The sequence below is a fragment of the Rhodanobacter sp. FDAARGOS 1247 genome, assembly GCF_016889805.1.
Classification (GTDB): domain Bacteria; phylum Pseudomonadota; class Gammaproteobacteria; order Xanthomonadales; family Rhodanobacteraceae; genus Rhodanobacter.
The window spans coordinates 2,653,281-3,114,653 of record NZ_CP069535.1; the positions used below are offsets into that span (position 1 = coordinate 2,653,281).

General features: G+C 66.5%; 387 protein-coding genes, 4 tRNA genes and 6 pseudogenes (1 of these 397 cut by a window edge). 167 read left to right on the plus strand and 230 right to left on the minus strand.

Annotation, left to right across the window (positions count from 1 at the left end; translation table 11 throughout):
* From I6J77_RS12230 to uvrB, 27 genes are all read right to left on the minus strand, one after another.
* Window positions 1-8,874, minus strand: partial view of a filamentous hemagglutinin N-terminal domain-containing protein gene (locus I6J77_RS12230; RefSeq protein ID WP_204109208.1) — the 5' portion only. It extends 1,596 nt beyond the left edge of the window; the window shows 8,874 of its 10,470 coding nt (coding positions 1-8,874); its start codon is at window positions 8,872-8,874; its stop codon lies off the left edge, out of view.
* A gap of 123 nt (window positions 8,875-8,997) precedes the next feature.
* Entirely contained in the window at window positions 8,998-10,587 is a 1,590-nt protein-coding gene (locus I6J77_RS12235; RefSeq protein ID WP_204109209.1) for a ShlB/FhaC/HecB family hemolysin secretion/activation protein, read from the minus strand.
* A gap of 603 nt (window positions 10,588-11,190) precedes the next feature.
* Window positions 11,191-11,547, minus strand: a complete 357-nt coding sequence (locus I6J77_RS12240; RefSeq protein ID WP_204109210.1) for a hypothetical protein — start codon at window positions 11,545-11,547, stop codon at window positions 11,191-11,193.
* Window positions 11,544-15,974 carry a bifunctional serine/threonine-protein kinase/formylglycine-generating enzyme family protein gene (locus I6J77_RS12245; protein ID WP_204109211.1) on the minus strand — a complete coding sequence of 1,477 codons (4,431 nt, stop codon included), beginning with the start codon at window positions 15,972-15,974 and terminating at the stop codon, window positions 11,544-11,546. Before I6J77_RS12245 ends, I6J77_RS12240 begins: the two co-directional genes overlap by 4 nt.
* Before the next feature lie 16 nt (window positions 15,975-15,990).
* A complete protein-coding gene (locus I6J77_RS12250; RefSeq protein WP_056717162.1) occupies window positions 15,991-16,710 on the minus strand; it encodes a PP2C family serine/threonine-protein phosphatase in 720 nt (239 codons plus the stop codon).
* The gene (tagF, locus tag I6J77_RS12255; protein ID WP_204109212.1) at window positions 16,707-18,377 is read right to left on the minus strand and encodes a type VI secretion system-associated protein TagF; all 1,671 of its coding nucleotides are present in this window, start codon (window positions 18,375-18,377) and stop codon (window positions 16,707-16,709) included. Before tagF ends, I6J77_RS12250 begins: the two co-directional genes overlap by 4 nt.
* A gap of 4 nt (window positions 18,378-18,381) precedes the next feature.
* Entirely contained in the window at window positions 18,382-21,915 is a 3,534-nt protein-coding gene (gene tssM / locus I6J77_RS12260) for a type VI secretion system membrane subunit TssM (protein ID WP_204109213.1), read from the minus strand.
* Window positions 21,916-21,920: 5 nt separating this feature from the next.
* Window positions 21,921-23,126 (minus strand): type IVB secretion system protein IcmH/DotU, encoded by a 1,206-nt coding sequence (icmH, locus tag I6J77_RS12265; protein ID WP_239309281.1) that lies wholly within the window; start codon window positions 23,124-23,126, stop codon window positions 21,921-21,923.
* A gap of 160 nt (window positions 23,127-23,286) precedes the next feature.
* Window positions 23,287-24,624, minus strand: coding sequence for a type VI secretion system baseplate subunit TssK (tssK, locus tag I6J77_RS12270; RefSeq protein ID WP_056717159.1), 1,338 nt, complete (start codon window positions 24,622-24,624; stop codon window positions 23,287-23,289).
* A 125-nt stretch (window positions 24,625-24,749) separates the two neighbouring features.
* Window positions 24,750-26,138, minus strand: coding sequence for a type VI secretion system-associated FHA domain protein TagH (tagH, locus tag I6J77_RS12275; protein WP_204111479.1), 1,389 nt, complete (start codon window positions 26,136-26,138; stop codon window positions 24,750-24,752).
* Window positions 26,139-26,530: 392 nt separating this feature from the next.
* Window positions 26,531-27,070 (minus strand): hypothetical protein, encoded by a 540-nt coding sequence (locus I6J77_RS12280; protein WP_056717173.1) that lies wholly within the window; start codon window positions 27,068-27,070, stop codon window positions 26,531-26,533.
* A 16-nt stretch (window positions 27,071-27,086) separates the two neighbouring features.
* Window positions 27,087-29,063: a type VI secretion system Vgr family protein gene (locus I6J77_RS12285; protein WP_239308955.1), complete on the minus strand. Its 1,977-nt coding sequence runs from the start codon at window positions 29,061-29,063 to the stop codon at window positions 27,087-27,089.
* A gap of 149 nt (window positions 29,064-29,212) precedes the next feature.
* Entirely contained in the window at window positions 29,213-30,514 is a 1,302-nt protein-coding gene (locus I6J77_RS12290; RefSeq protein ID WP_204109216.1) for a tetratricopeptide repeat protein, read from the minus strand.
* A 197-nt stretch (window positions 30,515-30,711) separates the two neighbouring features.
* Window positions 30,712-30,999, minus strand: a complete 288-nt coding sequence (locus I6J77_RS12295; RefSeq protein WP_204109217.1) for a PAAR domain-containing protein — start codon at window positions 30,997-30,999, stop codon at window positions 30,712-30,714.
* A 329-nt stretch (window positions 31,000-31,328) separates the two neighbouring features.
* A complete protein-coding gene (locus I6J77_RS12300; RefSeq protein ID WP_204109218.1) occupies window positions 31,329-32,438 on the minus strand; it encodes a hypothetical protein in 1,110 nt (369 codons plus the stop codon).
* A 113-nt stretch (window positions 32,439-32,551) separates the two neighbouring features.
* Entirely contained in the window at window positions 32,552-33,844 is a 1,293-nt protein-coding gene (locus tag I6J77_RS12305) for a hypothetical protein (protein ID WP_204109219.1), read from the minus strand.
* Between the two features lie 287 nt (window positions 33,845-34,131).
* The gene (tssH, locus tag I6J77_RS12310; RefSeq protein WP_204109220.1) at window positions 34,132-36,876 is read right to left on the minus strand and encodes a type VI secretion system ATPase TssH; all 2,745 of its coding nucleotides are present in this window, start codon (window positions 36,874-36,876) and stop codon (window positions 34,132-34,134) included.
* Window positions 36,877-36,994: 118 nt separating this feature from the next.
* Window positions 36,995-38,017, minus strand: coding sequence for a type VI secretion system baseplate subunit TssG (tssG, locus tag I6J77_RS12315; RefSeq protein WP_204109221.1), 1,023 nt, complete (start codon window positions 38,015-38,017; stop codon window positions 36,995-36,997).
* Complete coding sequence (gene tssF, locus I6J77_RS12320; protein ID WP_056717171.1) at window positions 37,981-39,864, minus strand: type VI secretion system baseplate subunit TssF; 1,884 nt, start codon at window positions 39,862-39,864, stop codon at window positions 37,981-37,983. Before tssF ends, tssG begins: the two co-directional genes overlap by 37 nt.
* Before the next feature lie 6 nt (window positions 39,865-39,870).
* A complete protein-coding gene (gene tssE, locus I6J77_RS12325; protein WP_056717151.1) occupies window positions 39,871-40,374 on the minus strand; it encodes a type VI secretion system baseplate subunit TssE in 504 nt (167 codons plus the stop codon).
* Window positions 40,375-40,390: 16 nt separating this feature from the next.
* A complete protein-coding gene (locus tag I6J77_RS12330) occupies window positions 40,391-41,182 on the minus strand; it encodes a type VI secretion system accessory protein TagJ (RefSeq protein WP_204109222.1) in 792 nt (263 codons plus the stop codon).
* A gap of 206 nt (window positions 41,183-41,388) precedes the next feature.
* Window positions 41,389-41,877 (minus strand): type VI secretion system tube protein Hcp, encoded by a 489-nt coding sequence (locus tag I6J77_RS12335; RefSeq protein ID WP_040673222.1) that lies wholly within the window; start codon window positions 41,875-41,877, stop codon window positions 41,389-41,391.
* Window positions 41,878-42,004: 127 nt separating this feature from the next.
* Window positions 42,005-43,498 carry a type VI secretion system contractile sheath large subunit gene (gene tssC / locus I6J77_RS12340; protein ID WP_007807833.1) on the minus strand — a complete coding sequence of 498 codons (1,494 nt, stop codon included), beginning with the start codon at window positions 43,496-43,498 and terminating at the stop codon, window positions 42,005-42,007.
* Between the two features lie 6 nt (window positions 43,499-43,504).
* Window positions 43,505-44,026, minus strand: coding sequence for a type VI secretion system contractile sheath small subunit (gene tssB / locus I6J77_RS12345; protein WP_007807831.1), 522 nt, complete (start codon window positions 44,024-44,026; stop codon window positions 43,505-43,507).
* Between the two features lie 623 nt (window positions 44,027-44,649).
* Window positions 44,650-45,006 (minus strand): hypothetical protein, encoded by a 357-nt coding sequence (locus I6J77_RS12350; protein WP_204109223.1) that lies wholly within the window; start codon window positions 45,004-45,006, stop codon window positions 44,650-44,652.
* Between the two features lie 85 nt (window positions 45,007-45,091).
* Window positions 45,092-45,166, minus strand: a tRNA-Val gene (locus I6J77_RS12355).
* An 89-nt stretch (window positions 45,167-45,255) separates the two neighbouring features.
* Window positions 45,256-47,280 (minus strand): excinuclease ABC subunit UvrB, encoded by a 2,025-nt coding sequence (gene uvrB, locus I6J77_RS12360; protein WP_204109224.1) that lies wholly within the window; start codon window positions 47,278-47,280, stop codon window positions 45,256-45,258.
* Window positions 47,281-47,432: 152 nt separating this feature from the next.
* Here uvrB and I6J77_RS12365 point away from each other — a divergent pair, with 152 nt between their 5' ends.
* The 5 genes and pseudogenes from I6J77_RS12365 to I6J77_RS12385 all read left to right on the plus strand — a co-directional run bounded on the left by I6J77_RS12365 (window position 47,433) and on the right by I6J77_RS12385 (window position 53,394).
* A complete protein-coding gene (locus I6J77_RS12365; RefSeq protein ID WP_204109225.1) occupies window positions 47,433-47,993 on the plus strand; it encodes a GspH/FimT family pseudopilin in 561 nt (186 codons plus the stop codon).
* A gap of 204 nt (window positions 47,994-48,197) precedes the next feature.
* Window positions 48,198-48,635 (plus strand): universal stress protein, encoded by a 438-nt coding sequence (locus I6J77_RS12370; RefSeq protein ID WP_056717146.1) that lies wholly within the window; start codon window positions 48,198-48,200, stop codon window positions 48,633-48,635.
* 22 nt (window positions 48,636-48,657) lie between these two features.
* Window positions 48,658-51,183 (plus strand): cation-translocating P-type ATPase, encoded by a 2,526-nt coding sequence (locus I6J77_RS12375; protein ID WP_204109226.1) that lies wholly within the window; start codon window positions 48,658-48,660, stop codon window positions 51,181-51,183.
* A 151-nt stretch (window positions 51,184-51,334) separates the two neighbouring features.
* Window positions 51,335-52,204, plus strand: a pseudogene (locus I6J77_RS12380) (bifunctional enoyl-CoA hydratase/phosphate acetyltransferase); the annotation flags it as partial.
* Window positions 52,201-53,394, plus strand: a complete 1,194-nt coding sequence (locus I6J77_RS12385; RefSeq protein ID WP_204109228.1) for an acetate/propionate family kinase — start codon at window positions 52,201-52,203, stop codon at window positions 53,392-53,394. The pseudogene I6J77_RS12380 and the gene I6J77_RS12385, both read left to right, overlap by 4 nt.
* Before the next feature lie 14 nt (window positions 53,395-53,408).
* Here the strand turns inward: I6J77_RS12385 and I6J77_RS12390 are convergent, their stop codons facing one another.
* The 5 genes from I6J77_RS12390 to I6J77_RS12410 all read right to left on the minus strand — a co-directional run bounded on the left by I6J77_RS12390 (window position 53,409) and on the right by I6J77_RS12410 (window position 59,019).
* A complete protein-coding gene (locus I6J77_RS12390; protein WP_204109229.1) occupies window positions 53,409-55,808 on the minus strand; it encodes a phosphoketolase in 2,400 nt (799 codons plus the stop codon).
* 257 nt (window positions 55,809-56,065) lie between these two features.
* Window positions 56,066-57,445: an ATP-binding protein gene (locus I6J77_RS12395; protein ID WP_204109230.1), complete on the minus strand. Its 1,380-nt coding sequence runs from the start codon at window positions 57,443-57,445 to the stop codon at window positions 56,066-56,068.
* Complete coding sequence (locus I6J77_RS12400; protein ID WP_204109231.1) at window positions 57,442-58,116, minus strand: response regulator transcription factor; 675 nt, start codon at window positions 58,114-58,116, stop codon at window positions 57,442-57,444. Before I6J77_RS12400 ends, I6J77_RS12395 begins: the two co-directional genes overlap by 4 nt.
* Before the next feature lie 4 nt (window positions 58,117-58,120).
* The gene (locus I6J77_RS12405) at window positions 58,121-58,717 is read right to left on the minus strand and encodes a cytochrome b/b6 domain-containing protein (RefSeq protein ID WP_204109232.1); all 597 of its coding nucleotides are present in this window, start codon (window positions 58,715-58,717) and stop codon (window positions 58,121-58,123) included.
* A 29-nt stretch (window positions 58,718-58,746) separates the two neighbouring features.
* On the minus strand, window positions 58,747-59,019 hold the full coding sequence (locus tag I6J77_RS12410) for a PepSY domain-containing protein (protein WP_056767785.1): 273 nt from the start codon (window positions 59,017-59,019) through the stop codon (window positions 58,747-58,749).
* A gap of 164 nt (window positions 59,020-59,183) precedes the next feature.
* Between I6J77_RS12410 and I6J77_RS17805 the strand changes: the two genes are divergently transcribed.
* From I6J77_RS17805 to I6J77_RS12450, 9 genes and pseudogenes are all read left to right on the plus strand, one after another.
* Window positions 59,184-59,813: an MBL fold metallo-hydrolase gene (locus I6J77_RS17805; protein WP_239308957.1), complete on the plus strand. Its 630-nt coding sequence runs from the start codon at window positions 59,184-59,186 to the stop codon at window positions 59,811-59,813.
* A complete protein-coding gene (locus I6J77_RS17810; protein WP_239308959.1) occupies window positions 59,729-60,574 on the plus strand; it encodes an MBL fold metallo-hydrolase RNA specificity domain-containing protein in 846 nt (281 codons plus the stop codon). The genes I6J77_RS17805 and I6J77_RS17810 overlap by 85 nt, the downstream gene beginning before the upstream one ends.
* Before the next feature lie 153 nt (window positions 60,575-60,727).
* Entirely contained in the window at window positions 60,728-61,489 is a 762-nt protein-coding gene (locus I6J77_RS12420; protein ID WP_204109233.1) for a cyclic nucleotide-binding domain-containing protein, read from the plus strand.
* A gap of 216 nt (window positions 61,490-61,705) precedes the next feature.
* Window positions 61,706-63,988 (plus strand): nitric-oxide reductase large subunit, encoded by a 2,283-nt coding sequence (locus I6J77_RS12425; protein WP_204109234.1) that lies wholly within the window; start codon window positions 61,706-61,708, stop codon window positions 63,986-63,988.
* A 66-nt stretch (window positions 63,989-64,054) separates the two neighbouring features.
* Window positions 64,055-64,459, plus strand: a complete 405-nt coding sequence (locus I6J77_RS12430) for a SirB2 family protein (RefSeq protein WP_204111480.1) — start codon at window positions 64,055-64,057, stop codon at window positions 64,457-64,459.
* Window positions 64,456-66,408, plus strand: a complete 1,953-nt coding sequence (locus I6J77_RS12435; protein WP_204109235.1) for a pyridoxal-dependent decarboxylase — start codon at window positions 64,456-64,458, stop codon at window positions 66,406-66,408. The genes I6J77_RS12430 and I6J77_RS12435 overlap by 4 nt, the downstream gene beginning before the upstream one ends.
* 14 nt (window positions 66,409-66,422) lie before the next feature.
* Window positions 66,423-67,529, plus strand: coding sequence for a PLP-dependent cysteine synthase family protein (locus I6J77_RS12440; RefSeq protein ID WP_056717142.1), 1,107 nt, complete (start codon window positions 66,423-66,425; stop codon window positions 67,527-67,529).
* Entirely contained in the window at window positions 67,526-68,212 is a 687-nt protein-coding gene (locus I6J77_RS12445) for a prephenate dehydrogenase/arogenate dehydrogenase family protein (RefSeq protein ID WP_204109236.1), read from the plus strand. Before I6J77_RS12440 ends, I6J77_RS12445 begins: the two co-directional genes overlap by 4 nt.
* Window positions 68,209-69,657, plus strand: a pseudogene (locus I6J77_RS12450) (UbiD family decarboxylase); the annotation flags it as partial. The gene I6J77_RS12445 and the pseudogene I6J77_RS12450, both read left to right, overlap by 4 nt.
* A gap of 37 nt (window positions 69,658-69,694) precedes the next feature.
* Here I6J77_RS12450 and I6J77_RS12455 read toward each other — a convergent pair.
* Both I6J77_RS12455 and I6J77_RS12460 read right to left on the minus strand, forming a co-directional pair.
* Window positions 69,695-70,189 carry a DnrO protein gene (locus I6J77_RS12455; protein WP_204109237.1) on the minus strand — a complete coding sequence of 165 codons (495 nt, stop codon included), beginning with the start codon at window positions 70,187-70,189 and terminating at the stop codon, window positions 69,695-69,697.
* A gap of 122 nt (window positions 70,190-70,311) precedes the next feature.
* On the minus strand, window positions 70,312-70,869 hold the full coding sequence (locus I6J77_RS12460) for a cytochrome b (RefSeq protein WP_204109238.1): 558 nt from the start codon (window positions 70,867-70,869) through the stop codon (window positions 70,312-70,314).
* 183 nt (window positions 70,870-71,052) lie between these two features.
* Here I6J77_RS12460 and I6J77_RS12465 point away from each other — a divergent pair, with 183 nt between their 5' ends.
* The 3 genes from I6J77_RS12465 to I6J77_RS12475 all read left to right on the plus strand — a co-directional run bounded on the left by I6J77_RS12465 (window position 71,053) and on the right by I6J77_RS12475 (window position 74,004).
* Entirely contained in the window at window positions 71,053-72,117 is a 1,065-nt protein-coding gene (locus tag I6J77_RS12465) for a peptidase U32 family protein (RefSeq protein WP_343230147.1), read from the plus strand.
* 19 nt (window positions 72,118-72,136) lie between these two features.
* Complete coding sequence (locus tag I6J77_RS12470) at window positions 72,137-73,033, plus strand: U32 family peptidase (protein WP_204109239.1); 897 nt, start codon at window positions 72,137-72,139, stop codon at window positions 73,031-73,033.
* Window positions 73,034-73,560: 527 nt separating this feature from the next.
* Entirely contained in the window at window positions 73,561-74,004 is a 444-nt protein-coding gene (locus I6J77_RS12475) for a murein L,D-transpeptidase family protein (RefSeq protein ID WP_239308965.1), read from the plus strand.
* 133 nt (window positions 74,005-74,137) lie between these two features.
* Here the strand turns inward: I6J77_RS12475 and I6J77_RS12480 are convergent, their stop codons facing one another.
* The 17 genes from I6J77_RS12480 to grxD form a co-directional block, all read right to left on the minus strand.
* Entirely contained in the window at window positions 74,138-74,797 is a 660-nt protein-coding gene (locus I6J77_RS12480) for a hemolysin III family protein (protein ID WP_204109240.1), read from the minus strand.
* A gap of 62 nt (window positions 74,798-74,859) precedes the next feature.
* Window positions 74,860-76,068 (minus strand): beta-ketoacyl-ACP synthase I, encoded by a 1,209-nt coding sequence (fabB, locus tag I6J77_RS12485; RefSeq protein ID WP_204109241.1) that lies wholly within the window; start codon window positions 76,066-76,068, stop codon window positions 74,860-74,862.
* Between the two features lies 1 nt (window position 76,069).
* Window positions 76,070-76,585, minus strand: coding sequence for a 3-hydroxyacyl-[acyl-carrier-protein] dehydratase FabA (gene fabA / locus I6J77_RS12490; protein ID WP_007807788.1), 516 nt, complete (start codon window positions 76,583-76,585; stop codon window positions 76,070-76,072).
* A 121-nt stretch (window positions 76,586-76,706) separates the two neighbouring features.
* Entirely contained in the window at window positions 76,707-78,152 is a 1,446-nt protein-coding gene (locus tag I6J77_RS12495) for an L-aspartate oxidase (protein ID WP_204109242.1), read from the minus strand.
* Window positions 78,149-79,174, minus strand: coding sequence for a quinolinate synthase NadA (gene nadA, locus I6J77_RS12500; protein ID WP_204109243.1), 1,026 nt, complete (start codon window positions 79,172-79,174; stop codon window positions 78,149-78,151). Before nadA ends, I6J77_RS12495 begins: the two co-directional genes overlap by 4 nt.
* Before the next feature lie 31 nt (window positions 79,175-79,205).
* Window positions 79,206-80,060 carry an SCP2 sterol-binding domain-containing protein gene (locus I6J77_RS12505; RefSeq protein ID WP_239309283.1) on the minus strand — a complete coding sequence of 285 codons (855 nt, stop codon included), beginning with the start codon at window positions 80,058-80,060 and terminating at the stop codon, window positions 79,206-79,208.
* A 26-nt stretch (window positions 80,061-80,086) separates the two neighbouring features.
* A complete protein-coding gene (locus tag I6J77_RS12510) occupies window positions 80,087-81,325 on the minus strand; it encodes a hypothetical protein (protein ID WP_204109245.1) in 1,239 nt (412 codons plus the stop codon).
* Window positions 81,306-81,587 carry a DUF2249 domain-containing protein gene (locus I6J77_RS12515; RefSeq protein ID WP_056717133.1) on the minus strand — a complete coding sequence of 94 codons (282 nt, stop codon included), beginning with the start codon at window positions 81,585-81,587 and terminating at the stop codon, window positions 81,306-81,308. The genes I6J77_RS12510 and I6J77_RS12515 overlap by 20 nt, the downstream gene beginning before the upstream one ends.
* 75 nt (window positions 81,588-81,662) lie before the next feature.
* Window positions 81,663-82,922 carry an alginate export family protein gene (locus tag I6J77_RS12520; protein ID WP_204109246.1) on the minus strand — a complete coding sequence of 420 codons (1,260 nt, stop codon included), beginning with the start codon at window positions 82,920-82,922 and terminating at the stop codon, window positions 81,663-81,665.
* Between the two features lie 208 nt (window positions 82,923-83,130).
* Window positions 83,131-84,648, minus strand: coding sequence for a copper-containing nitrite reductase (nirK, locus tag I6J77_RS12525; RefSeq protein WP_204109247.1), 1,518 nt, complete (start codon window positions 84,646-84,648; stop codon window positions 83,131-83,133).
* A 124-nt stretch (window positions 84,649-84,772) separates the two neighbouring features.
* The gene (locus I6J77_RS12530) at window positions 84,773-85,534 is read right to left on the minus strand and encodes a helix-turn-helix domain-containing protein (RefSeq protein WP_007807994.1); all 762 of its coding nucleotides are present in this window, start codon (window positions 85,532-85,534) and stop codon (window positions 84,773-84,775) included.
* A gap of 213 nt (window positions 85,535-85,747) precedes the next feature.
* Window positions 85,748-85,824: transfer RNA gene (locus I6J77_RS12535), tRNA-Asn, on the minus strand.
* 71 nt (window positions 85,825-85,895) lie between these two features.
* On the minus strand, window positions 85,896-87,296 hold the full coding sequence (gene ppnN, locus I6J77_RS12540; protein ID WP_056717299.1) for a nucleotide 5'-monophosphate nucleosidase PpnN: 1,401 nt from the start codon (window positions 87,294-87,296) through the stop codon (window positions 85,896-85,898).
* A gap of 129 nt (window positions 87,297-87,425) precedes the next feature.
* Complete coding sequence (locus tag I6J77_RS12545) at window positions 87,426-90,722, minus strand: TonB-dependent receptor (RefSeq protein ID WP_204109248.1); 3,297 nt, start codon at window positions 90,720-90,722, stop codon at window positions 87,426-87,428.
* Window positions 90,723-91,189: 467 nt separating this feature from the next.
* Window positions 91,190-91,789, minus strand: coding sequence for a YhgN family NAAT transporter (locus tag I6J77_RS12550; RefSeq protein ID WP_056717347.1), 600 nt, complete (start codon window positions 91,787-91,789; stop codon window positions 91,190-91,192).
* A 70-nt stretch (window positions 91,790-91,859) separates the two neighbouring features.
* Window positions 91,860-92,630 (minus strand): SDR family NAD(P)-dependent oxidoreductase, encoded by a 771-nt coding sequence (locus I6J77_RS12555; protein WP_204109249.1) that lies wholly within the window; start codon window positions 92,628-92,630, stop codon window positions 91,860-91,862.
* Complete coding sequence (gene grxD, locus I6J77_RS12560) at window positions 92,627-92,950, minus strand: Grx4 family monothiol glutaredoxin (protein ID WP_007807984.1); 324 nt, start codon at window positions 92,948-92,950, stop codon at window positions 92,627-92,629. Before grxD ends, I6J77_RS12555 begins: the two co-directional genes overlap by 4 nt.
* A 111-nt stretch (window positions 92,951-93,061) precedes the next feature.
* Between grxD and I6J77_RS12565 the strand changes: the two genes are divergently transcribed.
* Window positions 93,062-93,640, plus strand: a complete 579-nt coding sequence (locus I6J77_RS12565) for a superoxide dismutase (RefSeq protein ID WP_007807983.1) — start codon at window positions 93,062-93,064, stop codon at window positions 93,638-93,640.
* 73 nt (window positions 93,641-93,713) lie between these two features.
* On the opposite strand, the gene I6J77_RS12570 is transcribed toward I6J77_RS12565, so the two are convergent.
* The 3 genes from I6J77_RS12570 to purE form a co-directional block, all read right to left on the minus strand.
* On the minus strand, window positions 93,714-95,216 hold the full coding sequence (locus tag I6J77_RS12570; RefSeq protein WP_204109250.1) for a SulP family inorganic anion transporter: 1,503 nt from the start codon (window positions 95,214-95,216) through the stop codon (window positions 93,714-93,716).
* Between the two features lie 164 nt (window positions 95,217-95,380).
* Window positions 95,381-96,535: a 5-(carboxyamino)imidazole ribonucleotide synthase gene (locus I6J77_RS12575; protein ID WP_204109251.1), complete on the minus strand. Its 1,155-nt coding sequence runs from the start codon at window positions 96,533-96,535 to the stop codon at window positions 95,381-95,383.
* Window positions 96,532-97,035, minus strand: a complete 504-nt coding sequence (gene purE, locus I6J77_RS12580; protein ID WP_056717305.1) for a 5-(carboxyamino)imidazole ribonucleotide mutase — start codon at window positions 97,033-97,035, stop codon at window positions 96,532-96,534. Before purE ends, I6J77_RS12575 begins: the two co-directional genes overlap by 4 nt.
* A 64-nt stretch (window positions 97,036-97,099) precedes the next feature.
* On the opposite strand from purE, the gene I6J77_RS12585 reads away from it, so the two are divergent.
* The 4 genes from I6J77_RS12585 to I6J77_RS12600 all read left to right on the plus strand — a co-directional run bounded on the left by I6J77_RS12585 (window position 97,100) and on the right by I6J77_RS12600 (window position 101,085).
* Window positions 97,100-97,369 (plus strand): Trm112 family protein, encoded by a 270-nt coding sequence (locus I6J77_RS12585; RefSeq protein WP_056717306.1) that lies wholly within the window; start codon window positions 97,100-97,102, stop codon window positions 97,367-97,369.
* 122 nt (window positions 97,370-97,491) lie between these two features.
* Window positions 97,492-99,774 carry a DUF1631 domain-containing protein gene (locus tag I6J77_RS12590; protein ID WP_204109252.1) on the plus strand — a complete coding sequence of 761 codons (2,283 nt, stop codon included), beginning with the start codon at window positions 97,492-97,494 and terminating at the stop codon, window positions 99,772-99,774.
* Window positions 99,771-100,628, plus strand: a complete 858-nt coding sequence (nadC, locus tag I6J77_RS12595) for a carboxylating nicotinate-nucleotide diphosphorylase (RefSeq protein ID WP_204109253.1) — start codon at window positions 99,771-99,773, stop codon at window positions 100,626-100,628. The genes I6J77_RS12590 and nadC overlap by 4 nt, the downstream gene beginning before the upstream one ends.
* A 70-nt stretch (window positions 100,629-100,698) precedes the next feature.
* Window positions 100,699-101,085, plus strand: coding sequence for a DUF3301 domain-containing protein (locus I6J77_RS12600; RefSeq protein ID WP_204109254.1), 387 nt, complete (start codon window positions 100,699-100,701; stop codon window positions 101,083-101,085).
* Between the two features lie 63 nt (window positions 101,086-101,148).
* Here I6J77_RS12600 and I6J77_RS12605 read toward each other — a convergent pair whose 3' ends face one another.
* The 5 genes from I6J77_RS12605 to petA all read right to left on the minus strand — a co-directional run bounded on the left by I6J77_RS12605 (window position 101,149) and on the right by petA (window position 104,960).
* Complete coding sequence (locus I6J77_RS12605; protein WP_056717309.1) at window positions 101,149-101,604, minus strand: ClpXP protease specificity-enhancing factor; 456 nt, start codon at window positions 101,602-101,604, stop codon at window positions 101,149-101,151.
* Window positions 101,591-102,229 (minus strand): glutathione S-transferase N-terminal domain-containing protein, encoded by a 639-nt coding sequence (locus I6J77_RS12610; RefSeq protein WP_007807971.1) that lies wholly within the window; start codon window positions 102,227-102,229, stop codon window positions 101,591-101,593. The genes I6J77_RS12605 and I6J77_RS12610 overlap by 14 nt, the downstream gene beginning before the upstream one ends.
* Window positions 102,230-102,299: 70 nt before the next feature.
* Window positions 102,300-103,040, minus strand: a complete 741-nt coding sequence (locus I6J77_RS12615; protein ID WP_056717310.1) for a cytochrome c1 — start codon at window positions 103,038-103,040, stop codon at window positions 102,300-102,302.
* Between the two features lie 13 nt (window positions 103,041-103,053).
* Window positions 103,054-104,355 carry a cytochrome bc complex cytochrome b subunit gene (locus tag I6J77_RS12620; protein WP_204109255.1) on the minus strand — a complete coding sequence of 434 codons (1,302 nt, stop codon included), beginning with the start codon at window positions 104,353-104,355 and terminating at the stop codon, window positions 103,054-103,056.
* A complete protein-coding gene (petA, locus tag I6J77_RS12625) occupies window positions 104,355-104,960 on the minus strand; it encodes a ubiquinol-cytochrome c reductase iron-sulfur subunit (RefSeq protein WP_007807968.1) in 606 nt (201 codons plus the stop codon). The genes I6J77_RS12620 and petA overlap by 1 nt, the downstream gene beginning before the upstream one ends.
* 164 nt (window positions 104,961-105,124) lie before the next feature.
* Between petA and I6J77_RS12630 the strand changes: the two genes are divergently transcribed.
* Window positions 105,125-106,297, plus strand: coding sequence for a S1C family serine protease (locus I6J77_RS12630; RefSeq protein ID WP_204109256.1), 1,173 nt, complete (start codon window positions 105,125-105,127; stop codon window positions 106,295-106,297).
* A gap of 25 nt (window positions 106,298-106,322) precedes the next feature.
* Here I6J77_RS12630 and I6J77_RS12635 read toward each other — a convergent pair whose 3' ends face one another.
* On the minus strand, window positions 106,323-107,480 hold the full coding sequence (locus I6J77_RS12635; RefSeq protein WP_204109257.1) for a lytic transglycosylase domain-containing protein: 1,158 nt from the start codon (window positions 107,478-107,480) through the stop codon (window positions 106,323-106,325).
* Window positions 107,481-107,727: 247 nt separating this feature from the next.
* On the opposite strand from I6J77_RS12635, the gene miaB reads away from it, so the two are divergent.
* Window positions 107,728-109,095 carry a tRNA (N6-isopentenyl adenosine(37)-C2)-methylthiotransferase MiaB gene (gene miaB, locus I6J77_RS12640; protein ID WP_056717314.1) on the plus strand — a complete coding sequence of 456 codons (1,368 nt, stop codon included), beginning with the start codon at window positions 107,728-107,730 and terminating at the stop codon, window positions 109,093-109,095.
* Window positions 109,092-109,583 carry a GNAT family N-acetyltransferase gene (locus I6J77_RS12645; protein ID WP_204109258.1) on the plus strand — a complete coding sequence of 164 codons (492 nt, stop codon included), beginning with the start codon at window positions 109,092-109,094 and terminating at the stop codon, window positions 109,581-109,583. Before miaB ends, I6J77_RS12645 begins: the two co-directional genes overlap by 4 nt.
* 20 nt (window positions 109,584-109,603) lie before the next feature.
* Here the strand turns inward: I6J77_RS12645 and I6J77_RS12650 are convergent, their stop codons facing one another.
* The 4 genes from I6J77_RS12650 to I6J77_RS12665 are packed head-to-tail and all read right to left on the minus strand — an operon-like array spanning window position 109,604 to window position 113,305.
* A complete protein-coding gene (locus I6J77_RS12650) occupies window positions 109,604-110,713 on the minus strand; it encodes an ABC transporter permease (RefSeq protein WP_204109259.1) in 1,110 nt (369 codons plus the stop codon).
* Window positions 110,710-111,642 (minus strand): ABC transporter ATP-binding protein, encoded by a 933-nt coding sequence (locus I6J77_RS12655; protein WP_204111483.1) that lies wholly within the window; start codon window positions 111,640-111,642, stop codon window positions 110,710-110,712. Before I6J77_RS12655 ends, I6J77_RS12650 begins: the two co-directional genes overlap by 4 nt.
* Before the next feature lie 23 nt (window positions 111,643-111,665).
* Complete coding sequence (locus I6J77_RS12660) at window positions 111,666-112,634, minus strand: HlyD family secretion protein (protein WP_204109260.1); 969 nt, start codon at window positions 112,632-112,634, stop codon at window positions 111,666-111,668.
* Window positions 112,631-113,305, minus strand: a complete 675-nt coding sequence (locus I6J77_RS12665) for a TetR/AcrR family transcriptional regulator (RefSeq protein ID WP_204109261.1) — start codon at window positions 113,303-113,305, stop codon at window positions 112,631-112,633. Before I6J77_RS12665 ends, I6J77_RS12660 begins: the two co-directional genes overlap by 4 nt.
* Before the next feature lie 100 nt (window positions 113,306-113,405).
* On the opposite strand from I6J77_RS12665, the gene I6J77_RS12670 reads away from it, so the two are divergent.
* The 6 genes from I6J77_RS12670 (at window position 113,406) to I6J77_RS12695 (ending at window position 118,907) form a co-directional block, all read left to right on the plus strand.
* Window positions 113,406-114,386, plus strand: a complete 981-nt coding sequence (locus I6J77_RS12670; RefSeq protein ID WP_204109262.1) for a PhoH family protein — start codon at window positions 113,406-113,408, stop codon at window positions 114,384-114,386.
* Entirely contained in the window at window positions 114,383-114,844 is a 462-nt protein-coding gene (gene ybeY, locus I6J77_RS12675) for an rRNA maturation RNase YbeY (RefSeq protein WP_204109263.1), read from the plus strand. Before I6J77_RS12670 ends, ybeY begins: the two co-directional genes overlap by 4 nt.
* A gap of 216 nt (window positions 114,845-115,060) precedes the next feature.
* Entirely contained in the window at window positions 115,061-115,900 is an 840-nt protein-coding gene (locus I6J77_RS12680) for an HlyC/CorC family transporter (protein ID WP_056717322.1), read from the plus strand.
* Between the two features lie 75 nt (window positions 115,901-115,975).
* Window positions 115,976-117,178, plus strand: a complete 1,203-nt coding sequence (locus tag I6J77_RS12685) for a DUF4105 domain-containing protein (RefSeq protein WP_204109264.1) — start codon at window positions 115,976-115,978, stop codon at window positions 117,176-117,178.
* A gap of 33 nt (window positions 117,179-117,211) precedes the next feature.
* The gene (locus I6J77_RS12690; protein ID WP_082542796.1) at window positions 117,212-118,240 is read left to right on the plus strand and encodes a magnesium and cobalt transport protein CorA; all 1,029 of its coding nucleotides are present in this window, start codon (window positions 117,212-117,214) and stop codon (window positions 118,238-118,240) included.
* Between the two features lie 85 nt (window positions 118,241-118,325).
* Window positions 118,326-118,907 (plus strand): NUDIX hydrolase, encoded by a 582-nt coding sequence (locus I6J77_RS12695; RefSeq protein ID WP_204111484.1) that lies wholly within the window; start codon window positions 118,326-118,328, stop codon window positions 118,905-118,907.
* Window positions 118,908-118,917: 10 nt separating this feature from the next.
* Here I6J77_RS12695 and I6J77_RS12700 read toward each other — a convergent pair whose 3' ends face one another.
* The 6 genes from I6J77_RS12700 to rsmD all read right to left on the minus strand — a co-directional run bounded on the left by I6J77_RS12700 (window position 118,918) and on the right by rsmD (window position 123,848).
* Entirely contained in the window at window positions 118,918-119,967 is a 1,050-nt protein-coding gene (locus I6J77_RS12700; protein WP_056767058.1) for a TMEM43 family protein, read from the minus strand.
* Window positions 119,968-120,068: 101 nt separating this feature from the next.
* On the minus strand, window positions 120,069-121,787 hold the full coding sequence (gene ggt, locus I6J77_RS12705) for a gamma-glutamyltransferase (protein WP_204109265.1): 1,719 nt from the start codon (window positions 121,785-121,787) through the stop codon (window positions 120,069-120,071).
* Window positions 121,784-122,044, minus strand: coding sequence for a YfhL family 4Fe-4S dicluster ferredoxin (locus I6J77_RS12710; RefSeq protein ID WP_007807941.1), 261 nt, complete (start codon window positions 122,042-122,044; stop codon window positions 121,784-121,786). Before I6J77_RS12710 ends, ggt begins: the two co-directional genes overlap by 4 nt.
* Window positions 122,045-122,189: 145 nt before the next feature.
* Complete coding sequence (locus I6J77_RS12715; RefSeq protein WP_204109266.1) at window positions 122,190-122,693, minus strand: hypothetical protein; 504 nt, start codon at window positions 122,691-122,693, stop codon at window positions 122,190-122,192.
* Window positions 122,686-123,237 (minus strand): pantetheine-phosphate adenylyltransferase, encoded by a 552-nt coding sequence (gene coaD, locus I6J77_RS12720; protein ID WP_007807937.1) that lies wholly within the window; start codon window positions 123,235-123,237, stop codon window positions 122,686-122,688. The genes I6J77_RS12715 and coaD overlap by 8 nt, the downstream gene beginning before the upstream one ends.
* Window positions 123,238-123,266: 29 nt before the next feature.
* Window positions 123,267-123,848 (minus strand): 16S rRNA (guanine(966)-N(2))-methyltransferase RsmD, encoded by a 582-nt coding sequence (gene rsmD / locus I6J77_RS12725; RefSeq protein WP_204109267.1) that lies wholly within the window; start codon window positions 123,846-123,848, stop codon window positions 123,267-123,269.
* Between the two features lie 89 nt (window positions 123,849-123,937).
* On the opposite strand from rsmD, the gene ftsY reads away from it, so the two are divergent.
* From ftsY to I6J77_RS12765, 8 genes are all read left to right on the plus strand, one after another.
* The gene (ftsY, locus tag I6J77_RS12730; protein WP_204109268.1) at window positions 123,938-125,074 is read left to right on the plus strand and encodes a signal recognition particle-docking protein FtsY; all 1,137 of its coding nucleotides are present in this window, start codon (window positions 123,938-123,940) and stop codon (window positions 125,072-125,074) included.
* A 23-nt stretch (window positions 125,075-125,097) separates the two neighbouring features.
* Window positions 125,098-126,168, plus strand: a complete 1,071-nt coding sequence (locus I6J77_RS12735) for an AsmA family protein (RefSeq protein ID WP_204109269.1) — start codon at window positions 125,098-125,100, stop codon at window positions 126,166-126,168.
* On the plus strand, window positions 126,165-127,256 hold the full coding sequence (gene mutY, locus I6J77_RS12740) for an A/G-specific adenine glycosylase (protein ID WP_204109270.1): 1,092 nt from the start codon (window positions 126,165-126,167) through the stop codon (window positions 127,254-127,256). The genes I6J77_RS12735 and mutY overlap by 4 nt, the downstream gene beginning before the upstream one ends.
* 37 nt (window positions 127,257-127,293) lie before the next feature.
* Window positions 127,294-127,572 (plus strand): oxidative damage protection protein, encoded by a 279-nt coding sequence (locus tag I6J77_RS12745; protein WP_056717333.1) that lies wholly within the window; start codon window positions 127,294-127,296, stop codon window positions 127,570-127,572.
* A gap of 82 nt (window positions 127,573-127,654) precedes the next feature.
* Window positions 127,655-127,730: transfer RNA gene (locus I6J77_RS12750), tRNA-Phe, on the plus strand.
* Between the two features lie 350 nt (window positions 127,731-128,080).
* Entirely contained in the window at window positions 128,081-128,377 is a 297-nt protein-coding gene (locus I6J77_RS12755) for a hypothetical protein (protein ID WP_204109271.1), read from the plus strand.
* A 122-nt stretch (window positions 128,378-128,499) separates the two neighbouring features.
* Entirely contained in the window at window positions 128,500-128,793 is a 294-nt protein-coding gene (locus I6J77_RS12760; protein WP_056767082.1) for a 2-hydroxyacyl-CoA dehydratase, read from the plus strand.
* A gap of 83 nt (window positions 128,794-128,876) precedes the next feature.
* Window positions 128,877-130,529 carry a M28 family metallopeptidase gene (locus I6J77_RS12765; RefSeq protein WP_204109272.1) on the plus strand — a complete coding sequence of 551 codons (1,653 nt, stop codon included), beginning with the start codon at window positions 128,877-128,879 and terminating at the stop codon, window positions 130,527-130,529.
* A gap of 69 nt (window positions 130,530-130,598) precedes the next feature.
* Here the strand turns inward: I6J77_RS12765 and I6J77_RS12770 are convergent, their stop codons facing one another.
* Both I6J77_RS12770 and I6J77_RS12775 read right to left on the minus strand, forming a co-directional pair.
* Window positions 130,599-131,582, minus strand: coding sequence for an esterase family protein (locus tag I6J77_RS12770; RefSeq protein ID WP_239308967.1), 984 nt, complete (start codon window positions 131,580-131,582; stop codon window positions 130,599-130,601).
* Entirely contained in the window at window positions 131,582-133,204 is a 1,623-nt protein-coding gene (locus tag I6J77_RS12775; RefSeq protein WP_204109274.1) for an alpha-glucosidase family protein, read from the minus strand. Before I6J77_RS12775 ends, I6J77_RS12770 begins: the two co-directional genes overlap by 1 nt.
* A 430-nt stretch (window positions 133,205-133,634) precedes the next feature.
* On the opposite strand from I6J77_RS12775, the gene I6J77_RS12780 reads away from it, so the two are divergent.
* The 6 genes from I6J77_RS12780 to I6J77_RS12805 all read left to right on the plus strand — a co-directional run bounded on the left by I6J77_RS12780 (window position 133,635) and on the right by I6J77_RS12805 (window position 145,925).
* Window positions 133,635-136,535: a TonB-dependent receptor gene (locus tag I6J77_RS12780; RefSeq protein WP_204109275.1), complete on the plus strand. Its 2,901-nt coding sequence runs from the start codon at window positions 133,635-133,637 to the stop codon at window positions 136,533-136,535.
* Between the two features lie 120 nt (window positions 136,536-136,655).
* On the plus strand, window positions 136,656-138,164 hold the full coding sequence (locus I6J77_RS12785; protein WP_204109276.1) for a tryptophan halogenase family protein: 1,509 nt from the start codon (window positions 136,656-136,658) through the stop codon (window positions 138,162-138,164).
* A gap of 22 nt (window positions 138,165-138,186) precedes the next feature.
* The gene (locus I6J77_RS12790; protein WP_204109277.1) at window positions 138,187-139,719 is read left to right on the plus strand and encodes an alpha-amylase family glycosyl hydrolase; all 1,533 of its coding nucleotides are present in this window, start codon (window positions 138,187-138,189) and stop codon (window positions 139,717-139,719) included.
* A 147-nt stretch (window positions 139,720-139,866) separates the two neighbouring features.
* A complete protein-coding gene (locus I6J77_RS12795; protein WP_239308969.1) occupies window positions 139,867-142,119 on the plus strand; it encodes a TIM-barrel domain-containing protein in 2,253 nt (750 codons plus the stop codon).
* Between the two features lie 63 nt (window positions 142,120-142,182).
* Entirely contained in the window at window positions 142,183-144,210 is a 2,028-nt protein-coding gene (locus I6J77_RS12800) for a glycoside hydrolase family 13 protein (RefSeq protein ID WP_204109279.1), read from the plus strand.
* 161 nt (window positions 144,211-144,371) lie between these two features.
* On the plus strand, window positions 144,372-145,925 hold the full coding sequence (locus tag I6J77_RS12805) for a glycosyl hydrolase family 39 (RefSeq protein ID WP_204109280.1): 1,554 nt from the start codon (window positions 144,372-144,374) through the stop codon (window positions 145,923-145,925).
* Between the two features lie 39 nt (window positions 145,926-145,964).
* Here the strand turns inward: I6J77_RS12805 and I6J77_RS12810 are convergent, their stop codons facing one another.
* Entirely contained in the window at window positions 145,965-147,545 is a 1,581-nt protein-coding gene (locus tag I6J77_RS12810) for a tryptophan halogenase family protein (RefSeq protein ID WP_204109281.1), read from the minus strand.
* Between the two features lie 169 nt (window positions 147,546-147,714).
* Between I6J77_RS12810 and I6J77_RS12815 the strand changes: the two genes are divergently transcribed.
* Window positions 147,715-150,123: a TonB-dependent receptor gene (locus tag I6J77_RS12815; protein WP_204109282.1), complete on the plus strand. Its 2,409-nt coding sequence runs from the start codon at window positions 147,715-147,717 to the stop codon at window positions 150,121-150,123.
* Window positions 150,124-150,549: 426 nt separating this feature from the next.
* On the opposite strand, the gene I6J77_RS12820 is transcribed toward I6J77_RS12815, so the two are convergent.
* Together I6J77_RS12820 and I6J77_RS12825 are read right to left on the minus strand one after the other, a co-directional pair.
* Entirely contained in the window at window positions 150,550-153,033 is a 2,484-nt protein-coding gene (locus I6J77_RS12820) for an exo 1,3/1,4-beta-D-glucan glucohydrolase (RefSeq protein WP_239309285.1), read from the minus strand.
* 338 nt (window positions 153,034-153,371) lie between these two features.
* Window positions 153,372-154,382: a LacI family DNA-binding transcriptional regulator gene (locus tag I6J77_RS12825; protein ID WP_007807909.1), complete on the minus strand. Its 1,011-nt coding sequence runs from the start codon at window positions 154,380-154,382 to the stop codon at window positions 153,372-153,374.
* Between the two features lie 257 nt (window positions 154,383-154,639).
* On the opposite strand from I6J77_RS12825, the gene I6J77_RS12830 reads away from it, so the two are divergent.
* The 11 genes from I6J77_RS12830 to I6J77_RS12880 all read left to right on the plus strand — a co-directional run bounded on the left by I6J77_RS12830 (window position 154,640) and on the right by I6J77_RS12880 (window position 166,356).
* Window positions 154,640-156,859 carry a Six-hairpin glycosidase-like protein gene (locus I6J77_RS12830; protein ID WP_204109283.1) on the plus strand — a complete coding sequence of 740 codons (2,220 nt, stop codon included), beginning with the start codon at window positions 154,640-154,642 and terminating at the stop codon, window positions 156,857-156,859.
* Window positions 156,856-158,334 carry an MFS transporter gene (locus I6J77_RS12835; RefSeq protein WP_056717345.1) on the plus strand — a complete coding sequence of 493 codons (1,479 nt, stop codon included), beginning with the start codon at window positions 156,856-156,858 and terminating at the stop codon, window positions 158,332-158,334. Before I6J77_RS12830 ends, I6J77_RS12835 begins: the two co-directional genes overlap by 4 nt.
* A gap of 35 nt (window positions 158,335-158,369) precedes the next feature.
* On the plus strand, window positions 158,370-160,052 hold the full coding sequence (locus I6J77_RS12840) for an alpha-amylase family glycosyl hydrolase (protein ID WP_204109284.1): 1,683 nt from the start codon (window positions 158,370-158,372) through the stop codon (window positions 160,050-160,052).
* 341 nt (window positions 160,053-160,393) lie between these two features.
* Window positions 160,394-160,978 (plus strand): hypothetical protein, encoded by a 585-nt coding sequence (locus I6J77_RS12845; protein WP_204109285.1) that lies wholly within the window; start codon window positions 160,394-160,396, stop codon window positions 160,976-160,978.
* A gap of 73 nt (window positions 160,979-161,051) precedes the next feature.
* Window positions 161,052-161,615, plus strand: a complete 564-nt coding sequence (locus tag I6J77_RS12850; RefSeq protein WP_204109286.1) for a DUF4145 domain-containing protein — start codon at window positions 161,052-161,054, stop codon at window positions 161,613-161,615.
* 59 nt (window positions 161,616-161,674) lie between these two features.
* Window positions 161,675-162,046: a hypothetical protein gene (locus I6J77_RS12855; RefSeq protein WP_204109287.1), complete on the plus strand. Its 372-nt coding sequence runs from the start codon at window positions 161,675-161,677 to the stop codon at window positions 162,044-162,046.
* A gap of 878 nt (window positions 162,047-162,924) precedes the next feature.
* Complete coding sequence (locus I6J77_RS12860) at window positions 162,925-163,257, plus strand: hypothetical protein (protein ID WP_204109288.1); 333 nt, start codon at window positions 162,925-162,927, stop codon at window positions 163,255-163,257.
* Entirely contained in the window at window positions 163,244-163,597 is a 354-nt protein-coding gene (locus tag I6J77_RS17940) for a DUF1871 family protein (protein ID WP_369334538.1), read from the plus strand. The genes I6J77_RS12860 and I6J77_RS17940 overlap by 14 nt, the downstream gene beginning before the upstream one ends.
* 70 nt (window positions 163,598-163,667) lie before the next feature.
* Entirely contained in the window at window positions 163,668-164,543 is an 876-nt protein-coding gene (locus I6J77_RS12870; protein WP_239308971.1) for an alpha/beta fold hydrolase, read from the plus strand.
* Between the two features lie 85 nt (window positions 164,544-164,628).
* Window positions 164,629-165,033 (plus strand): GFA family protein, encoded by a 405-nt coding sequence (locus I6J77_RS12875; protein ID WP_204109290.1) that lies wholly within the window; start codon window positions 164,629-164,631, stop codon window positions 165,031-165,033.
* Between the two features lie 81 nt (window positions 165,034-165,114).
* Window positions 165,115-166,356, plus strand: a complete 1,242-nt coding sequence (locus I6J77_RS12880; protein ID WP_204109291.1) for a patatin-like phospholipase family protein — start codon at window positions 165,115-165,117, stop codon at window positions 166,354-166,356.
* A gap of 25 nt (window positions 166,357-166,381) precedes the next feature.
* Here the strand turns inward: I6J77_RS12880 and I6J77_RS12885 are convergent, their stop codons facing one another.
* The 9 genes from I6J77_RS12885 to I6J77_RS12925 form a co-directional block, all read right to left on the minus strand.
* Window positions 166,382-167,302 carry an SDR family NAD(P)-dependent oxidoreductase gene (locus I6J77_RS12885; RefSeq protein ID WP_204109292.1) on the minus strand — a complete coding sequence of 307 codons (921 nt, stop codon included), beginning with the start codon at window positions 167,300-167,302 and terminating at the stop codon, window positions 166,382-166,384.
* 30 nt (window positions 167,303-167,332) lie between these two features.
* A complete protein-coding gene (locus I6J77_RS12890; protein ID WP_204109293.1) occupies window positions 167,333-167,773 on the minus strand; it encodes a DsrE family protein in 441 nt (146 codons plus the stop codon).
* A 250-nt stretch (window positions 167,774-168,023) separates the two neighbouring features.
* A complete protein-coding gene (locus I6J77_RS12895) occupies window positions 168,024-168,353 on the minus strand; it encodes a hypothetical protein (RefSeq protein ID WP_204109294.1) in 330 nt (109 codons plus the stop codon).
* A gap of 149 nt (window positions 168,354-168,502) precedes the next feature.
* Window positions 168,503-170,032, minus strand: coding sequence for an MFS transporter (locus I6J77_RS12900; protein WP_204109295.1), 1,530 nt, complete (start codon window positions 170,030-170,032; stop codon window positions 168,503-168,505).
* 20 nt (window positions 170,033-170,052) lie between these two features.
* Window positions 170,053-171,204, minus strand: a complete 1,152-nt coding sequence (locus tag I6J77_RS12905; RefSeq protein ID WP_204109296.1) for an efflux RND transporter periplasmic adaptor subunit — start codon at window positions 171,202-171,204, stop codon at window positions 170,053-170,055.
* A complete protein-coding gene (locus I6J77_RS12910; RefSeq protein WP_239308973.1) occupies window positions 171,201-172,706 on the minus strand; it encodes an efflux transporter outer membrane subunit in 1,506 nt (501 codons plus the stop codon). The genes I6J77_RS12905 and I6J77_RS12910 overlap by 4 nt, the downstream gene beginning before the upstream one ends.
* A gap of 56 nt (window positions 172,707-172,762) precedes the next feature.
* Window positions 172,763-173,221, minus strand: coding sequence for a MarR family winged helix-turn-helix transcriptional regulator (locus I6J77_RS12915; RefSeq protein WP_204109297.1), 459 nt, complete (start codon window positions 173,219-173,221; stop codon window positions 172,763-172,765).
* Window positions 173,222-173,379: 158 nt separating this feature from the next.
* Complete coding sequence (locus I6J77_RS12920) at window positions 173,380-174,132, minus strand: SDR family oxidoreductase (protein ID WP_204109298.1); 753 nt, start codon at window positions 174,130-174,132, stop codon at window positions 173,380-173,382.
* 122 nt (window positions 174,133-174,254) lie between these two features.
* Window positions 174,255-175,004 carry an SDR family oxidoreductase gene (locus tag I6J77_RS12925; RefSeq protein WP_204109299.1) on the minus strand — a complete coding sequence of 250 codons (750 nt, stop codon included), beginning with the start codon at window positions 175,002-175,004 and terminating at the stop codon, window positions 174,255-174,257.
* A gap of 103 nt (window positions 175,005-175,107) precedes the next feature.
* On the opposite strand from I6J77_RS12925, the gene I6J77_RS12930 reads away from it, so the two are divergent.
* Window positions 175,108-176,031: a LysR family transcriptional regulator gene (locus tag I6J77_RS12930; RefSeq protein WP_204109300.1), complete on the plus strand. Its 924-nt coding sequence runs from the start codon at window positions 175,108-175,110 to the stop codon at window positions 176,029-176,031.
* Here I6J77_RS12930 and I6J77_RS12935 read toward each other — a convergent pair.
* The 5 genes from I6J77_RS12935 to I6J77_RS12955 form a co-directional block, all read right to left on the minus strand.
* Entirely contained in the window at window positions 176,028-178,910 is a 2,883-nt protein-coding gene (locus I6J77_RS12935) for an EAL domain-containing protein (RefSeq protein ID WP_204109301.1), read from the minus strand. The genes I6J77_RS12930 and I6J77_RS12935 overlap by 4 nt on opposite strands.
* 96 nt (window positions 178,911-179,006) lie before the next feature.
* Window positions 179,007-180,035, minus strand: coding sequence for a LacI family DNA-binding transcriptional regulator (locus I6J77_RS12940; RefSeq protein ID WP_239308975.1), 1,029 nt, complete (start codon window positions 180,033-180,035; stop codon window positions 179,007-179,009).
* 150 nt (window positions 180,036-180,185) lie between these two features.
* A complete protein-coding gene (locus I6J77_RS12945) occupies window positions 180,186-181,610 on the minus strand; it encodes a sugar porter family MFS transporter (protein ID WP_056767129.1) in 1,425 nt (474 codons plus the stop codon).
* 305 nt (window positions 181,611-181,915) lie between these two features.
* Entirely contained in the window at window positions 181,916-183,742 is a 1,827-nt protein-coding gene (gene recQ, locus I6J77_RS12950) for a DNA helicase RecQ (RefSeq protein WP_204109303.1), read from the minus strand.
* Window positions 183,743-183,960: 218 nt separating this feature from the next.
* A complete protein-coding gene (locus I6J77_RS12955; RefSeq protein WP_204109304.1) occupies window positions 183,961-184,302 on the minus strand; it encodes an MGMT family protein in 342 nt (113 codons plus the stop codon).
* 66 nt (window positions 184,303-184,368) lie between these two features.
* On the opposite strand from I6J77_RS12955, the gene I6J77_RS12960 reads away from it, so the two are divergent.
* Entirely contained in the window at window positions 184,369-184,773 is a 405-nt protein-coding gene (locus tag I6J77_RS12960; protein ID WP_204109305.1) for a hypothetical protein, read from the plus strand.
* 12 nt (window positions 184,774-184,785) lie between these two features.
* On the opposite strand, the gene I6J77_RS12965 is transcribed toward I6J77_RS12960, so the two are convergent.
* Window positions 184,786-185,898: an inorganic phosphate transporter gene (locus I6J77_RS12965; protein ID WP_204109306.1), complete on the minus strand. Its 1,113-nt coding sequence runs from the start codon at window positions 185,896-185,898 to the stop codon at window positions 184,786-184,788.
* Window positions 185,899-185,976: 78 nt separating this feature from the next.
* Window positions 185,977-186,606, minus strand: coding sequence for a DUF47 domain-containing protein (locus I6J77_RS12970; protein WP_007805738.1), 630 nt, complete (start codon window positions 186,604-186,606; stop codon window positions 185,977-185,979).
* Between the two features lie 146 nt (window positions 186,607-186,752).
* On the opposite strand from I6J77_RS12970, the gene I6J77_RS12975 reads away from it, so the two are divergent.
* Window positions 186,753-188,075, plus strand: a complete 1,323-nt coding sequence (locus I6J77_RS12975; RefSeq protein ID WP_056717061.1) for a hemolysin family protein — start codon at window positions 186,753-186,755, stop codon at window positions 188,073-188,075.
* A 62-nt stretch (window positions 188,076-188,137) separates the two neighbouring features.
* Here I6J77_RS12975 and I6J77_RS12980 read toward each other — a convergent pair whose 3' ends face one another.
* Window positions 188,138-188,896 carry an RNA methyltransferase gene (locus I6J77_RS12980; RefSeq protein WP_204109307.1) on the minus strand — a complete coding sequence of 253 codons (759 nt, stop codon included), beginning with the start codon at window positions 188,894-188,896 and terminating at the stop codon, window positions 188,138-188,140.
* Window positions 188,897-189,009: 113 nt separating this feature from the next.
* On the opposite strand from I6J77_RS12980, the gene I6J77_RS12985 reads away from it, so the two are divergent.
* Complete coding sequence (locus I6J77_RS12985) at window positions 189,010-189,813, plus strand: inositol monophosphatase family protein (RefSeq protein ID WP_056717059.1); 804 nt, start codon at window positions 189,010-189,012, stop codon at window positions 189,811-189,813.
* A gap of 150 nt (window positions 189,814-189,963) precedes the next feature.
* Here the strand turns inward: I6J77_RS12985 and I6J77_RS12990 are convergent, their stop codons facing one another.
* The 4 genes from I6J77_RS12990 to I6J77_RS13005 form a co-directional block, all read right to left on the minus strand.
* Window positions 189,964-191,139 carry a hypothetical protein gene (locus I6J77_RS12990; protein ID WP_204109308.1) on the minus strand — a complete coding sequence of 392 codons (1,176 nt, stop codon included), beginning with the start codon at window positions 191,137-191,139 and terminating at the stop codon, window positions 189,964-189,966.
* Window positions 191,140-191,231: 92 nt separating this feature from the next.
* The gene (gene hda / locus I6J77_RS12995; RefSeq protein WP_204109309.1) at window positions 191,232-191,927 is read right to left on the minus strand and encodes a DnaA regulatory inactivator Hda; all 696 of its coding nucleotides are present in this window, start codon (window positions 191,925-191,927) and stop codon (window positions 191,232-191,234) included.
* Complete coding sequence (locus tag I6J77_RS13000) at window positions 191,924-193,099, minus strand: AI-2E family transporter (RefSeq protein ID WP_056767135.1); 1,176 nt, start codon at window positions 193,097-193,099, stop codon at window positions 191,924-191,926. Before I6J77_RS13000 ends, hda begins: the two co-directional genes overlap by 4 nt.
* Before the next feature lie 4 nt (window positions 193,100-193,103).
* On the minus strand, window positions 193,104-194,087 hold the full coding sequence (locus I6J77_RS13005; protein ID WP_056767137.1) for a DUF2066 domain-containing protein: 984 nt from the start codon (window positions 194,085-194,087) through the stop codon (window positions 193,104-193,106).
* Between the two features lie 165 nt (window positions 194,088-194,252).
* On the opposite strand from I6J77_RS13005, the gene purM reads away from it, so the two are divergent.
* Genes purM through I6J77_RS13020 form a run of 3 tightly spaced genes read left to right on the plus strand, consistent with a single transcriptional unit; the run spans window position 194,253 to window position 196,694 of the window.
* Window positions 194,253-195,281 carry a phosphoribosylformylglycinamidine cyclo-ligase gene (gene purM, locus I6J77_RS13010; protein WP_204109310.1) on the plus strand — a complete coding sequence of 343 codons (1,029 nt, stop codon included), beginning with the start codon at window positions 194,253-194,255 and terminating at the stop codon, window positions 195,279-195,281.
* Window positions 195,282-195,286: 5 nt separating this feature from the next.
* Complete coding sequence (gene purN / locus I6J77_RS13015) at window positions 195,287-195,952, plus strand: phosphoribosylglycinamide formyltransferase (RefSeq protein WP_204109311.1); 666 nt, start codon at window positions 195,287-195,289, stop codon at window positions 195,950-195,952.
* A 34-nt stretch (window positions 195,953-195,986) separates the two neighbouring features.
* Window positions 195,987-196,694, plus strand: a complete 708-nt coding sequence (locus I6J77_RS13020; protein WP_204109312.1) for a DUF3108 domain-containing protein — start codon at window positions 195,987-195,989, stop codon at window positions 196,692-196,694.
* A 346-nt stretch (window positions 196,695-197,040) separates the two neighbouring features.
* On the opposite strand, the gene murA is transcribed toward I6J77_RS13020, so the two are convergent.
* The gene (murA, locus tag I6J77_RS13025; protein ID WP_056717052.1) at window positions 197,041-198,300 is read right to left on the minus strand and encodes a UDP-N-acetylglucosamine 1-carboxyvinyltransferase; all 1,260 of its coding nucleotides are present in this window, start codon (window positions 198,298-198,300) and stop codon (window positions 197,041-197,043) included.
* A 101-nt stretch (window positions 198,301-198,401) separates the two neighbouring features.
* Complete coding sequence (locus tag I6J77_RS13030; protein WP_007805721.1) at window positions 198,402-198,641, minus strand: BolA family protein; 240 nt, start codon at window positions 198,639-198,641, stop codon at window positions 198,402-198,404.
* A 207-nt stretch (window positions 198,642-198,848) separates the two neighbouring features.
* On the opposite strand from I6J77_RS13030, the gene I6J77_RS13035 reads away from it, so the two are divergent.
* The 13 genes from I6J77_RS13035 (at window position 198,849) to I6J77_RS13095 (ending at window position 210,265) form a co-directional block, all read left to right on the plus strand.
* Window positions 198,849-199,859: a KpsF/GutQ family sugar-phosphate isomerase gene (locus tag I6J77_RS13035; RefSeq protein WP_204109313.1), complete on the plus strand. Its 1,011-nt coding sequence runs from the start codon at window positions 198,849-198,851 to the stop codon at window positions 199,857-199,859.
* A 73-nt stretch (window positions 199,860-199,932) separates the two neighbouring features.
* Window positions 199,933-200,475 (plus strand): HAD family hydrolase, encoded by a 543-nt coding sequence (locus I6J77_RS13040; RefSeq protein ID WP_204109314.1) that lies wholly within the window; start codon window positions 199,933-199,935, stop codon window positions 200,473-200,475.
* Window positions 200,472-201,068, plus strand: coding sequence for an LPS export ABC transporter periplasmic protein LptC (gene lptC / locus I6J77_RS13045; RefSeq protein WP_204109315.1), 597 nt, complete (start codon window positions 200,472-200,474; stop codon window positions 201,066-201,068). The genes I6J77_RS13040 and lptC overlap by 4 nt, the downstream gene beginning before the upstream one ends.
* Window positions 201,031-201,624: a lipopolysaccharide transport periplasmic protein LptA gene (lptA, locus tag I6J77_RS13050; RefSeq protein ID WP_204109316.1), complete on the plus strand. Its 594-nt coding sequence runs from the start codon at window positions 201,031-201,033 to the stop codon at window positions 201,622-201,624. Before lptC ends, lptA begins: the two co-directional genes overlap by 38 nt.
* A 3-nt stretch (window positions 201,625-201,627) precedes the next feature.
* Window positions 201,628-202,347, plus strand: a complete 720-nt coding sequence (gene lptB / locus I6J77_RS13055; RefSeq protein ID WP_056767152.1) for an LPS export ABC transporter ATP-binding protein — start codon at window positions 201,628-201,630, stop codon at window positions 202,345-202,347.
* Window positions 202,348-202,444: 97 nt separating this feature from the next.
* Entirely contained in the window at window positions 202,445-203,902 is a 1,458-nt protein-coding gene (locus tag I6J77_RS13060; protein WP_204109317.1) for an RNA polymerase factor sigma-54, read from the plus strand.
* Window positions 203,903-204,047: 145 nt separating this feature from the next.
* On the plus strand, window positions 204,048-204,371 hold the full coding sequence (raiA, locus tag I6J77_RS13065; protein ID WP_056717044.1) for a ribosome-associated translation inhibitor RaiA: 324 nt from the start codon (window positions 204,048-204,050) through the stop codon (window positions 204,369-204,371).
* 145 nt (window positions 204,372-204,516) lie between these two features.
* Window positions 204,517-205,467 (plus strand): HPr(Ser) kinase/phosphatase, encoded by a 951-nt coding sequence (gene hprK / locus I6J77_RS13070; RefSeq protein WP_056767157.1) that lies wholly within the window; start codon window positions 204,517-204,519, stop codon window positions 205,465-205,467.
* A 4-nt stretch (window positions 205,468-205,471) separates the two neighbouring features.
* Window positions 205,472-206,371: an RNase adapter RapZ gene (rapZ, locus tag I6J77_RS13075; RefSeq protein WP_056717040.1), complete on the plus strand. Its 900-nt coding sequence runs from the start codon at window positions 205,472-205,474 to the stop codon at window positions 206,369-206,371.
* Window positions 206,372-206,409: 38 nt separating this feature from the next.
* Window positions 206,410-206,802 (plus strand): PTS sugar transporter subunit IIA, encoded by a 393-nt coding sequence (locus I6J77_RS13080; protein ID WP_007805705.1) that lies wholly within the window; start codon window positions 206,410-206,412, stop codon window positions 206,800-206,802.
* A gap of 299 nt (window positions 206,803-207,101) precedes the next feature.
* Window positions 207,102-207,371, plus strand: a complete 270-nt coding sequence (locus I6J77_RS13085; RefSeq protein ID WP_056717038.1) for an HPr family phosphocarrier protein — start codon at window positions 207,102-207,104, stop codon at window positions 207,369-207,371.
* 145 nt (window positions 207,372-207,516) lie between these two features.
* Window positions 207,517-209,262, plus strand: a complete 1,746-nt coding sequence (ptsP, locus tag I6J77_RS13090) for a phosphoenolpyruvate--protein phosphotransferase (protein ID WP_204109318.1) — start codon at window positions 207,517-207,519, stop codon at window positions 209,260-209,262.
* A 199-nt stretch (window positions 209,263-209,461) separates the two neighbouring features.
* Window positions 209,462-210,265: a hypothetical protein gene (locus I6J77_RS13095; protein WP_239308977.1), complete on the plus strand. Its 804-nt coding sequence runs from the start codon at window positions 209,462-209,464 to the stop codon at window positions 210,263-210,265.
* Window positions 210,266-210,319: 54 nt separating this feature from the next.
* Here the strand turns inward: I6J77_RS13095 and I6J77_RS13100 are convergent, their stop codons facing one another.
* The gene (locus I6J77_RS13100; protein WP_204109319.1) at window positions 210,320-211,231 is read right to left on the minus strand and encodes a LysR family transcriptional regulator; all 912 of its coding nucleotides are present in this window, start codon (window positions 211,229-211,231) and stop codon (window positions 210,320-210,322) included.
* Window positions 211,232-211,318: 87 nt separating this feature from the next.
* Here I6J77_RS13100 and I6J77_RS13105 point away from each other — a divergent pair, with 87 nt between their 5' ends.
* Window positions 211,319-212,356 (plus strand): YeiH family protein, encoded by a 1,038-nt coding sequence (locus I6J77_RS13105; RefSeq protein ID WP_204109320.1) that lies wholly within the window; start codon window positions 211,319-211,321, stop codon window positions 212,354-212,356.
* Window positions 212,357-212,484: 128 nt separating this feature from the next.
* Here the strand turns inward: I6J77_RS13105 and I6J77_RS13110 are convergent, their stop codons facing one another.
* The 5 genes from I6J77_RS13110 to I6J77_RS13130 all read right to left on the minus strand — a co-directional run bounded on the left by I6J77_RS13110 (window position 212,485) and on the right by I6J77_RS13130 (window position 217,186).
* The gene (locus I6J77_RS13110) at window positions 212,485-212,997 is read right to left on the minus strand and encodes a hypothetical protein (RefSeq protein ID WP_204109321.1); all 513 of its coding nucleotides are present in this window, start codon (window positions 212,995-212,997) and stop codon (window positions 212,485-212,487) included.
* Entirely contained in the window at window positions 212,994-213,308 is a 315-nt protein-coding gene (locus I6J77_RS13115; protein ID WP_204109322.1) for an EF-hand domain-containing protein, read from the minus strand. The genes I6J77_RS13110 and I6J77_RS13115 overlap by 4 nt, the downstream gene beginning before the upstream one ends.
* Before the next feature lie 67 nt (window positions 213,309-213,375).
* Window positions 213,376-214,068, minus strand: a complete 693-nt coding sequence (gene tsaB / locus I6J77_RS13120; protein WP_204109323.1) for a tRNA (adenosine(37)-N6)-threonylcarbamoyltransferase complex dimerization subunit type 1 TsaB — start codon at window positions 214,066-214,068, stop codon at window positions 213,376-213,378.
* Window positions 214,065-215,411, minus strand: coding sequence for a cell envelope integrity protein CreD (gene creD, locus I6J77_RS13125; protein ID WP_204109324.1), 1,347 nt, complete (start codon window positions 215,409-215,411; stop codon window positions 214,065-214,067). Before creD ends, tsaB begins: the two co-directional genes overlap by 4 nt.
* Window positions 215,412-215,557: 146 nt before the next feature.
* Window positions 215,558-217,186, minus strand: a complete 1,629-nt coding sequence (locus I6J77_RS13130; RefSeq protein WP_204109325.1) for an ABC-F family ATP-binding cassette domain-containing protein — start codon at window positions 217,184-217,186, stop codon at window positions 215,558-215,560.
* 285 nt (window positions 217,187-217,471) lie between these two features.
* On the opposite strand from I6J77_RS13130, the gene lepB reads away from it, so the two are divergent.
* Both lepB and I6J77_RS13140 read left to right on the plus strand, forming a co-directional pair.
* The gene (gene lepB / locus I6J77_RS13135; RefSeq protein ID WP_204109326.1) at window positions 217,472-218,146 is read left to right on the plus strand and encodes a signal peptidase I; all 675 of its coding nucleotides are present in this window, start codon (window positions 217,472-217,474) and stop codon (window positions 218,144-218,146) included.
* Window positions 218,147-218,228: 82 nt separating this feature from the next.
* On the plus strand, window positions 218,229-219,347 hold the full coding sequence (locus tag I6J77_RS13140) for an AraC family transcriptional regulator (protein ID WP_204109327.1): 1,119 nt from the start codon (window positions 218,229-218,231) through the stop codon (window positions 219,345-219,347).
* Here I6J77_RS13140 and I6J77_RS13145 read toward each other — a convergent pair.
* From I6J77_RS13145 to I6J77_RS13160, 4 genes are all read right to left on the minus strand, one after another.
* Window positions 219,268-219,933, minus strand: coding sequence for a DUF2306 domain-containing protein (locus I6J77_RS13145; protein ID WP_204109328.1), 666 nt, complete (start codon window positions 219,931-219,933; stop codon window positions 219,268-219,270). The genes I6J77_RS13140 and I6J77_RS13145 overlap by 80 nt on opposite strands.
* Before the next feature lie 130 nt (window positions 219,934-220,063).
* Entirely contained in the window at window positions 220,064-220,768 is a 705-nt protein-coding gene (locus I6J77_RS13150; protein WP_204109329.1) for an alpha/beta hydrolase, read from the minus strand.
* Window positions 220,765-221,577 (minus strand): dioxygenase, encoded by an 813-nt coding sequence (locus I6J77_RS13155; RefSeq protein WP_204109330.1) that lies wholly within the window; start codon window positions 221,575-221,577, stop codon window positions 220,765-220,767. Before I6J77_RS13155 ends, I6J77_RS13150 begins: the two co-directional genes overlap by 4 nt.
* 62 nt (window positions 221,578-221,639) lie before the next feature.
* Entirely contained in the window at window positions 221,640-222,029 is a 390-nt protein-coding gene (locus tag I6J77_RS13160) for a DoxX family protein (protein ID WP_204109331.1), read from the minus strand.
* Window positions 222,030-222,156: 127 nt separating this feature from the next.
* Here I6J77_RS13160 and I6J77_RS13165 point away from each other — a divergent pair, with 127 nt between their 5' ends.
* A complete protein-coding gene (locus I6J77_RS13165; protein ID WP_204109332.1) occupies window positions 222,157-223,065 on the plus strand; it encodes a LysR family transcriptional regulator in 909 nt (302 codons plus the stop codon).
* Between the two features lie 134 nt (window positions 223,066-223,199).
* Here the strand turns inward: I6J77_RS13165 and I6J77_RS13170 are convergent, their stop codons facing one another.
* Window positions 223,200-223,943: an SDR family oxidoreductase gene (locus I6J77_RS13170; RefSeq protein ID WP_204109333.1), complete on the minus strand. Its 744-nt coding sequence runs from the start codon at window positions 223,941-223,943 to the stop codon at window positions 223,200-223,202.
* 96 nt (window positions 223,944-224,039) lie between these two features.
* Here I6J77_RS13170 and I6J77_RS13175 point away from each other — a divergent pair, with 96 nt between their 5' ends.
* Window positions 224,040-224,939 (plus strand): AraC family transcriptional regulator, encoded by a 900-nt coding sequence (locus I6J77_RS13175; protein ID WP_204109334.1) that lies wholly within the window; start codon window positions 224,040-224,042, stop codon window positions 224,937-224,939.
* Window positions 224,940-225,271: 332 nt separating this feature from the next.
* On the opposite strand, the gene I6J77_RS13180 is transcribed toward I6J77_RS13175, so the two are convergent.
* The 3 genes from I6J77_RS13180 to I6J77_RS13190 form a co-directional block, all read right to left on the minus strand.
* Window positions 225,272-225,886, minus strand: a complete 615-nt coding sequence (locus tag I6J77_RS13180) for a helix-turn-helix domain-containing protein (RefSeq protein ID WP_204109335.1) — start codon at window positions 225,884-225,886, stop codon at window positions 225,272-225,274.
* A gap of 391 nt (window positions 225,887-226,277) precedes the next feature.
* Window positions 226,278-226,934, minus strand: a complete 657-nt coding sequence (locus I6J77_RS13185; RefSeq protein WP_204109336.1) for a response regulator transcription factor — start codon at window positions 226,932-226,934, stop codon at window positions 226,278-226,280.
* The gene (locus I6J77_RS13190; RefSeq protein ID WP_204109337.1) at window positions 226,934-228,550 is read right to left on the minus strand and encodes a histidine kinase; all 1,617 of its coding nucleotides are present in this window, start codon (window positions 228,548-228,550) and stop codon (window positions 226,934-226,936) included. The genes I6J77_RS13185 and I6J77_RS13190 overlap by 1 nt, the downstream gene beginning before the upstream one ends.
* Window positions 228,551-228,988: 438 nt before the next feature.
* Here I6J77_RS13190 and I6J77_RS13195 point away from each other — a divergent pair, with 438 nt between their 5' ends.
* From I6J77_RS13195 to I6J77_RS13215, 5 genes are read left to right on the plus strand one after another with little or no spacing between them, the layout of a single operon-like run.
* On the plus strand, window positions 228,989-229,867 hold the full coding sequence (locus I6J77_RS13195) for an alpha/beta fold hydrolase (protein ID WP_239308980.1): 879 nt from the start codon (window positions 228,989-228,991) through the stop codon (window positions 229,865-229,867).
* Window positions 229,864-230,355 (plus strand): cupin domain-containing protein, encoded by a 492-nt coding sequence (locus I6J77_RS13200; protein ID WP_204109339.1) that lies wholly within the window; start codon window positions 229,864-229,866, stop codon window positions 230,353-230,355. The genes I6J77_RS13195 and I6J77_RS13200 overlap by 4 nt, the downstream gene beginning before the upstream one ends.
* Before the next feature lie 46 nt (window positions 230,356-230,401).
* A complete protein-coding gene (locus tag I6J77_RS13205) occupies window positions 230,402-231,013 on the plus strand; it encodes a hydrolase (RefSeq protein ID WP_204109340.1) in 612 nt (203 codons plus the stop codon).
* A 44-nt stretch (window positions 231,014-231,057) separates the two neighbouring features.
* On the plus strand, window positions 231,058-231,882 hold the full coding sequence (locus I6J77_RS13210) for an alpha/beta fold hydrolase (RefSeq protein ID WP_204109341.1): 825 nt from the start codon (window positions 231,058-231,060) through the stop codon (window positions 231,880-231,882).
* A gap of 52 nt (window positions 231,883-231,934) precedes the next feature.
* Entirely contained in the window at window positions 231,935-232,729 is a 795-nt protein-coding gene (locus I6J77_RS13215) for an SDR family NAD(P)-dependent oxidoreductase (RefSeq protein ID WP_204109342.1), read from the plus strand.
* Window positions 232,730-232,748: 19 nt separating this feature from the next.
* Here the strand turns inward: I6J77_RS13215 and I6J77_RS13220 are convergent, their stop codons facing one another.
* Together I6J77_RS13220 and I6J77_RS13225 are read right to left on the minus strand one after the other, a co-directional pair.
* Window positions 232,749-233,054, minus strand: a complete 306-nt coding sequence (locus I6J77_RS13220) for an antitoxin Xre/MbcA/ParS toxin-binding domain-containing protein (protein ID WP_204109343.1) — start codon at window positions 233,052-233,054, stop codon at window positions 232,749-232,751.
* A gap of 8 nt (window positions 233,055-233,062) precedes the next feature.
* Window positions 233,063-233,359: a hypothetical protein gene (locus I6J77_RS13225; protein WP_204109344.1), complete on the minus strand. Its 297-nt coding sequence runs from the start codon at window positions 233,357-233,359 to the stop codon at window positions 233,063-233,065.
* Window positions 233,360-233,715: 356 nt separating this feature from the next.
* Here I6J77_RS13225 and I6J77_RS13230 point away from each other — a divergent pair, with 356 nt between their 5' ends.
* A complete protein-coding gene (locus I6J77_RS13230; protein ID WP_204109345.1) occupies window positions 233,716-234,960 on the plus strand; it encodes an MFS transporter in 1,245 nt (414 codons plus the stop codon).
* 84 nt (window positions 234,961-235,044) lie between these two features.
* On the opposite strand, the gene I6J77_RS13235 is transcribed toward I6J77_RS13230, so the two are convergent.
* From I6J77_RS13235 to I6J77_RS13250, 4 genes are all read right to left on the minus strand, one after another.
* A complete protein-coding gene (locus I6J77_RS13235) occupies window positions 235,045-236,202 on the minus strand; it encodes a S9 family peptidase (RefSeq protein ID WP_204109346.1) in 1,158 nt (385 codons plus the stop codon).
* A gap of 50 nt (window positions 236,203-236,252) precedes the next feature.
* The gene (locus I6J77_RS13240) at window positions 236,253-236,690 is read right to left on the minus strand and encodes a DUF4440 domain-containing protein (protein ID WP_204109347.1); all 438 of its coding nucleotides are present in this window, start codon (window positions 236,688-236,690) and stop codon (window positions 236,253-236,255) included.
* Window positions 236,691-236,721: 31 nt separating this feature from the next.
* Window positions 236,722-237,090, minus strand: coding sequence for a VOC family protein (locus I6J77_RS13245; protein WP_204109348.1), 369 nt, complete (start codon window positions 237,088-237,090; stop codon window positions 236,722-236,724).
* A 64-nt stretch (window positions 237,091-237,154) separates the two neighbouring features.
* Window positions 237,155-239,137 carry an ATP-dependent DNA helicase gene (locus I6J77_RS13250; RefSeq protein WP_204109349.1) on the minus strand — a complete coding sequence of 661 codons (1,983 nt, stop codon included), beginning with the start codon at window positions 239,135-239,137 and terminating at the stop codon, window positions 237,155-237,157.
* Window positions 239,138-239,241: 104 nt separating this feature from the next.
* On the opposite strand from I6J77_RS13250, the gene I6J77_RS13255 reads away from it, so the two are divergent.
* Together I6J77_RS13255 and I6J77_RS13260 are read left to right on the plus strand one after the other, a co-directional pair.
* Window positions 239,242-239,790 carry a redoxin domain-containing protein gene (locus tag I6J77_RS13255; protein WP_056767265.1) on the plus strand — a complete coding sequence of 183 codons (549 nt, stop codon included), beginning with the start codon at window positions 239,242-239,244 and terminating at the stop codon, window positions 239,788-239,790.
* A gap of 74 nt (window positions 239,791-239,864) precedes the next feature.
* On the plus strand, window positions 239,865-240,254 hold the full coding sequence (locus I6J77_RS13260; protein WP_056714720.1) for an MAPEG family protein: 390 nt from the start codon (window positions 239,865-239,867) through the stop codon (window positions 240,252-240,254).
* A gap of 32 nt (window positions 240,255-240,286) precedes the next feature.
* On the opposite strand, the gene I6J77_RS13265 is transcribed toward I6J77_RS13260, so the two are convergent.
* The 6 genes from I6J77_RS13265 to hrpA all read right to left on the minus strand — a co-directional run bounded on the left by I6J77_RS13265 (window position 240,287) and on the right by hrpA (window position 252,205).
* Window positions 240,287-240,814: a M48 family metallopeptidase gene (locus tag I6J77_RS13265; RefSeq protein ID WP_204109350.1), complete on the minus strand. Its 528-nt coding sequence runs from the start codon at window positions 240,812-240,814 to the stop codon at window positions 240,287-240,289.
* Between the two features lie 2 nt (window positions 240,815-240,816).
* Window positions 240,817-243,150: a penicillin-binding protein 1B gene (gene mrcB / locus I6J77_RS13270; RefSeq protein ID WP_204109351.1), complete on the minus strand. Its 2,334-nt coding sequence runs from the start codon at window positions 243,148-243,150 to the stop codon at window positions 240,817-240,819.
* Between the two features lie 148 nt (window positions 243,151-243,298).
* Complete coding sequence (locus tag I6J77_RS13275; RefSeq protein ID WP_204109352.1) at window positions 243,299-244,138, minus strand: SDR family oxidoreductase; 840 nt, start codon at window positions 244,136-244,138, stop codon at window positions 243,299-243,301.
* 7 nt (window positions 244,139-244,145) lie between these two features.
* Window positions 244,146-245,855 (minus strand): hypothetical protein, encoded by a 1,710-nt coding sequence (locus I6J77_RS13280; protein ID WP_204109353.1) that lies wholly within the window; start codon window positions 245,853-245,855, stop codon window positions 244,146-244,148.
* An 85-nt stretch (window positions 245,856-245,940) separates the two neighbouring features.
* A complete protein-coding gene (locus tag I6J77_RS13285) occupies window positions 245,941-248,073 on the minus strand; it encodes a bifunctional (p)ppGpp synthetase/guanosine-3',5'-bis(diphosphate) 3'-pyrophosphohydrolase (protein WP_204109354.1) in 2,133 nt (710 codons plus the stop codon).
* An 85-nt stretch (window positions 248,074-248,158) separates the two neighbouring features.
* Window positions 248,159-252,205, minus strand: coding sequence for an ATP-dependent RNA helicase HrpA (gene hrpA, locus I6J77_RS13290; protein WP_204109355.1), 4,047 nt, complete (start codon window positions 252,203-252,205; stop codon window positions 248,159-248,161).
* Window positions 252,206-252,351: 146 nt separating this feature from the next.
* Here hrpA and I6J77_RS13295 point away from each other — a divergent pair, with 146 nt between their 5' ends.
* Window positions 252,352-252,819, plus strand: a complete 468-nt coding sequence (locus I6J77_RS13295) for a Dps family protein (RefSeq protein ID WP_056716181.1) — start codon at window positions 252,352-252,354, stop codon at window positions 252,817-252,819.
* Between the two features lie 53 nt (window positions 252,820-252,872).
* On the opposite strand, the gene I6J77_RS13300 is transcribed toward I6J77_RS13295, so the two are convergent.
* The 10 genes and pseudogenes from I6J77_RS13300 to I6J77_RS13345 form a co-directional block, all read right to left on the minus strand.
* Window positions 252,873-254,816, minus strand: a complete 1,944-nt coding sequence (locus I6J77_RS13300; protein WP_204109356.1) for an LTA synthase family protein — start codon at window positions 254,814-254,816, stop codon at window positions 252,873-252,875.
* A 322-nt stretch (window positions 254,817-255,138) separates the two neighbouring features.
* Complete coding sequence (locus tag I6J77_RS13305) at window positions 255,139-255,861, minus strand: hypothetical protein (RefSeq protein WP_204109357.1); 723 nt, start codon at window positions 255,859-255,861, stop codon at window positions 255,139-255,141.
* Between the two features lie 85 nt (window positions 255,862-255,946).
* Window positions 255,947-256,490, minus strand: a pseudogene (locus I6J77_RS13310) (transposase).
* Between the two features lie 155 nt (window positions 256,491-256,645).
* Window positions 256,646-256,792, minus strand: coding sequence for a hypothetical protein (locus tag I6J77_RS13315; protein WP_204109358.1), 147 nt, complete (start codon window positions 256,790-256,792; stop codon window positions 256,646-256,648).
* Window positions 256,793-257,000: 208 nt separating this feature from the next.
* Entirely contained in the window at window positions 257,001-257,744 is a 744-nt protein-coding gene (locus I6J77_RS13320) for a hypothetical protein (protein WP_204109359.1), read from the minus strand.
* 63 nt (window positions 257,745-257,807) lie between these two features.
* Entirely contained in the window at window positions 257,808-257,954 is a 147-nt protein-coding gene (locus I6J77_RS13325; RefSeq protein WP_204109360.1) for a hypothetical protein, read from the minus strand.
* Window positions 257,955-258,080: 126 nt separating this feature from the next.
* Entirely contained in the window at window positions 258,081-260,207 is a 2,127-nt protein-coding gene (locus tag I6J77_RS13330; RefSeq protein WP_204109361.1) for a peptidase domain-containing ABC transporter, read from the minus strand.
* Window positions 260,208-260,397: 190 nt separating this feature from the next.
* The gene (locus tag I6J77_RS13335) at window positions 260,398-260,973 is read right to left on the minus strand and encodes a DUF3267 domain-containing protein (protein WP_204109362.1); all 576 of its coding nucleotides are present in this window, start codon (window positions 260,971-260,973) and stop codon (window positions 260,398-260,400) included.
* A 475-nt stretch (window positions 260,974-261,448) separates the two neighbouring features.
* A complete protein-coding gene (locus I6J77_RS13340) occupies window positions 261,449-261,682 on the minus strand; it encodes a hypothetical protein (RefSeq protein ID WP_204109363.1) in 234 nt (77 codons plus the stop codon).
* 112 nt (window positions 261,683-261,794) lie between these two features.
* Window positions 261,795-263,075 (minus strand): HlyD family efflux transporter periplasmic adaptor subunit, encoded by a 1,281-nt coding sequence (locus tag I6J77_RS13345; RefSeq protein ID WP_204109364.1) that lies wholly within the window; start codon window positions 263,073-263,075, stop codon window positions 261,795-261,797.
* 504 nt (window positions 263,076-263,579) lie between these two features.
* Between I6J77_RS13345 and I6J77_RS13350 the strand changes: the two genes are divergently transcribed.
* The 3 genes from I6J77_RS13350 to I6J77_RS13360 all read left to right on the plus strand — a co-directional run bounded on the left by I6J77_RS13350 (window position 263,580) and on the right by I6J77_RS13360 (window position 272,001).
* Window positions 263,580-266,180, plus strand: coding sequence for a glycosyltransferase family 2 protein (locus I6J77_RS13350; protein ID WP_204109365.1), 2,601 nt, complete (start codon window positions 263,580-263,582; stop codon window positions 266,178-266,180).
* Between the two features lie 152 nt (window positions 266,181-266,332).
* On the plus strand, window positions 266,333-268,105 hold the full coding sequence (locus I6J77_RS13355) for an autotransporter assembly complex family protein (RefSeq protein WP_204109366.1): 1,773 nt from the start codon (window positions 266,333-266,335) through the stop codon (window positions 268,103-268,105).
* A 146-nt stretch (window positions 268,106-268,251) separates the two neighbouring features.
* The gene (locus I6J77_RS13360; protein WP_204109367.1) at window positions 268,252-272,001 is read left to right on the plus strand and encodes a translocation/assembly module TamB domain-containing protein; all 3,750 of its coding nucleotides are present in this window, start codon (window positions 268,252-268,254) and stop codon (window positions 271,999-272,001) included.
* On the opposite strand, the gene I6J77_RS13365 is transcribed toward I6J77_RS13360, so the two are convergent.
* From I6J77_RS13365 to I6J77_RS13375, 3 genes are all read right to left on the minus strand, one after another.
* Window positions 272,002-272,709 (minus strand): SDR family oxidoreductase, encoded by a 708-nt coding sequence (locus I6J77_RS13365; protein WP_204109368.1) that lies wholly within the window; start codon window positions 272,707-272,709, stop codon window positions 272,002-272,004.
* A gap of 95 nt (window positions 272,710-272,804) precedes the next feature.
* Window positions 272,805-273,950 carry an HlyD family secretion protein gene (locus tag I6J77_RS13370; protein WP_204109369.1) on the minus strand — a complete coding sequence of 382 codons (1,146 nt, stop codon included), beginning with the start codon at window positions 273,948-273,950 and terminating at the stop codon, window positions 272,805-272,807.
* Entirely contained in the window at window positions 273,947-274,543 is a 597-nt protein-coding gene (locus I6J77_RS13375; protein WP_204109370.1) for a TetR/AcrR family transcriptional regulator, read from the minus strand. Before I6J77_RS13375 ends, I6J77_RS13370 begins: the two co-directional genes overlap by 4 nt.
* A gap of 50 nt (window positions 274,544-274,593) precedes the next feature.
* Here I6J77_RS13375 and I6J77_RS13380 point away from each other — a divergent pair, with 50 nt between their 5' ends.
* The 4 genes from I6J77_RS13380 to I6J77_RS13395 all read left to right on the plus strand — a co-directional run bounded on the left by I6J77_RS13380 (window position 274,594) and on the right by I6J77_RS13395 (window position 282,242).
* Window positions 274,594-276,207, plus strand: coding sequence for a DHA2 family efflux MFS transporter permease subunit (locus I6J77_RS13380; RefSeq protein ID WP_239308982.1), 1,614 nt, complete (start codon window positions 274,594-274,596; stop codon window positions 276,205-276,207).
* 108 nt (window positions 276,208-276,315) lie between these two features.
* Complete coding sequence (locus I6J77_RS13385; RefSeq protein WP_204109371.1) at window positions 276,316-276,807, plus strand: DUF4019 domain-containing protein; 492 nt, start codon at window positions 276,316-276,318, stop codon at window positions 276,805-276,807.
* Between the two features lie 121 nt (window positions 276,808-276,928).
* Entirely contained in the window at window positions 276,929-278,980 is a 2,052-nt protein-coding gene (locus I6J77_RS13390; protein WP_204109372.1) for a M13 family metallopeptidase, read from the plus strand.
* A 220-nt stretch (window positions 278,981-279,200) separates the two neighbouring features.
* A complete protein-coding gene (locus tag I6J77_RS13395) occupies window positions 279,201-282,242 on the plus strand; it encodes a ligand-binding sensor domain-containing diguanylate cyclase (protein WP_204109373.1) in 3,042 nt (1,013 codons plus the stop codon).
* 33 nt (window positions 282,243-282,275) lie between these two features.
* On the opposite strand, the gene I6J77_RS13400 is transcribed toward I6J77_RS13395, so the two are convergent.
* Window positions 282,276-282,722 carry a DUF1801 domain-containing protein gene (locus tag I6J77_RS13400; protein ID WP_204109374.1) on the minus strand — a complete coding sequence of 149 codons (447 nt, stop codon included), beginning with the start codon at window positions 282,720-282,722 and terminating at the stop codon, window positions 282,276-282,278.
* A 126-nt stretch (window positions 282,723-282,848) separates the two neighbouring features.
* Between I6J77_RS13400 and I6J77_RS13405 the strand changes: the two genes are divergently transcribed.
* Together I6J77_RS13405 and I6J77_RS13410 are read left to right on the plus strand one after the other, a co-directional pair.
* A complete protein-coding gene (locus tag I6J77_RS13405; protein WP_056716134.1) occupies window positions 282,849-283,070 on the plus strand; it encodes an AbrB/MazE/SpoVT family DNA-binding domain-containing protein in 222 nt (73 codons plus the stop codon).
* Window positions 283,071-283,080: 10 nt separating this feature from the next.
* Window positions 283,081-283,509 carry a type II toxin-antitoxin system death-on-curing family toxin gene (locus I6J77_RS13410; RefSeq protein ID WP_204111490.1) on the plus strand — a complete coding sequence of 143 codons (429 nt, stop codon included), beginning with the start codon at window positions 283,081-283,083 and terminating at the stop codon, window positions 283,507-283,509.
* Window positions 283,510-283,554: 45 nt separating this feature from the next.
* Here I6J77_RS13410 and I6J77_RS13415 read toward each other — a convergent pair whose 3' ends face one another.
* From I6J77_RS13415 to I6J77_RS13440, 6 genes are all read right to left on the minus strand, one after another.
* A complete protein-coding gene (locus tag I6J77_RS13415; protein ID WP_239308984.1) occupies window positions 283,555-284,493 on the minus strand; it encodes an alpha/beta hydrolase in 939 nt (312 codons plus the stop codon).
* A 155-nt stretch (window positions 284,494-284,648) separates the two neighbouring features.
* Window positions 284,649-286,022 carry a UDP-N-acetylmuramoyl-L-alanine--D-glutamate ligase gene (gene murD, locus I6J77_RS13420; protein WP_204109375.1) on the minus strand — a complete coding sequence of 458 codons (1,374 nt, stop codon included), beginning with the start codon at window positions 286,020-286,022 and terminating at the stop codon, window positions 284,649-284,651.
* On the minus strand, window positions 286,022-287,395 hold the full coding sequence (gene murL, locus I6J77_RS13425; protein WP_239308986.1) for a UDP-N-acetyl-alpha-D-muramoyl-L-alanyl-L-glutamate epimerase: 1,374 nt from the start codon (window positions 287,393-287,395) through the stop codon (window positions 286,022-286,024). The genes murD and murL overlap by 1 nt, the downstream gene beginning before the upstream one ends.
* An 8-nt stretch (window positions 287,396-287,403) precedes the next feature.
* Window positions 287,404-287,808: an endonuclease domain-containing protein gene (locus I6J77_RS13430; protein ID WP_204109377.1), complete on the minus strand. Its 405-nt coding sequence runs from the start codon at window positions 287,806-287,808 to the stop codon at window positions 287,404-287,406.
* Window positions 287,809-287,885: 77 nt separating this feature from the next.
* Entirely contained in the window at window positions 287,886-290,447 is a 2,562-nt protein-coding gene (locus I6J77_RS13435) for a bifunctional aspartate kinase/diaminopimelate decarboxylase (protein WP_204109378.1), read from the minus strand.
* A gap of 425 nt (window positions 290,448-290,872) precedes the next feature.
* On the minus strand, window positions 290,873-292,390 hold the full coding sequence (locus I6J77_RS13440) for a fumarate hydratase (protein WP_204109379.1): 1,518 nt from the start codon (window positions 292,388-292,390) through the stop codon (window positions 290,873-290,875).
* 173 nt (window positions 292,391-292,563) lie between these two features.
* Between I6J77_RS13440 and I6J77_RS13445 the strand changes: the two genes are divergently transcribed.
* Window positions 292,564-293,463 (plus strand): PhzF family phenazine biosynthesis protein, encoded by a 900-nt coding sequence (locus I6J77_RS13445; RefSeq protein WP_204109380.1) that lies wholly within the window; start codon window positions 292,564-292,566, stop codon window positions 293,461-293,463.
* 50 nt (window positions 293,464-293,513) lie between these two features.
* Here I6J77_RS13445 and I6J77_RS13450 read toward each other — a convergent pair whose 3' ends face one another.
* Window positions 293,514-294,098, minus strand: a complete 585-nt coding sequence (locus I6J77_RS13450; protein ID WP_204109381.1) for an outer membrane beta-barrel protein — start codon at window positions 294,096-294,098, stop codon at window positions 293,514-293,516.
* Between the two features lie 268 nt (window positions 294,099-294,366).
* Here I6J77_RS13450 and I6J77_RS13455 point away from each other — a divergent pair, with 268 nt between their 5' ends.
* From I6J77_RS13455 to I6J77_RS13465, 3 genes are read left to right on the plus strand one after another with little or no spacing between them, the layout of a single operon-like run.
* Window positions 294,367-295,695 carry an APC family permease gene (locus tag I6J77_RS13455; protein ID WP_204109382.1) on the plus strand — a complete coding sequence of 443 codons (1,329 nt, stop codon included), beginning with the start codon at window positions 294,367-294,369 and terminating at the stop codon, window positions 295,693-295,695.
* A gap of 51 nt (window positions 295,696-295,746) precedes the next feature.
* Window positions 295,747-296,283 carry a (2Fe-2S)-binding protein gene (locus I6J77_RS13460; protein ID WP_007805594.1) on the plus strand — a complete coding sequence of 179 codons (537 nt, stop codon included), beginning with the start codon at window positions 295,747-295,749 and terminating at the stop codon, window positions 296,281-296,283.
* Window positions 296,280-298,532 (plus strand): xanthine dehydrogenase family protein molybdopterin-binding subunit, encoded by a 2,253-nt coding sequence (locus I6J77_RS13465; protein ID WP_204109383.1) that lies wholly within the window; start codon window positions 296,280-296,282, stop codon window positions 298,530-298,532. The genes I6J77_RS13460 and I6J77_RS13465 overlap by 4 nt, the downstream gene beginning before the upstream one ends.
* A 15-nt stretch (window positions 298,533-298,547) precedes the next feature.
* Here I6J77_RS13465 and I6J77_RS13470 read toward each other — a convergent pair whose 3' ends face one another.
* The 7 genes from I6J77_RS13470 to I6J77_RS13500 all read right to left on the minus strand — a co-directional run bounded on the left by I6J77_RS13470 (window position 298,548) and on the right by I6J77_RS13500 (window position 304,739).
* Window positions 298,548-298,796, minus strand: a complete 249-nt coding sequence (locus I6J77_RS13470) for a DUF1272 domain-containing protein (protein WP_204109384.1) — start codon at window positions 298,794-298,796, stop codon at window positions 298,548-298,550.
* Between the two features lie 140 nt (window positions 298,797-298,936).
* On the minus strand, window positions 298,937-299,245 hold the full coding sequence (locus I6J77_RS13475; RefSeq protein ID WP_204109385.1) for a hypothetical protein: 309 nt from the start codon (window positions 299,243-299,245) through the stop codon (window positions 298,937-298,939).
* A gap of 71 nt (window positions 299,246-299,316) precedes the next feature.
* Window positions 299,317-299,760 carry a DUF2628 domain-containing protein gene (locus I6J77_RS13480; RefSeq protein ID WP_204109386.1) on the minus strand — a complete coding sequence of 148 codons (444 nt, stop codon included), beginning with the start codon at window positions 299,758-299,760 and terminating at the stop codon, window positions 299,317-299,319.
* A 326-nt stretch (window positions 299,761-300,086) separates the two neighbouring features.
* Window positions 300,087-300,515, minus strand: coding sequence for a hypothetical protein (locus I6J77_RS13485; RefSeq protein WP_204109387.1), 429 nt, complete (start codon window positions 300,513-300,515; stop codon window positions 300,087-300,089).
* A gap of 54 nt (window positions 300,516-300,569) precedes the next feature.
* Window positions 300,570-301,169, minus strand: coding sequence for a hypothetical protein (locus tag I6J77_RS13490; protein ID WP_204109388.1), 600 nt, complete (start codon window positions 301,167-301,169; stop codon window positions 300,570-300,572).
* Window positions 301,170-301,741: 572 nt separating this feature from the next.
* The gene (locus I6J77_RS13495) at window positions 301,742-303,775 is read right to left on the minus strand and encodes a hypothetical protein (protein ID WP_239308988.1); all 2,034 of its coding nucleotides are present in this window, start codon (window positions 303,773-303,775) and stop codon (window positions 301,742-301,744) included.
* An 82-nt stretch (window positions 303,776-303,857) separates the two neighbouring features.
* Window positions 303,858-304,739, minus strand: a complete 882-nt coding sequence (locus tag I6J77_RS13500; protein ID WP_204109389.1) for a hypothetical protein — start codon at window positions 304,737-304,739, stop codon at window positions 303,858-303,860.
* A 421-nt stretch (window positions 304,740-305,160) separates the two neighbouring features.
* Here I6J77_RS13500 and fusA point away from each other — a divergent pair, with 421 nt between their 5' ends.
* Together fusA and I6J77_RS13510 are read left to right on the plus strand one after the other, a co-directional pair.
* Window positions 305,161-307,200: an elongation factor G gene (fusA, locus tag I6J77_RS13505; RefSeq protein WP_204109390.1), complete on the plus strand. Its 2,040-nt coding sequence runs from the start codon at window positions 305,161-305,163 to the stop codon at window positions 307,198-307,200.
* A 79-nt stretch (window positions 307,201-307,279) separates the two neighbouring features.
* Complete coding sequence (locus tag I6J77_RS13510; RefSeq protein WP_204109391.1) at window positions 307,280-307,834, plus strand: DUF6438 domain-containing protein; 555 nt, start codon at window positions 307,280-307,282, stop codon at window positions 307,832-307,834.
* 831 nt (window positions 307,835-308,665) lie between these two features.
* Here I6J77_RS13510 and I6J77_RS13515 read toward each other — a convergent pair.
* The 9 genes from I6J77_RS13515 to I6J77_RS13555 all read right to left on the minus strand — a co-directional run bounded on the left by I6J77_RS13515 (window position 308,666) and on the right by I6J77_RS13555 (window position 321,687).
* Window positions 308,666-311,704 (minus strand): RHS repeat domain-containing protein, encoded by a 3,039-nt coding sequence (locus I6J77_RS13515; RefSeq protein WP_204109392.1) that lies wholly within the window; start codon window positions 311,702-311,704, stop codon window positions 308,666-308,668.
* A 2,306-nt stretch (window positions 311,705-314,010) separates the two neighbouring features.
* Window positions 314,011-315,318 carry a DUF58 domain-containing protein gene (locus I6J77_RS13520; RefSeq protein WP_204111493.1) on the minus strand — a complete coding sequence of 436 codons (1,308 nt, stop codon included), beginning with the start codon at window positions 315,316-315,318 and terminating at the stop codon, window positions 314,011-314,013.
* Window positions 315,318-316,322: a MoxR family ATPase gene (locus tag I6J77_RS13525; protein WP_056715747.1), complete on the minus strand. Its 1,005-nt coding sequence runs from the start codon at window positions 316,320-316,322 to the stop codon at window positions 315,318-315,320. The genes I6J77_RS13520 and I6J77_RS13525 overlap by 1 nt, the downstream gene beginning before the upstream one ends.
* Complete coding sequence (locus I6J77_RS13530) at window positions 316,319-317,437, minus strand: hypothetical protein (RefSeq protein ID WP_204109393.1); 1,119 nt, start codon at window positions 317,435-317,437, stop codon at window positions 316,319-316,321. Before I6J77_RS13530 ends, I6J77_RS13525 begins: the two co-directional genes overlap by 4 nt.
* Window positions 317,434-318,969 (minus strand): DUF4129 domain-containing protein, encoded by a 1,536-nt coding sequence (locus I6J77_RS13535; protein WP_204109394.1) that lies wholly within the window; start codon window positions 318,967-318,969, stop codon window positions 317,434-317,436. The genes I6J77_RS13530 and I6J77_RS13535 overlap by 4 nt, the downstream gene beginning before the upstream one ends.
* Window positions 318,959-319,936 carry a stage II sporulation protein M gene (locus tag I6J77_RS13540; RefSeq protein WP_007804137.1) on the minus strand — a complete coding sequence of 326 codons (978 nt, stop codon included), beginning with the start codon at window positions 319,934-319,936 and terminating at the stop codon, window positions 318,959-318,961. Before I6J77_RS13540 ends, I6J77_RS13535 begins: the two co-directional genes overlap by 11 nt.
* The gene (locus I6J77_RS13545) at window positions 319,933-320,613 is read right to left on the minus strand and encodes an RDD family protein (RefSeq protein ID WP_056768431.1); all 681 of its coding nucleotides are present in this window, start codon (window positions 320,611-320,613) and stop codon (window positions 319,933-319,935) included. The genes I6J77_RS13540 and I6J77_RS13545 overlap by 4 nt, the downstream gene beginning before the upstream one ends.
* Window positions 320,613-321,131, minus strand: a complete 519-nt coding sequence (locus I6J77_RS13550) for an RDD family protein (protein WP_204109395.1) — start codon at window positions 321,129-321,131, stop codon at window positions 320,613-320,615. Before I6J77_RS13550 ends, I6J77_RS13545 begins: the two co-directional genes overlap by 1 nt.
* Before the next feature lie 88 nt (window positions 321,132-321,219).
* Window positions 321,220-321,687 (minus strand): SET domain-containing protein, encoded by a 468-nt coding sequence (locus tag I6J77_RS13555; RefSeq protein WP_204109396.1) that lies wholly within the window; start codon window positions 321,685-321,687, stop codon window positions 321,220-321,222.
* A 192-nt stretch (window positions 321,688-321,879) separates the two neighbouring features.
* Here I6J77_RS13555 and I6J77_RS13560 point away from each other — a divergent pair, with 192 nt between their 5' ends.
* Both I6J77_RS13560 and I6J77_RS13565 read left to right on the plus strand, forming a co-directional pair.
* Window positions 321,880-322,356, plus strand: a complete 477-nt coding sequence (locus tag I6J77_RS13560) for a hypothetical protein (RefSeq protein ID WP_204109397.1) — start codon at window positions 321,880-321,882, stop codon at window positions 322,354-322,356.
* Between the two features lie 26 nt (window positions 322,357-322,382).
* Window positions 322,383-324,173, plus strand: a complete 1,791-nt coding sequence (locus tag I6J77_RS13565) for an acyl-CoA dehydrogenase C-terminal domain-containing protein (protein ID WP_204109398.1) — start codon at window positions 322,383-322,385, stop codon at window positions 324,171-324,173.
* A 128-nt stretch (window positions 324,174-324,301) separates the two neighbouring features.
* On the opposite strand, the gene I6J77_RS13570 is transcribed toward I6J77_RS13565, so the two are convergent.
* Complete coding sequence (locus I6J77_RS13570; RefSeq protein ID WP_204109399.1) at window positions 324,302-324,532, minus strand: hypothetical protein; 231 nt, start codon at window positions 324,530-324,532, stop codon at window positions 324,302-324,304.
* A gap of 93 nt (window positions 324,533-324,625) precedes the next feature.
* Here I6J77_RS13570 and I6J77_RS13575 point away from each other — a divergent pair, with 93 nt between their 5' ends.
* Window positions 324,626-326,587, plus strand: a complete 1,962-nt coding sequence (locus I6J77_RS13575) for a CocE/NonD family hydrolase (RefSeq protein WP_204109400.1) — start codon at window positions 324,626-324,628, stop codon at window positions 326,585-326,587.
* Between the two features lie 162 nt (window positions 326,588-326,749).
* Complete coding sequence (locus I6J77_RS13580; protein WP_239308990.1) at window positions 326,750-327,754, plus strand: DUF4105 domain-containing protein; 1,005 nt, start codon at window positions 326,750-326,752, stop codon at window positions 327,752-327,754.
* Window positions 327,755-327,772: 18 nt separating this feature from the next.
* Here the strand turns inward: I6J77_RS13580 and I6J77_RS13585 are convergent, their stop codons facing one another.
* Window positions 327,773-329,212 (minus strand): RNB domain-containing ribonuclease, encoded by a 1,440-nt coding sequence (locus tag I6J77_RS13585; RefSeq protein WP_204109401.1) that lies wholly within the window; start codon window positions 329,210-329,212, stop codon window positions 327,773-327,775.
* 154 nt (window positions 329,213-329,366) lie between these two features.
* Between I6J77_RS13585 and I6J77_RS13590 the strand changes: the two genes are divergently transcribed.
* Window positions 329,367-329,843, plus strand: a complete 477-nt coding sequence (locus I6J77_RS13590) for a GNAT family N-acetyltransferase (protein WP_056768408.1) — start codon at window positions 329,367-329,369, stop codon at window positions 329,841-329,843.
* Window positions 329,844-329,908: 65 nt separating this feature from the next.
* Here I6J77_RS13590 and I6J77_RS13595 read toward each other — a convergent pair whose 3' ends face one another.
* Window positions 329,909-330,691, minus strand: a complete 783-nt coding sequence (locus tag I6J77_RS13595; RefSeq protein ID WP_239308992.1) for a SapC family protein — start codon at window positions 330,689-330,691, stop codon at window positions 329,909-329,911.
* 243 nt (window positions 330,692-330,934) lie between these two features.
* Here I6J77_RS13595 and I6J77_RS13600 point away from each other — a divergent pair, with 243 nt between their 5' ends.
* Window positions 330,935-331,540: an HNH endonuclease gene (locus tag I6J77_RS13600; protein WP_056715710.1), complete on the plus strand. Its 606-nt coding sequence runs from the start codon at window positions 330,935-330,937 to the stop codon at window positions 331,538-331,540.
* A gap of 170 nt (window positions 331,541-331,710) precedes the next feature.
* Here I6J77_RS13600 and I6J77_RS13605 read toward each other — a convergent pair.
* Window positions 331,711-332,061: pseudogene (locus I6J77_RS13605) on the minus strand (low affinity iron permease family protein); the annotation flags it as partial.
* Window positions 332,062-332,201: 140 nt separating this feature from the next.
* On the opposite strand from I6J77_RS13605, the gene dxs reads away from it, so the two are divergent.
* From dxs to I6J77_RS13630, 5 genes are all read left to right on the plus strand, one after another.
* Window positions 332,202-334,094: a 1-deoxy-D-xylulose-5-phosphate synthase gene (gene dxs, locus I6J77_RS13610; protein ID WP_204109404.1), complete on the plus strand. Its 1,893-nt coding sequence runs from the start codon at window positions 332,202-332,204 to the stop codon at window positions 334,092-334,094.
* Window positions 334,095-334,230: 136 nt separating this feature from the next.
* Entirely contained in the window at window positions 334,231-335,598 is a 1,368-nt protein-coding gene (locus I6J77_RS13615; protein ID WP_204109405.1) for a DUF6861 domain-containing protein, read from the plus strand.
* Between the two features lie 10 nt (window positions 335,599-335,608).
* The gene (locus tag I6J77_RS13620) at window positions 335,609-336,007 is read left to right on the plus strand and encodes a hypothetical protein (RefSeq protein ID WP_204109406.1); all 399 of its coding nucleotides are present in this window, start codon (window positions 335,609-335,611) and stop codon (window positions 336,005-336,007) included.
* A gap of 432 nt (window positions 336,008-336,439) precedes the next feature.
* Window positions 336,440-337,525, plus strand: coding sequence for a DJ-1/PfpI family protein (locus I6J77_RS13625; RefSeq protein ID WP_204109407.1), 1,086 nt, complete (start codon window positions 336,440-336,442; stop codon window positions 337,523-337,525).
* Between the two features lie 86 nt (window positions 337,526-337,611).
* Entirely contained in the window at window positions 337,612-338,547 is a 936-nt protein-coding gene (locus tag I6J77_RS13630; RefSeq protein ID WP_239308994.1) for a GlxA family transcriptional regulator, read from the plus strand.
* On the opposite strand, the gene prmC is transcribed toward I6J77_RS13630, so the two are convergent.
* Window positions 338,548-339,369 carry a peptide chain release factor N(5)-glutamine methyltransferase gene (prmC, locus tag I6J77_RS13635; RefSeq protein WP_204109409.1) on the minus strand — a complete coding sequence of 274 codons (822 nt, stop codon included), beginning with the start codon at window positions 339,367-339,369 and terminating at the stop codon, window positions 338,548-338,550. It lies immediately after the preceding gene.
* Entirely contained in the window at window positions 339,362-343,501 is a 4,140-nt protein-coding gene (locus tag I6J77_RS13640; protein ID WP_204109410.1) for a hypothetical protein, read from the minus strand. Before I6J77_RS13640 ends, prmC begins: the two co-directional genes overlap by 8 nt.
* A gap of 172 nt (window positions 343,502-343,673) precedes the next feature.
* Here I6J77_RS13640 and I6J77_RS13645 point away from each other — a divergent pair, with 172 nt between their 5' ends.
* On the plus strand, window positions 343,674-344,687 hold the full coding sequence (locus tag I6J77_RS13645; protein ID WP_204109411.1) for an NADP-dependent oxidoreductase: 1,014 nt from the start codon (window positions 343,674-343,676) through the stop codon (window positions 344,685-344,687).
* A 179-nt stretch (window positions 344,688-344,866) separates the two neighbouring features.
* Here I6J77_RS13645 and I6J77_RS13650 read toward each other — a convergent pair whose 3' ends face one another.
* From I6J77_RS13650 to I6J77_RS13680, 7 genes and pseudogenes are all read right to left on the minus strand, one after another.
* A complete protein-coding gene (locus I6J77_RS13650) occupies window positions 344,867-345,460 on the minus strand; it encodes a YdeI family protein (protein ID WP_204109412.1) in 594 nt (197 codons plus the stop codon).
* A gap of 62 nt (window positions 345,461-345,522) precedes the next feature.
* A pseudogene (locus I6J77_RS17815) lies at window positions 345,523-345,690 on the minus strand (IS3 family transposase); the annotation flags it as partial.
* Window positions 345,684-346,037, minus strand: a complete 354-nt coding sequence (locus I6J77_RS13660) for a transposase (RefSeq protein ID WP_204109414.1) — start codon at window positions 346,035-346,037, stop codon at window positions 345,684-345,686. The gene I6J77_RS13660 and the pseudogene I6J77_RS17815, both read right to left, overlap by 7 nt.
* Before the next feature lie 471 nt (window positions 346,038-346,508).
* Window positions 346,509-346,847: a hypothetical protein gene (locus tag I6J77_RS13665; protein WP_204109415.1), complete on the minus strand. Its 339-nt coding sequence runs from the start codon at window positions 346,845-346,847 to the stop codon at window positions 346,509-346,511.
* Window positions 346,848-348,261: 1,414 nt separating this feature from the next.
* Window positions 348,262-349,032 carry a hypothetical protein gene (locus I6J77_RS13670; RefSeq protein ID WP_204109416.1) on the minus strand — a complete coding sequence of 257 codons (771 nt, stop codon included), beginning with the start codon at window positions 349,030-349,032 and terminating at the stop codon, window positions 348,262-348,264.
* Between the two features lie 84 nt (window positions 349,033-349,116).
* The gene (locus tag I6J77_RS13675) at window positions 349,117-349,734 is read right to left on the minus strand and encodes a hypothetical protein (protein WP_204109417.1); all 618 of its coding nucleotides are present in this window, start codon (window positions 349,732-349,734) and stop codon (window positions 349,117-349,119) included.
* Between the two features lie 108 nt (window positions 349,735-349,842).
* Window positions 349,843-350,220 (minus strand): hypothetical protein, encoded by a 378-nt coding sequence (locus I6J77_RS13680; protein ID WP_204109418.1) that lies wholly within the window; start codon window positions 350,218-350,220, stop codon window positions 349,843-349,845.
* 45 nt (window positions 350,221-350,265) lie between these two features.
* Between I6J77_RS13680 and I6J77_RS13685 the strand changes: the two genes are divergently transcribed.
* A complete protein-coding gene (locus tag I6J77_RS13685; protein ID WP_204109419.1) occupies window positions 350,266-350,592 on the plus strand; it encodes a hypothetical protein in 327 nt (108 codons plus the stop codon).
* A 160-nt stretch (window positions 350,593-350,752) separates the two neighbouring features.
* On the opposite strand, the gene I6J77_RS13690 is transcribed toward I6J77_RS13685, so the two are convergent.
* The 10 genes from I6J77_RS13690 to I6J77_RS13735 form a co-directional block, all read right to left on the minus strand.
* Window positions 350,753-351,828, minus strand: a protein-coding gene (locus I6J77_RS13690) for an IS3 family transposase (protein ID WP_239308908.1) whose coding sequence is annotated in 2 segments (ribosomal slippage) — window positions 350,753-351,573 and window positions 351,573-351,828 — 1,077 coding nt in all. Because the reading frame shifts where the segments join, the coding sequence is not laid out codon by codon here.
* Window positions 351,829-352,219: 391 nt separating this feature from the next.
* Window positions 352,220-352,561, minus strand: coding sequence for a hypothetical protein (locus I6J77_RS13695; protein WP_204109420.1), 342 nt, complete (start codon window positions 352,559-352,561; stop codon window positions 352,220-352,222).
* A 407-nt stretch (window positions 352,562-352,968) separates the two neighbouring features.
* A complete protein-coding gene (locus I6J77_RS13700) occupies window positions 352,969-353,331 on the minus strand; it encodes a hypothetical protein (protein ID WP_204109421.1) in 363 nt (120 codons plus the stop codon).
* A gap of 64 nt (window positions 353,332-353,395) precedes the next feature.
* On the minus strand, window positions 353,396-353,731 hold the full coding sequence (locus I6J77_RS13705; RefSeq protein ID WP_204109422.1) for a hypothetical protein: 336 nt from the start codon (window positions 353,729-353,731) through the stop codon (window positions 353,396-353,398).
* A 383-nt stretch (window positions 353,732-354,114) separates the two neighbouring features.
* Entirely contained in the window at window positions 354,115-354,411 is a 297-nt protein-coding gene (locus I6J77_RS17945) for a DUF1871 family protein (RefSeq protein ID WP_204109423.1), read from the minus strand.
* A 69-nt stretch (window positions 354,412-354,480) separates the two neighbouring features.
* Window positions 354,481-354,837, minus strand: coding sequence for a hypothetical protein (locus I6J77_RS13715; protein WP_204109424.1), 357 nt, complete (start codon window positions 354,835-354,837; stop codon window positions 354,481-354,483).
* A 54-nt stretch (window positions 354,838-354,891) separates the two neighbouring features.
* Window positions 354,892-355,311 (minus strand): hypothetical protein, encoded by a 420-nt coding sequence (locus tag I6J77_RS13720; protein WP_204109425.1) that lies wholly within the window; start codon window positions 355,309-355,311, stop codon window positions 354,892-354,894.
* 521 nt (window positions 355,312-355,832) lie between these two features.
* Window positions 355,833-356,273: a hypothetical protein gene (locus tag I6J77_RS17950; RefSeq protein ID WP_369334530.1), complete on the minus strand. Its 441-nt coding sequence runs from the start codon at window positions 356,271-356,273 to the stop codon at window positions 355,833-355,835.
* A 254-nt stretch (window positions 356,274-356,527) separates the two neighbouring features.
* Window positions 356,528-356,911 carry a hypothetical protein gene (locus tag I6J77_RS13730; protein WP_204109427.1) on the minus strand — a complete coding sequence of 128 codons (384 nt, stop codon included), beginning with the start codon at window positions 356,909-356,911 and terminating at the stop codon, window positions 356,528-356,530.
* 445 nt (window positions 356,912-357,356) lie between these two features.
* A complete protein-coding gene (locus I6J77_RS13735) occupies window positions 357,357-358,115 on the minus strand; it encodes a hypothetical protein (protein ID WP_204109428.1) in 759 nt (252 codons plus the stop codon).
* A 121-nt stretch (window positions 358,116-358,236) separates the two neighbouring features.
* Here I6J77_RS13735 and I6J77_RS13740 point away from each other — a divergent pair, with 121 nt between their 5' ends.
* The 3 genes from I6J77_RS13740 (at window position 358,237) to I6J77_RS13750 (ending at window position 362,381) form a co-directional block, all read left to right on the plus strand.
* Window positions 358,237-358,821, plus strand: coding sequence for an RNA polymerase sigma factor (locus tag I6J77_RS13740; RefSeq protein WP_239308997.1), 585 nt, complete (start codon window positions 358,237-358,239; stop codon window positions 358,819-358,821).
* Entirely contained in the window at window positions 358,821-359,825 is a 1,005-nt protein-coding gene (locus I6J77_RS13745; protein WP_204109429.1) for a FecR domain-containing protein, read from the plus strand. The genes I6J77_RS13740 and I6J77_RS13745 overlap by 1 nt, the downstream gene beginning before the upstream one ends.
* Before the next feature lie 144 nt (window positions 359,826-359,969).
* The gene (locus I6J77_RS13750; RefSeq protein WP_239308999.1) at window positions 359,970-362,381 is read left to right on the plus strand and encodes a TonB-dependent receptor; all 2,412 of its coding nucleotides are present in this window, start codon (window positions 359,970-359,972) and stop codon (window positions 362,379-362,381) included.
* A 17-nt stretch (window positions 362,382-362,398) separates the two neighbouring features.
* Here I6J77_RS13750 and I6J77_RS13755 read toward each other — a convergent pair whose 3' ends face one another.
* Together I6J77_RS13755 and I6J77_RS13760 are read right to left on the minus strand one after the other, a co-directional pair.
* Window positions 362,399-363,448 carry a DUF535 family protein gene (locus I6J77_RS13755; protein WP_204109431.1) on the minus strand — a complete coding sequence of 350 codons (1,050 nt, stop codon included), beginning with the start codon at window positions 363,446-363,448 and terminating at the stop codon, window positions 362,399-362,401.
* Window positions 363,449-363,551: 103 nt separating this feature from the next.
* Window positions 363,552-364,655 (minus strand): hypothetical protein, encoded by a 1,104-nt coding sequence (locus tag I6J77_RS13760; protein WP_239309001.1) that lies wholly within the window; start codon window positions 364,653-364,655, stop codon window positions 363,552-363,554.
* A 140-nt stretch (window positions 364,656-364,795) separates the two neighbouring features.
* Between I6J77_RS13760 and I6J77_RS13765 the strand changes: the two genes are divergently transcribed.
* Complete coding sequence (locus I6J77_RS13765; RefSeq protein WP_204109432.1) at window positions 364,796-365,278, plus strand: hypothetical protein; 483 nt, start codon at window positions 364,796-364,798, stop codon at window positions 365,276-365,278.
* A 51-nt stretch (window positions 365,279-365,329) separates the two neighbouring features.
* Here the strand turns inward: I6J77_RS13765 and I6J77_RS13770 are convergent, their stop codons facing one another.
* On the minus strand, window positions 365,330-368,011 hold the full coding sequence (locus I6J77_RS13770) for a M1 family metallopeptidase (protein ID WP_204109433.1): 2,682 nt from the start codon (window positions 368,009-368,011) through the stop codon (window positions 365,330-365,332).
* Window positions 368,012-368,308: 297 nt separating this feature from the next.
* Between I6J77_RS13770 and oxyR the strand changes: the two genes are divergently transcribed.
* Window positions 368,309-369,256, plus strand: coding sequence for a DNA-binding transcriptional regulator OxyR (gene oxyR / locus I6J77_RS13775; protein WP_056766957.1), 948 nt, complete (start codon window positions 368,309-368,311; stop codon window positions 369,254-369,256).
* A gap of 72 nt (window positions 369,257-369,328) precedes the next feature.
* A complete protein-coding gene (locus I6J77_RS13780) occupies window positions 369,329-369,925 on the plus strand; it encodes a hypothetical protein (protein WP_204109434.1) in 597 nt (198 codons plus the stop codon).
* Here the strand turns inward: I6J77_RS13780 and I6J77_RS13785 are convergent.
* Both I6J77_RS13785 and I6J77_RS13790 read right to left on the minus strand, forming a co-directional pair.
* Window positions 369,919-370,437 (minus strand): adenine phosphoribosyltransferase, encoded by a 519-nt coding sequence (locus I6J77_RS13785; RefSeq protein WP_204109435.1) that lies wholly within the window; start codon window positions 370,435-370,437, stop codon window positions 369,919-369,921. The genes I6J77_RS13780 and I6J77_RS13785 overlap by 7 nt on opposite strands.
* 36 nt (window positions 370,438-370,473) lie before the next feature.
* A complete protein-coding gene (locus I6J77_RS13790; RefSeq protein WP_056717253.1) occupies window positions 370,474-370,749 on the minus strand; it encodes a DUF2007 domain-containing protein in 276 nt (91 codons plus the stop codon).
* Window positions 370,750-370,860: 111 nt separating this feature from the next.
* Here I6J77_RS13790 and I6J77_RS13795 point away from each other — a divergent pair, with 111 nt between their 5' ends.
* From I6J77_RS13795 to I6J77_RS13810, 4 genes are all read left to right on the plus strand, one after another.
* Window positions 370,861-372,621: a glutamine--tRNA ligase/YqeY domain fusion protein gene (locus I6J77_RS13795; protein WP_204109436.1), complete on the plus strand. Its 1,761-nt coding sequence runs from the start codon at window positions 370,861-370,863 to the stop codon at window positions 372,619-372,621.
* Between the two features lie 12 nt (window positions 372,622-372,633).
* On the plus strand, window positions 372,634-373,194 hold the full coding sequence (locus I6J77_RS13800) for a nucleoside deaminase (RefSeq protein ID WP_204109437.1): 561 nt from the start codon (window positions 372,634-372,636) through the stop codon (window positions 373,192-373,194).
* Entirely contained in the window at window positions 373,191-373,907 is a 717-nt protein-coding gene (locus I6J77_RS13805; protein WP_204109438.1) for a TVP38/TMEM64 family protein, read from the plus strand. Before I6J77_RS13800 ends, I6J77_RS13805 begins: the two co-directional genes overlap by 4 nt.
* A 129-nt stretch (window positions 373,908-374,036) precedes the next feature.
* Window positions 374,037-375,935, plus strand: a complete 1,899-nt coding sequence (locus I6J77_RS13810; protein ID WP_239309003.1) for a hybrid sensor histidine kinase/response regulator — start codon at window positions 374,037-374,039, stop codon at window positions 375,933-375,935.
* A gap of 51 nt (window positions 375,936-375,986) precedes the next feature.
* Here the strand turns inward: I6J77_RS13810 and I6J77_RS13815 are convergent.
* The 19 genes from I6J77_RS13815 to I6J77_RS13905 all read right to left on the minus strand — a co-directional run bounded on the left by I6J77_RS13815 (window position 375,987) and on the right by I6J77_RS13905 (window position 392,070).
* Window positions 375,987-376,062: transfer RNA gene (locus I6J77_RS13815), tRNA-Lys, on the minus strand.
* 72 nt (window positions 376,063-376,134) lie between these two features.
* On the minus strand, window positions 376,135-376,821 hold the full coding sequence (gene queC / locus I6J77_RS13820; RefSeq protein WP_204109440.1) for a 7-cyano-7-deazaguanine synthase QueC: 687 nt from the start codon (window positions 376,819-376,821) through the stop codon (window positions 376,135-376,137).
* 137 nt (window positions 376,822-376,958) lie between these two features.
* A complete protein-coding gene (gene queE, locus I6J77_RS13825; RefSeq protein WP_056717258.1) occupies window positions 376,959-377,651 on the minus strand; it encodes a 7-carboxy-7-deazaguanine synthase QueE in 693 nt (230 codons plus the stop codon).
* Between the two features lie 11 nt (window positions 377,652-377,662).
* Window positions 377,663-378,526 carry a tol-pal system protein YbgF gene (gene ybgF, locus I6J77_RS13830; RefSeq protein WP_204109441.1) on the minus strand — a complete coding sequence of 288 codons (864 nt, stop codon included), beginning with the start codon at window positions 378,524-378,526 and terminating at the stop codon, window positions 377,663-377,665.
* Window positions 378,526-379,032, minus strand: coding sequence for a peptidoglycan-associated lipoprotein Pal (pal, locus tag I6J77_RS13835; protein ID WP_056717260.1), 507 nt, complete (start codon window positions 379,030-379,032; stop codon window positions 378,526-378,528). Before pal ends, ybgF begins: the two co-directional genes overlap by 1 nt.
* Before the next feature lie 250 nt (window positions 379,033-379,282).
* Entirely contained in the window at window positions 379,283-380,614 is a 1,332-nt protein-coding gene (gene tolB, locus I6J77_RS13840; protein ID WP_200946195.1) for a Tol-Pal system beta propeller repeat protein TolB, read from the minus strand.
* Entirely contained in the window at window positions 380,611-381,555 is a 945-nt protein-coding gene (gene tolA, locus I6J77_RS13845) for a cell envelope integrity protein TolA (RefSeq protein WP_204109442.1), read from the minus strand. The genes tolB and tolA overlap by 4 nt, the downstream gene beginning before the upstream one ends.
* On the minus strand, window positions 381,542-381,994 hold the full coding sequence (tolR, locus tag I6J77_RS13850) for a protein TolR (RefSeq protein WP_007808412.1): 453 nt from the start codon (window positions 381,992-381,994) through the stop codon (window positions 381,542-381,544). The genes tolA and tolR overlap by 14 nt, the downstream gene beginning before the upstream one ends.
* A gap of 13 nt (window positions 381,995-382,007) precedes the next feature.
* On the minus strand, window positions 382,008-382,694 hold the full coding sequence (tolQ, locus tag I6J77_RS13855) for a protein TolQ (RefSeq protein ID WP_007808409.1): 687 nt from the start codon (window positions 382,692-382,694) through the stop codon (window positions 382,008-382,010).
* 38 nt (window positions 382,695-382,732) lie between these two features.
* Complete coding sequence (gene ybgC, locus I6J77_RS13860) at window positions 382,733-383,140, minus strand: tol-pal system-associated acyl-CoA thioesterase (RefSeq protein ID WP_204109443.1); 408 nt, start codon at window positions 383,138-383,140, stop codon at window positions 382,733-382,735.
* The gene (gene ruvB, locus I6J77_RS13865) at window positions 383,133-384,182 is read right to left on the minus strand and encodes a Holliday junction branch migration DNA helicase RuvB (RefSeq protein WP_204109444.1); all 1,050 of its coding nucleotides are present in this window, start codon (window positions 384,180-384,182) and stop codon (window positions 383,133-383,135) included. The genes ybgC and ruvB overlap by 8 nt, the downstream gene beginning before the upstream one ends.
* A gap of 203 nt (window positions 384,183-384,385) precedes the next feature.
* Window positions 384,386-386,317, minus strand: a complete 1,932-nt coding sequence (locus I6J77_RS13870) for a potassium transporter Kup (RefSeq protein WP_204109445.1) — start codon at window positions 386,315-386,317, stop codon at window positions 384,386-384,388.
* Between the two features lie 15 nt (window positions 386,318-386,332).
* Window positions 386,333-386,929: a Holliday junction branch migration protein RuvA gene (ruvA, locus tag I6J77_RS13875; RefSeq protein WP_204109446.1), complete on the minus strand. Its 597-nt coding sequence runs from the start codon at window positions 386,927-386,929 to the stop codon at window positions 386,333-386,335.
* Between the two features lie 37 nt (window positions 386,930-386,966).
* Window positions 386,967-387,509 carry a crossover junction endodeoxyribonuclease RuvC gene (gene ruvC / locus I6J77_RS13880; RefSeq protein WP_235577823.1) on the minus strand — a complete coding sequence of 181 codons (543 nt, stop codon included), beginning with the start codon at window positions 387,507-387,509 and terminating at the stop codon, window positions 386,967-386,969.
* A 112-nt stretch (window positions 387,510-387,621) separates the two neighbouring features.
* Window positions 387,622-388,344, minus strand: coding sequence for a YebC/PmpR family DNA-binding transcriptional regulator (locus tag I6J77_RS13885; protein WP_007808398.1), 723 nt, complete (start codon window positions 388,342-388,344; stop codon window positions 387,622-387,624).
* Between the two features lie 84 nt (window positions 388,345-388,428).
* Window positions 388,429-389,076 carry a triacylglycerol lipase gene (locus I6J77_RS13890; RefSeq protein WP_204109447.1) on the minus strand — a complete coding sequence of 216 codons (648 nt, stop codon included), beginning with the start codon at window positions 389,074-389,076 and terminating at the stop codon, window positions 388,429-388,431.
* An 89-nt stretch (window positions 389,077-389,165) separates the two neighbouring features.
* Window positions 389,166-390,953 carry an aspartate--tRNA ligase gene (gene aspS / locus I6J77_RS13895; RefSeq protein WP_204109448.1) on the minus strand — a complete coding sequence of 596 codons (1,788 nt, stop codon included), beginning with the start codon at window positions 390,951-390,953 and terminating at the stop codon, window positions 389,166-389,168.
* Between the two features lie 121 nt (window positions 390,954-391,074).
* On the minus strand, window positions 391,075-391,638 hold the full coding sequence (locus I6J77_RS13900; protein ID WP_204109449.1) for a DUF3011 domain-containing protein: 564 nt from the start codon (window positions 391,636-391,638) through the stop codon (window positions 391,075-391,077).
* A 105-nt stretch (window positions 391,639-391,743) separates the two neighbouring features.
* A complete protein-coding gene (locus I6J77_RS13905) occupies window positions 391,744-392,070 on the minus strand; it encodes an FmdB family zinc ribbon protein (protein ID WP_204109450.1) in 327 nt (108 codons plus the stop codon).
* Between the two features lie 278 nt (window positions 392,071-392,348).
* On the opposite strand from I6J77_RS13905, the gene I6J77_RS13910 reads away from it, so the two are divergent.
* Window positions 392,349-394,832, plus strand: a complete 2,484-nt coding sequence (locus I6J77_RS13910; RefSeq protein ID WP_204109451.1) for a TonB-dependent siderophore receptor — start codon at window positions 392,349-392,351, stop codon at window positions 394,830-394,832.
* 479 nt (window positions 394,833-395,311) lie between these two features.
* Window positions 395,312-396,043 (plus strand): CsgG/HfaB family protein, encoded by a 732-nt coding sequence (locus I6J77_RS13915; protein ID WP_007808388.1) that lies wholly within the window; start codon window positions 395,312-395,314, stop codon window positions 396,041-396,043.
* Window positions 396,044-396,153: 110 nt separating this feature from the next.
* On the opposite strand, the gene clpB is transcribed toward I6J77_RS13915, so the two are convergent.
* The gene (gene clpB / locus I6J77_RS13920) at window positions 396,154-398,745 is read right to left on the minus strand and encodes an ATP-dependent chaperone ClpB (protein ID WP_204109452.1); all 2,592 of its coding nucleotides are present in this window, start codon (window positions 398,743-398,745) and stop codon (window positions 396,154-396,156) included.
* Between the two features lie 148 nt (window positions 398,746-398,893).
* On the opposite strand from clpB, the gene otsB reads away from it, so the two are divergent.
* The 3 genes from otsB to otsA are packed head-to-tail and all read left to right on the plus strand — an operon-like array spanning window position 398,894 to window position 402,880.
* Window positions 398,894-399,733 carry a trehalose-phosphatase gene (otsB, locus tag I6J77_RS13925; protein ID WP_204109453.1) on the plus strand — a complete coding sequence of 280 codons (840 nt, stop codon included), beginning with the start codon at window positions 398,894-398,896 and terminating at the stop codon, window positions 399,731-399,733.
* On the plus strand, window positions 399,693-401,498 hold the full coding sequence (locus tag I6J77_RS13930) for a glycoside hydrolase family 15 protein (protein WP_204109454.1): 1,806 nt from the start codon (window positions 399,693-399,695) through the stop codon (window positions 401,496-401,498). Before otsB ends, I6J77_RS13930 begins: the two co-directional genes overlap by 41 nt.
* Window positions 401,498-402,880, plus strand: a complete 1,383-nt coding sequence (gene otsA, locus I6J77_RS13935) for an alpha,alpha-trehalose-phosphate synthase (UDP-forming) (protein WP_204109455.1) — start codon at window positions 401,498-401,500, stop codon at window positions 402,878-402,880. Before I6J77_RS13930 ends, otsA begins: the two co-directional genes overlap by 1 nt.
* A 3-nt stretch (window positions 402,881-402,883) precedes the next feature.
* On the opposite strand, the gene pgeF is transcribed toward otsA, so the two are convergent.
* Both pgeF and rluD read right to left on the minus strand, forming a co-directional pair.
* The gene (pgeF, locus tag I6J77_RS13940) at window positions 402,884-403,633 is read right to left on the minus strand and encodes a peptidoglycan editing factor PgeF (RefSeq protein ID WP_204109456.1); all 750 of its coding nucleotides are present in this window, start codon (window positions 403,631-403,633) and stop codon (window positions 402,884-402,886) included.
* A gap of 69 nt (window positions 403,634-403,702) precedes the next feature.
* Entirely contained in the window at window positions 403,703-404,677 is a 975-nt protein-coding gene (gene rluD / locus I6J77_RS13945; protein WP_204109457.1) for a 23S rRNA pseudouridine(1911/1915/1917) synthase RluD, read from the minus strand.
* Between the two features lie 104 nt (window positions 404,678-404,781).
* On the opposite strand from rluD, the gene I6J77_RS13950 reads away from it, so the two are divergent.
* The gene (locus I6J77_RS13950) at window positions 404,782-405,612 is read left to right on the plus strand and encodes an outer membrane protein assembly factor BamD (RefSeq protein WP_235580665.1); all 831 of its coding nucleotides are present in this window, start codon (window positions 404,782-404,784) and stop codon (window positions 405,610-405,612) included.
* Window positions 405,613-405,672: 60 nt separating this feature from the next.
* Here the strand turns inward: I6J77_RS13950 and I6J77_RS13955 are convergent, their stop codons facing one another.
* The 3 genes from I6J77_RS13955 to sucC all read right to left on the minus strand — a co-directional run bounded on the left by I6J77_RS13955 (window position 405,673) and on the right by sucC (window position 409,530).
* The gene (locus I6J77_RS13955; RefSeq protein WP_204109458.1) at window positions 405,673-407,364 is read right to left on the minus strand and encodes an NAD+ synthase; all 1,692 of its coding nucleotides are present in this window, start codon (window positions 407,362-407,364) and stop codon (window positions 405,673-405,675) included.
* Between the two features lie 115 nt (window positions 407,365-407,479).
* Window positions 407,480-408,352 (minus strand): succinate--CoA ligase subunit alpha, encoded by an 873-nt coding sequence (gene sucD / locus I6J77_RS13960; protein WP_204109459.1) that lies wholly within the window; start codon window positions 408,350-408,352, stop codon window positions 407,480-407,482.
* 14 nt (window positions 408,353-408,366) lie between these two features.
* A complete protein-coding gene (gene sucC / locus I6J77_RS13965; RefSeq protein ID WP_204109460.1) occupies window positions 408,367-409,530 on the minus strand; it encodes an ADP-forming succinate--CoA ligase subunit beta in 1,164 nt (387 codons plus the stop codon).
* A gap of 287 nt (window positions 409,531-409,817) precedes the next feature.
* On the opposite strand from sucC, the gene I6J77_RS13970 reads away from it, so the two are divergent.
* A complete protein-coding gene (locus tag I6J77_RS13970; protein WP_007808370.1) occupies window positions 409,818-411,467 on the plus strand; it encodes a PAS domain-containing sensor histidine kinase in 1,650 nt (549 codons plus the stop codon).
* A gap of 57 nt (window positions 411,468-411,524) precedes the next feature.
* On the plus strand, window positions 411,525-412,919 hold the full coding sequence (locus tag I6J77_RS13975; protein WP_204109461.1) for a sigma-54 dependent transcriptional regulator: 1,395 nt from the start codon (window positions 411,525-411,527) through the stop codon (window positions 412,917-412,919).
* Between the two features lie 30 nt (window positions 412,920-412,949).
* On the opposite strand, the gene I6J77_RS13980 is transcribed toward I6J77_RS13975, so the two are convergent.
* From I6J77_RS13980 to I6J77_RS13995, 4 genes are all read right to left on the minus strand, one after another.
* Entirely contained in the window at window positions 412,950-414,491 is a 1,542-nt protein-coding gene (locus tag I6J77_RS13980) for a response regulator (protein ID WP_204109462.1), read from the minus strand.
* A gap of 64 nt (window positions 414,492-414,555) precedes the next feature.
* The gene (locus tag I6J77_RS13985) at window positions 414,556-415,002 is read right to left on the minus strand and encodes a response regulator (RefSeq protein ID WP_204109463.1); all 447 of its coding nucleotides are present in this window, start codon (window positions 415,000-415,002) and stop codon (window positions 414,556-414,558) included.
* Window positions 414,999-416,792, minus strand: coding sequence for an ATP-binding protein (locus I6J77_RS13990; RefSeq protein ID WP_204109464.1), 1,794 nt, complete (start codon window positions 416,790-416,792; stop codon window positions 414,999-415,001). Before I6J77_RS13990 ends, I6J77_RS13985 begins: the two co-directional genes overlap by 4 nt.
* Before the next feature lie 117 nt (window positions 416,793-416,909).
* Window positions 416,910-419,216 carry a GH92 family glycosyl hydrolase gene (locus I6J77_RS13995; protein WP_204109465.1) on the minus strand — a complete coding sequence of 769 codons (2,307 nt, stop codon included), beginning with the start codon at window positions 419,214-419,216 and terminating at the stop codon, window positions 416,910-416,912.
* Window positions 419,217-419,343: 127 nt separating this feature from the next.
* Here I6J77_RS13995 and I6J77_RS14000 point away from each other — a divergent pair, with 127 nt between their 5' ends.
* The 5 genes from I6J77_RS14000 (at window position 419,344) to I6J77_RS14020 (ending at window position 425,973) form a co-directional block, all read left to right on the plus strand.
* Window positions 419,344-420,396 carry a LacI family DNA-binding transcriptional regulator gene (locus I6J77_RS14000; RefSeq protein ID WP_204109466.1) on the plus strand — a complete coding sequence of 351 codons (1,053 nt, stop codon included), beginning with the start codon at window positions 419,344-419,346 and terminating at the stop codon, window positions 420,394-420,396.
* Between the two features lie 102 nt (window positions 420,397-420,498).
* The gene (gene fucP / locus I6J77_RS14005) at window positions 420,499-421,755 is read left to right on the plus strand and encodes an L-fucose:H+ symporter permease (protein WP_204111497.1); all 1,257 of its coding nucleotides are present in this window, start codon (window positions 420,499-420,501) and stop codon (window positions 421,753-421,755) included.
* A complete protein-coding gene (locus I6J77_RS14010) occupies window positions 421,756-422,736 on the plus strand; it encodes a carbohydrate kinase (protein ID WP_204109467.1) in 981 nt (326 codons plus the stop codon).
* Window positions 422,733-423,974, plus strand: coding sequence for an AGE family epimerase/isomerase (locus tag I6J77_RS14015; protein ID WP_204109468.1), 1,242 nt, complete (start codon window positions 422,733-422,735; stop codon window positions 423,972-423,974). The genes I6J77_RS14010 and I6J77_RS14015 overlap by 4 nt, the downstream gene beginning before the upstream one ends.
* A 28-nt stretch (window positions 423,975-424,002) precedes the next feature.
* On the plus strand, window positions 424,003-425,973 hold the full coding sequence (locus I6J77_RS14020; protein WP_204109469.1) for a M1 family metallopeptidase: 1,971 nt from the start codon (window positions 424,003-424,005) through the stop codon (window positions 425,971-425,973).
* A gap of 486 nt (window positions 425,974-426,459) precedes the next feature.
* On the opposite strand, the gene I6J77_RS14025 is transcribed toward I6J77_RS14020, so the two are convergent.
* Window positions 426,460-427,535 (minus strand): IS3 family transposase gene (locus I6J77_RS14025; RefSeq protein WP_239308908.1). Its coding sequence is split into 2 segments (ribosomal slippage): window positions 426,460-427,280 and window positions 427,280-427,535, totalling 1,077 coding nucleotides; the frame shifts between segments, so codons are not numbered across the junction.
* A gap of 1,011 nt (window positions 427,536-428,546) precedes the next feature.
* On the opposite strand from I6J77_RS14025, the gene I6J77_RS14030 reads away from it, so the two are divergent.
* From I6J77_RS14030 to I6J77_RS14055, 6 genes are all read left to right on the plus strand, one after another.
* Complete coding sequence (locus tag I6J77_RS14030; protein WP_204109470.1) at window positions 428,547-429,074, plus strand: GIY-YIG nuclease family protein; 528 nt, start codon at window positions 428,547-428,549, stop codon at window positions 429,072-429,074.
* A gap of 63 nt (window positions 429,075-429,137) precedes the next feature.
* Window positions 429,138-429,497, plus strand: coding sequence for a hypothetical protein (locus I6J77_RS14035; protein WP_204109471.1), 360 nt, complete (start codon window positions 429,138-429,140; stop codon window positions 429,495-429,497).
* Window positions 429,498-429,523: 26 nt separating this feature from the next.
* Window positions 429,524-429,904 (plus strand): hypothetical protein, encoded by a 381-nt coding sequence (locus tag I6J77_RS14040; protein ID WP_204109472.1) that lies wholly within the window; start codon window positions 429,524-429,526, stop codon window positions 429,902-429,904.
* Window positions 429,905-429,958: 54 nt separating this feature from the next.
* Complete coding sequence (locus I6J77_RS14045) at window positions 429,959-430,201, plus strand: hypothetical protein (RefSeq protein WP_204109473.1); 243 nt, start codon at window positions 429,959-429,961, stop codon at window positions 430,199-430,201.
* Between the two features lie 351 nt (window positions 430,202-430,552).
* The gene (locus I6J77_RS14050; protein ID WP_204109474.1) at window positions 430,553-430,915 is read left to right on the plus strand and encodes a hypothetical protein; all 363 of its coding nucleotides are present in this window, start codon (window positions 430,553-430,555) and stop codon (window positions 430,913-430,915) included.
* Between the two features lie 66 nt (window positions 430,916-430,981).
* Window positions 430,982-431,458: a hypothetical protein gene (locus I6J77_RS14055; protein ID WP_204109475.1), complete on the plus strand. Its 477-nt coding sequence runs from the start codon at window positions 430,982-430,984 to the stop codon at window positions 431,456-431,458.
* A gap of 619 nt (window positions 431,459-432,077) precedes the next feature.
* Here the strand turns inward: I6J77_RS14055 and I6J77_RS14060 are convergent.
* Window positions 432,078-432,257 (minus strand): hypothetical protein, encoded by a 180-nt coding sequence (locus tag I6J77_RS14060; RefSeq protein ID WP_204109476.1) that lies wholly within the window; start codon window positions 432,255-432,257, stop codon window positions 432,078-432,080.
* A gap of 725 nt (window positions 432,258-432,982) precedes the next feature.
* Here I6J77_RS14060 and I6J77_RS14065 point away from each other — a divergent pair.
* The 7 genes and pseudogenes from I6J77_RS14065 (at window position 432,983) to I6J77_RS14095 (ending at window position 437,418) form a co-directional block, all read left to right on the plus strand.
* On the plus strand, window positions 432,983-433,351 hold the full coding sequence (locus I6J77_RS14065) for a hypothetical protein (RefSeq protein ID WP_204109477.1): 369 nt from the start codon (window positions 432,983-432,985) through the stop codon (window positions 433,349-433,351).
* 362 nt (window positions 433,352-433,713) lie between these two features.
* A complete protein-coding gene (locus I6J77_RS14070; protein ID WP_204109478.1) occupies window positions 433,714-434,085 on the plus strand; it encodes a hypothetical protein in 372 nt (123 codons plus the stop codon).
* A 554-nt stretch (window positions 434,086-434,639) separates the two neighbouring features.
* Window positions 434,640-435,716, plus strand: a pseudogene (locus tag I6J77_RS14075) (IS3 family transposase).
* Window positions 435,717-435,762: 46 nt separating this feature from the next.
* Window positions 435,763-436,062, plus strand: a complete 300-nt coding sequence (locus I6J77_RS14080; RefSeq protein WP_204109479.1) for a hypothetical protein — start codon at window positions 435,763-435,765, stop codon at window positions 436,060-436,062.
* A 65-nt stretch (window positions 436,063-436,127) separates the two neighbouring features.
* On the plus strand, window positions 436,128-436,373 hold the full coding sequence (locus I6J77_RS14085; protein ID WP_204109480.1) for a hypothetical protein: 246 nt from the start codon (window positions 436,128-436,130) through the stop codon (window positions 436,371-436,373).
* Between the two features lie 64 nt (window positions 436,374-436,437).
* Window positions 436,438-436,893 carry a hypothetical protein gene (locus tag I6J77_RS14090; RefSeq protein WP_204109481.1) on the plus strand — a complete coding sequence of 152 codons (456 nt, stop codon included), beginning with the start codon at window positions 436,438-436,440 and terminating at the stop codon, window positions 436,891-436,893.
* A gap of 54 nt (window positions 436,894-436,947) precedes the next feature.
* Complete coding sequence (locus tag I6J77_RS14095) at window positions 436,948-437,418, plus strand: YcxB family protein (RefSeq protein ID WP_204109482.1); 471 nt, start codon at window positions 436,948-436,950, stop codon at window positions 437,416-437,418.
* An 811-nt stretch (window positions 437,419-438,229) separates the two neighbouring features.
* Here the strand turns inward: I6J77_RS14095 and I6J77_RS14100 are convergent.
* Window positions 438,230-438,691, minus strand: coding sequence for a hypothetical protein (locus I6J77_RS14100; protein WP_204109483.1), 462 nt, complete (start codon window positions 438,689-438,691; stop codon window positions 438,230-438,232).
* 69 nt (window positions 438,692-438,760) lie between these two features.
* Here I6J77_RS14100 and I6J77_RS14105 point away from each other — a divergent pair, with 69 nt between their 5' ends.
* The 3 genes from I6J77_RS14105 (at window position 438,761) to I6J77_RS17955 (ending at window position 440,052) form a co-directional block, all read left to right on the plus strand.
* Window positions 438,761-439,027, plus strand: coding sequence for a hypothetical protein (locus I6J77_RS14105; protein WP_204109484.1), 267 nt, complete (start codon window positions 438,761-438,763; stop codon window positions 439,025-439,027).
* Window positions 439,028-439,083: 56 nt separating this feature from the next.
* Window positions 439,084-439,488 carry a DUF2251 domain-containing protein gene (locus I6J77_RS14110; protein ID WP_204109485.1) on the plus strand — a complete coding sequence of 135 codons (405 nt, stop codon included), beginning with the start codon at window positions 439,084-439,086 and terminating at the stop codon, window positions 439,486-439,488.
* A 279-nt stretch (window positions 439,489-439,767) separates the two neighbouring features.
* Complete coding sequence (locus I6J77_RS17955) at window positions 439,768-440,052, plus strand: YcxB family protein (RefSeq protein ID WP_369334539.1); 285 nt, start codon at window positions 439,768-439,770, stop codon at window positions 440,050-440,052.
* Window positions 440,053-440,168: 116 nt separating this feature from the next.
* Here the strand turns inward: I6J77_RS17955 and I6J77_RS14115 are convergent, their stop codons facing one another.
* A complete protein-coding gene (locus I6J77_RS14115) occupies window positions 440,169-441,398 on the minus strand; it encodes a hypothetical protein (RefSeq protein ID WP_239309006.1) in 1,230 nt (409 codons plus the stop codon).
* Window positions 441,399-441,693: 295 nt separating this feature from the next.
* Between I6J77_RS14115 and I6J77_RS14120 the strand changes: the two genes are divergently transcribed.
* The 6 genes from I6J77_RS14120 to I6J77_RS14145 all read left to right on the plus strand — a co-directional run bounded on the left by I6J77_RS14120 (window position 441,694) and on the right by I6J77_RS14145 (window position 447,957).
* A complete protein-coding gene (locus tag I6J77_RS14120) occupies window positions 441,694-442,344 on the plus strand; it encodes a hypothetical protein (RefSeq protein ID WP_204109486.1) in 651 nt (216 codons plus the stop codon).
* 206 nt (window positions 442,345-442,550) lie between these two features.
* Window positions 442,551-443,384: a phytanoyl-CoA dioxygenase family protein gene (locus I6J77_RS14125; RefSeq protein WP_204109487.1), complete on the plus strand. Its 834-nt coding sequence runs from the start codon at window positions 442,551-442,553 to the stop codon at window positions 443,382-443,384.
* On the plus strand, window positions 443,381-444,499 hold the full coding sequence (locus tag I6J77_RS14130; RefSeq protein WP_204109488.1) for a zinc-binding dehydrogenase: 1,119 nt from the start codon (window positions 443,381-443,383) through the stop codon (window positions 444,497-444,499). The genes I6J77_RS14125 and I6J77_RS14130 overlap by 4 nt, the downstream gene beginning before the upstream one ends.
* Window positions 444,496-445,320 (plus strand): alpha/beta hydrolase family protein, encoded by an 825-nt coding sequence (locus tag I6J77_RS14135; protein ID WP_204109489.1) that lies wholly within the window; start codon window positions 444,496-444,498, stop codon window positions 445,318-445,320. The genes I6J77_RS14130 and I6J77_RS14135 overlap by 4 nt, the downstream gene beginning before the upstream one ends.
* Complete coding sequence (locus I6J77_RS14140) at window positions 445,317-446,915, plus strand: alpha-amylase family glycosyl hydrolase (RefSeq protein WP_204109490.1); 1,599 nt, start codon at window positions 445,317-445,319, stop codon at window positions 446,913-446,915. Before I6J77_RS14135 ends, I6J77_RS14140 begins: the two co-directional genes overlap by 4 nt.
* 175 nt (window positions 446,916-447,090) lie before the next feature.
* Entirely contained in the window at window positions 447,091-447,957 is an 867-nt protein-coding gene (locus I6J77_RS14145) for an AraC family transcriptional regulator (protein ID WP_204109491.1), read from the plus strand.
* Window positions 447,958-448,069: 112 nt separating this feature from the next.
* Here the strand turns inward: I6J77_RS14145 and I6J77_RS14150 are convergent, their stop codons facing one another.
* Together I6J77_RS14150 and I6J77_RS14155 are read right to left on the minus strand one after the other, a co-directional pair.
* Entirely contained in the window at window positions 448,070-449,788 is a 1,719-nt protein-coding gene (locus tag I6J77_RS14150; RefSeq protein WP_239309287.1) for an ABC transporter ATP-binding protein, read from the minus strand.
* A 44-nt stretch (window positions 449,789-449,832) separates the two neighbouring features.
* Window positions 449,833-450,873, minus strand: a complete 1,041-nt coding sequence (locus I6J77_RS14155) for a serine kinase (RefSeq protein WP_204109493.1) — start codon at window positions 450,871-450,873, stop codon at window positions 449,833-449,835.
* A gap of 244 nt (window positions 450,874-451,117) precedes the next feature.
* On the opposite strand from I6J77_RS14155, the gene I6J77_RS14160 reads away from it, so the two are divergent.
* The 3 genes from I6J77_RS14160 to I6J77_RS14170 are packed head-to-tail and all read left to right on the plus strand — an operon-like array spanning window position 451,118 to window position 454,767.
* Window positions 451,118-452,632 (plus strand): radical SAM protein, encoded by a 1,515-nt coding sequence (locus I6J77_RS14160; RefSeq protein WP_204109494.1) that lies wholly within the window; start codon window positions 451,118-451,120, stop codon window positions 452,630-452,632.
* Window positions 452,607-453,824 (plus strand): nucleotidyltransferase family protein, encoded by a 1,218-nt coding sequence (locus I6J77_RS14165; protein WP_204111499.1) that lies wholly within the window; start codon window positions 452,607-452,609, stop codon window positions 453,822-453,824. Before I6J77_RS14160 ends, I6J77_RS14165 begins: the two co-directional genes overlap by 26 nt.
* A gap of 31 nt (window positions 453,825-453,855) precedes the next feature.
* Complete coding sequence (locus I6J77_RS14170) at window positions 453,856-454,767, plus strand: bifunctional 2-polyprenyl-6-hydroxyphenol methylase/3-demethylubiquinol 3-O-methyltransferase UbiG (protein ID WP_239309008.1); 912 nt, start codon at window positions 453,856-453,858, stop codon at window positions 454,765-454,767.
* On the opposite strand, the gene I6J77_RS14175 is transcribed toward I6J77_RS14170, so the two are convergent.
* From I6J77_RS14175 to I6J77_RS14200, 6 genes are read right to left on the minus strand one after another with little or no spacing between them, the layout of a single operon-like run.
* A complete protein-coding gene (locus I6J77_RS14175) occupies window positions 454,729-455,874 on the minus strand; it encodes a glycosyltransferase family 4 protein (protein WP_204109496.1) in 1,146 nt (381 codons plus the stop codon). The genes I6J77_RS14170 and I6J77_RS14175 overlap by 39 nt on opposite strands.
* Window positions 455,871-457,007, minus strand: coding sequence for a glycosyltransferase family 4 protein (locus tag I6J77_RS14180; RefSeq protein WP_204109497.1), 1,137 nt, complete (start codon window positions 457,005-457,007; stop codon window positions 455,871-455,873). The genes I6J77_RS14175 and I6J77_RS14180 overlap by 4 nt, the downstream gene beginning before the upstream one ends.
* Window positions 457,008-457,009: 2 nt before the next feature.
* Window positions 457,010-458,521, minus strand: coding sequence for a radical SAM protein (locus I6J77_RS14185; RefSeq protein ID WP_204109498.1), 1,512 nt, complete (start codon window positions 458,519-458,521; stop codon window positions 457,010-457,012).
* 16 nt (window positions 458,522-458,537) lie between these two features.
* Window positions 458,538-459,239, minus strand: a complete 702-nt coding sequence (locus I6J77_RS14190) for a class I SAM-dependent methyltransferase (protein WP_204109499.1) — start codon at window positions 459,237-459,239, stop codon at window positions 458,538-458,540.
* Window positions 459,240-459,241: 2 nt separating this feature from the next.
* Window positions 459,242-460,441 carry an amidohydrolase family protein gene (locus tag I6J77_RS14195; RefSeq protein WP_239309289.1) on the minus strand — a complete coding sequence of 400 codons (1,200 nt, stop codon included), beginning with the start codon at window positions 460,439-460,441 and terminating at the stop codon, window positions 459,242-459,244.
* A gap of 25 nt (window positions 460,442-460,466) precedes the next feature.
* Entirely contained in the window at window positions 460,467-461,351 is an 885-nt protein-coding gene (locus tag I6J77_RS14200; RefSeq protein ID WP_204109501.1) for a class I SAM-dependent methyltransferase, read from the minus strand.
* Between the last annotated feature and the right edge of the window lie 22 nt (window positions 461,352-461,373).

Sequence of the window (461,373 nt, forward strand, 5' to 3'; positions counted from 1 at the left end):
GGTCAGGCTGATGTCGCCAGTGCCGCCCGTGGTGGTCAGCGGACCACCCACACTCAGCGCTTGCGCATTGGTCAGGGCGAAATTGGCGGCGCTGAAGCTCCCGAGCGTGCCGATGTGATTGGCCTGGTTCAGCGTCGTGTTGCCGACCGAGCTGCCATTCAAGGTGGTCGCGGTGATGCTGCCGCCACTGCCTTCGGTGATGTCCGCGGCGGAGTTCAGCGTGGTCGTGGTGCCGCTGACCGCACCGTTGATGGCCAGGTTGCCGGCCGTGGTGGCCAGGGTCGTGCTGGTGCCGCCGCTGACCGGACCCGTGACGGTCAGTGCCTGCGCGTCGGTCAATGCGAAGCCAGCCGCCGTGAAGCTGCCCAGCGTGCCGATGTGGTTGCTGCCGTTGAGCGTCGTTGCTCCGCCCGAGTGGCCTGTCAACGTGGTTGCCGTGATGGCACCGCCGGCGCCTTGGCTGATCGCCCCTGCGGAGGCGAGTGTCGTCGTCGTGCCGTTGACTGCCGCGTTGATCGCCAGGTTGCCGGCGGTCGTGGTCAGCGCCGTACTGGCGCCACCGTTCAGGGCGCCGGCGACGGTCAGCGACTGTGCATTGGTCAGGGCAAAACCCGCAGCACTGAAATTGCCCAGATTGGTGACATGGTTGCTGCCGTTGAGCGTGGTCGCACCCGCCGACTGCCCGGTCAGCGTCGCAGCGGTGATGTTGCCACCAGCCCCTTCACTGATCGTTCCGGCCGACTTCAGGGTGGTGGTGGTGCCGCTCACCGCACCGTTGATGGCCAGGTTCCCTGACGTCGTGGTCAACGCCGTGCTGGCTCCGCCATCGACTGCTCCGGTCACGGCCAGCGACTGTGCATTGGTCAGCGCAAAGCCGGCAGCAGTGAAGCTGCCCAGGGTGCCGACATGGTTGACCCCGGCAAGACTGGTTGCGCCTGCCGAATGACCGGTCAACGTGGTCGCCGTGATGCTGCCCGCCGGTCCTTCGTTGATCGTACCGGACGAGTTCAGGCTCACTGCCGTGCCGTTGAGCACGCCGCCCACGGTCAGGTTGCCCGAATTTACCGTCAATGCGCCCGTGCTCACCGTCCCGAGCGTCAAGGCGTTGATGTCACGGATCTGCGTGGCGCCACCGGCGAGATTGACCACGCCACCGAAGTCATTGCTGCCGCCAGCGAGGGTAATCGCGCTGGTGCCGGCATTGACCGTGGTGGTGCCCGCCACGGCCAGCGCCGCGCCCGTCTGCGATACCGCCCCGCTGCTGGTGATGAGCAGGTCACCACCCACCGTGGTCGCACCCAGCGTCGTGCTGGTCCCGGCTCCGGTCGTGGTGATCGTGAGCGTGCCGGCCGCATTGCCGCTGACACCAAGATTGCTGCTCGCCGTCACCGCCGCGATGCCCGACGTGGTGCCGCCGACCCCCGTCGTACCCGCACCGGACAGGTTCACATTGACCGGCGTGGTGTAGCCCGAGTAATCCAGGCTGCCGTTGCTGCCAGCATCGAGATTGCCCGAGATATCCCCGTCGGCCCCCGAGTGCATGAAGAAATGGCCGGTACCGGTGTCGATCAGGTTGCCGATGCCGGAGAAGGTACCGGCCAGATTGGTCACCGTACCCTGGTTGTGGCCCGTGAGGCTCCAGTTCTGGTTGGATGCGGTCAGCGTGCCGGTGCCGGCATCGGCGATGTTCTCGAACGAGGTCCAGGCCAGCGCGCCGCCGTTGCCGGCATTCGCGCCGGTCAGCGTGTAGGTCTGGTTGCTGCCACTGATCGTGTCCGAAGCCGAACCACCCTTCGCCGTGGTGATGCCGCTCCAGCCGCCGGTGCCGGTGGCCGTGCCGCCCAGGCCCACGTTCACCGCCGTCGTGTACGCGCTGTAGTCCAGCGTGCCTGCGCTGCCGGCCGTCACCATGCCGCTGACGCCCGCGCCGTTCGCAAACACGAAGTTGCCCGCTGCGCTGTCGGTCAGGTTCTCGAACGAAGTCCAGCTCAACACGCCATTGTTGCCGGCGTTCGCGCCGGTCAGCTGATACGTCTGGCTGCTGCCGCTGATCGTGTCCGAGGCTGAACCGCCCTTCACCGTGGTGATGCCGCTCCAGCCACCGGTGCCGGTCGCCGTACCACCCAGGCCCACGCTCACCGCCGTGGTGTACGCGCTGTAATCCAGCGTGCCCGCACCACCGCCCGCCAGCGTGCCGCTGACGCTCGCACCGTTCGCAAACACGAAGTTGCCCGCTGCGCTGTCGCTCAGGTTCTCGAACGACGTCCAGTTCAGCAAGCCGCTGCCGCCGGCGTTCGCGCCGGTCAGGTTGTAGGTCCGGCTGCTGCCATGCACCGTGTCGTTGTGACCGCTGCCGGTCACCGACGTCACGCCGCTCCAGGTGCCGCCGATGCCAGTCGTCGCGCCGCTGCCGTTGGACAGGTCCAGCGACACCGCCGTGCCGTAGCTGGCGTAATTCAGCGCCTGCGCCGTGACATTGCCGGCAAGGCTGCCGGCCGTGCCGAAGTTCACCGTGCCGGTGGCGTCGGTGATGTTCTGGAAGCTGCTCCAGTTGTAGCCGTTGCTGCTGCCCTGGTTGGCCACCGTGTTGTCCAGCGCATAGCTCTGGCCCGTACCGATAACCGTGTTGTTTTGCGCCGCGTTCGCATTGACCGTGGTGTACCCGCTGAAGCTTCCGCTGACGCCCGAGATCGCGCCGGTATCCACGTTCAGCGTCAGGTCTTGCAGGTAATTGCCGAAGTCCAGCGTCTGCACTGCGACGTTGCCAGTGACGCCGCCATTGCTGCCGAAGTTGACCGTGCCGGTGGCGTCGTTGATGTTCTCGAACGAGCTCCAGCCCACCAGGCCACTGCTGCCCTTGTTGGCAACGGCGTTGTCCAGTTGGTAGGTCTGGCCGGAACCCGTGATCGTGTCGCTGTTGCCGCTGCCTGTCACCGTGGTGACACCCGCCCAGGTACCGCCAATGCCGGTGGTCGCGCCGGCACCGTTGGACAGGTCGAACGTCACCGCCGTGGCGTAGCTGGCGTAATTCAGCGTCTTCGCCGTGATGTTGCCCGTGACGCTGCCGCCGGTACCGAAGTTGACGGTACCGGTGGCTGCGTTGAGGTTGCCGATACCGCTGAAGCCACCCGGCAGCAGGGTCGTGACCGTGCCAGCGTTGCTTCCGCTCAGGTTGTAGACCTGCGCACTCGCGGTCGCGATCGTGCCGGTGCCGGCATCGGCGATGTTCTCGAACGAGGTCCAGGTCAGCGTGCCGCCGTTGCCGGCGCCTGCACCGGTCAGGGTGTAGGTCTGGTTGCTGCCGCTGATCGTGTCCGAAGCCGAACCACCCTTCGCCGTGGTGATGCCGCTCCAGCCGCCGGTGCCGGTGGCCGTGCCGCCCAGGCCCAAGTTCACCGCCGTGGTGTACGCGCTGTAATCCAGCGTGCCCGCACCACCACCTGCCAGCGTGCCACTGACGCTGGCCCCATCGGCAAACACGAAGTTGCCCGCCGTGCTGTCGCTCAGGTTCTCGAACGAAGTCCAGCTCAACACGCCATTGTTGCCAGCGTTCGCGCCGGTCAGCTGATACGTCTGGCTGCTGCCGCTGATCGTGTCCGAGGCCGAACCGCCCTTCACCGTGGTGATGCCGCTCCAGCCACCGGTGCCGGTCGCCGTACCACCCAGGCCCACGCTCACCGTCGTGGTGTACGCGCTGTAATCCAGCGTGCCCGCACCACCGCCCGCCAGCGTGCCGCTGACGCTGGCTCCATCGGCAAACACGAAGTTGCCCGCCGTGCTGTCGCTCAGGTTCTCGAACGAAGTCCAGCTCAACGCGCCATTGTTGCCGGCGTTCGCGCCGGTCAGGTTGTAGGTCTGGCTGTTGCCATGCACCGTGTCGTTGTGACCGCTGCCGGTCACCGACGTCACGCCGCTCCAGGTGCCGCCGATGCCAGTCGTCGCGCCGCTGCCGTTGGACAGATCCAGCGACACCGCCGTGCCGTAGCTGGCGTAGTTCAGCGCCTGCGCCGTGACATTGCCGGCAAGGCTGCCGGCCGTGCCGAAGTTCACCGTGCCGGTGGCGTCGGTGATGTTCTGGAAGCCGCTCCAGTTGTAGCCGTTGCTGCTGCCCTGGTTGGCCACCGTGTTGTCCAGCACATAGCTCTGGCCCGTACCGGTCACCGTGTTGCTTTGCGCCGCGTTCGCATTGACCGTGGTGTACCCGCTGAAGCTTCCGCTGACGCCCGAGATCGCGCCGGTATCCACGTTCAGCGTCAGGTCTTGCAGGTAATTGCCGAAGTCCAGCGTCTGCACTGCGATGTTGCCAGTGACGCCGCCATTGCTGCCGAAGTTGACCGTGCCGGTGCCGTCGCTGATGTTCTCGAACGAGCTCCAGCCCAGTGCGCCACTGCTGCCCTGGTCGGCAACGGTGTTGTCCAGCTGGTAGGTCTGGCCGGAACCCGTGATCGTGTCCGAGGCCAAACCGCCCTTCGCCGTGGTGATGCCGCTCCAGCCGCCGGTGCCGGTGGCCGTGCCGCCCAGGCCCAAGTTCACCGCCGTGGTGTACGCGCTGTAATCCAGCGTGCCCGCACCACCACCTGCCAGCGTGCCACTGACGCTGGCCCCATCGGCAAACACGAAGTTGCCCGCCGTGCTGTCGCTCAGGTTCTCGAACGAAGTCCAGCTCAACACGCCATTGTTGCCAGCGTTCGCGCCGGTCAGCTGATACGTCTGGCTGCTGCCGCTGATCGTGTCCGAGGCCGAACCGCCCTTCACCGTGGTGATGCCGCTCCAGCCACCGGTGCCGGTCGCCGTACCACCCAGGCCCACGCTCACCGTCGTGGTGTACGCGCTGTAATCCAGCGTGCCCGCACCACCGCCCGCCAGCGTGCCGCTGACGCTGGCTCCATCGGCAAACACGAAGTTGCCCGCCGTGCTGTCGCTCAGGTTCTCGAACGAAGTCCAGCTCAACGCGCCATTGTTGCCGGCGTTCGCGCCGGTCAGGTTGTAGGTCTGGCTGTTGCCATGCACCGTGTCGTTGTGACCGCTGCCGGTCACCGACGTCACGCCGCTCCAGGTGCCGCCGATGCCAGTCGTCGCGCCGCTGCCGTTGGACAGATCCAGCGACACCGCCGTGCCGTAGCTGGCGTAGTTCAGCGCCTGCGCCGTGACATTGCCGGCAAGGCTGCCGGCCGTGCCGAAGTTCACCGTGCCGGTGGCGTCGGTGATGGTCTGGAAACCGCCCCAGTTGTAGCCGTTGCTGCTGCCCTGGTTGGCCACCGTGTTGTCCAGCACATAGGTCTGGCCCGTACCGATAACCGTGTTGTTTTGCGCCGCGTTCGCATTGAAGGTGGTGTATCCGCTCAAGCTTCCGCCCACGCCCGTGGCCGAGAGCACACCGGTATCCACGTTCAGCGTCAAATCGTGGAGGTAGTCGCTGTAATCCAGCGTCTGCGCCGTAACGTTGCCGCTGATGTTTCCGTTGCTGCCGAAATTGACCGTGCCGGTGGTGTCGTTGATGTTCTCGAACGAGGTCCAGCCCAGTGCGCCACTGCTGCCCTGGTCGGCAACGGTGTTGTCCAGCTGGTAGGTCTGGCCGGAACCTGTGAGCGTGTCGCTGTTGCCGCTGCCTGTCACCGTGGTGACACCCGCCCAGGTACCGCCAATGCCGGTGGTCGCGCCGGCGCCATTGGACAGGTCGAACGTCACCGCCGTGGCGTAGCTGGCGTAATTCAGCGTCTGCGCCGTGATGTTGCCCGTGACGCTGCCGCCGGTACCGAAGTTCACCGTGCCGGTGGCATCAGCGATGTTGCCGAACGACGTCCAGTTCAGGCCGTTGCTGCTGCCCTTGTCCGCAACGGCATTGTCCAGCAGATAGGTTTCTCCCGAACCCGTGATCGTCGCCCCGGAGCCGTTGCCGGCTATCGTGGTCAGGCCGAAAGCACTGTAATCCAGGCCCGAGTCGCTCGAGGTCTTCGTACCGACGTCGAAAGCGCCGGTCACGTCGGTGACGTCGCCGCCGGTACCGGACACTGCGCCGAACCCGGTATAGCTTATGCCACTTGTCGACGATGCCCCGGCGTGGTCGTCGAAGCTGCCGGCGACGTTCGCAATGGTGCCGTTACCCGCCACGTTGGTGGCATTGACGAAGGTCATGCCAAGGCTGGTCAGTGCGTTGTCGTCGAATCCCGAGGCTCCGGTAACCGTCGTGGTGTCGGCGGCGGTGAACCCGTTGAAGGTGACGCCGCCGCTGCTGCCGATCGTGTTGCCGGTCAGGTTGAACGCGGCGCTGCCAAGGCCGGTGATCGAACCGGTGCCAGTGATGCTTCCCGTCCCTGTTGGCGCAGCGCCGGAAAATGCAGCGTTGCCCAGGCCTGCAAGCGTGCCGTCGACCGTGATGGTCGTTGCCGCGGTCGCCGACAAATCGCCATTGATCGTGCCGGTGCCCAGGTCCAGCGCACCGCTGTTGCTGACTACGGTCAGTGCACCCGTATTCAAGGTGCCCAGAACCAGATCGCCGCTGTTCGTGACCTGAGTGGTTCCACCGGTGAGACTTACCGCGCCAGTGAATGCATTGAGGCTGTTCAGCGTGATCGTCCCGCTGCCGGCGTTGAACGCCGAGGTGCCGGCCACGCTGAAGATGCCCGACGTCTGCGAGATGTTGCCGGTCGTGGTGGTCACCGACAGGGGGCCGTTGACGGTTACATCGCCCGCACTGAACGTGCTGCTGTTCGTGGTCAGACCGGCCAGCGCCACCCCGCTTCCCACCGCATCACCAAAGGTTGCCGCGCCGCTCGTGCTCTGCACTGCCAGCGTGTGCGCACCGTCAACCATCGAGGCAAAGTCGATCCCACCGCCCGTGCTCGTCAACAGCGTATCGGCGCCCAGCGTCACTGCGCCGCTGTACATCTGATCGCCGCTCGTGCTCACACCCGTGGCGTTGAGCGCCGTCGTGCCACTGACCGACAACGTGTTCAGGCCGGACAACACGCTACCGAGCACGGCATTGCCCGTAACAGTCAGGCTGTTGCCCGATCCGGTTACACCGCCGAGCAGTTTTACCGTCGTGCCCGTCAGGATGTCGCTGTTACCCAACGTCACGCTGTCGTTGTAGGTCTGCGCGCCGGTGGTATGGACATTACCGCCCAGCATCGTCACGCCCGCCGCATCCGTGGTCAGACTTGTCAGGGCGTTCGCCGCACCAACCGCCCCACCAAACGTCGTCTGGCCGCCCGTATTCACCGAGAGGGTGTGCCCACCGTCCACCGTCGAGATGAAATTGATGGTGCCGCTGCCGCTGCTGGCAAGCGTCACGTTGGCGCCAAGGACCACCGGACCGTTGTAGGTCTGGTCGCCACCCGTGGTGATGTTCTTGCCGATCTTGATGGCGCCGCCGACCACGGCTGCATCTGCACCGTTGGCGGTCGCGGAATTCAGCACCAGCGCGGATGTCCCGGTGCCGGTGAGTACGGCGTTGATGTTGACATCGTTGGCGGCGGTGAGAGTAAGCGTGTATGTGCCCCAGCTCACCGTATCATTCACGTTGATGTTGCCGCTGCCGCCGCCGCTGCCGGTGCTGGACAGGATCGTGACGTTGCCGCTGCCCAAATTGGTGCCTAGCGCGAGACCCGTGATGTCGCCGCCGGTGGCGGCGATCTTGAAATCCTTCGGGTCGATCAGCCAGTTGCCGGCTTGTCCATTGGGAGCGAGCGTATTGACGCGGGCGCTGTCGGCGATGCTGACGTGCGCAGCCGAGGTTTCGATGGCGCCGCCGTTACCGCCCAAGGCACCGCCGCGGGCGCTCAGGCTGCCGGCGATGGTGCTGGACTGGTCGCCCCATACCACCACGGAGCCGCCGTCGCCGGATTGCGTGGCGTCGGCATTCAACGTGGCGCTGGCGCCGAGCGTGCTGTTGGCGGCCCTGAGCAGTCCTTCCCCGCCTTGTTGGCCTCCACCGATGCGGATGCTGCCACCACCCAGGGCACCGGAGGCGTCAACGCTGCCGCTGACGTTGACATCATGGTCGGACAGCAACTGGGCGCTGCCGCCGTGCACGCCGGACACCGTGATGTTGCCGCTGTTCTCGACGTTGCCGCCGTTGCCGACCAGCCGCACCACGCCGCCGTCAGTGCTGATGCCGCTGGCGTCGATCACACCGGCGTTGTTGACCAGGTTGGTGAACAGGTCCTTGGTGGCCGAGGCCTGCAGCACCACGGTGCCGTCTTCGGCGCGTAAGGTGCCCTTGTTGGTGACCGCGGCTTCCTTCGCGTCCAGGCGTTCCTTCAGTTCACCGGTGATCTGGATGTTGATCAGGCCATTGCCATCGAAATCCAGCGTGGCATGGTCTGCGCCATCGAGGTTGATCTTGCCGTAGTTGGCGAAGATCACGCCGTCGTTGAGGACGCTGCCGCCCACCAGGCTGACGGAACCGCCGCTCGCGGCCTGGATCAGGCCATGGTTGACGATGCCGGCCCTCGCGCCCGCCACGTTGAGGTTGTAGCGCCCCGCGAGAAAGTCGTTCGGGGTCAGGTCCAGCGTGCTGGCGAGCAGGCCGCCGACATTCATCTGCGCCGTGGCGCCGAAGATGATGCCGTGCGTGTTGATCAGGAAGACCTGGCCGTTTGAATTGATCTTGCCGAAAATCTGGCTGGGGTTCTGATCGAGGATGCGATTCAGGGCTACCGCCGAACGGCCCGGCTGATTGAACAGCACCGATTCGTTGGCCGCCAGGTTGAAGGTCTGCCAGTTCAGCGCCAGCCTCTGCGACACCTGGTTGATGACGGTGCTGTTGCCGCTTTGGGTGATGGAACCCGAACCACCGACCACCACGCCACCGGTCGGTCCTCCGGCGAGTGCTTCGCCGCTGAACACGATCGACCCCAGGGCCAGACCCACGCAAAGACTGATGGGCCAGGTCCGCCTCAAGGGCAGTGCCGCTCCGGAAGTCCGGTCTGCATGGACGCGCGCCGTCGTGCGCATCGTGCGCTGCTTTGTGCTCTTGCTCATGGTCGTCATCCGTCAGAACGTGAAGCTGAACCGGGAGTAGATGTGGTAGCCCTTTTTGTCAGACGCATCCTGCGAACTCAGGGGCACGGCACCGTTGAGGTGAAACTCGAAGTTGTGGAATCGCGGCAGGCGGAAAATCAGTCCGGCGCCCACGCCACTCAAGGTGGCCGTGTCGGGCGTGATCTCGCGGTTGGCGCCTGCGGAAAAGCCCTTGGCGTAGTCGACGAACACCTGGAATTCGAGCAGTTCGCGCCATGGCCTTCCGTAGAAAGGCGACACCTTGTCGCCGAAACCCGGGGCGTCGACGTGATACTCCAGCGAGGTGTAATAGCCGCGGTCGCGCAAGGCATCGGCGATCGGATAGGCGCGGGTACTGTCGGGGCCGCCCAGGGCAAACTGCTCAAGCGGAATCAGGGCATCGTTGGTGTATTGACCCACCAGCTTCAGGTAGAGCCGCTGCGACTTGGTCAGGAACTGCATGCGCGTGTACGACAGCTTCGTCACCAGGAAGCTGCGCGAGTGCTGCGGACTGACCAGGTCGGGAACGAGCGAGTCGTCACTGATGGACTTGCGCAGGCCGACCTGAAGGATGTCGACACCGTTGAAGCGACGATCGGTATGCAGCAAACCGTAGGTCAGTTCCCCCACGGTGAATTTCTCGTCCGACAGGTGAAATCCCAGACTGTCCAGCTTGGACTCTTCCCGGATCACATGCAGCGTGCTCAGTGCCTGCATGTCGTCGCGATTGATGAACTTCCAGTCCATGCCGCCGTAATAAAGCGAACTGGGACCTTTCACGTCCAGGGCCGCGAACGTGCCGGTGTTGATCTGCAGCTCGTTGCGGGAGGCGCCGACCACGGCCGACAAACCTGGCACCCAGGGCGCCGGCGCGCGATAGGTGGTCGCGCCATAGATGTTGTCGCTGGGGTCCAGCGCGTAGTCGACATTGAGGTTGAACACGTCGCCGATACCCAGCGGGTTGGCCCACTCGATGCCGGCCTGTGCCCGGTACCGGCCGGTCAGCTCGGTGCCGTAATTGTTGGCGCCCAGCATGAACTTGACCGGGCGCTTCGCCTCGGTGGCGATCATTACCAGATCGGTATCACCGGTGTTCTCGCCAGGCTGGAACGTCGAGGCCACGGTGACACCGGGGAGATCACGCGCGTAGAGCAACGCGGTATCCACATCGCTCTTTTGCAGCGGCTTGCCGCGGAGTTCCTGCGCCGCAGCGGAGATCACGCTGGGCCGGTAGCGATTGGTGCCCTTGACGATGATCTTGCCGATCTTCCCTTCCAGCACCTGGATCTGCACGATCTTGTCCGGTCCCACCGTCTGCGCCGGAAGGAACGCGTTGGAGACGATGAAGCCGGCACTGCGATAACGCTCGACGATCTTGTTGGCGACTCCCTGCATGTCGTCGAAGCTGAGCTCCACCGGAGTGCCGGCCTTGGCCGCCAATTCCTGGTACTGCGCATCGGCCAGAGCCTGGATGCTGGCCGGCGTCACTCCGACATCGGAGTGGTCGGCCACGCCCGTCACGTGGAAACCCTGCACGGCGATTTTCTGGTCGGCCGCGGCGTCGCGATCACGAACGGGCGGCACCACGTTGTCCGCCTGGACCTGCGCCGGCGGAGTCTGTGGGGAGCTGCCGACAGGCGCCGCGTTGCCGGAACCCTGGTCAGCTGATCCGCCGCCAGCGTCCTGTGCCTGAACGTTTCCGCCCGTAAGTGCAAATGCCAACGCTGCCGCGAAGCAAACAATGCGCACGATACATTCCCCTTGGCCGCATCTAATCGATCCATTGACGGTGTGCCCCGGCGATCGGTGCCCACCAGCTGCGAACTTCCCAAGCCCCCGGCATTCAGGCAATTGCTGCCTGCTGGCTCGTCTTACCTCTATCAGGATACACCTTTGCCCTTCCAAAGGAAGAGCCGTTTGGCATCGAAAAAGATGCCCACGAGCATGCCTGGCAAGTTCTGACAGGGCATGTCGGAAAAGGACTGCTTTACAGATTCGCGACCGTTAAAAATCACTTGAAAAAAGGGTCCGCGCCGATCCCTGCCAAAGTTCCACAAGGCAACTCCGGCTGGGTTTCACACACGCAATCATGGCCGCCCAGGCTCGGGTTCAGGCGAGCGAAGGAACACGACGCAGATGCCTGTCATGGATGGAATCGCATCCTGAAGCGACTGCCATGGCAGGCAATCAGTGACGCAGCATCAGCCAGCCAGCCACCACCACGAGAACGGCCGCGGCAATCAGGATCAGCAGCATCTTCCTGGACAGCGTCGGCCGCATCGAAACCAGCGAGGCGAGTGCTCGTCCGGCGTCAGCGGAAGCATCACTGACGCTCGCCGCGGCCGGATCACCGGAGCGCGACGCCCTGACGCTTCCCGGCGGCACCAGCGCCTTGCGCGCCGTAACCACGCCACCGCCGTCCGACAAGGACTGCAATACGCGACGGCGACGGTTGCGATATTCCACACGGGAAATCCGGCCAAGCCGGTGGGCGTCATCCAGCGCGCGCAGATCCCGGTTGATGGCAGCTTCGCGTTCGGTCATTTCAGCTCCCTCAGTATCCGGAAACCCACGTCCCGTTGCGGCGAACCGCCATCGACACGGCTGGAATCAACGCTGCAATCCGACCAGTAGCTGCTGTAGCTGCCGCCACGCACCATCACGCTGCCGCCGCTCACCACCCATTCCCACACATTGCCGGTCGAATTGACCAGGCCCCAGGGGTTGCGTGAGCGGCCACGCGGGGACACCGCAGCGCCGCCACCATCACCGCCGCCGGCCGAGGGAAGGATGCAGTTGCTGTCCTCGGCCTGCTTCCAGCCACCACCGCCTTTCGCCGCGTGCAGCCATTCCGCGTCGGTCGGCAGGCGATAGGTGAATCCGCCGCTGAGGTCACTGAGCCAGCGCGCGTAGGCACGCGCCTGATCCAGGCTGATGTTGCTTATCGGCGCGTTGCCAAGATCCTTGTCGGCCACCGACACCGCCGCGCACTTGCCGCTGGCGCGGCAGAACTGGTTGAACTCGTTGATCGAGATTTCCGCACGCGAGATGGCGTAAGCCTTGCCGCCATTCACGCCGGGCACAACCACCAACAATGGCCCGCGCCCGCCATTGATGGCATCCGAACAGAACTTGCCCTTGCCTGCCAAGCCCGGCTTCGCGCAGGGATCGGGACCACCCACCGCAGCCACGCCTCCGCTGGGCGCGGGTTGCACCACCGGTGTCGTGCCGGTCTTTCCGGTCGTCACGGGCGGCCGCCCCGGCGTCGGCGCCGGCGTCTCGGTCACCGGCGTCGATACCGGTGCCGTCACCTGCGGGGCGGGTGCTGCCGCAGCGGCGCGCTTCAGCTTGTCGAGCTGCTCGGCGAGTGACCGGGCAGTCAGCTGGCCTCGCGCCTTCATGCTCGTTTCCAGCTTGCCCAGTTCGGTGGCGTCATTTCTGCGCACGCTGTCCAGTTGCTTCTGCAACTGCGCGTACTCGGCACTGCCCAGTGGCTGCTTCGAGGCGGCCATGATGGCGGCGACCACATCGTAGCGGGCCTTTGCCGCGCGCAAGTTCGCGTTGTTGCCGAGTGCTCCCAGGCCCTGCCCGAGAACATCGGACGCACGCTGGTAGCGCCCCTTCTGGAAAGCGTCCTCGGCCTGGCCCAGATAGGCGTCGGCCAGCAGCTTCGGTCCCTCGGTCTGGAGGAAGGGATTGTCAGGCTGCAGGGTCTTGATCCGTGCCAGCGACTGGCTTGCCTTGCTGACGTCGCCGGCGGCCACCGCGCTCTTCATCGACTCGATACGCGACTTGACTTCGGCGTCGGCGCCTTCCTGTGCGGCCTTCGCCTGCAACTGCTGCTGCAGCGTGTCCAGTGCCGCGCCCTGCGCGATCAGCTCAGCCGATTTCGGTACGTACTTCAGGCCGAAATCGACCGCGATCCTTGCCTGCGGCAGGTGCTGTGGATCAGCCAGCCGCGCGGCTTCCGCCGCGATGGCCGCACCCAGCGCGTTGACCGCCCGTTCGGTTTCGGGAGACTTGTCGGCGCCGAGCGTGGCCATCGCGGTGGCCACGTCACGCTGCCAGTCCGGTGTCAGCGTCGGCTTCGCACCCAGGCTGGCCAGCGCAGTGCGTGCGTCGGCAAGTGCCTGTGCCTGTTGCTGCAAGGTCTTCTGCTGCGCCGCCGAACGGGAAGCGGCCACGTCGGCCAGCACCCTGGCGAAGCCGGCTTCCGCGGGATCGATCTGCTGGCCGGCTTGGGCGACCCGCTCGGCCGCATCCAGGTTGCCACCGGCGATCTGGTCGCGCGCCAGCTTGATCAGGCCGGCATCGGCCTGGGCCTTCACTGCCGCGTAGTCCGGAGAATCGGCGCCGATCTGGGTGCGTGCGGTATTCAGGGCGCTCCTGACGTCCTGCAACCAGACCACCGTGGCCTGGGGGCTGGCGAGCAGGTCGGTTACCCGGCTCTTCGCCAACGCGGTGCGTTGTGCTTCACTGGCGGCCTTCTGCGCCAATTGGTTCTGCTGTTCCAGCAAGGCCTGCCGCGTCGCCGACAAGCTGGAGTCGCCCGGGAACAGATCGATGCCGAAGCCGGCAATGCTGATCGCACCCGGCAGGTCGCCCGCGCCTTGCCTTTCCTTTGCCTGGGCTTCCAGAACATCCTTCAGCCGTGCCGTCTGCGCCGCCAGTCGCGGATCATCTCCCAGCAGGCTGGCCGCATCGTGATAGGCCGTGGCCACCTTGGCCCGCCAGTCATCGGCGCTGACCGGCTGGTCCAGCAAGCCGGTGAGCGTCTGCAAGCCCTGCTCCCGCTGCTGTTGCAGCGCCTGCGCCTTCTGCTCCTGCAGCCGTTGCGCCGCCAGCGCCTTGCCGATTTCGTCGAGCTGCGCGCTGCGCTGCTTCAGTCTCGCCGAATCGGGGAACAGGCTGCTTGCCAGCTTGAGTTCGACGGTTGCCTCGTCGACACGCCCTGCGTCGATCGACTTGCCGATGGCGGTGTCGTACTTCAACTCCAGCTCGGCATTCTTCAGCAGGGCACTGTTCGGATCGATCGCGCGGATGCGGGTCAGCGTGGTGACGACGTTGTCCGGCTGGTTCTCGAAAATCGCGTCGGCGCTGATCTGGTCGGTCAGCTTGGTGTCGAGCGAGTTGAGCAGGTCGTTGCGCTGCTTCTCCACCTCGGTGCGCTTGATATCCAGCGCTGGCGAGTAGAGCTTGAGGTCGTCGCGCAGCTTGAACACCTTCTGGGTGCCGGCATAGTCGTAACGGTCCCTGGCCGGATTCCAGTAGGCGTCGATGCGGCCGAGCAGGTAGCTCTGGATCAATTCGCCCTGATCGATGATCGTACGCTTGCGGTCGTCGTCGTTCAGGGTGTCGAGGGCCTGCAGGGCCTGGCCTTCATCCGCGTAGTGGTCGGCGCGCGTCATGGTGAAACGGGCGATCACCTCGGCCAGATGATGATTGCGCTGGTAGGTCGTCCATGCCCAGGCGCCGCCGGCAATGATCAGAATGGCCGGCACGCCGTACAGCAGGTATGGCAGTGCGCGTTCGCGCGCGCCCACGTCGCGCAGGCCTTCGATCAGCTCGTTGGCGCTCTTCAGGCGCTGCGCCTTGGTGAAGGCCACGCTGGCGCAGAGCGTCTTGTACTGATGCTTGGTCAGCCCCTTCACCGGTGGCGGCTTGCGGCCTTCCTTCATCGCCACTTCGGCGCTGGCCTTGTCATACGGATGCTTGCCGGTGAGCAGTTCGAACGTCACGCAACCCAGTGCGTAGACGTCATCGCCGGGCACCGGGTCTTCACCCCGGATCATCTCCAGGCTGGCGTAGGCGGGGGTAAGCGCGCCCAGCGTACCGGCGTCGAACACGGTCTGTTCGCCGACGGCATCGCCCATGTGCTTGCCGGCGCGGGCAATGCCGAAGTCGAATACCTTCGGCACGCCTTCGCGGGTGACCATGACGTTGGCCGGCTTGAAGTCCGAATGGACCACGCCGGCCGAGTGGGCGCGCGTGAGCGCCCGCGCCATGCCTTCGATCAGCGGCCGGGCTTGCGCCAGCGGCATGCCGTTGTAGGCCTTCTCGCGGATCAACTGCTTGAGATCGGAGCCGTCGACATACTCCATCGTCATGAAGACGATGGTGCGGTCCTTGTCGAAGTCGTAGACGCGCACGATGTTGTCGTGCGCCAGCTGTTGCGAGCGGCGCGACTCGCGCTGCAACGAGATCAGCGAGTCGGGATGGCGGCGAAATTCGTCGTTAAGGATCTTGACGGCGACGTAGGGGTCGCGGTCACGGGCTTCCACCTTGCGCTCGTCGCGGGCCTTGAACACCACGCCCATGCCGCCGCGGCCGATCTCCTTCTCGAGGTAGAAACGTCCCTTCAGCAGCGAACCGACGGTGACGAAGTCGGACGCATCGCCTTCGGCGATGTGGTTCCAGCTGGAGCTGCTCATGCTGGAACTGGTGCCAGTCATCCCCTGCCGGGTGCCTTGCGTGCCGGTCGCGCCGACGGTCTGCCCTTCGGTCGGTTCCCGTGGTGCGGCCGAGGCCGGTTTCACCATGGTGGCTTCGTCGTCCGCCGCCGGCGGTTGGACCGGACGCGAGGTGGGCTTGACCACGGTGACATCATCCAGCGGCGGGGCTGGCGGACGGGATGTGGGCTGCACCCGGGTCGCGTCATCACTGCCGGCTCCGGTCGGCGGAGCCGCCGGAGCGATCGGCGCGGGGCGCTGCGTGGCGGGCTTTACCTGGGTGACGTCATCGTCATGCGACACGCCTGCCGGGGAAGCCTGTACGGACGCCAGCTTGGCCAACAGGGCCTTGGCCACCATCGGATCGAGCGCGCCGGCATCGCGCTGCTGTTCGAGCCACTCCTGTTCGGCATGGTGTTGCGCCTCGGACACGGCCCCGCGCGCACCGAGTGCGTCGAACAGGGCGGCGAGCTTGAGCTTGTCGGCCTGGTAGGCGGAGACCAGTTCGGCTATGGAATTCATGAGTGGGAGGTTTTCTTCATTCTTGGATGCGAACGACGACGGCCGAGATGTTGTCCCGTCCGGCGCGGCTCATCGCCAGGTCGAACAGGCTGGCGACGAGATCCTGCGGTTGTGGGTGGCGACGGCATTCGTCGTCGAGTTCGGCATCGGACATTTCCTTGTTGATGCCGTCAGAGCAAAGCACGAAGCCCATGCCGGGCCGATTGCCCGCGACGACCCAGTCGACGAACAGGTGTTCCTCCGCACCCACCGCACGCGTGAGGACGCCCGAACCCGCCTGAGCCGGCGCCGCAGGGGCGCCAAAATGGGTGACATCGTCATCGCCGCCATGCACGTGATCGCGGGTGATCTGACGCAGCTGGCCATCCTCGAAACAGTAGACGCGGCTGTCTCCCACCCATCCGCACAGCATGTAGTCGCCGTCATGCACCAGCACCACGACGGTGGAGCCGATCAGGTCGACCCCTCGCGTGGCGGCGGTCTGCAACAGTTCGGCATTGACCTGGGAGAGCGTGTCCTCGATCGCTTCGATGAAGTCCAGGGCGCTGCCGGAACGGGGCAAGGCACCGAGGCGTTCGACGATCATCGAGCTGGCGTAGTCGCCTGCCGAATGGCCGCCCAGTCCATCGGCGACAACCCACAGGCCGACTTCGTCGCGCACGAGAATGGAGTCTTCGTTGTGCTTGCGCACCTTTCCGGTCACCGTGCGTCCGGCCGAAACATAGCGGGTCATCATGCACCAACCTCGATGATCGTCAGCGGCCACCTTGCCGCATCCACGCCCAGTCCCGCGGCATTCGCCAGCCGCAGGCGTGCTTCGTCGACGGGCAGCGCGAGATGGCTGGCCACGACGTCCGGTGACAGGTGCAACAAGGACTCGCCCGCCATCAGCATCAGGCGATCCCCCGCGACGAGCTCGCAGCGAACCTCTCCGCACAGGGGCTGCTCCGACGCGCCCAGCCCGGGAGCAGCGGGCGCCGCGCTGCTGAACAACAGGTCGTCGAATTCACCGTCGTCCGCGCCACCGGGCAGGGGATCGTCGGCCTGCGCGAACAGGGGCTGCGCGCGTCCATGGCGCCAGTGCCAGGCGCCTGCGGCGCCAATCCGCAGCAAGCCGGCCTGACCCGCGACCACGTGGGCGGCGATCACCGCGCAGTCCTCCAGCACCGGGTCGATCAGGTCCTCGCTGGCCCGACGCAACGGCGGATTGAGCATCAACAACTGCCTGCGCAGCGAATGCATGCCGCCGATCAGGTCGCTGCACGACATCGTGCGGATGATTCCGGACACCTCGCCGACCGCGCGCTGGCGTGGATCGGCCATGCCGACCTCGGCCGACAGCACGGTCAGTCCGCAGTCTGTTCGTTCCACCACGGTGACGGCCGCGACGACGTCCCCCTCCCCGGCTGACGTTGCCTGAGCCATCGGGGCAACCAACGGGACCGGCGGTGCCAAGGTCGCCACTTCGGACGTCCCGACGAGATCGGCCAGCAGATCCGGATCATCAGGCAGCCATGCGCCGGAAGGTGTCGATGGTGGTGGCGGCATGGCCGACACCGGGATGGCCGACGCCGCGGCAGCCGACACCGGGGCGGCCGGCGCTGCCGCCATGAGGTCGTCGAGCAGGCTGTCCGCGCGTTCCGGCATCGGTACCGCGCGCGGCGCCGATCGTTCGAAAGCCATCGGCGATTGCCACGCCGCGGTGCCGTGTTGCGCATCCAGGAAGGTCACGTAGGCGGATGCCGCCGGCAATCCGCGGGTGGCCAGCACACACGCCGGAACACGTTCGCTACCTGCCGTCCACCACAGGCACCACGGACCCGGGACGGCGGCCAGACGCTCCCACACTTCGCCCAGGAACGGCTCCGGCGAGGAGGCCCCGCCGAGGGGCAGGCGCCAGTGTGTCGCGCGATTCCAGTCGACGTCGCGCAGCGACGTGGCGGCCGGCGACGACGCCCTCGCCAGCGGGTCACCCAGGGCAGCCACCTGCTCGTCGAACGCCTCCACGCCGATGCGGGCGTCGCACTGCGCCGTGGTGTGCACCTGCTCGGCCGCGTCGGACCAGGCTTTCGCCTCGGTCAGCGCGCGGGTGCCGGATGCGATGTCCGCGCCGAGCGGAGCGGCGATGACCATCGGGAAGCAGCGCCCCACCCGATCCACGCCAGGCCCCATGATCCCGAACCAGGCGGAATCACCGCACACTCCCGGGGCGAAAAGAAAGCGCCACACCGGACTGGCGTGGTAGGCGTCATGCCAGCCGCCGCCCAGTTCGGCACGGCTGGCCGCCACCGCCTCTTCGAAATGCCTGTCCCAGACATCGACGAAAGCCGATGGCAGCCGGCGCTGCACGAAGTCTCCCGCGCAAGGCAGCTTTCCGAAAAAGCCCGCGACGGAAGTCGGCATGCGTCTAGCCCCCGCACCGGAAACTGGACAGCGCGTTGCTCAGGAAGGGGTTTTTCAGATTGTTGGCCTGGACCGTCACCTTGGCGACATGGCCACCGAAGTTGAAACTGGCCACGAAACGCAGATCGGACTGCTTCTGCAGATTCGCCGCCTGCAGCGCCCGGAAGAACGCCCAGTCGCCGCGATAGTCGAAGGTGGTCAGCAGGGTCCCCGCGGTGTCGTAGGCGGAGATCGAGACATGACCCGGCGTGGGTCCCGGCCACTTCATGGTGGCCATGGTCGAGCCTCCGGACTGGTATTCGTATTTCTGGCCATCAACCTCGATCACCAGCTTGCCGATGCCGGCGTCGAGCACCGGCGCGAGCAGCGTGAAGTCGACCTCGGGCATGTTGCCGCTGCGGAAGAACATCTGCTTGATCCGGTCGGCACCCTGCAATTGCGCCAGCATGCCGGCCGAACCACTGATCGCGCCCGGGCCGGTCTTCCACTGCCAGTTGCGGCCGCTGGCATCGATCAGCTTGCCCACGGTCTGGTTGTAGAAACCGTCGAAGCGCCCGCCATAGCCGAACATCTCGCCGAAGTTCTGCAGCGGGATATCGTTGTTGCTGGACGGCGAGAACGGGTAGCGCCCGCGGGTGTAGTCGGCGCAATCCTTGGCCACCATCTGCTGGTACTGATCGTCGAGAGCACCCTTGGTGCCGCTGGCCACCAGCGCCTGGCTCTTGCCGGTCAGCGCCGCAAACCAGCCCGAAGCGGGCGCCGGCAGCTGGCCGGCCGCCTGCTGCGCCATCAGCAGTTGCGGATTGGGCTGGCCCGCGGCCGAGCTGAAATCGCCCATGGTCAGCAAGGTCTTGCTGAGATCGTCGAGCACCTTGAGCGTCTGATCGATCGGCGCGGCGCCCGGGCCACCTTCGCTCAACTTGTTGATCTGCTCGAAGTGGTCGCTGATCACCTGCCCCGGCTTGGCGGCTGCCGCATCGTCACCCGGCGTGGCGGTCCCGGCACCGGCCTGGGCGAGCGCGCGCGCCAGGGCGGACTGGGTCGCCTTCTTCTGGGCCAGCTTCTTGGCCACGTCCTCGGCCTTGTCCTTCGCATCGGCGGGCGGTGCGCGCATCAGGTCGTGGGTGTTGTCGCTCACCACCTTCAGCAGCAGCTTCATCGGCGAGTTGGGGCCGGCCAGCTTGGCCGCGATCGTGCTGGCATCCTGGATGTTGCCGATCGGCTGCAGCTCCAGATCCGCCAGGATGTCATCCCAGGCCTTGATGTAGTCCTGCTCGTAGAGTGCCAGCACCTGCTGGGCGAGCCGGGCCTTCTGCAACGAATCGATCTTGGTGGCGCCGAATACCCAGTCATCGGCGGCGAACTGCGTGACCGCCTGATCGATGCCCTTGTCGACTTCATCCTTGAACACCGGTTGCGTGAACAGCGCCGGCAACGGTTCCGAAAGCGGCGCACCGCTCTTGCGCCGGTAGACGTTGCCGAGCAGCCCCAGCTCCTTGTCCAGTCGCAGCGGCGGATACGCACCGCTGTCCGCATTCAACTTGATGTTGCCGTAGATCAGCGTGGCCAGATCCGCGGTGCGCAGCGTGTTGCGCGCCTGTTCCACCAGGCTGGCATCCAGGTTCAGCGCGCGCAGCCGCCCCTCGTGTCCGACCAGCGCGTCGAAGTGCTTGGTCAGCGCCTTCTGCAGCACGGGATCGGACGGGAACAGTCGCCGCCATTCGATCGCCGCCAGCGCCACGATCTGGTCGTGATCCAGATGCTCGGGCTGGCCCAGCATCAGGTAGCCCTTGAGGTAGTAGTAGAGCATCTGGGGGTCGCCCGCATTCGCGGCCAGGCCGGCCCGGAACTGCGAGGCCACGCCAGGCAGCAGCAGCGCGTTCAGCTCGCGATAGTACGCGTCACGCACTTCGTCGCCGACCGCATTGCCCTGGTACAGGCCGAAACGCATCGACAGCGGCACGTCGCCCTTGTGCTGCTCGGCGACATCCACCGCGCTGGACAGCGACTCCAGCCGCTCCAGCACCATCGCGAAATAGGCCTGCTGGTTCGGTGCCAGCGACGCGTCGCTCTGCGCCGGATACTTCTGCAATGCCGCCTGCACCTGGCCCAGGTAGGCGCCGTTGCGCCGGTAGCTGCTGGCCAGGCCGAGGATCAGCAGGCCGCAGGCCAGCAGCACGCCGATGTACGCGGCCGCCTGCAGCAGGGTCTTCTGGCGCTCCAGCTTCGGATTGGTGCCGGCAAAGCCGGATTCCTTGAACAGCACGTCCCGAAGCAGGCGCTCGACGAAGAAGGTGCGGCTCTGGGCGCCAGGCACGTGCAGGCGCGAGGCATCCAGCCCGAAAGTGCGCGCCACCGCGCCCATCATGCGATCGATCGGCGTGCCTTCCTGCGTGCCCGAAGTGAAGTAGGCACCACGCAGCAGCAACGGCGCGTCGTACTGATGTCCGGTGAACACGCCTTCGACGAACTGCCGCGTGATGTCGCGCAGAGCGCCGAGCTGCTGCGGGAACGACAGGATGGCTGCGCGCCGGGTGCGATCGCGTTCGCCGTGGAGCCGATCGAGGATGCGCGTGTTGAGCCGATCCAGCAGCAGGTTGAATTCTTCGAGGAACTGCTTCGCCGCGCTGCCGTCCATGGTCTTGTCGACCGCGAACGACATGCCCCAGACTTGGCTGCGCAACTCGGGATTGAGGTCGTCGAAGAACTCGGTGAAGCCGGCGACCAGGTCGCACTTGGTGAACACCAGATAGGCCGGCACGCCGATGCGCAGGTGCTTGGCCAGTTCGTCCAGGCGCTGGCGAACCGCCTGGATGTGCTGCTGGCGGCCATTCGCATCCAGGGTCAGCAGGTCGGACAGGCTCATCGCCACGATCACGCCGTTGATCGGGCGGCGCTTGCGGTACTTGCGCAACAGGTTGAGGAACTCGGTCCAGGCCGAAGCATCGGCGCCGCGGTCGGAGTCCTGGGTGGTATAGCGACCGGCGGTGTCGAGGAATACCGCCTCGTCGGTGAACCACCAGTCACAGTTGCGCGTACCGCCGACGCCGCGGATCGCTTCCTTGCCGAACTTGTTCGACAGCGGAAAGTTGAGGCCCGAGTTCTGCAGCAGCGTGCTCTTGCCGGACCCCGGCGGCCCGATCACCACATACCAGGGCAGCGCGTAGAGATTGGTTCCGCCGCTGCGATTCTTGCGCAGGGTTTCCACCGCCTCCTGGAAGCGGTTCTGCAACTGCGCCCGCTCGTTGGCGGAGCGGTCGTCACGCTCGCCGCCGGCCTGGGCGGTGCCCTGATCGCTCAGGTCGCTGGCCATCTGCCTGGCCTTGCCGCGCACGCGCATCTGTTGCAGCTGCAACCAGACCGCCCAGATCACCACGATCACGATGATCACCAGCAAGCGGACCACCGGGCTGGCCAGCGGCTGCGACTCGCCGAAGCCGAGGTAGGGGCCGCCGAACCAGATCAGCAACGACAGCAGCAGCAAGCCGACGAGGGTGATGAACAGGCGGGATTTGAACAACGCAAGAAGCTTGCCCACGATGTTCAGTCCTCCGGGCTGTAGAGAATTTCGACGCGCCGATTGCGCGCGCGATTGGCCGGCAGGTCGGGCGGCAGTGCGATCGGTTGCGAGGAACCCGCGCCGCTGGATTCCAGCCGCCCGCTGTTGTCGATGCCCTCGCCGAGTATCTGCAGCACCGACCTTGCGCGCTCGGCGGACAACGCGTAGTTGTCCTTGAAGCGCAGCGAGTGCACCGGCTGGTCATCGGTGTGGCCCACCACGACGACCCGCCCGGGAACCTGGTTCAGTGCGGCGGTGATCGCATGCAGCATCGGAACCTGCTTGTCGGCCACCTCGGTGCCGCCGGATGCGAACATCGCGGCGGCATTGAGGCGGACCAGCGCCGAACCGTCCGGCTTCTCGTCCACCGTCAGGGCGCCAGCCTGCTCCTCCGGCGCCAGCAACTGCTTCAGGCTCTTGCGCTCGACCTTGGGCTGGGCCTGGCGACGCTGCGCGTCGTCCGGCGGCACCGCGGTTTTCAGGCCGATCTGCACAACCTGCGCGCTGACCGGTGACGACAGTTCGTTCAACCGCGTGAAGAAATACAGGAAGGCGCCCAGCAGCAGGCAGGCGCCTGCGGCCAGGATCACCCAAAGCGGAACGTGGCGCACCAGCGGATTGCGCCGATCCTCGATGCCCTTCCAGTGCGGCGCCAGTTCCTCTGCCGCGGGCGGGCGCTGCGCCTTGATCCGGCGGTACAGCTCTTCCTGGATGTCGGCCAGCCTGGCGCGACCATCGGCTTCGATCTGGTAGCGCCCGCCGAAGCCGAGCGCCAGGCAGATGTACATCAGCTCGATCAGGTCGATGTGCTTCGAGAAATCGGCACACAGCCGGTCGAGGATGATGAAGAATTTCTCGCCACCGTACGACTCGCCATGGAAGACCACCAGCAGCGTCTTCGCCGCCCAACCGCTCTGCTGCCCCCACGGCGTGTTCATCACCGATTCGTCCAGCGTCGAGCACAGCACATAGCGCGCCGCGGTGATGGTCTGGGCGGCGATGCCGGCGGCCTGCGCGTTGCTTTCGAACTGACGGACCTGGGCAATCACCTGCTCGCGCAGATGAGCTGCGTCGGGTTGTGACACGCTGTTGCGCAACTGCACGGCCAGCAGCAGCAGCGGGCTGGCGGCCTGCACCAGGGCGTTGAGACCGCCGCCCAGAAAGTCGCTGATCGCGGCCGGAGGGGCCATCTCGGCGCGCGACACCGGGCCGCGCGCAGCTGCCGCGGGTGCGACGGGCGCTGCAGTCGGTGGCGGGGCGGGCATGGGCGCCGGCGGCGCTCCGCGCGGACGGACCACCGTCGCATCGCGCATGGGATCGTCGTCATGGGGACCGTTGCTGTTCATGCGCTCAACCTCTGATCGCCCACAGTTGCAAGTCGAGACCGGCGAACTCGCCACCGAAATGGAAGGCGATGCCGCCCGACGTCTTCAAGGCCCGCCACATCGGCGAATTCTTGTCGAACTCGAAATACAGGTAGCCGGAGTTGTAGGGAATCTGGCGCGGCGCGACCGGCATCGGCGCCACCGGGATGCCGGGGAGCTGCAGGTTCACCAGGTCGCGGATCTTTTCCACCGGACCGATCTTCGACTGCGCGGGCAACTGCCGGCGCAGGTCTTCGGACTTCATGTCCGCCTTGGCCGCCAGCACGAACGCGGCGCTGTCGACCAGGCTGAGATCGGGCACCACGGCCACCCACACGCCGAACTTGCGCTGCTGCAGCGGAATCGGAATCGCCGTCTGCTCCATCACCGCGCTCAGGCTGCTGCGCAGGGCCTGGATCAGCGGCTCGAAACTCTCGTACAGCGCCTCGTGCCGATACGGCGGAAATGCCGGCGGCCGCTTGCCCGGCGCGGTGAACGTGCACAACTCGCCGGCCATCTCGGTCAGCACCCGGTAGAAGTCCTCCGGGTGCAGGATCGGCGCGGCGGCAAGATGGGCGATCAGTGGCTGGTAGCGGTTGACCACCTGCAGCAACAGGAAGTCGGCGATCTCGGCGGCGCCGCCGCGGTCGGTCACCGCAACGCGGCTGGCCAGCGCCTCGCCACGCTGGTGCAGCAGGCCAAGCAGTTCGGTGAGGAAGGTGGTGAGCTTCGGTGCGGCATGGCAGCTCAGCGCCGTCGGCATGAACGCCTCTTCGAGGATCACCCGCCGGTCGGAACGACACTCCACGATCCGCGCGACGGGAATCTGGGCCAGGCCCTCCAGCGGTTGCGATTGCGGCAACAGCCGGCTGTTGAGCCCGCCCACCTCCAGCGCCGTCATCCCGTCGACGCTGCCCGAGGCGTCGCGCACCTCGGTTTCACGCACCCGGAAACGGAACAGCTTTTCGGCAGGTGCCTCGGGGCGCCCGCTGTCCGGTTGTGCCGGCGAGCGCAACGGCAAGGTCAGGAACACCGTCTGGTCGCGCCAGTTGCCATCCACCTCCAGCGCCAGCGGCAGCGGATCGTCCGCGGGCATGCAGAACGGCGTGCCATCGGGGAACACGCCACGGGCGCGCTTGATCCCGAGTTTGCCGATCGCCAGCAGATCGGTCTCCAGTTCCAGTTCCGAAAAGCCCCAGGTGTAAGGGCGCAGACTGCCGGCGCGCAGTTCCACGAAGCGCTCGAGATAGCGTTCCTGCTGCTGCAGATGCTGGGGCCGAAGGAAGAGTCCCTCGCTCCAGACGACCTTGTTCATATCCGTCATGCGTCGCACCTGCCCCTGTGAGTCCCCGACGGCATTGCCGGGTGTGTCGGTGCCGGCCATCAGCGTGCCGGCACGTCCCCTGAATCCGTCCTTCGATCTGCGACCTGCAATGCCCCCCGGCGCCGCTAGTGATGTGCCTTTTGCATTCTCCGCGCCGACTTCAGGCGTGACAACTGTTCTTCATAAGCCCGTGCAAACTCGTCGCCGAACAGGCGCCGGAAGCATTCGTCGGGATCACGCGAGAGACCTTCGAAGTGTTCGCGGTACTTTTCCCAGTACTTGCCCTTGCCGGCGAATGCCGACCGCTTCGCGCCATCGGTTTCCTGTTCGAAGCGATCCGGGCTGAAATGCACCAGCAGGGATTCGAACGCGGCGCGGACGCCGGCGAGCATGGCCATCTGGTGGCAACGAATGTCATCGAAGGCATCTTCGAAGGCCGCTGTCCCCGACATGAAGGCGCCGTTCGAGGGCGCCATGATCTTGGCCAGCGCATCCTCCGGATTGGGCGCGAACTTCAGCGGGTTGTTCTCGGAACGCTGGATGATCGTGACCGGCAGGCGGAACGTGTTCTTGATCTCCGCCCGCGCGCGCAGCACGTCCATCACGCCATCGACGACGACCCGGAAGATCTGGTCGACATCCGTGGGCAAGGCCGTCGAAGCCACCGGAGGCGGCATGTACGTTGCCACCGCCGGCGCATGAGCCGGCGGAGCGACCACCGGAGGCGGCGCCACCGGCGCGGGTGGCGGCATGACCGGCGCCGGGGCCGGACTTGGCGGCGACGAAAAGTCGCCCATGGTCAGGTCCCAGTTCTCCGGCAACGCGTTCGCGGTGGACTGCCGTTGCTCGGTCGTCATCGGCGGATGGAAGAAATCTTCCGTGCTGGACGAGTGGTTCCAGCTCGAACTGGCATTGCCGGTGGTGGCGCCGGAAAGCAGGCCGGAGGTGCTCTCCGATGAACCCAGAAAACTCAACGGATCAAGCTCGCCCCCCGACGCGGGTGACACGGCGCCGGGAATCAGGTCGGCGTCGAGCGGAATGCCGCCGCCCATCGCCGGCGGATACGCAGGCGCCTGGGGAGCGATATCGAGCAAGCCGAAATCCAGCGGGTCGAGCGCCCCCGCAGGGATGGACCCCGCCGGAATGGATGGCGCCGAAGGCGGCGGGGACAAATCAGGCAACGCGGTGGAGCTGCCCGCGTCCTGCAGGCGCACTTCGACCTCGAAGGTATCGATCAGCAGGCGGTCGCCGTTCTTCAACGCCGAGGGATCGCCCTTGATCAGCGGCGCATCATTGAGCAGCATGCCGTTGGTGCTGCGATCCTCGATGAAATACATGCCGTTGAGGAAGCGGATCATCGCGTGGACACGCGACACGCCGGATGCACTGAGCACCCAATCGCAATCCTCGGAACGTCCGATGCTTCCACCCGCCCCCTCGAACGCCTTGCTGCTTCGGCTGCCGAACTGGGCAGCCTGACGGCCAGCGACTGCAAGGATCAGGCTCTGCGACATCGGCACGCGTATTTCCCCAGCAACTGTCAGATCGGCACGGCGGTGACGAACGCATCATCACGGCTCATGCAGTGAACCAGGTTTCGAACCCACATGAAGACCAGCGACTGATCGTGGCAAGGCCGTGAACCGGGTTCACAACCAGATTTGGCACTGGGACTTCCACATCCACGACCGAGCATCCTGCCCCTCCCCCCTTCCATTCCCGCCCCGAGCCGAGCACCACCGTGGCGCCCGAAGCTGCGAACCACGTACCGGGAAACCGACGCGCGACCGGCCACGACAGCCGGCAACTCACGAAAAATCTGCCGTCCACAATCGTATCGCCCCCCGCCACGCCGGGCAAGGTCATGTCGGCTCGACCCTCTTTCCCTGGCTCGCCCTGCGGTGCCTCAGGTGGCGCCGGCGACTCCGTTCAACAGGTTCATCGCCGGCTCGATGAAGGCGGCACGACGGCTTTCGAATTTCTCGTTCACCAAGGCAGCCAGCATGTTGATCGCCGCCACGACGGCGCAGGCCGTGAGATGGTCGGCCGGGGGCACCGGGGTTTCCTGCGAAGCCGGCGCCAGACTGCCGCCCGACCAGCCCGCCGCCGCAGCCACCCAGGCGCCAGCCGACTTGTAGCCACCCGCATTGGCGAACTCGAAGGCTGCGCGCCGATTGCTTTCGTTCGGCTCACGCACCCACTTCTCGGCCAGCGAGGCACCGGCCTTGTCTTCCGGGTCCAGCACCTGGTCGCGTGCGCATTGGCACAGCCAGGCCACGGCGTAGCGCTTGGGCAGCATCCGGGCCAGCAGTTTCAGCGCATCCTGCACCTGCCCGGCCGCCACCAGCGCCTGCACGGCGGCCTGTGCGGTCATGTCGGGGGTGAGCAACGCACTGGCCGGCTCGGACAATTCCATCTGGACGGATGCTTGCATGACTGATGACATCGACGTGCTCTCCAACCTAGCCAATCATGATGATGCCGCCGGACATCTGCGCCATCGCGTCGCCCTTGAGCATCAGCATCGGGCCCTTGACCGTCGTCATGGCGCCGCCGGCCACTTCGACCTGCGCGTCGGAATGGGCCTTCAGCGACACGCCTGCGCCGAGGTCCATGTTGACGCCAGCCTTGGCGGCGATCTTCATGCTGCCGTCGAGCGTGATGTTGACGCCCTTGATCGTGATCGAGCCGTCGCTCTTCATGACGATGCTCGAAGCACCCGTGACCAGCTCGATCTCCGTGCCCGCATCGAGCTTGAACTTCTGGCCGATCGTGGTGGTGCCGTTCTGCTTGACGTCCAGCTTGTCGTCCTTGCCCACCGTCGCCGTGCGATTGCCGGTGATGTCCTCGGTCTGGTCGTTTTTGATGGTGATCTTCTCGTCGTGGTCGATCTGCACGAAATGATCGTTCTCCACTTCCTCGCGCATGTCCTTCTGCGCGTGCAGGAACAGCTCCTCGCTGCCCTTCTTGTCCTCGAAGCGGATTTCGTTGAAGTCGTCCGCGCCACCGCCTTCATGGCTGCGGCTCTTCACGCCGCTCTGGGTCTTGTTGTCGGGCAGCGCGTAAGGCGGCAGGTTGTCGGCGTTGTAGACGCTGCCGATCACCAGCGGGCGATCCGGGTCGCCTTCGAGGAAGCTGACCACCACTTCCTGCCCGACCCGGGGAATGTGCACGGCGCCCCAGTTCTTGCCGGCCCAGGACGATGCCACCCTGACCGGGCAGGAAATGTGGGCATTCTTCTTGTCCGACTTGTTCCAGTGGAACGTCACCTGGATGCGGCCGTACTTGTCCACCGAGATGTCTTCGGCCTTGTCGCTTCCCGACACCACGGCGGTCTGCAGGCCGACGACCATCGGCTTGATCGCCGTCTGCATGGTGCGGAACGGCTGGCGGCTGCTGATCACCGAGAAGTTGCAGAAGAACAGCTCGCCATCCGACCCGCCGGAGGTGCGCGCGGCGTTCTCGATGTGCACGGTCGATCCGGTGACCAGGTATTCCTGGTTCAGTTCGGCACGGGGGAACTTGGTCAGCTTGAACAGCGCGCCAGTCAACAGTCCCGGCGCGTTGGTCGAGCCCGAGCACAGCGACTGGGCCACGTTGATCGATTCGAGACGTACCTGGGCGTAGTGCTTGCCCGCGTCGCTGGTCTCGTGGTCGCCGGGGAAGTCGAACGACTCCAGTCCGTTGACGGAGTGGTTTTCGTCGGCGTTGCTGATCGTTTCCTCCCCGAGCAGCGAAGTCTTCGGCTTCATCGGGTCGTAATCGGTCAGCGAATACTTGGTCGTCTGCACCGATCGGGCCGAGGAAAAGTCGGTGATCGAGACCTCCAGCGCCGCGCGGCTTCCGCCAGCCTGCGGGCGATACGGAAGTTGTGCGTACCCGCTGGTGGTGGCATGCGCCCCCAGCGAGTCGGCCAGCACCATGGTGTGCACGCCATCGGTGTGCTGAAAGAAGTAGTAGATACCTTCCTGCTCCATCAGCCGGCTGATGAAGTTGAAGTAGTCCTCGCGGTACTGCACGCAATAGTCGCGGGCCGGATAATTGCCGCTCAGGCTCAGCTTCACGTCGCCATAGCCGAATTCGGCCAGCACCGCCTTGACGATGTCGGGCACCGATTGCTTGAGGTAGATGCGGCAATCGACCTTGTGCATCAGCAGCCACGCCTTCGGCACCAGCGTCACCGCGTACTCGGCAAATCGCTCTTCCTTGAAGCTTTCGAACCCGGTCTGCGAAATTTCCGAGACCATGCCGCTGAAATAACGCTTGTAACCCTCGGACTCGAAGGTGACCGTCATCGAGCTGCCGAGCAGAGGCAGCAGCTTCACTTCGCTGTCCGTGCTGATCAGCTTCAACTGGTAGGAAAACAGCCTCCCCAACTGCTCGCCACCAGACAGACTGGCAGGCAGCAGCTTGTCACCGAGGTCTGACTTCAGTGTCATCCGATTCGTCATTTCCCATCTCCCCCAGCGAGCCCGCGATTGCGTTCTTGCGAATCCCCAATGTTTATCATATTCCCGTCCAGCCCGGGAGAGGCGAATATCCCGTCAGCGCCCGTCCTGCGGCGCACAGTCTGGCAGGCCCTTTGCTTTCAGTTGCCTCGGCGAGCCAGGACCACCCAGCCCGACACGGGCCGGCCAAGCTCCTTGCGCAGCGGGTGCGCCGCCATCCGCACTTCGCCGAACCCCGCCGCCTCCAGCGCCTGCAGCACGTGACGCCGGCTGTGCTGGTAGCGGCCGCTGGGATGCAGCTCGACGCGATCGTCGTCACCCTCCAGCACTTCGAGCGTGAAGGCCAGTATCCCGCCGGGCCGCAGCGATGCATGGGTGGCCTGCACGACTTCATGCAGGTCACCGAAATAGATCAGGGTGTCCGCCGACAGCACAAGATCCCAGCACCCGCTGCCGCTGCCCAGGAACTGGCCCAGTTCGGCGACCTCCAGCGCGTCATAACCGCCGCGGCTGCGCGCCTTGTCGATCATCTTGCCGGACAGGTCGACACCATGAAGCCGCCGCGCGTACGGGCGAACCAGCGGCGCGCACAACCCGGTGCCACAACCGGCATCGAGCACGTCCAGGCGGGCGGCGGGCGGGCCCAGCATGCCGCCCAGGTGTTCGATCAGCACTTGCGGCGCACGATAGTCGAGGTTGTTCAGCAACTGCTCGTCGAAACTGTCCGCAAACCCGTCGAAAACCTCCCGTACGTAGGCGTCATCCGCGCGGGCAGGCATCGTGCCACCACCACAGGACGCCAGCATGTGGCGCGGCACGGGATGGTTCGGCTCGCGCGACAACCAGTCGCGGTAGACATCGAGCGCCTCCTCGCGCCGGCCAAGCACGTACAGCGACACCCCCAGCTCCTGCAAGGCACGCGTATCGGTCTGGTCGCAGTGCCAGGCCTCCCGAAAACACTCCACGGCGTCGGCCAGGTCCTCCATCACGTCCAGATGACTGCTCTTGAACAAGCCCATCAGCATGTGGGCGCGGCCCAGACGGGGTGCCTGTTGCAGCAGCTCTTCATAGAACCGGAGGGCCTCCGTGGGGCGCTGCTGGGCCTCCAGCACGATGGCCAGATTGCCCAGCGCATCGAGATGATGAGGCACGCAAGCCAGCGCCCGGCGGTAGCAGGCTTCCGCTTCGGCGAGATGTCCCGACTCCTTCTGTATGTTGCCGAGGTTGTTGTGAGCTTCCGCGTGACCAGGCACCGCGCGCAGCGCCATCCTGATCAATCGGGCGCCGTCATCGCTGTCGCCGCGCTGGTGACGCAGGACTCCCAGGAAATGCAAGGCATCGGGTTGGCCCGCCTTCATCTGCAGGGCACGTCGATAGCCGGCCTCGGCTTCGTCGAGACGACCTGCCTGATGCGCTTCGATTGCCTGCCGCATCGTATTCATCACGCGATGCGACAGATCCTGGCCGTGGCGACCGCTTCCGACCCGGCCAGCGGATGACCGGCTCACCCGCCGAGCTCCGGCATCCCAGGCAAATGCCTGGCACCCGGCTCGCGGGATGGCAATCCGCCCCCTGGCGCCCGCCGACGATCAAGGCCGATGATCACTGCAGCAAGCGGCGTCTCCATGACTTTCCCCGGTCAGCTGATGATCACCGTGGGACAACCGAGCACGATGGTCCCGCCATGCGCCGTCATGTCACCCATGCGGGCCGCCGGCATGTTGGCGATGAGCACCTTGAACGAGCCCATGGCGATCAGGTCGGGTGGCCCGGCGCAGACGGCCATGTCGGTCACCCGAGCGGCAGGCAATCCCCCAATGAGCACCGTGGGCGCACCCGGACCGGAAATGGGACCGCCCACGTGTGGCACCGGCCCGGTAAACATCGGGCAGACGTGCATGTCGGTAAGTCGCGCTGCTGGAGGCATGAGCTTCCCTCTCCCTCAATGATTGGGTGAATTATGCGCCGGGCCGGGCGTCCTTGGTCGTTCGACAGTAATTCCTTCGCCACCGACAACTTGCTCCTGGTACCGAACTTCAGCCCGGTACCGCCGAACATGTTGACGACTCGCTGCTGGCGGGCGCGTGCCAGCTCATCCATGGCTCTGAACTCGCCCATGCTCAATGGCTTCGGTGGCATGTCCCATGGCCCCAAGATGGAAGGCAAACCCTCGCGGCTCTGCTTTCCAAGATCCCTGCGCGTCCGATGAGGAATCAAGCTGACTCACCCAGGCGCGGAAAGCGCCCCTGAATTGATTTACACGTTGAACTGGACGGAATTGCCCGGCTTGTCGATGCTGCTGTTCAACTGGATGATATCGGCCCGACTCAGCCGGTTCAGATCGTAGATCGTCTGTCCTTTGTTCTCGTCGGCAAAATCGACCATGATGAAATTCGGCAGGTATATCTGGAAATTCGTGGCGTGCGAATCCAGGGGAAAGGCCTCCGGAACGCTATTGCTCATGTAGTTGTAGCCACCTTCCGTCCACAACTGCTTCAGTTGCTGCTTTCCACTCGTGGTCCAGGCCTTCTTGTCCCTGCCCTTGATGCTTCGCACCATGCCGGTCTGCGTCCAATACATCATCCGGAGCACGTCACGCGAGTAATGCGCCGTGTTGGCGTCGCCAAGAATGCGCCTCTGCTTGTCGATGTTCTGGAGGAACTTACCCTTCACTGGGGAGCTGAATGCGTAGTACCGCGGCTGCACGATGTCCGTTCCGCCCTTACCGTAATAGACCAGGCCGTTGATGTGATCGGGCATCACGCCATGGGGATAGAGACTGACGACTTGTGCCGCACCATCCGCAATCGTCGCGCCCGCCTGGCTCAATTTGGAAAAGCCGTCAGGCATGAACCCGCAGACCACCTTGCCGCCCATTTCGTCGAGGGTATGGTTGGCCAGATTGCCCGGCTTCTTGTAGAGCCGGGTTTTCAACTTGCTCTGGCAAGCCTCCAGGATCAGCTCGTAGTTGGCTGACTTGTCGAACTTGAGTATCAGGAATTCGTCCTGGTACTTCTCGACGAAACGGAACGCGCCGTCGAGGATGTCGTCCAGATCCATGCCCCAATCGCCGAACACCATCCGCGTGACCTCGATGTTCCGGGTGGCTCCGCCCACGTTTTTCGACTTCATTTCCGGCGTGTTCTTGCCGTGGAAGGCGGAAAGCTTGGCGCCGCCGTGGCCGGTTCGCTGACCCGAAATGCGGATATCGAAAATGCGCACGCCGCACTTGGCCTGGTGATAGATCGATTTGCTCTGGGTGCGGGCACGGATGCCGCCCGAATTGATGGCCGCGTCGTGGCTGCCGGCCATCACGATCTCGTTGACCTTCTTCTGCCCGCCGAGCGAGTGGTATTCAATGGCCATTTCGACATCCTTCAATGGGGTGGGAGCGCACGCATCGCGGGCACTCGGGCATCAATGAAAAGCAGAAAAATCTACATACCTGTCTGGGGAACACAGCGAACCCACCCAGCGCTTCATGCGTGCAAGGGGAAAGTTGCCGGCCAGACACTGACACGGCGATCCGCATAGCGGCCACCACCAACCTCGACGGTATAGGTGGGATCGTCCGTCAGCAGTCCCTTGCTCATCAGCGAATCGCGCAGGAACGCGCTGCTTCCGACGGCTTGGAACAAGCGGCTGTCGACCTTGGACAGCAGCAGGTTGCCGTTGCCGACATCCTCGAAAATCGTCTGGTAGGCACCGGGATAGGCGGCCGCGAAGCAGGCCCGGTGATGTTCGTTGATCCAGTAGCTTTCCTTGCCGCCGCGGGTGTAAAGATCCATCCTGGAATGCTTGGCGGCGGAACGCCGTCGCAATCCACCGCCAACGAGGCGATTCTTCATCCCGCTGGTCTGGTAGCTCTTGTGTTCGGAAAGCCCCATGACCAGGCGGGCGTACCCCTCGCACATGTCGGCTGCCGAACAAAGGAAGTTGTAGGGAACACCATCGATCGAGGTACCGAGGCTGCGCAGGAATCCGCAGGCCAGGTTCCGCGTGATATACGCGGCATAGGCGGGCTCGTTCGGGATCACCTGGGCATTGTGCACGCCCGGCATCGGCAGCATCACCGCCGTGGTGCGGCCCGGATCGACGACAGTCAGGCGACTCCAGTCCTGCGGCTTGAATGATTTGCGCATCTCGTGCATCGCAATGATCGCGATGTAACGTGCCACGTTGGGGGTCAGTCGTGTGGTGTCCTCGATGGTCTTGCCGGCACTCAACCCGGCGACCGGGTCGACCCCGAAAATATTGCACTCCAGCTCGTTGCCGAACACCTCGTTCAGGGCCGCCGCGATGCGGATGCACGTCACCGCGCCACGGCTCCAGCCCGCCAGGTTCACCCGATCGATGGCCTGGCCATGCTCGAAGATCATGTCCTGGATGATGTTGACCGTACGGATCACGTTCTCGTCCCAGCCGAGTCCGCTGAGATTCCCCAGCGCGTTGCCGACCTTGTTCGAGCGCGTCAGTTTCGATGTGGAGGTCTTGCCACCCAGCGCCTTGCTGAACGACGAGCCGCCACCACCCGACCCCGAAATGCGATTGCCCGTGATCGGGTTGACCTGCTGGGGAAGCGCGATGCCCCCGACCATTCCCGAGCCAGGCCCCTCGTTGATCAGATAGCTGCCCGGAGTAACCAGCGACCCTGCCAGCCTCGCCTCCGAGCCGTCCGTATGGTTATGAAACCAGGCCACCAGCTCATTGCTTTCCGTCGCCTTTACCCGGTTGAACCCGGTACCGTGGCAGTACACCGCGAACGTAGTCATATCGATTCCTGGTTATCGCTGGCCGCCCCCTGAGGTGCGTACCCGCGGCACATGGGCAACGTCATGCCCACCAATGGAACTTCAACTTCGCATCCCTTCGCCTGAGGTCCGCAGCAAGCCCGCGCCAGATCAAGCCTGGCGCGGTGACGGTCATCCTCCGAGTTTCCGGGCTCACGCAACTGCCCTGATGTGAAGGGGAGCGCGCGCTGCGAAGACGTCCGGTCGACTTGCAGCGATTTCGCGCTTCGTCCTTTCAGGAAGGCAATCACCTGCCGTTTGCCCGACGGTCACCCGAAAGCGTACGAAAACTCTCCGTCCGTCACCCCCACCTGCACCTTCGCCACCTCCTCCCCGGCAATCATCCTGGTGAGGAACGCGCGCGAGATGTCCGGCAGCATCGAGTTGGTCAGGATGGCGTCGATCATGCGCCCGCCAGATTCGGTCTCGGTGCAGCGTTCGACCACCAGCTTCACCACGTCTTCGCTGTATTCGAACGGGATCTTGTAGCGGGCCTCGACGCGCTTCTTGATGCGGTTGATCTGCAGCTTGACGATCTTGCCCAGCATCTCGGGACTGAGCGGGTAGTACGGAATCGTCACCAGACGGCCCAACAGCGCGGGCGGGAAGATCTTCAGCAGCGGCTCGCGCAATGCCTTGGCCATGCCCTCGTGATCGGGCATCAGCTCGGGGTCCTTGCACAGGCCGGCGATCATCTCGGTGCCGGCATTGGTGGTGAGCAGGATCAGGGTGTTCTTGAAGTCGATCGAGCGGCCTTCGCCGTCTTCCATCACGCCCTTGTCGAAGACCTGGAAGAAGATCTCGTGGACGTCGGGGTGGGCTTTCTCCACTTCGTCCAGCAGCACCACCGAATACGGCTTGCGTCGCACCGCCTCGGTAAGCACGCCGCCTTCGCCGTAGCCGACATAGCCGGGGGGCGCGCCCTTGAGGGTCGAGACGGTGTGCGCTTCTTGGAACTCGCTCATGTTGATGGTGATGATGTTCTGCTCGCCGCCGTACAGTGCCTCGGCCAGGGCGAGCGCGGTCTCGGTCTTGCCGACGCCGGAGGTGCCGGCCAGCATGAACACGCCGATCGGCTTGTTCGGATCGACCAGGCCGGCACGCGAGGTCTGGATGCGCTTGGCGATCATCTCCATCGCGTGATCCTGGCCGATCACGCGGGCACCCATCAGGCTGGCCAGGTTCATCACGGTCTCGAGTTCGCTCTTGACCATGCGACCGACCGGAATGCCGGTCCAGTCCGACACCACCGAACCCACGGCCTGCTGATCGACCGAGGCCAGGATCAGCGGATGTTCGCCCTGCAGTTCGGCCAGTTGGCCCTGCAGGTCCTGCAGTTCCTTCAGCGCGGTCGCACGGTCGTCACCGGCAAGGGCGGCTTCGCCAGCGGGCGTTTCCTTGGCGTCGGCCACCTGGTTGGCCGACTCTTCCAGCGCACTGCCGGTGCCTTCGACCGGCGCGGAAGAACCACGCAACTTCGAGCGGATGTCGAGGATCCTGTCGACCAGATCCTTTTCCTTGACCCAGTTCGCTTCCAGCGTTTCCAGCCGCGCCTTCTGCGTCGCCAGCTTTTCGTTGGCGCTGTCCTCGCGGGCGGTCACGTTCACGCCGACGTTCTTCTCGCGGGCGATGATGCCAAGCTCGGTTTCCAGCGCCTGGATGCGCTTGCGGGTGTCGTCCACCTCGGCCGGCACCGCATGCTGGCTGATCGCCACACGGGCGCACGCAGTGTCGAGCAGGCTGACCGACTTGTCCGGCAACTGGCGCGCGGGTATGTAGCGGTGCGACAGCTTCACCGCGGCTTCCAGCGCCTCGTCGAGGATCTGCACCTTGTGGTGCTTCTCCATCACGCTGGCGACGCCGCGCATCATCAGGATCGCCTTCTCCTCGCTGGGTTCGTCGATCTGCACGGTCTGGAAGCGACGGGTCAGCGCCGGATCCTTCTCGATGTGCTTCTTGTACTCGGCCCAGGTGGTGGCGCCGATCGTGCGCAGGTTGCCGCGTGCCAGCGCGGGCTTGAGCAGGTTCGCCGCATCACCGGTGCCGGCCGCGCCGCCGGCGCCGACCAGGGTGTGCGCCTCGTCGATGAACAGGATGATCGGCCTGGTCGAGGACTGCACTTCCTCGATGACCTGCTTCAGGCGATTCTCGAACTCGCCCTTCATGCTGGCGCCAGCCTGCAGCAGGCCCACGTCGAGCACACGCAGTTGCACGTCCTTCAGCGGCGGCGGCACGTCGCCGATGGCGATGCGCATGGCGAAGCCTTCGATCACCGCAGTCTTGCCGACACCGGCCTCGCCGACCAGCATCGGGTTGTTCTGGCGGCGGCGCATCAGGATGTCGACCAGCTGGCGGATCTCGTCGTCGCGACCGACGATCGGGTCCATCTTGCCGTCGCGCGCCTGCGCGGTGAGGTCGATGGTGAACTGCGCCAGCGCTTCCTGCTTGCCCATCTGCGCCGGCGACATCGCACCGCTGGCTTCGCCCGGCGCCGAGCCCCCGCCCATCTTGAAACCGTCGTTGGCGCTCAAGCCGTCTTCGGGTGAACCGCCGATCACCTCGGCAAATTTCTCGACCAGGGCCTCGGGCTTGATCTTGTCGAATTCGGCCGAGATGTTCACCAGGGCATTGCGCAGGTTGCGCGTGCGCATGCAGCCGACGATCAGGTAGCCGGTGCGTACCTGAGCTTCGCCGAACATCAGGGTGGCGAATACCCAGGCGCGCTCGACTGCTTCCTCGACGTTGCTCGACAGGTCAGAGATGGACGACGAACCACGCGGCAGTCGATCCAGCGCATCGGTGATGTCACGCGCCAGGTTTGACGGGTTGAGGTTGAACTGCTTGACGATGCGATGCAGGTCCGAATCCTGCAGTTGCAGGATCTGGTGAATCCAGTGCACCAGTTCCACGTAGGGATTGCCGCGCAGTTTGCAGAACACGGTAGCGCTTTCGATGCCGCGAAAAGCAAGCTTGTTGAGCTTTCCGAACAGGGCGCCGCGACTGATTTCGGCCATGATCATCGTTCCTTTGCAGTAGTTGTCGTTCAGCGGACTTCTTGCGATGTCGAACTGGTATCTGCCCGCGCCGTTCGGGCGGCGCGATCGTGTAATGAACTGTCTTCGCCCTGCCTGGTCAGCCCACCGGCTTCAGGACGACCTGGTCGGCGTCATCGTCCCGGTGCACCTGCCCCATCCACGTCGTCAGCCCCATGCGGCCACCCTGTCCCAACCGGGTTGCAGGCACCTCGTCCCTTTTCAGGACCAGTTGCACGTCCCAGGCCTTTTCTTCGCCGACATAGGTCTTCACCGCGGCCACGAGCTGTTTCAGCGCCTCGCCCCCCGGCAGGAAATTGTTGAACTCGGCCCGGCTCAGCGGCCCCAACCGCAGGCGGAACCGCTGCTGACTGCCCCATACGTACTGGCCGGTGACCGTGGTCAGTCCCAGCGCCGCCACCTCGCCCGAGGCACCAAGGCGCAGGTGGGACTCCGGGGGCAGACGCATCCACTCGGCGACAAACTCGACAATCCCCACCGGAATGCGGAAGAAGCGTTCGAGCAGGCCTTTCAGCCCTTCGGCATTGCGTGCCTGCTGCAGTAACCGCCCGGCGAAGAAGCGCTTGAACTGGTCCGGCAGCGCATCGCGCCCCTCGAGATTGGGCGTGGCCAGGCCGACCAGGGCGCCCATGTACAGGCGGAACCGGTCTTCATCCGGCCGATCCAGATGCACGGTGGGCTGCGAGTCGGCCCAGGTACGGTAGAACAGGCTCATCATCCGGTGATGGAAGATGTCCGCGAAGGCGGAGAATGTGCGATCCCGCGAGTTCAGCTCGCGGTCCATGGCGTATTCGGTGAGATGCAGCGGCAGCGGTGCATTCGGGCCGAACAGGCCGAAGAAGAGGCCATGCATGCGCGCCGGACGGCCACCACCACCCGGCTGGTAGCGATCGACCGTCCTGGGTGCGAACGCCAGCGACGGCGTCTGGCACAGGCGCACGAAATCCTCGGCGGCCTTGGCCGAATGCCCCAGCCTGGGCCGCTCGGGATGGGCACACTCAAGCCGCCGGATCGCTTCGAAAAACTCGAAGTCCTCCGGACGATCGCGCAGCGCGTTCTCCAGCGCTACAACGTCTGCCGTGTTCCGAGCCGAGCCGGCCATCGAGCGACCTCATTGCGTTCCAAAGTACGCAGGACTGTTTCAGTGAAGGAATTGATGGACACGTAGCGCGCAAAGAACTGCTGCATCACCGCGCCAAGAAGGAAGGCGCCGGTGCCTTCGAAGGCACCGTCGTCACAGGTAAGCGTGATCTCCAGGCCACGACCGAAAGTGATCGGCCCCTGCACCGGAATACGCCGCACGATCGGCTGCGAGCTCACCGCCTTCACGCCCTCGACCTGCCGCAGCGCACTGGAGTCGAACTCGTCGCAATAGAGCGTCAGCATCTCGCGCAGGGCCGAGGCGCCTTCGCCGGCGTTGTTCTCCAGCAGCGATACGTAATTCAGCTGCAGATGGCTGAGCAGCCGCCACGCTGTCTCGCCCGTGGCCACCGGGGCACGTGGCTTGGTGGGCCCGGCAACACAACGGATGGATTCGACAGGCGCACCGGTCTCCAGGGTGAAGTCGGTCTTGGACTTGCCCACCGGCATCTGCAGCGGCAGGTCGCGGTTGGTGCACATCAGCTGCATGCCGATCTGGCGCAGCTCGGTCGAGTACGGTGCCTCGCTGGAGTCGACCAGCGCGATGAACATCTCGTTGCCGATGTAGCTGGAACGCGCACCCTGCCGCTTCTGTCGCGAGGACACCAGTCGTGGCTCGCGGCGTATCGTGTAGTAGGCCGAATGCTGGCTGTGCCAGGTGCGTTCGTCGCAACCATAGAAGGGCAGGAAGCGCTGCTCCGGTTCCTGCCGGTCACCGAAGCCCTCGACGTTGCCGATGCTGTGGATCTCGAAATCCATCGGCCGCGTGCGATCGGCCAGGATGTGGTACTCGGCCTTGCCCTGCTGCAGGTGGATGCGATCGGCCCGGCGGGGAAACAGATTGATGGCGGGCGTGCAGAACAGACGGAAGTTGTTGAGGTCGATGGCGTTGTGCAGGCTCGCCACGCTGCGGTCGAACAGCACGACGATCTCGAACTCGTTGCCCCTGGAGCGGCTCAACAGCGACTTCAGCCCGGTGAATTCGGCGAACAGGAAGCGTTCGGGACAGGCAAAGTATTCCTGCAACAGCCGGTAGCCGCTGAAGGAGCGGCCACTGTACGGAATGAGCGCCTCGTCATCGTCGAAACCACGCCGATGAATGGCACTGGCGTCATGTGTCTGGCTGATCTCGCCACTGGCCCCCATGGCCCGCACCATGTAACAGACCGCATTGCCCAGCAGTTGTTCGTAAAGACGCTTGGGCAACTCGTCCGCGCCGGCGATGAACACCGGCAACTTGTCCAGTGCCAGCATGTTGGCCTGGGCGCCCGCCGTGACGCGAAGCTTGAGCCGAAGGCCGGCACGCACCGTCTTGCCTGCGGGCAAGGCCACGCCCGCCGCGGCGATGGCCGCAGGTGTCTCGAAATACTTCGCCTCGATCAGTTCCAGCGGCCACAGGGTGACGTCGTGCGCAGTGCGATACTCGCAGGTCGTGCGGTCATCCTTGCCGGCAAGACTGCGCAACGCCGTGTGCCGGGCCACCGTATGGCCGGCGAGCAGGCCGCTCTCTTTCAGATCCGGTTGCATCTGGACCACGGCCATGGACGGCACGGGCGCCAGATAATGCGGGTAGATCATTTCCAGCAGGTGCTGGGTGAACACCGGGTATTGCGCGTCCAGCTTGAGCTGCACGCGCGCGGCGAGGAAGGCGAAACCCTCGAGCAGACGCTCGACATAAGGGTCGGCGCACTCGAAGCCTTCCAGGCCAAGGCGCCCGGCGATCTTCGGGTATTCGCGCGCAAACTCGCCGCCCATCTCGCGGACGTGTTGCAGTTCCCGGTTGTAGTACCGCAGCAGTCGTGGGTCCATGGTCAATCAGCCGAAGCCTTCCGATACCTTGAAGTTGCCTGTTTCCAGATCGACTTCGGTCTTCAGGTAGAGATTCAGCGGGATCGGCTGCGCCCACATTTCCGAGTCGATATTGAAGACCAGTGCCTGTCGATCCATGCGCTTGGACATGGCCGTGGCCGTGACCCGAAGCGTGTTGGCCGTGAGCCGGGGCTCAAAGGCGAGAATCGCATCCCTGACCTGGCGCTGCAGTACGTCCGGATTGATTCCGGACAAGGCCATGCCGGTCAGATCCGGGATGCCGAAATTGAGTACCGAGCGCGCCACCTCGGGATATTCGGACAGGTCGTTGTCGGCATCCATGCTCACGCAGTTCAGCAGCCACGACATGTCCCGCGTGACACAGTCACGCAGCCGCGTGGCCGAAATGACCCGCTTCTCGCGGCTCTCTTCCAGCTTGCCCGGTTCGTCGTCGGTAAGGCGATCGAGCAGCGATGGCTGAAGTCTTTCCTGGGTGGTCAATTCAGCCATGGCAATGCATCCCGGCTCAGGCGGCGTCGAACGCGATCAAGCGCGCGTCGAAGAGCGAATACTCTGCCGCATCGGTGGCCAGCATGCGCTGGCCCAGGCCCACATGCAGTCCTTCGCCTTGCTCGATCCAGTCGGTTCGGCGGCCGAGTACGAGGTCAGGATCCCCAGTGAGCTCGCTGCCCGCATAACGCCCCGGAATGAAACCGATCGCTTTCCCGCCATTGCTCCAGGTGACCTGGGTCGGCACCCATATCTTGTCGCGCAAATCGCTTGGCGCCTCGAACTTCAGTTCGCTCAGGCGCGAGAACGGCACCCAGGAATAGCCACCGTTGACGATGATCTCCAGGCAGGGACCGATACGCGGGTCCGCGTCGGCGATCCACTCGAACGCATTTCCGTCAATATTTCCGGCCACTGCCGGCGCCTGCTCGAAAGCCTGTTCACGCAGGGCGGCGGCCTGCTCATGCTGACCTTCGGCGTCCAGCTTGAGTGCCTGGAGCAGCAGCGCCAGCCATTGCTCCGGTTCTCCGATGATCACCGGCATGCGCCTGCCGGCAAAGACCTCGGCGCGCACCAGCTCGCCGCGCAATGCTTCGGAGTACGCGCCCACCATCATGGCGTTGAGCGGATCAAGCTCGCCGCAGACGTTCAACTGGTTCTGTGCCCGCTCCCATTGTCCGAGCAGGGCCAGCAACTGGAATAAAAAAACCCGGCGCTTGGCGTCTGCCGGGTTGTTGCGTACTTCTGCAGTGAGCAATTGCAGTGCCTCGTCAGGCCGACCATCTTTGAGCTTGCTCTCGGGCGTCATGTCATTCTCGGAAGCGTATCTGTGGACATGTCCACAGACAGGCCCGTTGTCCATGCTTGGCCCCGGAGCCGCTCGCGCACGAGATCCGCAAGACCACGCACGGCCTGGTTCTGGACCAGGCCTGCGCGTGCACCGAGCGGACGATCAGAGCGGAAGCTCCGGGGTTCAACCCCGGCTGTGTTGCAAGCCGGGGAGCACCGCGTGGTTTAAGCGACTTCTTCGACGCTGTACGCGACCGTACCGGCTTCGCTGACCTTGCCCTTGTCGTCCTGGGTGGAATAGGCGACTTCGAACTTGGCAAACGCCAGCGAGATGTTCTCGGTCAGCATGTCCTCACCACCCGAGCCACCGGTGCTGTAGCTGGTGACCATCACGCTGGTGAGCGTGACTTTCAGGTAGTCATCCTGCGTGCCGCCGGCCTTGGACACATAAAGGATGGCCGAATCGGAATGGGCGCCGGTGGTCAGGGCCTTCATGAACTGCGTCGAGCTCTTGTCCACATACTTCGTGATGCTGATGTCCTGGACGTTGGCCTTGCCGGCGCCGCCGCCGCTGCCATGGCCGAACGAGCCACTCTGCGACATGCCCCACGACCAGGCCAGGAGCTGAATCTTGCCAGCGTGCTTCTTGTGCTTCGACTCACCGGTAAAGGTGACCGAACCGCCCTTCAACTCCAGATGCATGTCTAATGCCATGAGAATTCTCCTTGTCAGTTTTGGTCAATTGAACCGGATTGGCCTTCTACTCTTCACCAACGATCCGGCGATGTTGCGTGCAACCACTTGCGCCATGAAGCCATGAAACGAACATCTGGCAGGAGCGTCAGCTCTTTGCCGCAGACGGCAGGCGGGAAACCAGCCGCAAGGACACCGTCAAACCTTCCAACTGGTAATGCGGCTTGAGGAAGAACTTCGAAGTGTAGAAACCCGGTGCGCCCTCCACTTCTTCCACGATGACTTCCGCCGCGGACAGGGGCTTGCGCGCCTTGGTTTCCTCGCTGGAGTTGGCCGGGTCACCGTCGACGTACTGGCCGATCCAGGACCCCAGCCACCGCTCCATCGCGTCACGATCCTTGAACGAACCGATCTTGTCCCGGACGATGCACTTCAGGTAATGCGCGAAGCGGCAGCAGGCGAACATGTACGGCAGACGTGCGCCGAGGGCCGCGTTCGCGGTCGCGTCCGGATCGTCGTACTCGTCCGGCTTGGCCAGCGACTGCGCGCTGATGAACGCCGCCATGTCCGAGTTCTTCCGGTGGACCAGCGGCATCATGCCCATCTTGTCCAGTTCGGCCGAACGGCGGTCGGTGATGGCGATTTCGGTCGGGCACTTCATGTCCACGCCGCCGTCGTCGGTGGGGAACGTGTGTGCCGGCAGGCCTTCCACCGCACCACCGGACTCGATGCCGCGGATGCGCGAGCACCAGCCATATTCCTTGAACGAACGGTTGATGTTCACCGCCATCGAGTAGGCCGCGTTCTGCCAGGTGTACTTGGAAGAGTCGGCGCCACTGGTGTCCTCTTCGAAATTGAACTCCTCGACGGGGTCGGTCTTGGAGCCATACGGGAGGCGCGCGAGCGTGCGCGGCATGGTCAGACCGATGTACTTGGCGTCGTCCGACTCGCGCAGCGAACGCCACGCAGCGTAGTCCGGGGTGGAAAACACCTTGGCCAGATCACGCGGATTGGCCAGTTCGTTCCAGCTGTCCATCCCCATCAGCGTGGATGCCGCCGCGGAAATGAACGGCGCATGCGCCGCCGCCGCGACCTGCGCGATACCGCTCAGCAGCTCGACGTCGGGCGGGCTGTGGTCGAAATAGTAGTCACCCACCAGACAGCCGTAGGGTTCACCACCGAGCTGGCCGTATTCTTCCTCGTACATCTTCTTGAAAATCGGGCTCTGGTCCCAGGCCGTGCCCTTGTAGCGCTTCAGGGTCTTGGCCAGGTCCTTCTTGGAGATGTTCAACACGCGGATCTTCAGCTGCTGATCCGTTTCGGTGTTGTTGACCAGGTGATGCAGGCCGCGCCACGCGCTCTCCAGCTTCTGGAAATCGGCGTGGTGCATGATCAGGTTGATCTGCTCGCTGAGCTTGCGATCGATCTCGGCGATGTAGGCGTTGATGGTCTGCGCAACGTCGTCCGAGACGATGTCGGAACGGCTCAGCACCTGTTCGGCCAGGGTGCGGACGGCCGATTCCACTTCTTCCTTGGCGCGGTCGCTCTTGGGCTTGAATTCCTTGTTAAGCAGCGCAGCAAAATCGCCGGCGTCCAGAGTCTCTGTGGCGCCACCCTGTTCGGCTAGTTTCTCGGTTGCCATGCGTGCTTACTCCCCGTCTTTGTTGTTGTCGTCGGACGGCTTCGGCGCTGAAGCCAGCGACTGCAGCAGCGCCGGGTCCTTCAATGCCTGGGCGATCAGGTTCTCTGCGCCGGCCTTGCCGTCCATGTAGGTGTCGAGGTTGGCAAGCTGGGTACGCGCCTCGAGCAGCTTGGCCACGGCGCCGACCTTGCGGGCCACCGCCGCCGGCGAAAAGTCGTCCATGCTCTCGAACGTGATGTCGACCGCGAGGTTGCCTTCGCCGGTCAGGGTGTTGGGAACGGCAAACGTCACCCGGGGCTTCATCGACTGCAACCGGTTGTCGAAGTTGTCGACATCGATCTCCAGCGCCTTGCGGTCCTCGATCGAGGGCAGTTCGCCAGCGTTCGCACCGGAGAGATCCGACATCACGCCCATCACGAACGGAACCTGGACCTTCTTCTGCGCGCCGTAGACCTCGACGTCGTATTCGATCTGCACGCGCGGCGCACGGTTGCGCGCGATGAACTTCTGACTGCTTTGCTTGGCCATGCCTTGTCTCCCGGTAAATGCTCTTGCAGTTCGAACGGAACGATCAATTCGGTGCGGTACCTGTGTGCGCGTGCCGCAAAAAACCCTACATCGGTGGGCCGACCTTCCCGCATCGCGAAATGACCGCGACGGAGAACTGCCGGTTTTGCATTGATGCCCATCATTGCCGCTGCCCGACATTCCGAAAGCTGCAAGCGCACATGCGCTACACAGCCGGACCCGTTCAATCAGCCGGACGTTGCATCAATTGGAATTGCGCAATTTCGAAACACTGCGAACTGCAGGCTCCGGCGCCCTTGGGCACACGGCGGGGATCCCGGCACAGTCTCCGGATCAGACCCGATATCACCAGATGGTTCGCAAGCGTGATCGTCCACCCCCTTCATTCCATGCGTCGGACAGGCTCGACGGGGCTCCTTGCTTGCCCCGCCCTGATCTTTCCACCTCATGCCCACGTCCGTCCCCTCCGGACGAACGCAGCAGCTGCCGAATCGCAGCAATGAAGTGTCTTGCAGCCCCCGTACAACCATCGTCACCGACATGCTGCACTTGTCAGCACAGTCCGTGATACCCGGAGGCCCCTGAATCTGCTATCGCGAAACGGCAGTTTTCTGCGCTTCGCTTCAATCCTGAACCAGACTGGTTCGCCCGATAACGTACATCTGCAATCGCCTGTCTGCAAGCTGAATTTGAGGTTGCCGACGGTAATGACAACAAACTAACAACCGGCCTGTGCCGGATGACATCCACGACACGACAATTGCTGCTGCATCATGTGATTGAGAAGCATCGCAGGGCGCGAGATCCTGTAGGTTTTCGCCCCGCCCTGAATACCCATGCACAGGGGGAAAGGAGCCGGCCAGCCCGGCCGAAAGCGGCGCGTCGCTGGCAAGTCGATTCACTGAATCTCCCATTGCAGGAAAATCGGCGAATCGGCCAAACGGAGTCCAGTTCGGCATCGGGATGCGCACGCCTGCCATGCCGCGATCGTCAGAATGCCGATTCCGATGACCGAAAACAGAAGCGGCGCGACCCCTGGGGATCGCGCCGCTTCTGGATTTCAATTGGTGGGCGGTACAAGGATCGAACTTGTGACCCCTACCATGTCAAGGTAGTGCTCTACCGCTGAGCTAACCGCCCGTATCGCGCCTGACCTGCCACGCGAGCCGCGCAGTATACGGGAGCCGAAGGCGATCGACAATATCCCGCCGGCAACGGGTTTCCCGGGCTCAACGCAGCGCTTGCTCGCGCAATTGATGGATCTGGTCGCGCAAACGGGCGGCATCCTCGAACTCCAGGTTCTGCGCGTGCTTGTACATCTGCGTCTCCAGCTTTTTCAGCAGTGCCGAGGCCTGCTGCGAACTCATGCCTGCGTAATCGGCAGCCCGCTCGGCCACGGCAGCCTGACTGCGGGACGATGACTTGCCGCCACGGCGGTTGCCGGCATCGCTGCGCGCCCCTTCCATGATGTCGGCGATGCGCCGCACCACGGTCTTTGGCGTTATCCCGTGCGTTTCGTTGTACGCCAGCTGCTTTTCGCGACGGCGGGCGGTTTCGTCCATCGCGGCCTGCATCGAGCGGGTGACGTTGTCGGCATACAGGATCGCCTTGCCGCGCACGTTGCGGGCGGCGCGGCCGATGGTCTGGATCAGCGAGCCGGTGGAACGCAGGAAGCCCTCCTTGTCCGCATCGAGCACGGCCACCAGCGACACCTCGGGCATGTCCAGGCCTTCGCGCAGCAGGTTGATGCCGACCAGCACGTCGAACTCGCCCAGGCGCAGGTCGCGGATGATCTCGCTGCGCTCGACCGTCTCGATGTCCGAATGCAGGTAGCGCACCTTCACGTCGTGCTCGGCCAGGTACTCGGTGAGGTTCTCGGCCATGCGCTTGGTCAGCGTGGTGACCAGCACGCGGTCACCCATGGCGATGCGCTTGTGCGCCTCGCTGAGCAGGTCGTCGACCTGGGTGCGCACCGGGCGCACCTCCACTTCGGGATCGACCAGGCCGGTGGGACGTACCACCAGCTCGGTCACCGCGTCGCCGGACTTCTGCAGTTCGTAGTCGCGCGGCGTGGCGGAGACATAGATCGCCCGCGGCACGCGCTCCTCCCATTCCTCGAAGCGCAGCGGCCGGTTGTCCATCGCCGAGGGCAGCCGGAAGCCGAACTCGACCAGGGTTTCCTTGCGCGAGCGGTCGCCCTTGTACATCGCGCCCAACTGCGGCACGGTGACGTGGGACTCGTCGACCACCAGCAGGCCGTCGGCCGGCAGGTAGTCGAACAGCGTGGGTGGCGGTTCCCCCGGCGCGCGGCGGGTCAGGTGGCGCGAGTAGTTCTCGATGCCCTGGCAGTAACCGACCTCGGCCATCATCTCCAGGTCGAAGCGGGTGCGCTGCTCCAGCCGCTGCGCTTCGACCAGCTTGTTTTCCCTGTACAGATATTCCAGCCGTTCCTTCAGTTCGACCTTGATCGTCTCGATCGCGTTCAGCACGCTCTCGCGGGTGCTGGCGTAGTGCGTGCGGGGGTAGACGGTGTAGCGCTGCACCTTGCGGATGGTTTCCCCGGTGAGCGGGTCGAACAGTGCCATCTTCTCCACTTCGCCGTCGAACAGCTCGATGCGCAGTGCCTCGGTTTCCGATTCGGCCGGGAACACGTCGATGATCTCGCCGCGCACGCGATAGGTGCCGCGGCGCAGCTCCGTCTCGTTGCGGGTGTACTGCAGCTCGGTCAGCTGGTGGATCAGCTTGCGCTGGTCGATGCGCTCGCCGGTGGCCAGGATCAGGCGCAGGCTGAGGTAGTCCTCCGGATTGCCCAGGCCGTAGATCGCCGACACCGTGGCCACGATGATCGAATCGCGCCGCGACAGCAGTGCCTTGGTCGCCGACAGCCGCATCTGCTCGATGTGCTCGTTGATCGAGGCATCCTTCTCGATGAAGGTGTCCGACGCCACCACGTAGGCTTCCGGCTGGTAGTAGTCGTAATAGCTGACGAAGTATTCCACCGCGTTGTGCGGAAAGAATTCCCTGAACTCGCCGTACAACTGCGCCGCCAGCGTCTTGTTCGGCGCCATCACGATGGTCGGGCGCTGCACCCGTTCGATCACGTTGGCAATGGTGTAGGTCTTGCCCGAACCGGTGACGCCCAACAGGGTCTGCGCGGCCAGGCCGGCCTCGAAACCGTCGGCCAGACGCGTGATCGCCTGCGGCTGGTCGCCGGCGGGCTGGTAGGGAGCGACAAGTTGGAAACGATCAGTCATCGGCTACAGATGTGGGCGCGGTACGCCATTTTAAATCGGGCCTGCTGACAGGGAGTGTCACCAGAAGCCGACGGACCAAAGGCTGCCCGGCCACTGGAGGGGAAACACCCGCGCCATAGCATGGACGTCCGGTCCACGCAGGAGGCGACGCCGTGACGATACCCGGGAACAGCAGGCCATGGCATGGGCAAACCGGCTTCACCCTGATCGAGCAGATCATGGTGTTCGCCATCATCGGCATCCTGGCCAGCGTGGCCACGCCATCCCTGCATCGCCTGCTCGGCCGCAACGAACTGCGGGTTGCCCAGATGGATTTCATCAGCGCCCTGCAGCGCACGCGCCAGGCAGCCGTGATGAGCGGCAGGCGCTCGCTGTTCTGCCCCACCCGGAATGGCGGCAACTGCAGCGGCGAAACCCGCTGGGACGAGGGCTGGCTGGTCGGGCACGACAGCAATGGCGACGACCAGCCGGACGGGCACCCCCTGCGTGTCGGCAGCGGCCATCGCGGAAAGCTGCTGATCCAGAGCAGCAATGGCCGCCACATCGTCCGCTTCCACCCGGATGGCACCGCCGGTGGCAGCAACATCACCCTGCTGTTCTGTCAGCCGGCGCACGCCAGCGAGGCGCTCACGGTCGTGGTTTCCAACGCCGGCCGGGTTCGCGGCGCGCCGGCCAGTGCAGCGCAGATCGCCACCTGCACCCATCTGAACTGACCCTGGGCGCACTCGGCGCCCACTTGATCCCGGTCAATACCCCATTCAGCGGATGCGCACATGCTGTCTTCCGACCCCCGAGGAGACCGCGTGGCACGTGATCTGCCTGGCGTCCGACGAATCGAAGTTCGTGGCCGGCAGCGGCGGGGCATCGATGGCGGCCACACCTGCCGCTGACCTTCCACAACCCATGAGAAGTTCGCCATGTTCAAGCGCATCCTGCTGCCTGTCGACGGTTCCGAACTGTCCCTGCGCGCCGTCGATACCGGCATCGAGCTGGCCGCCCGGCTGGGCGCCAGCGTGTACGCCTTCCACGTGATCGCGCCGTTCCCCGCCTCCATCTACTTCGCGGAAATCATCCAGGCCAACGAGCCGACCTATACCAGCGAGGCCATCGCCAACGCCGAGAAGTACCTGGCCGACGTGAGCCGGCGCGCACAGGCCGCCGGAGTTCCCTGCGAGGGCAGCCACGAGACCGACGCACGGCCCTACTCGGCCATCGTCGGCGCCGCGCGCAAGCAGCAGTGCGACCTGATCGTGATGGCCTCGCACGGCTGGCGCGGTTTCGACCGCTTGTTGCTGGGCAGCGAGACGCACAAGGTGATCCTCAACGGCGACGTGCCGGTGCTGGTCTGCCGCTGAGCGACGGCCCGCAGACCGCGGCATGAAGGCGAAGGGAATATCACCGGCGCACCGCGGCCTCGACCTGGCCGAGGCGGCGCGCCGGCTGGCCGCGCACGGTCCGAACCTGCTGCCGGGCAGCGCACCCCGCAGCATGCTCACGATCATCGGCGGCGTGCTGACCGAACCGATGTTCCTGATGCTGCTAGTCGCCGGCGGACTCTACCTGGCGCTGGGCGATCGTGCCGAGGCAGCGTTCCTGCTCTCGTTCGTGTTCGTCGTGATCGGCATCACCCTGGCGCAGGAGCGCAAGACCCAGCGCGCGCTGGAATCGCTGCGCGAACTGTCCGCGCCGCGCGCGCTGGTGATCCGCGGCGGCGAGGAAGTGCGCATTCCCGGCCGCGAGGTGGTGGTTGGCGATTTGCTGGTGCTGCACGAGGGCGACCGCATCGCCGCCGATGCGGTGTTGCTGGACGGGCATCTCGACGTCAACGAATCGCTGCTCACCGGCGAGGCGGTGCCGGTCACCAAACTCCCCGGCGCGGACACCGGCCAGCTGTTCGCCAGCACGGTGGCGACCAAGGGCGTGGGCGTCGCCGAGGTCCGCGCGATCGCCGGCGCCACCGCGGTCGGGCGCATCGGCCAGGCGCTGGCCGATACGGCCGAACCGGTGTCCGGCCTGCAGCGGGCGTCGCGCCGGCTGATCCGCAACCTCACCGTCGGCGGCCTGCTGCTAGCCACGGCGTACACCCTGCTCGGCTGGCTGTGGGACGGACACGGCCTGCTGGAGAGCGTGCTCGCCGGCATCGCGCTGACCATGGCGATCCTGCCGGAAGAAATCCCGGTGATCCTCACCGTGTTCCTCGCGCTGGGCGCGTGGCGGATCTCCCGGCACAAGGTGCTGACCCGGCGGGTGCCCGCGGTGGAAGCGCTGGGTGCGATCTCGGTGCTGGCGGTGGACAAGACCGGCACGCTGACCCAGAACCGCATGCAAGTGGCCGAACTGGATCTGATCGGCGACACCTTCCGCGACGCCGGCGCCGACGACTTGCCCGAACCGTTCCACACGCTGGTCGAGTTCGCCATGCTGGCCACCCCGGCCGATCCGTTCGACCCGATGGAAAAGGCGATCCAGCAGTTCGGCCTGCGCTGGCTCACCGACACCGAACACGTGCACGCCGAGTGGGCGCCGGAATTCGAATACGCGCTGTCGCCGGAGATCCTGGCGATGACCCACGTGTTCCGCGGCGACGCCCGCGACACACACCTGCTGGCCACCAAGGGCGCGCCCGAAGCGGTGATCGACCTGTGCCACCTGGACGCGGATGCCGCCGCCGCGATCCTGCGCCAGGTCGAGGCGATGGCCGAGCGCGGCCTGCGCGTGCTCGGCGTGGCCCGCGGCGAATGGCAGGGCGAGGCGTGGCCGCGCAGCCAGCACGATTTCGACTTCCGCTTCCTCGGCCTGCTCGGCTTCGTCGACCCGCCGCGTCCGGAAGTGCCGGCGGCAATCGCCGAATGCCGCAGCGCCGGCATTCGCATCATCATGATGACCGGCGACCACCCGGCCACCGCGCGCGCGATCGCGCGCGAGGTGGGACTGAGCGAGCGCGCCGAAGTCATCACCGGGGCGGGAATGGCCGCGCTGGACGACGCCGCGTTGCGGGAACGCCTGCATCACGTCGACCTGTGTGCACGGCTCAAGCCCGAGCAGAAACTGCGCCTGGTGCAACTGCTGCGCGAAGGCGGCGAGGTGGTGGCGATGACCGGCGACGGCGTCAACGACGCGCCCGCGCTGAAGGCCGCCGACGTCGGCATCGCGATGGGCGAACGCGGCACCGACGTGGCGCGCGAGGCGGCCGCGCTGGTGCTGCTGGACGACAGCTTCGCCAGCATCGTCCGCGCGATCCGCCAGGGCCGGCGCATCTACGCCAACATCACCAAGGCCACCCGCTTCGTGTTTGCCGTGCACATGCCGATCATCGCGCTGGCGCTGGTGCCGACCCTGCTGCACTGGCCGGTGCTGCTGATGCCGGTGCACATCGTGCTGCTGGAACTCCTGATCGACCCGGCCTGCTCGATCGTGTTCGAAGCCGAGCCGGCCGATGACGACATCATGCGCCGGCCGCCGCGCGCTGTGTCGGAATCCCCGTTCGCCGCCGCCAACCTGCGCTACGCGGTGATCCAGGGACTGGGCTTTGCCGGCATCCTGCTGCTCGGCTACGGCTTGCTGCCCGGCTACGGCCTTGACGCTGCACAGAGCCGCAGCGCGGTGTTCATCGCGCTGATCGCGGGGCTGTTCCTGCTGACCCTGGCCAACCGCGACCTGTCCCATCCCGTGCTGGCCCGCCATCCAGCGAAGAACCCCTGGCTGCTGCGGATGTTCGGCGCCGTGGCGGCGATGCTCCTCACCGTGATCGGCGTACCGTTCTTGCGCGACGTGATGGGCCTAGCCCTGCCCAACGCCCCCCTGTTGCTCGCCAGCACCGGCATGCTGCTGGCCGCCATCCTGTGGCTGGAACTGCTGCGCCGTACGACACGTACCCGGCCGCGCACGTTTGTGGCGCATTGACCCGCGACCGCGCCACAGGCGATCTTCAACCTCGCCGGCCGGCCCGAACCCCACCTCACGCCGGCCCAGCGGAGGCCACGCCATGACTTCGACGCCCGCCCACACTACCGTCGGACAACCGCTGCTGGAGCGCGTCCGGCAGCTGGGCGCCATCCGCATGGCGGTGGTCCATCCCTGCGACGCCACCAGCCTTGCCGCCGCGCTTGATGCCTGGCGCTGCGGATTGATCGAGCCGGTACTGGTGGCGCCACGCCACAAGCTTGAGCAGGTCGCGAAAGACGGCGCGCTCGACCTGGCCGACGTACCCATCGACGACGTGCCCCACAGCCACGCGGCGGCGGCCCGGGCGGTAGCGCTGGCTGCCAGCGGGCACGTCGACACGTTGATGAAAGGCAGCCTGCATACCGACGAACTGATGACCGCGGTGATTGCCGCCACCTCCGGCCTGCGCACGGCGCGGCGCATCTCGCATTGCTACCTGATGAACACGCCGGCCTACCCCCGCCCGTTCATCATCACCGATGGCGCGATCAACATTGCGCCGACGCTGGAGGACAAGGCCGACATCGCGCGCAACGCGGTCGACCTGGCCCACATCCTGGGCGTGGCCACGCCGCGCGCGGCTATCCTGGCCGCGGTGGAGACGATCAACCCGCGCATGCAGGCCACGCTGGACGCGGCCGCCCTGTGCAAGATGGCCGATCGCGGCCAGATCACCGGCGCGATCCTGGACGGGCCACTGGCCTTCGACAACGCGATCTCCGCCGCCGCCGCGAAGATCAAGGGCATCGCCTCGGACGTGGCAGGTCGCGCCGACATCCTGCTGGTGCCCGACCTGGAAAGCGGCAACATGCTGGCCAAGCAACTGGAATACCTCGGCGGCGCGACCAGCGCGGCGGTGGTGGTGGGCGCGCGTGTACCGATCGTGCTGACCAGCCGCGCCGACTCGCGCGAATCGCGCATCGCCTCCTGCGCGCTGGCCGTGCTGATCGCCCATCATTACCAGGGCTCGCCGCCATGACCGACGCTGCCGGCCACCCCCTGATCCTGGTGCTCAACTGCGGCTCCTCCAGCATCAAGTTCGCGCTGTTCGATGCCAGCCACGCGCCGCTGTCGCGCACGCCACACTGGAGCGGCGCGATCGAGGGCATCACCGGTGCCACGCCGGTGTTCAGCGCGATCGACGCCGCTGTCGAGCCGCTGACACTGGACGCCGGGCAGCCGTACCACTCGGCCCTGACGTTGCTGCGCCAACGCATCGTGGATCGCCTGGAAGATAGCCGGATCGTGGCGGTCGCTCATCGTGTCGTGCATGGCGGCAGCAAGTATTTCGAGCCGACGCGGGTCGACGCCGAGGTGCTGGCCGACCTGAAGAGCTACGTCCCGCTGGCGCCGTTGCATCAACCCTTTGCGCTGGAAGCGATCGCCGCGCTGCTGGATGAACAGCCGCAGCTGCCGCAGGTCGCCTGCTTCGACACCGCCTTCCACCAGAGCATGCCCACCGTGGAAAAAATGCTGCCGCTGCCACGCTCGGCCTGGCAGCAGGGCTTGCGGCGCTACGGCTTCCACGGCCTGTCATATGCCTACATGGCGCGGGCGCTGGGCGAGCGCTACGGCATGGCCGCGCGCGGCCGCACGATCGTGGCGCACCTGGGCAGCGGCGCCAGCCTGTGCGCGATGCAGGATCTGCGCAGTGTCGCCACCACCATGGGCTTCTCCGCACTGGATGGATTGATGATGGGCACGCGTTGCGGCGCGCTGGACCCCGGCGCGGTGATCTACCTGATGGAGATCCGCAAACTGTCGCTCGAACAGGTGGCGCGGATGCTGTACCACGAGTCCGGCCTGCTCGGCGTTTCCGGCATCTCCTCCGATCCGCGCGTGTTGTTGCAGCATGAGGCCGACGCACGCGCACGCGAAGCGCTGGACCTGTACGTGCGCAGCGCGGTGCGCGAAGTGGGCGCGCTGGCGGCGGCACTGAACGGCCTGGACATGCTGGCGTTCACCGCCGGCGTCGGCGAGCACAACGCGGCGATCCGCGAACGCATCTGCGCCGGCCTGGGTTTCCTCGGCGTCGAGCTGGACCCTTCGGCGAATGCCGCCCACGCACCCGTGATCTCCAGCGCGTCCAGCAAGGTGCGTGTGGTGGTGGAACCCACCAACGAGGAATGGGTGGCCGCCAGCGCTGCCGCCACCATCATTCGCTGCTGAAGCGCGGCACTGCCTTACGCCAGCATCCCTGCGTTCTCCGCGCTCCACGCCCAGTTGCGGATCTCCGGCAGGTCCTCGCCGTTCTCGTCGATATACCGCTTGTGCTCGACCAGCTTGTCCAGCAGCTTCTGCTTGAGGTAGATGCCGCGCTCGCCCGCTCGCGGCACGCGGTTGATCACGTCGATCACCAGATGGAAACGGTCGAGCTGGTTGAGCACCGTCATGTCGAACGCGGTGGTGATGGTGCCCTCCTCCTGGTAGCCGTGCACATGCAGGTTGCCGTGGTTGGCGCGGCGGTAGGTCAGGCGGTGGATCAGTGTCGGGTAGCCGTGGAAGGCGAAGATCACCGGTGTGTCGCGGGTGAACAACTGGTCGAAGTCGTCATCGTCCAGGCCATGCGGGTGTTCGCTGGGCGATTGCAGTTTCATCAGGTCGACCACGTTGACCACGCGCACCTTCAGCTCCGGCAGGTAACGGCGCAGGATCGACACCGCGGCCAGCGTTTCCAGCGTGGGCACGTCACCGGCACAGGCCATCACCACGTCCGGTTCACCGTGCTGATCGCTGCTGGCCCACGGCCACAGGCCGATGCCCTGGCTGCAATGGCTCGCCGCCGCTTCCATCGCCAGCCATTGCGGCGCCGGATGCTTGCCGGCCACCACCACGTTGACGTAGTGCCGGCTGCGCAGGCAATGGTCCATCACCGACAGCAGGCAGTTCGCATCCGGCGGCAGGTACACCCGCACGATGCTGGCCTTCTTGTTGATCACGTGGTCGATGAAACCCGGATCCTGGTGGGTGAAACCGTTGTGGTCCTGCCGCCACACATGCGACGCCAGCAGGTAATTCAGCGAGGCGATCTTGCGCCGCCACGGAATCGCCGCGGTCATCTTCAACCACTTCGCGTGCTGGTTGAACATCGCATCGACGATATGGATGAACGCCTCGTAGCAGTTGAACAGGCCATGTCGTCCGGTCAGCAGATAGCCTTCCAGCCAGCCCTCGCACTGGTGTTCGCTGAGCATCTCCACCACCCGCCCGCTCGCGGCGAGAAACTCGTCGCCAGGCACGGTGGTGGCCTGCCACTGCCGGTCGGTGACTTCGAACGCCGCGCCCAGGCCGTTGGACAGCGTCTCGTCCGGCCCGAACAGGCGGAAGTTGCGCTGGTCGGCGTTCAGCCGGATCACGTCGCGCAGGAACGGCCCGAGCACCCGCGTGTCACCGATGGCGGGCACACCGGGGCTCGGCACGTCGACGGCGTAGTCGCGGAAGTCCGGCATGCGCAGGTCGCGCAACAGCAGGCCACCGTTGCTGTGCGGGTTCGCGCTCATGCGACGCGCCCCCGTCGGTGCCAGCGCAGCCCACTCCGCCCGAAAGCGGCCGCCCTCGTCGAACAGTTCTTCCGGCCGATAACTGCGCAACCACGCCTCGAGCTGCGCCAGATGTTCCGGTGGACTGGTCGACGAAATCGACAACGGCACCTGATGGGCGCGGAAGGTACCTTCGTTTGGCCGTCCATCGACCACGGCCGGGCCGGTCCAGCCCTTGGGCGAACCGAGCACGATCATCGGCCAGCGCGGCCGGGTGGTGACGCCGCCTTCGCGGGCGTCGCGCTGGATCTGGCGGATCTGCTCCACCACGGCATCCAGCGTCGCGGCCATCGCCTGGTGCATGGCCGCCGGTTCGCTGCCCACCACGAAATGCGGCGTCCAGCCGTAGCCGCGCAACAGCTGCTCCAGTTCCTCATGGCCGATGCGTGCCAGCACGGTGGGATTGGCGATCTTGTAGCCGTTCAGATGCAGGATCGGCAGCACCGCGCCATCGCCCACCGGGTCGAGGAACTTGTTCGAGTGCCACGCCGTGGCCAGCGGCCCGGTTTCCGCCTCGCCATCACCCACGACACAGGCGGCGATCAAGCCGGGGTTGTCGAATGCCGCGCCGAACGCGTGGCTGAGCGAGTAGCCGAGTTCGCCGCCCTCGTGCATCGATCCGGGGCATTCCGGCGAGGCATGGCTGGCGATCCCGCCGGGGAACGAGAACTGCTTGAACAGCCGCTGCAACCCGGCCTCATCCCGACCGATCTGCGGATAGACCTCGCTGTAGGTGCCGTCGAGGTAGGCATTGGCCACGACGGCAGGCCCGCCATGGCCCGGCCCGGAGAGGTAGAGCATGTCCAGATCGTGCTGCCTGATCACCCGGTTCAGGTGCGCGTAGATGAAGTTCTGCCCCGGCGTGGTGCCCCAGTGGCCGAGCAACATGCGCTTGATGTGCGCCGGCGCCAGCGGCTCGCGCAGCAGCGGATTCGCGCGCAGGTAAATCTGCCCGACCGAGAGGTAGTTCGCCGCACGCCACCAGGCATCGACACCCCGCAACGAGCCGGCATCGGCCGGCGAACCATCCAGGTTGATCGCCATCGACAGTCTCCCCGGCGGGCTGAAGGCCCGGCGTATCAGGAGTATGTACATTGCCCACCGTGAATGCCGATGCAGCAGATTGCCGCATGCCGTGTCGCTTGGCCGACTCGAACCACACTGGGCACCAAGCCCCTGAGCGGCTGCTCTGCAGCCACCACCTCAGCGGAAGCACCCATGACCGAGCGCAGGAACACCGGGGATGGCGGCGTCGAGAAGCCGGTGTCTCGCCACGGACAGCCGAGGAGTGTTCCGCCGGTTCAGGCGTAACCGGGTACATGCGGCGCGGCACCCGCCACGCGCGGCAGGCTGAAACTGACCTGCGCGCCGCCCAGCGGGGAACGGCCGAAGACCAGCTCGCCGTGGTGCAGGTGGGCAATCGCCCGGGCGATCGACAGGCCCAGTCCGCTGCCTTCGCCGACGCTGCCCTCGGGGCGGTGGAAGCGCTCGCCCAGCCGCGCCACGGCAGCGTCCGCGAAGCCGCTGCCGTTGTCGTTCACCTCCAGCGTCACCTGCTGGTCGCGGCCGCCGACGCGCAGGTTCACCTGGCCACGGTCGGGCGCGTGGCGCAGCGCGTTGTCGAGCAGGTTCTGCACCAGGATGTCGAGCAGGCTGCGGCTGCCCAGCACGAAGTCGTTGCCGTCATGGTCCAGCGACAGCTCGATGGAACGCGCCGACGCGCGCTCGCTGGCGTCGCGCAGGGCCGCTTCGGCCACGCTGACCAGGCGCAAGGGGCCGGCGTCGTCCAGCTCGGCCAGTTTCTCGACTCGGGCCAGCATCAGCAGCTGGGCCACCAGCCGCTGCATGCGATCCAGTGCCTCATGCGCGCGCTGCAGATGCTGCGCGCGCCCGGGCGCATCGTCGCCGCGTCCGGCCAGGTCCAGCTCCAGCCGCAGCGCCGCCAGCGGGTGGCGCAGTTCGTGCGCGGCGTCGGCGGTGAAGCGGCGTTCGTGTTCCAGGCTGAGCTGCAGGCGGTCGACCAGTTGGTCGATCGCTTCGGTGAACGGTGCCAGCTCGACCGGCACCCGCGCATCGGTGAGTGAGGCGGCGGCCGGATCGGCGCCGGCGGAGAGGCCGCGCGCCAACTTGCGCAGCGGCTTCAGCCCGCTGCGCAAGCCGGCGAACACGATCGGCGGCACCAGCACCAGCAGCGCGAGCAAGGCCAGCAACGCGGGCGCCAGCAGCTTGCGCAGCAGTTCGTCGCGTTCGTCCAGCGGCGCGCCGACCTGGACCCAGTACCGATGCTGCGCATCCCAGCGCTGGAATACCCGCCAGCGTCGGTCGTCGTGCACGATCGAATGGAAGTGCGCGTCGCCCGGGTCGAAGCGCAGCGGCGGCAGTTCGGCGCTTTCCACCAGCAGCGCGCCGCGCGCGTCGCGCAGCACGATGGCCGGGCGCTGGGCGGTGTCGTCCGAGTCGAGCAGCGGTTTGTCCGGCAGGCGCACCGTTCCGACGCGGGCGGCGTCATCCGGCATCACCGCGAACACGCTGGCGGCGGTGCGCACCAGCATCTGGTCGAAGATCTCGTCGACCTCGTGCAGGCTGCGCCAGCCCAGCCAGCCGGCGGCGACACACCACACCAGCACGATGCCGGTCAGCAGCCGCAGCACCAGTCGCCGGTTGAGCGAGGGGCGGATCATGCAGCCGCCCCGCCGGGCCGGTTGATCGCGTAGCCGATGCCGCGCAAGGTGCGGATCCAGCCCGGCCCCAGCTTGTGGCGCAGGTGGTGGATGTGCACTTCCACCGCGTTGCTGGCCACTTCCTGGTCCCAGCCGTACAGCGCCTCCTCCAGCTGGTCGCGCGAGTAGGCGCGGCCGGGGTGGCGCACCAGGGTTTCCAGCACCTGGTATTCGCGTGCGGTGAGGTCCAGCGCAGTGCCTTCCAGCATGGCGGCGCGCGCGGCCGGGATGACTTCGAGAGCGCCCAGGCGGATCGCCGGTTCCACCTGGCCGTCGGCGCGGCGCAGCAGCGCACGCAGGCGCGCGGCGAGTTCGTCCAGGTGCACCGGCTTGACCACGTAGTCGTCGGCACCCGCATCCAGCCCGGCGACGCGATCGGCCAGCTCGTCGCGGGCGGTCAGCAGCAGTACCGGGGTGGCGTCCTGGCGGCGGCGCATGCCGGCGATGATCGCCGGGCCGCTGCTGCGCGGCAGGTTCCAGTCCAGCACGGCGGCGGAGTATGTCGTGTCGGCCAGCGCGGCGGCGGCCTGGTTGCCGTCGATGATCCAGTCCACCGCATAGCCGAGCTGGCGCAGGCCGTCGGCCAGCGCCTGCCCCAGTGCCCGGTCGTCTTCGGCAAGCAGGATGCGCATGGCCTCATTCTTGTCGCGCGATCGGGCCACCCACTTGACTTGCCGCAATTGGCGGCACTTTTTCGCCGGCTGCGACATCCTGCCCCAGCGCCCGCTTGCGGCCGTGGATCATCGAGGCGACCAGGTTCTCGCCGTAGTGCACGCTCTCGCCCACCGCGGCCAGCACGTGCAGCACCACCAGGCCCAGCACGCCGTAGGCCAGCGCTTCGTGCAGCTCCTCCAGCCAGCCTTCACCGAAGAACCGGTCGGTGGTCTGCAGCCAGCCGGTGACGCCGACCAGCAGCACGCCGACCAGCAGGGCCAGGATCATCACGGCGGCTGCCGGGTTGTGCCCGAGCTGCCGCCGCGAGCGCCCGGCCAGGCGCTGGCGCAGGTAGTCACGCACCCGGCGCGGGCCGGGCACCCAGTCGGCGAAGCGCGCGTGCCGCGTGCCGATCCAGCCCCACACGAAACGGACGGCTATCAGGATCAGGATGGCGTAACCGAAACCGCGGTGGACCAGCTCGCCCTCCTCAGTGAAAAAGTTGGCGAGGAACAAGCCCGCCAGCGACCAGTGGAACAGGCGGACCAGCGGGTCCCACACTTTGACCATCGCGTTCATGGCTTGTCCTCGCTCGAGTCAGGTGACGATCAACCGCCCTTCTTCTTGACGATGCGGCCGTCGGTGGGGTCGAAGTAGATCTCCACGTTCTTGCCGGCCTTGTCCTTGCCGTAGATCTCGTAGCAGTTGCCCGAGACCTGGAACACCTTGATGGTGTAGCCCTGGTCGAGCACCTTCTGCTTCATCGCCGCCTCGGTCAGCCACTGCGCGCGCGGCGCATTGGTGCATTGGGGTGCGGCGAAGGCGGACGCCGACAGGACGGCGGCAGCAAGGAACAACGGTGCGATGACGATGCGCTTCATGGTGCTTCTCCGGTATCGGCATGATTGCCTTGGGTGGCATTGCAACCGGGAAGGCTTACGTGGGTCTTAAGCCTGCGCCGACGCCGTGGTTGACGTCGGTCAGTACGGTTGCGCGGGCTTCATGGGAAAGTCCGGTGGACTGCGCAATCCGGAGCAAGACCCGCATGATCATCTACAGCTGCCACGGCGCCGCCAAACAGGTCACCGGCTCCTGCCACCTGGTCACCTGCAACGATCGCCGCGTACTGATCGACTGCGGCATGTTCCAGGGCAGCGACGAGGTCGAGCGGGCCAATGCCGAGCCGTTCGGCTTCGACCCGTCCGGCATCGACGTATTGCTGCTGACCCATGCCCACCTCGACCATTGCGGGCGGATTCCGCTGCTGGTGCGCCAGGGCTTTCGTGGCCGCATCATCACCACGGCCGCCACCCGCGAACTGGCGCGGGTGGTGATGCTCGATGCGGCCGGCCTGCAGGAGGAAGAGGCGCGCCGCGCGCAACGCCGCAACCGCCGTGGCGAGGAGGTGCCGCCACCGCTGTACACCCTGGACGACGCGCTGCACGCGCTGGATTTCTTCGGCCCGGATGTCGGCTACGACGAAACCGTGCCGGTGGTCGAAGGCATCACCGCACGCTTCCTCGATGCCGGCCACATCCTCGGCTCGGCGTCGATCTGCTGCAGCTCGACGACGGCAGGCAGCAGCGCCGCATGCTGTTCTCCGGTGATCTCGGCAACCCGGGCCGCCCGTTGCTGCGCGATCCGACACCCGCGCCGCCGGCCGACTATGTGGTGATGGAATGCACCTACGGCGACCGCCCGCACCGTTCGGTGCCGGATTCCGTGGACGAGATGTACCGCGCCATCCGCGACACAGTGGACCGTCGCGGCAACGTGGTGATCCCCACCTTCGCGCTCGAGCGCACGCAGGAACTCCTTTACTACCTGCATCGCGGCATCGCCAGCGGCGCGATCCCGCAGCACGTGCGGGTGTTCCTCGATTCGCCGATGGCGATCTCCGCCACCGAGATCTTCCGCCGCCACCCGGAATGCTTCGACCCGCGCTTCCTGGACGAGCTGCAGCACGGCGACCCGTTCGCCATGCCCGGCCTGCACTTCACCCGCGAAACCAGCGAGTCGATGGCGATCAACAACGTCGACGGCGGCGCGATCATCCTGGCCGGTTCGGGCATGTGCAACGGTGGCCGCGTGCGCCACCACCTCAAGCACAACCTGTGGCGCGAGCGCAGCAGCGTGGTGTTCGTCGGCTATGCCGCGGAAGGCACGCTGGCGCGGCGGATCATCGACGGCGCCGCCAGCGTGCGCGTGTTCAACGAGGAGATCCCGGTGCGTGCGCAGGTGTGGACGATCAACGGCTTCTCCGCGCACGCCGACCGGCCTTCGCTGCTGGCCTGGCTGGGCGATGCACCGCGGCGCAAGGTGTACCTGGTGCACGGCGAGTACGACCGCGGCATGCAGGCGATGCAGAAGGTGCTGACCGCGCAAGGCGTGATCTGCCAGCTGCCCGGCCTGCACGAACCGATCAGGATCGACTGAACGACGCGGGCGGGTCACCAGAGCGGACACTTTCGGTGCCGGCCTGCCGGTGGGCGGCCGGCAAGGGCGGCTGTGCCGCATGTTATGGTGCGGCCAGACTCCGCGCCGACGTGGCACCCAACCGGGTTCACCGCAGGCGCCACCGAGGAAACGATGGCCGACGAACCCGCCGTGCTCGACCTGAACCAGCTGCGCCGCAGTTGTTCGTCCTGCGCCTTGAGTGAACTGTGCCTGCCCGCCGGGATTGGCGGCGACGACCTCGAAAAGCTCGACATGACGATCCGCGACAAGCGCATGCTCGATCGGGGCGGCGCGCTGTATCGCGATGGCGATCCCTTCCACGCGCTCTACGTGGTGCGTTCGGGTTCATTGAAGACCTTCGTGCAGGACGACACCGGCGCTGTGCAGATCCTGGGCTTCCACCTGCCCGGCGACATCGTCGGTTTCGACGCGCTGGCGACGGATCGGCACGTCAGCCAGGCCGAGGCGCTGGAGCGCAGCAGCATCTGCGAGCTGCCGTATGACCGCCTGCAACAGGTCACCAGCGAGGTGCCGGCGCTGCATCGACAGCTGATGCGCGTGGTCAGCCGCGAGGTGGTCGAGGAACACCGGCACACGGTGGTGATGGGACGGCAGCAGGCACAGGAGCAGCTGGCGATCTTCCTGAAGAGCCTGTCCGATCGCTACCAGCGCCTGCAGCGCGACGGCAGCATGCTGACCCTGTCGATGTCGCGCTACGACATCGCCAACTACCTCGGCCTGGTGGTCGAGACGGTCAGCCGCCTGTTCTCGCGCATGGAGGAGATGGGCGTGCTCGAAGTGAACCGGAAGGCCGTACGCATCCGCCGTCCCGATTTGCTGGCCGGGCTGTGTCGCGGCAGCGTGGCCGCCGCGAAGCATCGCGAAGCCAACTAGGCTTGGCCGACCGGCCGGGCCAGCCCCGGCAGCACCCGCTTCCCCTCCTGCATGACGCCTGCGCCGCGCGATCGGCGAAGGGTTGCGGCCCATTCGCGTCCGCGGCAGGGCCACCGCGACAATTCGCGCAGGCAGGCGAAGGGTTCGCTTGACCTGCATCAACAACGACGACGGTCGCCTCGACCAGCATGCGCGCATCTTTCAGGGAGATGCACCATGAGTACCACCCGAAAACTCTGGCTGGGGCTGGCGGCGTTGCTCGTCGCCTCCTTCGCCGTGCTGCTGTGGGTCGGCAAGGAGGTCCACCAGCAGGCGCCGCCGCTGCCCACCGCCGTCGTCACGGCCGACGGCCAGACGCTGTACACCAGGGGCGACATGGAAGAAGGCCGGCAGGTCTGGCAGAGCATCGGCGGCCAGCAGCTGGGCTCGATCTGGGGCCATGGCGCCTTGCTGGCGCCGGACTGGAGCGCGGACTGGCTGCATCGCGAAAGCATGGCGATGCTTGAATTGCTTTCCCGCGACGCCGGCCTGGGCCCCTACGACACGCTGACCGCGCAACAGCAGGCCCCGCTGAAGGCTCGCGTGCAGGAAGAGCTGCGCACCAACACCTGGGACGCGGCCAACAACACCATCACCGTCTCGGCGTTGCGCGCCCGCGCGATGGAAGCCGTGGCGGCGCACTACATGAGCCTGCTCGGCAACGACCCGGCCACGCACAAGCTGCGCGAAGGCTACGCCATGCGCGAGAACACTGTGGCCGAGATGGAACACCGGCGCGAGGTCACCGCGTTCTTCTGGTGGACCAGCTGGGCCGCCGCCACGCAGCGCCCGAACGAGCCGATGAGCTATACGCAGAACTGGCCGTACGAACCACTGGCCGGCAACACGCCGACCTCGACCAGCTTCCTGTGGTCGGTCTTCAGCATCCTGTTCATGATCTTCGGCATCGGCCTGCTCGGCTGGCATCACGCCCGCCAGGTCAGCCATGAACCGCTGCCGGTCGTTCCGGCACGCGACCCGCTGACCGAGTTCAAGGCCACGCCGTCGATGAAGGCCACCGGCAAGTATTTCTGGACCGTGCTGGGGCTGTTCCTGGCGCAGATCCTGCTGGGCGCCACCACCGCGCACTATCAGGTGGAAGGCCAGCAAGCCTACGGCTTCGCGCTGGCCAACTACCTGCCGTACAGCCTCACCCGCACCTGGCATACCGAACTGGCCGTGCTGTGGATCGCCACCGCGTGGCTGGCCACCGGCCTGTACATCGCGCCGCTGATCTCCGGCCATGAGCCGAAATTCCAGCGCCTCGGGGTGAACTTCCTGTGGGTCTGCCTGCTGGTCATCGTGGTCGGTTCGTTCGCCGGCCAGTGGTTCGCGGTGATGGACAAGATGGGCCTCAAGTACAACTTCTGGTTTGGCCACCAGGGCTGGGAGTACACCGACATCGGCCGCTTCTGGCAGATCTTCCTGTTCATCGGCCTGATGCTGTGGCTGTTCCTGGTCGGCCGCGCCCTGTGGCCGGCGATGAACCGCAACAAGGAAGGCGCCTCGATCGTGGGCCTGCTGTTCCTGTCCACGGTGGCGATCGGCCTGCTCTACGGCGCCGGCCTGATGTGGGGCGAGCACACCCATATCGCGATGGTCGAGTACTGGCGCTGGTGGGTGGTGCACCTGTGGGTGGAAGGCTTCTTCGAAGTGTTCGCCACCGCGGTGATCAGCTACCTGTTCGTGCGGCTGGGCCTGCTGCGGGTGACCACGGCCACCACCAACGTGCTGTTCGCCACCATCGTGTTCATGGCCGGCGGCGTGCTCGGCACCCTGCATCACCTGTACTTCAGCGGCACCACCACGGCGGTGATCGCGCTGGGCGCCAGCTTCTCGGCACTGGAAGTGGTGCCACTGGCCCTGATCGGCATGGAAGCGTATGACACCTGGAAGAAGCAGCACGAGGCACCATGGATGGCGCGCTACCGCTGGCCGATCATGTTCTTCGTGGCGGTGAGCTTCTGGAACCTGGTCGGTGCCGGCCTGCTCGGCTTCCTGGTCAACACGCCGATCGCGCTGTACTACATGCAGGGCCTGAACCTCACCGCCACGCATGGCCACACCGCCCTGTTCGGCGTGTACGGCATGCTCGGCCTGGGCCTGATGCTGTTCTGCCTGCGCGGCATCAAGCCGGACGCCGAGTGGCGCGAAGGCTGGCTGAAGAGCTCGTTCTGGCTGCTCAACATCGGCCTCTCGCTGATGGCTGCGCTGACCCTGCTGCCGCTGGGCATCCTGCAGCTGAAGGCGGTGCTGGGGCACGGCTACTGGTTCGCCCGCTCGGCCGAGTTCATGGATCGCCCGCTGATCCACATGCTGGTGTGGATGCGCGTGCCGGGCGACACCCTGTTCGCCATCGGCGCGCTGCTGATCTCGGTGTTCGTGGCCGCGCTGTGGCTGTTCCCGAAACGACGGACGGCAACGGCGACCTCGCCACGAGCGATTCGCAACAACGCGTGACTTGCATCAGGGCGCGCCACACGGCGCGCCCTGATGCTTTACCCGTTCCCCGGCAGCGATCCCCCGATGCTCGAGTTCTATCCCCAAATCAAATGGCTCCACATCGCCTGCGTGCTGGCCAGCGGTTCGCTGTTCGCGCTGCGCGGCCTGCTGACCCAGTTCGGCTACGCCGGCGCCGCCCAGTGGGAGCCCGTGCGCTGGCTGAGCTACGCGATCGACACCACCCTGCTCACCGCCGCGCTGATGCTGGTCAGCATCCTGCCCGGCGCGCTGTTCGCCAACGGCTGGCTCACCACCAAGCTGGTGCTGCTGGTGGTCTACGTGGTGCTGGCCACGCTGGCACTGAAGCGCGCCCGCAGCCGCCGTGCGCGGCTGGCCTTCTTCATCGCCGCGCTGGCCAGCTACGTCTACATGCTCGGCGTGGCGCGCATGCACCACCCGCTGGGCTGGCTGCATGGATGGATCGCATGAGCGCACAACCGTTCAACCACGGCGAGCCGCGTGACCACACGCTGGACGCCTGCTTCCTCGGCCCCTACGGCGAGAACGACGCGCTGCTGGAAAAGATGCTGGTCGAGTTCCTGCGCGACCACGTCTACTGGCGGCGCAACTTCCACCCGGAAGATCCGCCGGCGATCGCCACCGCCGCCGCGCATCATCCCGATTACCTTGCCTTCGAATCGCGCATGCGCCGCGAGCTGCACCAGCTGTCGGCGTTGCTGAAGAAGTCGGTGCCGTTCCACAGCCCGCGCTACATCGGCCACATGGCCTCGGACCTGCTGCTGCCGGGCCTGGCCGCGCAGATGCTGACCCTGCCCTACAACCCCAACAACGTCAGCGAGGATGCCGCGCCGGTCACCGTCGACATGGAAGTGCAGGTCGGCCTGCAGCTGGCGCGCATGCTCGGCTATCCGCACGATCCGGCGCAGGACGCCTGTGCGTTCGGCCACCTCACCTCCGGCGGCACCCTGGCCAACTACCAGGCACTGCGCCTGGCGCTGGCGCTGAAGGCGTTTCCTGTGGCGCTGCGCACTGCGCAGGTTCCCGGGCTGGCGCTGCCGGAGGATGACTGGAGCGCATTCAACCTCGCGCAGGCGGACGGCATCGCGCTGCTGGCCGACTGGCAGGCCTGGCTTGCGGCGCAGCCCGCGGCCGAGCGCAGCCGCTGGCTGCATCGGGTCGAACGCGAGCGGATCGAGCAGCGCGGCCTGGTCGACTTCTTCGCCGCCCATCCCGCGCTGAAGCTGCCGCGGGTGCTGGCGCCGGTGACCGCCCACTACTCGTGGAGCAAGGGCGTGAAGCTGCTCGGCCTGGGGCGCGACCAGCTGGAACTGCTGCCCACCGAAGGCATGCGACTGGACCCGGCCGCCCTGCGCGACACGCTGGAGCGCTGCGCCCGCCAGCGACAACCCGTGCTGATGTGCGTGGCGGTGCTGGGCGGCACCGAGTACGGCACCATCGATCCGATCGACCAGGTGCTGGCCGCCCGCGAGGCCGTGCGTGCGGACGGGCTGGATTTCGCGGTCCACGTCGACGCTGCCTGGGGCGGCTACCTGGCCACCCTGTTCCGCAACGAGGACGGCTCGCTGCGTCCGCGCGACGAAGTCGCCGCCGACTACGTGCAGTTCCCCGCGCCCGCCGTGCATGCCGCGTTCGCCGCGCTGGGCGCCACCGACTCGGTCACCGTCGATCCGCACAAGCTCGGCTACCTGCCCTATGGCAGCGGCGCCTTCATCTGCCGCGACCACCGGGCGATGGCGCTGCTGGCCGAGCGCGCCGACTATGTCTTCCACGGCGGCACGCCGAAGGACTATCTCGCCCGCTACCGCAGCCTGGGCCAGTTCATTCCGGAAGGCTCCAAGTCCGGCACCGCGGCGGCGGCCGTCTATGTCACCCACAAGGTGTTGCCGCTGGATCACGCCCACTTCGGCCGCCTGCCCTGCGCCACCGTGCGTGCCGCCGAAACCTTCCACGCCCGCGCGCAGCGCTTCGCGCTGGAACTGGCCGACTGCGTCCATGCACTGGTGCCGTTCGCGCCGGACAGCAACCTGGTCTGCCTGGCGCTCAACCCGCGCGGCAACCGCTCGATCACCGCCGCCAACGCCTTTGTGCGCGAACTGCACGACACCTTGCGCTGCGATCCGCAGCAGCCGCTGCAGACCAAGGAGTTCTTCGGCTCGGTGACCACGCTGCGCCCGGACATGCTGGGCCACGCGCAGACCACGCGCATCTTCCAGGCGCTGGGCCTGGATGCGAGCTCGCTCGATCCGGACGAGGACCGGCTGATGATCCTGCGCCACACACTGATGAATCCGTACCTGATCGATCACGAGAACGGCATCAGCTACATCGACCGCTATTTCGAATTTCTCGGCCGCCGCATGCGCGCGATGCACCGGGCCGCGAGCCACGCGCCATGAATCCGGAGTCTCCGATGGACAGCGTCCTGCACCTGGTCAACCTGCAACAGGACCATGATCGCCGCTGGGTGCACGATGCCCTGACCAAGCTGGCGCAGGAGGCCGCGCGCTCCGCCGACACCCATCTGCTGAAGCTGAATTTCCCCGGCTTCCACGGCATCGACTTCTACTTCAAGGACGAGGCCGCCCACCCCAGCGGCAGCCTGAAGCACCGGCTGGCCCGCTCGCTGTTCCTGTACGCGCTGTGCAACGGCCGGCTGCGTGGCGGCCAGGCGGTGGTGGACGCATCTTCGGGCAGCACGGCGATTTCGGAAGCCTGGTTCGCGCGCCTGCTCGGCCTGTCATTCACCGCGGTGATGCCGGCCTGCACCGCGCCGGGCAAGATCCGCGACGTGCAGGCGCTGGGCGGCACCTGCGACCTGGTCGACGACCCGGCCCAGGTGCACGCACGCGCCGCCGAACATGCCGCACGCGGCGCCTGCCACCTCGACCAGTTCGGCCTGGCCGAACGCGCCACCGATTGGCGCGGCAACAACAACATCGCCGAGTCGATCATCGGCCAGCTGGCGCTGGAAGCCGAACCCGAACCGGCGTGGATCGTCTGCGGCGCCGGCACCGGCGGCACCTCGGCCACCATCGGCCGCTACCTGCGCTACCGCCGGCTGCACACCAGACTGTGCGTGGCCGAGCCCAGCGGCAGCGGCTACGTGCACGGCTGGCGCAACCGCGACACGAAGGCGGTGGCCAGCCAGCCCACCCTGATCGAGGGCATCGGCCGACCGCGCGTGGAACCGGGCTTCATCTTCGACGTGGTCGACCGCGTCAACGAAATTCCCGACGCCGCCTCGATCGCCGCCGCCTGGTTGCTGGAAGACCTGCTCGGCCATCGCTACGGCGGCTCGTCCGGCACCAACCTGGTCGCCTGCCTGCAGCTGGCCGCGTCGATGCGCGCGCGCGGACAGCGCGGCAGCATCGTCAGCCTGCTGTGCGACCGCGGCGAGCGCTACGCGCAGACCCTGTTCGACCGCGACTGGCTGGCCGCGCGCGCGATCGACCTCGCGCCGTGGGATGCCGCGCTGCGCCACAGCCTGGCCAGCGGCCGCGCGCCCGCACTGACATGAGCACCGCAGCATTGCCGGCCCAGGGCATGCACTTTGCGCTGCTGGGCCATGGCCGTTTCGGCGCGGCGTTTGCGCAACTGTTGCTGCAGGCGGGGCACCACGTGCGCGTGTTCGATCCGCACGCGCGGGTTCCCGCCGCGCTGGCCGCGCCATCCTTGCGTGTCGCGCTCGAGGGCGCGCAGTGGATCGTGCTGGCGATGCCGGTGCCGCAACTGCGCGACGCCCTGCTCGCGTTGCAACCGCTGCTGCACGCCGGCCAGATCGTGTTCGACGTGGGCAGCGTGAAGATGCATCCCTGCGCGGCGATGGACGAGTTGCTGGGCGACGCGATTCCCCACGTCGGCAGCCACCCGCTGTTCGGCCCGCTCAGCCTGGCCCGCGACGAGCGGCCGCGGCGCACGGTGATCTGCGCCTCCGCCCGGCATCCGCAGGCCGCCGCACGCGCGGGGGAGTTGTTCGCCGCGCTCGGCTGCGAAGTCATCGAACAGGACCCGGAGCGCCACGACCGCGCGATGGCGCGCACCCACGTGCTGGCCTTCTTCATCGCCAAGGGGCTGATCGACATCGGCGTGGACGACGGCATGCCGATCGCGCCGCCCTCGTTCCAGGGCATGAAACACATGCTGGCCGCGACGGATGACGACGAGCTGGCCATTGCGACCTCGGGCGAACCGTCCGCATGAGTTTCCACGACCTGCGCAGCTTCCTGCAGCGGCTGGAGCGCGAGCGGCAATTGCAGCGCGTCAGCGCACCCGTGGACATACATCTCGAATCCACCGCGCTGAGCCTGCGCGCGCTGCGCGAGGCGGGTCCCGCGTTGCTGATGGAACATCCCGGCGACAGTCGCCACGCCCTGCTCGGCAACCTGTTCGGCCATCGTCGCCGCATCGAGCTGGCACTGGCCGGGCGGCCGCTGGCCTCGCTGCGCGAATTGGGCCAGCTGCTTGCCGCGATCAAGGAACCGCGCTGGCCGCCCAGCCTGCGCCAGGCGCTGGGCACCTGGCCGGAGCTGGCGCAACTGGCCCACGTCGCGCCGCAACGCGTGCGGGAAGCGGCGTTCGAACACGAAACGCTGCGCGGCGACGAGATCGACCTGGCCCGCCTGCCGATCCAGCACTGCTGGCCGGACGACGCCGGCAAGCTGGTCACCTTCGGCCTGGTGGTGACCCGGGGCACCGACAAGCCCCGACAGAACGTGGCGATCTACCGCCAGCAGGTCATCGGTCCGAACCGGGTGATCATGCGCTGGCTGCCGCATCGCGGCGGCGCGCTGGACTACGCCGACTGGCGCGCCGCGCATCCGCGGCAACCGTTCCCGCTACTGGTCGCCATCGGCGCCGATCCGGCGACCATGCTGGCCGCCGTGGCGCCGGTGCCGGACAGCTTGTCCGAATACGAATTCGCCGGCCTGCTGCGCGGCCAGCGCACCCGCGTTTGGCACAGCGAGCTGACCGGGCTGGATGCACCGGCCGGTGCGGAGATCCTGCTGGAAGGCTTCATCCACCCCGGCGACACCGCGCTGGAAGGCCCGTTCGGCGACCACACCGGCTACTACAACGCGCAGGATCACTTCCCCGTCTTCACCATCGAACGCCTGCACCTGCGCCGCGACGCGATCTACCATGGCAGCTACATGGGCCGCGCGCCGCACGACGAGCCGTCGGTGCTGTCGATGGCGCTGAACGACATCTTCGTGCCGATCCTGCAGAAGGTGTTTCCCGAGATCGTCGACTTCTTCCTGCCGCCGGAAGCGTGCTCGTACCGCATCGCCGTGGTCAGCATCCGCAAGCAGTACGCCGGCCATGCGCGGCGCATCATGATGGCGGTGTGGTCGTACCTGCGCCAGTTCACCTACACCAAGTTCGTGATCGTCACCGACGACGACATCGACGTGCGCGACTGGTCGGCGGTGATCTGGGCGCTGTCCACCCGGGTCGATCCCGCGCGCGACACCATGCTGGTGGAGAACACCCCGATCGACTACCTGGACTTCGCCAGCCCGGTGGCCGGCGTGGGCTCCAAGCTCGGCATCGACGCCACCCGCAAATGGCCGTCCGAAACCGCGCGTGCGTGGAGCCGGCCGATCGTGCCGGATGCCGCGGTGGAGCGGCGCGTGGATGCCCTGTGGCAATCACTGCAGGCATCCCGCGACCGCCAGGAATGCTTCACGGCTCGTCGTGCATCTCGTGCATGGCCGGCGCCGGCTGGTCCCAGCCCGGATCATTGAAGTAGTGCGGATAGTGCGCGATCGCCTCGCGCATCGCGGCCACCGCCTTGACCTTGCCAGGGTTGGCCTGCAGGGCCTGCGCCGCACCGAGCAGCGGTGCCAGGATGCCGTGCAGGGCCGCGTCCGGTTCGGCGGCCAGCTTGCAGTTGGCGAACATGAAGCCCACCGCATCCTCCACTTCGGCCGCGCGGTCGACCGCCATCGGCGCACTCATGTGGCCCATCTCGTAGTGACGCAGCTGGTCCACCGCGACGTGCACGCGACGCATGCCCTCGCGCAGGGACGCGTCCGGCTCCCAGCGCTGCGCGGGCACGCTCACCGTGGCGGCGTGGTGGCTGGCGTGTTCCGCATGCGATTGCGGTGACGCGGCCTGCACCGAAACGGCCAGGCCCAGGCCGCAGGCCAGGGCGACAAGAGTGGGGACGGATGTCATGGGAAGCGCTCCAGCAGGCGGCGTGCATGCCGCGGATGGAAGGATGCTAGCGCGGGCCCGCCGCTGCGCGACTGACCCACGTCAACCGCGCGACCGTCATCGCTGCGGCCGGCTGCCGCAGCTCAGTTGCCGTTGCCGCGGCGCGGAAGCATCCGGCGCAAGGTGTCGTCATGCATGAAGTAGTGGTGATACAGCGCTGCGGCTGCGTGCAGGCCCACCAGGTAATAGCCGATCGTGCCGATGGTGCCGTGTAGGTCCTCCAGCCGCTCGCCGAGCAGGTCGTCCGGCGCGATCAGCGGCGGCAGCTCCAGGCCGAAGAACGGGATCACCTTGCCGCCCGCACTCAGGGTCAGCCAGCCCAGCGCCGGCATCACGATCAGGAACACATACAGCAGCAAGTGCATGATCCCGGCCAGGTGATGCTGCCAGGCCGGAAGGCTCGCATCACGGCGCGGCGCCGGCGTCGTCAGGCGAATGGCCAGGCGCAGGAAGACCAGCGCGAACACGCCCAGCCCCAGCATGAAATGCCAGGTCTTCAGGCCGGCGCGCAAGCTGCTGCCGCGCGGCGCCAGTTCGTGCAGCTCGATGCAGGCATACACGGCGACCAGCAGCGCCAGCATCAGCCAGTGCATGCCGATCGACAGCGGGTGGTAACGGTCGGTGGTGTTCATCGGATTCATGGGGAGTTTCGCCGTCGGCAATCGGAACAGATGGTCGGGCATCGACACGAGTCGTGCAAAGCCGGGCACAGCATGGACGGCACCGGCGCGCCCGGGATTGACCTCGGTCAACTTCCGTTCCAGTGACTTCGGCGCATCCGCCGATTTTTCCCGCATCCGCACGGAACCGCTCCGACCTGACCCATGTCAACGCAGCTCGCCGGATCAGCCGCCACGATGCGCCGCGAACTTCCTGGCTTCGAGGTGCACATGCAACTGGTCTGTCCTGCCGGCAACCTGCCGGCGCTGCAAGCGGCGATCGACGCCGGTGCCGATGCGGTCTACGCGGGTTTCCGCGACCAGACCAACGCCCGCGCCTTCCCCGGCCTGAATTTCAGCGACGCGGAGCTGCGCGACGGCATCGCCTATGCGCGCCAGCGCAAGCGCAAGGTCTACCTGGCATTGAACACCTACCCCGACAGCGCGCGCCTGGCGACGTGGTACCGCGCCGTGGACAAGGCCGCCGAATTCGGCTGCGACGCGATCATCGCGGCGGAGATGGCGGTGCTCGATTACGCCACGCACACCTACCCGGCGATGGCGCGGCACCTGTCGGTGCAGGGTTCGGCCACCACCGCGCCGGCGCTGCGCTACGCCCACGAGCGCTTCGGCATCAGTCGCGCGGTGCTGCCGCGGGTGCTGTCGATCCAGCAGGTCGAGCGATTGTGCGAAGGCTCGCCGGTGCCCATCGAAGTGTTCGCGTTCGGCAGCCTGTGCATCATGGTCGAAGGTCGCTGCCAGCTTTCCAGCTACGTCACCGGCGCCTCGCCGAATCGCCACGGCGTGTGCTCGCCGGCCAGCTTCGTGCGCTGGGAGGAACACGGCGACGGTCGCCGCAGCGTGCGCCTGAACCAGGTGCTGATGGACAAGTTCGAGCCCGCCGAACCGGCCGGCTATCCCACCGTGTGCAAGGGCCGCTTCGAGGTCGGCGGCGAGACCTTCCATGCGCTGGAGGAGCCGACCAGCCTCAACACGCTGGAGCTGCTGCCCCGCCTGGCCAAAGCGGGCGTGGCCGCGTTGAAGATCGAAGGCCGCCAGCGCGGCGTCGCCTACGTCGCCTCGGTCACCCGCACCTGGCGCGACGCGCTGGATCGCTACCGCAGCGCACCCGACGCGTGGCAGCTGCAGCCGGGCTGGCAGTCGTCGCTGTCGAAGCACGCCGAAGGCCACCAGACCACGCTGGGCCCCTATCACCGCTCGTGGCACTGACTTCAGGGGCATGCAACCGATGAACACGATGAAACTGAGCCTCGGCCCGCTGCAGTATTTCTGGCCCCGCGAACAGACCCTGGCGTTCTACCGCGAGGCGGTGGAGTGGCCGCTGGACATCATCTACCTGGGCGAGACCGTGTGCAGCAAGCGCCGCGAACTGGGCACGCGCGACTGGATCGCGCTGGCCGCCGAACTGGCCCGCAGCGGCAAGCAGGTCGTGCTGTCGTCGCTGGCGCTGATCGAGGCCGAATCCGAGCTGGGCGTGCTGCAACGGCTGGTCGACCACGGCGACTGCTGGATCGAGGCGAACGACCTTTCCGCCGTGCAGCTGTGCCGCGAACGCGGCGTGCCCTTCGTCGCCGGCCCCACCCTCAACGTCTACAACCACCATGCCCTGGCGATGCTGATGGCCGACGGCCTGCGCCGCTGGGTGCCTGGCGTCGAGCAGGGCCACCAGTTGCTGCGCGAATTGCGCGAGGCGATGCAGGCCGAGGACCGGCCCATGCCCGAGCTGGAGGTGATCGCCTTCGGCCGCCTGCCGCTGGCCTTCTCCGCCCGCTGCTTCACCGCCCGCGCGCTGGACGTGGCCAAGGACCAATGCGGCTTCCGCTGCATCGACTACCCCGACGGCATGCCATTGGCCACCCGCGAAGGCCGCCCCTTCCTGCGCATCAACGGCATCCAGATCCAGGGCGAGGAAATCACCGACCTCGGCCCCGAACTGCCCGCCTTGCGCGAGCTGGGCGTCGACGTGCTGCGCCTGTATCCCCAGGTCGACGGCATGGCCGAAGTGATGGCCCACTTCGACCTGGCCCGCCACTCCCCGGTAGCACCGCCGCGGATCGGCGCACGCAACGGCTACTGGCACGGCGAGCCGGGCATGCGGCCGGTGGCTGAGGCGCAGACGAAATAGCGCCCCGACGAGCAAGTCCGATGCGGGTGGAACGCGCCCTCGAACACGCCGACGCCGACGACGAATCGGGCATGACGTTGCGGCTTCCGTTCGCCTGCCCACATCTCGAAAGGAGCGGGCATCGCCTCGCCACTCAGTCGTCGGAAGCCGCAACTTGAAGGACCTTCAGGAGCGCCGCATACTCGATGCGTCGACCTCCTTCGCGGTGGCCTGCTCGACCGATCTCTCGGCTCTCGACGGCGCACCGATTCCGATTGAAGTCGTGGAAGAACCAAAGTCGCTTTTCCCAACACGGCAACGGCCACATTTTCATGTTCCCTCGCAACGTCCCGAACGACGTCCGCGTCAAGCACATCACGCCGCGTTGTCCACTCACTTATCGGCCCGCAAGGTCAGCTCAAGTCCTTGCCAGCCCCGGACGCCTCGATTGAGCTCGGGTTCTGCATTCCGCGAACCGCCCGCCAGGAATCAATCGCCCAGTGATCTCAAGACTCCTCATCCTCGCTGGCCTGGTTTTCGCGACAAGCTTGTCCGCCGCCACGCCGCCGGCCGTGGATCTCGTCAAGGTCGACAAGTCCGCGCACACGCTTTATCTGATGCGCCAGGGCAAGGTGGTGGAGAAATTTCACATCGCACTTGGCGGAAACCCGGTCGGTCACAAGCAACGGGAAGGCGACCAGCGCACTCCCGAGGGGCGATACATCCTGGACTTCAAGAACGCGAACAGCGCCTTCTTCCGGTCGATCCATGTTTCCTATCCCGATCACGCCGACACGGCTCGCGCCAGGCGCATGGGCGTCAGCCCGGGCGGAGCGATCATGATTCACGGTCAGAAGAACGGTTTCGGAAAATTCTCCGCAGCCACCCAGCGTTTCGACTGGACGGACGGTTGCATCGCACTCTCCAACGCAGACATGCAAAAGGTCTGGGATCTCGTGCAGGTGCCGACACCGATTGAAATTTCCCCGTGACCGACCCGGGTGGTCGGGGACACACATGCCGCTTCCCCGCGCCGCCACCGCATTCCCGGCCGCAAGCCTGCAACAGGCTTCGGGCGCAGGATCATGGCTTCAGCCGGATTGGGCTGGGCTGTTGCGCAAAATTTCAAAACGTATAACGCAACACCGTGAAGTAGTGGCAGCCGGTGCCGGTGAGCACGAACAAATGCCAGACGAAGTGGCTGTAGCGCAGGCGTTCGTGCAGCAGGAAGAACACCACACCCAGCGTATAGGCCAGGCCGCCGGCCAGCAGCCAGGCCAGGCCGCCCGGCGCCATGTTCAGCCATAGCGGGCGGATCGCGATCAGCGCCGCCCAGCCCATCGCGACGTACAGCGCGGTGGACAGCCGATGGAAACGCGCGCCCACGGTGAGCTTGAAGATCGCGCCCAGCAGGGCCAGGCCCCAGATCACGCCCAGCATCGACCAGCCCCAACCGCCACGCAGCACGCCCAGCGCAATCGGCGTGTAGGTGCCCGCGATCAGCAGGTAGATCGCCGCGTAGTCGAAGCGCTGCAGCAGTTCCTTGATCCGCAGATGCGGGATCGCGTGGTACAGCGTGGACGCGAGGTACAGCAGGATCGCGCTGGCCCCGAACACCGTCGACGCCACCACCGCGGTGGTGCTGCCGCTGCGCAGTGCGGCGATGACCAGGATCGGCAGGCCGGCCACGGCGAGCAGCAGGCCGAGGCCGTGGCTGATGCTGTTGGCGATTTCCTCGCCGAGGGTGGAATCACGCGAGAGCACGGGCGCGGCCGGGGAAGACATGCGGGGAAAAACTCGGGAAGGGTTGTGCGGCTGCCGAAGTGACAGCCGCGGGTCGTGCAGGCTCAGACCCTGGCGAACACCAGGGTGCCGTTGGTGCCGCCGAAGCCGAAGCTGTTGGACATCACCGTGGACAGTGGCGCCGAACGGCTTTCGCGCACGATCGGGAAGCTTGCGGCCGCCGGATCGAGGTCGCTGATGTGGGCGGAGCCGGCCATGAAGCCGCCGTTGAGCATCAGCAGGCTGTAGATCGCCTCGTGCACGCTGGCGGCACCGAGCGAGTGGCCGGTCAGCGCCTTGGTCGAGGACAGCGGCGGCACCGCGTCGCCGAACGCCTCGCGCACCGCGTTCAATTCCACGATGTCGCCCAGCGGCGTGGCGGTGCCGTGGGTGTTGAGGTAGTCGATCGGCGCCTTGACGTTGGCCAGCGCCATCTTCATGCAGCGCACCGCGCCCTCGCCCGACGGCGCGACCATCTCGGCGCCGTCGGAGGTGACGCCGTAGCCCACCAGCTCGGCATGGATGCGCGCGCCACGCGCCCTGGCGTGTTCGTATTCCTCCAGCACCAGCATGCCGCCGCCGCTGGCGATGACGAAACCGTCGCGGCTGGTGTCGTAGGGGCGCGAGGCGCTGACCGGCGTGTCGTTGTGATGGCTGGACAGCGCGCCCATCGCGTCGAACTGCGAGGTCATGCCCCAGTGCTCTTCCTCGCCGCCACCGGCGAACATCACGTCCTGCGCGCCGTGGCGGATCAGGTCGGCGGCCGCGCCGATGCAGTGCGCCGAGGTGGCGCAGGCGGCGGAGATCGAATAGCTCAGGCCCTGGATGCCGAAGGTGGTGGCCAGCGTGGCCGACACCGTCGAGCACATCGTGCGCGGCACCATGTACGGGCCGATCTTGCGCACGCCCTTGTTGCGCAGCAGGTCGGCGGTTTCGATCTGCCAGCGCGGCGAGCCGCCGCCGGACCCGGCGATCGCGCCGATGCGCGGATCGCGCACCTGGTCCGCGTCCAGTCCGGCATCTTCCATTGCCGAGCGCATCGACACATAGGCATACGCCGCGGCGTCGCCCATGAAGCGCTTCAGCTTGCGATCGATCACCGCTTCGAGGTCGATGTTCGGCACGCCGGCCACGTGGCTGCGCAAGCCCAGCTCGGCGTACTCGGGCATCGCGCGGATGCCGCTGCGGCCATCGCGCAAGGCGCTGGTCACGGTTTCCAGATCATTGCCCAGGCAGGACACGATGCCCATGCCCGTCACTACGACGCGGCGCATCTCAAAAACCCTCGGTGGACTGGAACAGGCCCACGCGCATGTCGCTGGCCTCGTAGATCAGGCGGTCGTCGACGAAGGTCTTGCCGTCGGCGATCACCAGCCGCAGCTTGCCGCGCATCACGCGGCGGATGTCGATCTCGTAGCGCACCAGCTTGGCCGTCGGCATCACCTGGCCGGAAAACTTCACGTTGCCCACGCCGAGTGCGCGGCCACGGCCGGGTTCGCCCAGCCACGGCAGGAAGAAGCCGCTGAGCTGCCACATCGCGTCCAGGCCCAGGCAGCCTGGCATCACCGGGTCGCCGATGAAGTGGCAACCGAAAAACCACAGGTCCGGATGGATGTCCATTTCGGCATGGATCAGGCCCTTGCCGTAGGCACCGCCTTCCTCGGAAATCCGCGTGATGCGATCGAACATCAGCATCGGCGGCGAAGGCAGACGGGCATTGTCGTCACCGAACAACTCGCCGCGGCCGCAGGCGCGCAGCTGTTCGTAGTCGAAGGAGGAAGGACGTGTCATGAAATACTCGCGGGGTGAGGAACGCCCAGTGTGCCAGCTGAGCGCCTTCCTGTCTTGACGCGCATCAACGCGATGCCGTACGCGTGCGCACTGAAATGCCGTCGTGGTAGCGGGCGGCGTGTCAGGACGGACAGCCACGATCTTCCCGCCAGTGCGCGCCCAGCGAGCGCGTGCGCAGGCGCATCGCGCGCAACAGCGCCTTGCCCAGTTGCGCCTGCCAGCCGGCCTCGGCCAGCACCGCGCAGGCGTGCCACGCATCGCGCAGCGAACGGGCTTCACGGATCGGGCCGCCCGCCTGCCACAGCAGCTCGCGCAGCACGGCCAGCTCGGCCGGCGGCAGGCCCGGGCCGCGCTCGACCACGCGCGTCGGCCCCGCCACCACGGCTTCCCCCGCGTGGCTCAGCCCTTCGCCCAGGCGACGGCCGCAGACCACGCCTTCCAGCAGCGAATTGCTGGCCAGCCGGTTGGCGCCGTGCACGCCGTTGCAGGCCACCTCGCCCACCGCGTACAGGCCCGGCACGCTGCTGCGCCCGTCCGCGTCGGTGGCCAGCCCGCCCATGTGGAAATGCGCCACCGGCGTCACCGGCAGGGTGACCTTGCGGGGATCGAAGCCATGCGCCAGGCAGGCCGCCAGCACGGTGGGGAAACGCCGCTCCCAGTCGCCGTCGACACCGGTCGCATCGAGGCGGACACGTGCTCCGGCCGCCTGCACCGCGGCCACGCGCCGCGACACCACGTCGCGTGGCGCCAGGTCGCCCAGCGGATGCACGCCGGCCATCAGCGCGTTGCCGGCGGCGTCGAGCAGGCGGGCGCCGGCACCACGCAAGGCCTCGGTGATCAGCGGCAGCCGATGACCCGCCACCTCCAGCGCGGTGGGATGGAACTGCACGAATTCCAGGTCGCGCGCCGCGGCGCCGGCGGCCAGCCCCAGCGCCAGCCCCGCGCCATCGGCGCCCGCCGGGTTGCTGCTGCGGGCATACAACGCGCCGATCCCGCCGGTGGCCAGCACCACGGCCGACGCCTCCACCTGCTCATGCCGGCCCCGCTCGTCGCAGGTGCGCACGCCGACCACGCGGCCTTCGCGCAGCAGCAAGGCATCGACATCGACGCCGCCGCGCCATTGCACATGCGCGGCCGCCTGCGCCCGTGCGCGCAAGGCCTGCACCAGGGCCGCGCCGCTGGCATCGCCGCCGGCATGCACGATGCGGGCGGCGCCGTGGCCGCCTTCGCGGCCCAGCTGCAGACCACCCTGCGCATCGCGATCGAACGCCACGCCCTGCGCCTGCAGCCAGGCAATCGCCGCGGGCGCCTCGGCGGTCAGCCACTGCACCATCGCCTCGTCGTTGTGCTGCGCCCCGGCCACCAGCGTGTCGTGCGCGTGGGCGGCGGGGCTGTCGCGCGGATCGAGCGCCGCGGCGATGCCGCCCTGGGCCAGCGCACTGGCGCTGCCGCAGCCGTCATGGGCGCGACACAGCAGGCGCACCGGCGCGGGCGCCGCGGCCAGCGCCGTCGCCAGCCCGGCGACGCCGCTGCCCACCACCACGATCGGCAGCCGTGCGTGCCTCACACGCGTTCGCGCCGCCCGACGGCGAGCATGCGTTCCAGCGCCGCGCGGGCCCGCTGGCTGACGTCGGCGGGGATCTCGATCGCATGGCGCAGGTCGCGCAGGCAGGCGTAGATGCTCTGCAAGGTGATCCGCTGCATGTGCGGACACAGGTTGCACGGCTTGATGAACTCGGTCTGCGGGAACTGCGACTTCAGGTTGTCGGCCATCGAGCACTCGGTGACCATCGCCACGCGCGCCGGCCTTTCGCGGGCCAGCCACTTGCCCATGGCGGTGGTGGAGCCGACGAAGTCGGCCTCGGCCAGCACCTCGGGCGAGCACTCCGGATGCGCCACCACGCGGGTGCCGAACTGCTCGCGCACGTGCCGCACTTCCTGCGCGGTGAAGCGCTCGTGCACTTCGCAGCGGCCGTGCCACAGGATGATTTCCACCTTCGTCTGCCTGGCCACGTGGCGGCCGAGGAATTCGTCGGGCAGGAAGATCACATTCGGCGCGCCCATCGCCTCCACCACCTGCACGGCGTTGGCCGAGGTGCAGATCGCATCGGACTCCGCCTTCACCGCGGCCGAGGTATTGGCGTAGCTCACCACCGGCACACCCGGATGCTGCGCGCGCAATGCACGCACGTCGGCGGCGGTGATCGAGGAGGCCAGCGAGCAGCCGGCTTCGAGGTCGGGCAGCAGCACGGTCTTGTGCGGCGCCAGGATCTTCGCGGTCTCGGCCATGAAGTGCACGCCGCACAGCACGATCAGGTCGGCATCGCACTCCGCCGCGGCCTGGGCCAGCCCCAGCGAGTCACCGGTGATGTCGGCCACGCCGTGGAAGATCTCCGGCGACTGATAGCTGTGCGCCATGATCACCGCGCCGCGCTGCTTCTTCAGCCGGTTGATCGCGTCGATCCACGGCAGGTGCAACGGAATTTCCAGGCATGGCACCAGCGGCTCCAGCCGCTCGGCCAGCGCCGCGTAGTCGTGTTCGAGTTCGTCGCGCCAGACCGGCACGGGCAGGTTTGCGAGGTCAGTCATGGTGATCGCTGCCGAGGAAAGGAACGAAGCGTCAGGCGTACTCGCCACGATGCGCCGCACGCGCCGCGCGGGCGAACCGGGCACCGCGATTGAGCGCGATGCGCAGGCCCAGCGGCACCGATTCCCACGGCAGCCGCTCCAGCAGGTTGCGTGCGGTGAGGCCAAGTTCGGTATCGCCGGTGAGGTCCAGCGCGCGCTGGAAGAACAGCGTATCGGCATCTTCCAGCCGGCCGGCCAGCAACAGCAGGTTGGTGGCGCTGCCGCGCACGCTGGCCTCGGGTTCGTCGTCGACCACCTGCAGGCGATCACCTTCCAGCGTCAGCACCCAGCGCAGGCACAGGTCGCTGACCTCGATGGCCAGCCGACGGCCGCGCATGAACTCCAGCGAGCCGTCGCGGATCGGCGTGGCCAGCACGCGCTGCATCGCCGCTTCCAGCAGGCACTGCTGCCAGCGCAGCGGCAGGACGCGCAACAGTGGCGCCACGCGTTGCGGCGGCGGCAGCGCGCGCAGCAGGCGCGGCGTGATGGAAGCAGGAGCTGGAGGCATGCGCATGGTGGGCGGCATCATGCGTGGATCGGCGGCGTGGACGCCTTGACCCAGGTCAACGACGAGGCCTTGCCGCGCGCAGGCATCGGCGATCGCCAGGTTCACCACCCGCGCCGCGGTGTCCGCCGGCAGTTGCAGTCGACGCGCCAGCCCCTGCGTGCGACGACGAACCTGTTGCTCGCGCAACAGGTCACGCGACGGCACACCGCTGCGTGGCTTCAACCGGCCAGCCATGGCGGCGAGCCGCCGACGCGTGGCCAGCAACACGATCAGGCCATCGTCGACGCGATCGATCGCCGCACGTACGCGGGCAAGCGCGAAACGTCCGGCGCCGGGCATCACGGCCCCCTCTCCTGTCGAAACATTCATCGCGACTTCTCCAGCGAGCGCAGAAAATGCTCGGCACGACGGCCCGCGCCGAGCAGGGTCCAGCCCGTCAACGACCACACCAGCACCAGCGCCACGCCGGCCACGCGTGCCAGCGATGTGGACGGCCAGACCATCGCCACCGGCAACGACAGCAGCAGCGGCTGGGCCAGCAGGACGCGACGCTTGTCCGCCTCGGGCAGCAGGCGCTGCACGCCGGGCAGCTGGATGCCGCGACCGCAGTGGCGATGCAATGCGATCCAGCCGATGAAGGGCACGATCTCCAGCATCATCGCGGTCACCAGCAAGGGCAGCGCCAGGCCCAGCCCCACGCTGGCGGCGAGCATGCCGCCGGGCACGATCGGCAAGGCCAGCGCGGCGCATGCCAGCGCGATCAGCCCTGCACGCCAGCTGTCCACCAGCGGTCCCCGGCGCAACCGCGGCGCGCGCCACTGCAGCCACAGGCCGGCGCCGGCGAAGATCAGCACGGGCGCGGCAAAGACGCCGGCCACCGCGCCGCCTGCGCGCAGGCCGGCAACAGCCACGAGCACCACGACCACACCAGCCAGCCACGTCGCCTGCGCCACTTCGGGCACGCTGCCGGTGCCCTGGAACATCGGCATCACCACGCGCGCCACGGTGGCCAGCAGCACCACGATCCAGCCCAGCACGCCCCAGCTGGCATGCACGTCGGTCCACGCCGTCAGTGGAACGGCGAGGCGCCCCGCCAGGCCCAGCGCAAGCACGGCACCGAGCACGGCGGTGACGAGTGCGGACGCCAGCGCCACGCCGAAGCCCGCACGCAGCAGGCGCTGTCCGGCCGCCGCCAGCAGCTCGGGCACGACCATCAGCGCCAGCACGACGAAGGCAGCCGGCAGGACCATCGCCGCAGTCATCAGGCCGAAAGGCCAGCGCTGGTGCATGCCGGCCACCAGCAGCAGCACGCCGACGTTGAACAGGCCATGCAGCCACCGGCCCGATCGCTCGCCACCGCGCAGCGTCACGCCAGCGGCCGCGGGAAGAAACTGCAGGATGCTGCCGAACATCGCATTGCCCAGCACGCCGAGGGTAAACGCGTGCACCAGTGCCAGGGTGGCCGGACTCCAGCGCGTCCGCAGCGCGGCATCGCCGTCGACGATCAGCAGCACGCCGGCCAGCACGCCCCACAACGGCACCGTGAGCAGGAAGCGCAGCGGCAGCGGCGCGGCCGGCGCCCGGTCAAGCCGCAGCTTCGTCATCGCCGAGCGGACAGCGGATCAGCACGCGGGCACCGCCGCCGGCGAGCAGCGTTGCGGTTGCCGGCCATCCGCGGGCCTGCAGCAGGTCGAGCAGCGGTGTGGGCAGCAAGGGCGTCAGCACCTGCACGGCCTGACCCGGACGCAACGCGTCGGCGGCGGCCAACGCGCGCATCATCGGTTGCGGCGACGGCAGGTCGCGCAGATCGAGTTCGAGCAGCGGCGCGTCAGCGACGCCGCACACGGTGGAAGGGGTGTTCTGCATGTCGCCATCAGACCGCGGATGCGCTGCGGACGCGCTGACCTGGGTCAACCCGCCCGCAGCTCACCGCCAGTCGTCTCAGCGTGCGCCGGCCAAGCCATGCTGGCCACGCCATTCCAGCTGCAACCACACCTTGGCGCTGTCGCGACCGAAGCCGTCCGCCTGGTAGTTGCCCAGCTTGACCAGGCCGCTGAGTCCGCTTGCCAGCGGGAACGCCAGCGACGCATCCCATTCGCTGCCGTAACGGCCGCCACGATCGGCGCGATAGTCGTGCCACACCACGGTCCACGCCAGCTTGCTGGCAAGGCCGGCGCGACCGAAGTTGCCGTTGACGCCCACGTAGCGATCGTCGAGCCCACCGGCCGGCGTCACGTTGAACTGGTCGTTCCAGCCATTGAACGCATGCAGCGTGGCCAGCGGCGTCTGCAGCGCATGCAGGCCGTTGCCGCCCAGGTGTTCCCAGCCCAGCTTCGCGGTGATGCCGGATTGCGTCCAGCTCGGTTCAAGCAGCCAGTAGCTGTGTGCAAAGTTCAGCGGATTGTCGGCATGCTCGTATTGCCGCGCGCCCTCCACCGTCCAGCCCAGTCCGTTGCCATCGCGCAAGGCCTTGCCGTTCCAGCGCAGGCCATAGGTGGCGCTGGAAGCGCTGGCGACGTCGCGGTCATCGTGCAGGTAGGCGTAACCGGTGAACTGCTGCGTGCCTCGCGTCCACGCCACGTTGAGCAGATTGGTATTCAGCTTGCGCTCGCGGGCCAGCGGATTCAGCGCATCATCGCCGGCCACCCGATGCACGCGGTCGAGCCAGTCGTAGTTCACCGTCAACGCGGACCACGGTTGCCATTGCAGGGCGACGGCATCGAAGGTCTGTTCGTGCTGGCGCCAGCCGCTGTTGCCGATCCAGCGCTGGTTGTCGACGAGCAGCCGCTGGCGACCCACCGTCGCGGCGAACTGGCTGCCCTGCCAGCGTACCCAGTACTGGTTGAACTCGCTGCCCTTGGGATCGGTCACCGCCGGATACCGGCTCTGTCCGTTCGCGCCGCTGTTGTAGCGATCGCCGGCGCTGGCCACGCCAGCGCCTTCCAGCAGGCCGCTCCAGCCGTGGCCGAATTCCGCATGCAGGCCGAGCCGCAGGCGCAAGGTGTCGGCGCTCGCGTTGCGGGTGAACGCATCGTCATCGACGCCTTCATGGCGCAGGCGGGCATCCCACTCCAGTTGCAGCGAAGGCGTGGCCGACGTGGTGGCCGGCAAGGCATGGGCGGATTCGCCCGCGGCCCAGGCCGGCATGGCCACGATGGCCAGCAGGCAGGCCATGGAAAGACGGTTTCTCGTGTGCTTCATCGCGTTGCTCCCTTGTAGTTGGCGGGAGTCTCTGCCCGCGACGACGCACCCGACCTGACTTCGGTCAAGTCATGGCAAGGGATGCCACCACTGTGACAACGCGCCGCGCAGTCCACCCATGCAACAACGCCGTCCATGCGGATGGCGTTGCTCACCGGTCGATACGGTATGGCCGTATGGACGGCCATACCGATATTTCGTTTCGGCATCAGTGTTCGGCAGGTGCGGCCGGTACCGCCGCGGCACGTGCCTTGGCTACCTCGTCCTTGCTGATCTGGCCGCCCGGGTTGCCCCAGCTGTTCAGCACGTAGGTCAGGATGTTGGCCACCTCGTCGTCGTTGAGCTGGCTCATCGGCGGCATCACCGAGTCGTACTCGTGGCCGTTCACCGTGATCTTGCCGGTCAGGCCGTGGGTGACGATGGTCATCGCCCGCTTCGGATCGGCCGCCAGGAAGTCCGACTTCGCCAGCGGCGGGAACACGTTGGCCAGGCCTTCGCCGTTCGCCTGGTGGCAGACCGAACAGGTGCCGGTGAACAGCTGCTTGCCCGCGGCGATCTGCTCCTCCTTGGTCAGCGTGCCGGCCGCATGCGCCTTGGCTGCCGTGGTCACCGCCTTCAGGTTCGGCTCCGAGCGATCGCCCAGGTACACCGCGTCCACTTCCTTGCCCGAGTAGATCGACTTGTCTTCCGGGCCGTCCACCTTGAGGATGCCCAGCGCGCCCTTGTTGAAGGCGCGGAAGATCGAGTGGTCGACCAGCACGTAGCTGCCCGGCACGTCGGTGTGGAATTCCACCGTGGCCGCGCCGCCGGACGGGATCAGCGTGGTCTGCACATTGTGCTGCGCGATGGTGCCGCCCTCGGGTTGCACCTTGTCGAAGATCTCGCCGATCACGTGGAAGCTCGACACCAGGTTCGGACCGCCGTTGCCCACGAACAGGCGCACCGTCTCGTTGGTCTTGGCGGTCAGCGCGTTGTCGCCGGTGAGCGCGCCTTCCTTGCCGTTGAACAGCACATAGGTCGGGTTCTCGTCGATCGCCTTTTCCATGTCGAACGGCTGCAGGCCCTTCTGCCGGTACTTGCCGGTGGTGTAGAAGTCGCCCTGCATCACGTAGTACTCGTGGTCGACCGGGCTGAGGCCCTCCGGTGGCTCGACCAGGATCAGGCCGTACATGCCGTTGGCGATGTGCATGCCCACCGGCGCGGTGGCGCAGTGGTAGACGAAGATGCCCTGGTTCAGCGCCTTGAAGGTGAACTGCGATTCGTGGCCCGGCGCGGTGAAGCTGGAGGCCGCGCCGCCGCCCGGACCGGTCACCCCGTGCAGGTCGATGTTGTGCGGCATCTTGCTGTCCGGCGCGTTCTTCAGGTGGAACTCCACCGTGTCGCCCTGGCGCACCCGGATGAAGCTGCCCGGCACGGTGCCGCCGAAGGTCCAGAAGGTGTAGCTGACGCCTTCGGAGATCGGCATCTCCTTCTCGACCACTTCCAGCTCGACGATGACCTTCGCCGGGTAGTTGCGCTTCAGCGGTGGCGGCACGTGCGGCGGGCTGGTCAGCACCGCGTGGATCGGTTCGCCCTGGGGCGGGCCGAAGTCGCCGTGGGTGGCGGCGACCGCGGCCGGGCTGGCGGCCACCTCCCCCACCGGCGAGACCGAAGACGACTTGCCCGAACAGCCGGCCAGCGTCAACGCACCCGCCGCGGCAAGAACGAGTAACAACGAACGTGACATGGGTTTCTCCCTGTGGTTTCTGGATGAAATCGTAGGGAGAGGTCACGAACCGCGCTTGACGCAAGTCATCTTTGTCGATGGAAAACTGCGCGTGCGTCAAGCCGCCACAGGCACCGAAAATCGCTCAGCGCGGAAGCAGGTTCCTGCCGAGCTGCTGCAGGCGCTCGGGATCACGCAACACCAGCTCGCGACCTTCCAGTTCGATCAGTTCCTGCTGGCGGAAACGGCTGAGCACGCGACTCACGGTTTCCGCGGCCAGGCGCAGATAGTTGGCGATGTCGCCGCGCGACATGCTCAGGTGGAAGCGCGTGCCGGAGAAGCCCCGCTCCTCGTAACGCCGCGCAAGATCGGTGAGGAACGCCGCCATGCGCGCGTCGGCGTTGTGATCGCCGGCCAGCAGGGTGGCCATGCCCAGCTCCTTGCTGATCAGGCTGAACAGGCGCTGCTGCACCGCCGGCATGCGCGTGGCCAGCGCGCTCATCGCGGGGAACGAGAAGCGGCAGAAGTAGGCGGTGTCCAGCGCCACCGCATCGCAGGGGAAGTGGTCCGGATAGATCGCATTGAGGCCGATCACCTCACCCGGCAGATAGAAGCCCAGCACCTGCTCGTGGCCCTCGGCGTCGACCATGCTGGTCTTCACCGTGCCGGCGCGCACCGCAAAGATGGAGCGGAACGGATCGCCGGTGCGGAAGACGTGCTCGCCGGCATGAAACGGCCCGACGTGCTCGACCAGGCAATGGAGTTCCAGCAGCTCTGGCTTGCCATAGCCTTCGGCAATGCAGGCGCCGGAAAACGCGCAGGTGCGACAGAAATGGGTTTCGTCGCCGTCGTCGGCAATCGGATTCGGTGGCTCGGGCAGGCGGCCTGCCGGGTTGTTGCGGCGCATGGGAGACCTTGCAAATCGCGCGAATCGGACCAGGCGCGCTGATGTCGGCATACCGCCACCGGCGCGCTGCGAATACCCCGCGATGATACGCAATGCCGGCCGCCTCTGCGGCCCGGCCCGCCGGTCATGTCGTCGCACTGCCCCGGCGGCGCGCCGGTTTGCGTTCCGCAAAAAGAACAGGGGCCGGCATCACTGCCGACCCCTGTTTGCATTTGGCGCCCGAAGTTGGACTCGAACCAACGACCCCCTGATTAACAGTCAAGTGCTCTAACCAGCTGAGCTATTCGGGCGTGAGCTGCGTAGTTTGCTGAGCAGGCCGCTGGCTGTCAAGACATCACCGGCGATTCCTGCCACTTTTTCTTCAGGCACCGAGCACCCGGTAGCACGGCTCGTACGCGCTGCCGCCGGGAAGCTTCATGCGGTGCTGTGCCACGAAGGCCTGCAACAGCTTGTCCAGCGCACGCATGATGTCGGCATCGCCGTCGATGTCGAACGGCCCGTTCTTCTCGATCGCCTGCACGCCCTCCTCCTTCACGTTGCCCGCGACGATGCCGGAAAACGCGCGGCGCAGGTCCGCGGCCAGCTCGTGCAACGGCCGGCCATGCCGGATCTGCAGTGCACGCATCGCCTCGTGGGTGGGCCGGAACGGCTGCTGGAACTCCAGTGGAATCTGCAGCGCCCAGTTGAAGAAGAACGCGTCCTTGGTGTCGAGCCGGTTGTGGCGCACCTTGTCCAGGCCCTTGATCATGGTGCGCGCCACTTCCTGCGGATCGTCCACGATGATCTGGTAGTGCTGCGCCACCTCGTCGCCCAGGCTCAGCCGCAGGAAACGGTCGATCTGCTCGAAATAGGCGGCCGACTGGCGCGGCCCGGTGAAGATCAGCGGGAACGGCGTGCCGGCGTTGTCCGGGTGCAGCAGGATGCCCAGCAGGTACAGGATTTCCTCGGCGGTGCCGACGCCACCGGGGAACACGATGATGCCGTGCCCGAGGCGCACGAAGGCCTCCAGCCGCTTCTCGATGTCCGGCATGATCACCAGGTGGTTGACGATCGGGTTCGGCGACTCGGCCGCGATGATGCCCGGCTCGGTGATCCCGATGTAGCGGTTGTGCCGGCGGCGCTGCTTCGCGTGCGAGATCGTGGCGCCCTTCATCGGCCCCTTCATCGCGCCCGGGCCGCAGCCGGTGCAGATGTCCAGCCCGCGCAGGCCGAGCTGGTAACCGACCAGCTTGGTGTAGTCGTACTCCTCGCGCGAGATCGAGTGGCCGCCCCAGCACACCACCAGGTTCGGATCCACCTGCGGTTTCAGGATGCGCGCGTTGCGCAGGATCTCGAATACGCCCTGGGTCAGCCCCGCGGATTCGTCCAGGTCGAAGCCGACCTGCTCCAGCTGGGTCGACACGTAGACGATGTCGCGCACCACCGCGACCAGCAATTCGTTGATGCCGCGGATGATCTGGCCGTCCACGAAGGCCTGCGCCGGCGCGTTGGTCAGCTCGATCTTCATGCCGCGATCCTGCTGCAGCACCTGGATGTCGAAATCGGGGTACTGCTCGAGGATCGCCCGCGGGTCGTCGCTGATGTTGCCGGAGGTCAGCACCGCCAGCGCACAGCGCCGCAGCAGTGCGTGCAGACCGGAGCCGCTGGCACCGCGCAGGCGCGCCACTTCATGGCGCGAGAGCACGTCCAGGCCACCGATCGGCGAAATGCGGGCGCTCACGACGCCGGTTCTGGCTGGCGCGCCCTTGTAAGTGTCATTCATTCGATTGCTTCTCCATGGCCGCTCCATCGCGGCCGACCTGTTAGCTTCCTGCGTGAACCACGATATGGTCAAGCATAAAAAAACCGGCGCCCTCGCGGGCGCCGGTTGCGTTTCAGACCCGGGAACGGATCAGAACGTGTACTTCACCGTCAGCTGCACCGCCCAACGCTGAGCCAGATCGCTCGGGAAGGTCGAGGTCGGCACCTGCTCCGGGCTGTAGCTGCCATCGTGGATGTACTTGGAGCCGGAGATGTCGTAGATGTACTTGCCGTCGGCATCCACGCCATAGAAGTCGGCCAGGTTGCGGTAGCCCGGGAAGTTGGCGCGCTTCTCGATACCCCAATGCTTGTTCAGCAGGTTGGTGAAGTTGTAGACGTCGAGCTTGATCTTGCCCTTGTTGCCCTTGAACAGGCCGGGGATTTCCTGACTGAAGCTCAGGTCGATCTGGTTGAGCCAGCCTGCGTGATCGCCATTGCGGCCGGCGGGGCCACCCTGATGATCCTTCAGGTAGTCGTTCGCCTTGATGTAGTCGTAGAACTGCTGGATCAGCTTGGGATCGGTGTTGGCACGGAACGACACCTGGCCCGGGTTCGGGATGAAGGCCAGGTCGTTGCTGAAGCCGTCACCATTGGCATCGTTGCCGAAGGTCCAGCTGTACGGCGAGGCATTGTGGCCGTCATAGAACACGCTGGCGCTGGTGGCGTAATCGCCGAAGAAGCGATGCTGCCAGTTCAGGCCGGCGATCACGCGGCGCGGGATCGAGTAGCTCGACGGGCTCGCCTTGTCCTCGTTCGGGTTGAACACGTAGTTGTTGACGTAGTTCGAACGGGCGACGCTGCTGGTACCCGGGTTCACTTCCGTGGCGCGGCTCCAGGTGAAGCCCACCATACCCGACCAGTCGGTCGAGAACGGCTTCTTCAACGACAGCGCCAGGCTGTCCGCACTGCCGCGGCTGCTGTTGGCCAGGTTGATGGTGCCGTCGGAGAAGGCGCCATTGGCGAGGTAACGCGACTGCTGACCCGACGCACGCGGATCCTTGGTCGGGTTCTTGTAGTAGGTGAAGCGACCATCCGGCAGCACACCGGTGGGAGCACCGATGTTCATGTTCTGATAGTAGATCGCGTCACGCACCTTGATGTGCTGGTAGTCGGCGGTGGCGATCAGGCCCCACCACGGCAGCTCCTTGTCCATGCCCACGCTGAACTTCCACACGCTCGGCAGACGGAAGCCCGGCGACACGGTGTTGACCGTCTGCTGCCCCGAACCGACCACGCCGTCGTTCTGGTTGTGCGCATCCGGGCTGAACGCCGGCAGGTTCGTGTTGCACGGAGCCTTCTGCGTCGGGCCACAGTTGAACTGGGTCTGCGTGGCGCCCGAGTTGGAGAAGATATTGCCGATCCACACGCCGGGCGGGTTGGAGATGAACAGGCCCGCGCCACCGCGCAACTGGGTCAGATGCTCGGTGTCGAAGTTGTAGTTGAACGACAGGCGCGGCTGCACCACGCGGTTGCCGTTGATCGTGGTCTGGTTGGTACGACCAAAACCGCCGGTGGCAGCACCAGTCACCGGATTGGTGCCCGGCGCCGCTGCGAACAGCGGGTTGTAGATGGGCTTGTCGCTCATCAGCGGGATGTCGACGCGGACACCGTACTGGACCGACAGGTTGTTGGTGACCTGCCAGGTGTCCTGCAGGAACACGCCCCACTGCTTGAGCTCGAAGTTGGCGGCAACGTCATTCAGGCTCAGGCCATCGGCCGGGCGGCTGTAACGGTACTGGTAGTAATCGCCATTCGCGAAGTTCTCAAGACCGCTCAGGCCATTGCCATCCTCGAACGTGTAGCTGCCGAAATAGTTCTGCAGGAACAGGTTGTAGGTGGTGTCGCGCTCGTAGTCGAAACCGCCCTTGATGGTGTGGTCACCCGCGTAGTACGTGCCCGCCCAGGCGGCGTTCAGCGTCTTCACGTCCAGGATGTTGGCCTGGTACGAATAGTTGGTGCCGAATTCCACCTGCGCGCCGTCGCTGTAACCGACCGGATAGATGGTGATGTCCGGCAGGTCGCCACCCGCCACCGGGCTGTTGCCCTTGTGGAACTTCGCGTACGAAATGGTGGTGTCGGTCGAGAACGAATCGGACCAGTCATCGTAGAAGTGCAGCGCGTAGCTGGTGTTCTTGGTGTCCGAGTTGTACCAGCCGCTGGACAGCACCAGCTTGGAGCTCGTGCCGCCGATGGTCGGCTTGCTTTCCTTGGTCTGGCTGAAGGTGAAGCTGGCGCGATGGCTGTCGCTGATGTTCCAGTCGATCTTGCCCAGATAGCGCTTGTCTTCCAGGTCGGTGTTGCCACCGCCCGCGGAGCCGATGTCGGTGATGCCGTACTTGCTGGCGGCGATGTCGCGCACCTGCTGGATCATGTCCGGGGTGAGGCCGTCCACGATGACGCTGGCGCCGCTGCCTTCCGCACCGTAGGGGCTGCCCGAACCGATCTGCTTGCTCTTCTCGGCCGAGATGAAGAAGAACAGCTTGTCCTTGATGATCGGGCCACCAACGGTGGCGCCGCCGGTCCACTGGCGATCGAAGCCGTTGAACTTGGTGTCGCTTTCGTTCTTGCCGATCATGTTCTGGTTCTGGAATACGTAGTAGACCGAACCATGGAAATCGTTGGTGCCGCTCTTGGTCACCGCATTCACCACGGCGCCCACGCCGCGGCGGGTCGCCACGTCATAGTTCGCGGTGGAGATGTTGTATTCCTCGATCGTGTCCTGCGAAATCGGCGTGGACAGGGTCGGCAGGCCGTTCGCGTTCAGGCCGAACGGATCGTTCGCGCTGACCGAATCGACGGTGATGTTGTTGTAGCGGCTGTTCTGGCCGATCGCCGAGAACGAACCGGCGGCGCGATCGGTGACCACGATGCGCGGATCGAGGCGCACGATGTTCTGGATCGAGCGATCCGGCGTCGGGGTGGCTTCGATTTCGCGGCTCGACACGTTGGTCGAGATGCCCTTGTTGTCAGCCGAAAAAGTCTGGGCCAGCGAGTTGGCCGACACGGTGACGCCGCTGAGGTTGGTGGCTGCCTGCTCACTGGCGCCGCCCATCGTCAGATTGACCGGGGTTTCCTGAGCCAGCTGCAGATAGACGTTGTCCTGTTCCGCCTGCGCCATGCCGGCCTTGGAGACGGTCACGTCGAACGGACCGCCCACGCGCAGACCCTGCGAGGAGTAACGGCCATCCGGACCGGTGGTGGTGATCTTGGTGGTGCCCGACGGCTCATGCACGATCTGCACGGTGGCGCCGGCGACCGGCTGGCCGTTGGCGTCGAGCACGCGGCCGCTGATCGAGGAGGAGGTGTCCTGCGCCATGGCAGGCACCGACGCTGCCAGCAACGAGGCAATGGCAAACGGAAGGAGTTTGGTGCGAATTCGGTTATTCATTCTTGATCGACCCTCAGGCTCGCAACGAAAAGGAAACTCAGGTTTGAAGGTCAAAAACGTGACTCCGCCCGGCGCAGGCCAGGCAACATCGACACGATCTGCAACCCCAATTGATTTGCGCGGTTCGAAAAACAGCAGAACCGCAAGAACTCCAGCACGCTGGACCAACCCGTCCGCGGCTTTGTTAAATGATTGTAACGTCATTGTATGACATTTTTGTAACGTTTACACGTCACCCCGGCGCGGCGAACCTCTCCTCCTGATGCGAGCACGAAGCCTTTCGAATCAGTCACATGGCGACCTTTCCCGGGATCGCCATGGCCGTCGTGCGACACCTTATCCAGGGACGCGCCTATACCGAACGGAGAATGTTTGCCGCGGTTTGGCGCACACCTGCCGGATGTCGATCTCGCGGGATCAACGCGCCCCGTCGCCGCGCTGAAACAGCTCGCGGCAGGGGCGAAAGCTCAGGTGCTCGCGTGCAGGAACGAGGCCACGCCAGCCATGAACATCTGCACCGAAAGCGCGATCAGCAACATGCCCATCACGCGCTCCAGCGCCGTCAGCACGCTCTCGCCGAGCCAGCGGAACAGATAGGTCGAGCTGAGCAGGATCAGCGCGGTGGCGAGCCATGCCAGCAGCAGGGCCAGAACCCAGTCTGCGGTGCGGCCGGGTTGGGTATTGGTCAGAAGCAGCAGCGCCGCCATCGCCGAGGGGCCGGCCACGCCGGGTATCGCCATCGGCACGATGAACGGCTCGCCGCCACCGGACTTGCCGAAGATGCCGCCGCCATCAGCGGGCGGGAATACCATGCGGATGCCGATCAGGAACAGCACGATGCCGCCGGCGATGCTGATCGACTCCTGCCTGAGCTGCAGAAGATGCAGGATGTACTGGCCGCCGAACAGGAACGCCAGCAACACGCCCAGCGCGATCAGCAGCTCGCGCACCATCACGTGGCGGCGGCGCTTGGGCGGTACGTCCTTCAGCAGGCTGAGGAACAGCGGGATATTGCCCAGCGGGTCCATGATCAGGAACAGCAGGATGCCCGCGGACAAGGTGGTCATCTGCGCTTCCATCTCGACTCCATGTTTGATCGACGCCGGTGTGGCGCCCTTTCGGTGGACCTGCTGCCGATCAGCCGGCCCGCAGGTCCAGTATCGTGCCGCGGGCCGGGGCGCCCCGCGCGCCCAACAGGTGGATCGCCGCGGCGGCGGTGGCATCCGGCAACGGTCGCTGCAGCAGGTCTTCGCCGAAGTAAGCCAGCTGCCGCAGCGCCGTGCGCATCGGCGCCGGCAACAAGGCATGCACCCGCAGCGGACCGGTGTCGGTTTCCTCGTGGAGGATCGCCGCGAAACGCTCCAGCGCCGCCTTCGATGCGCCGTAACCGCCCCAGTGCGCGCGCTGCAGCAACTCGGGGTCGTCCAGCACGAACACCACGGCACTGTCATCGGCCTGGGTCAGCAGCGGCAGGCAGGCCTGGGTCAGCGCGAACGGTGCGTTGACGTTGACATGCATCGCGCGCAGCCAGGCGTCCGGCTTGTGCATGGTGATCGGCGTGAGGCCGCCGAAACTCACGGCGGCGTGCACGATGCCATCGAGGCGACCGAAGTCGCGCTCCAGCCCTTCGGCCAGCGCGGCATAGTCCTTCGGCGTGGCCACTTCCATGTCCAGCGGGTGGATCACCGGCTCGGCCAGGCCCTCGGCGAGCATCGCGTCGTAGAGTTGCTCGAGCTGGCGCTTGCGCTTGCCGGTGATGACGACGGTGGCGCCCGCACGCGCCGCGGCTCGCGACACCGCCCCGCCGAGGCCACCGTAGGCGCCGGTGACCAGCACCACGCGGCCGGCCAGGGTATCGCTGGCGGGCTGCCAGTGATCGGGCAGGCGGGAAAAAGGCAGCATGCTCAAAGCGCGACTCCGGCAACGTCGCTGGCCATGCGCGACAGTTCGCCGGCAGCCTTCAGCTCCTCGATGATGTCGCAACCGCCGATCAACTCGCCCTGGATGAACAACTGCGGAAACGTGGGCCAGTTGGAAAAGTGCGGCAACGCCGCGCGTATGCGCGGATCGGCCAGCACGTTCACCGCCTGGAACACCGCGCCGGCTTCCGTCAACGCCTTCGCGGCGCGAGACGAAAAGCCGCACATCGGAAACTCCGGCGTGCCTTTCATGAAAAGCACGATGGGATGCGCGGCCAGCATCGCCCTGATTTGCTCGTTGATGTCCATAGTTCGGTGATTCATCTTTACAATGCAGGCAGAGCGCTATTGTATCAGCCAGCCGTCGGCTGCCGTCCGCTGCGCCGACCTTTTTCCCAGCCAACGTCAAGGAGCCTCAACATGGCGATCGAACTTCCCCCGCTTCCGTATGAAAAGAACGCGCTGGAGCCGCACATCTCCGCTGAAACGCTGGACTTCCACTACGGCAAGCATCACCAGGCCTACGTGACCAACCTCAACAAGCTGATCGAAGGCACCGAGTTTGCCGACGCACCGCTCGAGGACATCATCCGCAAGTCGTCCGGTGGCGTGTTCAACAATGCCGCTCAGATCTGGAACCACACGTTCTACTGGAATTCGATGAGCCCGAAAGGTGGCGGCGAACCCGGCGGCAAGCTGGCCGACGCGATCAACAAGGCGTTCGGCTCGGTCGACAAGTTCAAGGAGGAATTCAGCAAGTCCGCCGCTGGCAACTTCGGCTCCGGCTGGACCTGGCTGGTGCAGCGCCAGGACGGTTCGCTGGGCATCGTCAACACCTCGAACGCGGCCACGCCGATCACCGGCACCGACAAGCCGCTGTTCACCGCCGACGTATGGGAACACGCCTATTACATCGACTACCGCAACGCCCGCCCGAAGTATCTGGAAGCGTTCTGGAACCTGGTGAACTGGGACTTCGCGGCAAAGAACCTCGCCTGAAGTCCGGCCAGCTGAAAACGGGAAGCGGGGCCGCCAGCGGCTCCGCTTTTTTCATGCCCGCGCGAAACCCCGATCAACCGAGCCGATCATCGGCCAGGTGGTAGTGCGGGTCTTCGGCGGCGTTCGATTCGATCATGCTGCCCGCCTTCAGCAGCAACTCGGCGCAATCCGGACTCAGGTGGCGCAGCTGCAATCGCTTGCCGAGCTTCTGATAGCGCTCGGCCAGCGTATCGATGGCCTCGATGGCGGAGTGATCCATCACCCTGGCCCGGCCGAATTCCACGATCACCTGCTGCGGGTCATCTTTGGGATTGAACAGGTTCTGGAAATTGCGGGTCGAGGCGAAGAAAAGCGTGCCCTTCAGCTCGTAGATGCGGCGGCCTTGCGCATCGGTGTGCGTGTCCACCTCGATCTGACTGGCGTGCTGCCAGGCGAATACCAGCGCCGAGATCACCACGCCCAGCAGCACCGCCAGCGCCAGGTCGGTGAAGATGGTCACCACGGTGACCGCCACGATCACCAGCGCATCTGCGCGCGGCACCTTGCCCAGCACGCGCACGCTGCCCCAGGCGAAGGTCTTCGCCGACACCACGAACATCACCCCGATCAGTGCCGCCAGGGGAATCCGTTCGATCAGCGCCGAGCCGAACAGGATGAAGCTGAGCAGGCCCAGGCCGGCAACGATGCCGGACAGGCGATGCGTCGCGCCGGCACCGACGTTGATCATGCTCTGCCCGATCATGGCGCAGCCGCCCATGCCGCCGAACAGGCCGGTCACCACGTTCGCCGTGCCCTGCGCCAGGCATTCGCGGTTCGGCTTGCCGCGGGTATCGGTCATCTCGTCGATCAGGTTCAGGGTCAGCAACGACTCGATCAGCCCGACCATGGCCATGATCAGCGCGTACGGGAACACGATGCGCAGCGTATCGAAAGTCCATGGAACATCAGGGAGGTGGAAGCTGGGCAAGCCGCCCCTGATCGAGGCGAGATCGCCCACCGTGCGGGTTTCGATGCCGAAAGCATTGGTCAGCACCGCAACCGCCAGGATCGCCACCAGCGCCGAAGGCACCGCCCGGGTCAGCCGCGGCAGCAGGTAGATGATCACGATCGCCAGCGCGACCAAGCCGAGCATCACCCACAGCGCGCGGCCGGCAATCCACTGGCCATGCTGCTGGAAGTGCGGCATCTGGGCCAGGAAGATCACGATCGCCAGACCGTTGACGAAGCCCAGCATCACCGGGTGCGGCACCATGCGGATGAACTTGCCCAGCCGCAATGCACCGAACAGCAACTGCAGCAGGCCCATCAGCACCACGGCGGCAAACAGGTATTGCACGCCGTGCTGCACCACCAGCGCCACGACCACCACCGCGATCGCACCGGTGGCTCCGGAAATCATTCCGGGCCGGCCACCCAGCACTGCGGTGATCAGGCACATCATGAAGGCTGCATACAAGCCCGTCAGCGGATTGACGTGGGCGATCACCGCAAAGGCGATCGCCTCGGGCACCAGCGCGAAGGCCACCGTGAGACCGGACAGCGTGTTGCTCTTCGCCTGGGCGAGCGAAAGGGACATGGGAGTTCCTGGAATGATGAATGGCCCCGACGGCGCGCAGCGCACGTCGCTCGGGCCGGCAATCCGACGTGCCGTCGGGCAGCGGGAATATCGGGAAGAAGGCGAATGACATGCCTGGCCGGCATGGGCGTTCGGCCAGGTCGCCGGGTTTCGGACTGCAGCCTTTAGGACAACGCCTCGATGGCCGGACGCGCCTGCGCCTGACGTCCCATCGTGTCCGCCATGTCCGCCAGCCGCATGGCCAGCACGGCCGCCTCGTCGGCGCATACGGTGGCGTGTCCCACCTTGCGTCCGGGTCGTGCCTGCTTGCCGTAATCGTGCCAATGCGCATCGAGGGTCCCCAGCACGCCGACCGGCTCGGGCAACTCACCGATCCAGTTGAACATCGCCGACACGCCGCGCGCACCGGTATCACCCAGCGGCATGCCGAGCACGGCCCGCACGTGGTTCTCGAACTGGCTGGTGCGGGCACCCTCGATCGTCCAGTGCCCGGAGTTGTGTACCCGCGGCGCCATTTCGTTGCCGAGCAACTCGCCATCCCTGACGAACAGCTCCAGCGCGAACACCCCCACATAACCCAGCCGTTCGGCCAGGATGCGGGCCAGTTCGGTGGCGCGCCCCTGCAGCACGTCGATGTCCGGCGCCGGCGCCAGGCTCATCGACAGCACGCCGTCGACATGCCAGTTGCGGGTCAGCGGCCAGGTGCGGAAGTCACCGTCGCGGCCGCGCACGGCAAGCACCGACAGCTCGCGTTCGAACGGCACGAAGGCTTCCAGGATCAGTCCATGGGCCGGTGCCTGTGCGCCGAGCGCCGCCCAGGCCGCGTCGGCATCGGCTGCCTCACGCAAGCGGAACTGGCCCTTGCCGTCATAGCCAAGCCGCCGCGTTTTCAGGATGGCCGGCGCGCCGACCCGGACCAGGGCCTGGTCCAGCTGCTCACGGGTGTCCACCGTCATGAAATCGGGCGTGGGCAAACCGCATTCGCGGAACAGGGTTTTCTCCGCCAGTCGATCCTGCGCCACTGCCAGCGCCTGCGGCGCGGGAAACACCGCCACGCGCTCGGCCAGCCAGTGCGCGGTCTCGGCGGGCACGTTCTCGAAATCGAAGGTCACCACATCCACCTGCGCGGCAAACTTCTCCAGCGCCGCGTAGTCGGTCCAGTCGGCCACCACCAGCGGCGCGACCTGGCCTGCGCAGGCGTCGGCCGCGCTGTCCACCACAAGCGACTTCACTCCCAGCGGCGCCGCCGCCAGTGCCAGCATGCGCGCCAGCTGGCCACCACCGAGTACGCCCAGCACGGGCTGCTGCCGCTCGCTCATTGACGCGGGTCCGGCTGTTCCAGCACGGCCTGGGTCTGGCGCTGCCGCCAGTTCTCCAGCGCCGTCGCCAGGGAAGGATCGTGCAGGGCCAGCACCGCCGCTGCCAGCAGGCCTGCGTTCACCGCACCGGCGCGACCGATGGCCAGCGTTCCGACCGGGATGCCGGCCGGCATCTGGGCGATCGACAGCAGGGAATCCATGCCGTTGAGCGCCTTCGACTGGACCGGCACACCGAATACCGGCAGGCGGGTCTTGGCCGCCAGCATGCCCGGCAGATGGGCGGCGCCACCGGCGCCGGCGACCACCACCTGGATGCCGCGGGCCGCCGCCTGTTCCGCGTAGCTGAACAACAGGTCCGGCGTGCGGTGCGCGGAGACCACCCTGACCTCATGGGCAACGCCCAGTTCGGTCAGCACGTCGACCGCGTGCTGCATGGTTTCCCAGTCCGAGCGCGAGCCCATCACGACGCCGACGCGCGGCTGCATGCTTGTTCCTGTCATGGCCGGAATGCCCAAAAACGGCTATTGTACGGGCTTTCTCCACCCCGGCACACCCAAGCGAACCATGGACAAGCGCCTGCTAGACATTCTGTGCTGCCCGGTCAGCAAAACTCCGTTGCGTCCCCTGAGCAAGCGTGAACTCGAGGCACTGAACGAGGGCATCGGCAGCGGCAAGGTCGACACCGTAGCCGGCGTGGCGGTGGGCCAGCGGGTCAGCGAAGGCCTGATCACCACGGACGGCAAGGTGATCTACCGGGTCGAGGACGGCATTCCGGTCATGCTGCCCGAAGAAGGCATCGGCACGCTGCAACTGGCCGATTTCCCTGCGGCCTGAGGCCGCAGCACCGGCCTGAAACGCCGGACCGCGCATGACACGGGGGCGTCATTTCGCTTATCGTCAGCACCTGCGCGATCCATTGTGGGTCCTGCCGCACGCCATGTTCCAGGGGTTTGGCGATGAATGAAGCCACCGATACGTCCCGAGTCGTCAACCTGAGCCAGCGCATGGACCCGGCCAGTGAACGCGTGGGCGAATTGCTGAGTGCGGTGCGCAACATCGCCGGCAAGCACTTGCAGCAGTGGACCGGCAATGCGTTCGAGCACGTCGACGACGCCCTGTTCGACCTGGCCGAAAAGGCCGAGAACAATGCCACCCAGATGCACTATTTCGACGGCATGCGCGAGGTGCGCAAGCGCCGGCCGGCGGTGGAGCGCAGCTTCCTCGGCGCGGTAAGCCGCAACATTGCCGAGCTGGCCCATCCGCCCAAGACCGAATCGATGAACGCGCCGTCACCGCTCGGTGGCGTTGAACTTTCGCTGGTAGCGGACAACGAACTGGAAGAATCGCTGGCAATCACCAGCATGATCGGCAAGAACGAATCGCGGCTTTCGCGCGACCTGTTCTCGGTCAACCAGCGGCTGTCGGTCATCTGCGGCGGCCACAAGGTGGACGATGCGGGCAATCCGGTGGGGCCGGCCGTGCTGGCGCAAGCCTTCCGGCAGGCCCTGCACGAACTCAGCGCCGACATGCGCGTCAAGCTGATCATCTACAAGCTGTTCGATCGCTACGTGCTGTCCTGCCTCGAAGATCTTTACCAGGACATCAACACCGAGCTGGTGCGCGCCGGCGTGTTGCCGCAACTGCGCCACGAGATCACCCGCAGCGGCGCCAAGTCGGGGGCGGCCAGCGCCCTGGCCGCGGGCACGGATTCCGCCAGCGGTGGCGCCGACGAGGCCGGCGATATCCCGAGCGACCTGCTGCAGACCCTGCATGCCCTGTTCAGCGCGCGGCGCCCGCACGCCGGCGTCGGCCTGGGCGCGGCGAACCTGCCCAGCGGCCCGCTGCCGTCGGCCAACGAGTTGCTCGGTGCCTTGAGCGTGCTGCAGAGCCAGATCGCGACCGCCGGTCCGCTGCCGCACGCGCAACCGGATGATGCCGCGGAACTGAGCCGTGAGGTGCTGCAGCTGAAGGGCCAGTTGCTGACCCAGCTCGGCGCCCTGCGTGGCGAGAAGCCCAGCCACGTCGCCACCATCGATGAAGACACCATCGACCTGGTCGGCATGTTGTTCGAATTCATCCTGGAAGACCGCAACCTGCCTGCCGCGATGCAGGTGATGCTGGCGCGCCTGCAGATCCCCTATCTCAAGGCGGCGATCCTCGACCGCAAGCTGTTCGCCCATCGCCAGCATCCTGCGCGGCGGCTGCTCGATTGCCTGGCCGAGCAGGCCAAGGGCTGGTCGCAGGAATCCGACCGCGACCAGCGCCTGCACGACAAGGTGAAATGGATCGTCGACCAGCTGCTGCACGATTTCGACGATGACATGGGCATCTTCGACCGCCTGCTGGTCGATCTGCAGCAGTTCCAGGATGCCAACAAGCGGCGTTCCGAACTGGCCGAGCAGCGCGTGGCCGAGTCCACCCGGGGCCGCGAGAAGCTCGAGCAGGCGCGCCGTCGCGCCGCCCGCGAGATCCTCGATCGCATCGGCGAGAACAAGTTGCCGCCGCTGGTGCACGGCGTGCTGGCGCGGGCCTGGGCCAACCACCTGGTGCTCACCCTGTTGCGCGAAGGCGAGGATTCGCCCGCCTTCAAGAGCGCCCTGCGCTTCATCGACGAATTCATCGCCAGCACGCGCACGCCACACGATGCCCAGAGCCAGCAGGTGCTGCGCCAGATGCTTCCGGGCATCGAGCGGGCGTTGCGGCAGGGCCTGGCCAACGTGGCGTTCCAGGAACAGGACGTGGAGCGCCTGCTGGCGCAGCTGCACACGTACTACCGTCAGCAACTGGGCGAAACGCTCGGTCCGGCCGAGGTCGTCACCGTCGAGGAAGACGCCGCGATGCTGGCGATCCCCGACAACATCCAGCCCATCGTCGAAAGCCGCAATGCGCAGCAGGACGAACTGGAGGAAGAGGTCGCCGAGGTTCCGCTGGACAGCCCGGAATGGCATCAGGTGCTGGCGCTGCAACCCGGCACCTGGCTGGAGTTCTGCCTGCCCGACGAGGCCATGACCCGCGCCAAGCTGTCCTGGATCAGCCCGATGAGCGGCCGCTACCTGTTCGTCAACCGGCGTGGCCTGAAAGTGGCCGACTACTCGCCGCAGGAGCTGACCGGGCTGATGACCGATGGCCACGCCCGCGTGCTCGCCGCGAACGCGCTGTTCGACCGGGCGATGAGCGCGATCGTGGGCAAGCTCAGCCAGCCCGACCACCCGGCCCCCGCAGATACCACCGCCGAATGACCCAGCCGTCACCGCTCACGCCACCTGCCGCCGATCAGATTGCCCTGGATATCGAACGTGCCCTCGCCGAGGATCTCGGCGCGGGCGACGCGACGGCGGACCTTCTTCCCGTCGATGCCCAGGCCCATGCGGTCCTGACTTGCCGCGACGATGCCGTGATCGCCGGCACGGCCTGGTTCGACGCCTGTTTCCGCCGCATGGACCCCGCGGTGCGGATCGACTGGCAGGTCCGTGATGGTGAGCGCGTGGCGCCGGGCACGGTGATCTGCCGGCTTTCCGGCCATGCCCGCTCGCTGGTCACCGCCGAACGTTCGGCGCTGAACTTCCTGCAGCTGCTTTCCGCCACCGCCACCCTCACCGCAAGCTACGTGGCAGCGGTGGCCGGCACCGGCACGCGCGTGCTGGATACCCGCAAGACCATCCCGGGCCTGCGGATCGCCCAGAAATACGCGGTGCGTTGCGGCGGTGGCCACAACCACCGCATCGGGCTGTACGACGCGATCCTGATCAAGGAAAACCACATCATCGCCGCCGGCAGCATTGCCGCCGCCGTCGCGGCGGCGCGTCGCTCGCATTCCAGCCTGCTGCTGGAGATCGAGGTGGAGAACCTCGACGAGCTGGAACTGGCCCTCGAGGCCGGCGTGGACCGCGTCATGCTGGACAACTTCACGCTGGCGGACATGCATGAAGCGGTGAGCCGTACCGCCGGCCGGGTGGCGCTGGAGGTCTCCGGCAACGTCGACCTGGGGACGATCGGCGAATACGCCCGCACCGGCGTGGACTTCATCTCGGTCGGCGCGCTGACCAAGCACGTGCACGCCGTCGACCTGTCGCTGCGCCTGCAACTGGACTGACCGGAGCGCCGGCCGGGGCCATCGGCTCCGGCGGCTTGCACTGGGTCGGCGGCACCCACACACTGAAGGCATGAGCGACGTCTTCAACCTCCTGCTGCTGCTTGGCCTTGTCGCCATCGTGGCCGCGTGGCTGAAGCTCAGCACTGCCCGCGAGCGGGCGGTGCTGGAGGCCCGGCGCCAGTGCGAGCAACACGGCCTGCAACTGCTCGATGAAACGGTCGGGCTGCGCGCCCTGCGGCTGCGCCGGGTCGATGGCCTGCTGCGGGTCGAACGCTGCTACGGTTTCGAGGTGAGCATCGACGGCCACGATCGCGAGCCGTGCCGGCTGTGGATGCTGGGAAACAGCCTCAGCGGCCTCAGCCTCCCGGTGATCGAACTGCAGCCCCACGAGGCCCCGGCCAACCGGACCGACAACGTGGTGCCGCTGCGCCCACGCAAGATTGACCGCCTGAACTGACCGGCGGTCACACTGGCCCGCCTGCCCCACGCCCCGACGGCGCGGGACCGTGAATCCTCCGCGCTACTTCACCACCCGCAGATGCGGCGCGCTGCGCTTCGGCTTGGAACCCGCATCCTCGGCGCCGCCGGTGCCCGGCGTGCTGTCGTCCGGCTCGGGCGCGGACGGCGGCGGGTCGCCACCCTCCTCGTCGGCGGGGAACATCATGCCCTGGCCGTTCTCCTGCGCGTACAGCGCCAGCACGGCCAGCACCGGGATCTGGATGGACTGGCTGACACCGGAGAAACGCGCCTGGAAGCTGATCCAGTCATTGCCCAGGTCGAGGTTCGCCACCGCCCGCATCGCCAGGTTCAGCACGACCTGGCCGTTCTTGATCACCTGCGGCGGCACCCGCACGCCGGCAAACGTCGCATCCACCAGGATGTAGGGGGTCAGTTCGTTGTCACTGATCCAGTCGTAGATCGCCCGCAGCAGATACGGCCGATTGGACGTCATTGGCACTACTTCATTCTTGCTCATGGTCCTGCCGCATCGCCTTTTCCTGATCGGTCATGCTGCGCGCAAAACCCTGACTGTGAAACAACCGCTCGCCGTAATCGATCAGCGGCTTGCCTTCCCTGCCCAGATCCACGCCCAGCCACGGCAGTCGCCAGATGACCGGCGCCACCAGGCAATCGGCCAGGCTCATTTCGGGATTGAGGAAGAACTTCGCCGCCTTGAACAGCGGCACGGAAGCCAGCAGGTGCTCGCGCAGGCGCTTGCGGGCCGCGTCCGCCGGCCGGCCACCGGCACGGATGATGTCGACCTCGACCAGCCAGTCCTTCTCGATGCGCACGGCCGCCACGCGCAGCCGCGCCCGCGACTGCGGATCGATCGGCATCAGCGGTGGATGCGGGTAGCGTTCGTCGAGGTACTCGCAGACCACCGAGGTATCGAACAGGGTCAGGTCGCGATCGACCAGGGTCGGCGTGCTGGCGTAGGGATTGAGGTCGATCAGGTCCTCGGGAGGACGTGCCGGATCAACCAGGACGCGTTCGTAGCTGACCCCCTTGGCGGCAAGAACCAGCCGGGCGCGATGACATTGCACGTCATCGGCGGTGGTGTAGAGCGTCAATACGGTACGCGAGCGAGCGCTTGGGACCATGCGCAATTCCCCATCGGTGAGACGACTGCGGCGGCTCGTGGCCGCCGCAGTCGGTTGATGCCATCGAGCTTCAGTGAACGTCCTTCCAGTATTCCTTCTTCAGCATGGCTGCCAGCAAGGTGAAGAACGCCAGGAACAGCAGCACCCAGATGCCGTAATGGTGACGCTCCAGCGCCGCCGGCTCGGAGGCATATTCCAGGAACGTGGTCAGGTCGCGACTGGCCTGCTGGAACTGGGCCGGCGTCAGCTTGCCCGGCTGCGACAGCACCAGCTTCTCGACCCTGGCGTCCTCGCCCGGCTTGGCCTCGGTCATCACCGCCGTCTGCAGGCCCTGCAATTCCCACAGCGGGAACGGCATCGACGCGTTCGGGAATACCGTGTTGTTCCAGCCGACCGGACGGCTCGGGTCCAGGTAGAACGAGTTGAGGTACGCGTTGACCCAGTCCGGGCCCTTGGCGCGCACTTCCAGCGAAAGATCCGGCGGTGCCTTGCCGAACCACTTGGCCGCCATGTCCGCCGGCATGTGGGAAACCACGGGTTCACCGAACTTGGCGCCGGTGAAATTGAGGTTTTCCATCACTTCGGCCTCGGTCAACCCCAGGTCGCTGGCGATCCGCTCGTAACGCATGTACTTGAGCGAGTGGCAGCCGACGCAGTAGTTGAAGAACAGCTTGGCACCGCGCTGCAGCGAAGCCTGGTCCTGCACGTTGGTGCCGGCGGGCGGCAGGCCGCCCTCTTCCGACGCCTGCACCGAGGCACTGCCGACGATCAGACTGAACGCCAACGCCACCGGGAAGATGTATCGCTTCATTAGCAGCTGCCGCTTAGTCATGCGTCGTCACCCGTTCCGGAACCGGCTTGGTCTTTTCCCAGCCGAAGTGTGTATAGACCCAAAGGAATGCGAAGAAGCCGAAGTAGATCAGCGTCATCAGGCGACCGAACAGGTTTTCCCAGAACGTCACGTCGACATCGCCGAACCAGACCGGGATCACTTCGGCGGTGATGCCCGCGCCGACCGCACCCAGCGCGATGAACGACACCACGAACAGGCCCAGTGCCACCTTGAAGCCGGTGCCGCGGTAGCGGATCGACTTGACCTTGCCGCGGTCGAACCAGGGCAACGCGAACAGCACCGCGATGGCGCCGAACATCGCCAGCACGCCCCACACGGCGGAGCCGAGGAAGGACGGGATCATGCGCACGATCGCGTAGAACGGGGTGAAGTACCACACCGGCTTGATGTGCGACGGCGTCGCCAGGTTGTTCGCCGGGATGAAGTTGTCGTGCTCGAGGAACCAGCCGCCGAAGGTCGGCGCAAAGAAGATGATGAAGGCGGCGATCAGCAGGAAGAAGCCCACGCCAACCAGGTCCTTCACCGTGTAGTACGGGTGGAACGGGATGCCGTCGGCCGGCTTCAGCGCATCCCAGCGGTTGCCCTTGGGACCCTTCTTGATCTCCACGCCATCGGGGTTGTTCGAGCCCACTTCATGCAGGGCCGCGATGTGCAGCACCACCAGCAGCAGCAGCACGATCGGCAGCGCGATCACGTGCAGGGCGAAGAAGCGGTTCAAGGTGGCGTCGGCGGGCAGGAAGTCGCCCATGATCCATTCCACCAGCGTGTTGCCGATGTAGGGAATGGTGCCGAACAGCGAGATGATCACCTTGGCGCCCCAGAACGACATGTTGCCCCACGGCAGCACGTAGCCCATGAAGGCTTCCGCCATCAGCACCAGGAAGATCAGCATGCCGAGCAGCCACACCAGCTCGCGCGGCTTCTTGTACGAGCCGTACATGATGCCGCGGAACATGTGCAGGAACACCACCACGAAGAACAGCGAGGCGCCGGTGGAGTGCATGTAGCGGATCAGCCAGCCCCACTCCACGTCACGCATGATGTACTCGACCGAGTTGAAGGCTCCCGCCGCACTCGGGTTGTAGTTCATGGTGAGGAAGATGCCGGTGACGATCTGGTTGATCAGCACCAGCAGGGCGAGCGAACCGAAGTAGTACCAGAGGTTGAAGTTCTTCGGCGCGTAGTACTCGGTCATGTGCGCGCGGTACATCGGCGCCATGCCGGGTGCGCGTTCGTTGACCCAGTCACCGACTCTCGTGAATACGTTGGCCATTAGCCAGCCTCCTTCGGATCCACGCCAATCTGGATGGTGCTGTCATCGATGAAGTGATACGGCGGCACCGGCAGGTTCTTCGGCGCCGGAACGCCCTGGAACACGCGACCGGCCAGGTCATAGCGCGACTTGTGGCAGGGGCAGTAGAAACCGCCCTTCCATTCCGGATCGAACGGCTCGGGCTTGATCTCCGGCACGAAGTCGGGGACGCAGCCCAGATGCGTGCAGATGCCGATCATGACCAGCCATTCCGGCTTGATCGAGCGCGCTTCGTTCTGCGCGTACTTCGGCTGCTGGTCGGCGGAAGCGCCGTCGGACTTGGGGTCGACCAGACGCGAGTCCACCATCGGCAGGGTCGCCAGCTGGGCCTTCGTGCGGTTGAGCACGAACACCGGCAGGCTGCGCCACGATACGGTCAGCAATTGCCCCGCCTCGATCTTGGCCAACGATTGGGTAACCGGAGCGCCAGCGGCCTTGGCACGCGCGCTGGGTTCCCACGACTTGATGAAGGGCACAGCCGCCGACACGATTCCGATACCACCAACCACCGCAGTGGTTGCTGTCAGGAAACGGCGGCGGCCATGATCGACGACTTCGTTCGCCATCAGGCTCTCCGGATTACATTGCTTGCCATTGAGACACAGGCGTTTTGGTGCCTGCAAAAATCGCGTTAGTGTAGCGTCAGGCCCTGCCCCGTACAATAAACGGCATCACGGCGAAGTCCAGCCGCCACACCACTCGCCACGATCGCCGGGACCCATCCTCCGACATGAAACATGCCGCCGGCACGCTCCTGTTCATTGCCCGCTTCGCCATTCTCGGCCTGGCCATGGCCTTCGTGGTCGGCCTGTTCTGGCCGGGCAGCGGCGAACGGCTGCGTGCGCGCTTCGGGCTGACCGAACCGGCGCACGCACCGGCGACCAGCCAGCCCCGGGTCGGCAACGGGCCCGTCTCCTACGCCGACGCGGTGGCCGCCGCAGCGCCCTCGGTGGTCAACATCTACGCCAACAAGATCGTCACCGAGCAGGCCGTGCGGATGTACGACAACCCGGTGCTGCAGCAGTTGTTCGGTGGCCAGCCGACGACCTATCAGCATCGGGAACAGACGCTGGGCTCGGGGGTGATCGTCAACGCCCAGGGTTACGTGCTGACCAACAATCACGTGATCGCCCATGCGGCCGACATCCAGGTGCTGCTGTATGACGGCCGCATCGCCCAGGCCCGCCTGGTCGGCGCCGACGAGGAATCCGATCTTGCCGTGCTGAAGATCGACGCCAGCAATCCGCCGGTGATCCCGATCGCCAGCGAAGACCCGCGGCCGGGCGACGTGGTGCTGGCGATCGGCAATCCGCTCGGGCTCAACCAGACCGTGACGATGGGCATCGTCAGTGCGATCGGCCGCCAGTTGAACAGCTCCAGCGCCGAGGATTTCATCCAGACCGACGCGGCGATCAACCTGGGCAATTCCGGCGGCGCCCTGGTCAACGCCGAGGGCCAGCTGGTCGGCATCAACACCTTGCTGATCGGCAAGGCCGCCGGCGCCGAAGGCATCGGCTTCGCGATACCGGTCACCACCGCCAAGAAGGTGCTGGACCAGATCATCGCCACCGGCCACGTGGTGCGCGGCTGGCTCGGCGCCGACTATGCCTTCGTGCCGGTCGCGGCCAACAGCGGCTTGCCGGCGGCAGCCCGCGGCGCGCTGGTCACCAACGTCTATCCGGGCAGTCCGGCCGCCGTGGCCGGCATCAAGCCGCGCGACATCCTGCTGCGCATCGGCAGCGAGGACATCCTCGATCCGGCCAGCCTGCGCCGCTCCGAGGCAGCGCTCAAACCGGGCAGCAAGGTCGAGATCTCGGGCTTGCGCAACGGCAGCCCGTTCCACGTCGAGGCCACCGTGGCGCAACGACCCGCGATGGGCACGAACGCGCTGTCCGGCGACTGACGGCATAGGGCGAGGACCTTCCGGCTCAGGGCGCGGAGCCCGGTCCCCGCGCAGCCAATGGCTGGTGGATCGCCGCGCCGTAGCGCTTGCGCAAGGTGCCCACCCGCTCCACGTAGACCTGGGTCTCCGCATACGGCGGCACGCCGTTGTAGCGCTGCACGGCACCGGGGCCGGCGTTGTAGGCCGCGGCGGCCAGTCGCTCGTCGCCGTTGAAGTCACGCAGCAGCAGGCTGAGATAGCGTGCACCGCCGCGGATGTTCTGGTCGCTGTCGAACGCGTCCAGCACGCCCATGTCGCCCGCCGTGCCGGGCATCAGCTGCATCAGTCCCTGCGCGCCCGCGATGGACAATGCGCGCGGATTGAACGCGCTCTCCGCATGGATGATCGCCCGCAGGAACGCTTCGTCGACCCCATATTCCACGCTGGCGGCGCGAATCGTATCCGCGTACGCGGTCAGGTTGAGCGCCACGCTGCCCCAGCGCACCGTCGAATGCAGGTTGCATGCGGCGCAGGTGGCGATGTAGGTGAACAGCATGGTGACGGCGCGGCCACGCGTGCCACCGACCTGGGGCAGGTTGGTGTATTCCACGCTGCCATCCGCCCGCACGATGCGGTAGACCGCACCGCGCAGCACCTTGTCGGCCGCTTGCCCGGCCGCCTTCGGCGCGGCGACGGGAGCCGGCGACTCGCGATAATTCCACTGGCCGGGCATGGCGGCGGCCGGGCTTCCGATCGCGGTCGCTGCAGTGGTCACCGAGCCCTGCACGGAAGCCAGGGACACCTTGCCGGCCGGCGCGGGGCCGATCGGCGTCGCGCTGGTTTCGACCGTTCCCTGCACGTCCGTCAGCGCCGCGGCTTCCACGCTGCCGTCCACCAGCTTGCGGGCCGAGGTCGTCACCGCGGAGGACACCCCGGTCAGCGACACCCGCGGCCGCGGTGCCGGCTTGCGCCGGAACGCGGGCGCAGCGTAGCTGCTGATCGCGCGGCAACCGTGATAGCCGACCTTGCTGCTGCTGTAGACCGTCTCGCCGTTGGCGCCGGTGCATTGATACAGCACGCCGGCCCGGGCTGACGGCCACCACAGCAGGCCGCAGGCCAGCGCGACCCCGCAAGGGATCGTGCGTAATGGGAAGCCCCGGAGCAGTCGACCGACGCTTCCCCCATGACCTGCGACGTCGAACATAGGCGCAGTGTGCCGCCATGCGTGGCCAGCGCCAAGTCCGCGACGGCGATTTCGTGCGCCATGCAGCGTTCCGGCCGCTGGCCGACGCGTGGCCGGAACCGCGGACAGCGGCACCGGGCTGCCGGCCGACATGCCGCAAGTGCTTGATCCGGCATGGCGAATTACTGGCAGGCGGGCGCCCGCGCGGGTAAACTGCACGGCTCACACGACGGCACCTCGTGCCTCACGAACCACGGTATCCCCAGTCATGAGCGGCAACCCGACGCCTCCAAAACTCTTCATCAAGACCCACGGTTGCCAGATGAACGAGTACGACTCGGCCAAGATGGCCGACGTGCTGAAGGCGTCGCACGGCATGGAGCTGACCCAGGACGAATCCGAGGCGGACGTGATCCTGATCAACACCTGCTCGATCCGCGAGAAGGCGCAGGAAAAGGTGTTCAGCCAGCTTGGCCGCTGGAAGCAGCACAAGAAGGACGGCAAGCCGGTGCTGATCGGCGTCGGTGGCTGCGTGGCGAGCCAGGAAGGCGACGCCATCGTCAAGCGCGCGCCGTACGTCGACCTGGTGTTCGGCCCGCAGACCCTGCACCGCCTGCCCCAGCTGATCGAACAGCAACGCGCCAGCGGCAAGCCGCAGGTCGACATCAGCTTCCCCGAGATCGAGAAGTTTGACCGCCTGCCCGAGCCACGTGCCGAAGGCCCGACTGCTTTCGTCTCGATCATGGAAGGCTGCTCGAAATACTGCAGCTACTGCGTGGTGCCATACACGCGCGGCGAGGAACTCAGCCGTCCATTCGACGACGTGATCGTCGAGGTGGCCAAGCTCGCCGCCCAGGGCGTGCGCGAAGTGAACCTGCTCGGCCAGAACGTCAACGCGTATCGCGGTGCCACCTTCGACGGCGGCATCGCCGACCTCGCCGTGCTTATCCATGCGATCGCCCAGATCGACGGCATCGGCCGCATCCGCTTCACCACCTCGCATCCGCTGGAGTTCTCCGACTCGCTGATCGAGGCCTACGCCAACGTGCCGCAGCTGGCCAACTACCTGCACCTGCCGGTGCAGGCTGGTTCCGACCGCATCCTCAGCGCAATGAAGCGCGGCTACACCGCGCTGGAATTCAAGCAGAAGATCCGCAAGCTGCGCGCGGTGCGGCCGGACATCTGCGTGTCGTCGGATTTCATCGTGGGCTTCCCCGGCGAGACTGCCGAGGATTTCGAGAAGACCATGAAGCTGATCGACGACATCGGCTTCGACCAGAGCTTCTCCTTCATCTTCTCCTCTCGTCCGGGCACGCCGGCGGCAAACCTCGCCGACGACACGCCGGCCAGTGAAAAGCACGAACGCCTGTCCCGTCTGCAGGCCGCGATCAACGCGAATGCGAAAGCGATCAGCCAGGCGATGGTCGGCAGCGTGCAACGCGTGCTGGTCGAAAAGCCCAGCACCCGCGACGCCAGCGAACTGACCGGCCGCACCGAGAACATGCGCTTCGTCAACTTCCCCGGCCATCCGCGCCTGATCGGCCAGTTCGTCGACGTGGAGATCACCGAGGCGATGAGCAATTCGCTGCGCGGGCGGGTGAAGCTGGCCGACGAAGTCGCCGCACTGGCGTCATGAGCGAGCTGGTGATCCGGGAACTCGGCGCGGACGAGTTCGTGCGCGTGTGGCCGTTCTTCCAGACGATCGCTGCCGGCGGCGATACCTACACCTATCCGCGCGACATCACCCTCGAACAGGCCCGCTCCATGTGGACCACGCCGCCGGCACGCTGTTTCGTGGCCGAACGCGACGGCCAGGCACTGGGCTGTTATCGGCTGGCGCCCAACCAGATGGGTCCTGGCGACCACGTGGCCAACGGCAGCTACATGGTGGCGCCGCAAGCGCGCGGCCAGGGCGTGGCGTCGGCTTTGTGCGAGCACTCGCTGGAACAGGCGCGCCAGGCCGGCTTCAGCGCAATGCAGTTCAATGCCGTGGTGGCCAGCAACACCACCGCCGTGCGGCTGTGGCAGCGCCACGGCTTCAGCATCGTCGGCCAGGTGCCCGGTGCGTTCCGTCACGCGCAGCTCGGCCCCACCGATCTCTACGTGATGCATCGAACCCTGTAGCCGGCGGGCGACGAAGCGGCTCAATCCAGCCGTTTGCGGAAACGCAGGATCGCCAGCGTCATCATCACCAGGGTAAACGTCGCCAGCGCGAGCACGTCGCCCCACATCTCCCACAGCCCCGCCCCGCGCAACATCACGCCGCGGATCAGGCGCAGGAAATGGGTCAGCGGCAGCAGCTCGGCGATCCACTGCACCAGCTTCGGCATGCCGGCGAACGGAAACATGAAGCCGGACAGCAGGATCGACGGCAGGAACACGAAGATCATCATCTGCATCGCCTGGAACTGCGACTGCGCGCGGGTGGAGATCAGCAGGCCCAGGGTGAGGTTGGCCAGGATCAGCAGGCCCGACGCCAGGTACACGTCGAGCACGCTGCCGCGGATCGGCACGTCGAACAGCCACATGCCCAGCGCCAGCACCACGCTGGTCTGCACCAGGCCGATCGCCACGTACGGCAACACCTTGCCGATCATCAGCTCGGAACGGGTCAGCGGCGTGGCGATCAGCAATTCCATGTTGCCGCGCTCGCGTTCGCGCACGATCGCGATGGCGGTGAACAGCACCATCGTCATGGTCAGGATCACGCCGATCAGGCCCGGCACGATGTTGACCGCCGAGCGGCGCTGCGGGTTGTAGAACGCGACCACGCTGATCCGTCCGCCCGCCGGCGTGCTGGTCATCGGCGCACGCGTATCCGGCATGGCACTGTCGATCGGCACCTGCGCCAGTTGCGCGGCGGCGCCCTGCACCGCCGTGTCGCTGCCGTCGACCAGCACCTGCGCCAGCTCGCGGCCATCGATGCGGCGGCGCTCGAAATCCGGCGGCACCACGATGCCGATGCTGATGTCGCCGCCCCGGATCATCGCCATCAATTCCTGCGGCGTGTCCGCTTTCGCGACCGGCGCGACCACGCCGGTGGCCAGCATGTCCATCACCAGCGCACGCGAGCCGGCGGTGTTGGCCTGGTCGGCGATGCCGGTGGCCAGCCCGCGCAGGTTGGTGTTGATCGCGTAGCCGAACAGCACCAGCTGGATCACCGGGATGCCCACGATCATCGCCAGCGTGACACGGTCGCGGCGCATCTGGCGCAGTTCCTTGATCACGATCGCCCACAGCCGGCGCCAGTTCATGCGGTGCGCTCCTCGTCCGCGTCGCCCTTGCGCGTGGCGGCGACGAACACGTCTTCGAGATTGGGCGGCGCCGGCGCCACCTCGGCCTTCGATCCGGCCGTCGCCAGCGCCTTGTCCATGCGTTGCGTCGCGTCGCCGGCGTCTTCGGCGATCAGCACGCGCAAGGTGTTGCCGACCTGGGCCACTCCGAGCACGCCCGGCACGTCGACCAGCGCGCGCTGGGCCGCCCGCGGGTCGGCCGTGTCGACGACGAAGGTGCGTCCGTCCAGCTCGGTGGTGAGTTCGCCCGGCGTGCCGTCGGCGACCAGCGCGCCGCGGTCGAGGATCGCCAGCCGGTGGCAGCGTTCGGCCTCGTCCATCAGGTGGGTGGACACCAGCATGGTGGTGCCGATGTCGGCCAGCTCGAACAACTTTTCCCAGAAGTCGCGGCGCGATTCCGGATCGACCGCGCTGGTCGGCTCGTCCAGGAACAGCAGTTCCGGCTCGTGGATCACCGCGCACGCCAGCGCCAGGCGCTGCTTCTGGCCACCGCTCATGCTGCCGGCAAGCTGCTGCTGGCGGTCGCCGAAATGGTATTGCTCGATCAGCTCGTCGATGCGGCCCTTCGTTTTCGCCTTCGGCACGCCCTGGATCGCGGCCAGGAATTCCAGGTTCTCGCGCACGCTGAGGTCCTCGAAAAGCGAGAACTTCTGCGTCATGTAGCCGATGTGCGGGCGCAGTTCGTCGGCCTGCGCGGGGATCTTCAGGCCGAGCACCTCGATCTCGCCGTCGGTCGGCGTCAGCAGGCCGCACAGCATGCGGATCGTGGTCGACTTGCCCGAACCGTTCGGGCCGAGGAAGCCATAAACACGCTTCGCCGGCACTTCGAGGTCGACGTGATCGACCGCGACCAGCTTGCCGAAGCGCCTGGTCAGGCCGCGGGCGCGGATCGCTACGCTGTCGGCATCGGTGGTCACTTGCTGGACTCGCGAAATTCGACGCGCACCGGTAGACCGGCGGGGAGCTGGGCCGCATCCGCACCCAGCGTCACTTCGGCCAGATAGCTCAGCCGCGCCGCGTCGTCGCCGATCAGCGCGTAGTAGGGTGTGAAGTCCGGCTCGCTGCGGATCATCCGCACCTTGCCGGCATACGGCTGTTCGCGGCCGGTCACGAATACCCGGATCGCGTCGCCGACGTGCACGCCGGCGCGCTGCTGCACTGGCACGTAGATGCGCGCATACGGCGCATCGCCGGCCAGCAGGATCGCCACCGGCGCACCCACCGGCGCCTGGTCGCCGAGCTTGTACGGCAGGCTGTCGATCCGCCCGGCGCGCGGCGCCACGACCGCGAGTTTGCCCAGCAACACCTGCTGCGCATCGACTTGCGCCTGCGCCGCCGCCACCGCAGCCTGCGCCTGCGCGAGCTGCTCGGGGCGCGTGCCGTGCAGCAGTTCGTCCAGCGCCGCGCGCGAGGCGGCCACCTGACCGTCGGCGTTGCCGGCCGCGGCGCGGGCGCGATCGAGGTCGGCCGCGGCCACGTAGTTCTGGCCCTTCAGCGGCAGCAGGCGGTTGTAGTACGCGCGGGCTTCGCGCGACTGGGCCTGCGCCGCCGCCAGGTTCGCCCGCGCCTTGGCGATGTCCTCGCTGCGCGGGCCGGTCTGGAGTTCGGCCAGTACCTCGCGCTGCTGCTGCAGCTGGGCCTCGGCGGATGCGAGCTGGGCGCGGGTGTGCGCGGGGTCCAATTGCAGCAGCGGCTGACCCGTCTTGACCTGCTCGCCCTCGCGTACGTCGACCGCCACGATGCGTTCGGCGGCTGGTGCCGGCAGCGTGATGCGGTCGAATTCGAGCGTGCCCAGCGCCTGCGGCGCCTGTTTCCCGCAAGCGGCGGTGATGACGAGCAGCAAGGCCGCCAGCGAGCGGCAAATCACGGCTGCGATCTTCATGCGGTTTCTCCCGGTTCTGCCGCGCCAATACCGTGTCCGAGCAAGGCCAGTGTGTGCCTGAGCATGACCTCGGCCCCCAGCTCTTCGGCGCCGAACGCGCGTCGCCAGATCGGCGCACCCGCGGCGGGAAACAGGGTGAGTCCGACCAGCGAGACGACCAGCAGGCGCGGGTCCAGCGCCGCATTCAGCCGTCCATCCGCCTGCGCCGCCGCGAAGCGTTGCGCCAGCAACTGCGGCACGCCCGGCACGGCCTGGGTGAACAGCACGTCGCGCAGCGCGCCGCCTTCGCACAGCACCTCGCGCACCCACAGCGGCGGCAGCCACGGATGGTGCACGACCAGTTCGCCGATGCCGCGCACGAAACCCTCGATCAGTGCGGCCGGGTCGTCCCCGGCATGTTCAAGTTGCGTGCGCAGCGGCGCCAGCGCCGGCAGCAGGCGCTCGTCGATCAGCGCCTGCTGCAGTCGCGCCTTGTCGCCGAAGTAGTAATGCAGCATCGCCGGGGTGACGCCGGCCTCGGTGGCGATCGCCCGCAGCGAGGTGGCGGCGATCCCGGTGCGCGCGAACTGGGCGATCGCCGCATCCAGCAGGCGCCGGCGCAGGTCCTGGTCGTCACCGCTGGGTCGCCCGGCACGGCGACCCGCTTTTGCGCGCTTGTTCGAGGTGGCCATGCGCGTAAATTAATTCATCAATTAATTATTTGCAAATTGCCTGTCATGCGGGCTTTCGGCAATGGCCCTTCCGCCAGCGGCGCGCTACTCTCGCGCCCCTATGAGCGAACTCAACCAGCGCGACTTCACCCTCGACCCCGAAGACAACGCCCGCCTCGCCAACCTGTGCGGGCCGTTCGACGAGCACCTGCGCCAGATCGAACTGCGCCTCGGCGTGGAGATCAACCACCGCGGCAGCATCTTCCAGGTGATCGGCGCGAACGACCCGGCCAAGGCCACCGAAAAAGTGCTGCGTGCGCTGTATGCCAGCACCGAGGACGAGGCGCTGACCGGCGCGAAGATCAACCTGCACCTGGCCGAATCCGGCGTCGACGCGATCGCCGAAGCGGACGCCGGGGAAGCGCAGGAAGTGGTGATCAAGGTCAAGCGCGGCGTGATCAAGGGCCGCGGCCCGAACCAGGCGCGCTACCTGCACGCGATCGCCAGTCACGACATCAACTTCGGCGTGGGCCCGGCCGGCACCGGCAAGACCTATCTCGCCGTCGCCAGCGCGGTCGAGGCGCTGGAGGCGAACCGGGTGCAGCGGCTGATCCTGGTGCGCCCGGCGGTCGAGGCCGGCGAGAAGCTGGGCTTCCTGCCCGGCGACCTGTCGCAGAAGGTCGACCCCTACCTGCGCCCGCTGTACGACGCGCTGTACGAGATGCTGGGCTTCGAGAAGGTGGCCAAGCTGATCGAGCGCAACGTGATCGAGATCGCGCCGCTGGCCTACATGCGTGGCCGCACCTTGAACGATTCCTACGTGATCCTCGACGAAGCGCAGAACACCACGGTCGAGCAGATGAAGATGTTCCTGACCCGGATCGGCTTCGGCACGGTGGCGGTGATCACCGGCGACGTCACCCAGGTCGACCTGCCGCGCAGCACGCGCTCGGGCCTGCGCCAGGCCATCGAGGTCTTGCGGGGCGTGAACGGCATCAGCTTCACCTTCTTCACCTCGCGCGACGTGGTGCGCCATCCGCTGGTGGCGAAGATCGTGCGGGCGTACGAGGCGTTCGAGCAGAAGGACGAGGGCGGCGAATGAGCGCGCCGGTGATCCTCGCCGTCGGCTACGCCGTACCGCGCGCCGGCCTGCCCGCGTCGGCCAGTTTCCGTCGCTGGGTGGAGGCGGCGTTGCGTGGCGCCAGACGTCGCAAGAACGTCGAGCTGGCGATCCGCATCGTCGACGCCGACGAAGGCCGCACGCTCAATCGCGATTACCGCGGCAAGGATTACGCCACCAACGTGCTGTCGTTCCCCGCCGAACTGCCGCCCGGCATGAACCTGCCGCTGATCGGCGACCTGGCGATCTGCGCGCCGGTGGTGCTGCGCGAGGCCGCCGAACAGGGCAAGGCACCGCGCGACCACTGGGCCCACCTCACCGTCCACGGTGTGCTGCACCTGCTCGGCTACGACCACCTCGTGGACGCCGAAGCCGAGGCGATGGAAGCGCTGGAAACCCGCATCCTGGCCGGCCTCGGCATCGCCGACCCCTACGCCTGACGTGCTTGCTCCCTCCCCTGCAAAGCAGGGGAGGGTCGGGGTGGGGTCCGCTCTTGATCTTCCCCGCCACCCTGAGCACCCCCTCACCTGAAGGACTCCCTCCGGTCGCCAACCTCCTCCTGCACACAGGGGGAGGAGCAACAGTGCCCTGAACCATCGCGATTTTTCCGCTAGAATCGGGCTTCCGCCCGTTTTCGGGCAGAATCCCAACGAGTGATGAGCGACGACCCCGGCAGTACCAGCGGCCCGGCCCACCGAACCTGGTGGGATCGACTGGGCCACATGTTTTCCGGCGAGCCACGCAACCGCGACGAACTGATCGAGGAATTGCGCTCCGCCCAGACCAACGGACTGCTGTCCGTGAACACCCTCACCATGGTCGAGGGTGCGATCAAGGTCACCGAACTCAGCGTTGACGACGTGATGGTGCCGCGCGCGCAGATCGTGATGCTGGCGGCCGAGTCACCGCTGCCCGACATCCTCGCCGCCGTGGTCGAATCCGGCCACTCGCGTTTCCCGGTGCACGGCGAGGACAAGGACGAAATCCTCGGCATCCTGCTGGCCAAGGACCTGTTGAAGTATTTCGGCGCCGCCGAACACTTCGACATCCGCGCGATCCTGCGCCCGGCCGTGCTGATCCCCGAATCGATGCGGCTGAACGTGTTGCTGGAAGAATTCCGCCTGAGCCGCAACCACATGGCGCTGGTGGTCAACGAATACGGCGGCGTCGCCGGCCTGGTCACCATCGAGGACGTGCTCGAGCAGATCGTCGGCGAGATCGACGACGAGCACGACGACGAGGAAGAACCGGAGCTGATGCACGAGCAGCCCGGCGGCGACTGGCTGGTCAGCGCCTTGACGCCGATCGAGGATTTCAACGAACAGACCGGCGCCGACTTCTCCGACGAGGAGTACGACACCGTGGGCGGCATGGTCACCTCCGAGTTCGGCCACTTGCCCGAGGTCGGCGAGGAAGTCAGCATCGGCGACTACCTGTTCCACGTTACCGAGGCCGACGATCGACGGGTGCAGGGCTTCCGCGTGGTGCGCCAGTAGACTCCATCACGCCCGCTGCGCGGGGCCGGATCACCGGGCCCGCCGCTCCCGCAGCACCACGACAAGGTTGAACCCATGCGACAAACCGGTCTCGCGTTCCTGCTCCTCGCCCTGTGGCTGGCCATCGCGCCGGCGCATGCCAGCGTGGCCAACGCGCCGGGGGCGAACCTCGAAGTGTCGCTGATCACCTATGGCCCGGGTGAAACCTACTGGGAGCGCTTCGGCCACGATGCCATCGAGGTGCGCGACACGGTTTCCGGCGAAGCGGTCAGCTTCAACTACGGCGTGTTCGACTTCAACGAGGCCAACTTCTTCGTCAACTTTGCCCGCGGCCGCATGCACTACCTGATGGATGCGGCGCCGACCAGCCTGGACGAAAGCTATTACGTCGAGGCCGGCCGCTCGATCACTCGCCAGCCGCTGGCGCTCGACGCGAACCAGGCCGCTGCGCTGCGCGACTTCCTGTTGTGGAACCTGCGCCCGGAGAACGCGGGCTACAACTACGACTACTACGCGGACAACTGCACCACCCGCGTGCGCGATGCGCTGAACCAGGCGCTGGGCGGCATCGTCGCCACGCAGATGAAATCGCGCGCCGGCGGCATGACCTACCGCCAGCAGACCGATCGTCTGATGAGCGGCCAGCCATGGCTGATGCTGGTGCTGGACCTGGGCCTGGGGCCGTATGCCGACCAGCCGCTCGATGCATGGCGGGAAAGCTTCCTGCCCGAAGTGCTGCAGTCGCAACTGCGCGAGGTGAAGGTGGACGACGGCCACGGCGGCCTGCGTCCGCTGGTGATCGGCGAGCAACTGGTTTCGGCAAACCGGCTCGAAGTGCCGCCGACCGTGCCGCCCGACCTGCGCCTGCCCCTGGCGCTGGCCGGGCTGTTGCTGGCGGCGCTGCTGGTGCTGGGCCGTCGCCACTGGCCCACCGGCTACGCCCTGCTAGGCACGATCTACCTCGTTGCCGCGGGCCTGGTCGGCATCGTGCTGCTGGCGCTGTGGACGCTGACCAGCCATCACTCGGCCTGGGCCAACGCCAACCTGCTGCTGTTCAATCCGCTGGCCTTCCTGTTGCTGCCGACGCTGTGGCGCGCGCGCCGCGGCCTGGCGGCCTCGCGTTTCATCGATGGCATGATCGCGATCCAGCTGCTGGCCTGCATGGTCGCGGTGCTGCTGCACCTGCTGCCCGGCACCGTGCAGCAGAACCAGCCGTGGCTGCTGTTTGCGCTGCCGGCCTGGCTCGCCCTGGCCTGGAGCCTGCGCCACCGCCGCTGATCCGCGTTGCCCCACCCGCGGACGGGGGGCATCATGCACGGCATGAATCCGACTTCGCCTCCAGCAGACTCCGTGGCGCGCACCGACCAGCCCATGGTGGTGAACTGCATCGCCTATCGCCAGGACGGCAGCCGCATCGGCGACGTCACGCTGGATGCGATCAGCGATGTACTGGCCGAACCGGACACCTTCGTCTGGGTCGGCCTGCACGAACCGGACGAAGCCCTGCTGCTGAAGATCCAGGACGAATTCGGCCTGCACGACTTGGCCATCGAAGACGCCCATGCCGCGCATCAGCGCACCAAGATCGAGGCCTATGGCGACTCGCTGTTCCTGGTGGTGCAGACCGCCCAGCTGATCGATGGCCAGCTGGCGTTCGGCGAAACGCACATCTTCTTCGGCCCGCGTTACCTGGTCACCGTGCGCCACGGGGCCTCGCTGTCGTATGCGCCGGCCCGGCGCACCTGCGAACACACCCCCGAGCTGCTGGCCAACGGCCCCAGCTACGGACTCTACGGCGTGCTCGACTTCATCGTCGACAACCTGCTGCCGATCGTGCGCGACTTCCGCGAAGAGGTGCAGCAGCTGGAGCACGACATCTTCGGCGAGACCTTCAAGAGCAGCACGATCCGCCGCCTGTACGACATGCAGCGCGACCTGATGACGCTGCGGCTGGCAGTGGCGCCGCTGCAGGACATCGTGCAACAGCTGATCCGGCTGTACCCGAACCTGATCCCCGAGGAACTGCGCGCCTATTTCCGCGACGTCTACGACCACGCCTTCCGCGTAAACGAGGCGATCAGCGCGATGCGCGAAATGCTCACCGCGGCGATCAACGTCAACCTGTCGCTGGTCAGCCTGCGCCAGAACGAGGTGATGAAGAAGCTCGCCGGCTGGGCCGCGATGCTCGCCGCACCCACCCTGCTCACCAGCTGGTACGGCATGAACTTCACCCACATGCCCGAACTCAGCCGCCCGTGGGCGTACCCGGCGATGATCGTGCTGATGGGCTGCATCGTGGGCGGCATCTACGTGGGGCTGAAACGCGCACGCTGGCTGTAGCGGTCGGTCGCGAACCGGCAGGCTGTTGTCGATCCGGCGCCGAACCGCCAACATGACGCGAGCTTCCAGCATGGCGCCGCGACTGATGACCCACCCCACCGACCGCATCCCCGCCGACGCCAGCGCGCCGGTGGAAACCCTCTACGAGGGACGCTGGCTGAGCCTGCGCAAGCGCGGCCGCTGGGAGTATGCCGAGCGCAACAATCCCGGCGGCGCGGTGATCATCCTGGCCGTGACGCCCGAGGACAAGGTGCTGTTCGTCGAGCAGTACCGCGTGTCGATCCTGCAGAACACCATCGAGATGCCGGCGGGCCTGGTCGGCGACCTGCCCGGCCAGGACGACGAGGACATCCTGCTGGCGGCGCAGCGCGAGCTGGAGGAAGAAACCGGCTATCGCTGCGAACGCGTGGAATTCATCCACCAGGGGCCGTCGTCCTCGGGCATGAGCACCGAGATGATCGCGTTCGCCCGCGCCCGGGATCTGCACAGGGTCGGCCCCGGTGGCGGCGACGAAAGCGAGAACATCGTGGTGCACGAGGTACCGCGCAGCGTAGCGGGCGCATGGCTGTTTGCCCGCGCCGCGGAAGGCTATTCCATCGATCCCAAGCTGTTCGCGGGGCTGTGGTTCATCGAACACGGCGGACAGCCCGGGGCCACCGGCGCCTGAGCGGCAACCTTCAGTCGCGCCCCGACCCCAACAGCGGCCCGCGCAAACGCCAGACCGCAACGCCCAGGCCCACCAGCGACACCGCCAGCCAGCCGCCCATCGCCTGCGTATCGCCCAGCCAGAGCACGGCGGCCACCACGCCCACCACCAGCACGCCCAGGCTCAGCGCCAGCAGCGGATCGCGCTGCTCGCGATGGGCCGACAACAGCGCGAACGCACCCAGCGACGCCAGCAGCACGGAAAGGATCCGCCAAGTCCAGATGAACTCCGGCGGCACCGGCAGGTCCGGAAAGATGTCCAGCACCGGCACGTCGCCCAGCTGCACCACGTACCCCTTGCCGTCGGCCGCGTCGGCGGCCGCCTCCAGCCGGTCGCCATCGATGCGCCCGACCACGGTCAGCTGCTGCAGCGGCACCTCGTTCCAGCTCACCCGCACATCGCCAAGCCGCGGATCGCCGGGGTGCGCGCTGGTGACCAGGTAGTTCTGGTACCGCGAGAAGCTGGCCGCGAGATTTTCCGGCAGCACGGTGGCGTCGGGTGTCACCTGGACGATGCCGGGCATCGCATGCAGCAGCACCGGGTCCAGCTTGAATCCGCCCAGTTGCACCAGGCCCGCATCGAACTGCTTGCCATCGATCGGGAAGCCGACCGGATTCGCGTGCCCCTTCGGCTCGACGAAGTGACCGGCGTCGAGCAGGTGATCGACCCAGTCCAGCTCGTAGTGCACGCTGTCGCCCACCCGGATCTCGCGCCACTGGAACATCTCCACGTGACGCACCAGCACCGGCGTGCTCACCCGCAGGTTGAAGTCCGGATCATGCGGCGCCTCGACCACCCGCGGCGTGCCGACCAGGCGGGCCATGGTGCCGTGCTGGCCGGCTTCCGGCCGAGCGTTCTCGCCCAGGTCGATCACCTCGCCGCCATGTGCGCTGGCGGCGACCCGGTAATCCTGCAGGCCACGCGCCGTGGTCGCCATCAGTCCGATGCCCGCGAACACCAGCAGCGCGCCGACGACGTTCAACGCCAGCGCACGCAGCGAAATCCCCTTGCGCAAATCCATCAACCTGCTCCGATCGTGCCCGGCGGCAAAATGCCCGCGGCCATGACCGCATCATGCAGCATTCGGGGAAAGTAGCGAATCCGGCAGCGCTGCATGTCGTTTCACTGCACCTTGCCCAGCCCCGACGGCCGGCGCGGATCGCTGGCGGCGTCGAGCTGGTTGGCCTTGCGGTCCCAGGTCACCACGTTCATGAAACCCCAGGGTTCGCGGGGCTTCAGCGTGTAGCCCATCTTCGTCAGCGCATCGCTGGTCGCGGCATCGAACACGCCCGCCTCGACATTCACCACGTCCGGCAGGTACTGGTGATGGAAGCGCTTGTGCGCGGCGATCTGCCGTGCGCTCTCGCCGTCGATGAAGTGCAGGATGCCCTCGAGCACCTGGGTGATGATGGTGGAGCCGCCGGGCGAGCCGATCACCGCGGTGCGGTCGGCGCCGATCACGATGCTGGGCGACATCGACGACAGCATGCGCTTGCCGCCGACCGGCGCATTCGCCTTGCTGCCCAGCAGGCCGTAGACGTTCGGCTTGTTCGGCACCAGCGCGAAGTCGTCCATCTCGTCGTTGAGCAGCACGCCGGTGCCTTCGGCGACGAAGCTCGAACCCATCGTGTAGTTCACCGTGGAGGTCACCGCCGCCATGTTGCCGTCGGCGTCGATGATCGAGAAATGGGTGGTGTGCATGCCCGGCTCGGCCGCCTCGGCGCGCGGCAGCATCGACGACGGCGTGGCCTTGTCCGGCAGGATGCTCTGGCGCAGGCCGTCGGCATAGAACGGCGACAGCAGCATGTCCAGCGGCATCTTCACGAAATCCGGGTCGCCCAGGTAATCGTTGTGGTCGCGGAACGCACGGCGCATCGCCTCGATGACGTAGTGCGTGCGCGTGGCGGCGTCCATCTTCGTCAGGTCGTAACCGGACAGGATGTTGAGGATCTCGGCGATCGCCACGCCACCGGACGAGGGCGGCGGCGCGGTGACGATCCGGTAGCCGCGGTAGTCGACCGTGATCGGCGTGCGCTCCTTCGCCCGGTAGCTGGCCAGGTCAGCCAGCGTCCAGTTGCCGCCGGCCGCGCGCACCGCGGCGACCAGTTTCTGCGCCGTCTCGCCGTGATAGAAACCCTGGTCGCCGTGGCTGGCGATCAGCTCCAGCGTGCGCGCCTGGTGCGGGTCCTTCCAGATCGCGCCCGCTGCCGGCGGCTTGCCGCCCGGCAGGTATTTCGCGGCCGACGCGGGCCAGCGCTGCAGGTCCTTCTGCATGCCGGCGATGGCTTCGCGCAGGCGCTCGTCCGGCTCGAAACCCTCGCGCGCGATGCGGATGGCCGGCGCCAGCGACTGCTTCAGCGGCAGCCGCCCATAACGCTTCGCGATCAGCACCAGTCCGGCCGGCTCGCCCGGGATGCCGGCCGACAGCGGTCCCTTCAGCGCGGTGTCGCGATTGGGGCTGCCGTCGGGGTTGAGGTAGTCCTGCGCATCCACCGCCGCCGGCGCGGTTTCGCGCGCGTCGATGAAAACGTTGTGGCCATCGCTGGCCCGGTGCAGCACCGCCATGAAGCCGCCACCGATGCCGGAGCTTTCCGGTTCCACGATCGACAGCGTGGCCGCCACCGCCACGGCGGCGTCGAACGCATTGCCGCCCCTGGCCAGCACTTCGAGGCCCGCCTCGGTGGCGTGGAAATTCGCGCTGGCGATCGCCGCGTGTCCCGGGGCCCGGGTCGAGGCGTGGCCGCTTGCGGCCTTTGCCGGTGCGCCGTCGGCAGCGAACGCGCCGCCTGCGACCAGCAGCAGGCCCAGCGCCGCCGCCCGCCAGTTCATCGCCAGGCTCATGCCGCGGACTCCCTGGCCATCAGGTGCCGGTATTTCAGTTCGAGTTGCTGCGGTGATTCGACGTGATCCGGGTCGCTGATGATGCATTCGACCGGACACACCACCACGCATTGCGGTTCATCGTGATGGCCCACGCACTCGGTGCACAGTGCCGGATCGATCACGTAGAACTCTTCGCCCAGCGAGATCGCCTTGTTCGGGCAAGCCGGCTCGCAGACGTCGCAATTGACGCAGGTGTCGAGAATTTTCAGGGACATGGCTGGATATTACAGGCCGGGTTGCGACGCCGTGGAAAGCGTCCGGGCCGCCGGTGCAATCACGGCGGGCAGTCACCCGGCGCCCGCGCAGGTCGCGGGGCGACGGTTCATCCCGCCGCGCCGGAAACCGGCGCGGCGGTCGTGCTTACATCGCGACGAAACGGACCGTGGCGCCGGTCGGCTTCAGCACGTCGTCGACGCGCTGCTGGTCGGCGGTGTCACCGATGAACAGCACGATCACGTCCTTGAACGAACCGGGCTTGGCATCCTTGAATGCCGCGATCACCAGGTCGGCGGTCTTGGCCGAATCCGGGCCGGCGAACACCAGCATGTTGCCCGGCAGCACGCCGCGCGCGACGGTGTCCTGCACGTTCGACAGTTGGCGGCCACGACCGGCCACGGCTTCCTCGGAATCACCGGCCGGCACCAGGTACGGGTACGGACGGTCGGCCTTCATGCCCTGCATGTTGTTCTGCACGATCTGGCCGAGGTAGGCATTCCACGCCTTGGTGTCGTTCGGATCGGTCGGCTTGGTTGCCTGCTGGCTGGACTGCTGGTCGGCCTGCTGGGCTTCTTCGTGCTTGCCGCAGGCGCTCAGGGCCAGGCTGGCGGTCAGCGCGAGGGCAGCAATGAGAGCGAACTTACGCATGGTTATCACCTTCTGTTTCGGGTTGCTTGTTGGAGCCGGCGCGGCTCTTCTGCCAGCGCTGCCGCATGGCCTGTTGTACCGCCGGATGCACGAAACCGGAAATGTCCCCGCCGAGGCGGCCGATTTCGCGTACCAGCGAGGAGGAAATGAAACTGTATTGCTCGGCCGGCGTCAGGAACAACGTCTCGGCCTGGGGAATCAGGTGCCGGTTCATGCTGGCCAGCTGGAATTCGTATTCGAAATCCGACACCGCGCGCAGGCCGCGGATGATCACGCCGGCGCCAATCTGCTCCACGAAGGTGGCCAGCAGGCAATCGAACCCGCGCACTTCCACGTTGGGCAGGTCGGCCAGCGCCATCCGCGCCAGGGTGATCCGCTCGCCGATGCTGAAGGCCGGCCCCTTGCTGGAGCTGTCGGCCACCGCCACCACCACGCGATCGAACAGCGCCGCGGCACGGGCCACCAGATCGGTATGACCGTTGGTGATCGGATCGAAGGTGCCCGGATACACGGCCAGGCGGGGATTGCCGATGGATTTGCTCACGAGAGGGAAAGTGGCAGTGGTTGTGAGCACTAGCTTAACGGAAGCGCACGCCGATAGAGCGCAAAACGCACCTCGCCGGCATGGCCTTCGCGGTGCAGCTGCCAGGTCGGCGGCAGGTCGGGCACCACGGCACGGGGCGATTCCACGTAGATCCACGCCCGCGCGGCCAGCCAGCCGCCCCGTTCCAGTTGCCCGGCCAGCGCCGCCCACAGGCCCAGCGCAAACGGCGGGTCGAGGAACACCAGGTCGTGGGCCCGGCCGGCCTGCTGCAGGAAGCTGCCGGCGTCGGTGACGTTCACCGGAGCCTGGTCCGCCTTCAGCCGCACCAGGTTCGCCCGCAGCGCCTGCGCCGCGCGGGCATCGCGTTCGACGAACTGCACCGACGCGGCGCCCCGCGAAAGCGCCTCGATCCCCAGCGCGCCGGTGCCCGCGCACAGATCCAGGCAGTCCATGCCCTCGATGACCGGCGCCAGCCAATTGAACAGGGTCTCGCGCACCCGCTCGGCGGTGGGTCGCAACCCCGGCACGTCCGGCACCTCCAGCCGCGAATTGCGCAGGCGGCCGCCGATGATGCGCACCCGTCCCGGGCCGGCCTTGCGTGGCCCGTTCATGCGCTTGCCACGGTGGCGCGCCGCCCCTCAGCGGCCAGTACAGGTTGGAGTGTTAGCATGCCGCCCATTGTCTTTGAATCACGCCCGCAATGCTCAAGTTCTGGAAGAAAAAGCCCGCCGACAAGGACGCGGAAGCGCCGGCCACCATCACGCCGGTGGACGCTGTCGCGCAGGCCAGCGACGCCCCCGCCCTGCGCGAGGCGCTGGCCGAGACACCCTCGCCCGCCGACAACGCCACCGACCACGAACGTTTCCAGGTCCCGGCACCCGCCGCCGATGAGCCCGCCGCCGCACCGGCCAGGCGCAGCTGGCGCGAACGCCTGGCCGGCAGCGTGTTCTCGCGCAGCCTGGGTTCGCTGTTCGTGCGCCATCCGAAGCTCGACGACGACCTGCTGGACGAACTGGAAACCACCCTGATCACCGCCGACGTCGGCATCGAGGCCAGCACCGACCTGGTCGAGAACCTGCGCAAACGCATGCACAAGCGCGAGTTCGCCGACTCCCCCGCGCTGCTGGCCGCCCTGCGCCAGTCGCTGGTCGCCCTGCTCAAGCCGGTCGAGCAGCCGCTGGACGTGGCGCATCGCAAACCGTTCGTGGTGCTGGTGGTGGGCATCAACGGCGCCGGCAAGACCACCACCATCGGCAAGCTGGCCCGCCGCTGGCGCGACGAGGGCCGCGCGGTGATGCTCGCCGCCGGCGACACCTTCCGCGCCGCCGCGGTCGAGCAGCTGAAGACCTGGGGCGAACGCAACCAGGTGCCGGTGATCTCGCAGGGCCAGGATGCCGATTCGGCCAGCGTGATCTTCGATGCCTTGCAGGCGGCGCGTTCGCGCGGCGCCGACGTGCTGGTCGCCGACACCGCCGGCCGCCTGCACACCCAGGGCGGCCTGATGGACGAACTGGGCAAGATCGCCCGCGTGCTGAAGAAGCTCGATGCCGATGCGCCGCACGAGGTGCTGATGGTGATCGACGGCACCACCGGACAGAACGCCGTCAACCAGGTGCGCCAGTTCCGCCAGATCGTGGGCGTCACCGGCCTGGTCGTGACCAAGCTCGACGGCACCGCCAAGGGTGGCGTGGTGTTCGCCCTGGCGCGCGAGTTCGGCCTGCCTATCCGCTACGTGGGCCTGGGTGAAACCGCCACCGACCTGCGCAGTTTCGACGCGGAGGCCTTCGTCGATGGCCTGCTTCCGGCCAGCCTCGGCGAGGTGCCGACGCATGACTGAACCGCGACGACGGGGCTGAGCGGATGTCGCGCCGACTGCGATTGATCCTGCTGGTGCTTGGCGGCCTGGTGCTGGCACTGGTGCTGGCCGCGGTGATCGCCGTCTACCTGTTGCTGCAGCCGGAACGCTTCACCCGGATGCTGCAGACCCAGGCGCGCGCGGCCGGACTGGAACTGAGCCTGGCCAGCCCCGCCAGCCCGACCCTGTTTCCGCGCCCGGCCCTGCAGCTCGATGGCATCACCCTGAATGCGGCCGGCGCCACCGCGCCGATCCTGCTGGCCGCACACGGCCAGCTTGCCCTGCCATGGCACACCCTGTTCGGCGGCCCCACGGTGATTTCGCAGCTGGAGATCGATTCGCCACGGGTCGACCTGGATGCGCTGCAGGACTGGCTGGCCGCGTTGCCCGCCAAACCCGAGGGCGCGCCGCCGAATATTCCGCGCATCGATACCGGCGTCAGCATCAGCCACGGCAGCGTGGTTCGCGGCAATGAAGTGCTGCTGGGCAGCGTCTCGCTGCAGGCGGGCAGCCTGGTGACCGGCCAGCCATTTCCGCTGGCGCTTTCGGCCGTCACGGCGGCGGGCACGCCGGTGCAACTGCGCCTGTCGGCGACCCCGCGCATCGAAGGCAATGCGCTGCAACTGCAGGACATCACCCTGCACCTGACCCAGGGCAGCACGGTGAAACTCGCCCTCACCGGCAATGCGTACTGGCATGGCGCCGCCGATGCCGAGGCCAGCCTGAGCGGCAAGCTCGAGCAGGCCAACGCCGGCCAGTACGACATCTCGCTACGACTGACGCCCGCCGACCAGAGCAACCCGCTGCTGCTGGCGCTGAAGCTGGACGGCCCTGCCAATCATGCGGATCTGAAGCTGCCGCCGCTGGCGTTGGCGCGCTGGTGGAACGGGCTTGGCGATCCCCGGGGGCCGCAATTGAGCGTGCCGCCGGGCAGCGGCCACGCCGAAATCGCCAGCCTGGAGATGGCCGGCATCAGCATCGAAGGCCTCACCGTCCAGGCCGGCATCGATGCGCCCGCAGCGGCCGGCACGGTGGCGGCACCCGCCTCGAAACCGGCGGCCGGCAAGAATCCATGAGCGCTTCATTCGCGAACCGGTTGCTGCGCTGGTTCGGCCGGCACGGCCGCAAGGACCTGCCGTGGCAGCAGGCGCTCGACAACGGCCAGCGCGACGCCTACCGCGTGTGGTTGTCCGAAGTGATGCTGCAGCAGACCCAGGTCGCCACCGTGGTCGGCTACTTCGATCGTTTCGTCGGCGCGCTGCCCACGCTGGAAGCGCTGGCTGACGCCCACGAAGACACCGTGCTGGCGCTGTGGTCGGGACTCGGCTACTACCGCCGCGCCCGCTTCCTGCACCGCGCCGCGCAACTCTGCGTCGAACGGCACGGCGGCGAACTGCCGCGCGACTTCGACGCATTGAACGCGCTGCCCGGCATCGGCCGCTCCACCGCCGGGGCGATCCTGGCGCAGGCGCACGGCCTGCGCTTTCCCATCCTCGACGGCAACGTCAAGCGCGTGCTGGCGCGCTACCACGGCATCCACGGCCACCCCGGCGAAAGCGCGGTGGAAAAGCAGCTGTGGCAACACGCCGAAGCACACACCCCGGGCACCCGCGTCGCCGACTACACCCAGGCGATCATGGATCTTGGCGCGACGGTCTGCATCCGTGCGCGCCCGCGCTGCGATGCCTGCCCGCTGGCCACGGATTGCATCGCGCACCGCGACGACCTCACCGCCGCCCTGCCTGGCCGCAAGCCGGCCCGATCGATCCCGACCCGCGCCACCGTGATGCTGATCCTGCGTGACGCAAGCCATCGCGTGTTGCTGGAACGACGGGGCCCGCAAGGCGTGTGGTCGGGCCTGTGGAGCCTCCCCGAGGCGAGCGACCCGAACGAAGCCTGGCGAGTGGCACGGCAACACGCGCACATCGATGACGCGCAGGCGCTCGCCCCGTTCACCCACGTCTTCAGCCACTATCGGCTGGCGATCGAGCCGCTGCTGTTCGATCGCGCGACAGCCGCACGCGGCGTCGCCGATAATCCGCACTGGCGCTGGTGCGGCGTCGACGAACTCGATGCGCTTGGCCTGCCCGCGCCGGTACGCAGTCTCTTGCTGCAGATCAGCGACGCCGGCCGAACGCATGCCGCAAGCTTGCGCACCAACTGATCCGCCAGCCCCCGAGGGCCGCAACAGGAATGACCCCATGAGCCGCACCATCCACTGCAGCAAACTCCACATCGACGCCGAAGGCCTCGACTTCGCCCCCTGGCCCGGCCCGCTCGGCCAGCGCATCTACACCGAGATTTCCAAGCCCGCCTGGCAACAGTGGCTGGCCCACCAGACCACCCTGATCAACGAGTACCGGCTCAATCCCCTCGACCCGAAATCGCGCAAGTACCTCGGCGAACAGATGGAGAAATTCCTGTTCGGCGGCGACGTCGACCAGGCCGCCGGCTTCAGCCCGCCGCCCACCGAGTCTTGACGAAACGCCGCGCTTTCGGTCTAATGCGCGGCTCCACGCATCAACAGCGACCTTGCCGGTTCTGCTTGATCGCCAGGTTCCCGGCCGGGTAGCTCAGTTGGTAGAGCAGGGGATTGAAAATCCCCGTGTCGGCGGTTCGATTCCGTCCCCGGCCACCATGTTTGTCAGTTCCTCGCAGAAGCCGCACTCGTTGCGGCTTTTGTTTGCGTGCCGGAAACACGCGCCTCCGCTTCGCCACCCCGCGCGGTGGTGAGGGCGACACTCGTCCAACCCATTTGGGTCACTCCGTGACGCGCTGCGAATCTTCGCTTGGTCGTCGCGGCACCGGTGGCCGCTTGCGCGAAGCGTGGCCCGGGGGCATCGTTACCACTCGATTTTCCTTGTGGATCAGGCGACCTAGCGCAAAACATCGCGTGCAAAACGTGAGTTGCATCACAGATTCTCGAATTGGCATAAATGCTGCTTTGCCTGTGTGGCAGTTCCGTTGCCCGCTTTCGAGAAAGTCGCCATGGATGAATCCAGCGAAAACCCCGCCCCGGGTCGTACCCAGCAACTCCTGGCCGAACGGCTGCGGCGTCGTTACGCCAACTGCCGCGAATCCCTGGCCGGTCGAGGCGACCAGCCGCCACAAGCGCCGCCGGCCCCGCCTCATGCGGTGACGCAGGCAGCCGCGGAGATGCCGCCGGCGGCCTCTGCGCAGCGCTTTTCCACCCTGTTCTCCGAAGCCTACAGCGCCGCGCGGGATTCACAGGACCACGCCCTCAACACCATTCTAGATCGCCGCCGTAGGCACGCCGCCGCCTGAGTCGCCAGGGCGACCTCATCGTCATTCTGCGCTGGCCGTCGGCTCGCCGAAGGCGGCTCGTGGGCGCCAAGGGAAGCGGACGTGCGAAAATCGCCTCACCCAATGACGACGTTTCCAAGTTCATGACTTCCCAGAAATACGATTTCCGCCAGTTCCAGGAAGAGCTCGCCAGGCTTGAACAGAAGGTGGAGAAGCAGCAGGCCGCCAAACCGCCCGGCGGGAAACCGCTCGGCAAGAAGGCGCTGGCCGCCCAGCGGATGGCGATGGCCCGCGAGGAATTCCTGGCCCTGCGCAAACGGCACGAACTGACCGTGGCCGACGTGGTGGCGTTCTTTCCGGAGGAGGAAGGCATCGCCTACCTGCAGGAACTGATCGCCGCCGCGCAGGCGAAACCGCGGCGCAGCCGCAAGGCCTGAGTCCGCACTGCCGCTGGCGGATGGACCCGCAGGAAGTTGCTGACTAGTATCGGAGCACTCTGCCCTTACGACAGGTGAAGCCCGTGAAGCGACTACTCCTCAGCGCCGTGATCATGGCCGCGTTCTCGACCGCCCAGGCCACCGACCAGCCCGGTTTCAGCACCGAGCGGCTTTCGGCCACGGTGAAGACGCTTTCCTCGGATGCATTCGAAGGCCGCGGGCCGGCCACGCCGGCCGAGACGAAGACCATCGACTATGTGGTGGCGCAGATGAAGGCCGCCGGCCTGCAACCGGGCGGCGACCTCAAGGACGGCAAGCGCGGCTGGACCCAGGCAGTGCCGTTGCGACGCAGCGCGATCGTCGGCACGCCGGTGTTACGGCTGGCGCTTGGCGACCAGCATGAAAAACTGACCCAGGGCGAGCAGATCGCGATCCGCGCCCCGATGAACGGTTCGACCGAGGTGGCGATCCGCAACGCGCCGCTGGTGTTCGTCGGCTACGGCGTGAAGGCGCCGGAGCGCCACTGGGATGATTTCAAGGGCGTCGACCTGCACGGCAAGATCGCCGTGGTGCTGATCAACGATCCGGATTTCGAGACCGGCCACGGCGACTTCGGCGGCAAGGCGATGACCTACTACGGCCGCTGGACCTACAAGTTCGAGGAAGCCGCGCGGCAGGGCGCGCTCGGCCTGCTGGTGATCCACGAGACCGCGCCTGCTTCGTACGGCTGGGCCACGGTGAAGAACTCCAACACCAACGCGATGTTCGACATCGTGCGCGACAAGCCCGCCGCCGTGCACCCGGAACTGGAAGGCTGGATTCAGCGCGACCTGGCCGTGCGGATGTTCAGTCACGCCGGGCTGGATTTCGATGCGCTGAAGAAGCAGGCGCAGACGCGCGACTTCAAGCCGGTCACCCTGAAGGACGAAAGTCTCTCGGCCCACTTCAAGGTCGATTCGCAGGTGATCACCTCGCACAACATCGTCGGCCGCGTGGAAGGCAGCAAGCGCCCGGACCAGACGGTGATCTACAGCGCGCACTGGGACCATCTCGGCGTCGGCGCGCCGGACGCCAGCGGCGACCGCATCTACAACGGCGCCGTCGACAACGCCACCGGCACCGCGGCGCTGATCGAGATGGGACGCGCCTTCGCCCAGGGCCCCAGGCCCGAGCGCACGGTGGTGTTCCTCAACGTCACCGCCGAGGAAAAGGGCCTGCTCGGCTCCGAGTATTACGCGGCCAATCCGCTCTACCCGCTGGCCACCACGGTCGGTGTGCTCAACATGGACGCGCTCGATCCGCATGGCCCCGCGCGCAACTTCACCATCTCCGGCAGCGCGAAGCTGGGCCTGCTCGACGACCTGATCGCCGAGGCGAAGAAGCACGACATCAGCTACACCGCCGACCCGAAACCCGAGGCGGGCTACTTCTTCCGGTCCGATCACTTCTCGTTCGCCAAGCGCGGCGTGCCGGCGATCTCGTTCGGCTCGGGCAATGACTGGATCGATGGCGGCTTGGCGGCCGGCAAGGCCGCCGAGGACGATTACACCGCCAAGCGCTACCACCAGCCCGCCGACCAATGGGAAGCGGACTGGTCGTTCACCGGCATGGCGCGCGACCTGCAGGTGCTCCACGACGTGGGCAGCGACCTGGCCAATTCCGACCAGTGGCCGGACTGGAGCAAGGACTCCGAATTCCGCAGCATCCGCGACGCCAGCAGCGCCGAGCGGAAATAGCCGGACTGCCCCCTCCCCTGCTTGCCCCAAAGGGACTTCCTTCGGTCGCAGGGGAGGGTCGGAGTGGGGTCAGCTTTTGCCGTAGGCCCAGCGCAGAAACAGCGGCAGCATCTTTGCCCATGACGCCTGGTTGTGTTCGCCGCCCGGCAGCAGGAACAGCGAGGCATCGGCCTGACGCGACGGATACCTCGCGTAGTCCATGTCGATCGAATAGCCGAGCTGCTTCAGCCCGCGCAGGCGGAAGCCGTCGGCGCCTCGATAGCCTTGCAGAAGATCCTGCACGTCATCGACGGTGTCGTTGATACCGTCGCCGTCGCGGTCCTTCATCTCTTCCGCCGTACCCGCCGCAAACCACATCTTCAGGCCCGCGCGCCTGCGGCCGCGATCGACCATCGCCTGCGCCAGCCGCGTGTGCTGCACCGCCGTGTCGCTGCTGCGGTCCGCCGCCAGCCAGAACGAGGGCGAGAACGCGCCGACCCGGCCGAACACGTCGGGATACTGCCAGCCGAGGCTGAACGCGTTCAGCGCGCCCAGCGACCAGCCCAGCACCGTGCGTCCGCGCGCGGACCTGCGCGTGCGGTAGTGCGTGTCAACATAGGGCACCAGCACGCTGGCGACCCATGCGGAATAGTCCTGCGCGCGCGTGCCGATCGGACCGATCCGCGAACCGCCGACGAGGCTGCGCGCGGCGGCGCGGTCGGACAGCCCGTAACCGCTGGCACGATCGGCAAGCATGTGGATCGCCACCACGATGACCGGCTCGATCGCCTGCTCGCGAAACAGGCGTGCCGAGGTCGGCTGCAGGCCCACCGCAGCCATGTCCTGGCCGTCGTTCGCATACAGCACCGGGTAACGACGAGTGGACGCCTGCGCGTAGCCTCGCGGCAGGTAAATCGTCACCGCGATCTTTTCCGGCGCGAACGCCGGCGCATCGAGCTGCAGTTGCACCGGCAGATTTTCGCCGGCATCGCCCGATGCCAACGCCGGCGTGCCGGCGAACGCCAGCAGCAGGCCGCCCAGCAGACCTCGCAGGATCGCGCCGACTCGGATCATCACGCCACGCCGGCAAACCATGCGCCGTAGCCGGGAAGCTGCAGGCGGCTTCCTTCGAGGCTGCCCGACAGCAGGCCGTGACCTTCCAGCGGACGCAGTCGCGCAAGCTCCCCGGGAAGATCGATGCCGACCGGCGCGTCGCCGAGGTTGAACACCACCAGCACGGTTCGTTCGGCCCAGTGGCGGGTGAAGGCCAACACCGGTTCGACGGTATCGATGAAGGCGATGTCGCCCCAGCGCATCGCCGGTCGCGACTGGCGCCAGTGCATGAAGGTGCGGAAACCGTTCAACACCGAATGCGGATCACCGTCCTGGCGGCTCACTGCCAGTTCGCGATGTTCGTCCGGCACCGGCAACCACGGCGTGCCGTGGCTGAAGCCCGCGTGCGCCGCGGCATCGCTCCACGGCATCGGCGTGCGGCAACCGTCACGACCCTTGAACTGTGGCCAGAACGCGATGCCGTACGGGTCCTGCAGCGCCTCGAACGGCAGCTCCGCCTCGGTCAGGCCCAGCTCCTCGCCCTGGTAGACGCAGACCGAGCCGCGCAGCGAGCAGACCATCGCGGTGAGCAGGTTGGCCAGTGATGCGGATGACCGCCCCTTGCCCCAGCGCGTCAGCACGCGTTCGACATCGTGGTTGGAGATCGCCCAGCATGGCCAGCCTTCGGTCATCTGCGCTTCCAGCGTCTGCACCGTGCCGCGGATATGCGCGGCGCTGAAGTCGTCGGTGAGCAGCTCGAAGCTGTAGCCCATGTGCAGCCGGCCGGGACGGGTGTACTCGGCCATCGTCGCCAGCGAATCCTCCGAGGAGATCTCGCCCAGCGTGGTCGCCCCCGGATAGCCGTCCACCAGCGCACGCAGTTCGCCCAGGAAGGCCAGGTTTTCCGGCTGCGTGTTGTTGAAGTAGTGGTACTGGAACGCGTACGGGTTGTCCGGGCTGAAGCCTCGGCCCACGCGCTTGTCCTTGGGCTTGGGCGGGTTGTCGCGCAGCTGGCGGTCGTGGAAGCAGAAGTTGATCGCATCCAGGCGGAAGCCGTCGACGCCCTTGTCCAGCCAGAAGCGCACGCTGTCCAGGATCGCCGCGCGCACTTCCGCGTGGTGGAAATTCAGGTCCGGCTGCGAGGTCAGGAAGTTGTGCAGGTAATACTGGCCGCGGCGCGGCTCCCACTGCCACGCCGAACCGCCGAACAGCGACAGCCAGTTGTTCGGCGCACTGCCGTCGTCCTTCGCGTCGGCCCACACGTACCAGTCGGCCTTCGCGTTGTCGCGGCTTTGCCGGCTTTCGCGGAACCACGCGTGCTCGGCCGAGGTGTGGCTGAGCACCTGGTCGATCATCACCTTCAGGCCCAGCCCGTGCGCCTTTTCCAGCAACGCATCGAAGTCGGCCAGCGTGCCGAACAGCGGATCGACGTCGCGATAGTCGGCGATGTCGTAGCCGAAGTCGGCCATCGGCGACTTGAAGAACGGCGCCACCCAGATCGCGTCCACGCCAAGGCTGGCCACGTAGTCGAGACGCGCGATGATGCCCGGCAGATCGCCCACGCCGTCGCCATCGGTGTCCAGGAAACTGCGCGGGTAAATCTGATAGGTGACGGCGCCGCGCCACCATGGTGCATCGGTCATTTGGACGTGTCCCCGGGACATGAGGCGGGAGCGTTCGGCCACCCGTCTTCGGATGCGATCAGCTTAGCGGCGGCACCGCTGCAACCGGCACGGGTCTGCATACGTATTCATTCTTGCTGCAGTTGCGACATGCGATGCGCGCGACGGCGTTGTCCACCATCACGGTCGCGACGGGCCCAGCCCAAGCGGCATCCGGGTTCGCCCCGTCGTCACCCACGCTCCGGGCACGCGGCACCGCATTGCAACATGCCGGGTTTCGCGCCCCCCATGAATACGTATGCAGAAAATGCTTCACCGCAGAATCGTCGGCCTACTATGCGACCACGCCGCCGAAAACCTCGGCAGCGCACCTGCCGACGGTCGTCGCCGACGGAAGCGCGGGGACTCCAACAACCGAGATCGACGGCGACACACTGCGGGAGGGGATTACATGGTTCTGAAACACAAGTTGCTGGCGCTGGCGATCGCATCGGTGTGCCTTGGCGCAAGCGCCACGGCTTACGCGGGCTCCGCGTCGCGGTCCGATCAACCGCAGAGCACGCAAGATCAGACACAGGCGCCATCGGCCGACAACAACAGCGACCAGAACAAGGCCGACGCCAAGCGCAAGACGCAGAAGCTGCAGTCCGTCGAGGTCAACGGCTTCATCAGCAGCATCGAGAACTCCACCGCGCTGAAGCGCAACGCCAGCAGCATCGTCGAGGCCGTGTCGGCCGAACAGATCGGCAAGCTGCCCGGCGTCAGCATCGCCGACACGCTCGGTCGCCTGCCCGGCCTGGCCGTGCAGACCGTCAGCGGTCGTCCGCAGGTGCTGACCATCCACGGCCTGGGCCCGGACTTCTCCACCGCGCTGATCAACGGCGGCCAGCAGGTTTCCACCTCCAACAACCGCGACGTGCAGTTCGACCAGTACCCGTCGAGCTGGTTCGACAACGTGGTCGTGCACCTGACCCCGCAGGCCAACCTGATCGGCCAGGGCCTCACCGGCACGGTGGACATGCACACCATCCGCCCGCTGGAAAAGAGCGGTCCCGAAGCGGCGGTGAACGCCCACTACATCTGGGACGGCATGTCGCAGCAGGCTGACGGTCCCGGCGTCAGCGACCGCGGCTACAACCTCAACGGCGTGTGGGTGCACCAGTTCGCCGACCACACCCTCGGCGTCACCCTCGGTGTGGATCTCGAATCGAACCCCGCGCAGATCCAGCACCAGGCGCCGTGGGGCTATCCCACCGACGCCAACGGCAATGCCGTGATCGGCGGCTCGAAGAACTACGGCATCTCCGACACGATGAAGCGCCGCGGCGTACTGGCCACCGTGCAGTGGCAGCCGAACGAGCACTACACCGGCACCGTCGACGTCACCTACGACAACTTCAAGGAAGTGCAGCAGGCCAAGGGCATGGAGTTCCCGCTGTTCTGGGGCAACGCCACGCTGCAGCCGAATGGCAACGTGCAGAACGGCTTCATCCAGAGCGGCACCTACGACGGCGTCAAGGCGGTCATCCGCAACGACTACAACAGCACCAGCGCCCGGGTCTACAACTTCAACTGGGACAACAAGTTCACCATCAACGAGGACTGGACGGCCGACCTCGACGCGAACTACTCGCGCGCCACCCGCCGCGACATCAACCTCGAAAGCTATTCCGGCACCGACTTCGGCGCGAACAACGGCGCCCGCGACAGCCTCGGTTTCATCGAGCGCAACAACGGCTTGTTCTACGTCAACCCCTCGCTGGATTACGGCAGCGGCATGGTGCTGACCGACCCGCAGGGCTGGGGCGGCGGCAACGACGTGGTGCAGGCCGGCTTCATCAACGCGCCGCACACGGTGGACTACCTGGCCAACCTGCACCTGGCGGTGGAGCGCAGCTTCTCCAGCGGCCCGTTCTCCAGCATGGAGTTCGGCGTGGCGCACAGCACCCGCGACAAGACCTACAACATCGACCAGAGCTTCCTGACCCTGGGCGGCGGCACGATCAGCAGCGGCACCGCGGTCGAGACCGCGCCGTTCGGCGGCAGCAGCTGCAGCCCGCTGGCGTGGATGGGCGTGGGTTCGCAGACCTGCTACAACCCGTTCGACCTGATCCGCGACGGCACCCTGGTCAGCGTGCCCACCTTCGGCTCGTCGCTGTCGATGCCGCCGAACTGGAAGGTGCGCGAGAAGACCCTGACCCCGTACTTCCAGTTCAACCTCGACACCTACCTCGGCGGCGTCAGCCTGCGTGGCAACTTCGGCGTGCAGGCACAGCACACCTCGCAGCGTGCGGAAGGCGAGCGCGTGGCGCCGGGCAGCGCGATCACCGGCAACGCGATCACGCTGATCCCGGTGGTGGGCAATACCAGCTACACCAAGGTCCTGCCCAGTGCGAACCTGATCTTCGGCTTCAGCGACAGTGATGACCTGCGTGTCAGCGCCGCCCGTACCCTGGCCCGCCCGCGCATGGACCAGATGAACGCCAGCCTCGGGGTGAGCGGCAACATCACCCACCTGACCAGCACCGATCCGAACCAGGCGTACTTCAGCGCTTCCGGCGGCAATGCCAAGCTCAAGCCGACCATGGCCGACAACTACAACGTCAGCTACGAGCACTACTTCTCGAACGAAGGCGGCTATGAATGCAAGGCCGGTGACGCGAAGAACTCGGACCTGTGCCGCAGCGCCGGTGGCGGCTACTTCGCGCTGTCGGGCTACTACCTGAAGCTGACCGACTACATCAATCCGAACGCGGCCTACCTGTACGATTTCAGCTCGTTCCTGCCGTTCGGCCTGACGCCGGCGCAGCAGGCCCAGCTGGGCACCACCCTGGGCACCGTCTCCGGCCCGACCAACGACGGCCACGGTTACGTGAAGGGCGCCCAGCTCACCCTGAACCTGCCGTTCAACCTGTTCACGCCATCGCTCAACGGCTTCGGCGCGATCCTCACCGGCAACCGCACCAACAGCTCGCTGGTGTTCGCCGGCAACAGCAACCCGATCACCGTGCCGGGTCTGTCGAAGTGGGTCGCCAACGGCACGCTGTACTACCAGCATGACGGCTTCGAGGCCCGCATCAGCGACAGCTACCGCTCCAGCTTCCTGGGCGAGGTGTCGGGCATCAGCGCCTCGCGCATCGAGCAGACCATCCAGGGCGGCAGCACCTACGACGCCCAGGTGAGCTACACGTTCGACAGCGGCGCGCTCAAGGGCCTGACCCTGGTCGCGCAGGGTTCGAACCTGTCCAACAAGACCTTCATCACCTACCAGAACAACGATCCCCGCCAGGTGCTGACGTGGGAACGTTACGGCCGCCGCTTCGATATCGGCGTCTCGTACAAGTTCCAGTAAGGCGTAGCGACGTACCTCCCCAACCTGCCCCGCTGAGTGACTTCCAGCGGGGCTCTTTTTTTCGGCGGCGCCAGGACAGCGGCGCGGCAACCGCGGCGGAACCTTCCGGAGCAGAGCGGCATGAACGATCCGAGAATCCGGCAGGTGGTGATCGTCGGCGGCGGCACGGCCGGCTGGATGACGGCAGCCCTGCTCGCCCAGGCGCTGGGCCCGCAACTGGACATCCGGCTGGTGGAGTCCAGCGAGATCGGCATCGTCGGCGTGGGCGAGGCGACCATTCCGCAGATCCGCCACGTCAGCCAGTTCCTCGGCATCGACGAGGACGAGTTGCTCAAGGCCAGTCGCGGCACGATCAAGCTCGCGGTGCAGTTCAACGACTGGCGACGGATCGGCGACTCCTACCTGCACGCGTTCAGCGACATCGGCCTGCCACTGGGCCTGGCCGCGTTCCAGCATTACTGGCTCAGAGGCCGCGAACTGGATCCCGACGCGCCCGACCTGTGGGCGTACTCGATCAACGCCCAAGCCGCCAACGCCAATCGCTTCGCCCGGATGGACAAGGTCGGCGACAGCCCGCTCACCGGCATCCGCTACGCCTACCACTTCGATGCCGCGCGCTTCGGCCAGCTGCTGCGCCGGCACGCCGAACAGCGCGGGGTGAAACGCACCGACGGCAAGGTGGTCGACGTCGCGCTGCGCGGCAGCGACGGTTTCATCGAATCGATAAGACTCGACAGCGGCGAGACCATCGCGGGCGACCTGTTCATCGACTGCTCCGGCTTCCGCGGGCTGCTGACCGAAGGCGCGCTGAAGACCGGCTACGACAGCTGGCAACACTGGCTGCCGTGCGACCGCGCCGTGGTGGTCGCCAGCGAACACGGCGACACGCTGCGCCCGTACACCCAGGCCAGCGCGCAGCAGGCTGGATGGCAGTGGCGGATTCCGCTGCAGCACCTTGACAGCAACGGCCACGTCTACTGCAGCAGCCACCTCAGCGACGACGAGGCCTGCGCCACCCTGCTCTCCCATCTCGAAGGCCCGATGATCGGCGAGCCACGCCAGCTGCGCTTCCACACCGGCATCCGCAAGCAGGTGTGGAACCGCAACTGCATCGCGATGGGCCTGGCCAGCGGCTTCATCGAACCGCTGGAATCGACCAGCATCCACCTGATGCAGTCCGCGGTCGGCCGCCTGCTGACGATGTTCCCGGACAAGCACTTCGACCCCGCGCTGATCGCCGAATACAACCGCCAGACGCGTTTCGAATACGAGCGCACGCGCGATTTCATCGCCCTGCACTACAACGCCACCGAGCGCGACGACACGGCGTTCTGGCGGCAATGCGCCACGATGGCCCTGCCCGAGGGACTGGCCCACCGGATCGAACTGTTTCGCCAGAGCGGCCATATCTTCCGCGACGGCGAAGAGCTGTTCACCCCGACCGGCTGGCTGCAGGTGATGATCGGCCAGGGCATCGTTCCTCAGCGCCATTCGCCACTGGCCGACGGCCTGCCGCAAGCGCAGCTCGGCGAGTTCCTGGGCAATATCCGCACCCTGGTCGACCGCGCCGTGGCCAGCATGCCCGGCCACGCCGACTTCATCGCCCGCCATTTCAAGGCGGCCGACTGATCCGCAACTGCTGGAGTCGCAGATGATCCGTTACCTGCTGTTGGCACTGCTGATCCTCGGCACGACGTTGCCCGCGGCGGCAGCGCGTCCGTCACTGGATCCGGCCGGCTCCGGCGTCTGGTACGAGATCTTCGTGCGCAGCTGGGCCGACACCGACGGCGACGGCATCGGCGACCTCAACGGTGTCACCGCGAAGCTCGACTACCTGCAGTCGCTCGGCGTCAGCGGCATCTGGCTGATGCCGATCAATCCCTCGCCCAGCTACCACGGCTACGACGTCACCGATTACTACGGCATCAATCCGCAGTACGGCACGATGGTCGACTTCGAGCGCCTGCTGCGCGAGGCGCACCGACGCCACATCAAGGTGATCATCGACCTGGTGATCAACCACACCAGCGACCGGCACCCGTGGTTCATCGCCGCCCGCGATCCCGCCGATCCGCATCACGACTGGTACGGCTGGGCCGGTCCGCACACCGACCTGCACGCCGAGGACGCCGCGGGCGCGCAGGCCTGGCACGCGCTCGGCAAGGCGCACTACCTGGGCGACTTCTCCGCCAACATGCCCGACCTCGACTACGACACGCCGGCGGTGCGCAGGGAGATGGTCAAGCTCGGCCGGTACTGGCTGAAGAAAGGCGTCGATGGCTTCCGCCTCGACGCGGCCCAGCACATCTACTACGACTTCAAGGCGGACATGGACAATCCGCTGACGCTGCAGAAGAACCTCGCCTGGTGGTCGGAATTCCGTCGCGGCCTGGACGCGGTGAACCCTGCGGCCTACGTCGTCGGCGAAGTGACCCGCGACTCCGCCGATGCACTGGCGCCGTACTTCAAACCGCTCAACGCGGTGTTCGACTTTCCGCTGGCGGTGCAATTGATCGACAGCGCGCGCGATGAACGCGCCGGTGAGCTCGGTGCGTTGCTCGCGCGCACCGATACCGTCTATCGCAAGGTCGCCGGCAAGTCCGGCGTCGATGCGCCATTCCTGTCCAATCACGACCAGGACCGCGTGATGAGCCAGCTCGACGGCAACGCGCAACACATGCGCATGGCCGCCGCGATGCTGCTCACCCTGCCCGGCCATCCATTCGTCTACTACGGCGAGGAGCTGGGCATGCGCGGCAGGAAACCCGACCCGGATTTGCGCGAGCCGATGCGCTGGCACCGCGATCCGCAGGGCACGGGCGAGACGCACTGGAAAGCCTTCAGCGCCGGCGATGGCCCCGCGGTCTCGGTGGAGGCACAGCGACACGACGACGATTCGCTGCTGCACTACTACACGACGCTGATCGGCTGGCGCCGCCAGGTCGCGGCGCTGCGCGACGGCGCCATCCGCGAATATCCCCAGACCAATCCGCACATCGCCGCCTGGCAACTCGACGACGACGCCAGCCACGTGTTGGTGCTGCACAACCTGTCCGGGCAGACGCAACAGGTGCCGCTGGGCACCAGCCGATTCCGCACGCTGCGGCTGCACAGCAAACCCGACACCACGCTGCAGCGCCAGCGGCTTTCCCTGCCACCGTATTCCAGCGCGATCCTGGACTGAGCCTTGATCCACGAGGAACCCCGCATGACATCCCCTCCCCGCAAAATCGGTCGGCGCGCAAACGCCTGGTTGTGGCTCGGCCTCGCCCTCGCCCCGGCCGCCAACTTCGCCGCGACCGCTCCCGCGTCGACCCCGCAGGCACCCCGCATGGCACAACTCGTCGACCACGCCATCGCGATCGATCTCGGCACCGATCGTCTGGACGTCCGTTTCGTGGCACCCGGCATCGTGCACATCCACGCCACGCGAGACGGCCATGCCGCTGCGCCGACGCCGATACTCGACCCCGCCGGCCGCCGATCGACGTTTGCAGAGGTTCGCGGCACGCAGCTGGCGGACGGCATGACCCTCGCCTCCGCGGTCGCCTCGGTGCGCTGGAACCGGCAGACGCACCAGCTGCAGATCGACGACGCGCAACGGCATCCGCTGCTGCGCATCGACACCGACGCCCTGCGCCAGGGCAGGCTCGACGCGAAGCACGATGCCAGCGACGCGCTGTACGGCATCGGCGGCTACAACGCGACCGAGGATGCCTCCGCCGGCCTGCTGCGCAGCGGCACGCTGCAGGCGAAATCCGGCGAGCAGGGCCACGCTGGCGCGCCGTTCGTGTGGAGCACCGCCGGCTACGGCGTGCTGCTGGACAGCGACGGCGCCACATTCGCGCTGCAGCCTGGCACGATCGCCGCCAGCAGTCCGCGCAAGGATACGGACGTCTATATCCTGCTCGGCACGCCCGCGCAGATCTTCGACTCGCTGGCCCAGCTCAGCGGCCGCACGCCGCTGTTCCCGAAGTGGGCGATGGGCTTCACCAACAGCCAGTGGGGCATCGACCAGAAGGAACTGCTGCAGATCGTCGACACCTACCGCGCAAGGCACATCCCGATCGACAACATCACGCTGGACTTCGACTGGAAGGCCTGGGGCGAGGACGACTACGGCGAGTTCCGCTGGAACCCGACCAAGTTTCCCGACGGCCCCAGCGGCGCCTTGAAGAAGCAGATGGACGCCCGCGGCATCCGCCTGACCGGCATCATGAAGCCGCGCATCCACGTCGACACGGTGGAAGGGCGCTACGCCACCGCCCACGACTTCTGGGTGCCCGGCGAGAAAGTCAGCGACGACTATTTCTCGCACAAGCCGGTGAAGAACATCGACTTCGACATCCCCGCCGCACGCCAGTGGTTCGGCGAGCTGGCGATCAAGTACGGCTACGACGACGGCATCGCTGGCTGGTGGAACGACGAGGCCGACACCACCGGCAGCGACACCGAGTTCATGAACATGCAGCGCGCGCTGTACGACAGCCAGCGCGCGGTCTCGAACCAACGCGTGTGGTCGATCAACCGCAACTTCTGGCTCGGTTCGCAGCGCTACGCGTACGGCCTGTGGTCCGGCGACATCGACACCGGTTTCGCCAGCATGGCCGGCCAGCGCGCGCGCATGCTCAGCGCGATCGACGTGGGTGCGATGCAATGGGGCATGGACGGCGGCGGTTTCCGCAACGGCACGCCGACGCCGGAGAACTACGCGCGCTGGATCCAGTTCGGCGCGTTCACGCCGATCTTCCGCGTGCACGGCGAGCTGGGCCAGAAGCGCCAGCCGTGGGTGTACGGCCCCGTCGCCGAAAAGGCCGCGACCGCGGCGATCCGCCTGCGCTACGCGCTGATCCCGTACATCTACAGCTACGAGCACGCGCGTCGCGTCGACGGCGTCGGCCTGGTGCGCCCGCTGCTGTTCGACTGGCCGCACGATGCCCAGGTGCGCAACGACGTCGACAGCTGGCTGTTCGGCGACTGGCTGCTGGCGTCGCCGGTAGTGGAACAGGGCCAGACCGCGAAGGACGTCTATCTGCCCGCCGGCCGCTGGATCGACTGGTTCAGCGGCAAGGCCTACGACGGCGGCCAGACCATCCACCTGGCGATCGACAGCAAGACGTGGAGTGACATCCCGCTGTTCATCCGCGACGGCGCGATCATCCCGAATCGTTCGCCCGAGGATTACGTCGGTCAGCACCCGCTGACCGAGCTCGGCGTCGACATCTTCCCCGCCGCGCAGCGCAGCACGTTCGACTACTACGACGACGACGGCACGACCTACGACTACGAACACGGCGCGTACTTCCTGCAGCCGCTGTCGGCGCAGCGCAAGGGCGACACGGTGCAACTGGACATCGCCGCCGCGAGCGGCAGCTTCAAGCCGGCACTGCGCTACTACCTGCTGAAGGTCCACGGCAGCGCGGCGACCCGCGTCGGCCAGCTGAAATCCTTCGCGGACCTGCACGCGCTGGAGCAGGCGGACGGCGAAGGCTGGGCCAGCGGCCACGACCGCTACGGCGACGTCACCTGGGTGCGGGTCGCCGCCGCACGCGCCGCCGAGCTCACCCTCAACCTGAATCCATGAGCCTGGGAAACAGCCGACTCACCCGAAAGCTTTTCGCTCCACCCACCTGCGGAGGGATGTTCGATGGGCAATCAAGGCAAGGCGACACACGGCTCGAAATCCACCCTGGCATGCGCACTCGCCGCGGCGCTGGCGCTCTACGCGCTGCCGGCCGTCCATGACCAGGCACGCGCCGCCAGCAACGACAACAACGTGGAATGGAGCGGCCTGTTCCACGACCAGGGCCCGCTCTACGACAACCACGTCGAGCCGACTTCCGCCCAAGCGGTCACGCTGACCCTGCGCACGTTCAAGGGCGACATCAGCAGCGCCAACATCAAGTATTACGACAGCGCGGACGGCGCCTTCCATTGGGTCGCGATGAGCTGGTCGGCGAACGATGCCACCGGCAACTTCGACTACTGGAAAGGCACCGTGCCGGCCAGCGCCTCGAAGAAGTACTACCGCTTCCAGATCAACGACGGCAGCGCCACCGCCTGGCTCAACGCCGCCGGCACCACGTCGGCCGAGCCGTCCTCCGGCGACTTCTTCATCCTGCCCGGCTTCACCACGCCCGCGTGGATGAAGAACGGCGTGATGTACCAGATCTTCCCCGACCGCTTCTACAACGGCAGCACCGCCAACGACGTGACCAACGGCCAGTACACCTATGCGGGCTGCGCCACCGAGAAGCACGCCTGGGGATCAAGCGTGGTGGCCAACGTCAGCGGCTGCAACACCGCCGTGTTCTTCGGCGGCGACCTGGCCGGCATCGACCAGAAGCTGGGCTACATCAAGAACACCGTGGGCGCCGACATCATCTATCTCAACCCGGTCTTCCTCTCGCCGAGCAACCACAAATACGACACCGAGGACTACATGACGGTGGACCCGGCGTTCGGCAGCAACAGCACGCTGCAGACGCTGAGCGCGGACATCCACAGCACCAGCAACGGATCGAAGGGTTACCTGGTGCTCGACGGCGTGTTCAACCATACCGGCGACACCCACAAGTGGTTCGACCGCTTCCACTGGTGGAGCAGCATCACCGGCGCCTACGAGTCGCAGTCCAGTCCGACCTACGGCTACTACACCTTCCAGAGTTGGCCCAACACCTACTCCGCGTTTTTCGGCTTCTCGTCCATGCCCAAGCTGGACTACGGCGCCAGCGGCTCGGCCGTGCGCAACGCGATCTACAGCAGCACCAGCTCGGTGGTGAAGACCTGGCTGAAGTCGCCGTACTCGATCGACGGCTGGCGCCTCGACGCGGCGCAATACCTCGATGCCGGCGGCGGCAACGGCAGCGACACCGCCAACCACCAGATCATGGCCGAGCTGCGCAGCGCGGTGAAATCGGTCAACGCCAACGCCGACATCCTCGGCGAGTTCTGGGGCAATGCCGGCCCGTGGACCGCCGGCGGCGACCAGTGGGACGGCGCGATGAACTACGACGGCTTCACCCAGCCGGTGTCGGAGTGGATCACCGGCAAGGACTACGGCGGCGGCACGGCGAGCATCGCGGTGTCGCAGTTCGACAGCTGGCTGCACGGCACCCGCGCGAACTACCCGACCAACGTGCAGCAGGCGATGAGCAACTTCCTCAGCAGCCACGACATCACCCGCTTCGGCAACCGCGCCGGCGGCGACATCTGGAAGACCTATCTCGCGCTGTTCTTCCAGATGACCTACGTCGGCACGCCCACGATCTACTACGGCGACGAATACGGCATGCAGGGCGGCGCCGATCCGGACAACCGCCGCACCTTCGACTGGACCGTCGGCAGCAGCACCAACAGCGCGGTGGCGCTGACCAGGAAACTGACCACGATCCGCAACGCCTACCCCGCGCTGCGCACCGGCTCGTTCATGACCCTGCTCACCGACGACGGCAACAAGCTGTACGCGTACGGCCGCTTCGACGCGAGCAACCGCATCGCGGTGGCGCTCAACAACGACTCGGTGACGCATACGGTGACGGTGCCGGTGTGGCAGCTGAGCATGACCAATGGCAGCACGGTCACCGAGCTGATTTCGGGCACGCATTACACCGTGCAGAACGGCCAGGTCAGCGTGAGCGTGAATGGCCATTACGGGGCGATCCTGGCTCAGTGATTCCGGCCCGGGGCGGCGCGTGGCGCATGGGCCACGCGCCGCTGGACGCCGCCCCTCGCGCGTAGGAAACTGGCCCGCGATGTAAACGTTTACATCCTGCTGGTTGCCGGCTTCCTCTGCAGCATCCCCGCGCCACCCCACGCGTCGAACAGGATCTCGCCATGACTCTTTCCGCCTCGCTTCGCCACCTGGCCCTGGGCTTTTGCGCGACCGCCCTGCTGCTCGGCGGCACGGCCAGCGCCACGCCGCCCGCGACCACCATCAGCCTGCGCATCGACGCGCAGGCGCAGGGCACGCCCTTTCCCCATTTCTGGGAACAGATGCTGGGCTCCGGCCGCGCCGCGCTGGCGCTGCGCGATGACTACCGCAAGGACCTGGACGCCGTGCACCAGGCCACCGGGGTCGGCTACATCCGCTTCCACGGCATCCTCGACCACGACGTGGGCCTGATCCAGCGCGATGCGCAGGGAAAGATCTCCTACAACTTCTCCTACATCGACCAGATCTACGACGGCCTGCTCGAACACGGCTTCAAGCCGTTCGTGGAACTCGGCTTCATGCCGCCGGAACTGACCTCCGACCCGGCCGCGCTGCATCCGTTCTGGTATCACCCGAACATCGCGCCGCCGAAGGACTACGCCGAGTGGGACGCGATGATCGACGCGCTGGCCAGGCACCTGGTCGAGCGTTACGGCATCGATGAAGTGGCCAGCTGGTACTTCGAGGTATGGAACGAGCCGAACATCGGCTTCTGGGTCGGCAAGCCCGCGCAGTCCAGCTACTTCACCCTGTACGACCATACCGCTCACGCGCTCAAGGCGGTCAGCCCGCGCATCCGCGTGGGTGGCCCGGCCACGGCCCAGGCGGCGTGGGCCGCCGACTTCCTCGCCCACACGCACGAGAACAACGTGCCGGTCGACTTCGTCAGCACGCACGTCTACGGCGACGACACCGCCGACAACGTGTTCCACACCAGCGAGAACATTCAGCGCCGTGACATGGTCTGCCGCTCGGTCGACAAGGTGCACCGGGAAATCGCCGCCTCGCCCTACCCGCACATGCCGCTGATCTTCAGCGAGTACAACGCCAGCTACGCGAACCTGCCCAACGTCACCGACACCGTGTTCATGGGCCCGTGGCTGGCCAACACCATCCGCGAGTGCGCGGGCAAGGTCGAGGTGATGAGCTACTGGTCGTTCTCCGACGTGTTCGAGGAACAGGGCATCGTGCGCAATCCTTTCTACGGCGGCTTCGGCCTGATCGCCGCCAACCGCATTCCCAAGCCCGCGTTCAACGCGTTCGCGATCCTGCACAAGCTGGGCGGACAGCGGCTGGCCGTCGCCTCCGACTCCGCCCTGGTCACCCGGCGCGATGACGGCACGCTGGTGATCGCGCTGTGGAATTACGCCCCGCCGGTGGGCGATACCGCCAGCTACACGCCGGGCAGGCCCGCCGGCAGCACGAAGCACTTCAGCCTCGACGTGCGGCACCTGCCCGCCGCCGCCCGCGCCACCGTGTGGCGCGTCGATGAAACCCATGGCAACGCGGTCGCCGCGTTCGACCGCATGGGCCGTCCCGACTCGCCCAGCCGCGCGCAGATCGTGCAACTGCGCGAAGCGGGCAAGCTGGCCGCGCCGGAGTCGATCGACCTGCGCGACGGCAAGCTCGCGGTCGACGTGCCGGTGCAGGGCCTGGTGGTGATCGAGCTGCGCTGAAGCGGTCCCGACAGCGCAGCGCGACGGACGAGCTCCGCCCTAGGCGGCAAAGCCCTCGTGCTGCGCCGTCCGCTGCGCGTGCTCGCGGCACAACTGCTCGACCAGGGTGCGATGGTCGGGCAGATCGACAAGTGCATGGCCGGCCATCTCGCGGATCATCGCGAACTCGCGCTGCGCCGCCGCCATCTGCGGATACGCGCTGCGCATCGGCTCCAGGTCGGTCCTGAATTCCATGCCGTACAGCACGTACTGCCAGCTGCACGGCAGGAACATCTCCAGGTCGGTGACGAAGTCCAGCCGGTGCGGCGGGCGATGCCGCCACAGCGCCAGGCGGTCCTGCAGCGTCTGCGGGATGCTGGCGGGGTCGGCGTTGTCGATCCAGAACGCGTGGTCGCGCCGCTGCGACAGGCAGTAGTGCATCTTGATGAAGTCGATGATGCGCTCGTAGCGCGCCACCATCATCTGGTTGTAATGGCGCGCGCTGCGTTCCATGTCATCGAGGTCACCGGGCAGCAGATGGGTGATCAGGTAGGCGCCCAGTTCGACCAGGGCGATGCCGGTGGATTCCAGCGGCTCGACGAAGCCGCCGGCCAGGCCCACCGCCACGCAGTTGCGCCGCCAGTGCTCGGGCCGGTAGCCGGTCTCGAACTTGATGTGCAGCGCGTCCAGCCCCGCCGCCTGCTCGCCCACGTAGCGGCGGATCACTTCCTCCGCACGCGTCGCATCGGTATGTCGCGACGAGTAGACGTAGCCGATGCCGCGGCGTTTCTGCAGGCCGATGTCCCAGATCCAGCCGGCCTCCTGCGCGGTGGCGCGGGTGAACGGCAGGATCGGCGCATCCGGCCGCGCATATGGCACCTGCAGCGCCACCGCGCGATCGCCGAACAGCACGTCGCGCCGGCTGTGGAATGGCGACTGCATCGCGCCGCCGACCAGCGCTCCGCGCAGGCCGGTGCAATCCACGTACAGGTCGGCGCGCAGCTCGCCGATCTCGCGGGTGACGATGCGATCGATCGCGCCGGATTCGTCCAGCTCCGCCCGCTCCACCGTGGCCAGATGACGGGTGACGCCAAGCTCCTGGCCATGCTCGGCCAGTACCCTGGCGAAGCAGGCCGCATCGAAGTGATAGGCGTGGTTCATCGGCCCCTGGTAGTCGGGGTCGCCGGCCCGCTTCGGCGCGTGCCCCTGTTCGATCAGGCGCTGCTGCATGCTCACCGCCTCGGCGAACGACATGCCTTCGGGCGCACCGCCCAGCAACCAGTACGGCAACAGCTCCGGGCTGCCGGGGCGTTGGCTGGGCTGGCTGAAAGGATGGAAGAAGCGATCCGCACCCGCCTCGCCGGGCGGGCGCACCCAGTTCACGTACTGGATGCCCTGCTTGTAGGTCGCGGTGGCGCCCACCAGGAACCGCCGCTCGTCCAGGCCGATCGCGGCCAGGGTGCCGCGGATCGAGGGGAACGTGGCCTCGCCCACGCCGAGCAGGCCGATGTTCGGCGACTCCACCAGCTCGACCCGGATGCTGCCGGGCGCGGCGCTGTTGAGCGTTTTGGCGAGGTAACAAGCGGTGAGCCAGCCGGCCGTGCCGCCGCCCACCACCAGGATCTTCTGAATGCGTGACATCTCGCCCCTCCGCGGCTTGTTGCGGAGCAACAAGCCAAGCATGGAAATTCGCAGTAGGATCGGCCCCGATGACAGCGCTGTCATACATTTTGACAGCGCTGTCATTCAGCACAATAGCGCATGTCCGCGACCACTGCATGTCCACGACGATCTTTGGGGAGAGGGTGAAATGAAATTACGCTACTCGGCTTTGTACCTCGCGATGACCGCGATACTCGCCTCGGGCGCCGTCCATGCAGCCGGTCAGGACACGACTGCTGCGCCCGACGCCGCCACACGCACCAAGGTCAAGGACCTGGACAGCGTCCAAGTCACCGCGACCAAACGCGAAACGCCGCTGCAGAAAACCCCGGTCGCGATCAGCGTGATCAGCGCCGACTCGCTCGACAAGGAGCGGGTGATGACGGTGCAGGACATCACCAAGCTGGTGCCCGGTTTCCAGGCCACCTCGCAGGGCGACCACGGCGTGGTCACGCTGACCATGCGCGGCATCGGCAACGACAGCGCCAAGACCGAATACGCCGATCCGGAAGTGGCGATGTTCATCGACGGCGTCTACTCGCCGCGCCCCGAAGCCGCCGCCGGCCTGCTGCTGGACATCGAAAGCGTGGAGGTGCTGCGCGGTCCGCAGGGCACGCTGTGGGGTCGCAACTCCACCGCCGGCGTGGTGAATTTCCAGACCGGCAAGCCCGACCTCAGCGGCTTCTACGGCAACGCGCAATTCGAGGCAGGCAACTACAGCCACGTCGGCACGCGCGCCACGGTGAACCTGCCGATCAGCAGCACCTTCGGCATTCGCGTGGCGATGGCGCAGGAACAGCACGACGGCTACGTCGCCTTCCAGAACCCGTCGCAGCAGTTGCCCAGCGTGGCCGACCAGCAGGCGGCGTACCTGGCCAGCGGCGGCTCGCTGGCCAGCTTCCAGCCGATCAACGCCGCCAACTACGTGACCGCCGGCGACAAGTACAACGCGCAGGACCAGTCCGCCGCGCGCGTCAGCGCGCTGTGGCAGCCCAGCGACAAGTTCACCTGGAACCTGTCGTGGGAATACTTCCGCGACCGCGGCACGCCGGGCATGAGCCTGATGCAGCATCCCCGCGCCGGGCAGGACTTCTGGTCCGCGCTGATCGACACCGCGCCCTACCTCAAGCGTGACTCCAACACGGTGCGCAGCCGGATGGACTTCAAGATCGGCGACTCGATGCTGCTGAGCTACGTGGCGGGCTTCAACCGCTTCTCCGGCAAGAGCAACTTCGACCAGGACAACGGCGCCCAGGTGCCGACCAGCTTCAACACCGGCGCTTCGTACCAGGCCGACCGCACCAACTTCTCCAACTACAGCAACTACAGCCACGAGCTGGACCTGAAGTCCACCGGCGACAACGCGGTCGACTGGATCCTGGGTGCGTACTACGCGGCCGAAGACAACAACATCCGCTTCGACATCCCGATCCTCAACGGCACCGCCCAGGGCACGGTGAGCTGGCAGGGCTCGTTCATCCAGCCCAAGGAAACGGTGAAGTCCACCGCGTTCTTCGGCCAGGCCACCTGGCACATCAGTGACGGCCTGCGCCTGACCGGCGGCGCGCGCTGGTCCAAGGACAAGAAGGAAAACGTGGGCGGCCGCGGCTGGGGCTGGGCGTACGACCCGAACGTGCCGCAGGTGCCGATCGCGCCGGACGTCGACCCGGGCAACGTGGGCTTCAACGTCTCCACCGTCAACGATGCGAAGTACGACAAGAGCAAGGTGACCTGGCTGGGCCGGCTCGATGCCGACGTGGGCCAGCACGGCCTCGTGTACGCCAGCGTGTCCACCGGCTACAAGTCCGGCGGCACCCAGGATGCCGGCACCCTGTACGAGCCGGAGACGCTGACCAACTACGAAGTCGGCTCGAAGTTCAGCTTCCTCGACGGCCACCTGACCTGGAACAGCGCGATCTACTACGAGCAGTTCAAGAACTTCCAGCTGGCCGCGCCGATCACCTACCCCGACGGCAACCGCGGGCTGGGCTTCTCCAACGTCAAGGGCACCACCAAGGTGATGGGTTTCGAATCCGAACTGGCCTACTCCAGCCAGGACGACCGCCTCAACCTGGTGTTCTCGGCGATCCCCAAGAAGGAACTGGGCACGCTGAAGTACGCCGGCAGCAACGACTACCAGGGCCTGCCCGCCTGCGATCCGGCCTCGGGCATCAGCGCCTGCGTGGACGTCAGCGGCAACGACCTGCCGCACGCGCCGAACACCTCGCTCACCGCGATCTACGAGCACGACTTCCACCTGACCAACGGCGGCCGCGTCACCCCGCGCCTGTCCGCGCAGTACCAGAGCACGCAGTGGCTGAGCACGTTCAACCTCGGCGAAGGCGATCAGCAGAAGGCCTATACACGCGGTGATCTTTCGGTGCGCTACACCGAACCGCAGGATCGCTGGTGGGTCTCGGCCTATGTGCAGAACGTCACCGATGGCAAGGTGCGCACCAGCGCCGGTCGCTTCGCCCTGCCCAACGGCAGCTTCATCTACACCTCGCAGTACCTGCCGCCACGCACCTACGGCGTGACCGTCGGGGTCTGGTTCTAAGGCTGACACCGTTCTCCTGGCGACGGATTCCTCCCCTCCCATCGCCACTGGATGCCCCCGCAACGGGGCATCCTTTTTTTTGGGGCGCTTGCACCCACAAGTGTGATCGTCCGCAGACTCCGCGCGATCACCCGGCGCTGCCGCCGCAATCTGCGTAGCCGGACACGGACACGCGCCGCGCCTGGCGCTTGAATGGGAACCGCAGCCTCACCGAACCGACGATCAGGACGCTCTCCCCGCGACCGCCCGCTCCGGGTCGCCCATTGGATGCACCGGCAACGGGGCATCCGTTTTTTTTGGCCGTCCATATGAGCGGGCCGGCGTCGCCCCGGCAGGCGACGCCCACGAAAAAGCGGCCCGCAGGCCGCTAAGTTTTCATTCCGCGCCTTGCCGGAACCTGGCCCGGCTCCGGCCTGGCTGCCCGGCTCAGTGCGCGGGGCAGTCCAGCGTGTGGTCGGCCACCGTGCCCAGCGACACTTCGGCCACGGCGATGCGTTCGCCGGTGCTGCCGGTCCACTCGAACGGCCGGTCCAGCTTGCTCATGTCGGCGCCCGCGTCGCGGAAGCACTTCAGCGGAATGCCGACGCTCAGCCATTGTCCGCGCGGCAGGGCGCTGAGCTGCGTGCCGATCGGCAGCTGCGCACCGCAGCCGCTGCCGCAGCTGACGCCGATGCTGGCGCCCTGCGCCGACAGCGCATCGACGCGCAGCGTGGTCACCAGCATCACGTCGCCATTGGTTTCACGCTCGACGTCCAGCGGTGTCGGCGCGACCAGCGCGGCCTGCGCCTTGCCGCCGCCGGACCAGGCCAGGCTGCGGGCGTCTTCCTGCGCCTTGTAGTCGAGCGCGCCGACGCGCAGCGTGCCGTCCGCCGTGACCGATGGCGTCGCCGTGACGTTGCTGTCCGCGCCATTGGCGCCGGTGAGCTGCAGCACGAAACCCTGCGCCGGCTTGCCGTGGGTGAAGTAGACGCCGGCACGCGCGCTGCTCAGCGCGATGCCCGGGTCTTCGGACAGCTTGCCGCCCTTGCCGGGCTCGGCATAGCTCAGCCCGAAGCCGTAGCGGAACTGCGGGTCGTAGTGCTCCTTGCCGCCGGCCAGCGGAATCTGCACCGCGGTGCGCGGCCACGAGTAGGCCAGCCTGCCGTGGAAATCGTGGGCGATGTGGCCGTCGCGGGTGCGCAGCAGCACGTCGGCGATGCCCTCGCCTTCGCTGCCCGGCAACCACGCCACCACGAAGGCGTCGGCGGCATTGATCTCGCGGTTCATCCACAGCGGCCGTCCGGTCAGGAACACCGCCACCACCGGCACGCCCTGCTGGCGCAGGCGACGCAGCAGGTCGAGGTCGTGATCGTTGCCCGGCCGGTAGGCAAGGTTCGGCAGGTCACCCTGGAACTCGGCGTACGGGTCTTCGCCGAATACCACGATGGCGACATCGGGCTTGCGTTTGTACTTGCCTTCCACCGACAGCTCGGCGCTGCCGCCGGCGGCCTGCACCTGGTCGCGGATACCGGCCCAGATCGAGGTGGCGCCGGGGAAGTTCGCATTGGTGAGGCCGGTGCCCTGCCAGGTCAGCGTCCAGCCGCCGTTCTGCTTGGAGATGTTGTCGGCACCATCGCCGGCGACCAGCACGTGCTTGCGCGGATCGATCGGCAGCACGCCGTCGTTCTTCAGCAGCACCAGCGATTCGCGCACGGCGCGGCGGGCCAGCGCGCGGTGTTCGGCGCTGCCGATCACCTTCGCCGAATCACGCACCAGCGGATTGGCCGAAGGCAGCCCCGCCTCGAACATGCCCAGGCGCAGCTTCACCCGCAGGATGCGGCTCACCGCGTCGTCGACGCGGCTCATCGGGATCACCCCGGACTTCACCTCGGCCAGGGTGTTCCTGTACAGGCCCTTCCACGAGTCGGGCGCCTCCAGCATGTCCAGCCCGGCGTTGTACGCCACCGGGCAGTCTTCGTTGGTGCAGCCGGGCACTTGGCCGTGGGCGTTCCAGTCGCCCAGCACGATGCCGCCGAAGCCCATGCGCTGCTTCAGCACGTCGGTGATCAGGCCCTTGTTGCCGGCCATCTTCACCCCGTTCCAGCTGGAGAACGAGACCATCACCACCTGCACCCCGGCGCGGATCGCCGGCGGATAGCCGACCGCGTGCACGTCGCGCAACACCGCCTCGCTGACCTCGGCGTCGCCCTGGTCCTTGCCGTCCCTGGTGCCGCCGTCGCCCACGAAATGCTTGGCGGTGGCGATCACGTGGTCGGCGTCGAGGAACTGCGGCGTGCCGACCTTGCCTTCCAGCCCCTCGATCACCGCGCCGGCGTATTGCGCCACCAGCGCGGGGTTTTCCGAATAGCCCTCGTAGGCACGGCCCCAGCGACCGTCCTGGGGCACGGTCAGCGTGGGCGCGAAGGTCCAGTTGATGCCGCTGGCGCGCAGCTCGCGGGCGGTGACTGCGCCGATCGCATGGATCAGCTGCGGATCACGCGCGTTGCCCAGCGCGGAGTTCTGCGGAAACAGCGTGCTGCCGACCAGGTTGTTGTGGCCATGCACCGCGTCGATGCCGAACAGCACCGGGATCGCCAGCCGGCCGCCCGAGGTATCCATCGAGGCGCGGTAGAACGCGTCGGACAGTTTCTGCCACTGCGCCGCGGTGCCGTACTGGCCGCCGTCCGGCCCGGAATTGCCGCCGGCCAGGATCGAGCCGAGCCGATACTCGCGCACGTCCTCCGGCGTCACCGACTTGATGTCGGCCTGGATCATCTGGCCCACCTTGTCCTCCGCCGACATCTTCGCCAGCAGCGCCTTCACCCGCGCCTCCAGCGCCGGATCGGGCGGCAACGGCGAGCGCACCTGGGGCCAGGCATCGGGATGGACGGTGGCGGCGGTGTCCCCGGCGAGCACGAAATGGATGGGCATGATCAACGCGCCGGCGAGGGTGACGGAGAGGGCAAGACGACCCGGCAACGAGTTCGGTGGGGGCGGAAATCGCACGGCAAGGCTCCTGGCTGGCGCGCCGACGGCACGCGGTCTGAACCGCATAGTGACACGGATGACAGCGCTGTCAATTCGCTGCGCAACATGGCCGGATTCGGCGGGTCTGGTCAGGCACGCCGTGGCGGTGTGACGCATCGGCCAAGGGAAGTGGCGGCCTGCGACGGCGTGTGGCGGGCGCTGCCCGCCCTACGGAGGGGCGGCTGAGAGGGACGCGTAGGGCGGACACCGTCCGCCGGCTCTTCGCGACCGGGCGGCGAACTTCAGGAAACGCGCGCGGTGGAGCCGCGGATCTGCAGGGAGAACGGCATCTGCACCAGCTCGCCGGTGCCACGGCCGCGCAGCAGGTTCAGCAACTGCTGGGCTGCGATGCGGCCCATCTCGCGGCTGGGCTGCTGCACCGTGGTCAGCGCCGGCCACAGCTGGCGCGCCAGCGGGGTGTCGTCGAAGCCGCACACGGACAGGTCCTGCGGCACCTTCAATCCGTATTCGCCGGCAGCCCACATCACTCCGGTGGCCATGTCGTCGTTGGCGGCAAACACCGCCGTCGGCCGCTGCTTCAGTGCGAACAGTTCGCGTGCCGCGGTGACGCCGGAGCCGAACGTGAAGGCGCCCTGCACCACCAGCGCGGGATCTTCGGGCACGCCGGCCGCCGCCATCGCCTCGCGGTAGCCGGCCAGCCGCCAGCGGCTGGCGCCGTGGTCGGCGATGCCCAGCACGTGGGCGATGCGCCGGTGGCCCAGGCCCAGCAGATGCTCGACGATCGCCCGCGCCGCGGCCTGCTCGTCCATCCGCACGCCGATGCTGGTGTCGCTCTGCGGCGACACGCTGGCATACGGCACGTTGCGTTCGCGCAGGCGCTTGAGCAGCGGCGCGTAGTCGGTGATCGGCGGGGTCAGCACCACACCGTCGGGGTGATGGTCGGAGATCAGCGCGTCGAGCCGGCGGATGAAGTCGTCGCCGCGCATCCGCAGCGGTCGCACCATCATGCTGTAGCGATGTGCGTCGCAGGCTTCCAGCACGCCGTCCTGGATCTCGGCCAGGTAGGTCGAGGCCGGGTTGTCGTTGTTGTCGTACAGCATCGCCACCACGAACGAGCGATTGCCGGCGAGACTGCGCGCCGAGGGATGCGGGCGATAGTCCAGCTCTTCCATCGCGGCGCGCACGCGCTTGCGCGTCTCCTCGCTCACGTTGGCCTCGTCGTTGAGCACGCGGGACACCGTCTTGGGCGATACGCTCGCTGCGCGCGCCACTTCTTCGAGGCGTACCCGCATGGAATCTCCCGTGTGATCGTGGCCGTCGAACGACTATGCCGTCATCGCCCGCCGCTTTACAAGGCGCCGCGCGAATGGCGCGCCGGGCGAAAACGGACGCGCGGCATGAATACGTATGCAACCACTGGTTGCTGCAGTGCGACGCTGCCTACCATGCAGGAGGCATCGTCCGTGCGGACGTCGCGCCAGCCCGCAGCCACCGGAGCGTTGTCACCGATGACCACCACGATTCGCCTTCCGCCAGCGCGACCCTGCCCGTGCTGAGCCTGCTGCTGGGAGCCGCGCTGGCCGCCAGTGCCGCGACGCCTGCGTGGCAGGAAGGCTTGGGGCAGGACGGCCTGGACTGGCACGGCGTGCACGTCGGCATCGAGCACGACGCGCAGCACCGCTACACGCTGGCGTGGCCGTACGGCCAGCGGGTGATCGCCCCGCAGCCGCTGCGCAGCGACACCGCCAGCCCGCTGTTCGACGGCCTGTTCGCGATGGCGCAGGACGATCTCGCGCTCGACTCGGTGGAGGCGATCCGCGACGGCGCGTTCGACCACGGCCAGCCGATTCCCTGCCGCTGCTTCGTCACCGGGCTGAAGTGGCCTTACGTGTGGACGCGCGACCTGTCCTACGCGATCGACCTCGGCCTGTGGCGCTTCGACCCCGCCCGCTCGCGCAACGGGCTGAAGTTCAAGCTGTCCGGCGTGCGCGTGACCGACGCAGCGCAGGGCCCGGATTCAAAACCGTACTATCCGATGCAGGACACCGGCTCCGGCGGCAGCTGGCCGATCAGCACCGATCGCGTGGTGTGGTTCCTCGGTGCGCGCCATCTGCTCGACGACGCCGCGTTCGCCGGCGACGTCTACCAGGCACTCGGCGCCACCCTGGCGCAGGATCGGCAATACGCGTTCGACCAGCGCCTCGGCCTGTATCGGGGCGAGACCTCCTTCCTCGACTGGCGTGAACAGAGTTACCCGGCGTGGACCGCGGACGAGGTGGGCTTCATCGCGCAATCGTTCGCGCTGTCCACCAACGTGCTGCACTACCAGGCGCTGCAACTGGCCGCCACGCTGGCCGACCAACATCACGAGGCGAAGGCCGCCACCGGCTACCGCAACGACGCGGCGGCGCTGAAGGCGGCGATCAACGCCCGCTTCTGGCGCGCCGATCGTGGCATGTACATGAGCTATCTCGGCGGCGACGGCACGCCGTACGACACTTACGACCTGCTCGGCATCGCGCTGGCGGTCGACAGCGGCGTGGCCGACGGCGAACGCGCCCGCCAGACGCTGGCGAACTACCCCACGTGGCCGGCCGGCAGCCCGGTGATCTGGCCCGAGCGCGCCGACCAGCCGATCTACCACAACCGGGCGATCTGGCCGTTCGTCAGCATGTACGCGCTGCGCGCCGCACGCGAAACGCAGCAGCCCGCCCGCATCGCCCACGAGATCGCCTCGATCATGCGCGGCGCCGCGCTGTACGGCTCCAACATGGAGAACTACGAACTGCTGACCCAGGGCCAGCACGTCGACGAAGGCAAGCTGAGCGGCCCGGTGGTGAATTCGCCGCGCCAGTTGTGGTCGGTGGCGGCCTACCTGGCGATGGTCAGCGAAGGCGTGTTCGGCCTGGAGGAGAATGGCCGGGTCGCGCCGAAGCTGCCCACCGCGCTGGTGCCGATGCTGTTCGGTACGCGTCGCGCGATCACGCTCGAACTGCCCGGGCGCCGGATCACCCTGCAGCTTCCCGCCGCGCTCGACGGCAACCTGCTTGTCGCCGACCAGCTGCGTACGCAGGGCAACACCACCACCGTCTCGCTGAAAGCGGTGCAGGTCGCCGACGTGCCGCTGCGCACCGACGCGCCGCTGTACGCGCCGCTCGCCCCCGCCGCGCCGCAGGTGCAGGCCGTCGACAAGCGCTGGCAGATCCGCGTCGAGGGCAGGCAGCGGCTCTACCTCAACGGCGTGGCGCACGGCGACATCGACGCCAGCAGCACGCTCGCACGACAGCCGGGCCTGGCCTGCTTCAGCGCCACGCGCATCGACGCGCAAGGGCTGGAATCGCTGCACAGCCCCACCGTCTGCGTCGGCGACACGAACCGGATCGGCGGCGACTGGCCACGCCAGTGGACGGCGCCAGCCAGCGGCGACTGGCGCGTCGCGCTGGACTACGCCAACGACCACGGCCCGATCAACACCGGCATCACCGCGGCGGTGAAGATGCTGGTGATCCGCTGCGACGGCAGCGCCGAGCAACGCTTGCCGATCGTGATGCCGCACAGTGTGCGCACCCAGTCATCCAGCTGGGGCCGCTTCGGCGCGAAGGCGGGCGCGACCTGCCGGTTCACGCTCGACGACGGCTTCAACATGAGCTACCTGGCCCACTTCGCCCACTACACCGGCGGACAGGGCGGCAGCGATGGCCCATTGAACCGGGCGGTGGTGCATGATCTGCTGATCGCTCCGCTCGCCCCCGGCCACGGCTCACCATGAACGACGGTACTTCCGCGAACTCCAAACCGGCGCTGTCGTTCTGGCAGATCTGGAACATGTGCTTCGGCTTCCTCGGCCTGCAGTTCGGCTTCGCGCTGCAGAACGCGAACGTCAGCCGGATCTTCCAGACCCTGGGCGCCGACCTCAACGACATCCCCGCGCTGTGGATCGCCGCGCCGCTGACCGGGCTGATCGTGCAGCCGATCATCGGCCACTTCTCCGACCGCACCTGGAACCGGCTGGGCCGGCGCCGCCCCTACTTCCTGGCCGGCGCGGTGTTCGCCTCGCTGGCCCTCTTGTGGATGCCGAACGCGCCGGTGCTGTGGATGGCCGCCGGCCTGCTGTGGATTCTGGACGCCTCGATCAACGTGTCGATGGAGCCGTTCCGCGCCTTCGTGGGCGACCAGTTGCCGACCCGCCAGCGGCCCTCCGGCTACGCGATGCAGAGCTTCTTCATCGGCGTGGGCGCGGTGGTGGCCTCGGCGTTGCCGTGGATACTGGCGCAATTCGGCGTGGCCAACGTGGCGCCGGACGGCGGCATTCCCGACACGGTGAAATATGCCTTCTACGCCGGTGGCGCGGTGCTGCTGGGCGCGGTGCTGTGGACTATCTTCAGCACCCGCGAATACCCGCCGGACCGGCTGCAGTCGTTCAGCGACAGCGTGGCCGAACCGCCGGCGGTGGACGTGTCGCAGGCCTGGCGCTGGGGCGTGCTGCTGCTGGTGGTCGGCGTCGCGGTGCTGTTCGCGATCCAGCATTTCGCGCTGGAGAAAGAGGTCTACGTGCTGGGCGGCGGGCTGCTCGTGTTCGGCCTGCTGTTCGTCTGGCTCAGCTTCAGCCGCGGCCGCGGCATGCTGCGCGAGGTGATGGGCGACCTCTACGGCATGCCCGTCTCGATGCGGCAACTGGCGTGGGTGCAACTGTTCTCGTGGTTCGCGCTGTTCGCGATGTGGATCTACACCACCGCGAGCGTGACCGAGACCATCTACGGCACCACCGACGTGCACTCGGCCCTGTACAACGAGGGCGCCAACTGGGTCGGCGTGCTGTTCGCCGCCTACAACGGCTTCGCCGCCGTGGCCGCGGTGGTGATTCCGCTGATGGTGCGACGCTGGGGCCTGCGCATCAGCCACCTGATCAACCTGTGCCTGGGCGGCGCCGGCCTGCTGTCGTTCCTGCTGATCCGCGACCCGGTATGGCTGCTGGCCTCGATGGTCGGCGTGGGCTTCGCCTGGGCCTCGATCCTGTCGCTGCCCTATGCGCTGCTGTCGGACAACCTGCCCGCGGGGAAGATGGGCGTCTACATGGGCATCTTCAATTTCTTCATCGTGATCCCGCAGCTGCTCGCCGCCAGCGTGCTCGGCCTGCTGCTGCGGCTGTGCTTCCACAACCAGCCGATCTGGGCGCTGGCACTGGGCGGCGCCTGCCTGCTGGTCGCCGGCCTGTTCACCCTGCGCGTGCGCGAGCCCGGCTAGCCCAGCCTCGCCAACGCCATCACCGGAACGACGAGATGATCCGCACCACCGTACTGGCGCTTGCCACGCTCACCCTGCTCTGCGGCAGCGCGCACGCCGCGACCACCACGCCCGAATTCGTCGGCACCGACGCGCCGATGGCGTCCAACGCGATCTACTTCGTGATGACCGACCGCTTCGTCAACGGCGATCCGTCCAACGACCAGCGCGACCAGGGCGGCGCGCACCCCACCTTCGACGTCCCGGTGGCCGGCGCGCCGAAGGGCGAAAGCGCGAACATCGGCTACCTCGGCGGCGACTTCCGGGGCGTGCTGGACAACGCCGCCTACATCCGCGGCATGGGCTTCGGCGCGGTGTGGATCACCCCGATCGCGGACAACCCCGACGAAGCTTTCACCGGCGGCGATCCGGTGAGCTGGGGTTCCAAGTTCACCGACCGCGGCAAGACCGGCTTCCACGGCTACTGGGGCGTCAACTTCTACAAGCTCGACGAGCACCTGCCCAGCAAGAACCTCGACTTCCGCCAGTTCACCACGGCGATGCGGGCGCAGGGCCTGAAGACCGTGCTCGACATCGTGGCCAACCACGGCTCGCCCGCCTTCAGCATGCCGCAGGCGCAACCGATGTTCGGCCAGATCTACGACAAGGACGGCAAGCTCGTCGCCGACCAGCAGAACCTGCCGCCGTACAGGCTCGATCCCGTGCGCAACCCGCTGCATCGCTTCTACCACGCCTACGACGACCTGGTTCAGCTGTCCAACAACGACGACCGGAACCCGGCCGTGCTCGACTACTTCGCGGGCGCGTACAACCAGTGGGCCGATCAGGGCGCCGACGCGTTCCGCATCGACACCATCAGCCACATGTCCACCACCTTCTGGAAACAGTTCGCCGCGCGCATCCGGGCGAAGCATCCCGGCTTCTTCATGTTCGGCGAAGCGTTCGACTACAGCCCCGACAACATCGGCCAGTACACCTGGCCCGAAAACGGCGGCATCAGCGTGCTCGACTTCCCGCTGCGCGGGCGCATCGCCGATGTGTTCGAGCACCCCGGCAGCGACTACGCGCAACTGCTCGACCGCCTCTACCTCACCAACGGCCCGTACCAGAACCCGTACGAACTGGTCACCTTCTACGACAACCACGACATGGCGCGCCTGGCCGCTAGCGACAACGGCTTCATCGACGCCAACAACTGGCTGTTCACCGCCCGCGGCATCCCGGCGATCTACTACGGCTCCGAAACCGGCTTCGAGCGCGGCAAGGCCGAACACCAGGGCAACCGCAACTACTACGGCCAGCAACGCATCGACGCCGCACCGAAAAGCCCGATCTATCGCCAGCTCAAGCGCATCGCGCAGTTGCGCGAAAAGACCCCGGCACTGCAACGCGGCCTGATGCTGCCGCTGCACTTCGCCGGCAACCAGGCGGCGTTCTACCGCGTGTACCAGAAAGGCGATGTACACCAGATCGCGCTGGTGCTGCTCAACAAGGGTGACGCTGTCGCATCGTTTGACGTTGGCGATTATCTGCAAGCTGGCCGCTGGACATCCGCGTTCGGCGACAAGGCAGTCGACGTCGGCACCGGCGGAAAACTGCACGCGACGGTGGCAGCACATGACGTGCAGGTCTATCTGCTCGATGCCCTCGCCACCCGCCCCGACCTGATTGCCGAACTGACCCGACTCACCCGCGAGCGCGGACATCCGCCCCATTGAACCATCCGGGTCGAGCCGGGCAGACCAACACGCAGGTCGCACGCCGCCACGCATCAGCTTGCAGCACGCCCTCGAGCAGCCCGCGGATATCGTTTCGCGGCCGATCCAGCCACTGCGCCATTCCCGCCGCCGTTACACCCTCACTTCCGCCCGGTAACTCATACACCCTCAAAAGTCGCTGATAACAACGGCAGGACGCAGCCGCACCAGCGAAGCCACCGCTATCCAAACCCATGATCCGGTGCAGGAATTCATCGCTTGAACGACCAGTCACCGAACTGCATACTCGATGCAAGACCCCACTTTTGGGGTCTACTTAGCGTTAGCCAGCAAGGGACTTCATGGCAATCAACAGGGCAAGCACTCTCATCCACTGGAACTTCTTCATCGCACTGGAGGAAGACTTGGATCGGCTTGCTCGCTATGTTGACCTTTCTGGCCAGAATGACGAGACCTTCTCCATCGAGATTGCTCGCTTATTCTTAAGCGCCAGCGCCGAGGTTGATGTTGTTCTCAAGCAGCTCGCTGTTAAGCACAACGCTGCGTCTACCGCCGCGAGTATCAACGCGTATTTCTCGGAAATTACCCAGCATTGTCCAAATTTTGTCGGGTTCACCGTTCTCGTTCCGCGTTTTGGGCTAACGCTCAATCCTTGGATCAATTGGACAGCAAACACGCCACCAATCTGGTGGCAAGATCACAACAAAGTTAAGCATCACCGGCACAACCACTTCGATAGAGCTACGGTCAAAAATTGCCTCAATTCGGTGGCTGCCCTCTTCGTAAGCGTGATTCATCTCTACGCCGAAGAAGCTGCGCACGGCGAGCTTCTATCTCTACCTCGCCTGTTCAATGTGGGTGACGCTCATTTTGGCGGCACTCAAATGGGGCGTTTTGGCCACAGCTTTGTTTACAATGTTTCGTAGCGGCTAACAACTCGTTCAAGGCGGACGACTTCGCCGCCACTTAACTCCAGCGTTAGCCTCTCGGGGAGCATCAATGCATACGTGGCAGAACGTTCAATCTATGCATGCTAAAGAATTCACCTGTGGATTCTGCGGGCGAGCAGTGGCCTCGGACAGAGGCTATTTTACTGGTCAAATGCCCCAAGCTTTTATTTACATCTGCCCAAACTGCAAGTGTCCATCTTATTTTTTCGATCAAGGAAAGATACAGGTTCCCGGCGTCACGCCCGGCAATGAAGTCCGTTCAGTGCCGGATGACGTCAACGCCCTGTATCGTGAGGCTCGAAAATGTGTTTCGGTTGGGGCTAGTACTGCTGCTGTCCTAGCTTGCCGTAAACTGCTTATGAGCATCGCTGTTGCGCAAGGTGCCGATGCCGGCACATCTTTCATCTCATACGTTAACTACTTAGCCGAGAAAGGGTTCGTTCCGCCAAACGGACGTGGCTGGGTTGATCACATCCGCAACAAGGGAAATGAAGCAAATCACGAAATCCTGCTCATGTCCCAAGGTGATGCAGAAGAGCTAATTTTGTTTTCTGAGATGTTACTCAAGTTCATATATGAGTTTCCCGCTCGAGTGCCCGCACCCAACGCTTGAGGCCTAGCGTAGGAACACTCCGGCTTCGCCGCCGCTTAACTCCAGCGTTAGCGCTCAAGATGAACTTTCCCGAATATTGGCAGGCCTTCGTTAGTGCCCACGAGCTTGTTGGGGCGTCGGCTTGCGTCGACGAGGAGCACGACCTCTCGGGTATGGGTGTAGAGCTCACTTTCCTAACGGAGCTGCAAGCACACGAAGAACTCACTCTTTGTTGGCCTGGTATCGGCGTGGCTGCTGACGGTTACATGCCCGTTGCGTGGTGTTCTGAGGGTAGTGGCGACTACTACTACATCAACAGCAGCGACGGTGCCAACGGACCGCTTTACCGCATCTACCATGACTCGGTCGATCCGCAAGGTTATGATCCGGAAGAAGCCGTAGCCAAGGTCTTCGAGAACTACGAGACGATTCTTGACTATGTTGAGCGCTAACAACTCGTTCAAGGCGGACGGCTGCGCCGCCGCTTAACTCCAGCGTTAGGCGACTATGCAAACTAATCGCATGCCAAGCCCTCAGTACCTGATAGCTCACGCCTGCTTTGGTTGCCACAAGAGCTTCAAGGTGGCCCCGCGCCAAGACGGCACTCCCATCTGTCCAAACTGTGGCGGCCAGCTGCACCAGATGGGCCGATCGTTCAGGGCTCCGCCAGCCAAGGATGCCGAGCAATGGGCAAAAGTGCAGGCGTTGTACAACGCTGGCTGTCGCTTTTTTACCTATCGCAGCACATCGGGTCCTCCGCTACCGGCTAAGCTTTCCGAGGTCGCGTCCTTCATTCAAGACAACCCGACGCATCCACTTCGCGTAGCGGCGCCTAACATCTCGTTCGAGGCGGACGGCTCCGCCGCCGCTCAATTCCAGCCTTAGGCCCATGTTCGCAATTCGATTACTACCAAAGACAGAACGCAGCCCTTCTGGTGAGAGGCTCGGCGAAATTACGATAGGCACATTTCGCGAGAGTTTCGTGTGTTCGTCAGGCAATGATTCGCTCATACACATGGAGCCACGGTGGCGCAATGCACTTCGTGCTCTGGTCGCAGGCTCCCCGGTAGCAGTGTTACAGCATGATCCACGCTTCGCATGGATCGTTTACCGTGAAGGCAGAGAATGTTACGTTCAACAGAAGCTGTCCTTGGATGGCACGTTCTCTGATGCATTACCTCGTGAAACGATCAGCCCTGAAGGAGATCGTGTCAGCGAATGGGACATTGCTTTGGCCGCCATCGAGCACTTCGTTGGGACCTAATCACTGGTTCAAGGTGGACGGCTTCGCCGCCGCTCAACTCCTGCGTTAGACCGCTCGAGAGCCATCATGGGACTCACAGAAACGCAAAGAATCGCCATCCTGTCGGCATACGCCATTATCACGGCGTACTACCTTCTTTGCCTCTACGCAGCCTGGCTGCGCCCATCGCTGCGCCGCTACCGCTTACTGAGGCCTTGGTGGCGCGGTGGCGTCACTGCTTCACGTGGCGGAGTCACAGCCCAAGCTGCATTCGCGTTTTCGCTCTCGCTGTTCGGCACAACGAAAATGTTTGATTTGTGGTGGCAGTCGGGCGCAAAGATAGTTTTCATGCTTTCAATTGCAGCCCTCCTTGTTGCTTTGTTTGCAGATCATGGAGAGCATGCAGATGGCGACCGGTGAGCGGTCCAAGGCCTACAGGCGAACCCGCCAAAACTATGATTCAGCCCTTCTTGTAGTCGCATCGGTTGTGCGGTCGTGGGACCCATGTTCGCTCATCGGCTCAGGCGCACCGCCTGACGAGTTCGATGCCGAGATCGCCACAGTGGTTGCCCATATTCCTTGCATCTCGGATGCCGCTTCGGCTGCCGCCGCCTTGTCGTCAGTCTTCTCGGCATCGTTTGAGTCGAGCTTGTTTTCCCCTGCTCGGTGCGCGGCTCCAGCGGACGGGGAAACCGGCTTGCCTGCCGACTCCGCCATCCGGAAACCATGCTTCCAAGGGAGCGCCCGGGAGCAGGGATGATGCATGATGCGATCCGGAACCTTGGACCGAGCGTTTTTCACCCGCCATTCCAACGCGATGTGAGGACGATATGCTCAGACGCGATTTCCTGAAGACGGCCGTGGCTTCCGCAGCGCTGGCGGCGGCGCTCCGCATTCAAGCCAGCGAGACTCCCGCCATGTCGAAAGGCAATTTTGCCGACGTCGATGGCCAGCACATCTTTTACAGCGTGCATGGCGCCGGCAAGCCACTCGTTCTTCTCCACGGCGGCATCGACCCCGACAGCTTCGGCAGCAATCTGGCCGCGCTGGCCAAAGGCCGGCGGGTGATCGCGCCCCATCTTCAGGCGCACGGGCGTACGCCGGACACCGACCGGTCACTGCGCAGCGAAACGCTGGGCGACGACATCGCTGCCCTGATCGGCCATCTGAAGCTCGGCAAGGCTGACATCATGGGTTATTCGCTGGGCGCCAGCGTCGCCCTGCAGACCGCGATCCGCCATCCGGATGTGGTCGACCGGCTCGTGCTCGTGTCCGCGGCGATGAAGCAGGACGGCTTCTACCCGGAGGGGGTGGAAGCCTTCAGGCAGCTCGAAGCCAACGCCGCCACGTACGGTCCCGGCGTCAAGGCATCGCCGTTGGGACAGACCTATCCCGACGTCGACTGGACAAATCTGTTCCGCAAGGTCGGCGACCTGACCAAACGCCCCTTCGACTGGAGCGCCGACGTCGCCCGGATCAAGGCACGCACACTGCTGGTCTTTGCCGACGCTGACGCCATCCGGCCCGGGCACATGGTCGACTTCTGGAAAGCCCTGGGGGGCGGCCAGCGCGATGCCGGGGTCGACGGCTCCCTGCGACCCGCGAACCAGCTCGCCATTCTGCCGAACACCACCCACTACACACTCGCCGTCGATCCGATGCTGCCGGCGATCGTCGACCGCCTCCTTGTGCCAGGCGCTGGCTGATCATGGCGCGACCCGGGCACATGGTGAGCGGCGGCGACGTGGCGAACTCCCCTCGCCTACCGCGACGCGGCGAGGACGTCGGCACATGAGTGTCCACGCCGGCTCCTGCCTTTGCGGCGCGGCGCGCTTCGAGGTGGAAGGCGAGTTCGAGCATTTCTACCTTTGCCACTGCAAGTATTGCCGCAAGGATTCCGGTTCGGCCCACGGCGCGAACCTGTTTTCCGCGCAGGCCCGCTTGCGATGGCTCAGCGGCGAAGACAAGGTGACTCGCTTCGAGCTGCCGCAAACCCGGCACGTTCGGTGCTTCTGCTCGATCTGCGGCTCGGCCCTGCCGGTGACCCCGATGGACGGCCAGGTGCTGGTCGTTCCGGCCGGCAGCCTTGATACCGCTGTCACCCTCCAACCCGACGCGCACCTCTTCGTGGCCAGCAGGGCCGACTGGGACGAGGGCCTGGAGACGATTCCACGCATGGCGGGATTCCCGGACTGAGACGCCGGCGGTGGCGCATTGATGCGCCATGGCGCCAGACCGCATACTGAGCGAACACTGTTCATCGCCGGGGACCACGCGATGCGATGCAAGCCGGGGTTGCTGATGTTTGCGCTGGTGCTGCTGGCCGGTTGCGGGACCGTCCCGCGGCTGCCCGCTCCACCGGAACTGATCGGCGCGGCGGCACCGGAGGGCTTTTCGCCTGACGTGCGACTGGTCACCACCGACCTGAAAAACTTCACCGCGCTGGCCCCCGACTTCTTCGGCGGCATGCGCAGCGCGGCACACGACGGCACGGTCGACATCCTGGCGCTGTCCGGCGGCGGCTCGGGCGGCGCCTACGGTGGCGGCGTGCTGGCCGGCATGACGCGCGCGCACGCGCGACCGCAATTCGAGATGGTCACCGGCGTGAGCGCCGGCGCGTTGCTGGCCCCATTCGCGTTCCTCGGGCCGGACTGGGATGCCCGCATGCAGGAGGCGTTCACCGGCGAGCGCAGCGCGCGGCTGCTGCATTCGCCCACCCGCACCGTGCTGTCCCGGCTGCTGTCGCCGCGCGGCCTGCCGCACCACAACGCGCTGTTCCAGCTGGTCGATCATTTCGTCACGCCGCAGATGATCGAAGCGGTGGCGCGCGAAGCGACAACTGGCCGCCGGCTGGTGGTGGCCACCACCGACCTGGACAAGCACGAGACCGTGCTGTGGGACCTGGGCAAGATCGCCCGGCATGGCGGCGACGCGGCGCGCACGCTGTTTCGCGACGTGCTGATCGCCTCGGCCAGCGTGCCGGGCGTGTTCCCGCCGGTGCTGATCCGCGTGCGCGACGGTGAACACGTCTACGACGAAATGCACGTGGACGGCGGCGTCACCACCTCGGTGTTCAGCACGCCGCTGATCGCCGGCATCCAGTCCACCGAGCTGCCGCTGCTGCGCGGCGCGCACCTGTACATGCTGGTCAACGGCCAGCTGGCGCGGGCGCCGCAGACCACCCGCTACAACACCATCGACATCGTCTCCAGCGCGCTGGCCGCCGAACTCACCTACAAGACACGCGAGGCGATCGTGGACAACATCGCGGCCTCGCACCGGCTGGGCATGCAATTCCTGCTGACCGAAATTCCGGTGGACTATCCGCAGACCAGCTTCATCGACTTCGACCAGACGCAGATGCTGGCGCTGTTCGACTTCGCCGCTGGTTGCGCCGCGCAGGGGCTGGCGTGGATGACCCCGGAGCAATCGGTACGGCGCAACATGGGCGCGAATCACGCCGCCACGGCATCGGGCGCACCGGCCTGCCCGGCGGCGGCATTCGACGCGGCGCATTGAATCGTCGTCGCGTAGTCGCCGGCGGCTATCGGCTCAGCAGCGACAACGACATCTCCCACAGGCGCAGGGCGTTTTCCGCATCGAGGGCATAGGCCGCGACACCCGTGTAATCGTCCGGACGCTCGCTGACCACGGCGGCCTCGTTGCAGTCCTCGAAGTAGCGTCCGCCCACGTCCGCAAGCAACGGCGAGGCCGCCAGCAGGACGGAGGTGGACGCGCCTTGTGCAATCGTCTTGCGCCGCTCCTCAGGCGTTCTCAATCCACCGACATGCCGTTGCAACCCGGTCGGGATGGCCCCGGGGTTCAGGGCGTTGGCCTGGATGCCACAGGTGTTGCCCCAGCGCCGCGCGATCTCCACCGCCATCAGCACGCAAGCCGTCTTGGACTGGCCGTAAGCGGTCAACGGGTCGTAGCGCAGGAACCTGAAATGCGGGTCGTCGAATATCACGGGCGACAGCAGATGCCCGCTTGAGCTGACGCAGACCACGCGCGCACCGGCGGCCTCGGCCATCGCGTCCTTCAGACCGAGCGTCAGCGCGAAATGGCCGAGGTAGTTGGTCGCAAATTGTCCTTCCCAGCCGCGCCCGGTCCGCTCCAGTCCCGGATTGGCCATGATTCCTGCATTGTTGACCAGGATATGGAGCGGCTTCGACCAGCCATCGCAGAACGCCTGCACGCTCGTCATCTCGGCGAGGTCAAGTCGATGGGTGGCGACATTCGCCCCTTCGACCGCCGCCGCGATTTCTGCCGCGACGCGCTCGCCAGCCTCGACATTCCGCACGGCCAGCGTGACGTGTGCGCCGGCACGCGCCAGTGCGCGTGCTGTTTCCACCCCGATGCCGGAAGACGCGCCGGTGACGATCGCGCGTTTCCCCGCGAGGTTCACGCCGGACAGCACCTGGTCAGCGGTGGAATGGAAGTCGAAGGGTGTCTGGATCAATGGCATGTGCGGCTCCTGCGGGGATCTCGCGGCCGTTCAGGACTCGGATATCTTCACGAAGCCTTCCTGCACGAGTTGTGTCGTCCTTGCCATGGCGTCGGTGTTGACCCTGACGCCGGGCAACGTGTCCGCGTTGACCCAGCCATGCGCCTGCGCCGTGGCCCCGCACAGTTCGAATTCGACGCCGCGGGCCATGAGGTCCTCGATGAGCTCACGGTACGGGTTGCCGGTCGAGATGTGCCGCTCCCTGTCGTACGCCTCGTCGTGCAGCGTCGCGTGTCCTGCGTTGGTATGGAAGATCACGACGATGCGGGACCTCGCCTGCCATGCCGCGATGTCGTTCACAATCAGGCCTGCATGGAACAGTGCCGCGGGCAGGTCGCCTTCGAACGAAAGCGAGGCGATGCTGAATACGTTCCTGACTTCGTCCAGCTTGACCGGTACGTCAATGTGGAGTGCCTGATCCTGACTGGTCATGGGGTAGTGCCTTTCTGGAGAGCGCGACGAATCGTCACAAGGCGAGGAAACGCCTCGCCCGACGCCCGGTCAATGCTTCTTGCGATGTTTCTCCATCGCTGCGCAACCTGGCTCAAACGCAACGCAACCTGGCAAAACTTCTTCAGCCGTCCGCCGGCCCGTGCGGGCGTCGCGCGATCCGGACAAGCCTGGCGCCCGGAGATGAACTCACGCCTTGTCGACAAGGGTCTGGCGCGGCGCGCCGGGGAGTTCAGTCACGTTGGCCATCGCGGATCGAGCACAGGAAGACGACCACCGCCTCGGCGCGGCCCAGCGACACCAGTTGCTCGGCAGTGAGGTGGCCGAACTCGGCAATGCGTTCCTGGCGATACCAGTCCATCACCGCCGTCGGCTCCGGCTCGATCTGCGCAGCCACGCGCAGGACCGCCTGCGCCGCGGGAATGCGGCCGAACAGCGTGCTGTATTCGCAGTCGCCGATCGGCGAGATCAGCCGATCACGCGGATCAGCGCGGTAGGCCGCGCTCAGCAAGGCGCTCAGGGCGGCGCCCGTGGCGGGGCGCGATACGTGGCCTGCCTTCATCGCGATGCTCCTCCTCGTCGTTACCTGGTGAGATTAGGCATGCCGTGGCGGCGGGGCTTGCGCGTTCTTGCGCCGCATTGTCCTTTTCTTGCTTTCCTGCGCTGCTGCCCGAACGCGCGGACCAGGCGGGTACCGATGACCGCCGACCGTCAGCGGAACACCCGCTGCACCAGCGTGACCACGATGCCCAACAGGCCGAGCGCGGCGATCAGCATGAAGTGGTCGATGTTCGCCAGCAGCGCCGACTGTTGCGCCAGTGCCTGCGCCACGCGGGCCACCGCGATCTGCGCGGCCTGGGCAGGACCGACGCTGCCGGCCAGCGCAGCCTGCAGATGGTGGAGGGTGTCGAGGTAGGCGGGGTTGTCCGGCGCCACCTGGGCGTTGAGCACGTTGTAGTGCACGGTGGTGCGCCACTGCTGGCCCAGCGTGGCGAGCGTGATGCCCAGCGCGATGCCGCCCTGGGCCAGCATGTTCTTCACCTGCTGGGCATTGGAGAACAGTGTCTCGTCGCCCTCCATCTGGCGGAACGCCTGCATCGCGGTGATCGGCAGCACGGTCAGCAGGAACACGTTGTAACAGGCCAGCGCGGGAAGAATGTGCAGCCAGGGATTGGCCGACGGAACGATCCGGCCCAGCATGAGGCCGAACGCGGCCAGCGCCACGAAGCCGGTGATCCAGAACTTGCGTGGCGAGGGGTGCTTCGGCAGCAGCTTCGACACCACCGTGAAGGTCACCACCGCCGCCAGCGCGCCGATCGCCTCGAAGTGGCCCACGGTTTCCCATGAGTAGCCCAGGCTGCGCAGCAGCATGGACGGGATGACGTAGTTGTTCGCGCCCAGCATCAGGTAGCCGAACAGGAACAGGCTGACCCCGGCGACGAAACGGGTGTGCAGCATGCCGCCGAGATGCAGCAGCGGCCGACCATGCACCCGCTGGTGATGCGCGTAGAAAATCAGCGCGATGACGGCCAGCACCAGCACGCCAGCCACGAACGCGGCATCGCCGTAGTAGTCGTAGTAGAGACGCTGCAGGGCATACAGCAGTCCGAAACTGCCGCCGGCCAGCAACAGCTGCAACCACGGGTTCCAGTCGCTGCGACCGGGCTCGTAGCCGCGCAGGCTGTTGTCCAGGCTGCGGCTGGCAAGCAGGAAGGCCGCCACGTCGAGCAGCGCCAGCAACCAGAAGATCGCCGACCAGGTATCGGCCGATACCGCCTGCGCGGCCAGCCAGGGGCCGGCGGCGATGCACGAGGCGACGCCGTAGGCCAGGCTTTTGATGCCGACGAAACGCTTCGGCCCGGCCAGGCGGTTGTGGATGATCATGCGCGCCGAGGTGAACAGCGCGCCGCCGCCCAGCGCCATCACGAAACGGCCGAGCAGGAACGAGGCGAAGTCGTGGCTAGTCGCGCACAACACCGCGCCGAGCAGGGAGATCGCCGTGGCGCACTGGATCAGCAGGCGACCGCCCAGGCGGGTGACGAACCAGCGCTGCATCGAGATCACCAGGATCGCCACGCTGGCATAGATCGCCGCGATCAGGCTGAAGTCCTCCGGCGTGATGCTCACCTCGCCCATGATCGGGCCGGCGCCGAAGGCGACCATGCTCAGCTGCAGGAACTCGATCGCGGTCAGCACGAAGATCGTGGCGTACAGCGTGAATCCGGGCGCGCGTGCATTCATGGCCAGGCTCTCCTGCGCATCTACTGGTTGGCGGCGACGATCTGGTCGACGACCGCATCGGCGCTGGCCAGCTCGTGCGCGAAGACGTCGGTGCGATAGCCGTGGTCGCCCGAATCGCGCATCACCAGCCGGCTGCCGCCGCGATCGCGGGTGGCCACGCTGACCTTCATCGACAGGCCCAGCTGCAACGGGTGTGTCGCCACCTGTTGCGGGTCCAGCGCGATGCGGATCGGCACGCGCTGCACCACCTTGATCCAGTTGCCGGTGGCGTTCTGCGCCGGCAGCAGCGAGAACGCGCTGCCGGTGCCCGGCTCCTGGCCGATCACGCTGCCGTGATAGACCACGTCATTGCCGTATACGTCGGCGACCAGTTCCACTTTCTGGCCGATGCGGATATGCCGCAATTGTGACTCCTTGAAGTTCGCGTTGACCCACAGGTGATCCAGCGGCACCACCGACATCAACGACACACCCGGGTTGATCTTCTGCCCCAGTTGCACGTTGCGCCTGGTCACCATGCCGGTGACCGGCGCGGGCACCTCGGTGCGATGGACGGCGATCCAGGCATCGCGCACCTGCGAGGACGCAGCCAGCACGTCCGGGTTGCTGGCGATCGAGGTGCGCCCGACCAGCGCGCTGCTGCCGGCCAGTTGCTGGGTGGCGACGTCGAGTCCGGCGGTGGCGGCGCGCACGGCGTCCTCGGCGTGCCTGACCTCCTCGCCCGAGATCGCGCCACTGGCGAGCAGCTCGCGGCGGTGCGCCAGATCGGCCTTCGCGCGGGTCAGCTCGACCTGGCGCAACCGCAGGTTGGCGCGGGTCTGGCCGACGTTGGCGTATTGCGCATGCACCTGGCGCACCGTCCGCGCCAGCTGCGCCTCGGCGCGAGCCAACGCCAGCCGGGCATCGGTGTCGTCGAGCTTGATCAGGTTGCTGCCGGCATCGACGTGATCGGTGTTGTCCGCGGCGATCGCGGTGACCACGCCGCTGACCTGGGCCGTGACCGCCACCACGTTGCCGTCGACGTAGGCGTCTTCGGTGGTCTCGCGGTACTGGCCGGCCAGCAGCCACCACAGCGCGGCGGCGATCAGCGCAAGGACCACCACGGCGATGCCGAGAAGCTGGCCGGCGCGTGAGCGCGGCGGTGTCGGCGTGGTATTGGCTTCGGTGTTCATGGTTGGCTCCCTTGGGCAACGGAAACGGGATCGGGTGCGGCCGCGGGCTGGTAGCCGCCGCCCAGTGCGCGGATCAGGTTCAGGCGCAGTTCGCGCTGGCGCGACTGCGACTGGAGCAGTTGCTGCTTCTGCGCCAGCACCTGCCCTTCCGCCGCAAGCACCTGCAGGTAGTTCGCCAATCCGCTGCGATAGCGCGCCCGGGCCAGCTCCCAGGCGTGCTGGCTCAATGCCAGCGCCTGGTCCTGTTCGTGCACGCGCTGTTGCAGCCAGTGCAGCGATACCAACTGGTCGACCACGTCGTGCACCGCCGCGATCACGGTTGCGTTGTAGTGCTCGACCGCGACGTCGTAGCCGGCTTGCTGCGCCCCGAGATTGCCGCGCAGGCGACCGCCGTCGAAGATCGGCAGCGAGATCGCCGGACCCACGCCAAGCACGCGGCTGCCCGCGTCGAGGAAGTTGCCAAAGCCCAGGCTCTGCAGACCGACCAGGCCGTTGAGGCTGATGTTCGGATAGAAGCGCGCTTTCGCGACCTTGACGTCCTGGCTGGCCGCTTCGACCCGCCAGCGATCGGCGACCACGTCGGGGCGGCGGCCGATCAGCTCGGCCGGCAGCTGGCTGGGCAGGCTGACTTCGCCCACCTTGGCCAGCCGCGGCCGGACGATACCCAGGCCGGCATCCGGCCCCTTGCCCTGCAAGGCTGCCAGCTGGTTGTCGATCAGGGCGATCGATTCGTCGATCGCCGCGATGCGTTCGCGCACTGCCGGCAACGCCGCTTCGGCCCGGGTGAGTTCCAGCTGCGAGTCGATCTGGGCGGCGACGCGCCGGCGGGTCAGTTCCAGGGTCTGCTCGCGCTGCTTCAGCGTGGCCTGCGCCAGATCGCGCTGCGCCCAGGCCAGGTCGAGCCGCAGATAGGTGCGCGCCAGCGCCGTGGTGAGCATCAGCCGCGCGGCCTGCAGATCCACCTCGGCGGCTTTCGCGCGACCCAGCGACGCGTCCACCGCGGCCCGGTTCCTGCCCCAGAAATCCAGCTCGTAACCGACACCCAGCGACAGGTCGTTGATGGTCTGCCAGCTGCCGGCGATCGGCGGCGGCACCGTGCCGTTCTCGCTGAAGCGCTGACGCGTACTGCGCAGGCTGGCATTCGCCTGCGGATACAGCGACGCACCGGCCACCTCGGCGAGCGCCTGCGCCTGGCGCACCCGTGCCTCGGCGATGCGCAGGCCGGGCTGGCCGCCGAGCGCGCCGTCCATCAGGCGATCGAGCTGGGGATCGCCGTAGCCCTTCCACCAGTGCTCGCGCGGCCACGCGGCGGGAGAGAACGCGGTGTCCGCCAGGCTGTTCCTGGCCGCTACCCCGGCCGGATCGATCGGCATGGCATGAGTGTGCAGTCCGCCCATGCTGGCGCAGCCGGCCAGCGAAAGCACCAGCATCACGACAGGCAGTGGCGACAACCAGGCCCGCGCGGGCATGGCGGATGGGGAGCGGCGCGAAATCTGGAGCATCTTCAAAGCCTCAAGTGCAAATACAGCCTAGGCAGATATATGCCGGAAAAAACGAGTCAGTCCGTGCTTGCGGCGTTTTCCAGGATCTTCTCCAGCGACGACTTGAGCGCCGCCGCCTCGCGTTCGCTGAAGCCCTGCAGCAGGCGGCCGAACACCTTCTGCACCAGACGGCGCGCCCTGGGCACCAGCACCGCGCTTTCCTCGGTCAGTTCGATCAGGTAGCTGCGCCGGTCCTCCGGGTTGGCCACGCGGCGCACCAGCCCCTTCTTCTCGATCCGGTCCAGCAGCCGCGTCATCGCGCCGGAGTCGTAGCCGAGCACCCGGCACAATTCGCCGATGCTGCTGCCGCGTCCCTTGGCGATGCTGTTGAACACCACGAACTGGGCAGCGGTGATGTCCAGTGGCTGCAACTCCTTCTCGATCGAGTTCCAGATCGCCGTGCGCACGCCGGTGACCAGGAAACCCAGTTCACCCGTACCCAGTTGCGCAACGATGCCTGCTTCCGGCGTTTTCATGCCCGTCTCCTCGATGACGGCCGCAATTTATCTGCCTAGGCTGTTTCTGTCAAGTCACAATTTCAGATGACGTCACGGATGTGCGCGAGTCATCGGCCGCTGCGGCCCTCACGCATGTAACAAACGGGCCGCCCCCTGGACGAAAGGATCGGCTTGCCTCAGAGCTGGCTGGCCCCGCCATCGACGGTCAGCTCGGCACCGGTGATGAAGCTGGCCTCGTCCGAGGCCAGGAACAGCACGGCATGGGCCACTTCCTCCGGTCGGCCCATGCGTGCCATCGGCACGGTCGAGGCCAGGTGCTGTTTCAGCGGCACCAGGTTGGCCGGCTCGCCGGCAAGGCCGCCCAGTCCGGGGGTGTCGATCGGGCCGGGGCTGACCACGTTGACGCGCACGCCGCGGTCCTTCAGTTCCACCGCCCAGCTGCGCGCCAGCGAGCGCACGGCCGCCTTGCTGGCGGCGTAGATGCTGAAGGCCTCGGCGCCCCGGGTGGCCACGATCGAGCCGGTGAGGATCACCGAGCCGCCGTCGCGCATCAGTGGCAGCGCGCCCTGCACCGCGAAGACCAGCCCGCGCACATTAGTGTCGAAACTGCGATCGACGTGTTCCTCGGTGATGTCACCCAAGCGGCCGAACTCGTAGAAGCCCGCGTTCGCGTACAGCACGTCGAGCCGGCGATGATCTTCGGCGACCCGCGAAAACACGCGACGGATGTCATCCAGACTGACCGCGTCGGCGCGAATGCCCACGGCTTGCGGGCCCAGCGCGGCGATCGCCGCATCCAGCTCCGGCTGGCGCCGGCCAGTGATGTAGACGAACGCACCGGCGTCGATGAAAGCCCTGGCCGTGGCCAGGCCGATGCCGGCGCTGCCGCCGGTGACCAGGACGATCTTGCCCTGCAATGAGCTGTTCATGGGATTTCCTGCGTGAGTGACGGGTACCACCGGAAGGCGACGATCGCGTACGGATCGCCGCCGGTCTTGCCGGAACACGCCAGACCTTGATCAATACGACGCTCCGGCGCGCCCGCCTTGCCTTACAACTGGCTCATGCCGCCGTCGATGATGATTTCGCTGCCGACGATGAAGGACGATTCCGCAGCCGACAGATGCAACACGGTGGCCGCCACTTCCTGCGGCGTGCCGAAACGGCCCAGCGGCACCTGGCCCTGGATCTGGGCGGCGGTGGCTTCCAGAGTCGCGGCATCCATGCCCAGCTTGCCGTACAGCGGCGTGCTGATCGGGCCGGGGCTGACTACGTTGACGCGCACGCCGCGTGGCAACAGTTCGGCCGACAGTGTCCTGGCCAGCGAGATCAGTGCGGCCTTGCTGGCGGCGTAGACCGACGAATTCGGCATGCCGATGTGCGCGTTGATCGAACCGTTCAGCACGATCGAGGCGCCCGCATTGAGCAGCGGCAGCAAGGCCTGGATCTGGAAGTAGGCGCCCTTGACGTTGGTGTCGAAGCCCTGGTTCCACAGCTCCTCGTCGACATCGGCGAGCGAGGCGAACTTCGCGATGCCCGCGTTGATGAACACGGCGTCGAGGCGGATCTGCTGGCTGGCCAGCGCGGCAGCCAGGTCCTTCACCTCGGCGACCACGCCGGCATTGTTGCGCAGGGCGATGGTGTTGCCGCCCAGCGCTGCCCTGGCCTCGGCCAGCGCGGCGCTGTCGCGGCCGGTGATGATGACGCGCGCGCCTTCGGCGGCGAACGCATGGGCGGCGGCCAGGCCGATGCCGCTGCTGCCACCGGTGACGAGTACGGACTTGCCTTCGAAACGATTCATGATGTGCTCCAGCGATGGGTGGTGTTTCAGTGGAGCCATCCTGATCGCCGGCACGGGGTTTGCCGTACCATCGTTTCGACGAACTCGTTCGAAGGAGTTGCACATGTTGTCCGACGACGAACTGGCCCTGCTGGAGGCGATCCGCAGCACCGGCAGCCTGTCCCGCGCGGCCGCGCACCTGGGCAAGGCGCCCTCGACCGTCTCGCATGCGGCCCGCCAGCTGGAAACACGTTTCGACGCGCTGCTGTTCGACCGCCGCCGCTACCGCCTGCAACTCACCCCGGCGGGCGAGTTGCTCACCCACGAGGCCGCGCGGCTGGTGCAGGACGTGGCCCGCTTGAACCAGCGCGTGAAGCAGGTGGCCAACGGTTGGGAAGACCGGCTGCACATCGTCACCGACGAGATCCTGGAGTTCGAGACGTTGCTGCCGGTGATCCGTGCGTTCGATGCGTTGCAGTCCGGCGTGCGCCTGCGCCTCACCCACGAGGTGCTCGGCGGCACCTGGGAAGCCTTGCGCGAAGGCCGGGCGGAACTGGTGGTCGGCGCCACCAACGAGCCGCCGGCGATGCCCAAGCTGCGCTGGTTCGAGCTCGGCACGATGGACTGGGTGTTCGCCGTATCGCCGCGACACCCGCTGGCGAAAGCCACCGAGCCGCTGTCACAGGATGCGGTCGGCGCCCATCGTTCGGTGGTGGTGGCCGACTCCTCGCGCAACGTCGGCCGCGCTTACGGCATCGTCGCTGGGCAGGCGACGCTGGCGGTGCCCAGCATGCGCGCCAAGATCCTTGCCCAGCGCGATGGCCTGGGCGCGGGCTGGCTGCCGCGACATCGTGCCAGCGCCCTGCTGCGGAGTGGCCAATTGGTCGAGAAGAGCATGAGCGAGCCGCGCGAACCGAACACGGTCTACGTCGCCTGGCGCAGCGACCAGGAAGGTCGCGCGCTGAGCTGGTGGCTGGAGCAATTGCGCCAGCCACGGCTGGCGAAGCGGCTGATCCAGGGACTGCCGGTGCCCGCGGAGAACCGCTAGCCGCGCGCGGCGTCGAGGCGCCGGGCTGCGTCGCTGGCGCTCAGGGCGTGACCGAGATGGTGGCCCTGCAGTTCGTCGCAGCCGGCGCCGACGAGGAACTGCGCCTGTTCCGCGGTCGCCACGCCTTCGGCTGCGACGCCCATGTGCAGCTCGTGCGCCACCGCGATGATGGTGCGCACGATCGCTGCATCCGCGGCGTCCTGCGGCAGGTCGCGCACGAAGATCTGGTCGATCTTCAGCTTGTCGATCGGGAATTGCTTGAGGTAGGCCAGGCTGGAATAGCCGGTGCCGAAATCATCCAGCGACAGCTTGATGCCCAGCGCCTTCAGCTCGGCCAGGGTGCGCTGTACCCGCCCCACGTTTTCCATCAGCGAGCTTTCGGTGATCTCGATGTCCAGCATCGCCGGCGGCACGGCATGTCGCTGCAGCGAAGCGGCCACCTGGGCCAGCAGCCCGGGCCGCTGCAGTTGCTGGGCCGACACATTCACCGCGACGGTGAAGTCGCGATAGCCCAGGTCGAGCCATTCGCGCACCTGCCGGCAGGCCACGTCGAGCACCCAGCCGCCGATCTCGTGCATCAGGCCGAGCGCTTCGGCAATCGGGATGAAGCGGGCCGGTGAAACCTGCCCGAGCTGGCGGCAGTTCCAGCGCAGCAGCGCCTCGAAACCGGTCAGCCGCAGGTCGGCGGCAGCATGCTGCGGCTGGTAGTGCAGCTCCAGCTCGCCCAGCCGGATCGCATCGCGCAGGTGATTGCCCAGCAGCAGGCGGTCTTCCAGTTCCTGCATCTGCGCCAGCGAAAATTCGCAGACGCGGTCGCGCCCTTCCTGCTTGGCCTGACTCATCGCCGCCTCGGCGCGGCGCAGCAGGTTCCTCGCATCGGTGCCATGCGCGGACGAATGACTGACGCCCACGCTGGCGGTCAGCAGCAGCCGGTAATCCTCGCCCTCGATCGGCTCGGCCACCACCGCCCGCAGCACCTCGGCCAGCTCCAGCACCGCGGCGGGAGGCATCCCGGCGACCGTCACCATGAATTCGTCACCGGCGAAACGGGCGATCCGGCCGCGCCCGCCCAGCGCCGTCTGCAACCGGGTGGCGAGGCGCAGCAGCACGTCGTCGCCGGTGGGATGACCGACCGAGGCGTTGACCAGCTGGAAGCGGTCCAGGCCCACCACCAGCACCGACGCCGGTACGTTCGGATAGCACAGGATTTCCGCCAGTGCGTGTTCCAGCAGCAGGTGGTGCTGCAGGCCGGTGACCGGGTCGTGGCTGGAGGCGTAGGCCAGTTCGGCCTCGACCCGCCGCCGCTCGGTGATGTCGCGCGCCACGGCATAGACCAGCCCGTCGGGCGCCACGAACGACACCCACTCCAGCTGTCGTTCGCTGCCGTCGCGGCAGATGCAGCGGCTGACGAAATCGTGCATGCGCTGGCCGGCCGCATCGAGTTGCTGCATCGGATCGACGTCGAACACGTCGCTTTCCACGCGCAGGAATTCGCGGTAGCTGCGCGACTTCAATTCGTCGGCGGAGTAGCCGGTCACGCGCGGCAACGAGGGGTTGAACTGCACCAGCCGCTGCGTGGCCGGATCGATGATGCAGAAGATTTCCAGCGACATCTCGAAGAAGCGGTCGCGCTCGCGCAGGCGGCGGATGAGCTGCTCGCTTTCGATCGCCACGCCGGTGAGCGGCAACATGCGGTCGATGCTGTACAGCTCTTCCGGACGTGGCTCGCGCAGTTCGCGGAAATACACCGCGAAGGTGCCCAGCACCTTGCCGCCGCTGCCCAGCACCGGCGTGGACCAGCACGCCTTGAGGCCGTGCGCCAGCGCCAGCGACTTGTAGTTGGCCCAATACGGATGGCTGGCGATGTCGGCCACCACCACGCGCTCGCGCCGCCACGCAGCGGTGCCGCAGGAACCCCTGGCTTCGCCGATTTCCAGGCCATGCAGGGCGCGGCTGTAGGCCTCGGGCAGGCTCGGCGCGGCACCGTGCAGCACGTGCTGCCCGCTTTCGTCGAGCAGCAGCAGCGAGCACAGCGCGCCGGGGTTCATCGCCTCGTGCAGGTGGGCGATCTGCGCCAGGCTTTGCGCCAGCGGACGCTGCGCCGCGATGCCGGCCAGGATTTCGTGCTGGCCGGCCTCCAGCTGTTCGGCGCGCTTGCGTTCGCTGATGTCCTGGCAGGCGCCCATCAGGCGCACGGCGCGACCGGCGGCGTCGACCTCGACCATGCCGCGACTGAGCAGGGTGCGCACCGCGCCGTCCGGACGCACGATGCGTTCCTCGAACTCGAATGGCTGCGTTCCGGTCACGGCCTGGGCGATCGTCTGCTGCACGCGTTCGCGATCCTGCGGATGCACCAGCGCCAGGTAGGACTCGAACGTGGCGGCGTGCCGCGCCGGCGTCACCCCATAGATGCGATACAGCTCCTCCGACCAGGTCACCCGGTTTTCCGCGATGTCCCATTCCCAGCTGCCGACGTGCGCCACCTGCTGCGCCTGCGACAACATGCGCTGGTGCTGCAGCAATTCCTGTTCGGCCCGTTTGCGTTCGGTGATGTCGAGGAAGTAGATGGTCAGGCCTTCCGCCGAAGGATAGATGCGGTTCTCGAACCAGCGCTGGTACGGCGGATACCAGGCCTCGATCTGCCGCGGCTGCTGGTCGGCCATCGCCTGTTCGTAGGCGCGCTGGAACGGCTGGCCCTCGCCTTCGGGGAATTCGGTCCAGATGTGCCGGCCGATCAGGTCTTCCACCCGGCGACCGAAAAACTCGCAGGCCTTCGCATTGAGGTAGATGTAGCGCCAGTCCCGATCCAGCGCCACGTACGCATCGGTGATGCGCTCGAACACCTGGTGAAATTCCAGCTCGGACGTGGTGCGATCCATGGCGCTCTCGATCCTGTCATGCGGAGGAACCCGGACAACCTCCGCAGACTACGGGATCACCCGCACCAGCCGCAACGGCGGCCGGCCAGGCCTTCATCAGCGCAGGCTGGAGCGGCGCACCATCAGCTTCACCGGCAGCACTTCGCTGTCCACCGGCTCGCCCCGGATCAGGCCGAGCAGGCTGTCGACCAGCACCTCGCCGGCCTGGCGGGTGTCCTGCAGCACGGTGGTCAGCGGCGGGTTGACGAAGCTGGCGGTGGCGATGTCGTCGAAGCCAGCCAGCGCGACATCCTGCGGCACCCGCAGGCCGTGGTCGCTCAGTGCGCGCATCGCACCGATCGCGATCAGGTCGCTGGCAGCGAACACGGCATCGAAGCCGGTTTCGTTGAGGATCAGTCCGCGCATCGCCTCGTAGCCCGAATGCTCGGTGCTTTCGGCGTTCTGTTGCAGGTCCGGATCGACCGCGATGCCGGCCTGTTCAAGCGCCTGCACGTAGCCACGATAGCGGCCGAAGAATTCCGGGTAGTGGCTGGAGGCATCGCCCAGGAACGCGATGCGGCGACAGCCGCGCTCGAGCAGGTGCTCGGCCACCGCCAGGCCGCCGGCGAAATTGTCGCAACCGATCGACACGCCGGGCTGGTCGGGCAGCACCGCGCCCCAGCGCACGAAGCGGGTGCCCTGGCCGACCAGTTTTTCCAGCTTGTCGGTATAGGCCAGGTAATCGCCGTAGCCCAGCAGGATCAGCCCGTCGGCCTTCTTGCTGTCGGCGAAGTCGGCATGCCAGTCGTGCGAGAACTGCTGGAACGAGATCAGCAGGTCGTAACCCTGCAGGGCACAGGCGCGGGTGATCGAGCCCAGCATCGACAGGAAGAACGGGTTGATGTGCGACTCGTCGGCGGTGGGGTCCTCGAAGAACAGCAGCGCCAGCGTGCCGGTGTGCATCTTGCGCAGGTTGGACGCGTTCTTGTCGACCTTGTAGTTGAGCTGGTCGGCGGCGGCCTGGATGCGCCGCCGGGTTTCCTCATTGACCAGCGGGCTGCCACGCAGCGCACGCGACACCGTGGCCTGGGATACCCCGGCCAGGTGGGCAATGTCGATTGAAGTGGCCTTTGCCTTCATCCGCAACGCGATCCGCCGGCATCCCTTGCGACGGCGCCGTGCCGTCGTTTCCGAATCCTAGCCGGTTTGCGCGGCGCGCGTCGTATCGGCTCCTTCGCTGCTCGCGCGCGGCGCAGGCCAGCTGCACCGCGGCCGGCTTTTTTTGCGGGAAGGCGTTCATGCGCGCATGTCCTCCAGTTCGACGCCGCGGGTCTCGCGCACGCCTGATAATACGAACAGCAGCGACAGCAAGGCGAAGCCGGCATACAGGCCGTAGGCGAAGGTCAGGCCCAGTTCGGCCAGTGCGGGGAAGCTGCTGGTGATGGCGAAGTTGGCCAGCCACTGCGCCGCGGCGGCCACCGCCAGCGCGGTGGCACGAATCGAATTGGGGAACATCTCGCCCAGCAGCACCCAGACCACCGGGCCCCAGCTGACGCCGAAGAACACCACGTAGGCGTTCGCCGCGACCAGGGCCACCATGCCAACCGAGCCGGGCAGGCTCAGCTCCGCACCGCTGCCGGTGGCCTGCGAGAAGCACCACGCCATCACGCCCAGGGTAATCGCCATGCCCGCCGAGCCGACCACCAACAGCGGCTTGCGGCCGATCCTGTCGACCAGCGCGATGGCGACCAGGGTCACCAGCACGTTGACGATCGAGGTGACCACGGTGATGGTGAACGAGTCGGCCTCGCTGAAGCCCACCGAATGCCACAGGGTGGACGAGTAGTAGAAGATCACGTTGATGCCCACGAACTGCTGGAACACCGACAGCAGGATGCCGATCCAGACCACCGGCAACAGCCCGGCCGCCTTGCCGCGCAGGTCGCTCAGGCGCGGCTTGTGTTCCGAACGCAGGCTGCCTTCGATGTCATGCAGCTTGCTGTCCAGCGCTGCCTCGCTGTGCATGTTCAGCACCTTGCGCAGCACGATGCGGGCTTCGTCGATGCGGCCCTTGGCCACCAGGTGGCGCGGCGATTCCGGCACGCCCAGCACCAGCACGCCGTAGACCAGCGCCGGCAGGGTGGCCACCAGGAACATCCAGCGCCACGCCGCCAGGCCCAGCCACAGCGGCTGGCTGGCTCCGCCCGCTGCACCGCTCAGCCAGGCATCGCTGAGCAGGGCGGCGAAGATGCCCAGCACGATCGCCAGCTGCTGCATCGAGCCGAGCCGGCCGCGAATGTTTGCCGGCGATACCTCGGCGATGTAGGTGGGAGCGATCACCGAGGCCACGCCCACGCCGATGCCGCCGACCAGTCGCCACAGGATCAGGTCCCACACCGCGGTGGCCATGCCCGAACCGATCGCGCTGGCGACCAGCAGCACCGCCGCCACCTGCATGGTGCGCACGCGGCCGAAGCGGTTGGCCAGCATGCCCGCATACCAGGCGCCCAGCGCCGAACCGAGCAGGGCACAGGACACCGCGAAGCCGATCTGGGCCGCGTCCAGCGCGAAGCTGCCGCGGATCGCGTCGACCGCGCCGTTGATCACGGCCGTGTCGAAGCCAAACAGGAATCCGCCCAGCGCGGCCGCCGCCGAAATCAGTACCACGCGCGCCGTGGCGTGCCGCCCCAGGCCATCTCCGGTTGCATCCATCGTGCTCATCGCGTCTCCCCAACGTCATGACCAGTCATCGCAGTCGATTCTGCGGTGTACGTGCGGCGCTGTCCGGCTGAATACGTATGCAGGAACCGACACGGACTGCCCGTGCCCACCCCTGCCCGCCCCTGCACCTGACGCCATCGGGGGCTACTATGACAGCGCTGTCATGTTTCGCCAAGCATGATCCGAAAACCTCGCTGGAACCGCGCTCCGATGCTGCTTGCGGAACGGATGACGGCGCCCGGACGCTGCCGTGCGCCGGGCGTTTGCGGATCATCGGTGACGCCACCGGTGCGCCGCGGCGAAAACTAGTCCGCCGCGTTGATCACCGCGAGGAAGTCGCGGCCGTAGCGCTTGAGCTTGGCCTCGCCCACCCCGCTGACGCTGGCCAGCTCGTCCTCGTTGGCCGGCAACGCCCGCAGCATCGCCAGCAAGGTGGCGTCGTGGAACACCACATAGGGCGGCACGCCCTGCTGTTTCGCCAGTTGGGTGCGCAGCGCGCGCAGTTGGTCCCACATCGGCTGCTCGTAGGCCTCGATGCCCAGGCTGCCGCCATGACGGGGATCGCCGGTGACCAGCTTGCTGTCGCGCCGGCGCCGGGTGGCGCGTTCGGGGCGGGCGTCCTCGCGCAGCCTCACCTGCTTGCCGCCGCTGAGCACGGCGCGGCTGGCGGCGGTGAGGCGCAGCGTGCCGTAGCCTTCGGCGTCCGCTTCGAGCAGGCCGGCCGCCAGCAACTGGCGGAACACCGAGCGCCACTGCTTGTCGTCCAGCTCCGCGCCGATGCCGAAGGTGCTCAGGCGATGGTGGTCGAAGCTCAGCACGCGCTCGCTCTCCTCGCCGCGCAGCACCGCGATGACGTGGCCGGAGCCGAAGCGCTGGCCGGTGCGGTACACCGCCGACAATGCCTTCTGCGCGGGCACCGTGGCGTCCCAGGTTTTCGGTGGCGCCACGCAGTTGTCGCAATGGCCGCAGAGGCCGGGATAGCTTTCGCCGAACGCGCCCAGCAGCAGCTGGCGGCGACAGTCGATCGCCTCGGCGTAGGCCAGCAGGGATTCCAGCTTCTGCCGCTCGACCCGCTTGCGCTCGTCGGCCGATTCGGACTGCGCGATCATCTGGCTCATGGTGACCACGTCGGACAGGCCGTAGATCATCCACGCCTCGGCGGGCAGGCCATCGCGGCCGGCGCGTCCGGTTTCCTGGTAGTAACCCTCGATGCTGCGCGGCAGGTCCAGATGCGCCACGAAGCGCACGTCGGGCTTGTCGATGCCCATGCCGAAGGCGACCGTGGCCACCATCACCACGCCGTCCTCGCGCAGGAAACGCTGCTGGTTCTTCGCACGCGTGGCTGCATCCAGGCCGGCGTGGTACGGCAGCGCCTCGATGCCCGATTCGGCCAGCCACGCGGCGGTGTCGTCCACCTTGCGCCGGCTCAGGCAGTACACGATGCCGGACTCGCCCTCGTGGCCGAGCAGGAACTCGCCCAGCTGGCGCTTCGCGTTGTGGCGCTGGCCGACCCGGTAGCCGATGTTGGGCCGGTCGAAACTGGAGACGAATTGCCGCGCGTCCTGCAGTGACAGGCGCTCGACGATTTCCTCGCGGGTGCGCGGATCGGCGGTGGCGGTAAGCGCGATGCGCGGCACGTCGGGGAAGCGCTGGTGCAGGATCGCCAGTTCGCGATATTCGGGGCGGAAGTCGTGGCCCCATTGCGACACGCAGTGCGCCTCGTCGATCGCGAACAGCGCCACTTCGGTGCGTTCGAGCAGGTCGAGGAAGCGTGAGGTCAGCAATCGCTCCGGCGCCACGTAGAGCAAATTCAGCTCACCGGCCAGCAGCTGCCGCTCGACCTCGCGCTGCTGGTCCCCCGCCAGGCTGGAATTGAGAAACGCCGCCGCCACGCCGGCCTCGCGCAAGGCGTCGACCTGATCCTGCATCAGCGCGATCAGCGGCGACACCACGATGCCGGTGCCTTGGCGCAGCAAGGCGGGGATCTGGTAGCACAGCGACTTGCCGCCGCCGGTGGGCATCAATACCAGTGCATCGCCGCCCTCGCCCAGATGCTCGACCACCGCCTGCTGCTGGCCGCGAAAACTGGGATAGCCGAAAACGCTTTGAAGAATGTCGAGGGAAGTAGGCATTCCGGGAATGCTAGCAAATGCAGGGGCGCCGCTTCGCGCAAGCGGGTGTGCGCGGGACACGCGAGGGCGTGTGGGTTGGCGATGACAGGGGGCTTCTCCCCTCCCGTGGGCGGAGAGAAGAGGCGAAGGCAAGGGGCGCTTTGGCTTGTTGGCGCTTCCCTCTCCTCAATCCTCTCCCGCAAGCGGGAGAGGAGGCGAAGGCAAGAGGCGCTTTGGCTTTATGGGAGCGGGGGGCCCCACAGCGCGTGGTCGAGATCGGCGTCGAGGCCGAAACGCGACGGGGGGACGCGGCCGTTCTTTACCTCGACGCCTTCGGCGCGCAGGCGGCGCGACTGTTCGCGGAAGCCGCGGCTGCCCGGCGGCATCGCGATGTGCCCGCTGGAGCGCAGCACGCGGTACCACGGCAGTTCCATGCCGTCGGGCACTTCGCCCAGCAGCCGACCGACCAGGCGCGCGCGACCGGGCAGGCCGGCGCGCGCGGCGATCGCGCCGTAGCTGGCCACGCGTCCTTGCGGAATGGCGGCGATGGCGGCGTAGATGCGGGCGGCGGCATCATTCATGGTTCACGCGACGCAGGGGAATCCGTGTCAGAGTAGCTTCCGACCTTCGCCAGCGGAAGCCGCACCATGCGCCACTTCGAAGCCGTGCGTTCCCACATCGGCAGCCTGCACGAGCTGCGCCACAACGACCCCTACCTGATCAGCTTCGACCTGCAGCTGGCCCAGGATCGCTGCCAGGGGATCTACCTGGCCGAGCTCGAGGACGAGGCGGGACGACGCTATCTGCGCATCTCCACGCCGGTGGGTCCGCTGGCCGGCACCGACCCGAACCGCTGCCTGCGCTTCAACTGGCAACAGCGCACCGGTTTCCTCGCGGTCGCCGACCTGGACGGCTCGCCCTACCTGCACCTGTGCGAAAACCGCCCCTATGAATTCCTCGACCAGGCCGAGCTGCAACGCGTGGTCGGCGAGCTGGGCACGCTGGGCGACGAACTGGAACAGCTCATCGCCAACAGCAGCGATTCGCTGTAGCCGAAACTTCGTTCAGGACACCAGCCGGAACAGCAGCACCAGGCCGTAGGCCAGCAGCGCGGTGATCGGCAGGGTCAGCATCCACGCCCACACCATCCGCTCCACCACCGACCAGCGGATCGCGTTGAAACGCTTCGCCGCGCCCACGCCCATGATCGAGGCGGACACGTTGTGGGTGGTCGACACGGGAATGCCGAACACCGACGCCACCAGGATCACCATGGCGGAACTGGTTTCGGCGGCGAAGCCATTGATCGGGTGCAGCTTGACCATCTTGTGGCCCAGCGTCTTGATGATGCGCCAGCCACCGCCGGCCGTGCCCGCGGCCATGGTCAGTGCGGACACCACCTTTACCCAGACCGGGATTTCGAAACCGCCGGCCGGATTACCGTCGATGCGCAGGAAGCCCAGCCAGTGCGGCAGCTGGTCGAACTGGTGGGCGGCGGTGCCGCCGGCCAGCGCCAGCGCGATGATGCCCATGCTCTTCTGCGCGTCGTTCATGCCGTGCGCCACGCCCATCGCGCCAGCCGACAGGATCTGCGCCTTGCCGAAGAACGCGTTGACGAACGGCGTGCGCCCGAATCGGCGCAACCAGCCCTGCCGGTTGGCAAACCAGGCCAGCAGTGCGTACAGCGCCCCCATCAGCAGGAAGCTGATGACGAAACCGCCCAGCGGCGACAGCACCATCGGGATGATCACCTTGGGGATCACGCCGTGGCCCTTGAGCACGCTGCCCTCGACCCAGATGACCGAATCGAAGTTGTTGCCAGACGCGGCGATCGCCGCACCGACCAGCGAACCGACCAGCGCATGGCTGGAGCTGGACGGCAGGCCCAGCCACCAGGTGATCAGGTTCCACACGATCGCCGCCAGCAGCGCGCAGATCAGCAACTGCGAACTCATCTCGATGACGCCGGCATTGATCAGCCCCGAGGCGATCGTGGCAGCCACCGCCGTGCCCATGAACGCGCCGACCAGGTTGGTGCCGGCCGCCATCAGCACGGCCTGCCCCGGCGTCAGCACCTTGGTCGCCACCACGGTGGCGATCGAGTTGGCGGTATCGTGGAAACCGTTGATGTAGGTGAAGGCCAGCGCGATCACCACCACCGCGATGACGATGCTCATGGGCGTTCACCGCAGCTGGGGGAAATCCCGCACGGCGTCGCATGCCGGGTTGCAATGCACAGGGTCACGGGCGTGGCCTCAGGAGTTCTTCAGCACGATCGAATAGACGATGTTGCCGACGTCGCGGCACTTGTCGATGGCCTTCTCGATCAGCTCGAACAGATCCTTGGACAACATCGCCCGCATCACGTCGCCGCCCTCCACGTACAGCGTGCGGTACGGCGCCAGCAGCATGCGGTCGCCTTCGGACTCCAGCGCCTGCAGGCGATCCTGCAGCTTCTTCACCGGGTCGATGCGCAGGCCGCGGCGCAGCTCGTGCACCATCTGCACCACCACCGCGCTGGACTGTTCCAGCACCAGCGCGCGCTGGGCGAAATCCACACCGACCAGGCGCCCGGCCACGATCTCGTAGCGCTCGGCGAACTTCTCCACGGTCTTGGGAATCTTGTACAGAGCGGAGTTCAGGGCCTCGATGTCCTCGCGATCCAGCGCGGTCACGAAGGTGTTGACCAGGCCTTCGCTGATCTGCGCAGCCAGTTCCTTTTCGCGCGCCCGGGTCACCGCGAACGCGGCCATCACCTGCTCGGCGCCCGGCCGGGTCAGCAGTTCGTGCAGCGCCTTGGCGCTTTCGTGGGCGGTCTCGGCGCTCTGTTCGAGCAAACCGTAGAACTTGTCGCCTTTGCCGAAAATCGTCTGCAGTGAAAACATGCGGGCCACGCCTGATCGAACGGAATGACCGGGATGTTACAGGACTGCCGTGCTGCCCTGCATCAATCCGCATCCATCGGCGGGGTGATGCGCAGGGTCAACACCACTTACACTGTGCCCATGCACCCTCCCCCATCATCGCCGCGATGCTGACCCAAATCGCGCTCGTCCTCGTCCTGGCCCTGTGCAACGGCTTCTTCGCGCTGTCGGAGATGGCCCTGGTGGCTTCGCGCAAGAGCCGCCTCAAGCAGATGGCCCTGAACAGCCGCAAGGCAGCCGCGGCATTGCGCCACGCCGAGGCGCCGGAGCATTTCCTGTCCACCGTGCAGGTCGGCATCACCCTGGTCATGCTGATCACCGGCGCGATCGCCGGCGACGCGCTGGGCGGCCACATTGCCGCCGCCCTGGAGGGCACGCGCCTGACCTGGCTGCTGCCCTACGCGCGGATCATCGGCATCGTGCTCGGCTTCGTGCTGATCTCGTACATCCAGATCGTGTTCGGCGAGCTGGTGCCCAAGCGGCTGGCGCTGGCCTCGCCGGAGAAGGTGGCCTCCTACGTGGCCATCCCGATGCTGGTGCTGTCGCGGATCACCGCGCCGTTCGTGTGGCTGCTGAACCATTCCAGCAACCTGCTGCTGCGCATGTTGCGGGTCAACCAGCTCGGTAGCGGCATGGTCACCGAGGAGGAGATCCGCCTGCTGGTGGCCGAGAGCGCCGAACAGGGCGTGCTGGACCCGGATGAGCACAACATGGTGAACCGGGTGCTGCGCCTGGGCGACCGCACGGTGGACAGCGTGATGACCCCGCGCATGCGCATCGCCTGGCTGGACATCGCCGGCACCCGCGAGGAAAACATCGAGGTGCTGCGCGAAACGCCGTATTCGCGCTACCCGGTCTATCGCGGCGACGAGAGCGACGTGGTCGGCGTGGTCGAGGTCAAGCGCCTGCTGCACAGCTTCGCCGAAGGCATGCCCGAACTGTTCGAACACCTGTCGAAACCCCTGTTCGTGCCCGCCGCCGCCCGCGCGCTGGACCTGCTGGAGGAATTCCGCGACGCCGAGACGCCGCTGGCCCTGGTGGTCGACGAGTACGGCGACATCGAGGGCGTGGTCACCGTCAACGACCTGCTGGCGGCCGTGGTGGGCGCCAGCCAGATCGGCCACGGCGGCGGCAACGAGGCCAGCCCGATCATGCAGCGCGCCGATGGCAGCTGGCTGATCGACGGCAGCCTGCCCACCGACGACCTGCGCGAACTGCTGCAGATCAGTACGCTGCCGGGCGAGGACGAACACGATTTCCGCACCGTCGCCGGCATGGTGATGACGGCGCTGGGTCACGTGCCGCAGACCGGCGAAGTGTTCGCCTGGCACGGCATCCGCTTCGAGGTGGTCGACCTCGACGGCGCCCGCATCGACAAGCTGCTGGTCACGCCGGCACCGTCGCTGGAACCGTCCGACGACGAGCAGTAAGGCAAAGAGCACCCCACCCCGGCCCTCCCCTGCTGCACTAGGGGAGGGAGCAAGCAAGCTACTTACCGATCTTTCGCCAGCCCGGCCATCCGCTGTGCGTCCGCCAGGATGCCGTGCAGCACGCGCAACTCGCGTTCGTCCGGCTGGGCGCGCTGGAACAGCTTGCGCAGGCGCAGCATGATCGTGGTGGGTTCGCGGCCCTTGTGGAATTCGATGTCGTCCAGGGTCTGCCCCAGGTGGCGGTAGAACTGCTCCATCTGCGCGGCGTCGGCCGGCGGCTCGTCGTGCTCGGGCGGTGGCGCGGGCAAGTCGTCGCCCAGCAGCGCCAGGCGCACCTCGTAGGCCATCACCTGCACCGCCTGCGACAGGTTCAGCGAACTGAAGTCGTCCACGCTGGGAATCCGCACCATCGCGTGGCAGCGCGCCAGTTCCTCGTTCTCCAGCCCGGTGCGCTCGTTGCCGAACACCAGCGCCACCTGCTCCCCGCGCATCGCCGCGGCCAACACCCGTTGCGCCGCCTCGCGGGGGGAAACTTCCGGCAGATTCACCCCGCGCCGGCGCGCCGACAAGCCCAGCGCCAAGCTGGTGCCGGCCAGGCCATCGACCAGTTCGCCGTGGATGCCGGCCCCGGCCAGCACGTCGTCCGCGCCCGCAGCCAGCGCGTTGGCCTCCGGGTCGGGGAAGCGGTATGGCGTCACCAGCTCCAGTCGCTGGAAGCCCATCGTGCGGATCGCCCGCGCCGCGCTGCCGATATTGCCCGGATGCGAGGTGCGCACCAGCACGTAACGGATGCGGGCGGCGAGGTCGTGGAGATCGGTCATGCGCTGGGCGGATTGGCGGTGCGGGTCGACAAGGATAGTGGACAAGGGCGCCCGGGGCTCGCCTCTGCTAGAATCGCCGGCCGCAAACCCGCTCTCTTCCAAAGTCGATACCCATGGCCAGACCACACGTCACGATCGCGGCGCGCGCCGCGCGTTCAGCAGGCAATGTGATCCTGCGCTACATGAACCGCATCGACGGGCTGAACATCGTCGAGAAGCAGCAGATGGACTTCGTCTCCGAAGTCGACAAGCTGGCCGAGGCGGAAATCATCAAGGAACTGCGCCGCGCCTATCCCGACCACGCGATCCTCGCCGAGGAAAGCGGCGCGATCGGCAAGGGCCCGCTGACCTGGGTGATCGACCCGCTGGACGGCACCCACAACTACCTGCGCGGCATCCCGCACTTCAGCGTCTCCATCGCGCTGCTGGAAAAGGGCGTGCCGATCCACGCCGTGGTGTTCGACCCCCTGCGCGACGAGCTGTACACCGCCAGCAAGGGCGACGGCGCCTACCTCAACGACCGCCGCATGCGCGTGTCCAAGCGCGAGAACCTGGGCGGCGCGATGATCGCCACCGGCTTCCCGTACCGCCAGCGCGAACACCTGGTGCCGCAGCTGGACATGACCCGCGCCATCCTCGGTCAGGCCGAGGACATCCGCCGCTCCGGCTCCGCCGCGCTCGACCTGGCCTACGTCGCCGCCGGCCGCTACGACGGCTACTTCGAGATCGGCCTGAAGCCGTGGGACATGGCCGCCGGCGTGCTGCTGGTGCATGAAGCCGGCGGCCGCTACTGCGACTTCGCCGGCCGCGACGGCATCCCGGAAAGCGGCAACATCGTCGCCGGCAACCTCAACGTGGCCAAGGCGATGGTCGACGCGATCGGGCAGCAGGCGACACCGGCACTGCTCAAGGCCTGAGCCTGAATTTGCGTTTGCGAGATGTTCGAACCCGACACCTGATCTCGAAGCCTCGAAAGAGGCTTCGACCAGTCCTCCAGTCGCGGCACCGTGATGCACGGTTGCGCCAAGATTCATGACTAACACGGCCCGGGGCTTTCATGCCCAGGCTCAATAGAGAAAGATAGTTGTGCTTCCCTCAATCCGGTCGATCCGGACTTGATTCCAGCGATTCACGCCATAAACGCGATAGTCGCGCGCACCATCTTCATCTTGTATGTGGACGCAGGCATTCTCTTCGCGATGATCAGGCAGGCAAGCGATCGTGTGCACCTGCCGGATTTCCTGCAGGGAGCTGCCGGGTATTGCCGCTGCCATGTCTTTTTCGCGCCAGTGGACATCAATGACCTGATTGGCGAACGGACCATGTCGGTTTAGCACGTCCATGTAGCGCGCTACCTGGACTGCGGTTTGGGCATCCGGCGCGGGAAAGAAGTCTCGCGTCGTCGCCTGAGCCGCACAACGCGCGTCGCCTGGCAGACTCGCTGCAGACTCGGGTGCCCCATATAGATCGGCAGGCGCCCCGAAACGCCACGTCTGTGTACGGGATTGGACATTCCCTTTCTCATCCAGCGTGATATCAACCCACCGCGCTCGGCATATCCCTGGCTCGCGGATGTCGGCCCTGGCGCGTTCGTAAAATGTCAGTTTTCCGAACGATCCCATATACCGGGGACGCAACGCGTCCACCACGTCAGCTCCTTCGCTACCCAATAACAGGTGAGCCAGGACCGGCAATGGAAGTAACCGCGCTGCCCGATGGCTCAACGGAAGCGTAGCGTCAACACCTGACTCCGATGCTTTCGAACCGCAGAGTGCAAATGGTTGGGAGAGGTAACGACGATCGTACTTGTCGCGCAACTCGATGCGCAGGGTCTTGGCGTAATCCTCGGGCCTGACATCATCCAGCAACGCAATAGCCGTTCCATCATCGTGTCCGGCAATGCTGGCATGGTCGGCGATATCCACCACGGGGACCGGCAAGCCGGGAGACAGGCGCCTGTCCACGACATGGCTTTCGCCACTGACATCGAGCACGCTGTAGGCGCTCCAGATCAGCACCGGAGGATCCCTGACGTTTCCCGAAACATCGAAGCGAAGTGGATGCGCGCCAAGATTGCGGATATGCAGGTCCACCGCCACGTTCGATGCGTATTCCCCGCAACCCGATATCTGTGGCGCAGCGACGATCTCGATCAATTCGGGGTCAACCGGACGAACGCATCCGCTCAAGCCGAGAACTATCGCCAGGGAAATCCATCCTGCGCAATAAAACAGCCGATACATATGCGTCCTTGGAAGCCAGAGGGTCCGAACCATCATCCATTAGTCGTCTCCGATTTCGGCAGCAAGCCGCAAACCCCGGAAACCAACAGGCTTTATCCCAATTCGCGCAGGAAGCCGCGCAAGAACGGCACGGTGATCCGCCGCTGCGCCGCGAGCGAGGCCTGATCCAGCTTGTCGAGCAGGTCGAGCAGCGCGCCGAGGTCGCGGGCGTAGCGGGCGAACAGCCAGTCCAGCACGCTGTCATCCAGTTCGATGCCGCGTGACGCGGCTTGCGCTTTCAGCACCATGCGGCGTTCGTCGTCGTCCAGCGGTTTCAGCGCGAACTGGGTGCAGGCACCGAGGCGCGAGCGCAGGTCGGGCAGTTCGATGCCGAGCCGGGTGAGCGTGGCGTCGGCGGCGAACAGCAGGGCGCTGCCTTCGGCGCGGGCGCGGTTGTAGAGGTCGAACAGCGCGTGTTCCGCGTCGCGGTTGCCGGCAATGGCGCCCAGGTCGTCCAGCGCCAGCAGTTCGCTGCCGGCGACGCCGCGCAAGGCCGCGGCATGGTCGGCGATCGTCGCCAGCGGCAGGTATTGCACGCGCCGTTCGGCGGCGATGGCGGCCTGGCAGGCGGCCATCAGCAGATGGCTGCGGCCGCTGCCGCTGGCGCCATGCAGGTAAACCCACGGTGCACCGGGCTGCAGCGCCAGCGCATGCACCGCGGCCAGTGCGGCGGCATTCGCGCCGGCGTGGAAGTGTTCGAAGCGCTGCCGACGCGGCCAGCGCAGCGCGAGCGGCAACTGCGGGATCATGGCGTGGACGAGTCGCCCGGCGATGCCACGTCGACCGCGGAAGTCTCGACCTCACCATCGCGGTGCACGGCCACATCGACCTCGGCGATCACCGGATCGTCTGGCCCTTCCTCGTTGTACAGCTCGCTCATCCGGTAGCGTTCGATCAGGTAGCGCAGCAGCACCATGATCACCGACGCCGCCGGCAGCGCCAGCAGCACGCCGAGGAAGCCGAACAGGTAGCCGCCGGCCAGCACCGCGAACATCACCGCCACCGGGTGCAGGCCGATCTTGTCGCCGACCAGCTTGGGCACCAGCACGTAGCCTTCCAGCAACTGGCCGACCGCGAACACGCCGCAGACCAGCAGCACGTGGGTCCAGTCGCCGTACTGCACCAGCGCGGCAATGATCGCCGCCACGAAGCCGATGATGAAACCCAGGTACGGCACGAAGCTGAGCAGGCCGGCGACCATGCCGATCAGCAGGCCCACCTGCAGCCCGACCATGCCCAGGCCGGCGCCGTAGAAGACGCCCAGCGCCAGCATCACCAGCAACTGGCCGCGCACGAAGGCGCCGAGGATCTTGTCCGACTCGCTGGCCAGGTGCGCGATGGTGGGCTGGATCGAGCGCGGCAGCATGCCGTCGATCTTGGCCACCAGCCGATCCCAGTCGCGCAGCAGGTAGAACGCCACCACCGGGATCAGCACCAGGTTGGTCAGCGCCATGGCGATGCCCAGGCCCGAACGCGAGACCTTGCCGATCACCGCGGTGGCGACGCCGCCGATCGAACCGATGTGTTCCTTGATCGCCGTCAGCATCCGGTCGCTGTCGAAGGTGTGCGGGTCCAGGTGCAGTCGCGCCTGCAGCCACGGCCACACGGTGTTCTGCGCCCAGTCGCCATAGCGCGGCAGGTTGCCGACCAGGTTCTCGACCTGGCGCGCGATCAGCGGGATCAGCAGCAACAGCACGCCGACCACCGCCACCAGGATCACCACGAACACGATCGTGGCCGCCCACATCCGGTTGAGGCCGAGCCGCTCCAGCCGGTCGGCCAGCGGGTCGCCCAGATAGGCCAGCATCGCGGCCACCGCGAACGGCATCAGCACCGGCGCCAGCAGCCACATCAGGTAGCCGATCACCAGCACGATCGCCAGCAGCTGCCAGCGCCGCGAAATGTCCCTGTCCTGATTCATCCCGTCACCTCAGCCAGCGCAGGTTCGCGTCGGCGCCCGGATGCGGTTCGCCCTGCAGCAGCAGATGGCCGCCCGCGGCGAGGTTGGCGGCCAGCGCACTGATCGGAACCGCTGCCTTGATGTCCAGCAGCACGGCATCGTTCTGCGCGCCCAGGGTCAGCACCTGTTTCACCGTCGGGTCGTCCTGCAAGGTGGAGATCAGCCTGGCGTAATCCATCGCGCTGTCCAGCCCGCTGACCCACAGCTTGCCCTCGCTGGGGCCGGCGCCAATCACGTTGAGCTGCTTGCCCAGCCGGTCGACCAGGCCGTTGCCGGCATCGCCCAGCAGGCTGTCCGCGCTCGCGCCCTGCGCAGTCCAGTGCTGGGCCTGGCCGCCGGAAATCAGCGTCCAGTCCGCGCTGTTGCCGGCGAGCTTGCCCAGCAGGACCAGGCCGGTGCGGTACTGCTGGTTGACCCCGGCCAGGGCCGCCGGGTCGGCAGCGGCGATCTTCGCCGGATCAGGCGCGCTGGCCGCATCGGGATACACCACGTTGATGCCGCGCGCGTTGGCACTGGCCGCCAGGCTGGCCAGTGCCGTCTGGTCGAGCAGATGACCATTGCCGTCCTGCACCAGCAACAGCACGGGCGGCTTGATGCCCGCGCTTTGCACGCCCAGCTTCGAGACCAGCCGGCGCACCGAACCGGGCTCGAAATCCACGTTCAGGATCAGCCCGGTGGCGGCGCGCTGGTACTGGAATTTCTGCACCATGGAGGTGGCCTTGCCCAGGGCATCTGCGTAACCGGCGTTGCTGCGCAGGTCCTGCCCGCCGGCGACCCGCGTCAGCACCTGGGCCAGCGCGGTGGAGAACGCCTGGTCGCGCTGGGCGTCGCTGGTGTCGGCCACCGGTACCACCACCGAATACGGCGAGCCGGCGAGCTGGGCATGCAGGGACGGCAAGGCGGCAAAAGCCAGCAGCAAGGTGAGCATCAGCAGGCGGGACAGGCGCATGGGGCAGGCATCTTCTTGGAGAAATCTCCCGGAAGTCTGCCCAATAGTGTCCCCAGCGTCCATCGCGGTGGTGTCGAAGCCGGCGAAGGCGAACGGCAACGGCGCCACAAGCTGGTAAACTTGCGCGTTTCACCCACGCCGCAGATCCTGACCAAGGTCCTCGCCATGTCTGACGCCCTCACCTACCGCGCCGCCGGCGTCGATATCGATGCCGGCAATGCGCTGGTCGAACGCATCAAGCCGCTGGTCAAGCGCACCCTGCGGCCCGAGGTGATGGGCGGGCTGGGCGGCTTCGGCGGCCTGTTCGACCTTTCCGGCCGCTACAGGGAGCCGGTGCTGGTCTCGGGCACCGATGGCGTGGGCACCAAGCTGAAGCTGGCGCAGATGCTGAACCGCCACGACACGATCGGCATCGACCTGGTCGGCATGTGCGTCAACGACGTGCTGGTGCAGGGCGCCGAGCCGCTGTTCTTCCTCGATTACTTCGCCACCGGCAAGCTGGACGTGGACACCGCCGCGGCCGTGGTCGGCGGCATCGCCACCGGCTGCGAGCTGGCCGGCTGCGCCCTGATCGGCGGCGAGACCGCCGAGATGCCGGACATGTATCCGCCGGGCGAATACGACCTGGCCGGCTTCACCGTGGCCGCGGTGGAAAAGTCGCAGATGCTGACCGGCGACGCGATCGTGGCCGGCGACGTGGTGCTGGGGGTGGCCTCCAGCGGCCCGCATTCGAACGGTTACTCGCTGGTGCGCAAGATCCTCGATCGGGCGGGCAGCCCGCTGGATCTCGACCTCGGCGGCGTGAAGCTGGTCGACGCGCTGATGGCGCCCACCACGATCTACGTGAAGCCGATGCTGGAATTGCTGAAGAATGAAACCGTCCACGGCATGGCCCACATCACCGGTGGCGGCCTGAAGGAAAACATCATTCGCGTGGTGCCTGACGGCCTGGGCATCGCCTTGCAGGCGTCGGCCATCGTGCTGCCGCCGGTATTCGACTGGCTGATGCGCGAAGGCAACGTGGCGCGCGAGGAAATGTGGCGCACGTTCAACTGCGGCGTCGGCTTCACCGTGATCCTGCCGCGCGATGCGGTGGCCAGCGCGTCCGCGTTGCTGGCCACGCACGGCCTGGCCAGCTCGGTGATCGGCGAGATCGTGCCCACGCAGGGCGACGAGCGCGTGCATATCGGCTGATCCGTTTGGCCTCCGCACCCGCCAAGGTCGCCGTGCTCGCCTCCGGGCGCGGCAGCAATCTCGCCGCCCTGCTCGACGCGCGTGCGCGTGGCGAACTGCCAGTCGAATTCGTGCTGGTGGGCAGCGACAAGGCCGCCGCCGGCGCGCTGCGGCTGGCCGAAGCCGCCGGCATCGCCACCCTGGCGCTGGACCCGCGCAGCTACGCGGATCGGCGCGCGTTCGATCTCGACCTGTTCGAACGAATCACCGACAGCGGCGCCGAATGGCTGGTGCTGGCCGGCTTCATGCGCATCCTCGACGGCGAGGCGCTGCGACCGTGGGCGGGGCGCATCATCAACATCCATCCCTCGCTGCTGCCGAAATACCGGGGCCTGCACACGCATCGTCGCGCGCTGGAAGCCGGTGACGCCGAGCATGGCGCCAGCGTGCATTTCGTCACTGCCGAGCTGGACGGCGGCCCGGTGATCGCCCAGGCGCGCCTGCCGATCGTGGCCGACGACGACGAACAGTCGCTGGCCCAGCGGTTGCTGCCGCTGGAACACCGCCTGCTGCCGGCGGTGCTGGCCGACCTGGCCCACGGTCGACTGCAATGGGACGGCCACGGCCCACGCTTCGACGGCCAGTCGCTGGCGATGCCATTGCAACTGGGCGAGCACGGGCTGCAGCCTTAAAGCAGGTTCAGCCCGGCCTGCGCAGACTCGGCGCATGACTATCCGATCCCTGCTCGCTCCCCTGCTCGGCCTTGGCCTGCTGTTCGGCAGCCACGCCGCCGCAGCCACCCAACCCCAGGCCTTCACCGCCACCTACGACGTGCTGCAGGGTGGCCAGCCCATGGGCGTCGCCACGATCCGGTTGCGCGCGGCCGGCGACGGCCAGTGGATCTACAGCAAGGACGTCAAGGGCACCGGCGGACTGGCCGCCCTGCTCGGCGCCAGTGTCAGCGAAACCTCGCGTTTCCGCTGGAAAGGCGACGTGCCCGAGGCGATCAGTTACGACTACCTGATGCAGGCTGCGGTAAAGCAGAAGCAGCGCCACTTGGTGGTGGACTGGGCGAACAAGCAGGTCAGTGTCGACGAGGGCAAGGGCGCACAGAGCTATCCCGCCAGTCCCGGCATGGTCGAACGCAACACCCTGGCGCTGGCGCTGGGGTTGGCGCTGCGCGACGGCAAGCAGCAGATCGCCCTGCCGGTGGCGGTACGCCAGGAAGTGCAGACGCAGAACTTCAAGGTCAGCGGCAAGGAAACCGTCAAGGTACCCGCCGGCAGCTTCGACGCCGAGCGCATCGATCGCACCGACGCCGACCGCGGCTTCAGCGCCTGGTACGCCCCCGACCGCTACCCGCTGCCGGTGAAACTGGCCCAGCACGACGGCGGCGACCTGGTGCTGGAACTGGTGAGTTACCACGCCGAGTAAGAGCACGATAAACCCGCCGTCCCGGCAAACCACGGCCCCGGCAACCCCGTAGCCCCGAGAGCACCTTGATCCCTCCCCCTGCTCGCAGGGGGAGGAAGGGAGGGGGTAGCTCAGGCCCTCGCAGAAAATGAGCGGAACCAGCGGGGGTAGCTCAGGCCCTCGCGGAAAATCAGCGGAACCCGCGGGCTAGCCCAAGCCCTCGCGGAAAACGGGCGGAACCCGCGGACTAGCCCAAGCCCTCGCAGAAGATGGGCAAAAGGAAACAGGTAGCCCAGCCCCCTCACCGAAGATCAAGCGCCCCCACCCCGACCCTCTAGCTGCGCAGATGAGGGAGCAAGACGAAAGATCAGTTCGGCAGACGCCGGATCTTCGCGCCAAGCACGCCGAGCTTCTCCTCGATGTTCTCGTAGCCGCGATCGATGTGGTAGACGCGGTCGACGGTGGTGTCGCCCTTGGCCACCAGGCCGGCCAGCACCAGGCAGGCCGAGGCGCGCAGGTCGGTGGCCATGATCGGCGCGCCGCTCATCCGGGACACGCCCTGGATCACCGCGGTGTTGCCTTCGAGCTGGATGTTCGCGCCCAGTCGCTGCAATTCCTGCGCATGCATGAAGCGGTTCTCGAACACCGTCTCGGTCACCACGCCGGTGCCTTCGGCCACGCAGTTGAGCGCGGTGAACTGCGCCTGCATGTCGGTGGGGAACGCGGGGTATGGAGCGGTGCTGATGTTGACCGCCTTTGGCCGACGGCCGCCCATGTCCAGCTCGATCCAGTCGTCGCCAGTGGAGATGTGCGCGCCGGTCTCCTCCAGCTTGGCCAGCACGGCCTCCAGCGAGCTGGCCCGCGCATGGCGGGCACGCACCTTGCCGCCGGTCATCGCGGCGCCGACCAGGTAAGTGCCGGTTTCGATGCGGTCGGGCAGCACGTCGTGCTGGGCGCCGTGCAGTCGTTCGACGCCATGGATCACCATGGTCGAGGTGCCCACGCCCTCGATCTGCGCGCCCATCGCGATCAGGCAGTGCGCCAGGTCGACCACTTCCGGCTCCTGCGCCGCGTTCTCGATCACCGTGGTGCCCTGCGCCAGCGTGGCAGCCATCATGATGTTCTCGGTGCCGGTGACGGTGACCATGTCCATCACGATGCGTGCGCCCTTCAGCCGCGATGCCTTCGCCTTGATGTAGCCGTTTTCGACCGTGATCTCGGCGCCCAGCGCCTGCAGGCCGCGGATGTGCTGGTCGACCGGACGCGAGCCGATCGCGCAACCGCCCGGCAGCGAGACCTCGGCCTGGCCGAAGCGCGCCACCAGCGGCCCCAGCACCAGGATCGAGGCACGCATCGTGCGCACCAGGTCGTAGGGCGCCACGCAGGTGCTGGTGGTGCGCGGGTCGACGTGCATCTTCATGCGGTCGTCGAGCACCAATCGCACGCCCATCTGGCCGAGCAGCTCGATGAAGGTGGTGACGTCATGCAGGTGCGGCACGTTGCCGATGCTCACCGGCTCGTCGGCCAGCAGGCACGCGGCGAGGATGGGCAGCACGGCGTTCTTGGCGCCGGAAATGGCAACCTCGCCGTTGAGTGGCGTGCCGCCGCTGATCAGGATTTTGGCCATGGGTGCAGGGAATCGGGAATGGAGAATCGGGAATGGGAAATCGAAGGAGCCGAGGTCGGGCGCGGAACTGGACGGAATGGCTTTTGACCATTCCCCAGTCCCTATTCCCTGTTCCCGGCCTCTTCCGGAGTCAGTGTCTTCAGCGCCAGCGCGTGGATCGCACCGCCCATCAGCTCGCCCAGCGTGGCGTACACCAGCCGATGCCGGGCCAGCGGCAACTTGCCGCCGAACTGGCTGGCCACCACGGTGGCCTCGAAATGCACGCCATCGGCGCCGCTGACCTCCGCCTTTGCACCGGGCAGGCCCTGTTCGATCATCGCCTGGATGCGGCTGGAGTCCATCGGGTAGTGTTCCATGAGGTGGTCGGGCCAGCCGGAAGGCGGATTCCCGCTGGATCGGAATCCTTTGTGCTGGCTTATGACGTTAAAATGGGAAGATGCCATGGTAATGGAAATACGCTGGCGCAGAAATGACGAGGGCTCGGCAGCAGGCGGAACCGGCCCGCTTTCCATCGCCCTCCGTGTCCCCGCCACCTTGCCTGAGCCCCCATGAACGCACGCACCGCCCCACCCCTCCCGACCTCGCTGGATGCCGACCTGGTCACCCGTAGCGCACGCACGGTGGTCGCCACCGAAGCGGCCGCCGCGCTGGCGCTGGAATCGCGGATCGGGCCGGAGTTCGTCGAGGCCTGCCGGTTGATCCTGGGCTGCAAGGGCCGCGTCGTGGTCAGCGGCATGGGCAAGTCCGGCCATATCGGGCGCAAGGTCGCCGCCACCCTGGCCTCCACCGGCACCCCGGCATTCTTCGTGCATCCGGGCGAGGCCAGCCATGGCGACCTCGGCATGATCCTGCCGCAGGACGTGGTGCTGGCGCTGTCCTATTCCGGCGAGACCGACGAACTGCTGCTGATCCTGCCGGTGATCAAGCGCCAGGGCATCCCGCTGATCGCGATCACCGGACGCCCCACCTCCTCGCTGGCGACCCAGGCCGACGTGCACCTGGACGGCAGCATCTCCAGCGAAGCCTGCCCGCTGGGCCTGGCGCCGACCACCAGCACCACGGTGGCGCTGGTGTGGGGTGACGCGCTGGCGATCGCCCTGCTCGAGGCGCGCGGGTTCACCTCGGACGACTTCGCCCGCTCGCACCCGGCCGGTGCGCTGGGCCGCCGCCTGCTGTTGCACATCAGCGACGTCATGCATACCGGCGACGACGTGCCGAAGGTCTCGCCCGACGCCGGCATCACCGCCGCCCTGGTCGAGATGACCCGCAAGCACCTGGGCATGACCGCCGTGGTCGACGCCGATCAGCGCCTGCTGGGCGTATTCACCGACGGCGACCTGCGCCGCGCGCTGGACGACGAAGGCGTGGACCTGCGCGGGGCCACCGTGGCCGAGCTGATGACCCGCGGTCCGAAAACCATCGGCGCCGACAAGCTGGCGGCCGAGGCGGCGCAGCTGATGGAGAAATACCAGATCCACGCCCTGCTGGTGGTCGACGACGAACAGCGCGTGGTCGGCGCGTTGAACATTCATGATCTGCTCCGGGCGCGTGTGGTCTGATCCCGATTTGCCCTGGCAAATCGGAAAGCCGGCAAACCCGCCTTTCGAGGCTTTTCACAGCAACCATGGACTCATGCCTTACCTCGCCAACCTCTCCGCCGACATCCTCACCCGCGCCGCGAAAATTCGCCTGGCCGTGTTCGACGTGGATGGCACGCTGACCGACGGCCGCCTGTGGTACGGCGAGGACGGCCGCGAAACCAAGGTCTTCCACGTGCATGACGGCCTGGGCCTGAAGCGGCTGCAGGCGAACGGCGTGCAGGTGGCCATCATCACGGCACGCATCAGCCACCCGGTGTCGCTGCGCGCCGAGGAACTGGGCATCAGCCACGTCTACCAGGGCCAGGGCGACAAGCGCGGCTGCCTGCAGCAATTGCTCGATGCCCTGCAGCTGACGCCCGAACAGGCCGCCTTCGTCGGCGACGACCTGCCCGACCTGCCGCCGATGCACATCGCCGGGCTCGCCGTGGCGGTGGCCAACGCCCACCCCTGGGTGGCCGAGGCGGCGCACTGGCAGACCACCCGCAGCGGCGGCATGGGCGCGGCGCGCGAGGCCTGCGACCTGATCCTGCACGCCCAGGGCAAGAGCGACGCCGAACGGGAGCGCTGGCAGTGAGCCTGCGGCTGTGGCTGCGCGACCGGCGCCTGCCGGCCGCGACCATCGCGATCGCGCTGGCCGCCGGCGTCGCCCAGATCCTGCTGTGGTGGTTCGGTCCGGCGCCCAGGACCAACGACTTCGTGGGCCCGCCCCGCTCGGGCTACACCCTGACCGACGCCCGCATGACCGAGTTCAACGCCGAGGGGAAGCCCAGCTTCCACCTGCAGTCGCCGCACCTGGAACGCCGCGAGGGAGACGACTCGCTGTACCTGAATTCACCCACGTTCCAGCTGCCGGCGAACCAGGCCGGCGTACCCGACTGGCAGGGCGAATCGTTGTATGGCTGGGTCAACAAGAGCGGTACCGAACTGAAGCTGCAAGGTCCGGTGGACATGCGCCGGGCAGCCTTCCGCGACGCGCCCGCCGCACAGATCCAGACCGCCGACATCACCGCCTGGCCGAAACAGAACCGGCTGGAAACCGCCGCGCCCGCGCAGATGGTGCAAGGCGGCACTAGAATCAGCGGCATCGGCATGCGCGCCGACCTGAATGACAAACACCTGGAGCTGCTCGATGACGTTCATGCCACCTTCCCGCCGCGCAAGCGCTAGGTTCGCGCTCGGCATTGCCGCTCTGGGCCTGCTCGCGGCACAACCTGCCCTGGCGAAAAAGAGCGACCGCCAGCAGGAAATGCACGTCGGCGCGAAACATTTCGACGGTTTCCAGAAGCCCAACAGCGTCAGCACGCTGAGCGGCAGCGTGGTGATCACCCAGGGCACCCTGAAAGCCACCGGGGCGCAGGCCAAGGTGTATTTCGACGGCGACAGCCAGATCAGCCGCGTGGTGATCACCGGCAGCCCGGCCCATCTCGAGCAACTGGACGAGAACAACAACCTGGTGTTGGGCGACGCCGCCACGCTCGACTACGACAACCTCAAGGGGATCGCCGTGCTCAGCGGCAACGCCTCGATCACCCAGAAGGGACGTGGCGACGCCCACGGCGACAAGCTCACCTACAACACCGAGACCAGCCAGATGACCGGTGAAAGCAACGGTGACGGCCTGGTCCACATGACCTTCAAGCCCAAGGCGAAACCTGCCGACGACGCGGCGCCCGCCGCATCCTCGAGCGCACCGGCCAAGCCGGCCACGCAGGGACAGCCGTAACCGATGCTCTCCGCCGAAGGTCTGCAAAAGAGTTTCAAGTCGCGCCAGGTCGTGCGCGAATTCGGTTTCTCGATCCGCGAGGGCGAAGTGGTCGGCCTGCTCGGCCCCAACGGCGCGGGCAAGACCACCTGCTTCTACATGGTGGTGGGACTGATCGAGGCCGACGCGGGCAGCATCAAGCTGGACAAGCTCGACATCACCGGCCTGCCGATGCATGCGCGCGCCAAGCTCGGCATCGGCTACCTGCCACAGGAAGCGTCGGTATTCCGCCGGCTCAGCGTGTCCGACAACATCATGGCGGTGCTGGAACTGCGCGACGGCCTGACCGCGCAGCAGCGCGAGACCGAACTGGAAAGCCTGCTGGACGAGCTGAAGATCGCCCACATCGCCGAACAGAAAGGCATCAGCCTGTCCGGCGGCGAGCGGCGCCGGGTGGAAATCGCCCGGGCGCTGGCCGCCAACCCCCGTTACATGCTGCTGGACGAACCGTTCGCCGGCGTCGATCCGATCTCCGTGGGCGAAATCCAGCGCATCGTGCGCCACCTCAAGGAACGCGGCATCGGCGTGCTGATCACCGACCACAACGTGCGCGAGACCCTGGGCATCTGCGACCGCGCCTACATCCTCAACGAGGGCGAAGTGCTGTCGCGGGGCACGCCGGCGCACATCCTGGCCGACGACAAGGTGCGCGAGGTGTACTTGGGCCGCGAGTTCCGACTCTGAAAAAGCTGTCGCGGCATCTTTCGGCGCCACGGGAATCTATGGCCGCGCCCGCAGGCTCGGGTTACGATGGCCCGCGTCCCCTTCCGATCCGGCTGGCATGAAACCCGCACTGCAGTTTCGCCTCCACCAGCAGCTGACGCTGACGCCGCAATTGCAGCAGGCGATACGCCTGCTGCAGCTGTCGCAACTGGAGCTGGAGACCGAACTGCGGCAGATCGCCGAAAGCAATCCGCTGCTGGAATTCGCCGAGGAGATCGAGGACGAGGAAGCCCCCGAGGTCAGCGAGGCCGAATTCGACTACCCCAGCGTCGAGGCGGTGGCCACGGCCGGCAGCAACGACGAGGGCGAAAGCAGCGAGTGGGCTGACGGCGGCGGCACGGCGGAAGCGCCCATCGACTTCTCCAGCAGCAGCTCGGGCAGCAGCTCCGGCTCGCGTGGCGACGACGACTTCGAGCCGCAGAGCGTCGCGCCGGAAACGCTGCAGCAACATCTGCTGTGGCAGCTCAACCTCGCCTCGTTCAACCCGCGCCAGCACCTGATCGCCACGGTGCTGATCGATGCGCTGAACCCCGCCGGCTATCTGGCCGAGGGTCTCGATGCGGTCATCGCCGCCCTGCCCGCCGGTTTCGATGCCAGCATGATCGAGATCGAGACCGTGCGCCGCCAGTTGCAGGGATTCGATCCCACCGGCGTGGCCAGCCTCGACCTGCGCGACTGCCTGCGCGTGCAGCTGGAACAGTTCGATGCCGCCACGCCGCAGCGCGAACTGGCGTTGCACATCGTGGACAGCGAACTGGACCTGCTGGCCCGCAACGACATCGCCCGGCTGGCCCGGCGCCTGCGCGCCAGCGAGGACGACGTGGCCGAGGCGGCGGTATTGATCCGCAGCCTGGACCCGCGCCCCGGCGCGGCGCTGGACACCACGCCGGTGGAATACGTGGCGCCGGACGTCTACGCCCTGCGCGACGGCCCCCGCTGGCGGGTCAGCCTGAATGCCGACGCGCAGCCGCGGCTGGGCCTCAACCAGCACTACTGCGGGCTGATCGCCAAGGCGCGCGGCGAGGATGCCAGCTGGATGCGCGGCCAGCTGCAGGAAGCGCGCTGGCTGATCAAGAGCCTGGAATCGCGCGCCGAGACGCTGCTGAAAGTGGCCGACGCGATCGTGCGGCGGCAAAGCGCCTTCCTCGACTACGGCCCCGAGGCGATGCACCCGCTGGTGCTGCGCGAGGTGGCCGAGGAGGTCGGCATGCACGAATCGACCATCTCGCGGGTCACCACGCGCAAGTACCTGCATACGCCACGCGGCACCTTCGAGCTGAAATACTTCTTTTCCAGTGGCGTATCCACCGAGGACGGCGGCAGCGCCTCGGCCACCGCCATCCAGGCCATGCTGCGCAAACTCATCGACGCCGAAGACGTGCGCAAGCCGTTGTCCGACCTCGCCATCACGGAGGAGCTCAAGCGCAAGGGCATCCAGGTTGCCCGTCGCACCGTCGCCAAGTACCGGGAAGGCCTGCGCATTCCCACCTCCAGCGAGCGCCAGCGCGCGGGCTGAACCGCCTCGTCGCGGCGGGAACTTGGTTAACGAAAATTCGCTCCCATACCTGTTACAGAATGACTGACGATGTGTCGGCGCCTGCGGCCCGACGCGTCCACCCCGCCGCGACAACGCGGCACTGCACCACCAGAGGAGGCGACCCATGCAATTCCAACTCAGCGGCCAGCAGATTGAAGTCACCCCGGCCTTGCGCGAACACGCCACGGCCAAGCTCGACCGCCTCACTCGCCTCGACGACAAGCTGATGAGCCTCGCGATCGTGCTTTCGGTCGACAAGCTGCAGCAGCGCGCCGATGGCACGCTCAATGCGGTCGGCGCCACGTTGCATGCCGAGGCCACCGAGGCCGACATGTATGCCTCGATCGACGTGCTGTTCGACAAGCTGGTCGCCCAGTTGCGCAAGCACCGCGAGAAAGTGGCCGACAAGCATCAACGCGAAGCGCGCGAGGAGCGCCAGTACGGCTGATCCCGTCGCTTGAACGCCACCCGGAACGGCCCGCCACGTGCGGGCCGTTTCCTTTTCTGAACACGTACCACCGTCCAAGCTGGCACAATGGCCGCGTCGCCGCGAAGCCCCGCCGGGCAACGACACGCGGCGCAGAGGACTGAGCTTGGACCGGATCAGCGCGCGACAACTCTACGATGGTGTCCACGAACGCATGGCCCTGCGCTGGGTGTCGGGCATGCGTGGCGAATCGCGCGTGCTGGAGCCGGGCGTGGCGCAGTCGCGGCGGCCTTCGCTGATCGGCTACCTCAACGTGATCTACCCGAACAAGGTGCAGATCATCGGCTCGGAGGAGCTGAACTTCCTCGACGGGCTGGACTCGCGCCAGCGCTGGGAGGTGATGCACAAGATCGCCGCCTACCAGCCGGTGGCCCTGATCGTGACCAAGGACCAGCCGATCCCCGCCGACCTGCGCGAGGTCGCCGAGGAAACCGGCACGCCGCTGTGGACCAGTTCCAAGCGCGGCCACGAACTGCTGACCTACCTGCAATACCACCTGGCGCGCATGCTGGCGGCGAAGATCACCCTGCATGGCGTGTTCATGGAGGTTTTCTCGATCGGCGTGCTGATCACCGGCGAAGCCGGCTCGGGCAAGAGCGAGCTGGCGCTGGAACTGATCAGCCGCGGCCACCGGCTGGTCGCCGATGACGCCACCGAATTCACCCTGATCGCGCCGGACGTGATCGACGGCACCTGCCCCGAGCTGCTGCAGGACCTGCTGGAAGTGCGTGGCCTGGGCGTGCTCAACGTGCGCGAGATGTTCGGCCACATGTCGGTAAAGCCGTCCAAATACCTGCGCCTGGTGGTCCACCTGAAGCCGCTGCGCGACGGCGAGGACATCGACGCGCTGACCCGTCTGACCGGCGACATCGGCCATCGCGAGGTGTTCGACGTGCAGGTGCCGATGATCACCCTGCCGGTCGCCTCCGGCCGCAACCTCGCCGTGCTGGTCGAGGCCGCCGTGCGCAGCCATGCGCTCAAGAGCAAGGGCATCGATCCGGCGCAGACCTTCATTGACCGCCAGGCGCACCAGCTGCGCCGGCTGCCGCCATGGTGAACGCATGAACGGAAACACGCCCCTGCTCGACCTGCAGGTCGACCCCAGCGAGATCCACCTGATCGTGCTCACCGGCATGTCCGGCGGCGGCAAGACGGTGGCGCTGCGCGCGATGGAGGACCTGGAGTTCTACTGCGTCGACAACCTGCCATCGGCCCTGCTGCCGCAGCTGGTCAACGCGGTGATCCAGGGCAACAGCAAGCACCGGCGCATCGCGGTGGGCGTGGACGTGCGCAATCGCGGCACCGACTTCGCCCACATGCCGACCGTGCTGTCCGAGCTGGCCGCCGCCGGCGTGCAGGTGCACCTGGTGTTCCTGGACTGCCGCGACGAGGTGCTGATCAAGCGCTACTCGGAAACCCGCCGCCGCCATCCGTTGGCCACCCGCGGCGTGTCGCTGGCCGACGCGATCGTCGAGGAGCGCCGGCTGCTGCGCCCACTGATGGCTATCGCCGAGAAGGTGATCGACTCCAGCGAACTCAACGTGCATCAGTTGCGTCGCCTGGTGGCCACCGGCTACGCCCAGGCCACCGAGGGACTGACCCTGATGTTCCAGTCGTTCGCCTTCAAGCGCGGCCTGCCACTGGACGCCGATTTCGTGTTCGACGCGCGCTGCCTGCCCAATCCGCACTGGCAGGCCCACCTGCGTCCGCTGTCGGGCAAGGACGCGCCGGTGCGCGAGTTCCTCGAAGCCGAACCCCTGGTCGGCGAATACTTCGCCGACACCGCGCGCTGGCTGGATGCCTGGCTGCCCCGCTTCGAACAGGACGACCGCAGCTACGTGACCATCTCGATCGGCTGCACCGGCGGCCGGCATCGTTCGGTCTACCTGGTCGAAAAGCTGGCCGCCTATTATCGTGACCGCCGCGAGGGCGTGCTCGCCTTCCATCGCGAGCTGGAGTGAACCGGCATGACTTCGGCAACCCGCAGGAAACAGCAGCCATGAGCGTGGGCGTGCTGCTGATGACCCACGAAGCGGTTGGTCACGCGATCATCTCGGCCGCGCACCACGTGATGCCGAAGCTGCCCTTGCGGGTGGACGCGGTGGAGGTGCCGCCCAATGCCGATCCCGACGTGATGCGCACGCTCACCGCGCATCACGCCCGCGAACTCGACCACGGCGATGGCGTGCTGATCCTTGCCGACCTGTACGGCGCCACGCCGTGCAACATCGGGCTGTCGCTGGGTGCGCTGGGCGTGCGCCTGCGCTGCGTCTCCGGGCTCAACCTGCCGATGTTGCTGCGCGTACTCAACTATGCGGAAAAACCGCTGGACGAACTGGCCGAGATCGCGGCCAGCGGTGGCCGCGGGGGAATTTTCATCGACCATGCCTGACCTCAAGGATGCCCTGATCCATTCCACGCAGGCGTCACCGGCTCTGTCTGCCCGCAGGTTCGCGGTGCGTCGACGAAGCCAGGCCGGCCGCCTGTCGAGGAGGCGCGCCGCGGAGATGCGGGCAGACAGAGCCGGCCCCCACCGGCTGACAAATAATGACGGGGTGATGTCCAGAAGGCCCGCAGCCGGCAGCGCGCGGCTTGCCAAGGCGGCCGGCCTTGGCTGCGCCACGCGCCACCATCTGCGAACCTTCTGGACATCATGCCGCCTGTGCGGAATGGATCAGGGCATCCTTTCTCATGCTTGAACAAGAAGTCGTCATCTCCAACAAACTCGGGCTGCACGCCCGCGCCTCGGCCAAGCTGGTGCAGCTGGTGCAGGGCTTCAAGTCCACCGTGTGGCTGATCAGCAAGGGCCGCGAGGTCAACGCCCAGAGCATCATGGGCGTGATGATGCTGGCCGCCGGCCTGGGCAGTCCGCTGACCATCCGCGCCGAAGGCCCCGACGAGGAACCTGCGCTCGCCGCCGTGGTCGAGCTGTTCGAGCGCAAGTTCGACGAGGGGGCGTAGTGATGCAGGGAATCGGGAATCTGGAACCGGGAATCGGCAAAGCCGACTGCACCAGGTTGACGGTACATCGCCGGCCTGCGCGCGCCCTGCTCCTGACCATTCTCCATTCCCCATTGCCCATTCCCGACTCCGCAAGGAGCCAAGCGTGAGACACATCCTTCCCGGCACCGTCGCCGCCCACGGCATGGCGCTTGGCCGTGCGCGGCTGGTGCAGCCCAGTCGTTACGCGGTCGACAACCGTCCGCTGGGCGAGGACGAGATCGAGGGCGAGCTGGAACACCTGCACCGCGCACTCGACACGGCGCGGCAGGAACTGCGCGAACTGCGCAACCGGCTGCACGGCGCGCTGGCCCGCGAGGTCAACGAATTCATCGACGCGCACAGCCTGCTGCTGGACGACGCCGAACTGCTGCGCGGGCTGGACGACCTGGTCCGGATCGGCCACTACCGCGCCGGCGCCGCGCTGAAGAAGCAGCGCGATCGCCTGTCCGCCGTGTTCGAGGCGATGGACGACCCCTACCTGCGCAGCCGCAAGGAAGACGTCGAGCAGGTGATCAACCGGGTGATCTCGGCGCTGCAGCGGCAGACCAGCCCGGAAGAGCGCAAGCTGGCCGCCCGCGTGGGCGAAATCCTGGTGGCCGATTCGATCGCGCCGGGCGACATGGCGCAGCTGGCCGGCAACGGCCTGCTCGGCGTGGTCGCCAGTTCCGGCAGCGCCTATTCGCACAGCGCCATCCTGGCGCGCAGCCTGGGCCTGCCGATGCTGGTGGGCACCCGCGATGCGCTGTCCAACATCCACGACGACGACCTGATCCTGCTCGACGCCGAACGGGGCGAGGCGATCGTCCATCCGACCGCGCAGGACCTGTCGCGCTACCGCGCCTGGCAGCGCGAGGCGGCCATCGAGGGGCGCCGCCTGGCCAAGCTGGCCAACGCGCCCACCCGCACCCGCGACGGCGTCGAGATCGCCCTGCTGGCCAACGCCGAAACGCCATCGGACGTGGCCATGGCCCGCGCCCGCGGCGCCGACGGCGTGGGCCTGTACCGCACCGAATTCCTGTTCCTCAAGCACAAGGGCCTGCCCTCGGAAGACGAACAGTTCATCGCCTATCGCGACCTGGTGATGGGCATGGGCGGCCTGCCCGTCACCATCCGCACGCTGGACCTGGGCGCCGACAAGGCCGACGCCGCCGGGCTCAGCCTGCGCGGCGAGGACAACCCCGCGCTGGGCGTGCGCGGCGTACGCCTGTCGCTGCGCTATCCCGCGGTGTTCACCACGCAGATCCGCGCGATCCTGCGCGCGGCCTGCTACGGCCCGGTGCGCGTGCTGGTGCCGATGGTGACCCAGCCCGACGAACTGATCGCGGTGCGCACGCTGTTCAAGCTGGCGCGCCAGGACCTGAAGCGCGAGAACATCGACCTGCCCGAGAAACTGCCGCTGGGCGCGATGATCGAGGTGCCGGCGGCGGCGATCAACGTGCGTGCCCTGCTGGAGCACGCCGACTTCCTCGCCATCGGCACCAACGACCTGGCCCAGTACGTGCTGGCCGCCGACCGCGGCAACGACGCGCTGGAGAACATCTACAACCCGCTGCAACCGGCGCTGCTGCGACTGATCTCGCACGTGCTCGGCGCCGGCCGCCGCGCGAAGAAGCCGGTCAGCCTGTGCGGCGAGATCGCCGGCGACGTGAACTTCACCGCGCTGCTGCTGTTGCTGGGCCTCAACGAATTCAGCATGCACCCGGCGCAGATCCTGCAGGTGCGCGACCGCCTGGCCACGCTCGACCACGCCGACCTGCGCCGCCACGCCGCGCAGCTGCTGCGCGCGCCTACGCACGAGCAGGTCGAAGCCCTGTTGAACGACGTCGTGGGCGCGACGGCTCACCACTGAGAGGCTCGCCGCGCGCAGGCGCCGCGAAACCGGCCCGGCCACGCAATTTGTCACGAATTGTTTCGGTGCGCTTTACATGTCCCGGCGCACTGTCGCCGGTCAGGGGAAACCAGCCGCATGCATGCCCAGACCGTCCGGAACGCCGGCACGGCAGCGGTGCATGCTGATCGGCCGATCGACGGCCATGGAGAACGTCATCATGAACAAACCACGTTTTGCCGGATTGCTGACCGCGCTGCTGGGGGTATGCCTGATACCCCCGCTGGCCATGGCGCAGAGCGCCATCGAGGGCACCTGGAAGATCGACCTGAAGCGGATGCAGATGCCGAAGAAGCCCGATGTCCTGCTGCTGCAGGACGGCATGTACCAGTGCAAGACCTGCGTCCCGCCCGTCAGCGTCAAGGCCGACGGCACCGACCAGCCCGTTACCGGCCATCCGTATTACGACATGTTGGCGGTCAAGGTCATTGACGACCACACGATCCAGGAGACCGAGAAGAAGGACGGCAAGGTCATCTCGACGTCCACCACCACCGTCGCCGATGACGGCAAGACCGCCAGCTTCAACTTCACCGAAAACAACAACAACAATGCCGATCCCATCACCGGCCAGGGAAGCATGACCCGCGTGGCCAAGGGTCCGGCCGGGTCGCACGCGATATCCGGCTCGTGGCGCACATCCGGTTACGGCGACGTCTCGGACAATGCGCTCACCCGCACGTACAAGGTTGAAGGCGACAGCCTCAGCATGAGCGCGCCGACCGGCGAGTCCTACACCGCGAAGATGGACGGCAGCGATGCCCCGTACAACGGCGACCCGGGCACGACCAGCGTCTCGGTGGTGAAGCTCGGCAAGCATGTCGTGCAGGAAACCAGCAAGCGCGACGGCAAAGTGGTCAGCGTCGCGAAGATGACCATTTCGGCCGACGGCAAGAGCATGACGATCGCGATCAACGACAAGCTGCACGGCTCGAACATGTCGTTTGTGGCGATGAAGCAGTAGGACCGGCGGCAGGCCACACCTGGCTTCCGCTGCGCAACCGTCGACGGCCGCGGCTCAGCGTCGGCGGTTGCCACCTTGGCCGTGATCGGGATCGACTTCGTCGAGGAAGGCATCCAGCAACGCGCCGCGATACTTCTGCCGGTGCAACAACAGCGAAAGCTTGCGCCGCAGGTCGAGGAACGGCGTCTTCAGCGCCTTCAGCCGTCCGGTCGCCAGGGCATCGGTGACCGCCACCGAAGGCAGGCAGGCGATGCCCAGGCCGGCGACCACGGCCTGCTTGATCGCCTCGATCTGGTCCAGCTCCAGCACCGTCTCGCCCGGCGGCAGCTGTGACAGCACCCGCTCGCTGGTGGCGCGCGTGGCCGAACCCGGCTCGCGCAACACCCAGCGGGCACCGGCGAAATCGGCGGGTTTCAAGCCCCGCTTGCGCGCCAGCGGATGCTCCGGCGGCGCGCACACCACCAGCGAATCGTCGCGCCACGGTCGCACTTCCAGCAATGGATGGGCCACCGGCCCCTCGACGCAGCTGATGTCCAGGCTGTGCTCCAGCATGCCTGCGGTGATCGTCTCGGTGTTGGCCACGCGCAGCCGGATCGCCACCTGCGAATGCGCGCGCACGAAGCCGCCCAGCAATTCGCCGACCAGGTAATTGCCCACCGTGTTGCTGGCGCCGATGCGCAGCTCGCCGCCCAGTTCGGCACCGTCCTCGCGGCCGCGGCGACCGAACTCGGCGTGTCGCTCCAGCAGCTCCTGCGCCAGCGGCAACAACTCGCGGCCACGGGCGTTGAGGTGCAAGCGGCCGCGCTCGCGGTCGAACACCGGCCCGTCCAGCTGTCGCTCCATCTCGGCCAGCGCCATGCTGGCCGCCGGCTGGGTCAGGTGCAGTCGTTCGGCCGCGGCACGCACGCTGCCGAGCAGCGCGATCTGCACGAACACGTCCATCTGTCGCGGGCTGATGTTGATCATCAGCGGAGTTTATACGACCAATCACATATTCCAAGTTCTGGTTATGGACTGCACGGCGGACAATGGCCGCCATTCCAGGAGTCCAGCATGTCCGCCCCCGCTTCCGTCGCCACGCCCAACCCCTTGCTGCAACGCGCGCCCGGCTTGTTGCTGGCGGTGGCGATCGCGCTGCTGGCCTGGTTGCTGGGCCGCTGGGCGCCGCTGATCGGCGGGCCGGTGATCGGCATCGTGCTGGGCATCGTGGTCGGCAACACGTTGCCGCTGGGCGCGCGTTACGCGCCGGGCATCGCCTTCGCCGGCAAGAAGGTGCTGCAGTGGTCGATCATCGCGCTGGGCTTCGGGCTCAGCCTGGACCAGGTGGCGAAGACCGGCCTGGAGTCGCTCTCGGTCACCCTGATCACGATGACGATGGCCTTCCTTTCCGCCTGGGCGCTGGGCCGCTGGCTCGGCGTGCACGACAAGCTGATGGTGCTGATCGGCGTGGGCACCGCGATCTGCGGCGGCTCGGCGATCGCCGCGGTGACGCCGATCATCCGTCCCGACGACCACGACACCGCCTTCGCGATCTCCACCATCTTCCTGTTCAACGTGATCGCCGTGTTGCTGTTCCCCCTGCTCGGCCACCTGATGCATCTGTCCGACCTCGGTTTCGGCCTGTGGGCCGGCACCGCGATCAACGACACCTCGTCGGTGGTCGCCGCCGGCTACAGCTACAGCCACGCCGCCGGCGACTACGCCACCATCGTCAAGCTGACCCGCGCCACCCTGATCATCCCGATCTGCCTGGTGCTGGCCTTCGTGGTCGCCACCCGCGAGAAGCGCAAGCACGCCGAAGCCGGCAGCGGCGGACATTTCAGCCTGGCCAGCATCTTCCCGTGGTTCATCCTGTGGTTCCTGGTCGCCTCGGCGCTGCGCACCGCCGGCCTGATTCCCGTGGCCATCCAGCCGTCCATTCACCTGCTCGCCGAATTCCTGATCATCGTGGCGCTCACCGCGATCGGCCTGTCCGCCAACCTGCGCAAGATGATCTCCAGCGGCCCCCGCCCGATCCTGCTCGGCCTGGGCGTGTGGATCGCGGTGGCGGTGAGCAGCTTGCTGGTGCAGTTCGTGATCGGGCAGCTCTGATCTCCCACCTTTCGCCGGACCCTATCCCGCTTATGGCGCGGATCCGTGCCACAGGGATGATGCCTCAAAGCAACTGGAAGAATTCAAGCGTGACGCCGGGGTCGGAAGCAGCCATTTCACCCGAATGTCTAACGCGGTGCTCCCGCCACCACCGAGTCGAGCTTCGGTGGCGTCGAACGCCAATCAATGGAAGCCTTGAGATTGCATGTCGTCAAGGCATGCATGATGGACGCCGCACTCGCGAAGTGTGGCAAGCCTCTGCCTACGGAAAGGTAAATGTACACATTGGGATAGGCGTCACCCGAATGGGATCGTTTTATTCCAACGTAGCTGTCCTTGTCCTTTACGAGGACAACCTCGCCATGGCGCCAGCGCTCGATTTCGTTGCGGGGTACTTCTTGGTCCGGCCCCAGAATGGTGATCTGGAACTGCCCGACAACGCGCCCTTCGTAGATGAGACTCGCAAACTCCACGTCTACGGGCCCATCGACCTCGATATTGAAATCGTCCAGTCCTGCGAGACAGATTCCCTCGCTTGCAGATACCGGCCTGAGGCTGGCTGCATGACAACACTGCGAGCCTATGAACAGAAGGGATGCCAGAAGCAACGCCCACGGCCTGATTTCGCCGCCCTCACTCACTTCGACGAAGCAGGCATCGGCTGGCGCTGCATCAGCCAGTTCCTGATGAAGGCGTGGACGTCGTCCTTCGATACCAGGCCGCGCCTGGCGGCATCGATGCCGTCGAAGTTGCTGACGATGAAGCCGACATGCCCGGCTTGCGCCTCTTGCTTGCTGAGCAGGCCATCGTGATTCCTGTCAGCGGCGTCGAAGTTCCGATCCAGCTTGTCCACCGTGGCGACAATGCCGCCGAACCCGCTTTGCGCGGAGGACGCCACGGGCGCGCCGATGCAGAAGCCGAACACGGACAGGATGAGCATCATGCGAAGCATCGCGATCTCCCTCGGAAACGTTGGAAAGCAGGATAACGCACGCTGGCCGCACGCACGACCGTGCGGCTCAGGCCTTGCCCTGCTCCACCAACGTCAACGCCACCTTGTCGCGCAGATACACCGGCAAGGCCAGCTCGGGCGCCTGTGCATGGCCAGCCGCAAACTCGCGCATGGCCAGTTCGGCGACGTGCGCAGCTTGCGGGTAGCAATGGCCATCGGCCGAATGCAGGGTGCCAGTAAGGCGCTGGCTCAGCACGGTGGCGTAGGTGGCCCAGCCGCTGCCGACCACCTGCCAGGCATCCGCTTCAGGCAACACCAGGGTATCGGCGGTGCAGATGCGTTCGTCGTCCAGCGCGACCAGGCCGCCGTTGTCGTCGCGGCGGTAGCAGGCAGCGTAGATTTCGCCCATCCTCGCGTCGATCACCGCGAGGATGGCGGTGCCTTCCTCCTCCGGCGCCTCCAGCGCCAGCGCGGCGAGCGAGGAGACGGTGATCACCGGCAGGTCCAGCGCCAGCGCCATGCCCTGCGCCAGCGACACGCCCAGGCGCACGCCGGTGAACGCGCCGGGGCCGCGGCCCACGGCGATCGCATCGAGCGCGTGGCGGCCGATGCCGGCTTCGGCCAGCAGTTCGTCGGCCATCGGCAACACCAGTTCGGTGTGCCGGCGCGGCGCGATTTCGCTGCGGGCGATCAGCTCGTCGCCGTGGATCAGGGCGACGGAGCAGGCTTCGGTGGCGGTTTCGATCGCGAGCAGATTCATGATTGTCCCATGATAGCCGCTGGCGGCTCGGTCGAGGTCGGTACGTACGCATACCAGTCGATGCGGCGGGTCAGGTACATCATCAGCGCGACCATCGCCAGCAGCACCAGGGCGCCGATCAGCAGCGCGTACTGCTCGGCCGCGATCAGCCCGTACAGCATCGCGTAGATCAGCCCCAGCACGCCGCCCAGCAGCAGGCAGGCGCGCCGTGCATGCAGCACCGCCATCGCATAGCCACCGACCAGCACGACCACCGCGGCCGCCGCCAGTGCGTAGGCCAGACCGAAACCGATCTGCTCGGACAACGCCAGCAGCACCACGTAGAACGTGGCCAGCGCCGCGCCGACCAGCAGGTATTGCACCGGGTGCACGCGCAGCCGCTTGAGCACCTCGAACAGGAAGAACGCCACGAAGGTCATCGCGATGAACAGCAGGCCGTACTTCCCCGCGCGCACGTTGCGCTGGTACACGTCGACCGGCTGGTACAGCTGCACGCCGAAGGTCGACGCCTGCAGCGCGGCCTTCATGTCGTCGCCTTCCGTCCAGTGCTGGCCGTAGCTGCGATTGAGATCCAGCAGGTGCCAGTGGGCGCTGAAGCCGCTGGCATCGATCGCGTGTTCCAGCGGCAGCGCGGCACCGATGAAGCTGGGGTCGCTCCACGGCGCGCGCATGGTCACGTCGGTGCCACGCGCCAGCGGCAGCATCTGCAGCGCCTCGGTGCCAGCCAGCTTCAGGCTGATCTGCACGTCGATCGGCTGGTCGCCCAGCACGTCGAGGTCGATCGGCACCACCACGTTCGGCCATCCGCCCAGGCGATCGGCCGACGATTCGAAACGGGCCGGCTGACCGTTGACCCGCAGGTCGGAAATTTCCTGCAGCCCCCGCAAGTCACCGATCGGCAGCCGCAGCTCGGCCTTGCCGCCCTGCCATGGCGCGTCGCTGGCATGGCGATACTGGGCAATGTCCTGCGCCCGGAATTGCGCGCCGAGCTTCACCGTGGCGACGAATACCGGGGCGGTGTAGATGCCATAACTGCGCGTGGTCACAGCCATCGCCACGTCCAGCTTCAGCGCGTCGGCCAGCATGCTTTCGCTGCCCGCCTGCCAGCGCGGCGTCGCCTGACCTTCCGCCGCCACCTGACGCAACGTGGGCACCACCAGCACCGGCCCGCCCAACACCTGCTTGCCGCCCCAGCCTTGCGCGATCTGGCTGATCGCATCGGTGCGCAATTGCTGCCGCTCGCCCACCAGCCCGCGTACCTGCATCAGCGGTATCGTCATCAGCAAGGCCAGCACCCCGACGCCAAGCACCTTGGCGGTTACCGTCTGTGTCCAAGCAATCATGCGTCCACACTCCCCGGATGGAGCGTGCATCAGAGCAGACGCAACGGGCCGCAACGCGTCGCAAACAGGCCGTTCGGGGGCACGGGCATGACATCCACAAGGCAGTGGGGGATCGCGGATTTACCGACAGGCAGGCTGGTTGGGTGTCACCGCTGAAGATCCTCCACCCACCGACCATCCACGAGCTCGACCCACCGGGTGATGCCGATCCCGGCCAGGAAGGCAGGATCATGACTGACCACGACCAGGGCTCCTTCGTACGCGCGCAACGCCTGCGCCAGCAAATCGACGCCGGGAAGATCGAGGTTGTTGGTCGGCTCGTCCAGCAACAGCAATTGCGGCGCCGGCGTGGCGTGCAGCACGCAGGCCAGCACCGCACGCAGTCGTTCGCCGCCGGACAGCACGCTGGCGGGAAGGTCCATCCGATCGCCCTGGAACTGCAACCGCGCCAGCAGGTTTGCACGTTGCTGCGCGGGCATGTCCGGGGCGGCGAGCGCAAGGTTCTCGCTGACCGTACGGTCCGGATCGAGCAGCTCCAGCCGCTGCGACAAGTAGGCGACCCGACCCGCGCCATGCCGCACGTCGCCATGGCCTGGCCTGCACTCGCCCGCGATCACTCGCAGCAGGGTGGTCTTGCCCGCACCGTTGGCACCACGCAACGCAATGCGTTGCGGACCGTGGATGGTGAAGCTCAGGCCGTGCCTGCCAAAAAGATCGCGACCGCCCTGCTCCACCCGCAAGCCCTCGGCCGAAAACAGCAACCGATCGACCGCCACCCGCGTAGCCGGCAATGAAAAATCCGGCACCGCCGCTTCGTTCAGTGCCTGCCTTGCTTCGTGCAGGCGCGAGCCCGCCTGTTCCATCCGCGTGGCATGGGTCGCGTCGGCCTTTGCCGCGGAAGCCTGCGCCGCGCTTCTGCGATTGCCGGCCACGATCCGCGGCAGCCCGGCGTCGGCCAGGTTGCGCGAGGCGTTGCCCGACCGGCGCGCGGCGCGTTCGCGGGCCTGCTGCATGTCGCGCTTCTCCCGCTTCCATTCGCTGCGCAGGTTGCGCACCAGCTGTTCGGTCGCGCGCTGTTCGGCTGCCAGCGCTTCGCGATAGAACGCGAAACCACCGCCGTACAAGCACAACGCGGACGGCGTCAGTTCGGCGATCTGATCCATCCGCTCAAGCAATTCCCGATCATGGCTGGCGATCAGCAGACAGCCCTTCCATTCCTGCAGCACGGCATAAAGCCGCAAGCGCGCAGCGTGGTCGAGATTGTTGGTGGGCTCGTCCAGCAGCAGTACATCCGGACGCCGCAACAGCTGCGCCGCCAGACCCAGCGACATCGCCTCGCCGCCGCTGAAGGTATCGAGGCGGCGCTCCAACGCCACGTCAGCCAGACCCAGCCGCGCGAGCGCCGCCATGCTGCGCTCGCGCACATGCCAGTCGCCATCGACCGCATCGAAGTGCGCGGAATCGACCTTGCCGTCGGCGATCGCATCCAGCGCCTGCAACCTGGCCGCGATGCCCAGCACCTCGGCCACCGTGGCCTCGCCATCCAGCGGCAGGTTTTGCGGCAGATACCCGACGACACCGTCGATCGCCACCTGACCGGACAGCGGTGACAGCTCGCCCGCCAGCAGTTTCAGCAGGCTGCTCTTGCCCGCACCGTTGGGCGCGACCAGGCCGGTGCGAACCGGCCCCAGCGCGAACGAAAGACCATCCAGCACCGGCGTGCCGTCGGGCCACGAGAAAACGAGATTGGCGACGCGAATGCGTGCATCCGACATGGGGACTCTCCATGACAGCACGCGGGCAGCTGCTGCCCGCGGCAATGAACCAGGAGGATGCCGACTCGCCGCGCCTGACTGGCGACGCCCGGAATCCAGGATGGGTCTATGGATGAATCATGTCGCTCACATGCCGCCGCGCTCTCCGTCGTGCGGGTGCATTCTATGACCTTCGGCACCAGTCTGTCCGATCCTGAAACTTCACCGCCAAGCCGCGGTCATGTCCATGACGTGCCTGCGTGGTCCGCGCATCGCACTGCCCATACGACAAGACTGGAGATCTGCATGCACAGGCTCGTCCGCTTTCTGACCCGCAACCGGGGCTTCATCACCTTCATGCTGTGCATGGTCGTTTTCCGCAGCGCGGTGGCCGACTGGAACGTGGTGCCGACCGGCTCGATGCAGCCAACCATCCGCATCGGCGACCGCATCATGGTCGACAAGCTGGCCTATGACCTGCGCCTGCCGCTGACCCATGTCTCGCTGCGCCACCTGGCCGATCCGCAACGCGGCGACATCGTGGTGCTGGATTCACCGGCCGCGCACGAGCGCCTGGTGAAGCGGGTGGTCGGCCTGCCCGGCGACGAGGTGGCGATGCGCGCCAACGTGCTCTTCATCAACGGCCGCGCGGCCAGCTACGCGGCCAGCGGCTACCAGGGCATCCACGACGACCTGCGCGATCCCGCGCATTACGAAACCGAACGCTACGGCGCGCTGCGCCACGCGATCCGCCTGTCCAACCGCCACCCCAGCCCGCTCAGCAACTTCGGCCCGACCAGGGTTCCGCCCGGCCAGTACCTGCTGCTGGGCGACGACCGCGACAACAGCATGGACTCGCGCTACTTCGGCTTCTTCGCCCGCGGCGAGATCGTCGGCCGCGCGCACCACGTCCTCGTCTCGCTGGACCCGCAACGACATTACCTGCCGCGCAAGGATCGCTTCGGCGCCGCGCTGCACTGAGGCCGCGGTGATGCCGGCCTGACCCGTCCGGGCCGTTCGCCATGCAGCTACACTGGCGCGCTTCGGCTTCCACGGTTTCCGCATGCAGGCTTGGGTGATCATCTACGCCAGCGCCGCCACCCAGGCGATGCTGCTCGCACTGGCGCTGTGGCGGCGCCCGGCCAATGCTGCCGCCAACCGCGTCCTGTCCGCATGGACCGGCCTGGTCGGCGTGGACCTGGCGGTCAAGGCCGTCCATCTGGCCGGGGCCGATGATCGCTGGTCGCTGACCTACGCGGTCGTCAGCCTGTTTCCGTTCCTGCACGCCAGTCTGTTCTATGTCTACGTGCGTGCACTCACCACCGGCAGTCGCCTGCGCATGCGCGACCTGGTGCATTTCGCCGGCTTCGCGCTGGCGCTGGTGGTGGCCTGGCCGCGGCTTGCCGGCAACGCCGGTTGGGAAGGACCCGGACCGTGGTTCACGCTGTTCCTGTTCGGCTATGCATTGGCCTACGTCGCCGCGGCCCTGGTGCGGATCGCCCGGTTCCGGCAGGAATTGCGCGCGCGGCGTGCCGACGCCGACCGCCAGTCGCTGCAATGGCTCGGCGCGATGGCGTTCTCGCAGGCATTGATCTGGTGCATCGCCGCCTTGCGGGAAATCGCGCACATTCCGTTCATCGACTTTCACCTGATCTACGGTGCCGTGGCCTTGTGGATCTTCGTGATCGGCTGGTTCAGCCTGGCGCAACCGCAGGTGCCAGCCCAGCCGATGGCTGGTGCCGAACACGATGCGGCGAGGCCCGACGAAAGCGACGCGCCACCCGATCGCTCGCGCGACGAGGCGGAAGACGACCCGCGCTTTCCCGAAGTCGAGGTCCGGCTCACCCAACTGATGAGCGGCGAACAGCTCTACCGCGAGCCCGCCTTGACGATCGGCCAGCTGGCGCGACGCAGCGGTTACCCGGAGTACCTGGTATCGGTGGTGATCAACCGCCGCTTCGGCGCCACTTTCTGGGACTACGTCAACCGCCTGCGCATCGACGCGATGCGCGATCATCTGGCCGATCCGGGCGAGACGCGCACGATTCTGGACCTCGCCTACGCCTGCGGATTCACCTCGAAATCGACCTTCAACGCGGCGTTCAAGCGCCAGTTGGGCGAAACGCCCAGCGACTACCGCCGGCGGCACGCGCGCGACGCCACGACGGCCAGCGCAGGATGAGTTCGCACACAGCAAGGTTGAGCAGCCAGGAAGCCCACGCCATCGTGATGTAGACCGCCAGGAACGGCAGGTGCAGCACGCCCGCGCCCACGCCGAGTCCCACCCTCAGCGTGACGGCAGCGAAGGTCAATGCCACGCTGCGGCACATCCAGCGTCGGTGGCTGGCGGTGTCGCCAGCGACCGCCAGCAACACGCCACGCAAGGTGACCACTGGCCATAGCAGCGCCAGCAGGGCGAAGCCGACGCCGCTGGCTGCGCCGCCTTGCGCATGGAACGCCAGCGACAGTCCCGACGGCGCACCGATCAGGATCGCGGCCACGTACAACCAGCCCGCGGTGCGATGCAGCGCCGGCAGGCGTCGGCGCACGCCGGCGCTGAGCTGCAACGGCGCCAGCAGCAACGCCAGCCCGGCCAAGAACATGTGCAGCGGCACGTCCCATCCGGAAATCGCGAACTGGGCGGCGAATGGATTACCGGCCGCGTGGCTGCGATAGAGATAGCCGAAGGCGTAGATGGCGACCGCCACCGACGTGAGCGAGAACAGAAACCGGGCAGTCCAGCGAACGAGAGACAGCAGATGGGACATGGTGGTCTACCTGGGCGGAATGCGAACTCCAGCCTCGCTCCACCGGGGCGTTCGGTCGCCCGAGACCGTCGGACCGGACGTCCGACCCGGCCGGATCGGACGTCCCGCACGCCGCAAGTGCAGGATCGACCTATCGCCCGGTGGTGGGCCGGTTCCCGCGCGGCTCTTCCCGGGACAGCCAGGCGAGGAAGTCGGCGCACATTGGCGCGCCCAGTTCGTGACCGGTCGGATAGAGCTTCGTCTCGTGGGCGACGCCAAGGCGGGTCAGCCAGTCATCGCTGCGCTGTGCCCAGCTCACCGGGAGTTTGTCGTCGTGCGTGCCATGCGCGATGTAGCCCCGCAAGGCGGACAGATGTTCCGGGCTCGCCAACAGCGGCTCGAGCTCCGGCAGGATGCGCCCGGCCAGCACGGCGAATGCGGTGACGCGTTCGGGCGCGGTCAACGCCACGCTGGCGCTGAGGATGCCGCCCTGGCTGAAGCCGGCCACGACGGTATGCGCCGCGTCGATGCCTTGGGCCTGCTGCAGTTGTCCGATGAAGTCGATCAGGCTGCGACGGCTGGCGTCGGCTTCGCTGGCCACGATCTGCGGACCGTTGCCGGTGAAGGCCACGCGGAACCAGCCGAACGCCGTCGGGCCCAGCGTGATCCGGCCGCGCGGCAAGACCACCAGCGTGTGGCTGTCGACCTCGGTGCCGAGCGCGGCGAGGTTGCTCTCGTTGCCACCCACGCCGTGCAGCAGCACCAGCAGCGACGTCGGCTGTGCCGGCGGCGGCTGCAGGGTGCGGAAGGCCAGCGCGAAGGCCGGATCGTTCGACAACGGTGACAAGGTCTTCATGCTGCTTTCCCGAGCGCGGACTGCGCGGCATCGGGCAAACCGAACGCGAACGAGTCCATCGACAGCACGCCGTAGGTCATGCCGCCCTCGACCAGTTGTGCCGTGTCCGTCGCGGCGCTTGCGCCCACGGCCACCAGCAGCGGCAGGTAGTGTTCCTCGGTCGGATGCGCACGCTCGCCGTGCGGGGCGCGACGACGGTAGTCGAGCAGCGCTTCGACATCGCGTGCGGCTATCGCGTCGCGAACCCAGTCGACGAATTGCCGGGCGTATTCCGGGTCGCGGATGTGCTGGCGGAATCCGTACAGGTTGTGGGTGAGGCTGCCGGAGCCGACCACCAGCACGCCGCGCTGGCGCAGCGGCGCCAGCGCCTGGCCCAGTCGCAAGGCGCCGGCCGCATCGATGCCCTGCGGCAGCGACACCTGGAACACCGGCACGTCGGCGTCGGGGAACAGATAGCGCATCGGCACCCATGCGCCGTGGTCGAGGCCGCGACGTTCGTCGAGGGTCACTTCAAGGCCCGCCGACGCGAGCAGATGCGCCGCGTCCCGCGCCAGCGCCGGTGCGCCCGGCGCGGGGTAATGCAACTGGTACAGCGGCTCGGGGAAGCCGCCGAAGTCGTGGATCGTTTCCGGCGCGGCGCTGCTGCCGATGCGCACGCCCCGCGTCTGCCAGTGCGGCGACACCACCAGCACGGAGGTGATGCCGCTCAGCGACTGGCCGATGGCGCGCAGGTTCGGGCCCAGCAGGCCCGGTTCCAGCGCGAACATCGGCGAACCGTGGGAGATGAAGAGCGAAGGGGTGGTAGTCATGGTGTTTTCTCCATCGGCAACGGGCGCGAGGCGCCCGTTGCGTGACTGCGGGATGGCGGCACTTAGGCGTTGCGACGCTTGTTCCACAAGTGGTCGAGGCTGAAGGCGCCGGCACCGTGGGCGGCAACCATCAGGAAGCCGCCGGCCATCGCCACGTTCTTCCAGAAATTGATCGCTTGGGCGGCATCGTCGAAGTGGGCGTGGAACACCACGGCACTGACCAGCGAGAACGCGGCCATCGCCAGCGCGATCCAGCGGGTGAAAGCACCGGTGAGGATGGCCAGGCCACCGCCGAGTTCCAGCGCGATCACCAGCGGCAGCAGTGCCCCCGGCAAACCTGCGGATTCCATGTACTGCTGGGTGCCGGCGTAGGCGGCTATCTTGCCCCAGCCGGAGATGATGAAGATCAGCGAAAGACCGATGCGGCCAAACAGCGCGAGCGAAGCGTTCATGACGATTCCTTTGGTGATGGGGTGATGGAGCGAGTTGATGGGAGATACTCTATTCGCCAACGGAATGCCGATAAACTGAATATGGATTGACTTACTGTTTCGAAAAACGAGACAAAAGGACCGTGCCGTGGACAAATTCCAGGAGATGGCCAGCTTCGTGGCGGTGGTCGAAGCCGGCAGTTTCGTCGGCGCCGCGGAGGTCACCGGCCTGTCCAAGGCGGCGGTGTCGCGCCATGTCGGCGAGCTCGAACAGCGCCTGGGCGCGCGCCTGCTGCACCGGACCACGCGGCGGCTGTCGCTGACCGACGACGGCCAGCTGTTCTTCGCCCGGGCGAAGGAAATGCTGGCCGCCGTCGACGAAGCGGAATCGGAAATCAGCTCGCGCAGCGGCGAGCCCAGCGGAAGGCTGCGCATCAATGCGCCGCTCACCTTCGGCGTGCTGCACCTGGCCCCGCTATGGGGGCGCTTCACGCAGCGGTATCCGAAGGTGTCGCTGGACATCGAACTCAGCGATCGCGTCGTCGATCTTGTCGAGGAGGGCTACGACCTTGCCGTGCGCATCACCAACCTGGCCAACTCCCAACTGGTCAGCCGGCAACTCGCCACCACCCGCATGATCGCCTGCGCCTCACCGGCCTATCTGGCGCAGCACGGCACGCCCACCCACCCCGCCGAGCTGGCGCAGCACGAAGTGATCTCCTACAGCTACTTTGCCGCCCGCGACGAATGGACCTTCACCGCGCCCGACGATGCCCCCGTCGTGGTGCGCACCCACGCCCGCATCCACGCCAACAACGGCGACACCTGCCGCGCCGCCGCGCTCGACCACCAGGGCATCATCCTGCAACCGGACTTCATCATCGCCGACGACCTGCGCCGCGGCGACCTGGTCGAACTGCTGCCGACCTACAGGACGATGACACTCGGCATCCACGCGGTGTATCCGTCGCGCAAGCACCTGCCGATCAAGACGCGCAGGCTGGTGGATTTTCTGGTGGAGGCGTTTGCGGTGCCGGGGTGGGATGTGGCGCGGTGATCGCCGCCCTGAGTGATCCATCGACTTCGGCAATCGAATCACCTCGCCTGCAGGAGCGCGCTTGCGCGCGATGTTCGGCGCGGAGCTGAGGCATTCAACGCCGTGTCACCCGCACCCGCCATGTGAGCTCCTGTTCATGGCACCCCGGCCACCGCCACCGCGTCCGCACCCGCTGGAATGCGAAGCGGGCACGCGGGATCGTTCACCGCACGCCACACCGCTTCGGCCACGTCGCGTGACAGCGTGATCTCGGACGACTGCTGCGACTCCGCAAGAACCCGCTGCGCAAAGCTGCCGTAGGCCTCGGGAAAGCCGTCCTGCATCAGGGGCCGTGCGTTGTCGCCAAAGGCCGTGTCCGGAGCCCGCCCCGGCAACACCAGGTTCACCTGCACATGGAACGGCTGCAGTTCCAGCGCCAACGATTCGGTGAACGCATTGATGGCCGCCTTGCTGGCGGTGTAGACGGAAAGCAGCGGCAGCGGTTTCAGCGTCACACTGGAGGTGATGTTCACGATGCGCCCCGCCTGCCGCTCGCGAAATCGGGGCAGCACCGCGCGGGTCATCGCGATCGTGCCCAGCGTGTTCGTTTCGAAGACCATGCGCGCGATGTCCATGGTGGTGCCCTCCAGTGCGTTCAGCACGCCGATCCCCGCGTTGTTCACCAGCACGTCAATCGGCCCCGCCGCGTCCACTGCTGCAGCAATGCTTTGCGGATCGGTCACGTCGAGGGGGAGCACGCGCAGGCGTGCGGAGCGGGGCAGCAGGTCCTCGCGCGGCGTGCGCATCGTGGCGATGACATTCCAGTCGCGGTCGAGGAAATGGCGGGCAATCTCGAGACCGAAGCCGGACGAGCAGCCGGTGATCAGGATGGTTTTCATGATGACTCCGTAGTGGTGGGCGGAGTCAAAACGATAGGTCGGTGCGACAGGACTTGCTATGATTGACAGTCCATTATTTCTTTGCAGGAGTCCGGCATGATCGACCCACTTGCGGAGATTGTCACGCTGCTGCAGCCAGCCGCCCGTTTCTCCAAAGTCGTGGTGGGCGCCGGTCGCTGGCGTGTCCGTCGCGAGGAAGTCGGGCAGCCGTTCTACTGCGTGGTCATCGATGGATCGTGCCGCCTGACGGTCGGCGACGACGCGCCGATCACGCTTCACGCGGGCGCTTTCGTGCTGATCCCGGCGGCGCAGAACTTCACCATGACCAGCCAGGAACCGCTGGCCCCGGAAGACGTCGACTCACCGCCAATGCCATTGCCTGATGGCGAATTCCGGCTCGGCATGCCTGCCGGCCCGCCCGATGTCCGATTGCTGGTGGGCCACTGCAGCTTCGTTTCACCGGATGCGGCCTTGCTGGTTTCGCTGCTGCCGCGGCTGGTGCACGTGCGCGACGACAACAGGCTGGCCACCGTGGTGCAGCTTGTCGCCGACGAGTCCCGTGCCCGTCGCCCCGCACGCGACGTCATCCTCTCCCGCCTGCTGGAAGTGCTCTTCATCGAAGCGCTTCGATCCGGCGCGGGGACGGTTGCGTCACCCGGTCTCCTGCACGGCCTTGCCGACACGCGCCTCGCCGAGGCGATACGGCAAATGCACGAAAATCCCGCTCGGCCATGGACGGTCGCGCAGCTGGCGAAAGCGGCGGCGCTATCCCGCTCGGCATTCTTCGAACGCTTCAGCCGCACTGTCGGCATCGCCCCGATGGCCTATCTGCTCGCCTGGCGCATGGCGCTGGCCAAGCAACTGCTGCGGCGCCGGGAAGGCGCACTGACCGAAGTAGCCGAACGCGTCGGCTACAGCTCCGCCAGCACCTTCAGCGTCGCCTTCGCCCGCCACGTCGGACAGTCGCCGATGCGGTATGCGAGGGCGCAAGCATAAAAGGCGGAGCAAGAGCATCACGCACAAGCTCCGGCAAGTAGCCGCGGCAGCGTGAAAACAGGCCGCGCTCCAGATTCCGCCCCAGGTTTCGGGCGCCCGTCTGTTTCCTTCGATCCCGATAGCTGCGGATCTTCTCGTCTCCTACCCCACGACGCCGCTCTCGCGGGCGATGCTTTTGTCTGCTCCTTAGTATCAAGGCAGGAGCTTCTGTCTGCCTGCGGCAGCCGGTCAGTTTCTCCTTGCGTGGCCACGCACGCACAGGATGCGCGTGCGAACAGCGAAGCTGGCCCCGAAGGGCGGAGGGCAGAATGCCCGTAGTGAGTTCCCGATGCTCACGCGGGCACCTCGCCGCCTGCGGCGGGAGTCATGGGAAAATCCGCGAGGTGGGACCAGAGCTCTGACGCACCTGCCTGCTTGCCGATCGAGGTGACAGGTTCGCGATCGGGATGGCCGCGACGCTCGCGCCGCCAGAACCCGGGCGCGCAGCCCACCTTGCGCCGGAACGCCCGGGAGAAATGCGCCTGGTCGGCGAAGCCGCAGGCGGCGGCGATCTGGCTCATCTGCTCGTCGCTCTCCAGCATCAGTGCGCGCGCACGCGCAAGCCGCAGCGCGATGACGTAGGCGTGCGGAGACACGTGGAAGCTCAGCTTGAAGGCGCGGGAGAAATGGCTCGTGCTCAGCCGCGTCACGCCGGCCAGATCCTCGACCCGGATCGGCATATCGAGATGGGCCAGGACGTGGTCGATCACCCTTCGCGCCTGCCATGACGCGAGCCCGTGGATCGGACGATCGAACGGCGTCTGCGCGACCGAGTCCAGAAGCAGTTCCAGCGCCCGGTGGATTTCGCGCCTGGCGGCGCGCACGTCATTGTCCAGTGCCAGGCATGCGCGCCGGAGAAGTTGGACGGCGATGGGAACGGCCTCCTCACTCTGTGCTTGTTCGTGCATGGCTTTGGCCCCGGCCCCGGATCGCTTCCGGTTGGGGAACGCTACCGCTGGCGGTGCCGGTCCACCATTGATCGCTTGGGCGGTCTTTTCGCGCCGCGAATGGACGAGGCGAGGGTCGTCCGTTCGAACGGTTGGCGGGAGTGTGGCTTTTTGCTCGTCATCCCAGCGAACGCTGGGATCCAGTGTCTTTGGAACGTCTCAAGGCACTAGATCCCAGCGTTCGCTGGGATGACGAGCAAGGGGCATTCCCAGCTTTCACTGGGGTGACGAGCAAGGAGCGCTCCCAGCTTTCGCTGGGATGACGAGCAAGGGGCGTCCCCGGCTTTCGCTGGGATGACGAGCGAGGAGCATGCCCGGCGTTGGCTGGGATGACGGATTGTTCGGGCCTGTCCTAGAGGTGGATCAGGCCGCGGCGGCTGGCCACCGCGATGGCCTCGGTGCGGCTCAGCACCTGCAGCTTGTTGAAGACGCTGCGCAGGTGCGACTTGACCGTGGTCTCGCTGATGTTCAACTGCTGCGCGATGAACTTGTTGCTGCAGCCCCGCGCCAGCAGGGCAAGGACCTCCAGCTCGCGGTTCGTCAGCGCCTCGCCGCTGACTTCCGCGGCAAGCTTGGCGACCAGCAAGGGCGGAATGCGCGTTTCGCCGGCATGCACGGCGCGGATGCAGTCGAGCAGTTCCTCGCGCTGGGCATCCTTGAGCATGTATGCCTTGGCGCCCGCCCTGATGGCCCGGGAGATGTCGTGGTCGGTGCCGAACGTGGTCAGCACGATGAGCCGCGCCGACGGCGCCGCGCGACGGATCGCCTCGATGGCCGCGATGCCGTCGAGCAACGGCATGCGCAGGTCAAGCAGGGTCACGTCGGGACGGCACTGCAGCCAGCGCTCGACGCATGCCCGGCCATCGGCGGCCTCCCCGACCACCAGCATGTCCGGTTGTCGCCCGATGATGGCCGCGAGCCCCTCCCGCACGGTGACGTGGTCGTCGGCGATCAGCACGCGTATCGGCGCGAGTGGGTGCGTGTCGTCAGGAGATGCGGGCGACTCCATCAGTCCGCTCCCGGTGCGGAGAACATGGGCAGGCGGATCGAAACCGTCGTACCGCCTTCGGTCGTGCTTTGCACGATGATCTGCCCGCCCATGGCATCGACCCGCTCGCGCATGCCCATGAGTCCATAGCCTTCGCTTTTCGCGGCAGGATCGAAGCCGCGGCCATCGTCGGCGAACTCGAGCCGCACCTCGCCCGGGCCGTAGCCGATGCTGCCGCTGACCCGGGACGCATGCGCATGGCGGAGGACGTTGGTCAGGCACTCCTGCGCGATCCGGAACAGGTTCTCTTCCCACTCCGCCGGCAGCTCCACCGGCTCGCCCAGCACCTTGAAGTCGCTGTGCAGCGCCACGCCCTCGGTCGCCTTTTCGAACATCGCCTGCAGGGCATGGGCGATGCCACCCGATTCCAGCGGACGGGGTCGCAGTGCCCGCAAGGAGCGACGGGCTTCGCTCAGGCTCTCGCGTGCCAGCTTGCGCGCGGTGATGACGTGCAGTTCCGCCTCGTCGCCGAGCCCGCGCCGGCTGGCATCCTCGGCCGCCTCGAGCTGGATGATGATGCCGGTGAAACCCTGGGCCAGGGTGTCGTGGATGTCGCGCGCAATGCGGTTGCGTTCTCCCGCCACGGCCGCTTCGCGTCCCTGCGCGGACAACTCGGCGAGGCGGATCATCAGCATCGCCTGGTTGGCGAGCGACTGGGCCAGTTCGATCTCCTCGGTGCGGAAATGACGCCGGCACTGGAAGCGCAGTCCGATCGCACCTTCCAGACGCCCGGCGACGACCAGGGGCAGCAGCAGCACGGTGACCACGCCCAGCGGTAGCAGCCGGTCGCGCAGGCCGAACGGTGGCACGTCGCGGATGTCCTCGATGACGCTGGGCTTGCCGGAGCGGAACACCTCGGGCCACGGCCAGATGTCCTCCATCGGCAGCACCAGGTCGATCCCGGCGAAGCGGGGATCGCTCTTGGGTACGACATGATCGTCCTCGAAGACGAACTCGATGCCTACCGTGTCGCCCGCCGGCCCCCGGCGCCAGACACTCGCGCTGTGCGCACCGAACTGCGTGGTGAGCGTGCGCAGGATGTGCGCCACCAGCTGGTCGGGGTCCGATTCCACCGCCAGCACGTCCAGCGAACTTTTCAGCGCGTTGACCTGCCCGCGGATCAGCTGCTCCGACGCCAGCAAGGCCTTCTCGGCTCGCTTGCGTGCCTCGATGTCGGTGTTGGCGCCGTACCACTTGAGCACCCGGCCGGTGTCGTCCAGCAGCGGCGCGTAACGGAACAGGAACCAGCGGTATTCGCCGTCGCTCCGGCGCACCCGTGCCTCGAGTTCGCCCGGTGCGCCCTGTTCCAGCGCACCCCGCCACTGCGTTTCGAGGCTCGACATGTCGTCCGGGTGGATAGTGGCCGTCCATCCCCAGCCCAAGGCGGCGTCCATCGATATGCCCGTGTATTCGCACCACTGCTTGTTGAGGAATTCGACCGGACCCTCCGCGCTGCCGAACCAGGCCAGCCCGGGAATGGTGTCGATCGCGATGCGGAAGCTTTCCTCCCACGCCTGCAGGTTGCCGGCAAGGGTTGCCCCGGCAGGCTCGGCGGTCTGGTCGGCCGACTCGCTCATGACGTGATCCGTCCGGCGAGGGTGGTCGCCGGTCGGCCGGGCAGCGCATCGGCGGCGCTGGGGGCGGTGGATAACCGGGCGCCCTGCACCACGTCTTGTTGTCGTGTCATTCGTTCCCCCAACCTGCTCCGCGCAAGTGCCTTCTGCTGCCAGCCGGCGATAGACACGATGAAATGGCAAACCTGACCCACCTTCCCCGGTGATACCACCCCCGCCCTGCCCGGCGGACATCATATGCCTGAACCCGCGGAACGGCGCATGGCGGCAAACGCGGGTTGCCATCGGACCAGCTCGGGGTAACGCACGCAGGAGCACTGATCGCCAAATCCGGCACTTCCGATCAAGCCACCAGGCTGCGCGGCACCTAAGTTCGCTGCACCCACAGCGGAAGAGGTGCCCTCCATGAACCGAGCCATCAGGTTTTTCATCACATGCGGCATGTTGCTGGCCGCATGCGCGTGCCTGGCCGCCGTCCAGCCCTACCCCAGCAGTTTCAGGACGCAGACGGTCGCCGCCAACGGAACGCAGTTCTTCGTCCGCGTCGGCGGGCATGGCCCGGCCGTGGTCATGCTGCACGGCTACGGCGAAAGCGGCGACATGTGGCAGCCGCTGGCCGTCGCCATGGCCCAGGATCACACCGTGATCGTGCCCGACCTGCGCGGCATGGGGCTGTCCGCCCATCCGCCCGGCGGCTACGACAAGAAGAACCAGGGCCGCGACATCGCCGGCGTGCTGGACGCGCTGCACGTGGGCAAGGTCGACGTGGTCGCCCATGACATCGGCAACATGGTCGCCTTCGCCTTCGTCGCCGAGCAGCCGCAGCGGGTCGGACGGCTGGTGCTGATGGATGCGCCCATCCCCGGCGTCGGTCCGTGGGAGGAGATCCTGAAGAATCCCCTGCTCTGGCACTTTCGCTTCTACGGGCCGGACATGGAGCGGCTGGTGAAGGGGCGCGAACGGATCTACCTCGACCGCTTCTGGAACGAGTTCTCGGCCGACCCGAAGCATTTCGACGAGGCCAGCCGCGCGCACTACGCCAAGCTGTATGCGCTGCCCAACGCGATGCACGACGGCTTCGAACAATTCCACGCCTTCGACCAGGACGCGCTGGACAACCATGCATTCCTGGCGGCCGGTCCGTTGTCGACTCCGGTGCTGGCCATCGGCGGCGAAAAATCCTTCGGCGCGGAAATGGCGGTGGTAACCCGGGCTGCCTTCAGCAACGTCCAGGGTGCGGTGATTCCCGATTCCGGCCACTGGCTGATGGAAGAAAACCCCGACGCGACCGTCGCCGCCATACGGAAGTTCATCCCGTGAGCGGCCGCATCCACGCACGGGGCGCAGGTGTCGTGCTCCTGCTGCTGGCCTCGTCGATCGCTTCGGCGGCGACGCCCGCCGGCCAGCTCAGGCTCGACCCGAAGGACATCGCCGCCCTGTCGACGCAGCACGCCGGCGCCGGCACCTCCGGCGTGGCCGGTATCCAGACCACCCGGCTCTCCGGCGACCCCGCGGCCGCCGGGCCCTACACCATCGCGCTGCGGGTGCCGGCCCACACGGTGATCGCGGCGCACACCCACCGCGACGACCGTTCCGCGGTGGTGGTTTCCGGCATCTGGTGGTTCGGCTACGGGCCGGCCAATACCCGGGAGCATCTCAAGGCCCTGGGCCCGGGCAGCTTCTACACCGAGCCGGGCGGCCAGGCCCACTTCGCCCGCACCGGCGACCAGGCGGTGGTCGTGTACATCACCGGAGTGGGGCCTACCGACACCCGCTACCTCGACGCCTCCAACGCGCCGCGGCCGTAAGCGCACGCGCGCGCTCCGCCATCCCTCCACCACACGGATCCATGCCATGACTTCCTATGCAACCGTACGTGATCCCGTCTCCGACCACCTCCTGACGCCGCAGAACGCCGCCGTCTTGATCATCGACTACCAGCCGGTGCAGGTCAGCTCCATCGCCTCGCGCGACAAGCGCCAACTGGTGGCCAACATCACCGCGCTCGCCCGCATCGCGAAGCTGTACAGGCTCCCGGTCGTGCTCGCGACGGTGAACGTTTCCACCGGACGCAACCAGCCGACCATCCACCAGATCACCGAGGTGCTGGGCGACGTGCCGATCATCGACCGCACCTCGATCAACGCCTGGGAAGACAAGGATTTCGTCGACGCGGTCAAGGCGACCAGGCGCAGGAAGCTGATCATGGCGGCGCTGTGGACCGAGGTATGCCTGGTCCACCCCGCGCTCGATGCGCTCGCCGACGGCTACGAGGTCTACCCCGTCGTCGACGCCTGCGGCGGCACCTCGCTGGAGGCCCACAACGCGGGCCTCGACCGACTGCAGCAGGCCGGCGCCAGGCCGACCGGCTGGGTGCAACTGATCTGCGAACTGCAGCGCGACTGGAACCGCGAAGCGACCGTACCCGGCTTCGGCGAGATCCTGTTCGCGATCGAAGGCCATTGACCGGCCGAGCATTCCATCAACGCGTTATCGCGGGGAGACACGACATGAGTTTCATCACCACCACCGACGGCACCGATATCTTCTACAAGGACTGGGGTTCGGGCCCGCCGATCGTGTTCCACCACGGCTGGCCGCTGTCCGGCGACGACTGGGATGCCCAGATGCTGTTTTTCCTCGGCCAGGGCTACCGCGTCATCGCGCACGACCGGCGCGGCCATGGACGTTCGGCGCAGGTGGACGGCGGCCACGACATGGACCACTACGCGGCCGACGTGGCCGCGCTGGCGGAGCACCTGGACCTGCGCGATGCGATCCACGTCGGCCACTCCACCGGAGGCGGCGAAGCCGCGCGCTATGTCGCGCGGCATGGCCAGGGCCGCGTCGCCCGGCTGGTGCTGATCAGCGCGGTGCCGCCGCAGATGTTGAAGACCTCGAAGAATCCGGGCGGGCTGCCGATGGAGGCGTTCGATGGCCTGCGCGCGGCGCTGGCGGCAAACCGTTCGCGCTTCTATCGCGAGCTGGCGTCGGGACCGTTCTACGGATTCAACCGCCCGGGCGCCACACCGGACACCGCGATCATCGACAACTGGTGGCGGCAAGGCATGATGGGCGGCGCGCGGGCCCACTACGAGGGCATCAAGGCCTTCTCCGAAACGGACTTCAGCGACGACCTGGCGGCGATCGACGTGCCCACGCTGGTCATGCACGGCGACGACGACCAGGTGGTGCCGATCGCGGACTCGGCGCTGCTTTCCGTGAAGCTGCTCAAGCGCGGCGGCCTCAAGGTCTATCCGGGGCTTTCGCACGGCATGCTGACGATCAATGCCGATGCCATCGATCGCGACATGCTGGCGTTCTTTCGCAGTTGACCGGCACGGTTTCGCGTCGCCGGCACGTGCAACAACATCAGGGAGCGCCAGCATGCACATCCGCCTCGACACCCGCCGCGCCATCGTCACCGGCTCCACCGCCGGCATCGGCCTGGCCATCGCCTCCGGCCTTGCCGCCGCCGGCGCGCACGTCACTCTCACTGGCCGCACGCAAGCGCGCGTGGACGAGGCCATCGCCACCATCAGACGGCAGATGCCGGACGCGCGACTGGCCGGCGTGGCCGGCGATCTCGGTACGGGCGATGGCGCCCAACGGCTGATCGCCGAAGTGCCGGAGACCGACATCCTGGTGAACAACCTGGGCATCTTCGAACCGAAGGCATTCTTCGACATCCCCGACGAGGACTGGCTGCGCTTCTTCGAGGTGAACGTGATGAGCGGCGTGCGCCTGTCGCGTCACTACGCGCAAAGCATGGCCAGACGCGGCTGGGGCCGCGTGCAGTTCATCTCCAGCGAGTCGGCGCTGCAGATTCCCGCCGAGATGGTCCAGTACGCCACCACCAAGACGGCCCAGCTCGCCGTCTCGCGCGGCCTGGCCGAGACGCTCGCCGGCACTGGCGTCACGGTGAACGCGGTGTTGCCTGGCCCCACGCGCTCCGAGGGCGTGGGCGGCTTCTTCGGCAAGATCGCCGCCGAACGGGGCGTGTCGCAGGAAACCGTGGAGCGCGACTTCATCGCCACGCACCGGCCCACCTCGCTGATCCGGCGGCTGGCCTCGGTCAAGGAAGTGGCCAACCTGTGCGTCTACCTCGCCTCCGAACAGGCCTCGGCCACCACCGGCGCCGCCATGCGCGTGGATGGCGGCGTGGTGCGGTCGATCGCGTGATCCGGTCTGGCACCGGCGCTCAGCCCCCAGCCTGCGCCACCGACGCCGATGCCTCGCCCAGCAGGTGGTCGCAGATCGTGTCGATGTCACCATCGACAAGCAGGTCGTAGGCCGAGCGACCACCAAATACGCGCTGGCGCATGCACATCCAGCGCACTGCACGCTGCCGGTCGCCGAAGAACTGCAGCACCAGCTGCGCGACGGCAGCATGCTGTTCCTCCAGCACGCGGAAGCCGCGCTGGACGACGGCTTCGCGAGTGCGTTCCAGTTCGCGCAACTCCTCGACCACGGCGGCGAGACCGTGGCCCGGCGTAAGCTTGCGCAACGCGTCCCTCATCGCGGTGTCTGCCGTTCGGTTCGATCGATCTCGATCGCGGCGCACAGGAAGGCGAGCACGGCATACGCCCTGCCCTGCCTCACCAGGATCGCGGCGGTGAGTCCATCCAGCACCGCGATCGGTACGCTGCGGTACCAGGCCATGGCTTCCAGCGGGTCAGGCTCCAGCGCCGCGGCCATCCGCAGCACGGCCAGCGCGGGCGACATGAAACCTTCCGCCGGCGCCGGGGTGCGCCGGCCCTGCACTGCCGGCCGCGGCCTCGCCGCCGGCCACATCAGGAACGTTGATCGCATGTGACACCTCCTGCCATGGCCTGCGACGCAAACAGTAGTCCGCGCCGCCCGTCGTGACTTGCGTTTTCCTGCTTTCGTTTGGCCGTTTCTTCCGCGCCGTCAGGCCGGCGCCTTGCGGGAGTTGATGGAGAAACGGTTCCAGCCGTTGATCGCAATGAAAGGCCTTCGTACCGGCCAGAAGGACGAGAGTTCCTCGCTCTGCATGCCACCAACGCATCGCGCACTGCGTCTGCCCCTGACCTGAAGGGCTTGATGGCGATCACCACCGTCGACGGCAGGCGCGGTTACGATCTGGCCTGCACCCTGCCCGCCACCGGGCGGCCCGAGCCGACCGCGACATTCCGATAGGCGCCACGATGAGCCAGTCCCCGGAAGCAACCCGCAGCACCACGGTGAAAGCGCCTTCCGTGCTGCGCCGGATTCCGCCCGGCATCTGGGCGCTGGGCATGGTCTCGATGCTGATGGACACCTCCTCGGAGATGATCCATGCGCTGCTGCCGGTGTACCTGGTCGGCGCGCTGGGCGCGTCAGCGCTGGCGGTCGGCGTGATCGAGGGCATCGCCGAATCCACCGCGGCGATCACCAAGGTGTTCTCCGGCGCGCTGTCGGACTGGCTGGGACGGCGCAAGCTGCTGGTGGCGATCGGCTACGGCCTGGCCGCGTTCACCAAGCCGGTCTTTCCGCTGGCGGGCACGCTCGGCTGGGTGGTCGGCGCACGCTTTGTGGACCGCGTCGGCAAGGGTATCCGCGGCGCACCGCGCGACGCGCTGATCGCCGACCTGGCGCCGGCCGAATTGCGCGGCGCCTCGTTCGGCCTGCGCCAGTCGCTGGACACCACCGGCGCGTTTCTCGGCCCCGCGCTGGCGATCGCCTTGATGTGGCTGACCGCCGACAACATTCCGCTGGTGTTCTGGTTCGCGGTGGTACCGGGCTTTGCCGCGTTCGCGCTGGTGCTGTTCGGCGTGCACGACGCGCCGGGCGGCCGGGAAAGCCGACGGGCGCGTTCGCCGTTGTCGCGCGCCGAGCTGGCGCGCCTGCCGCCGCTGTACTGGGGCGTGGTGGTGATCGCCGCAGTGTTCACCCTGGCCCGTTTCAGCGAGGCGTTCCTGGTGCTGCGCGCGCAGGAACTGGGCCTGGGGCTGGTGCTGATTCCGCTGGTGCTGGTGGTGTTGAACGTGGTGTATGCGCTGTCGTCCTATCCGGTCGGCGTGCTGGCCGACCGCTTCGACCACGGCAGCCTGCTTGCGCTGGGCGTGCTGGTGCTGGTGCTGTCGGATCTGGCGCTGGCCTTCGTCGGCGGACTGGCCGGACTGGCGCTGGGCGTGGCGTTGTGGGGGCTGCACATGGGCATGACCCAGGGTTTGCTGGCCGCGATGGTCGCCGACGCGGCGCCGACCGACCTGCGCGGCACGGCGTACGGCATGTTCAACCTGGTCAGCGGACTGGCCCTGCTGGCGGCCAGCGTGGTCGCCGGCGGGCTGTGGGACGCGTTCGGTTCGCGCGCCACCTTCCTCGCCGGCGCGGGCTTCGCGATCGTGTCCTTGCTCGCGCTGGTGCCGGTGGCGCGGGGCGTGCGCGGGAACCGGCCGGCGCCGCACTGAAGGAAGCGGCGCGGCGTTCGCCAGCGTCGCTGCCTGGGATAGCTGTGGAACCCATGACGGGAGGAAGTCAGCGCGAGGGCGTCTTCATCCCGTGGGCCCGCCGCTGGCCTCGCGGGTCAGGGTCTGGAATGCCTGCATGATCTGCTCCGGCGCAAAGCCGCAATGGCCTTCGCCGACCGACGGCAGCACGGTCGGCGCGCGGCCGTGCGCGGACTGCACCATGGCCGGATACACCGACTGGTAGCGCACGGGGATGAGGAAGTCGTCGTGGTTGTACTGCAGCACCAGCGGCTTGTGGATCTTGCCGCTGAGCGAGGTGGCCGCGGCCAGGTAGCGCATCGCCTGCGGGTCGCCGGTGTAGCGGTGCACGCCCCGATTGAATGCCGCATCGTCGCCGAAGCCGGCGTACACCGTCGCGCGATTGTCGACCGGCATGCCCTTCGCGCGTTGCTGCATCTGGTGCAGCACCAGGTAATGCACGCCGATGGCTCCGGCCAGGCGTTCGCGCGATACGTGCAGGTGCGTGGCGAGCAGCTGCGCGGCGTGTTCGTCGGTCTTCAGCGCCGTGTCTACCGCATGCATCACTTCCATCTGGCCCAGCGCGGGTGCGGCGGGGTCGGCGAGGCCGCTCGGCGGCAAGCCGGCCGTACGGGGAAAGAAGTAGTCGAACGCGACGACGGAGGTCAGGATGTCGTCGAACACGCGCGTGCCGGGTACATTGGCACCGCACAGCGAGAGCCCGCCGTCGTAGTGCTGGCCGTGATGTTCCAGGCTGGTCAGCACGATATAGCCACCCATCGAGAAACCCACGACGTAGGTATGCCGGGGCTGGCCGTGCCGCTGCACGAACCAGGCGCGCAGGCGTTCGTTGTCGCGCAGCGCGTCATCCACCGCCCAGCCCTGCGAGGCATAGCTGCTCTGCGCCAGCGCGTAGCCGGCCGCGAGAAACGGTGACGCTTCGTCGCCCAGCGGTTTCGGCGTGGGGCGCGGCGTGCCGATCGGCTCGAAGCCGTGCAGTTGCATGACCAGGTCGCCATTCCAGTGCGCGGGGATGTCCACCCGGTACGGCGCGCCGTCCAGCACGCCGGTGTCCACCTTGGCGGTGGAGGTCGCCTTGCTCTCGGGGTCGGCATCGTACGCGGACGCCATCAGCGGACCGAGGGCGAGGATGGTCAGGAACAGCCATGCAACGTGGGGCTTGCGCATCATCGACAGCCACTCCTTCACCTGGACGGGAAACATGGGGCAACCGAAGACCGGCTTCGCGTTTGCAGCAGGCACGGGTTGCCGGCTCAGGATACGGCCACCAGCGTCCCCTGGTGAAACAGGATCACCCAGTCATCCGCCCGGCGCCGCCAGATCGTGCTGCGACGGCTCACGCGTTCGCCCTGTTCCAGGGTGTAGGTGAGCAGGTAGGTGTCGGGGCCGAGCTCGCGGCAGTGGAAGTCGCGGGTTGTCCAGCCGTGCCCGGCGGGCTCGGGAGTGCGGTGTTCGAGGACGTCGAGGACGTGGGCACGGCTGTAGCGCTGGCCGGAGGCGCCGACTTCCCAAAAATCCGCTTCGACCATGTGTTCGAAGTCGGCGCGGCTGCTGCCGAATTCGGGCCGGTGGAAGATCGGCTCGCGTCGACGCAGGGCTTCCAGCACGGGAAGCAACCCGGGGGCCGTGACCAGCTCGGGCTCCGCCGGATGGCTGGTCCGCTCGCGGCCACGGTGCGATGTCGGGTTCATGGCATGGTTCCGCTGCGACAGGAACGAACGCTTACCGGGGCGGCTGCCACAGCTCGACGCGCGTGCCTTCGGGGTCGGTGATCCAGCCGAAGCGGCCGAACTCGCTCTGCTCGACGCGCTCGTCCACCGCGACGCCGGCGGCACGCATTTGCGCCAGCAGCGTGTCGAGGTCGTCGACGCGGAAGTTGATCATGTACGCCTGCGGGCCGGGGCCGAAGTATTCGGTGTCGGCCGCGAACGGCGACCACAGCGTGTAGCCCGGACGCTGTTCGTCTTCGACGAAGCGCGCGCCGCCCCATGCCTCGGCATCGAGGCCGAGATGCTTCGCGTACCACGCGGTGAGCGCCGCGGGATCGCGCGACTTGAAGAAGATGCCGCCGAGTCCGGTGACCTTGGCCATGGTGCGATGCTCTCCCGATCGGGTTGTGGGCGGGATCAGGGTAATCCTGTTCGACTTCGCTGCGCTACGCTCGGGGCGAACCGCTTGTGCCGAATGACGCGGCCGCCGCGTCGGGCAGGTCAGCGAAGAACGCCTGCACGTCCGCCAGCTCGCGGGTGCGCGGCATCGGCGGCACGCTGGCGAGGAACAGCTTGCCGTAGCCCTTGCCGGTCAGGCGCGGGTCGCACAGCACCAGCACGCCGCGGTCATGCACGTCGCGGATCAGGCGGCCGGCGCCCTGCTTCAGCGCGATCACCGCGCTGGGCACCTGCCAGCCCATGAACGGGTTGATGCCGGATTGTTCGAGCGCGGCGAGCCGCGCCATCAGCACCGGATCGTCGGGCGCGGCGAACGGCAGCTTGTCGATCACCACCACGCTGAGCGCCTCGCCGACCACGTCGACGCCTTCCCAGAAACTGGCCGCGCCCAGCAGCACGCCGTGGCCGCTGGCGCGGAATTCCTCCAGCAGTCGGGGACGCGGCGCGGTGCCCTGCACGAACAGCGGCCACGGCACCTTGTCCTGCAGCAACTCGGCGGCGCGGCGCAGCGCGCGGTGCGAGGTGAACAGCAGGAAGGCCCGGCCATTCGATGCGTGCAGCACCGGCAGCACGGCGTCGATCACCTGCTCGGTGTAGTCGCGCGCATTGGGATCGGGCAAGCCCGACGGCAGGTAGCACAGCGCCTGGTGCGCGTAGTCGAACGGGCTTTCCAGGCTCAGCGTCTGCGGCTCGTCCAGGCCGAGCTGGCGTGCGAAATGGTCGAAGTTGCCGGCCACCGACAAGGTGGCCGAGGTGTGTATCCACGCCGCCTGGGTGCGCTCGCGCAGGCTGCACATCGGCGCGGCCAGGTCCAGCGGCGTGGCATACAGCGCAAAGCCGCGCGGGAAGGTTTCATACCAGCGCACGTCCTGGTCGCCGTGCCGTTCGACGATGCGCTCCAGCCGCTCGCTGAACAGCGCGGCGCGCTCGTGCAGGTTGGCGAAGCCGCGCGAGCGCTCGGCCTGCGACGACAGCAGCTCGGCCAGCGTGGCCAGCAGTTCGCCCAGGTCATGCAGCGCGGTGCGCACGTCGGCGCGATCCTCCAGCAGCGCGAAGGCGCCACGCGAGGGCAGCGGGTCCATCGCGAGGCGCAGCTTGCGCAGCGCGTCCTGCAGCGCCTCGACCGGTTCCAGCAGCAGGCCGATCGCACCGGTGACGCCGCTGCATTCGGTCAGCGCGTCCTGCGCCATGTCGGTGAGCTGGCGCGCGCTGAGGCTTTGCGAGAAGAACTGGCCGGCCAGTTCGGGAATCTGGTGCGCCTCGTCGAGGATGAAGGCCGCCGCGCCGGGCAGGATCTCGCCGAAGCCCTCCTGCTTCAGCGCGAGGTCGGCAAACAGCAGGTGATGGTTGACCACCACCACGTCCGCCTCCATCGCCTCGCGGCGTGCCTTGAACACGTGGCAGTCCTCGTAGAACGGGCACTCCACGCCCAGGCAGTTCTCCGAGGTCGAGGTCACCCGTGGCCACAGCGGCGATTCCTCCGGCACCTCGGCCAGTTCCATGCGATCGCCACGACGGGTGCGTGCGGACCAGGCCCGGATCGTGGCGAGCTGGGCGGCCTGGGCGCGTTCGAAGGTGGCGCCCTCGCGCACGGTCTGGTCGAGCCGGTACAGGCACAGGTAATTCGCGCGGCCTTTCAGCAAGGCCGTCTTCAGCCGTGCGTCCAGCACCGAGCGCACCTTCGGCAGGTCGCGGAAATACAGCTGGTCCTGCAGCGCCTTGGTGCCGGTGGAGATGATCACCCGCTCGCCCGACAGCAGCGCCGGCACCAGGTAGGCGTAGGTCTTGCCGGTGCCGGTGCCGGCCTCGGCGACCAGCGTGTCGCGCCCCGCGATCGCCTGCTGCACGGCACGCGCCATCACCTGCTGGGCCAGCCGCGGCGCGAAGTTCGGCAGCTCGCGGGCGAACGGGCCCTCGGCACCGAGCAGGGCGTCGATGTCGTCGGACTCGGTGTCGTCGAGGGCAGTCATCCGGCAAGTATGGCGGAGCGGCCACGCGCCACAAAACCCTGGGCGGAACCTTGGCGCGCTCCGCTGCATCAACTTGCCTGACACCGAACCCAGGGAGAATCCTCGTGAGACTGTTCGCACCCGCCGCCGCACCCGCGCTTGACCTGGTCGACATCCACGGCCGTCCGATCGCAATCCATCGCGCGGGGCGACTGACCCTGCTCTCGTTTTTCCGCGACGCGGCCTGCCCGTTCTGCAACTTCCGCATCTACGAACTGACCAGCGAACACGCGGCGCTGGCCGCGCGCGGACTGGACATCGTGGCGGTATTCAGCGCCTCGCAGGCGGACGTGCTGCGCTTCGCCGGACATCGGCCGCGGCCGTTCCCGCTGGCCGCCGACCCCACCTCGCGCGCGCACGAGATCTACGGCATCGAGCGCTCGCTGTGGCGCAAGCTGAAGGCGATCGTGACGCGCGTGCCGACCCTGCTGAGGGGCATGCGTCTGGTCGGCCTGGCCGGGCTCAACACCAGCAACCTGATGCCGGCCGACTTCGTGATCGACGAGCACGGCCGCATCGTCGAGGCGTACTACGGCCGTGACGCCGGCGACCGCATTCCGCTGGAACGGGTGCAACAGCTGCTGCCGGCCGGTCGACTTCGGAAGGTGGCCTGAGCCGCATCGGCGTCACTGGCCGCGCCCGCGACAATCGTTCACCATGCGGGCACCGCCACCGGGAAATGTGCCGCATGACGACCGAACTTTGCATGCTGTTGTGGAGCGTGGCGCTGGGCCTGGTGCAGATCGCACTGGCCGCCACCGGCTCGGTGAGCCAGCGCGGCCTGGGCTGGGCCGCCAGCGCCCGCGACGGTGAACCGAAGGCGCTGACCGGCATCCCCGCGCGGCTGTGCCGCGCCAGCCACAACTTCCTGGAAACCTTCCCGCTGTTCGCGGTGGTCGTGCTGCTCGCCCTGGTGCTGCAGCGCCACGACGGCACGATCGCGCTCGGTGCCCAGCTGTATTTCTGGAGCCGACTGGTCTACCTGCCGGTATACGCCGCCGGCATCCCCTACCTGCGCACGGTGGTCTGGGCAGTGAGCATCGTCGGCATCGTGCTGGTGCTGACGGCGCTGTTCTGAGTCACCACCTCGTCGGCTGACCCAGTACCGCCTCAGTACCGCGGCACGCCGGCCTTGTGGCACTGCCCCACCCACTTGCGGGCGGTGGCGGCACCGGCCTGGTCGCGGGCCTGCAGGCGCATCTCGACGATGGTCTGCCAGTTGCGTGCGCACAGCGGGCCCAGCCGCGGACCCAGGGTCCACGAGCGATGCGCAAGCCGCTCGGCGGTGCCGAAATCCTTCAGTCGCACGGCCACCTCGGCGCGTTCCTGCAGCAGTTCCGGCGAATCGGGACTCAGTTTCAGGGCCTGATCGAGCTTGCCGGCGGCATCGCCGTACTTGCCGGTCTGTTCATCCTGCTTCGCGGCGTCCTGCAGCGCGCCGACGCCGGGGTCGCGCAGCGGATTGACGTCGATGATCGACTTCTCCCGCGCGCCCGCCGCGCGGATCGCCGCGACCTGGTCGTAGCTGGGCAGCGGTGCCTGCGCCGGCGCCGGTGGCGTGGTGGCGAACATGCCGCAGCCGGCGAGCAGGCCGGCGGCAAGCAGGGGCAGCAGCAGATGTCTGGCACGGAACAGCATGATCAGTTTCCATTCGGTATGGCAGGCGCCGCGACAGGCGCGTCGGCACGCGGCGGGTTGTCGCCGCTGCCGAACAGGTTCTGCCAGAAGCAGCCTTCGGTGTCGGCCGACACGGTGCCGGCGATCACCGGCACCTGCTGGGCCCCTTCGCATTGCGGTTCGGTGCGCTTGCCGGTGGCGGGGTTGAGCCAGGCCATCTCCAGGCCGGTGCCGGGCGCCGCCGACAGCGGTCGCGTGGGCAACTTGGCGAACAGGTCGCGCCACGCGCGCAGGCCGCCGCTGGCGCCGAACAGGGTAGTCGGCTTGTTGTCGTCGCGGCCCATCCAGAACACCGCCAGGTGCTCGCCGGTGAAGCCGGCGAACCAGCTGTCGCGCATGTCGTTGCTGGTGCCGGTCTTGCCCGCGGCATGCAGCGAAGCCAGCGCGGAATTGCCCAGCGCGCTGGCGGTGCCGTATTCGGCCACCTGCTGCATCGCCCAGGTGGTCAGCCGCACGGCTTCCTGGTATTCGCCCGCGCCACCCTGCACCTGGTAGCGCTTGATCGTGCGGCCATTGCCGTCGAGCACGCCGCGCACCGCCACCAGCGGCAGCGCGTGGCCGTCGGCGGCGAGGTACTGGTAGAGCTGGGTCAGTTGCAGCGGCGCCAGGTCCAGCGCGCCGATCAGCAGCGACGGGCTGGGATTGATGTCGCCGATGCCGAACGACTTCAGGAACGCCTGGATGCGCGGCAGGCCCACGTCCATGCCCAGGTGGATCGTGGCCAGGTTCCACGAGTGCGCCAGCGCGTCGACCATGATCAGCGGGTCGTGGCTGCGGTGGTCGTCGTTCTGCGGTGTCCACTGGCTGCCGTCGGGCTGGCGCATGCTGACCGGGCTGTCGTCCACCAGGCTGGCCAGGTTCCAGCGCTCGGGCTGGGTCAGCGCCACCAGGTAGACGAAGGGCTTGATCGTCGAGCCGATCGGCCGGCGCGCATCGAGTGCCCGGTTGAAACCCGGATCACCGGGGATCTTGCTGCCGACCACGGCCAGCACGCTGCCGCTGTGTGCATTGGTCACCACCGCCGCCGCCTGCACGCCGTCGCCACGCTTGCCCAGACCCTTGAGCGTGCTGGTGATCGCCTGCTCGGTGTAGATCTGCGCCGCCGGATCGAGCGTGGTGAAGATCGACAGGTTGCCTTCGCGCAGCGCGTCCTCGTCGAAGTCGGCGGTGATCTGCTTGCGCACCAGGTCCATGAAGGCCGGGAAGCGGTTGTGCGGCAACTGGCCGTTGCTGACGATGTCCAGCGGCGCGGCCTGGGCCGCGTTGAGCTGGGCCGCGGTGATCAGGTTGGTCTCGAAGAATTCCCTCAGCACCAGGTTGCGGCGGGTCAGCGCGCGCTGCGGCGAGCGGCGCGGATCGTAGAAGCTCGGGCCCTTGACCATGCCGACCAGCAAGGCGATCTCCTGCGGGCGCAGGTCCTCGAGTCGCCGGCCGAAGTAGAACTCCGACGCGGCCGCGAAGCCGTGCACGGCCTGGCTGCCCTGCTGGCCCAGGAAGACGTCGTTGACGTAGGCCTCGAGAATCCGCCCCTTGCTGTAATGCGCCTCCAGCAGCAGCGACATCAGCGCTTCGTTGATCTTGCGGGTGAAGTTCTGGTCGCGGCTGAGGAACAGGTTGCGCACCAGCTGCTGGGTCAGCGTGGAGCCGCCCTGCACGGTGTGCCCGGCGCGCAGGTTGGCGAACGCCGCCCGCGCGATCGCGCTGAAGTCGATGCCGATGTGATGGTTGAAGTCGCGATCCTCGACCGCCTGCAGGCCGCTGACCAGCAGCGGCGGCACGTCGGCCAGGCGCACGAAGCGGCGTTCTTCCTGGCTGGCGCCATACAGCGTGGCGATGCGCGCCGGGTCCAGGTGGGCCAGCTCGATCGCCTTGCCGCTGGACGCGTCCTGCACGGACCTGATCGAGCCGCCACCCAGGCTGACGCGGATGCGCTTGGGCAGTTCGCCGCCATCCGGGCCCGCGTAGCCGCGCGAGGAAATCGTGTAGCGCAGGCCTTCCTTCTGCCAGCTGCCGGCCACCTGGCCCTTGCCGTCATGGCTGTAGCCGGCGAAGGTGAGCTCCAGCTCCAGCGCGGAAGACGTCATCGGCGCGCCGGCGGCCAGCGGCAGCGGACGGGCGTAGACGCGGGTCGGCACCGCGAACACCAGTTCGTTGAAGCGATCCTGGACACGCTTGTTCAACACCAGGGTGTACGGCAGCACGAAGCCCACCAGCAAACCCATGCCGATCCAGAACGGGATGCGCAGCCACGGCCAGCAGCGTCGGGCGAACAGGCGAATGCGGGTCAGAAAGGCCAACGTGGGGAATTCCGGCAATCAAGTGGTTCGATGATAGGGCCTGCCACCCGGCGGGCATATGAACGTGGCGGGCGGTTTTGGGGCGAAATGCGGGCGATTGGGGATTCGGGGAGCGCCGAGGGTCACGCGTGGGCCGGCCGTGCCTGCGCTACGGAAGCGGTTGCCACGTCGCGGGCTCGGGGCGGAACGATCGCGGGTGGACGCCAAGCAGGCGCTGCAGTTCGCCGTTGTCGGCGACCAGGTCGCTGTCCAGTCGATCCAGCGCGCCGCGCAGGCGTGGCAGCGCCAGCTTCCCCGCGCGCAGCAGCCACGCGGGCAGCGGCAGGGGCATGGTGGCGACCGGCAGGCTGCGACGCACCCGCGCGAACATCTCGGTCGCGGACAGACGTTCGCCGCCGCCGATCTGCAGCACGCGCCCGGCCGATGCCGGACATTCCAGCGCCGCCAGCGCGGCCTGGACGATGTCTTCCGCATGCACCGGCTGGCGCAGGCCGCGGCCGCAAGGCAGCGGGAAGACGCGCAGGCGCATCGCCCGGCGCGCCAGCGGAGTGAGGCTCTTGTCCAGCCCGGCGCCGTAGACCAGGGTGGGACGCAGCACGGTCCACGCGCTGCCGTGACGCTCGCATGCAGCCGCCAGTTGCGCCTCGCTTTCGCGCAACTGGCGCGAGACGTCGCGCTCGCCGGATACCAGCGAGTCGCGCTTGCTCTCGGCGCTCATCGAACTGGTGGCAATCACCCTCGGGGCGTCGACCACGTCGGCGTGCGCCAGCCAGTCGGCCAGGCCCGTCAGTGGTCCGAAGCTGATGATCGCCGACAGCGGCGGCAGGCTCGGTGGCCGGTCGGGCAGCCAGCCATGCAACCAGGTGACGCCAGCGGATGCGGGACGCGGCTGCCGGCTCAGGGCGACCACCGGCTCGCCACTGGCGATCAGTCGTGGCAGCAGGAATCGGCCGATCTGGCTGCTGGCGCCGATCACCAGAACCGTCATGGGCGACTCACCCGCCACCCTGCAGACGGGCGTCCAGGTCCTGCACGCGCGGATTCGCCGGCGCCAGCTTGCGTGCGCGCAGCAGCGACTGACCGGCGCCGATGCGGTCGCCGCGACCCAGTTGCTGTTCGGCCTGGTCCAGCCAGGCACCGGCGAGGCGGTTGCCGAGGGCGCCCTGCGCCGCATCGCCCGGCGCCAGCTCGGCGAGGTTGGCCAGCATGTCGCTGGCCTGCCCCAGCTTGCCCGCGGCGAGCGCCTGCTCGAACTGCTGGCGAACCTTGCCGGGCAAGGCCTGCAATCCGCGCACCGCCGCCTCGTTGTTGCCATCGATGGCCAGCGCGCTGCGGTAGAGGTCGTAGGCGCTGTCGCCGGGCGGCATCATGATGTCGCCGTGGCTGGTCGCCTGTTCGGCGCGCTGCACCAGTTGCGCCACGGCCGCGCTCTGCTGCGGCGTCAACACGGCTTCCGGCATCGCCGGCTCGCTGGTCGGGGCGACTGCGGGCGTGGTCTTGCCGGCATCGGGAACGGCGGCGGCCGCCGCACTGCCCAGGCGTGCCCGCGTCGCCGCCAGGTCGGCCGATTTCGGCGCCAGCTGCGCGGCCTGGTCCAGCAGTTTTTCCGCCTGCAGGTCGTCGCCCGCATCGACCGCCGCGCTCGCCTGCACGGTCAGCGCCTGCGCCACGTTGCCGAGGCCGGCGTGGGCCTGGGCGTTGTCGGGGTCCAGCTTGAGCACGGCCTGGAAGTGCACCAGGGCGGTGTCGTCGCCGCTGCCGACGATGCGGCCGGCGCGCAGCGCCTCCTGGCCGGCCTTCAGTTCCGCCGCCAGTGCGCTGTTGTCCTGCTTGCGTGTCTGCGCCTGCAACGCGCGCAGCGCCGGCAGCGCGCCGTTGTTCGGCTGCAGTGCGGCGAGCTGTTCGATGCTGGCATCGGCCTTCGTGTTGTCCTTCGCATCCAGCGCCTGGCGTGCATCGACTGCCAGCGCGTAGCCGACCTGGTCCAGCCCGTGCCTGGCCACCGCGTTGTCGGGGTCGGCCTGCAGCACGCGCCGATACAGCGCGCCGGCACCATCGGGCCCGGCCAGCTTGCCGGCGGCGAAGGCCTGCTGCGCCTGGTCGACCAGATCCACCGCGTGCACCTGTCCGGCACGCGCGCTGCTGATCGCGTGATCGAGCCGATCGATGTCGCTGCCGCCACCGAGCAGTTCGCGGGCCACCGTGGCCTGCTGTGCGGCCTGGCTCAGGTTGCCCGCCTGCAGCGAGGCATCGGCCTGCGACAGCATCGCCTGGCCCACCTGGCGCAGGCCGTCGCGGGCGCGATCGTTGTCCGGCTCCAGCGCCGCGGCGGCCTGGAACAGCTCGCGGGCGCTGCTGCCGTCCTGGCCGTCCAGACGTCCATCCTGCAAGGCCTGCTGCGCCTGGGTGAGCAAGGTGTTGAAGTCGGTGCGCGGCACCATGCCGCGCAGGCGGTTCTGGTTGATCCACAGCGCCGCCAGCAAGGCGATCACCACCAGCAGCAGGACCGGCACCAGCCAGCCGCGGCGTGTCTTCGGTCGCGCCGACGAGGACGCCCGGCCATGTGGCCGGCGTGCTTCCACCGCAACCCGCGGCAGGCCATCCGACACCGGCGCGCGCGGCGCGTCCAGCCGATCGAGATCGCCGAGGGTGGGCTCGGTGCGCATCGGGGGGTGTGCGTCGTGCTGGTCGCGGCGTCCGCTCATGGTTCGTGGCTTTGAAAATGTCGGCTCAGCTTACCATCGGGCCAGCAGCCCCTGCCCCGCACGGGGGCAGGCATTGCGTGGGCATTCAGCCGACGCCGACGCGGCGCACGTCGATCACGTTGGGCAGCGCCAGCAGCTTGCCGAGCAGGGCCGACAGCTGTTCGAAGTCGCGCACGCGCAGGGTGAAGCGCATTTCGACCTCGCCGGTGCGCACGAACTGCCGGCTGGACGAGGCGATGATGTGGGTGGCCGCGTTGCTGATCACGCTGGTGACGTCCTTCTGCAGGCCCTTGCGATCGTAGCCGCGCAATTCGATGTCGACCTCGTAGGCCTGCGCCGCCGCACTGCCCCAGCTCACCTCGATCACCCGGTCCGGATCGCGCCGGGCCAGCCGCGCCAGGCTGGCGCAGTCGGCGCGATGCACCGACACGCCGCGACCCCGGGTGATGAAGCCGCGCACCGGATCGCCCGGCAGCGGCTGGCAGCAGCGCGCCAGCGTGGTCAGCAGGTTGCCGATGCCCTCGATGCTGAGTGCGCTGTGGTCGAGCGTGCTGTGGCGCGAGGCGACCGGCGTGCTCGATTGCGTCACCGCCGGCTGCGCCGGTTGCGCCGCTTCCTGCACCACGCGGGCGATCTGGCCGGGCGTGATCTCGCCCAGCGCCAGTGCGATCAGCAACTCGTCCTGATTCTTCAGGTGGAAATGCGCCGGCAGCTTGCCCACGTCGGCACTGGTCAGCGCCAGGCGCCGCAGCTCGCGCTCGAACATGCTGCGGCCGACCGCGAGGTTGGTGTCGTGGGCGATCCTGCGGAACCAGTTGCGCAGCTTGTCCCTGGCCCGCGAGGTGTTGAGGTAGCCGTGATGGGGCGACAGCCAGTCGCGGCTGGGATCGGCCACCTTGCCGGTGAGGATCTCCACCCGGTCGCCGCTCTGCGGCTGGAAGGTCAGCGGCACGATGCGGCCGTTGACCTTGGCACCGCGACAGCGATGGCCGACTTCGGTGTGCACCAGGTAGGCAAAGTCCAGCACGGTGGCGCCGCGGGCCAGGTCGAACACCTCGCCCTTGGGCGTCAGCAGGTAGACGCGGTCTTCCAGCAGCTCGGTATGCAGGTCGGCGGCCAGCGTGCTGTCGTCGTCGCCGCGCGGTTCCAGCAGCTTGCGCATCCAGGCGATCTTCGCCTCGAACTCGGCATCGCCGCTGCCGCCTTCCTTGTAGCGCCAGTGCGCCGCCACGCCCAGCTCGTTGGCGCGATGCATCTCGTGGGTGCGGATCTGCACTTCCAGGGTCTTGCCGGCCGGACCGATCACCGCGGTGTGCAGTGACTGGTAGCCGTTCGCCTTGGGCCGCGCGATGTAGTCGTCGAACTCGTTCGGCAGATGCGGCCAGCGCCCGTGCACCACGCCCAGCGCGGCGTAGCAGTCGGTGATGTTGTCGACCAGGATGCGCACGGCGCGGATGTCGTACAGGTCGGAGAAGTCCAGCGACTTGCGCTGCATCTTCTTCCAGATCGAATAGATGTGCTTCGGCCGGCCGGCCAGGTCGGCGCGGATGTCGGCGGCGGCCAGCGCCCGCTGCAGTTCGCCCAGCGATTCGCGGATGAACGCCTCGCGATCGGCGCGGCGCTCGTCGAGCAACCTGGCGATGCGGCGATAAGTGTCGGGCTGCAGGTAGCGGAAGGCGAGGTCCTCCAGCTCCCATTTCAGCTGCCAGATGCCGAGCCGGTTCGCCAGCGGCGCGTGGATGTCGCGGGTCAGCCGTGCCAGCGCCTGGCGCTCGTCGTCGGCCAGGTTCGCCGCCGCCCGCATGCGCGCCAGCTGGCGCGCCAGCAGCACGAACACCACGCGCAGGTCGCGCACGATCGCTAGCAGCAGGCGGCGCAAGCCTTCGGCGGCACCTTGCGGCGGCCGCTGCGCGTGCAGCGCCCACACCTGTTCGGCCGCCTGCTGCCCGTCCACCAGCCGCTGCAGTTCCGCCGGCAGTTTCGCGCGACGCTCCTGCCACAGCGCCGGATCGGCGCGCGCCAGTTCGAACCACAACGCGGCAGCCTGGGTCTGCGCGTCGCAGCCGAGCATGCCCAGCAGATCCAGCACGTCGGTGCACTCGGCTTCATGCAGCTTGCGCGAGACACAGGCGTCGAGCGCCTCGCCCAGCACCGGCGGCAGCGTGCCGACGCGCTCGCGCCAGGACTGCAGGCTGCCGGTGTTGGCGATGGGAGGCATGATCTTCGGGTATCCGCTGGATGCTTCATCTTAACTGCAGGGTCGGGCCGTTCACTGACCGGCGACCCAATGCCGCGCGGGGGAATCAGCCCAGCGCCGCCAGCGCCTTCGCCAGCCGCTTGGCCGAGACCGGCTCGGCGGTCTTCAGCTCCTGGGCGAACAGCGACACGCGCCATTCCTCGATCAGCCAGCGCAGTTCGGCCAGGTCGGCCGGATCTCCCCCGGCGGCGCGATGCTGCAGCCAGGCGCGCCAGTACGGCAGCACCTGCAGCATGCGTTGCTGGTCCTTCGCCGGGTCTTGGCGCAGGCGTTCGCCACGCAGGCGCATCGCCTTGAGGTAGCGCGGGTAGTGCGCCAGCCGCGCGGTCGGCAACTCGCGCAGGAAGCCCGGCGTCAGCAGCGCGTCGAACTGTTCACCCAGGTCGTCGTAGCTGGCGCGGGCGAAACCCAGCAGCGGCGGCGCCAGCCACGGCTTCATCTCGGCCTGGGCCTCGATGATCGGCTCGGCCAGTTTCAGCCGTTCGACGCCGGCGCCGAACAGCTCGCGCGAGAACTGCGTGCGCAGTGCCTCGAACGCACCGGCGGTGCGCGCGTCCAGCTCATGGCGTTCCAGCAGATCCTGGAAACCGCCTTCGAGCAGGTCCTCGCGCAGGCCGTCGACGCCACCGAGCGGCGCGTATTTCAGCGCCAGCGCATTGCCGATCGGCAGGCGTCGGCGCGCCTGCTTCGCCTCGCTGGCCAGCGCGTTGCGCAACAGCCGCACCACGCCCTGCCGATGGGCGGCGCGGGCCTCGTCGCTGCGCTCGAACACGCGCAGCGCCACCGTCTCGCCCAGGTCGACCAGGGCCGGGAACGCGGTGAGCCCGCCATCGGAACGCACCTGCGCCGGGATCGCCTCAAAGTCCCAGCTGGCCACGTCTTCGCGGGTCAGCTCGATGTCGGTCTTGCGCGAGAACGCCTCGCGCGCCTGACCTTCCCACTGCCCGCGCAGCGCGGCCAGGTCGCGGCCGCTGGCCAGTGTCCTGCCGCGTTCGTCGTGCAGGCGATAACGCATCAGGAAGTGCGGCGACAGTTCGATGCCGGCAAACTCGCCGGCGCCGATGTCCACGCCGGTGGTGCGTTTCAGGAACGCGGCCAGCACCTTGGCCAGCGACTCCTCGCGGGGCGATTCCGCCTCGACGAAGGCGCGCGCGAAATCCGGCGCGGGCACGAAGTTGCGGCGCAGCGCCTTGGGCAAGCCGCGGATCAGCTCGGCCACCTTGTCGGCGAGCAGGCCGGGCACCAGCCACTGGCAACGCGCGGCGGGCAGCGCGTTCAACATCGCCAGCGGCAGCTGCAGGGTCACGCCGTCGGCCTCGTCGCCGGGGACGAAGCGGTATTCCAGCTTGTACTTCTGCGGCGGGATATCCAGCGCGACCGGAAACGCCTTTACATCCAGCCCCGCGCCGCCGGCCATCACGTCGTCCAGCGACCAGCGCAGCGCGGCCTGCTCGGCGGGACGCGCCTTGCGATACCACGCATCCAGCGCACGACTGCTGGCGATGTCCTCGGGCAACTTGCCCTCGAAGAACGCGACCAGCTCGTCTTCGTGGCGGATCAGCCCTTCGCGGCGCTGCTTCGCCTCGATGCCCAGCGCTTCTTCCAGCACACGCTGGTTGGCGCGCACGAAATCCGCCTTGGTGTCGATGTCGCCGCGTACCAGCGCCTCGCGCAGGAAGATCGCATGCGCCAGCGCCGGGTCCTGCTGCTGGAACGTGACCGGTCGCTTCTCCACCAGCACCAGGCCGAACAGGCTGACCTGCTCGTACGCCACCACGCAGCCGCGCTTCTTCGACCAGTGCGCCTCGCGACAACTCGTGCGCAGCAGATGCGCCGCCTGCTGCTCGATCCACAGCGGTTCCACCCGCGCGTTCGCCATGCCCCACACGCGCCCGCCCACGTCGAGGATCTGCGCGGAGAAGATCCAGTTCGGCGGCGCCTTCGACAAGGCCGAACCGGGGAAGGCCTGGAACTTGCGCTCGCGGGTGCTCTGGTAGATGCCCTTTTCGTCCTTGCGGCCGACCTGGGTGGGCAGGCCTGCCAGCAGTGAGCGATGCACGGATTCGTAAAGACGATCGGCGGAGTCGCCGGCTTCGCTCCCTCCCCTGCTCGCCCCAACGGGACTTCCTTCGGTCGCAGGGGAGGGTTGGGGTGGGGTCCGCTCTTGACTTTGTGCAGCAACGTCAAGAGCTCTACCCCCTCCCGACCTCCCCCTGCCAGCAGGGGGAGGAGCAGAGCGTGCGGCTTGCGGCTGTCCTTCCAGCTTCCAGCCCAGCTCCCCCACCACCAGCAGCAACTGCCGATGCAGCTCGCGCCATTCGCGCATGCGCATGAAGCTGAGGAAGTGCCGCGAGCACCAGTCGCGCAGCTTCGACTGGGTCAGTTCCTCGTGCGCGTCGTGGTAGGCGCGCCACAGGTTCAGCACGCCGGCGAAGTCGGACTTCGGATCGGCGAACACGGCATGCGCCGTATCGGCCTGCTGTCGTGCCTCGCCGGGCCGCTCGCGCGGGTCCTGGATGCTGAGGAAGCTGACGATGACGAGCAGTTCGCGCAGGGCGTGCAGTTGCTCACCCTCGACCAGCATGCGCGCCAGTTGCACGTCGATCGGCAGGCGTGCCAGGGTGCGGCCGATCGCGGTGAGCTTGCGCGCCTCGTCGATCGCGGAAATCTCGGTGAGCCGGCGGAAGCCGTCGGCGATCACGCGCGGGTCGGGTGCCTCCAGGAACGGGAAGTCGTCGACCTCGCCCAGTTTCAGCGCCAGCATGCGCAGGATCACGTTGGCCAGCGACGAGCGCAGCAGTTCGGGATCGGTGAATGCGGCGCGGCTGGCAAAGTCCGCCTCGTCGTACAGGCGGTAGCAGACGCCCGGCCCCACGCGGCCGCAGCGGCCCTTGCGCTGGTCGGCCGCCGCCTGCGAGACCGGCTCCACATGCAGCCGTTCGAGCTGGCTGCGCTGGCTGTAGCGCTTGACCCTCGCGGTGCCGGTGTCGACCACGTAGCGGATGCGCGGCACGGTGAGCGAGGTCTCGGCCACGTTGGTGGCCAGCACCACGCGGCGTTTCACGCCGGGCTTGAACACGCGGTCCTGGTCGCCGGCGGAGAGCCGTGCGTACAGCGGCAGGATCTCGGTTTCACGATATTGCCGGCGTGACAGCAGCTGGTGCGCGTCGCGGATCTCGCGCTCGCCGGGCAGGAACACCAGCACGTCGCCGCGCGGATCGTCGTGGCTGATTTCGTCGACCACGGCAGCGATGTGTTCGGTGCTGCCCTGCTGCATGTTTTTGGCCACGGCCTCCGCCGGCCGCCAGCGCGTTTCCACCGGATACGCGCGCCCTTCCACCTCGACCACCGGCGCGCCGCCGAAGTGCTCGGCGAAGCGCGCGGTGTCGATCGTGGCCGAGGTGACGATGATCTTCAGATCCGGCCGCCTGACCGCCAGCCGCTTCAGGTAGCCCAGCAGGAAGTCGATGTTGAGGCTGCGCTCGTGCGCCTCGTCGATGATCAGCGTGTCGTACGCACTGAGCCACGGATCGCCCTGGGTTTCGGCAAGCAGGATGCCGTCGGTCATGAACTTCACCAGGCTGCGCTCGGACACCTGGTCGTTGAAGCGCACCTGGAAACCCACCACCTCGCCCAGCGGCGTGCCCAGCTCCTCGGCCACGCGACGTGCCACCGAGCGGGCGGCCAGCCGGCGCGGCTGGGTGCAGCCGATCATGCCGGCCTCGCCGCGACCGGCGGCCAGGCAGAGTTTCGGCAGCTGGGTGGTCTTGCCCGAACCGGTCTCGCCGGCGATCACCACCACCTGGTGGTCGCGGATCAGCTTGACGATGTCCTCGCCGCGGGCGCTGATCGGCAGCGCATCGTCCAGCCGGATCTCGGGCTTGGCCGCGGCGCGGGCGCGGCGTTTGGCCGCGGAACGCTGGATATCGGCGCGCAGCGCCTCCAGCTTGCCTTCGTCGGGCCGGCGCGACAGCGTGCGCCAACGCCCCAGCAGGCGACCGAAGTCGCGGCTGGACACGCCATCCAGTTGGCGGCGCAGGTCGCGCAGGCCGACGGCGGCGGAATCAGGCGGTGGTGGCGGATGGTCATTCATCGAACCGCGCATGATACCTGTTGGACGCGGGTCAACCCGATAGCCACCAGCTATCGCAGGCATACGAAGGTTTCATTTCACCGGCGGGCTGGCACCCGCTACTGTGGACCCATTGCATTCACCCACCCGTCAAGGAGCAGCAGCACATGGCCATTTCCATCGGCATTGCCAAGAAGGACCGCGAAGCGGTCGCCAAGCATCTGTCCAAGCTGCTGGCCGACACCTATTCGCTGTACCTGAAGACGCACAGTTTCCACTGGAACGTCACCGGTCCGCAGTTCAACAGCCTGCACCTGATGTTCGAGACCCAGTACAACGAGCTGTGGCTGGCCGCCGACGAAGTGGCCGAGCGCATCCGCACGCTGGACGTGTTCGCCCCGGGTTCGTACAGCCAGTTCGGCAAGCTCAGCTCGATCAAGGAAGAATCGGGCGTGCCGGAATGGAAGGAGATGGTGAACCAGCTGGTCGAAGGCCACGAGATCGCCGCCGCCACCGCCCGCGATACGCTCAAGGCCGCCAACGCCGCCGGCGATGACGGCACCGCCGACATGGTCACCGGCCGCCTGCAGGCGCACGAAAAGACCGCGTGGATGCTGCGCTCGCTGCTGCGTTGATCGCCAGCGCCCTGGGTATAGACAGAAACCCGGCCTTGCGCCGGGTTTCTCTTTTACAGCTGGCGCGTGGCGCAGCACTTGTCCGGCTCCATCGGCTTCAGCACCGTTGCTGGCGGAGCAGGCGCGGGCTGGAGGGATTTCGGCGGCAAGCCATAACGCTGGTTGAAGTAGGCCCAGCTGGGCCACAACGCGTGGGCCAGCGCCAGTCGCGACAGCGCCGGATCGACCGCCACCGGCGCCAGCTGATGGTCGGCCACGTCATAGCGGAACTGCGCCGCGGGCTGGCCGGGCTGCAGCACCAGCAACTGGTCACCTTTCAGATAACCGTAGTTATCGCCGTACTGCATGATGGCGCGGCCCGGGTAATGCACGGTGAGATCGGCACCGAGCATCGGCTGGACGCTGCTGATGCCGATCAGCGACAGCAGGGTGGGCGCCAGGTCGATCTGGCTGACGAGGTGTTCGTCACGCTGGGCCGGCACGCCCGCACCCAGGATCAGCGCGGGAATGTGGAAGTGCCGCACCGGCACCAGGCTGGCGCCGAACACTCGCGAATCGTGGTCGGCCACGATCAGGAACACGGTGTTCTTCCAGTACGGCGACAGCTTCGCCTTCGCAAAGAACCGGCCGATCGCCCAATCGGCGTAGCGCACCGTGTTCTGCACGCTCGCCGCCGGCTCGCTCGCCTCGATCCGTCCGCTCGGGTATTCCCACGGCGTGTGGTTGGAGACGCTGAAGGCCAGCGTGAACTGCGGCTGCGTGCCGCCCTGCATCAGGCGATGGTGCAGCTCGTTGAACATGTCCTCGTCGGACGCGCCCCACGAGCCCACGAAGGCGGGCTTCACCTCGAACTTCGGCTGGTCGATCACTTCGTCGAAACCGTTGCCCAGGAAGAACGACTTCATGTTGTCGAAGTGCGCCTCGCCGCCGTAGATGAAGCGCGAGTGGTAGCCGAACTCGCCGAGCAGGCCGGCCAGGGTGAAGAAGCCGCGCTGGCTGCGCGGCTGCTTCAGCACGGCTTCGGCCGGCGTGGGCAGGAAACCGGTGGTGATCGCCTCCAGCCCGCGCACCGAGCGCGTGCCGGTGGCGTAGGTCCGCGCCAGCAGCCAGCCATCCTTCGCCAGCGCATCGAACTGCGGCGACAGCTGCTCGCCGCCCAGCGTGCCGATGTACTGCGCCCCCAGGCTTTCCTCGACGATGATGACCAGGTTGAGCGGCTCGGCCGGCCGCTTCGAGGCGTGCTGCACATGCCAGCTGGGATGCTGCGGATCGAGCATCGGTCCCTCGAACCCCGACGCCTCGCGCACCAGCTGCTGCATTTCCGCTTCGGGCATCGGCCCGTACAGAGTCGCCGACGAACGCTCGTTGTGCATGCCGCGGATCGCATTGATCACGCTGTACAGCGAATTCAGCGGCAGCGTGTTGACCATCGCGTCATCGCTGAACGCCACCATCGACGCATTCAGCGGGCGATGCTCCAGCGTGCCGCGCCCGGCCAGGAACAGCAGCGGAAACATCATCACGGTCAGCAACGGCCGCCAGCGCAGGCGCAGGCGCGCATCGGCCAGTTGCGTGCGCAACACACGAAAGCCGACCCAGCCGAGCAGCAGCAGGCCCACCAGGGCGAACAGCAGCACGCCCTTGTAGCCATGCCACAACATCGCCGACACCTCGTGCGGACTGTTGAGGTACTCCACGTACAGGCGATTGGGCCGGGTGTCGTATTCCAGGATGAACTGCGGCGTGGACAGCTCCAGCAGCACGAACAGCATCCACCACAGCCGGTACCACCACACGGTGATGCGCGCGGCCCAGGGCCGATGCCCCAGCCACGGCGACAGCAGGGCCGGCAGCGCACAGATCATCGCCAGCAGGCTCAGATCGATGCGCAGCCCTCCCAGCAGCACCAGCCACAATCCGCCCGCCGGCTCCACCCGCGGCCACAGCCACAGCGCAAGACCGAGCCGGCTCAGCCCCAGAAAAACCAGGGCGAGCAAAAGGAAACGCCAGGTAAGTTGTCGCAAAATACTGACCTCGGAACAGGGAACGCCCTGCCCCCCGGGCCAGACGACAACCACGAAGATCCATGCCGGCTGCGGTTGTGACGCGACTCTAGCGCAAAAGGCCGGCCATCCTCTGCCGATTCAGGCAAACCTCAAGCCATTCCTCGGGAAACGGCCGCGCCAGGTTGGCTGCAGCCTGACGATGGGGAAGCGCAAGACGCACGCGCCGACCAGGCAGCCAGCACTCCCTGCCAAGATGGCGCGCGCCTCGAGCAAACCGGTTTGTCAAACAGCGCCCTGACGCCTCTTGAACCATCTACCCATGGTGCGCCAGGCATGTTTCCGCGTAGTCATGGGGAACAACTTCATCGGGATTGTTTTCGCTGACAATGCCCTTGACTCCGAACGATCTGAGCTTGTTGATGCTCCATGGCCAGAAGACCACTTCTCCGGCGTCCAGTTTTCTTTGTACCTCAGCCGGCGGCTTGTTGATCATGTCCAGGCTTACCTGGCGCTCATCGTAAAAATCATGGATCTGCCAGACGTCTGCCACCAGTCGCTGTTTGACATCGTCGGCGATCTTTCTGGTCAGAATGTCATCAATCGACCACAGTCCGCGGTGCATTACCACGTCAGCGCAATGAAGAAGAACGCGGTGACGACCCATCAGAAACAGGAATGACGCGCAGGCTGATGCGCACATGTCGCCGGCAACGGGCACGGGATCGTATTCATCGAGCATCCTGACAATATAGATGGCTGAATCCACGTAACCGCCCTCGCCGGACACGATCACGTATGGATTGTTTTTGATCTTGCCTCTCAGCTTCGCAACGCTCAAAAACATGGCTGGGTCGATCTTTCCGCGGAGACAAACCACACGCCCATCGGCAACAACATTTACCCCCTGCAATCCGCGGCACGAGGAAAAATCCTTCTGCGCCTCATGCAGCATCTCGCTTTCAGCGACATCCGCCGCTCTGCAGTGACTGGAGGCGCAAGAAAGAAAGATGAAGAAAACCGGACGCAAAAATTTCATTGACACAACCTCCAAAAGTGGCGCCAAAGGCTGGAATAGATGATGTCTTCAGCACCGCTCACATCGCGGATCAACATGTTGATGATTAGAAGGACCGATTACTCATTTGCAGGTACCGGCAAAGCCCGGGGATCTGAATAGGCCATCGTCGAATGGCCTTCCAAATGACTTGTCGAAAAGTTAGACAAGGCGGACAGGGCAGTATCTGCACCGTGTTTTTGACCAGCCCCATGAAGCGAACCTTCTGAAGGCCGAACTGACGTTTTGCGACGCGGAACGGATGCTCAACCTTTGAGCGAACTGCGGCCTTCATGTGCTCCGAATGCCTGACGGCATCCTTGAGTTCGCCTTCGGGCATCGCGTCCGTGACGCTGCCACGCGCCAGCAGCAAGCCCGCGAAGCAGCGAAGTGGCACGACCTCGTATAACGCCTGCTCCATCGCTGTAACCGAACCAGTTCTGCACCAAGTGGATGCGCAGCATCGACTTGAGAGCATACGGCCGCCGGCCGTTGCCTGCCTTGGGACAGACCGGCCCGATCACTGCCAGCAACGCCTTCCACAGCACCACTTGTTCCATCTCATCCAGGAACTCATGACAGGCACCTCGCGTTTGGACGGCCAGTTGCAACCTAGAGGACGGGACTTGCTCAGACTTTCCCCAGGCGTGGATTGATTAGCCCGCCCACTTTGTCCTATCGATCCGGCCACCGACTCATTGCTTTCACCAAGCTACGCGACACCACTGCCGGACCTGCAGTTCCGGCAATGGCACCGCCTAATCGGTTACTCGTGCGAGATGTGACATTCCTTCTTCGTCGTGGTCGTGGTCGAACCGTCCTTGTTCGTGGTCGTGGTGGTGGTGGTGGAGCAACCTGCCTCCGTCTTCCCGCCGTTGACGAGTTCCAGTTCGCTGATGGTCATCTCACGCATTGTCTCTCTCCTTTTGGATCGGTGCATACCGTGCACCTGCGGGTCATGATGCACATGCATCATTCGGGTCGGACATGCGCCCCAACAATTTCCAGTCCTGGCGCACGTCCCGCATATTTTTCGGAACACCCGACGTCGCCAGTTCCGGCGAGCGGGTGGCAACCACCGAAGCACTCGTTCACTTCAGGGCTGCCACTGGCATCGCGAATCACCGAAGCGCGGCGGTGGAAAATTTCACCTGGTAACCGTTCCTCTTCAGGATTTCCCCGATCCGATCCGGGCTGTAATCGTGGCAATACTTCAGCTTCTTCACGCCGTAGTTCCTCAGCGACTTCATCGAGGGCACCCACACCCCGGCGGACGTCGAGTAGGAGTACTCGCCGGTCACCGGATCCAGCGTGTAGCTTTCTTTCAGATCAAGGGCGTTGACGGCCTTCTCCGAGTCCGCCAACAAGGCGATATCGACGCTGGCGCCTGCATAGAATGCTGATTCGTCGGCATGAAACGCGTCGAGCCAGGCTGCATACTCGACCACAAGCCCCTCCGGAATGCCCTCGGCCCGCATCGAACGAGCCTCGTCCTCGGCCTTGCCGAGGCCGCCGTGCCACGCAACCACCGAGTCGCACTCGATATTCAGGCGCTTTCCGGCTATGGCCAGATAGCTTGCGCATGCGGAAATGCATACTCCCTTCACGTCAATCTCGACATCCGGACGTCCCTGGATATCTCTGGCGATCTTCAAGGCCACGGACGGGTAACCACCGCTGCTGTTGAGCAGCACTCTGGTAAAGCCACCCCTGGCGACCGCCAGATATTGTTCGTACGAACCTTTTTCGATATCCCCCTCGAACCGTATGGTCGAGCTGGAGGACCTGGTCCATCCGGCCCATGCGCACTGACTGAACAGCACGCCCGTCATCAGGATCAAATGGATAAAGCCATGCTTGTTCATGAGTCGTCCCGGTCAGATCCATTGCCGGAGCCGCAGCTCCGGCAATGGCGTCAAATCACCCGCTTACGAATGCGAAATGTGACATTCCTTCGTCTTGGTGGTGGTCGTGGAACCGTCCGGGTTCTTGGTGGTGGTGGTGGTGGTGGAGCAACCTGCCTCGGTCTTGCCGCCGTTCACCAGCTCGACTTCCTGGGTCGTAATCTCGCGCATTGCATTTCTCCTTGTTGTGGGTGCACACCCTGCACCCTGGGTCACGATGCATGTGCATCACGAATCCGCATCCGGGGCCGCGAAGCCCGTCGTTCGTCAGCCGTCCCTTTCGGGACACCAACGCGATCAAACCGACCGATCCATGCCCAACTGGATGACCCTTCCCGCCGCGGCTACCGTCTCCGGCCGGTGCGCGATCACGATCCGGGTGATCCGCAACCGCTGAACCGCCGCGTTGACCAGGCGTTCCCGCTCCAGATCCAGATGGCTGGTCGCCTCGTCGAGCACCAACAGCCGCGGTCGCCGATACAGCGCCCGCGCCAGGATCACCCGCTGCTTCTGTCCGCCAGACAGGCTGGAACCCATGTCGCCGACGAGGCTCTGGTAAGCCATCGGCATCGCGGCGATATCGTCATGGACGGCGGCGAGCCGCGCGGCGGCTTCGATCCGCATCGGCGTTGCCTCGGGGTCGAAGAAACTGATGTTGTCCGCGATGCTGCCCGCGAACAGCTGGTCGTCCTGCATCACCGCGCCGATCCAGCGGCGATAGACATCGAGCCCCAGCTTGCGGATGTCGACACCGCCAAAGCGCACCTCGCCTTCCGTGGGCGCAAGCAGCCCGAGCATGATCTTGGCGAGCGTGCTCTTGCCGCAGCCACTGGGCCCGACGAAAGCCACGGACTCGCCCGCATCGATGCGCAAGTTGCAATGGCGAACTATCCACGGCTCGCCTTCGGCGTAGCGGAAGCTGACGTTGCACAGCTCGATGCTCGCCTCGGGAGCCGGCCCGTCCCATGACGACGACGAATTTTCTTCCGGCGCGGTCAGCGCGATATCCGCCACCCGCTCGGCATGCAGCCGAAGCATGCAAAAGTCCACGTACTTGTCGATCAGCCCGGCCGCGCGACTGAGGAACTGGTCGGCGTACGCGATGAAGGCGATCAGCATGCCCGCGGAGAACTCGTTCTTCAGCGCCAGCGTGGCGGCGATCCAGATCATCGCCACCCGACCCATGCCGAACATCAGCTGGTTGCTGAGGACGAAGGCGATGCCCAGCCGCTGGATGGCGATGTCGCGGTTGGTCGTGGACACCGTGGCATTGGCGTAGCGCGACAGCCGCTCGTCCTGCTTGCTGGCCAGCTTGATCGGCATCGCGCCACGGATGGATTCCAGCAACTCGCTCTGCTGGCGGGCGCCGTAGACGATCTGCTCCTCGCTGGCGCGCCGCAACGGACCGAAGAAGCCCCAGCGGACCAGCCCATAGACAAGGAACAGGCCGGCCACCAGCGCAGTGAGCCCGATGCTGTAGAACGCCATCACCACCAGGGTCACCAGTGACATCAGGCCGTCCAGCAGGGACCCGATGAACTGTGTGGTCAGGGTGCGCTGGATGGTCTGGATCGAGCCGAAGCGGGACACCACGTCACCGACATGCCGCTTCTCGAACCAGTCCAGCGGCAGCCGCATCAGGTGGGCGAACAGGTTGCTGGCCCATTGCACGTTGAGCGTGGCGCCCAGCCAGGTGACCGCCCATGAACGCGCCGCCGTGACCAGCGCCGAAAAGATCGCGATGCCGATGAAGCCCAGGCCCAGCAAGGTCAGCAGGTCGCGATCGGCCGATACCAGGACCTGATCCATCACCCATTGCAGATAGAACGGCGCAGCCAGCGCGAACACTTCCAGCGCCAGGGCCAGCATCAGGATCTGTGCCAGCGCGGGAACGAGTCCGCGCACCCGGCCGGTCAGCGCGCGCATGGATACCGCCTGGCGTTCGCGCACCGGAGCGAAGTCGGCGGCGGGACTCAGCTCGAGCGCGACGCCGGTGAAATGGTCGGACGCCTCCTTCATGCCGAGTTTGCGCAGGCCACGCGCCGGGTCGTGGATGACGATGCCACGCTTGCCCACGCTCTTCAGCACTACGAAGTGGTTGAGATCCCAGTGCAGCACGCAAGGCGTCCTGAGCCGGGAGAGGTCGCCCATGTCCAGTTTCAACGGGCGACAGGCAAGGCCCAGTTGCCCGGCCATCGTCATCACGCGGGCCAGCGTGGCGCCCTTGAGCGAACTGGAGAAACGCCGACGCAGACCGGCCAGATCCACGTCGTGGCCATGATGATTGGCGATCATGGCCAGGCAGGCCAGGCCGCATTCGGCAGCCTCGGTCTGCAGGACCACCGGCAGGTGACGCGACCAGCCGAACTGCAGCGGAAGGCTCGCGGCGGCCGCCACGGGAACGGAACGGTTGCCGTCAGCCATGCGCAACTGCTCTTCCGCAAGCCACATGACCGACAGAAGGCAGGAGGCCCATGGCCATCATGCTGGTGTCGCCTGAAGTCCTCAGCACGGTCTCGACTCCATGCATTCTGCGACCCGTCCTGCGAAATCATCAGACGCCCACCGGGTCGCTCGACAGCGAGCCACCGCCGCACAACGAACCGGTGCGGTATCAGCCGTGGCGAAACCCATAGAACTCTCCCATAACGACCGCGCGGCGCGGTACTTTGCAGAGCAGCAGAAAGATGATGCACACGTCACCGCTCGCGGCGGTTCCATTCAATATGGACAACGACGAAAGCATGGGCAGGTATGGGGCGGGCACCATCCAGGCCAGGGGAAATGGCAGCAGCGTCAGCACCAGCATCGGCATGAATGCCACCATCACCGCTTTTGGCCGGCTCAATTCGCCCAGATAGGCCACATAGGGAAGATGCGTTTTCGGATCAAATCCCATGTATGAGCGTTCGCCACGACCGGAACCGGGCAATGCCAGCAGGTGAATGAACTCATGCACGATGACGATGCCGACCAGAGTCCCGATGAAGATGCCGGGAGGTTGGTCAAAGACGCCAAGAGCCCAGCTGTGCGGCCACAGCAGCGACCAGGCTAGGTAAAGGCATGGCCCGACCATGAGCAGTCCGAGCAGTGTTGCCACGACGTGCAGTCGCCCATAACTCTCGATCAGCCGATTCGCGCCTGACAGATCGCAGCCAACCTGAGGCGGAAAACCATACTTGAACTTCATGCTGTCAGCCCGCAAGGATTCATTGAAACCGCCCCATGAATTGAATGCATGTGGTGGCAACGTCATTCAATCATTGAATGGCACGCAGTGTGTCGCCCGATTCCAGCCGCGGCTGAATCTCCGCCCGCTCTTACAGCGTGAGTTCGTTGTACGTCCTCATCGCAACAACCCATGTCAGATTTGGCATGGTGTTGCACGTGGAGTTTGAGACGGCCCAGCCAAGTAAATCGTCCGCCTCCTTTTATCAAAGGCTCGGGCGACCCTGCCTCGACTCGATTTTTCGCCAGATCCACACCGTGATGCCCATGAACAGGGCATTTAGGAGCAGCCAATATTCGCCAGCCATGACTCTGCAGATCGGCGGAAATATGAAAGCGCCGGACACAAAGATGAACAGTGGGAGGATTGTAGTTTTCACGAAAATCTCCTTGCAAATTGAGGATCCCCCACCTCACGATGAGGAATCAAAATCGGATCAACCCAAGGGAGTCACACCAATACCGAAGTCCATGTATCCGATATTGCCGTTGGCATAGCCCCCACTGATCGAGTTGGCCGCGTCGCCACCGACGATGCACCCCGCAGCTGCTCCCCACGGACCAAGTTCCGAAAGCATCGCTCCGCCAATGGCGCAACCGATGGTCTCCGAGCTAACCATTTGCAGACCACCGGAAACGTTGTGAATTTCCTTCGCAATCAAGTCTTTCATATCATTCTTCCTGTTGATGGCAGTAGACCCTGCCGGTGTTAGTCGTCGATCTGACAACCAAATCTTGAGTCTCGTTTTCAATATCCTTGCCCAACCATTTTGTCAGGCGCGCTCAACCGCGCGACTCGTCTTCTCCCAGTTGATGGGCCATGCCGTACAGTGGCTCGAACACCCACTCGATCAGGCGACGACGTTCCATCAGCACGTCGGCCTCCAGAGCCATTCCGGGCTTGACCGGCTCGGGCCGCCCGTAAGCCATCACCTGCTGGCTGTCCAGCTTCACTTCGATGCGATACAGCGGCTCGCGTGGCTGCTGCCCGATCAGGGCATTGATCTCCGCCACGCCCAGAGCGCTGCGCGAGATGTCGCTGACCCTGCCGTACTGCTGGCCGAACTTCTGGTAGGGGAACGCCTGGTAGCGCAAGACCACCCGGCTGCCCGGTTCGATGAAGCCGATGGCCCGGCTCGGCACCAGCAACTGCGCCTGCAGCGAGGAGCCCGCCGGAAGGATGGAAAGCAGCGGCTGGCCGGCGGCGACCATCTGCCCCTCCTTCAACAGCACGGTGGAAACCACGCCATCGCGCGGCGCGCGCAACACCACCGCCCGCTGCATTTCGTTTTGCGCCGTCGACTGGGCCAGGGCGGCGAGTTGTCGTTCGGTTTCGTTGCGCTTGCCTGCCTCGTCCAGCGGCAGGCGCGCCAGCTGCTGTTGTGCCTCGTCGAACTGCTGGCGGGCATCGAGTTGCTGGCGCAGCAGCGTCTTGTATTGCGCCTGTGCGTTCAGCACCGCCGCTTCCTGCTGCTGGATCTGCACCGCAGATACGAAGCCCCGTGCGGCCAGCGGCTTGATCTTCACCAGCATCTGCCGGTTGCTGGTCACCTGTTGCTGCTGGATCGCCAGCTGCCCCGCGATCTGGGCCAGCTGGCCCTGCAACAGGGCCATCCGCGACTGCAGGGCGTCGCCCTGCTGCTCGCCCAGTTGCTGCTGATTGACCAGATCGGCCTGCAGGCGCGCGCGCTGGATCTCCAGCTGCCTGCCGACCAGCGCATGGGTGTCGCCCAGCGCCGCGCTGTCCTGTTCGCTGGAAAGGCGCAGCAACACCTCGCCCTTCCTGACCCGCTGGCCATCGCGCACATTCAGCCGGGTGATCGTGCCCGCGTCGGGAGCCGCGACGTTGAGCAGGCCGGCGCTGGGCACCAATTGCCCCGCCACGGTCTCACGGCGGGTGTAGTGGCCAAGCAAGAGGAACAGCAGAATCACCGTGGCCAGCGTCAGCGCCAGCGTGGTAAGCAGCCAGCGCGACAACGGCGCGGCCACGATGATCGAACCGAGCCACTCGCCGCGTCTGGCGTCGATGACTTCCTGTCGAAACAGTCCCTGTGACAAAACCATCCTTCCCTGACCAGCGATCCACGATGAGCCGAACAGGCTGCGCCCGGCACGAAAGCCGCGCATTGTTCGGATCATGTCCCCGCGGCGCCATAAGACAGTTTCTTATTGACGAAGCGGTTCCTGCCCGCCGACCGCTGCAGCGCATGCCGGCCCGCCGCCACAACCTTTCCCCGCAACAACGACTTGCAGACAGGCGCCGCCGCGTCACCGGGTCTGCCTCATGCCTTCAAGAGCCACCGGCACACACGCATGAACTGTGATCGGCATCAAGACGGGCCACCTGCAGGATGCCGATCGCCCGGGCCCGCGCCGGTCACAACCTCGACCCGATCGCCGCAACCACCGGCCGACAAGCTCCCGCGGAGACGGCCGTGTCCGGCCTCACGAAGGCCGTCGCGTGCGGACGAAGTTCTCCCCGCCCCGGGATTCATTGGCCGTTGGTCTCAAATTCGCTAAGCTTCTGCGGCTCGGTCGCCAGTCCGGCGAAGCCTCCCTGGGGATCTCTTGAGCATCACCGCAGCAAACCACAACAGCCGATATCCGCTGCTCACTGCGATCCTGCTCGCGCTGGTCGTGGCGGCGATGAACATCGGGCTGTGGTGGTACGGCAACCTGCCGCATGGCCCGGATGACTGGCACGGCAGGATCGGCGGTTTCTCGCTGTCGGTGTTCCAGCGCTACCAGAGCCCGTTCAAGCAGGACTATCCCAGCAGCGACGACATCGCCGCCGACCTGAAGCTGCTGCACCGGTACAGCGACCGGGTGCGCACGTACACCATGCAGCAGAACCCGCAGATATACCGGCTGGCGCAGGCCGAAGGCCTGAAGGTGATGGCGGGCGCCGAGATCGACAAGCGGCTGGACAACAACGAGCGCGAGATCGAGCTGCTGATCGCCAAGGCGCGCGCCTATCCGGACACGATCACCCGCGTCATCGTGGGCAACGAGGTGCTGTTCCGCAACGACCTCACGCCGGAACAGATGATGACCTACCTGGACCGGGTGCGTGCCGCCGTGCACCAGCCGGTGTCGATCGCCGAGCCGGATTACATCTGGCTGAAGTATCCCGAGCTGGCCCGGCACGTCGATTTCATCACCATCCATCTGTTCCCGTTCTGGAACGGCATCGCGCGCAAGGATTCGGTGCCGGCCGCGCTGGGTGCCTACGACCAGGTCCGCCAGCACTTTCCGGACAAGCCCGTGGTGGTCGGCGAAATCGGCTGGCCGTCGAACGGTGACCGGCATGAGTACGCCGATCCGTCGGTGTCCAACGAGGCGATCTTCATCCGCGACTGGATGAACGTCGCCAAGCAGCAGCACATCGACTACTACCTGCTCGAAGCGTTCGACCAGCCGTGGAAGGAAAACCTGGGCGAAGGCCGCACCGGCGCGTACTGGGGCATGTTCAACGCCGACCGCCAGATGAAGTTCCCGCTGACCGGCCCGGTCACCGAGGACACCGGCTGGCCGTGGAAGGCACTGGCCGCCAGCCTGCTGGCGCTGCTGCCGATGATCCTGTTCGCCCGCCGCTTCAGCCGCTTCCGGCTGATGGGCAAGCTGTTCTTCTGCGCGCTGATCCAGCTGGCCTGCGGCCTGCTGACCTGGTCGGCCACGCTGCCGTTCAACTTCTACCTGAGCTGGGTCGACTGGACCATGCTCACCTTGCTGTTCCCCGCGCAGATCGCGATCCTGGCGATCCTGCTGATCAACGGCTTCGAGTTCACCGAGGTGCTGTGGCGGCCGAAATGGATTCGCCACGCCGGCATGCTCACGCCCGATCCGCCGGAAAAGCAACCGTTCGTGTCGATCCACCTGGCCTGCTACAACGAGCCGCCGGAGATGGTGATCATCACGCTGGATTCGCTGGCCGCGCTGGACTACGCGAACTTCGAAGTCCTGGTGATCGACAACAACACCAAGGACCCGGCGGTGTGGCAGCCGGTGCAGGCCTACTGCGAGAAGCTGGGCAAGCGCTTCCGCTTCTTCCACCTGGAACCGTGGCCCGGCTACAAGGCCGGCGCGCTGAACTTCGGCCTCAAGGAAACCGATCCGGCCGCCGACGTGGTGGCGGTGATCGACGCCGATTACGAGGTGCGCGCCGACTGGCTGGCCACGCTCACCGGCTACTTCCACGACCCGAAGGTAGCCGTGGTGCAGTGCCCGCAGGCGCATCGCGAGTTCGAGCACAACGCGTTCCGGCGGATGACCGCGTGGGAATACGACGGCTTCTTCCGCATCGGCATGCACCACCGCAACGAGCGCAACGCGATCATCCAGCACGGCACCATGACCATGGTCCGGCGCACCGCGCTGGAAGGCACCGGCGGCTGGTCCGAGTGGACCATCTGCGAGGATGCCGAGCTGGGCCTGCGCCTGATGCACGCGGGCTACGAGCTGGTCTACGTCGACGAGCTGATGGGCAAGGGCCTGACCCCGGCCGACTTCAAGGCGTACAAAAGCCAGCGCTACCGCTGGGCCTTCGGCGCGATGCAGATCCTCAAGGGGCGCTGGGACTGGATGACGCAGCGAGGGCCGCTTTCGGCCGGCCAGCGCTTCCACTTCCTCACCGGCTGGTTCAGCTGGTTCGCCGACGCGCTGCACCTGATCTTCACCCTGATGGCGCTGTTCTGGACCGCGGGCATGATTGCGTATCCGCAATACTTCAGCCTGCCGATGCAGCTGTTCCTGATCCCGGTGATCGGCTTCTTCTTCGCCAAGGCGATCTTCGGCATCGTGCTGTATCGCGCCCGCGTCCCGTGCAGCTGGTACGACACGCTGATGGCGTCGCTGGCCAGCATGGGCCTGTCCCACGCGATCGCCCGGGGCATCCTGCACGGCCTCACCCGCGAGAAGACCTCGTTCGTGGTGACCGCCAAGAGCCGGCGCCTGGGCGGCAGCAACTTCGCCGCCTTCGCCCCGGTGCGCGAAGAGCTGCTGATGGCGATCGCGCTGGCGCTGTGCGTGATCGGCATGGCGCTGGGCTACGGCACGCGCTACATCGAGGGCACCTTGTGGATGTTCATCCTCGCCGCGCAATCGATTCCGTACGTGTCGGCGGTGATCGGGGCATGGATCGCGCACAAGGCCGGCGACAAGGCCGGTTGATGCGCCCGTTGATATCGCCTCGGCGATATCAACAAATCAAGCATGACGCCCTGGCGCTCAGGAAATCCGTCATGCTTCATACGAAGCCAACAACTCCTTGGGTAAGCTGCCCTCACCCCCGCGAACACGCCATCGAGGACGGAACCCCACGCATGCGCCGATCCCCACGACGCCTGAGCCTGCTGCTGCCGCTGCTGCTGTGGGCTACCGCAGCCCACGCCGGCGTGCAGTTGACGGTGGATGGCGTGGCGGACCCGTTGAAGGCCGCGGCGATTTCCGGTGTCGAGCTGTCGCAATACGCGAAACGCGAGGTGAGCGACGCCCAGATCCGGCGCCTGGTCGAACGCGCGCCCGACCAGGTCAAGGCGGCGCTGCAACCCTACGGCTATTACGACGCCACCGTCACCGACGAGCTGCAGCAGGTCGGCCGGGACTGGCACGTGACCCTGCACGTGAAGCCGGGCGAACCAGTGAAGGTCACCGACGTCGAACTGCAGCTGGACGATTCCGCGTCGAAGATCGCCCCGCTGCGCCGGGCCCGGCGCGCGATCGAACGACTCAAGGGCCAGACCCTCGACCATGGCGCCTACGAACACGCGCGCGACGCGCTGAGCGCCCAGCTCACCGCCAACGGCTTCCTCGACGCGCGCCTGGTCACCCATCGCGTCGAGGTGAACCGCGCCAACCACAGCGCGGCGATCAGGCTGGCATGGGATGCGGGCCCGCGCTTCCGCTACGGCCGGGTGCACTTCGAGGGTTCGCAGTTCAACGACGGCTTCCTCGACCGCTACGTGCCGTTCAAGTCCGGCGACTACTTCGCCCAGGACCAGTTGCTGGTCTTGCAGCAGGCCCTGAACGGGGCCGACTACTTCGCGGTGGTCAACGTGTTGCCGGACATCGACGAGGCGAAGGATGGCGTGGTCGACGTCACCGTGCAGCTGGCGCCGGCGAAGCGCTCGATCTACACCGGCGGCCCGTTCATCGGCACCGACACCGGCTTCGGCGTGCGCGGCGGCCTCGAGCGGCGCTGGGTCAACCGCCGCGGGCACAAGTGGAAGAACGAACTGGTGCTGGCGCAGAAGCTGAAGACACTCTCCACGCTGTACTCGATCCCGATGCCGGGCGACAACCAGCGCAGCTACAACGTCGGCGCCAATTTCCGCGACGCCAACACCGCCACCTCGCAGTCGCGCACGCTGGAGCTGGTCGGCAACGAGACCCGCCAGTGGCATGGCTGGACGCGCACCGTGGGCGTGCATGCGCTGTCCGGCACCTTCACCGTAGGCAAGCGTGGCAACGAGCCCGACAGCGCACCCGGCATCGAGCACGGCCGCAGCACCCTGGTATTCGGCGAGGCCTCGCTGACCCGCAAGCAGGCCGACAACCCCGACTTCGTGCGCCGCGGCTGGCTGCTCGGCATGGCCGTGCGCAGCACCGCCGGCAGCCTGCTCTCCGACGCCAGCTTCAGCCAGTTCACCGCCGACGCGAAGTGGATCCGCGCGTTCGGCGCGAAATCGCGCAACCGGCTGATCCTGCGGGGCAGCTTCGGCATCACCCACACCGACGACTTTTCCGCGCTGCCGCCGCAGCTGCGTTTCTTCGCCGGCGGCGACCGTTCGGTGCGCGGTTACGGCTACCAGTCGATCGGGCCGCGCAACAGCGACGACCGCGTGATCGGCGGCACCAGCCTGCTGGTCGCCAGCAGCGAGGTCGAACACTACTTCACCCGCAACTGGGGCATGGCCGCCTTCGTCGACGCCGGCAACGCGTTCCGCGGCACCGACTACCGCCCGAAGATCGGCGCCGGCCTGGGCCTGCGCTGGCGCTCGCCGGTGGGCATGATCCGCGTCGACCTGGGCACGCCGATCCACGACGACCGCGCCCACGGCATCCAGCTGCATCTGGTGATCGGACCGGATTTGTAAGCGGCTGGGAATGGGGAATCGAGAATAGGGAATCGGAGAAGCTCATCCATGAACATGGCGACCAACAAGGCGGGGACAGAACACCCAATGTGTATTGCTTTCCCCCATTCCCCATTCCCGATTCTCCATTCCCTGCCTCCCCACCCATGAAGTGGCTCAAGCGCATCGCCATCGCATTCGCCGCGCTGCTGCTGGTCGTGGCGGCGGCGCTGTGGTGGCTGCTCGGCACCGGTGCCGGCCTGCGCTTCGCACTGGCGCGGGCTCAGTCCGCCACCGATGGCGCGCTGCAGGTACGGCAGGCGCACGGCCGATTGATCGGTCCGCTGGACCTGGCCGGCGTGCACTACGACGACGGCAAGAGCGCCGTGGCAAACGTGGCGAAAGCACACCTGGATCTGCACTTCTGGCCGCTGCTGGCCAAACGGGTGCACGTGATCGCCCTGGACGTCGACGGTGTCGAGGTCGCCTTGCCAAAACCCGCTGAAGACGACAAAGCCAGCTCCGGCGGCTTCACGTTGCGACCACCGGTCGAGCTGATCCTCGACCGCGTGCACGTCGGCACGGTCAAGGTGACGCAGGACAGCCAGCCGCTGTTCGCCTCCAACCAACTGGACCTGGCCGGCAGCTGGACCGATCGCGGCATCGAACTGCGCCAACTGGTGCTGCAGGCGCCCGACGGCCACGCCAGCCTCGACGGCAAGCTGGCTGTCGGCACTACCTATCAGGGCAGCGGCAAGGCCGCCTTCGCATGGAAGGTCGGCGACATCGATTATGCGGGCAGCCTCGACGCGCACAGCGACGGCAAGCAGGCACGGCTTGACCTCGCACTCACCGCACCGGCCGCGATGCGACTGCAGCTGGAGCTGGCCCAGCGCGGCGACTACGCCTGGACCGGCAAGCTCGATGCGCCACGCTTCGATCCGAAGCCGCTGCTCGGCGACAGCTCGCTGAAGGCCTTGGCGATCGCCGTGCAAGGACATGGCGATCGTTACAGCGGCACGCTTGACGGCCGATTCGACCTCAACGACTACCAGTTGCTGCTGCAGCCACTGCGTGCGCAGTTCAGCCACGACTTCCATACGCTGAGCCTGCAGCAACTCAAACTCGGCTCGCCGCAGGTCGAGGGCAGCGTGGAAGCCAGCGGCACCGTGCAGCTCGCCGCCAAGCCGCTCAGCGCGCAACTCGACATCCGCTGGAACGACCTGCAGCTGCCGGCGGAACTGGTCGGCCAGGCGCTGGCCAGCCACGGCGAGCTCAAGGCCAGCGGCAGCGCCGACCAGTACCACGCAGAAGGCGACGTCGCGATCGGCCCGCCCGGCAAGCCGGCGCAGCTGGCGCTGGATCTCGACGGCACGCCGCAACGGGTCACCCTGCACACGCTGGCGCTGAAGCAGGCGCAAGGCGGCCTGCAGGCGAACGGCACGCTGACCCTGGAGCCGACATTGGCGTGGCAGGTCGAGGCCACGGCCGACAAGCTCGATCCCGGCCAGCTTTTCGCCGGCTGGAACGGTGCGCTGGATTTCGACATCGCCAGCAGCGGCAGCCGGCCCAAAGACGGCCCGGACGCCACCCTGGAAATTCGCCAACTGGCCGGCAAGCTGCGCGAGCGGGCAATTGGCGGCCACGGCAAGCTGCACCTGTCGCCCGATGAAGTAATCGACGGCCAGCTCGACCTCGCCTCCGGCGGCAGCACGGTCAAGCTGGTGGCCCGGCCCGGCGCCAGCAACGATGCCGAACTGCAGCTGGCGATCGCCTCGCTGGGCGACTGGCTGCCGGATGCCGGCGGACGTCTGGACGGCCATTTCAATATCCGCGGCAGGCAGCCGAAGCTCAGCATCAACGGCCAGCTGCACGGGCAGTCGCTGGCCTGGCAGCAGCAGAAGGCGGATACGCTGCAGTTGATCGTCGGCATCCCCGACATCAGCCATCCGGCCGGCAAGCTGGACCTGCAGACCGGCAACGTGTACCTGCAGGGCCTGCTGTTCCAGCAGCTCAACCTGCTCGCCGAAGGCAGCCAGGGCGATCATCGCCTCGACGTCGACGCCCGCGGCACCCAGCTCTCCGGAAAACTCTCCCTGCATGGCGCATTGAAGGGATCGGCCTGGAACGGCACGCTCTCCACGCTGAACCTGGAGCCGCAGGGCATGCCTGGCTGGCGCCTGCTGCAACCCTCGCAGCTCGGTTACAACGATGGCGCGATGAGCCTGTCGGAACTCTGCCTCAGCGCCGGCGACCCGCAACTGTGCGTGGCCGCGAAGCAGGACAAGCCCGGCAACCTCGACGCCAGCTATCGGCTGCAGGCATTGCCGCTGGCGCTGCTGCTGAACGCCAGCGGCAACGCCGACCTGCCGATGCGCGCAGACGGCACCATCGAAGGCAGCGGCAAGATCCACCGCAGCGCTGCCGGCGCGCTCAGCGGCAATGCCTCGATCAGTTCCGCGCAGGGCAGCATCAGCTATACCGACCATGCCGACGAGCCCTTGCTGCGTTACGACCAGCTGCGCCTGACGGCTGACCTCTCGCCCGCCAGCCAGCGCATCGAGATGCATGGCGGGCTCGACGACGGTGGCCGCATCGACGGCCAGGTCGCCCTCACCGGCGCGCAGCAGGCGCTGGATGGCCAGCTCGCCTTGCGCCTGAACAACCTCGCCTTCATCGAGCTGTTCAGCAGCGAGGTGGCCAGCGTCAAGGGTGGCGTCGATGGCAACTTCCGTTTCGCCGGCACGCTCAAGCAACCGGCGGTCACCGGCCAGGCTGCCGTGCGCGGCTTCGCCGCCGAGGTGCCTTCGGCCGGACTCAAGCTGAGCGAGGGCCAGCTCACGGTCAGCACCGCCGATGCGCAGCAGTTCCTGATTCGCGGCCAGGTGAAGTCGGGCGCCGGCACGCTGGCCATCGACGGCAACGCCGGTCTCGGCGCCGGCGCGCAAACCCGGCTGACGCTCAAGGGCAACCAGTTCACCGCCGCCGACATCCCCGCCGCCAAGGTGGTGATCTCGCCCGACCTGACGGTAAAGCAGGACGCGAAAGGCATCGACATCGGCGGCGCGCTCAGCATCGACAGCGCCGACGTCAATGCGGAAAAACTGCCCGGCGCCGGCGCCACCCAGGCCTCGCCCGACGTGGTGGTGGTCGATGAAAAACAACAACAGCAGGCGGCCAGCAAGCTGCCGGTGAGCGCCCTGGTCAAGGTCGATCTCGGCCGCAAGACGCATGTCGTCGGCATGGGTCTGAACGGGCGCGTCAGCGGCACGCTGACCGTGGTCGAGCGCCCCGGCCGCGCCACCAGCGGGCAAGGCCAGCTCACCGTCAACGGCACCTACAAGGCCTACGGCCAGAACCTGCAGATCCAGCACGGCCAGCTGCTGTTCGCCAGCACGCCGATCGACAACCCCGGCCTGAACATCCGCGCCGTGCGCAAGCTCAACCCGAACGCCACCATCGACGAAGGCCAGGAAGTGGGCCTGCTGGTCTCCGGCACCGCGCAGCGGCCGATCCTCACCGTGTTCTCCAACCCGGTGATGGAGCAGTCCGACGCGCTGTCCTACCTGGTCACCGGCAAGCCGCTGTCGCAGGTCAAGGGCGGCGAAGGCGACATGGTCGGCGCCGCCGCCCAGGCGCTGGGCTCGGCCGCCGGCGACCTGCTGGCCAAGAGCATCGGCTCGAAACTGGGCGTCGACGACATCGGCGTGTCCAGCAACGAGGCACTGGGCGGCAGCTCCGCGTTCACCGTGGGCAAGTACCTGTCGCCGCGGCTGTACCTCAGCTACGGCGTGGGGCTGTTCGAACCCGGCGAAGTGATCACCCTGCGCTACCGGCTCAGCCGGCGCTGGAACTTCGAGGCCCAGCAGGCCACCGAATTCAGCCGCGCCAGCCTCAACTACCGGATCGAGAGATGATCAGCCGGCGCCACCGAGATACAGCGACGGAGTCGCGCCGAGGCCGGCCTTGACGTAGCGCGCGGTGTCATCCGCCAGCACTTCCGAGGCGCCGGCCTCGACGCCGGCCAGCACCGCCTGCGCGATGTCGGCGGGCTTCGACTTCGGCGCCTCGACGGTCTTCACCATGTCGGTGTCGATGTAGCCCGCATGGACCGCGACGACCTGGGTGCCCTGCCCGCGCAACTCGTTGCGCAAGCCGTTGGTGAGCGCCCACGCGGCGGCCTTGGAGACGGAGTAGTCGCCGGTGCCCGGCAGGCTGGCCCAGCTCAGGGCGGACAGCATGTTGACCAGCGCGCCACCGCCGTTGCGGCCCAGCACCGGCGCGAACGCGCGGCTCACCGCAAACACGCCGTAGAGGTTGGTTTCCATCACGGCGCGCAGCGCATCCACGCCGTTGTCGCCGAGCAGGCTGTCGCCGCCGATGACGCCGGCGTTGTTGATCACCAGGTCGACGTCGCCACACTGCGCGGCGGCCGCGGCGATGTCGGCGGCGTTGTTGACGTCGAGTCGCACCGGCACCAGGCCGTCCAGCGATGGCACGGTCGAGGGATCGCGCGCGCCGGCGTAGACCTTGCGCGCGCCGGCGGCCAGCAAGGCCTGCGCGTAGGCGAGCCCGAGCCCGCGATTGGCGCCCGTGACGAAAGCGACACTGTTCTGGATTTTCATGAGTCGGAACCTCGGAGAAGTGGGAGTGGGACTTTGCTGGCCGCGACCCGCGCGGCCTATCCGTTTCTTGCGGGTGATGACGGTGTTGCGCCTGTTCAGCGCGCCGCCTGCATGGAGGGCGATCCGCCCAGCTTCACGCTGACGGTGCTGGACAGGCCCGGCCGCAGCCGCGCCAGCGCGGCCTGGCCCGGATCGAAGCGGATGCGTACCGGCACCCGCTGCACGATCTTGGTGAAGTTGCCGGTGCCCGGCTCGAACGGCAGCAACGAGAACTGCGAACCGGAGCCCGGCGCGAAACTCTCGACGTGGCCGTGCAGGGTCTGACCGGGCAGCGCGTCGACCTCCACGCTGGCGTCCTGGCCGACCACCATGCGGGCGGTCTGGGTTTCCTTGAAGTTCGCGATCACGTACAGCGCGTCCAGCGGTACCACGGTGAGCAGGCGCGAGCCCGGCTGCACGTAATCGCCTGGTTCCACCTGGCGGTCGCCGACCACGCCGTCGATCGGTGCGCGGATCAAGGTGTTGGCCTGATCCTGCCGGGCCAGGTCGAGCGCGGCCTTCGCGGTGGCGACGCCGGCCTCCGCCTGGGCAAGCCCGGCCTGCAGGGCGAGCCGGCTCGCGTGGGTCACCGACGCCGCATCGCGGCTGACGGCAAACTGGGCGCGGCTGTGTTCCGCATTGGCCTGGGCGGTGATCGCCGCCGTGCGGAACTGTTCGGCCGCGCTGCGCGACACCGCACCGCTGGCGATCAGCGCATCGTAGCGTCGACGGTCGGCCTCGGCCTGCTTCTGCTGCGCATCGGACGAGCGGATGGAAGTCTGCGCCGCACGCATGTTCGAGCCCGCGAGGCGTTCCTGCGCGTCGAGCGCGATCAGTGCGGCCTTCGCCGCAGCGACCGAAGCCCGCGCGCTCTGCAGGTTCGCCGTGGCCGATGCCACGCGGGCGTCGAACTCCTCCGCGTCGATGCGCAGCAGCGGATCGCCGCGATGCACGCGCTGGTCGTGCTGCACCAGCACCGCGGCAACCAGCCCGCGCACCTTGGGCGCGACCACCGAGCTGTCGGCCTGCAGGTAGGCGTTGTCGGTGGAGACGCTGCGCTTGGGCGCGGCGATCCACCAGGCGCCGGCGAGCGCGACCACCAGGGCCACGGCCCCCACCAGCAGCGGCTTGCGCGACCATGGTGTGCGGGGGCGCGCCGCTGCGGTGGTCGCGGGCGTGCCCGAAATACCGTCGGCGCTCATCGCTGCGATGCCTTCATGCCGAAGCGCTGCTTGAGCTGCGCACGCGAGGCGGCGAGGATCGCGTCGGAGCGTTTCGCATCCTGCTCGATCCGCGCCAGCGACAGCGCGCCGATCAGCTCGGCGATCATCGAACGCGCCCCGGCTTCGGGTTCGGCATGACCCAGCAGCGCCAGCTGGCCGGCCAGTCCCGCGGTGGAGTGCTGCACGCCGAGCGCGAACTGCTCGCGCGCCGGCCCGGACAGCCGCGGCACGTCCGAGGCCAGCGCAGCCATCGGGCAGCCGAAGCCGCGCGCGTCGCGATGCTTCTTCGACAGGTAGAAGTCGACGTAGGCCGCCAGCCCTTCGGCCGGGTCGCGATCGGCGGTTTCGTGTTCCAGCCGCGCGCGCGCCTGCTCGAACATCTGTCCGATCGCCGCGGCGACCAGCTCGTCCTTGGACTTGAAATGGGCGTAGAAGCCGCCGTGGGTCAGCCCGGCCTCGGCCATCACGCCGGCCACGCCGACGCGATCCGGGCCATCGCTGCGGATCGCGCGCGCCGCGGCCTGCAGCACCAGCTCGCGGGTCTTCTGCTTGTGTTCGGTGTCGTAGCGCATGACGGCCTCGCTTTTTAATATGATGATCATCATACTACGATTTCCCACCGATGCAAGAGCTGCCCGTGAACGCCCTCGCCACCACCTCCCAAGCCATCCCGATCGCCCCCGCCGACCTGCCGCTGCCGCGCAAATTCCTGATCTTCGGCGTGATGGCGTTCGGCATGTTCATGGCGCTGATCGACATCCAGATCGTGGCCGCCTCGCTCAACGAGATCCAGGCCGGACTCTCGGCCGGACCGGACGAGATCAGCTGGGTGCAGACCGGCTACCTGATGGCGGAACTGGTGATGATCCCGTTCTCCGCTTTCCTGGCGCAGGCGTTGTCGACGCGCTGGCTGTTCGCGCTGTCGGCCGCGCTGTTCACGCTCGCCAGCGCGCTGTGCGGAATGGCCTGGGACATCCAGTCGATGACCGTGTTCCGGGTGATCCAGGGCTTCGTCGGCGGCGCGATGGTGCCGACCGTGTTCGCCACCGGTTTTGCGCTGTTCACCGGGAAGCAGCGCGCGCTGATCCCGGCGATCCTCGGCATGGTCTCGGTGCTGGCGCCGACGCTGGGGCCGACCGTGGGCGGCTGGCTTACCGAGGTGGTCGGCTGGCGCTCGATCTTCTACGTCAACATCGTGCCGGGCGTGGCCGTCGCCGTGCTGTCGATGCTGCTGGTGAGGGTGGACCGGCCGAACCTGGCGATGCTGAAGCAGATCGACTACGTGCACCTGGTTGCGATGGCGGTGTTCCTCGGCGGGCTCGAATACGTGCTGGAAGAAGGCCCGCGCCACGAGTGGCTGGGCGACCCGGCGATCGCCACCGCGGCATGGCTTTCGCTGGTGGGGTTCGCGCTGTTCCTCGAGCGCTCGCTGCGTTCGTCCGGGCCGATCGTGCGGCTGTCGCCGTTCCGCCAGTCCACCTTCGTGCTGGCCTGCGTGCTCAGCCTGGTGATCGGTTTCGGGCTGTACGCGGCGACCTATCTGGTGCCGGTGTTCCTGGGCCGCGTGCGCGGTTACAACAGCCTGCAGATCGGCACCACGGTATTCGTCACTGGCCTGGCGCAGATCCTCAGCACGGTGGTGGCGGCGCGGCTGTCGCAGCGCATCGACGCGCGCTGGACGATCAGCGCCGGCCTGCTGCTGTTCGCCGCCAGCCTGTGGCTGTTTTCCGCGATGACGCCCGAATGGGGCTTCGCCGCGCTGTTCTGGCCGCAGGTGCTGCGCGGCTTCGCGATCATGCTGTGCATCGTGCCCAGCGTGAACATGGCCTTGAATGGTTTTGCCGCGGCCGAGCTGCGCTACGCCTCGGGCCTGTTCAACCTGATGCGCAACCTCGGCGGCGCGATCGGCATCGCGGTGGTCAACACCTGGCTGCAGGACCAGAGCCGCATCCACGTCGCGCGCTTCGGCGAGAACCTGGGCGAAAGCGGCCGCCATGCCGGCGAGGTGGTCGCGCAACTGGCCGGGCGGATCGACCAGCTCACCACCGATTCCTCCCACGCCCTGCTGATGGCGCAGGGCGAGCTGGGCCGACTGGTGTCGCGCACGGCATTGACGCTCGCCTTCGACGACGTGTTCCGGCTGATGGCGTGGATGTTCGTCGCCGCGCTGCTGCTGGTGCCGTTCTGCCGCACCCCGCCGCATGCCGCCCAGGGTGCTGTCGTGGAAGCGCATTGAGGGAGACGCCCCGCCCTCCCCGATTTCCGGCCGACGGGGCGTCGACGCGCGCGTCCGGACAGTGCAAGCTGTGCGGCACCGACCTGCCGCCTCATGGAGACCCATCGCATGCTCAAGAAGACCCTGCTGACCGCCTTGCTGCTCGGCGCCGCGGCCGGCGCGTTCGCACAGTCGCCGGCGCCGGCAACCCCGGCCAAAGCCCAGGCGGCCAGCACGCTGACGCCACAGCAGAAGGCCCTGCTGGAGAAGCAGAACGTGCAGATGGCACAGGCCGCGCTGCGCATCGCGCAGATGGTCGACCAGAACCAGCTTGGCGAGATCTGGGACCAGTCCTCCAGCGTGGCGAAACAGTCCACCAGCAAGAGCGATTTCGTGAGCGGCGTGAGTTCCGATCGCAGCAAGCTCGGCGCAGCGGGCGAACGCAGGCTGCAGGCGATCACCCGCACCGCCTCGAAGGGCGGCAAGGTGCCGGCCGGCGTGTACGTCAACGTCAGCTACGCCACCCACTTCGCCAAGGCGCCGCGGCCGGTGCGCGAACTGATCTCGTTCCACCTGGACAGCGACAAGGTCTGGCGCGTGGCCGGCTACACCCTGCGCTGACGCCATCCGCCAGCGGGCCGGCGTGGCACCGCGCCGGCCCGCCGGGCCATAGCCCACAGGTCATGCACACAACGCAGCACTGGCGCACTATCGTGGGACTTTCCCCGGTGGAGGCGTGATCATGCAACACATGCGATGGATACTCGGTGCCGCGATCCTGTGCAGCGCACCGGCGTGGGCAGCCGCGCCGGCCACCCGCCCGATCGGGATCGACCTGAAGGGTATCGACCACGGCGTGAAGCCGGGTGACGACTTCTTCCGTTACGCCAATGGCGACTGGCTGAAAACCGCGAAGATTCCCGCCGACCGCTCCAGCACCGGCAGCTTCCTCAAGGTGTTCGAGCAATCCGAGAAGGACACCGCCGAACTGATCCGCAACGCGGGCGCCAGCCACCCCGCCGCCGGCAGCGATGCGCGCAGGATCGCCGACTACTACGCCGCCTGGATGGACACCGCGACGATCGAGAAGCACGGCTTGTCCGCGATCAAGCCCGAGCTGGCCGAGGTCGACGCGATCGCCTCGCGTGCGGACCTGGCCCGCGTGCTGGGCAGCCGCCTGCGCGCCGACGTCGACCCGCTCAACGCCACCCACTACCACACGCAGAATCTGTTCGGCCTGTTCGTCACCCAGGGGCTGGAGGATCCGTCGCACAACGTCGCCTACCTGCTGCAGGGCGGCACCGCCCTGCCCAGCCGCGACTATTACCTGTCCGATGATCCGCACATGGTCGCCGCCCGCGGCAAGTACCTGAGCTATGTCGGCGCCCTGCTGCAGCAGGCCGGCTTCACCGATGCGCAGGCCCGGGCAAAAGCCATCGTCGCGCTGGAAACGAAGATCGCCAAGGCACAGGCCAGCCTGCTCGACAGCGAGAACGTGCACAAGGCCAACAACCTGTGGCGCACGGCCGACTTCGCCAGCAAGGCACCGGGGCTGGACTGGAACGCCTACTTCAAGGCCGCCGGCCTCGAGAACCAGTCGCAGATCGACGCCTGGCAGCCCGGCGCGATCACCGGCCTGTCCGCGCTCACCGCCAGCGAGCCGCTGCAGGCGTGGAAGGACCTGCTGAGCTTCCACACCATCAACCACGCGGCCGGGCTGTTGCCCAAGGCGTATGCCGACCTCAGCTTCGACTTCTTCGTGCGTACCCTGCAGGGCACGCCGGTGCAGCAGCCGCGCTGGAAGCGCGCCGTCGGCGCCACCAGCAACGAGCTGGGCGATGCCGTGGGCCAGTTGTACGTGAAGCACTACTTCCCGGCCTCGTCGAAGGCGGAAATCGAACAGCTGGTGAAGAACCTGATCGCCGCGTTCCATGACCGCATCGACACGCTGAGCTGGATGACACCCGCCACGCGGGCGAAAGCCCAGGCGAAACTCGCCACCTTGCGCGTGGGCGTGGGCTACCCGGAAACCTGGCGGGACTACGGCACGCTCGAGATCCGCGCCGATGATGCGCTGGGCAATCGTCTGCGCGCCGAGCGCTTCGAGTACGAACACCAGCGCGCCAAGCTCGGCCAGAGTGTCGACAAGGCCGAATGGTGGATGACCCCGCAGACGGTCAACGCGGTGAACCTGCCGCTGCAGAACGCGCTGAACTTCCCCGCCGCGATCCTGCAGCCGCCGTTCTTCGACCCGAAGGCCGATGCTGCCGCAAATTACGGCGCCATCGGCTCGATCATCGGCCACGAGATCAGCCACAGCTTCGACAACCTCGGCGCCGAATTCGACGCCCAGGGCAAGCTGGCCAACTGGTGGACGCCGGAAGACCTGGCCCACTTCAAGGCGGCCGGCCAGCAGCTGGTCGAGCAGTTCAACCAGTACGAGCCGCTGCCCGGCCTGCACGTCGATGGCGAGCAGACCCTGGGGGAAAACATCGCCGACGTTTCCGGCCTGACCATTGCCTACCTCGCCTACCAGAAGTCACTCGGTGGCAAGCCGGCACCGGTGATCGACGGCCTCACCGGCGACCAGCGCTTCTTCCTCGCCTTCGGCCAGGCCTGGCGCGGCAAGATCCGCGACGCGGCCCAGCGCCAGCGCCTGGCCACCGACGTGCACGCGCCCGGCGACTTCCGTGCCGAAACCGTGCGCAACCTCGACCCGTGGTACCCCGCCTTCGAGGTGAAGCCGGGCGAGAAGCTGTACCTGGCGCCGAAGGATCGGGTCAAGATCTGGTAAGCGGCGCTTCCGGCCTGCCCCTCGCGCGGGCTGCACGCAGGTGCAGCCCGCTTTCCGGAACGGAACATCGGCGTTGCGCGCGGTCAGGCATGTGTCTGCTTTCGCGCCGGACCACATGCGTGCAGGGCATCGGCCCTGCCCGGCAAACCATCAATGTTATTGTGCGAAAGAGCCGCCGCGGGGCGGCTTTCTTGTCGTGGGCAGGTCTGGAAAGAAATTGATGGGGATTCGATCGGGGTGGCTTGTACGCCTGGCCATGGCGGCGGCGGTGGCGTTCGCGTCGGCGGCGCCGCTGGCCGCGACGGCCCCGACGGCCCCGCCCACCCAGCCACTCGATCTGTTCGATCTCGGCGCACCGTCGTTCACGACCTTCACCACGCGCGACGGCCTGCCCGATCCCGTCGCGGTGACCCTCGCGACCGATCGGCAAGGCATGGTCTGGGTCGGCACCCCGCATGGCCTGGCCTGGTATGACGGCAAGCGCTGGCATCCACTGGACGACCCCGCCCTGCACGGTTACATCAGTCAGTTGTTCGTCGACGACGCGGGCACGCTGTGGGCCTGCGGCAGCGCGTTCGGCCTGGCCCGGTACGACGGCAGGCACTGGCACGTCGAGGGCGCCGCCGACGGCCTGACCACCAGCCACGTGCGGCGGCTGGTCGAGACGGATCACCAGGGCGGCAAGCGGCTATGGGCGGTGAGCCCGAGTGACGGCCTGTTCTATCGCGATCACGATCGCTGGCGGGCCGATCCGGGCAATGCCCAACTGCCCCACGCCGGCTTCCTGGTGCTGGCGCAGACCCGCGACCTTTTCGGACGCCCTCGGCTATGGGCCGGCTCGGGCAGCAGCGGCCTGTGGTATCGCGAGGACGAAGGACCCTGGCAACGCTTCAGCGCGGCCGATTTCCGGGCCGGCAACGGCCTGGCCTACCTGCTGGCCACCCGCCACGAGGGACAGGACGCATTGTGGGTCTCCGTCTACAACTCGGGCCTGTGGCGACTGGACGAACATGGCGTGCGCCACTGGAGCATGGATTCCGGCGAGCTGCCGACCGACGTGCTCTACAACATGGTCGAGACGCCTGTCGCCCACGGCGAACACGCGCTGTGGGCGTCCTCGCGCAATGGCCTGATCCGCATCTATCACGACAAGGTGCAGGTGTTCGACCGCCGCCACGGACTGCCGTCGAATGCCCTGCGTGGCGTCAGCACCTGGCGCAGTCCCAACGGCACCGACGTGCTGTGGGCCGCCACCGAGGACGGCGTGGCGCGCGCCACCGTGGACGAGGGCAAATGGAAGACCGTTTCGCTGCTGGGCGCCCACCAGACCGGCGTACTGGCCGTGCTGGTGGACCACGACCCGCAAGGCAACGAACGCCTGTGGGCCGGCTCGGACGGTGATGGCCTGGGCCTGTACGAGCGGGGTCACTGGCGCTACTTCAACAAGGCCGGCGGGCAACTTGCCGATGCCGACGTGAACATGATCGCGCGGGCCGACGACACGCAAGGCCATGCTTCCGTCTGGCTGGGCACGGGCGCGGGTCGCCTGCTGCGCGTGCGCGACGACGCCACCTTCGAACCGGTGGCGACGCCCTGGCCACGCCAGCCCGGGCAACGCCTGAACGACATGCTCAGCCGCCGCATCGACGGCGCGGTCGAACAATGGTTCGCCACCGACGCCTCCGGCGTGCATCGGCTGCGCGGCGGCGTCTGGACGTCTTTCCGTCCGGACGGTGTCGTTGGTACCTGGTCGGTGGTGAAGCTGCTGGCGCAGACCACCGCCTACGGCCACGCCTGGTTGTGGGCCACCAGCAACCAGGGGCTGGCCCGATTCGACGGAAAGCAATGGACGCTGCTGGGCCGCGACATCGGCCTGCCCGGCACCGACCTGCTCGGCGTGCAGCTGATTCCCGATGCCCGCGGGCGCCCGATCCTGTGGCTGGGCAGCACCCGTCACGGGGTGATCCGTGTCGACATCAGCGATCCACTGAAGCCGCGCACCCTGCCCGCCGACCTGCCGCCATCGCCCGACCTGACCACCGATGGCGCGCTGGCCGATGCCGGCGGCCGCATCTATGTCTGCACCGATTCGGGCGTGCAGGTGCTCAGCCCGGAGGCGGGTCGCTACCGTTCGCAGGTGTTCACCGTCCGCGATGGCATGGTCAACAACGAATGCAATCCCAACGCGCAGTTCATCGACACGCATGGGCGCTTCTGGACCGGCACGCTGGGCGGGCTGATGGTGCACGACCCGGACGAGCAGAAGCCGGACCACGACGCCAAGCCGCTCAAACTGATCCAGGTGAAGCTGGACGACCAGGCCATGAGCGGCGACCGCTACACGATTCCACCAGGTCACCACGAGCTGCGCGTGGATTTCGCCCTGCTGACCTGGCAGCACGAGGACGAATCACGCTTCCGCACCTGGATCGAGGGCTTCAGCAAGGCGCCGGGGGCGTGGACGGCCGACAACTTCCGCGAGATCGGCGCACTGCCGGCCGGCGACTATGTCCTGCATGTCGAGGCCCGGGATCATGCCGGCAACCTCAGCCAGCCTTTGCTGTTGCCGCTCACCGTCGAGCCGTACTGGTGGCAGCACTTGTGGGCACGGCTGTTGTTCGCTGGCGCGGGCATCATCGCGATCTGCGCCTTGTGGGCCTGGCGCACGCTGGCGCTGCGCCGACGGCAGCATGCGCTGGAGCGCCGCATCGATGCCCGCACCACGGCCTTGAACGACGCCAACCGGCAACTGCTGGAGCTGTCCCGCCGCGATGCGCTGACCGGCGTGTTCAACCGTCGCTGGCTGATGGAATCCCTGCAGGCCATCCATGACCAGCGGCGCGGCGCGGTGGCGTCGATGATCTTCATCGACGTGGACCACTTCAAGCACTTCAACGACAGCTTCGGGCATCTGGTCGGCGACCAGGCGCTGCGCAGCGTGGCCGAAACCATCGGCCGATGCCTGCCGGCGGATGCCGTGCTGGCTCGCTACGGCGGCGAGGAGTTCGCCTGTCTGTTGCCCGACGCGGAATTGCCGGCGGCGCACGAGCTGGCCGAGAAAATCCGTACCGAGGTGGCGCGGCACGCGGCGCACGACGCAGCCAGGACCACGCGCCAGATCACCATCAGCGTCGGCGTGGCCTGTCGGCGCCTGGAATCGGAAGCCGACGTGGAAATCCTGCTGCGCAAGGCCGATGAGGCGCAATACGACGCCAAGCGCGCAGGCCGCAATTGCGTGCGCGACGCCTCGCCGGGGGCCTGACCGCAAACCTCGCCGGAGCGAGCCTGCCAGGCATCACCCGCCTCGGCGCGAACCCTGCTTCCGCTTTGCCGCACGCTCCGCCTGCGCGGCCACGTTGAGCGCCACCGCGGCACGTATCAGCTGCCTGAAGGCGGTGGCCGGAATGCTGGCGTTCTCGTGCAGGTCGATGGCCCGCCGGGTGCCGCCTTCGAGGCTGGCATTGAAGAGCTTTTTCGGATCGCTGACCGATGCGCCGCGGGCGAAGGTGAGCTTCACCTTGTCCTTGTACGACTCGCCGGTACAGACGATGCCCGCGTGCGACCACACCGGCGTTCCGCCCGAGGTGGGCTTGGCCCACTTCCACTCTTCGGTGATCTCCGGATCGGCCTCGCGGATCAGCTGGCGCACCTGCGCGAGCATCTCGCCGCGCCAGTCATCCAGCGCCTCGATCCGCGCGGTGATCTTGGCGGAAGCGTCATCTGCCGCGGCTTTCGCTGTCATGCCGGCTCCTGTCTGCGAACGGCCTGGCGGCCAGGGAAAGCGGAGCATAACCGGCCTTCGGCCCCGCATTGCATGAGGCCGCTGCAGGCGGTATAACATGCGTTATAACAATCAGTGGAACCCGCCATGAAGCTCAAGATCACCACCATCGGCAACTCCGCCGGCGTCATCCTGCCGCGTGAACTGCTGGCCCGTCTGCGCCTGGAAAAAGGCGACGAGCTGTTCGCCCTGGAAACCCCCGACGGCATCCGCCTCACCACCTACGATCCGAACCTGGCCAGGCAGATGGAAGTGGCCGAGGAAGTGATGCGCAAGCGGCGCACCTTGCTGCACAAGCTGGCGCAATAGGCGGATGAACATGATCATCTGGATCGAACGACCGCTCGCCATCGCGATCCACGAACGCCAGTTGGCCGAACATGGCGGCGGCATCGGCGTGCGCGACGACCACCTGCTGGACTCGGCGCTGGCCCGCCCGCAACAAGCGCACGCCTACGGCGATCCACCGCCCGATCTTGCCGACCTGGCCGCCAGCCTCGCCTTCGGCCTGGCACGCAACCACCCCTTCGTCGACGGCAACAAGCGCACGGCGGCCGTGGCTTGCGAAACCTTCATCATGCTCAACGGAGGCGTCCTCGCTGCCGATGACCTTGAGCTGTATCCGCAGTATCTCGCCCTCGCCGAAGGCAGCCTGCCTGAAGCCGAGTTCGCCGCATGGTTGCGCCAGCACATCAGGCTCGACGCCGGTTCAAGCCTCAACGAGGCGCCGGCACGCTACGCGCGCTGAATCCGCCTGCACCACACTCGGGCCGGGCATCTGCGTCCACCATGCTCAGTCCTGCACCATGCCGATCGTGTGTAGCCACGCTTCGGCCAGCTTCGACCAGCCGGTGATCGGATTCGCGGTGGGACGCAAGCCGAAGGCATGGCCACCATGCGCATACAGGTGCATTTCCGCCGGCACCTTCGCCTGCGCCAGCGCGGTGTAGTAGACCAGCGCCTGATCCACCCCATCCACGTAATCGTCTTCCGCCTGCAGCAGGAACGTCGGCGGCGTCGTGGCTGAAACCGGAATGTTCGGATTCAACTTGCCGTCACCCCGGGTCAGGTGCCCGGGATAGATCGGCATGGCGAAATCCGGTCGCGCGCTTTCCCGGTCGGCCGCATCCACCGGCGCATACAGGTGGCGATCGAAGTTCGTGCTGATCTCCGCCACCAGGAAACCGCCAGCCGAGTAGCCCAGCACGCCGATCCTGTGCGGATCGACGTGCAGTGCGGCGGCTTGCGAACGCACCAGCCGCATCGTCCGCTGCACGTCCTGCAACGAGGACACCGACAAGGCGAAATTGTGCGGACGGCAGTCGCACTTCCAGTCGTAAGGCAGGCTCGGCACGCGATACTTCAGCAGCACGCAGGTGATGCCTCGCGAAGTCAGCCAGTCGCAGGTCTCGGTGCCTTCCAGGTCGATGGCAAGGATCTGGAAGCCGCCGCCGGGAATCACGATCACCGCCGCGCCCGTGTTCTTCCCCGTGGGCGCGTACACCGTCATGGTGGGCTGCGTGACATTGGTGACCGCCGTCGCCGGCTTGCCCGCCAGCAGCTTCTCGCTGACCTTCGCCGTTTCCGGCCCGGGCACCGGCTGCAGGTCCGGCGCCGCGCCCGGCCAGATCGGAACCTGCGCGTGTCCGGCAGCAGGCTGCCACACCGGTGTCTTCGCCTGCACGCTGGCGCAAAGCGCCAGCAACCCAAGCGCGGCGATGAAAGCTTTCATGGCGACTCTTCCTTGCTGGCGCATGGCCAGGCGGCATCTACGGGACGGGAACTCAGCGGGAGCGCAGCGTGCCTATCCTGCGTGAGCTATCGGCCCGGCGGCGGCAAGTTTCATGACTTTCCCGGGACGCGTCGCGACACAATCCGCGCAGGGATTCAGCCGCCCTGCATTCCCTCGATACCCAGCCCGTCGATGCTGGCGATCCCGGCCGAATCGAAACCGGCCAACGCGCTGAACCGCCGCCCACGCTCCGCATAATCCTTGAACTGATCGAAGCTGGGCGCACCCGGCGAAAGCAGGATCACGCCCGCGGCGGGAGTGCAGGCCCGGGCCTCGGCGACCGCCGCGGCCAGGTTGTCGACCAGGGTCAGCGAGCAGGCGACGCCTGCCGCGCGCAAGGCTTCGGCGATGCGCGCGCCGTTGCTGCCCATGCAGACGATCGCGTGCGCCGGCGCGCTGCGCATCGCCTCGACGAACGGCGTCCAGTCAAGCCCGCGGTCGTGCCCACCGACCAGCACGGTCACCGTGCGGTCGTGCAGGCTTTCCAGCGCGGCCAGCGTGGCCAGCGGCGTGGTGCTGATCGAGTCGTTGACCCAGTGCCAGCCATCGTGTTCGCCCAGCGGCTGCAGGCGATGCGGCAGCGGACGGAAACTTGCCAATGACGGCGCGGCGGCCAGCGCGTCCAGGCCGATCGCCTCCAGCGCGGCCAGCGCGGCGCAGGCGTTCAAGGCGTTGTGCAGGCCGGGCGCGGCCAGCTGCGCCACCGGGAAAACCTGCTGCGTACCGCGGCAGATGACCTCGCCTGCAACATGCCAGCCGTCGGCCCGGCCGAACAGCAGGCGCTGCGGATGCGTGCCGGTGAGCGCCAGCAGGTTTGGCTGCAAGGCGTTCACCAACAGCTGGCGCGACACGTCCGCCAGCCGCAATTTGTCCGCCACGTAGCGCTCGCGCGAGCCGTGCCAGTCCAAGTGTTCTTCGTACAGGCTGGTGACCACGCCCAGCTCCACGGACCCGGCTTCGCCGGTCTGGAAGCTGGACAACTCGATCACCCACAACTCCGCATGCTGGTCGAGCAGTTCCAGCAGCGGCAGGCCGATATTGCCGGCCAGCGCGGTGCGCACGCTCAAGCTCCGCGCCAGGTGCGCGATCATCGCGCTGGTGGTGCTCTTGCCCTTGGTGCCGGTGACGGCGATGACGCGGGCGTCGGGATTCTCGCCGAACCACAGCGCCGTGCCCGAGGTGACCGCCGTGCCCTGCGCCTGCGCCGCGAGCAGCGCGGGCTTGTACGCCGACACGCCAGGCGACTTCACCAACACGTCGAACTGCGCCAGTGCCGCGGCGTCCGGTTCGCCGGCAACCACCTCGAGCGCGCCATCGAAAGCGTGCGCCGCATCGACTTCGCCGGCGCTGCAAAACAGCACCAGCGACAGCTGCGGACAACGCAGGCGCAGGGCGTGGATTGCGGCACGGCCTTCGCGGCCGAAACCCCATACCGCCACGCGCTGGCCTTGCAGATCGGCGAAACGCATCAGCCGATCGTCTTCAGCGCCGGCCGCAGGCGTGCCGGCACGCGGTGCTCCGGCGACGGTTCCAGCCACGGCTCCAGCGCCAGCTGCGAGCCATCCAGCTGCGGCAGGATCTCGCTGCGGAAGCGCGTCACCAGCGCATCTTCCTGCCACTCCGGCCGCTGGCTCAGCGCGAACATCGCGGCGCGCGCCTCGGCGCCCTCGCCCACGCATTCGAACGGCTTGTGGTCCTGGTATTCCAGCAGCGCGTCGAACCCGGCGGCCTGGTTTTCATCGTCCAGCAGGTTGCGGCCGAAGATGGAAAGCAGCCGCGGCTTGGGCAGGAACGGCGCCAGCGCCAGGAACACGAAGTGGCACTTCGGGCACTGCCCGCACCAGCGGTCGACGGGCTTGGGGCCGAGCAACCTGAAGTTGCGATTGCAGCTGGAGAACGCATCGAAGTACGGCGTCAGTTTCGCGAACGCGCGGGTGATCGCCAGCTCCGAATACGGCCGCAGCAGCGAGCAGTAATCGAGATCGCTGGCCACGTGCGTGTGCAGCCAGCTGCCCAGCAGCTGCTCGAAGGCGTAGCCCTTGCTCCACTGGTGGTTCACCTGCTGACCGTCGTATTCCAGCGTGGCGGCCGAGGCGGAACGCTCGTTGGCGAAGGCGATGGAGTCGTAGCCGTACAGGATCGCGGCGACGGCAAGGATCGCCGAGTTCACCGCGGTCACCGGGATATGTCCGTTCCACGCGCCCAGCCGGTTCATCTCGAACAGCCCCGGTGCCAGTTCGCGCTGGATGTTCAGGGTGGGCAGGCCGGTGCGCTCGGCGCAGGCCGCGATCAATGCCGAATTGCCGACCCACACGGCGGTCGCCTCGCCCCCGATGGACTTGATCGCCTCCACCGCGACCAGCGAATCCTTGCCGCCGCCGATCGGCACCAGGGTGCGCCGGGGCAGGTTGAGTGATGGAGCCTTGGGTAGACCCGACCCCTCACCCCGACCCTCTCCCCCCAGGGGAGAGGGAGATGTTGCGCTTCGCGGAAAACTTATGCGCCCGCGCAGGTCCAGCCCGTTGCGATAGGCGAACTCGGCCAGGCCGTGCAGGTACAGCGCGTCGAGCAGGTCGGCGGTGGCGTCGTCCAACGAACCATCGGCCAGCTCGATCTTCGGCGGCACGCCGGCCTTGTAATAGCTGACCCCGGCCACCAGGTGCAGCAGCTTCAGCGCCGCATCGAACGCCGCGCGCCGCTCCGCCGGTATCGCCGGCGCCTGCGGAAAGCGGATCGTCTCGACCAGTTCCTGACCATCATCGAACGCATAGCCAATCTCGGCCACGCCATCGGCGTAGCTGGCACGGGTGAACCGGAACACCTGGGTCAGGCGGGGCTGCATGGTTGTCGTCACTCTTCACTCTCCGGCGCGAGCTGCTCCCTCTCCCCTGCGGGGAGAGGGCTGGGGTGAGGGGGCGGACTTGCGACAGCCTCCAAAATCACCTCAAGCACGCTTTCTATCTTCGTCAATGCTTCATTGTTCCAGAAACGCAGCACGCGGTATCCCTTCGCTTGCAGATATCGGGTGCGGCGTCCGTCGTATTCCTGCCGCTCGGCGTGCTGGCCGCCATCCAGCTCGATGACCAGCATGGCGTCGACGCACACGAAGTCAACGATGTACTGATCGATTTCTTGTTGGCGGCGGAATTTGTGACCCGAAAGTCGCCGGTTGCGCAGGTAATACCAGAGCTTGCGTTCGGCATCGGTCTGGTTTCGACGCAATCCACGCGCCCGCTCGACATTTTGGCGTTTCATCCTTGAAAGCCTCCTCCGTTGCGACACTGTCCCGGCGTGGCCCCTCACCCCTGCCCTCTCCCTTGGGGAGAGGGAATTCAGGCATCAATGACTACCTCGCTGGCCTCGTCGCGCATGTTGTACGGGCTGGACATCACCTTGCCGTAGGCGCCGGCCTGGGCGATCAGCATCACGTCGCCTTCGGCCGCTTCGGGCAGGCGACGGTCGCTGCCCAGCACGTCGCCGCTTTCGCAGATCGGGCCAACGATCTGGTACAGCGCGGTGGCCGGTTCGTGCAGGCGGGTCAGGTTGACGATCTCGTGCCAGGCGTCGTACAGCGCAGGACGGATCAGGCTGTTCATGCCGGTGTCGAGGCCGAGGTAACGCAACGCGCCCTTGCCCTTCTGCTGGGTGACCTTCGCCAGCAGCACGCCGGCGTCGGCCACCAGGTAACGGCCCGGCTCCATCCACAGCTGGTAATGCGGATACGCGGCCTTGACCTCGCGCAGCACGCGATCGAGTGCGGGGATGTCCAGCCGCGCCTCGCCCGGATGCGACGGCACGCCAAGGCCGCCGCCGATGTCGATGAAGCTGACGCTGCCGATGCGTTCGGCCAGGCTGGCCAGCTGGGCGTAGACCTCGCCCCAGTGCGTGTCGTCGAGGATGCCCGAGCCCAGGTGTGCATGCAGGCCGCGCACCGTGACGCCATGCGCGTCGGCCAGATGCAGGAAGTCGTCCAGCTGATCGACCGGCAGGCCGAACTTGCTGCCGCTGCCACCGGTGCGCACCTTTTCGTGATGGCCCAGGCCGCGACCCAGATCCACCCGCAGCACGATCTCGCGGCCGCGGAACAGTTCGCCCCAGTGCTCCAGCGGATACAGCGCGTCGAGCGACACCGTGGCGCGCGTGGTCAGCGCCCAGGCGTAGTCGTCGCGCGGCGCGAAGTTCGGCGTGAACAGCAGCGGCGCGGATTCGGGCACGTGTGCCAGCACGAACTTCAGCTCGCCGGGCGACACGCACTCGAAACCGAAACCTTCCCCGGCCAGCGCAGCGAGAATCGCCGGATGGGTGTTCGCCTTCACCGCATAGTGCAGGCGATCGACCGCGGCCAGCGACTTCAGCTCGCGCGCCTGGTGGCGCACGGTGGGCAGGTGGTAGACGTAACGGGGCGTGGCTTCGGCGGCGATCTGCAGCAGGCGATCGCGTTCGGCCTCGTGCCACCACGCGGCGGCCACGTCCGGCGTTTCGCCGCTGCCGTACAGCGCCTGCCAGCTGGGACCGAACAAGGCGCTGTCGTCGGTGCGCAAGGCACCGGCGCCGATCAACAGGTCGTGCAGGTGCGGCAGCAACAGATCCACCACCTCCTCGTCCACCACGAAGGTGAGGTTCAGGTTGTTCGACGACTGCGAAATCATGTGCACGCGCAACTGGCCGAACTCGGCCAGCACGCCGGACAGGGTATGCAGCAGCGAGCGCATGCCGCGACCGACCAGGGTGATCGCGGCGCACGGCGCAATCACCTTGACCCGGCACACCTTGGCCAGATCCGAGGCCAGCGCCGCGATCGCGTCGGAATCGAGCAGGTTCTCGGTGGGGTCCAGCGACACGGTGACATTGGTCTCGGCCGAACCGATCAGGTCCACCGACAGACCGTGCTGCTTGAAGTGGGCGAACACGTCGGCAAGGAAACCGACCTGTTGCCACATCCCGACCGATTCCATCGACACCAGGGTGATGCCCTTGCGCGCGCTGATCGCCTTGACGCTGGGCGCGTGCGCGCGCACCTCGGGACCGATCACCGTGCCCTCGAGCTCGGGCCGGTTGGTGTCCTTGATCAGCAGCGGCACGCGCGGCTCGCGCAGTGGCGACAGGCAGCGCGGATGCAGCACCTTGGCGCCGGTCGAGGCGATTTCCTGGGCCTCCTCGTAATCCAGCCGCTGCAGCAGGCGGGCCCCGGGCACCTGGCGCGGGTTGGCGGTGAACATGCCGGCCACGTCGGTCCAGATCTCCACTCGCTGCGCCTTCAGCAACGCGCCGAAATAGGCGGCCGAAGTATCCGAGCCGCCGCGACCGAGCAGCACCGTGCGGCCCTGGCTTTCGCGGGCGATGAACCCCTGGGTGATGAACACCTCGCCCAGCGCGGCCAGCCGCGCGTTCAGCGCGGGATCGGGTTTCGCCTCGACCATGGCCGACAGCAGCCGGGTGCGCTCGTTCTGGTTCGGCAGCGCCACGGCCGACAGGCATTCGCGCGCATCCAGCCATTGGGTGGACACGCCGCTGTGACTGAGGAAGGCGGCACCCAATGCACTGGACATCAGCTCGCCGTGCGCCTGCACCTGGGCCTGCCAAGCCAGTTCGCCCAAGCTGCCGCTGTCATCGGCCAGCCGGACCAGGTCACCCAGGCGCTCGTTGAGTGTCGCCGGCAGGGCCAGCTGCATGTGTTCGAGCAGTTCGTAATGACGCTGCACGATGGTCTTCGCCGCCTCGTTGCGCTCGGCGCGATCGGCGTGCCGGCACAACTGCTTCAGCGCATCGGTGATGCCGGACAGCGCGGAAACCACCACCAGTACCCGGGCGCCCTCGGCGCGCCGGCTGGCCACCAGCTCGAGGATGTTCTGCCAGCGCGGCAAGCTCGCCACGCTGGTGCCGCCGAACTTCATCACGATCCAGGGGGCGTGGGCAGGCAGAGGCGCGGAAGTTGGCGAGGTCACGGGTATTCGCTATGGGCGGTGGGACATCCAGCCAGTGTTGCGCTGCCGCATCGGAATTGCAAATGGTTTTTCGATGAGGTCATTTGGACGTTTGGACGTCTGAATGATGGTGGCTTGTCGGGGTTGGCGTGTGCGAGGAAGGTGGGCCGGATGGCGGTGGCCGGGTGAAGAATGGGTGGTTCGGAGAGCTTTTGCGAGGCGGGGCTGGGGCTTTTTGGGGGCTATTGCCGGGAGCGTGGGCATTTGCTCCCTCCCCTGCTTGCAGGGGAGGGTTGGGGCGGGGTGCTTTTGAGCTTTTCGATGATCCTGAGCTACCCCACCTCAATCCTCCCCTGGAAGGGGAGGAGGCGATGGTGTGCGCTTCGCGCACTTATCTATTGAACAAAGACGGGGATCTTTCCGATCCTTGCCTGCCACTCGCGCGGGCCGGTCTGGTGCACCGAGGTGCCGCCGGAGTCGACGGCCACGGTCACCGGCATGCCCTCGACGGTGAATTCGTAGATTGCCTCCATGCCCAGATCGGCGAAGCCGACCACGCGCGAAGCCTTGATCGCCTTGGACACCAGGTAGGCGGCGCCGCCGACGGCCATCAGATACACCGACTGGTGCTTCTTGATCGCCTCGATCGCGGCCGGGCCGCGCTCGGCCTTGCCGACCATGCCGAGCAAACCCGTCTGCGCCAGCACCTGTTCGGTGAACTTGTCCATCCGCGTGGCGGTCGTGGGGCCGGCGGGGCCGACGACTTCTTCGCGCACGGGATCGACCGGGCCCACGTAGTAGATGAAGCGGCCCTTGAAATCGACCGGCAGCGGTTCGCCCTTGTTCAACATCTCGACCATGCGCTTGTGCGCGGCATCGCGGCCAGTCAGCAGCTTGCCGTTGAGCAGCAGGGTCTCGCCCGGTTTCCAGCTGGCCACTTCCTCGCGGGTGACGGTGTCGAGGTTCACCCGGCGGCCCTTCGAGGTGTCGTAGGTGAGCTTGGGCCAGTCTTCCAGCGACGGCGGATCGAGCATCACCGGGCCACTGCCGTCCAGCACGAAGTGCGCGTGGCGGGTCGCGGCGCAGTTCGGGATCATCGCCACCGGCAGGTTCGCCGCGTGGGTCGGAAAATCCTTCACCTTGACGTCGAGCACGGTGGTGAGGCCGCCCAGGCCCTGCGCACCGATGCCCAGCGCGTTGACCTTCTCGTACAGCTCGATGCGCAGTTCCTCGCAACGGTTGGCCGGACCCCGCGCGATCAGTTCCTGGATGTCGATCGACTCCATCAGCGACTCCTTCGCCATCAGCATCGCCTTCTCGGCGGTGCCGCCGATGCCGATGCCCAGCATGCCCGGCGGGCACCAGCCGGCGCCCATCGTGGGCACGGTTTTCAGCACCCAGTCGACGATCGAGTCGGACGGGTTGAGCATCGCGAACTTCGACTTCGCTTCCGAGCCGCCGCCCTTGGCCGCCACGATCACCTCGACCATATCGCCCGGCACGATCGACATGTTCACCACCGACGGCGTGTTGTCCTTCGTGTTGATGCGCTTGCCGGCGGGGTCGGCCAGCACGCTGGCGCGCAGCTTGTTGTCCGGGTCCATGTACGCACGGCGCACGCCTTCGTTGGCCATGTCCTCCAGCGACATGCTGGCATCGTCCCAACGCACGTTCATGCCGACTTTCAGGAACACGGTGACGATGCCGGTGTCCTGGCATAGCGGGCGATGACCTTCGGCGGCCATCCGCGAGTTGATCAGGATCTGCGCCATCGCATCCTTCGCGGCGGGCGATTCCTCGCGCTCGTAGGCGGCGGCGAGGCTCTTGATGTAGTCGACCGGGTGGTAGTAGCTGATGTACTGCAACGCGTCGGCGACGGACTGGATCAGGTCTTCTTGCTTGATGGAGGTCATGGCGGCAGCTTTGATGTCGAGGGGACGAGGCGCCGCAGACCGCTGTCCGGAGCGCACAACCCTCTTATTGTGCCGCAAATCGGTGCGGCGCCCGCAGTCCGCCGTAGCGGGAGGGTGGCTTTCCGGCTTGCCGCTATCATCGAACCCCTCCCCATCACCCGCCGCCACCGACCATGCCCGACACCTTCCACTTCCTGCAGCTGGACGTCTTCGCCAGCCGCCTGTTCGATGGCAACCCGCTGGCCGTGGTGATCGGGGCGCAAGGGCTGGATGGCCAGGCCATGCAGCGCATCGCGCGCTGGACCAATCTCTCGGAAACCACCTTCCTGCTGCCGCCGAGCACGCCGCAGGCGGATTACCGCGTGCGCATCTTCACCCCGCGGCAGGAGCTGCCGTTTGCCGGCCACCCCAGCGTGGGCAGCGCGTATGCGGCGATCGAGGCCGGCCTGGTCGACGCCGGCAAGACGGCGCTGATCCAGGAGTGCGCCGCCGGCCTGCTGCCGGTGCAGGTGATCGGCCAGGGGCCGACGCGAATCATCCACGTGCAGGCGCCGCCGGCGCGGATGCACGCGGTGGACGATGCACGGCGGGCGCAACTGGCATCCGCGCTGCAGGTGGAACTTGCCGGGGATGAGGTAGTGCTCGTGGACAACGGTCCGCACTGGCTGCTGTGCCAGCTGGGCGAGGCGGCAACCGTCCGGGCACTGAAGCCGGACATGGGCGCCCTGGCGGAAATCTGCACGCGGCAGCAAGCCGTCGGCGTCGGCGTGTTCGGCCATGAACGTTCCGGCAATGCGGCGATGGCCGTGCGCGCGTTCTGCCCGGCCGACGGCATTCCGGAAGACCCGGTCACCGGCAGCGCCAACGCGGCGATCATGGCCTGGCTGGCCGCGCGGGGCGATCGCGACGGCTACGGCCTGGACTATCGCGCCAGCCAGGGCCGCGAAGTGGGTCGCGACGGCATCGTCGAGGTGGCCCGCGACGCGGCCAGCGGCGCGGTCACCATCGGTGGCCAGTGCGTCATCGGCGTTCGTGGTGAACTGAGGCTTGATGAGCCGACCGGTCACGCATGAAGAAAACGGCCGCCCGGGGCGGCCGTTCTCCTGCACCGGTTGCGCGAGACTCAGAAACGATATTCGGCAAATCCCCACAGCGAGCTGACGGCTTCCTTGGCCTTGGTGCCATACACCGTGGCACGGCTGTGGTACTCGTCGAAGTTCACGCCCAGACTGAAGTGCGGCGTGATGTCGTAACCGACGCCGACGCCACTGTAGGCCCCATCGCCACTGAAACTGTCCGAGCCGAGATTGGTCACGTTCGCGTCGAACTTCGAACGGAACCAGCCCGCGCGTGCGGACAGGTAGATCTTGTTGTTGAAGGTGTACTTGAAGTTGGCGCCAAGCAACGGCCCGGTCAGCTTGGTCTTGAGGTTGACGGTGTTGAAGTTGACGATCAACGACCCGCTCGCCTGGCCCAGGTTGACGTAGCCAGCTTCGACGCCAAGATCGCTGGCGTCGCCCATATGCCACGCATATCCGACGCGCGCCGCGGTGGTGGTGTCGGTACGGTCGTCAAAGCCGCTGTCGTGGAAGTGCGACTGGCCGACATTGGCGTTGATGAAGAACGCGCCCGTATCGGCGGCAAACGCGCCGGTCGACACGGTGCCCAACGCCACCGCAAAGGCGGCCATTCTGATGACTTTGTTCATACGATTCCCTGTTTGGACACTGCTGCCATGCCCGCTGCCACATGCATGCGGGCGCGGCATTCTGCGTGAAGCGGGAGACGGAACCAAGAGCCGCATGAAATTGCGAGACAATGCAGTTTTTGCGTCGACGCGCGGCTCCCTCACACGCCACGCGATTCCGACGCACCACCACCGTTGCGGTGTGCACGGCGAGCTGCAAACCGGGCCCGGCTTGCCCGATCGCCGGCGCGACGCCATGCTGTCGCGTCACCCCTGCCGAGTCCATCGAATGTCATCTCCTCCGCCGTCCACGGGCACCTACCTGCGCAGCCTGCGTCCCTGGGATGCCGCCCTGATCGTGGTCGGCGGTGTCATCGGCGGCGGCATCTTCCTCACTCCCGGCGTGGTGGCGCAGCGCACCGAGTCCGGCTTGTGGCTGTTGCTGATGTGGGTGGCCGCGGGCTTGCTCACCCTGCTGGGCGCGCTGTGCTACGCCGAACTGGGCGCCCGCCGGCCGCATGCCGGCGGCACCTATGTCTACCTGCGCGAGGCGTTCGGGCCGCTGGCCGGTTTCCTGTTCGGCTGGACCATGCTGCTGGTGATTTATTCCGGCTCGTCCGCCGCGGTGGCGACGATCTTCGCCAGCTATGCCGCCCCGCTGTTCGGCCTATCGGCGGCCTGGTCGCTGCCGTTGACGATCGGCGCCCTGGTTTTCGTCACCGGCATCAACCTGTTCGGCATCCGCCTTGGCGCGCAGATCCAGAACCTGTTCGCCCTGCTCAAGCTGCTGGCGGTGGCGGTGCTGGTGGCTTGCGGGCTGTTCTTCGCCGGCGCCGGCCACCAACAGGTGCTGGCCGCGGACCCTGCGCGCCACGGCGTGGGCTTCATCGGTGCGGCGCTGCCGGTGCTGTTCGCGTACTCGGGCTTCACCTATCTCAACAACCTCGCCGGCGAAGTGCGCGAGCCGCAGCGCACCTTGCCGCGTGCGCTGGCGCTGGGCATGGGCCTGGTGATCGTCGCCTACGTGCTGGTCAACGTGGCCTACCTCGCCGTGCTCGGCCACGCCGGCCTGGCCGCCAGCAACGCGCCCGCCGCCGACGTGATGCAGCAGGTGGCCGGGCCGATCGGCGCCAGGCTGATCGCGCTGGGCGTGGCCATCTCCACCCTCGGCTTCTGCAACATCACCCTGGTCGCCGGCGCGCGCGTGCTGCAGGTGATGGGCGAGGACGGCCTGTTCTTCCGCGCCGTGGCCCGCCTGCATCCACGCTGGCGCACGCCGAACACCGCGTTGCTGCTGCTGTCGGGCTGGGCGGTCTTGCTGGCGCTGGCTTTCAGTTACGGCCAACTGCTCGACTACGCCACCTTCGGCGACTGGCTGGCCTGCGCGCTGGGCGTGGCCACCCTGTTCTGGTATCGCCGCCATGACGACGCGGCAGACGGCTTCCGCGTGCCGGGTTATCCGTGGCTGCCGCTGCTGTTCGTCGCCGCGGTGGTGGCGGTGGTCGTCGCCACCCTGCTCGACAACCCGCGCAGCTCGGCCATCGTGCTGCTGGTCATGCTGGCGGGCGTGCCGGTCTACTTCGTCTGGCGGCGCCTGTTCAGCCATCCACTGCCCTAAGCGGGCGGCGGCAATGCCACAATGTGCGAATCGACCTCAAGGAGATGATGGATGGCGCCCGTGCAAGCCCAGGTCCTGCCGCCCCCTCCGGAAAGCGGCATCGTTCCGGAAAAGATTCGCGACGGCATCGACCTGCTGATCAATGGCGAGCACTACCGCCACACCGGTGATCCGCAGATGCCGCTGCTGTGGTACTTGCGCGACGTGTTGCGGCTGACCGGCACCAAGTACGCCGGCGGGCACGGCGGCAGCGGCGCCGACCTGGTGCTGCTGGACGGCAAGGCCGTCTCCGCGATCGCCCAGCCACTGGCCAGGCTGGCCGGCAAGGCGGTGGTCACCGTGGAAGGGCTGGCCGCCAACGATGGCAGCCTGCATCCGCTGCAACAGGCCTTCATCGACGAGGACGCGATCGGCTGCGGCTACTGCACGCCGGGCTGGCTGATCGCTGGCGTCGACCTGCTGCGCCGCAAGCCGCATCCGGGCGACGACGACATCGACCAGTTGCCCAACCTGTGCCGCTGCGGCTGCCAGACCCGCGTGCGCCGCGCGATCAAGCGCGCCGCCGCCGGCAAGGCAGGCCCGCGATGAGCCAGGGCATCCGACTTTCGCGCCGCCGCTTCCTGCAGGTGCTCGCCGGCACCGCGGGCTCGCTGCTGGTCGGCATCCGTTTCGCCGAAGCGGCCGACGCACCGCTACCGCCGGCACTGCTGGGCGACAACATCCACGGGCTCGGACCGTACGTGCGCATCGACGAGGACGGCAGCGTGCTGATCGGCGCGCGCGACCCGGACACCGGCACCGGCGTGGCCACCTCGCTGCCGCGCATCATCGCCGACGAACTCGACGTCGACTGGAACAACGTGCGGGTGGTCGCGCTCGGCCTCGGCGTCGACAGCCGGAACGGCAAGCCGGTGTGGAGCTACGGCCACCAGGTCGGCGGCACCGGCACCTCGATCCCCGCCGCCTGGCGCGACCTGCGCCAGGCCGGTGCGGTGGCGCGCTGGCTGCTGCTGCAGGCCGCCGCGCGCCGGCTGGGCCTGGCCGCCAGCCGCCTGCGCAGCGAGAACGGCATGGTCGTCGCGCCGGACGGTCGCCGCTTCAGCTACGGCAGCCTGGCTGCCGACGCCAGCAAGATCGCCCTGCCCACCACCTTGCCGCCGCTGAAGAACCCCGCCGACTACCGGCTGATCGGCCACGGCGTCGGCGACGTCGACGCGCGCGCCATCGTCACCGGGCAGACCCGCTACGCGATCGACCACTTCTACGGCGACGCCGTGGTCGCCGTGCTCTCGCATTGCCCCTGGCCCGACGGCAAGCTGGCACGGATCGACACCACCGACGCGCTGGCCGTCGACGGCGTGCTGAAAGTGGTGCAGCTGCGCCCCGAGCCCGGACAACCGGCGGGCAGCACCGTGATCGCCCCGGCCGTGGCCGTGCTCGCCGAAAACACCTGGGCCGCGCTGCAAGGCCAGGCCCGGCTCAAGCTCGAATGGAAGCCCGGTGCCAGCGGCGACGCCAGCAGCAGTGCGCTGGAACAGCAGGCGCTCGCCCTGCTCGGCGGCAAGAGCGCGCCCACCACCCGCGTGCGCAACATCGGTGATGTCGACGCCGCCGGCAAGAAGGCCGCGCGCCGCCTGGAGGCGACCTACTTCCAGCCGTGGCTGGCGCACGCCACCGCCGAGACGACGAACTGCCTGGTGCGGCTGGACAAGGATCGCGCCAGCCTGGTGGTGCCCACCCAGGCGCCGCAGGCAGCCTCGGCCGTGGTGCAGCGCCTGACCGGCCTGGCCGCGGACAAGATCGACATCCGCGTGCCGCGCGTGGGCGGCGGCTATGGCCGCCGGCTCGATCACGACTACGTGGCCGAAGCGGTGATGCTGGCCAAGGCGATCAACAAGCCGGTGCGCCTGCTGTGGTCGCGCGAACAGGACCTGCGCAACGACTACTACCGCAGCGGCAGCGTGCACCAGCTGGGCGCCATCATCGATCGCAAGCGCCAGCTGCTGGCGTGGAACCAGCGCATGGCCAGCGCATCCGCACTGACCGGACGCGGCGTGCCGCAGGATCACCTGTGGACGTCCGAACTGCAGGCCGACCAGTTCCCCGCCCCGCTGGTGCCGAACTATCGCAGCGACTGGTACGCGCTGGAATCGGCCACTCCCCGCGGCCCGATGCGCGGCATGCCGCACCTGAGCAATGCGTTCGCGGTGGAAAGCTTCATCGACGAAATCGCCCACCAGATGCGCGAGGACCCGCTGAAGACGCGCCTGCGCATCCTCGGCGAAGCGCGCCAGCTGCCGCTGGACAACGGTCGCACGCTGGACGTCGGCCGCCTGGCCAACGTGCTGCGCCTGGTCGCCGATCGCATCGAGTGGAAGAACTGGCTGCGCACCGTCAACGGCCTGGGCATCGCCTGCTGGCACGTCGACGGCGCCTACGTCGCGCACGCGATCGAGGCGGCGATGCAGGGCGACAAGCTCACCATCCAGCGCGTGGCCTGCGCCGTCGACGTGGGCCGCGTGATCAACCCCACCGGCCTGCAGGGTCAGGTCGCCGGCGCCACGCTGGATGCGCTGTCCATCGCCATGAATGCCGCCATCACCATCAAGGGTGGCCAGGTGCAGCAGCACGACCTCAGGGATTACCCGCTGGCCAGCATGGCGCAGCTACCCAACGACGTGGAAGTGATCACCGTCGACGACGAGCGTGACCCCGCCGGCGCCAGTTTCCTGGCCATGCCCACGGTCGCCCCCGCGCTCGCCAATGCGGTGTTCCGCGCCAGCGCGGTACGCGTGCGGCGGTTGCCGTTGATGAAGGAGCTGCTGCGGCTGCTGTAGTGGTGCCTGTCCCGATCAGCCGGCGCTGGCGCAGCCATCCGGCCTGGTCACCCGCTCCGCCGACGGCGGGTACTTCGCCAGCAGCGCCGCCGCCCGCGTTGGCCGCGGGCTGAAGCCGCCGCCGCAGTTCGGGCAGGTGCCGTGCAATACCTGCTCCACGCAGTGCGCGCAGAACGTGCACTCGAACGAACAGATCATCGCGCCATCGGCCTGGGCCGGCAGGTCACGGTCGCAGCACTCGCAATTCGGTCGCATCTGCAGCATCGGAATCTCCCCTGCCGCGCATCGCCTGCACGGCCATCATCGTCACCTGGCGTGGCTAGCCCATCCGTCCTGCCAACGGTCTGCATCGTCGCCGGCTCGAGCGGAGGCATGGCGTCGTCCCGGGCCTTGGACGGCGGCCGTCAACGGTACAGCAGCCATGCCAGAACGTGATACTCCGCGCCGATGCAGGCCAGCGACAACAGCACGAACAGCACTAGCCTCGACGCCGCGTACAAGCCATCCACGTCCCGATCCAGAGGCGGCCGCTGCGCTGGCCGGTACCACAGGCGGAAGCTGCGATCGACGATGGCGATACCGCGCACGCAGTCGACAAGGTCCTGCCAGCTTCCGAAGAAGAGGCGGCCCAGGAAGATGTACACGGGGATATTGCCCACGAGCAGCGCCAGCGCCAGCAGCGGGTGCTGGAAATCCGCGGGTCGCTCATGCATGAGCAACTCCCGGCAGTGCCGAACCTGTCCCGATCCGGCGACTCATGCGATCGGCCCAGTCCCTTGGGTGCTCAGAACCAGCTCATCTCGCCCAGCACTACCTTGCGGTAGTAAAGAAGATCGGCGCGCATGGCATAGACGGCCGCAAAACCATAGCCGACTCCGTGCGAGAGCCTGCCCTTGCTGAGTATCTCCAGCAGCACGCCCAGTGCAATGGCCAGGATGGAATACATCAGTGCCGGCCGCCACAAACCCTTGGCCAGGAAGTAGAACGGCCCAAAGAAGAACGCGAGGAAATTGAAACCGATGGCCCGCCGCTCGCCGGACTGCAAATTCCGCGCAGCGGACAAGTCCGGCCCACCCGCTTTCTCGATCAGCCTGAACTTGCGCTTCCACGCATCGGACACGTCCAGCCGTGAGACAAGGTCCACCGGCTTCGCCGCCGGAGCGGCCACCGCCGCCACCGGACGCGCCGGCTGCACGTGGTCAACGTAGGTATTGTATGGATCGCTCATGAAACCCCCTTCCCTGGATGCCGAAACCGGAATGGCAAACCGCGTCGTAGCAGGCTCGCCAGGACAAGCAACGGCCGAAAGACTACACGATCGGGCGCACGTGCCCCATGGGAAAAAACCCGATGCGGACCTGACCGGCATTTCGGACGAAACCCTTACCGCCACGGACAGTCCCTGGCAACGTTCGACACCGCATCAAACTGACAAGCAGCACGCAACACGAAGCACAACACGATCGCCAGCGGCCGCCCGAAAACTCAGGGCAAAAGCCTCATGCGGCTGGGAATGACGGGAAGTCTCTTACGGAGTTGTTAGCCCACCACATGCTACACCCACGAATTTTCATAGATGGTCTCACGCAAAAGCCGGGCGGCAAAAAGTGCCATTTCCTCAAGCTCCTTCTCGGTGGTTCCAGGATGTGCCAGGAGCTCGGAGTCATCCCAAGGCTCGTCGATGTGAACCCATTTGTTGCGGTACTTGCGTAGCGTATGCAGGTTAACCTTTAACGCATCAGAAATCGGGGACAGATCAATTAAATCTACGAGCCGCGCTTTGCCATTTTGCGCGTACTCGGAGCGAAGATAAGTCTCGATGCCTGATACGGCCGTAAGAATAGAAGCCAAATGAGCGGAATTTACAAATGCGGTGTCTGCCTCACGGACTATAAAGCTGCACCACTCCGAGAGAATGACGCCACCCTTCAGCAACTCCTCGTCCAGTGCTATCAGGTGTGACCAGCGATCATCTGGGTTCATAGGGGCTAACGCTGGAATTGAGCGGCGGCGCAGCCGTCCGTCTCGAATGAGTGGTTAGGACTCATCACGCCGATCAGCTCGACGTGATTGGGTCCAAAGTGCTCGTGATACACGTGCTAGTGCGAGTCGGCCTACTTGCTGCATTCGGTCGTAGCCACCACGATTGTGCAGTTTAAGAGATTCAATGCTTAGACTATCCGCGCCCACGAGCTCGCGACTGAGCATGGTGACATGCGCGGCTGCACCCATGAGATCGTAGTAAGCCTTGCCGACGTTGACGCCCTTAACAATGGCAACTTCGTAGGCCTCAGCGCAAGCTCGAAATGCCGTCATTGTGGAATAAAGGTCAGACGGCAGTACGACACCTCCCATCTGGACTATGTCCAGCAGGCGTTGTGATACTTCGTCCCAATGTTCGTCAAGCGAATGCTGATCTTCTTTGCTGAGTTTCGAGCCTTCTTGCAAGGCTGCGGCGATTTTTTGCAGCCTAGTTGCACCTATCGAGAAGTCGATAAGCACCTCAATCTGCTTCGCGTGTAGTTGTTGGCGTAGCGGTGAACGCTGAGACTTATAGGTGAAGTAGAAGCCAATTCCGCTCGCAATGTTTGTCGCCGCAAGGCCGGCCATTGCTATCCAAAGCGACGCGTTGTCCATCTGAGTCCTAACGCTGGAGTTAACCGGCTGCGGTGCGCAGCGTTCGGTTGTCGCGACATCCTATACCCGCAGTCCGGTTGAACGCGCTGTTCGGGAGCGAGAGTGGCGGATTCCCGATCGGTTGGTCGAGCTTCGCCCTTTCCGATAGCCGACCGCAGCGACGATGCTGTGCGTCTGAAAACAGCAAAGCGCCTGTGGCTGTCGGATGAACACCGTTATCCGACAGCCACAGGCGCTTTGCTGAGTATGCGTGGCGTTTCAGGGGAAAGACCCTGCGCAAGATATCGGAGCGACGCTGCGCGACTCATATCCCACAATCGGGGCGCTATGTCTTATCCCCCACAATCGATGGTGATAGCAGGTGCTGGTTCGGTAACGCGTCTACCTGCCTTCTGGAGGAAGTTCAGCGGCGTTTGCCGCACGGACACCGCAGCTTGTGCATCGGAACCATTACACCGGATGGATACGCCGGTTCATCCTGGCGAACGGAAGACAAACCTCGCCTGAGAAGACGCGGTCGCGCTGGCGCGTTCCGTGCCTTGGAGCAAGGCGCCACCGCAGTCCACGACAGCTCAATGGAACTGGTCGCTCGCCGGCACCCACGAACTGGACGATGAGGCAGGTGCGGCGGGTTTCACTGGCAGCGTGATGACTTCGCAGCCGGGCGGCGGCGGGCTGCCGGCGACGCGGGCGGCGGCGCATTCGGCGCTGTTGTCGAACTTGATCATCGGCGCCGGCGATGCGCTGCTGGCAGCGACCGCCGGCTTGGCCACGGGATTGGCCGGGGCCAGGTTCAGGCGATCGTAGATTTTCTGGTCCAGCGGTTTCGCCGGCGGATCGGGGTTGCCGCAGCCCAGCAGCGCGATCGGTATCAAGGGATTCACGGCGCACTTGATGCGGATGCCGCGTGGCAGATGGAAGGTGTGGGTGACCTGGGTCTTTTCCGCCGCGCGCCGCAACGCGGTGTCAATCGAACTTTCGCCTTCGGGAGCCCAGTCCTGTTCGAAGCGGGTCGGCTTGTAGCCGATGTCGGGGCGGCCGTGGCTCATGATCTGGGTGTCGCCGTGCGGCTTCAGTTGCACATACTCGCCCAGGCCGGTTTGCGGCTCGCCTTGCGCACTGCCCTTCTGCACGCCCTGCAATGCGCCAGGCTGGTTGCCGCCGGGCTGCGCCTTGCCAGCCTGGTCGCTGGCAGTCGGTGCCTTGCCTGTCTGGTCGGCAGCGACCTGCTTGCCGTTGCCCGGCTGCTTCGCCGCTTGGGCCGACGTGGCGGCGCTGCTGTCGGCCGCTGCCGGTTCGCGCACGACGGCATCGGCTCGACCCGGGTCACCCAGGTCGCTGCCTTGCGGGATGGCGTCGGGCGCGCGGCTGACGTCGCGCCCGGGCGACTGGTCCGCCGGGGTGGGCGCGGGCTGTTGCGCTTCGTCGCTGGCCTTGGACTGGGGCGATTCGGCTTTTGCCGTCGTACTGTCGGGAACGGGCGCGGAGGCCGGGGCCACCGTGGGCGGCGCGCTCAGTTCGGGAAGTTCGATGGACGGCTGGACGGCCGTTTGCCGCGGCGTGTCGGTCACCTCGATCTTTTCGCTGGGCGCCTGCGGCTTGATCTCCGCCGGTGCCGATGGCGCCAGCGGCACCGCGTCGAGCTCGGCCTCGGCCACCTCGATCGACGGCGCCTGCACCTGGGGCTTTTCGTTGGACACCGTGGGACGGGGCGCGCCCAGCGGCGCGTCCAGATTGACGATGGGCGAGGCCTGCGCCGGCAGGGGCACCGGCTGCAATGCGGGCACCGGCGGCGCGGCGGGAACCTCGGCGCGCATCACGGTGATACTGGCCGGCGCTGCGGATTTGGGCACGCTCACGTCCAGCGCGATGCTCGGCATGGCAATCGGCGGTGCGGCCTGCGGCGGCACTTCGGGCATCGCCAGCGAAGGCGGTGGCGGCATCGGCCGATTGCCTTCCAGTTGCGGCTTGCGCACGGACTCGGGCTGGAACTTCGGCGGCACCGGCGCCTGCACCACCGGCGTGGGCAGGTTGATCGCCGGCGGCTCGCCGGCCAGCGGCACCGGTTGCAGATCGGGCGCCGGGGCCGGTTGCGGCAGGCTCACCGGTGCCGGTGGCGCGGCCACGGGTTTCGGCTTGGGCGCCTTGACCTTCGCCACCCTGGCGACCACCGGCGGCGCGGCCGCTGCGGGTGGCGCCGGCGTCACCACTGCCTCGACGTTGGCGCTGCGTTCGCTGACCCGGGCCGGCCGCTTGTCGCGACCCTGGTGGCGTGGCCCGCGCTCTTTCGGTGGCGTGCCGCGCACCGGTGGCGGCGGTGGCGGCTCGGGCGGCTCGATCAAGCGCACCTGCAACAGCACCTGCTTTGGCTCGGGCGGCAGCACGACCTGGAACGCGGGGCCGAGCACGAAGCCGAACAGGAAGAACAGATGCACCACCACGGCGCCCGCCATCGCCACGATGCGCAGGGTGCGTTCGCGCGGCCGTGGCCGCGTGCGCTGGTGATACACGCGTGCACGAGTGGCCGCCGCCAGTGGCGAGTTCAGCATCACCTGCGCGGGGTTGGCGGCGCGTCGGGAGGTGGCGTGTGGCGGTGGCGCGGGCATCGGATGAGTGTAGCGGGCGCCGCCCCGGTTGCGCGTGACGGGCGTGACGATCGACCGTCGCGAGGTTCATGCCGCGGCGGGTTCAGTGCCCGCGCGCTGCCTTCGCGGCCCGCTCGCGCAGCTCGGCATCCACCGCACGATCGGGCGTGTCCACCGGGCAACCCCAGGCCAGCGGCTTGCCGGCGCGATACATGTCGATGCAGGCCTGCTCGCTGGGCGGCTTCGGCGCATGCGCCTGCCCATCCAGCGAGCGCGCCGGCGCCATGTTGAGGCGCACGTCGCCGTCCTTCGCCGAAGGTTTCGCCGGTGGATCGCCGCCACAACCACCCGCCAGCATGGCCAGAGAGATCGCGCAGTGGATGCGCACGCCGCGCGGAAGCCGGATGGTCTTCTTCACCGTGGTCTTGTCGACCAGCTTCTGCAGCGCGCTGTCGACGGCGTTGCCCTTGCCCCAGTCCTGGTCGAAGCGCGTGGCCTGGTAGGTGACCGGACTGCGGTGCTGCATGATCCGCGGTTCGCCCTGGGGCAGATGCTGCACGTAGTCGGGCACCGGCGTGCTGCTTGCCGGGGCGGGCAACAGGGGCTGGCCGTTTGCATCGAACAGCCGTGTCGTGTCGGGCGGGGGCGGCGCGGGCAGCTGCAGGCTCATGGCGTTCTTTCGCGCCGGTTCGCGCGGCGCCAGCGGAGCGCGGGGACGCGGCGGTGCCTGCAACGCCGGGGCCGGTGGTATCGCCCTCGCCGGCGCGCTGCTGATGAAGCGGATCTGCAGCGCTTCCTGCGCGGGCGCGCTGGTGGTCGGGGCGATCATTCGGGGACGCATCTGCTGCCACACCACCAGCACAAACACGCCGTGCAGCAACGCGGCGAGCAACAGGGCCAGCCAGTGCTGGCGGCGTTCGCGACGTGGCTCGTGCCAGCGGCGGCCACGCCCGGCGGCCAGGGCGCGCGGGGTCGCCTCGTGCATCGGCGGCGCCGGCGACTCCTCGGCGGGCACCGGCGACGGGCGTTGGGCGAGCGGCGAGCGGGCGATGACGGAACCTCGGGCGTGGCGGGAGCGGGCAGCATGCCGAGCGGGAACTGAATTCCGGCCGGCCGGATGGCGGCGCACATCCGGCGGGATGGCGACGCCACGGCGCTTGAGACCACCCGGCGACGGCGGCGGTTCCCCGCAGTGCAGCTTGACCCGCACGCCGCTCGGCTCAAGTCTAGGCGGGCGGCGCCTTGCGCCGCCTCTCCGCCATGACCGCCCGATCCGCTGACTTCGCCTGCCGCGAACTCGAGGACGACCATGACGGCCCGCCATTGTCAGCCGCTACAGCGCGGCTTCGTGCGGCGCCGTGGTTGATGCCGGCACGATCCGCGCCCAGTCATGGGAGGGTCGCATCGTGACGTATTCCACGGAAAGCATCCGCAACATCGCATTCGCCGGGCACGCCGGCGTGGGCAAGACCAGCTTGTTCGAGGCGCTGCTGGTCGCCGGCGGCGCCATCCAGTCCGCCGGCAGCGTCGAGCGCGGCAACACGGTTTCCGACAGCGACAGCCAGGAGAAATCGCGCGCCCATTCCATCGACAGCTGCGTGGCGAATCTCGATCACGGCGACTGCCACGTGAACCTGATCGACACCGCCGGCTACGCCGACTTCCGCGGCGCCACGCTGGCCTCGCTGTCGGCGGTGGAAACCGTGGCGGTGGTGGTCAACGCGATCAACGGCATCGAGTACGGCACGCGCCGGATGATGATGCATGCAAAAGCGCGCGGCCTGGCTCGCGTGCTGGTGATCAACAAGATCGACTTCGACGGCGCCAACCTGCCCGCCCTGGTCGACGCGCTGCGCGACGAGTTCGGCAGCGAATGCCTGCCGGTGAACCTGCCCGCCAATCGCGGCAGCCGCGTGCTGGACTGCTTCTTCCACAGCGACGGCGCCACCGATTTCTCGTCACTGGCCGAGGCGCACCAGCGCATCCTCGACCAGGTGGTGGAGATCAACGAAGGCGTGATGGACTGCTACCTCGATGCCGGCGAAGGCTCGCTCACGCCGGAGCAGCTCCACGATGCGTTCGAGCAATGCCTGCGCGAAGGACACCTGGTGCCGATCTGCTTCGTCAGCGCCCGCACCGGCGCGGGCATCCGCGAATTCCTCGACCTCGCCGCGCGATTGCTGCCCAATCCCGCCGAAGGCAACCCGCCACCATTCGCCCGCGACGACGGTACGCCGCTGGCGGTCAGCGCCGATCCGTCGGCCCACGTGATCGCCGACGTGTTCAAGATCGTCAACGACCCGTTCGTGGGCAAGCTGGGCGTGTTCCGCGTGTGGCAGGGCACCGTGCGCCGCGACAGCCAGCTGCTGGTCGACGAAGGCCGCAAGCCGTTCAAGGTCGGCCACCTGTTCCGGGTACAAGGCAAGAACCATGTGGAGATCGAAGCCGCCGTGCCCGGCGACATCGCCGCGGTGGCCAAGGTGGAGGAGATCCATTTCGACGCGGTGCTGCACGACTCGCACGACGAGGACCGGATCAGCCTGGCGCCGCTGGCGTTTCCCGCGCCGATGTTCGGGCTGGCGCTGGAGCCGAGGCACAAGGGCCAGGAGCAGAAGCTTTCCAACGCGCTGGCGCGGCTGGCCGAAGAGGACCCGTGCTTTCGCGTCGAGCACCACAAGGAGCTCAACGAGACCGTGGTGCGCGGCCTGTCCGACCTGCACCTGAAGGTGATGCTGGAACGCATGCGCGAGCGCTACGGCGTGGAGGTCGACTCGCATCCGCCGCGGATCGCCTATCGCGAAACCATCGCCGGCCACGCCGAAGGCCATCACCGGCACAAGAAGCAGACCGGCGGCGCCGGCCAGTTCGGCGAGGTGTTCCTGCGCGTCGAGCCGATGGAACGCGGCGCCGGCTTCGAGTTTGTCGACGCGGTGAAGGGCGGCGTGATCCCCGGCCAGTTCCTGCCGGCGATCGAGAAAGGCGTGCGCCAGGCGATGGAACACGGCGCCGTGGCCGGCTATCCGCTGCAGGACGTGCGCGTCACCGTCTACGACGGCAAGTACCACGCGGTGGACTCCAAGGAAGTGGCGTTCATCAGCGCCGGCAAGAAGGCGTTCCTGGATGCCGTGGTGAAGGCGCGGCCCACCGTGCTGGAGCCGATCGTCAACATCGAGGTGGCGATCCCCGAGCACAACGTGGGCGACGTCACCGGCGGCCTGGCCGGCAAGCGCGCCCGCATCCTGGGTACCGACAGCCAGCGTGGCGGCGAGCTGGTGATCAAGGCGCAGGCGCCGCTGGCCGAACTGACCGACTACCCCACCGAACTGAAATCGATGACCGGTGGCCGCGGCCGCTACAGCCTCGACCTCAGCCACTACGAGGCGGTGCCGGCCACCGTGCAGAAGCAGCTCAGCGAAGCGTGGAAACCGCACGCGGAGGAGGACTGATGGCGCCACGCGCCACGCGCACATCGCCTTCATCGCACGCCGCTATGCTGGTCATCCCCGACCGACACGGAGCATCACCATGAAGCCAGCCTGCACCCTGCTGCTGCGCGGCCTGCTCTGCGGCTCGATGCTGTGGCTGGGCGCCTGCGCCGTACGCGCCCAGGTCGACGGTACCCAGCCCATGCCTGAAAACAGCATCACCCTCGAACGCAGCACCTGCTTCGGCAACTGCCCCGCGTATCGCGTGACCGTGACCGCCGCCGGTCAGGTCAGCTTCACCGGCCAGGCCCACGTGCAAACCATGCAGGCCACCGGCCAGGTCACCCCGACCCAGCTGGCCGCGATCCACGACGCGCTGGCGCGCGCGGATTTCGATGCGATGCAGGCCAGCTACGTCAGCCGCAACGACGGCTGCGGCATGATCATGACCGACCAGCCCGGCATCAGGATCACCGTGGGCGGCCCCGGCGGCAGCCGCAGCGTGGACTTCTACCTCGGCTGCACCGGTCCGGTCGCCGAAGCGGTACGCCCGCGCATCGAACAACTGGCCAACAGCATCGACCGGCAACTCGGCACGCGGCGCTGGATCGGCACGCCGAAACCACCGGGCGCGGCGGAACACGTGGAGCGCTGAGCAGACGCCGCCGGCGCCCCGCGCGTAGGGCGAACATCGTCCGCCGGCTCTTCAGGGGCCCGTGACCCTCCGTGGCGGATGCCGCTCGCGGCGCGAACTCGATGGCGACGAGTTGCCTCCCAGCGTGGACCTATCGCTACAGAACGCCGCGCAACCTATCGACATGACTGCGATAAGACATGGCCGACGATGTCCTCGCGCGTACCCGGCAACACGGGGAGATGCACCGCGGTTTCAACGCTTGGTGGAGAAGGTCTTGAGAAAGCCAGCTGCCTGGCGTTGGCTCGGGGAGCCAATATCAAAGATCGCAATTTAATCGCCCGTCCCCTCTGATTCTGGAGCCGATGCTCCGCCATGCCACAACTTTCTCGACTGAGGTTCGGCGCTAATCAGGCCTCACCGTCCACCAGCAGCCGAGATCATGGATCGAGTTTTAATTTCCACCTTGATTATCGTCATTTACCGAACAACATAAACAAATAAATTCGTAACATGGACCGTCATCGAAGCATATCATCATGTGCTTCCATTCTTTTTTAGGCTGCTTAGAATTTTCATGCACCCTCATTATTTCGATTAACCACGGACTTTCTGGAAGGTCAACTAGTTTTCCGTATGCCTCATTAAACATACGAGCGCTACACGACGTGAGATATGTGCATCTGAAAGCCTCCACGCCATCGAATATTAAGGTTTTTTTTACCAGTCCTCTATCAGAACCTTCTACAAAAAAAAACAGCTCACATTGTCGCATTGGTAAGATTCTAAGAGTTGGCTCAGTCACAAGCTCCGTAGCAGGCACTGGCAATTTCCAAAGTTCATTAACCATAGCTATTGTCCTGATATCAAAGTACTTGCGTTAGGCCCAGAACCCGTTATGCGCAAGACGTCAGCGCCATTTGTCGAAAGACCATTATTAGAAAGTCGCTGGGTTATTTGCGCCTCTGTTCCCGCATGACCGGTCATATCGATAATTCTCCATGCGCTTTGCGGCGCCCCCGATTGCATTAAAGAAAGCGCAGATCGCGTGTTCACAATTAACGGATTACCACCTAGTGAAACTATGCGCACGGGCACGTCAGAAGCCGTTAGACTACCGGCTCGCAATTGCCCTGCTACATCTGCGATTGATTGACCGGAAAAGCTTCCCTGAGAACTAAAGAATGGGCTTGCCGTTGTCTGGGAAAATCTCAACATGTCACCGGAGACAGACGCTTCCGAGCTTAGTACAGCGCCCCTAACTGCCGAGCTTTCCAACATCAATGGCGAGAATGTTATAGCTGTTCGAATCGGAGCCAACAGGCTATCTGCCAAGGTAGCGTGTTGATTCAGACCAGCCATCGTAGCTGCGTCCATTAGTGTTTGGTGAAGCAGATTCGACGCCGCACCTTTCAACTGATCCAAGGGACTTGGCTTCGGAGGCGGCGGCTGGCGTGGGCCCACACACAGATCTTGACGCCCATCAGGATCAATATTCAGAATCGGATTGTTCGACGCGTAATGGTACCGGTTGAAGTTGAACGCATTTCCTGCACCCACCCCCACCGGATCAACACTCAAAAACCTCCCTGTCCCCGGATCGTAATACCTCGCCTGCATATAAACGAACGCCGTCTCCGGATCATTCACATGCCCGGTAAACCCCGGCTGGCTCTGGTTCGGGCCGCTATACAGGTCACCATACGGCCGGTAACTGAAGCTCGCCGTGACATTGCCGCTGGCATCCGCCTCGCGCACCGGGCTGCCTAGCCGGTCGGTCAGCAGGTAGGTGACGGTGCTGCCCTTGTGCCGTGCGATCAGCTTGCCGTTGAGGTAGATGTAGTTGGTGCCCTGCCCGGTGGCCGCGTCGTAGCCGAACATCAATTGCCCGGCCTGGCTGTAGAGGCTGTAGGTAGCCGCCGCAGCGCCGCCCACGGCGGGCGTCTTCATGATCCGCCGCCCCGCCGCGTCGTAGGCGTAACTGGCCACGCCCGGCACCTGCACCAATTGGTTCTTGGCGTCGTACACCATGGAGAGCGAGCTGAACACCACGTTCTGATGGGTGCGATTGCCGTAGACGTCGTACTGGTAATTGGAGAAGCCACCGCCGGGTACGGTCATGGTGGCGAGTCGGTTGTTGTTGTCGTAGTTGAAAGTGAACGCTAGGCCGACAGCCAATTTGCTGCGCAGGTTGTTGAGAGCGTCGTAGGTGTACGTCTCCGTACCCCACGCATTCGGCGCGATCGCCGAGATCAGCCGGTTCAGGCCGTCGTAGCCGAGGGTCTGGTTGTTCTGGCCGTTGACCAGATCCGTGACGCTGGTGAGGTTGGCGTCCTTGTCGTAGAGGTAGGCCTCATTCAGGCGCTGCGTACCGCCGAGGGCGTAACTGAGGCCCGACGGCAGCAAGCGCGTGTTTTTCTGGATCAGGGCGCTGATGCCGTTGCCCAACAGGTGGCCCTGTTCGCTGCCGTCGGGAAAGTAGTGCACGCCGCTGGCGTAACTGCCTGCCTGGGTGGCCCGGCCCAGAGCATCGGGTGCGTAGGCGACGCCTTCGCCGGGACTGCCCGGGTAGCCGATGGCTGAGACGTGGCCGTAGGCATCGTGGGCGTAGCCGAGCCCCCATGCCAGATTGTTATTGTTGGGAAGCCAGAGCACTTCACTCGTCAACATGCCGCGGAAATTGTAGGCATAGCCCTGGATCGCGATGCCCGAAACGGCCGTCTTGAGTTGGCCCAGCGCGTCGTAGGTATAGATCGTGCCCTGCGTTCCCGTCGGCGGACTGATCGTCAGCACCCGATTCATCGCGTCGTAGGTGCGAGCGGTTTTGGCCGAGGCGGCCACCTGATCCTGGCTGCACGCGCTGCCAGTGATGGCCAGGCCCGTGGCGCTCCAGTCCAGGTTGTTGGCCGCGTCGTAGTGCATCACGGTGCTGCCGCTTTCCGGCTCGGTGCTGCGGCACAGGCGGTGGTAGATGTCGTAGTAGAGATATTTGGTGAGGCTGTCCTGCTCGGTGCCGTAGAGGCCGGATTGGGTGATCGACAGCGGGTTGCCGTAGAGGTCGCGAGCGATGGTCTGGGTGATGCCCTGCGGCGCCTGCACCTTGACGGCGGCGTCGCCACCGGGCTGGTCGAACACCTGGTAGCTGGTGGTGGTGATGTTGCCCTTGGGGTCGGTGACCTGGCGGCGCGCACCGGACAGGTAGGCGGTCAGGCTGGTCAACGGGCCGAGTTCGGAATCCTGGATGCTCTGTGTGAGGCGGCCCAGGGCGTCGTAGCTGTGGTGCGTACCGCTGGTGATGGCGGACAGCGCCGGTGTACCGGCCACCGGGTACGACGCGAACGTGGCCTGGCCCTTGGTGTCATAGGCGTTGGCCGTGCTGGTATCCGACCCGGCCGTGCCGATGATCGAGGTATCGCTGAGCAACGGGCGCAGCATCGCGTCGAAGTAGGTGACGGTGGAAGCATTGCCGGTGGTGACGGTGCGCCGCCAATGGTTGGCGGCGATACCGCGTTCGGCGCTGGTCACGAAGGCGTAGGCGAAGTGCGTGGGGTACCACGCCACCTCGTCGCCACCGGGATAGCTAATTTGCAAAAGCCGTCCAGCCGCATCATATTGGTAAGAAGTCGTATTTCCAGCCTGGTCAGTTATCGAACTGATCTGACCCAGGTCATCCACCGTCGCAGACTGGTGCGTCGCATCAGGATAATCAATTCGCTGTGGAATGCCCAGCTTGTAATTGGTATATGATGTCTTATTGCCATTATCATCTATTGTCGTATACAGCTGCCCCAAAGAATCATATGCATATGACATCTCGTGACGCTCAAAATGCCACCAATCCACAGCCAAATCGTCTGTGGAATACGCATACCGATCAACGACCTCACCCAATGTTAGGTTAACTCTTTGAAGGGGCAATCCAATAACCCACAATGACGTGTCATTTAAGTATGATGTCTGCTCCTCAATGGAATTTTGCCCAACGATCGAATTTGATCTCTTAACTTTGGTCGGTTGCGCATAAGCATCGAAGGCCTCTACCTGCCAAGTGTAAGTGTCTCCGTTTTGAACAACTGTTCGCGAACTTGGCACACGAAGTTTCCCATCGCTACCAGAATCACCAGCGATGTTACCTTCGTTCCCCACAACTGGAAAAGCAGTCCACCGAGTGGATTCCGTTCGATCTATGTTGGATAATGATGCTCCAGTCTCAGTCTTAAGAAGAAGACCCTCATCATCGGAAAGCCATTTGTTCCCCACAGTGTAACGAACAACGGAATTGTCCGGCTGAGTAATGACCACCGTGCGATACGTTGGCGCATTGGACGCACAAATGACATCAGCATAGTTTGACTGAGTGTAGCAGCCGTTCGGGGAACCGTAATCATACTTCCATGTTGATGCACTTATACCCGCCCCAGTTATTGATTTCTCAGTAATAGCCACGCTGTCATAGAACGCCGGGTATCTAACGTATGAATTTGCCTTGCCGCTCGGATCTGTAACCAGAGGCCCGCAGGTCGAAGCAACGTACGACTTTCCGAAACGTATAGGCTTGAGCGTAAAAGTTCCGATAGCACCAGAGGGTGCGTGAACAACTATCGCTGACTGCCCTAGTAGTGCAGCCGAAGGAATATCACATCCAGCGAAGTAATTGCCGTTGTGGGAAATATCCCCTGAGCGCGCGAGGGACCATGTTGATCCGTCTGGATTAGTCACGACGAAGCTCAAAATACTACCTGTTGCAACGTCTTTGACCCAAGTGATAGTCCATGTACGACTTCCATCTGTTATCGATTGTCCGCTCGCTATGTCTGACACGGTCAATTTTCGCCCATCATTGGAGCTAATAACGAGCGCTCCATTGATCGTCTCATATTTGACCCAATTACCAAATCGGTCTTTAATAATACTAACGTTGAACCGACGCTCTACGGGTTGCAGTATCGTACTTGCTCCTTGAGCCGCAGCTTTCCAAATTGACGGGACAGCTAAAGGCCCGGATGCGGGAGAGTCAAAATAATATGTGCTCCCATCGGGAGCACGCCCCAAGAATGCTTCACCATTGCCGTCTTGAGATGGTATGCATGAAAAGTACCAATGATTCTTTGTCGTCCACGTATAGGCTGCACCGTCAGCAGGCCTAGGATCGCCAGTCCCAAGCTGCCGCATCAACTCTGAGCTCCCATTCAATTGAATCAGTTGATTACCGTGCCAGTACTCGTCGGAAAAAAATGTGTCGGGTTTTCCGCTTGTATTGACCACCTCTGGAGGGGAACCAAGGCCTGAGGGCGCGGAACATCTATTCGTTGTCCCAGCCCCACCCACCTGCGTTGCTACCCAACCGGTTCTGTTGCTAAAGATGCCACTCAGATGCGGCCTGACTATCTCTAGTCCATAGTGAACATTGGGCGTCTCATATGGCGCGTAGTCATATGTCACTTCAACCGGAAGTTGATTGCCGCCAGAAAGACTAACGACCGTGTGCCGAAAACGTGTTTGTCCCGTGGATATATCTATTTGGTCGCCAAATTCAGCCCCACCCAAAATGATGGAATTCTCTGATTGTTCAACATGCTTATGATAGTCCTCAGGAATCGAAATACTGCTTTGCGCCATAGACACGAAGGTCGCGGCACTAAGGACCAACGCTATAAATAATGAGAGCGATTTCAAATGACTTCTCCTATATACCTCGGGATCAAATCAATATATCTGACGCACAGCGCAATCCATCCCGTATCCACTTACCTAATAGCCGCAACATATGGCCGAAATCATACTGGCGAACATCGCACTCTCAATCTTGGGAGACGACGGCAAGTCGTCTTAGTATCTGACATTTTTCTCAGATGGATACTCACGAGCGACTTGATATCCGATTGACCGCTATCAATTTTCAGACACCCGGCATTTGCTGCGCGCACCAGCGATATCAGCCAAGCCAAGAGCGACGGGTAAATCATCGCCAACTCATATACATCGTGTTTTCCCCTGTGCCCGATGTTGCGTAGCGGGCTGCCAGCTAGAGTGCTCCGCAAATATTTACGATGTCAACCGTAAAGGTGCGCTCTAAAAAAAATGCCGCGGCTCGCGGAATCGAACCGCTTTGTTGGGTAAAGCCCGCATAGTCCGGTGAGCCTCCTTGTCAGATTGCTGATGAAGACGCAGCGCGCAGATGTGCCCCGCCCCACCAATCAGAGCCGACTGCTCCGCTTCAACGCCAGATACCGCTCGATCAGCGCGCCGGACAGTTCCCCGCAGCTGACGTCGAGGGTGTTGACGCCTTCGCGGCGCAGGGATTCGTGTACGCGGTCGCGCTCGGCCAGGTAGTGCATCGCGGCGGCGCTGCGGATGCTGTCTTCGAGTTCTTCGCCCGGCTCGCTGGCGGCGCGGTCCAGCGCCAGTTCGCGCAGGCTGACCAGCATCACCAGGTGGCGTTTGGACAGCATGCCGACCGCGGCGCGCAGTTCCACGTCGTCTTCGTCGCGCACGTTGGTGATCAGCACGACCAGGGCGCGGCGGCGCTGGTGCGCCTGCAGCGCGCTGGCCGCGGCCAGGTAGTCGGTGGCTTCGGGCAGTGCCTGCAGGTCGTAGCCGGCGCCGAGCAGCATGTCCATGCCCAGGCTGCCCTGCTGCGGCGGCAGCCAGCGTTGCTGCTGGCCGGTGCAGGCCAGCATGCCGACCGCGTCGCCCTGGCGCAGTGCGATGCTGGCCAGCGCCAGCGATGCGTTCAGCACGTGATCGAAATGCACCAGCTGGTCGTCCTGCGCCAGCATGCGGCGACCGCAGTCCAGCATCAGCACCACCTGCTGGTTGCGCTCGTCGCGGTACTCGCGCGAGATCAGCCGGCTGCTGCGTGCAGTCGCCTTCCAGTCGATCTTGCGCAGGCTGTCACCGACGCGGTAGTCGCGCAGCTCCTGGAATTCGGTGCCTTCGCCGCGGCGCCGCTGCAGGCGCGCGCCCACGCTGCGCGAGGCCAGCTCCACGCTGAGTCCCGCCAGCTCGGCCAGCGAAGCGAAGTTCGGATACACGCGCACGGTCGACGACGCACCGATCACGCGGCGCGCGGTCCATGCACGCCAGGGCGAGCACAGTTGCACGTGGCAGCCGTCAAAGACGAACTGGCCCCGCGCATCGGGGATGACGCTGTAGTCGAGCAGCAGATCCCGTCCCGGCGGCAGGCGCACGTCGCGCGGCATGCCATGGACCACCCAGCCGCCCGGATGCAGGTCGTGCAGGCGCAAGGCCTGCGTCCGCCGCGTGCCGCCGCGCAGGCGCAGGCTGATCGTGGCCGGTGGACCCAGCGGCATCACCGGCACCACGTCGCGCTGCAGTTCGGGCGAGGGCATCCGGCGCAGGCGCAGGACGTCGACCAAGGCGAACAGCGCGATCACGACAGCGGCGGCCAGCCACGCGGACAGCGGCAGCCAGCCAAGGCTGGCCAGCACGCCGAGCACGATCCAGCCCAGCAGCAACCACAGCAGTAGCGGAGCGGGTCGCATCATTGGCGGGGCGCGGGCACCTTGTGCAGCAGCGCGGCGAGCACGTCGTCGGGCCGCTGCCGCTCGATCAGCGCCTCCGGCGCCAGCACCAGGCGATGGCGCAGCGCCGGCAAGGCCACCGCGCGCACGTCGTCGGGGGTGACGAAATCACGACCGTCGACCGCGGCGTGGGCGCGTGCCAGTCGCGCCAGCGCCAGCCCGCCGCGCGGACCGGCGCCGCCGATCACGCCCGGCCATTCGCGCGTGGTGCGGGCGATGCGCACGGCGTAGTCGGTGACCGCCTCGTCCATGCGGATCGCCGCCACCGCTTTCTGCACCGCCATCAACTGGGCCTGGCTCAGCACCGGGCGCACCTGCGACACGTCGAGGTCGGCGGCGATCTTGCCGTTGACCACGCTGGCCACCATGCGTCGCTCGTCTTCGAGGCCGGGGTAGCCGATGACCACCTTGATCAGGAAGCGATCCAGCTGTGCCTCGGGCAAGGGATAGGTGCCTTCCTGCTCGATCGGATTCTGCGTAGCCACCACCATGAACGGCTCGGGCAGCGCGAAGCGGCGGCCTTCGATGGTGACCTGGCCTTCCTGCATTGATTCGAGCAGGGCGGCCTGGGTCTTCGCCGGCGCGCGGTTGATCTCGTCGGCCAGCAGCAGGTTGGCGAACACCGGGCCGCGACGGATCTGGAAACGCTCGGCCTTGGGATCGTAGATCGCATGGCCGGTGACGTCGGCCGGCATCAGGTCGGGGGTGAACTGCACGCGGCCGAAGGTGCAGCCGACCGACGCGGCCAGTGCACGCACCAGCAAGGTCTTGCCCAGGCCGGGCACGCCTTCGATCAGCACGTGGCCGCTGGCCAGCAGGGCCAGCAGCACCTGGTCGAACACGTCGCCCTGGCCGATGAAGGCGCGGGTGACCTGGCCGCGCAGGGCGCGCGTCTGCTCACCCAGTTCGGCGATCGACAACGGGGCCGGCGGCGTGACCGGAGTAGCGAGGGTTTCGGTAGTCATGGGCGGCTCCTGAGTCGGGCCAGGGTGATGATGGAAGCGCGGAAGGCCTGGGCGTTCGCGGGTGACTGGAAGGCTTGCGCGATCTGCGCGGCGTCGAGCGCGCTGCGCTCGGCCAGGCGGGCGTACAGCGCATCGCCGTTGAGCATGGCGCAGGCCGGATCGCGTCGGCGCAGGCGCGCCAGCACGGTATCGCTGGCCAGCCGGTGCAGGCTGCGGCCGCCGTCGCGGCGATAGACGAACTCGCCGGCGGCGTGCACGTGTTCAAGCAGCGCACGCCGATGCAGCGCCGGCGCGGGCATCAGCGGACCCAGCCGCGCGCTGCGCATCGCCATCCACGCGCCGAGCAGCAGGGCCAGCGCCAGCAGCGCGGGCCAGCCCTTCAGCCAAAGGAATGTCAGGAACGACGGACCGTCCAGCGCGTACACGATGTAGAGCGTCCCGCGCCCCCGATTAGGTTCCAGCAGGCCCCAGGCGAACTGTTGCGCCACCGCCCGCTTCAGCTGGTCGCGCGAGATCGGGGCGAAGCTGGCCAGCAGGCTCACCCTGCCCTTGCCCAGCCGGGTGCGCGCGAACAGGTAGCCGCCTTGCGCATCGCCGATGGAAGCCTCGACCGCGGTGGCGGCGGCACCGGCCAGCAGGAAACGGGCGCCGCACAGGCGCAGCTTGTCGTCGTCCTTGCCGTTTTCCGCATCATCGAAAGCGCTGCACGCATAGTCGCCCGGATGCGGATCGAGCAGGCCCAGCGCATCGAACAACGGCGTGCGCGCACCGCTTGCCGCCCCCGGCGACAGCAGCAGGTGGCCGCCGCCGCGCACCCACGCGGCGATGCGCGCCGCATCGGCGACATCGACCCGGCTGACGTCGTCGCCCAGCAGCAAGGTGTCGCCGGGCTGCAAGGAGAGATGCTTCGGGTCCAGCGTGGTCAGCGAGCGCGCGGGCAGCTCCAGCCGCCGCAGGGTTTCCTGCAGGGCGAAGAAGCGGTTGTAGCGGGCCTCGCCATGCGCGGGCGTGGTTTCGACGACGTCCCGGCGTTCGAACGTGGCGAAGAAGCCGGCCAGCAACAGCAGTACCGCGCCGAGCACGACCAGAACGAGGGTCAGCGTCCGGCGATTCATGCCGGTGCTCCCGCCTGCGCGGGCCAGCCCGTCAGCAGTTGCTCGATGGTGGCGTCATCCGGATAGCGGCCGGCGTAGGCAGCGAACTGCCAGGTGCGCACGATCGCCACCACCCGCTGCGCACGCGCGACATCCTCGATCGCGCCGGCGCGGTGCAGCCAGTCCGACTCGGTCGCATCCTTCGACGGTGGCAGTTGCAGCAGCTGCGCCGTGTGTTCCACGCAGCCGCGATAAAGCAGGGCCAGCGCCTCGCGCCTGCGCTGCGCCTGCCACAGCGCGCGGGTGGCTGCGGCCAGGTCGTCGGGCAGCGGCAGCTCGGCTGCCTCGCCGGGCAACAGGCTGGACGAGGTCATCGCCGCCGGCTCTTCCGGCTCGGCTTGCCAGCGTCCACGCCAGCGCCAGGCAAACCAGCCCAGCGTCACCAGCGCAGCGCCCAGCAGCAGCCACAGCAGGCCCTTGAAGATCGCCGACAGCCACTGGCCCAGCGCGGGGAACGGAATCTCCCGTTGCTGGCGTTCCGCCTGCCACGGATGCTTGAGCCGCCAGCCGCGCGTCGTGTGTTCACCACCGAAGCGCGGGTCGCGATACACCTGTGCGGCCGCTTCGGCGAAGCGCTTTCCGTCGCCGGCCGGCGGCGTGCCGAACACCTTCTCGACGCTGGTGGCGATGGGTTTTTCCGGCGCACCGACGCTTGCCTGTGCACGGGGGCTCGCCTGCGCATGCAGCGAAGGCAGCATGCCCAGGCACAGCAGCACGCCCAGCACCTTGCCCAGCGCCTCGATGCGCGTGCGCATGCGGCGGAACGCCAGGTCGATGTCCCACGCTTCCAGTTGCGTGCGGCGATTGAGATACAGCGCGAAACCGCAGGCCACGTACAGCGGCTCGATCGCGCTCATCGCCAGGTAGGCTACGCCCGCGCCCAGCACGATCCACAGGGAGGAAATGCCCTGCGTCCCGTCACGGAAGAACTCGCCCAACGACAGCGGTCGCCATTCGTGGGGAATCAGCAGCCACGCGAACAGCCAGAAACTGAGGAACAGCACCAGCTCGAACTGCAGGCAGCCGTAGGTCAGCAGGCTGACATCGCCCACGATGCGCTTGCGCAGCACCTTCCAGCGCGCCGAACGCTGCTGCCGCGTAGCGCCTTCGAGCAGGTCCAGCGGCAGGCGCAGGGCGCGACTGCTGTCGATGCGCAACCAGGTCAGCCCGGCCAGCGTGCTGCGCCAGTTCCACTGGCGCTGGCCGCGCAGGGTCTCGCGCCACCCCGGCGCGCGATCGAACACCGCGCGCGACAGCACGTACAGCGGCACCCGGTCGAACAGCGGCTTCAGCCACCACACCAGCACCCAGCCCAGCCACGGCAGGTCGAGCAGCAGGCCCAGCGCATTGCACAGCACGAACGCCGGCAGGGTGAAGGCGAACCACGCCGACCACACCGCGCGCGCGTTGGCGCGCAGCATGGCGGCACCAAGATCGACCGCCTCGCGCGTCACGCGCGGGCGCAGCACCACGCTGATCCGTTCAAGCTCCATGCCTGCCCGCCCTGCCGCCACGCCACAACCAGCCAAGCACCAGCACCCACAACACGGCGGCGCTGCCGAACTTCACCGCATCGGACAGGCTGGCGATCGACGACCAGTACGCCTCGACGAAGGCCGCCACCACCAGCATCGCAAACGCGCCCAGGGCCAGCTGCGCCCCGATCCAGCCGGCCGCGACCAGGGCCGGTCCGCGGCGCTGGCGACCCGGTGACAGCAGGGTCAGCCCCAGCCGCAGGCCCGCACCGCCGGCGATCACCAGCGCGGTCAGCTCGAAGGCGGAATGGGCGGCGACAAAACGCCAGAACGGACCGCCATAACCGATCGCGGTGAGGTGCCCGGCGACGCCGCCGATCAGCAGGCCGTTGGCGCCCAGCACGTAGATCGCGCCGACGCCGAAGACCAGGCCCGAGGCGAACGAGCGAAACGCGATGCTGACGTTGTTCATCACGTAGAAGCCGAACATGTGCAGGTCGGTGCCGCTGCTGCGGCCGATCTGCGCGTTGGCGGGGTCGTACATCTTCTCGAACTGCGCCAGTTGCGCGCTGCTGAAGACCGTGTGCGCCAGCTCAGGGCGCAGCTGCATCAGCACCAGCGTGACCAGCGCCGGCACGTAGAACAGCACCGCCGCCGCCAGCATGCAGCGCCATTGCGCCCGCACCAGCCGCGGAAAGCCGGCGACCAGGAACGCGATGACGCGATGCCAGCGCGGTGCCGGCGGCTGGTACAGCACGCGATGCCCCTGCTGCACGATGCGCTGCAGGCGCTCGGTGACTTCATGGCTGTAGCCGCGACCGCGGGCCAGCGCCAGGTGATGGCAGATGCGTCGATACGACGCGGGAAAATCCAGCGCCTGTTCCTGCCGCAGGGTGCGTTTCGCCTGCCGGTCCAGCGCATTCAGCCACGACTGCAGGTGGTCCCACTCGCGGCTGTGCAGGGCGACGAAGCGTTCCTGTTTCATGCCCGCCCCAGCAGCCAGTTGGCGTGCGCCACCAGCTGGCGGATCGCCCCGGTGTCGCGCTGCCCGGTCAGCGGCGTCAGCAGGTTGGCCAGTTCTTCCTGGCGCTGCACGGTGAGCTGGCCGGCGCGCTCGGCGAACTCGACCAGCGCGGCCTGCTCGTCGCTGGCCAGCACCAGCGGCAGCGGCACGGCGGTCAACGCGGGAATTTCCTGGCCGGCAGGAAGGTCCGCGACGTGGATCACCATGGTGCCGGCCACGATGTCGCCGAGGCGCCGCGCATGCGGGTCGATCAGGGTGCAGGCCAGGCCCACGCCGTAGACGCCCGGCAGTGCATCCACCACCCGCAGCAGGTTGCGCACCACCGACGGCAGCCAGGTCACCGGCGTGCCGTCGGCATTGACCACGCGCAGGCCCAGTGCGCGCTTGCCGAACGTCTGCCCGCCCAGCCACACCTCGCACACCACCGAGTAGCCCCACAGCAACGCGAACATCACCAGCATCGCCAGCCCGTTGCCGCCCTTGCCGAAGGCCGCCAGCGGGATCAACGCCACGAAGAAGATCGCCAAGCGCAGCAGCAGGTCGACCATCCACGCCTGCGCGCGGGGCAGCGCGCCGGCCGCACGCAGGCGCAACGAGACGCCTTCCGGCGTCTCGATCTCGCGGACGGTATCGATCATCAAGCGTCGACGACGATGGTGTCGGCAATCAGGTCGTGCAGGCAGCGCTTTTCCTTGCCGAAGATCAGCAGCGGATCGATCAGGTTGACCGCCTTGCCGACGAACGGAATCATGCCCAGGATCAGCACCGGCACCACCCGCAGGAAAATGTAGCGCCCCAGGCCGATCGGGCTGCCGTCGGTGCGCACCACCGCGATATCCACCGCGCGCTTGCCGATGGTCTGGCCGCTCCGGTGCAGCATCAGGCAATTCACCACGATGATGGTGATCATCAGGGCCAGGCCCAGCAGCATCAGGGCGATCATCGGCCCGGCGGGCTTGATCCCCTTCCTGACGTCCAGTGCCATGTAACCGGCCCAGAACACCGGCGCCAGCCAGATCAGGCTGACCACGCCATCCAGCAAGGCGGCACCCAGACGCTTGCCACGCCCGGCCTTGCGGTTCTCCAGGTCATACGCGTCCCACGCGCTTGCATCGTCGACCACGGCCGCCGGTGCGGCGTACGGATTGTTTTCCATCGAGTCCTTCCCCTTGCTGCTTGTCCATGTTGCCCTCCCCCATGGCGGGCAACTTCCATGGAGTATAAAAGGCGGTTTCCGCGCTTGCCTACCGCTTCGGCTTGAGCAGCGTGCCGGTGCACTTCGGCGAACCGCACAGGCACTTCCACAGCTTTTTCAGGCGCGCGGTATGCGGCACCTCGAGCACGATGCCGTAGTCGTAGGTGAGTTCCTCGCCCGGCTTGATGTTGCGGATCGCCTCGATCACCACCTTGTCGCGGCGCGGGTCGCCGCTGGCGCTTTCCTCGACCAGCGCCCGGCAGTTCGGCGCACAGCTGTGGTTGATCCAGCGGGCGCTGTTGCCTTGCTGGTTGGCGTCGATGATGTAGTCGTCGTTGAGCGTGAACAAGAAGGTATGGCCGGTCTCGCCGCCGTCGCCGTACAGGTCGTCGGCCTCGGCATGGGTGATCAGCCGGCCCTTGTACTCGATGATTTCCTCACCCTTGCCGATCGGAGCGGTGGCGAACACGCCATTGCCGTGGATCGGCGAGCGGCGTGCGATAAAACGTCGTGACATGCGGTGCAACCCCAGCGCTGGAGACAAGTCGTCGATGATGCCTGTTTGCGGATGAGCGCGAAACCGGGCGGGCGGGACGGGCTTTCGCGGGACGCCGCGGCGAGGCGATGACGATGTTCGACGCCGCCACTGGCCAGTTGCCCCCCAAACGCGGTTAGAATCGACTTTCAAACGATCGTTTGGAGAACGGCAATGCGTCTGTTGCGCTGGATCATCCCCGTCCTGCTGCTGGGCCTGGCTGCCTGCGGCCCGGCCAGGAAGAGCGTGTTCCCGCCCAGCGTGAACATCCAGCAACTGGTGGTGCTGCCCAGCGGCCAGTGGCAGCTGACCGTGCGCATCCAGAACAACAGCTACGCCGGCATGAAGTTCAGCTCAATCGACGGCCAGTTGCAGATCGCCGAACTGGTGCCGGTGCGCCTGCATGCGAACTTCGACCTCGACATCCCCGAACTGGCCGGCGACGTGGTCCGCATCGACGTGCTGCCCACCAGCGCGATGAGCCAGGCGCTCGCGGCCATTGCCGGCAAGGGCAGCGCAGGTTCGCTGGCCTATCGCGTCAGCGGCAGCACCAACGCCAAACCCGAGCAGGAAGACAAGCCGCGCTCGTTCGACTTCAACGGCAGCGACTGGATCTCGGCGGTGCCGGGCATCGCCAACACGTATCGCTGATCACCCCATTCAACGAAGGAACCACCATGACCGCTTACAAGGCTCCCCTCGACGACCTGCGCTTCGCCCTGTTTGATGTACTGGGCGCCGAGTCGACCCTGACCTCGCTGCAGGGCGGCGAAGCCCACACCCGCGACCTGTTCGACGCGGTGCTGGAGGAAGCCGGCCGGCTCAGCGAACAACTGCTGGCGCCGACGAATGGTCCGGCCGACGCCGAGGGCTGCCACTACGACAAGGCCACCCAGACGGTGACCACACCGAAGTCGTTCAAGGAAGCGTTCAAGGCGTTCGCCGAAGGCGGCTGGACCGGCCTGACCAATCCGGAGACCTACGGCGGCCAAGCCCTGCCCGGCGTGCTGGGCACCGCCACCACCGAGATCTTCCAGTCCGGCAACCTGGCCTGGAGCCTGTATCCGCTGCTGTCCGAGGGCGCCACCCACGCGATGGAAATGCACGGCGAGGAATGGCAGCGCGAGCGTTTCATGAAGCCGATCGTCGAAGGCCGCTGGACCGGCACCATGTGCCTCACCGAACCGCAGGCCGGCTCCGACCTCGGCCTGCTGAAGACCCGCGCCGAACCGGCCGCGGCGGACGCGGACGGCCATGCCGTCTACAAGATCAGCGGCACCAAGATCTTCATCAGCGCCGGCGAACACGACCTCACCGAGAACATCGTGCACCTGGTGCTGGCGCGCCTGCCCGACGCGCCGGAAGGCAGCCGCGGCATCTCGATGTTCATCGTGCCGAAGTTCAAGCTCAACGCTGACGGCACGCCGGGGATGCGCAACACCGTGGCCGCCGGCGCGATCGAGCACAAGATGGGTATCCACGCCTGCTCCACCTGCGTGATGAACTTCGACGGTGCCGAGGGCTACCTGATCGGCAAGCCGCACAAGGGCCTGGCCGCGATGTTCACCATGATGAATGCGGCGCGCCTTTCGGTCGGTGTGCAGGGCCTGGCATTGGCCGAGCGTGCGCTGCAGAACAGCCTCAACTACGCCCGCGAACGCCTGCAGTCGCGCTCGCTGTCGGGCGCGAAGTTCCCCGACAAGCCGGCCGACAACCTGCTGGTGCAGCCGGACGTGCGCCGCATGCTGCTGACCCAGCGCGCCTTCGTCGAAGGCTCGCGCGCGCTGGTGCTGTACACCGCGCTGCAGACCGACATCGAACATCGCGCCACCGACGAAGCGGCGCGGCAGAAGGCCGGCGAACTGGTCGCCTTCCTGATCCCGATCGCCAAGGGCATGACCACCGAGCTGGCGCAGGAGTGCACCAAGGAAGCGCTGCAGATCTACGGCGGCCACGGCTACATCGCCGAGAACGGCATGGAACAGTTCGTCCGCGACGCCCGCATCATCACCCTGTACGAAGGCACCACCGGCATCCAGGCCGCCGACCTGCTGGGCCGCAAAATCCTCCAGTTGCAGGGCGTGGGTGCGAAGCATTTCCTGCAGGAGATCAGCGCGTTCTGCCAGCAGCACAGTGCCGATGCCGCGCTGCGCAACCTGATCGGGCCGCTGGCCGTCGCCACCAGGGAGTGGAGCGACCTCACCGTGAGCCTGGCCCAGCGGGTGGCGGCCAACCCGGAGGAACTCGGCGCCGCGGCGACCGACTACCTGTACTACTCCGGCTACGTCACCCTCGCCTACCTGTGGGCGCGCAGCGTGGTGGCCACCGAGGCCGGCAATCAATCCGCCGCGTTCAAGCAGGCCAAGCGCGACACCGCCGCGTTCTACTTCGCCCGCATCCTGCCGCGCACGCTGATGCACAAGGCGGCGATCGAAGCCGGCGTGGACACGCTGCCCGCGATCGCCTGATCCATCGCAGGCAGTTCAACGACAAGGCCCGGGGCGATCCCGGGCTTTTGTCTGTCCGGGGCCGACTTCTCAGAAGTGACCGGATGTGCCCATCCGGGTCAGCTTCTGCTATGCAAGGCCAGCGGGGATCAGACGCCGTCGCCCGCGACGCCGTACATGCGCACGTACTGCCTGATCCAGTCCTCGTGGGCCTCGGCGGCCTGCAGCAACTCCAGCGCCAGCGCTGCCTGGGCCGCGGCGATGTGCGACGGGCTGCGCGCAGGCCTCGGCGGCGCCTTGGCCACGTGCAATACCGGCACCTCGGCCGTGGCTGCGTCGCTGTCCAGCAGGTAGCTGATGTCGTAGGCATGGTCGCTCATGCCCGGACTGAAGCAACAGTCTTGCCAACTTTCCGGTCGCGATGTGGCGGCGGTGGGTTTACTCTGACGGACATTGACCCCTGGGGATTCATCATGACGTCGAATCGGTTCGCTGCGGGCATTCGGCCCGCCCTTTTTGCCATGCTGCTCACCGCGACTGGCCTGCTGCAGGCCACCGATACGGCGCAGGCGAAATACCCGAACTACCCCAGCGAGACCCCCGCGAAATTCGTGCCGGCCACCGCCAGCTTCGACTACGAGCGGCGCGACGTGATGGTGCCGATGCGCGACGGGGTCAAGCTGCACACCGTGATCCTGGTGCCCAAGGGTGCCCATCACGCCGGCATCCTGCTGACCCGCACCCCGTACGACGCGAACGCGCTGACCAACCTCAGCATGAGCGGCCACCTCGGGCCGGCCCTGCAGGGCTACGACAACGTGGCCGACATCATCGTCGAGGACGGCTACATCCGCGTGGTGCAGGACGTGCGCGGCAAGTACGGCTCCGAAGGCGACTACGTGATGAACCGGCCGCTGCACGGCCCGCAGAATCCCACTCCGGTCGACGACGCCACCGACACGTACGACACCATCGACTGGCTGGTGAAGAACATCCCCGAGTCGAACGGCAAGGTCGGCACGCTGGGCATTTCCTACGACGGCTTCGAGCCCCTGATGGCGCTGTTCAACCCGCACCCGGCGCTGAAGGTGTCGGTACCGATGAACCCGATGGTCGACGGCTGGATGGGCGACGACTGGTTCCACAACGGCGCGTTCCGCCAGCAGAACCTGGCCTACATCTACGAGCAGGTCGGCAGCCGCGACAACTCGATCAAGTGGTGGACGAACTACCACGACGACTACGACCTGTTCATGCATTACGGCTCCGCCGGCGCGCTGGCCGATGCCTACGGCATGCGCCAGCTCGGTTTCTGGAACAAGCTGCTGGCGCACCCGGCCTACGACAGCTTCTGGAGCGACCAGGCGGTCGACAAGCTGCTCGCCGCGCAGCCGTTGAAGGTGCCGGTGATGCTGGTGCACAGCCTGTGGGACCAGGAAGACATCTACGGCGCACAAGCCGTGTACCGCGCGATCAAGCCGAAGGACGCCGGCGGCAACATGGTCAAGCTGGTGATGGGCCCGTGGAATCATGGGCAGGAAATCGGGGAAGGCAGCTCGCTGAGCGCGATCCGCTTCGGCAGCGACACCGCGAAGTATTTCCGCGAGAAGATCCTGCGCCCGTACCTGGCGCAATACCTGAAGGACGGCGCGCCGAAGGCCGACACCGCCGCCGTCACCGCCTACCAGACCGGCAGCAACCAGTGGCAGCGACTGGATCGCTGGCCGCTGGCTTGCGCCGATGGCTGCCCCACGAAAAGCCGCCCGCTGTACCTGGAACCCGGCAGCAAGCTCGGCTTCAACGCACCCGCCGCGGGCGCCGCCTACGACGAATACGTATCCGATCCCGCGCACCCGGTGCCGTTCCGCGCCCGTCCGATCCAGCCGATCGGCTACGGCACCTTCACCTGGCCGCAGTGGCTGGTCGACGACCAGCGCGAGGCGTCCGGCCGCACGGACGTGCTCAGTTACGTCAGCGACGTACTCACCGCGCCGCTGACCATCAGCGGCGCGCCCGAGGTGAACCTGGTCGCCTCGACCAGCGGCACCGACAGCGACTGGGTGGTCAAGCTGATTGACGTCTACCCCGACCAGGTGGCCTACGAACCGGAGATGGGCGGCTACCAGCTCGCCGTGGCGATGGACATCTTCCGCGGCCGCTACCGTGAGGGCTTCACCGAGGCGAAGCCGCTCGCCGCCAACCAGCCGCTGTCCTACCGCTTCGCCCTGCCTTCGGCCAACCACGTGTTCCTGCCCGGCCACCGCATCATGGTGCAGGTGCAATCGAGCTGGTTCCCGCTGTACGACCGCAACCCGCAGACCTTCGTGCCGAACATCTTGCTGGCCAGGCCGGCGGATTACGTGAAGGCGACGCAGCGCGTGTACCACGCTCCGACGCAGGCGAGCTTCATCGCGCTGCCGGTGGTGGGCGGCTGACGCGCACAGACTGCGCATCGGACATTCAGGTTCGGCGCGCCGCAGTTCTCCCGGGGTCGGCGAGGAAGGCAGGCCCTACGGCTTTCTTTTTTCGCCAGTCCGGGTGGCTACGGTCGCTGCATGCCGTTCGCGCTGGCGAATCCTGCCCTGGCACGAGACGTGATGAAGCAGAGAATCAGGATGATCGCGCGGATGCTGCTGTTCGGCCTGCTCGCCCTGGCCAGCCTGGGTTCGGGCGCGTGGGGCGCGCTGGCGCTGTGGTACCAGCTGCCGGGCGGCACCGTGGTGAAGATCCTCGGCAGCGTGACCTGGTCGCTGGTGGTGATCGTGCTGGCAGGTGTCGCGGTCAGCCGCCGCAGCTGGCTTCCGCCGGGAATCTACCTGGTGCTGTACGCGTTGCTGCTGCTCTGGTGGAGCGGCATTGCACCATCCAATCTGCGCGACTGGGCCGACGACGTCTCGCGCCCGCTCACGGGCCGCATCGAGGGCAACCAGGTCGTGCTGGACAACGTGCGCGACTTCGCCTGGCGCGCCGACACCGACTACGACGCGCATTGGGAAACCCGTCGCTACGACCTCGACCACCTCGTCACCGCCGACGCCGTGCTGTCGTACTGGGGCAGCCAGGCGATCGCCCACGCAATGATCTCGTTCGGCTTCGACGACGGTCGCCACGTGGTGTTCTCGGTGGAGATCCGCCGCGAACGGGGCGAGCAGTATTCGGCGATCGGCGGCTTCTTCAAACAGTTCGAGACCACCCTGGTGGCGGCCGACGAACACGACATCATCCGTGTGCGCACCAACGTGCGCGGCGAAGACGACTACCTGTACCCGCTGCGCATGGGCAAGCCCGCGATGCGTGCGCTGTTCCTGTCCTACGTGCACGCCGCCAACCGGCTGGCGACGACGCCGGCGTTCTACAACACGCTCACCTCCAACTGCACCACGATCGTCTACCACATGGCCCGCCAGATCGAGCCGCGCCTGCCGTGGGATTTCCGCCTGCTGTTCACCGGCTACCTGCCGGAATACCTGCACGAGGTGGGCGCGGTGGATCGCAGCGTGACGGTGGACGTCCTGCGCGAACGCAGCCGGATCACCGACCGGGCGAGAGGCACGCGGGCGACGGACGACTTCTCGCGGGCCATCCGCGAACGCGCGCCGTGATCGACTCGGGAGCCTTGCTCAGCTGCCCAGCGCGAAGCGCGTCACCCGCCGGACCGGGTCGGCCTCGACCAGGCTCACCCGGACGTCAGCTCCCAGCGGCAAGGCGGCGCTGCCGGACACACTGGCCTCGATCGCCGGCTCGCGCACGATCACCGTGCCCTTGCGCGGATCGTCGCGGGCCACTTCGACGATCGCCCCGGGGAACACTTCGCCCACCCGCGGCGCCAGCACCACGGCTTCGGCCAGGTTGAGCACGGCGCTTTCGTACTGGCCGGCGCGATGGCCGGAGGTCTGCATCGTGGCCGGCAGATCTGGCAGCGCGGCCAGCGCCCATGCCGGTACCGGCTGCTTCGCGCACAGCGCTACGCAGATCTCGCCGCTGTAGCGGTCGACCAGCCGCCGCAGCGGCGCGGTGGCGTGGGCATACTGCGCGGCCAGCGCCGAGTGCATCGACTGTCCGGGCAGGGTGCCGTTGAACGCGGCGTAGCCGGCGCCCCGCAGCACGCTGGTGCAGGCGGTGAGCATCGCCACGTGCACGTCGCTGGCAGGGTCCAGCGAGCGGATGAAACCGGGATAGTCCAGCGCGTCGGGCCAGTCGATGGCCAGTGCCCGCGCCGTGATGCGCAGCCGCGCGATCGCGTGCGGATCGGGCGGCGGCAACGTGCGCAGGATGCCCACCTTGGCCTGCACCATCAGGTAGGCCGCCGCCATGCCGGTCAGCAGCGAGATCTGCTCGTTCCAATCCTCCACCGCCAGGCGACCGCGGAAGGCCAGCTTCCACTGCCCGTCTTCCACGCTGACTTCCTGTTCCGGCAGCGGCAGGCTCACGCCGCCCCGCGATACCTCGCGCTGCCGACGCAGTTCGCCGATCTCGCGCAGCACCGCCCACATCGGGTCGGCCGCACCGGCGTCGATCTGTCGCTGCACGCCTTCGTAGTCGAGCCTGGCCCGACTGCGCACCTTCGCGCGACGCACGTCGACGGCGATGCCTTCGCCGGTGTGATCCAGCTCGATCGTCCACAACAGCGCGGGACGCAGCTGGTCCGGCAGCAGCGAGGCCGCATCCTCGGACAGCACCTTCGGGTGTAGCGGAATCTTGCTCTCCGCCCCGTACAGGGTCTCGCCGCGCCGATGCGCTTCCAGGTCGATCGGATCGCCCGCGCTGACGAAGGCCGCGACATCGGCAATCGCATAGTGCACGCGGTAGCCGCCGTCGGTGCGCTCCACATGCATTGCCTGGTCCAGGTCCATCGCACCGGCGGGGTCGATGGTGACCAGGGCGATCTCGCTGCGATCGAGCTCGGGCCAGCGGGGGTTCGCCGCCGCCGCGCTGGCCGCCGCCTCGACCTCCGGCGGAAACGCCGACGGCAGTTTCAGGTCGTCCCGGATGTCGCGCATGCCCTGGGCAAGAGCCGGATCAGCGGATGACCGGATGTGGATGCGGCGGGTGGTCGACATGGATGACGCTCCTGCGTGGCGGTTTCGACATCGACGGATGAAGTCCGTGACGACGGGCATTCCCCGCAAGATATACCCATGCCCGGCGGGACTACCACGGCGACGATCCAGGGTGTAGAAACGGCAAGTCCCGTCCTGCCCGCGATCGACTCCCATGAGCGACTCCACCCTGATGATCCGTCTGGCCGAAGAAGAGGACGATGACTTCATCCTCGAACAGGTGCCGCGATTCACGGATTTCACGCTGCCGCCGTGGCGACGCCGCCACGAATGCATCGAGGGCATCCGCAATGACCTGCTGCGCCATCTGGAAGACCAGCCACCGAACAGCTACCTGTTCGTGGCCGAGGACACCGATGGCGAACGCGCCGGCTTCATCCACCTGCAGCGCACCACCGATTTCTTCACCGGACGCAGCAACTGCCATGTCTCGGATATCGCGGTGGCGCCATCGCACGAGGGGCGCGGCGTGGGCAAGCTGTTGCTCGCGCATGCCGAGGCCTGGGCCAGCGAACACCAGTGCCAGCTGGTGACGCTGGCGGTGTTTCCGGGCAACGAACGCGCCCGCGCCCTGTACGAAGCGGCCGGCTACGCCACCGACCTGCTGCGGCTGGCCAAGCCGGTGCGCTGAGCACGCATGCGAAGAAGCCGCCCGCAGGCGGCTTCTTCATGATCCGGCGCTGATTGCAGCGATGATCAGTTGGTGGTCTTGCCCGCGGCTTCCTCGGCCTGCTCGCGCACGTCGAGGCGATGGGCGAGGCGGTCGATGTTGGTCAGCGACAGCAGGTGGGCATAGGCCCAGCCGAGCACGCCTTCGCGCAGGAATTCGTGGGTGGTCTTCTCGTCCAGCGCGCGCAGTTTTTCCTCGTTGACCACGAACAGGCCATTGAGGTTGATCGACTTGCCCTGGGCGCCGTCCTTGCCCTGCTTCTGCAGCTGCACGTTGCGCGGCTCCAGCAGCTCATGCTTGTTGAGCTGCTGCATGAACCAGCGCGTGCGCGCCACGTTCTGCTGGAAGTCTCCCAGGAAACCCACGGCATTGGTCAACAGTTCCGTATCGGTGCCGTCTTCCTTGAACAGACGTTCGCCTTCGGTGGTGTTGAAGCCTTCGTACTTCTCGTCGAGGAACACGGTGAAGTCATCGCCTTCCTGGCCGGCCGGCTTCTCGGCCAGCACGAACGGATAGCGACGCACGAATGCGGGGACGTAGGTGTCCGGCGCCCAATGACCTTCGGCGTCGACATAGAGGTTTTCGTTCTGGCGCAGGCCCAGCAGGGCGACCGGGCCGGCGTCGGCGACGCTGGAACCGGCAAACACGATCAGCATGTCGCGCGCGGCAAGGCCGAACTCCACGCCGGTCAGCGGCACCGAATGGGCATTCATGGCGAACTTGACGTTCGGCACGACCTTCATGCGCAGATCTTTGTGTTCATTGCGGTTCAGCGGAACCGGATTCTCGTAGAACAGAACTTCAGCCACGTTGTTCACCTCTGCCCATCGCCGTGCCGGGTCACCACCAAGCGCCCCTACCAAACCCGGCGTAGGGTCTGTGTTGACTGGCGATCATAACAGTGCTGCGGGCGTCCGGGCGACTGCCCCCGGGAAGGCGCTGGCGGAGGCCAAGCATGCGGATTGCAACGAAATTGTTCTATGCTGGCCGCAGACTGGCTGCACGCATTGCCTGAACGATCTTTCGACGCCCCTGGCTGAAGGATGATTTACATGCTGATGGAAGTGCCAAGTCGCGCCGATATCAACGCGACGCGCGTATTGTCGCTGGACGCCGCCGGCCGCATCCTCGACTGGATCAGCTGGCAGGAGGCGGTTTGCCTGTATGTCCGCGATGCGGTGGCCTGGACGCTTGGCGACCCCTGCCTCACCGTCCACGGCGGCCACAATCGGCTGCTGGGGGCGCAAAGCCTGCTGCAACTCCATCCGATCATCGCCAGCACCGGCCGCTGCCGCGAGCACGCGATTGATCCAGCCCCGGCGCTGACCAACACCGCGCTGTTCGCCCGCGACCGGCACATCTGCCTGTACTGCGGCGAGCATTTCAGCCGCGCCGACCTCACCCGCGACCACGTCATGCCCATATCCAGGCAGGGCAAGGACGAGTGGGAGAACGTGGTCAGCGCCTGCCTGGCCTGCAACCTGAAGAAGAGCAACCGCACCCCGCAGCAGGCCAACATGCCGTTGCTGGCGGTACCGTACCGGCCGAGCTGGGTCGAACACCTGATCCTGTCCAATCGCAACATCCTGGCCGACCAGATGGAATTCCTGGTCAGCCGGCTGCCCCGTGACCGGCGTGCCATCGCGGAATACGCCTAGCCTTTCGCCGCGGCTTCACCCTTGGCCTCGCTCTCGCAGGCGCGCGTGGCGCGATTTTCCTTCAGCTCCCGATCGATCTCCCTGACCTCTTCGCAGGCCTCGCCGGCCTCCTCCCGCTTTTCAGCCTGCCGGTCGGCGCCTTCGCGACGGGCCTGCTGTTCGCGCTGGCTGGCCAGCTTGCGATAGTTCTCGCGAATGCGCTCCAGCGTTTCCTCGTCGACATCCTCAAGGTCGAGCAGGCTGTTGTGGGCCGCCGTGGCGCGGATCAGTTCATCCAGCTTGATCTGCAGCGCCGCGCTGTCGCGGTTCTGGCTGTTCTGGATCAGGAACACCATCAGGAAGGTGATGATCGTGGTGCCGGTGTTGATCACCAGCTGCCAGGTGTCGCCAAAATCGAACAAGGGCCCGCTGGCGGCCCAGATCACCACGATCAGCGCGGCGCACAGGAAGGTTGCCGGCCGACCGGAATGGCGGGCGGTGGCTTCCGCAAAACGACGAAAGGACTGCGAGAGACTGGCCATGGAGCGACTTTCCGAAGGGAACCTGACCCAGCATGCAACGCCCGCCGTATGCCGGATGTGCAGGTTTCGGACCGCTGCCGGGCTGCATTCTTCACGGCTTCGCCCTTGCCCCGCCCCGCCGCTGGGCCAACAATACGCAGATGACCGACCTTTCCCGCTATCCCCATCTGGCCGCGATCGAGGCACCAGCCGATCTGCGCCGCGTACCCGATGACGAGCTGCCCGCCGTCGCCGACGAGCTGCGACAGTTCCTGATCGAGTCGGTCGCCAGTTCCGGCGGCCACTTCGGCGCGGGCCTGGGCGTGGTCGAGCTCACCGTGGCCCTGCACCACGAATTCGATACCCCGAACGATCGCCTGGTATGGGACGTGGGTCATCAGTGCTACCCGCACAAGATCCTCACCGGCCGCCGCGACCGCATCACCACGATCAAGAAGAAGGACGGCCTGGCGCCGTTCCCGCGCCGCGAGGAAAGCGAGTACGACACCTTCGGCGTCGGCCATTCGTCGACCTCGATTTCCGCCGCGCTGGGCATGGCGATCGCCGCGCAGCGCAAGGGCGACCACCGCAAGGTGGTGGCGGTGATCGGCGACGGCGCGATGACCGCCGGCATGGCGTTCGAAGCGCTGAACCACGGCGGCGACGTGGAACCGGACATGCTGGTGGTGTTCAACGACAACGGCATGTCGATCAGCGAGAACGTCGGCGCGATGACCAAGATGATGGCCCGCGCGATGGCCAGCCGCCGCCTGAACCAGCTGCGCGAGCGGGCCAAGCGGGCGATCCCCAAGCAGTCATTCATGGGCCGCTTCTTCAAACGCTGGGAAGAACATGCCAAGGGTATGTTCGTGCCCTCCACCTTGTTCGAGGAACTGGGCTTCCACTACACCGGCCCGATCGACGGCCACAACATGCCGCAGTTGCTGCAGGCGCTGCGCACGGTGAAGAACCTGCCCGGCCCGCAGCTGCTGCACGTGATCACCACCAAGGGCAAGGGCTACGCCCCGGCCGAAGAGGCGCAGATCGAATACCACGCGGTCGGTCCGTTCGACCCGCAGGCCGGCCTGGTGAAAAAGAACACGCCAGCCAAGCCCACCTATACCGACATCTTCGGCAACTGGCTGTGCGACCAGGCCGCGGCCGACCCGCGCCTGCTGGCGATCACCCCGGCGATGCGCGAAGGTTCCGGCCTGGTTCGGTTCTCGAAGGAGTACCCGGACCGCTACTTCGACGTGGCGATCGCCGAGCAGCACGCGGTGACGCTGGCCGCCGGCATGGCCTGCGAAGGCGCCAAGCCCGTCGTGGCGATCTATTCCACCTTCCTGCAGCGCGCCTACGACCAGGCCATCCACGACGTGGCGCTGCAGAACCTCGACGTCACCTTCGCGATCGACCGCGCCGGCGTGGTCGGCCCGGACGGCGCGACGCATTCGGGCAGCTTCGATCTCTCTTTCCTGCGCTGCCTGCCCAACTTCGTGATCATGGCGCCCGCCGACGAAAACGAATGCCGCGCGATGCTTTCCACCGGCTTCCAGTACACCGGGCCCGCCGCGATCCGCTACCCGCGCGGCACCGGTCCCGGTGTCGCCATCAGCGAGCAGCTCGACACCTTGCCGATCGGCAAGGCCGACCTGCGTCGCCGCGGCCACGGCCTGGCCCTGCTCAGTTTCGGCGCGATGCTGCCCGCCGCCAGCACGATCGCCGCCGAGCTCGACGCGACCCTGGTCAACATGCGTTTCGTGAAGCCGCTGGACGAGGCGATGATCGTGGAGCTGGCGAAGACCCACGACGCCTTCGTCACCCTGGAAGACAACGCGGTCGCCGGCGGCGCCGGCTCGGCCGTGGCCGAATGCCTGGCCGCCCACGGCATCGCCCAGCCGATCCTGCATCTTGGCCTTCCAGACGTCTATCTGGAACACGGCAGCCGCGAGGAAGTGCTGACGATGGCCGGGCTGGACCTGCCCGGCATCCGCCACGCGATCCATGCGCGCTTCCCGACGCTGTGCGCGGGCAGCATGGCCAGCACCGGCTGACACCGCCTCACACCGGTCGCCCAATGTGACGTGGCGCACATCGCTGGCCATCGCCGGCGATGCCTTACTGCCCGCGAGCCCCGCCACGATTACGCTGCGTTGAGCTTTGAAGAAAACCTCCAGGGAAGGAGTTGCGATGCCGTTGGCCACGTCGATACAGGACTCATGGAACCAGCTCGAGCGCTGGGCAGGCCGCCAGATATCCGGCGCCCGCAATGAAGCCAGACTGATCTCCGCGCGGGCCGATGCCCTCCAGCTTGCCATCACGCTTTCCGAAGGCCTGGCGGTCTATCGCATCCTTCGCGACTTCCAGCATCTCGACCTCGACGCCGTCGTCAACGACATCGTCGCCGTGCTGCGCCAATGCCTGATCGTGATGCTGACCAGCACCGGCGGCGGCGCACTCATCGGCGGCGTCGCCGGCGGCGTGTTCGGCGTGGGCGTCGGCGCCGCCCCGGGAGTCGTCATCGGCGCGGCGGCCGGCGCGCAGATGGGCGAATGGATCCTCATCTTCATGGGGCTCAGGGCGCTCAGCGAATACATCGTGCGGGACATGCCCGACATCGCCCGCGCCTACTGGGACGGCATCCGCCTGGCCTGGTCCGCCGCCTCCCCGTCACCGCTGCCGCAGCAACCCATCCGCGTCGACCGCTTCGCGATCCAGCACGCCGCCGAAAAAATCGCCCGCGCCCACGTCGCCATGTTCGTCCTCCTGCTGATGGGCATCCTCGCCTACCTGGCCAAGGGCCGCGGCGACATGGGCCAACTGGCCGAAGGCGTCCGCAGCAGCCGGATGGGACCGAAGTTCGCGGACTGGATGGTGAGGAATGAGGGGAGGCTGAAGGCAGAGCCGCGGCTGCGCGAAGGAATCTTGCAAACGACACGCGAAAGCTCCAACGACATTGCAGTCGCATCCAGACCGCGCAATCCTCCCAGCCCCAAAAGAGCGCCAGAGCCAAGGAATGTCACGGAGAAGTCCGGAGGAAAACCAGCTCCCGACGGATTTCGCACATACAAAACGCATGGAATAAACGAAAACCCCATGCTCACACCCGAAGGGCGCAGCATGGTCGCTCAGTACGAAAAGCAGGGGTTCACCCGTGACGAAGCAATCCTGAAGACTAGGCAGCTTATGGAAAGCGGCTCAACACGACCATTGCCCAATCCCGTTGAAACAGGTGACAAATTCTACAAAGTGGTACCGAAGAATTCGATGCCAGGACCCAACTCGGAATTTTGGATGAGCAAGAGGGAGATGGAATCCTTGCGCGGCTTGAACGCGGATCAAATCGGTGATTGTCTTGGACTTCCACTCGAAAGCCAGCAGGTCGGGGAATTTGATGTTGTACAGATAACAGCCATCCGGCCAAGCATGTCCTATACATCACGCATTGCCCCCACAACCCAAAATGGCTGGGCACAGAGTGGCGGCAAGGTACAAACGCTTCTTACCGATCGCAGCTCATTCAATGCACCAAGCCGTACCGGCATAAAGTTTCCCTAGGAATCACGCCATGCATAGAAGATTAGTCAAACTGGATGAAAAGAATGGCTGGAGCTTCAGCGAGGTCGACGAGGTGCGTTTGCTGCGTGAGGCAAGGCTGGTTCGTCAGATCATCAAGCAAGATGTACCGCCGGACGATCCGTATGGAATTCACCGTGAGTTGCTCCCCCTGATTGAAAGCATCATTGCCGGCAAACAAGGCTTGCCGCTTGCCAGCCAGTTCGAACCTGGGGAGCTGCGTTGGGCAAGACACGAAGGTACGTTGCCCGGTAACTATCAGGAATTTTTGCGCGCCGAGGCGAGCTTCTGGGTCACTGCGACAGGATCTCATCGCGAAGAGCCCGTCGAGGAACGCATCGACGGTGAACGTTATGCGTGGATGGACTTCGAGGATGATCCGTCATGTTGAGATGAGTCACCTCACTGCCTTTGCCATGGAGGAACTCTCAGGACATGGCGCAGGCAACAGATCGAAACGGTTGAACCCTACGACTCGACCATCAATGCTCTGGCCCTCAAATTTCGTGTGCTCAACCTCAGGATTGATCAGGATGCGGAGTACGAGATGGTGCTTGCGAACGGTGCCTGCTCGCTGACCATCCGGACCGAGAGGCATGACCATGCATGACCTCCTGCATGGAAGATCATGGAAAGTAGCCAACTTCGACTGAGTCCACACAAATGGACAACCGTCAACTTCACTCGCCCGCCTGGACTTGGGGACGAGTGCTCGACCTGGCGTTCTGCGGCCGTGCAGATTGGCAGGAAGTGATCGGTTGATGGCGCACATGCCGGTTCGACGGATCACACACTGCAATCCTTTCCCGACGGTTGCAGTTCCATGCCCCCTCTGCATGTTTTTCGCGCACTGCTCGTATCTGCGCTGCTCGTCCTTCCCTTGCACGCAACAGCGCACGCTACTGACGAACACTTCAGGCCCTACGTGCCGCAACACGGGCGCGCGCGTCCTGTCGTCGCCGTGGTGGGCCAAAATGCCGGCACCGAGCTGACCGACTTCGTGATTCCCTATGCGGTGCTGCAACGGTCGGGTGCCGTCGATGCGTTTGCCGTAGCGACGTTGCCCGGTTCGATGACGATGCGCCCGGCACTGCGCCTGCAGCCGGAGCTGGACATCAAGGCGTTCGATAAGCGTTTCCCCAAGGGGGCCGACTATGTCGTCGTCCCGGCGGTGGTCAAGCGCGATGACGCCGATTTGCTGAGGTGGCTGCGCGCGCAGTATGCGAAGGGGGCAACCCTGGTAAGCATCTGCGATGGCGCGCTCGTGGTGGCCAACAGCGGCTTGCTCAAGGGTCACCGCGCGACAGCGCATTGGGCGACCGAGGGGCTGCGGCGCAAGAGCTATCCGGACACGACCTGGGTGCCCAACACGCGCTATGTCGTGGACGGCCGGCTGGTGTCGAGCGCGGGCATCAGTGCTGCGATACCCACCTCGCTCGCCTTGCTCGAGTCGATCGCCGGTCGCGAACGGGCCGCGCAAGTCGGCGCGCAGTTCGGCGTGACGACATGGACGGCGGCACACGACAGCGACGTGTTCCACCCGCATCCAGGCAATCTTGGCGCGCTGCTGCGCATCAATGTCACGAACCGATGGTTTCATCGCGTGACACGGCTAGGCATGGCGTTGCAGCCCGGTATTGACGATGTGACGCTGGCGCTGACCGCCGACGCTTACTCGCGCACTGGCCGCAGCATGGTCTATGGCGTGTCGCCCCTGCCGCAGATACGCAGCGCGTCTGGGCTGATGTGGCTTCCCGACAACTCCCAGCTCGCCAGCACGCAGGAGCCTATTGAGCCGATCACGGCCACGCGCGACGCGCCGGTGTTCGACGCCGTGCTGGCGTCGCTCGATCGTCGCTACGGCCGCTCCACGGCACGCGGTGTTGCGATCGACTTTGAGTATCCTTGAGCGCCTACGGAGCCACGAGCTCTTCGACGAGGACCGCCATGACGACGCGCCCGCCACGCGTGGTTGCCGTAACCGCGCATCACCACATGAACCTGCTCGACCTGAGCGGCCCCCTGCAGGCGCTCGCTACCGCCAACCGGCAGGTCGAACCCGGCCAGCGCTATGACGTGCATGTGGTCTCCGCGGACGGCGGCGCGATCACCACCGGATGCGGGTTGCAGGTGCATACCGATACTTTCGCGTCGCTGCGTGGCCAACGGATCGACACCTTGATCGTTCCGGGCGGCTGTGCCGGATCGCGATTCGAGACACCTGCCGCACTGGCCCGGTGGATCGGCGAGACGGCATCGTCGGTGCGGCGAGTGGCGTCGGTCTGCACGGGCGCCTTCGTGCTGGCGCAAGCGGGCCTGCTGGCCGGCCGCCGTGCCGCGACGCATTGGCACTGGGTGGAACAATTGCGCGCCCGTCATCCCGACGTACTGGTCGACGCCGACAGAATCTTCATCAAGGACGGGCCGATCTGGACGTCGGCCGGCGTCAGCGCCGGCATCGACCTCACACTGGCCTTGATCGAGGAAGACCTCGGCCACCGCCTCGCCATCGAGACGGCGCGGGAGCTCGTCGTGTTCGTGAAACGCGCCGGTGGCCAGTCGCAATTCAGCGTACCGCTGACGGCTCAGGCGAGTGGCGACGCGCGCTTTACCGATCTTCATGCCTGGATGGCCGCGCATCTTCGCCATGACTTGCGCGTGGATGTGCTGGCCGAACGTGCAGGCATGAGTCCACGCACCTTCGCTCGTACGTATGCCTCCAACGTAGGCCGCACGCCGGCGAAGACCGTGGATGCGATGCGGCTGGAAGCCGCGTGTCGCGCCCTGGAAGAGACCGCGCTGCCGATCAAGACCGTCGCTGCCACCGCAGGCTATGCCGACGAACAGGCGCTGCGGCGCGCATTCCTGCGTCGGCTTGGCGTGTCGCCCGGCGACTACCGCGCGCGCTTCTCGCGCCACGCGCTGGAGTGATCAGCACTGTCCGCCGCTGACCCGATCACGCGACTCCAGATCCTGCGCCGTGAACACGTCGGCATAGCCGGCCAGCTCCAGCAATCCGCGCACCGCTTCACCCTGGTTCCAGCCATGCTCGAACAGCAGCCATCCGCCGGGGCGCAGGTGGTGACGGGCGTCGACGAGGATGCGGCGGATGTCGTCCAGGCCGTCGTCGCCCGAGGCCAGTGCGCTGGCCGGTTCGTGGCGAAGGTCGCCTTGCGCCAGGTGCGGGTCGGCGGCTTCGATGTACGGCGGGTTGGAGACGATCAGCTCGAACTGCTGGCCGGCCAGTGGTGCCAGCCAGTCGCCATGCACGAAGGTGACGTTGTCGAGGTGGTGGCGTTGCGCGTTGCGCCTTGCCACCGCCAGGGCGGTGGCGCTGGCGTCGGTGGCGATCACTCGTGCCTGCGGCCGTTCGCTGGCGATCGCCAGCGCGATCGCGCCGCTGCCGGTGCCCAGGTCGACCACCTCGACGGGCGCCCTGTCGGGCAGTCGCTGAAGGGCGAGCTCGACCAGCAATTCCGTCTCCGGGCGCGGGATCAGGGTCGCCGGGGTCACCTCCAGGTCCAGCGTCCAGAAGCCGCGGCGACCGGTGAGGTAGGCCACCGGTTCGCCGGCTTCGCGCCGCGCGACGAGTTGACGGAAAGCCGTCTGGACGTCCGTCGCCAGCTCGTCGTCGGCGTGGGTGAACAGCCAGCCGCGCTCCTGCTGCAGCACGTGCAGGAGCAGCAGTTCGGCGTCGGCGCGCTCGCCGAGCCGTGCGGTGGCGTCCATCAGCGCATGGCGTACATCAGGCATGCGGCGGCTCCGGATGCTTCGGCGGCAGCTGCGGCGGCGTCACGCCCGGCTTCGGCGGCGGCTTGCGCCAGTAGCCGCCGTGCGTCCATGACTTGAACGCCCACTGCAACCAGCCGATCAGCGCATTGGCCAGCCACAGCGCCCAGATGAGCATCGCCAGCTTGTAGAACCATAACGACACGCTGAGCACGCCACCGCCCGGCAGCACGCCGGCGCTCTGGTCGGCGAACCAGCGCAGGCTTGCGGCAGTCGAGCCGTTGCCGGCCACATGCATGTCGGGCAGGCCGAGCAGTCCCCTGGGCACCGCGGCGACCAACACCAGCAGGGCCAGCACGGTAAGCGCAGCCAGCCCGACCTGCAGCAGGTTGAAACGCGTGGTGTCCGCGTTCTCCGCCGGCGCGTGGCGTGCGCGCAAGCCCAGCAGGATCAGCCACAAGACCACCAGCGCGTAGGCGCTCCAGGCGAACGCGGAAAAGCCCAGCCCCAGCAGCAGCCAGTGGCGGAAGCGCAGCGGCGTCGGCGCGAAACGGGCCAGCAACCAGGCAGCCAGCAGCAGCACGACCAGCTGCGACCAATACAGCACGGCCGGTCCGGTGGTCGGCCCCCATGTCCACACCACCCAGCGATCCTGCGGCAGCTGCAGGTCGAGATCGATATTGGCCACTGGTGCGTGCAGCGCGAACGTTGGCGTGCGCGTGCGCACGCCGACGCCATGCGGTTCGCGCAGGCGCAACGTGTAGACGTGTTCGCCAGGCAGCAGCGGCAGGCTGAGCTTGCCGTCGCGCACCGCCAGGTTGATGGCATCCTCGTCGCGGGTCGCTTCCAGCAGTTCGGCGCCGGCAGGCAGGTCGATCACGTGCTCGCCGCCACGGGTGCTGCGCGCGCGCAGTTCCAGCGTGGTTTCGCTGACGCGTTCACCGGCCCGGCTGGTCACCTGCACGCCGTCGAATGCCAGGCTTTCGCCGGCGATCGCCGCCGGCTTGGCAAAGGTCAACTGCAACTTCTCGCCGGGCAGCGGCTGGAACTGCAGGCCCTCGTCACCGGCGCTGGTGGGTACGCCCTTCGCATCCACATGCCACATCGGCGCAGCAAGGATCTGCCATACCTCGGCACGCTCGCCCAGCGCCGGCGCTTCGAGCGTCAGCGTCGCGGCCTGGTCGAGCCGGCTGCTCCAGTGCACCTTCTGGCTGTTCGCGTTGAACGTGATGTTGATGCGGCCGTCCTTCACCAGCACGTCATCGCCCACCGGGTGCTCGCCCGGCAGCAACGGCAGCGTGACGCTGAAGCCGCCCTGCTGCGGGGCAACCCGCTCGACCACGTTCTCGACCGTCCAGTCGATGCCCAATTGCAGGCTGCGGGCCACCCGCACGTACGGCGGAAAACTCTGCGCGGGTGGCAAGTCCTTGCCGTCGCTGGCGGAGCGCAGGCGTTGCAAGGCGACGCTGTCGCCCAGCGCCCGGCCCTGGTCGACACCGGCCAGCGACCAGCCCTGCCCGTCGAACGCGATGTGTTGCGGACGCAGCGCGAAACGCAGGTTGGCGCTGTCGGTCGACCCGATGCGGTAGCGCAGGCCGACCCGGTGCACGCCGCGATCCAGGCGCAGAAACAATTGATCGCCGATGCGCACGAGCGGCGCATCGGCATGGCCGTCCACGCTGACCTCGAGCAGTTGCAGACCGTCGTCGGCCTGCGGCAACGGAACGGCCACCGCCGCGCCGACGTGCGTCTCCAGCGCCACCGCCAGGGTGTCGCCGGCAGCCTGCAATTGCGCCTGGGCCACGGTGGCGCAGGCCGGCACGCACTTCGGCGCCTCGGTAAGCCTTCCGCGCAGCTGGTTCAGCAGTTGCTGGTCAGGCAGGCTCTGCGCATGCAGACCGACCGGCAGCAGCGCGATGCCCAGCAGCACGACGCCGGCCACGCCCACGCCGCGCCAGCGCTGGCGCAGCGGCACCAGCAGCGGCGGGACCAGCCTGGCCAGCAGGACGGCCAGCAGGCCGACCATCGCCACCCGCAACAGGCGCACCAGCCAAGCCGGCGCAATGATCAGCCGGGTGCTCTGGCTCGTCGTCACCGGGCCGGACCAGCCGAGTTGGTAGTTGTTGCCCTGGTTCCACTGCGGCGTGCCGGCACCGGCCTGGACGATGCTGCGGCTGTCGATGTCGTTGCGCACCGTGGTGGACCCGCCACTCAGATTCTGCATCGATGAACCCGCTACGGTGACGGCACTCAGCGTTGCGCTTGAGTCGTCGCGCGACACCACACCTGGGGCCAACAGCGCAGTCGAACTCATCTCGCTAACCACTGGCGCTGATGCCGGCGGCGGTGGCAGTGGTGCCACCTGCTGTTTCATCTTCTGCTGCGCTCTCGCATAGACCTCTTCCCTCGCCGCCCGCTCGGCGTAACCCGCCGGGGCCATCCGGGCCTGGCTGCCTCCTTCCAGTTGCGGATGCAATGCGTACTGCAACTGCGTCGCGGCGAACGGCAGCGTCCACAAAACCGCCAGCGCGAAGCCGGCCAGCGCGCCGAGTCGCGCCGTGGAGCGCAATCGCCCCTCGGGCAGCGCACGCAGCAACAAGGTCAGCGCCAGGGCGACAGCCAGCGTCCAGCGCGGCGCGCCGCCTTCATGCTGCGCCAGGGCCAGGAAAGCCGCGGCCAGCAGCGCCCACGGCCAGCCGAACAGGCGCCCGGCGAGCAGGGCGATCAGGGCAACCACGAACAGGTCAAGCAAGGTCCATTGCGCCACCCAGGAATCGGGTGAACGGTCCACCCCCGGCGCACCGAGCAGACGGTAGCCGTACGGCAGATGCAAGGTGGCATCGATATCTTCCAGCGGCAGCTGCCAGCCGGAACTGGGAATCACCCCGCCGTGCGCGGGCAGGCGCAGGCCGGCGGCCAGATCAAGCTCCTGCTCGCGCAGCTCGACGCCGCTGCGACCGTGCTCGCCGGTGCTGATCAGCAATGGTTCGCCGGCCTGGCTGGCACGCTGCAACTGCCAGGGCGCCGCCACGTCCAGCCGCTGGTGATGGCGCAGCTCGCCGGTCAGCCGGTCGGACACGCCGAGGCCGCCACCGTCGAAGTCCAGCCACAATTCGCGCCGCAGATGCAGCTGGTCGCCCGTGCCGCCTTCATCACCACGCGTACCCTGTTCGATCGCCAAGCCCGCGTCGTCGTCCAGCACGAACGCCGGCAGGTCGCGCCATTCCCCCGGCACGCCGGCCTGGGCCGCATCGGTGGCATGACCCTCGACCCGGGTACTGCGCAGGTCGGAATCGTCGGCATAGCTCCAGACTTCCTGCCGCGGCCACGGCGTCGGCGGCAACTTCACCGCCACCCTGGCCAGCGGAGCCACGCTGCGCGCGGCGAGCGTGATCGTCCACTGGCCTGGCCGCAGCTGCACGCGCAGTTGGCCGTCATTCTCCAGCCGGGCCGGCAAGTCGCCGGACAAGGCGGTGGCGACAAAACCCGGTGGCAGCACCGGGCCCAGCGACTGCTCGCGCGCACTGCCGGTGACATTGAGCTGCAATTGGGTTTGCAGCGTGGCCGGCAGTCCGTCTTCCAGGCGTCGATAGACGCGCAGCGACAGCGCATCGGCGGCACGCTGCGCGGCCGCGGCCTCGCCCAGGGTGAGCTGTTCGCCATTGCGCTCGATGCGGGCTACCGCCGCGCCATCGACGCTCAGCGCCACCAGCCCGATCGCCGCTGGCACGTGCAGCCGTGACGGGCGCGCCACCCACGGCAAGCTGCCGCGCAACTGGTAATCGCCCGGCATCAGCCACAACATCGGCTGGCCGTCACGTTGCAGCACGGTGGCCGGCTGGTTGTTCGCGCTGACTTGTTGCGGCCAGTTCTTCGCATCGCCGGGCAGCGCCACCCAGCTCGGCGCATCCACGTGCACGTCCAGACTGAACCGCCCGCCGTCCTTGCCCGCATCCAGGCTCAGGCGACCCGGCCAGGCGCATTGACGGCCGCCGACACCCGGCATCTGGCTGGCCATGAACGGACAATCATGCTGCGGCACGTCGTGCAGCACCCAGCCTTGCCAATCGCGCAACGGCGGCGGCACCTCCTGCGCCGGCAATGGCGCCGCCAGCAACAGCCACAGACCCAGCAGACCGAGTATTCGAGCAAGCATGCATTTCTCCCCGTATGCCGAGTGGCCGGCACAGTGTAAGTGGAACACGGGACGACACATCCCGCCCATGGATCCAACGCAGCAGCCGGCACAATGGGGTTGTCGCCCGGGCCGGCGACGCGACGCCGTATAGTGGAATGCGCCCTGCCCCGCTGCCGCCACGGTGAACCGCATGCCCCTGATCAATCGCCAACTGCGCCTGAAAACCCGTCCCGAAGGCCTGGTCTCGCGCGACGACTTCGACCTGGTCGAACAGGCCGTGCCCGACTTGCAGGGCGGCGAGGTGCTGGTGCGCGTGCTGTACCTCTCGATGGACCCGACCAACCGCGTGTGGATGCGCGACATCCCGCAATACCTGCCGCCGGTGGCGATCGGCGAGGTGATGCGCGCGCTCGGCCTGGGTCGCGTGGTGCAATCGCGCTCCGCGCATTACGCCGAAGGCGACCTGGTGCAGGGCCTCACCGGCTGGCAGGACTATCTCCTGCTGCACGAAGACGCCAAAGGCTACGTGCGCCTGCCCGCCGATCCCGGCATCCCGCTGCCGACCCTGCTCGGCGCGGCCGGCATGAGCGGCGTCACCGCCTACTACGGCCTCACCGACATCGCCCCCGTGCAGGCCGGCGAAACCCTGGTCGTCTCCGCCGCCGCCGGCTCGGTCGGCTCCATCGCCGGCCAGATCGGCAGGATCATGGGCGCCCGCGTGGTCGGCATCGCCGGCGGCGCCGACAAATGCCGCCACCTCGTCGACCACCTGGGCTTCGATGCCGCCGTCGACTACAAGTCCGCCGACTTCAAGCAGCAACTCAAGGCCGCGACTCCCGACGGCGTCCACGTGAACTTCGAAAACGTGGGCGGCGAGGTGATGCGCGCGGTGCTGTCACGGATGGTGATCGGTGGCCGCGTGGCCCTGTGCGGCATGATCTCGGGCTACAACAGCGCCGAGCGCCCCGGCGACGACTTCAGCCCCGTCATCATGAAGCGCCTCAGCATGCGCGGTTTCCTGGTGCTGGATTACGCCAGGACCAGGGAAGCGGTGGGTGCGATCACCGGGTGGATTCGCGAGGGGAAGTTGAAGACCGAAGAGACCGTGGCCGAAGGCCTGGAGAATGCACCCGTGGTGCTCAACCGGCTGTTCGACGGGAGCCATCGGGGGAAGCTGGTATTGCGGGTGGCTGCGCAGGCATGAGGTGCGGCTGTTTCGATATCCATACCCGAAGCAGTCGCTCGAAAGTTCACACTGACCCGGGTTTTGCGGACATCCCTTCCAGGGACATCACCGATGCGATCCAGCCGTACCGTGACCGCCACCCAAGAACCCACCTGGTCAAACACGTCGAACCACTCCCGTACGGGTGCGGCGGTCGGTCACGGATGCACCTTCTCATGACGCGCCAACATTTCCACGAACTGCGCAATCTTCCTTTCGCGCGTCGCGGCCATTTTGACAGTCTGGATCCGATACAGCACGGCATACCGGTTCCGGCCGTCGAGCGAGTCGAAGAACTCCCGGGCTCGCGGGTTGCCATCCAGGGCAGCCTGAAAGTCGTCCGGCACGGTCGCGGTGCTGGCCGAGTCATACGCGGCGCCCCAGCGCCCATCCTTCCTGGCGCGTTCGACTTCAAGCAAGCCGGCCGGCTCCATCTTTCCCGCTTCGATCAGGGCGAGAGCCTTCGCCTTGTTGATCTTCGACCAGGCACTCTTGCCGGACCGCGGGGTGAACTTCTGGAGCCAGTACTGCTCGTCGTGGGCTTGCTTCTGGCCGTCTATCCAGCCAAAGCAGAGTGCCACCTCGATGGCTTCGTCATAGGACACAGACTGCACGCCCGCCACCTTTTTCGCGAGCTGAAGCCACACGCCCGGGGATTTCCCATGGTTCGCCCCCAGCCACGAGGCCCAGTCACGCCGGGTCTTGAAGAGCCGGGTCGGAAGGGTCGCGGAGGAAGAAAGTCGGGAGCTCATGGGCTGTCAATGACCACGTGGCGCGGCCGCCGGCCCACCGCTTCGCCGTCCTGCCGCAGGCCGGCATGGACACGCGGGCTGCCATACGTCTGCCGGCTTTCGTCGTGCACCCGACGGATGCGCTCAAGCAACCGCGCATCCTCCCGATTCCGCGTGCTGGTTGGCCGGTCGCGCCACGCGTAGTACCCGCTCGCACTGACGCCGTAGAGCCGGCACAGGAGCCTCATCGGGTGCTGCCCTTGCTGGCGGATGAAGGCGAAGATGTCGGCCTTGGACGGGAAGTGAACGCGATCGCTTTTTTTAAAAGGTCATGCTCGACCTTCAGCCGCTCGTAGGCCTTCTTCACCTGGCGCAGCTCCTTGAGCTCCGCCGCCACTTCTTTGTCCACGGCCACACCCTTCGTCATGATCAAACCCTCGCGCGCCTGTTTGCGCCAACGAGACAGCATGAACGGCTGGATGTAAAGCGACGCGGCAACATCCCCCACCGCGACGCCCGGGAACTGGCTCAAACGGACGGCGGTTGCCTTGAACTGATCGGTGTAGCGATAGGTGGTTCGCGGACCTGACCTGGGCATGTCGTGGACTCCTGAAAAGTTAGTTCAGGGTGTCCACTAAAGCGTAGGAACTGTCCCGTCCGCCTTGAACGAACTGTTAGAGCCTGGCCGCACTGCTCCGATGAGCAAACGCTCGGACCACAGCTCGTTGAAGGAGCCACCTATTGACTGGTAAGACCAACCTGAGGCTGGCATACATACCTGAGAGCACGAAAACAATGATGACCACTCTTAAAAAAGGATTGAGCGCGTACGCATGCGTGACAGCCAGCGCAACGAGAGGAATGGCGACTGACAGGAACAGTGCCGAAACAACGGTAAGCAGCCTCTCCAGCCGGTATCTCCGGCTCGACGATGCTGACTTTAAAAGGGTATCCACGTCGTCACCCGTGTGTTGAGCTAGAAGCTCGTTGAGGTCATTGAGAGGCATCGTTGCAAAGGCTCTAACGCTGGAGTTAAGCGGCGGCGCAGCCGTCCGCCTTGAACGAAATGTTAGGCCCTATTCTGATAGCTCCACCACAGCGCGCTCAAGACAAGCCCGACGAATAGCACCACATACAAATTCAGAAGAAGCCAAACGCGAGCGCCACCGCGCTGTAACTCCGGCTCGGGCAGCTGCAAATAACGTTTTGCCTTGAGGTAGTCCATGTACGACGGTCGAATGGGTCCATGGCGAGTAAATATGCCAGGTGATGGAAATGAGTCGACTAGCTCCGGGTGCTGAGTAACGAGCTGGCCAAAAAATTTCTTGGCGGCCGCCGAGACAGCAATACCCGCAGCAAGTGTGCCCAGAAGGCAGAGACCAGTGGCAATGGCGATGAATTGAGGCATGGGGCCTAACGCTGGAGTTAAGCGGCGCGCGGTACGCGCGTCCGCTTGGACGATTTGTTAGGCGACGTACCGCGAGGCTGGATGACCCAACCGCAGCCGCTGTAGCCGCCACCGTTTGCCGCTAAGCGTGCGGGCCGCACACTTAGGGTGATTCTCTCTTTTGCCTTGAGGCTTGCGTGAAAAGGCTGCGACCGGCACTTCTGTGTATTTGGGATGCTGGGAGCATCGCCGATTGGGCCGATAAATTGATTGGAACTGACTAGAATTGTATACGTCCCCGGCGTAACGAAAACGCACGCGGCTTGGCCCCCGGAGAGGGTAACGCTGTAATTGGGGATGGAGCCGCCGAGCTTGGTGTAAACGCCGACTGTACTGGGATGACCATTCATTGAGCCGTCGTCTTCGCGGCGCTCGAAGCACAACTGGGACGTTAAGCCTGGAAGGCTAATAAATGGCGTGGAAGTTGATTCGCGCGCTGGCAGTGAGGCTAGCGCCGCTGTGAAAATTAAGGTTGCGAGCATCCTACGCTCCTCGACGCCTAACGCTGGAGTTAAGCGGCGGCGCAGCCGTCCGCCTTGAACAAGATGTTAGACATGTTGCCCGAAAAGGACGCTGGCCAAAAATAAGAGTAAGACATGTAGCAGTGGGGCGAGAAACAAAGCTACCCCGGTGAGCCCAATGACCCACTCCGCACGACTTGGGATCACTGGGCCATCCCAGCTAAACCACTGGCCCGTACGCGCGCTACCTACGATGCCAGCCGCGAAGATGAGGCCCAGCCCGGCCATAAGTAACGATGCGCCAGGAACGAGATTGCTGCTTTGCTGACGAGCAAACGAGAACACCACGCCCGCCGTGAGGACCAGCAGCAGCCAAATAGAGAGCCATGGTCTAGGGACGTATCCGCGCATCTAGTGTCTAACGCTGGAATTGAGCGGCGGCAAAGCCGTCCGCCTCGAATGAGTGGTTAGCGCTTGCTAGGTAGGACAGCGAACGCCGGTGCAAATGGGCCTGAGGGAAGAGTGTGGTACCACTCGCGAATCTTCTTGCCGCCGACAAATTCTGTGACCTCAAGTGCATAGCCGATGCCGCCCCGCTCGATGGCCACCACGAGTCTATTGCCTTGCACGCATGCGCCGAAGAACCGATTCCGGGGAGTGTCATCGCCGCTGAGCGCATCCGTAGATTGGAAGGCTTCACCGCGCTCCGCGATTGGGCCCATATCTTGGGCAAGCGTAGAGCGCGCAGACTCTGGAACTGAATGCCATGTTGGCAGAAGCCTGCAAGTTTCGCCGGCTCGCGCCGCAAATGGCGACGTAAGGAACATGAGGAAAGCAATCTTTAGTATGGAGGTCTTCATGAGCGCTAACGCTGGAATTGAGCGGCGGCGGAGCCGTCCGCCTCGAATGAGTTGTTAGCGCGCACCCAGCGACAGTGGAGAGCAATATTGCCTCGCCGACGAACAGTCAAAGACGTCTGCCCCGCTAACATCGGACGACTGTTCCCACAAGAATCGAAACTCCTTCTGGTGTGCGTAGCGCTCTGACTTAATGAAGTGCTTTGCCGCATCAACGATCTCTCCGGTTCGGTGCGAGATTTCATGGCGATTTACGGTGTCCCCAGGAAACCCCAAGACGGCCTTGTGCGGACGATACAAGCATCTGCCGAAGGTGTGTGAGGCGGCACCGATGGACTCAGCAACAGCATTGGCGAACCCCATGGGGTTATTGATCACAAAGCCAGAGTCGTAACCAAACCGCTCCATGGTTCTTCGGTCGAGGTCTCCCACCGAGACGCAGAACATGCGTTGGTTGTACCCGGACCCGTACTTGCCACCAATGACGCCAAAAGGCGTTTTCGCCAACAACGTGACGATGCCTTCTTGGTTGTCGCCGATCTCAGGATGATCAAATGCGTTGTAGTAGGCATACGAGCCAAGCTGAAGTGCCCCGCTCTCAAAAAAGGCGTCGATGTGCTCCTTTTTGCCAAGCTTAATTAAAGGTTCTTGTGGAACGACACCAACTTTAAAGCGCTTTTCAGGTGTGGGCTTAACGAACTGCCACGGCTTAAGGGGCTGGTCAAATGGTGTGTCATGAACAAGCGCCCCGCATAGGCCTCGCAGCTCAAAATCAGAAAGTTTCCTCTCGATCCACATGTGCTTGTACATAAGAAATGAACCCGACATGTGGAGACTCGCAAGGTTGGTTGTTGTAGACGCTAACGCCTGAATTAAGCCGAGCCGCGAAGCGGCTTCGGCTTGAATGAATTGTTATGCCCTAGCCCGTTGACCGGGCTCTGGCAGCGGGCGACGCTCGCGGTAGCAGGTGTTCAACTCCTCGAATGTTTCCCGAATCAGTTTGAAGGACGACTCAGGTATTTCCATCCGAACCATCGCGGTGTTGCCGAATAAAGTTGGATACTCAAAGACTACAAATCCACGCACCAGCTTCCAATCGTGTTGCCCGATAGAACCCGGCCACACTTCCCAGATCCCCATGGTCTTCGGTGGAAGGACTTTACTGTGCGGATTGTTGTCTTCTTCCAGGGCACCTTTAGATATGAACGTGCGCTTGAATTCCGGTCGGATGACCTCATTCGACAGCGGAGTCTGGAATAGTTTGTGCTTCTTGCTTGGACTAAGTTCCATGTGCCACTTTTCGGCCACCAGAACCACAGACCAAACACGAATGTAAGCGCTCGTGTAGTTGTAGATCTGCAAGGTGAACTCGGCAGAAAGCGGAGCCAGCGAGTAGCCAACACCTACGCCGTTCGGGCTAATCGCGTCTTTCAGGCTCCGCTCGAGCTTCAGATTGCGTCCCCAACTGTAGGCCCAAGCAACGAGCGCGATCGCCGCCGCAGCGGAAAGCGCTGACAAGACATCTGACACGTACGACGAAAAGTCCATAGGCATAACGCCTAAGCTAAGCGGCCTGCGCGGCCGGGATGTGTGATCGAGCGAGCAGCTTACTCCGCGCAGGTCCGCTTGAGCGCATAGTTAGGTGCCAGCCGCCGGGATTTGAACGGACGGACAGACAGCCCCGATCTTTAGAACTAGCAAGCGATCTATTGCGGTGGCAAACAGCTTTGCCACAACGGTTGTGTCTTCAGCCATTGCGAGAGGTATGGAGATGACTTGGCCGTCTTCAGAGACGCGGGCCTGCGTTGTTGGTAGGTCCTTGATGTAGAAGAACTCAACCGTGTTTGGGTCCTTGTCTTCTTTGGACTCTAGCGTCGCTTCGGGATTGACGACGGGCTTGATTGACCTTAGCAAAGCAACTCTTTCGGCTTTGCAATCAATCTGCTGGCGAGCCTCATTGGCGACCGGATTCGGCGGAGAGGCTGTTGCTAAAGCCAGCAAAATGAGAAAGAGCATGATGGCACCTAACGCTGGAGTTAAGCGGCGGCGAAGCCGTCCGGCTTGAACGAGTTGTTAGGCGGACGGCTCGCCGAACTGCAAGAGTACATCTTGCCGCGCCGCCTCCAGAGCCAATTTGGCGACGAGCTGCTTAGCCTCGAAGGAAACGGCTTGGCTGCAGCTCACAAAAATGCTGTTTGGCCCAGACCCGAATTGCTTGGAAAAATTGTCGCTGGCCATCTCACGGAGATAGTTGCAGATTTTGAGGCCGAGGTTGTGAAGAGTCGCTTCCGATTTGTCGAGTGGACCAACACAGACAACAACCGCATCAACACCACCATCTTTTCGCACCCCGAGGAGGTCAAATACGTCTGGGTTGCTGATTGGTGAGCCGAAATGTTCCATTGGCAGCCTAACGCTGGAGTTAAGCGGCGGCGTAGCCGTCCGCCTTGAACGAATGGTTAGGCACCAACGCCATCAGCTAAATGAGCCGGCTTTGGGCCACCGACGTCCCCCCGCTTTGAGTAGCGGGACGGTTTAGAGTCCGGGTTCACTGTAACTGCTTCGCATAGGCGGCAGGTGTCAGCCCGCCCAGCACCTTCTTCGGTCGCTCCTCGTTGTACTCGCATCGCCAGCGTTCGATCTCGGCGCGTGCATGCAGCAGGCTGGGAAACCAGTGCTCGTTGAGACATTCGTCGCGCAACCGGCCGTTGAACGATTCGATGTACGCATTCTGGTTTGGCTTGCCCGGTTCGATCAGGCGCAGCTGCACACCACGCTCGTGGGCCCAGGTCACCATCGCCTTGCCGCAGAACTCCTTGCCGTTGTCGCTGCGGATCACCTTGGGCAAGCCACGACTGAGCGCCAGGCGATCCATCACCCGCGTCACGCCCAGGCCGGAGATCGCCCGCTCGACCTCGATGACAACCGCCTCGTGGGTGGCGTCATCGACCATCGTCAGGCACTTGATGACGCGTCCCTCAGCGGTGCGATCAAACACGAAGTCCATAGACCAGACCTCGTTGGCTGCCTTCGGCCGAGCCAACGGTTGCCGCTCGGCAACGGGCACCTTCTTCCGCTTGCGCCGCCGCACCTGCAGCTTCGCTTCCTGATACAGCCGTTCCACCCGCTTGTAGTTCACCAGCAGCCCCGCTTGCCGCAGCTTCAGATGGATCATCCCCACGCCATAGCGCTTGTACCGCTGCGCCAGGGCCACGATCCGTTGCCGGAGGTCCCCGTTGCGATCCGGGCGTGTCGGATAGCGATACGCGCTGGCGCTCATGACGACGACCGCCAGCGCACGTCGCTCGCTCAATCCCTTCTCGGCCATCTGCCGCACCAGCTCGCGCCGAGCCGGTGCGCTCACCACTTTTTTCGCAGGGCGTCCTTGATGACCTCGTTCTCAAGCACCTGCTCGGCCAGCAGCTTCTTCAGCCGACCGTTCTCCGTCTCCAGCTCTTTCAGCCGTTTGGCGTCGGGCACACTCATCCCGCCGAACTTGCTGCGCCACAGGTAGTACGAGGCCTCGCTGAAGCCGTGCTGCCGGCACAGCGCCTTCACCGGCAAGCCAGCCTCCGCCTCACGAAGGAAGCCGATGATCTGTTCTTCGGAAAAGCGTTTCTTCACGTCCAATCTCCTTCAGATGGGGGATTGGACTCCAAACCGAGGTGCTACTCAAAACTGGGGGGACGTCGCCACGATAAAACGTGCTTGGAACAGGTTGAGCGCGCCAGCCAGTGAAGGCACCAAGCGTAACGTGCTGAAGCGTCGCCACGAAACCAAAAATTTCACCGGGTTCGTCGTCGCTCCATACGAAGACGGGTGCTCCCTCTTTGGCAGGGATTGCTACGAGGGAGGCACGGTCGAGCACGTAGATACTCTCGTCGCCGTTCTCTGCCCAACCGCAAGCATTGAAGTCTCCCTCAATGAAAGGCATAGGTCGTGTTGGCAAGTGACCTTCCATTGGTGCCTAACGCCGGAATTAAGCGGCGGCGCAGCCGTCCGCTTGGATGAGTGGTTAGGTTGCAGCGCCTTGCGCTACAACCCTGACAGGAAGATCTCGGACGCTTTCTGGGACATCGGTTGTGCCAGCGTACTCAAGCATGAGTTCGTTGTCTTGCACGAATACGAGATAGCTACCCGCCACTTCGCCCACTTGGCCAAGAACCATCGGTTGGCTAAGAACCGCGCGTGCCTTGGGCAGCAAATGATGGCGAACGGTTAGGAAGTACCCAACGCCAGAATGGTAGAAGCTGACCAACTCGGCGTCACGGCAGACGGCTGCCACCACAGCCTCGCCGAGCGTTGCATTGCCAAGAAGCCGAAGTACTTCAACTTCAAATGCACGGAAGTGGCTCATCTGCGACCTAACGCTGGAGTTAAGCGGCGGCGCAGCCGTCCGCCTTGAACGAACTGTTAGGCCACCGCAGCCAACAGTAGGCCGATGACAACTTGAACGCCAAGGATACTGGCGATGAATCGGCTACGCGGCAGCTCGGAATGGATCAAAAAGTGGACATAAAGCTTACAGTACAGAAATGTGTATACCAGGCCGACAACGGTGGCGATGCCAAAGAACCAGATAGCTCCGCGGCTGGAAGTTACTAAGCAAACAAATAAGGTGAAAGCGTAGAGAGGCAAGCCGAAGAGGTGCATCCTTCGGGTACCAGCTTTGTCCATTCGGGTCAAAGTGATGAGCATCGAATTCCAATTGAGGCCTAACGCTGGAGTTAAGCGGCGGCGCAGCCGTCCGCCTCGAACGAGTAGTTAGCCGCGCAGTGCCGAGGTTGCAAAATGGCCCGCTCCAGTAAGGAAAACTGAGGCTACACAGGCCAGAAGGAACATGCCTGAAGCAACAAAGCCACCTTTGATGCCACGAGACCTGAAGAAGTAATACGGCATCGCAAAAATGGCGAGAGCGACTACGCTGATGTTGAGCCAAACAGAGCGTCTGTAAGAACGCTGCTCTGAGTCGATACGGTACCAAACGAAGATAAGAAACACACCAGCCAGCATGCAAGGAATATCCGAAGGTGACTGAGCACCACTTGGCGCAAAGTATTGCCCCAAGGCACCACTAAGAAATGAGATGACAGCGAAAAGCATCAGGACGACAGTCTTTGGTTTCATAGAGGCTAACGCTGGAGTTAAGCGGCGGCGAAGCCGTCCGCTTGGATGACGGGTTAGGTTGCAGCTACGAAAGAGCTGCAACCAGCGCTGTTGCAGATTGCCTTGTAAGAGGGCGTGTAAGCAATGGGTTGGCAAGCTCGTGAAGCGCCAAACCGATTGCTGAGGAGGGATCGTACTCAATGTCGTCACGGCACTCTATGCAGTTCGCCCAGTCATCGACCTGCGCCGAAGAAAGTTCACCAGCCATGAAATGCTTGAGTGTCGAAGAGATATGGACGGCCTCCAGCACGACCAGTGGGCTGGGAGCGTCCCAGTCGTAAGCCGAGAGTTTGCGAGCGATGTCTGAGGTTGGCCGCGTAAACGAAAGAAGCGCTTTTAGAACAGATTCGCGACTATCCATGTTTGCGACCTAACGCTGGAGTTAAGCGGCGGCGAAACCGTCCGCCTTGAACGAGTGGTTAGGCCGCCCGACGACGCCCCATGAAGGCAGCATACCCTGCGTATGACCAACCAAACACTACAGCCGCTAGCCAGGTACACGCAATGCCGAAGCATTGCTCGGCGAAATGAATAAAGGGAAAGGAGTTCAAGGGATGCTGGCCTTGCAGAAGTGGCCATGCCTCGGCCTGCCAGAATGACAAGTACGCGTGTACGGCGAGCCACAGCGGAAGCAACCACCCCGCCGAAAGAAGAGCGACCAAGCACCCTCTTGCCTTGTGCTGAGTCATTGAGGCCTAACGCTGGAATTAAGCGGCGGCGAAGCCGTCCGCCTTGAACGAATTGTTAGGCCGATGCCAGGAGGCCTGCTGCCGACAGCTTAGCAAAGAGCTCTTGCCCAGGAGCCACACATTGCGCAGGAGAAAAAAGCTCCGGCTCGAAGGACGCAGAGAAGACCGATGCCAAGGCTGCCGCTGCTGTAGCGGCGTTTGAAATGCCAGGAATGCAAGAAACCATCTTGGCAATCTCCGCGTCGAACTCGTCGGGTGGTGCGCCTGAACCCGCAAGGCGATATGGGTCCCACGACCGCACAACCGATGCGACGATAAGAAGAGCCGCATCAAAGTCTTCGCGTGTTCGCATGAAAGGCCTAACGCTGGAGTTAAGCGGCGGCGAAGCCGTCCGCCTTGAACGAGATGTTAGGCCAGCCTCTCACCTGTCATATACAACTGAGACGCCAGCCACCGATCGCTCTTGCTTGAATACTTTGGCGTAACCGAGGCCTGTGATCAGCAACTTAGACTCCGACACCCAAAGAAATTTGAGAGGAACAGTACCGTCCAGGATGAGGGTGTTACCAGCCCCTGACGGCGCAGCACCTGCCGGTACTATAGATACTTGGGTATTGAAGCCCGTCGTTGCACCGCAGTTACGATTGAAGACGACGGCGCTGATTGCGTGAGACGGGGAAGAGGTAGTCGACACCACCTCATCGCCGCAGCCGAAGTCGCAGCCAGCGACAGCAGCGAGCGTGGCGATAACAACAAATAATTGCAGAATCCGCTTCATAAGGCCTAACGCTGGAGTTAAGCGGCGGCGTAGCCGTCCGCCTTGAACGAATTGTTAGCCATTGCCTTGGCCAAGGCTACGAAGCCACGAATCGAAAAATGCCTGTTGCTCCATTGGGGAGACTGGCTCAATGTCCGGGCCAGTATCGAAGATGCAGACTAAATCCTGTTTGAGTGCTTGCTTGCCCGTGGTAAGCCGATATGCCTTTAAGCCGCCACCCATGCTTCGCGACATGGGTGATGGAAAAACGTTTTTTGGAGAAGCATAACAGAGAGCAATGGCACCTTCGTTGCGCAGAGCTACGCGAATTTGTGCAAAGGCCGCAAAGATGTCGGAGGCCTCTCCAGAGAAGAGAGTGTTGCCGCATGAGAGAACTACGCGATAGTCGTCGCCAGACTCAACGACTGTCACCTCACGCTGACTGATAACGCCGGCGACGTCTTGTACAGGAATTTGAAAACGCTCGATTTCCATGATGGCTAACGCCTAAGTTAAGCCGAATTGCAGCGCGTAGCTGACAACATGGCAAGCTTTATCGGCCATGTTGTTGGCGTAGCGATGCAATTTCGGCTTGAACGCATTGTTAGGCCTCGCCGCCATCAGTCCTCCCATCCGGATAACGGTGGCTGGCCGGTTGTGAGAGGCACGTTGTGTGGGACAGGCATATCAATTGCTTTCTTGGCTATGCCGAAACTCCATCTGACGCGCTTCTCGTAGCGTCCGCTAAAATCAGTGTCTACCAACGCCCAGTCACAGTCGTCACAATGGTCAGGTTGATGGATCTCCAAGTCCACGATGCCATCATCATTGCGATCGTAGTAGGTGACAATAGCCGTGTCGCTAGATGTCGAATCAGCGCGAGCTAGGTCGCGACCACTGGTTGAGCAAGCTGCCAGAAGGGCCAATAGGATAGTGATCGCAACGTGCTTCATAGAGGCCTAACGCTGGAGTTAAGCGGCGGCGGAGCCGTCCGCCTTGAACGAACTGTTAGGCGCTCACCGTGCCCGTTTGATAAGAATAGCGTCTTTGACGCTCGACTCAACGCCAGACCACTGGGTACTTGGCGTAAGAACCAGAGAGCAGCCGTACTCATCTCGTGTAGCGTCAATGATTTGCTGGAACCACTGCAAGTAAGACCACTCCCTTGGTGTGGGAGAGTGGAGGAAACCACCTTGCTCGTCCCAATACACTTCCATTGCTGCGCGATAGATAAGTGGAAATTTCATGAGCGCCGGCGTCACACAAAGCCGGCCGGTGGCGTCAATTGAAACTTCGGCGATGTTGTCCGATTTCATAGGCCTAACGCTGGAGTTAAGCGGCGGCGAAGCCGTCCGCCTTGAACGGGTGGTTAGGTGCCACGAGCCGGCGCCTCCGTACCCCAAACTACACCTTTTGTACTTACCGAGAGACCAGCGACCCGCCGTATCTCTTGCCATGGTTGCGTAAAGGTTTCGTACTCGATGATCTCGTAGTTGCGGCCACAAGTTTGCCAGCTCTTGCAGGGTGCTACGTTTGGCTCGCAATCCCACGGGATGGTTGCCAAGTGACGCAAAGCTTCCCACGCATTGCCTAAAGACGGATGCTCACTGACTTGCTCAGCGTGGCTCTCGTCCTCAATTACGAAACACTTTGGCATGGCACCTAACGCTGGAGTTAAGCGGCGGCGTAGCCGTCCGCCTTGAACGAAATGTTAGGCCGTACGCCGGCGAGCGAGGAACGCGCCAATCCCACCGCCAACAAGCCCGTAAATGACGCCGAGGAATACAACGAATGCTGTAGTGATGAGCCAAATTGATAGCGTGAGTGTGCCCTCCGGAAGGCGGCCCGGGCCAACGCCCCAAGAAATAGCCCAGCCAATCGTTGCATCGGTGACACCCATTACCGCACCAAGTAAAACTGCCGCCGAGAAACCGAGCTTCCGTGCGCCATAGAATGCGAGAGCAATGTAGAGAACAGCAGAGCCGACACTGGCATAGGCGTACGAGAAACCCAGCGCTAGAGATGCCGCGGATGCGATCGCATCAAACGCAATCACTGCCAGGACGGATAAACTGAAGAGCTTGATGGTTTGCAAGTGACTCTCCCGTGCGGCCTAACGCTTAGTAGACCCCATATCGGGGCATATGCAATGGATGTTCAGCTTTCGAAGGGAACCCGTCAAGCGAGCAGATTGGCCGGTTTGGCAAGGGCTTGCGGGATGACGTGAGCGGCTCGGACGACTGGGGGTGACTTTGCATATCTCACAAATCGAGGTGCTATGTCTTATCTCCCACAATTGATGGTGATAACAGCTGCACGTTCGCAGTGTGCGCAAGCCGCCTTATGAACGAGGTTCGGCGATCTTTCGCGCTCGAACGACACCGCTCAGGTGACTAGGCCATGCGCCACGTGGAAACGTCGGTTCATTTTGGTCCCAGGGAAAGATGGCCCGGCTGCCGCAGGCAGACGAATGCTCCTGCTTCAAAACTCGAAAATACGAGTCCCGATGAAGTCCGCCTTCACAACGCGAAACCTCATCCTCAATGACTCGCGCCAGCCGCCCTCTTGCCTGAAAACATGACGCAGACCCCCACGAAGACCAGCAGCACTGCCGACGCGGAATAACGACTCAAGGCGAGCCCGCCGGACGCCAGCGGCTTGTCCAGGAAGTCGCCAAGCACAGCCCCCAACGGCCGCGTCAGCACGAAGGCTGTCCAGAACAGCAGCGTGGAGGAGACCCGGGTCCAGAAGTGCGCGCCGGCGACTACCACCAGCAAGCCGCCGAAGATGAGCGCCGCGCCCAGGTAACCCAGGCCGGCCGTGTCCGCCGTCCAGTCGCCGAGCGCGGTGCCCAGCGTCTGCGAGAACATGATGGTGGTCCAGTAGAACATCTCGGATCGGGGCGTGCTCACCGACTCGACCGACACCGTGCCCGTCGTGCGGTGCCACACCGCCAGCGAGGCGAGCAGCAGCACCAGCAGCAGCGTGCTGCCGCCCGCGTAGCCGATGCCCAGGGAGCGGGTCACGAAATCCGCCAGGGTGGTGCCCACCGTGGTGGTGGCGATGATCGCCGCCCAGTACACCCAGGGACGGAAGCGCGTGGCGGCGATCTGCACGCCCACCGCCGCGAAGAACACCGCGGCGAAGATGGCGGTCGCCACGAGGTAGCCCAGGTTCATCGACATCGACACCGCGTCGCCACCGGTTTCGCCCAGTGTGGTGACGGCGATCTTGATGATCCAGAACAGCAGGGTGACTTCCGGTACCTTGCTAGGTGTCTGGCCGTGGACAGCGTTCATCGGGGCGCCTGCCATGGAAAGTGGTGAAGCCTATACCCATTTGTTTCTGGCGCCATTTCAATTTTGCCCGGCTGGCGCGTCTAAGCCTGCAATCGACAGCCGCGGCAAGCGCAAGCGCGCCATGAGTACCCTGATGGACGGTCCGCACAGTTTCATGGAACACCTCTCGCGCCACGACGACCTGCAGTTCGACCCTGCGCCCAGCCATGGCGAGGTGGTGGCGGCGCTGTATCGCGAGCATCACGCTGCGCTGGTGGCCCTGCTGCAGTGCCGGCTGAATTCGCGCAGCGACGCGCAGGAGATCGCGCAGGAGGTCTACGTGAAGTTGCTGACCATGAAGGACCTGGGCCACCTGGAAACGCCGCGGGCGTTCCTGTTCCGCATGGCGATCAACCAGTCGGTGGACTACCTGCGCAAGCGCGTGGTGCGCGTCAACCTGTCGCCCCCGCCCGCCAGCGAGGATCTGCACGCCGCGCCGCTGCCCGAGCAGCACCTGTGGGCCGGCCAGCAATGGAAGAAGGTGCAGGCCGCCCTGCGCGAGTTGCCGGCCAAGTGCAGCCAGGCGTTCGTGCTGCACGTGCTGGAAGGCCGCGAGTTTTCCGCGATCGCCACCGAGATGAAGCTCAGCGAACGGATGGTTCGCTACCACGTCAGCCGGGCCATGGCGCACTGCCGTGAACGCTGTTTTGCAATGGAGACGCCGTAATGGCCACCAATACCGGATTCGACGAGGAAACCACGCGCACGGCGGCGCTGTGGTGGACCCAGTTGCGCGATCCCGAACCGTCCCCGGACCTGCTTGAGCGCTGGGGTGCATGGATGGCGGCTGATCCCAGCAACGCCCAGACCTTCGCCCAGCTCAACGCGCTGGGCGAACTGGCTGCCGACGCCTCACCCAGCCAGCGCCAGCAGCTGATCGACGAGTTCGCGCCGCGCGCCACGAAGCGGCCGTATCGTCCGCTGGCGGCCGCCGCGGCGGTGGTCGGCATGGCGCTGCTGGGCGGCTGGTGGATGCTGCGCGGCGGGCCGGGTCACTCCCCGCTGCCGCAGCAATACGCCAGCGCGGTGGCCGAGGATCGGGCCATCCAGTTGCCCGATGGCACCGCCATCGAACTCGGTGCGGCCTCCAGCCTGACCACCCGCTATGCGCAGCACCGGCGTGACATCGACCTGCGCGCCGGCGAGGCGTTCTTCACCGTCACGCATGACCGCGAGCGTCCGTTCGTGGTGACGGCTGGCCCCCTGCACATCGAGGATCTCGGCACCGCATTCAACGTGCGGCGTACCGGCCAGCGGGTCAGCGTGACGGTGACCGAAGGACGGGTGCGGCTGTCACCGGCGAACGGCGCCGCGGACGATGCGGACCTGCCCTCCGGCCGGCTGGACCTGGTGGCGGGCCAGCGCGCCGAGTACGACCCGGTCAGTGGCGCGCTCAGCGTCAGCACGATCGCGCCGGAACACGCGGCGACGTGGCGCCAGCACCGGCTGGAGTTCGTCGACGAACCGCTGTCGGCCGTGCTGGCCGACATCAATCGCTACAGCCGCCAGCCGGTGCAGCTGGCCGATCCGCGCCTGGGCGAGCTGAAGTTCACCGGCACCGTCAACACGACTAACATTGGCCGTTGGGTCGATGCCTTGCCGCACGTTTTTCCCGTGCAGGTGAGCGCGTTTGCCGATCACGTGGTGCTTTCGGGCACCGGAAAGCCCTGAGCCGTGAGCGTGGGTGGTGGAAATGTTCGAGGCGAAGGCCCGGCCCGATTTCCACCGGCCACGCTCCTGACCATGGTTCGCACGCACGGTGGGCAGGATGGTGGAACGTAAATGGCGTCGCGGCGACGGGCGCAGGTGTTGCAGATGACGTCCGCGAAGCGGATGCAGCGTGCGTTCGGCGTTGGCCTGGCATGGATCGCTGCGACCGGTTTCGCCGGCGTTGCCGTCGCCTCGGGCGCACCGACACTGAAGGCCGAGCGCACCAGCTTCTCGATACCCTCGCAGCCGCTGGCCGATGCACTGATGGCGCTGGGACGCCAGGCCGACGTGCAGATACTCGCCTCCAGCAAGGCGATCGCGGGGCGGCGCAGCACCGGCACCTCCGGCAGGTTGAAGGTGGAAGCCGCGCTGGACCACCTGCTGCAGGGCACCGGCCTGGACTACGAGGTGATCGGCAGCCGCACGGTGGTGGTGCACCAGCGCGAGTTCAGCCCGGCGACTTCCTACGCAAGCCCGCTGCGCGGCACCAAGCCGAATGTGCCGATCGTCTCGGTGCTGGATACCGTGCGGGTCTCCGGCCTGGTGCTGGGCGACTGGGGATTCCTGGCCGACAGCACGCGGGGCGCCACCCGCACGGACGCGGAGCTGGCCGACCTGCCGCAGTCGGTGAGCATCGTGACGCGCGACCTGATGGATTCCCGCCAGGCGTTCGAGGTGGCCGACGTGGTGCGCCACGTGGCGGGCGTGGACTATGTGGATGGCTTCGGCGGCCCGCCGCTGTTCCGCATCCGCGGGTTCACCACCGGCAACGGCCTCACCGACGGCATGCCCAACGGCGTGGCGCGCATCGAGGATCTGCCGCCGCTGATCGGCATCGAGCGGGTCGAGGTGTTGAAGGGCCCGGAGACGATCCTCGGCGAGTCGTCGGTGGACAACAATTTCGGCGGCTCGGTGAACATCGTGATGAAGCGGCCGCAGGCCGAACCGGTACGCCAGCTGACGTTCTCCACCGGCCAGGGCGACGGCAGCCGCCTGGGCGTGGACCTGGCCGGTCCGCTCGACGAGCAGGGCCGGCTCACCTATCGCTGGGTTGCCGCCGGCAATCGCGCCGAGCGCACGGCGCAGGGTTATCGCGGCCAGCGCAGCGCCTACTTCGCGCCCTCCATCGGCTGGCAGGACGACACCACGCGGTGGCTGTTCGGCCTGGAATACGTCGACAACCGCGTGCCGGTTGCGGACCACACGGTGCTGCTCGGGCAGTCGCTGGCCAGCGCGTCGCCATTCGACCGCTTGCTGGGCAACCCCGACGACCACGCGCGATTCCGCACGCGGCGTGCGTTCTACATGGTCGAGCAGGCACTGGGCGACGACTGGAGCCTGCGCAGCCGTGGACAGTACGTGAGCCAGCGCAGCAGCGGCCAGGCCTGGGCGTTCTCCGACACCCAGCATTTCGGCCTGAGCGAGGCGCAGGCCAGCAGCTACCGCTATTCCGACGCGTTCTACACCTTGCAGAACGAACTGGCGGCAAGTTTCGAGCAGGGCCCGCTGGTGCACGACGTGCTGCTGGGCGTGGACTATGCCCGCACCCACACCGGCAACGGCAACCAGCCCAGCGCGCTGGTCACCGGCGCAGCGGTCAACGCCGACCTGCAGGCGGACGACTTCCTGCCGTTCGCGTCGGCGAAGAACACCGTCGTCGTCCAGACCCGTCCGCTGGGCGGATCGTGGTCGAGCCAGCTCGGGCTGTTCGCTCAGGACCAGGTGTCGATCGGCGAGTCATGGCATGTGCTGGCCACGGTGCGTCACGCCACCTACGAGCTGACGGGTGCGGCGATGCCCGCGCTGCGCCAGTCGAGATGGATACCGAGATTGGGCGTGGTCTATCAGCCGAGCCCCGATGTGTCGCTTTACGCGTCCAGCAACACCGGTTTCCAGGCCGATGCCCTGCTGGGCGAGGACGGTCGCCCGCTGCCGCCGTCGGTGTCGCACCAGCTCGAGCTGGGCAGCAAGGTCGGCCTGTTCGATCAGCGCGCCAGGCTGACGCTGGCCTGGTACCGCATCCGGCTGGACCACAGCATCAGCCAGGTAGCGCCGGAATCGCCGCATTTCGCCGTGCCGGGTCCGGGCCAGACCAACACCGGCGTGGAGATCGAATTCGACGGCCAGGTCCTGCCGGGGCTGGATGTCTCGGCCAGCTATACCGGCGCGCGCATCCGCAACCACGACGGCAGTGCCCCGTACGGCGCGCCGCGGCACCAGTGGAACACCTGGGCCAGCTACCGCTTCCAGCGCCCTGCCCTGCAATCCTGGGGCGTGGCCGGCGGCGTGTTCGGGCGCAGCAGCACCAGTGGACGCACCGAGGACGGCGGCTATTTCCGCATGCCGAGCCAGCTCAGCGCGGAGGCGAACCTGAGCTGGTATGCCGATCCCTGGACGCTGACGCTGGGCGTGAAGAATCTTTTCGGAGGCACCTTGTACGCGATCAACGCCGAGTCGTCCTTCGTGCCGGTGCGTCAGGGCCGGCTGGTCCTGTTCAACGGGACCTTCCACTTCTAGATTCCGCCGCGCGCGCGTCATGGACCGGCAGCCAGCAGGCCGGCGGAAGCGGCCGGGTGTTTCTCGCCGCCGCGAAATCGCTGGGCCGGCGTCGCCGCGCCTTCGCGCGGGTCCGCGGTTTCCGCGGCGGCAGGCTGCGCTCCGGTCGATCGCCGCAACGCGGCCGCGAAGGCGTCACCGGCTTCCCGCCGGAAGGCTTCGCTGCGCTGCTGCTTTTCGCGGCGGCTGCGCGGACCTTCGGCGCACGGCGCGGGAATCAGCGACAACGGCAGCGCATGACAGCCTGCGCCGGCGCTCACGCCGCCCTGTGCCTCCCAGAATGCATCGCCGCTGGCGGCAGCTTCCACGTCCGCACCGTCGGCATCCGCACCCGACTGGCCAACGCAGGCTGCCGCCGTGACGGCGCGAATCCGCTTCAACCCGTGCAGCGCCGCCAGCTCGCGCACCAGCGACATCAGCAGGTCCTTCGGATGCAAGCCGTGGCTGCCCCGGATGAATTCCCGCGTCGCCTCGAACGGCGCATGCGGGCCCGCGCCCCGCAACGCCCCGATGGTGACGCTGTCGCGCCGATCGAAGGTCAGGATGCATGAGGCCAGCACGTCCTTGTCGTCGCTGAGCAGCAACAGGCTCAGCTCGCCCGCGTCGGCGCGCGAAGGCTTGCGCAGGTGCAGGTGCACGTCGGCCGCATCCTCCAGCCGCAGCGTGGTCAGGCGCGCGCCACCACCCAGCACGATGCGTTCGGCCAGCCATGCGGGAAAGCGTCGCATCACGAAATCGTAGTGCGCATTGACGATGCGACGGCGCGCGGCGGCGTTGAAGTGCGTCGAGATGTAGGGCCGGTGCCAGCGCTCGAAAAGCCGCGGATCGGCCTGGGCCGCCCGCCACATCGCCTCGCGCGCATGCAGCGAACGCAGCCACTGCGTCTGGCGGATGCACAGCCGCAGCCAGCTGGTCATGTGCAGGGCCAGCTGCCAGCGTCCGTCACCGGAGGCCTGGCGCAGCGACCAGCGACTGCGCACGGCCTCCATCCACAAGCGGGTCGTCCTGCTGATTTGTTCGATGCGCATCGGTCCGCCTCGTCATGCCGAGTTGACCTGTGAGACGCGCGAGCCACCGGTTTTTGAAATGCCGGCGATCAGCAGTCCGCTGCGCGGCGACCGGCGGACCCGATCACTCCGAAATCGCCAGCACGCATTCGTCCGCGCCGTAGCTGCGGCAACACACCGGAAAGATCGACAGGCTCCCCGGCGCGATGACCGGTCCCAGCAAGCCTTCGAGGAATCCACTGAAGAAGCTGCAGCCGGAGTGGCCCTGCTCCGTGCACAGCGGGCTGTCGAGGATGTGCAGCTGCGACCCCTGCTGATCCACTTCCACCAGCGCCCGCAAGGCCGGCGTGCCGATGCGCTCGAGTGCATCGGTCAGGCCCAGGCCACCATCCATCGCGTATTCCCGCGCGAACACCCACGCACCGGCGCGCTGACCGGCCAGCGCCAGCGAGGATTCGCGCGCGCCGTCCGGCACCGCGCCGCTCAATACCAGCAGCCTGGGCATCAGTTTCGGATAGTCGTATTCGAGTGACTGCAGCGCCTTGTCGACCGCGCTCTCGTCCGCGTCCAGGGCCACCACGTCGACGAAGGGATTCGCCTCCACCGATGCGACAGGCGGCGGCGCCGGCGCACGCGTGGTGGGCAGGATGAATTCGAAGTCCGGCTCCGCTGGCGCAGGCGGCGCCGCCGGAATGGTCTGCACGGCTTCAGTCTTCGCGGGCCGGGCCAGGATCGGCGCCACCGCGAAGGGCTCGTCCGTCAGCACTTCTCTCGATGGCGATGCGGCAGGCGAAGCGACGGGCGCCGGTGCAGGCGCCGCCACCTTCGCGACAGGCGTGACCGGCTCGGGCGCCGGCGGCGGCAGATAGGTCGCCCGCTTCACCGTGGCGCCGAAATGCGGCTGCTCCTCGCCTTCCACGAACGGCGTGATCCGGAAGCTGACGAAGCGGTCATAACCTTCCAGCGCCGCTTCCAGTTCGCGCTTCTTGCGCGGCGAGCCGCGCACCACCATCGTCAACAGTGTCCCATGGGGGTCCTGCACCAGACGCTGGCGCTGCAAGGTGAAACCGCTGGCAAGAATGAAACGGCCAACTTCGATGAGCAGACCTTCGCGACTTTGCGAAAGCCCCTGGATTTCCAGCTCGATCATCAAGCCCCCTGTAGGCGATGCCGATGGAGATGTGGGTTGAAGGACGGCGCCGGTCCCGAACAGGGCCCGGGCGCACATCGGTGCAACGGGGCAATTTTATCGCGGTCCCGCCGCCCGGGGTGTGAACGGATACGGCGGATGGAACATGTGTTGCGGGCACGCGTGGCGTGTGGCGGTGCAAGCACGTATCGTCGCCGCTTCCCCAGCAAAGGTTTGCCATGGCCACGCCGAAACCGTTCCACCATGCTGCCTTTCTGCGCGACCTGGAGCAATTCGTCGCCGGTGGAAGCTGCCCTGCCTCCTGTTCGCCCGAACTTGCCGCGATCCTGCGGACCCCGGGCGTCGATGCCCGGCCCTCACCGGCGGCCAGCCAGCTGGTTCGCCTGCTGCATGCACGCAAGGCCGTGCTGAAGGCAGCGTTCGACACCGGGCAGGTCGCCGACGAATTGCGTCGCCACCAGAAGTTCGCCAGGCCCGGACAGCCGTCGCCGCATATCGTGCAATTGCGCCAGCAACAAGCCGCCGCACGACAGGCTTCCAGCCAGTCGCGACAACTGCTGATCCAGTCCGCCGCCGCCTTCGTGCGCGAGGCCGGCATCGTGCCGCCCGCGCGACTGGCCCTCGAGGTGTTCATCGACGGCTGGATGGAAGCCGGCTTGCCGAAAGAGCCGGGCACGCCAGAGGCGGGCACGCCCGGATAAAAAAGCGCCGCCGGCACGATGCCGTGCCGGCGGCGGATACCTCGTTGCCGCTTAGCGCAGGATGCTGGCCGGGTCCTGCTTCGCCGTCAGCGCACTGCACAGCTGGATCGATTCGCCGGTCTGGGCCAGGCCACGACCGATGCCGGCAGCGTCCTTCTCGCGGGTCTTGAAGAACGCCTGCAGGCGATCGTACTCGGCGGTGGAGCAGCCACCACCGGCGGCCAGCGACGGCAGGCGACCGCCGGAGAAGCTGCCGGTGCGATCGAGGATCTGCTGGTAGTGAGCGGTGAACCAGTTCCACATCGCGTCACGCTGGGCCTGCGTATCGCGGCCACCGCGCAGCAGCATGGCCATCTCGCCGACCTTGACCGGCTTGGTCAGCGCGAAGTTGCGCACCTGCTCGGCCAGTGCCGGATCTTCCACGCTGGCCAGGCCACCGAGAATGCCGTTGCGCAAGGCCGGGTCGCTGGTCTTCGGCAACTCGGCGATCAGCGCATCAACCGCGCTCTTGCCGTGTTCCTGCACCGCCACGCCCAGCGCATCGCCGAGCAGGTCGGGATCGGCCGCGGCCAGGTTCAGGTGGCCATCCGCCGTCGGCTTCAACGCCGCATCACCCTGCTTGAGCAGGGCCGCACGCACTTCGGGCAACTTGAAATCGAACGCCAGCGAACTGGCCAGGCTGCTGCGCATCAGCGAATCGTCTTCCGGCTCGCCCGCCTTGCGCTGATAGCCGAGCTGCTCCAGTCGCGGCAGGTAGGCGGCCTTTGCCCATGCGGCCAGACGGGCGCGCTGGGCATCGGTGGTGGCGATGCGATGGTAGAGACCGCTGGCCGTGCCCAGTGGCACGGTGGCCACTTCGCGGATCTTCGAGCCGGTCAGCGGCTGCATGGCCGCCAGCACCTGGCCGGCATCCAGATCGCCACGGCGGAAGCTGGCGTTGATCGCATCGGCGTAGGCCAGCTGCTCGGCGTCACTGAGCGTGCCGACCTGCTTGATCAGGCGGTCGAGCCCGTCCTTGTCGAGGCTGAAGCGGTAGTAGCCGCTGGCGTTCGCGTTCGGCATCACCCAGGTCGACTTGCTGGCGCCGGGCAGCTCCATCGAGCCGGTGGCCTGGTCGAGCATGTCGCAGGCGACCTTGCTGCCATCGACGGTGCCGTAGCGCACGCACACCGGCACGCCCCAGATGCGCTTGGCGTCGCCGCTGCTGCCCAGCGGCAGGTAGCGGCTCTGGTTCAGCTGCAGCACGGTCTTGCCATCCTTCTGTTCCAGCTTGGTGGCCACGTAGGGCACGCCGGACTGGTCGAGGAAGCTCTTGAACGCATGCTTGAACGCGTCGCCCTTGTCGGCCGCGGTGGCGATCGCCGAGACCAGGTCGTCGGCGGTGGCGTTGCCGAATTTCTGGCTCTGGATGTACGCCCGCATGCCCTTCTGGTAGGTCTTCTCGCCCACGTAGTTCTCGAACATGGCGATGACGCTGGCACCCTTCTGGTAGGTGATGCCGTCGAACGCGGTCATGATGTCGCCGTTGCCGGAGATCGGCTGACGGATGCTGCGCGCGCTGACCAGGCTGTCGTTGCTCATCGCGCCCTGCGCGCCGCGCACGCGGTCGAGGTCGGCGCGGTATTCCGGATGCACCTGCATGGTGACTTTCTGCTGCATCCAGGTCGCGAACGCCTCGTTGAGCCAGATGTCGTTCCACCACGCGGTGGTCACCGTGTCGCCGGTCCACTGGTGCGCCAGCTCATGCGCGTTGACGTTGAACGAGCCCTGCACGTTGCGGGCCGGGGAATCCTTGTCCAGCAGCAGCAGCCAGTCGCGGAACGTCACCAGGCCCGGGTTCTCCATCGCGCCGGCTTCGAAATCCGGCGCCGCCAGCAGGTCGAGCTTGCCGAACGGATAGCCGAAGCCGTAGTAGTTCTCCAGCGCATGGATGATGCTCGGCGTTTCGCCCAGCACGTGTTCCATGCGATGGCCTTCACCCTTGGCGGCGATGCCGCGCAGCTTCAGCGGTTCGCTGCGGTAGGCGTCGGGCGAGATGTCCGGGCCGTCCACGATGTCCCACGGGCCGACCGCGAACGCGACCAGGTAGGTCGGCAGCGGCTGGGTCTGGGCGAAGGTCACGGTCTTCCAGCCCTTGCCGGCCGGCTGCTCCTTCACCTGCTTGGTATTGGCCACCACGTTCTCGTGGTCAGGCACGGTGATGCTGATGTCGAACGGGGTCTTGAAGCCGGGTTCATCGAAACCGGGGAAGGCGAAACGCGCGCTGATCGGCTCCATCTGCGTCATCGCATACGGCTGGCCCTTGGCGGTGACCTTGTACAGGCCCTGCAGTTGCTGGTTGAGCGGCGCGCTGTACTCGAACTTCACGGTGAGGTCCTGCGGCTTCAGCGTGCTGCCGAAATCCACCCGCACCACGCCCGCCTTCGGGTCGACGTTGACGTACTTGCCCGCGTGCGTCTTGCCGGCGGCGTCGGTGATCGTCACCTTCGACACCTTCAGTTCGGCGCCATCCAGCCACAGGTGGTCGGAGGCCTGGTTCAGCTTGACCTTGATCGTGGTGGTGCCGGAAAAGTCCTGCTGCGCCGGATCGACCTTGAACGCCAGCTGGTACGACTGCGGCACCGCCCAGCCCGGCAGGCGACCCTGCGGCGCCTGGTCGGCGGTGGCGGCAAACGCGGCGCCACAACAAGTGGCGAGCGCGGTAAGCAGGAGCGGGCGGACGAGACGGCGCATGGTGGTTTCCCTGGGTTGTGGAGAATCCCCAAGCTAGAGCCGCCATGACCTTCGACCCAGTGCCAGAAGGCATGGCCGGGCATCAGCCTGGCACGGGCCCAAAAAAAACCGGCGATGAAGCGGACTTCATGGCCGGCCGGGGAAGCCCGCGCGCCTGCGGGGGAGAGGGAGGGGACTCCGACGCGCGGGTTGTCACGAGATCAATGGCAGACAGCGTACCGAGCCTTCTTGCATTGCTCCAATTGATTGTTACCATCTCGCCCATAGATTCTGGCTATTGTCGTACCGGGATGAGCGATGAATCTGCGCGACCTTCAATACCTGGTGGCCCTGGCCGAGCACCGTCATTTCGGGCGTGCCGCGAATGCCTGTTTCGTCAGCCAGCCCACCCTGTCCACCCAGATCAGGAAACTGGAGGACGAGCTGGGCGTGCCGCTGGTCGAGCGCACGCCGCGCAAGGTGTTGCTGACCGAGGTCGGCCGCGACATCGCGATGCGCGCGCGCAACGTGCTCAACGAGATCGAGCAGATCCGCGGCGTGGCCCGGCGCACGCTGGACCCGGAATCCGGCACGGTGCGGCTGGGCATCTTCCCCACGCTGGGGCCGTACCTGCTGCCGCATGTGCTGCCGCTGGTGCGCAAGGCCTTCCCGCGACTGGAACTGCTGCTGGTCGAGGAGAAGACCGAGACCGTGCTGCGCCTGCTGCACGAGGGCAAGCTCGACGCCGGCATCCTCGCCCTGCCGCTGCACGAGGACAGCCTGCACCAGGAATTCCTGTTCGAGGAACCGTTCCTGCTGGCGGTGTCCGAAGCGCATCCGCTGGCGCACAAGCAGGGCCAGCTGAAGCTGGCCGACCTCACCCACCAGAACCTGCTGCTGCTGGAGGACGGCCACTGCCTGCGCGACCAGGCGCTGGAGGTCTGCCACATGGCCGGCGCGGGTGAACATTCCGGCTTCCGCGCCACCAGCCTGGAAACCCTGCGCCAGATGGTGGCGGCCAACGTGGGCATCACCCTGCTGCCGGTGACCGCGGTGAAGCCGCCGGTGGCGCCGCTGGATAACCTGCACCTGATCGAGTTCCGGGGAACGCCGCCGAGCCGGCGCATCGCGATGGTCTGGCGCAAGAGCTCGGCGATGGACGCCTTCCTGAAGCGTCTCGCCGACGTGCTGCGCGAGCTGCCCGCCGACCTGCTGGACGCGCACACCGCGGCGACGCCGCCGGCGGCCAGGGTCTCCGCCGGCTGACGCCGAACGGCCGGACGCAAGCCGGCATCCATCATCCACGCAAGCAGCCAGCCGACCACGGACCCCCTGACGATGCGCAAACTGCTGATCGCCGCCGCGGTGCTGCTGGCCCTGGTGTTCGTGCTGGCGCACCGGCAGCATGCCGCGGTGGAAACCGGGCCGGGTGTGCTGGCCTCCGAGGCGCCGCAGCAGGTCGATCTGGACCACGGCGCACTGCTGCAACGCGACGGCGTCAGCCTGCAGACACGCGCCCACTTCGACATCACCGCGCGGGTGCTGTCGCGCAAGGACTATTCAGGCTCCCGCGATGGCGACCTGGTGCCGCTGGACCTGGCGCTGGGCTGGGGCCGCATGTCCGACAGCACCGTGCTGGCCGGCATCGACATCAGTCAGTCCGGGCGCTTCTACTACTGGCACGTGAAGGACTTCCCGATACCGCGCCGCGAGATCGAAACCTCCAGCGCCAACATGCACATGATCCCGGCCGACGAGGACGTGAAGCACCAGCTGGAGCTGATCCGGCCGGGCCAGGTGGTGCACATCGAAGGCTTCCTGGTCGATGCCAGCCGAGCGGACGGCTGGCACTGGAACACCTCGATGACCCGCGACGACACCGGTGGCGGCGCCTGCGAATTGATCTACGTCGAAAGCGTCACCGTCACTCAGTAGTGCAGCAGGCCGTGCAGCGGCTCGCCACCGGGCCAGCGCTCGCGCCCGCGCAGCGCGTCCAGTTCGATCACCACGCTGGCGCCGACCAGCTCGGCGCCCAGTTGTGCGACCAGCGCCCGCGCCGCAGCCAGCGTGCCGCCGGTGGCCAGCACGTCGTCGACCAGCAGCACGCGCTCGCCCGGGCGGATCGCGTTGCGCTGGACTTCCAGCCGATCCGTGCCGTACTCCAGCTGGTAGTCCACCGCGATCACCGGCGGCGGCAGCTTGCCGGGCTTGCGCAAGGGCACGAAGCCCGCGCCCATTTTTTGCGCCAGCGCCGCGCCGAAGATGAAGCCGCGCGCCTCGATCCCGCACACCGCCTGCACGCCACGGCCCAGCCACGGTTCGGCCAGCGCATCGATGCAGCGGACGAAGCCCGCGGCGTCGGCCAGCAGCGGCGTCACGTCGCGGAACACCACACCGGCGCGCGGAAAGTCGGGCACGGCGCGGATCAGCGCGGCGAGTTCATGCATGTCGTTTCCTCGGGAATTCACGCCGTGAAGCGCCGCTCAGCACGGCAGGGGCAGCGGCTCGCCGGGCAGTTCGTCGTCGCGCATCGCTTCGCGCGCTTCGCTCAGCTGCATCTCGACCCCGGCCACGATGGCCTGGCCGTCGGCCAGCGCGGCCTCGGGCACCATCACCGCGATGTAATCCATCGCCGGCAACTGGCCCACCGCGCCGGTCAGGTACTCGCCGGCGATGAACGCGGGGATGCCGCCGGCTTCCAGCGCATCCTTGACCAGATGGGCATCGAACAGGTTCTCGGCGCGATAGACGATGTGCATGGGCTGCACGCTAACCCGCACGGCAGCGCGGGGCAAGCCGGCCGCCCTGCCCCGATCACGGTGACAGGGTAAACTTGCACGTTTCCACCACCGTCCGTGAGCCACAGCCCGATGTCGACCGATCAGCCCGCCGCCGCACCCGCCCCGCCGCCGGCCGCGGCACCCCAGGATTTCATCCGGCAGATCGTGCGCGACGACCTCGCTTCGGGCAAGCACACGGCGATCCACACCCGCTTCCCGCCGGAGCCGAATGGCTACCTGCACATCGGCCACGCCAAGGCGATCTGCCTGAGCTTCGGCATCGCGAAGGAATTCGGCGGCTGGTGCAACCTGCGCCTGGACGACACCAACCCGGGCAAGGAAGACCCCGAATTCGTCGAGGGCATCAAGGACGACGTGCGCTGGCTCGGCTTCGATTGGCACGAGCTGCGCCACGCCTCGGACTACTTCGAGGTGTTCTACCGGGCGGCGTGCAAGCTGATCACCGACGGCGTGGCCTATGTCGACGACCTCGACGTCGAGCAGATGCGCGCGTACCGCGGCACGCTGACCGAGCCGGGCCGCCATTCGCCGTATCGCGAGCGCTCGGTGGCAGAGAACCTTGACCTGTTCGCGCGCATGCGCGCGGGTGAATTCGCCGACGGCAGCAAGACCCTGCGCGCGAAGATCGACATGGCCTCGGGCAACATCAACATGCGCGACCCGGCGATCTACCGGGTGCGCAAGATCGCCCACCAGAACACCGGCGACGCGTGGCCGATCTACCCGATGTACGACTACGCGCACTGCCTGTCCGACGCGCTGGAAGGCATCACCCATTCGCTGTGCACGCTGGAGTTCGAGGACCACCGCCCGCTGTACGACTGGTTCGTCGACAAGGTCGACCTGCCGAACCATCCGCAGCTGTGGCAGCCGCTGCTCGCCGCGGGCCTGCCCACGCAGCCGGCCAAGCCGCGCCAGATCGAATTCTCCCGACTCAACCTCAGCTACTGCATCACCAGCAAGCGCAAGCTGGCCCAACTGGTCAGCGACGGCTTCGTCGACGGCTGGGACGACCCGCGGATGAACACCTTGCGCGGCCTGCGCCGCCGCGGCTTCACCCCGGCCGGACTGCGCCTGCTGATCGAGCGGCTGGGCGTGAGCAAGCAGAACAGCGTGATCGACTACGCCGTGCTCGAAGGCTGCATCCGCGAGGACCTGGACGCCACCGCGGCGCGGCGCATGGCGGTGCTCGACCCGCTGAAGCTGGTGCTGACCAACCTGCCCGAAGGCCATGAGGAAACGCTGGGCTTCGCCAACCACCCGAAGGACGAGAGCTTCGGCACGCGCGAGGTGCCGTTCGCCCGCGAGGTGTGGATCGAGCGCGACGATTTCGCCGAAGTGCCGCCGAAGGGTTTCCACCGCCTGAAGCCCGACGGCGAAGTGCGCCTGCGCGGCGTGGGCATCGTCAAGTGCACCGACATCATCAAGGACGCCGACGGCAACGTCATCGCGCTGCACGGCACGCTGGACCCGGAAACCCGCCACGGCCTGCCCGGGGCCGACCGCAAGGTGAAGGGCACCATCCACTGGGTCAGCGCGAAGCACGCGGTGGCCACCGAGGTGCGCCTGTACGACCGCCAGTTCAGCGTGCCCGCGCCCGACAACGAGGAAGACGGCAAGACCTGGCTGGACCACATCAACCCCGACGCCAAGCGCGTGGTGCAGGCGTGGCTGGAGCCGGCCGCGGCCCGTGTCGAGCCCGAACAGCGCTTCCAGTTCGAACGCCTGGGCTACTTCGTGGCCGACCGCGTCGACCATCGCGCCGAGGCTCCGGTGTTCAATCGCACGGTGACCTTGCGCGACGTCTGGGCCCGGGCCGCCGGCCAGTAAACGGAGAACCGCATGTTGCCCCTGCAAATCCATCTGACCCTGCCGCCGTGGATCGGCGACGTGGTGGATACCAACAGGCGTTACCAGAGTGACGAGGAACGCGTCGGCCTGGCGATCGAGTTGTCGAGACAGAACGTCGAGCGCGGCGGCGGCGGTCCGTTCGGCGCGGCCGTGTTCAACAACCACAGCGGCCGGCTGGTCGCCGTGGGCGTGAACCGCGTGGTGCCGCAGAGCTGCTCGGTGGCGCACGCGGAAATGATGGTGATCATGATCGCCCAGCAGCGGCTGAGCCGGCACCGGCTGAACGAGGACGGCGGCCACTACGTGCTGGCCACCAGCTCGCAGCCGTGCTGCCAGTGCTACGGCGCCAGCGTCTGGGCCGGCATCGACGAACTGCTGATCGGAGCGCGCGCCGAAGACGTGGAAGAGCTGACCGACTTCGACGAAGGCCCGCTGCCGACCGACTGGATCGGCGAACTCGAGCGCCGCAACATCTCGGTTCGCCGCGACATCCTGCGTGACCAGGCCCGTGCGGTACTGGCCACTTACGGCGCCAGCGGCACGCCGTATTGAGCCGCTGGCGCGCCACGCTGCCGCTGGTGCTGCTGGTGCTTGCCGGCGTCGTGCTGTTCGCCTCCGGCTCGCTGGACCAGTTGACCCCGCACCGGCTGCTGGCCAACCAGGCCAGCCTGCATGCGCAGATCGATGACCACCCGTGGTTGAGCCGACTGGCCTTCACCGGACTGCTGACGCTGACCGTGGCCACCGGCATCCCCGGCACCATCGTGGTGATCCTGGCCGGCGGCTTCGCCTTCGGGGTGGTCGACGCCACGCTGTATTCGTCGCTGGGGCTGACCCTGGGATCGCTGATCCTGTTCCTGGCCAGCCGCTACGCCTTCGGTCCGGGCAGCCGCCAGCCGCCGGCCATCGTGGCGCGACTGCACCATGGCTTCGAGCGGCACCCGGTCAGCTACACCCTGTTCCTGCGCTTCATTCCGGTCGTGCCATTCGGCGCGGTCACGGTGGCGCTGGCCTGGCTGCGCTGCCCGCTGTGGCTGTTCCTGGGTGCCAGCTGGCTGGGCGGCACGGTCGCGCTGATCTTCGAAACCTCGATCGGCGCGGGGCTTGGCGACGCGATGAGCCAGAGCGACAGCCTCGGCCTGGGCCTGTTCCTGCACCGCGAGGTGCTGTTGCCGCTGGGCGCGATCGCCCTGCTCGCCCTGCTGCCCCTGCTGATCGAACGCATGACCCGGCGCCGGCGCCAGCGCCGATTCCCGCTGGACTGAAACGGATCGCGGCAGCTGCCAAGCCGACCCGTTTCGCGCTAGTGTGACGCCGGACAACCGGCAGCACTTCGGGCCCGGCATCAATGCCCACCGGTCCGCGACGCGCGATGGGGGACGGGACGGATGGACATGGCGGCTGACTCCTGGCCCAAACGACTGTGGCAACGCCGGTCGTTGATGCAGCGCATGGCCTTCGTGGCCCTGATGCCCGCCCTGATCACCGCCGCCCTGCTGGCGGCCTTCATGGCCCAGCGCCAACTGGTCAACCTGCGCGAGATGGCCCGGAGCAATGCCGACGCCATCGCCACCCAGGCCGCCTCGATCAGCCTGCAGCCGCTGCGCAACATGCAGTTGCGCGAGCTGAACCGCATCGCCGACTCGGTGGGCGACCTGCCGCATGTCATCCGGGTGCAGATACGAAGCGGTGCCGGCCAGATCCTTGCCGACCACAACGAGCTCGACGGCAACCGCGAGCCGGCGGAAGTCCTCACCGTGGTGCGCGAGATGATCGACCGCGACCAGCCCGGCGGCGTGGCCGAAGGTTCGGTGCGGGTGGACGTCAGCCTGCACCAGGCCATCGCCATGCAGCGTGCCAGCCTGCGTCACGCGCTGATCGCCCTGCTGGTCAGCCTGCTGCTCGCCGGGGTGCTCGCGTGGCAGGCGGCGCGCTGGATCAGTGCGCCATTGCGTCACCTTGCCGGCGCCGTGCATCAGCTGGGGCTCGGCGACCGGCCGGTCGAGGTGCCGGTGACCGACCGCACGGAAATCGGCGAACTGCAACAGGGCTTCAATCATGCCGCCGCTACGCTGCATGACATCCAGAGCGGCATGCGCCAGCAGATCGAACAGGCGACGCGGGAACTGGCGCACAAGAACGCCGCGCTCGAAGCCGCCAGCCTGGCACGGTCGCGTTTCCTGGCCGCGGCCTCGCATGACCTGCGCCAGCCGCTCTACGCGCTGACACTGTTCTCCTCCGCGCTCAGCGTCGACGAGGACCGGCCGGAACAACTGGACCGCATCGCCCATATCCAGGAATGCGTGCAGTCGCTCGACCACCTGTTCAACGAATTGCTCGACCTGTCGCGACTGGAGACCGGCGCGGTGCAGGTCGAGATCAGCGAGTTCCCGCTGGCCCAGGTGTTTGCCGAAGTCGCCCGGAACTTCGACATGGTCGCCGAGCAGCGCGAGCTGCAGTTGCTCATCCATCCGACCCGGCTGTGGGTCCGCAGCGACCGCACGATGCTGAGCCGCATCCTCAACAACCTGGTCAGCAATGCGCTGCGCTTCACCCATCATGGCGGGGCGCTGATCGGTGCCCGCCGATGCGGTGACGGGCTGGTCCGCATCGAGGTCTGGGACACCGGCAGCGGCATCGCGCCGGAACACCTGCCCAACGTGTTCGACGAGTTCTACCGCATCGACGATCGCGCCGACGCCGGACTGGACGATGGCTCGCAATCGGGCCTCGGACTGGGACTGGCCACGGTGCAGCGGCTGGCGGTGCGGCTCGACACCGAAGTGCGGGTGCAGTCCCGGCTCGGTCGCGGCAGCGTGTTCCATTTCCGCCTGCCGACCGCCCACGCCAGCCCCGGGGAATCGATGGCGCCCCACGAGATGCCGGTCGACCTGAGCGGCAAGCGGGTGCTGGTGGTGGACGACGACCCGGCCATTCTCTCCGGGGTGCGTTTCCTGCTGCGCAGCTGGGGCTGCGAGGTGGAGGTGGCCGAGGATCGCCTGCAGGCGATGGAGGCCGTCGAGAACTGGCCCGGCCCGCCGGACATCGTGATCAGCGACCTGCAGCTGCGCGGCGGCACCCGCGGCATGGACCTGTTCGCCGCGCTCGACCAGCACTACCAGCGCGACGGCGACACGCCGTTCGCACGACTGCTGGTCACCGGCGAGACCCGCGTCGACCACCTGCGCGAGATCATCGCGGCGAACATTCCGCTGCTGTACAAGCCGGTCTCGCCACCCCAGTTGCGCAGCGCGATGATGTCGGCGTGGACCAGCACCCGCGCCGGCCGGTGATCACGATGTCGACGCGCAAAAAAAGAGCGCCCCGCAGGGCGCCCTGAAAACTGGTGGGTCGTCCGGGATTCGAACCCGGGACCAATGGATTAAAAGTCCAGTGCTCTACCAACTGAGCTAACGACCCATCGTTGAAAACTCAAGCGATCAATTTTACGGGCTGCGTGGCAAGGGCACAAGCAAGCGCCCCGCGGCCGGATCACGCATAACGCGTGGGATCGGCCAGCCCGGCCTCGCGAAAGCCCTGGGCGCGCAGGCGGCAGGCGTCGCAGTGTCCGCAGGCGCGACCTTCGTCGTCGGCCTGGTAGCAGCTGACCGTGGCGGAAAAGTCCACGCCCAGGCGCTGCCCTTCGCGGGCGATGTCGGCCTTGCTCATGCGCATCAGCGGCGCGTGGACACGGATACCGGCGCCCTCGACGCCGGCCTTGGTCGCCAGATTGGCCAGCTGTTCGAACGCCTCGATGAAGGCCGGCCGGCAATCGGGGTAACCCGAATAGTCGACCGCGTTGACGCCGCACCAGATGTCGCTGGAGCCCAGCACCTCGGCCCAGCCCAGCGCGATCGACAGCATGATGGTGTTGCGCGCCGGCACGTAGGTGACCGGGATGGCGCTGGCGTCCGCGGCATCCAGCGGCACGTCGATGTCGGCGGTCAGCGCCGAGCCGCCGATGCTGCGCAGGTCGATGCCCACCGTCTTGTGCTCGACCGCACCCAGCATGCTGGACACGCGGTCGGACGCCGCCAGTTCCGAATGATGGCGCTGGCCATAGGAGACGCTCAGCGCGTGCACCTGATAGCCCTGTTCACGAGCCATGGCGATGACGACGGCCGAATCCATGCCGCCGGAAACGAGTACGACGGCCTTGCGGGGGGAATTTTCAGACATGGTTTGCATCCACGGGGTACGACCGGTCACCGGCCGGAAAGCGCCACCGGCAACACAGGCCGGCGCGCGATGTTCGTTGCGGGGTCCGGCCACCGATGGCCGTTCCCGCTTCCCGCGCCCCGGGCGGGCGCATGAAACTATCTCCCGGCGGCGTCATTCCACAGCAGCTTGTGCAGCTGCAGCTGGAAGCGCACCGGCAGCCTGTCGGCGATGATCCACTCGGCCAGTTCGCGCGGCTCGACCTTGCCCCAGACCGGCGAGAACAGCACCATGCAGCGATCGGCCAGGCTGTGCTCGGCCAGCATGGCGCATGACCACTCATAGTCTTCGCGACTGGCGATGACGATCTTGATCTGGTCGTGCGGCAGCAGATGATCGAGGTTCGACCACAGGTTGCGCGCGCTTTCGCCCGAGCCGGGCGCCTTCAGGTCCATCACCTTGCGCACGCGGGGGTCGACGGCGGAGACGTCCAGCGCGCCCGAGGTCTCCAGCGACACCTCGTAACCGGCATCGCACAGGCGCTGCAGCAGGATCAGGCAGCGTTTCTGCGCCAGCGGCTCGCCGCCGGTGACACAGACGTGCCGCGCGCCATGCGAGGCGACTTCGGCCAGGATCTCGTCGATCCCGTGCCAGTCGCCGCCATGGAACGAATATTCGGTATCGCACCAGACGCAACGCAGCGGGCAACCGGTGAGGCGCACGAACACGGTGCGCCAGCCGATCGCGTCGGCTTCGCCCTGGATCGAGTGGAAGATTTCGGTGATGCGCAGCCGCTCCGGGACGGCCACGGCAGGCGTCGCCGACGCCTGCTGCGCGTCATGACCGCTCATCGCCGCGGGACTCAGTTGCCCGACTGCAGTTGCAGACGCTGCAGACGTTCCTTCGCCAGGCTGGCCGCCTTGGAACCCGGGTACTTCGTGGTGACCTGGGTCAGCGTGGCCCTGGCCTCGTCGCTCTTCTTCAGCTCGAGCTGGCTGTAACCCACCTTGAGCAGGGCGTCGGGCGCCTTGTCACTCTGCGGGAACTGGCTCAGCAGCTGCTGGAAAGACTCCAGCGCCACCGGATAGTTGGTGGTGGCGTAGTACGACTCGCCCAGCCAGTACCAGGCGTTGGGAACCAGCGGATGATTCGGGAACTGCTGGATGAAGCTGCGGAACTCGCGCGAGGCTTCCACGTAATTGCCGCCGCGGATCGCCTTGAACGCCACGTCGTAAGCCGCCTGCGCCGCCGCCGGATCGCCTGCGGCGACAGCCGCGCTGGCTGCGGACGCCGGAGCGTTGCCGGCGGCCGCTGCTGCCGGCGCATTCGCGCTGGCACCTGCGGCGGGGCTGCCCGCGGCCGCTGCCGCCGGGTTGCCGGCGCCGGGCGCCGCGCCCGCGCCACCCGACTCCAGACGCCCGAGCCGGGCATCGAGATCGGTGTACTGGGCCTTGTTCTTGTCGTCGAGCGTCTGCAGCTGGTGCTGCAGTTCCTCGACCTGACCCTGCAGTTGCTGCACCTGGGCCTGCAACTGCTGCATCTGGTTGACCATGCCCGTACCGGACTGGTCCTTGTTCTGTGCCTGCTGTTCCAGCCGCGCGACACGATCGGCGAGGCTCAACCGGGAATCCTGCGCGAAAGCCGGGAACGCGAACAGCACGGCGGACGCGATGGCGCCCGCCGTGCTGATCCTGGCTGCAAAGCTGTTAGCCAGTCGCTTCATCATTACTGCGCCGTGTAGACGATCTCGACACGACGATTCTTGCTCCAGCAATCCTCGTTGTGCTCACGGCAAACCGGCTTTTCCTTGCCATAGCTGATCACTTCCAGCTGGCTGGCCTGGCCGCCATTGGCCTGCAGCGCGTCGGAAACGGCATTGCCACGACGCTCGCCGAGGCCGAGGTTGTACTCGCGGGTGCCGCGCTCGTCGGTGTTGCCTTCCAGACGGATGTGCGACATCGGGCGATCCTGCAGGTACTTGGCGTGGCACGCCATGATCTGCTGGAACTCCGGCTTGATCTCGGTCTTGTCGAAGTCGAAGTACACGACGCGCTGACGCAGGCAGGCATCGGTATCGAGATCGGCGGGGGTGTACTTGCCGTCAGAGACGGGTGCCTGCACGGGAGCAGCCTGCTCCGGAGCCGGCTGCGGTTTGACTTCCTGCTTCTTGGAGCAAGCGGCCGCGCCTACGCAGAGCAGGGCAACCAGGGCGACGCGAACGGTCTTATTCATGGTGACGTTCCTTACGGGTTGAGTTCCGACAAACAATGACGATGGGAATTGCGGGACAGCTGACGCCGGTTGACCGGCTGTTATTTTGACACTTGAAAGATCGAAGGTGCGTGAGCCTGCACCATCCACCTGACTGGCTCTCGACGCGACAAGCGCCGTCACCGGAAACCGAAACGCGCCTTGCCGGCGCTGTTCGGGCCCAATCCCTGGGCATCATGCTGCCGCACTTTCGCGCAGCAGCATGAAAATATCATCGTTGCCGGTATGGCCCCCAGGCCGGTTCGCGCACGTCGCCATCGGAAAGTACGAGGCGCTGGCGAACCTGACCGTCAGCCGATACGGCGTACAGCACGCCGCGACGTCCTTCGGTAGCGGCATAGAGCAGCATGCTGGCATTCGGAGCAAAACTCGGGGACTCGTCAATCGGGCCCGGCGAGAGGAATCGCACCTGGTCACCCAGGCTGCGATCCATGATGGCAATACGATACACGTTCCCATTGCCCTGCACCATCGCGATCTGCTTGCCGTCGTAGCTCACCGAAGCGTTCGCGTTGTTCTGGCCCTGGAAACTGATCCGCTGCGGCGATCCGCCGCTGGCCGGGACCTGGTAGATCTGCGGCCGGCCGGAACGGTCGGAGGTGAAATAGATGCTCTGGCCGTCCGCCGACCAGACTGGCTCGGTGTCGATTGACAGGCTGTTGGTCAGGCGGGTTTCATGGCGGCTGCCCAGGTCCAGCACGAACAGTTCGAGGTTGCCCACGTAGGACAGGGCCACCGCCAGCTTGCTGCCGTCCGGCGACCACGCCGGCGCACCATTGATGCCGCGGGGGTGCGACTCCACCAGCTGGCGCGAACCGGTGGTGATGTCCTGCACGTAGATGTTCGAGTTGCCGCTCTCGAACGACACATAGGCCAGCTTCTTGCCGTCCGGCGACCAGGCCGGCGACAGCAGCGACTCACGCGAACGGGCCACCACCTGCGGGTTGTAGCCGTCCGAATCGGCCACCAGCAGCGAATACGTCGTGTTGTTGCCCAGGCCGACGGCGGTGATATAGGCGATGCGGGTCCAGAAGGCGCCACGCACGCCGGTGATCTTCTCGTAGATCACGTCGGCGATCTGGTGCGCCACGCTGCGCAGGTCACCGGCAGGCGCCGGCGGCATCTGCTGGTGCAGCAGGCTCTGCTGCTTGTTGACGTCCCACAGCTCGTATTCGACCTGGACCATGCCGTTGCCGGCGTCCCTGATGCTGCCGACCACGATGTAGTCCTGCTTGAGCAGGCGCCAGGTCGGGAACTTGATGTCGGCTCCCTTCGACGGGAACTCCACGATGTCGCTCTTGGCCAGCGAACGGAACTTGCCCGAGCGGTTGAAATCGTTGCGCATCACGTCGGCGACATCGGTCGACAGCGGGGCGCCGCCGGCCTGGGCAAACGGCACCACCACGATCGGCGTGGCGGTCTTGACGCCACCGACGATGTCCACATTCAGCGACTGGGCCGCGGCAGGACCGGCGAACAAGGCCACGGCGGCCAGCAGGATGATGGCGAAGCTTGAGCTGAATTTGCGCATGGGCTTGATCATTGCGGCCTGAATGTGAAGGTAAGGTTGCGTTGGAACACGCTTTCAAAACCCTTGTACGGCAGGGTCTTGGTGCGCAACACCGCGTTTTCGACCGAGCGGCGACCTGCCTCGTCGTACGGACAGCTGGAATCGACGGTGGCACTCATCACGTCGCCACCGGGCGATTGCACGATATGAACCTGACAGGGGAGCGCCGCTATGTTATCCGGCCTTAACCAATTGGGCGTGACCGCATTCTGAATGGCCGCGGCGTATTCGTCGGCCAGGTTGCTGTTCGGGCTGTTGTTGCCGGACTGGCGCTGGTCGGCGGCCGGCAGGTCGGGCTGACCGTCATCCTGGGCGTTCTTGAGGTCCTCCAGCTGCTGCTTCGCCTGCCTTGCCTTGTTGTCCAGCTGCCTGGTCTGGGCCGAGGCCGCATCCATCTTGGCGAACAGCGCGTCGAGCTTCTTCTTCTCCTCGGCCTTCTTCTTCGCCGCCTCGGCATCCAGCTCGGACTGGCGCTGGCGTTCCTTTTCTTCCTGCAACTGCCTGGCGTCTTCGGCCTGCTTGGCGGCGTCCTCGACCACGCGTTCCTGGTCCTTGACGTCGACATGCTTGGGCGGCGGCGGCAGCTGGCTTACCGGCGGGGTCACCGGCGGTGGCGGGGTCGGCGGCGGGATGGTCGGCGGCGGCGGGGTGGAATCGGGCACGGGCCTGGCCTTGACCGCCTTCGGTGGCGGGCTGCCGGTGCGCCCGATCAGGGTCGCCTCGATGATCGGCCCCTGCAGCTCCAGCGGCTTGGCGCAGGCAATCGGGTTCATCCACGCCGGCAGATGCAGCGCGTTGAAGAAATTCTCGTAACTCGAACACGGCAAAACCGCGAGGAACAGAAACCCCACGATGCCGATGTGCAGGATGGCGGAGACTACGACCGCCTTCGGCGTCGCCTTACTTTCGTCCATCGGACGTGCTCTTGCCCTGCACCGGCTGGGCCATCAGGCCGACCTTGGAGACGCCGGCCTGCTGCAGGTCGGCCAGCACCTGGACCACGCCGCCGTAGTGCCCCTGGTCGTCGCCGGCCACCAGCACGTTGACGTCCGGATTGGTGCGCACGAACGCGCCGACCTTGGTCTGCAGCGCCGCCGCGTCCAGCAGTTCCTTCTCGGCGCCGGGCAGGGTCAGGAACAGCTGGCCGTCCTGCTTCACTGTGACGATGACCGGGTCCTTCTTCTGCTGCAGCGACTTGGCGTCAGCCTGCGGCAGGTTCACGTCCACGTTGGACTTCATCATCGGCGTGGTGACCATGAAGATGATCAGCAGCACCAGCATCACGTCGATGTAGGGCACCACGTTGATTTCGGATTTGAGCTTGTAGCGCCGCTGACGGCCGGAGGTTCGCATGAGTGCTCTCCGCTCAGGCGACGTCGTCGGTCTGGATCTGCCGCTGCAGCACGGAGGAGAACTCCTCCTGGAACACGTCGTAGCGCGAGGCGATGCGCTCGACCTTGGTGGCATAGCGGTTGTACGCCCACTGCGCCGGGATCGCGGCGAACAGGCCCATGGCGGTGGCGATCAGCGCCTCGGAGATGTGCGGGGCGACCACCGCGATGGTGACGTCCTTCATCTCGCCCAAGCCCTGGAACGCACCCATGATGCCCCACACCGTGCCGAACAGGCCCACGTACGGGCTGATCGAGCCGACGTTGGCGAGGAATTCCAGGTTGCGCTCGAGCAGGCCGATCTCGCGCGTGCCGGCGACCTGCATGGCACGCTCGGAACCCTCGATCACGCTGCGGGTGTCATGCGTCTTGCGCTGACGCTGGCGGGCGAACTCGCGGAAGCCGGACTCGAAGATGTTCTCGATCCCGCCGGTGCCGCCCTGGCGGCTGCTGACCTCGCGGAACAGCTGAGCCAGGTCGCCGCCGGACCAGAAGCGCTCCTCGAACTCCTCGGCGTTCTCCATCGCCGCCTTGGTCTGCGAATACTTGCGCACGATGATGACCCAGGACAGGAACGAGAACACCAGCAATACCAGCAGCACCAGTTTCACCGGCAGGCTCGAATCCGCGATCAGCGTGAAAATGTTCAGTCCACCGTTCATTGCTTGCAGGTACTCCGCCGGTTCGGCTTGGTTGTTCTTTAAGGAATCAGGTCGGCCGGAATCGGTGCCGGCCGCATGCGCTGGAGATCGACGCAGGCCACCCGCACGCTGGCGCGGATCAGGCAACTGCCGTCCGCCTTCATGATCGTCTGGGTGAACAGGATACTGGCAGCGCGCCGTTCTTTGACGTCGACCGTTACCGTCAGTTCATCATCCAGCAGGGCTGGCTTGAGAAAGTCGATGTGCATGTCGCGCACCATGAAGGCCAGCCCGGTGGCCTGCTTGTACGCCAACTGGTCCACGCCCAGCGCGCGCATCCACTCGCTGCGGGCGCGCTCCATGAAACGCAGGTAGCCGGCGTGATAGACCACGCCGCCGGCGTCGGTGTCTTCCCAGTAGACCCTGACCTTCCAGCTGAAAGGCAGTTGCGCGGCCGGCTCAGACATCGCCAGCCCCCGCATCGAACAGGTCGGCCGCCTGCGCCTGGCGCGGCGGCGGGGTCAGCCCCAGGTGACGCCAGCCCTTCGCGCTGACCATGCGGCCGCGGGCGCTGCGCACCAGGTAACCCTGTTGGATCAGGTATGGCTCGACCACGTCTTCCAGCGTGCCGCGGTCCTCGCTCAGCGCGGCGGCCAGGGACTCCACGCCGACCGGACCGCCGTCGAAATTTTCGATGATCAGGCCGAGCAGGCGCCGGTCCAGTTCGTCGAACCCCTGCGGGTCGATCTTCAGCATGTCCAGCGCCGCCTGTGCCGCCGCCAGGGTGATCTCGCCGCCGGCGCGCACCTCGGCGTAATCGCGCACCCGGCGCAGCAGGCGATTGGCGATGCGCGGCGTGCCGCGCGAGCGGCGGGCGATTTCCTGCGCCCCTTCCGGCGCGCAGCTGATGCCGAGGATCTTCGCCGCCCGGCGCACGATCGCGGTGAGCTCGTCGGTGGTGTAGAACTCCAGCCGCTGCACGATGCCGAAACGGTCGCGCAAGGGCGCGGTGAGCATGCCGGCGCGGGTGGTGGCGCCGATCAGGGTGAATGGCGGCAGGTCCAGCTTGATCGAGCGGGCGGCCGGGCCTTCACCGATCATGATGTCGATCTGGAAGTCTTCCATCGCCGGATAGAGCACTTCCTCGACCACCGGCGACAGGCGGTGGATCTCGTCGACGAACAGCACGTCGTTCGCCTCCAGGTTGGTCAGCAGCGCGGCGAGGTCGCCGGCGCGTTCCAGCACCGGGCCGGAGGTGGAGCGCACGTTGACACCCAGCTCGTTGGCGATCACGTGGCTCAGCGTGGTCTTGCCCAGGCCGGGCGGGCCGAAGATCAGCACGTGGTCCAGCGCCCCGCCCCGCTTCCTGGCCGCCTCGATGTAGATCGACAGCTGTTCGCGCACCGCCTGCTGGCCGAGGTATTCGGTCAGCCGCTTCGGCCGGATGGTGGCTTCCAGCGCCTCGTCGTCGAGCTGGGCGGCGGCGGTGATGATGCGGGCTTCGGTCATGCCGCCATTATGGCAGGCGGATGAAACGGAGCGGGAATCACCGGCAAAGGCAGCCCTTCATGCCGGGAACGTGCTTTCCCGCACTTTCCCGGCTCGCCTGATCGGGCGATGCCCGATCAGGCTCCAAATGCCGATCGCAAAAACGATCGGCATTCGTGCGGCCCATCCGTGGGCCGCGGTGGAGATCCGATCCGCTATGCGGATCAGATCTCCACCTGCGCCCCCAGCTCGATCAGCCGGTTGCCGGGGATCTGGAAGAACGCGGTGGCGGGCAGCGCGTTGCGCGACATGAAGGCGAACAGCTTGTCGCGCCACAGCGCCATGCCGGGACGACGCTCGTCCGCCACGATGCTCTCGCGGGACAGGAAGAAGGTGGTGTCCATCATGTCGAAGGCGAGGCCTTCGCGCGAACATTGCGACAGTGCCTGCGGAATGTTCGGGTCCTCGGCGAAGCCGAAGCGCAGTTCCAGCGCGTAGAAATCGTCGCTTCCGGACGACAGCGCGGTGAGCTGGATGCGCTCGTCGGCCTCGGCCACCGGCGTCTCCAGGATGCCGACGGTGAGCAGCACGTTGCGCTCGTGCAGCACCTTGTTGTGCTTCAGGTTGTGCAGCAGGGCATGCGGCACGGCGCTGAGGTTGGCGGTGAGGAACACCGCCGTGCCGGGCACGCGCAGCGGCGGGTGCGCGGCCATGTTCTCGATGAACGGCGCCAGCGCCAGGCCGCCCTGCTTGATCTCGCGCACCACCAGCTCGCGACCGCGGCGCCAGGTGGTCATCACCGCGAACATCAGCAGGCCCAGCACCAGCGGGAACCAGCCGCCCTGCAGGATCTTCAGCGTATTGGCGCCGAAGTAGCTGAGGTCGATAGCCAGCAGGATCAGGCCCAGGCCGATCACCAGCAGCCGGCTCCACTGCCACATGCGGCGGGCCACGATCATCACCAGGACCGTGTCGATCGCCATCGTGCCGGTCACCGCGATGCCATAGGCGCCGGCCAGCGCATTGGACGAGCCGAAGCCGACCACGGTGGCGATCACCGCCACCATCAGGGCGCGGTTGATCCACGGCAGGAAGACCTGCCCGATCGCCTCGCGCGAGGTGTGCACCACCTGCATGCGAGGCAGGAAGCCCAGCTGGATCGCCTGCCGGCACACGGTGAAAGCGCCGGAGATCACCGCCTGCGAAGCGATCACCGCCGCCACCGTGGCCAGCGCGATCATCGGATACAGCGCCCACTCCGGCACCGAGTGGTAGAACGGATTGGCGATGGTCTCCGGATGCACCAGCAGCAGGCCGCCCTGGCCGTAGTAGTTCAGCAGCAGCGCCGGCATCACGAAGAAGAACCACGCGGCACGAATCGGCACCCGGCCGAAATGGCCCATGTCGGTATACAGCGCCTCGGCGCCGGTCACGCACAGCACCACCGAACCCAGCGCCAGGATCGAGGTCTTGCCATGGGTCATGAAGAACTGCACCGCATGCCATGGATTCAGCGCATGCAGCACTTCCGGTGCCTGAATGATGTTCCACACGCCGATCACCCCCAGCGCCAGGAACCACACCACCATCACCGGCCCGAAGATCGCGCCGACCTTGGCCGTGCCATGCCGCTGCAGCCAGAACAGGCCCAGCAGCACCGCCACCGTCACCGGCACCACGTAGTGCGACAGCGACGGCGCGGCCACCTGCAGGCCCTCGATCGCGGACAACACGGTAATGGATGGCGTGATCACGCCATCGCCGAAGAACAGCGCCGCCCCCAGCAGGGCCATCAGCATCACCGCCCGACGCGTGGCCACGGACTTGCCGCTGGCTCGCTGCGCCAGCGTCATCAGCGCCATGATGCCGCCCTCGCCCTTGTTGTCCGCGCGCATGACCAGGCTGACGTACTTCACCGCCACCACCATGATCAGCGACCAGGTCACCAGCGACAGGATGCCCAGCACCGTGCTCGGCCGCGGATGCAGGCCGTGCTCGGGCAGGAAGGTCTCGTGCATGGTGTACAGCGGGCTGGTGCCGATGTCGCCGAACACCACGCCGATCGCGCCGAGGATCAGCGTCGACTTGGCGCCACGCACGTGGGCGGTGTCACCGTGAGCCGATGGCTGGGCCGGGTTGTCTGCTTGCGTATTCATTGAAGTCCTGGCGAACTAGCTGCCCAGAGCGGCGCGCAGCGCCTTGCGGATGATGGCTTCGGCCGTATCGCCTTCCGCGGCCACTTTCTGCACCAGGCGGCTGACCTCGGCAGGCTTGTAGCCCAGCTGCTGCAGCGCCACGGTCGCTTCGCCGGCCGCATCGAGCGGTGCGCTGGCGCGCTGCGGCGACACGCCGGGAACGCCGGCCACGCCATCGAGCCGGTCGCGCAGTTCCACCACGATGCGCTCGGCGGTCTTCTTGCCGATGCCGGGGATCTTGGTCAGCGCCGCCACGTCACCGGCCTGCACCAGCCGCGCGAAGTGGTCGGTGGACACGCCGGACAACACGGACAAGGCGATCTTCGCGCCGATGCCGCTGACCTTGAGCAGGTTGCGGAACAGCGCGCGCTCGGTCTCGTGCAGGAAGCCGTACAGGGTGATGCCGTCTTCCTTCACCGCATGATGGATCAGCAGCACCACTTCCTTGCCCAGGCCCGGCAGGTCGTAGATGGTCGACATCGGCGCCTCGACGTCGTAGCCGACCCCGCCCACGTCGACCAGCAACGACGGCGGCTGCTTGCCGATCAGGGTGCCGCGCAGACGCCCGATCACCGGCGTCGCCCCGCGGTCTTCTTCATCCGCGACGCCTTCATCGGCGTCGCCTCCAAGCGGTGCGCGGAATGCCGACCCGGGCCAGGCTGGCCCGGGTGTGCGCGTGCGTGACCGCGATCGCCAGCGCATCGGCGGCGTCGGCCTGCAACGGGCCTTTCAGGCCCAGCAGGACACCGATCATGTGCTGCACCTGGGTCTTGTCGCCGCGGCCACTGCCGACCACGGACTGCTTCACTTCGGTTGCCGCGTATTCGTGCACCACGATCCCCTGACTGACCACTGCGCAAATGGCGGCGCCACGCGCCTGGCCCAGCTTCAATGCCGAGTCGGGGTTGCGCGCCATGAACACGCGCTCGATCCCGCACTCGGCCGGCCGATGCGTGGCGATGATGTCACACAGCTCGTCAAAGATGCGTTTGAGCCGCAACGGGAAAGTCGCCTCGCCCGCCACCGCAAGCGCGCCGTGGAACACATGGCTCAGCTTGCCCGTGTCGTCCACGTCGATGATGCCCACGCCAGTGCGCTGGCTGCCCGGATCGATGCCGATGATCCGGGTGGATCGGGATTCGGTCAAAGCCACGGCTCGCACCTGGCCATCTCGCGGGCGCTGGAACGAGCCACGAAACTCGCCTTGCGCACCAGCGAAACCGGAATCCCGAATCCCAAATCCCGGATTCCAGCGCCTTGCTGCTTCACGTCGGCAGCAGGGCGTTGTGCGACACCTCGCTGACATCATCCAGCGAGTCCAGCTTCTCGAGCAGGTCCATCAGCTGTTCCAGCGCCTCTTCCGGCACCTCGACGCGGTTGTTGGGGCGCATCACCACACCGGCGTGCAGCGCGCTCAGCCCCGCGTCGACCAGCGCCTGCTGCACCGCCTCGAAGTTTTCCGGCGCGCACAGCACGGTGCTTTCGCCGTGCTCGTTGACCACGTCATCGGCGCCGGCTTCCAGCGCTGCTTCCAGCACTTTCTCCTCGGCCGCCTCGTCGCCGCCGGTGGCAAACACCAGCTCGCCGCAACGGGTGAACTGGAACGCCACCGAACCGCTGGTGCCCAGGTTGCCGCCGTGCTTGGTCAGTGCGTAGCGCACGTCCGCCACGGTGCGGGTGGGGTTGTCGGTGAAGCTTTCGATGATCAGCGCGGTGCCGGCCGGGCCGTAGCCCTCGTAGCGCAGTTCCTGCATGTCGGCGCCGCCATCGGCACCGGAGCCGCGCTTGATCGCGCGCTCGATGGTGTCCTTGGTCATGTTGGCCGACAAGGCCTTGTCGATCGCCGCGCGCAGGCGCGGGTTGCCGCCAGGGTCTGCCACTCCGGCGCGGGTGGCGACGGTGATTTCGCGGATCAGCTTGGTGAACACCTTGGCGCGCTTGGCGTCTTCGGCGTTCTTGCGACCTTCGATGGACGGACCTCTACCCATGACGATTCCTGCACGACGGCGGTTGGACAAGCCGGGAATTTTACCTGAATTGAACCTGTGTGCCGGATCGCGGGGTGCGGCGTCTCAACGCGGCGCCGGCGGCGAAAAACGCCCGTGGCGCAGGAAACCGGCGGCCAACTGCGCCACTTCGGGCGAAAACAGCAGGCCGGTGTGGTTGGTTTCGACCACGCAATGGTCGGCAAGCCCCGGCAGGCGGGTCTCCTCGACCGCCACGGTGCCATCGTGCTCGCCCTGGAAATGGCCGAGCATGGCGCCCAGTCCCAGCGGCGTGCAGCCGGCGATCATGCCCACCTCGCGCGGGCCATCCCAGCGTTCGAGCCCCTGCTCCAGCAGCTCGCGGTTGTGCCCCAGCAGGACCTCGCCACCGCGCCCCCAGCCGGCAAAGCTGCGCGCCGCCGCACTGCCACGCAGCGGCGAACCGAGGCAGACGATGCGACCGGACGGCAGTGCGTCGGCGTCATGGCAGGCACGCAACGCGAGCAGCCCGCCCAGGCTGTGTCCGACCAGGTGCACGGCTTGGGCGTCGGCCTCGCCGAGCAAGGCGGTCATGCGCGCATGCAGCCGATCCAGGATGCGCTGCTCGGTGGCCGCCACGCTGAGGTAGTCGAAGCGATGCACGCGGAAACCCGCCTCCATCAGCCGGCGATGCAGCATGGACAGCGCGAAACCGCGCATCCACAGGCCGTGCAGCAGGATCACATGTTCAGACATGGCGAGCGCCGGGAAGAGTGGCCGGGGAGGCGGGAATCGAATACCTGGAAGCGGCCGGCGTGGACAACCGCCTCAAGCCGCCCACGCTCCTAAGCCCGCACCGCCACGTGCAGTTCCTTCAACTGCGCATCGCCGACCGGCGACGGCGCGTCGGTCATCAGATCCTGCGCGCTGGTGGTCTTGGGGAAGGCGATCACGTCGCGGATCGACTCGGTGCCAGCCATCAGCGCGGCGATGCGGTCGATGCCGAAGGCCAGGCCGCCGTGAGGCGGCGCGCCGAACTTCAGCGCCTTGAGCAGGAAGCCGAACTTCGCCTCGGCTTCGTCCGCGCCGATGCCCAGCAGCTCGAACACCGCACTCTGCATGTCCGGCCGATGGATACGGATCGAACCGCCGCCGATCTCGTTGCCGTTGAGCACCATGTCGTAGCCCCGGCTCACCGCAGTGGCGGCGTGGCTCTTCAGGTCGGCGATGTCGTCGATCTTCGGCGCGGTGAACGGATGATGCAGGGCGACGTAGCGCTGTTCTTCCGCGTCGTATTCGAACATCGGGAAGTCGGTGACCCACAGCGGCTTCCACTGCAAATGTGGGGAAACGCTACGCACGCCCGCATCGAAAGGCCCTGCGGTCTGTTCCCGACCAACCTTGAGGCGAACGGCCCCCATGAAATCCGTAACGGTTTTCCACTTGCCCGCGCCGAAGAACACGATGTCGCCGCTCTGCGCGGCGGTGGCTTTCAGCACGCCGTCCAGCGCCGCGTCGTCGAGGAATTTCGCCACCGGCGAATTGATGCCCTCGCGCCCCTTGGCCAGATCCTCGACCTTGAGCCAGGCCAAGCCCTTCGCGCCGTAACGCGAGGCGTATTCGGTCAGGCCGTCGATGTCCTTGCGCGACAGCGTGCTGCCGCCGGGCACGCGCAAGGCCGCCACGCGGCCGTCCGGAGCATTGGCCGGCTCGGCGAACACCTTGAACTCGACATGTTTCAGCGCATCGGCCACGTCGACCAGCTCCAGCGCGATGCGCAGGTCCGGCTTGTCCGAACCGAAGCGGCGCATCGCCTCAGCCCAGGTCATGCGCGGAAACGGGTTCGCAAGCTCCACGCCCTGCACTTCGCGGAACACGTGGCGGATCAGCTCCTCCACGAAATCCTGCACGTCTTTCTCTTCGACGAAGGCGAACTCCAGGTCGAGCTGGGTGAATTCCGGCTGGCGGTCGGCGCGCAGGTCCTCGTCGCGGAAGCAGCGGGCGATCTGATAATAGCGATCGAAACCGGCCATCATCAGGATCTGCTTGAACAGCTGCGGCGACTGCGGCAGCGCGTAGAACTGGCCCGGGTGCACGCGGCTGGGCACCAGGTAGTCGCGTGCGCCTTCGGGGGTGGCCTTGGTCAGGATCGGCGTCTCGATGTCCTGGAAGCCGCGCTCGTCCAGGTAGCGGCGCAGCGTCTGCACCAGCTTGATCCGCTTGCGCATCATCGCCTGCATCTCGGGACGGCGCAGGTCGAGGTAGCGGTAGGTCATCCGCATGTCTTCGTTGGGATTCTCGTGCAGCGCGAACGGCAGGTCCTTCGCGGCGTTGAGGATCTCCACCGTGTCGGCCAGCAGCTCGATCGTGCCGGTCTTCAGCTTGTCGTTGACCGACACGCGCGGGCGGATGGTGCCGGTGACACGCAGGCAATATTCGTTGCCGATCTCGCCGGCCACGGCAAAGGCCGCGGCGTTGTCGCGGTCGACCACCACCTGCGCCAGACCCTCGTGGTCGCGCAGGTCGACGAAGGCGACGTGGGCCTGCAGACGAATCTTGTTGACCCAGCCGCACAGGGTGACGGACTGGCCGATCAGCGACTCATCGATGAGGCCGCAGTAATGCGTGCGCATGCGTTGGAACTCCGGCGTCGCCGCGGGGCGACTTCAGGCAGGGGAAAAGACCGCCAAGTTTACCACCGCCGCGCGCCGCGGCGGACTGGCGGCGGACGACCGCCACCGGCCCGGGCCCGCATCACCAGCGGCGATCGACCAGGAACTGGCCGCGGCAACCATGCGCCACCCACACTCCGGCGCGGTTCCAGCCCCAGCTGTAGCCCTCGGTGCAGCGGGCATCGGAGAGCTGACGGCCCAGTCGCACGCTGCCGTTGCGGCCCACGTCGACCTGGCACATCTGGTACTTCTTCTTGTTGCTGTCGCACTGCAGGCTGATCCGGCGATTCCAGCCCGGGCCGGGCTGCCAGCCGCCGTGCGGATTGCCATGTCCCCGACGATCACCGCGGTTGTCACCATAGCCACCGCGCCCCGCCGGACCGAACAGGCCGCGACAACCGCGGTCGACCCACAAGGTGCCGTGGTCCATGCCCCAGCTCTGACCCTCGATGCAGGCGCCCTTGGACTCCTGCTTGTAGAGCTCAACCCGACGCCACGGCACGGCGCAGCGGGCATAGTGCCCGTCCTTGCTCACGCAGCGCACCGGCGTATCCGACTGCGCACGCACCGGTGGCGCGATCCCGAGCAGGCTGCCCAGCAGTCCTGCGATGACGATTCCACTGGTCCATCCGCTGATTGCGCGCATCCGTCTGGCTCCTCGCTGGCAGTGGCGGCAGCAGGATCGCGGCCGTCCTCGGGCGTCAGCATATCTTGCGACGACACGCAGGAAACTGCGCAGCCGTTCCGTGGTTCAGCTTCCGCTGCTGCCCGATCCGCCGGCTGCCGGCGCGGGACTGGCAGCCGGCGCGGGAGCAGCGGCCGCAGGCGCCGGTGCAGCGGCAGCAGGCTTGGCTTCGCCCGGTGACGCATCGACCAGGTTGCGCTTCTTGTCGCCGTCCTTCTTGAAGTCAGTCTCGTACCAGCCGCTGCCGGCCAGCCGGAAAGACGGCGCGCTGACCCGCCGGTGCAGGTTCGGGGTGTCGCACGCGGGGCAGACCACCGGATCGGTGTCGGACAACTTCTGCAGGCGGTCGAAACGGTGGCCGCACTGGCTGCATTCGAATTCGTAGATGGGCATGAAGGCTCCGGAAAATCCCGCCGGCATGCGAGCCGGCAACTGGCCATTATCGGCGCTGACCGGCGGATTTCAACGTGCCGGACCGCTCATGGCGACCTGCGCGGCCGGGTAGTAGCCTCGGGACCGGAAACAGGCGCGACCGCCCCGCCAGACGCCCGCACGCCGCGATCGACGCAAGGGCGATGGACGTATAGACGTCTATACGTCTATTGACGGCCAATCCGTGCACCACTAGTCTTTGGTTGCTGCATCGCAACAACCCCCATCCGGAGAACCTCATGAGCAAGCGTCCCCGTACGACCGCGTCGGCATGGCTTCCTGCCGCGGTGTTGCTGGCCCTGGCCGGCAATGCCGCGGCGCAGGAAGCACAGGCACCGGCACCCGCCAAGGCCCGCGACCTCAGTGCCGTGATCGTCACCGGCACCCGCGCCGACAATCGCACGGAAAGCAGCTCGCTGACCCCGATCGACGTGGTGTCGGCCAAGGTCCTGCAGCAGACCGGCACCAGCGAGTTGTCCACGGCGCTGGCGCGCATCATTCCCTCGCTGAACTTCCCGCGCCCGGCCGCCGCCGACTCGGCCGATACGCAGCGTCCCGCCCAGCTGCGCGGCCTGTCGCCCGACGAAGTGCTGGTGCTGGTGAACGGCAAGCGCTGGCATCCGGGCGCCATCCTGCTCAACAACGGCGTGATCGGCCGCGGCTCGCAGCCGGTGGATCTGAACACCATCCCGATGTCCGCCATCGACCACATCGAGGTCTTGCGCGACGGTGCGTCCGCCCAGTACGGCTCGGACGCCATCGCCGGCGTCATCAACATCATCCTGAAACAGGGCGTCAAGGGCGGCGACGTGCAGGTCAGCGGCGGTCAGTATTCCGCGGGCGACGGCAGGCAATGGCAGGGCTCGGCCAACTTCGGCATACCGCTGGGCGGCGACAAGGGCTGGTTGCGCTTCGCGCTGCAGAGCGGCAAGCAGGACCACACCAATCGTGCCGGGCCGGACAATCGCCCCGGCTTCCCGCAACTGGGCGTGAACTTCCGCCAGGGCGACCCGGACGTGCATGACAACAACCTGCTGCTGAATGCGCAGTACGACATCACCCCGGACGTGCAGTTGTACAGCTTCGGGCACTACGGCCGTCGCCAGAGCACGTCGCCCGCGTTCTTCCGCTACGGCACCAATTCGCCCAAGCCGAACAATGCACTGATCGGCCAGGTGTATCCGGACGGCTTCCTGCCGCTCGAACACGCCGACTCCACCGACACCTCGCTGGTGGCGGGCCTGCGTGGCAAGATCAGCGGCTGGCGCTGGGACCTGAGCGGCAACTACGGTCGCAACCGGGTTTCCTACGAAACGCGCAACAGCACCAACTACGCCTACCTCAACGACTTCGGCAGCGCGCCCAGCGTCTTCAGTGACGGCATCCTCAGCGCCTCGCAGCAGAGCCTGGATCTCGACGTCGCCAGGGACATCCAGCCAGGCTGGCTGCCCAATTCGCTCACGGTGGCGTTCGGCGCCCAGTATCTGCGGCAGACCTACGCCATCGATGCCGGCTCGCTGCCGTCCTGGTACGTGGGCACTTCCGGCGTCTCGGGCGGCGCGCAGGGCTTCGCCGGCTGGCAACCGGCGAACGCGGTCGACGCCTCGCGCCACGACGTGGCCGCCTACCTCGACCTCGAAACCAACCTCACCGACCGGCTTGGTGTCGCCGCCGCCGTGCGGCATGAGCACTACAACGACTTCGGCAACACCACGTCCGGCTCGCTGTCGGGGCGCTTCGACTTCACCGACAGCTTCGCCATCCGCGGCAGTGCCTCCACCGGCTTCCGGGCGCCCTCGCTGGGGCAGGAGTATTTCTCGCAGATCTCCTCGCTGTTCTACGGCGCCGGCAGCCTGCCGGGCCTGCCGGCGGGCATCTACAACCGCGGCCTGGTGCCGGTCGGCAGCCAGATCGCCCAGCTGCTGGGCGCCGAAGCGCTGAAGCCGGAGAAGTCCAGGAACTACACCCTGGGCACGGTATGGAGCCCCACCGATGCGCTGACCCTCAGCCTGGACGTGTACCAGATCAACATCCGGGACCGCGTGGCGCTGTCCGGCGCGATCTCGACCACCACGCCCGCGGTGGTCAGCTACCTGGCCGCCAACGGCATCAGCGACCTCGGCTACAGCAGCGTCAACTACTTCACCAACGCGGCGAACACGCGCACCCGCGGCGTCGACTTCGTGGGCAGCTACCTGGCCGACCTCGGCAACGCGGGCACCCTGGCCACCACGCTCAGCGCGAACTACAACCAGAACACGGTCACCGACGTGAAGCCCAACCCGGCGGTGCTGGACAACCTGGGCGTCAGCTTCGTCCGCCTGAACCGCCAGGACATCCAGGGGTACCTGGGCAATTCGAGCCCGCGCAGCAAGCTCATCCTCAATGAGCAGTACAACGTCGGCAACTGGGGCGTGACCGGCACGCTGACCCGCTATGGCCGCTACACCAGCTATGTCAGCAGCCTGGCCAGCTACAACCCGAGCGCCACGCCGCCGGTGATCGACCAGACCTTCACGCCCAAGTGGGTGCTCGACCTGGCAGTGAACTACAACCTCCATGACTGGACCTTCACGGTGGGCGCGGACAACGCACTCGACGCCCATCCGGACAGGAACATCGCCAACAACACCAACAACGGCACCCTGCCCTACTCGACCTTCTCGCCGTTCGGCTACAACGGCGCCTACGTCTACGGCAAGGTGCGCTACAGCTGGCAGTGACGGCGAACCATTCCTGGCAATACGCAGCCCTGGCGCGCCCGGGGCTGCGCCCGACTCACCGTTCGCCACCGACTCATTGACCGCCCGGGCCCCACCATCGGGGCACCGCTGCCCCTGCAGCTCCCGCAACGCCGGCGCTGTCGTCCCCGCCGCCAGGCATTGACGGTTTTGCCTTACAGCACCTGCCGTCCGCGCTGACAGCCGACCTGACGGCGCCCCGGGATAATCGCCGCACAGGGTGCCGCCCGGCACAGGGGCATGCACCCGTGCAGGGATCGCTTGACAAGGCCAATCCCGCACGACCAGCATCCGGCGTGATCGCGCAACGGCAAACGCCTGCGCCGCCCGCGACACTCGGCAGCCGGAATCCAGGGGGATTGCGGGGGGACTGCACCCTGGCACGACACCACACCTGTACGTTCGCCGCGGCATCGCGCGTCGATCGGGCAGGCATCACGCCAATGACTGGAGGGGACTTGATGAAACTCGCAAACCACACGGGCCTGCTGGGCGCAGCACTGGCCCTGGCATTGACCGCAGGCGGTGCCGCCATGGCCCGCGAAGCGCCGACGATGACCGTCGCCGTGATCGACTTCACCAACCAGACCAGCTCCGCCAGCTGGTGGAACGGCGACGTCGGCAACCAGCTGGCCGACGTGCTCAGCAACGAACTGAGCGCCACCGGCGACTTCAAGGTGATCGAACGACAGAAGATCGACGCCGTGCTGGCCGAGCAGGACCTGGCCGCCTCCTCGCGCATGCGCCCGGGCAGCACGCCGCACACCGGCAACATCACCGGTGCCCAGTACCTGGTCACCGGCAGCGTCGCCGCTTACACCGAAGACACTTCGAAGACGGGCGGCGGCCTCAACATCGCGGGCTTCCGCGTGGGCGGCGGCAAATCCCAGGCCTACGTGGCGATCGATCTGCGGGTGATCGACGCGGAAACTTCCGAAGTGGTGTATTCGCGCACGGTCGAGGGCAACAGTTCCGGCGGCGGGGTCAGTCTCAGCGGTTTCACCCACGGCGTCGGCGGTGACTTCGGCCACTCGAAGAAGACGCCGGCCAGCAAGGCCGTGCGGGCGGCGCTGATCGAGGCCACCGATTATCTGGACTGCGTGATGGTCAAGCGCGACGGCTGCGAGGCCCGCTACCAGCAGAAGGAACAGCGCCGCCGCGACAACGACAAGAAGGTGCTCGACCTCGAGTAAGTCCGGGCGAAAGCCCCGCCGGGGCAGCGGCCGCATCGAGCAAAACCACAGGGCCATCCGGCGAGGATGGCCCTGTTTCGTTCAGGCGAAGCCGGACTGCCGGCGCCGCATCAGGACTTGCGAAACACCAGCTGTCCGCCCTCGGCGGCCACGCCGACCGTATCGCCCGGCTGGAACTGTCCTTCCAGGATCTGCCTGGCCAGCGGATTCTCCAGTTGCTGCTGGATCGCCCGCTTCAGCGGCCGCGCACCGTAGACCGGATCGAAGCCCACGTTGCCGAGCAGGGCCAGTGCGTCGTCCGCGATGTCGAGCTTCAGCTGACGCTCGGCCAGCCGCCGCTCCAGATACTGCAGCTGGATCTTCGCGATGGCGCGGATCTGCGTCTTGTCCAGCGGACGGAACACCACGATCTCGTCGAGCCGGTTGATGAACTCGGGACGGAAATGCGCCTGCACCACACCCATCACCGACGCCTTCATCTGGGTGTACTGCTCTTCAGCGTCGCCGCCGTTTTCCGAGGCGTCCTGGATCATCTGCGAACCCAGGTTCGAGGTCATCACGATGACCGTGTTGCGGAAATCCACGGTGCGGCCCTGGCCGTCGGTGAGGCGGCCGTCGTCGAGCACCTGCAGCAGGATGTTGAACACATCCGGGTGCGCCTTCTCCACCTCGTCCAGCAGGATCACGCTGTACGGCCGGCGGCGCACCGCCTCGGTGAGGTAGCCGCCTTCCTCGTAGCCGACGTAGCCCGGAGGCGCACCAACCAGGCGCGAGACGGAGTGCTTCTCCATGAATTCGCTCATGTCGATGCGCACCATCGCATCGGTGGTGTCGAACATGAACTCGGCCAGCGCCTTGCACAGCTCGGTCTTGCCCACGCCGGTCGGGCCGAGGAACAGGAACGAACCGTTCGGGCGATTCGGATCGGACAGGCCGGCACGGGAACGGCGGATCGCGTCGGACACGGCGTGCACCGCCTCGTCCTGGCCCACCACGCGCTTGTGCAGTTCGTCCTCCATCTTCAGCAGCTTGTCGCGCTCGCCTTCCAGCATCTTGCTGACCGGAATGCCGGTCCAGCGCGCCACCACCTCGGCGATTTCCTCGGCGGTGACTTTCGTCTGCACCAGCTTGAAATCCTGCGTCTCGGCGGCCTGCGCCGCGGCGAGCTGCTTCTCCAGTTCCGGCAGCTTGCCGTACTGGATCTCGCTCATCTTCGCGTAATCCTGCCGGCGCTGGGCGGACTCCAGCTCCTGGTGGGCCTGCTCGATCTGTTCCTTGACCCGGGTGGTGCCCTGCAGCGACGCCTTTTCGGACTTCCAGATCTCGTTCAAGTCGGAGAACTCGCGCTCGAGCTTGTCGATGTCGGTTTCCAGATCGGCCAGGCGCTGCTTCGACTCGCTGTCCTTTTCCTTCTTCAGCATCTCGCGCTGGATCTTCAGCTGGATCAGCCGGCGCTCCAGCCGATCGAGCTCCTCCGGCTTGGAGTCGATCTCCATGCGGATGCGTGAGGCGGCCTCGTCCATCAGGTCGATCGCCTTGTCTGGCAGCTGGCGATCGGCGATGTAGCGGTGCGACAGCGTGGCCGCGGCCACGATGGCCGGGTCGGTGATCTCGACGCCATGGTGCACGGCGTAGCGCTCCTTCAGCCCGCGCAGGATCGCGATGGTGTCCTCCACCGTGGGCTCGCCCACGAACACCTTCTGGAAGCGCCGCTCCAGCGCGGCGTCCTTCTCGATGTACTTGCGGTATTCGTCCAGCGTGGTCGCGCCGATGCAGTGCAGCTCGCCGCGCGCCAGCGCGGGCTTGAGCATGTTGCCGGCATCCATCGAGCCTTCGCCCTTGCCGGCGCCGACCATGGTGTGCAGCTCGTCGATGAACAGGATCACCCGGCCTTCCTGTTTCGAAAGGTCGCTGAGCACGGCCTTGAGCCGCTCCTCGAACTCGCCGCGGAATTTCGCGCCGGCGATCAGCGCGCCCATGTCCAGCGCCAGCACGCGACGGTCACGCAGGCCTTCGGGCACCTCGCCCTTGATGATGCGCTGGGCCAGGCCCTCGACGATCGCAGTCTTGCCCACGCCGGGTTCGCCGATCAGCACCGGATTGTTCTTGGTGCGCCGCTGCAGCACCTGGATGGTGCGGCGGATCTCCTCGTCGCGGCCGATCACCGGATCGAGCTTGTTGCGCTCGGCGCGCTCGGTCAGGTCGATGCAGTATTTCTCCAGCGCCTGACGCTGCTCCTCGGCGTTCTCGCTCTGCACCTTCTCGCCGCCGCGCAGCTTGTCGATCGCCGCTTCGAGATTCGTCTTGTTCGCGCCGGCCGCCTTCAGCGCCGCGCCCAGTTCGCCCTTGTCCTCCAGCGCGGCCAGCACGAACAGCTCGCTGGCGATGAACTGGTCGCCGCGCTGCTGGGCCAGCTTGTCGGTGAGGTTGAGCAGGCGATTGAGGTCGTTGCCCAGGTTGATGTTGCCTTCCTGTCCGCTGACCCGCGGCAGGCGCTCGAGCATTTCGTTCACCCGCTGCGTGAGCATCGGCACGTTGACCTGGGCCTGGGTCAGCAGCGGTGCCGTGGAGCCGCCCTGCTGGCCCAGCAGCGCCGCCATCACGTGCACCGGTTCAAGCATGTTGTTGTCGCGGCCCACGGCCAGCGATTGCGCGTCGGCCAGCGCCTGCTGGAACCGCGAGGTGAGTTTGTCCATCCGCATGTCGAAGATCCCCGAAGCTGGTTTGGCGGTGCATCCGCCACTGACGCAAAAATGCGGACGGCGAAGCACGATTCAAGCTGGCCCGTCCACGGCGACGGCGCGAGCGGCATGTCCGGCTTTTCACATTCGGCTTGTTACGGTGGATGCGATGTCAACTCCACGCCCCTCCACCGCTTCGCCCCGCCCCGCCCTGCCGGCTCCCCCGCTGCCCGCTGCCGACGCCCGCTGGGCGCTGCTGTTCGACGTCGACGGCACCTTGCTCGACTTTGCCGACGACCCGCGCTCGGTGCAGGTCAGCTCCGCCTTGCTGGCCCTGCTGCATGAGCTGCATGCGGCAACCGACGGCGCGCTGGCGCTGGTCAGCGGACGCGAACTGGATGATCTCGACCGGCTCTTCGAGCACCCGCGCTGGGCGGCGATCGGCCTGCACGGGCTGGAGCTGCGCCAGGCCAGCGGCAGCTTCCGCCGCCTCAGCGTGCCGCAGGCCAGCCAGGATCGCATGCACCGCGAGGCACGGGCGCTGGCCGCGCGGTTCGACGGCGTGCAGGTGGAGGACAAGCAGCTGGCGATCGCGCTGCACTGTCGCCGCGCGCCGGAGCAACTGGCCCGCCTGCACGGCGCCGCCGCCGAACTGATCGCGCGGCTGCCCGGCTACGAGTTGCAGCCCGGCCATCAGGTGCTGGAGTTCAAGCCGGCGGGCATGGACAAGGGCCGCGCCGTGCTGGAGCTGCTGCAGCGCGCGCCGTTCGCCGGCCGCACCCCGGTCTACCTCGGCGACGACCTCACCGACGAGCACGCCTTCGACGCGGTCAATCGTCGACACGGCATCAGCATCCGCATCGGCGAGCGCGACCCCAGCGCCGCCCACTTCACCTTGCCCGGCCCGGCTGCCACCGAAGCCTGGCTGACCCGCGTCCTGCACGCACTGACGCACGGAGTCCCTACCCATGCCCGAGTTCCCCACGGAGGCCCTGCACGCCAGCCTTGAGCTTGGCGTGATCGGCAACGGCAGCGTTGCCGCGCTGATCGACCCGCATGCGCGCATCGTGTGGTGCTGCCTGCCACGCTTCGATGCCGACGCCAGTTTCTGCAGCCTGCTTTCGCCCACCAGCGGGGGCGGCGACTGGGCGATCGAACTGGAGGACTTCGATCACGTCGAGCAGTTCTACCTGGCCAACACCGCGGTGCTGGTGACGCGCCTGTTCGACCGTCACGGCGGCGCCATCGAGATCACCGACTTCGCGCCGCGGCATCGACTGAACGGCCGCTTCTATCACCCGGAGATGCTGGTGCGCCGGGTCGCGCCCATCGCGGGTTCGCCGCGCATCCGCGTGCGCATGCGCCCACTGTGCGAGTACGGCGCACGCGCGCCAGCCACCACCGCCGGCAGCAATCACATCCGCTACCTGCTCAGCGACGTGGTGCAGCGCCTCACCATCGACATCGCGCCGCCGCTGGTCGAACGCCAGCTGCCGTTCGGACTCGACCGACCGGCCCACTTCGTGTTCGGCCCCGACGAAACCGTCGACACGAACGTGGCCGACTTCGTCCATCTGGCGCTGGAACGGACGCTGGACTACTGGCGCGAATGGGCCCGCTACCTGTCGATTCCCTACGAATGGCAGGAGGCGGTGATCCGCGCCGCAATCACCCTGAAGCTCTGCCAGTACGAAGCCACCGGCGCGATCGTGGCGGCGCTGACCACGTCGATACCCGAATCGGCCGGCAGCGCGCGCAACTGGGACTATCGCTACTGCTGGCTGCGCGACGCCGCCTTCACCGTGCGCGCGCTGAATCGCCTCGGCGCGACCCGCACGATGGAGGAGTACATCCGCTACACCTTCAACCTGGTCGCCCAGCTCGGTGAAGGCGAACTCGGCCCGGTGTTCGGCATCACCTTCGAGAACGAACTGCCCGAGCGCCAGGTGGAGACGCTCGCCGGCTACCGCGGCATGGGTCCGGTACGGGTGGGCAACGACGCGTGGCGTCAGCGCCAGAACGACGTCTACGGCTCGGTGGTGCTCGCCTCGACCCAGCTGTTCTTCGACCGCCGGCTGGAACATCGCGGCGACGAAGTGAGCTTTCGCCGGCTCGAGCGCATGGGCGAGATGGCGCTGCGCGTGGCCGAACAACCCGATGCCGGACTGTGGGAATACCGCGGGCGCGTGGCCGTCCATACTTACTCGGCAGCGATGTGCTGGGCCGCCTGCGACCGGCTGGCGCACATCGCCACCGAGCTGGGCCTGGACGAGCGCGCACGCTACTGGCACGAGGAAGCGGTGCAACTGCATGGACGCATCGAGTCCCGTGCCTGGAACGGGAAACTCGGCCACTTCGTCGACGCCTACGACGGCGAGCACCTGGACGCCAGCCTGTTGCTGCTGGCCGACATCGGTTTTCTCGAAGCCACCGACCCGCGCTTCGTGGCCACGGTCGATGCGATCGGCGTGGCGCTGGGCCGCGGCGACTACCTGTTCCGCTACATCGCCCCGGACGATTTCGGCGCGCCGGAAACCAGCTTCAACATCTGCACGTTCTGGTACATCGAGGCGCTGGCCGCCACCGGACGCAGGGAACGGGCGCGGGCGCTGTTCGAGCACATGCTGAAACAGCGGAACGCGCTGGGCCTGCTGTCGGAGGACCTTGCCCCGGCCACCGGCGAACACTGGGGCAACTACCCGCAGACCTATTCCCTGGTCGGCCTGATCCAGGCGGCGATGCGCCTGTCGCGGCGCTGGGAGGAGGCCCTGTGATGACGGCGCGCAAGGCCGGCGGCCGGCTGGTGGTGGTTTCCAATCGCGTCGCGCTGCCGCGCCAGGGCGCGCCCGGCGGGCTGGCGTCGGCGCTGCAGGCCGCGCTCGACGAACACGGCGGCCTGTGGTTCGGCTGGAGCGGCAAGGTGGCCGGCGAGACGGCCGCGGAACTGCATCAGCAGCAGGAGGGAAAGATCGACTACGCCACCATCGATCTTTCCCGCACCGACCACGACGACTTCTACGCCGGCTTCGCCAACGGCGCGCTGTGGCCGCTGCTGCACTACCGGCCCGACGTGGTCGATTACCGGCGCAGCCACCTGGCCGGCTACCTGCGCGTCAACGAGGTGTTCGCGGAAAAACTGCAGCAGCTGATCAAGCCGGACGACGTCATCTGGGTGCATGACTACCACCTGATCCCGCTCGCCTCGATGCTGCGGCGCCGGGGCGTGCACAACCGCATCGGATTCTTCCTGCACACGCCGCTGCCCGCCGCCGGCCTGCTGATCGCCCTGCCGAATCATCGCGAACTGCTGGAAACCCTGGCCAGCTACGACCTGGTCGGCGTGCACACCCGTCGCGACCTGCGCGCGCTGGAAGACTATTTCCTGCACGAGGCCGGCGCGGTGATGCGCCTGGCCGGGCGCATGCGCATGCCGAACGGTCGCCAGTTCCGCGCCGGCGCGTTCCCGATCAGCATCGACACCCGAGGCATCGCCGACGTGGCGGCCAGGGCGGCCTCGATCCGCGAAATCACCCAGCTGCAACACAGCCTCGAAGGGCGCGCGCTGATCATCGGCGTGGATCGGCTGGATTACTCCAAGGGCCTGCCGCAACGATTCCAGGGTTATGCGCGGCTGCTGGAGCGCCACCCCGAACTGCACCAGCAGGTGACCTTCCTGCAGATCGCGCCACCCTCGCGCGGCGCCGTGCTGGAGTATCGCGCGATCCGCCACGAACTCGAGCGCAGCGCCGGCCACATCAACGGGAAGTACGCCACGCCCGACTGGGCGCCGATCCGCTACATCAACAAGTCGTTTCCGCACCGATTGCTGGCCGGCTATTACCGCAGCGCCCGAGTCGGCCTGGTGACGCCGCTGCGCGACGGCATGAACCTGGTGGCCAAGGAATACGTGGCCTGCCAGGACCCGGCCGATCCCGGCGTGCTGGTGCTGTCCCGCTTCGCCGGCGCCGCGCTGGAGCTGGAAGACGCCCTGCTGGTGAACCCCGCCGACACCGAGGAAGTCGCCGACGCGCTGGCACTCGCCCTGAAGATGCCGCTGGCCGAGCGTCGCCGCCGCTGGGAGGCGATGATGGACGTGCTGCGCACCAACGACATCACCCTGTGGCGCAGGAATTTTCTGGGCACGCTGCGCGCCTAGCGATCAGCCGCGGTCGAGCCAGACCAGGCTGGCGAAGCGCCCGCTGCGGGCGCCGTCGCGACGGTACGAGTAGAACCGCGCATCGGCGAAGGTGTCGAACCCGCCGCCGTGGATGCGTGCCACGCCGGCCGCGGCCAGCCGCTGCCGGGCCAGGCCGGCCAGGTCGCACAGCCAGTGGCCGGGCCGTGTCGCCACGAAGCATCCGGCCGCGGCCGCATCGTGCGCCACGAAGGCGGCGCGCACCTCGGCCCCCACCTCGTACGAGGCGGCGCCGATGCACGGCCCCAGCCACGCCAGCAGTCGCGACGACGGCGTGATCATCTGGCCCAGCGTGGCCTCCAGCACGCCCCCGGCCAGGCCACGCCAGCCCGCGTGGGCGGCACCAATCTCGCCGCCGTCATCGGCACAGAACAGCACCGGCAGACAGTCGGCGGTGAGGATCGAAAGCACGGTGCCGGGGATGTGCGAAACCGCCGCGTCCGCCTGGGGTTCGGCCTTGCCGGGCAGCGGCCCCAGCTCGGCCACCTCGCAGCCGTGCACCTGCTGCAACCAGCGCGGCTCGGCCGGCAGGCGCAGCGACTGCAGCAAGGCGCTGCGGTTGGCGGTCACCGCGTCAAGGGCGTCACCGCTGCGCAAGCCCAGATTGAAGCGATCGAACGGCGGCGCCGAGACGCCGGGGCCAAGCCGGGTGGTGATCGCGGCCCGCACCTGGGGTGGCGCGGGCCAATCAGGGAAGATCCAGCTTTCAGTCATCAGGCCGGGTATCGGGAAACGGGGAGTCACGAAGCATCGCACACTCGTCGCCCGCGTTCCCGCAGCCGGTCAATAGTGCTCCGAACCGTGCTCGGCCAGATCCTCCCGCAAGGCCTCGATCAGCAAGCGCTGGTCTGCGGGACGTTCGGCGCTGAAGGACATCTCCTCGCCCGTGGCCGGGTGGATGAAGGACAGCTTCTCGGCGTGCAGTGCCTGCCGCCGAAAGCCGCGCAAGGTGCCGATCAGTTCCGCGCTGGCTCCCCTGGGCAGCTTCAGGCCGCCGCCGTAAAGCGGATCGCCGATCAGCGGGTGGCCGATGTGCGCCATGTGCACCCGGATCTGGTGGGTGCGACCGGTCTCCAGCTGGCATTGCAGCAGGCTGTGGGCGCGGAAGCGCTCGCGCAGCCGGTAATGGGTGACCGCCCGCTTGCCGTCTTCCTCGTCGCGCACCGCCTGGCGCAGCCGGTCACCCATGCTGCGGCCGATCGGTTCGTCCACCGTGCCGCCGGCCACCATCGTGCCCAGCACCACCGCCTCGTACTGGCGTTCCACCTCGTGCCGCGACAACAGGTCGACCAGCGCGGTGCAGGTGGGCAGGGTCCTGGCCACCACCATCAGGCCGGAGGTGTCCTTGTCCAGCCGATGCACGATGCCCGCACGGGGCAGCTCGGCCAGCTTCGGATCGTGGTGCAGCAGGCCGTTGAGCAAGGTCCCCACCGGGTTGCCCGCGCCCGGATGGACGACCAGCCCGGCCGGCTTGTCCAGCACCAGCAGGTGTTCGTCCTCATGCACGATCGCCAGCGCCATCGCCTCGGGGGCGCTCGACACCTCGTTCTCCAGCTCCACCTCCAGCCGCACCAACTCGCCGCCGCGCAGCAGCTGCCGCGCCGCCACCTGCGCCCCGTCGAGGCTTACCGCGCCGGACTTGATCCAGCCGCTGAGCCGCGAGCGCGAATAATCGGGGAACATCTCGGCCAAAGCCTGGTCGAACCTGCGTCCCGCCGCGGTCAGCGGGACCTGTGCCTCGTGCCGGATCGTGGTCATGCGGGCATCCGCGGGGGACGACCGGTTTCGGCTATCATGCCTGTTCGCTCAAACATCTGAATTCCTTCCTTATGCGCCCAACAATCGACTCGCCGAAGCTGCCGATGTCCAAAATGACTGTGATGAAATTGCTCGTGCTGCTGGTGGCCGCGATGTCGATGAGCGCATGTTCGATGTTCAAGTCGAAGCAGAACATCGACACGATGCCGCTGGAGGCGCTGTACGACAACGCGCACAACTCGCTGGAAAACGCAGATTACGCCGCAGCCACCAAGGCCTACCAGCGCCTGATCGCCCGCTTCCCGTCCGGCGAGTACAACGAACAGGCCCAGCTGGACCTGGCCTATTCGCAGTACAAGGACAACCAGCCCGATGATGCCCTGTCGACGGTGAACCGCTTCATCAAGACCTATCCGGCCAACAAACACGTCGATTATGCCTATTACCTGCGCGGTCTGATCAATTTCGATCGCACCGGCACCGTGCTCGAGCGCTGGTTCCCCCGCTCGGACAAGGATTCGCGCCGCGACCAGGGCTACAACCTGCAGTCGTTCGACGACTTCTCCGAGCTGTCGCGGCGTTTCCCGGACAGCGCCTATACCGCCGACGCGCGCCAGCGGATGATCTACCTGCGCAACATCCTGGCCCAGTACGAGATCAACGTGGCCGAGTTCTATCTGCGCAACAAGGCGTATGTCGCCTCCGCCGACCGGGCCCAATACGTGGTCGAGCATTACCAGCAGTCACCACAGACCGGCGATGCGCTGGCCATCCTCACCCGCAGCTACCTGGCGCTGGACCAGAAGGCGCTGGCCGAGCAGAGCCGCCAGGTGCTGGCCATGAACTACCCGAACCACCCCTACCTCACCGACGCCAAGTGGCCGCATCCGCCGTCCACGCTGCGCAAGATGGTGCCGTTCTCGGGCCATCACTGAGTCAATCGGTGAATGCAGTCGGAAAGCCGGCGAGCGATCGCCGGCTTTTTTTGTGCCCGCTCAATGCCAGCCGGAAGTGATCGGATAACGCCGCTCGCGACCAAACGCGCGGGTGGTCACGCGCGGTCCCGGCGCGGACTGGCGGCGCTTGAACTCGTTCAGCAGCACTAGCCGCACCACCCGGCGCACGGTCTCGGCCGCAAAGCCCTGCGCCACGATCTCCGCCTGCGACTGTTCGCGTTCGATGAAACGCTCGAGGATCGCATCCAGTTCGTCATAGGCCGGCAGCGAATCCTGATCGGTCTGGTTGTCCCGCAACTCGGCGGAAGGCGGGCGTTCGATGACCTCGGGGGGAATCGGGAACCGGGAACCGGGAATCGTCGAAGAGCCAGATGCCGGCGAGGACGTGCTTTTCCGATTCCCCATTCCCCATTCCCCATTCCCGGCTCCATTCCGCCACCGGGCCAGCCGATACACCACGGTCTTGTAGACATCCTTCAGCGGCGCATAGGCACCGCACATGTCGCCGTACAAGGTCGCGTAGCCGACCGCCATCTCGCTCTTGTTGCCGGTGGCCAGCAGCAGCCGGCCGTGCTTGTTGCTCAGCGCCATCAGCATCACGCCACGGGTGCGCGACTGCAGGTTTTCCTCGGTGGTGTCCGCGGGCTTGCCGGCGAACGCGGGAGTCAGCGCGTCGACGAACGAGCGGTAGGTCGGTTCGATGTCGATCACGTGGTAGTCGACGCCGAGTTTCTCCGCCTGCGCGCGCGCACCGTCCAGCGACAACTGCGAGGTGTAGCGCGTGGGCATCATCACCGCGGTCACGCGCTCGGCGCCCAGTGCGTCCACCGCCAGCGCCAGGGTCAGCGCCGAGTCGATGCCGCCGGACAGGCCCAGCAGCACGCCGGCAAAGCGGTTCTTGTCGATGTAGTCGCGGGTGCCGCGCACCAGGGCGGCGTACAGCGTGGCCTCCAGTGATTCGTCGACCGCGGCCGGCCAGTCCTGCGCCGCGAGCGTGCGCGTGGCCGGATCGAATTCGGCCCACAGCAGCGCATCGACGAAGGCCGGCGCGCGCGCGGCAATCGAACCGTCGCCGTTGACCAGCATCGAACTGCCGTCGTAGACCACCTCGTCCTGGCCGCCGACCAGGTTCAGGTAGATGATCGCGCAGCCGGTTTCCCGTGCCCGTGCCTGCAGCACCGCCTCGCGCTCGACCTGTTTGCGTGCATCCCACGGCGAGGCGTTGATCACCACGATCAGCTCGGCACCCGCGGCGGCGGCCTGCGCGGCCGGCTCGGCCTGCCACACGTCCTCGCAGATCAGCAGGCCGACGCAGATGCCATCGATCACCGTGGTGAGCGAGGCATGACCCGGGCGGAAGTAACGCTTGTCGTCGAACACGCCGTAATTCGGCAACGCCTGCTTGTGCGCGGTGCACTCGACCCTGCCGTCACGCAGCACGCTGGCCGCGTTGAACACCTCGCCCTCGCTGTGCGGATGACCGACCAGGGCCGCGATGCCATGGGTTGCTGCAGCCAGCGCCGCCAGCTCGCTGTCGCAAGCGGCGAGGAAACTCGGCCGCAGCAGCAGATCCTCGGGCGGATAGCCGCTCAGGGTCAGCTCGGGAAACGCCACCAGCGCGGCGCCGCCAGCGCGTGCACTGGCGATGAGCTCGCCGACCTTGGCGGCATTCGCCGCCACCGCACCGACCGAAAAATCGTGTTGAGCCAGCGCCAGACGCAACTTTGCCATGACGGCGTGCATTCCTTGAGAGTTATCCGGGCAATGGTAATTCAAGAAGGGGAGCACGCTCCAAAACAAAAGGCCGCGCAATGCGCGGCCTTTCATCAACATCACGCCACCAGGCTTACTTCATCAGCTTCGCGAGCGTCTTGCCCAGGTCGGCCGGTGACTTCACCGTGGTGACGCCGGCCTTCTCCAGCGCGGCGAACTTCGCCGCGGCGGTGCCCTTGCCGCCGGAGATGATCGCGCCGGCATGACCCATGCGCTTGCCGGCCGGGGCCGAGGCGCCGGCGATGAACGAGACCACCGGCTTCTTCACGTACTCGCCGATGAACTCGGCGGCGTCCTCTTCGGCCGAACCACCGATCTCGCCGACCATGATGATGCCTTCGGTCTGCGGATCGTCCTGGAACAGCTTCAGGCAATCGATGAAGTTCAGGCCGTTGATCGGGTCGCCGCCGATGCCGATCACCGTGCTCTGGCCGAGGCCTTCGTTGGTGGTCTGGAACACCGCTTCATAGGTCAGCGTGCCGGAGCGCGAGACCACGCCGACCTTGCCCTTGCTGTGGATGTGACCGGGCATGATGCCGATCTTGCATTCGCCGGGGGTGATGATGCCGGGGCAGTTCGGCCCGATCAGCACGATCTCCGGATGCTGCTGCAGCACGTTCTTCACGCGCAGCATGTCCAGCACCGGGATGCCTTCGGTGATCGCCACGATCACCTTGATGCCCGCGTCGATCGCTTCGAGGATCGAGTCGGCCGCGAACGGCGGCGGCACGAAGATCACCGACGCGTCGGCGCCGGTCTGCAGCACGGCTTCATCGACCGAGTTGAAGACCGGCAGACCGATGTGCTCGGAGCCGCCCTTGCCCGGGGTCACGCCGCCGACGACCTGGGTGCCGTAGTCGAGGCACTGCTGTGCGTGGAAGGTGCCCTGCTGGCCGGTGAAACCCTGCACCAGCACCTTGGTGTTCTTGTTGACGAGTACGCTCATGTTTCGATTGCTCCTCAGGCCTTGGCCGCAGCCACGGCTTTCTGCGCCGCGTCGTTGAGATCGTCCGCCGGCGTGATCGCCAGGCCGGAGTTGGCCAGCAGTTCGCGGCCCTGATCGACATTGGTGCCCTGCAGGCGCACCACCACGGGAATGGTCAGGCCCACTTCCTTGACCGCGGCGATGATGCCCTCGGCGATCATGTCGCAGCGGACGATGCCGCCGAAGATGTTGACCAGGATGCAGTTGACCTTGTCCGAGGAGGTGATCAGCTTGAACGCCTCGGTCACGCGCTCCTTGGTGGCGCCACCGCCCACGTCGAGGAAGTTGGCCGGCTCGCCGCCCGCCAGCTTGATCACGTCCATGGTGGCCATCGCCAGGCCCGCGCCGTTGACCATGCAGCCGATGTTGCCGTCCATCGTCACGTAGTTGAGGTTGCTCTGCTGCGCGGCGGCTTCGGCGGCGTCTTCCTGGGTCAGGTCGCGCATCGCGGCCAGGTTCGGGTGACGGTATTCGGCGTTGTCGTCGGAGTTGACCTTGCCGTCCAGCGCGGCGAGGTTGCCGTCTTCCAGCACGGCCAGCGGGTTCAGCTCGACCAGGGCCAGGTCCTGCTCGTTGAACAGCTTGTACAGGCCCAGCATGATCTTGGTCAGCTGGTTGACCTGCTTGTTGTTGAGATCCATCGCGAAGCCGAGCTGGCGGCACTGGTACGGCTGCAGGCCTTCGACGAAGTCGACCACGATGGTGTGGATGTCTTCGGGGGTTTCTTTCGCCACCTGCTCGATGTCCACGCCGCCGTGCTTGGAGGCGATGAACGAGACGGCCTTGGAATCACGATCGACCAGGATCGACAGGTACAGCTCGCGGGCGATGTCGGTAGCATCGGTCACCAGCACCAGGTTCACCGGCAGCGCGCGACCGGCCGACTGGTAGGTTTCCATGTTGGTGCCGAGCATGCCCTTGGCGGCGGCGCGCACGTCGTCGAAGCTGCGGCAGAACTTGACGCCGCCGGACTTGCCGCGGCCGCCGGCATGGATCTGCGCCTTGACCATCCACTGGGAACCGCCGAGCGCCTTGGCGGCATCGACGGCGGCGTCGGGGGAGTTGGCGACCTTGCCCGGCGGAACGGCGATGCCGTACTGCGCGAACAGTTCTTTGGCCTGGTATTCGTGGAAATTCATTCGATACCTCGAGCGAACGGAAAAACGATGGCGGCCGCACGCGTGTCGTGATGCGTGGGTCAGGAAGGTCGGACGGCGGAGGAGCGCGCTGCCGAAGGCAGTGCGCCTGCCGGATGGAACCGGGCATACCGCGCCATGCGGCCGCCCATTTTCGCGGAAGCCGGCCCCGATGGAAAGGGCCGCCTGCCCGAAACGGCCGCGCGGCGCGCTCCCATGCGCTTTCGCGGTGGCTCACAGCGCCGATCAGCCCGTCTATACTCGCCCGGAATCGCCAGGGAATAGCCCAAGTGCCCAACAGCGCCCCGTTCGTAGCCACCCCTGCCGCCACTGCGACGATTCGCCACGAGCTGTCGTTCCTCAACGCGTTCCGGGTGGTGCAGGCGCTGGTCTACGCGGGCCTGGCCTTCAGCCCGCCCGGGCTGGGCTGGCCGCAGCTGAACGCCCCCGACCTCGCCCATGGCATGGTCACGCTGTATCTGGTGTTCGCCCTGGTCATGCTGCTGTTGAACCGGCGCAGCATGCCCCACGCGCTGGTCGTGGTGGGTGCGACGCTGGTGGTGGACATCGCCGTGGCGGTGATGGCGATCGCCGCCATGCACGATGCGCGCATCGGCATCGCGATGATGCTGGCGGTGAACCTCAGTGCCGGCGCCCTGATCCTGCCGCTGCGGCTGTCCAGCTTCTTCGCCGCGCTGGCCACGCTGGGCATTCTGGGCCACACCTTTTTCGGCGATTCGGCGAGCAATCCCGGCGACCGGGACCTGCTGGAGGCGGGACTGTTCGGCCTGGCTTATTTCGCCACCACCAGCCTGTGCAACGTGCTGGGCCGCCAGCTGCGCGCCACCGAGGCGCTGGCCGAGCAGCGCAGCACCGACCTGGCCAACCTGGCCCAGGTCAACGAGCTGATCATCCGCCGCATGAAGACCGGCGTGCTGCTGGTCGACGATGCCAACCGCATCCACCAGATCAACGAGTCCGCCTGGATGCTGATGGGCAACCCCGGTGCCGACCAGCGCGACCTGGGCCAGCTGGCGCCGGAGCTGTCGCGGCGCCTGTACCACTGGATGACCTCGGGCAAGCTGGACGAGACCGCCACCCAGCTCGCCGACGGCGTGCCCGAAGTGGTGCCGCGCTTCACCCGCCTGGCGCCGAACGACGACTCGCACGTGCTGATCTTCCTCGACGACACCTCGCTGCTGTCGCGCCGCGCCGAGGAACTCACGCTGACTTCGCTGGGCCGGCTGTCCGCCTCGATCGCCCACGAGATCCGCAACCCGCTGGCGGCGATCCGCTACTCGGCGCAGCTGCTGGCCGAATCGGACAGCATGGACGCCACCGACCAGCGCATGGTCGAGATCATCAACAATCACTGCATCCGGCTCAACGAGATCATCGAGAACATCCTGCAGCTGTCGCGCCGCGAACGCTCGCGGCCGGAAACGCTGGACCTTGGCCACTGGGCCCAGGCCTTCGTCGAGGAGTACGTGCAGGGCAACGACCTGGGCGCCGATTCGCTGCGTGCGATCGCCAGCAGCGGCACGCCGGTGGCCGCGGTGGCCGACCCGCAGCAGTTGCAGCAGGTGGTGTGGAACCTGGTGCAGAACGCGCTGCGCTACGGCCGCCTGCCCGGCGAGCCGGCGCGAGTGATGGTGGTGACCCGCCAGGGCGAACACGGCGTGCCGATCCTCGAAGTGATCGACCGCGGCCCCGGCATCGCGCCCAAGGTGGCCGCGCAGATCTTCGAGCCGTTCTACACCACCCACGAATACGGCACCGGGCTGGGCCTGTATCTCGCGCGACAGATGAGTGATGCGAACCAGGCTGCACTGGAGTACGTGCGGGTGGCCGGTGGCGGCAGCTGTTTCCGGCTGGTGCTGACGCCGCCGGCACGCAGTCCGGCGGAAACCAGCGAGGTGGCGCAGACCGCCACGCGTTGACCTTTTGGCCCGCCCTAGTACCCTTCAACAGCCTGCTTCGGGAAACATGGACCTCCTATGACCGCACAGACCGTACTGGTCATCGACGATGAACGCGACATTCGCGAGCTGCTGACGATCACGCTGGGCCGCATGGACCTGCAGGTCGATGCAGTGGGTACGGTCGGTGATGCACGCCGCGCCCTGGCCGAGCGCACGTACGATCTCTGCTTCACCGACATGCGCCTGCCCGACGGCAACGGACAGGAAGTGATCGAGCTGATCGCCAGCGAACATCCGGACATGCCGGTGGCGATGATCACCGCCTATGGCAACGTCGACGCCGCGGTCAATGCGCTGAAGGCTGGCGCCTTCGACTTCGTCTCCAAGCCGGTCGACATCCAGATGCTGCGCGGACTGGTCCGCACCGCCCTGCGCCTGGCCGAGGAAAAACGCAACGGCGGCGCGACTGCTGCGCCCGGCGATGGCGGCAACCGGCTGATCGGCGATTCGGCGGCGATGCAGCAGGTGCGCGCCACCATCGGCAAGCTGGCACGCAACCAGGCGCCGGTGTACATCGCCGGCGAATCCGGCGTGGGCAAGGAACTGGTCGCCCGGCTGATCCACGAGCAGGGTCCCCGCGCCAGTGGACCGTTCGTGCCGGTCAACTGCGGCGCGATTCCGTCCGAGCTGATGGAAAGCGAATTCTTCGGCCATCGCAAGGGCAGCTTCACCGGCGCCGGCGCCGACAAGGAAGGCCTGTTCCAGGCCGCCCAGGGCGGCACGCTGTTCCTCGACGAAGTGGCCGAGCTGCCGCTGCACATGCAGGTGAAACTGCTGCGCGCGATCCAGGAAAAGGCGGTACGCCCGATCGGCGGCCGCGACGAGATTCCGGTCGACGTGCGCATCCTCTCGGCCACCCACAAGAACCTGGGCCAGCTGGTCGAGCAGGGCCAGTTCCGCCAGGACCTGTTCTACCGCATCAACGTGATCGAGCTGCGCGTGCCGCCGCTGCGCGAGCGCCGTGGCGACGTGCCGCAGCTGTCGGCCTTCATCCTCAAGGCGCTGGCCGGCAAGAGCGGCGAGCCGGTAGGCCAGCTGGCACCGGCCGCACGCGATGCACTGGCGGCCTATGACTTCCCCGGCAACGTGCGCGAGCTGGAAAACGTGCTCGAACGCGCGATGGCGATGTGCGACGGCAACACCATCGAGGCGGTCGACCTGATGCTGCCCCAGCGCAGCGCCCGCGTCGGCACCGAGCAGCTGGCCGGCACCACGGCGACGGCAAGCGCCCCGGCTGCGGCCGCTGCGGGCGCGGACGGCGGCCTGGACGACTACATCAGCAATCTCGAGCGCACCGCGATCGTCAAGGCGCTGGAAGAATCCCGTTACAACAAGACCGCGGCCGCCCGCAAACTCGGCATCACCTTCCGCGCCCTGCGCTACAAGCTGAAGAAGCTGGGCATCGACTGAAGGCTTGAGCCCGGACGAGGGCTCGCGCGTTCAGCCGTTGCCGGAAATCACCGCATTCAGCGCCTTGCGCAAGCTGCGCAGCAACACCTGGGTGGTCACCGGCTTCTCGACCATGTGCAGGTGTTGCAGCGGCGGCAATTCCTGCAGGTCCGGCACCGCGCCCGGACGGGTCAGCAGGATCACCGCGCCGGCATAGCCCTGCTCGATCAGCGCCGACAGCGTGCGCACGCCGGTGAACAGGTTCATGTCCGCGTCCAGCACCACCAGGTCGGGCAGGCCGCCGGCCTCGATCCATTGCAGTGCCGCCGTACCGCTCTGGCTGGCGTGCGCCTGGTAGCCATAGGCGTCCAGCGTGTCGGCCAGCAGGGACAACTGACCAGCCTCCTCCACCACCACCAGCACCCGCTCGGCCGCACCTTCCAGATCGTCGTCGCCGTCAGCCCCGAGCGCGTCGGAGACCATTTCCTCCAGCGGGATGTACAGGTCGAAACGGGTGCCGCAGCCCGGCTCGCTCTCCACCCGCATCACGCCGCCGTGGCTGCCCACGATGCGCTTGCATGACAGCAGCCCCAGGCCGGTGCCGGTTTCCTTGGTGGTGAAGAACGGCTCGAACATGTGTTCCAGCACCGCCGGCTCCATGCCGGGGCCGTCGTCCTTCACGCTGATGCACAGGTAGCGTCCATTGCGCGGCTGCTCCTCCGGCAGGAAGAAGTCATCGTCCAGCGTGGTCTGCGACGTCTCGATGTGCAGCTTGCCGCCGTCGGGCATTGCCTGGATCGCATTCAGGCAAAGGTTGAGCAGGCATTGCTGCAGCTCGGTGTGATTGCCCTCGAACGACAGTTCCGGGTCGTCGATGACCAGTTCCATCGCCACGCTGCGGGGCACGCTGCCCTGCATCAGCAGGTCGAACGCGCTGAACAGGGTGCCCAGCTTCACCTGCTCCGCGCGACGGGCGCCGCGGGCGAACGACAGCATCGAGTGCACCATGTCCAGCCCGCGCCGACCGCAATCGCGCACCAGCTTGCCCAGTCGTGCCAGGCGCGGGTCGTCCTGGTAGTCCTGCAGGCTGTCGCCGGCCAGCAGCAAGGGTTGCAGCAGGTTGCGCAGGTCGTGGCTGAGGCCGCCGGCGAGCATCGCCAGGCTTTCGAAGCGCTGCGCCCGGATCAGCTCCGACTCGGCACGGCGGTTGGCCCGGTGCGCCTCGGCCTCGTCCAGCGCCCGCCGCACCGCGCTCGCCAGTCGCGCCGGATTCTGCTTCAGGATGTAATCCGTCGCGCCGTTGCGCAACGCGCCGATCGCCGCTTCCTCGCCCAGCGTGGCCGAGACGAAGATGAAGGGGATGTCCTCGTCGCGTCCACGCAACAGCTCCAGCGCGCGCATGCCGGAAAACCCGGGCATGCTGAGATCGGACAGCACGATGTGCGGGTGGAATTCTTCCAGCGCCGCAAGATAGCGCTCCTCGTCGTCGACCAGGCGCACCTCGTAGGCGATCGCGTCCGCATCGAGCTCGGCCAGCACCAGCTCGGCATCGAGCTCGCTGTCCTCGACCTGCAGGATGCGCACGGTCGGCATGTTTCGCAGCTGCCGGTTTGGCATGGTGTTCCTCGTTCCCTGTTCTTGTCCCTGGCCTGTCCGTTCAGTCGTTTTCCGGTGCCTGGTTGAGCAAGGCCCAGAACTGGCCAAGCGTGCGCACCGCATCGAAAAACTGGTCGACGTCGACCGGCTTGATCACGTAGGCGTTGGCGCCGAGGTCCCAGCTGCGGGCCAGGTCGCTTTCCTCGCGCGACGAGGACAGGATCACCACCGGGATGCGCCGCATCCGCTCGTCGGCGCGCATCGCGGTCAGCACGTCCAGTCCATTCATCCGGGGCATCTTGATGTCCAGCAGCACCACCGCCGGGTTGCCGGGTTCACGCCCGGCCCACGCGCCCCGCTGGAACAGGTAGTCCAGGCATTCGACGCCGTCCTCCACGTGCACCACCGGGTTGGCCAGGTGCGCCTCGCCCAGCGCATCCATCGCCATCTCGGCGTCCGCCATGCTGTCTTCGACCAGAAGAATCGTCCGCAGGTCTTTCCTGTTCATGCTTCGCTCTCGGTGCTGGCGCCAGCCGCGTCGGTGGCCGGCAGGGAAAAATGAAAATGGGCGCCCTGGCCCGGTTCGGCCTCGGCCCAGACCCGGCCGCCGTGCCGGGCCACGATGCGCCGCACGTTGGCCAGCCCGATGCCGTTGCCGGGAAACTCAGAGGCGCGATGCAGGCGCTGGAACACGCCAAACAGCTTGTCCGCGTACTGCATGTCGAAGCCCGCGCCGTTGTCGCTCACGGTGAATTCGTAATTGCCGTGGCGCCCCTGCCGCACGCTCACCTCGATCTTCGCCAGCTCGCACTGTCCGGTGTACTTCACCGCGTTGCCGAGCAGGTTCTGCCATACGGTGCGCAACATGTTCTCGTCGCCGATCACCATCGGCAGCGGCGCGATCGTCCACACGATACGCCGCCCCTCGGCGCCCGTCTCGGCCAGCGCGCGGGCCTCATCAACCAGCGACTGCATGTCCACGCCCTGCAGCCGCAAGGCGCCGCGGCCGAGTCGCGAGAACACCAGCAGGTCGTCGATCAGCAGCGCCATGCGCTGCGCCGAGTCGCCGATGACGGCCAGATAATGCGCCGACTTGTCGTCGATGCGTTCGCCCAGTTGCTGCTCCAGCTTGCGCGCAAAGCCGGCGATGTGACGCAACGGCGCGCGCAGGTCGTGGGAAACCGAATAGCTGAACGCCTCCAGTTCGCGGTTGACGTCGGAAATCTGGCTCACCTTGCCCTCGAGCTGGCGGTTGAGCTCGTTCACCTGGTGCTCGGCCAGCGCACGGGTGGTGACGTCGCTGACCGTCAGCAGCAGCGCCGGCACGTCGCTGTCCTGCTGTTGCAGGCGCCGCGCGTTGATCACCACGTTCCGCTCCATGCCGCCGGCAGTGCGCTGGACCATGTCGTAGTCCCACAGTTCGCGGTCACGCAGCAGCACGTCGTTCAGGCGCTGCAGCAGCACGCTGTCGTTCCATGCACCGTCGCCGATCTCGGCCAGCGGCACGGCCCTTCCTGCCGGGTCCATTCCATACAGCTCGCCGAACGCGTTGTTGACCAGCAGCGACTTGAGATTGCCGTCGAACAGCGCGATCGGTTCGCGCACGGCCTGGAAGATCATCCGCGAGCGTTGCACGGCCCGCCCTTCGCGACTCTCCGCCAGCCGGCGCTGGCCGATCTGCCGCTCCGACATCACCACGATCACGGCGAGCAGGAACAGCTGCGCCAGCGCGGTCAACGCAAGCACCACGCCACCGTCCGTGGCCTTCTCCCGCGCGGCGGCCTGCCGACTGGCAAGCAGGTCGTCTTCCGTATGCACGATTTCGTCGATTTCCGCGCTGATGCCGAACAGATCGCCCGCGTTGCGCAGCGACTGTCGCGCGCCGTCGGTATCGCCGCGGGCGATCTTCGCCCGGGCCTCTTTCATCAGCACGATGCGACCGGTCAGCGCATTGTCGAGCGCGCCGATGCGGGTCTGCTGATCCGGGTTGTCCCGCGTCAGCCCCCGCAACTGGCGGATCAACGCGGGAATCTGCTGATCGGCGCCTATCGCACGCTGTTGCGTCTGCTGGTCGGCGTCGCCCGCCAGCAGGCGGTAGCTGGCGCTCTCGCCATCGCGCGCCAGATAGGCCAGCTGATAGGTCACCGCCTTGATCTCGCTGGAATGGGCGACCCATGCAGCCGCCCGCTGCGTCTCCTGGATGCTGGTCCGGGTCACCACATAGGGCAGCGCCACGATGACCATCACGGCCAGCAGCAGGCCGGCCATGCGCCAGCGCGGAAGTACATTTTTTTTCATCCGGCCAGCAACCTCGATCAAGCCACCACGGCTGGGCATTCTGGCCATTCTTGCATGTTTGCGTGACGACCAGAGCACCGTCGCGGTGCCCTGGCGTGCTTCACATTGTCACGACAATCAGTGTGTTGCCGACCACGACGAGGCGGGCTGCGCCTGCATGGTGAAGTGCAATTCGCCACCGGCCACGATCTGGCCGTGACGCAACATCGGCCGCTCCAGCGGCTTGCCGTTCAGCGTCACCGAGCCCACGTACGGATGCGCGTCATCCAGCGGCGCGGCGGTGATCGTGAACGTGCGGCCGCCGTCCAGGTGAATCGCCGCGCGCGCCACGAACGGCCGGCCGAGCGCGTACTGGTCGCTGCCCGGCGCGACCGGATAGAAGCCCAGCGCGGTGAACACGTACCAGGCCGACATCTGGCCCAGGTCATCGTTGCCGGAGAGCCCGTCCGGCCGCGCCGCGTACTGGCTGTCCATGATCTGCTTCAGCCGCTGCTGGGCTTTCCATGGCGCGCCGGCATAGTCGTACAGATAGGCGATGTGATGGCTGGGTTCGTTGCCATGGGCATACCAGCCGATCAGGCCGGTGATGTCCTCGACGTGCTTGAAGTGGGCCGGGTCGACCTTCGCGTCGAACAGCGCATCGAGCTTGTCCACGAACTTCGCCTCGTCGCCCATCGCGGCGACCAGGCCCGGCACGTCCTGTGGCACGTACCACGAATACTGCCAGGCATTGCCTTCGGTGAAGTCGCTGCCATAGCCCGCCGCCGTGGGATCGAACGGCTCGCGGAACGTGCCGTCGGCGAGCCGGGCGCGCATGAAGCCGGTCTTCGGGTCCCATGCGTTCTTCCAGTTGCCGGCGCGCTTTTCGAAGGTGGCCGCGATATCGTTCTTGCCCATCGCCTTCGCCATCTGCGCCAGCGACCAGTCGTCGTAGGCGTATTCCAGGGTCTTCGAGGCGCCTTCGGGTTCCTTGTCGATCGGCACGTAGCCGAGCTTCATGTAGTCGGCGAGATCCCCGTACGGCGCGTAGGTAGCGCTGGCCACCATCGCCTGCAGCGCCTTGTCCGCATCGAAGCCGCGCACGCCCTTGATGTACGCGTCGGCGATCACCGGCACCGCGTGGTAGCCGATCATGCACCAGGTCTCCAGGCCCTGGTACGCCCACACCGGCAGGATGCCGAACGGGCTGGCCTCGCGCGCCGCGATCAGCGAGCGGATGAAGTCGGTGCTGCGCTGGGGATTGAGCAGGACCATCAGCGGCTGCTGCGCCCGGTAGACATCCCACAACGACCAGGTCGAGTAGAACTCGTAGCCGTCCGCCTTGTGCACGGCGTGGTCGGGGCCGCGATAGTCGCCGTTGACGTCCATGCTCAACGTGGGCGACAGCATCGCGTGATACAGCGCGGTATAGAACTGCGTGCGGGCGGTCTTCGGCGCGTCGATGTCGACCACTGCCAGCGCCTTGTCCCACGCGGCCGTGGCCTCGGCGCGGCGGGCGTCGAAATCCCAGCCCGCGCCGTCATGGTCGAGGTTGCCGATCGCGTTCGCCTCGCTCACCGTGGAGATCGCCACCTTCACTTCCAGCGGCTGCTTCAGCTTGCCGAAGTCGAACACGCCGACCAGGGCGCGGCCGTTCTGCGCGTCGTGATCCGCGGCGTGGTTGCCCGGACCGGCGAAGCCCTTGTAGGTCACGTCGGTCTCGCGGTTCAACAACTCGCGCGAGGTCATCGGCTGCGAGAAGCGCATCGCGAAACACAGCTCGCGTCCCGGCGCCCAGCCGCGGGTGGTGCGGCAGCCGGTGACGGTGCCGTCGTCATGCACGCGCAGGCTGGCCCACAGCACCTTGCCGGCGTAGTCGTAGATGCTCGGGCGCAGGTCCAGCAGCAGGTGCGCCGGCTTGCCGGTCGGGAAGGTGTAGCGATGCCAGCCGATCCGGCGCCCGGCGGTGAGTTCGGCGCGCACGCCGTAATCGCTCAGGGTCACCGCGTAGTAACCGGCCTGCACCACTTCGCTGTCGTGCGAGAAGCGCGAACGGTAGCCACTGCCCGGTTTGGCCGGATCGCCCGGTTCCAGCCGCACGTCGCCGGCGATCGGCATCACCAGCACGTCGCCCAGGTCCGAATGGCCGGAGCCGGAGAAGTGCGTGTGCGAGAAACCCAGGATGCTGCTGTCGCCGTACTGGTAGCCGGCGGCCCATTTGTACGCATGCTTGAAATCCGGCATCGCGGTGTCCGGCGACAGCTGGATCATCCCGAACGGCACCGTGGCGCCGGGAAAGGTGTGGCCGTCGCCGCCCGTGCCGATGCGTGGATCGACCGCCGCCGCATGGCCTTGCACGGCATGCGCGCTGGCGGGTGCGAGGGCGGCGATGCCGAACGCGGCACCGAGCAGACGGGGAAGCACAGCGCGCAAGCGGACGGTCATCTGATCTACCTTTGGAACGATTCAAGTCCGCACGCTATCATCCGGGAAGGGACCTGGCATGCTGCACTGCGACGTGCCGAACTGCTGCGATAAGCTAAATTTGGATCGTTCTAATCAGGCAAACTGCATGTCGAGTCATACCCCGATCGGGCGCAAGGTCACCCTGAACGACATCGCCGCCGGCTGCGACGTATCGCGCGCCACGGTCTCGCTGGTGCTGCGCGGCAGCCCGCTGGTGAACAAGCACACCCGCGCCCGGGTCGAGGAAGAACTGCGCCGGCAGGGCTACGTCTACAACCGCGCCGCCGCCAACCTGCGCCGCCGCACCTCGACCAGCATCGCGCTGGTGCTGAACGACCTGGCCAACCCGTTCTTCGCCGAATTCGCCGCCGGCGTGGACGAGGCGCTGGCCGCCGCCGGCTTCGTTACCCTGCTCGGCTGCACCGGCGAATCGGTCGCGCGCGAGCAGGCCGTGCTCGGTTCGCTGCTGGAACACGGCCCGGCCGGCATCATCCTGTCGCCGGCCGAGCACAGCAAGGCGCCGGACGTGCTGGCCGTCGTCGGAAGGCGCGCACCGATGCTGCTGTTCAATCGCGAACTCGGTGGCACCCTGCCCGAGTTCGCGCACTGGGACCAGCTGATGCTGGACAACCAGCACGGCGCCCGCCTCGCCACCGAACACCTGATTGCCCGCGGCCACCGGCGCATTGCGTTCTTCGGCGGCCACCACGACTCCAGTTCGTGCCGGCAGCGCCATGCCGGTTACGTCGAGGCGATGCACGCCGCCGGACTGCGCACCGAACCGGACTGGCGCGTCGAATGCGCGCCAACCCGGCTCGATGCCGCCCATCGGACCGAGGCCCTGTTCGCCGGCACGCTCGCACCCACCGCGGCGGTCTGCTACAACGACGCGGTCGCGCTGGGCCTGATGCTCGGCCTCAACCAGCGCGGGCTGCGCCCGGGCCATGATTTCGCGCTGACCGGTTTCGACGACATCGCCGAGGCGGCACTCGGCATGCCGCCGTTGACCACCTTGTCGGCTGCACCGCACGAACGCGGCAAGCAGGCCGCACAATTGGTGCTGCAACGACTGCAGCAACCGCAGGCCGCCAGCCGCCGCACCATCGCACCGGTGCGGCTGATGGTGCGCGAAAGCAGCTGCCCACCACCCGCCGCCTGACCCATCCGCTCATTCGCACAGGGGAATTCCATGGCCTTCGCTCAAGCTCCGTCACCGACGCCCGGTACACCGGCACACGGCGAGCGCTACACCGACTATCCGATGGCGCTGGGCGTGCTCACCACCATCTTCTTCATGTGGGGCTTCCTCACCTGCCTCAACGACATCCTGATCCCGCACCTGAAGTCGGTGTTCCAGCTCGGCTACTTCCAGGCGATGCTGGTGCAGTTCACCTTCTTCGGCGCGTACTTCCTGATGGCGTTGCCGGCCGGATGGATGGTCGCCGCGCTGGGCTACAAGAAGGGCATCGTGGCGGGGCTGGCGATTGCCGGCGTGGGCGCGCTGGGCTTCTGGCCCGCCGCCACGCTGCAGCTGTATCCCGCCTTCCTCGCCGCGCTGTTCGTGCTGGCCACCGGCATCACCGTGCTGCAGGTGGCGGCCAATCCCTACGTGGCGCTGCTGGGGCCGGAGCGCACCAGTTCCAGCCGGCTGACCCTGGCCCAGGCGCTGAACTCGTTCGGCACCTTCCTGGCGCCGCTGTTCGGCGGCATGCTGATTCTTTCCAGCGTGGTGAAGAGTCCGGCCGAACTGGCCGCGTTGCCGCCGGCCGAACACCTGGCCTACCAGGCACAACAGGCGCAGGCCGTGCAGGGTCCGTACATCGGCCTGGCCGTGGTGCTGTTCCTGCTGGCCGTCTTCGTCTGGCTGTTCCGCCTGCCCGCGCTGAGCGAGGCCACCGACAAGGGCGACCACGACCGCCACAGCTTCGCCGAGGTGTTGCGCCACCCGCACGTGCTGTTCGGCGTGCTGGGCATCTTCTTCTACGTGGGCGCCGAGGTTTCGATCGGCAGCTTCATGGTGAACTACCTGTCGCAGCCCGAGATCGGCCATGTCAGCGAGCAGCAGGCCGCGAAGTACGTGTCGTACTACTGGCTGGGCGCGATGATCGGCCGTTTCATCGGCTCGGCGCTGATGGCGAAGTTCTCGCCGCGCAAGCTGCTGGCCGGCTTCGCCGCGATCAATGCGCTGCTGGTGCTGACCACCATGCTCACCACGGGTGACGTGGCGATGGTCAGCATCATCGCCATCGGCCTGTTCAACTCGATCATGTTCCCGACCATCTTCGCGCTCGGCATCGAGCGGCTGGGGTCGATGACCAGCAAGGCCTCCAGCCTGCTGATCATGGCCATCGTCGGTGGCGCGATCATCCCGCCGCTGCAGGGCCTGCTCGCCGACCACATCGGCCTGCAGCACGCATTCTTCCTGCCGCTGCTGTGCTACCTGTACATCGTGTTCTACGGCCTGAGCGGCTCGCGCATCCGCGGCCTGCCCGCCGACGCCTCGCAAAGGGGGTCGTGAGTGGCCGTCCATCCCATCCTGTGCTTCGGCGAGGCGCTGATCGACCTGCACGCCGACGGCTTCGACAACCACGGCTTCGCCGTCCGCTTCGTGCCGTTCGCGGGCGGTGCGCCGGCCAACGTCGCGGTCGCCGCGGCGCGTCTCGGGGGCGCCGCCCGTTTCGCCGGCATGCTGGGGCGCGACCGCTTCGGTGATTTCCTGCTGGACAGCCTGCAGCAGGCCGGTGTCGGCACCGACGACATCGTGCGCACCGATGCGGCGAACAGCGCGCTGGCCTTCGTCACCCTTGACGCCCGCGGCGAACGCAGCTTCAGCTTCTACCGCGACAACTCGGCCGACCTGCTGTTCCGGCCGGCGCATTTCCGCGCCGACACGTTCCGCGACGTCGCCGTGTTCCACGTCTGCTCGAACAGCATGACCGACCCCGCGCTGGCCGGAACCACCCGCGAAGGCATGCAGCGCGCACACGGCGTCGGCGCCCTGGTCAGCTTCGACCTCAACCTGCGTCCGGCGCTGTGGCCGCGCGACATCGATCCCCGCCCGCTGCTGTGGCCCGCACTGCACCTGGCCGACGTGGTGAAGCTGTCGGCCGAGGAATTCGCCTGGCTGGCGGTCGACGGCGAACAGGCCGCGCTGGATCGCATGTGGCTGGGCCGCACCCGGCTGGTGGTGGTGACCGACGGCGGGCAGCCGCTGCGCTGGTTCCACCCGGACGCCGAGGGCGAGCTGCCGTGCTACCCGGTCGAGGTGGTCGACAGCACCGCCGCCGGCGATGCCTTCGTCGGCGGCCTGCTGTGCTGCCTGGCCGAACTCGAAGCGGGCGCCGAACGACTCGATCACCTGGTGACCGAGCTGCCGCGCCTGCACGCGATGCTGCGCTTCGCCGCCGCCTGCGGCGCGCTCACCGTCACCCGCCAGGGTTCGTTCGCCGCGATGCCGCGGGGCGACGAGGTGCTGGCCTTCATGGAACAGCAGGCATGAACGGCAGTCCCGATTTTCCTACCGCCGATTTCCGTTCCGCCGGGTTCCTGCGCGGGCACATCGCGCAGACGATGGCGTTCTACCACCCCCGCGCGATCGACCCGCAGGGCGGCTTCTTCCACTACTTCCGCGACGACGGCACGATCTACGACCGCAGCCACCGGCACCTGGTCAGCAGCACCCGCTTCGTCTTCAACTACGCGATGGCGGCGATCGAATTCGGCGACGACGCGACGCTTCGAGGCGAGTACCTCGACGCCGCCCGCCACGGCCTGCGCTACCTGCGCGAGGTGCACCGCGATCCGGCCAGCGGCGGCTACGCCTGGACCATCCGCGACGGCCAGCCGGAAGACCGCACCAACCATGCCTACGGCGTCGCCTTCGTGCTGCTGGCCTGCGCCAGCGCGGTGAAAGCCGGCATCGATGAAGCCGCCGCCTGGATGGACGAGATCTGGAACCTGCTCGAACAGCGCTACTGGGATGCCGACGCCGGGCTGTACCGCGACGAGGCCGATGCCGACTGGCACTTCAGCGACTATCGCGGCCAGAACGCGAACATGCACATGTGCGAGGCGATGCTGGCCGCCTACCAGGCCAGCCGCGAGCCACGCTACCTCGACCGCGCGCACACCCTCGCCGATCACATGACCCGTCGCCAGGCCGCGCTGGCCGGCGGCCTGGTGTGGGAACACTACGACCGCGACTGGGCCATCGACTGGGACTACCACCGCGACGACCCGAAGCACCTGTTTCGCCCGTGGGGCTTCCAGCCCGGCCACCAGACCGAATGGGCCAAGCTGCTGCTGATCATGGAGCCGCTGCTGCGCGAACGCGGTGCCGCGCCGGACTGGATGCTGCCCACCGCGCAGCACCTGTTCGACACCGTGCTGGCCCGCGCCTGGGACAACGAGTACGGCGGCATCTGCTACGGCTTCGCGCCGGACGGCAGCGTCTGCGACGACGACAAGTATTTCTGGGTGCAGGCCGAATCGCTGGCCGCCGCCGCCCTGCTGCACGAGCGCAGCGGACTGGCTGTCCATGACGACTGGTACGTGAAGCTGTGGGCGTACGCGTGGCAGCATTTCGTCGATCACCGCCATGGCGCCTGGTACCGCATCCTCACCCGCGACAACCGCAAGTACGACGACGAAAAGAGTCCCGCCGGCAAGACCGACTACCACACGATGGGCGCCTGCCACGAACTGCTGGCGCTGATCCGTCGCGGTGGCCAGCCGTAAAGCGTCTTCCCTTCCCCAAAGGCTTCGCATGAACAACCTCACGCTCACTCTTGCCGCCACCTTCGCCGCGCTTTCGCTGGCGCCCGCCTTCGCCGCCGACACCGTGCCTGCGCGCTTCGATCCCGCGCAGACGTTCGCGCCGTACAGCTACCCGCAACCGGCCAACGCCTACCGCTCCGCCAGCGGCAAGCCCGGCCCGCTGTACTGGCAGAACCGCGCCGACTACCGGATCAAGGCCACGCTCGATCCCGCCACCCGGCTGCTGAGCGGCAGCGAGGTGATCAGCTACACCAACCACAGCCCCGACGCGCTCGACGTGCTGTGGTTGCAGCTGGACCAGAACCGCTATCGCAAGGACGCCCGTGGTGCGTTCACCAGCAAGTTCCCCACCGAGTTCACCGACGGCTACAGGATCAGCTCGGTCGAAGTCGAAGACGCGCATGGCCACACGCAGCCGGTGAAGTGGATCGTCTCCGACACCCGCATGCAGGTACAGCTGCCGACCGCGCTGAAAGCAAGGGACGGCCAGCTGAAACTGCACATCGCCTGGAGCTTCACCGTGCCCGGCGAGTTCGGCGGGCGGATGGACGTCAACCCCAGCAAGAACGGCGAGATCTTCGAGATCGCCCAGTGGTATCCGCGCATGGCCGTCTACGACGACCTGCGCGGGTGGGACACGGCGCCCTACCTCAACAGCGAGTTCTATCTGGAGTACGGCGATTTCGACTACGCGGTCACCGTGCCGTGGGACATGATCGTGGCCGGCTCCGGCGAACTGCTGAACCCGCAGGACGTGCTGACCAAGACCGAACAGCAGCGACTGGAACAGGCGCGCCGCAGCGACAAGACCGTGATGATCCGCAGCGCGGACGAAGTCACCCAGCCGTCCAGCCGTCCAAAGCAGAGCGGCACGCTGACCTGGCACTTCGCCATGCACGACACCCGCGACGTGGCGTTCGGAGCCTCCAAGGCCTTCGTGTGGGACGCGGCGCGAATCAACCTGCCCGAAGGCAAGAGCGCGCTGGCGATGTCGGTCTATCCGGCCGAAAGCGGCGGCGACGCCGCCTGGGGCCGCGCCACCGAATACCTCAAGGCCTCCACCGAATACTTCTCGAAACAGTGGTATCCGTACCCCTGGCCGGTGGCAATCAATGAAGCCGGCACCGCCGGCGGGATGGAGTATCCCGGCATCACCTTCGACCACAAGCTGGCCAAGGGCCGCAGCCTGCACATGGTGATCGCACACGAGATCGGGCACATCTGGTTCCCGATGATCGTGGGCAGCAACGAGCGCCGCGATGCGTGGATGGACGAAGGCTTCAACACCTTCATCGACGTCTACGAGGCCGACGCGTTCAACCACGGCGAATACGCGCCCAAGCGCGACGGCGAATACGCGCCGGGCAAAGGCAACCCGGCCGACGAGATCGCCAAGGTGCTGCAGGACCAGGACGCCCCGCCGCTGCTGCTGGGCGCCGACATGGTGCCGGAGAAATACCGCCACCCGATCAGCTACTTCAAGGGCGCGTTCGGCCTGGTGCTGCTGCGCGAGCAGATCATCGGCCCGGAACGCTTCGACCCCGCCTTCCGCCGCTACATCGCCACCTGGGCCTACAAGCACCCCAGCCCGTCCGACTTCTTCCGCTTCATGGAAAGCGAGACCGGTGAAGACCTCGGCTGGTTCTGGCGCGGCTGGTTCGACCACAACTGGCAGCTCGACCTGGCCGTGCAGAAAGCCGCCTACACCGACGGCGACTACCGCAAGGGCGTCGACGTCACCGTGGCCAACCTGGACCAGTTGGTCATGCCCGCCACCCTGCAACTGGTCTACGACGACGGCAGCAAGCAGGACGTGCGCGTGCCGGTGGAAACCTGGCAACAACACCGCAGCTACGTGGTCCACGTGGATGGCACGCGCAAGCTGAAGTCCGCCACGCTCGATCCGGCGCGGGCGTTGCCTGACGGCCATCGCGGCAACAACAGTTTCGCGATGCCGTAGGGGGAGCCATGGTGTCGGGGACAGCTTTACTCGTGGCAGCTGGCCACGAATTTGTCCCCGACAACTTTTCCGCCAACAGCTTTGAAGGGCTTTTAGAGCAAGGGCTTTAGTCCGCCTTGGGAGGGCGAGGTACTTCTCTTTTGCTTGTCCACATACGCGCAGGAGCGCGTATGAACAGCGAAGCTGGCCCGAAGGGCGAAGGGCAGGACGCGCGGAGTCAAATAGAAGTACCCAAGAGAAAACGACACCCGCTTGTGGTCGGGAACCTCGGCGTCGACCTCGCGCGAGCCTTGGTGGACCTGCGACGTCCCGGTGGTGTGCTCTGTCGCAACATTCAACTGCAATAGTGTTCTGCAGCAACCGGGCCACCTTTCCCCGCGGGCCAAAATGAATCGGCGCTTCCACGCGGCGTGTGGCCGCGTCACGAGAGTGGCATCGATTCGACGTCCCCCCGCTTTGAGTAGCGGGACGGTTTAGAGTCCGGGTTCACTGTAACTGCTTCGCATAGGCGGCAGGTGTCAGCCCGCCCAGCACCTTCTTCGGTCGCTCCTCGTTGTACTCGCATCGCCAGCGTTCGATCTCGGCGCGTGCATGCAGCAGGCTGGGAAACCAGTGCTCGTTGAGACATTCGTCGCGCAACCGGCCGTTGAACGATTCGATGTACGCATTCTGGTTTGGCTTGCCCGGTTCGATCAGGCGCAGCTGCACACCACGCTCGTGGGCCCAGGTCACCATCGCCTTGCCGCAGAACTCCTTGCCGTTGTCGCTGCGGATCACCTTGGGCAAGCCACGACTGAGCGCCAGGCGATCCATCACCCGCGTCACGCCCAGGCCGGAGATCGCCCGCTCGACCTCGATGACAACCGCCTCGTGGGTGGCGTCATCGACCATCGTCAGGCACTTGATGACGCGTCCCTCAGCGGTGCGATCAAACACGAAGTCCATAGACCAGACCTCGTTGGCTGCCTTCGGCCGAGCCAACGGTTGCCGCTCGGCAACGGGCACCTTCTTCCGCTTGCGCCGCCGCACCTGCAGCTTCGCTTCCTGATACAGCCGTTCCACCCGCTTGTAGTTCACCAGCAGCCCCGCTTGCCGCAGCTTCAGATGGATCATCCCCACGCCATAGCGCTTGTACCGCTGCGCCAGGGCCACGATCCGTTGCCGGAGGTCCCCGTTGCGATCCGGGCGTGTCGGATAGCGATACGCGCTGGCGCTCATGACGACGACCGCCAGCGCACGTCGCTCGCTCAATCCCTTCTCGGCCATCTGCCGCACCAGCTCGCGCCGAGCCGGTGCGCTCACCACTTTTTTCGCAGGGCGTCCTTGATGACCTCGTTCTCAAGCACCTGCTCGGCCAGCAGCTTCTTCAGCCGACCGTTCTCCGTCTCCAGCTCTTTCAGCCGTTTGGCGTCGGGCACACTCATCCCGCCGAACTTGCTGCGCCACAGGTAGTACGAGGCCTCGCTGAAGCCGTGCTGCCGGCACAGCGCCTTCACCGGCAAGCCAGCCTCCGCCTCACGAAGGAAGCCGATGATCTGTTCTTCGGAAAAGCGTTTCTTCACGTCCAATCTCCTTCAGATGGGGGATTGGACTCCAAACCGAGGTGCTACTCAAAACTGGGGGGACGTCGGATTGAGCATCAAAGATCGCCGAATCTCGCCCATAAGGCGACTTGCGCACACTACGAACGTGCAGCTGTTATCACCATCAATTGTGGGAGATAAGACATAGCACCTCGATTTGTGAGATATGCAAAGTCACCCCCAGTCGTCCGAGCCGCTCACGTCATCCCGCAAGCCCTTGCCAAACCGGACAATCTGCTCGCTTGACGGGTTCCCTTCGAAAGCTGAACATTCGTTGCGTATGCCCCGATATGGGGTCTACTAAGCGTTAGGCTGTCATGAGCTTCGATCTCTTCGTTCAATGTTTCGAGAATGGCGAGCCCGCAGGCATCCCACGTGATGCTATCCGCGATGTTTTCGGCGCTTGTGTTTCCGAACCGGAACCGAACTATTGGCATCTGGCCTTCGGGCCGCGCGATTCATGTTCGCTATCTCTTTCGCCGTTGGCCGACTCATCTAGCCAAGTCCACAGCGTCACTGTTGAGCGCCCATGCTCCGACCCACGCCTATGGGAAGGCCTCGCTCAGATCTTGGCCCACGGCCACACTGTGCTTTACTTCCCTGGGTGCTCGGGCCCGTTGCTGCTCAGCTCTCAGACCACAGGCCACTTGCCGCTTGGCATGTTGGACGCGCTCGGAAATCCAATTGTGGTCGTTGGTGGTCGAGACATTCTGCGGTGCGTCGAGGCTGCCTAACATTTCGTTCAAGGCGGACGCCTCCGGCGCCGCTTAACTCAGGCGTTAGGTATCACAAATGACGTCACGGTCACCGAAAAATTTCTGGCGCTTAAGACCAAGTGCAAGTTGTGTGGCTCTGGGTGAGCCGCTGAATTCCACGACCTCGGTTGAGTTGCCGCCCGAGTTCTTGCAAAAGCTTCGCCCACGGCACGGCATTACGCTAGCGAGTTGGGACGCTGAGTCTCAATTGGGGAGAGTCCACGCTCTCGGAATCGTGCGCAAGGTCGAGCACTCTCGCACCTCCGCAGAAGTCGATTGGCAGCCCGTTGACGTCAGTTTTCGGCCGAACCCAACCGGGCGAAGATGGTGGACGCAAGCCAAACCATTCTTCGGGTATGCCAAGGACGTTGCAGAACGCTATCTGCTAGAGGCCTTGTTCGCCGAGCATTTTCCAGCATTTGCCGATTTAGAGTTCGGTGCTCAACCACCAGCATCTGGCCGCTCGCCAAGGCCGTCGGCCTCGCCAACTGGAGGCTATGTTTACGTCATTCGTTCGAAACTCGGCTTCAAGATTGGCAAGACCGTAAACCTCAGAAGTAGAACCAGGCTATTTGCAGTGAAGCTACCCTTCCCCACGTCAGTCGAACACTACGCATGGTTTGAAGACTACACGCATGCAGAGCGTAGCTTTCATCTGAGGTACCACGAAAAGCGTCTCGAAGGTGAGTGGTTCGATCTCAGCGAATCAGATTTAAAGGCCATCAAAGCCGAAGGCCAAAGCGTGCCAGTGACCGGGCTGTGATGCCTAACAGGTCGTTCAAGGCGGACGGCTTCGCCGCCGCTTAACTCCAGCGTTAGGCTGCCCATGGAAGAATTCCGAGTACGTCCTGGCTATAGCACCCCGCATCTCATGCTTATCGAGTTCCGTGGCGACCACAGAGCCGAGGGTTTCCCGCCTGTTCTCAAGCTACTGGAGGGCCAGTTAGCTGAGTTCTCATGTACTGGAAGCTTGCCCGCACCCGATGATTTTCTTTGGGAGTGCGTCTATGCCGGCGGCAGCTTCGAACTTTCCGATGACTGGGGCGGCCTTTTTATCATTCCTACATTCAACAATGACCGAGTGTTGCGGATGTATCCTTGGCCCTTGAAGCGTCAGGTCAGTTTCGCCGTGCCGCGGAGCCAGCCTAACATCTCGTTCAAGGCGGACGGCTGCGCCGCCGCTTAACTCCAGCGTTAGACCGCAGGAAGATCATGCAGAGGCTCGTAAAGATTTCATTTGTCTTCGCTGACTTGTGCGCTTGGCTGCTAGTGGCGATCTTCCTGTTCGGCGCCATTGCCTGGCCGGTCATCGGACCTGTTCACGCGCGCATGGCTCATCTACCAATCACCACATTTTCCATCGTTGGCACTTGCATCATGTGGCTTGCCACCGCTGCAGGGGCCTATGCTATTACCCGGCGGCAAGTCCTTGGTCTTACTCTTATCCAAATTCCCGCCGCGGTCTGGCTAGTTTCAGGACTTTTTGTATTTGCGCTAACCTTCACGGTTGTAGCGGCAGTAATTTTTGGTACGCCATTTCTGCTTGCCTTTCTTCAAGCACGCTCGGTCTCAGCGTCCGGGGCAGCGGTCTAACAACTCGTTCAAGGCGGACGGCTACGCCGCCGCTTAACTCCAGCGTTAGGCACCATGAGCCACCCCCTCTACAACCTTCTGAGCGAACTCGAAGCGGCGCGCATCCACTTTACGATTGCGCGCTACAGACCCGATTCGGTCTTAGTCTCGTTGACGCTAGTGGGGGAAAGAGTGGAAGTGGACGTCTTCGAGGATGGGCACATGGAGGTTTCGCGCTTCAGCGGCAACGAGGACATCATCGGCGGCGAAGGGCTCGTATCGCAGATCATCCGGCGCGACGCGGAGCCCGCGGCCTAACAACTCATTCAAGCGGACGCGCGTACCGCGCGCCGCTTAACTCCAGCGTTAGCCTTCTCTCATGCCAAATTTCGATATAGCTCGTCACAAGTCAAAATTTCTAGGTACGTGGGGCTCATGCGATCGTTGCTTTCGCGGCTCCACTCGACGCTGGGAGTATTCAATTCCACCGTCCAAGATCTACGTCGTCTGCGCTCCATGCCGAAACAGGTTGCTTGGCAAGACAGCTGGCGACGTGCTCGATTCTGGTCGGGTTGTATCCGGCAGTTACGGCGCAGGCAAACGGTAGCCGGCTAACAACTCGTTCAAGGCGGACGGCTGCGCCGCCGCTTAACTCCAGCGTTAGCCTCTATGAAACCAAAGACTGTCGTCCTGATGCTTTTCGCTGTCAGCTCATTTCTTAGTGGTGCCTTGGGGCAATACTTTGCGCCAAGTGGTGCTCAATCACCTTCGGATATTCCTTGCATGCTGGCTGGCGTGTTTCTTATCTTCGTTTGGTACCGTATCGACTCAGAGCAGCGTTCTTACAGACGCTCTGTTTGGCTCAACATCAGCGTAGTCGCTCTCGCCATTTTTGCGATGCCGTATTACTTCTTCAGGTCTCGTGGCATCAAAGGTGGCTTTGTTGCTTCAGGCGTGTTCCTTCTGGCCTGTGTAGCCTCAGTTTTCCTTACTGGAGCGGGCCATTTTGCAACCTCGGCACTGCGCGGCTAACTACTCGTTCGAGGCGGACGGCTGCGCCGCCGCTCAACTCCAGCGTTAGCGCCTTCAGGGGGAGTCGTGAAATCCATACGCCTGTTTGTGCCATTGATCGGACTCGCGCTGCTGCTTGTAAGTGTCAGCGCGCAGGCCATCAAGCCGCCGACGCCGAGAACAAAAGCGCAACTTGCCGGTATCTGGGTTGGCCCAGATGCATGGGGCTCAGTGGTGCGTCTAGAGCTCGATAGTGCTGGGCAGGGGCGTCTCGTTGTCCGCGACCCCGATTCGAAAGGTGACCTAGCTGTTTACCAAGTTGTACTTACAAAGATCAAGATCAACGACCTCTCCTTTTCGGTAACGCCAGTCACAAAAGGTGCTGCAAATATCGCCTTTTATGGTACCAACGACTCGAACGCCATTGACGTCGTTCGCTACTTGAAGGATTTCGGTGATGGCTATGGCGTTCGTGGGCTACTTATTCGCCAAGCTGACCTACTGTCAGGCTTACAAGATCTTAAAGCCGCGGGCTCAAGGGCTCCTACCCGGCCAGCGCGCTAACAACTCGTTCAAGGCGGACGGCTTCGCCGCCGCTTAACTCCAGCGTTAGGGGCTAGGCCATGTGGGAAAACTTCGGCGGCATGCCAAAGCTTCTAAAATTTCTAACTGCGCATGCCGCATGTTGCTTCGTATTCTTAGCCATATCAGTCATTCCGATCGACTCATACGCTATACAAGGTCAGCACGTCACTTACGCTGAGTGGTGGAGCAGCGGCGCAGGCGTACTCGCTTCCTTGCTAGGTATCGTTGGCCCCTTCGCGGCGTGGGCACTCGCGTCAAAACGGCCATACGCTCGTCTTGTGTATTTGAGTTTTCTGGCGCTCGCATTCATAGCGCCATGTCCGTTCTTCGGCATGCTAGCGTATGTTCTTCCGGGTTTGCTTGTTGTGGGCGTCGGGGCGTTCTACATGTACAAGTGGCAGAGCGTGCAGGTCTACTTCGCCCCTAACCAGTCGTCCAAGCGGACGCGCGTACCGCGCGCCGCTTAACTCCAGCGTTAGACGTCATGCGAATTCTCGCCTCCGCTATAAGCATTCTCCTGATCTTCCCAAAGCTGGCAGTGGCTAGCCCGGCGTCTATGGCAGCCTTGCCTGCTGATATCAGACAGGCCTTGGTAGCTTTATGTGATGAGCCATGCGGCTTTGCCGACCCACAGCAGAAATGGAATCCCACAGACCTGGGTGTTGCTGGCTTGGAACATAGACGCTTGATCCGCGTCGAGCATGTCGGAGACCGATGGCTGATTGAATACGAGCACGGCGGAATTGAAGGGAGGCATATTCATATTGTCGTATTTCAAACAACGCCTTTCCTGCACCTGAGCCAAGGCAGCAGTTGCTTACCTACCGCCAAAGAGCCATGTAACTGGTAATGACGTCTAACAATGCGTTCAAACCGAAATTGCATCGCTACGCTAACAACATGGAGGATAGAACTTGCCATGTTGTCAGCTACGCGTTGCAATTCGACTTAACTTGAGCGTTAGCCCGCATGGCCAAGACCCTACGAGTTCTTGCACTCTCGACGCTGACAGTCGCTGTCGTTGCTGTTGGGTCATGCGCCACGCAAGTGCACCGTTACAACGCTGCACTTGGCCAATTTGCTCTCGGTGACACCGAGGCGGCCGTCATTAGCCGGCTAGGAAGTCCCAGCTTCCGTGAGCTGGCGGGCGCGCCCTATCTTCGTTACACCGGCACACCATGCACTGCTCCCTGCACTGTCCGGCTGTGGTGGGAGTGGCCGGTACTTCCTGGCATTGAGGCTTGGTCTGTTGAGCTTGGCCAAGACAACGATGTGGTAAAGACTTATCACTGGGTCTCGCCGTAGCATGCGGTCTAACATTTCGTTCGAGGCGGACGGCTGCGCCGCCGCTTAACTCCAGCGTCAGACCTCATGAATCGACTTTTGGCAGCTTTGGCACTTGTTTTTGTGGGCTCCATTGGGGCGTAAGGATCGGCTGCAGCCGCTACCAGCCCAGAGGAAATCGTAAGTCGGCTATACCGTGACTTCTCATGGGAGGCCGTCATGGTCAACTCTTGGAACGCAAACACGCTGTCGGACCAGCCGCAAGCCATTCTGAAGAAGTACTTCACGCCACAACTAGCCGCAGCCCTGCGAGCTGACAGCAAATGCGCAGCAGACAACCATGACATTTGCGCACTGGAGTATTCGCCCATCTGGGGCGTGCCAGACGCAGGTGTGGGCGCCCTTGGTCTCAAGCTCGACGTTGGAGCAAAGCCCGGCAGCGTGCTTGTGCACTACAAGGTGGCGTCCACGGGACGCCTTGTTGAGCTTCGGTACCAACTAGTCAAGTTGCCGGTAGGCTGGCGCATCGCAGACATCATCTATCCGGGGGGTGTGTCTTTGCGCTCTGACCTTGGTATCGCAGAATGATGCCTAACTGTTCGTTCAAGGCGGACGGCTTCGCCGCCGCTTAACTCAAGCGTCAGAGCGCATCCATGGGGAAATTTCGAGAACTTGAAAATTTCGAAGGTCGGTTCGAGGCAATGGATGTCTCTGAGCTTCGTCGCTGGAAGGACTACTGGACTCAGTATGCGCAACGCTTTGCCCCAAAAATTCGCAAGGAAGCTATGAGGCGCGTGCACAGAATAGACAAGGCAATTGGCCAACGACTTTCAGAGCAAGACGATGCATAGGCAGAACCAACACGGTCAGTGTGTCGCTGGTCTGCGCTCTAACCAGTCATTCGAGGCGGACGGCTTCGCCGCCGCTCAATTCCAGCGTTAGCGCTCAAGATGAACTTTCCCGAATATTGGCAGGCCCTCGTTAGCGCCCACGAGCTTGTTGGGGCGTCGGCTTGCGTCGACGAGGAGCACGACCTCTCGGGTATGGGTGTAGAGCTCACTTTCCTAACGGAGCTGCAAGCACACGAAGAACTCACTCTTTGTTGGCCTGGTATCGGCGTGGCTGCTGACGGTTACATGCCCGTTGCGTGGTGTTCTGAGGGTAGTGGCGACTACTACTACATCAACAGCAGCGACGGTGCCAACGGACCGCTTTACCGCATCTACCATGACTCGGTCGATCCGCAAGGTTATGATCCGGAAGAAGCCGTAGCCAAGGTCTTCGAGAACTACGAGGCGATTCTTGACTATGTTGAGCGCTAACAACTCGTCCAAGCGGACGCGCGAAAAGCCGCGCGCCGCTTAACTCCAACGTTAGGCCGCAGGAAGGATTCTCATGACCTACCGAGTCGAGCGAGATGATGCACCCCGTGAGTCATTCGGTGAGTACAAGTACCGCATCTATCGCGATGGCATTCTGGTTGCCACTGGCATGACTATCGTGGTGATGAGCATGGCATCGACTTCGTTGGCGGCCGTAGCGAGGCGTGGCCTGTGGGCCGCATGGTCGAGTTCCTTGAAGGCGGTGGCCCCAAGCCAACGACGCTCTCAAAGCGCGCCGAGGCTTATATCCAAGAGAGGCTCGCGTAGGGTGGCACTGCGGCCTAACAATTCGTTCAAGGCGGACGGCTACGCCGCCGCTTAACTCCAGCGTTAGATCCCATGACCAACACTGTCGAATGCCATGCACACGGGGAGCAAGAACAAACCTTCGTTTGCCAACACCTCGTCAGCGCTCTCGGCACGGGCCGACGTCCCCCCAGTTTTGAGTAGCACCTCGGTTTGGAGTCCAATCCCCCATCAGAAGGAGATTGGACGTGAAGAAACGCTTTTCCGAAGAACAGATCATCGGTTTCCTGCGTGAGGCGGAGGCTGGCTTGCCGGTGAAGGCGCTGTGCCGGCAGCACGGCTTCAGCGAGGCCTCGTACTACCTGTGGCGCAGCAAGTTCGGCGGGATGAGTGTGCCCGACGCCAAACGGCTGAAAGAGCTGGAGACGGAGAACGGTCGGCTGAAGAAGCTGCTGGCCGAGCAGGTGCTTGAGAACGAGGTCATCAAGGACGCCCTGCGAAAAAAGTGGTGAGCGCACCGGCTCGGCGCGAGCTGGTGCGGCAGATGGCCGAGAAGGGATTGAGCGAGCGACGTGCGCTGGCGGTCGTCGTCATGAGCGCCAGCGCGTATCGCTATCCGACACGCCCGGATCGCAACGGGGACCTCCGGCAACGGATCGTGGCCCTGGCGCAGCGGTACAAGCGCTATGGCGTGGGGATGATCCATCTGAAGCTGCGGCAAGCGGGGCTGCTGGTGAACTACAAGCGGGTGGAACGGCTGTATCAGGAAGCGAAGCTGCAGGTGCGGCGGCGCAAGCGGAAGAAGGTGCCCGTTGCCGAGCGGCAACCCGTTGGCTCGGCCGAAGGCAGCCAACGAGGTCTGGTCTATGGACTTCGTGTTTGATCGCACCGCTGAGGGACGCGTCATCAAGTGCCTGACGATGGTCGATGACGCCACCCACGAGGCGGTTGTCATCGAGGTCGAGCGGGCGATCTCCGGCCTGGGCGTGACGCGGGTGATGGATCGCCTGGCGCTCAGTCGTGGCTTGCCCAAGGTGATCCGCAGCGACAACGGCAAGGAGTTCTGCGGCAAGGCGATGGTGACCTGGGCCCACGAGCGTGGTGTGCAGCTGCGCCTGATCGAACCGGGCAAGCCAAACCAGAATGCGTACATCGAATCGTTCAACGGCCGGTTGCGCGACGAATGTCTCAACGAGCACTGGTTTCCCAGCCTGCTGCATGCACGCGCCGAGATCGAACGCTGGCGATGCGAGTACAACGAGGAGCGACCGAAGAAGGTGCTGGGCGGGCTGACACCTGCCGCCTATGCGAAGCAGTTACAGTGAACCCGGACTCTAAACCGTCCCGCTACTCAAAGCGGGGGGACGTCGGATGGACACCGACTCGTCCAAAATAGTTGAAGGGGTGGCGCGCGTGTGCGCCAGCTCCAAGTACTCCCTTGGCGAGCTTGAGGCAATCTTCTGGAATGAGGTTCGCCCGGCAGTATCCTTCAACGTATGGTTGCTTCCTGCTCCTGAGTGGGTTGGCTTCGAGATCGAGTGGCTCAAGAACCGTGTGCTCGAAAAGCATCACTTTGGTACCGCGTTGCCGTGGAAGCTCTTCCATCCGTACTCTTATTTGTGGTGGTTCCGGTTGAAGCGCGCAATCTCCGTGCTGCGCAATGCCAGCTAACCATTCGTCCAAGCGGACGCGCGTACCGCGCGCCGCTTAACTCCAGCGTTAGGCCTCATCTAGCCATGCAGGACGAAATCACCAATGGTGTTGTTGCCGTCGTAAAGTTCATCGCGTACTACATCATCTGGTCGTTTGTTCTGTTCAACCTAGGTCGCGTGTCGCTACTTCTTGTTACGCTTGGGCAGTATCCGCGAGGCCATGATGCTCAACGTCACGTCAACCAAATCTCGTTCGTTGGCATTTTTGTGCTCGTCTTGGCTTGGTCAGCTGTTGCCGTCTACAACAACACTCATGGCATCCAGGTCTAACATCTCATTCGAGGCGGACGGCTACGCCGCCGCTCAATTCCAGCGTTAGACATCAGGGGAGCACATGGCCGCATCGCCCGAACAGTTGCATGAGCTGCTGACGTATTGCCTAGACTTCGCACGCACAATGCTCGAAAAAGCAGGCGAGTTTCACCCTTTCGGCGCTACCTTGTCGCAAGGCGGGAAGGTCGCTGCGGTAGGTGGTTACAACGGCGAGGAGCATCCCAAAGCTCAAGAAATCTACGGGCTTTTGGCTGACGCGTTTCGCTCGGGTGCTGGCACCGGGGAATTTCTAGGCGTTGCCCTTGCCGCGAACGTCAATATTCCCGCGCAGTTTTCACCGGTGTTGCCAGATGGTGTTCGCGTACATATTGAGTCTGCTGGCTATTCGCGCTTCGTCTACCTTCCATACAAGATTAAAGTGTCTGGCATGTTCAAGAAGACTAGGTCCGTCGAGGCAGGTGAGCCCTTCTCAGTCGAGGTTCCGCCAAACTTCTACAAGGCCGCAGAGCATGTCTAACAAATCGTTCGAGGCGGACGGCTACGCCGCCGCTCAACTCCAGCGTTAGACAATATGGACTACATCCTTCGCTATCGTTCCACACGCTCCGAGATTTGGCGCTGGTACTGGCGCGCCTGGAAAACGAAGTACTGGTGGCAACAATGCCTATTGGCGGCCTTTGTGGTTTTTGTAGCCTTGGGTGTCTCTTCCGCGTCCTTCAGCCTTCGCCAAGTTGGGACTTCCTTCGCCATAGCGCTACCTTTGGTCATCGTCGGCGTTGCATTACGCACGCAAATCTTGTTCAAAAAAGAAGAGCGTGTCCTCTCTGTTGGCCCATTCGGGTGGTCCACCCAAATCGGCAATAAGTCGGGTGCACGTTCGTGGACGCAAGTTGCAAAGATTCAAGAGACACATGATGCTGTTGTCATTGTGGGTACCAACGGCAATGCGCTCATCATTCCATCACGGGCTTTTCCCGACACAATGTCTCAGCAGCAATTCCTCATAGACGTTCAGAGTTGGCACAGTGGTCGCGGTGTCTAACATCTCGTTCAAGGCGGACGGCTGCGCCGCCGCTTAACTCCAGCGTTAGAGGCTAGGCCATGTGGGCAAACTTCGGCGGCATGCCAAAGCTTCTAAAATTTCTAACTGCGCATGCCGCATGTTGCTTCGTATTCTTAGCCATATCAGTCATTCCGATCGACTCATACGCTATACAAGGTCAGCACGTCACTTACGCTGAGTGGTGGAGCAGCGGCGCAGGCGTACTCGCTTCCTTGCTAGGCATCGTTGGCCCCTTCGCGGCGTGGGCACTCGCGTCAAAACGGCCATACGCTCGTCTTGTGTATTTGAGTTTTCTGGCGCTCGCATTCATAGCGCCATGTCCGTTCTTCGGCGTGCTAGCGTATGTTCTTCCGGGTTTGCTTGTTGTGGGCGTCGGGGCGTTCTACATGTACAAGTGGCAGAGCGTGCAGGTCTACTTCGCCCCTAACCAGTCGTCCAAGCGGACGCGCGTACCGCGCGCCGCTTAACTCCAGCGTTAGGCAGCAAATGAAGCTACTTCCTTCGACTCGATCGCGACTCCTAAGCTGGACGCTTTTTGCGCTCGTTCTTGCCTGTGCGTGGTACACGGTGCGAGGGATGCAGCTTGCTATCGCCGGGCAACCTCGATGGTTATTTGCTGCGAGCCTCCTTCCGCTCCTCGGCATCGGGTTGTGGCTACGGCAGCACATCGCACGCATTCTGGCGCTCATAATTCTCTGGTTCGTCGCTGTTGTTGTACCTCTCGTCATGTTCAATCCATTTGCCGCCTTGGACGGTGTTTATGGGCCAAGTTCGACTCCGCCTGGGCAAATCATTTTGCAGCCTCTGCCTTGGGTGGTAGCTTCATTTTTTGCAATCCACATTCTTGGCAAGTACAAACACGAATTCCGGTGGTGGCGCGGCCCAGCGGCCTAACATTTCGTTCAAGGCGGGCGGCTACGCCGCCGCTTAACTCCGGTGTTGGGTGGCACGTATGGCCAATCGAGAAGTCCACATTCTTTCTTACTTTTCGTTGCCAACCGATCTCGCGGCAACTTTCAGCAATTGGTCCGAGTTTCGCTCTGGAGCTGATTACTCGGTTGATTTCGCAGCGCTTGAGGAGACTGTGGAGGTTCGCCTCGTTGAGTCGACTGAGGAGCCCTCCTATGTCGCTGTTGTCGGCAGTGGCAATGGTCGGCTTTTTGATCAAGTCTTGGGTGCGGTTTTGTACGCTCTTGGCAAGAACAGTGACAATCTCATGGTGGATCGTGTCGCTTAGTTTGCCGTTCGCCACTCAACTCCAGCGTCAGACCTCATGCCAAGCCTCTCGGAAACCCAATTCAAAGAAGCCTTCAGGCCACCCATGAGGCAACTGCCTTTTGAGGCCGGCCCGCCGTTCGACTTCTGGGCTTATATCGACACCATTCCAACGAGCGACTTTGCTGGCTACTCATGCCACGGCGGCGTCACATACGTTTGGGAGGACGTGGCACGCGAATTCCAACACGTCATGCTCAACACTCAACACAAAAACGTGTTCATGGTCATTGTCTTGGACCTCGCATGCAACACCGTGAAAGGGCACCGTCTACTAAACCTCAATGAGCTGTACACCCTCAGCGAAGGCTGACATCTCAATCGAGGCGGACGGCTGCGCCGCCGCTCAATTCCAGCGTTAGGACTCCCATGCCGATCAACGTCGTAGCCAGGCAAAAATTTACCGTCGGCAATGAGGAATTCGTTGAGGGCTATGCACCCGATGGCTCTTTTGCTGTGGTCTTTGAGGACGACGGAGACACTGGCTACTTCTACGCGCTAGACCAGTCTCAATCGGGCCAGCCCATCCAGGATGCCATGCACATCTACAACGCAGCCAACGTCACCGACAGGCATCTGCCTTCAGTGGTTGAGCTCGGTTGGTCTCCCGACAACTGTAAAGCGGTCTTGCTCATCAATGACTATGCGCACGCCATCTTTGATTTCTCTGCCAAACGCGGTTACTGCCGCACGGGCTTCCCGCCTCCGTCCGAGAAATGGCACGGCCACGACTGGGACGATTCCGCATTCAAACTCTTCGCGGTAGAGTCCTGACCACTCGATCGAGGCGTACGGCTCCGTCACACCGCTCAATTCCAGTGTCAGGTGCCAATGGAAACTTCTCAAGAAATCGAAGCAAGCTACTTCCTCAGCTATTACGAGCGCCTTCGTGCCGCTTGGGATATCACTTTGGCGTCCCCCCTGACATTCATATCGTTGTGCTTTTTTCCGGCCTTGGGCATTTTGCTCATCTGGACAATGAGCTGGCCAACCACCAGCAACACGTTCTGGGACTATCTTCTGGTCTCGTCGTGCTTTGGATTTGTCCCGAGCATGTTCCTGTGGAACGCCTATCGAACTCATCGGGCGAGCCGCGCAAAGGGCCCCTACATCTATCGATTCAATGCCGCCGGAGTTCACGTAAGCACCCGGACAACACAGCTGACCCACCTGTGGCCGGGAATCTTGAGAGTGCGGGAGCGGCGAGGCATTCTGTTCCTCTACTTCACCAAACGCTGTGCACATTGTGTTCCACTGCGTGCACTTACAACGCCTGGTGCTTCGGTGGCGATCCATCAGCTCGCCGTCGCGGGCGGGGTGCCCCGCGTTGGCACCTAACCACGTCGGAACACGGGTCCGAAAAACAGGGGCAGTGTGCGCTCCGGAGTCTTTCGCTTGCGGACGTGGTAACCGAGGCGATTAACAAATCTTGATTGCCTCCGCCCCCTCATCGGCTACTTGCCTGCGATCCGTTGCACGGTCCAGTCACTGTCGCGCGCGCCCGGCACGGCTTGCCAGCCCGGCGCCAGCTGCAGGGTCCAGCCCTTGCCGCGCAGCGGATTGCCCTGCGGCCCACCTGGCTGTACAGCGACCGACAGGCGCGACCAGTCGCTGGTCAGCAACGCGCCGTCGTCGACGTCGATGGTGCCCCAGTCGTCGCTGACATGCATGGTCGGATAGACCGTGCCGGCGTCACCCAGCGGCAGCAGATTGCTCGGATTGAACTGCACCTTCATGTGCTTGAGCGGCAGTTGCAGTACGGGACCGCTGACGAGTTGGGCGGTGTAGGCGGCGAGCCGCTCGGCATGCACGGCGGCGCGTTTGCGCTCGCTGGCCATCAGTGCCGCGCCGTCGTAGCGGGCGGCTCGCCGGGCGACTTCGGGTGCGGCCGCCATGTCGACGTGCAGCGTCGATGCCAGCAGCGACGCCGGTGAACCCCCATGCACGATCTCGCTGCGCCAGCCCGGGCGGTAACGGTCCAGCAGCAACCCGTACGCCGGCCCGGTGGCATAGGCAAACGAACGCACCAGCCCGGCGTCACCCGCGTGGATGGTCAGGTCCCTGTGCGCCACCGCCAGCCGCTCGGCCGGTGTGTCGTTGCCCACCATGACGCCGGTGTATTCGGCCAGGCCTTCGTTGCGTTCGAGTGCGGTCTCTGCCTTTTGCGCAGCGGGAAAGCTGCGGTAGCGCGCGGCGCGAAAGGCCAGTGCATCGGCGATGCGCGCGCGACGGTCGGTGTCGGACGTGGCCGACAGTGCCGCATCCAGCGCGCGCCATTCCAGTTGCATCGTGTAGCGTCCGTCCAGCGTATCCATGTGCGCGTTGTCGCCGTCCGCGGTGAGCAGGCCAAGGCTCTGCTGGATGCGGTGGAACGACTCGTGTGCCATCAGAGTGCGTCGCTCGGATGCATCGCCGGGCAAAGGCCAGAGCATCTCGCTCCAGTGCACGCCGGCCCAATCCAGCGCGGTGTTGGCGATGTTTTCCTCCGGGGGAAGCTGGCCCAGGAATACGCCGTCCTCGGCGTGCAGCCTGCCTTGTGCGTCGGCCTGATTGGCGATCACCTGGCGTGTGGCCGGCACCACCAGCAGCATCGGTCCGCACAGGGTCTGGCCCCACAGATGCCCCTGGTCGGCCTGGCATTGGCGGGTGGCTTCGTCGAACCAGCTCTTCGCAGAGGTCAGCATGGATTCCGTCGGAGCGGCAGCCATGACGGCGGGAGCAAGCGTTCCCAGCAACAGCCAAGGCAGGGCAAATCGAGGCGACATGTGCAGCTCCTCCCGATGAATGTGGCGGCTTTGTCGGACGAATCTGGCGTCGTCCCCGACGATCCACAGATGACATGCGCGTCGGCGCGCCGTGGTCAATGATGCCTGCGCGATGTCCGCAACAAGAGCCGACGGAGCGCACTTCTGCCGAGGTCGACTTCGCTGTACCGTCGGCGGGCTCGATCAGGACATCAGCAGTCCCGAATCACCGGAGGTGGAGATCATGCATTCCAGGACCTCGGCTTTCCTCTTCGTGCTTGGTGCAGTGCTCGCCCCGGCCGCGATCGGCGCGGAGGCTTCTGGCCCCACGCCAACCTCGCCTGCGGCGAACGCCGCACCGGCGACGCCGATGCGCGACGGTTCGCACGACTTCGATTTCGAGTACGGCAAGTGGCGGATGCCCAACCATCGCCTGGTGAAACGTCTGGCGGGCTCCCATCAATGGGATGACTTCGTCACCTGCAGCGAGGGCAGTCCCCTGCCCGGCGGCATCGGCGGCATGGACGTCATGCGGTCGGCGTACTGGAAGGACTTCGTGGGCGTGACCCTGCGTACGTACGATCCCAAGACAGGCCTGTGGCGGATCTACTGGGTCAACAACCAGTTCTCCGGCGGCGTGATCCAGCCTCCGGTGACCGGCAGGTTCGACGGCAACGTGGGCGTGTTCACCGGACACGATACCTACGAAGGCAAACCGGTACTCGTGCGTTTCATCTGGACGGTGAACCCGAAGGGCTCGCCGGTTGCGGCTAAATGGGAGCAGGCGTTTTCGCCGGACGGCGGCAGAACCTGGGAAACCAACTGGCGCAACGAACTGATTCGCGACGACCATTGCGATCCCGCGACATCCCGCAAAGGGGCGTGAGAGGCGATCAGATCACCCACCGCGGATGGGATCAGCCGACACCGCCAATGCAGGAAGCCCGTCCCATGAGGGCATGAATCCGACAGTTTCCCGTGACGATTGGACAAGTACTGCAGATGCTTGTGGCGCTTTCGATTCCTACCATGACGTAAATCAAGCAAACCTGCGATCACGGGGGCGCTTGCACGACACGACAGGAATCCGACATGCTCATCGACCTCGACCGCCCCTACCCGCTCAGCGCGCAGCAGATCGCCGACTATCGGCGCGACGGTTTCATCAAGCTCAAGCAGGTGTTCAATGCGGACGAGCTGGCGCATTACGGCGCGGAGATCACCCGCCTCACCATCGCGCTGAACACGCAGACCAAGCCGCTGGAAGAGCGCAGCACCTATGACCGCGCGTTCCTGCAGGTGATGAACCTGTGGTGCGAGAGCGAGACGGTACGCGAGTTCGTGTTCGGCAAGCGCCTGGCCGGTCTTGCCGCCGCGCTGATGGAGGTGGACGGCGTGCGGCTGTACCACGACCAGTCGCTGTACAAGGAGCCGGCCGGCGGGATCACGCCCGCACACGCCGACCAGTATTATTGGCCGCTCGACAGCGATCGCACCATCACCGCATGGGTGCCGCTGCAGGCGGTGCCGCAGGACATGGGGCCGCTGGCGTTCTTTGCCGGCAGCCAGCACGTGGAGTTCGGCCGCGACCTCGGCATCTCGGACGAGAGCGAGCACGCGATCACCGCCAACATGGAGGCGCAGGGCTTTCGCGTGGTGGACGAGCCGTTCGATCTGGGCGAGGTGAGTTTCCACTCCGGCTGGACCTTCCATCGCGCCGGCCCCAACCGCTCCGCGCAGCCGCGTTCGGTGATGACGGTGATCTACATGGATCGCGACATGCGCCTGAAGGCGCCGGACAACCACATGCAGCAGGCCGACTGGGAACGCTGGTGCACGGGCGCGGTGGTCGGCGAGGTGATCGACACGCCGAAGAATCCCCTGCTTTTTGAGAGCAGGCTGTTTGAGGACAAGGTGCCCGCATGACGGCCGGCGTTGTCCGCGGCAGCGCGCTCGTCGCCGACGGCGAGAGCCACTTCAGCCTGGAGACCATCGAGGTCGATCCGCCCGCCGCGGGCGAGGTGCGCGTGGCGATCGCGGCGGCCGGCGTCTGCCACACCGACCATGCCTCGCTGCGCTGGCCCGGCCCGCTGGTGCTTGGCCACGAGGGCGCCGGCCACATCGAGGCCATCGGCGCCGACGTGGAAGGCCTCGAGATCGGCCAGCCCGTGCTGCTGAACTGGGCCATCCCCTGCGGCCATTGCTTCCAGTGCGAGCGCGGCGCGGCGCCGCTGTGCGAGCGCACCCACGAACTCGATGTGCCGCATCTGGGCAACAGCCGCGCGCACGCCGGCGCCACGCGCTGGCGCGGCCAGCCGATCGAACGCTCCTTCCACCTCGGCACCTTCGCCAGCCACACCGTGGTGCGCGCCGAGGCAGTGACGCCGCTGCCGCCGGAGCTGCCGCTCGATGCAGCCTGCATCCTCGGCTGCGCGGTGATGACCGGGGTGGGTTCGGTGGTGAACGCCGCCGCCATGGCAGCCGGCGACACGGTGGCGGTGCTCGGCTGCGGCGGCGTGGGGTTGAACGTGGTGCAGGGCGCGCGTATCGCCGGCGCGCGCACCATCATCGCCATCGACCACGTCCCTGCCCGGCTGCAACGCGCACGCGAGCTGGGCGCCACCCACACGCTGGCGCCGCACGCGCACGACGACGATTACGTGCAACTCGTCGCCGAGGTGCGCGCGCTCACCGACGGCCGCGGCGCCGACCACGCCTTCGAAGCCACCGGCGTGCCCGCGCTGGCCTTCCTGCCCCTGCGGCTCGCACGCAACGGCGGCAACGCACTGCAGGTGAGCGGCGCGCACGGCCCCGCCACGATGGAACTCACCGACCTGTTCTGGAACAAGCGCTACCTGGCGCCGTTGTACGGCGGCTGCGTGCCTTCGCGCGACTTTCCGCGGTTGTTCAGCTGGATCGCCGAGGGCAAGCTGGAACTCGCCTCGCTGATCAGCCACCGCTATCCGATGGAAGCGCTCGATCGCGCCTTCGACGACATGCTGGCCGGACGCAGCACCAAGGGCGTACTGCGCATCGCATGAACGACGACATCTTCCGCACCATCGAGGTTTCCGACCCCGCCATCGCGGCGGACGGCCTGACCTTCGTCACCGTCAAGAGCCCCGCGCTGGGCCGGCGCGCCGACATCACCCTGTTCGTGCCGCCCTCGGCGCGCGGCGTGGCGAACCTGCCGATCGTGATGCTGCTGCACGGCGTGTACGGCTCGCACTGGGCGTGGGCGCTGAAGGGTGCGGCACACCTCACTGCCGCGCGGCTGATCGACGAAGGCGCGCTGCCGCCGGTAGTCCTGGTCATGCCTTCCGACGGGCTGTGCGGCGACGGCTCCGGCTATGTGGCGCATGCCGGTCACGACGCCGAACGCTGGATCATCGACGAGGTGCCCGCGCTGGCGTGCGAGCTCGTCGCCGGCTGCACCGTGCGCTCGCCGCTGCTGGTGGCCGGCCTCAGCATGGGCGGCTTCGGCGCGCTGCGGCTGGCCGGCAAGTATCCGCAACGCCTCGCCGCCGCCGCGGCGCTGTCGGCCGTGACGGAAGTCGCGCAGCTCGATGCGCTGATCGAGGAGAAGCGCGACGGCTGGAGCGCCGCGCCCGCCGACCGCAGCGTGCTGGCCGCGCTGACCGGAGCAACCAGCACCCTGCCGCCGTTGCGCATCGACTGCGGCCTCGACGACCCGTACCTGGAAACCAACCGCGACCTGCACCGCGCCCTCACGCACGCCGGCATCGCGCACCACTACGCCGAAAGCGCAGGCGGCCACGACTGGCCCTACTGGTCCACCACGCTGGAAAGCACGCTGCGCTTCTTCGGCGACGTGCTGCACACCACGGGAGACGATCCATGACACTCGCACGCTCGCTGTTCGCCATCCTCGCCGTCGCCGTGCTGGCCGGCATGGCCTCGCCGCCGGCACGCGCCGCGGCGCCGGCGGACGTCCAGTCGCAGAGCCAGGTGTTCTACCAGATCTTCTACCGCAGCTTTCGCGATTCCAGCGGCGACCGCATCGGCGACCTCAAGGGGCTGACCGCGAAGCTCGGCTACATCAGGCAACTCGGCGCCACCACCGTGCTGCTCACGCCGCTGCAGCCCTCGCCGTACTACCACAACTATTTCGCCACCACGTTCAAGGCGATCGACCCGGCCTACGGCACGATGGACGACTACTTCGCCTTCGTCCGCGCCGCGCATGCGCTGGGCCTGAAGGTGTATCTCGACCAGGAGTTCCAGTACGTCGCCGAGGGCCACCCGTGGTGGCACGACTCGATCTGCAAGCCGCAGGCGAAGTACGCCGATTACCTCCTGTGGACAGACCAGCAGCACTGCGTGGCCGAGCCCTTCCTCGGCAAGACCAAGTGGGCCGGCTACGACGGCCGCGACATCGGCATCGCGATGGTGAACCTCGAAAACCCCGCGGTGCGCGACTACTTCCGTGACCTGCTGCTGTACTGGGCCGACCCGCACGGCGACGGCAGCGGCCGCGACGGCGTGGACGGCTTCCGCATCGACCACATGATGGACGACCTCGACCACAAGGGCCTGGACACGAACCTGTTCGACGGCTTCTGGCAACCGGTCTTCCACGCGTTGAAGGCGCGCCGCCCCGCACTGCGCATCCTCGCCGAGCAGGCCGACTGGGGCTACGGCGAGAAGTGGCTGACCAGGGGCCGCGCCGACATGGTGTTCGCCTTCCCGCTGCGCGGCGCGCTGGTGTCGCTGAACAAGGCGACCATCGTGGAGAACATCCGCGCCACCGACGCCGCCACGCCGGCAGGCAAGCGCCAGCTGATCTTCCTGGAGAACCACGACATCGACCGCTACATGTCCGAGGTGCACGGCGATCCCGCGAAAGCGCGCGCTGGTGCCGCCATCGCGCTGATGCTCAAGGGCGACCCGCTGATCTACTACGGGCAGGAACTGGGCATGCGCGGCGTGCAGCCGAAGAACCTCGGCAAGTCCGGCGGCATTCCGCTCACCGACGCCGTGGGCATCCCGGTGCGCGAGGCGTTCCGCTGGGACGCGAACCTGGAAGCCCCGGGTTCGGCCATCTGGTACCGCGGCGACCAGTGGTTCTGGAAGGATCGCTTCAACCGCTCGCACGACGGTGTCTCGCTGCAGGAAGAGCAGGCCCGGCCGGATTCGCTCTACCACTGGTACAAACAGCTGCTCGCGCTGCGCCACGCGCGGCCGGAAATCTCCACCGGCAGCCAGCGCATTCTGTGCGACGACGACAGTGCGGTGCTGTGCATCCTGCGCGGGGAAGGTGCGCAGCGGACGTTGTTGCTGGTGAACCTGGGCAAGGTCGACGCGAAGCCGCGACTCGATCCGGAACTCGTCGGCGGCAACGCCTGGGGCGACCTTCTGGACAACGACGCACCCGCCTCGCCCGACGCCACGCTGCATCCGATGCAGGTACGCATCGTGGGTACGCCCGCGCGCTGAGAACTCTCCCCACGGTCATCCTCGCGAAGGCGGGGATCCAGCGTCTTTCGTCTGCCCAGAGAGCTGGAGTCACTGGATTCCGGCCTTCGCCGGAATGACGACGTGAGAGTTCGGCTTGCACGACGGTGCAAGCCCACGCGACGCCCCCAACCACCCAATGGGCGACAATGCCCCCATGGCGCTCCCCCATCTCGATCGCCCCATCTGCGAACCCGTCGAACTGCCGCCGGGCGCGCCGCTGCGCATCGAGCGCGTCCGCCAGGATGCCAGGGCGGCGGCCAGCGAACCGTTCGTGCACTTCCACGACGTGCATGAGCTGGTGCTGTTCGGTCGCGTGGCCGGCCACTTCGACGTCGAGGATCGTCGCTACGCGCTGGTGCCCGGTTGCATCGCCTTCATCCCCTCGATGCACCAGCACGATTTCGCGCTGGACGCCGGGCCGCGCGACTGGGTGCTGCTGCAGATCGAGGCGGCCGCCGGCGAATCGCTGGCGCGGCTGGCCGGACTGGAGCGCCTGCGCGAACCGTTCTGCGCCAGGCCGGGCCGGACCCTCGGCCGACGCCTGCAGCAACTCGCCGGCTGGCTGATCGAGCTCGACGCCCGCGATCCCCTGGTCCTGCCGCTGGCCGAACTGCTGCTGCGCGCGGCGGCACTGGCGCCGCCGGTCGCCGCCGAAAAACTGGCCGCCGATGCGCGCGGCCTGCAGCGCCTGCGCCCGGCCATCGACCGCCTGCGCCGCCGTCCCGCAGACGCACCCGGCGCGGAACAGGCCGCGGCGCTGTGCGCGATGTCGGCCGCCTACTTCAGCCGCCGCTTCAAGCAGCAGGTCGGCATGAGCTGGAGCGACTACGTGCGCACGCACCGCCTGCACCTGGCCAGCCGCCGCCTGCTCGAAACAACGCAGAGCATCGCCACCATCGCAGCGGACCTGGGCTTCGCCACGCCCTCGCACTTCGGCGAGCTGTTCCTGCATCGCCACGGCATGACGCCGGGCGCGTATCGACGCGCGGGGCGCAAGCGGACCGCCACGCCGCGCGGTTGACCCCACGCCCCGTCTGCTTCGCGGGTGGCGCCAGCAGGAAGATCAGCAGCGGGAACCCATCACGAAGGGTCGCCGCAGGTGCGGGATGGACGGCCAAGCGCCGGTCGGTGGCTCAGACCAGGCTGTCATGCGGACGCCCACGCCCGCCATGCTTTTGCGGCACGGCGCAGCAGGGGTCGATCCCGGCGGCGACAGTCACCCTGAGGTCGCCGTCGATGCTCAGGCACTGGTCCGCGATCGTCGCCACGCTGGCCCGGTGCGATACCACGATGAGTATCGTGCGGGGCAATCGGCGCTTCATCGCGGCCAGCACGCGGATCTCGGAGGCGGCGTCGAGCGCGCTGGTGGCTTCGTCGAGCACGGCGAGGAACGGCTGGCGCAGGATCACCTGGGCCAAGAGCAGGCGTTGCAGTTCGCCGCCGGACAATCGGCTCGACGCGCTGTGCAGCGTGGTGTCCAGTCCATCCGGTGAATCGGCCAGCCGCTTGTCGAGGCCGACATCCAGCAGCGCGGCCTGCATCATCTGGTCGCTGGCTTCCGGCGCGGCCCAGTGCAGGCATTCGCGCACCGAGTATTGCCATGGACGCACGCTCTGGCTGACGTAGGCGCCATGCCGCACCCGCTCGCGGTATTCGCCGAAGCCGATGGAATGTCCATCGACCCGTGCCGCGAAAATCCCGGGCAGGCTCATGCCGGCCAGCACGTCGACCAGGCTGCTTTTGCCGATGCCGGAGTCGCCGGAAACCAGGGTCAGCTCGCCGGGCGACAGGCGCAGGTGGCGGACATCGACAGCGGCCAGTGGCGGCGCCAGCTGCATCCGTTCGATGTGCAACGCTGTCCGATCCGCCGGCGCCGATGCCGCTGAAGAACGCACCGCCTCCAGGCTCATGTAGCGCTGCCACAGCTCGAACGCGGGCGCAGCCGAACGCAATTGCTGGAAGCTCTGCCGGGTCGACACCAGGTACGGCAGCAGTCGCCCCAGCAACAGGCAGGCCGCGATCAGCGCGGCCTGATCGACCCCGCGCCAGCGGTAGGCCAGCACGAAGACTGCCGCGATCCCGACCGCCGCCAGCAGCTCCAGCAGCAGTCGCCCGTTGGCGACGAGTTCCAGCTGGCGTCGATAGCCATCGCCAAGTTGGGCGGAGATCGCACCGTAGCTGTGCTTCTCTGCATCCTCGCGCTGGAACGAGCGCACGTGGCGCAGCCGTCGCGGGAAGTCCTCGCTGTGCCAGAACAGGCGCGTCATGTCGGCGACGTACTGGCGACCGACCCGCGACTGTTCGCGACCGAACGCGCGCGAGGCGATCACGCCGAACACGGCAAACAGTGGCGTCGCCAGCATCAGCGGCGGGCAGACCCAGAACGCCGCCGCCAGACTGACCAGCGAAGTGACGCCGGCCACCAGCAGTTGCTGCAGGGCGCTGAAACCCTGGGTGATGATTTCGACGTTGTAGGTGAGCACGTTGGCGATCTCGGCCGAGGTCGAATCCGCCAGCGCATCCAGCCGCGCGTCGAGCAGGCGCGCGTGCACCTGGCGGCGCCGGGTCATGCCGTAACGTGCGGTCAGGCGAGCGCCCAGGCGGGCGGTCGACCAGCGCAGCACGGCGAAGGCGAACGTGGCCGCGGCGAAGATCGCCGCCTGCAACTCCACGCCGCCGCGCGCGGCAAACACGCCGCCGGCGAACGTCAGCGCATGACCCGGCTGCACCAGCGGCACCAACAGCACGGCCGCGAGGCTGCCGGCCAGCGCGCTGGCCAGCGACAGCAGCACGTAGGCCGCGGTTTCCATCGTGTCGACACGCGTGAACGTGCGCACCAGCGAACGCAGCATGTCGAAGCTGCGATCGCGCGCCGGCCGTGCTTCGGCGGACCGCTTCATGCGGGTGCGCCGGCGGCAGGCAGCAGTTGGCGCAAGGCATCGACCGAAGAGCGCGGATGGCGCCCGCGGCGCAGCTCGTGCGCACCCTGCGCGATCAGCTGCTGCTCGAAACGATGCCAGCCGGGCTGGCCGGACGCATACGGCTGATCGGCGCGCAGTCGTGCGGCGATCTCGCGGGCGGGAATCGGCGTGAGCAGGGCGGCGGGATCGTCGGCCAGCTGGCTGGACACGAACACCGCGCCGGCCAGCGCCAGCGGCTGCGGCGCCAGCCGGCCACGGGCCTGCCTCAGGTCGGCCTCGAATTTCTCGACGCCGCTGCGGCGGCGGATGACTGGCGCGCTCGCCACCCAGCGGCGGCTGCGCTCGTCATCGACGAACCGCAGCGCATCGGCCTGCACATGCAGGAAGTTGGCGACGCCGGTGGCCAGCATGCGTTCGGGCTGCACGAAGACGGCATCCTCGGCGAGGAAGTCCAAGCCGAGCAGCAGACTGTGCAGGGCCAGCGTCGACTTGCCCGCGCCACTCGCGCCCAGCAGCAGGACGCCGCGCCCGTCGCGGCCGACGCAGGCGCCGTGCAGCGGCACCAGCCCCAGTCCACGCGTGGCCAGGGTGAACACCGCGAATTCGATGAGCTCGTAGCGCAGGTGGTAGGGGTGCAGCAGCATGTCGTCCGAGGCCACCACCAGCGCCTGCCGCTGCGCGGGGTCGAGCACCACGTAGTTCGCGGCGTCCATCACGCCGCAAATCAGGCCCGCGCCGGACTGCACCTGCACCGGCGGCGGTTCGGCCGTGGGTGATGGAGCCGGCCGCGATACCAGGCGCAGCTCGATGCGGAACGCCGCATCGGCCACCGGCAACCGCTGCGGCGGCAAACCCGCGTAGGCGGCATCGACCAGGGCGAGCAGCGCCTCGCTGCCGCTCTCGAAGCGGAAACGGCCGCCCAGGATCTGTCGCTCCACGCAGGACACGGGACCGCGCCGCTCCTCGAACGGGTCGGCAGGGATGTCGCGGACACCGGCGCAGGGAGTCAGGGTCATCGTCTCGATCAAGGTCCTGGTGGCGCGCCATGGCGTGGCCGCGGCGCTGCACGCAGCGGGCGTCTTCCTGCTGAGTGTCGCCGCGGGCGGCAAAGGTTGTGCCTGTACACCCCTGCGGACTTTTTTGCCGTGCGGGGCAACCGAAGCGGCGCGCTGGCGCACTCACCGGCAGCCAGCGCGGAAGCGGGAGCCGACGCGGCCCATGGCTGCCGTTGCTTCCCACGATGATCGAGGCCTCCAGCAGATGCTCAAGATTCAGGTCGGCCACTCCTACTTTCTGGCTTACGACCCGAAGCAGTGGGAGCGCGGCAAGCCTTATCCGCCGCTCGCCACGATCCAGGTCGCCGCCCTGCTGCGGCAGATGGGGCACCAGGTCGCGCTGTTCGACGCGATGCTGGCCACGGGCGTGGAGGACTACCAGGCCGCGCTGCAGAGCACGCGGCCGGATGTGGTGGTCCTCTACGAGGACAACTTCAACTACCTGACCAAGATGTGCCTGGGCCGCATGCGCGAGGCTGCCTGCCAGATGATCGCCGAAGCCCGCGCCGACGGCGCGCGGGTGATCGTCGCCGGCTCCGACGCATCCGACCACCCGGACGCCTTCCTGGCGGCGGGCGCGGATGCCGTGCTGATCGGCGAAGGCATCGCGGCCCTGATCGAACTGGTCGGGCGGCTGCAGCGCGACCCGGCCATCGACACGCCGCGCTGGGTCGCGGGCATCGCCGGCGTGGCCACGCTGACCAACGGGCAGACACAGCTGACCCGCGTGGGCGTGCTGCCACCGGACCCGCGCCTGATCGGCCATCCCGCCTGGGACCTGGTCGACGTCGAACGCTACCGCGCGATGTGGCTCGAACGGCACGGTTACTTCAGCCTCAACATGGCGGCCTCGCGCGGCTGCCCGTTCCGCTGCAACTGGTGCGCCAAGCCGATCTGGGGCAACCACTACAACCAGCGCAGCGCCAGCGACGTGGCGGCGGAAATGACCTACCTGAAACGGACATTCCAGCCCGACCACATCTGGCTGGCGGACGACATCTTCGGCTTCCGCGTGGACTGGGTCGGCGAATTCGCCGGGCACCTGGCCGACGCCGACGGCTCGGTGCCGTTCACCATCCAGACCCGCGCCGACCTGATCAGCGAGCGGATGGCCGCGGCGCTGGAACACGCCGGTTGCGCCGAGGCATGGATCGGCGCGGAGAGCGGCAGCCAGCGCGTGCTGGACGCGATGAACAAGGGCACCCGCGTGGCCGACCTCATCGCCGCCCGCGCGCGGCTGGGCGAACACGGCATCCGGGTGGGCTTCTTCATCCAGCTCGGCTATCAGGGCGAGCAGCTCGTCGACCTGCTGGCGACCCGCGAGCTGATCACGCAGGCCGTGCCGGACGACATCGGCGTCAGCGTGTCGTATCCGTTGCCGGGCACGAAGTTCTACGAACAGGTCAAGGCCCAGCTCGGCGCGAAGACGCATTGGCAGGACAGCGGCGACTTGGCCATGATGTTCCGCGGCGCCTACGACTCGGACTTCTATCGCCACGTGCGCGACCTGCTGCACGAGCAGGTCGTGTTGCAGCAGTCGAAGGCCGCCCAATCGCCGCCGCAGCATCGCGAGGCCCGCGCGGCGTTCGAGGCGAGATGGGCCGCGCTGATCGCCGACGAGCGCGCACACCGCAGCGAAGACGCCACCGCGCCAGCGCCCGCGACGACACCCGACCATGCCGAACCGGCCCGCCATGCTGCCACCGCTCAACATCGTTAAGGCGGGCCTGCGCCGCACCACCGAAGCGCTCGCCGTGGAGCTGGCGCTGTCGCGGCCGGGCGGCGCCACGCCGCCGTGGAGCGAACTCGAATGGCAGCTGGCCGCGGCGGTTGCCGCCGCGCACGGGGTGTCGCCGCTGCTCAGCCAGTGCTCGACCTGGCAGCGCCCGTCGTGGCGCCGATTCCTCGACAGCCAGCGCGAGCATGTCGAACTGCGCCATCGGCGCATCGTCACCCTGCTGCAACGCATCGACGCCGCCGCGCGCGCCGCCGGGCTGGCCGTCGTGCCGTTGAAGGGTTCCGCCCTGCATGCGCTGGGACTCTACGCGCCGGGCGAACGACCGATGGCGGACATCGACCTGCTGGTGCGCGAAAGCGATGCCGCGGCGACGATCGCCCTGCTGCAGGAGCTCGGCTACGTGGAGTCGTTCGTGCAGTGGAAGCACCGCGTGTTCAAGCCGGCCGAGGGCGCGCCCGTTCCCGGGCTGGGCGAACACCGCGACACGCCGGTCAACATCGAGCTGCACACGCGCATCCAGGAACGGCTGCCGGTCTCCACCGTCGACATCACCGGGCGGATCCATCCGCGCGTGCCGCAAGCGGGCTTGAACGACTACCCGTCGACCGGCGCCCTGATGAGCCACCTGCTGCTGCACGCGGCGGGCAACATCTGCGGTCGCAGCCTGCGCCTGCTGCACCTGCATGACATCTCGCTGCTGGCCACGCGGATGGTCGCCGCTGACTGGGACGTCCTGTGGGAAGCCGCCGAGCCGCCCTGGTGGGCGCTGCCGCCGCTGCGGCTGGTGGCGCGCTACTACAGGAACGCGGTGCCCGACGCGGTCTTCGCCCGACTCGAGCGCGACTGCCCGCGCCTGCTGCGCACGGTCTCGCGGCGCCAGACCCTGACCCGGGTGTCGTGCTCTGAGCTGTGGCTGCATGCGCTGCCCGGCATCGAGTGGTCGCGCTCCGTGGGTGAAGTCGGGCGCTACGTCAGGAACCGGGTGCGACCGACGGAGGAAGCGATCCGGGAACGGGCCGACATGGTGCGGACCCAGTTGTGGCTGCAGGACCAGAGCTGGGTCACCACGAATCATGTGCGGCGCATCCTGACCTGGCTGACCCGGCCGGTGCCGCGGATGGACACCTTGTACGCGGTGCGCGCGGCGCTGGACTCCGCGACGCCGGCACCCTAGGCGCGACCCGTCCATGACCGGGAAGCGAGCCGTGACGGATGCACGACGGTGGGACCTCCGGCTGCGCTGTCCCCGTTGCGGCAACGCCATCGACGCGCTGGACTGTGCGGCTTGCGGATTTTCCATCGCGATGGACGATGGCATCGCCCACGCGCTGCTGCCGGAATCGGCCGCGCGCCTGGCCCGCTTCATCGCGGATTACGAGCGGATCAGGACGTCGGAAGGTCGCGGCAGCGAAAGCGAGGCGTTCTACCTCGCCCTGCCCTACCGCGACACCACGGCAAGGGATCGCGAGCAGTGGCGGATGCGTGCGCGCAGCTACGACTACATCGTGCGGCATCTGCTGGCAGGCAGTCGCGTGCTCGACCTCGGCGCGGGCAACGGCTGGATGAGTTATCGCCTGGCACTGGCCGGGTATCAGCCGGTCGCGGTCGACCTGCTCACCAACGATCGTGACGGGCTGGGCGCGGCCCGCCATTACCGGACGCGGCTGCGGACACTGTTCCCGCGCTTCCAGGCCGAGATGCGCCATCTGCCGTTCGCCGACGCGCAGTTCGACGTCGCGGTGTTCAACGCCTCGTTCCACTACGCCGAAGATGCCGAGGCCTGCCTGCGCGAAGCGCTGCGCTGCGTGAAGGTCGGCGGCATGCTGATCATCGCCGACACGCCGTGGTACGCCCGCGACGAAAGCGGCCGGCAGATGCTGGCCGAGCGCCGCGAATTCTTCCTGCGCCGTCATGGCGTCGCGGCGGACGCGATCGCCAGCCTGGGCTACCTCACCGACGAGCGTCTGCGCCACATGGCGGACGCGTTGTCGATCCGCTGGGAGGTCCATCGCCCGTGGTACGGCCCGCGCTGGGCGCTGCGCCCGCTCATCGCGAAACTTCGCGGCCGCCGCGAGCCTTCAAGGTTTCGGCTCTACGTCGCCCGCAAACCCGGCTGATGCCTGCGCTTCCGTGCACACGTGGCGGTACAGCGCCTCGAACAGTCGCGCGGTGCAGTCGGCGTCCTCCGCCAGCGCCCGGTGCTGCGCGGCCTCGGCCATGCGCTGGCGCCGCGGTTCGTCGGCAAGCAGCGCCCCGATCGCCTCGGCCAGCGCGCCCGCGTCACCGACCGGCACGCTGCACGCCGCCGCGGGCGACCACTCCACGAAGTGTCCGACCGCCGTGCCCACCGCCGGCACGCCGGCCACCGCGGCCTCCAGCAACACCAGCGGGCCGGCCTCGTGCAGCGACGACATCACCAGCAGGTCGGCCGCCTCCATCAGCGGACGCAGTTCGCGTTGCGTCCGGAATCCGAGGAAGTCGACGCAGTGTTCCAGTCCAAGCTGTTCGGCCAGCCGTTGCAGCTCGTCCTGCAAGGTGTCCACGCCGACGATCTCCATGTGGAACGCCAGCCCGGCGTTGCGTAGAACGGCCAGGGCCCGCAGCAGGGTCGGCTGGTCCTTCACCCGGTTGAGGCTGGCGACGTGGATCAGCCGCGCCGGCCCGCCGCGCCGCGCGCGCGGTGCGAGCGGCGGCCACGCCTGCAGGTCGACGCCGAGCGGCACGCGTTGCGCCTCGATGCCGAGCGCCCACAGTGCGTCGATGATCGGCGCGCTGGCGGCCGTGACGACATCGGCGGCGCGCAACACGCAGGCCTCGCGCAGGCGTCCCTTCCATTTTCGGCGTCCGCCGTAGTCGATCGCGTGCAGCGCGACCAGCTCGCCGCCGGCGACATGCACCAGGCTGGGCAGCCGCAGCAGCCTGGCCGCGGCCACCGCGACCAGGCTGCACGAACCGGAGAAGATCGCCTGGACCACGTCGAACGGCGCGCGGCGATGCTCGGCGCGGATCGCCGCGATCGCGCGCCATCGGGTCCAGCCGCTGCCGATGTTGTGGATGCTCGCGCCGGCGAGTTCCCAGCGACCCGGCGTGGCTTCCTGGTGCAGTGCGAAGACATGCACCTCGTGCGTGCGCGCCAGCCGTTCGATCAGCGCCAGCAAGGCCGGGATCACCCGGACCTCACCGCTGCGATCCACCCCGCCCGGCAGCACCAGGGCGAGTTTCACGACACGCTCCGGCGCCGCTCGGCGTGGACTTGCGCATAGGCATCGGCCCATTGCCGGCCCACCGCGGCGAACGACAGCGCGGCGTCGAAATGCGCGCGCACCTGCGCTGGCGATGGCCGGCTGGCGGCGGCAGCGACCAGCGCTTGGGCCAGTTGCGCCGCATCACCACAGGGCCACAAGTGGCCGATGCCACTGCCGCCGAGCAGCGCGCGGAAGGAGGGAATATCCGTGACCACCGGCGTGACGCCGCAGGCCAGCGCTTCGAGCACGGCGTAGCCGCAGCTCTCGGCGCGGCTGCCCGAGACGAACAGATCCGCCGCGCGCATCAGCCCCTCGACCTGCGCGTGCACCACCTTGCCCAGCAGATGCACGCGTCCGGCAAGCTGCGGATCGCGCGCGATGCGCGCCTGCACCTCGCCGAGCAGCGGCGCGCTGCCGAAGGCGCACCACAACTGCAGGTCGGGCAGTTGTCGCGCCGCCATCGACACACCGTCGAGCACGCTCAACGGGTCCTTGCCGGGATTCAGGTGGCCCACCCACAGCACGCAGGGATCACCCCGAAGACCTGTCTGTGCGCGCGCATCGGCGCGACTGCCCACGCTGAAGCGGCTGCTGGATTCGGGTATCGCGAAGTGGTGTGTGTGCGGACGGAACAGCCCGGCCCGGGTGAACGGTCGGGCCAGCTCGGGCGCGGTGAAGGCCACGCCGGCCAGCGCCGCATACCAGCGTCGCCACGGCGAACGGCGCCACCAGCGCGGCGGCCGATCGGCGTGGTCCTGCAGGATGATCGGCCGCCGCGGCAGGCATTGCGCGATCGCGAAGGCATCCTCGGCAAAGCCCAGGCTGTGCCCGTGCAGCACGTCGGCGTCGATGTCGCCGAGCAGGCTGGCGAAACGGCGGCCCCGGTTCGTCGCCGTTTCCAGTCCACGGATGTCGACGAAGTGATAGTCGATGCCGTTGCGGGTGATCAGGTCTTCCCGCGCCGCCGCCTGGACCACCGACACCCGGGTGCCGGCGCTGGCCGCCGCCTCGGCGACGTCCACCAGCGAGTGCCATTGCTCAAGCAGCTGGTTCGGTGCGAGGTCCTCGGGGGCCGGCAGGAAGTTGAGCTGCGCGACGTGCAGGGCCGCCATCGCTACGCGCCGGTGATTTGCGGCGTGCGCAGTTGCACGAAGCGATTGGCGATGTTGAGTTCCCACGGATGGTTGTAGCGCCGATGGCGATAACGCCACGACGCCATCGCGCTCAGGCTGCGCTTGGCCCAGTGGGGTGAACGCACATCCTGCACGGTGGGATAGCGGCAGCGCAGCACGGTGACGAAGTCGTAGATGCGCTGGCGCAGCTTGTCGCTGAGCCACGGCGCATCGGCATGGCAGGCGTAGTCCACCCAGCGACGTTGCGTCCATTCGTCCGGCGTGGAGGGAAACACCACCGGCTCGCCATGAAGGTCGAGCAGGGGCGCGGAAGGATGCTTGCCGCGCTCCTTTTCGTGCTTGCTGCCCTCCGGCAGCGGCGTGTAGATGTAGGTGATGATTTCCGAGGCGGGATTGATGCGTTTCAATTCGCGGATGAACTCGAACGTCAGTTCGGTTTCCTCTTCGGTGTTCACCGGCGGCGCCAGCATGAAGGAGAACTCGGGGATCACGCCGTGACGTCGACACAGCTCGGCCACCGCCAGGGTCTGGTCCGGCCGCGTGCCCTTGCGGATTTCCTTGAGCATCGCGCCGCTCGGTGACTCGGCGCCGATGTAGGCCATGCGCAACCGGCTCTTGCGCACCAGCTCCCAGGTGCTTTCGGAAAGCTTGAGCAGGGCATCGGCGCGTGCGAAACACCACCAGGGCATTTCGAGCCGGGCCATGATCTCGAGCAGCGGGATCATGTCCTGTTCGCGGTCGAAGAAGTTGTGGTCGTAGAACAGGATGGAATCGGCACCCAGCTCGTACTTGAGGTAATTCAGTTCGCGCTCCAGCCGCTCCGCCGGCGGCAGCGCGGTCGCGCCGCCGAACATCGCCGCCACGCCGCAGAACGTGCAGCGGAAGCGACAACCGATCGAGGCCTGGTGCACGGCGGTACGCCGGCCGAGAAAGGTGCTTGCCAGATACTTGTCCGGGTCGCCCAGCTTTTCATACGGCAGCACCAGCGCGGCATCGCCGTGCCGGAAGCTGCGATTGGGGTTGTGCACGACCTCGCCATCGCGGCGCCAGGACAAGCCACCGATCCTGGCCAGCGCCTCGTCGCCGCCGCCGCGGGCCAGCGCCGAGACCAGCTCGACCAGGCTTTCCTCGCCCTGCCCGCGCACCGCGTAGTCCACATAGGGCGCAGCCAGCGTGGTGTCGGTATACAGCGTGGGGAAGTAGCCGCCCCAGATGATCGACATCGACGGATGATGCTCGCGGATCGCCTTCGACACGGCGATCGCCGGCGCCAGCTGCGGGCCGCCCATGATGCCGATGCCGATGGCGTCGTAATGCTGTTTCCCGGCGGCGGCCAGGGTCGCGTTCACCAGGTCCCGATCAATGTTGCCGTCCACGATGTGGCTGTCGCCGAAGCGATCCAGTGCCGCGGCCAGGTTCAGCAGCGACAGCGGAAAGCGCGGACGCGTGGTGACCGTCGGGTTGACCAGCAGTGTATTGGGACGGTGAGTCATCGGACGTCTCGGGTATTCAAACCGGCCGCCGCAGCCGGAACACCAGCGCCACGGGAACCTCCAGCGCGGCGCGGTCGAAGCGCGCATCGGCGGGGATGTCGGCCGGATCGAGCATCGGCTCCAGCACCTGTTCGATGCGCAGCCCGAGCGCGGCGCAGGCCGCGTGCCAGTGGCTGTACAGGTGCTGGGTGTGCTGCACGGCGTAGTGCCGGCCGTCCGACTTGAAATCGCGCAGCCAGCCCAGCGCATGCCCGATCGGATGCACGTCGCTGCACAGCAGCGTGCCGCCGGGCCGGGTCACCCGGCACAGCTCGGCCAGCGCTCGCTGCAGGTCGTCGATATGGCCGACGACCAGGCCGCAGAGGGTCAGGTTCGCCCGCGCGTCCGGCACGGGCAGCGCCGCCAGGCTGCCCTGGATCAGGTCGACGTCCGCGGCGGCCTGCAACGCGGCCAGCTCCGCGTCGGCGCGCGCGAGCATCGGCGCCGACAGGTCCACGCCGATCACGCGCGCCGCGCCGCGGCGCAGCGCGTGCAGCATGTAGCGCCCGCTGCCGCAGCCGACATCGAGCACGGCCGCTCCATGCAGCGTGTCCGGCATCAGCGCGAGCATGGCGCGCTCCTCCGCCCGCATCACCGGGTTGTGGGCGCGGGCGGGATAGCTGGATGCCCACAGCGCATACGCCTCGGCCGGCATCAGCATCGAAGGACGCGGCCGCATGGCTAGCCGGCCTCCATGACGAGGTCGCGCGCGCGGTGGGCGGCCGCCAGTTCGAGGCCGGGTTCGAGCGCCACCAGCGCCGCTTCGGCCAGCGGTTTGGCCAGCAGCTTCGGCTTGCCGTCCAGCGTCACCGGCACGGTTTCCATGCCGGCAACGTCGAACCATTCGGCGAAATCCGGATCGGCGATGCGCGGCACGCCGTGGCGCACCACCGCGCGGATCTCGCTGCGCCCGATGCCGACCAGGCCGCAGCGTTCGTCGCCGCCGCGATCCTCGACGATCACCAGGTCCGCCGGCGTTCCCGCTGCCAGGCTGCCACTCGAAGGCAAGCGCAGGATGCGCGCGGCGTGGCTGGTGACCAGGCCGAGCAACTGCTCGGGACTCAGCTCGCCGCGAACGGCGATGCCGCGCATTTCGTCGAGCAGGTCGCGGGCGCCGCTGAGCCGCGAGTCGCTGCCCAGCGCAAGCCGGCCCGCCGCGCACAGCCGTCGCGGGTCCAGCGAGCGGCCGAGCAGGTTGCGATTGCTGGTCGGACACCAGACCACCGCCGCGTCGCGCTCGATCACCCGGTCGATGTCCTGCTCGCCCAGGCCGACGCCGTGGACCAGCACGCTGTTCGCCGCCAGGCAGCCCATCTCGTCGAGCCGGGCCAGCTCCGCCTGCGCGATCGCGTCGGTGCCCTCGGCCAGGTGGATCAGCCAGGGTCGGTCGGCGGGCGTGGCGGCGAAGCTCGGTTGCACCGGCGGACCGTAATCGGGCCAGCCCAGCGCGTAGCTCCAGCCGTAGTTGCGCAACAGCGTCACCGGAAAATTCGACTCGTCCAGCACCGGATGCCAGGGATCGTGATGCACCACGCAGGTGCTGCCGGCGAGCAGGTTCTTCAGCGCGCCGTGGCGCAGCCGCAAGGCCTTCGGCACCTGCAGCGCGGCGACCACCGCCGGCTCCGCGAAATGCTCACGGAAGGCGGCGATCCAGGCATAGCTGTTGGGGAACGGTGCGCGGGATGGCAGCGGCGGCACCGCGTTGACGTGCAGATGCTCGTGCGCGTTAATCAGGCCGGGAAAGACCAGGTGGTCGCGCAGGTCGATCCGGTACGCCCGCGCCGCCAGCGAGGAACCGATCCGCCCGGCGCGGATCGGCAGCGGCACGCGCGAGCTGGCCTGTGCCGTGACCGAAACGGCCCGGCACAGGCTGACGTCCATCGCGGCCTGCAGGAAGTCCATGCGCTCAGCGCCGCCGCATCACGATCAGGAAATGGTCGCCCATGTCGCGCAGCAGCGGCAGCGCGCCCAGGCGATCGTCGAGCCGGCCCAGCCGTTCGTACCAGCGGCGCCGGCGACGGTAGTAGTCCACCAGGTACGGCGGCGGCATGAACAGGCTCAGCGCGCGATAGCCCTCCAGCGAAAAGTGTTCGGCAAACGCGCGATAGAACTCGCGCGGCAGGTAGTAGCGGGTCCAGATCGTGTGACGGTTCATGCCCACCGCCGTCGCGCCCCGCGCGGCGCGCACGCCGGCGCGCCGGAAGCGGCCGCGCAGCGCGTAGTGCCCCAGCTCCCACGGACAGATCCGGCCCATCACCGAAAACACCAGGCTGCCGCCGGGGCGCAGCAGGCGCGCGCATTCGGCCGCGACGGCGGCGAGGTCCGGCGCGCAGTTCAGCGGGCCGAAGTTCGAGTAGATGCCGTCGAACTCGCCCTCGAGCCGATCGAGCTGCTGCACGCCCAGATGCATGGCCGTGACGCGCGACTGCAGCGCCGCTGCCGCCGCCCGTGCCCGCGCCCGCTCGACCATCAGCGGCGACCAGTCGGTGGCGACGACGTGGAAGCCGCGCCGGGCGAATTCGAGCGCGTCGATACCGGTGCCGCAGCCCAGGTCGAGCAGGCGTGCGCCCGGCGGCGCCGCGCTGTGCACGGCGTCCCACAGGGTCAGCCGCATGCGCTGGATCAGCTCGTTGTTGCCGCGCGGCCCGTCATAGTCGGCGGCCACGCTGTCGAACGCCCGCTGCGTATCGAGCAGTTGCGCCTCGTCCGGCGGCGCGCGCCGCGGAGGCTGGCGGACACTTCCGGCAGGTGCCTCGCGCCGCCCTGTTTCCAGCTTGTGCCATCCGCGCATATCGAACCCACTCCGTTCCACC

Coding starts and splice junctions, on each gene's coding strand:
- I6J77_RS12240 (WP_204109210.1), bottom strand. CDS start 11,547: ATGACCGAACGCGAAGCTGCCATCAACCGGGATCTGCGCGCGCTGGAT.
- I6J77_RS12245 (WP_204109211.1), bottom strand. CDS start 15,974: ATGAATTCCATAGCCGAACTGGTCTCCGCCTACCAGGCCGACAAGCTC.
- I6J77_RS12250 (WP_056717162.1), bottom strand. CDS start 16,710: ATGATGACCCGCTATGTTTCGGCCGGACGCACGGTGACCGGAAAGGTG.
- tagF (WP_204109212.1), bottom strand. CDS start 18,377: ATGCCGACTTCCGTCGCGGGCTTTTTCGGAAAGCTGCCTTGCGCGGGA.
- icmH (WP_239309281.1), bottom strand. CDS start 23,126: ATGGCCCCTCCGGCCGCGATCAGCGACTTTCTGGGCGGCGGTCTCAAC.
- tssK (WP_056717159.1), bottom strand. CDS start 24,624: ATGACGGATATGAACAAGGTCGTCTGGAGCGAGGGACTCTTCCTTCGG.
- tagH (WP_204111479.1), bottom strand. CDS start 26,138: ATGTCGCAGAGCCTGATCCTTGCAGTCGCTGGCCGTCAGGCTGCCCAG.
- I6J77_RS12280 (WP_056717173.1), bottom strand. CDS start 27,070: ATGTCATCAGTCATGCAAGCATCCGTCCAGATGGAATTGTCCGAGCCG.
- I6J77_RS12285 (WP_239308955.1), bottom strand. CDS start 29,063: ATGACACTGAAGTCAGACCTCGGTGACAAGCTGCTGCCTGCCAGTCTG.
- I6J77_RS12290 (WP_204109216.1), bottom strand. CDS start 30,514: ATGAATACGATGCGGCAGGCAATCGAAGCGCATCAGGCAGGTCGTCTC.
- I6J77_RS12295 (WP_204109217.1), bottom strand. CDS start 30,999: ATGCCTCCAGCAGCGCGACTTACCGACATGCACGTCTGCCCGATGTTT.
- I6J77_RS12300 (WP_204109218.1), bottom strand. CDS start 32,438: ATGGCCATTGAATACCACTCGCTCGGCGGGCAGAAGAAGGTCAACGAG.
- I6J77_RS12305 (WP_204109219.1), bottom strand. CDS start 33,844: ATGACTACGTTCGCGGTGTACTGCCACGGTACCGGGTTCAACCGGGTA.
- tssH (WP_204109220.1), bottom strand. CDS start 36,876: ATGGCCGAAATCAGTCGCGGCGCCCTGTTCGGAAAGCTCAACAAGCTT.
- tssG (WP_204109221.1), bottom strand. CDS start 38,017: ATGGCCGGCTCGGCTCGGAACACGGCAGACGTTGTAGCGCTGGAGAAC.
- tssF (WP_056717171.1), bottom strand. CDS start 39,864: ATGGACCCACGACTGCTGCGGTACTACAACCGGGAACTGCAACACGTC.
- tssE (WP_056717151.1), bottom strand. CDS start 40,374: ATGGCTGAATTGACCACCCAGGAAAGACTTCAGCCATCGCTGCTCGAT.
- I6J77_RS12330 (WP_204109222.1), bottom strand. CDS start 41,182: ATGACGCCCGAGAGCAAGCTCAAAGATGGTCGGCCTGACGAGGCACTG.
- I6J77_RS12335 (WP_040673222.1), bottom strand. CDS start 41,877: ATGGCATTAGACATGCATCTGGAGTTGAAGGGCGGTTCGGTCACCTTT.
- tssC (WP_007807833.1), bottom strand. CDS start 43,498: ATGGCAACCGAGAAACTAGCCGAACAGGGTGGCGCCACAGAGACTCTG.
- tssB (WP_007807831.1), bottom strand. CDS start 44,026: ATGGCCAAGCAAAGCAGTCAGAAGTTCATCGCGCGCAACCGTGCGCCG.
- I6J77_RS12350 (WP_204109223.1), bottom strand. CDS start 45,006: ATGGCAGGCGTGCGCATCCCGATGCCGAACTGGACTCCGTTTGGCCGA.
- uvrB (WP_204109224.1), bottom strand. CDS start 47,280: ATGACTGATCGTTTCCAACTTGTCGCTCCCTACCAGCCCGCCGGCGAC.
- I6J77_RS12370 (WP_056717146.1), top strand. CDS start 48,198: ATGTTCAAGCGCATCCTGCTGCCTGTCGACGGTTCCGAACTGTCCCTG.
- I6J77_RS12375 (WP_204109226.1), top strand. CDS start 48,658: ATGAAGGCGAAGGGAATATCACCGGCGCACCGCGGCCTCGACCTGGCC.
- I6J77_RS12385 (WP_204109228.1), top strand. CDS start 52,201: ATGACCGACGCTGCCGGCCACCCCCTGATCCTGGTGCTCAACTGCGGC.
- I6J77_RS12390 (WP_204109229.1), bottom strand. CDS start 55,808: ATGGCGATCAACCTGGATGGTTCGCCGGCCGATGCCGGCTCGTTGCGG.
- I6J77_RS12395 (WP_204109230.1), bottom strand. CDS start 57,445: ATGATCCGCCCCTCGCTCAACCGGCGACTGGTGCTGCGGCTGCTGACC.
- I6J77_RS12400 (WP_204109231.1), bottom strand. CDS start 58,116: ATGCGCATCCTGCTTGCCGAAGACGACCGGGCACTGGGGCAGGCGCTG.
- I6J77_RS12405 (WP_204109232.1), bottom strand. CDS start 58,717: ATGAACGCGATGGTCAAAGTGTGGGACCCGCTGGTCCGCCTGTTCCAC.
- I6J77_RS12410 (WP_056767785.1), bottom strand. CDS start 59,019: ATGAAGCGCATCGTCATCGCACCGTTGTTCCTTGCTGCCGCCGTCCTG.
- I6J77_RS17805 (WP_239308957.1), top strand. CDS start 59,184: ATGATCATCTACAGCTGCCACGGCGCCGCCAAACAGGTCACCGGCTCC.
- I6J77_RS17810 (WP_239308959.1), top strand. CDS start 59,729: ATGCTGTTCTCCGGTGATCTCGGCAACCCGGGCCGCCCGTTGCTGCGC.
- I6J77_RS12420 (WP_204109233.1), top strand. CDS start 60,728: ATGGCCGACGAACCCGCCGTGCTCGACCTGAACCAGCTGCGCCGCAGT.
- I6J77_RS12425 (WP_204109234.1), top strand. CDS start 61,706: ATGAGTACCACCCGAAAACTCTGGCTGGGGCTGGCGGCGTTGCTCGTC.
- I6J77_RS12430 (WP_204111480.1), top strand. CDS start 64,055: ATGCTCGAGTTCTATCCCCAAATCAAATGGCTCCACATCGCCTGCGTG.
- I6J77_RS12435 (WP_204109235.1), top strand. CDS start 64,456: ATGAGCGCACAACCGTTCAACCACGGCGAGCCGCGTGACCACACGCTG.
- I6J77_RS12440 (WP_056717142.1), top strand. CDS start 66,423: ATGGACAGCGTCCTGCACCTGGTCAACCTGCAACAGGACCATGATCGC.
- I6J77_RS12445 (WP_204109236.1), top strand. CDS start 67,526: ATGAGCACCGCAGCATTGCCGGCCCAGGGCATGCACTTTGCGCTGCTG.
- I6J77_RS12455 (WP_204109237.1), bottom strand. CDS start 70,189: ATGACATCCGTCCCCACTCTTGTCGCCCTGGCCTGCGGCCTGGGCCTG.
- I6J77_RS12460 (WP_204109238.1), bottom strand. CDS start 70,869: ATGAATCCGATGAACACCACCGACCGTTACCACCCGCTGTCGATCGGC.
- I6J77_RS12465 (WP_343230147.1), top strand. CDS start 71,053: ATGTCAACGCAGCTCGCCGGATCAGCCGCCACGATGCGCCGCGAACTT.
- I6J77_RS12470 (WP_204109239.1), top strand. CDS start 72,137: ATGAACACGATGAAACTGAGCCTCGGCCCGCTGCAGTATTTCTGGCCC.
- I6J77_RS12480 (WP_204109240.1), bottom strand. CDS start 74,797: ATGTCTTCCCCGGCCGCGCCCGTGCTCTCGCGTGATTCCACCCTCGGC.
- fabB (WP_204109241.1), bottom strand. CDS start 76,068: ATGCGCCGCGTCGTAGTGACGGGCATGGGCATCGTGTCCTGCCTGGGC.
- fabA (WP_007807788.1), bottom strand. CDS start 76,585: ATGACACGTCCTTCCTCCTTCGACTACGAACAGCTGCGCGCCTGCGGC.
- nadA (WP_204109243.1), bottom strand. CDS start 79,174: ATGACTGACCTCGCAAACCTGCCCGTGCCGGTCTGGCGCGACGAACTC.
- I6J77_RS12505 (WP_239309283.1), bottom strand. CDS start 80,060: ATGCCCGGCGCCGGACGTTTCGCGCTTGCCCGCGTACGTGCGGCGATC.
- I6J77_RS12510 (WP_204109245.1), bottom strand. CDS start 81,325: ATGACGAAGCTGCGGCTTGACCGGGCGCCGGCCGCGCCGCTGCCGCTG.
- I6J77_RS12515 (WP_056717133.1), bottom strand. CDS start 81,587: ATGCAGAACACCCCTTCCACCGTGTGCGGCGTCGCTGACGCGCCGCTG.
- I6J77_RS12520 (WP_204109246.1), bottom strand. CDS start 82,922: ATGAAGCACACGAGAAACCGTCTTTCCATGGCCTGCCTGCTGGCCATC.
- nirK (WP_204109247.1), bottom strand. CDS start 84,648: ATGTCACGTTCGTTGTTACTCGTTCTTGCCGCGGCGGGTGCGTTGACG.
- I6J77_RS12530 (WP_007807994.1), bottom strand. CDS start 85,534: ATGCGCCGCAACAACCCGGCAGGCCGCCTGCCCGAGCCACCGAATCCG.
- ppnN (WP_056717299.1), bottom strand. CDS start 87,296: ATGAATGACACTTACAAGGGCGCGCCAGCCAGAACCGGCGTCGTGAGC.
- I6J77_RS12545 (WP_204109248.1), bottom strand. CDS start 90,722: ATGAATAACCGAATTCGCACCAAACTCCTTCCGTTTGCCATTGCCTCG.
- I6J77_RS12550 (WP_056717347.1), bottom strand. CDS start 91,789: ATGACCACCTTGTCCGCGGGCATCCTGCTGTTCCTGATCATGGACCCG.
- grxD (WP_007807984.1), bottom strand. CDS start 92,950: ATGGACATCAACGAGCAAATCAGGGCGATGCTGGCCGCGCATCCCATC.
- I6J77_RS12565 (WP_007807983.1), top strand. CDS start 93,062: ATGGCGATCGAACTTCCCCCGCTTCCGTATGAAAAGAACGCGCTGGAG.
- I6J77_RS12570 (WP_204109250.1), bottom strand. CDS start 95,216: ATGTCCCTTTCGCTCGCCCAGGCGAAGAGCAACACGCTGTCCGGTCTC.
- I6J77_RS12575 (WP_204109251.1), bottom strand. CDS start 96,535: ATGAGCGAGCGGCAGCAGCCCGTGCTGGGCGTACTCGGTGGTGGCCAG.
- purE (WP_056717305.1), bottom strand. CDS start 97,035: ATGACAGGAACAAGCATGCAGCCGCGCGTCGGCGTCGTGATGGGCTCG.
- I6J77_RS12585 (WP_056717306.1), top strand. CDS start 97,100: ATGGACAAGCGCCTGCTAGACATTCTGTGCTGCCCGGTCAGCAAAACT.
- I6J77_RS12590 (WP_204109252.1), top strand. CDS start 97,492: ATGAATGAAGCCACCGATACGTCCCGAGTCGTCAACCTGAGCCAGCGC.
- nadC (WP_204109253.1), top strand. CDS start 99,771: ATGACCCAGCCGTCACCGCTCACGCCACCTGCCGCCGATCAGATTGCC.
- I6J77_RS12600 (WP_204109254.1), top strand. CDS start 100,699: ATGAGCGACGTCTTCAACCTCCTGCTGCTGCTTGGCCTTGTCGCCATC.
- I6J77_RS12605 (WP_056717309.1), bottom strand. CDS start 101,604: ATGAGCAAGAATGAAGTAGTGCCAATGACGTCCAATCGGCCGTATCTG.
- I6J77_RS12610 (WP_007807971.1), bottom strand. CDS start 102,229: ATGGTCCCAAGCGCTCGCTCGCGTACCGTATTGACGCTCTACACCACC.
- I6J77_RS12615 (WP_056717310.1), bottom strand. CDS start 103,040: ATGAAGCGATACATCTTCCCGGTGGCGTTGGCGTTCAGTCTGATCGTC.
- I6J77_RS12620 (WP_204109255.1), bottom strand. CDS start 104,355: ATGGCCAACGTATTCACGAGAGTCGGTGACTGGGTCAACGAACGCGCA.
- petA (WP_007807968.1), bottom strand. CDS start 104,960: ATGGCGAACGAAGTCGTCGATCATGGCCGCCGCCGTTTCCTGACAGCA.
- I6J77_RS12630 (WP_204109256.1), top strand. CDS start 105,125: ATGAAACATGCCGCCGGCACGCTCCTGTTCATTGCCCGCTTCGCCATT.
- I6J77_RS12635 (WP_204109257.1), bottom strand. CDS start 107,480: ATGTTCGACGTCGCAGGTCATGGGGGAAGCGTCGGTCGACTGCTCCGG.
- miaB (WP_056717314.1), top strand. CDS start 107,728: ATGAGCGGCAACCCGACGCCTCCAAAACTCTTCATCAAGACCCACGGT.
- I6J77_RS12645 (WP_204109258.1), top strand. CDS start 109,092: ATGAGCGAGCTGGTGATCCGGGAACTCGGCGCGGACGAGTTCGTGCGC.
- I6J77_RS12650 (WP_204109259.1), bottom strand. CDS start 110,713: ATGAACTGGCGCCGGCTGTGGGCGATCGTGATCAAGGAACTGCGCCAG.
- I6J77_RS12660 (WP_204109260.1), bottom strand. CDS start 112,634: ATGAAGATCGCAGCCGTGATTTGCCGCTCGCTGGCGGCCTTGCTGCTC.
- I6J77_RS12665 (WP_204109261.1), bottom strand. CDS start 113,305: ATGGCCACCTCGAACAAGCGCGCAAAAGCGGGTCGCCGTGCCGGGCGA.
- I6J77_RS12670 (WP_204109262.1), top strand. CDS start 113,406: ATGAGCGAACTCAACCAGCGCGACTTCACCCTCGACCCCGAAGACAAC.
- ybeY (WP_204109263.1), top strand. CDS start 114,383: ATGAGCGCGCCGGTGATCCTCGCCGTCGGCTACGCCGTACCGCGCGCC.
- I6J77_RS12680 (WP_056717322.1), top strand. CDS start 115,061: ATGAGCGACGACCCCGGCAGTACCAGCGGCCCGGCCCACCGAACCTGG.
- I6J77_RS12685 (WP_204109264.1), top strand. CDS start 115,976: ATGCGACAAACCGGTCTCGCGTTCCTGCTCCTCGCCCTGTGGCTGGCC.
- I6J77_RS12690 (WP_082542796.1), top strand. CDS start 117,212: ATGCACGGCATGAATCCGACTTCGCCTCCAGCAGACTCCGTGGCGCGC.
- I6J77_RS12695 (WP_204111484.1), top strand. CDS start 118,326: ATGACCCACCCCACCGACCGCATCCCCGCCGACGCCAGCGCGCCGGTG.
- I6J77_RS12700 (WP_056767058.1), bottom strand. CDS start 119,967: ATGGATTTGCGCAAGGGGATTTCGCTGCGTGCGCTGGCGTTGAACGTC.
- ggt (WP_204109265.1), bottom strand. CDS start 121,787: ATGAGCCTGGCGATGAACTGGCGGGCGGCGGCGCTGGGCCTGCTGCTG.
- I6J77_RS12710 (WP_007807941.1), bottom strand. CDS start 122,044: ATGTCCCTGAAAATTCTCGACACCTGCGTCAATTGCGACGTCTGCGAG.
- I6J77_RS12715 (WP_204109266.1), bottom strand. CDS start 122,693: ATGCGTAAGTTCGCTCTCATTGCTGCCCTCGCGCTGACCGCCAGCCTG.
- rsmD (WP_204109267.1), bottom strand. CDS start 123,848: ATGAACGGGCCACGCAAGGCCGGCCCGGGACGGGTGCGCATCATCGGC.
- ftsY (WP_204109268.1), top strand. CDS start 123,938: ATGCTCAAGTTCTGGAAGAAAAAGCCCGCCGACAAGGACGCGGAAGCG.
- I6J77_RS12735 (WP_204109269.1), top strand. CDS start 125,098: ATGTCGCGCCGACTGCGATTGATCCTGCTGGTGCTTGGCGGCCTGGTG.
- mutY (WP_204109270.1), top strand. CDS start 126,165: ATGAGCGCTTCATTCGCGAACCGGTTGCTGCGCTGGTTCGGCCGGCAC.
- I6J77_RS12745 (WP_056717333.1), top strand. CDS start 127,294: ATGAGCCGCACCATCCACTGCAGCAAACTCCACATCGACGCCGAAGGC.
- I6J77_RS12755 (WP_204109271.1), top strand. CDS start 128,081: ATGGATGAATCCAGCGAAAACCCCGCCCCGGGTCGTACCCAGCAACTC.
- I6J77_RS12760 (WP_056767082.1), top strand. CDS start 128,500: ATGACTTCCCAGAAATACGATTTCCGCCAGTTCCAGGAAGAGCTCGCC.
- I6J77_RS12770 (WP_239308967.1), bottom strand. CDS start 131,582: ATGATCCGAGTCGGCGCGATCCTGCGAGGTCTGCTGGGCGGCCTGCTG.
- I6J77_RS12775 (WP_204109274.1), bottom strand. CDS start 133,204: ATGACCGATGCACCATGGTGGCGCGGCGCCGTCACCTATCAGATTTAC.
- I6J77_RS12780 (WP_204109275.1), top strand. CDS start 133,635: ATGGTTCTGAAACACAAGTTGCTGGCGCTGGCGATCGCATCGGTGTGC.
- I6J77_RS12785 (WP_204109276.1), top strand. CDS start 136,656: ATGAACGATCCGAGAATCCGGCAGGTGGTGATCGTCGGCGGCGGCACG.
- I6J77_RS12790 (WP_204109277.1), top strand. CDS start 138,187: ATGATCCGTTACCTGCTGTTGGCACTGCTGATCCTCGGCACGACGTTG.
- I6J77_RS12795 (WP_239308969.1), top strand. CDS start 139,867: ATGGCACAACTCGTCGACCACGCCATCGCGATCGATCTCGGCACCGAT.
- I6J77_RS12800 (WP_204109279.1), top strand. CDS start 142,183: ATGGGCAATCAAGGCAAGGCGACACACGGCTCGAAATCCACCCTGGCA.
- I6J77_RS12805 (WP_204109280.1), top strand. CDS start 144,372: ATGACTCTTTCCGCCTCGCTTCGCCACCTGGCCCTGGGCTTTTGCGCG.
- I6J77_RS12810 (WP_204109281.1), bottom strand. CDS start 147,545: ATGTCACGCATTCAGAAGATCCTGGTGGTGGGCGGCGGCACGGCCGGC.
- I6J77_RS12815 (WP_204109282.1), top strand. CDS start 147,715: ATGAAATTACGCTACTCGGCTTTGTACCTCGCGATGACCGCGATACTC.
- I6J77_RS12820 (WP_239309285.1), bottom strand. CDS start 153,033: ATGCCCATCCATTTCGTGCTCGCCGGGGACACCGCCGCCACCGTCCAT.
- I6J77_RS12825 (WP_007807909.1), bottom strand. CDS start 154,382: ATGCGGGTACGCCTCGAAGAAGTGGCGCGCGCAGCGAGCGTATCGCCC.
- I6J77_RS12835 (WP_056717345.1), top strand. CDS start 156,856: ATGAACGACGGTACTTCCGCGAACTCCAAACCGGCGCTGTCGTTCTGG.
- I6J77_RS12840 (WP_204109284.1), top strand. CDS start 158,370: ATGATCCGCACCACCGTACTGGCGCTTGCCACGCTCACCCTGCTCTGC.
- I6J77_RS12845 (WP_204109285.1), top strand. CDS start 160,394: ATGGCAATCAACAGGGCAAGCACTCTCATCCACTGGAACTTCTTCATC.
- I6J77_RS12850 (WP_204109286.1), top strand. CDS start 161,052: ATGCATACGTGGCAGAACGTTCAATCTATGCATGCTAAAGAATTCACC.
- I6J77_RS12855 (WP_204109287.1), top strand. CDS start 161,675: ATGAACTTTCCCGAATATTGGCAGGCCTTCGTTAGTGCCCACGAGCTT.
- I6J77_RS12860 (WP_204109288.1), top strand. CDS start 162,925: ATGGGACTCACAGAAACGCAAAGAATCGCCATCCTGTCGGCATACGCC.
- I6J77_RS17940 (WP_369334538.1), top strand. CDS start 163,244: ATGGCGACCGGTGAGCGGTCCAAGGCCTACAGGCGAACCCGCCAAAAC.
- I6J77_RS12870 (WP_239308971.1), top strand. CDS start 163,668: ATGCTCAGACGCGATTTCCTGAAGACGGCCGTGGCTTCCGCAGCGCTG.
- I6J77_RS12875 (WP_204109290.1), top strand. CDS start 164,629: ATGAGTGTCCACGCCGGCTCCTGCCTTTGCGGCGCGGCGCGCTTCGAG.
- I6J77_RS12880 (WP_204109291.1), top strand. CDS start 165,115: ATGCGATGCAAGCCGGGGTTGCTGATGTTTGCGCTGGTGCTGCTGGCC.
- I6J77_RS12885 (WP_204109292.1), bottom strand. CDS start 167,302: ATGCCATTGATCCAGACACCCTTCGACTTCCATTCCACCGCTGACCAG.
- I6J77_RS12890 (WP_204109293.1), bottom strand. CDS start 167,773: ATGACCAGTCAGGATCAGGCACTCCACATTGACGTACCGGTCAAGCTG.
- I6J77_RS12895 (WP_204109294.1), bottom strand. CDS start 168,353: ATGAAGGCAGGCCACGTATCGCGCCCCGCCACGGGCGCCGCCCTGAGC.
- I6J77_RS12900 (WP_204109295.1), bottom strand. CDS start 170,032: ATGAATGCACGCGCGCCCGGATTCACGCTGTACGCCACGATCTTCGTG.
- I6J77_RS12905 (WP_204109296.1), bottom strand. CDS start 171,204: ATGAACACCGAAGCCAATACCACGCCGACACCGCCGCGCTCACGCGCC.
- I6J77_RS12910 (WP_239308973.1), bottom strand. CDS start 172,706: ATGCTCCAGATTTCGCGCCGCTCCCCATCCGCCATGCCCGCGCGGGCC.
- I6J77_RS12915 (WP_204109297.1), bottom strand. CDS start 173,221: ATGAAAACGCCGGAAGCAGGCATCGTTGCGCAACTGGGTACGGGTGAA.
- I6J77_RS12920 (WP_204109298.1), bottom strand. CDS start 174,132: ATGAACAGCTCATTGCAGGGCAAGATCGTCCTGGTCACCGGCGGCAGC.
- I6J77_RS12925 (WP_204109299.1), bottom strand. CDS start 175,004: ATGAATCGTTTCGAAGGCAAGTCCGTACTCGTCACCGGTGGCAGCAGC.
- I6J77_RS12930 (WP_204109300.1), top strand. CDS start 175,108: ATGTTGTCCGACGACGAACTGGCCCTGCTGGAGGCGATCCGCAGCACC.
- I6J77_RS12935 (WP_204109301.1), bottom strand. CDS start 178,910: ATGGATCGCACCACGTCCGAGCTGGAATTTCACCAGGTGTTCGAGCGC.
- I6J77_RS12945 (WP_056767129.1), bottom strand. CDS start 181,610: ATGAGCACGATGGATGCAACCGGAGATGGCCTGGGGCGGCACGCCACG.
- recQ (WP_204109303.1), bottom strand. CDS start 183,742: ATGCCTACTTCCCTCGACATTCTTCAAAGCGTTTTCGGCTATCCCAGT.
- I6J77_RS12955 (WP_204109304.1), bottom strand. CDS start 184,302: ATGAATGATGCCGCCGCCCGCATCTACGCCGCCATCGCCGCCATTCCG.
- I6J77_RS12960 (WP_204109305.1), top strand. CDS start 184,369: ATGCGCCACTTCGAAGCCGTGCGTTCCCACATCGGCAGCCTGCACGAG.
- I6J77_RS12965 (WP_204109306.1), bottom strand. CDS start 185,898: ATGAGCATCGTCATCGCGGTGGTGGTGATCGCGCTGGCCTTCACCTAC.
- I6J77_RS12970 (WP_007805738.1), bottom strand. CDS start 186,606: ATGTTTTCACTGCAGACGATTTTCGGCAAAGGCGACAAGTTCTACGGT.
- I6J77_RS12975 (WP_056717061.1), top strand. CDS start 186,753: ATGCTGACCCAAATCGCGCTCGTCCTCGTCCTGGCCCTGTGCAACGGC.
- I6J77_RS12980 (WP_204109307.1), bottom strand. CDS start 188,896: ATGACCGATCTCCACGACCTCGCCGCCCGCATCCGTTACGTGCTGGTG.
- I6J77_RS12985 (WP_056717059.1), top strand. CDS start 189,010: ATGGCCAGACCACACGTCACGATCGCGGCGCGCGCCGCGCGTTCAGCA.
- I6J77_RS12990 (WP_204109308.1), bottom strand. CDS start 191,139: ATGTATCGGCTGTTTTATTGCGCAGGATGGATTTCCCTGGCGATAGTT.
- hda (WP_204109309.1), bottom strand. CDS start 191,927: ATGATCCCGCAGTTGCCGCTCGCGCTGCGCTGGCCGCGTCGGCAGCGC.
- I6J77_RS13000 (WP_056767135.1), bottom strand. CDS start 193,099: ATGAATCAGGACAGGGACATTTCGCGGCGCTGGCAGCTGCTGGCGATC.
- I6J77_RS13005 (WP_056767137.1), bottom strand. CDS start 194,087: ATGCGCCTGTCCCGCCTGCTGATGCTCACCTTGCTGCTGGCTTTTGCC.
- purM (WP_204109310.1), top strand. CDS start 194,253: ATGTCTGACGCCCTCACCTACCGCGCCGCCGGCGTCGATATCGATGCC.
- I6J77_RS13020 (WP_204109312.1), top strand. CDS start 195,987: ATGACTATCCGATCCCTGCTCGCTCCCCTGCTCGGCCTTGGCCTGCTG.
- murA (WP_056717052.1), bottom strand. CDS start 198,300: ATGGCCAAAATCCTGATCAGCGGCGGCACGCCACTCAACGGCGAGGTT.
- I6J77_RS13030 (WP_007805721.1), bottom strand. CDS start 198,641: ATGGACTCCAGCCGCATCCAGGCGATGATCGAACAGGGCCTGCCCGGT.
- I6J77_RS13035 (WP_204109313.1), top strand. CDS start 198,849: ATGAACGCACGCACCGCCCCACCCCTCCCGACCTCGCTGGATGCCGAC.
- I6J77_RS13040 (WP_204109314.1), top strand. CDS start 199,933: ATGCCTTACCTCGCCAACCTCTCCGCCGACATCCTCACCCGCGCCGCG.
- lptA (WP_204109316.1), top strand. CDS start 201,031: ATGACGTTCATGCCACCTTCCCGCCGCGCAAGCGCTAGGTTCGCGCTC.
- lptB (WP_056767152.1), top strand. CDS start 201,628: ATGCTCTCCGCCGAAGGTCTGCAAAAGAGTTTCAAGTCGCGCCAGGTC.
- I6J77_RS13060 (WP_204109317.1), top strand. CDS start 202,445: ATGAAACCCGCACTGCAGTTTCGCCTCCACCAGCAGCTGACGCTGACG.
- raiA (WP_056717044.1), top strand. CDS start 204,048: ATGCAATTCCAACTCAGCGGCCAGCAGATTGAAGTCACCCCGGCCTTG.
- rapZ (WP_056717040.1), top strand. CDS start 205,472: ATGAACGGAAACACGCCCCTGCTCGACCTGCAGGTCGACCCCAGCGAG.
- I6J77_RS13080 (WP_007805705.1), top strand. CDS start 206,410: ATGAGCGTGGGCGTGCTGCTGATGACCCACGAAGCGGTTGGTCACGCG.
- I6J77_RS13085 (WP_056717038.1), top strand. CDS start 207,102: ATGCTTGAACAAGAAGTCGTCATCTCCAACAAACTCGGGCTGCACGCC.
- I6J77_RS13095 (WP_239308977.1), top strand. CDS start 209,462: ATGAACAAACCACGTTTTGCCGGATTGCTGACCGCGCTGCTGGGGGTA.
- I6J77_RS13100 (WP_204109319.1), bottom strand. CDS start 211,231: ATGATCAACATCAGCCCGCGACAGATGGACGTGTTCGTGCAGATCGCG.
- I6J77_RS13105 (WP_204109320.1), top strand. CDS start 211,319: ATGTCCGCCCCCGCTTCCGTCGCCACGCCCAACCCCTTGCTGCAACGC.
- I6J77_RS13115 (WP_204109322.1), bottom strand. CDS start 213,308: ATGCTTCGCATGATGCTCATCCTGTCCGTGTTCGGCTTCTGCATCGGC.
- tsaB (WP_204109323.1), bottom strand. CDS start 214,068: ATGAATCTGCTCGCGATCGAAACCGCCACCGAAGCCTGCTCCGTCGCC.
- creD (WP_204109324.1), bottom strand. CDS start 215,411: ATGATTGCTTGGACACAGACGGTAACCGCCAAGGTGCTTGGCGTCGGG.
- I6J77_RS13130 (WP_204109325.1), bottom strand. CDS start 217,186: ATGTCGGATGCACGCATTCGCGTCGCCAATCTCGTTTTCTCGTGGCCC.
- lepB (WP_204109326.1), top strand. CDS start 217,472: ATGCACAGGCTCGTCCGCTTTCTGACCCGCAACCGGGGCTTCATCACC.
- I6J77_RS13140 (WP_204109327.1), top strand. CDS start 218,229: ATGCAGGCTTGGGTGATCATCTACGCCAGCGCCGCCACCCAGGCGATG.
- I6J77_RS13145 (WP_204109328.1), bottom strand. CDS start 219,933: ATGTCCCATCTGCTGTCTCTCGTTCGCTGGACTGCCCGGTTTCTGTTC.
- I6J77_RS13150 (WP_204109329.1), bottom strand. CDS start 220,768: ATGAAGACCTTGTCACCGTTGTCGAACGATCCGGCCTTCGCGCTGGCC.
- I6J77_RS13155 (WP_204109330.1), bottom strand. CDS start 221,577: ATGACTACCACCCCTTCGCTCTTCATCTCCCACGGTTCGCCGATGTTC.
- I6J77_RS13160 (WP_204109331.1), bottom strand. CDS start 222,029: ATGAACGCTTCGCTCGCGCTGTTTGGCCGCATCGGTCTTTCGCTGATC.
- I6J77_RS13170 (WP_204109333.1), bottom strand. CDS start 223,943: ATGAAAACCATCCTGATCACCGGCTGCTCGTCCGGCTTCGGTCTCGAG.
- I6J77_RS13175 (WP_204109334.1), top strand. CDS start 224,040: ATGATCGACCCACTTGCGGAGATTGTCACGCTGCTGCAGCCAGCCGCC.
- I6J77_RS13180 (WP_204109335.1), bottom strand. CDS start 225,886: ATGCACGAACAAGCACAGAGTGAGGAGGCCGTTCCCATCGCCGTCCAA.
- I6J77_RS13185 (WP_204109336.1), bottom strand. CDS start 226,934: ATGGAGTCGCCCGCATCTCCTGACGACACGCACCCACTCGCGCCGATA.
- I6J77_RS13190 (WP_204109337.1), bottom strand. CDS start 228,550: ATGAGCGAGTCGGCCGACCAGACCGCCGAGCCTGCCGGGGCAACCCTT.
- I6J77_RS13195 (WP_239308980.1), top strand. CDS start 228,989: ATGTTGCTGGCCGCATGCGCGTGCCTGGCCGCCGTCCAGCCCTACCCC.
- I6J77_RS13205 (WP_204109340.1), top strand. CDS start 230,402: ATGACTTCCTATGCAACCGTACGTGATCCCGTCTCCGACCACCTCCTG.
- I6J77_RS13210 (WP_204109341.1), top strand. CDS start 231,058: ATGAGTTTCATCACCACCACCGACGGCACCGATATCTTCTACAAGGAC.
- I6J77_RS13215 (WP_204109342.1), top strand. CDS start 231,935: ATGCACATCCGCCTCGACACCCGCCGCGCCATCGTCACCGGCTCCACC.
- I6J77_RS13225 (WP_204109344.1), bottom strand. CDS start 233,359: ATGCGATCAACGTTCCTGATGTGGCCGGCGGCGAGGCCGCGGCCGGCA.
- I6J77_RS13230 (WP_204109345.1), top strand. CDS start 233,716: ATGAGCCAGTCCCCGGAAGCAACCCGCAGCACCACGGTGAAAGCGCCT.
- I6J77_RS13235 (WP_204109346.1), bottom strand. CDS start 236,202: ATGTTTCCCGTCCAGGTGAAGGAGTGGCTGTCGATGATGCGCAAGCCC.
- I6J77_RS13240 (WP_204109347.1), bottom strand. CDS start 236,690: ATGAACCCGACATCGCACCGTGGCCGCGAGCGGACCAGCCATCCGGCG.
- I6J77_RS13245 (WP_204109348.1), bottom strand. CDS start 237,090: ATGGCCAAGGTCACCGGACTCGGCGGCATCTTCTTCAAGTCGCGCGAT.
- I6J77_RS13250 (WP_204109349.1), bottom strand. CDS start 239,137: ATGACTGCCCTCGACGACACCGAGTCCGACGACATCGACGCCCTGCTC.
- I6J77_RS13260 (WP_056714720.1), top strand. CDS start 239,865: ATGACGACCGAACTTTGCATGCTGTTGTGGAGCGTGGCGCTGGGCCTG.
- I6J77_RS13265 (WP_204109350.1), bottom strand. CDS start 240,814: ATGCTGTTCCGTGCCAGACATCTGCTGCTGCCCCTGCTTGCCGCCGGC.
- I6J77_RS13275 (WP_204109352.1), bottom strand. CDS start 244,138: ATGACGGTTCTGGTGATCGGCGCCAGCAGCCAGATCGGCCGATTCCTG.
- I6J77_RS13280 (WP_204109353.1), bottom strand. CDS start 245,855: ATGAGCGGACGCCGCGACCAGCACGACGCACACCCCCCGATGCGCACC.
- I6J77_RS13285 (WP_204109354.1), bottom strand. CDS start 248,073: ATGCCTCCCATCGCCAACACCGGCAGCCTGCAGTCCTGGCGCGAGCGC.
- hrpA (WP_204109355.1), bottom strand. CDS start 252,205: ATGAATGACCATCCGCCACCACCGCCTGATTCCGCCGCCGTCGGCCTG.
- I6J77_RS13295 (WP_056716181.1), top strand. CDS start 252,352: ATGGCCATTTCCATCGGCATTGCCAAGAAGGACCGCGAAGCGGTCGCC.
- I6J77_RS13305 (WP_204109357.1), bottom strand. CDS start 255,861: ATGAAATTTTTGCGTCCGGTTTTCTTCATCTTTCTTTCTTGCGCCTCC.
- I6J77_RS13315 (WP_204109358.1), bottom strand. CDS start 256,792: ATGCGTGAGATGACCATCAGCGAACTGGAACTCGTCAACGGCGGGAAG.
- I6J77_RS13320 (WP_204109359.1), bottom strand. CDS start 257,744: ATGAACAAGCATGGCTTTATCCATTTGATCCTGATGACGGGCGTGCTG.
- I6J77_RS13325 (WP_204109360.1), bottom strand. CDS start 257,954: ATGCGCGAGATTACGACCCAGGAAGTCGAGCTGGTGAACGGCGGCAAG.
- I6J77_RS13330 (WP_204109361.1), bottom strand. CDS start 260,207: ATGGCTGACGGCAACCGTTCCGTTCCCGTGGCGGCCGCCGCGAGCCTT.
- I6J77_RS13335 (WP_204109362.1), bottom strand. CDS start 260,973: ATGAAGTTCAAGTATGGTTTTCCGCCTCAGGTTGGCTGCGATCTGTCA.
- I6J77_RS13340 (WP_204109363.1), bottom strand. CDS start 261,682: ATGAAAGACTTGATTGCGAAGGAAATTCACAACGTTTCCGGTGGTCTG.
- I6J77_RS13345 (WP_204109364.1), bottom strand. CDS start 263,075: ATGGTTTTGTCACAGGGACTGTTTCGACAGGAAGTCATCGACGCCAGA.
- I6J77_RS13355 (WP_204109366.1), top strand. CDS start 266,333: ATGCGCCGATCCCCACGACGCCTGAGCCTGCTGCTGCCGCTGCTGCTG.
- I6J77_RS13360 (WP_204109367.1), top strand. CDS start 268,252: ATGAAGTGGCTCAAGCGCATCGCCATCGCATTCGCCGCGCTGCTGCTG.
- I6J77_RS13365 (WP_204109368.1), bottom strand. CDS start 272,709: ATGAAAATCCAGAACAGTGTCGCTTTCGTCACGGGCGCCAATCGCGGG.
- I6J77_RS13370 (WP_204109369.1), bottom strand. CDS start 273,950: ATGAGCGCCGACGGTATTTCGGGCACGCCCGCGACCACCGCAGCGGCG.
- I6J77_RS13375 (WP_204109370.1), bottom strand. CDS start 274,543: ATGCGCTACGACACCGAACACAAGCAGAAGACCCGCGAGCTGGTGCTG.
- I6J77_RS13380 (WP_239308982.1), top strand. CDS start 274,594: ATGCAAGAGCTGCCCGTGAACGCCCTCGCCACCACCTCCCAAGCCATC.
- I6J77_RS13385 (WP_204109371.1), top strand. CDS start 276,316: ATGCTCAAGAAGACCCTGCTGACCGCCTTGCTGCTCGGCGCCGCGGCC.
- I6J77_RS13390 (WP_204109372.1), top strand. CDS start 276,929: ATGCAACACATGCGATGGATACTCGGTGCCGCGATCCTGTGCAGCGCA.
- I6J77_RS13395 (WP_204109373.1), top strand. CDS start 279,201: ATGGGGATTCGATCGGGGTGGCTTGTACGCCTGGCCATGGCGGCGGCG.
- I6J77_RS13400 (WP_204109374.1), bottom strand. CDS start 282,722: ATGACAGCGAAAGCCGCGGCAGATGACGCTTCCGCCAAGATCACCGCG.
- I6J77_RS13405 (WP_056716134.1), top strand. CDS start 282,849: ATGAAGCTCAAGATCACCACCATCGGCAACTCCGCCGGCGTCATCCTG.
- I6J77_RS13410 (WP_204111490.1), top strand. CDS start 283,081: ATGATCATCTGGATCGAACGACCGCTCGCCATCGCGATCCACGAACGC.
- I6J77_RS13415 (WP_239308984.1), bottom strand. CDS start 284,493: ATGAAAGCTTTCATCGCCGCGCTTGGGTTGCTGGCGCTTTGCGCCAGC.
- murD (WP_204109375.1), bottom strand. CDS start 286,022: ATGCGTTTCGCCGATCTGCAAGGCCAGCGCGTGGCGGTATGGGGTTTC.
- murL (WP_239308986.1), bottom strand. CDS start 287,395: ATGCAGCCCCGCCTGACCCAGGTGTTCCGGTTCACCCGTGCCAGCTAC.
- I6J77_RS13430 (WP_204109377.1), bottom strand. CDS start 287,808: ATGAAACGCCAAAATGTCGAGCGGGCGCGTGGATTGCGTCGAAACCAG.
- I6J77_RS13435 (WP_204109378.1), bottom strand. CDS start 290,447: ATGAAGTTCGGCGGCACCAGCGTGGCGAGCTTGCCGCGCTGGCAGAAC.
- I6J77_RS13440 (WP_204109379.1), bottom strand. CDS start 292,390: ATGACCTCCATCAAGCAAGAAGACCTGATCCAGTCCGTCGCCGACGCG.
- I6J77_RS13445 (WP_204109380.1), top strand. CDS start 292,564: ATGCCCGACACCTTCCACTTCCTGCAGCTGGACGTCTTCGCCAGCCGC.
- I6J77_RS13450 (WP_204109381.1), bottom strand. CDS start 294,098: ATGAACAAAGTCATCAGAATGGCCGCCTTTGCGGTGGCGTTGGGCACC.
- I6J77_RS13455 (WP_204109382.1), top strand. CDS start 294,367: ATGTCATCTCCTCCGCCGTCCACGGGCACCTACCTGCGCAGCCTGCGT.
- I6J77_RS13460 (WP_007805594.1), top strand. CDS start 295,747: ATGGCGCCCGTGCAAGCCCAGGTCCTGCCGCCCCCTCCGGAAAGCGGC.
- I6J77_RS13465 (WP_204109383.1), top strand. CDS start 296,280: ATGAGCCAGGGCATCCGACTTTCGCGCCGCCGCTTCCTGCAGGTGCTC.
- I6J77_RS13470 (WP_204109384.1), bottom strand. CDS start 298,796: ATGCTGCAGATGCGACCGAATTGCGAGTGCTGCGACCGTGACCTGCCG.
- I6J77_RS13475 (WP_204109385.1), bottom strand. CDS start 299,245: ATGCATGAGCGACCCGCGGATTTCCAGCACCCGCTGCTGGCGCTGGCG.
- I6J77_RS13480 (WP_204109386.1), bottom strand. CDS start 299,760: ATGAGCGATCCATACAATACCTACGTTGACCACGTGCAGCCGGCGCGT.
- I6J77_RS13485 (WP_204109387.1), bottom strand. CDS start 300,515: ATGAACCCAGATGATCGCTGGTCACACCTGATAGCACTGGACGAGGAG.
- I6J77_RS13490 (WP_204109388.1), bottom strand. CDS start 301,169: ATGGACAACGCGTCGCTTTGGATAGCAATGGCCGGCCTTGCGGCGACA.
- I6J77_RS13495 (WP_239308988.1), bottom strand. CDS start 303,775: ATGCCCGCGCCACCGCCACACGCCACCTCCCGACGCGCCGCCAACCCC.
- I6J77_RS13500 (WP_204109389.1), bottom strand. CDS start 304,739: ATGCACGAGGCGACCCCGCGCGCCCTGGCCGCCGGGCGTGGCCGCCGC.
- I6J77_RS13510 (WP_204109391.1), top strand. CDS start 307,280: ATGAAGCCAGCCTGCACCCTGCTGCTGCGCGGCCTGCTCTGCGGCTCG.
- I6J77_RS13520 (WP_204111493.1), bottom strand. CDS start 315,318: ATGCGACCCGCTCCGCTACTGCTGTGGTTGCTGCTGGGCTGGATCGTG.
- I6J77_RS13525 (WP_056715747.1), bottom strand. CDS start 316,322: ATGACTACCGAAACCCTCGCTACTCCGGTCACGCCGCCGGCCCCGTTG.
- I6J77_RS13530 (WP_204109393.1), bottom strand. CDS start 317,437: ATGAATCGCCGGACGCTGACCCTCGTTCTGGTCGTGCTCGGCGCGGTA.
- I6J77_RS13535 (WP_204109394.1), bottom strand. CDS start 318,969: ATGGAGCTTGAACGGATCAGCGTGGTGCTGCGCCCGCGCGTGACGCGC.
- I6J77_RS13540 (WP_007804137.1), bottom strand. CDS start 319,936: ATGAAACAGGAACGCTTCGTCGCCCTGCACAGCCGCGAGTGGGACCAC.
- I6J77_RS13545 (WP_056768431.1), bottom strand. CDS start 320,613: ATGATCGATACCGTCCGCGAGATCGAGACGCCGGAAGGCGTCTCGTTG.
- I6J77_RS13550 (WP_204109395.1), bottom strand. CDS start 321,131: ATGGAAAACAATCCGTACGCCGCACCGGCGGCCGTGGTCGACGATGCA.
- I6J77_RS13555 (WP_204109396.1), bottom strand. CDS start 321,687: ATGTCACGACGTTTTATCGCACGCCGCTCGCCGATCCACGGCAATGGC.
- I6J77_RS13560 (WP_204109397.1), top strand. CDS start 321,880: ATGCGTCTGTTGCGCTGGATCATCCCCGTCCTGCTGCTGGGCCTGGCT.
- I6J77_RS13565 (WP_204109398.1), top strand. CDS start 322,383: ATGACCGCTTACAAGGCTCCCCTCGACGACCTGCGCTTCGCCCTGTTT.
- I6J77_RS13570 (WP_204109399.1), bottom strand. CDS start 324,532: ATGAGCGACCATGCCTACGACATCAGCTACCTGCTGGACAGCGACGCA.
- I6J77_RS13575 (WP_204109400.1), top strand. CDS start 324,626: ATGACGTCGAATCGGTTCGCTGCGGGCATTCGGCCCGCCCTTTTTGCC.
- I6J77_RS13580 (WP_239308990.1), top strand. CDS start 326,750: ATGAAGCAGAGAATCAGGATGATCGCGCGGATGCTGCTGTTCGGCCTG.
- I6J77_RS13585 (WP_204109401.1), bottom strand. CDS start 329,212: ATGTCGACCACCCGCCGCATCCACATCCGGTCATCCGCTGATCCGGCT.
- I6J77_RS13590 (WP_056768408.1), top strand. CDS start 329,367: ATGAGCGACTCCACCCTGATGATCCGTCTGGCCGAAGAAGAGGACGAT.
- I6J77_RS13600 (WP_056715710.1), top strand. CDS start 330,935: ATGCTGATGGAAGTGCCAAGTCGCGCCGATATCAACGCGACGCGCGTA.
- dxs (WP_204109404.1), top strand. CDS start 332,202: ATGACCGACCTTTCCCGCTATCCCCATCTGGCCGCGATCGAGGCACCA.
- I6J77_RS13615 (WP_204109405.1), top strand. CDS start 334,231: ATGCCGTTGGCCACGTCGATACAGGACTCATGGAACCAGCTCGAGCGC.
- I6J77_RS13620 (WP_204109406.1), top strand. CDS start 335,609: ATGCATAGAAGATTAGTCAAACTGGATGAAAAGAATGGCTGGAGCTTC.
- I6J77_RS13625 (WP_204109407.1), top strand. CDS start 336,440: ATGCCCCCTCTGCATGTTTTTCGCGCACTGCTCGTATCTGCGCTGCTC.
- I6J77_RS13630 (WP_239308994.1), top strand. CDS start 337,612: ATGAACCTGCTCGACCTGAGCGGCCCCCTGCAGGCGCTCGCTACCGCC.
- prmC (WP_204109409.1), bottom strand. CDS start 339,369: ATGCCTGATGTACGCCATGCGCTGATGGACGCCACCGCACGGCTCGGC.
- I6J77_RS13640 (WP_204109410.1), bottom strand. CDS start 343,501: ATGCTTGCTCGAATACTCGGTCTGCTGGGTCTGTGGCTGTTGCTGGCG.
- I6J77_RS13645 (WP_204109411.1), top strand. CDS start 343,674: ATGCCCCTGATCAATCGCCAACTGCGCCTGAAAACCCGTCCCGAAGGC.
- I6J77_RS13650 (WP_204109412.1), bottom strand. CDS start 345,460: ATGAGCTCCCGACTTTCTTCCTCCGCGACCCTTCCGACCCGGCTCTTC.
- I6J77_RS13660 (WP_204109414.1), bottom strand. CDS start 346,037: ATGCCCAGGTCAGGTCCGCGAACCACCTATCGCTACACCGATCAGTTC.
- I6J77_RS13665 (WP_204109415.1), bottom strand. CDS start 346,847: ATGCCTCAATTCATCGCCATTGCCACTGGTCTCTGCCTTCTGGGCACA.
- I6J77_RS13670 (WP_204109416.1), bottom strand. CDS start 349,032: ATGTCGGGTTCATTTCTTATGTACAAGCACATGTGGATCGAGAGGAAA.
- I6J77_RS13680 (WP_204109418.1), bottom strand. CDS start 350,220: ATGCTCTTTCTCATTTTGCTGGCTTTAGCAACAGCCTCTCCGCCGAAT.
- I6J77_RS13695 (WP_204109420.1), bottom strand. CDS start 352,561: ATGAGCCACTTCCGTGCATTTGAAGTTGAAGTACTTCGGCTTCTTGGC.
- I6J77_RS13700 (WP_204109421.1), bottom strand. CDS start 353,331: ATGAAACCAAAGACTGTCGTCCTGATGCTTTTCGCTGTCATCTCATTT.
- I6J77_RS13705 (WP_204109422.1), bottom strand. CDS start 353,731: ATGGATAGTCGCGAATCTGTTCTAAAAGCGCTTCTTTCGTTTACGCGG.
- I6J77_RS17945 (WP_204109423.1), bottom strand. CDS start 354,411: ATGCGAACACGCGAAGACTTTGATGCGGCTCTTCTTATCGTCGCATCG.
- I6J77_RS13715 (WP_204109424.1), bottom strand. CDS start 354,837: ATGAAGCGGATTCTGCAATTATTTGTTGTTATCGCCACGCTCGCTGCT.
- I6J77_RS13720 (WP_204109425.1), bottom strand. CDS start 355,311: ATGGAAATCGAGCGTTTTCAAATTCCTGTACAAGACGTCGCCGGCGTT.
- I6J77_RS17950 (WP_369334530.1), bottom strand. CDS start 356,273: ATGGCAAGAGATACGGCGGGTCGCTGGTCTCTCGGTAAGTACAAAAGG.
- I6J77_RS13735 (WP_204109428.1), bottom strand. CDS start 358,115: ATGAACGCTGTCCACGGCCAGACACCTAGCAAGGTACCGGAAGTCACC.
- I6J77_RS13740 (WP_239308997.1), top strand. CDS start 358,237: ATGAGTACCCTGATGGACGGTCCGCACAGTTTCATGGAACACCTCTCG.
- I6J77_RS13745 (WP_204109429.1), top strand. CDS start 358,821: ATGGCCACCAATACCGGATTCGACGAGGAAACCACGCGCACGGCGGCG.
- I6J77_RS13750 (WP_239308999.1), top strand. CDS start 359,970: ATGACGTCCGCGAAGCGGATGCAGCGTGCGTTCGGCGTTGGCCTGGCA.
- I6J77_RS13755 (WP_204109431.1), bottom strand. CDS start 363,448: ATGCGCATCGAACAAATCAGCAGGACGACCCGCTTGTGGATGGAGGCC.
- I6J77_RS13760 (WP_239309001.1), bottom strand. CDS start 364,655: ATGTGCGCCCGGGCCCTGTTCGGGACCGGCGCCGTCCTTCAACCCACA.
- I6J77_RS13765 (WP_204109432.1), top strand. CDS start 364,796: ATGGCCACGCCGAAACCGTTCCACCATGCTGCCTTTCTGCGCGACCTG.
- I6J77_RS13770 (WP_204109433.1), bottom strand. CDS start 368,011: ATGCGCCGTCTCGTCCGCCCGCTCCTGCTTACCGCGCTCGCCACTTGT.
- oxyR (WP_056766957.1), top strand. CDS start 368,309: ATGAATCTGCGCGACCTTCAATACCTGGTGGCCCTGGCCGAGCACCGT.
- I6J77_RS13780 (WP_204109434.1), top strand. CDS start 369,329: ATGCGCAAACTGCTGATCGCCGCCGCGGTGCTGCTGGCCCTGGTGTTC.
- I6J77_RS13785 (WP_204109435.1), bottom strand. CDS start 370,437: ATGCATGAACTCGCCGCGCTGATCCGCGCCGTGCCCGACTTTCCGCGC.
- I6J77_RS13790 (WP_056717253.1), bottom strand. CDS start 370,749: ATGCACATCGTCTATCGCGCCGAGAACCTGTTCGATGCCCATCTGGTC.
- I6J77_RS13795 (WP_204109436.1), top strand. CDS start 370,861: ATGTCGACCGATCAGCCCGCCGCCGCACCCGCCCCGCCGCCGGCCGCG.
- I6J77_RS13800 (WP_204109437.1), top strand. CDS start 372,634: ATGTTGCCCCTGCAAATCCATCTGACCCTGCCGCCGTGGATCGGCGAC.
- I6J77_RS13810 (WP_239309003.1), top strand. CDS start 374,037: ATGGCGGCTGACTCCTGGCCCAAACGACTGTGGCAACGCCGGTCGTTG.
- queC (WP_204109440.1), bottom strand. CDS start 376,821: ATGTCTGAAAATTCCCCCCGCAAGGCCGTCGTACTCGTTTCCGGCGGC.
- queE (WP_056717258.1), bottom strand. CDS start 377,651: ATGAGCGGTCATGACGCGCAGCAGGCGTCGGCGACGCCTGCCGTGGCC.
- ybgF (WP_204109441.1), bottom strand. CDS start 378,526: ATGATGAAGCGACTGGCTAACAGCTTTGCAGCCAGGATCAGCACGGCG.
- pal (WP_056717260.1), bottom strand. CDS start 379,032: ATGAATAAGACCGTTCGCGTCGCCCTGGTTGCCCTGCTCTGCGTAGGC.
- tolB (WP_200946195.1), bottom strand. CDS start 380,614: ATGATCAAGCCCATGCGCAAATTCAGCTCAAGCTTCGCCATCATCCTG.
- tolA (WP_204109442.1), bottom strand. CDS start 381,555: ATGGACGAAAGTAAGGCGACGCCGAAGGCGGTCGTAGTCTCCGCCATC.
- tolR (WP_007808412.1), bottom strand. CDS start 381,994: ATGCGAACCTCCGGCCGTCAGCGGCGCTACAAGCTCAAATCCGAAATC.
- tolQ (WP_007808409.1), bottom strand. CDS start 382,694: ATGAACGGTGGACTGAACATTTTCACGCTGATCGCGGATTCGAGCCTG.
- ybgC (WP_204109443.1), bottom strand. CDS start 383,140: ATGTCTGAGCCGGCCGCGCAACTGCCTTTCAGCTGGAAGGTCAGGGTC.
- ruvB (WP_204109444.1), bottom strand. CDS start 384,182: ATGACCGAAGCCCGCATCATCACCGCCGCCGCCCAGCTCGACGACGAG.
- I6J77_RS13870 (WP_204109445.1), bottom strand. CDS start 386,317: ATGAATACGCAAGCAGACAACCCGGCCCAGCCATCGGCTCACGGTGAC.
- I6J77_RS13885 (WP_007808398.1), bottom strand. CDS start 388,344: ATGGGTAGAGGTCCGTCCATCGAAGGTCGCAAGAACGCCGAAGACGCC.
- I6J77_RS13890 (WP_204109447.1), bottom strand. CDS start 389,076: ATGTCTGAACATGTGATCCTGCTGCACGGCCTGTGGATGCGCGGTTTC.
- aspS (WP_204109448.1), bottom strand. CDS start 390,953: ATGCGCACGCATTACTGCGGCCTCATCGATGAGTCGCTGATCGGCCAG.
- I6J77_RS13900 (WP_204109449.1), bottom strand. CDS start 391,638: ATGCGCGCAATCAGCGGATGGACCAGTGGAATCGTCATCGCAGGACTG.
- I6J77_RS13905 (WP_204109450.1), bottom strand. CDS start 392,070: ATGCCCATCTACGAATTCGAATGCAGCCAGTGCGGCCACCGTTTCGAC.
- I6J77_RS13910 (WP_204109451.1), top strand. CDS start 392,349: ATGAGCAAGCGTCCCCGTACGACCGCGTCGGCATGGCTTCCTGCCGCG.
- I6J77_RS13915 (WP_007808388.1), top strand. CDS start 395,312: ATGAAACTCGCAAACCACACGGGCCTGCTGGGCGCAGCACTGGCCCTG.
- clpB (WP_204109452.1), bottom strand. CDS start 398,745: ATGCGGATGGACAAACTCACCTCGCGGTTCCAGCAGGCGCTGGCCGAC.
- otsB (WP_204109453.1), top strand. CDS start 398,894: ATGTCAACTCCACGCCCCTCCACCGCTTCGCCCCGCCCCGCCCTGCCG.
- I6J77_RS13930 (WP_204109454.1), top strand. CDS start 399,693: ATGCCCGAGTTCCCCACGGAGGCCCTGCACGCCAGCCTTGAGCTTGGC.
- otsA (WP_204109455.1), top strand. CDS start 401,498: ATGACGGCGCGCAAGGCCGGCGGCCGGCTGGTGGTGGTTTCCAATCGC.
- pgeF (WP_204109456.1), bottom strand. CDS start 403,633: ATGACTGAAAGCTGGATCTTCCCTGATTGGCCCGCGCCACCCCAGGTG.
- rluD (WP_204109457.1), bottom strand. CDS start 404,677: ATGACCACGATCCGGCACGAGGCACAGGTCCCGCTGACCGCGGCGGGA.
- I6J77_RS13950 (WP_235580665.1), top strand. CDS start 404,782: ATGTCCAAAATGACTGTGATGAAATTGCTCGTGCTGCTGGTGGCCGCG.
- I6J77_RS13955 (WP_204109458.1), bottom strand. CDS start 407,364: ATGGCAAAGTTGCGTCTGGCGCTGGCTCAACACGATTTTTCGGTCGGT.
- sucD (WP_204109459.1), bottom strand. CDS start 408,352: ATGAGCGTACTCGTCAACAAGAACACCAAGGTGCTGGTGCAGGGTTTC.
- sucC (WP_204109460.1), bottom strand. CDS start 409,530: ATGAATTTCCACGAATACCAGGCCAAAGAACTGTTCGCGCAGTACGGC.
- I6J77_RS13975 (WP_204109461.1), top strand. CDS start 411,525: ATGACCGCACAGACCGTACTGGTCATCGACGATGAACGCGACATTCGC.
- I6J77_RS13980 (WP_204109462.1), bottom strand. CDS start 414,491: ATGCCGACCGTGCGCATCCTGCAGGTCGAGGACAGCGAGCTCGATGCC.
- I6J77_RS13985 (WP_204109463.1), bottom strand. CDS start 415,002: ATGAACAGGAAAGACCTGCGGACGATTCTTCTGGTCGAAGACAGCATG.
- I6J77_RS13990 (WP_204109464.1), bottom strand. CDS start 416,792: ATGAAAAAAAATGTACTTCCGCGCTGGCGCATGGCCGGCCTGCTGCTG.
- I6J77_RS13995 (WP_204109465.1), bottom strand. CDS start 419,216: ATGACCGTCCGCTTGCGCGCTGTGCTTCCCCGTCTGCTCGGTGCCGCG.
- I6J77_RS14000 (WP_204109466.1), top strand. CDS start 419,344: ATGTCGAGTCATACCCCGATCGGGCGCAAGGTCACCCTGAACGACATC.
- fucP (WP_204111497.1), top strand. CDS start 420,499: ATGGCGCTGGGCGTGCTCACCACCATCTTCTTCATGTGGGGCTTCCTC.
- I6J77_RS14015 (WP_204109468.1), top strand. CDS start 422,733: ATGAACGGCAGTCCCGATTTTCCTACCGCCGATTTCCGTTCCGCCGGG.
- I6J77_RS14020 (WP_204109469.1), top strand. CDS start 424,003: ATGAACAACCTCACGCTCACTCTTGCCGCCACCTTCGCCGCGCTTTCG.
- I6J77_RS14035 (WP_204109471.1), top strand. CDS start 429,138: ATGGAAGAATTCCGAGTACGTCCTGGCTATAGCACCCCGCATCTCATG.
- I6J77_RS14040 (WP_204109472.1), top strand. CDS start 429,524: ATGCAGAGGCTCGTAAAGATTTCATTTGTCTTCGCTGACTTGTGCGCT.
- I6J77_RS14045 (WP_204109473.1), top strand. CDS start 429,959: ATGAGCCACCCCCTCTACAACCTTCTGAGCGAACTCGAAGCGGCGCGC.
- I6J77_RS14050 (WP_204109474.1), top strand. CDS start 430,553: ATGAAACCAAAGACTGTCGTCCTGATGCTTTTCGCTGTCAGCTCATTT.
- I6J77_RS14065 (WP_204109477.1), top strand. CDS start 432,983: ATGGTCAACTCTTGGAACGCAAACACGCTGTCGGACCAGCCGCAAGCC.
- I6J77_RS14070 (WP_204109478.1), top strand. CDS start 433,714: ATGAACTTTCCCGAATATTGGCAGGCCCTCGTTAGCGCCCACGAGCTT.
- I6J77_RS14080 (WP_204109479.1), top strand. CDS start 435,763: ATGGACACCGACTCGTCCAAAATAGTTGAAGGGGTGGCGCGCGTGTGC.
- I6J77_RS14085 (WP_204109480.1), top strand. CDS start 436,128: ATGCAGGACGAAATCACCAATGGTGTTGTTGCCGTCGTAAAGTTCATC.
- I6J77_RS14090 (WP_204109481.1), top strand. CDS start 436,438: ATGGCCGCATCGCCCGAACAGTTGCATGAGCTGCTGACGTATTGCCTA.
- I6J77_RS14095 (WP_204109482.1), top strand. CDS start 436,948: ATGGACTACATCCTTCGCTATCGTTCCACACGCTCCGAGATTTGGCGC.
- I6J77_RS14105 (WP_204109484.1), top strand. CDS start 438,761: ATGAGGCAACTGCCTTTTGAGGCCGGCCCGCCGTTCGACTTCTGGGCT.
- I6J77_RS14110 (WP_204109485.1), top strand. CDS start 439,084: ATGCCGATCAACGTCGTAGCCAGGCAAAAATTTACCGTCGGCAATGAG.
- I6J77_RS17955 (WP_369334539.1), top strand. CDS start 439,768: ATGTTCCTGTGGAACGCCTATCGAACTCATCGGGCGAGCCGCGCAAAG.
- I6J77_RS14115 (WP_239309006.1), bottom strand. CDS start 441,398: ATGCTGACCTCTGCGAAGAGCTGGTTCGACGAAGCCACCCGCCAATGC.
- I6J77_RS14125 (WP_204109487.1), top strand. CDS start 442,551: ATGCTCATCGACCTCGACCGCCCCTACCCGCTCAGCGCGCAGCAGATC.
- I6J77_RS14130 (WP_204109488.1), top strand. CDS start 443,381: ATGACGGCCGGCGTTGTCCGCGGCAGCGCGCTCGTCGCCGACGGCGAG.
- I6J77_RS14135 (WP_204109489.1), top strand. CDS start 444,496: ATGAACGACGACATCTTCCGCACCATCGAGGTTTCCGACCCCGCCATC.
- I6J77_RS14140 (WP_204109490.1), top strand. CDS start 445,317: ATGACACTCGCACGCTCGCTGTTCGCCATCCTCGCCGTCGCCGTGCTG.
- I6J77_RS14145 (WP_204109491.1), top strand. CDS start 447,091: ATGGCGCTCCCCCATCTCGATCGCCCCATCTGCGAACCCGTCGAACTG.
- I6J77_RS14150 (WP_239309287.1), bottom strand. CDS start 449,788: ATGCTGCGTTCGCTGGTGCGCACGTTCACGCGTGTCGACACGATGGAA.
- I6J77_RS14155 (WP_204109493.1), bottom strand. CDS start 450,873: ATGACCCTGACTCCCTGCGCCGGTGTCCGCGACATCCCTGCCGACCCG.
- I6J77_RS14160 (WP_204109494.1), top strand. CDS start 451,118: ATGCTCAAGATTCAGGTCGGCCACTCCTACTTTCTGGCTTACGACCCG.
- I6J77_RS14165 (WP_204111499.1), top strand. CDS start 452,607: ATGCTGCCACCGCTCAACATCGTTAAGGCGGGCCTGCGCCGCACCACC.
- I6J77_RS14180 (WP_204109497.1), bottom strand. CDS start 457,007: ATGGCGGCCCTGCACGTCGCGCAGCTCAACTTCCTGCCGGCCCCCGAG.
- I6J77_RS14185 (WP_204109498.1), bottom strand. CDS start 458,521: ATGACTCACCGTCCCAATACACTGCTGGTCAACCCGACGGTCACCACG.
- I6J77_RS14190 (WP_204109499.1), bottom strand. CDS start 459,239: ATGCGGCCGCGTCCTTCGATGCTGATGCCGGCCGAGGCGTATGCGCTG.
- I6J77_RS14195 (WP_239309289.1), bottom strand. CDS start 460,441: ATGGACGTCAGCCTGTGCCGGGCCGTTTCGGTCACGGCACAGGCCAGC.
- I6J77_RS14200 (WP_204109501.1), bottom strand. CDS start 461,351: ATGCGCGGATGGCACAAGCTGGAAACAGGGCGGCGCGAGGCACCTGCC.